The sequence below is a fragment of the Candidatus Nitrospira neomarina genome (genome assembly GCF_032051675.1).
GTDB classification, from domain to species: domain Bacteria; phylum Nitrospirota; class Nitrospiria; order Nitrospirales; family UBA8639; genus Nitrospira_E; species Nitrospira_E neomarina.
On sequence record NZ_CP116968.1, the window covers coordinates 3,580,344 to 4,041,716 of the forward strand.

Sequence of the window (461,373 nt, forward strand, 5' to 3'; positions counted from 1 at the left end):
ATAAGCAGGAAGGCCAGCAGCATTCCTAACCATCCCGGTCGAAATGCGGGCAAGGCCAAAACCAGAAGCAGAAGGACGAGCCAGGGTCCTTCTTCTCGCCACAGGTCGGTTGTTCGCTGTTCAGATGTTGAAGAGGATAGCGCCCTCCTTGGCACAACGGAAGGAAGGACCCGATTGATATCCTGGTCGTCAGCCGACACCGTGGCATAATGACCACCTCCTACTCGAGCAATGGCTTGAAGAGATGGAATGTCCAATTTGGGAATAACCACCGTTCCATCCTGATCTTTGAGGAATCCGCCTGTCTCCGGAATAGGAGCCCCATCGACTGTCCCAATACCAAGCACGGACACACGCATTCCTTGACTCTGTAGCTCACCTACCACCTTCAATGTGGCAGGATCTCCCTCGCCGTCCGTCAGCAAAAGCACATCACCGCGCGCCTGCCCGACGTGCTGAAGGAGTTCATGGGCCTTCTCCAAGGCGAGATCGGTACGGCTGCCTTGGAGCGGCATGAGTTCCGTCTCGAGCGATTGCACAAGGGTCACTAGGGTGTTGGCATCATTGGTTAATGGCGAAACAACGAACGATTCACCGGCATAGACCACAAGAGCCGTTTGTCCCTCTTTCCGCGTTTTAAGCATATCAAGAATTTTGTGTTTGGCTCGCGTCAACCGTGAAGGAGTTACATCCTGCGCATCCATTGAACGGGATAAATCCAAGACCATCACCAACGCCGATTCCGCCCTGAACACCGGCTGGGGTAATTGGGACCAGACCGGTCCGGCCAGTGCAAAAACTGCGACAATCCAACCTGATCCGAGAAGCACGAGAGGCATGCGACGCGTCGCTCCCTCCGTTCCAACCAACAAATGCGGGAGTAGATGGGCATCACACACAGATTCCCATATCTGATCCGTTGTCCCCTTCCTGGCGATTAGGAGAAAGAGTCCGAATAAGGGAAGTAATCCCCAAAACCATTCCGGTCGTAGAAAATGAAACATTGCCATCTTATCGTCCGGCTCCTGCTCGTACTGAGATCGCTTCCGCCTTCCATCTCGATCGGAGAACCCAATTCCTATTCCAGACGAGAGACATGGCCATTACAGAAGAAAGGGCCAACGCGAATCCTAACGGCCATATATATAATTCGGTCGTCGGTCGAAACAGTTCCGTTTCCGTAGTCGCCGGCTCAAGACGATCTAATTCTTTATACACCCTCGTAAGTCCCTCGGTGTCTTTGGCACGCAGGTACAACCCTCCAGTACGTTGCGCGAGGTGTCGAAGGGTATCTTCATCCAAATCGCGGGAAGGATTCACCGTCTGTGTGCCGAAAAACGATTCAATCTCCATTCGATCCGCGCCAACTCCGATAGCATAGATTCGAATACCTTGTTCCTCAGCCAAGGCCGCCGCTTGTGTGGGCGAGACTTCTCCCGCGGTATTGGCCCCATCAGTTAATAGCACTAAAACCCGGCTTCCTGCGGGTTGTTCTCTGAGTCGTTTCACAGCAAGGCCGATCGCATCGCCAATGGCGGTTTCCTGTCCCGCCAAGCCAATTTCTGTTTCCGTCAACATGGCCTTGACCGTATCCCGATCAAATGTCAAAGGGGTCTGCACGTAGGCCTGGGAACCAAATACAATCAACCCTATACGATCGCCAGTTCGGCCGGCGATGAACTCCCCGGCTGCAGCTTTCACAACCTCCAAGCGGGTGACTTCCCGTCCTTTTACCGAAAAATCCGGAATCTTCATGCTGCCGGAGACATCGACTGCCAACATCAGATCACGTCCACTGGTTGGCAATCCAACAGGTTCGCCACTCCACTGTGGACGGGCAGCCGCAAGAAGCAGAGCGGCCCAGATGAACATTCCCGACCAAAAAAGTATTGAATGCCTTGAACGGGTGGGCCCAATCAACTGGTTGGACTGAAGAGCCATAATGTCGTCGAAATGCGGCACCTTCATAGCCCGGCCGGATGAATTGGAGACAGGGGTTGCCCAACGACGCACCATCCAGGGACACAGAAGAAGCACCAACACCCACGGCCAGGCCAACGTCATCATGACGTGCTCTTCCCTGTGGGTGGAGTCACCTGCCGGATCCACTGTTCGACCAAGGGCACCAGTTCGGCAGCCGACACGGCCGTTTGCTGTTGGTAGGGCCCTGAACTAAACAGACGCCCAACCCCGTCCGTGAATTGATTGGTTCGACCTGACCGGTCCAAAAACTGCAGCCAGGAGATTCCTGCTAGCCCTGCGACCTCGGTTCGAGGGAAGGAGGCTATGGCATAGCGACGAATCATGATTGAAAGGCGTTGAATCAGCCATTGATCATCTCGATGGGTATCATAGTGCTGTTTGATCGCACTCAATTCATTCATTGCAAGTCGCCACGACTGTTTCCGACGTCGATTCCTCAGAATCCACAGGAACAGCATGACTGCCATAATGACCAAACCGACGGTGATCCACCAACCCGGAGCCGGAGGCCACAGAGAAATCGGAGGTGGCAGATGCACATCCCGGAGATCTTGTAGAGGAGAACTTGCTGTCGGCATGTTAGCCCATTCCCGTCATGCCATACTGTGATGGGCGCTTCGTCGATGTCCAAGATCCTGTAACCCACCACGCAATTGGAAAAGAATATCATCGTGGGTTCCCAATGGAATGAATCCGATTCCACGGGTCAGGCACAACGTCCGGACATCTTCATAACGTTCCCTAAAGCACGCTGAATAGGATTGGATGATGTTGGTAGATCCTGTATTCAATATTCCCATGCGTGTACCGTCCGTCACAGGATATTGGCCGGCAGGTGGGGGCTCTTGTTCCAATTGGTCATACATGAAGATCGCCACCACATCCTGATGCCCCCCCAATCGGATGAGGGTCTGTTTGGTCTGATGGTCCCAATCGCGAAAATCACTTAAGAGAAAAATGAGGCTTCCGGGCTTGGCGGTTGCCTGAACTCGATTTAAGGCCAAATAAAAAGGTGAGGTAGTGGGACTTTGGCGCTCAACCATCTGTGACGAGTGGGCACTATCTTGAGCCAGGATATTGAGAAGTTGTAGCACTCCGGTTCTTCCTCCCCTGGGTCGGAGTTCCACATGGTCCACATCTGAAAAAACCACCCCCCCAACCCGATCTCCTCTCTCTTGCGAGGCCCATCCCAGTAATGCCGCCGCATGGGCGGCAATGACCGACTTAAAGGCCACCTTGGTCCCGAATCGCATGCCCTTTCTATTATCCACTACGATGAAGACTGGTCGCTCCCGTTCTTCGCGAAAGACCTTCAGGTAGGGTTCATGAGTCCGCGCCATCACCCGCCAATCCATGAGGCGCACATCATCACCCGGTTGATACCGGCGAGATTCCTCAAAATCCATGCCTCTGCCTTTAAACGGAGATCGCTCTCCGCCAGCCAAAAGGGTATGAACCCGCTTCCGGGTCTTGATTCCCAATACCCCTGTCTGGTGACGCATGTTGAGGAGATCGGCAAGCCGAACTTCTACTCCCTGAAATCCTGTAGGGCGATTCAGCCGGAATTCTGATGGGGCTATCTGTTTACGGAACGGCCACATGATTCAAAATTTCTGAGATCACCTGATCAGTCCTGATCCCCTCCGCTTCCGCTTCAAAGGTCAGTAAGACCCGGTGGCGCAACACATCATGGGCCACGGCTTGTATGTCTTCCGGGGAGACATAATCGCGACCTTCCAACCAGGCATGCGCTCTGGCACAACGCTCCATTCCAATGGTTGCCCGAGGGCTGGCTCCAAACCGGATCCATCGCTTCAGCATGGAGCTATACGGTCCAGGGTCACGCGTGGCCATGACTAATTGGACGATATATTCTTCGAGTGCGGGCGCAACATATATATCCCACATCTGTCGTCGAGCCGCCACAATCACCTTTTGAGGAACGGGCGTGGGGACAGTCGTGACCTCCCCAGAAATTGCCCTGGCTTGTCGACGAACAAGTTCGACAATCTTCCGCTCTCCTTCCACATCGGGATATTGCACCCTGACATAGAGGAGGAAACGATCCAACTGCGCTTCAGGCAGAGGATACGTTCCTTCCTGCTCAATGGGATTTTGGGTGGCCATGACTAAAAACAACTCGGGCAAGGGATAACTGGTTCGCCCGATCGTCACTTGATGTTCTCCCATGGCCTCTAATAGGGCGGCCTGCACCTTAGCGGGGGCCCGATTAATTTCATCGGCCAGGACAAGGTTGTGAAAAATCGGCCCCGGTTGAAAGCGAAAAGAGCCGTCGTGTGGACGATAGATATCAGTCCCGGTTATATCAGCGGGAAGTAAATCCGGGGTAAATTGAATCCGGTGAAAATCAGCCTCAATCCCGGAGGCCAACGCTTTAATAGCGGTAGTTTTGGCTAAACCTGGCGCACCTTCAACAAGAAGGTGTCCATCAGCCATCAAGGCAATCAACAGCCTGAGGGTAAGACCCTCTTGTCCAATTACCTGTTGATTCAGAAAGGCTCGAAGCCTTGCTATCTGCTCGTGTTCAGATCCAGACATATGTCTTGATTTGAACCCGGTGGGTTCCTGTAGTCAAAATATTACGGATTCCCCTGTTTTGATGGCATTGGGGAAACCTCAACTTCTCATTCTGCATGGTGTAAGAGCCTCTGTTTTATAATAATTTACCATTTGTGAGAGTCAAGGGGTTTGGCGGAAAAATGGTATCTACCCCGCATGACGGAGTGCAGCGTGCAATGATAGGTCCGGGGTAAGACTCATTATTTCAAATATTTCATATGGAGGAATGGCGCGTGCTCCAACCTCATTGCAGCGGTCATGTCTAATCATATGCGAGGGAGCCGTGGGATTCTCCCAACCAACATGGATTCCTGAGGTCACGAAAGCCTATTGAAGAGGAAATACCGCGCAAATCTTTGAATGGAAGATTGCCTATGGCTTGGAACTTCTCCACATCGACGAAGTGCTCATTCACAAGCATAATCCCAGAAGAACTATCCTCTAAGGCTTGCCCACCACCATCATACTTTTGTTCATTGTACACATTGATGATGTTTTTTATTTTCTTCTGGCAATTTCATTATTCCTATGCAATCGTTTTTTTATGATCCCCATTAATTCGTATTGGTTGTTTAATCCTTAGGGTGTTCATGACAAAAACCATCGCAATATTCAGCCTTTACCAGGATATTTTTTAGCTGCCTCACTCAACAGATCTGCCCCATTTTGCGCCACTTGCTCATAGTCAATTTTCAGTTTTACCATAAAGGCATAAACCCAATCTTCCCGTCAATCAATGGGTGAACCTATGCAATATTGTACACCCTCCAGAAATTCTCCTATCCCTTTCTTAAGTTAAAGAATATTTACTGGAGATTAGGTCACACGCGGGTGGGGAGGGGACAGCATCCCTACTGGCTTCAGTAAAGGTTAAAAAGTGTTGACTGTCATCTTTGGTCTCAGGGGTGTAATTACCTGTTCACAAGGAAGTCGGTAAAACCCACAATTAAAACAGGAGGGACGGTAAGTGGAAGACAACCAAAGAGGTTTCCAACATACATTCCTGGGCTAGGTTCTCGTTCTGTACCCCTTGATTCCCGATCGTATCGAAAAAAAGGAGGGGATGATCATGAACCGTAAACTTTGCGCGATTAGCGTAATAGGAAGTATCTTATTAGGAAGTACATTAGCCCTGGGAAATCCAGGCATGCTTCCAAACCATCCAGGGTATCCCATGGGAGACGCGAAGTCTCCCGTGACAGGGCAATCGGTAGCTAATGATCCGGGACAAACTCAACCCAGTAAGGATGAATCACTCCAACAAGCATCTGGATTTCATGATGCACATGCCATTAACCCTGGGAAGGAAGAACGCCCAAATATTGTGCCGCCTGGGGAATCAAAGTCCATGAACACAAACAGTGATTCCAGCAAGTAGGGGATGAATCCGCAAACCGTCCCCGAACAATCGGGAACACCAAGGGGTCTGAAAAGGAGGGGGCGTAAAGCTCCCTCCTTTTTCCCTATCAAGCCTGCCACTCAATCAATTTCCTCATAGCCTTCACCCTCACCTTCTAATCAGAACAAGGTATAGATGAAGGGGGCAACGGCTGAGCCCTCACTCAGGATTATAAGACCGCCGAGTAGTAAGAGCATGATGATGATGGGGGCGAGCCAGAACTTTTTTCGTTCCCGCATAAAGTCCCACAATTCCCCAAGAAAACCTGTCATCTGTTTCTCCTTTAGAAAGGTTTCAGCACATGGTCCGCGGACCTAGCCTTTTTGACCACGCGATAGCTGTTGGCCTTGGGGTCATAGCCAAGTTGCAATGGTCGTTTACCTAATAATCCCATGACAAACGCCATGGGAGTAAACATCCCAAAAAACATTAGGCTTAAGATAATCCGGGAATTAATCCACCCTAATTTTTCGCCGATCTTCATCCACGCGCGATGCAAGGGCTTAAGCCCTTTTGGAAAAACCATTCCCATTGCCCCAAAAACCGCGGCGATAAGACTTGCCCACAATCGTATACTCTCTCCATGAATGACCAATGGCCATACCGCTACAATTAGAAAGATTCCGCCCATTAACAGGCCGAACGAGCGAAGATCCTTAGCAGTTGGGTGATGAATCGTTGATGTCATGCCGTCACTCTTTCACACTTAATCCAATTCAAATTCTTTCATCCACGTTTCATCCTTCGGCACCGGCTTTTGATGTTCCTTCAAAATAAGACAATTTTCCAGGACGAGGACATCCATCTCTGTCCGCATGAAACACCGGTAGGCATCTTCAGGCGTACAGACAATGGGTTCGCCTCGAACATTAAACGAGGTATTGATCAACACTGCACATCCGGTTTGCTTTTCAAACTCTTGCAATAATTGATAGTAGCGAGGATTGGTATCAGGTGACACCGTCTGAACCCTGGCGGAGTAATCCACATGGGTCACTGCGGGAATATCCGATTTGGGAACATTGAGTAGATCAATCCCCCAAAGATTTTGTTGATCCGGTTGTACCGCTCGTCGTCGCTTCTCGACAACCGGGGCCACCAATAACATGTAAGGACTATCGGTATCCATCTCAAAATACTCGGACACTCGTTCTCTTAAAACCGATGGCGCAAAGGGACGGAAGGATTCCCGATATTTAATTTTTAAATTCATGACCGATTGCATTTTCTCGCTACGAGGGTCGCCCAAGATACTTCGTCCCCCTAAAGCCCGAGGACCGAATTCCATGTGCCCTTGTAACCATCCAATGACCTTTCCCTCAGCCAAATATTCCGCCACTCGACGATACAGGTCCGAATCCTCCACGTACTCATAACTGGCCTCAAGCTGTTGGAGCCGGGATTCAATGTCCTCGTTGGAAAAGCGTGGCCCTAGATAACTGCCTCGCATCGAATCACTAGGGCCCTGGCATACCCGAGGCTGATTCAGATAGCTGTAATGCACATTTAAGGCTGCACCCAACGCGCTGCCCGCATCACCTGCGGCCGGCTGAATCCACAGCCCGCTGAATGGACCTTCCCGCAGCACTCTCCCGTTTCCGACGCAATTCAAGGCCACCCCTCCGGAAAGGCAAAGATTGGAAAGGCCCGTTTCTCGATGAAGGCTGTTGGCCAGACGAAGCATGACCATCTCAGTGACTTCCTGCACAGACCTGGCCAGATCCATTTCCCGCTGGGTGAGAGTACTTTCCGCCTGACGCGGAGGACCACCAAATATGGCGTCGAACTTGTTGTTGGTCATCCGTAATCCGGTACAGTAATCAAAATAGTCCATATTGAGGCGGAAGGTGCCATCCGGCTTCACATCCACCACATTATCCAAAATCGTTTTCACATACTTGGGCTCCCCATAGGGAGCGAGCCCCATCACTTTATATTCCCCGGAATTGACCTTAAACCCGGTATAGTAGGTAAAGGCGGAATACAGCAGCCCGATGGAATGGGGAAAAGGAATTTCCCAAAGAGGTGTTAATTGGTTTCCCCGCCCGACCCAGGCTGAAGTGGTCGCCCATTCGCCCACTCCGTCCATACAGAGGACAACCGCCTCCTTATAAGGAGAAGGGAAAAAGGCCGCAGCCGCATGTGATTCATGGTGCTCCCCAAAGAGCAAAGGCGGCAGGTTCTCTTTTTTATCGAGACCCCCCACCTGACGAAAAGCCTTTTCTAACAAGTTTCGCAGGAACAACTTTTCTTTGATCCAAACAGGAATGGCGGTCAGAAACGATCCTAGTCCCTTCGGCGCATAGGACAAATAGGTTTCCAACAAACGTTCAAATTTGACAAAAGGTTTGTCGTAGAACACCAGATAATCGACGTCGCGCATGCCAACCCCGCCTTGCCGGAGACAATACTCAACCGCATGGCTCGGGAACCCGGCATCATGCTTTTTTCGCGTGAACCGTTCTTCTTGAGCAGCCGCCACAATCTTGCCATTCTGGATGAGACAAGCCGCACTGTCGTGGTAATAGGCGGAAACCCCCAGAATTGAAGTTAATTTCCCGTTTGCCGTTGCCATGTTTTCCCTTAGAACAGCTTGCCTTTGCCACATTGGATGGCCTGGTCAGACAGAAAATCTGTAAATCCTAATTTTTCGGTGAACATGAAGAAGTACTTTACCAACGATTCTTGCCTGTTTCCCTTTCGATCAAATGAAATCAAATGAAAACCTCCTACCGAAGGTATTCTACTTATCGAAACAGTTCATCAAAAAACAATTTCATGTGCTCCCATGACCGTCGATCAGCTTGCTCCTGATATCGCACGCCGTTCATCTCATATTGATTAGCCGAAGGATTGGTGAATCCATGTTTGGCCCCTCCAAAAATCACCATGTGCCAATCGAACCCGGCCTCGTCTAAAGCATGTTTAAATTTCGTAATGTGGTCTTGGCTAAGAAAGGGATCGGCCTCCCCATGGGCAATGAGAATTTTGACTGAACTTTTAATAGCAGAAGATGCGGACGGAAGAGGGAGCGACCCATGGAAACTTACGACTCCTTTGACCGGTGCTCCATCATACACCATTTGCATAACCGTCGCCCCTCCAAAACAATACCCAATAGCTGCTAAACGGGTTTGATCTACCAGGGAGTTAGTCTGAAGAAGCCGTAATCCCTCTTTCGCCCTGGCCTGCCACATCTTTACATTGGCTGTGGTTTGTTGCATCCATTGCCTGGCCGTATCGGCATGAGTGGTCACTTTACCCTTACCATACATATCTACGGCCACCGCCACATATCCCATGGCCGCCAATTGTTCCGCACGAGTTCGGGCATAGTCATTTAACCCCCACCATTCGTGAACAACCAAAATTCCCGGACGTTTACCTTTTATTTCATCATCCCAGGCCACGACTCCTTCCAAAGCAACTTCCCCATGGTTATAGGGGATAGTTGTGATTTGCACCCTGGCTTCCACTTGCGAAGACCATGCACACACAATCATGAGGAGACATAGGCCTAATCGATGGTAAGAGTTCATGATTTCTGCTTCTTTAATGGTTTGGCAAGAATATGGACCGGAATACAGACTGACATGATTTCGATTTAGTCCTATTCTTCCCGTCATTAATCTGAATCCTTCAGAAAAAGGGCCAGATACTAAATTTTACGGTAAATTCAGCATTTGGCAATCTTTTTTGAATTCACTGTTTTTGGGTTTCCCAAGAATCCGCCAGTTGCGCTCTCCAACCGAGAGAAAGAAGCACAATATTCTTTTTTGAACGGTAGAACTCAAACAACACAATGGCAGTTAAATTCGGGACACCGGAAATGATTTCTTGATACTGGTCTTTAGTCATCATCACCAAACGTGTTGATTGTTGAACGTCTCTCTTCAGTTCTTCAAGCGCCAAGGAATCTTCAAGACCCTCCCCCACGATTCGTGAACGACCATGGAGATAGTCCCAATAGAATTCATCTTCATCCTCCCGCCAATCCCATGACTGAAACACCGATATGGGATCCGTTTGTTTATTTAAGCGCCGTTGATTTTCGTCAAAGGCCAGCCTGGGAGAGCCTTCCGCTTGGATACCAGGAATAATAAATCCTGTCACCGTCACCATAAGGGCCACGCCCAACACCCCCACACCCACCAGGCCCATTCGCAAATAATTCTTGACAGCCAGTCCAACCATCATCAGGCCTAACATGCATAATCCCACACGAAGGATCAAAGGAATGACGTCCAATGGGACATGCCATTTTTTTTGCAACAGTATAGGCCCAAGAAATACCGAAACCACAAAAATGCCACCCAAACATGCTAACAAGCCCCTCAACATGCCCTTTCCTTCCGAAACTGGCGCTTCATACAGCAGTCGATGATATACATAGCCGACCAACAAACCAAATGCCGGCAGGAGAGGCATGAGATACCGTTCATGCTTTTCTGGCGCCAAACTCAACGCCACAAAATACACTACGACCCAGAGAAAGACCCACAATTCTTTCGGCGACTCAACCCAGGGACGACGTTTCCATAGGAGAAAAAGGCCAACTGGAAGTAAGGCCGACCAGGGGAAAAAATCGAACCAGATCACTAGGCCATACCAAAAAATTGGACGTTTTCCCCAATACGCCTCCCACGCAGAATGTTGTTGATCGCCAGATACGCTGATCATGCGTTTAAGATTTTCTTCAAAGAAAAAGTGCTGCCTGAATTCGGGCCCAAGTAACAGGTAGTAGCCGGCGAGTAACAAGCCACTCACCACGACTCCGACCCAAAATTTTGGTTCCCGGAACACTTGCCGGTCACGGCGCATCCATAAGAATATCCCCATCACCAGAACCGGCAAGGCCAGGGCATGTAACGTTTTGACCATCGAACCCAACGCCAACGCCACAAAGGCGACTAGATACCACCACTGTGATGATTCCTGAAAATATGCTCGAGCCCAGGCATACATCCCCAACGTCATACAAAAAGTTAACACAGGATCGATAATGGCCAAGGGACCAAACCACAAGCCGGCATAACAGGTCGCGCATACTAGGGCGCCCCAAAATCCTGCCATTTCTGAAAACAATAAGCGGCCCAAGAAATAGGTCGTGATCATCGTTCCCAAACTGGATACAATCGATGGCAACCGTAACGCGGATTCACTCCATCCCAAGCTATGAATAAATCCAGCTTGTAGCCAAAAGAAAAGAGGCGGTTTATTAAAATACGGCTCTCCCCGCAACCAAAGATGCACATAATCCTCAGCCGCCATCATGGTGTGGGTGATAATGGCGTACAAACCCTCGGTTTCCCCGAACAGAGAAATAGAGGCATTGGAGCTAAATGCCAAAAAACCAATGACTAGAAGAAGCGAAATATGGATAGCGGGGCGTTCAAGGAACGCCATCCAGGAGGTATTCATTAGAAAAGAGAGGATATTTCACTGCCCATGATGATCATTACCGACAAAAAACGTTGGCACACCCTACAACAAAAACCCTGGATTTGTTAACTCAAGCGACTTTTGGACCAACTCATTTCTACGAATCCCGGAAATGGGTAGTAACCCGGACTTGGTGAATGGGCAACAATACTTTAATGCTTGCGCTAATTGAAGATATGCCATGCATTAGCAGGAAGGAAAAAATACAACAGAAGAATCGGGATTTCCTGGTGTGTGATTGGCTTCGATATTACGTATACACATGATGCCCTACGAATGGGGAGTGGGGAAACTACCATCATCAAGGAAACTGGGGAAATCTGAATGGTGCGCCCGGAGGGACTTGAACCCCCAACCCTCGGCTCCGAAGGCCGATGCTCTATCCAATTGAGCTACGGACGCATGAGGAATTGACTTTATACATCCCACCAAGGTTCCCGTCAACCAATCTCTCATTTAGCCAGGCTATCCTGGGTGTTCCCTCGTCTTCATATCCCTATTAAAGCATGTGCTCACCTGGGCCCACCCCTCTGGGGAATAGTCACGAAAACTCCTTTTGGGTTGAAATGGGCTTGAGCAAGATACTTTTTCCTATTTCTGAACGTCAGGAATCAAATGATACGTACCGAACAGTTGGCCTCTGATACCATCATGTTTCATGTGCAAGGGCAGTTTAATAAACAAGTTGCCAAAGAATTGAGTTTGATGGTCTTTCATTCTTATCACTTAGGGTGTAAGACCTTCCTTTGCAATCTTAGCCTGGCCAAGGCGCTTGATAAGGATGCGTATTCGCAATTGACTGTGATAGCAGAAGGGTTACGGGATAAAGGAAGGAATTGGCGAGTAATTTCCCCTCCTTCTTCCAGCGGAAACCAGCTTATCCTCCGAACGAGTCTTCAGTTTCTTGTTCCTGCAAACTTAAATTAATTACTCTTCTCTAAGAAAGATCCTATCGACCATCCTTCTGCGATAAAAAATCCTTGCGTGGCTCGACTCTTTCCCAAATCCTTTTAGAATTCACCTCATCACCCAAGAATTAAGCGATCTCGCATTTGGTAATCCCTGTAGACCGACGCCCCAAAATCGCTCATATTTTTGGAAATAGAGCTCCGTCCAAAAATTGGGAGTATGAGGGGAGGATGAAGTTGCCCCAAAGAAGACCGAGGCACCATTCCGATTAATCCCGGAGGAAATTTCTCTGCGACTATTTTCCAGCTAAACTCCCCCTGGGTAAGCTTTGGGTATCCTGCGCAGTTATGATGAAAGGATTAATACGATTCAGGGGTAGGAAGATCGATTTCGGATTGGGTGGCTTCAGGCACAAGTCTTTCTAATCGGCGATGATAGTCACGAAGACGTTGTTGTTGAGGTGGAGTGAATTTAATAGTTTCCTGATTGTGCAATTCCACCAACTGTTCAACGCATTGCAACAGGGGAGGCACGGCATCAAATACTTTTCCCGCCTCAAAAGCTTCTAAGGATTCGACAAATAATGGAGGGAGAGTTTTGTATGTGACTCCCACTCGGTCGCGAAATCGATAGACCGTAGTTTCATACGCATCGACTGCCTCCGGTGTTGGACGAATTCCACCAGATAATGCCAGCATGGACTTGGCCGGGACTTTTGCTGCAAAGGCCGCCAGACCGGCAATCAGTTCTCCTAATGTGTCAACCACCTGCCCGGGTTCCAGTTTTGCCTCTTTATTCATATCTTGAAATCTACTCCAATCGCTTGCCTGCTTGTCAAGACAATCATTCGTCTTCCTTACCCTTCAAGGCATTCAGTACGGTCATCATATCTTCCGGCAACTCCGCTGAAAATGTCACCATTTTGTGAGAAACAGGATGGACGAAACCAAGAACTTTGGCATGCAACATCACACGGGGAATGCCAATTCCCCCAACATCCATAACTTTTTTCCCTCCATAGGTTTGGTCACCCAAGATCGGACATCCGATAGCCTTGAGGTGAACTCGTAACTGATGCGTGCGTCCTGTGCCAGGGAATAATTCCACATGTGCCGCCGCTGCCCCAAATCGTTCTTTCACCCGGTAACTGGTCAGCGACTCCCTGGGATTGGTTGTGCGTGCGGAAAATGTTTTCCGGTCTTTGGTATCTCTTCCAATCGACAACTCAATCCGGCCTTCCCGTGTTTTTGGCCCTTCCCACACAAACGCCTCATAGACCCGAATAATGGAGTGGGCTTTGAATTGTCCCGCTAATATCCGGTGAGCCTGATCATTTTTCGCCACGACTAAGATCCCGGTCGTTTCCTTGTCAAGTCGATGCACCAACCCCGGACGTTCCTTTCCTCCAATAGTGGAAAGATGCCCTTCCCCGCTTTGCATGTGATGCAGGAGCGCATTAACCAAGGTCCCGGTCCAATGACCCGGAGCCGGATGAACCACAAGGCCGGCCGGTTTGTTGAGAACCAATAGGGATTCATCTTCATAGAGGATGATAAGGGGAATTGGTTCAGGATTGATCGCCACGGGCTCTGGACGCGGTACGACCAGCACAACGCAATCACCAGGCCTGACCTTGTGGCTGGGTTTCACAACCTGACCACCCACGGTAATATGGCCGTCTTCAATTAATCGTTGGAGGGCTGTTCGAGAAAAATAGGGTTCGCGATTGGCAAGAAAATGATCAAGGCGTTTGGGTGATTCGCCTGCGGTGACGATGAACTCCGTCCGCGTAGCGACATGCGGCATAGCAGATAAAAAAACGGGTCGATCGATTACTTTATATAAGACGAGAACCGGCCTGTTGGCGGTGCCGACCGGCAATTTTCTGCCGGAGGCGGGCCTTTTCCAAGCTGACGCGAGCTTCCTCAACTTCTGAGGGTAACCCGCCACGCTCCAGACGTTCTTCCGCTTTTCGAACGGCATCCTCGGCCCGTTCTACATTAATGTCTTCAGCCTTTTCGGCAATTTCGGCCAGAATCGTCACCTTGGTCGGCGTCACTTCAGCAAACCCCCAGAGCACAGCCATGTATTCAGTCTGTTCACCAATACGGTATTGAAGTTCGCCAATTCGCAAGGTAGTCAGAAAATGACAATGGCCAGGCAGGACACCGAAATCTCCCTCACTCCCAGGAGCAGACACGTAGTCGACTTCCTTACTGATCAAACGGTGATCGGGGGTGACCACCTCTAAAAGAATTTTCCCTGATGACGTCGCCACACCAGCACCTGCCATTAGCGTTTGTATCCGAGTTTTTCAGCTTTTTCGATGGCTTCTTCGATTGGCCCAACCATATAAAAGGCTTGCTCTGGAAGATCATCGTATTTACCATCCACGATTTCTTTGAAGCTTCGAACAGTATCAACGAGTTTCACATATTTCCCTGGGGAACCGGTAAAGGCTTCTGCCACGTGGAAGGGCTGAGAGAGAAACCGTTGAAGTTTCCTCGCCCTGGCCACCGTTTGCTTGTCGTCTTCGGATAATTCGTCCATGCCTAAGATGGCGATGATATCTTGAAGATCTTTATACCGTTGCAAAGTGCCTTGTACCCGTTGCACTACCTGGTAATGCTCGTCACCCAAAATATGGGGATCTAAAATTCTTGATGTGGAATCCAATGGATCGACCGCAGGATAGATGCCCAACTCGGCCAATTGGCGTGACAACACCGTGGTGGCATCCAAATGGGCAAACGCCGTTGCCGGGGCTGGGTCAGTCAAGTCATCAGCCGGCACATAAATCGCTTGAACCGAAGTGATGGATCCCTTCTTGGTCGATGTGATCCGTTCTTGTAAAGTCCCCATCTCCGTCCCCAACGTCGGTTGATACCCCACGGCTGATGGCATTCGACCGAGCAAGGCAGATACCTCGGATCCGGCTTGAGTAAATCGGAAGATGTTGTCGACAAAAAGCAGAACGTCCTGATGCTCCTCATCGCGGAAATATTCGGCGATAGTCAGTCCGGTGAGGCCTACCCTGAGGCGAGCTCCTGGTGGCTCATTCATTTGCCCATAAACCAAGGCGGCTTTTGATTTTGAAAAATCATGAGGATCAATGACCTTGGACTCCTGCATTTCATGCCAAAGATCATTACCTTCACGAGTCCGTTCACCGACTCCGGCAAAAACTGAAAACCCGCCATGGTGAAGGGCGATATTATTGATAAGTTCCATGATGATGACGGTTTTACCTACGCCGGCACCACCGAACAACCCGACCTTTCCCCCTTTGGCATAGGGCTCCAACAGGTCGATGACTTTAATTCCAGTTTCCAATATTTCGGTTTTGGTTTCCTGGTCCTCTAACGCAGGGGCTGGACGGTGAATGGACCACCGTTTTTCCGTTTTGACCGCACCGAAGCCATCAACAGGATCCCCCAAAACATTGACGACCCGTCCGAGGGTTTCCCGTCCAACGGGAACAGAAATCGCCGCACCGGTATCTTTCACCTCTAAACCACGGACCAATCCATCGGTCGAAGACATTGCCACGGCTCTTACCCGGTTTTCCCCAAGGTGCTGGGCCACTTCCAATGTAACCTGGATGTCCGACTGTCCGCTCTGATCTCCCGAGCGATGAGTGATCGTTATGGCATTAAAAATATGAGGAAGTTTCCCTGGAGGAAACTCCACGTCCACCACCGGTCCAATGACTTGAATGACTCTTCCATTTCCGACATCCGTACCCACCATAGTCTCCTTGGTTGAAAAAGATTGGTGAACGGTACACGGTACCCCGTGCCCGGCCATGATCAACCTTCGATTTATTTCAGGGCCTCTGCGCCTCCCACGATATCCATCAATTCTTTGGTAATCGCGGCCTGACGTGTTTTGTTATAAAATAAGGTGACCTTTTTGATTAATTCTCCGGCATTCCGTGTGGCCCCATCCATGGCCGTCATTCGTGCAGCCTGTTCCGCGGCAGCCGACTCTAATAAGACTCGATACGTCTGTATTTCAAAATGCTTAGGCAATAAGGTGGCTAACAATTCATTTTCATCGGGTTCATAGAGATAACTCCCAGCCGTCGCCGGCATCTCCCTTTCACCAGGTTCTTGGACCGATTCAATGGGTAGCAGCTTTTCAACGATCACCTGCTGCTGCATGACCGATTTAAATTCGTTATAGACCACATACAGTTGATCAAAGGTGCCTTCATAATATTGGGACACAATGTTTTGCCCGATATCCAGGGCATGCTCAAAACTGAGCCGATCAAAGACTCCTCCCCATTGTTGACGAATTTTCCAAGGGCGTCGTCTGAAAAAATCAATAGACTTCCTTCCGGCCAAACTGACCGAGACTTGTTTTCCCTGGCTGGTCTGCTCCTCCAAAAATTCAACGGCCTGCCGGAGAATATTGGTATTAAAGGCCCCGCAAAGCCCGCGGTCGCTTGTAACCACCAGAAGTTCGGTCGTATTCCCGTCACGTCGCTGCAGAAGAGGATGAGAGGCCCGATTAACCCGATCGCTCAGGTTCCCCATGACTTCTCGTAACTGATGGGAATAGGGCCTAGCCGCTAAAATACGATCCTGCGCGCGCTTCAACTTAGCCGCAGAAACCATTTTCATGGCTTTGGTTATCTTCTGCGTGTTTTTGACGGACGCAATTTTTCGTCGGAGACTTTGAAGACTTGGCATAACAAAAAAACTTTACCCGGCTTGATCGTAGCCTTTGGACTGTTTAAATTCGGAAATGATGCTTTTTAACTTACCCCCAAATTCCTCATCAATCTTCTTTTTGGTCACGATCTCTTCTCGCACATTGGGGTGTTTTTCTTTAATATAGGCTAACAGACCTTGCTCAAACTCCCGGATTTTATTTACAGGAACATTATCAAGAAACCCGTTCACCCCGGCATAAATTGACAACACCTGATCGGCCACAGCCAGCGGTTTATACTGTTCCTGTTTCAGCAGTTCGACCATGCGCGCACCTCTAGCCAATTGAGCTTGCGTAGCTTTATCCAATTCACTGCCAAATTGCGCAAAGGCTGCCATTTCCCGATACTGCGCCAAATCGAGCCGGAGAGTTCCAGCCACCTGCTTCATCGTTTTAATTTGCGCAGCCCCTCCAACCCGGGAAACTGATAGCCCAACGTTAATCGCCGGCCGAATACCGGAATAGAACAGGTCAGCTGCCAGATAGATCTGTCCATCAGTAATAGAAATCACATTTGTGGGAATATAGGCGGAGACGTCACCTGCCTGCGTTTCGATAATCGGCAATGCCGTCAAACTGCCGGCGCCTTTTTCATCACTCATCTTCGCGGCCCGCTCTAATAACCGGGAATGCAAAAAGAACACATCGCCCGGATAGGCTTCACGTCCTGGTGGACGTCGAAGAAGCAGAGAAAGCTGGCGGTAGGCGGTGGCATGTTTGGACAAATCGTCATACACGATAAGCGCATGCTTCCCATTGTCACGGAAATATTCGGCCATGGTCACGCCGGCATACGGTGCAAAAAATTGCAACGATGCCGAATCGCTAGCGGTGGCGGACACCACAGTGGTGTATTCCATAGCTCCATGATCCTCAAGGGTTTTCACCACTCGAGCTACCGTCGATCGTTTTTGCCCGATGGCCACGTAAAAACAAAACACACCCAGGCCTTTTTGATTGATGATAGTGTCAACCGCAATAGCGGTTTTCCCGGTCTGACGGTCTCCAATAATTAACTCCCGTTGACCTCGACCGACCGGAATCATGGCATCAATGGCTTTGAGCCCCGTTTGAAGCGGCTCTCCCACCGATTGCCGATCAACCACACCAGGTGCCCGAATTTCGATAAGGCGTGTCTCCGTGGTATTGATTGGACCCTTCCCATCAATGGGCTTCCCGATGGCATCCACAACACGACCCACCAGTGCCTCCCCAACCGGGACCTCGGCAATTCGTCCGGTGCGTTTCACCGGATCTCCTTCACGAATTCCCACATCTTCGCCCAGGAGCACCGCTCCGACACTATCTTCTTCCAAGTTCAAAGCCACTCCGTACACTCCACCAGGAAATTCCAACAACTCTCCTGCCATCGCCCCTTCCAAACCATAAACCTTGGCGATATTGTCACCCACCTGGATGACGTAGCCCATTTCTTTGACATCAACCCGTTGCTCAAATCCTTTGATTTTTTCCTTAATGATGGAGCTGATTTCTTCTGCTTTGATCTGCATGGATTATCCCTTCGTCAACTGATCGTGCATACCGGCTAGTCGACCCGATACCGTATTATCAAATACCCGGCTGCCAATTTTTATTCTCAATCCCGCAATAAGATGGGGATCTACCTCAAAAGCCACTTCGACTCCATGGTGTAGCGTTTGAGACAAGTCTTGCTTGATCTGTTCTTTCTCGGCCGCTTGTAATGGTTTGGCCGAGCCCACCCAGGCTTGCTGAACTCCCTGTTGTTGATCGGCCAATTCCACAAAGGCCTCTGAAATTTCAGGCAACAACATGGCTCGATTCTTTTTCAAAAGTTGAGTGAGGAAATCCCGCATGACCGGAGGGGCCTCCATCCTTTGACTCAATTCATTCAGGACAGCCTGTTTTTCCTCAAAATTAAAGACTGGTGAAGCGAGGACATGCTTCAGGGCAGGGGTTTCTTCCAAGCCTTGTTGCAATGCGCTTAAGGCACTTCGTGCGGGTTCAATACCCGATTTATCGAGCAGTTGGAAAAGCGCCGATGCGTATCGGCGCCCAATGGTGCTTTTATTCACAGTTTACAGAGATTCCAGGCAGCCACGTGTTGAACGGAATTGGGCGTGTGTTAAGCGGGTGAAACTAGCATGAGTGATGCAGCCTGTCAACCGGAAAGACCGGATGTAAAGGGAATTTTTTCTAATTCCCCATTATCGGTGGGGGCGCGCAGCTAAGTTGGTTTCTTCGCACATCTGAATATTTTTCTTGGGGGTTGGCCCTTGAATAATTCCACCTCCTAATACACGATCTCCAAGATAAAAAACCGCTGACTGGCCAGGACTCAAAGCCCGAACAGGCTCATCAAACGTTATTGTGATCGAAGTGGAATCTGACCATCGGTACGTAGCTGGGACTGGTGGGGAACTATAACGAAATTTCACATCAATTTTGTTTGCATGCTGCAATGACTCTGGAGAGAAAATATTCAAGTCTGCAACCAGGCATTCCCTGGAATCCAAATCTTCGGCAGGACCCAGGACCACCATATTCATGTCTGGAAGCACGCGCTGCACATACAAACGGCTTCCTCCGGCAATACCCAATCCTTTTCGTTGGCCGGGCGTATAAAAGGCCACGCCTTGATGCTGGCCAAGCTCTTTGCCATTTTCATCCACAAACGTACCGGGACTCGAAGCCTGTGGTGCATGCTGCTTGAGAAATTGTCGGTAATCACCCTGCGTCACAAAGCAAATTTCCTGGCTTTCTTTGAGTTCGTCTACCGGCAGGCCCATAGCCTCCGCTTCCCTCCAGACGTCAGGTTTTTCCATGTGCCCTAAAGGAAACATCATTTTTGAGAGCCAACTGGGCGGTATTCGATACAGAAAATATGATTGGTCTTTTTTGGTATCCTTCCCACGAACCAGGAGAGGGGTCCCTCCTTCATCGTGTTTGATATTGGCATAGTGGCCGGTCGCAATATAGTCAGCTCCAAGTTCATCGGCCACCTGGAAGAGACCTCCAAATTTCACTCGTTCATTACACCGAACACAGGGATTAGGCGTGGTTCCCTGGAGATACCCCCCAATGAAATCCTCAATGACTCCCTTTTGAAAACGTTCACGGGTATCGATGACCCTGTGAGAGATCCCTAATAATTCTGCCACATGTCTGGCTATTCCCACTTTACAGCATCCCCGTTCCTGCCAACGCTTGGAAACGGAGGTGTCATCTTCTTCCTCCCAGACTTTCAGAGTGACCCCGATAACTTCGTAGCCCTGCTGCTTCAATAATTTGGCAGCCACGGAGCTATCCACACCGCCACTCATGCCCAGGACAACCCTTTTTGAATCAGAGGCAGGCATTAGCGACTCAACGGCTCTGTTTCTAATTTTTTTTCTAATTTTTGCTCAACCTTGGGAATCGTCTTCCCTTGTCCATTGGAGAGGATCTTATGGTCCATGGGCGCTTCTAATTTTGGAGCGGAACCCATATCGCATTCCCCTTGGAAATACACGCCTTCTTCCATGGCAAAAATAGGGGTATGGACATCACCAATGAGCACCGCCGGCTTGAGGAGTTGGATTTTTGATTTTGCGGTAATCACACCCTCAATTCGGCCGCTGTTCACAATGGTTCCACCTGTGATAGTCCCTTTGATCACGGCACTTTCACCAATGATGAGGGTATCATCAATTGTGATTTCCCCTTCAAAGTTACCATCCACACGCACCGTGCCCTCAAATTGAGCCTTGCCCTTAAAATCAACACCCTTCCCCAGAAATGTATAAAATTCCTGCCCAAATCCTAATTCCTTTTTCTTTTCTTTTTCACCCCACATAAATCATTCCTCCTCTCATCCAGTAAAGAGCCCTCAAGTTGCACGCTAGGATCTCCATGTCCAACTGGGAACTAGCCGCCTATTTTTTGCAGAGATTGCATTTATTTCACCTTCACGGCTTCTTCTACCGAAATCACAAGTTTGGCTTCTTTGCCTTTTCGCTCTATTTTTTGGGGCATATTGCAGGTCCCATTAAACACCACTCCCTCATCCATCGAAAGAAGGGGGGAGGTAATTGTCCCTTCAAAGACAGCTGGGGATAACAATTTAACGCGATGCCTGGCTTCGACATCCCCTGTCAATTGTCCCTGACACATAATGGTTCCTGCATGAATCTTGGCAGCGATGACCGCTTTTTGCCCAATAATCAAATTGCCGTCGGTATAAATTTCACCCTCCAGTCGGCCATCCACCCGTACCGTGCCCTGATACCGAATGGTTCCTTTAAAGGTCACCTCTTCACCAACAAAGGCGATAATATCGCCTGATTCCTGCTGACTGGCTGAAGTCACCGGACTGTCCACCACGGCTGATTCCTTCTCCTGATCTTGACTCATTTCTCCCATATCCTGAGTGCTTTCTTCGCTTTTTTTGAAAAACATGAGCCTCTCCCTCCTCGATAACTGTGTGCTCCAATTTCTTCATGACTGACTCGATACCCGGTAATATTAGCTCCACCATTTGTCATCATCATGATCCTATAACATCTTAAAGGAGGGCCCATTCGCTCAGAAGCCATCCGTTGGATTATTCAAATTCTATTCCATAACCAATGAAGCAATCCGATCCAGTTCATCATCGGAAAAATAATGGATGACGACCTGCCCTCCCCTGACTCCCGCCTTCACCTGGACTTTAGTACCCAAGCGTTTTCGAAATTGCTCTTCCAGGTTTCGAAACCTATTGGGTTCCTCTTTTTTCGATTTGGACCCTTTACCTTTTCTCTGCACGGAAATTATCTGCTCAATTTGGCGAACAGAGAGTTGCTCGGAAACAATTTTCCTTGCAACCTGGATTTGTGCTGCTGGAGTAGGCAGGCCCGCTAATACCTTCGCGTGCCCTAGACTGATGACTCCCGCCTCAATGTACTCTTGGACATCCTTTGGCAGCGTGAGCAGCCTCACAATATTCGCGATGGAGGAACGATCCTTACCCACAGAGCGTGAAACCAGATCCTGAGTTAGACCGAATTCCCCCATTAATCGGGAATAGGCCTTAGCCTCCTCCATGGGATTGAGATTTTCACGTTGAATATTTTCTACCAGCGCAATCGCCAAGGCCTTTTCATCGTTGGAATTCCTCACTAGGACAGGAATGGTTTGCAGCCCGGCAATTTTTGCCGCTCGAAACCGGCGCTCCCCGGCAATCAGTTCGTACATGCCATCGCCTTTTCTCCTGACCACAATCGGCTGCAGTACGCCATGCTCTTTGACGGATTGCGCTAATTCATCTAATTCCGCCTCCAAAAATGTCGTTCTGGGCTGGTAGCGGTTCGGGAGAATCTGGTCCAGTGGTATCATGGAGACCGCTTGACCATCCTGCTCCACTTTCCAGACAAGAGTCTTTTTTTCAGGAAGTAGGGCCTGTAGCCCTTTACCTAACGCTTTCTTTTCCATTCCTCAAAATCTCCTTGGCGAGGTCAAGATAGGCCTTGGCTCCACTAGACGCGGCATTATAGGATAAAACCGCCTTCCCATGACTCGGTGCTTCAGCCAATGCCACATTCCTTGGGATAACAGTCTGAAAGACTTTATCTGCAAAAAATCCTCGAATTTCATCTTGCACCTGCCGCGAAAGATTAATTCTTGAATCATACATCGTCAACACAATGCCTTGAATAGCGAGCTCCGGATTAAATGACTCCCGAATTCTTTCGACATTTCCCAATAAACGACCCAATCCTTCCATGGCATAATACTCACATTGCACGGGAATGATCAGGTCAGAGGCCGCAACAAGAGCATTGATGGTCAAAAGACCGAAGGCAGGCGGACAATCAATGATGATAAAATCAAAGTCCACAACTCCATCCAACACATTTTTCAGAATAGTTTGACGGTCCTGTAGATTGGACAGTTCAATTTCCGCACCGACCAAATCGCCCTTTGAGGCCACCACACTAAATCCATTTATATTAGTAGGTAAAATTACGCTATCAACCAAGCGCCTATCCATTAAGCATTCATAAATAGTTGCGCCTTGAGGGTCAATTGACAAACCGCTAGTCGCATTAGCCTGTGGGTCCAAATCAATCAATAAAACAGATTTTCCAGATATAGCCAAAGCCGCGCCCAGATTGATAGACGTCGTGGTTTTTCCAACCCCGCCTTTCTGATTGGCAATAGCAATGGTCTGCTTCAACATAATCAAATAAACATCATTATGAGCAATCGTTCCACGTGGAACATGGTTATTGCTGCTTATGATTTATATTTCAAAACCGACAAGACACGGCTTCCATACCCAAACGGTAAATCATAGGAAAATTCTTCAAACACTAGCATCCCCTTGAGTCGAGAATGATTGTCAATATTTTTCGAACGAAATACAACTAGTTTTCCATCTTTTTTCAAAATACGGTCAAGATGCGGCAGGACGTGGTCTACATTAACTCCTTTACAAATGGCGACATTACACTTTTCTTCATGCACCGCCCTAGAATCAAAGTCTTCCAACCGCCGTGGTAGAACAGAAATTTTTGGCAAATTAAGCTTCCCAATTATGTTATGGAGGAAAGCTATCTTATTAGATCTGGGTTCCATTAATACAACATCAAGAGCAGGCAAAGCCAACTTAAGTGGTATGCCAGGGAAACCACCACCCGTTCCAATATCAACAATCTTGACATCAGGATTATTTCCAAGCACCAAATGTCCCGCCAACGAATCGACAAATAACAAAATGGTCCGCTCGCTGTCTGTGCGAAGACCTGTCAGATTAATTGAACGGTCCCAGCGACGCAATTCATCATAATACAGACCAAATTTCCAAAGTATTTCCTCAGAAAATGAAAGCCCCAGCTTGTGAGCTCCCTGAATGAAATGTTCTAGAAAATTAAAAGGTTGATCGCTTTGTTCCACGTGGAACATCTCATTTTTCATGAAACATAAAATAAAGAAATTTCATGGGATTTTTAAATTAAAAAGCAAAAGAATCAAAACCATAGGGTGGCTGAAGATAAGCCAATAAAAACTAGCTGGCCTTTTTATGTTTTTCCACGGCAACAAGGAGAAGGGACATGGCGGCAGGAGTCATTCCAGAAATTCGTGAAGCCTGACCGATTGATGAAGGGCGCACTTTCTTGAGTTTTTCAATAACTTCATGTGAAAACCCTTTGATATCATCATAGTTAAAGTTTTCTGGAACATGGCGATGCTCAAGCTTTTTAAATTGTCCAATGAGTTGTTCCTGCCGCTTAATATACCCCTCATACTTGATGGTTATTTCAATAGCCTCGATGACGTCAGGATTATCCTCTTTTGTTCCATTTATAAACTGAGCCAAATGATGATATGAGACTTCAGGCCTTCGAAGAAGTTGTGCGAGCGACGAATTGGGGGCAAAGCTTTCCATTGGAATCATGCCCTCAAGGACCAAACCTGATGATCTTGGAGCAGTGGAATGAAGTCTCTGTATTTCCCGCTCGATCTTTCCCTTTTTTTCCTGAAAGGTATTGAAAGTTCTCTCAGGCACAAGCCCGATACGATATCCATGCTCCGTTAAACGGAAGTCAGCATTATCCTCTCTTAAAAGCAAACGATACTCAGCTCTTGAGGTAAACATTCTATAGGGTTCACGTGCATCTTTTGTGATTAAATCATCAATTAATACACCAATATACGCCTGTGACCTATCTAAAATAAGCGGATTCTCACCCTTCACCTGAAGAGCAGCGTTAATTCCCGCCATAATTCCCTGCGCCGCAGCTTCTTCGTAGCCAGATGTCCCATTTATTTGCCCGGCATGAAAGAGTCCTTTAACAAGTTTGGTTTCCAAGGTTTCATGAAGCTGTCGTGGGGGGAAGTAATCATATTCAATGGCATAGCCTGGTCTAAGAAAAACCGCCCGCTCAAGACCCGGTATCGTTCGAACAAAGGCCTGCTGTACGTCCACCGGCAGGCTGGTAGAAATCCCATTGGGGTAGAATGAGCGTGACTCAAGGGTTTCAGGTTCCATGAAAATCTGATGTCTGTTTTTGTCAGAAAACCGGACCACTTTATCTTCAATCGAGGGGCAATAGCGCGGCCCTGTTGACTCAATGATTCCGCAGTACATCGGTGATCTATCAAGATTTTCTCTTATAATTCGATGAGTTTCCTCATTCGTATAGGTAATATGGCATTGAATTTGTGGGTTGGGAATGTGAGTGGTTCGCATAGAAAATGGTCGAGGAACCGAATCCCCAGGCTGCGGAATCATGACGCTGAAATCTATTGAATCTCTATCTATCCTCGGAGGGGTTCCTGTTTTTAATCGCCCGATTTCAAACCCAAAATCTCTCATGCAATCCGATAGATTCTCTGCAGAGGGCTCACCGGCTCGCCCGCCTGGAAGATGATTCAACCCAATATGCATCAGACCCTTCAAAAAGGTCCCCGATGTCAGGACAACCGCTTTTGTGAAAATAGTTTCCCCGCTATTGGTCATGACACCATTGACCGCCCCGCCCTGTGTCAAAATCCGATTAACCGTGCCTTGAATCATTGATAGATTATCTTGTCTGCTTACCGTCTCCTGCATGCGATTGGCATAAAGCTGTTTGTCACACTGGACTCGCGTGGCACGCACGGCCGGTCCTTTCCGCATATTGAGCACACGGAATTGAATGCCGGATTGGTCGGTGTTCCATCCTATTTCTCCACCAAGAGCATCGATTTCCTTGACGAGATGGCCCTTCCCAATCCCTCCGACGGCGGGATTACATGGCATCGTGGCGATTTTTTTGGAATCAATGGTTAGCATCACCACCCTACATCCCATCCTGGCGGCCGCAAGGGCAGCCTCACACCCGGCATGACCTCCTCCGACGACGACAATGTCACATTCCATACTCATTGGTTCTCATCCGTAGTGTTATGAAAAATTTTCCAGGTATGATTTTTACTTCCCAATGCAAAATTCTCGAAAGATTTGATCCAAAATATCCTCATTCGTGATTGCACCGACAATTTCTCCAAGAGCATTCAGAGCCATCCGTAATTCTAATGCAACACATTCGGCTGAAAGCCCATCATCTATGGCCAATAAAGCGTTTTTCAAGGACTCTCCCGCATTCTGAAGTAGGGTTTTATGTCTCAGCCGTGAGACGAGCACTGAATCACCGGCCTCAAATTGGCGACCAACAGCCAGGCTTTTGATGGCTTGTTTCAAATTATCAAGTCCTTCGCCGCTTAAAGCAGAGACTTCGACATACCTCTTCCCTCCCCCAGAACTATTTTCAGAATTTTTTTTTGGTTGGCTGACAATACCCTGCAGTTCTTTCTGAGAAAATTTGGGCGGTAAATCGATTTTATTGAGCACCATAACGCAGGGTTTTTCATAATATCTTTCAATAAAAAATAAGTCTTTTTCATTAAGTGTTGAGCTTCGATCAAATGCCATGATCAACACGTCCGCTTCTTCAATGGCCTGAGTAGCGCGATTCATTCCTTCATTTTCTAATTCATCCGTCGTTTCTCGTAATCCGGCAGTATCAAAGAGCCGTATCATGACTCCTTCGACCATAATAGCCTCTTCGAGTACATCACGCGTGGTCCCAGGAATATGAGATACAATAGCTCGATTGGTTCCCAGTATGCCATTTAACAAACTGGACTTTCCTACATTGGGTCGCCCGATAATGACCGTGCGAATGCCTTCTCGAATCATTCGGCCCTCTTCGGCGGATTCCAATAGTCGGAAGATTTCTCGCAAGACCTCCTGTGTAGTATGCTTGAGCTCGCTCTGGTCAATAAACTGGATATCATCATCCACAAAATCCATTCCGGCTTCCAAGTGGGCAACCAGTTTCACGAGACGGTCCCGTTGATGTTGGATGACCATAGATAGCCTCCCCTGTAGGTGCTCCTGGGCTATTCTTAAACTTTGAAGAGAATTGGCGCGTATGGTATCTAAGACCCCTTCCGCTTGTGTTAAATCCATCCGACCGTTCAAAAAACTCCGCTTCGTAAACTCCCCAGGTTCAGCCAATCTGGCGCCAGCCTGGGTTAAGGCTTCGCAAATGGCGTTCACGATGACCGGCCCTCCATGGGCATGTACTTCAACGACATCTTCTCCCGTATAGGATCGTGGGGCTCGCATCGTGACTACCAGGACCTCATCCAATGCCGAGGGAATCTCTCTTCCCACAATTTCCCCATGTTCACGAGGGTTCCAAACAAATTGCCCAAGGTACAACTGGTAGGGCTTGATCTGTTCAAGAGGTTTACCGGAGCGTAATCGAAGAATACTCGAGGCAACAGGTAGGGCGTGAGTTCCACTGACTCGAACGATCCCCACTCCCCCTTCGCCCATGGGGGTGGCTACGGCACAGATGGTGTCGTCTAAAGAGCCCATAAGTTTAGACCGAGGCAGGATTAGGATTTAGAGGAAGAGCCCGAGGGAGATGACGAACGTTTCTTTTTTCCGGTTTCCAAAGCAGGTTCGCTCCCTTTGGGAGATTGATCCGTAGACCCACCTCTCGGTTTTTTCAATATATACCTGTCGGTGACAAACTGCTGAGTCACGGTCAGCACATTATTGGTGACCCAATATAACACCAAACCTGCGGGAAAGGTTATAAACAAAAAGGTCAACCCTACGGGAAGAATCATCATCATTTTCGCCTGAGTGGGGTCCATCGTGGTGGGCATAATTTTTTGTTGGACGACCATCGAAATCCCCATCAGCACAGGCAGCACATAATACGGATCTTGGGCAGAAAGGTCTGTAACCCACAGCATAAAGGGGGCCTGGCGGAGATCGATCGTCATATACAAAATGTTAAAGAGGGCAACAAACACCGGCATCTGCAACACCATGGGAAGGCATCCACCGACGGGATTCACTTTATGCTCTTTATAGAGCTTCATCAGCTCCTGGTTGAGTTTTTCCTTGTTATCTTTAAATTTCTCCTGTAGTGCCAGAACCTTGGGTTGGATGGTTTGCATCCCTTGCATTGATTTATAACTTTTGTATTGCAAGGGAACAAATAACAATTTAATCCCTACGGTCAGTAAAATAATGGCCACTCCATAATTATGGGTATAGTCATAGATGAACCGTAAAACTGAAAACAGCGGCTTCGCCACGGCTTTCACAATGCTCCAACTGCCATAAATAAACCATCCAAAATCAATGGTATCTTCCAACCCGATTTCGAAAGACTTGAGGACATCGTATTTTTTGGGACCAGCGTACAATTTTGTCTTATGGACTTGTTCCCCAGATCCCCCCGGAAGAGACATGCCAGCAGAGACAACCATTTCGGTTTCAAGCTTAGAATACAGGCCGTTCGCATTTTCCGGGATAAACACACTCATAAAATATTTATCCTGAAGGGCTAACCACCTGACAGGACCATCGCGTCGCAGGATCGGAGCATCTGCATCGGGAGACAATTTTTCCATTTCATTCCCGACCATCCAGGCAGATCCCAGTAATCCAATGAATCCCTGACCCCATTCCACCACACCAAAATTGGTGCCCAAAAGCACATCGATGTCATTTGAAATCCCCCTGGTGCGAATAATGATATCCACCACATAGGAATCGTAATGAAATGTGAGTTCCTTTTGGAGCCACAGATCGGATTCAGAAGACGAATGGGTTAAGAGCACTTTACCGGTGGGATGCGATTCATCTAATTCGTTAAAATCCTTTTGGATCTGAAAGTTCCCCTGACGAAGACCCCGAGTCTCCTCTTCGTTTCCCTTGACCTGCACCGTGAGTGGCTCGGGAAACTGTCCATTTGGATATACCAATTGAACGGGAACATTCGCCTCTGTCTGAGTGAGATATTTTTTTAACTCCCAGGAGGTGATGACTCCTCCTTGACCGGAAATATCAGCTCGAAAAAGCGGGGTTTCAACGACGACGATCTCTTCAGTAAGCAATGGCTCAGCAGAAGGAATAGAGGAGGATATCGAAGAGGGTTCAGATAAAGAAGAAGAGGTGGTGGTCTCAGCATCCGCCCCTTTTTGCGGCAAAGTGGTTGTAACCTCTTGGTCGATGATCGGACTGGTAGAGAATGGAGAATATCCCAACTCCTTCAGGAGCAGGTCATACCCAAAGATAATCCCTAGGGAAAGAACAAGGAAAAGGACGACGCGCTTTTCCATTTTTCTAACTCGTGAGTCCCATAAAGCTGGTGGTAATTAACAATCAAACGGAGGCAAAATATTCAGTGTTCAGGGAACCGGATCCAGCCCCCCAGGATGGAATGGATGACACTTGAGAATTCGACCAGCCATTAGGACCACACCTTTCATCGCGCCATGTTTATGGATAGCCTCAAGGCCATAATGAGAACATGTCGGTTCAAAACGGCAACAGGTTCCCATGAACGGGGAAACCCCATATTGGTAGACTGCAATTATTTTTTTCAGAATCGAGGCCATCATTATTTTTAAAGAAGACCGACTTTGGCTAAGGTGTTCTTCCAGATTTCCCCAATCTTCTGATACTTCGCACCCAAAACCATGATTTTTGGGTACACGATGCAATGAAAACCGCCGGCCATTCCAGATTGCGATTCTCTAACGAGTTCACGAAAGATCCGTTTCAGCCGATTTCTCGTGACGGCTTTGCCCACTCGTCGACCGACGACGATTCCTATCCGAGACGGGTCATGATTGGGTACACGACTAACAAGGAGGGTAAAAAATGGGTTCCGCACAACAGACCCATTGGCCTTCACTCCATCATATTCGTATTTTTTCTTTAAAAAAAACGGGAAGCCCTCCCCTTACTCATCAGAAACCGTCAAGCGGTACCTGCCCTTCTTTCGTCGACGGGCAAGGACCTTTCTCCCATTCTTAGTGCTCATGCGCTTCCTAAAGCCATGATCTCGTTTTCTCTTTAAATTAGAGGGCTGTCGATAGGTCATTGACACGGCATTGTTCTCCTTTTAGCCAATTTCTTATGAACACGCCATTTTATGGGGGGAAAGATCAAGAGTCAAACGTATTTTCTCCCTTCTAAACTGACACACCAACCCAGATTCGTTGACTGGATTCTGGCGGAAAGATATAGTCGGATTCTCTTTTCCCCAATATTTTCTTCAACAGAATAAGGCTGACCGTGTTACGCTCCATTAAGGGTCTTAAGGACATTTTGCCTCAACAAACCCCGCAATGGCGCTATATGGAAACATTGGCCCATACCCTTGCTGCCCAATCAGGTTTTTCTGAAATACGTATTCCTATATTCGAGTCCACTGAACTCTATGCCAGGAGTATTGGAGGAGAAACCGATATTGTAGAGAAAGAGATGTATACCTTTCCTGATCGAGATGGGAGTTCTCTAACGTTACGTCCTGAGGGTACGGCGGGGGTGGTGCGAGCTGTGTTGGAGCACCACCTTCTAGAATCACCCTCTACTCGAAAATTGTATTATCTTGGCCCGATGTTCCGTCATGAACGACCGCAAGCTGGTCGGTACCGGCAATTTCACCAATTTGGGGTTGAAGCGTTCGGGACTGAAGACCCTTTCATGGATGTCGAAGTCATTGCCCTTTTATGGAGGTTTTTTTGTTCGCTGGGACTTCAAGATCTCACTTTGCAAATGAATTCGATTGGCAATACTCAAGATCGTGAAAACTATATTCGGGAACTCAAACAGTTCATTTCTTCTAGATTAGAAATGATTTGCGGTAACTGCCAGCGTCGGTACACGACGAATCCCTTACGGATTCTCGACTGTAAGGTCCCGATTTGTCAGGAAGCGACAAAGGACGCGCCCACTCTTTTCGACCACCTCTCCCCCGAATCGGCCGCTCATTTTCAAAGCGTCCTCGATGGACTCACTTCCATAGACATTCCGTATTCCTTGAACTACCGTTTGGTGAGAGGCCTGGATTATTACTCACGCACGACCTTTGAAATCACTTCTCCACATTTAGGGGCTCAGAGCACCATTGGGGCTGGAGGCCGCTATGATGGATTAGTCGCCCTACTCCAGGGGCCGTCCACTCCTGCTATCGGATTTGCCGTCGGACTGGAAAGAGTGGCTCTCCTTCTTCCTGAACAAATATCCCCCCCCAAAATTCCTTTATTTTTTGTGGCAGGGTTTGGAAAGGAAGCGAAACCCATAGCTTTTAATCTTCTCAACGAACTAAGAGAGCTAGGCATACGGGCAGACACAGACTATAAAAGCGTCAATTTAAAATCGCTCCTTCGATCCGCGGATAAACTTGGAGCCGGTTATGCCATTATTCTTGGGGACGATGAAGCCCGCTCAGAAACGGCCATCATTCGGAACATGACGACCAAAGCCCAGGAATCCGTGAAGCTGAAAGAAATTTCTCAAAAAATTCAATCCTTAGCCTCATAAAAAGTGGGACAAGATTTCTTGGGTTTTTTCTTGACATTTTTTCTACCTGATGTTAGGGTTTTTTTCTTATTTTTCAATAGGAAACGATATTTTTTTATTCAAAAACTATCCTCCATAAATTTCATTAACAAACCCAGCATTTTACGTATTCATCCAAGGTATCAATAAGGGATGCCAAAAAATCTGGTTATCCTTATTCAAGAAGACCCCACCCGCACTCATCGGGCCTCTGAAGCTATGCGAATTGCGTTGGGATTATCTACAGGTCCCAATCCGATAAAGATTATTCTTTTAGAAAATGCCAGACAGTTAATTTCCGATGAGGCCGATGACCTTCCTGATGGCGAAATTCTGGAAAAATATCTCCCGGCTATCAAAAATTTGGAATTGCCGATTGTGGTCCCTATAGGAAGCGGGGAGACCTTTGCCCTTGATCAGAAATTTACCATTCAAGAATCGTCTCCATCTCAAATAGCTTCACTCGTTTCTCATGCTGATCGCGTTTTAACCTTTTAACGGTGCCCCCAATGAGAAACATTTTATATATCTGTACGAAAAACAAGTACGACTGGAATACGTTCATTCCGGAAACAGATTCCGCTGTATCGGAAATGGATCCAACTGTGTTGCTTCTTCAAAATGGACTGGATTTACAGCATGTTCCGACCTCCAATGTTTGTGTTTTATGCAATGAAGGAGAAAGAGAAGAAGATTCCAGATCATATGAGCCAATTTCCTATCAGGGTTTTTTGGAAAAAATATTTTTGGCGGATTTGGCTTTGGTGATATAACTATCCCTCTTCTTCTTTGTTATAAAAGAAGACAAAGAAATAGTAGGAGTAGTGGTAGTAGGGATAGGGAATAGTGGGGATAACGACTTTTGGAATTTCAAACTCCTCTGAATGTGGGTAAAGAAAGTGGTTTGAGGTTTTAATTTATCGTCGTGGAAGTTGTGGATAGAGGGCATGAAGTTTATGGTAGAGGGTGTTGATAGGAATTAGAGAGTGTCTAATAAGATAGGGCAGACTCATACTCAGGGCCGTTACTATTAACATCTGTGAATAATATTGTGAATAAGTTGAATTTACCTAATATTAACAATGATAAAGTTTGGGTTGACGTGTTGAATTTTGTCAGCCCTCGGGTGGGAGATGACACCATTGAAACATGGTTTCAACCTTTGATTTTGGAGAGTCTTACGGAAGATCAAGTGCATATCCGTGTGCCAAATAGATTTTTTGGAGAATGGTTAGGCAGAAACTATAAAGATTTACTCAAAGAGGCCTTTCACCATGTCGAGGGGGTGAATCCGGCAGAGATTATTTTTGTGATGAAAGAGCAGGATGGAGACGGAGAGCCATCGCCTCAGCTCAAAACAGGAGTTCGAGAAAACCGGGTGCCCGCTCAACTTCAACGAGTGAGACGTCAACCTCTTCCCAACCCCAAATATACCTTTAAAAACTTTGTTGTGGGAGCGAGTAATCAATTTGCACATGCCGCTTGTCTCGCTGTCGCAGAATCACCTGCGAAAGCGTATAACCCGTTATTCATTTATGGCGGGGTGGGGTTAGGGAAAACGCATCTTCTCAACTCGATAGGAAATTATATTGCTGATCATGGCGATCTCCGTATTGCGTATGTCACGACCGAGCAATTCACCAATGAGGTTATAAACTCCATCCGCTATGACAAAATGATTGAATTGAGAAGGCGATACAGAAACGTGGACATGCTGCTCATTGATGATATCCAATTTTTAGCAGGGAAAGAACGGACACAAGAGGAATTTTTTCACACATTTAATTCTCTCTATGAAGCTGGAAAACAGATCGTATTGTCGAGTGATCGGTTTCCCAAAGAAATGCCTTCAATGGAAGAGCGGCTTCGGTCGCGCTTTGAGTGGGGACTGATTGCCGACCTTCAACCACCTGATGTCGAGACTCGAATCGCCATTCTCCGAAAAAAATCGGAGGAAGAAGGTATTGCCATCAATGAGGAAGTCATCCAGTTGTTGGCGGCGAACTTAAAAAGCAATATTCGTGAAATTGAAGGGGCACTGATTCGACTTGGTGCCTATGCATCTTTGACGGGTCAAAAAATCACGGCGGACATGGCTAAACACATCCTCCGTGATCTTCTTGGTGGAAAACGGAAGGTGATCACAACTGAGGATATACAAGAAGTGGTCGCGAATCGGTTCCATGTCAAGATATCCGACTTGAAGTCGAAACGACGAACGAAAACCTTAGTGTTTCCTCGCCAAATTGCGATGTTCCTCAGCCGGGATATGACAGACTCCTCCTTTCCGGAAATAGGAAGAGACTTTGGGGGGAAAGACCATACAACCATTATTCATGCTTGTAAGCAAATGCAGAAGGCTCAGGAAACGGATTCCACTCTTCGAGCCACAATCGAAAGCCTGAAAGAAGAAATCGGCAAGGGATAACACCACCGTTTATAGGACACCTATGAAAATTCAAATAACCAGGGAGGATTTGTTAACCGCACTCCAACGCGTGCAGGGAGTGGTGGAGAAGCGGAATACCATGCCTATCCTGGCGAATATTCTGTTGGAGGCCAAGCCGGAAGGGCTGGACATTGTGGCCACTGATTTAGAAATTGGCATGAGAGGTCTCTATAAAGCCACGGTCCATGAGCCCGGGTCTGTCACATTTTCCGCACGAACGCTTTTCGATATTTTGAAAGAAATCCGACATTCCGACATTGAATTGGTCGTAGGGGACAATAATTGGGTGACCGTGAAAGCTGGAAAAAGCCAATTTCGTGTGGTGGGCTTACCCAGTAAGGATTACCCTGCCCTTCCAACTATTGAGCGGGAAGGGTTGATGGCACTCCCCGCGCAGGGACTGTTGCAGCTTCTGAAAAAGACCGTCTTTGCCGTGGGGGAAAAAGATACACGTTATGTGTTAAACGGTCTTCTTCTCACCCTGATTCCTTCGGGAGCCACAGTGACGCTTCGTTTGGTGGGAACCGACGGACATCGATTAGCCTGGGCTGAGCAGGAAGTGACTCCCGAGAAAGCGGCTATTCCCTCAGCAGAAATTAAGGTCATAATTCCCAAAAAAGCCGCCATAGAAATCCGGCGACTTTTGGAAGAAGACGACGAACAACCGTTCCTTGGGTTTACGAAAAATATGTTGATCTTTCGGAAAAGCGGGTTGGTGTTAACCTCACGGATTATGGAGGGGACCTATCCCAACTACCAGCAGGTGGTACCGAAAGAAAGTCCTAAAAAAGTTACTGTCAACAAGTCCGATTTGGAGGGTGCACTTCGAAGAGTGGCAATCCTTTCGAAAGATAAAGCCCATGCCGTGAAACTGTCCATCAATCCCGATCACATTCATCTTTCTTCAAAAAGCCCGGATTTGGGGGAAGCGGATGAAGACATCCCGGCTAAATTTGTGGGAGAAAGTTTTTCCACGGGTTTCAACGCCAGGTATTTCCTGGATGTCTTATCCGTCATTGAAACGGAAACGCTGACCCTTCAAATGGAAACACCCTTAAGCCCGTGTTTGATTCAGGAGCAGGGTAATCCCACGTTCAAAGCCGTGGTGATGCCCGTGAAGGTTTGACGGATTTGACCCAACAGACATTCCTTCTTCCACACGCAGTCAAAGCCTAAAATTGTATGGAATCCGCAAAAAACCCTAGCCAAGAATCTGCCCCCTCTGCAGACCGCCAACATTCGGATACTCGGTACGATGCCGATCAGATCCGCGTCCTGGAAGGACTGGAAGCGGTGCAAAAACGACCGGCCATGTATATTGGCAGCACGGGGGTCGATGGTCTGCACCATATGGTGTATGAGGTTGTTGATAATAGTGTGGATGAACACATGGCCGGCTATGGAAATGAAATACAGGTCGTGCTCCAAGTGGATGGCAGTGTCATGGTTTCGGATAATGGAAGAGGGATTCCCACCGGCATGCATTCCACCCAGAAAAAATCGGCCGCTGAAGTCGCATTGACCGTCCTCCATGCGGGCGGAAAATTTGAAGAGGGTGCCTACAAAGTCTCGGGTGGGTTACATGGCGTAGGCATATCGGTCGTGAATGCCCTCTCGGAATGGTTGGAGTTGGAAATTTGGCAAAACGGGGAAGTCTTCGAACAACAGTATCAACGTGGGAAACCGCAGACTCCATTAACGGTCGCAGGGATCACCAAAAAACGCGGAACGAAAGTTATTTTTAAGCCGGATCCTCTCATTTTTGAAACTGTCGAATTTAGTTTTGATGTCCTGGCTCAACGACTTCGTGAATTGGCCTTTCTCAATAAAGGATTGGAGATCTGTTTAAAGGATGACCGGGCGGGAAAAGAAAAAGAGCAGGTGTTTTGTTACATAGGAGGAATCGTCTCCTTCGTCGAGCATCTGAATGAAGCCAAATCTCCCATCCATCCTCCCATTGTCGTGGAAGTGGAAAAGCCCGAGATGATTCTCCAGTTGGCCCTTCAATATAACGAAGGGTATTCAGAGAATTTATATTCCTTCGCCAATAATATTAATACCCGTGAGGGCGGCACGCATCTCATCGGATTTAAGTCGGCCTTGACGCGTACCATCAATAGTTACGCCACTGCCAATGATTTATTTAAAAAAGATTCGGAATCGCTGAGTGGAGAAGATGTTCGAGAAGGGTTAACCGCCGTAGTGAGCGTGAAAATCCGCAATCCGCAATTTGAGGGCCAGACCAAAGCCAAATTAGGCAATAGTGAGGTTAAGGGCATTGTGGAGTCGGCCGTCAATGAAGCCTTGGGATCGTACTTAGAAGAAAATCCTTCGGTGGCAAAAAAAATCGTCGGGAAGTCGGTGGATGCCGCACGGGCCAGGGAAGCCGCAAGAAAAGCCAAAGAACTGATTCGAAGAAAAGGCGCGTTGGATGGCGGATCACTGCCAGGAAAATTGGCTGACTGCTCCGAAAAGGATCCCCAATTCAGTGAACTCTATCTGGTGGAGGGTGATTCGGCCGGTGGATCGGCAAAGCAGGGTCGCGATCGACGTTCACAAGCGATCCTTCCTCTCAAGGGCAAGATCCTGAATGTCGAAAAGGCTCGATTCGATAAAATGCTCGCCAGTGAGGAAATTCGAACGCTTATCATGGCCATCGGAACCGGAATCGGTCGGCCACGAGAGGACGCAGAAAAAGGCAAGGAAGATAAAGATGCCTTTGATATCAATCGAGCCCGTTACCACAAGATTATTATCATGACTGATGCGGATGTCGATGGCAGCCATATCCGGACTCTTCTCCTGACTTTCTTTTTCAGGCAAATGCCGGAACTGATCGAGCGGGGCTATATCTACATTGCCCAGCCTCCCTTGTTTAAAGTCAAAAAAGGGAAAGGCGAAAAGTATCTCAAAGATGAAGCGGCGATGAATACCTATTTGTCTAATCTCGCCGTGGAGGATACCCAACTCTTTCTTCCGGAACAAAACCAATTCGTGACCAGGGATGAACTCATTCCGATATTAGATAAGCTGGTGGCATTTGAAGGGCTCTTAATCCGTCAGGGGCAAAAGCAAATAGAGCCGTCGCTGCTCCGCGTGTTAGTGGATTTTCCGGAATTAACCAAGGATTTGTTAAAAAACCGTGGCGACTTGGAAGTAGTGATCGAGGAGGCCACACGCCGGCTTCGCCTCGCATTCCCCGAAGGAACCGTGGAACTGACGATTCAGACCGATGAAGAGCATCAGGCCCACCATATCCTGTGTCGGGTGGCAGGGAATGGCAGTCAGAAATTTTTGAATCTGACTCACGACATGGTGGGATCTGCAGATTTCAGGGAATTACAAAAGATCGCTCCTTCGGCCTTGGGATTGGGGCGACCACCCTACCGCTTAAAACGCAAAGAGATGGAAACGGAATTTTCCACCAGTCAGGATCTCGTGACAGAGTTTTTAGAAACCGGGAAAAAGGGTATGTCCATTCAGCGATACAAGGGATTGGGCGAGATGAATCCGACACAATTGTGGGACACCACGATGAATCCAGAGACCCGGAGTCTCCTTCAGGTGACCTTAGAAGATACCACGGGAGTGGATGAAATCTTTACTATTTTGATGGGTGATGAAGTCGAGCCCCGCCGGAATTTCATTCAAAAGCATGCCCTGGAAGTTCGAAATTTGGATGTCTAGCAGGTGCCTGCGTTTGGTTGTGTGACCCCGAATGTTGAGCCAGAGTACATCAAGTCAAAGTGCAGACCATGAAGGGTGATGAGCCCTTTCGAGGAGTGACGTATGCCGGTTGAACCACGTCTGACGCAAGTCGCCATTGAAGATGAAATGCGTTTGTCCTATTTGGACTACGCAATGAGCGTCATTGTCGGGCGGGCGTTGCCGGATGTGCGAGACGGGCTCAAGCCGGTTCATCGGCGCATCCTGTATGGCATGAATGAAATGGGTCTGGCTGCCGGGAAGCCCTACAGGAAATCCGCAAAAATTGTCGGCGAAATCATGGGTAACTATCACCCGCATGGTGATTCAGCCATTTACGACACGTTGGTTCGTATGGCCCAGGATTTCAATATGCGGTATCCCTTGGTGGATGGCCAGGGGAACTATGGGTCGGTTGATGGTGATCCGCCCGCAGCCATGCGCTACACCGAAGCCCGCTTAACCAAGCTGGCGGAAGAAATGTTGGTCGATATCGACCGCGAGACCGTCAACTTTACCCCGACGTACGATGAATCGTCCCAAGAGCCCATCGTGCTGCCAGCTCGTATTCCGAATCTGTTAGTCAATGGAGCAGGAGGCATTGCGGTCGGGTATGCCACCAATATTCCCACGCATAATTTAGGCGAGGTCGTCGCCGCGCTGATTGCCCTTATTGAACGGCCCGAGGTGACCATTCGCGAACTCATGGAATGCATTCCGGGGCCCGATTTCCCCACCGCCGGTTTTATTTATGGCACGCAAGGGATCAAAGACGCCTATGAAACGGGACGAGGTCTTCTGTCTCTTCGGGCGAAAGCTGAAATCGAGGTGGATGAACGTACCGAGCGGTCGCGTATCATCGTGACGGAGCTGCCGTACCAGGTCAACAAGGCCAAGCTGATAGAAAAGATCGCCGAACTTATCCACGAAAAACGGGTTGAAGGGATTTCCGATCTTCGCGACGAATCCGATCGCGATGGACTCCGCGTGGTGATCGAACTCAAGAGAAACGAAAACGCGGCGGTGTTACTGAATCAACTCTATAAACACACCCAGATGCAAACGACCTTCGGGGTCATCATGTTGGCCCTGGTGGGGAACCGGCCTGAGGTGCTGACCCTCAAACAGATTCTGGCCGCGTTCCTTGAGCACCGTAAAGAAGTGGTGATTCGCCGGACGGCGTACGACCTTCGCAAAGCCGAAGAACGCGCCCATATCTTAGAAGGCTTGAGACGAGCCCTGGAGTTCCTGGATGAAGTCATTGCTCTCATCCGTGGAGCGTCTTCTCCGGAAACCGCTCGCCAGGGCTTGATGAGCCAGTTTACCTTGAGCGAGGTGCAGGCCACGGCCATCCTGGAAATGCGGTTGCAACGCTTGACCCAACTGGAACAGGACAAGCTCACACAGGAATATAACGAACTGGTCTCCCGCATTGCCCATTTGCGCACCATATTAGCGTCCGATGCGATGGTGCGACAAATCGTGAAACAGGAATTAGTCGAAATCAAAGAACAATATTCCGATGAGCGACGAACACAGATCCTTCCTGCCGAAGCCGAGCTGCAAATGGAAGATTTGATCGCGGAGGAAGAAGTCGTCGTGACCATTACACATGCGGGCTATATTAAGCGGAATGCCGTTTCCATCTATCGGGCCCAACGCCGGGGTGGAAAAGGGAAAGTCGGCATGGGGGTCAAGGAAGAGGACTTCGTCGAACAAATCTTTACGGCCTCAACCCATGATTACCTGTTGTTCTTCACCGATGCCGGTCGCGTGTACTGGCTCAAGGTCTATCAATTGCCCGATGTCGGGCGGTCCAGCAAAGGGAAAGCCATTGTGAATTTGTTGACCATCAGCCAGGGCGAGCGGGTCACCGCGACTCTGCCGGTCCGGGTGTTTGCCGAAGACCAATATGTTGTGATGGCGACGCAAAAAGGCTATATCAAAAAAACCGATCTGGCCGCGTTCAGCCATCCCCGGCAGGGGGGGATTATTGCGTTGACCCTGGAGGAAGGCGACCGGCTCATCGGCGTGGATATCACAGATGGCACGAGAGAAATTCTCCTGGGCACCCGAATGGGCATTGTTATTCGCTTTCGTGAGGAAGATGTCCGTCCGGTTGGACGAACGGCCCGTGGAGTCAGGGGCATCACGTTGGTGGCGAGCAATGAGGTTATCGGGATGGTCACGATTACCAGTCAAACGCAATCCTCCATTCTGACCGTCACCGAACGCGGGTATGGTAAACGCACACAGGTAGAGGAATATCGGCTCCAATCACGGGCTGGAAAAGGCGTCATCAGCGTCAAAGTCACGGAGAAAAACGGCCCGGCCATTTCGTTCCATCAAGTCTGGGAATCCGATGAGATTATGCTCATGTCCGCAGAGGGCATGATCCTTCGCACCCGCATGGGAGATATCAGAGAAATCGGACGCAATGCCCAAGGGGTACGGCTGATCCACTTGCCCGATGACGATCGGGTGGTGGGCGTCGCCAAACTCGCTGAGACAGATGAAGGCGATCTACCCGATCCGGATGAACTCAATGGCGAGATGCCAGATGAACCGGCCTCCTCAACGGAATAAGTTCACGCGACCCTCTCAGAACAGCAAGCCGAAGACGCCGGTGTGTTCCGAGATGACCAGAGAAATTGAACGGTCATCTCACCCGCGTGTTCTTCTTCAATTACTCCCCCGCTTGCATCTTCCCCGGCTCACAAGAGGAAGCAGAAGGAAGCGATTGCCTGAGGGAAGGGTTTAGGTTGGATTCCCCTCACAAATCCCCCGGCCAACCAGCAAGGCGCAAAAAGTTCGATCCCATCGTCCTAATGGGATTAGGCATTTTGATCGGAGGGATTTTTGTCATCTCCCTCGGCATGTTCCTCTCCCGGCCGGACCGGTCCATCCCGCCCTATAGTATCGGAGCTCAAGAGGGATCGTTGGTGGCCGTCCATGTGCCCCCCTATACCAGTGATCCCGAAATACAAACCCTGGTCAGGCGGTTTGGCGATGTCGGCAGGGCCACCCGTGATTTCGCGGACATGAAAATCCGCCCCACCACTTCCGACGATCCTCGCGGACGATACCAAACGTTACAAATCCTCATTTTTTCAGATCCATTCTGGACCGAGCCGGATAACCTTCACCGGTATGTCGCCAATGAGGTCGATGACGATTCGGAAAAAACCTTTCGGAAAAACTTTGAAGCTGCTGTGCGAGCCGGGTATCGTGCCGATGCGGACGGTCAGGCGGGATGGATCGGCCCCTGGAACCGAAGCGGGTCAAAAGATCGAACGCTTACGATGCAGTGGGTGTTTCAAGAGACGTGGGAGGAGGCAAGTCTTCATAATCAGACGTCTTCCCCGGCTCCCTAGTCGAGGGCGATGCTTCAGCAAGGGCTTTAGTGATAGTCTGAGAGAGGAGGGTTTGGAGGTCAGGATTACTCAGCCGTTTCGCTAAGCCGGTGGCAAAGGGCGACGGTTCACCGACAAAATGGGGAGGGTCCTGGGGTAGTGGATCCGGTTGAGGCGGGGATTGAGGAATGGAGCCGATGCGTAAGACGACCTCCGTTAAGCCCAGTTCCGGCATCATCGAATGAATGGCTTCCAAAATGGCCGGTCTCAAAAACATGAGCTGCTGAAGCCAAATTGAGTTATCCGCCACCAGATGCAATTTTTTAAAGCGGATACTCTCAGGGTAGGAATGTTTGGCCATCGTCGCACCCACAAGATGTTCCCACTCCTGTTGGAGTTGGACCTCGGACAGTTTGAGGCCGAGCGGATTCCCTTTGGAAAAATCTTGAATAAGACTCTGGATCGATTCAAAGGAACTCATTGTGAGGGTATTGTATCGTACTGTCCTGGTTGATTCATCCGTTTGGCACCCATTCTGTCATCTTGACCCCAGGGAGAGATCCTTTTCCCTGGCATCTTGTAGGGGTGATGAATAATTAATAATCCGTTATTTCAGGTGACTTTGATAGGTAGCCAATAGAAGAAAGAGGGGCTGTTCAAAAAGGTCGTCCAGCAAGGCCGCAAGCCGCGAGGAGGGCGAGGCGTACCGGGTAGGTACGTTGAGCCCTTCGAAGCAATGAGAACGGCGCTGGCGACATTTTTCAACAGTCCGCTAAGGAAAATCAGGCATGGCAAAACAAAAAACAGATCCCTCCAGTAAAGTCCTCAGCACCAACCGGAAGGCCTTCTATGACTACATGATAGAAGAGAAGGTCGAAGCCGGTATCGTCCTGGTCGGGACCGAAGTCAAAGCCTTACGGGAGGGACGCCTGAATCTGAAGGAGAGTTACGCCGCTATCATCAATGGCAAAGCCATCCTGCATAACTGCCATATCGGCACCTACAGTCATGGCAATCAAATGAATCACGAGCCGTTACGCCCAAGAACCCTGCTGTTGCATAAGAAAGAGATCGAGCGGTTAGGGGAAAAAGTCCAACAGAAAGGACTTACCCTCGTCCCGCTTCGCCTCTATTTCAATAACAGAGGGCGGGTCAAGCTGGAACTCGCCCTTGGGCGAGGGAAGAAAAACTACGACCGGCGGGACACCATCAAAAAGCGGGAAGCCGGTCGCGAAATCGACCGCGCCATGAAAGAGTCTCGATCCTAGGATTCAGTGGGCCTTGACCAGTGATCATGGACGTTTTTCGCACGCTGGACTGGGAATATTTTAGGAATGATAAATTTTGTTTCCGATTTGGCCGAACAGACTGTCCTCTGTTTCCAAAACCAAAATGGATAAAATACCTTTTGGACCAATTCCCTTTCCCTATTTCCTTGTTGTCGAATAATATAAAATAATTTTAAGGTCATAACAACGTATTTCATATCCATACTATTCCAAGAAAAGAAAACAGATTAAGGCATGATTGACGGATTTTACTCTATATTTTTTACCGGAGTTTCTGGACAAGGATTCGGGGTCATTGTTCTAAAAGATGGAATACTTGTTGGAGCTGATAATACTGGCGGTTCATATGACGGACACTACACAGTTAACAATGAAAAACAGTTTCTAATAGGCGAGGTGGTTTTAAATGCGCCTCCCGGGATTCAGCTTGTAACTGGTGCTGCAACGGGTTCTGAGCCAGCCTCCTGGGTTATGCCATTATCATTACCGCCTGATTTTGGTAATGGCAGGGCATTTCCAATGAAAACGCCAACTGGGCCGATCAATATCATCTTTAGAAAGTTAAGAGATATTTAAATGGATGGGACGACTATAGCAACCATTTTTGCAATTATTATTGGACCGTTAATTGGAGTAGCCTTAGCGCGATATCTCACCAGTCTCGAAGATACTAAGCAAAGAAGAATGGAAATATTTCGCACCCTGATGAGGACACGAGGTCTTGTCATTTCCTATGACCATGTCGGGGCCTTAAATCTTGTCGAGGTGGAATTCACGGATGAGGGAAAGGTTATTGCCGCTTGGAAGGGGTATCTGAAGGAGCTAAGCACGCCTTTCCCTCCTACTAAAGAGGAAAGGGCATTCCAACAGAAACAAGAAACTTTTCGAAAACTATTAACTAAATTACTTCATGAAATTGCGAAGGTGCTGAACATTAAAATGGAGCAACTCGATATTTTTGAAAGTAACTATATTCCTCAAGGTTGGCACGATGACGACCTTCAACAAAGATATTTACGAACGTTGGCAATAAATCTCCTAAGTGGACGAAATCCACTTCCTATTTCTATCCCAAGTGCTCCAAATCAAGCAGAGGAATTCTCCCCGTTCCCACCCCCACCAGAAAGTAAAGGTGGTGATACTTGTAAGGAGAACTCCTAAAAATATCTCTGTCTTTAGCCGAAAATCTCTCAATTAGGGTCCCCCCCGTCGGTTTTTAAAATTCCCCATTTTTACTAGTCAGCTCTCTATCTTGGACGAAATTTTCCCATACACACTTTTTAACATGACCTTTTCGTTGCCAACCTTGGAGTGAGCTTCTACACTCCCTGTTATGTCCAACACTATTGATCAGTTCCCATCAGATCCGGCGAGGCCGGTTTTTCGGCCTGGAGATTTCAAAGGCCGTGAGGGATTAGTCCGCAATATGTTGCGGCGGTTGGAACGGGGAGAATCCTTAAGCCTTGTTGGTGGGCCAAAATTAGGAAAAACTTCGTTGCTGCTTCACCTCGCCTGCCAAATGAATCATGCGGGGCCGTCTCCAAGGTCCACCGGGCCGTCAGCCTTGTATGTGGATGTTGCCGACGAGGCTGATTGGAAACGATTCCACTCCCGCCCGCCAAATCCTGACACCATTCTTCTTCTTGATAACTGTGATCGGCTGGTTGAAGGGAAGGCTTGTTCGCTTTCAGACATTGATCTTTTGCCTGGAGGTTCCACAGTCTTTGCCGGAGGACGAGCCTGGCGGGAGGTGGTAAGAGGAGGCGATTTGCCACACACACTGAAGTTGATCCCCTTGTCGGTGTTTTTGGAAAAGGAGGCACAACAGTTATTCAATCCGGACCTTTCCACCGAACAACATTCCACTATCCTCACCTATGCAGGGACTCATCCCTATAACTTCAAGCTGTTGCAGGCTGCATTCCTGCGTGAAGGTCTCCATGTTCCGACGGAACATATTGTCAGTGAGGTGAAAAAATACCTCTTTTCTTTTTTCCAGGACTGTGTGAATCAACTGCGGGAACCCCTCGAACATCAAGTGCTGGCCTTTGTGATTGAAGCCGACAAACCGGTGAACCCGAGAGAGGTGGCGCGGGCAATTGGACTGCCGACGATTAAGCCTGTTGCGGATACGCTGTGTGCGTTGGGACTGATCAGCCGCTGGATTCGGGATGAAGAAGCCACGCTTTCAGCAGGGAGCCGATTGTTTAATGAGTGGTATAGGGAAACGGTGGCTTCCTAAGATAGAGATAGGATTTGTCCCATCCTGTTGATGGGCCATGCAAGATGGGCGTCAATTACTCAGTAAGTCTGTAAATAAAAAAGAGGAACTCTTCGTGGGAGCGTTTAAAATCTTTTCTGCTGAATTCAAGGCGAGTTGCGGGACGGTTGAGCAATTTCTGAAACCGACACTTCCGGAAGTGGCCATCGTCGGCCGCTCCAATGTCGGGAAATCGTCGGCCATTAATTGTTTGGTGAATCACAAAGGGTTAGCCAAGGTCGGCAAGACCCCAGGAAAAACGCAAACCATTAATTTTTTTGAGATTGTCACGAACGGTCCCCGGTTCATGCTAGTCGATTTGCCCGGATATGGATTTGCCAAAGTGCCTGAACGGATTCGAGAGCTCTGGGGTCCCCTGATTGAAGAATATTTGCGGACACGCAAGAACTTACAGGGTGTGGTGGTGCTGGTGGATTCCCGCCGGGTGCAGGAATCGGATCAGGCGATGGTTGAGTGGCTCATGAGGTTGAAGATACCCGTGATGGTAGTGGCCACCAAGGCGGATAAGGTCACAAGGGGTCACCGCCAGGCCGCGCTTCGTGAATTGCGTGAGGGTTTGGGCATGGAGGAGGACCCGCTTTTCCTGTCTGCCTACACCGGGGAAGGCAAGCAAATACTGCTTGACCAGTTGCGGGAGGTGCTCACTCTGGACTCTCCCCTTCCCTAAGTGAGTGTTGAAAAAGGCCGCCAGCGGCGTTCTCGCCGCGTGGTCGTGCTCAGGTACTCCTTCGTACGCTCCGCTCGCCCAAACGGCTGCGGCCTTGCTGGACGAGCCTTTTTGAACACTCCCTTGTTTTCCACGTGCGAGGTCCTGTTAAAGAATCTAAAGATGAAAAGGCAAGCACGCGGAATATTCAACAGCCTCCGAATCACATTCTTTTTTATCCACCACATATGTCTTCATGGCTGGTTTCATTGGGAAGTTGAAGAACTTCCATGAGATCCCCTATTCTGACGGGTCTCTCAGGTATTTACATATTATCTATTCATGCACGGCCGGCGAATGGAATAGCCGGCTCTCCCTGTATATTTATTCATTTCTCAATATGAAGGTAAGCCATGCCACTGTTTGGTGATACGAATACACCCATGACCTTCAATCCTCCCTCCAGGCTTGATCGGATCGGGCCATCGCAGATTCGCGAAAATATGCGGATTGCCATGGAGCATGAGGCGATTAATCTGGCTCAAGGCCGTCCCGACTTTCCCACCGCACCTGTGGTGAAGCAAGCCGCAATCGATGCCATTACCAATGATCACAATCAATATTCGGTGACCTGGGGATTAGCGGAGTTACGCGAAGCCATTGCCGGACATGTGCACGAACGACATGGTTTGACTTTTGACCCCGAGACAGAGATCACCATTACCTGTGGTGTGACGGAAGCGATTGTGGCGGCCATGCTGGCGTTAGTCGAGAGTGGCGATGAGGTCATCATCATTGAACCCGCACACGAAAACTATGTTCCGGCTGTGTATTTTGCCGGCGGGACGCCCCGGTTTGTCACGCTTCGTCCGCCTGATTACGCGGTACCTCTGGATGAACTGCGATCTGCCATCAACCCTCGCACCAGGGCGATAATCCTGAATACTCCCCATAATCCCTCCGGCCATGTGTTCACGCGGGATGAACTGAACGCCATCCTGGCTCTGGCCGATCAGCATGGGATCTATGTGGTAACGGATGAAATCTATGATCATTTATATTACGAACCCTATCGGCATATTGCCCCGGCCACCCTGGCGCCCGATTGGAAAGGTCTGGTCGTCACCGGAGGCCTGTCAAAAATCTACGCGGCAACAGGGTGGCGCCTTGGGTATGTTCTGGCTTCAAAGGATGTGACGACCGCAATCCGCACGGTACATGATTACCTCACGATCTGTGCTCCCACGCCCTTCCAATATGCGGCGATCACGGCTTTGGCCTTACCCGAGACCTACTACACCGATCTACGAGCCAGATTCCTTCGGCGTCGGGAACTCACTATGCAGATTTTGACCGACAGTGGATTTGAGCCCTATTCTCCCCAGGGGGCCTATTATCTTTTAGCCGGCTATGGGCCTTGGGAACATCAGGGTGATTCCCAATCGTTTGCCACATGGTTGATCACTGAGGCGAAGGTGGCGGTGGTTCCGGGCAGCGCGTTTTACTACCAGGCCACAGATCTGGGACAACACCTCGTCCGTTTTGCCTTTGCCAAAACAAGCCAGGTGCTCAAGCAAGCCGGTGAGAACCTTGCCCAGGCGTTTCGCAAGCATTAAGGGAAAAACCATGTGAATGGTTTCATAACCCTCTCGTGGATACTCGATCTTCCTATGGAGTGTTGAACAAAATAGTTTCCAATGGCATTTTGGCTCCCAGGGACGTGGCCTATCAGAGACCTCGGGGCGGTTCAAAAAAGCAAGCCCTGAGTCTTCCCAAAGGGTTCGTACAGCAAGGCCGCAAATTGCCTGCCGTGTCCCGAAGGGCACACCTTTTGTTTTGCGCGCAGAGCGTACTTCCAGTACGTGAGCACGGAAAAATGGAGAGAACGCCGCTGGCGGGTTTTTACAACCGCCCCCCTGCCAATCATTTAGTCGATAGAAGGGAATAGTATATGACCACAGCAGCATGGGATGAGCTGTCTCAGCAGATCGCCGAACTGGATACTCTGGCCGGCATTGGAGGGCTTCTGGGTTGGGATCAGCAAGTGACCATGCCTTCAGGGTCGGCAGGGGGCCGTGCCCAACAGAGTGAGTTGATCGGACGGTTGTATCACGAACAAGCCACGTCAGCTCGATTGGGTGAACTCATTGAGGCGGTGGCAGCTCTACCTGATTCGACTCCGGAGCAGCAAGCCGCGGTTCGTAATATGCGCCGAACCTACCGCCGGGCTACCTGTGTGCCGTCGAAACTCGCCAGCAGGATCGCGAAGGCCAGCGCGAGTGGCGTCGCCGCATGGGGAGAAGCGAAAAAAGAAAAAAATTATGGCTTATTTGCCGAGAGCCTACAGACAAATGTGGATTTGGCACTCGAGCGGGCACAAGCCATTGACTCCAATCGACATCCCTATGATGTCCTTCTTGAAGACTATGACCCCGGGACGACCGTCGAGGATTTACGCCGGATGTTTGGCGCGCTGCAACAAGGCTTGTCCGATATCCGGCGCCAGGCTCTGGCCAGGAAAGAATCGGTCGCCTTCAACGATTATTTCGATAAGGCCACACAATTGGCGATGCACCAGGATATCGTTAAGGCGGTGGGATACGACACGACACGGGGAGCGTTGCACGAGGCGGAGCATCCATTTTCATGCCGTGTGGGCAGCGGGGATGTGCGTATTGCTACACATGTTCACGAACGGGATCTGCTCAGCGGGTTGGCGGCCACCATGCATGAACTCGGGCATGCGCTGTACGAGCAGGGTATTCCGGAGGGACAGGGTGGATCAGCCGTATATGCGGCGACGTCAACCGGCATGCATGAATCACAATCCCGTCTGTGGGAAAACATGATTGGACGATCCCGGGGATTTTATCGGTGGCTGCGACCGGTGTTCGCCCGACATTTTCCTGACAAGGCCTTTGATCCCGAATTGGTCTTCCTCGTCTCCAACCGGGTGACATCGGGAAGCATTCGGATTTTTGCGGAGGAAGTTTCCTATAACCTGCATATCATTTTCCGGTTTGAAATGGAGGTCGCTCTGTTGGAGCGACGCATCACGGTTGAGGATGTTCCAGCCGAATGGACTCGATTGAGTGAGCAATTCCTGGGAGTGCGACCAAAGGATGATGCAGAAGGTGTGTTGCAGGATGCCCATTGGGCAGGTGGGGCCTTTGGGTATTTTCCGAGTTACACCCTGGGAAATCTCTACGCGGCATCCCTCTTTGCCGTCTTACGTAAAAGCTTTCCGGATCTGGAGCACCGCATCGAAGAGGGAGATTTTGTGACTATCCTGAAATTCTTGCGGGAGCGGATCCATCGCCAGGGTCACCTGCATGAAACCCCGGACCTTTTACAAAAAGCCGTAGGAACCCGGGACCATGTCGAAGATTTGTTGAGCTATCTCCGTGAGCGGTATGTCGATCCTTAAATGTCTTTTCCCCTCATCCATTCCAGAAAATAGGATTACTCTTGTGGTGCTGAATGCTTCTGTCGAAAATATTGTTTGTCGATGTTGTAGGCCTTGAGCTTGCGCAGGAGCGTCCGTCGGCTAATGCCGGCCTGATTGGCCGACTCGGCAATGCGACCACTATTTTCTGACAGCACTGTTTCCAAATACTCCTTTTCAAGAGTAGTGAGGTGTGGCTCGAGGTAGGTGGCCAGCGTGAGGGACGGGTCGATAGACGGAGAGTGATCACCTTGGCTTTGAACAGGCTGATCCACGCTTTCCGTTTCAGGAGCTGGAAGAGCCGGGGAGGACCCTGGGATATCCTGGGAATACAAGACTTCGGCCAGGTCTTCCGCAGTCAATTCCCGGGTGTGCCCTTTTAACACCAGGCGTTGCGTGAGGTTTTCCAGTTGTCGCACATTGCCTGGCCAGGACTGCTCTAAGAGGAGATCCATGAAGGATTGGTGTAATTCCGGACAGTCCATTCCATAGTCCGCACACACGCGTTTCAGAAAATGCCCAAACATATAGAGGATATCCTCCGGTCTCTCTCGTAACGGGGGCACTTCTAACCGGATGACATCCAATCGGTAAAAGAGGTCTTCGCGAAAGGAGCCGGTTTGGACCGCGTTGGCCAATGAGGCATTCGTCGCGGCAATGACACGGGCATCAATGGGCACTTCATGATGAGATCCAACCGGTCTCACCGTTTGTTCCTGCAAGACCCGCAAAAGACTGAGTTGGGTTTGAACCGGCATATCCCCAATCTCATCCAGAAGGATGGTGCCGCCATCGGCATACCGAAATAATCCCTGCTTTTGTTGGTGGGCGCCGGTGAAAGCCCCCCGTTCATGGCCGAACAGTTCCGATTCAATAATTTCCGGACTGATCGTGCTGCAATTGACCGCCACAAATCGCCCGGTTCGCCCGGACTGCCGGTGAATCGCCCGGGCCAGTAAGTCTTTCCCCGTTCCGGTTTCCCCCACAATTAACACGGTGGCGTCAGAGCTCGCGGTGCGGGTAATGGTTTCGAAAATATCCCACATGACTCCGTTACGGCTGAGAATGCCTTCAAAGCTTCCCAGTCTTTTACGCGTATCACGCAAATCCGGTGTATCCGGAGAAACCTTTTGATTGGTCTGAATGGCCTCTATGGCTTGATGCAGTTTTTCATGCGAATCCTCATAAATCACATCCGATGCCCCGTTTTTCAAAACTGAATGGACGTAGGCTGCATCGGCTCCCGGTTTAAACACCAAGACATCAAGATAGGGTCTGTGTTCTTGTATGGTCGTCATCATGTCAAACACCAGGGAGTCTCCAAGGTACTGTCCATCGAGTATGACCAGGCGTGTCTGAGATCCAATCTCCAAGGTTTTCACATTTTCCGGGGTTTCCAGCCGTACGACTCCAAGTCCTTCACGACTTAAGGCCTTTTCCAGATCCGTGGAACCCATGATTACTATGGAAGAAGTTTCTGTCATTGAGACAATTGTGTCTCATAATAATTAAATGAGTCAAGTATGTCCCAAATATAGGGACATAACAGTCCCAAAATTCCCCAAAATCACGTAAATCAACGGGTTAACTGATGGAACAGGTCTTGCGAGGTATATATATAGGTATCTTGAGGTATGGATCAAGGAAGTTTCTCGACTGCCATAAAATTAACAAAAAAAGATTGGTCGAATGTCTGTCATTCAATGCGGGCAATGCGGGACCAATTTGTCTGGTTGCCCCCGAATACCTGTGCTAGAGGAGAAAAGAAAAATGTTAGCAGTATCTTGGCATTTGCCCCGTAAATTACGAAAACCAAAGGAAGTGTCCCCTTAGTTTTCGTCACAAATATACAAGCTTTTACCATTTTATCGATTGGGAAAATGCCGGTGTGAAGGAACGGATGCTCACACCAATTTTTCTCTGAAAACCATTAAACAGAATAGACAAGACCTCCGGCTTGACTCGTTAAGAGCATAAGTCCATGGCAAAAAATTTTTAAAAAAGGATCGATCTTCATGATGCAAAATCAAACGGAAATTGGGGAACGGCTACATCGAAGAAATGGGAAGAGGACTACCCAACGGCGGTTGGATATTCAGCCGGCCAAACGTCATGAAATGGTGATTGCGGCCAACATCCTTCGTTCATCTGCCGACTGGTACCGGCCGTTTCTCCATGAAAAAGATATGGCCCAGCATGAGGTGGATGAATCCTGGGGAGAGAGAGAGTTTGCCCGGCGGCAGTTTTATATCGGGCGGGAAGAGCAGGCACCGGTAGGCATCGTGTCTACGCAGTCAGTCGGAGACATGTTTTATATCGGATATATCTATGTGTATGATCACCAAACCGGCAAAGGGTTTGGGCCTCAATTACTTAATCACGTCCGTGATGTGGCTTGGCGGGAGGGAAAACGCGGCATGGTGTTAATTGCCCATCCCAAAGCCTACTGGGCCACGCGCTCTTATCGTCGTTTCGGCTTTGAATGCATTGCGACCACTCGTGAGCAAGTCTTAGAGTGGCGCGGCGGTTGGTTGAAACCCTACTATGAAGAGGGTTTTGAACTGTACCAATATCTGTTCTAACACTCCTTCCCTCACAAACAAGCGATTCTCTATTGCTGATGGGTTCTTCTTCCATTTGTCTGTAAACGGGGACAGGATGGAGGAGTTTATTCGAGATGTCCCCCACTAAAGGAGGTCTGCATGGAAAAGAACGCACCAGTGGTCAAAAAAGCCCGGGTAGGAAAGAGGGCGCCGGTGGCTCTGCTCGGCTATAGCCTGGAAACGATGGAAGCCGCAAAGGAGCACAATATTCCCTTCGTCGCGGTGGTGCCGGAGGGTTTTGATATCGCATTGAAAGAGGATGGGGTTGATGTGGTGACCTGGGACTATTATGTCCACAACCACAACTCCGACCGACTCTATGAAAAATTGGTTGAGCGAGGGGTGAGTCATGCAGTACCCCTGTATGAAGAAACGGTGGAATGGGCCGGGTCACTCAATACCCGCCTGCTGAAAGACCCACGTGCCTTCCAACGGGCACTGCTGTTCCGTGACAAGGCCATGATGAAGCGCAATGCCCAAATGAATGGCATTCGAGTCGGGGTGTTTGAAGAGATTCGCTCGCGGGAGGAAGCTCTCGCGTTTTTTGATGACATCAATGAGGCCAGACTCCGCTTGCAGGAGGAAGCGCCAGAACCGGTTCATCTAAAACCTCTGTCGGCGGCGGGCAGTGTGGGCCATGTGTTTGTTCGAAGCCGGCAAGACATCACCTCCCTTCCCGACGATGCCTTTCCGTGTCTGGCCGAAAGCCATTTGGCCGGGCAGGAATTTTCAGTCGAAGCCTTTATCCATAAGGGGAAAATCGAATTTATGAACATTACCGAGTACGTGCATTTGGGCTATTCCCAGATCGTGCCGGAAACGCCGAGGCTCAGTAAGCACCGGACAAAGATTCGTAAGGCGATTGAAAAACTTTTGAAGGCATTTGGCATCGTTAATGGTATGATTCATCCGGAATATTTCTTGGACCAGGAGGGGGAGTTGCACTTTGGGGAGGTGGCGGCCCGTGTTCCCGGCGGCCATATTTTCGAACTCATTCAGCGTGCCCATGGGTTTAATCCGTATGCGGCTCTGTTGTTATGCTCCGATCCCAATACCTCCAAAACAGAATTAGATCGGTTTTTCCCAAAAGAAAAAGACCATAAAATATTTGCGGCCAACTTGATGGTGTATCCTCGAAAAGCCAGCGTCCATCAACTTCAGTTTCCTAAAGAATTGGAAGCCCATCCGTATATGGACCGGCATACCATGTTTGAACCCGTCACCCCAAAAGTGGCAGAGCGCGTGGGATTCGGGAATCATTATGGAACCGTTTTCCTGGCGGGAGAAGATCCGGAAACTCTGCGTGAGCTCGTCCAACGTTATGAGGAGTATGATTTCTATGAATGATTCATCCGAGGGCTCCGCTCAGACTGAATTGCAGGCTGCCACTACCCGTCAGGAGCAAGCCTTACTTCAGGCCCTTGAGGCCTTGGAACAGGCGCCGCCATTTGTGAAGGCTAAGTACCAGCCAGAGGTCATTCGTCGTGCCACGGATTTGTTTGAAACCGACGCAGGACTACAATTTGTGAGAGCACAGGCCCATCGCTTTGACTCCGCTGGGGTCTTTCACGCCGGACCCTGGGAACATCCCGACCGGCTTCTCCCCGCGTTGGTGGGCGCGGGGCTCCGTGCCGAAGGGCAGTATTCGTCTTTGGAAATGCTGAGTGAGCTACGGGTTTTAGCCATTGCAGCAGGTGAATCGCCCCACCCGAAATTTTCTGCGGAGCAAGCCCTAACCTTTTTACGGACGGTCATGGGGCTTAATCTCGATTTGTTGTATGGCAGTGAGACCGAGGAGTCTCGCCTTCGTCCGAAGGTCTATGAACGGGCGCACAGAACAATGGCCATGATTAAGCATGAGATTTCCTCGGAAGGGTTGCTGGAACAGGTTCTTGATGACATCGATGCGCGAGTGGCTCAGCGACCAATTGATGTGAGCCTCACCCTAAAAATGATCGAGCAAGCAGAAAACATCAAGGGGGATCCTGATCCCAAGTTGGCCGCCAGGCTTGACCGGTACCTCAAGGCCACAGGTCCTCCTACACCACTGGCCAAGAAAGCGGGCTCTCCCTCCAACTATGGCAAGCTTTTGGCCAAAGCCACCACACATGAGATAGAAAATGAGGCCAAGGTCGTTGGAAAATTGTTGACGCTGACCGGGTTATCCAGCGAATACCATGTCGCGTTCCTTCAGCATGTCCTCAAACATGAGGCAACCGGAATTCTGGCGTTTGCCTTGGATTTGACCGAGGTCGCCCAAGCCCACATGGAACAATATCGGGAAAAGGTCTTTGAGTTGATGCGCCTGACTATTCATCCTGCCACCAGTTGGATCATTTATGGATTCCAACAGATGTTGGAGCGGATGCTGCTGGCACGACCAGAGGTCGCTGATGGTCTGACCAAATTGCTTAATCTTGATTTATGTCCTACTGCCCAACAAGTAATCAAGAAACAGCTACCTCGGGGGAGTGGCATTACGGCTAATGCGGCCATTGTGGGTGGTGCCATCGCCATATTAGGGCAGCCGCTGGGAGTGGGACAGGGAAATAACCCGACCTGTCAGGGTGCTCGAGCCCTGAGCCTTTGGAGTCTCCATGATCCTGGATATTTGCTCCAATTATTGACCAGCGCGGCTCGGGATGACACGGTTGAATTTATGTTTGAGGGAGCGCCGATTTTATCAGGACAAATTGGAGGAGGAGTCGCGGAAGGGAAATTTGATTTGAAGCTCGATCCCGTCTCACGCATTCTGGTGCCCCATCTCGACCGGATTTACGATGAAAAGATGAAGCGTGCGGCTTTACGGGGTGAGGATCCACACAAATGGGTGAATCCGGCTTTGTATGGCCGGTGGGTGGCGACCAGTCTGGCTTCCATTACGATGGTTAATCAGACCGTTTCCGGGTACGAAGATTTTTTACGGTTATTTTATGCCACCCATCACCCGTTGTATGACGGAGGTCATGATTTGGTATACCCCAACCCCGTCGGGCTCCTCATTACCAATGTTCACGGGGTTTTTTTAGGATATCATGCCGTCTCCATCCAGCGTGTGGCCGAGGATGAAGAAGGGAAGGTTCGTGTTTATTTTTTCAATCCCAACAACGAGGGCCGGCAAAATTGGGGAAGAGGGGTTGAGCCGTCTGTGGTCGGTCACTGGGAAATTCCAGGGGAATCGTCATTACCCTTTGAGCACTTTGCCGCACATATCTATGCGTTTCATTATAATCAGATGGAAGTAGGGGACCTCCAAGCTGTTCCGGCCGAAATCATCGCCGATGTGACCGCACATGCGAAGGAAGGGTGGGGACAGGCCTTCACCTGGTTGTAAGCCTTTGGGCTGTTAAGATTGAAAGGAGTGGAACATGTCTTTTTTACTAGTCAGGCAATCGACGCTGACCGGGGAACGACAGACCTTTATCAGTGCATCAGCCATTGCCTATATTCAAGAACTGAAGCCTGACCAGGATCTTGGTTGGCAAATTGGTGTAGACCCCTCCAGGGCGCTCATTTACTTGCATCATAAGCTCGAGCCCATTATTTCTCTCGATAGTTCCGATGACCTTGTGAGGCAGGCAAAGGCCAATACTCGGGGAGTCCGGGTACCCCAACAGAAATTAGCGAAAAAAACCAAATAACTTTCCCTCCCCTTAACTGCAGGTTCGTCCCATTACCAAACAACCCCTTTCTCTAGATCGTGGAAACGGCCATGGTCCTCTTGTGTGGCTCATGGTGACCGGTGCGGTCGCTGGCGGGGTGCTCGGGGCCCTGGCTCCGGAAGGCGCTCGCCATGTGGAAGTCCTGGGTGAACTCTGGCTCCGGATGTTGCGGATGCTGGTGGTGCCCTTGATTGTGGCTTCGATTATCCAGGGGGTTGGATCACTGGGTGATATTCGCCAATTGGGTAAGTTGGGAGGAGTGACAGTGACGTACTATTTGATCACCTCAGGCATGGCAATTGTGCTGGGAGTGATTCTGGTCAGTCTCATTGAACCGGGAGTGGGAGCCGATATTGCCGCAGCGGTGGCCCCGACCGGAGTTGCGGCGGCGGTAAACATCGGATGGCTGGATCTCATAAAGGGATTTCTTTCCCCAAATTTATTCGCGTCCGCTTCACAGGGTGAATTGCTGCCCTTGGTCATCTTTTCTCTGGCATTCGGGGCGGCTCTGACGACGGTCGGTGAAAATGGTACCTTGGTGCTCAAATTTTTTGAAGGGATCTTCGGGGCGATCATGAAGTTGATTCACCTGGTGATGTGGATCGGTCCCATTGGCGTGTTTGGCTTGGTGGCAGGGCGGTTAGCGAGTGCCGGTGGACTTGACGGTATTGTCTCACTGTTAGTTGGGTTAGGATTATTCACCGTTACCGTACTTCTGGGATTGGCGATCCACGCAGGAATTGTTCTTGGGCTTATTTTGCATGTGGCCGGTCGACGTCATCCTTTGCCTTATATGCGCGCGCTTGGCGCGGCTCTCACCAGCGCGTTTGCCACGGCGAGTTCGTCTGCAACTTTGCCTCTGACCATGGAGGGTGTCGAACGTGCCGGGGTGAGCAGTCGATCAAGCCGGTTTGTCCTTCCAGTCGGTGCGACGGTCAATATGGATGGATCGGCGTTATATGAGGCGGTCGCCGCGGTGTTTATCGCGCAAGCCTGGGGAATTGACTTAAGTGGAGAGGCGCTTATTGTCCTGTTTGTGGTGGCGACGGTGTCTGCCATTGGCGCTGCAGGGATCCCTGAAGCTGGGCTTGTGACGATGGTCGTGGTCTTTCAGGCCGTCGGGCTTCCACTCGAGGGTCTGGGGCTCCTCTTGGCCATTGACTGGCTGATCGATCGGTTTCGGACCGCAGTGAATGTCTGGGGGGATGCCGTTGGTGCCGCCGTAGTCGATCGATATATCACCGCATAATATCGAATTCCCTCATCTTCTTGGGTTATTATCCCCTTCAACAGTGAGCTCTTACGTTTGAACAAATGGTGAGGGCTCAATAAATGTACACAACCTCATTTTAGGTGAACACGGCATGGAATCAAAAATCACGTATCAGAAAATTGCATCTCACGAAGCCAAAAAGGGAACGTTTGATAAGTGTGTTTTGCTGTACTCAGGAGGACTGGATACCTCCATTATGCTCAAATGGATTCAGGAAGCGTATGCCTGTTCCATTGTGGCACTTACGGTCGATGTGGGCCAATTACATGAGGATCTTGAGGCGGTAAAAGCGAAAGCGATCAAGCTCGGTGCCGAGGAGGCGGTGGTCATTGATGCCAGGGAAGAATTTGCTGAAAAACTTCTGTCCCGGGCAATTAAAGCCAATGCCGATTATCAGGGGGGCTATCCTCTCTCGACTCCCCTTGCCCGAGTGACGCTCTCGGAGATTGCCGTTCGTGTGGCCAAGGAACGGGGAATCAAGGTCATTGCTCACGGCTCCACGGGAAAAGGAAATGATCAGGTTCGCTTTGAAAATTACATCACGACGTTGGATGCGACGATGAAAGTGATCGCGCCGGTACGTGAATGGAGTATGGGCCGGGATGAACAGATTGATTATGCCAAACAACACGATATTCCCATTAAACAAACTAAAGAGTATTTGTATTCGCATGATGACAATATGTGGGGTTCGACCAATGAGGGAGGGGATATTGAGGATCCCGCCCGCGTTCCCGATTTACGAAAATTTCTGCAGGTGTGCATTCCCCCGGAACAGGCGCCGGATGAACCGGAAATTGTCGAAGTCGGGTTCAACAAAGGAATTCCTTGTTCAATCAATGGTGAGGATCTGCACCTTTGTCAGGTCATTGAACGTGCCAATGCGGTAGGGGCAAGGCATGGGGTAGGCATTGTGCATTTGACGGAGGACCGCTTGGTCGGATTGAAGGTTCGTGGCGTATATGAAGCTCCGGGAGCGGAAATTCTGATCAAAGCGCATTTTAATCTGGAAAAACTCGTTAATACCCGTGATTTAAACGAACTGAAAAAAATCATTGATGAAAAGTGGGCCTACACCTGCTATGGCGCTAAATGGTTTGATCCCTCAATGGATGCCATCCATGCGTTTCAGGATTCCGCCAACCAGCGTGTGAAGGGAACGGTGAAAGTAAAGCTGTTTAAGGGAAAAGCTGATGTGGTCGCCATGACATCCCCCTACTCCTTATTCGACGCCAATTTGGCCACCTTCAATAAGGATGCGAGTTTCAACCAGAATGCGTCTGCAGGTTTTATTGAGATTTACAATCTGGCCCAAAAGACCTATCGGCGCTTAGACCAGGTGTAGGATGGAGTATGACAAGGATTTGTGATGGGAGTTGGTCTTGACCCATCCAGCAATGAAATGAATACCTTTATTTCAGCTTCACATCGATAAAGGCTTTTTGTTTGATATCGGCAAGCCAATTTCGATACGCTTCCTCGGAACGTTGCTTAGTAAGCATCCCCCGGATATCCCGTTCCACGACTTCAAGCGGGAGCGGTTGGGGTGGTTGAATTTCTTTTAACAGAATAAGGTGGAATCCTAGGAGGGTTTCAATAGGGGCCGAGATCTGTCCCGGTTTCAGTTCCTTGACCACCTCCTTCAGAGGGGCCACTAATTCGTTTTCCTGTACCCAGCCTAATTCATGAATTCGCTCGAAATACCTGTTGGCGAAATCCTCGAGCGCCGTATTCGGTGTCCATGCCGCATACATAGTTTGGGCCTTGTTCTTGGCTTTCTCCCGTTCATAGCCTTCCTGCCCGTCTAACAGAATTTGCTGGAGTCGGTACCGTGGCGGTGAGAGAAAAAGGGTGGAATTGGCCTCATAATACCGCCGGATTTCTTCTTCCTCTATGACAATATTCCGGCGAATCTCGAAGTCAAAGAGTTTTTTGAGGAGCATTTGATGCCCGAATTCTTCTTCCGTTTGAGTGGGTGGCAGCGGAGTTCGCCGTAAGGCTGCATCGATTTCGTCCTGAGTGACAGAGAGCCCCTTGGCTTGAGCTTCTTGAATCATGAGGTGATCATCAATCATGTGGTTCAGGACTTCTCGTTGTTTCTGGAAATACCGCCGGTTCAGTTCCTCTCCGTGGTATTTGGCGTTCAGGCGCTTATACTCATCGCGTAGTTCTTTTTCAAGATCAGACCACGTGATCACCTCTTTATTCACCACGGCAATAATCCGGTCGGTGAGGCTCAGGCCAACCCCGGGAAAGAAGAGAAGGCTCGCCGTCACCCAGAGGGTGAGCGTCTGGAAAGGCCAATCTTTCAGGCATACCCGCATGCCCTTCACGTTACGTTCTCACTTCTTCTTTAACCATCGACTGATGGAGTTCTTGTAAAATCGTATTAGCCCTGGGGTACATGGATGTCCAATCCTGCTCCGGGAGAGTCAAACGATAGGCACGAGGAGAAAGACAGTCCAGACGATCTTTCCATCTGTCCATTAAAGCACGGATCCCCTGTTCCGGGAGCTTGGCCCGTTCATGAAAGCGAAGATTCATCAGCCCGCCCCGGACTTCGACATACTCGAGTTGCAGGGCCTTGGCCAACACTTTGATTTGCATGACTTCAAATAGTCTTTCCATGGCGGCAGGAGGCGATCCAAACCGGTCAAGCGTCTCCCCATATAATAAGGCCAAATCCCCTAACCGGTCACTCCCGGATAACCGTTTGTAGAGTCCCAGGCGCTGGGAGGCGTCTTCCACATATTCCTCGGGAATGAAGGCGGAAACATCAAGTTGAAGAGTGGGTTCCCACTCTTCTTCCACTTCCTGGCCTTTAAGCTGCTGAACAGCCTGCTCCACCATTTGTAGGTACAGGTCCAACCCGACGGCGGCGATATTGCCGGACTGTTGTTTCCCGAGTAAATTTCCCGCTCCCCGGATTTCAAGGTCCGCGGCTGCGATACGAAATCCGGAGCCAAGTTCCGCAAATTCTTGAATGGCATTCATGCGTTTTTGTGCGTCGGTACTCAGGGTTTCTTCGTTGGGAATGAAGAGGTAGGCAAAGGCTTGTTGCCCGCTTCGCCCGACCCGTCCGCGAAGTTGATACAGCTGGGAGAGCCCGAATAAATCCGCCCGATCAACCAGGATGGTGTTCGCGCTGGGAATATCCAACCCTGATTGGATGATGGCTGAGGCCAGCAGCACATCGGCTTCCTGGTGAAAAAACCGTAACATCACCCGTTCTAATAATTGTTCATTCATTTGGCCATGCGCCATCAATACCCGTGCTTCCGGAACCAGATCTTGTAACCAGGCTCCTGTCTGCTCCATGGTTTCCACTCGATTGTGTACGTAGTACACCTGCCCTCCACGAGCGAGTTCACGGGCTATGGCCTCCCGTACCACTGTCGCATCAAACCGGAGGACCTGAGTTTCCACTGCCAAACGACCCGGAGGCGCGGTTTCAATGACGGATAAGTCTCTCACTCCTGAAAAGGCCATCTGCAGAGTCCGGGGGATGGGGGTCGCGGACAGTGTGAGCACATCGACCTGGGTGCGGAGTTGCTTCAGGCGTTCCTTATGGCGAACACCAAACCATTGTTCTTCATCGATAATCACCAAGCCCAATTGTTTAAAGACGACATCTTTCTGCACGACCCGGTGCGTCCCGATCACAATGTCAATCAGGCCGCCGGCCAAATCTTTTAATGTCGCTTTGATCTCATTGGCTGATTGAAAGCGTGACAAAATACCGATTTTAACCGGGAACGGGGCAAACCGTAGTGAAAAATTTTCAAAATGTTGTTGAGCCAGCAATGTCGTGGGTACCAGGACGGCCACCTGTCGGTTGGCCTGAATCGCCTTAAAGGCGGCACGCATGGCGACCTCCGTTTTGCCGTATCCCACATCTCCACAGACCAGGCGGTCCATGGGTTTCGGAGATTCCATATCCCGTCCTATTTCTTCAATGGCTCGAAGTTGGTCAGGCGTTTCTTCAAATTCAAATCCCGCTTCAAATTCATGGACCAGGAGCGTGTCCTCCTGGTACGCGCTCCGTCTGGCGACTTCACGGTTGGCATAGAGTTCTACGAGTTCCTCGGTCATATCCTCGATGCCTTTTTTGATTTTCGCCTTGGTTTTGCCCCAAGCCGTGCCTCCCAGGCGGTCCAGTCGCGGGGACCGTTGTTCAGCTCCCCGATAGCGGTGGATATGGTTCAGGCGGTCCAGCGGGACATACAGGGTATCGGTTCCACCGAATTGCAGGAGCAAATAATCACTGGTAAAGCCCTGCACCTCTAACCGTCGCAAACCCAGATATCGTCCAATCCCATGTTGAAGATGAACGACGAGATCGCCTTCTTTCAGATCCTCTAACGACGAGAAAAATTTGGCGGCGGGGGATTTTGTGTGGGGACGATGCCGGATGCCCTTCCCAAATAATTCTTCCTCGGTAACAAACGCGATGTGCCCGTCTGGTGAAAGAAACCCTGCTGAGAGGTCTCCTTCAAGACAGTAAAAGGGTGCGCGGGCATCCTTGGCTGGTTGAGGGAAGGGGTGTTGCCACTTGTTGGCGGGGAAGCCGTGGTCATGCAGGAGGGACAACAGCCGTTCCACCTGTCCCGGACTGCGAGCAACAAAAAAGATCTCGGAGTCTGCTCGCAATTGGTCAAGTTTGGAAAGGGTTTCCTTAAAGGGAAGTCCGCGAATGCCTACCCCGACACTGCTGGGAGACTGAGCCTGCAAGGAAACAGGCACACAGGGCATGGTGCCGGTATCAGGAGCCACGCTATCCCACCATACCGTTGGACACATGCTGGTGTAGGCTTTAATGGAATCCCACATTTCATAGAGTTGATCGGGGTCAGCGTGGGCGGAGGCTCCCACCTGGCCAGGCTGGAGATTTTCCCATGTTTCTAGTAACGCATTCCAAAATTGCGCAGCCGCAGCATCCAGATCAACCGGGCGATAGAAAGAGACGGTGATCGGCGTCTGAATGTACTCAAACAGTGTGACCAGTTTGGGATAATACCGGGGAAGATCCCATTCAATGCTTGCCTGAATGTGTTCGATAGCGCTACCAGGTTGTCCTGAATCGGGAGGAATGAACTCCCGAGTGGGTAAGACCCAGGTTTCCTTGAGATGGGTGATGGATTCTTGAGTGGAGGGATCAAACGTCCGGATGGAATCGACCGTATCCCCTAGAAATTCAACACGGACGGGATGGTCCTGCGCTGTGGAGAAAATATCCACGATCCCGCCACGTACGCTGAATTCACCGGGGACTTCAGCCAACGATCCGCGTTCATACCCTAGCCGGATTAATGAACGAAGAAGCACCTCACGCTCGCACGTCTCGCCTATCTTGAGGGAAAAACATGCTTGAGCGAAAACCTCCGGCGGAAGTAGTTTATGCAAGATGGCTGGAAGTGAGCTGATGATGACGGTGCTTTCACCCCGAGACAACCGGTGGAGGGACCGAACACGCTGACAAATAACGCTGTGGGCCGGCAGTGCCGGGTTATAGGGAATGGTGGCCCATGGAGGAAATAAGGCCAGTGTCTCGTGATCCCGCCTGATGAACGAGAAGAAGAATTCCAAATCCTCATACAATTCTTCGGCTTGTTCTTGTGTGGGCGTGATGATGAGGTGTGTTTGGTTGTCGGTGCCGGGGGTCCTTTTCTCCGGAAGTGTGAACAGGGTCATGGCCAGGGCGAGGCACGCCTGTTGCGTACTCAGCAGACAGGGCGGGGGCGACTGTTCCGGGATCGCTGGAACGACCGTGCGCAGTTGGTTTGCAAAATGATGGAAGACGGAAGGGACGTTCATAATCTGAAATACACCACGAAAAATGTTCTCGACGTGCGGACTAGCAGGATGGGCTTATTCCATGAGTGGTGAGAATTCGTTCGATAATCGTTGTGGTCGAAACACCGGAGACAAGTGGAATCGTTCGCACAAATCCTCCCCGTTCCTCAACAAAATCTTTTCCGATAATTCGTTCGGAGGTCCAATCTCCTCCCTTCACAAGGACGTTAGGTTGGATAGCCTTGATGAGATTCAAGGGATCCGGCTCGTCAAAAAGTATCACGTAATCTACGCAACCTAATGCGGCAATGATTTCTGCCCGTTGGGCATCGGTTTGGATTGGTCGATGCTTCCCTTTATCCAGTTGCCGGACTGATCCATCGCTGTTAACTCCGACCACTAATCGATCCCCCAACTCCTTGGCTTCTGCCAGATACCGCGTATGTCCGATATGCAGCAAATCAAAGCACCCATTCGTAAAGACAATGGATTCTCCCGCCTGCTGATGAACGGAAATTCGTTGTAGGAGACTGTCTAAAGTATGGATTTTTGATTGCATATGGAGAAATCGTTGAATCCTTTCCTGGGGTCTCTATCTCACATATCCCCTTTTCTGTATGATACCTGCTGTATACGCCAAATCCTAGAGAGGTTACCCAACAAGCCACTTCGGCAAAGAGGAAAACAGGACATGCGGTCGTGGTCTGAAGCCTCACCGGATTTCCTAAGCTGAGCGCGTCCATTCCAAGAGCTGCATGAGCCAATCCGGTCCAGGTCCCCATACCGCTATTCCGGCGCATCAATTCGGTCTTTTTGCCGCCCCGCTCATTGCCGGGCTGATGTTTGTGCTGCTTCCCGAATCCCTGCCCGACCCCGCGAGAATTCTGGCAACCATTTTAAGCTGGGTAGTGGTGATGTGGATTACGGAGCCTATTCCTCTGCCCATTACCGCTTTGCTGGGCTGTGGATTATGCGTCGTCGCCGGGTTAGGAAACATGCAATCTGTGTTTTCTGCCTTTGCCCACCCCATCATCTTCCTGTTTATTGGGAGTTTTTTTATTTCGGAGGCCCTTTCCGTTCATGGGTTGGACCGCCGGTTTGGCAACTGGCTGTTGTCACGTAAGTGCGTGGGTTCCAATCCTATTCGAATTATGATGGCGATGAGTCTGGCTGTTGCCGGCCTGTCTATGTGGATTAACAATACCGCGGCAACGGCGGTCATGTTGCCCATTGCGCTTGGTGTATTACGGGCGCTTCGGCAGGACTATCCTAATATGAAAACCTTCGACACCGGGTTTTTGCTGTGTCTGGCTTATGGCGCCGGTATTGGGGGAGTAGCCACTCTCGTCGGCACCGCCCCGAATTTAATCGGAGTGGGGCTGTTAGCCCAGCAAGCTCATTTCACCATTTCATTTGACCAATGGTTGCTGATTGGATTGCCGTTGGCAAGTGCCATGCTGCTCGTGATGTTTACGCTGATATATTGGTTACATCCTCCCCCTTCTCACTCGTCTTTTCATGAAGGATCTTCTGTTCTCAAGATTTCGGCACCCCTTCCCTGGACTCGGGGGGAGCAATATACGTTTGCGGTGTTTCTGTTGGCTGTCCTGTTGTGGCTACTCCCGGCATTACTCTCATTATTTTTTGAAGGAAATCATCCCGTCGTGCAATGGGTTGAGGCCCACTTGCCGAAAGAATTGGTGCCTATTTTTGCCTCTGGGTTATTGTTTCTTCTGCCTTTGAATTTTCGCCAGGGGGAATTTACCTTAACATGGAAAGAAGCCGCCAATATTCATTGGGGAACGATCCTTTTATTCGGAGGAGGCATCGCCTTTGGGGAGCTAATGGTGGAAACCGAATTGGCGAAAGCGATTGGCCAGGGTATGGTGGCGATATTCGGCATCGAGTCCGTCTGGGGTTTAACGGGCGTGGCGATTCTTACGGCTCTGGTTCTCACGGAGCTCGCGTCGAATACTGCCGCCACCAGTATGATTGTGCCGGTGCTCATCGCCATTGCCCACACGGCCAATATTTCTCCTGTCCCTCCCGTACTGGGAGCGTGTATGGCTGCAAGTCTGGCATTTGTGTTGCCGGTTTCTACTCCCCCCAATGCTATTGTGTATGGAACGGGAAAGATTCCAATTCTCCGAATGGTGCAAGCCGGATTGTTGTTGGATGCAATTGGTGGCGTGTTGGTTTGGTGCACATTACGAATAGTGGGTCCACTTTTGGGAATTGCATGAGCTTCTCAACCTAGGAGATAGACCTCAATTGATTTTTAAATAATGTTCCGACATAATCCTCGCTTGCATTTCACCTGACCCAAATAACGTGTCTTTGAACTCTTCTCACATACGGTTTGCACTGTTAACCCAGGATCCCGATCTCAAGTCGCGGGTTCAAGGTCCAGACCTTCAGAACACCATTACGGTATTGGATGACTGCTCTTCCCTGGAAGCGGCCATGCGCTCTCAACAATTTACCGGCGTGATTCTAGATGAGTCCGGGAAGAAATTTTTTCCTGCCTTGTCGGAACTGAATGGCCAATTGAATTTGTCCAAGACCTTTATATATGCCGGACCCTTGCCCGCCTGGAGCACCATGCATCAGATCCGGCAAGTTATGGGAGATCAACCCTCGGAAGAGGGGGCTATCGATCCGAAAGATGTGAGCCTGGCCAGTTATGTGGAAAAAAAATTGGGGGATTTTGTTCGAGCGATGAATGTCGGGTCAGGGAAAAATCTCTATCCCACCTTAATGAGAGCAGTTGAACGACCCTTGATTGAACTGGCCTTACGGGAAACCCATGGCAATCAGATAAAAGCGGCGCGGCTTCTTGGCCTTAATCGCAATACACTCAGGAAAAAGATTACAGAATTTCAAATCTCCGTCAATCAGTTAAAGCAATCTACTGCCGGAAAACGCAAGAAGACCGAATCGGATTCTTTGGAATAGTCTTTCCCTTTCCCCTTGAAAAATAAACCATTTCTTGACAAGACCTGCAATGCAGTCTAGCATATGGCCGGTAAGATATAGGCGCGTAGCTCAGGGGGAGAGCGCTACCTTGACACGGTAGAGGTCGGCGGTTCAATACCGCCCGCGCCTACCATTATCTTTCTCCAAAAAAGCCTGACAGGTATCCAGCTTCCTTAATTGAGGGGAATGGTGCCTTTTCTTGCGTTCATCACCGTATGTAGAACCTTTTTTGTTAGGTGTTTTTAATCTAATGGAATCTATTCAGGTATCACTGCAAGGCGAAAGTAGCCAGGTTCTTCCCAGAGGGATCTCGGCCAAGGCGGCACTAGAGAAGCTGAAGGGAGCCGTGCCCCCTGAGGTGTTGGCCGTGAAGGCCAATGGCGTGGAAATAGACCTCCTGGGTTCCCTGGAGACCGATTCCATCTTGCAGCCCTTGATGTTTGATTCCCCGGAAGGAAAAGAAATTTATCGGCACAGTAGTACGCATATTATGGCCCAAGCGGTGAAGGAATGCTTTCCTTCCGCCCAATTAACCATTGGTCCGGCCATCGAGGAGGGCTTCTTTTATGACTTTGCCTTTGAGCGCCCGTTCACGCCGGAAGATTTAGAAAAAATTGAAGCCAAGGCTTTGGAAATCATCAAACGGAATCTTTCGGTTTCAAGACGTGAGTTCTCCAAGGAAGAGGCCATTGAATTTTTTAAAAATCGTGGTGAATTCTATAAGGTAGAGCTCATTCAAGGGTTTCCTGATGGAGAACCGGTGTCTGCCTATACCCAAGGGGATTTCGTCGATCTCTGTCGTGGCCCCCATCTGCCGGCTACGGGCTATGTCAAAGCCTTTAAACTCCTGAATAGTGCAGGAGCCTATTGGCGAGGGGATGAACGGAATCCCATGTTGCAGCGGCTTTATGGCACGTCCTTTCCCTCAAAAGAAGCTTTGCAGGCTCACCTGGATAATTTAGAGGAGATTAAACGCCGTGACCATAGAAAGCTCGGGAAAGACCTCGATTTATTTAGTATTCAGGACGAAACCGGACCCGGTCTTATTTTATGGCACCCCAAAGGGGCACAAATCCGTCTGCTGATTGAAAATTTTTGGCGGGAACAACATTTAGCCAATCAGTATGAGTTGGTTTATTCGCCGCATGTTGCTCGGTTGGATTTATGGAAAACCAGCGGGCATGTGGACTTTTACAAAGAAAATATGTTCGCCTCCATGCCTGTCGAGTCCAGTGAATATCAGCTAAAGCCCATGAATTGTCCGTTTCATATCATGGTGTATAAATCACATTTGCGGAGTTATCGTGATCTGCCCATCCGCTACGGGGAATTGGGAACTGTCTATCGGTACGAACGTTCCGGAGTCCTGCATGGCCTCATGCGGGTTCGGGGATTTACCCAGGATGATGCTCATTTATTCTGCCGCCCTGACCAGTTGGGTGAAGAGGTCCAAAAGGTCCTGAAATTTATTACGAGTATGCTGGGGACTTTTGGATTTACGGAATTCAAGATGTTTCTCTCCACTCGGCCCGAAAAGGCTGTGGGGACGATCGAGCAATGGGATCAAGCGACGTTGGCGCTGGAAACTGCGCTGAAAAACGGAGGCTATGCCTATCAGGAAGATCCTGGGGAAGGGGTCTTTTATGGGCCTAAAATTGATGTCAAAATTCAGGATGCCTTAGGCCGATCCTGGCAATGCTCAACGGTTCAGATTGATTTCAATAATCCCGAGAGATTTGGCCTGACCTACGTGGGTGATGATGGTAAAACCCATCAACCTATCATGATCCACCGGGCTTTATTAGGATCGATTGAGCGATTTTTCGGGATTCTCCTGGAGCATTTTGGGGGTGCCTTTCCGGCCTGGTTGGCCCCTGTCCAGGTTACGGTCCTCCCAATTTCAGAAAAACATCAAGAGTATGCTCAAGAGGTTGAAAAAAATCTTCGTCAGGAAGGCTGTCGCGTCGGCTTAGACTTGCGAAATGAAAAGATTGGCCTTAAAATCCGTGAGGCTGAAAAGGCAAAGATTCCTTTCATGATTATCGTGGGGGATCGGGAAGCTGAAGCAAAGATGGTTGCGGTACGACAAAGGAACGGGAAAAATTTGGGAACGATGCCTATTATTGATTTGGTGACGCTGATTCGGGAAGATATGCCCGAGGCTGTTAGGAAGGGTTCTTTACTTTTCGAATGACTCGTCCGGTGACACCCAAACAACGTATTAATCATTTCATCAAAAATCCTGAAGTCCGGGTTATTGGTGCTGAAGGTGAACAACTTGGAATCCTGAAGACATCAGAGGCGATTCGGCAGGCGAGGGAAATTGGATATGATTTGGTGGAAGTGGCTCCTACCGCGGACCCTCCGGTCTGCCGTATTATGGATTATGGGAAATTTAAGTATGAACAGAGCAAAAAAGAACATCGCATGCGACTTAACCAGAAATCCACCCAGGTTAAGGAAGTTAAATTTCGGCCTCGGACAGACAAGCACGATATGGAGACGAAAGTCCGGCAAATACGGGACTTCCTGGAAGAAGGGAATAAGACCAAAGTTACGGTTATGTTCCGCGGTCGAGAAATGGCCAATCAAGAGCTTGGGTTCAAAGCGATTCAGAAGGTTATTGAGGAGTTAAAGGGCGCAGGAAATATTGAAAGCCCTCCTAGAATGGAAGGCCGGAATCTTTACATGGTGGTTGCTCCAAAATAATAGGCTAAGTTGAGGAAAAGCCGGCAATTTGCCGGTCGTTGATAAAGGAAAATAAGAAATGGCAAAAATGAAATTAAAAAATCACTCAGGAGCCAGTAAGCGATTTAAACGATCCGGCTCTGGCAAGTGGATGCGGCGGAAGGCCGGAATGCGTCATATCCTCACTTCCAAGGCACCAGGTGTAAAATCCAGACTAAGCGGTGCAGCAGAGGTCAGAAAAGAAGACCGCACTTCATTGTCTCGATTACTCCCCTATAAGTAACATTTCAATAATTAAGGAGAACGTGTCATGCCAAGGGTAAAAGGTGGGCCACAAACTCGGCAGCGCCGGAAAAAGCGGCTCAAACTGGCGAGTGGCCAATATGGAGGAAAAAGTAAACTTTTCCGGACTGCCACCGAATCAGTTGATAAGGGGCAAGCATATGCGTACACCGGACGAAAACAGAGAAAACGTAATTTCCGGCAGCTCTGGGTCACCAGGATCAGTGCGGCTGTTCGCGCACAAGGAGTCACCTATAGTCAGTTCATGAATGCGCTAAAGAAAGCCAATGTGTTATTAAATCGAAAAATGCTTTCAGAAATGGCGATTCACGATCCTCAAGGCTTTTCACATCTTGTGTCCCTCACCAAGGGAGACGGTCAACCCGTCGCTGCCTAAGCTTCCGGCTTTCTGATCTCGAATTCAAATCCTGAGGTTGGCATATCGATTTGCCAGGCTTCGAGTACTTCAGGGTGGAACTCTCCGATATATCCCACCGCATACCCTTCACAACGGATTCGGCCAACTCGTCCCTCTAAAAATGAGGGATGAGTGACTGGCTCCAGTTCGTAGGGCCACGCCATGTAATACATCAATAAATCCAGATAGCTATGAATTTCTGAAAAATTCGCTCCCGAATTGGCGCTAATGGCGGCAATGGACAGGGTCGTACGAGAACCCACATTGGCCTCCAAATCCAGTTGAGCCGTTTCTCCCACCTCAAAAAGTAGATGGGGATAAAACGCACGAGGTGAGAGAGCTTCCACCCTAAGCAGACATGGTAAAATAGAAGGTCTCAGACAGGCATAAGTTTGGGACATGACGTTGTCCACTTCTACCAGTCGCGCATATTCAGTGTCCGTAATCCGCATTCTGTCCACCAACTCCTGATGGGAAGCCATGATATTGGAAAAAATTTCCTGAAATCCAAATCCGACCAGAAGATCACGCATGCGATCGCTGGTTTGTTCTTCCATGGAGAGACTTCCAACGGTGAAGGTCTGTGGCATGATGGGAGAAAACGATTCATAGCCTCGGGTAATGGCCACATCTTCCGCGACATCCATCACATGCATAAAATCGTTTCGAAAAGCGGGTAAGGTGACGGATACGGACTGTCTCGTTGCTTTCACCTGGTATCCATAAGAGGCAAGGGCCTCCTGAATAGCCTCCGAACCGAGTGGCATGCCCAAGGCCTGTTCAATGGCTTCCATGGAAATCCGTTGGGATTGATTCATGCCCAGTGGGGTTTTAATGGTCGTGCCGAATTCAGTTTTGTAGGGATAGTTAATGTTCAGTGATTCAATGGTGGCCCCACGATCGGCTAAATTGCAGGCAAAAATGTTCAAGGCCAAGACAACCATGCTTAAATCGGTTCCGGTGACTTCCACGAGTAAGTCGGTGTCTCCTAACTGCACTTCACCAAGTTCACGACTGTTGATAATGGGAGGAAAGGACAACACCTGTCCATCTGAATCCCAAAGAAGCGGCAACCGTTCACATCCAGCGAGAATTGATCCATATTCCAGACCCTTGGGATGGACGGTGAGGATTTCCTGGGGGGTCATTTTTTCCTCAAATCCCAATGGCGTAAATCGAATTTCATCCGGTTTCACGAGGCCATACGTGACAGGAAAGGCAATGGCGGAGGCACGATAGAGGCCTATGGATACAGTTTCACGTTTTCGTCCAAAAGCGTCGGCTAATTTTTCCTGAGTTTGAATACACTGGTCGAGGCCATCCGGCGTCATGGCATAGCCCAATGAGACGCAACCCGCGACATATGGTCGAACGGCTTCCATGCCCTGGGCCACTTGAATCCGCCGTTTCGCGCCCCTCTTTTCCGAAAAAAATGAGTATGGGGGCATCCCTTTATTCAGCACCGATCGAATTTGTCGGGCGATCCCTTCCACACACCATAAATCAGGCCGGTTGGTATCTTGAAGTTCCACACGCACTTCACCGGTTTCCTGTGAGACGTCTTTTACCTCCCCTTTCACATAGGGCATCCATTGTTCAATTTCGGACATGGAGGCATCACGACCGACAAGTCGGCAGAAATCTTTTTGGAAAATGGAAATGGTTGGCATGGGTCGTAGCTAAAAATGACGGCGCATATTGCGAACCGCTTCTAGGTCGGAAGTGAATAAATCGCGAATATCTTGTATCCCAAGGGCGATCATGGCCATTCGATCCAACCCGAGTCCCCAAGCAATGACCGGAACCGTCACCCCTAACGGTATGGTGACTTCAGAGCGTAAAAGGCCGGCGCCTCCCAATTCCATCCATCCAAGTTTGGGATGACGGACATGCAATTCCACCGAGGGTTCGGTAAACGGGAAATAAGCCGGAAAAAATCGAATCTCTTTGGCTTGAGCCATTTCCGTGGCGAACAATTGCAGGAGTCCCAAAAGTGTTCGAAAATTGATATCAGAGCCAAGCACAATCCCTTCCACCTGAAAAAAGTCGGTGGCATGCGTGGCATCGACATTGTCATAACGAAAACACCGGGCGATAGAAAAGAATTTACCGGGAACGGGGGGATTTTTTGCCAATGTCCGAGCGGAAACGGCGGTGCCTTGGCTGCGGAGGACTAAGCGCTTCGCCCGCTCCGGGTCATACTCGTATTTCCACCCTTTCGATCCGCTCGTTCCCCCATCCCGGTGGACTTGGGCTACCTGGCTGAGAAATGGCTCCTGAATTTTCTTAGCCATCTTGGGATTCTTGACAAAATACACATCATGGATGGCACGAGCAGGATGGAATTGAGGCATGAAAAGCGCGTCCATATCCCAAAATTCCGTCTCAATGAGTTCGCCACGCATTTCCTGAAACCCCATGCTCGTAAGCTTGTACTTCACGGTATCCAGAAATTCCCGATAGGAATGCCGTCTGCCGACCGCCAGGCGAGGAGGGCGAAGGTTAATGGAATATTTGCGAAAGGATACGTGACGCCAGGACCCGTCTTTTAAGAGTTCAGGGGTCAATTGAGAAATTTCTTGGGCAGCCCCTTCCCGTAAATGAGGCAGAAGTTTCCGGCCCTCATCTGTAAGGACATAGGTCCGTTCGGTATGATCATCGATGCGAAAGGGTTCTTGCGTATTGCCGCGTTTGACGGCGTATTGTCGAAGCAATGCCTGTTGATCGGATGCAAACGAATCCAGGGGGCGTGCACCTTCCTGAATCTGATTGAGCAGGCTTCGCAAGTCCCTCACGGTGTCACTATCCTTACTGGTTATTTCCAGCACTCCCCCTGCACCCATCTGAACGACGCCTTCTTTCTTGAGAATCCCGATCGCCCGGCTTAGCTCTGAGGGCTGGAATTTCTCCGTACCTTGAAGGTCCTTCACGGTAGGTGAAGAGCCTTCATGAGCGGCACTCTTCACCGTCTGAAGAATCCACTCAAGTGGAGAAGAGTCGGGCTGGTGGTATTGGGCACCGACCGTGGTGAGGGAGACATAGGTCGTTGTGGTTTCGGACGACAGGCTCACCAGTTGTTTCGTAAGCAGCCAGCCGACGGCCATACTGACTTGTGAAGGGGCTAGCTCCGTTTGGTTGGCAAGTTGAAGGTCTGAAAGTGGCTGAGGGTTTTTCCCCAGTTCACGGAGGACCTGAATTTCGAGAGGATGAAGGCTGTCGGTATTATTGGGAGAAATCATGGGCCCGATTAGACAATCACGGTCTGAGCCGCGGTTCGCATCTGCCGAATGGTTTCAGGAATATTCTTGCTGCCGAAAATGGCGGAACCGGCAACCAGAACATTCGCACCGGCCTGAATCACCGAAGCCACGTTGGTCGGGTTGATTCCCCCATCCACTTCCAAATGGGCCGAACTGCGGGAATTATTCATCATGGTCCGGATCCGCCGGATCTTATCCAGGCTGGAGGAAATAAATTGTTGGCCTCCAAAGCCGGGATTCACAGACATCACCAAAACTAAATCCACCTCACCAAGTATTTCCTCAAGGGTCGTGACGGACGTCGCCGGATTTAAGGACACTCCGGCTTTGACCTGTCGTTCCTTAATAGACTGCACCGTGCGGTGTAAATGTGGGCAGGCTTCGACATGCACGGTTAACAGGTCGGCTCCGGCATCCACGAATTCAGGGATAAAATCATCCGCGTTGGTCATCATCAGATGAACATCTAATGGCAAGGAGGTCACCTTGCGAAGCGCTTCAACCATGGGCGGACCAACTGTCAAATTGGGAACAAAATGGCCATCCATCACATCCACATGGATCCAATCCGCACCGGCTGCTTCCACCATCTGGACGGCTTCCGCGAGCCGGGCAAAGTCAGCAGAAAGGATTGAAGGAGAGATTAAAGGTGTGACTGGCATCGTTATTCAGATTTTTTCAACCGGCACGCAAAAAATCCGTCCATGTTCAAGGTCTGAAAGGCCGTACACAAATGCCCCATGGCAGTAATGAGTGATTGCCCGGCAGCGGGCACCCAAGGTGTGACGGATTCCTGATAAAATTCAGGATGTTCCTGACAAAATCCGGAGATAATCTCTGTGGTCTCCTCCGGTTCGACTGAGCAGGCACTATAGACCAAGATTCCCCCTGGTCTCAAGAGGCCACAGACCCGATCCAGAATCTCACGTTGAAGAGCCTTGGCCTGTTGGATGGTCGATAACGATTTTATTAATTTTCCTTCCGGGTGTCGGCGAAGAATACCCAGAGCAGAACAGGGGGCATCAAGCAGAATGCGGTCAAACGGTTGGGTCAGCAAGCCAGGAACCGTGAGGCGGGTCGTTGAGCCATGGGTTGTCCTGTCGTGTCCGGCTGTTGCAGTCAGATCATGGTGAACAGGCTGAACAATGGAGATTCCCAGCCTGGCACAATTTGACACGAGCCGATCTAACCGTCCCGGATGACGATCAAGTGCCACAAGCGTCCCTTGGTTTTTCATCAATTGAGCCATGTGTGTGGATTTTCCTCCGGGAGCCGCACAGGCATCAAGAACCCGGTCGCCGGGCTGAGGGTCAAGGAGCAATGGAATGAGTTGAGCGGCTTCGTCCTCTACGTAACACCAACCGTCTTGCAAGGCGGACAGTTCGCCGGGACTGCCACATTTGTTCATAATCAAACCGACGGGGCTCACGGTGGTTTCCTGTGCAAGGATTTCTTCCGAGTGGAGGCGGGCAAGCAATTGGGAACGGGAACACTGAAGAGTATTCGTTCGAATTGTTAGCGGCGGAATGCCTATAGACTGTTGGCAAAGGTGTTCCGCTTGTGTGAGTCCGAAGGATTCTCGCCAGCGCTCAACTAACCAGGGCGGACTCGCATATCGAATGGAGAGGGCCAGGGTGGCATCGACTGCCGGATCGGGCATGGGCGGAACAGGTTGACGGAGTAGATTCCGCAATACGGCATTCACGAAACCGGACCAATTGTGGCCAGGCTGCTTCCGGATCAGCTGAACGGCTTCATTCACCGCGGCGGAAGCCGGAATACGATCGAGATAGAGCAGTTGATAGGCAGCCACCCGTAGCGTCGTGGCGACCGTCAGCGGCAGGCGGATCATGGGCTTGCGGGAAACCTGATCTAATCGCCAATCCAGGGTGAGGTAATGCCGTAACACTCCATAGACCAACTCAAACGCCAGGTGCCGATCACGGGTGCTGACCACGAGGTCTTTAGTAATGTGATCGAACACGTCATCGCTGAAAGCCCGGGTGCGTTCAATTGTCTGCAAGGCTGCGGCAGCGATTTTTCTCGCACTCCAGGAGCGACCAGTCGAAGATACCGGTGGTTGGGCGGAGGATGTCGGTTGTCGCGCTCCCATCTTCACGCCTTGCCAATCATGGGGAGTGTGTGGCCAACTTGGCAGCCATTTCAATGGCCTCAACAAGGCTCATGGGATCAGCCTTGCCTTGCCCGGCAATGTCGTAGGCCGTGCCGTGGTCAACAGACGTGCGAATGATCGGCAGACCCACCGTGATGTTCACGCAATGGCCGAAGGCCACCGTTTTGAGCGGAATCAATCCCTGGTCATGATACAAGGCGACAATGCCGTCAAATGATCCTCGGACCGCCTTGCCGAACAAGGTATCGGCAGGATGAGGACCCGAGCAGGCAATGCCCTGTTTTTTGGCTTGCCGAATGGCGGGTTGAATGATACGGCCTTCCTCGTCGCCAAACAGTCCATTTTCGCCCGCATGGGGATTGAGGCCCGCCACGCCGATGTGCGGTTTCTGAATGTGGAACAAGCAGGTGAGTCCCTGATGAGCCAATCGAATGGCCCGGAGAACTGTGGGAGAGGTCAACAGGTTCGGGACATCACGCAGAGCCAGGTGTGTGGTCGCAAATAAAATTTTCAAGGGACCCCCGACTATCATCATCCCCGATTCTTTTGCGTTCGTCAGGTCCGCCAACATCTCGGTATGGCCCGGGTACGTGTGCCCTGCTAAATGCATCGCATGTTTATTAATGGGTGCCGTGACGATGCCCTGTACGCAACCGGCCTGGGCCAACCGGACCGCTGTTTGAATGCATGTGACGGCCATATCTCCGGACCGTGCCGTGACACGCCCAATCCTGACCGGACGGACTGATCCGGAAAAGGGATCCAAGACCGGGAGAGAGCCCCGACGGAACATTCGAGAATCCGGGAGTGTTTCGTGCCCGCTCACCGGCATAAGAACCAGTGAGGCCCCCAAGGATTGCGCGGTGTATTCCAGGATGGTCCGGCTACCGATGACCAGGGGCCGACAAACTCGCCAGATTTTCGGCAACTGGAGAGCCTTCACAATAATTTCCGGTCCGATCCCGGCAGGATCGCCCATGGTAATCGCCAGAAGCGGGTTGGTCGGTTGGGCGGAAGCCATGAATAGATTACTTGCGCTCTGCCAATTTGGCAGGAGAAGTTTTGCGCCGGGATGGGGTTTTTGAGCTGACATACGTCCGGCGTGCGAGGTCGATGATTGTTTGCACTGGCTGCTTGGTGCGCTCAGCCAAGGTGACACAATCCCGATACTCGGGAGTGACCTTAGAACGGCCCTGTCCAAGACCGGCAATCTTCATGCGGACAGGCCCCCCCAACAGTCTAATTGTTTGGAAGGAGCGAGGCAGAATGGCTCGGTCCATTTCCTGGATCCGTATTCCCAGCGTCGAGGTTTCGGAAAATAGTAGCGATTGCAAGACCTGAAGGTCTTGTGAGAGAGCGATCACTGTCACAATCGTGCCGGGCCGACTCCGCTTCATGATGGTTGGCGTCAAGGTGACATCAAGAGCTCCAGCCTCGAACAGGCGCTCCATGATTACCTCATACAATTGCGGATTCATATCATCAATGTTTGTCTCAAGCTGGAAAACGCGTTCGGTGTGATTCAAAGAATCAGAATCTTGACTACCAACAAATACACGTAACACATTAGGCCAGCCATGAGGATCGGCCGTGCCTGCGCCATACCCCACGGTTTGTGGTGTTAAGGGTGGGAGCGGTTTACAATCCTGGGAGAGAGTTTTAACCAAGGCGATACCGGTTGGTGTGGTGAATTCAATGGCCGGTCCATTTGAGAGGATGGGAATGCCCTGGGCCATGTGCGCCACTGCCGGTCCCGGCACCGGAAGCAGCCCATGTGCTGTGGAAATAGTCCCGGCTCCCAGATTGATAGGTGAAAAGGACACCGTTGTGATGTTCAAATGCGCGAATCCCAACAGCGTCCCGACAATATCTACCAGCGAATCGATCACGCCCACCTCATGAAAATGAACCTTAGTCGGTTCTTGGCCATGCACCCTACCTTCGGCTTCAGCCAGCAGTTGGAAGGTGTGAAGGGCTTGCGTGCGAATGGTGTCGGACAGGCGACTGTTCTTTAACGTTTTTTTGATAGTGGCAAGTGATAGGGGTTTGGTAAATCCCTTTCGGATGTCCACATCCACTTTGGTAGCCCGGATGCTGTTGCGAATCACCTGCTGCTCGCGCAGCCGATAGCCTTTAATGCCTAAGCCTTTGAGGCCTTTTTCAAGAGCAGACAAGGGCACTCCGGTATCTACGAGGGCACCTAAAAACATGTCCCCGCTTACACCCGAAAATGCATCAATATGAAGATGTCTGGTCATGAAATTACACCTGAAAAAGTCCAAAGGCGAAACCGTAGCATATCAAAAACCTGAACGCGACGCTGAGTTGGTCATTGAGAAGATGACGAGAATTTTGAAATTATCTGGGTTTCTTCCAGACACATAGGACCTTTTTTTTCGGCAAATTGGCACAAAACCATGTTGGTATTGTCGTAGCCCTTCGGGTTCCCTATGCAGTTCCCCAATTTCGGCTGGAACTCAAAATCGCGGAGGCTGTCCTGAGCCTCCCCGAAGGGCCCAGACAAGGCAGCCACGCAAAAGGCCGAAGAAAAAATTATTCAACAATTCTGGGATTTGATTGGTCTGAAGGGGAAATCTTTGGCACAATATGAAGGATGCTCTCAATAACGAACACCTAAAGGATCTGAGTCCTGGTTGGAGGCTTCACAGTTTTGAGAGATCCTTCGTTATTCTCCGAAGGACATGATTGCCCGGGAGTTGCTTTATTCTGGCATTTCTCGGGATTCATCGACCATTGACTGATCGATGGACTTCACGTTTTTACACATAAGGAAACAGATGCCTCGTTTATTTAAAATTTCTCTGAAAACACTGCAAATTTTTTCCCTCAGTCTCATTGTCAGTTTAGCCTTTTCCCAACAGGTTGATGCCAAACGAAAAAAAGGATCGGCCACTTCCCCCGTGAAAATTTCTGATGTGGTGGTTTCTCCTGATCCCTTTATCCTTGGGAAAAGTCCGTTGAAACTGACCTTGCTCGTGGAGTTGCCGTCATCGTTGCGTGGAGCCAATGTGCTGGAAGTCTCTGCCATGATCACCTCACCGACGCGGCGCTCAATGAGTTTTGTCGCACATCGTCTGTTGGTGGACGAACTGAAGCCGAAAGGGAAGAATCCTACCATTCCAGTGGAGCTGGTCTGGGATGGGAAAGATCAATACCATCAACTCGTTGCTGATGGCTCGTATTTTTATGAACTCCAGGCCAAGTTGATGGAAGATCAGGGGAATGGACCCCGAACGAAGATTGTGTCACGTCGGGTTCACGGGACACTCGAAGCGTTGGCGTATGTGGGTGAAGTATTGCCTCCCCTTCCTCCGGAACCGGATATTCCGGAAGAACTTGAAATTCTTCGTGAGGGAGAAAGTTCCGAAGAGAGTGGCCCCAACACGGACGAAGATGTGAAGTCTTCCGACGATCCGGCAGTTTCAGAGGAAGAGGCTCCCATGGATGCTGCGGGTGTTCTTCTGCCGGAGGAGGCCGGTGGTTCCGAGGCCGATACTCAAATCGGTGAACCGGAGGAAAAAGATGAGAGCATAACCCCTGAAATGGGAGAGCCGCTAACATCGGAACCTTTGAGCGAGCCGATGCCTGCGTTACCTACGTCTGGGGAAGAGCTTCCGCTGGTCCGTTGATATTGATGCGGTGGGCGAGACAGCCTGCTCCAAACCCGTTATCGATATTTACCACGCCGATTCCCGATGAGCAGGCATTCAGCATCGTTAAGAGAGGGGCAAGCCCGCCAAAATTCGCCCCGTAGCCCTGACTGGTGGGTACGGCGATAATCGGGCGATCAACCAACCCTCCCACCACACTGGGCAATACCCCATCCATTCCTGCGACGACGACGACGACTCGTGCCTGGTGAAGGATTTCCTGGCGATCTAAGAGCCGATGTAAGCCGGCGACGCCCACATCATAAAGTGTACGCACCCGGCTTCCCATGACTTCGGCGGTGACTTTGGCTTCTTCGGCCACAGAGATGTCGGAGGTGCCGGCCGTGACAACAAGAATCAACCCCTGCTTGTCTCGCTTGCTATCGGAAAGAGAGACCATTCTGGCCATCTCATGATACACCGCCTTGCGGGCTAATCGCTTGAGGCTGCGCGCATTAGCGGGCGAAACTCGTGTCGCGAGGAACGGTCCGCCGGCCTTTAACAATTTTCGAGCGATGGCCGTAATTTGTGCGGGTGTTTTGCCTTCGCACAGGATCACTTCCGGAAAACCCTGTCGAAGCGACCGGTGATGATCCACTGAGGCAAACCCGAGATCTTCAAACGGGAGAGTGCGGAGCTGTCGAATGGCCTGGGGGACAGAAACGTGTCCGCCTTGAACCCGTTGAAGCAGGGCCGCTAACCGGTCGTGATTCATGAATGGGCCCTGGGGCCAAAAGTGGCGGTGCTGGCGGAAAAAAGGCCATCAGTTTCGCCTTTCGCTAATCGCGACATGAGATCTGTCACAATATGCCGGGGATTGCGCCCTTCAAACAACATTTGAAATACGCCGCGCACAATGGGCATATCCACGTGATAACGTTCAGCCAGCGCCATGGCAGCCCGGCTGGTGGGAACGCCTTCAGCCACGGTTCTAGTGGTTGAGCGTAACGTGGTCATATTCGCGCCCTTGGCCAGTTGCATGCCGACCTGGTAATTCCGGCTCAACGTCCCGGTGCAGGTGAGCACCAGATCTCCCAACCCCGATAGCCCATAAAAGGTGGCGACATCGGCGCCCATGGCCCGGCCCAACCGGATCATTTCGGCCAGCCCTCTGGTGATTAAAGCGGCTCTCGCGTTAGATCCAAGATCCAGCCCATCCACCACGCCGGCGCCAATGGCCATGACATTTTTTAATGCACCGCCCAGTTGGGCACCGATCATATCCCGTCCGGCGTACACGCGAAACTGTGGAGTGATGAAGGCTTGTTGCAGACCATTAACCAGATTGAAATCCCGCCCGGCGAGTAAAATGGTCGTGGGTTTCCAACGGCTCACTTCTGATGCGAAGCTGGGCCCTGAAAGAATGGTGATAAACGGATGCCAGACGGCAGGAAGATGACTTTCGACCACCTGACTCATTAATTGCAGCGTGCCTTCCTCAATACCTTTGGTGGCGATGATGATGGGAAGGGGTTCCTTTAATAACAGGTTGAGTTGCTTCACCATATTGGCCATGGCATGTGATGGTGCCGCCAGCAGGATGACATCTGTGCCCTGTACGCAATCCGGAAGACTGATTGTGGCCTGGATAGAATTGGGTAAGACCACCTCCGGAAGATACCAGGAATTTTCTCTGGTGCGTTGGATGGTCTCCGCGACCTCAGGTTCATGTGCCCATAAGCGGATGCTGAATCCTTTGGTGGCCAGTAGATGAGCCAAAGCCGTTCCCCAGGCTCCGGCGCCAATCACAGAAAGGACGCGAACGGAAGAGGGTGTCACGGTGTCTCCTGACAAAGATGATTCATGAATAATGGTGGAGTTGGTGCATGGGCCAAGGGGGCAAAGCGAGGTATCGGAAGAGAGACGTGCACCAGTCTGAGGGAACGAATGAGGGTCGATATTGGGATTGAATCGTGATCTATTGAGAAATTATAAAAATGACGTGGGAAATGAGTCAAATCATTTTGCGGGACCTGCCTGGACGAATCGAAGGAAATTGGGCAAGATAAAGAAATACAACAATCATGAAACATATATCATCTTAACAGAAATCAGGTGCTGTGTGAGTGAAACCAAGCCGTGTCCTTCTTGTGGCTATGATCTCCCTCGCCAAGGGCGTTTCTGTCCAAAATGCGGGAATCGGGTAGATCGAAAACCAGCGGAGGATTCCAAGCAGGAGCCACTCAACCTTCGTATCCTCTATATCATGGTGGGTCTTCTCATCCTGGCGGTCTTATTCCCTCCCTGGCAAACGCCACCCGGGCAGCCGCCCGAATTTTTAGGATTTCATTTTATTACCTCTCCCCCCACGGAGGGGGCCCAACGCAGTCCTATTCTCCAAAACATTCAACTCTTCACGATTGCCGTGGCTGGTCTGTACTTTTCCTGGGCATTTAGGGGCAAAGGCTAACCAGGACAATTCTCCGATCCGGTGAGGAGGTTCTTCATGAGGGTGAACTCTGAGGACACGGGAAATCGGGTCTATCTGGCTTTCAGATTCCCTCAACATCCCTGCCCTATTCCTGTGAGTATCACGATTGACTCCGGATTACAGCGGGTTACTTGGTGACTTGCAGGATTTGTTGAATGGCCTCAGCCTTTTGCATTCGGAGAATCTGGTAGATTTTGGGACCATCTTCCAGGACGTATTGTCGGTCTTCGGCTTGCACCTGGGCGCACGGGCCTGGTTTGTTTTGCAAAGAAAGAAAACGGGTGACAAGTGGGGGATTCCGTGAGATCCGTAAAATACTCACGGCACAGGCTTCCCCATCATAGGGTGCCGACACGATGTTGGCGTCATCCCATTCCTGTATATCATAAACATGGGTATGCACTTTGAGTTGAGGCACATTCGCATTGACCAGGGATGCGGTCGAGTCGATACACCGTTTAAATTCTTTCATACAGGTGATGCGCGAGGTTTGCAGGACCTCGTCGGTGTTGCCCTCCTTGAGCATCCAGGAACCCTGGACTTCCACCCATTGTCCCCATTCCTGATCGTGAAAGGTCTGTGGGGGAAGAAATGGGACAACACGATTTAAAAGGCGATCATCTTCGGTGAGATGTTTCAGGGTGGGAAAGTCGAGGTCCCCGGTCTGAGAGAGACCTGAATTTTTCTGATAGGCTTTCAAGGCCTGTTTAGTGGTTTCGTCGAGATTTCCTGTATAGGGTCCGACTCCATATCCAAAGCGTCCGAGAAAAATCTGTACTCCGGTCATCAACGTACGAAATTCATCCGGCTTTTTCCGTAACGCCTCCAATTCTTCCTGACCCTTCTTCTCTAACGACATTTTTGCAGCGTCCGTTTGTGCCGATTGAGAGGATGGGGGCGACGAAGATTCAGAAGATTTTTTTGGGGAGTGGGGGGTGTTCAACTCTTCGCCCGAGGCAAAGCCGGAGCCATTTGAAAAGAGTACTGTCCCGATACCCATGAATACATACAGAGCCATTAATCCGACTAAATTACCGGTGTGTTGCGACATATCACATTCCCTTCTAAGAACCTAAAAATCAGAACATCTGTGTGGTGTTCAATCAATACCTGTGGAGATCAGGATCATTCCAGGTGGAGTTCGTGGAGTCAAGAGCTCTCCTCGTCCATTGAGAGGTGAGCGGTAGTCCGCAAAAAGGTGAAATGGAAAAATGATGGAAAAAGTGGAGATGAGGGAGACCGACAAAAGACCCGGTAAGAGGATTCTGTTCTGATTGGCGGCAGAACAGATGGACCCTACCAAAACGCCGGATGGAGCATGCCCCATCCGGCGTAAGGTCCGCACACTGGGAAAATTACCGTTTCTTCGTGGCAGCTTTTTTCTTGGCTGGAGCCTTTTTCTTGGCTGGAGCCTTTTTCTTGGCTGGAGCTTTTTTCTTGGCTGGAGCCTTTTTCTTGGCTGGTGCTTTCTTCTTTGTGGCCAAAACACTCACCCCCTTTCAAATGAGATGCGACGTCGAAGCCGCAGTGATAGCTCACTCCTACGATAGCAGTGAGTCTGTGAATAGGAACCCTTGAGCCCGTTATTAGTGTAGGACGTCACGCGAAAAATTTATCGGCGCTATCGTTCTGTAATGCCAAGCGATGTTCGGAAGCGAAATTGAAGAGGGAATGATCTAAGCAAGAAGTGTTTCGATAGTTGTGCATGATGATATTGAATCTATAGTACAACGTCTAAGCAATTAATTCCAGGAATTTTTTTAATTTTTTTTGTCGTGGTGAATCCGACGCAATACGTCTGTCAGAAATGATGTCGGCGTGACGAAACGCCAACACATAAACATGCTCGAGGAAGGAAGGAAAATATTCACTGTGTGATGGTCGTCAGTTCATGGGACGGCGAATAATTTGCGTCGGCTGAGAACGCCATGCGCCCGATGAGTTGCCCGTCTTCCGTCTCTACATTCACCCGCCATTTACCAGGCTGGAGGCGTTGTTTCATGGTGTACATGCGATAGCCATGTTCTCTCCCCCCGGTGATGGAAATCGGAATGCGATCCGTGGTGATGAATTCAGCCGACTTGGCGAGTGGTCTCCATTCCCAGTGGTGATAGATGGTGGTATGCAAGGTGATCGGAGCAAACACGGATGAAAAGCTATAGACGGGTGTGTCCGTTCCGACACGGTCATCCGACCGTTTCCACACAGCGTACCAGGGACCATCTTCATAGGTGAGCAGGTATTCATTCTGTTGTTTTTCGATGTGATGATAGATGCCTCCGGATTTGAGGGAGAGGGGAATGGGAGGAATCCAATTTAAAAAATATAACGTGGTGCACAGGCCCACCAGGGCAAAAGCCGGGAAACAAATGCTCAAGGAAGCCCTCATAGGAAGATTGGGAATGCCGCGGAGGGTGAGACGGACGGTTTCCCATACGACGGCTATGGTGATGAGGGCACCGGTTAAAAAGACCGCCGCATTCATCCAGCCCGTCAGGACAGGGAGGAAAAAGGTCATAAAGCTTAAGGTGACGATCGCAAAGAGGCCCACCAGCATTTTGAGACTGGAATACCGTTTGGAAAGAAATTCATTGGCGATGAGCAACCCGACAATGATTCCCAAAAAGATGGCGGACGTGGACCATGATGCACTTTGGGAATAGAGGATGGCATAGGCACTGAACAGCCCACCTAATAAAAATTGCATGGCCTTGCCAAAATGCGGACGGGCCTGATGCATCAGGCTCAAGACATTCCAGCCGGGTTTGTCCGGTGTTGAGGGGATCAGTCCTAATTGAAACCGTCCGGTGAGAATGATGAGAGTGCCCAGGAGCGTGATGTAGAGAAGGATAATCAGATTATCCAGCAATCGATCGATGCGTGTTAACGTGAGGGTGTCATAGGTCACACCGGCGAAAAAAAAGACGGCCGGGAGAATGGGTTTGAGGAATGTCGAGTGCCACTGCATCATCGTCTGGGCCACTGACGTGGTGAGAGACGCCGTATACGTCGAAGACAATTTGTGAGTCGTCAGATTCATTGTACCCCTTCCTTGAAAATCCTCGGAAGATTGACGGGATTTCTTAAAGGGGTGGGGCAGAATGCTTTGGAAGCTTGTACAAGCTGTTTATGAATCAAGACAATGGGACTGCATCGCCTTCAGCTCTTTCTCTGACGCTGGTCGGAATCCAATTTGTCCTAATCGGGTTGATCGCCTTAACCGGACCGCTGTGGCCACAAGAGTGGAGCCTTCGAGCCATACTTGCTGGTGGCGGAGTGGTAGGCCTCTGGGGGTTGCCGTTCATGGGACTGTGTCAGAAAAAGGTGTTTCGGGAAGTTCCTGGCCAGGGGAAACTCATTGTCCTCGGCCCTTACCGTTGGATCAGGCATCCCATTTATACCAGCGTCTTTTTGGTGTCGCTGGCTTGGACTCTGGGAAGTCCCCTTCCCTACCGTATACTGTTATGAGTGGGATTAGTGATGACCTTATCGTTCAAACTCCGCTACGAAGAGCGCCTCTTGCTGGAACGATTCCCTGAAAATGAGGCCTACCGACATCAGACAAAACGTCTCATTCCTTATTCTTTGGTAAAGCAAATCACATTGGTGGTCAAAGAGAGTGTTAGAGGGGTTGAGTTGACGTGGTGTGGGGAATCATTCCCATTAAGAGGCCGTATCAAAAGCAACAACTGTGCTAGTATTTGTTGTCTCGAAGAATATGACCCTGTGAAGCCATCTGGCCTTGGGGTGCTGTGCCTGGCAGGTGAGCATCCAGTCCATTAGGCATCCTATTTTGAATGCTTTTCGGCTAAATTCAGATGATATTCATGGAGGCGTGACACTTGTGGAAGAGTCTAGAGAGCGTGCTATCGAGGCATTCTGGATCCTGAACGACATTGGAGGCGACTTAATCGGTGCAACCCGAGCCTTTGAGTATTTTGAGACACCCAATTTTAAGGGAGGCGCTACGGATCGGGTGCTTCGGATATTCAACAGAATGGCAGACTCGTTTCTCTTTGTGACTTTGGCGAAATGGATTGAATTCTACGATCGCTATCACGTTCTCATCCCTCCGGACGCAAGACCGATCTGTGAATCGCTACGAAATGAATTGGACAAAAGAGGGGTTCGGGAATTCCGAAACACGGTTATCGGTCATATTTGGAGCAAGAAACATAGTCGCCCTCTTTTGCCAAATGAGATCGAAATTCTTGCCAGAAAAATCACTAAGGGAGATTCGAAAGAATTTTTAAAATGGATCAATGATCCCAATAATAATCAGCTTGGCGAGACGATTGTTGGCACTACCGAATTTGTTCGAGATGCAATCAAGAGGAAGTGGTCGCTTTCGGAGCAAGAGTTATTTTTAAACTAAAAAAGTTGATCATCCCTGCCATCCCGTTCGATCCCGATGCCTTTAAAAGCACCGTGCGAGGGTCACCCATAGTAAACCTTAAGCCCACTGCAAGCTGACCATCGATCAGACACTGTCTGCTGAATTGTGAACGATCAAGGAAGAGCCTATATCCTAGGAGACCATTTCATTCTGAGCCCTTCGGCAAACTCAAGGCAAGTTCCACGAATGATCTCGCTGAACCCTAGCCGCTCACTAGGGCACGGATCCTTCGCCGTGGTCTCAGGATGACCGTCGGATTAGGGCCTAAGCGAGTCATCATGTGTCCATCTAATAACGTGAATGTTCCTACCCTCATCCTTCCTGGTATCGGCAACTCTGACCAAATCCATTGGCAAACGCTGTGGGAGTCTGCGAACTCCGAGTTTGTTCGTGTGCAGCAACGAGATTGGGAAAATCCTGTTTGCCATGAGTGGGTGAATGTTCTTGAGCAAGCCGTGGCAAAAATCGGTGAAAGTCCCGTGCTTGTTGCGCACAGTTTGGGGTGTCTCTGCGTCGCGCATTGGGCGGCGCGTACGAGTCTCAAGATCAAAGGGGCCTTGCTGGTAGCGCCACCCAATCCAGAAGATAGCGGTTTCCCCTCCGAGGCCATCGGATTTTCTCCCTTGCCTTTAGGTTCGTGTGGATTTCCAAGCATCGTGGTGGCTAGTTCCAACGATCCGTATGGGGGTCTTGAGTTTGCCCGGTCTTGCGCGTCGGGGTGGGGCAGTCGTTTTGTGAATATTGGGCCAGCAGGGCACATCAATTCAGAAAGTGGTCTTGGGGACTGGCCTGAGGGATGGGCTCTTTATCAAGAATTGACCGCTTAACGGATGTTTTTGGACCACTTTACATTGTGAGGTGGCCTCTAGAACATGATATTTGCCGGGTTTCGGCCCGGCAGCCGAGGTCCTTTTGTTTCGGCAAAAGGACCCAAAACCAGTGACTTCCCGTCCGATCGCATTAAAGTGGGACGGACGCGAGCCTATAGGAGGGCGGCCTAACTCGCTGCGCTCAAACAAAGTCCGCCGGTTCATGAGAGCGTCCGACCCAAGGACCGGACGGCAGGCGTCGGTCAAAAGGGAGTGGGTACATAAAGACAAGGAAGAATTTGAAAATTAATTGGAATCACTGAAGATAATCGGCCTGGGATAACCAGATCGCTCGATACACCTAAGACGAATAAAGGGATGAAGAGTGAAGGTCCGAGGTGTCTTTGCCAAGGATCAGGGCGAGGGTTTATCCCTCATTGGCGGGGGATTCTTCGTGGTCAGGATGGTGTGAGCGGCTTGGGAAGCCTCTTTGACCAAAATTCCCATTTTGGGGTGGGAAGGTTCGAGGTCGACGGGGAAGCCGTAGTGACGCAACCGTTCGCTTGCCAGATGGCCAATAGAGGCGACCATCATACGGTGAAGCGCTTTTCTAAAAAGGTTAATCTTCTCGTCTTTTTCCAACACCTTAACGAGATGTTCCACTTGAATGGCGTTCGTGATCAACAAAACAGGAATGACCCCATCCATGACTTCCTGAAGCAGATGTTTCAGGGGTGCCAGATCCTCGGGTAAGGTCCAACGATAGACCGGTACCGGCCGGACTTTTGCTCCCCGTACCCTCAGGCCTTCCAGAAATTTCGGGTTACTGATCCCATATTCCTGCACGGCGATCCGTAAGCCCTGGAGCCCATCCGGGTAGGATGCATCAAGAGCGACGAGCGTATCTTTCCATGTGTTGGGTTCAGGGACCAGAATGTTCGGCTGAAGTCCAAGCTCCTTTAATACCAGGGCTGGCTTGGGACCCCGGACGACGAGCACCGTGTTTCGCAAAGCGGCAATGATCGCCTCACGAGTATGCCGGGTTTGTACAACATCCAGCAGAGTCCGGAATCCTACCCCGGTGAGCAGGACCAGTAGGTCGACCTGACCTGCCATCAAGGCATCGCCACATTCCAGCGCCTGAGGATTGTCCGATAGTGGGAGCTCCCTCATTGACGGCGCGACCATAGGCACGCCTCCGTGCCGGATAATCAGCCGTTCCATTTCCGGGGCCATCCGGCTTTCAAGAGCCCCCACACGGAGTCCCTGGAAGCCGACATTGAGTTGTTCACCGCTCATGGTGGTACCTTACAGAGGGGGTGAAAAATTTATTGGCCCGATGGAGCAGGCACATCCTGGGCGCATCGAAATCCAGTGGAATTATTGCGGTCCGTTGGAAGACTTTTGATCCTCGTAAAAATTCGTACCTGTGGGGTTTCCCCCTGCCAGCCTGAACTCCGCAATACTTTATATTGGCCGGTTGCGGGTCCTGGGGGATTCCGGGCAGGACTTTTGGCATAATAATCTGCTTCGTACCAGTCGGCCACCCATTCCCAGACATTACCCGCCACATCATAGATGCCATAGGGGCTTTTGCCTTTTTCATAAATACCCACCTGGGTTAACGTGGCCTCTCCCCGCCACGATTGATTAAAGTTCAAATGTTCCAGCGTAGGTTCGACGTCACCCCAAGGAAATCGCCAGTCGTTGGGTCCTTTTGCCGCTTTTTCCCACTCGGCTTCGGTAGGAAGGCGTTTCCCGGCCCAATCGCAATAGGCTTCGGCATCCTTCCAGTCCACGTTGATGACGGGAAGGTCGGTGACCGACTCGGGCATCATATTTCCTTTCCAGAGTCCTTTCTTTTGATCCGTGGGATGTTGGGGAGTCCGATGACCGGTTTCAGTCACGAATTGAAGATACCGCCCGTTAGTGAGTTCATACTTATCCATATAAAAACTACTCACAAACACATCATGATTCGGCCGTTCGTCAAGTCCTCCATCCCGGGCCGCCTTGGGCACACCCATGGGAAAGACTCCCTCAGGAATCAAGACCATCGGAGCGCCGTCTTTTCCCACAATTTCCTGCGGAGTCTCAGAAGCGCTAACCGTGCTGGAAACTGCAGCGATGAGTAGTAGGCCTGTCCATATCCCAACATACCCTACCCGTCGATTCCACATCCTTCCTACCATTTTTTCCTCCAATTTTTTCTGGGAATCACACAATTTTTTAATGATTTGATTACTAAAATACCATAATTCCGTTTGATCATGAATGTTAGGTCAAAGGTTTCGGAGGGAAAGTTGAACCATGAAGCCACACTTAGACTCCACAGGCTCGGCTTTGGCGTCGCCAGAAGGAGCCGTAGACTATTCCTCCTGTTTTTATCGTGAACCGTTGGGTCGAAAGGCGGGATCCTAAAGAAATACAGAAATGGTGCGATTTTCAACAGACCTTGGGATTCTTTGACGTTCGTTCGGCAACTTGCTCCATCCCAGGCTCCTGGGTATGATGCCTTTCTCCGAAAATATTCGTGGGCGATATGGTCTCACTCTTCATCCATTGACGGAATTGAGATGCAGGAAAAACGAAAAACCCTCGGGCTTCGACATTTGGCCTTACGGGTCAGGGATGTTCAGGCATCCCAGCGGTTTTATGAACGACTTTTTGATATGAAGGTTGTGTGGCAGCCAGATCCCGGGAATGTCTACCTCAGTACGGGCTATGATAATCTCGCACTGCATCAAGTGACTTCTGAAGAGTTGAGTCAATTTAACCTCTCCCGGGTTCACCCGTTGGATCATTTGGGGTTTTTGATGGATTCTCCGGCAAGTGTAGAGGCGCTATTTTCGGAAGCCACAACACAGGGCCTCACGATTGTGAAACCTCTGAAGCAACATCGCGACGGCAGTTATTCGTTTTATCTCTCGGATCCGGATTTGAATACAATTCAGGTGTTGTTTGAACCCTCAATCCAATTGCGATAGAGCAAAGTCGAACCCTTGTGGTTCCTTCTTTTCGCAGGATACGACTCAGTTCTCTCTCCCTATCATCTTGCCATGAATCCTTGGACGACCATTGATCCCACGCAGCATGTTGGACTGAACCCGTGGGTCTGGGTTCAGTTGGAGAGTACTGAACCACCAGGGCCTTTCCCGTTTTTGGGCGGGGTGGAACCGGAAGTCGTCAGTAGTCTTCATCAGGTGCATGAGATCATGATGAGCGGTATCGAAACCGCCATCAGCGACATCATGGCCCAACGTGCTTCCGTGGATGACCCTCAATTATCCCGTCGTTTGGAGGACGCCTATGCGGAAGTGGTGCAATCTCGTCCTCCCCTACAACGGCATATTCAGTGCGGACGAAAATCCGATGGGACCTTTTACTGGGACTATTCCAGAAATCCCACAGCTTCGGCCAAGATGACGTATGGAGGGTTGCGGATTTTTAACTCCGTCACGCGGCAAGCGATCCCCTTCGGCTTTGAGCGGCCAATCGGGCCGAATGTGGGACATTTCCTTGGTTTTTTCACTGGCCGACATACGATGGGGGAGATTCAAGCGGTGGCCCAGGCCGGCGGGCGAGATCTTGAAAGGCCATTGGCGCAGCTATTCACCTTATTGAAAGACCATGATTGTCTGGCCATCGCTCCCAAACACTCACTTGAGGCACATTGGCGTAAAGTCACGAGGGATCAGGATGTGGTGCATTTAGGCCATGCGGCTTTGATGTATCGACACCAGGATAATTTTTTATGGTTTGATCCCTGGCTCATGCCATGGTTCGCGGAGTCACCGGTCCCGTCCCTGTGGGCAAACCTCCTTCCGCGCCCGGCTGGAATTTTTCTCACCCACGACCATGATGACCATGTCGATCCCCGTACTTTGTACCATTTGCCTAAAGATGTGCCGATCTTTGTGCCGAGTCGACGCAACCGGAAAGCGCTGCATTTTGATTATCTGTCCCTTCTCAGAGAATTAGGTTTTTCGCAGGTCAGAGAGTTGGCTCATGGGGAAAGTTGGCGTATAGGGGACGCCCAGGTAGTATCCGTGCCGTTTTTCGGTGAAGATCCCTGTGATGTGGAACTTCCGCGAAATTGTTATTTGGTGGCGGACCGGGGGCGGAACACGCTGGTGCATGCCGATAGCGGGCCGACCAATGATGGCCGTTCGGCTTTGCAGGACAAGGTCATGGCCAAACTCGTGTCAAAATATGGTCCGATTCCCCTGGTCTTTGCCTCGCAACAACAACTCAAAGAAGTCCGGAGTTATGCGGCATATGCCTGTCTTTCTCCGCCGGGAGCCTGGTTGGAGGTGGGAGAAAACGGCTTTTTGACCAATGCCTATTTAGCCGAGTTGTGTCGAACGGCTCAAGCCAAACTCTTTGTCTCCTATGCGACAGGGGGTGCGGATTGGTATCCCGATCATTTATCATTTATGTTCAGTGGGCGAAACCCGGCCCGTACGGCCTTGCTCACCGCAAATTGGGATCCTCCTGAAAGTCTTAGGCATGAACTGGAACCGTTTGGCTGCCGTTATCATTTCGGCCAGGCCTTTGATGTGTTTGGAGCCGGACCCAACGGGGAAACACTGGTGTCTCATCTGGAGAATCAACTGACACCGATCGGTTTATACCAGTTGGATCATGGTCCTCCTCCCTTTCTGCGAAAACCTCGATAGCCGGTGTGAGTCGGAAAGGGGTGATGGTACTCAAATTAAGCCACCAGATTCCTGCTTGGCCTCTTCCAGTAAGTCCGGTATGATTGACCCTCACGCCTACAGTATTCCTTGGTAGCAAAGGGAGGCAACGATTTATGGTGCAGGAATCTGACGACCAAACAGAATATACAGAAGAAGTTGCGGTGGTCGGTGTCAAAGTACGGGATCTGGGAGAGGTGAAAAAAACCCGGACCGATGATCATACCGTGAAGGTCGGTGATTGGGTCTTGTTGGATTTAGACAACGACCATACCTTTGGCAAAGTCTACCTCCCTCCTCAATTCCTCCCGTTTACCCCGCCGATGCGGGTGATGCGGCAGATTATTCGAAAAGCCACTGAAGAAGATGAACGCCAGATTGCGCGCCAACTGCGTTTGGCCCAGGAAGGTGAAGAGTTTTGTCAGGAACGGATTGCCGAATTGGGGCTCGGCATGACGTTAGTGGAAGTGTTTGGTTCATTTGCCCAGCGATCACTCACCTTCACCTATACGGCCGATGATCGGATTGATTTTCGCCAACTGGTCAAAGATCTGGCCAGGCGATTTGGATGTCGGATTGAGATGCGCCAGATTTCAAGCCGGGAGGAAGCCGCTCGACTGAGTGGCGTTGATACCTGCGGATTGGTGCTCTGTTGCTCCAGCTTTTTAACCGATTTTAAGCCCGTCTATCCTCGCGGTCGGGCTGACGCACCCATGAATGGCATGGATAGTCATCGGATCGGGGTGTGTGGACGGATGAAATGCTGCTTGTTATATGAGGAAGAGGGTTGGACCCTCACTCGACGCAAACCACAGCCTTTAATTCGTCCCACAAGACGGTAATACTATGGTAGTCACAAACGTTGGTAGTGAGTTGGGGGCTGCTGAGCCACATCCGCAAGCTGGAGTGGTTTCCTTCATAAGTGGAGAAATGATGCGCCATGGGGGGTAAGCCACGATTCGTCATTTATGCGCATAATGCGACCTACGATAAGCTCCATCAAGTGGCCACGCTGGGATTAACGGCTTCCGCGATGGGGAAAGACGTGATGGTGGTGCTGTTGTTCTGGACCATCAAAAAGCTGGCGGAAGGCCGGTTAAATGAATTGGATTTTCCTCCGGAATATGCCGCCCAGGCCCCCGAAGTGGCCCGATTGATCCGTGAACGCAAAGTTCCGCTCATTTCTGACATGTTCGAGGAAGCCCGTCAGGTTGGTCAGTTCAAATTAATTGCCTGTAGTGCGGGACTTGAGTATATGGGAGTCGATGCCAAGGCGGTCACTCAAGGGGTCGATGAAGTAATGGGCTTGCCTGCAATTATTTCTGCCTGCTCCGGTGCGGAAACCACCCTATTTATTTAATTCCCTCTCCGGTTTTTCTCCGCAGTGTTGGCAGGTTTTGATTGTTCACTCCAGTATCCTAAAGGGTTAAATTCTTGACAAAACTTGAGATCGGGTGCTAGGTCCTTGAGGTGGTTCCTGTCATGAATAAAATTGAAATTCCAGGCAAGGCGGCCTCCACATGGACAGGTCCGGCTCGGGAGCAGGCGGTCCAGCGAATGTTCACGGCCATTGCCAAATTTTATGACCTGAATAATTCCCTTCTCAGTTTTGGTCTGCACCATTCCTGGAAACGCAAGGCGATTTCCTATATTCCTGGCACCTCTGGGACACGAGCCTTAGATTTAGGTGCGGGGACCTGCGACCTTGCGATTTTAGTGGATCAACATCTCCGCTATACGAGCCAAATTATCGCGGCGGATTTAAATTTAGCCATGTTGCGTGTGGGGCAGGATAAGGTCCGGTCCCAGAAATTGGCCAACCGTATTACCTGTTTGCAAATGAATGCCGAGCATCTCACCTTTCCGTCTGCCACATTTGATACGGTGACTGCCGGATTTTGTATTCGCAACGTCGGCAATCTTTCCCAAGCGCTCTCCGAAATCTGCCGGGTCTTGCAACCCGGAGGTCGCTTCGTGTGCTTGGAGTTTTCCCGTCCTGTTTCAGCCGGCCTGCGCAAGCTTTACGACTGGTACTCCTTTCATTTGCTTCCATGGATCGGCACCAAGGTGGCCCGTGATGGGACGGGGGTGTATGAATATCTCCCGGCGTCGATACGGAATTTTCCAGATCAAAACCGGCTCGCTCAATTACTCAAGGAAGCCGGGTTTCAGACTGTGGACTATCACAATCTGACCGGTGGAATTGTTGCCATTCATGTGGCGGTGAAATAGCACGATGAACTCCGTACTTTACGTCTTTCTCCCCTGTAAAAAGGTCTATCCCACCGGGATTACCTACCTGGCTGACTTCATCCACCGGCGCCGGCCGGATGTGCGTCAGCAGATTCTGGATCTCTCCCTTTTTCCTCCGGATCAACGTCAAGCACAATTACGGGAAGTGACCAAAGCTTTTCAGCCGCAATTAGTGTGTTTCTCATGGCGGGATATCCAAATTTTTTCTCCGCATGAAGGGGATGCCTCGCTCGAGCATGCGTTTAATTTTTATTACGCGAGCAATCCCCTGAAGCGAGTGGTGGCCTCCTTCCAAGGCCTTCAAAACCTGTACCGCTATTACACGGATATCCGGCATAATCTTTCCTATCCCTGGTTAATTCAGAAGGAATTTCCCTCAATCGGAATGATGATCGGCGGCGGAGCGTTCACGGCCTTTGCGGATCAGCTTATTGAAAAATTGCCGGAAGGCATCATTGGTATTCTGGGAGAAGGGGAGGACGCGATTCTTAAAGTTCTGAACGGCGAGCCTCTGGGTGAAGAACGGTTCATCATCAAAGAGCAGGGGAAAGTTACCAAGGGCACCAAAAATACGCCGGCCCTGTTAGATGCGCTCTCCGTGGATATTCCTTATCTCACGTCAATCTTTCCACAATACCGTGAATATATCGGCGAGTGTATCGGCGTGCAGAGCAAACGCGGCTGCCCGTATGATTGTGCTTTTTGTCTCTATCCCTATATTGAAGGCAAACGGGTGCGCTATCGCCCGGCGGAAAACGTGGTGAAGGACATTGCTCAGTATTACCATCAATGGGGAGCCAGACGGTTTTGGTTTACCGACGCGCAGTTCATCACGGGCAAAGATGCATATCCCCAATGTACGGAAATCCTGGAACGAATTATCTCTCAACAATTACATATTGAGTGGTCGGGATACGTCCGGACCTCCCTGATTAATCCAACGTTGGCCAAGCTGATGGTGCAATCCGGCGTGGGAGATTTAGAGGTCGCGATCACGGCGGGCTCGCAAAAAGTTTTGAACAGCATGCATATGGGCTTCAAGCTTGAACATTTGTATGACGGATGCCGGTATCTAAAGGAAGCGGGATTCAACGGGCGGGTCATTCTCAATTATTCCTTGAATTCCCCGGACGAAACAGAAGAGACGCTCCTCCAAAGTATCGAGTCGTACAAAATAGTGGCCTCGATATTGGGAGAAGACCGGGTGTTTCCCTTGATGTTTTTCCTAGGAATCCAGCCCAATACCGATTTGGAGCAACGATTATTGTCGGAAGGGTATTTATCGAAGGGCTACAACCCGCTCAGCTTGACGCCCTGGAATATCAAGAAGATGCTATACAATCCGGCGCCGCTTAATAAGATCATCGCCAAGGCTTGTCTGGCAGCTTGGGGTCGCAAGCATGGGTCGCAAGATCCCCGCCCCTGGTCGGGCAGCTTGAGCCAGAGCGCCACGCAGCAACAGGGTCACACCTATGCGGACACAAGTCTATCGAAAGGTTTTGAAACCAATTCCGGCCGTGATGCCCTTCTCACGCTGGAAGAAATCCTCCGTTCCCGCCGTCCATCCGATTCCCAGCCGCTTTCTCCTGACCCCGCACCCAATCCCTCTCGTTGATTCTTCTGGGTCTGTCGAAAAAAGCCGCCTGCGGCGTTTTCGCCATTTTCCCGTGCTCACGTACTACGCGTACGCTCCGCGCGTAAAACAAAAGTTGTGCCCTTTGGGACACGGCAGGCATTTGCGGCCTTGCTGGACGTACTTTTTTGAACCGACCCGGAGCCTTTGATGAGTAATCTAATCCTGGGCAAATTTACTTTTTTGAACATCCTTGTTATTCAACACTCCCCCTTCTATAAATTTGTGTAGTGCGAAACCGACAGGCCAGCAAGAGGATTAGGCTATATCCCCCATCCTCATGGGCGGGTATGTGTGGAAACGAGTCTGTTACAAACGGAGGGAGGAGGTATTTCCTATCAAATGAATACCCACGGACCACGTGGAAACATTCTGATGATCTAGAGTTTACCCTTTGATCGTAAATTCCATGGTGCCGATAACGTTGACGGCATGCAGCGCCTGGCCTGGAGAACCATAAAATATCTTGATCTGATATTTCCCCGGTTTCCATCCCTCTTCCGGCTTTGAAATTAGAAAGTATCCGGATCGCTGATTCATTTCCAGTTCGATCACGTCTTTTCCGACGGGCGTATTCGACGTCACTTGCCCATCCTTCATTCGAAACCACGCAGCTGCGAATTGGCCAGGGGCGTCTAAGGGTTGTGCTTCGAAGACGATGTAAAACTGCTGCGTGTCTAAGGGAAATTCCGAAACACCCGGGTCCACGGGTTGCACATAGGCATCCGTGGTCATCCACCCCGGCCGGCCAAGGGAATCCCAGGGGGTCTCATAGCCACGGGCCATGGTAATCCAGCTAAAGACACCTTGCGGGCGTTTCCAGTTGACCTGGTCAAACGCCATGTTTTTGAGCATGTCGTTTTTGTTGGGTGCCAGGGTTGAGCTGCCAAACGGATCGTCTGCCAAACTGATGCTGCTGAACAGGCCAACAAAAACAAGGACCGTCGCAGTGCGAAAAAAGCAGGAACCGCCGACAGACTTACGAAACAATTTCATAAAAAAAATTTCTATAACGTGCATGGTCCACCTCCTGGTGGGAAGGCCTTCTCCATCTAATTCATTTATATCTCTATCATTTTACAATACTTGACCCACAAGTGTTGCGCAATCAGGCAAGAAAAATGACCGGAGAAAAAGAATCATGGGAAAGCGCAAAGAACAATTACGGGAGAGGAGCAGGCACCCGGGAACCTTCAATCCCTTGCCGGCGACTATCGACAATTCTATCGGCAACTTCGGCAATGTGCTTTTCCAGAATGAGACGGAGATGGCTGCCAGGCCGATAATCCGCGGGAGCCATGAAATGGACCCGGTCTGCGTGGAAGGTCAGTTGATAGCATTTTTCAAATGACCGACGGGTCTGATCTTCCGGATTATAGACCGCCAAGGCGAACCCGCCATTTTTCTTCATGACGGTAAAGCAGGGGACGTCTGTCGGTCCATCGCCTACATAGATCATTTGTCGAAACGGCACCCGGCGACTTTCTTCTGGCATATGGTCGTTCACATCTTCTTTTAAATCCGTCAATCCTTTGTTGACCCGAAACAGGAATTGGGTTTTCTGTGTGTGGCTGATGGTGCGTTTGGGGAAACTGATGTGTCCGTCCTCCTCGTCGAACTCACAGCCGAAAATGGCGCGGACCTGGCTGGCAACCACGCTTCCTTCCAAAATAGCCTTGAGTCCGGAACTGACGACATAGTGTTCCAAGCGGATGGGAACTTCCTCATATTTGGGTTTTTTTAAAATCCCATTGAGTTCTTCAAAAAATGAGGGAACACCCGGGAAAAAGGACAATTGATTGCCCATGTCACGGAGGTCCTGATTGGAAAGCGTCCGGATGCAGGGTTCTTCCAGCATCCGTTTCATATAGGCCAGCTCCTGATCATAATCCCGGGCTTCGATCAGAGCGGTGCAGCTTTTCCAAAATGTGGACGGGTCAAGTTCGGCGTGCCGCAGAATCGTGTGGTCCTGCATGTAATGCGGGCTCAACGTATGGTCGAAGTCATAGACGATAGCAATAATGTTCTGGGGTTGATTCATGAGGCTGCCCTTCCCGATTCTTGGGAAAAGCAGTGTAAGTTGAGGAGCGAAAGGTGTCAACGAATGAGCCTGCGCGAGGAAAGAGAGCCCTGAAGGCCTTTTTCGTTTGTGGGATGCTGTCAAAGAAGGAATGATGCTGTGTGAAAGGCGGATCAGAATAAGGACGATCTTTTATACGCCATAGCGCATACGCGTGCCCTGCTGGTTCGAAAGAAGAATTTCCTGAGCACTGAGTTCTTTGGGAAAAAGCGTGCCGGATATCTTGGTGCCGTGAATGCTGGCCCCTTCCAAATTGCATTGGGAAAGATCTATTCCTCGAAGATCGGCCTGCCGGAAATAACTTCCCCGGAAATCCATCCCTGCCACTTCAATGCCCCGCAGATCCACATTCCGGAAATCGCAATTACTCAGATCAGGTTTCTCCCCGGTCTTGAACCGGGCATTGAACTCGGTGATTTTCCCGTCTCGAAGCAGGGTATACATGGGGTGGTTGGTCATTTTAGGCTTCATACCGTGATCTTTGATTCTCTTGAGGTCATCTGAGGATGATTGGTGTCGGTAATCCATTGACCGTATCGGTTGATCGTAACCTTGAATAAAGGGCCTTAAGGCCATTTCACCTCATACGCCGGTAGCATCTTAGGGGAACCCGGTCGAATCAAGCCGGGGCAGGTCAGGAAATAAAAGGGATACTCATTCTCAAACCGACAAACAGCGGACTCCTGGTATTGTTTATTTTTGGATGTCTTGGAGGGTGAGAGGAAGTTTCTGGATTCTTGTTAAAAAGAGACCCAATTCCCGGTCTAACGAGAAGAGTCTTTTTTAAACCTCCAGAGCCTGGAACACGCCGTCTATATTTCTTGTTTGAGCGTCACGGCCTGTCCGCAGGCGGGGATTGTCGTCTGTTGGGCAATTCGGATTAGAAAATTGCCTTGACGAGTTCCTGAATGCTGCGTTGCATATCGGTATCGTCGGTGATCGGGCGGGTAATGGCGGCATCGCAGGCCCGGTCGGGGGCCACGCCTTGTTGCATCAAGGTCCCTGCGTAAATCAACAGTCGGGTACTGACACCTTCTTCCAGGCCATGGTTCCGGAGATTTCGTACCTTTTCACCCAATTTGACTAACCGGATGGCCACGTCCCTGGAAATCTTTGCTTCATGCTCCACGATCCTGGTCTCGATATCTTTGGGAGGATAACCAAACTCAATGGCCATGAAGCGCTGCTTGGTGCTTTGCTTTAATTCTTTTAAGACACTTTGATATCCGGGGTTATAAGAGATCACCAGCAAAAAATCATCTACGGCCTGAATCATCTGCCCTTTTTTCTCGATGGGTAAAAATCGTCGGTCATCACTCAAGGGATGGATCAGCACGGTGGTATCTTTTCGGGCTTCGACCACTTCATCCAGATAGACAAGGGCGCCATGCTTGACTCCCAAGGTGAGCGGGCCATCCACCCATACGGTTTCCTCCCCCTTCAACAGGTAGCGTCCGATCAAATCGGAGGCGGTCAGATCTTCATGACACGCAACGGTAATCAGCGGCCGATTGAGTCGATGAGCCATATGCTGGACAAACCGGGTTTTCCCGCATCCAGTAGGGCCTTTCAACATCACTGGTATTTTGTTTTTGGCACCGACGGTGAACAGATCGATTTCTCCGTTCACTTCTTGATAGAACGGCTCCTCGGTAACCCGGAATTGTTCAATGCCGAATTCAAGACCCTTCATAACATTTAATCCATATTTAAGAATGAAACAGCGAAACACATGGACGGCTAGGAGAGTATTATACGGGTGTCATTTCAGGGAGGACAACCTACATGGGCGATCGATGCATCTTCATGGAAGACTGTTGAATAATTCAAAATTTTCACCAGTTCCTCTCATGATTATTTTATGGCGGAGTTAACGAGAGCAAAAAAGGAGAGTTCAAACCATCCCTTCAGTCCCGCCCTGAACCATGCCGAAGGGAAGTCCGCAGTTTTGCTTGTGACGTCCGGTAGACGTTACCGCATGTTGGCAAGCGGAGTGTACAGGTGGAAACGTGAGCACGACCGAGGGACGGCCATGGTACCCGTGGAGGTGTTCAACCCTCTCCCGGGGGAGATATTGATCACTCATGAGGGCTGGGCAATGTAGTTAGGCACTAATTGACAGGGATGATAGGCCAGTTTTGTCCTTGCTAAGCTCGGTAACCCTGAATCATCCATGGTATTCACCAATGGATATGTCTGAACCTCGCGACAGAATTCACGGAAAAGATATTGGGCTAAACCGTAGACTGATCGATCTGCCACCTCCAGCAAGACGCAAAACACCTCCGGGGAGCGTGGGAATCCGAACGTATACGCTTTGACAGCTCCATCCACCCAGACGATTCGCCCGGTGAGACCGAGTTCACGATACTCCTGGAGTGTCACTCGGTGGGCATTGACGGCATCACGAAGCATCAGGCGAGCCACATCCTCGTTGGGTCCTATTCGGGAAATAGGAATTTCTTCCTTTTGATGGATCCAACGGTGAAAAAGGGCGAAGCACTCATCACGATCGATGATCTGATAGGGGGCAATCCGGATGCGGTGCCCCCGAATAAAGCGATTGCACGCGGCGCGTTGGGATTTGTAGGGATTTCCTTTCAGTTGGATGAGATCGGCAGTGCGATAGAGGTAATCGGAGTCCTTTGGTAGGAGGGTGTAACCCCATTGTTGAATTTCTTCTTTTAAATCAGCGGGAATGTTTTCAATTCGCGTAACGTTGGATCCACGATTCCGGGTCACCATGTACGCAGTCACTTGACTCAGCACGTCTTTGAGAGGGCTGCTGGAAGAGGGTCCGATTGCAGAATAAGGCCCAACGGGGGGAAGAGGCATGAATATCCCATCGGAATACTCCGCGAAGAGGCACAGCCAGCCGTCAATGTCCGTCCAGGAAAAGGTGAACAGGTCTTTCCAGATATAATGCGGTGGAAATGACCAGGTGCTCAAGGGGGTTTTCCCCCCGATACCTGTGGAGGCAAGGGCCTGGTTGAGACGGGCCTGATCCTTGATGGTCAATGGACTGAGATGAATGGGCATGAAAAATAGTTATACGGGATGAAGGATCTAGGGGAAAAGAGCGAGTCCGTGACCGTCACCGCGTGTCGTGTGTATTGGAGGATCGGAGAGTTGCGGTCAGGCGGTCGAGTGTGTGCAACACGACGACGTCCGGTTGAAACGGAGTCACCAATCGAGGATGAACGGCGAGAGAATCTAGAACGTGATCAGATTCCAGATAGTTCGCAATTCTTTGGGCCTGTTCCAGGAATGCCTTTGGAAGGGTCAGTGCTGAAGGTTTTTGGCCAGCTCTCCTGAGAGGGCTTTCTTCCCCGGCTTGCTCGAGAAGAAACGGGCATAACGTATCCCAACCAAGCACGACCTTCTCGTGTGGGGCATTCCACATAAGCGCGAAAGGATACAATTGGCAATCTAGAGGACGAACCTCATAAATGCGACAGTGTTGTGTGACGGGATCAAATGCCGGGCAGAGAAATCCTTCATCCTTGGGATGTCGGACGACTTCAATCTGACTACCCCGATGATCAGGAAAGGAAGAGGGAGAGATGCCGTGTGTGACGGCCTGTCGAATTTCATCTTCAGTAAAGTACGGTCTGAGGATACTGTCTTGTTCGGGAAAACGACAGCACACGTCGCATCGAAAACAGACGGCGGAGGGAACGACCTGTGGGCCAGGAATGACGGGGATGGCCTGAGACATAAGCGTATAACTTTCATGGCGACTCGGCACGCCATTCCACTCGGGTGCGTGCCTTGTCTGATTTCAAGAGAGCGTGCTACGATCCTTATTCTAGCAAAAGAGCCGTCATCAAGGTCCAAGCTTTTCTTTTCATGTTAAGCGCGAATTGAAGTATTTCGTGCAGGTCCAACCGCTTGTGATCGACGAGTGAAGGGCGTGAGGGTGCCTTGGTCCGTTTCACCCGTCTTCCACGATTAACCCAGGATCGGTTATTTCTTCCCACGTAGAACAGTCCGGCCCTATTCTGCCATTGAGTCCGTCGACATCTGACAGCCCCTATCCTCTCTTTCGGGACAGGCTGATCAGGGACGGATTATTTGTGACCGGGCAAGATGATCATTGGCGGGTGGCATGCGGACCCTTTTCGCTTTCCACCGAGGAGGCCAAATTTTTTGAAGCCTTAGGGCAGCATCTACTGGGGTTCTACCAGGCCTTGAACCGGTTGTATTTTGAAAGCCTGAAAGGTCTGCAACCTGCGTGGGTTCATGAATATTTGGATATTGGAAAGCCGGAGGATCTTCTGGCCCTTGCACGGATGAATCGATTCAAAAATCACCTTCCAGGTGTCATTCGACCCGATATTATTCCCACCAACGCCGGCATGGCCCTGACGGAACTTGATTCCGTCCCTGGAGGGATTGGCTTAACCGGCAGCCTGAGTCGGATGTATGCACAGCAGGGTTTTCCTGTGTGGCCGCAGTCCGACGGCTTGGTTCAAGGGTTTTCCCATATGTTACGAGGGGCATTGCACGGGCAGCCTCCTCGAGTGGCCATTGTCGTCTCGGATGAAGCTGAGGCCTATCGCGCCGAAATGCAATGGGTGGTGACCCAACTCCGGCAGGAAGGTTGGGAAGCCTATTGCGGGCATCCCCGTGATATTCGATTTACGGAAGAGGGTCTTTTGATTCACCATGAGGGACAGGAGCAGCCTCTCTCTGTGGTTTACCGGTTCTACGAATTATTCGATTTGAAAAATATTCCCAAAGGGGAATTGATTGCCTACAGTGCCAAAAAAGGCCGGGTTGTGGTCACCCCGCCGTATAAGCCCTGGATGGAGGAAAAGCTGGCCTTAGCGTTGTTCCACCATCCGATGTTGGAGAAATTTTGGGAGCACGAATTGAAACCCGACACGTATGACTGTCTTCGTGCCATCATTCCCGGGACCTGGATTTTGGATCCCAGACCCCTTCCGCCTTCTGCCGTGATTCCCGGCTTACGTCATGGAAATCGTGCGGTGTCGGATTGGCAGTGGTTGGGAGAAGCTACCCAAAAAGAACGTCAGTATGTCATCAAAGTGTCAGGATTTTCCGATCAGGCTTGGGGGAGCCGGGGCGTTTCGATCGGGCATGATATGTCGCAAGTCCAATGGAAAGACGTGGTGTCCCAGGCTTTGGATCAATTTGAGACGAGCCCTTCGATTCTTCAAATATTTCACAAAGGGCGACTGGTTGTGGTTGAATATTATGACAGCCATTCCGGTGATGTCGTCAGTATGGAAGGACGGGCGCGCTTATCTCCGTATTATTTCGTGAATGAGGGACAGGCCCAGTTGGGTGGTGTCCTGGCGACGGTGTGTCCCAAAGATAAAAAAATTATTCATGGAATGCGGGATGCGGTCATGGCTCCCTGTTCCATTATGGCTAGCCACCTAAGCTCATAAGGCCCAGAACCCTAGAAAGCCTGGTTCTTTCGGTCCTAATGTATTTTTCCTCTCACGGAGAAGACCCCTGGTTGACATGTCTGATACTCTTAACCGCATGAAACTGTATCACACAGAATGGTGCCCGGAATGCCAAGTCGTCCGCGAGAGGTTGGCTGAGTTGGGCCTGCCCTACGAAGATGAAGTTGTACCTGATGTACGACCTTTCCGGAAAAAATTGTATGAAGTCTCGGGACAGAATTATGTCCCGGTGTTGGTTCATGGAGAAACGGTGTTGACGGAGACATCCGATATCTTGGCATATCTGGACGACTACGAAGACCATGGGAATCCCTCCGGGGAAACCACCAAGCAACCCTCCAGCAACCTTGATGAAAGGAATCATTAAGCTATGGATGATTGGAAAAAGGTCCTCGCCGCAAGTATCACCAAACCCAAGGATTTAGCCAAGTATCTGGGGGTCGATCCCAAGGAGGTGGAAGCCGTCGTGGGGCCCTATCCAATGCGAATTACTCCGACAGTGCTGGCCACGATTAAAAGTAAAGGGGATGCGATCTGGAAGCAGGTAGTCCCGGAGGCCATCGAATTGGATGATATCGATGCCCCTGACGATCCGTTGGAAGAAGATACGGACAGTCCGGTTCCTCATTTGGTTCACCGGTATCCTGATCGCGTATTGTTGATGGTGACCAACCAATGTCCAATCTATTGTCGGTTTTGCACGAGAAAGCGACTGGTGGGGAAACCGGGGTTTCTCAAAAAGGGTGAGCTGGATCGAGCGGTGGCGTACCTTAAAGAGCATACTGAAGTACGGGATGTCATCCTGTCCGGCGGTGACCCGTTGTTGTTGCCTGATCGTCTCATTGAGAGAATTCTGAAAGGTCTTCGGTCCATCCCGCATTTAGAATTGATTCGGTTTGGGACCCGCGTGCCAGGAACTCTCCCTCAACGCATTACTCCCGAATTGTGTGAGATCGTGAAGCGCTTCCATCCAATTTATATGAATTTGCATTTCAACCATCCGGATGAGTTGACGCCGGAGGTCAAGGAGGCTTGTGGTCGATTGGCGGATGCCGGGGTGCCCTTGGGTGCTCAAACCGTTTTGCTGAAAGGTGTCAATGATGACCCTGAAATCATGAAACGGCTGATGCATCAACTGTTGTTGGCCAGAGTGAAACCCTATTACCTGTATCAAGCCGATCTCACCAAGGGGACGAATCATTTCCGGACGCCGGTAGAAACGGGGTTGAAAATGATTCAATCTCTTCAGGGGCATACGAGTGGCATGGCCGTTCCCCACTTTGTCATTGATGCGCCAGGAGGTGGCGGAAAGATCCCGCTATTGCCTAACGATTATTTATTGAATTTGGATGAAAACGGGGCCGTATTAAAAAATTACGAAAATAAAACCTATCATTATCCTCAGCCGGCATCGGGAAACGGGCGTGAGCTCCCCATGGTAGGCGCCCCTGCATCCCAGGATATGTGCGGTGCCGGCGCCATGGATGACTATTAATGGTCGATGCTAAGAAGACAGGCATTCTGTCCTTTCAACACCTGCGTGCCCTGGTTCGTCAAAAGGTGATCCGGGCCGATGTGCCCATCACCTCCCGCCAAATTCAACCGGCCAGTCTCGATTTACGGCTGGGAACGAAGGCCTACCGTCTCTTGAGCAGTTTTCTGCCAGAACCCTCAGATCAGCAATCACAGTTTACAATCGAGGACCTCTACCGGTCCGATATGGTGATGTACGATATGGATCTGACCAATGGCGCAATTCTGGAAAAGGGCCATGTCTACCTCGTGCCCTTGATGGAGCGGGTGAAGCTGCCCAAAGATATCCGCGGTCGAACGAATCCAAAAAGTTCCACGGGGAGATTGGATATTTTTACCCGCGTGGTGACTGATCTCCATATGGGCTTTGATGAAATCCGCTCCGGGTATGAAGGCCCGTTATTTTTGGAAATTGTGCCTCGGTCGTTTACCATACGTGTGCAGGCCGGATTGGCCCTCAACCAATTACGATTAATGTCTGGCAAACCCATGGTCTCGGATTCAGGGTTGCGAGCCGTTCATCGTAAGACCCCGTTGCTGTATCACAATGGAGATTCCGGAAAAACGGATCTGGCCGTATCGGCCAAGGAACTTCGAGTAAATAACGGTCTGTTTTTAAGTGTCGATTTGCAAGGATCGAGTGACCATTCCGAGTCGATTGTGGGGTACCGGGCAAAAAAGAACAGCCATGTTATTGATCTCAGTCTGGTGGGCCATTATGCGGCCTCCGATTTTTGGGAACCGCTAAAACGCAATGCCACCGCTACCATGCTGTTGGAGCCGGAAGAGTTCTATATCCTGGCCTCCAAGGAACGAATCCAGGTTCCTCCTAGCTATTCATCGGAAATGGTGGCGTATGAAGCCGCCTGCGGGGAATTGCGTACCCATTATGCGGGGTTTTTCGATCCCGGGTTTGGCTATGCCAACAGCAGCCGGAAAGGCACCCAGGTGGTCTTGGAGGTCCGTCCTCACGATGTGCCTTTCCGTATTCATGACGGACAGACGTTTTTTAAGGTCGTTTACGAGAAGATGCGGGATATTCCCACGCAGTTATATGGATCGGCGTTGGGGTCTTCCTATTACCAGCAGGGGCTCACACTCAGCAAACATTTTAAGTGGTAACTATGAGTACAGAAACCGAACAACCTCAGTCGACCGACCCTGTTGCCCCCAAGCCAGTGCCTCCCCGTCCGCCAGTTAGGGATGAAGACCCGGAGGATCAAGAAAACCTGCAGATGCAGGTGGCCATGCGTATGGTGGGGTCCGCCATGGTCTTTATCGGGTTTTTGCAGGTTTTTCTGTCCGCCAGTACCGGTGCCGAAATCAGCATCTTCCCCATGATTATTTACTTTTCAGGAATGGCCATGTGGGCCTATTCCTCCGTGGACAACCTTACCGTCCGTTATACGGTTATGGCGGTGTCTCTGCTGTGCGCGATGGCATTTATGCATTTTGGAGAAGTGTTATTTTGGCATAAGTATCTGATTTACTGGGGCACGATCGGGGTCGTCGTGTTTTTTATGTTCAAAAATCCCAAGAAACCCGCCGGCTCGTAGCCCAACGTTCTTAATTCTTAGTCTTTCCTATTGCGCCTCAACCATTAGGTTTTCCATGGGCATCGCCGTGATCATTCCGGTCTTGAATGAACAGAAGGCTTTGCCGGCTTTGTTGCCCATCCTGATACCACTGGGGTTCAAGGAAATTATTGTGGTAGATGGAGGAAGCCGGGATGGCACGGTGGATGTGGCCAGAAAGATACTGGAATTCACATCCGACTCCCGCAATCGGATCATTTCCGGTCCATGTGGGCGGGCTTCCCAAATGAACGCCGGGGCAGCTTTGGCCAACTCCGAAATTTTGGTATTTTTGCATGCCGACACCCAATTGCCAGACAATGCCAAGCAATTGATAGCAGACGCCATGGATGATCCACAGTGTGTCGGTGGGCGGTTTGATGTACGATTTCCACGGGACACTGGGTATGCATGGATGGTGAGCCGGCTCATGAATCTGCGCTCACGCTGGTCGGGGATCTTCACTGGCGATCAAGCCATGTTTGTGCGACGTTCCGTGTTTAAAGAGTTGGGGGGCTTTGCGAATATTCCTCTTATGGAAGATATTGAATTCAGCCGCCGGTTGAAGCGAGCTGGCAGGATCGCGTCTCTGCGAGCGAAGGTCATTACCTCGTTTCGCCGGTGGGAACAGCAGGGCCCTCTCCGCACAATCGTGCGCATGTGGACGCTCCGCACATGGTATTGGCTAGGATGGGATCCGCGTCGTCTTCAGCAGTATTATGACACCGTCCGGTAACGACCCAGCTGTACGTCGATCACGTCCATCACACCAGAGTCAGGGTGGGAGACGTCGATCTCTCCCGCCTGCGACGTCGGCGATTATTGTCTTTGCGAAGGCACCGGTTGCCGGTCAAGTCAAAACACGCCTATGTCCGCCTCTCACGCCTGATGAGGCAGCCAGTCTCCACGGCAGTCTCGTCTTAGATATCCTGGAGCGATGCCAATCGCTCAAGGGCTATGATCGCATCCTGGCCGGAACGCCCTCTCCCCATCATCCCTTCTTTCGGGCCATGGAGGCTCGATTCAAAATTCCGGTCTGGGATCAAATAGGGAACGATCTGGGGACTCGCATGGCATCAGCATTCAAACAAGCGCTCGGTTCCCCATATCGTTCGGTTGTGGTGATTGGAACCGACATTCCCGGCATAAATGGTCCGCTTCTTATAACGGCACTAGACAGTCTTCACGATCATGATGTCGTGTTAGGCCCCACCATGGATGGCGGGTATTATTTAATCGGGCTGCGCACTCACGTGCCGGAACTGTTTGAGAATATACCGTGGTCCACGGAGCAGGTATATGCTCTTACAGAGCAGAAGATAAAGACGCTGGGCCTATCGTTAAAAATCCTACCGAAACTTCGTGATCTTGATACGGTGGAGGATCTTCACATGTGTATCCGGGATTCGAAAGATCGGCAGAATCAGATGTTTTCTTCTCGCACCAAAAATGTGTTGCAGGAGTTGGCCAAGCGATTGACCAACCGCGAATAAGGGAATAATCATTCTTTTTGAATGACGGGAGTGTCGGCACGAGTACCACAGGAGAAATGAGAAATGATTGACCGTGTGGCGTTGATCACCGGCGGGGCCAGAGGAATTGGACGGGGTATCGCGCTGGACCTGGCGGACAAAGGTTGGAGGGTGGCTCTTTGCTATCGTACCAGTCAGCAGGAAGCTGAGGAAGTCAAACGTGGCATCGAGGGACGGGGTGGAAAGGCGTTGGCCATTCAATGTGATGTCTCCGACCCTGTTGCGGCAACACAGCTTGTTCAGCAGGTGGAAGGTGCCTGGGGAAAGATTGATACGCTCATTAACGGGGCCGGGCCTTACCATCGCATCTCACTGTTTGAGGAAACTGTTGAGGGATGGTCGGACATGTTCACAAATAATCTCCACCCGATTTTTTACCTCGCGAAGGCCGTGGCGCCGGGGATGAAAGCCAGAAAATCTGGCCGCATCATTTCGTTCAGCATGGCCAACGCGGACAAAATGGAAGCCCAACCGCATGTGACCGCCCATTATATAGCTAAAGCCGGCGTGCTCATTCTTACCAGGACCCTGGCGAAAATGTTGGCCCCGGATGGCATCACCGTGAATGCGATTTCACCGGGATTTATCGATTCCGGGAGCGCGCCACCGGGAGAGCTGGATGGTATGGCTAAGAAAATTCCGGCAGGATATATTGGGCAGGTTGAGGATACCGTGCAAGCCGTTCGTTATTTCCTATCTGACGAAGCTCGATACGTGACGGGAGCCAATCTGCACGTGAGCGGTGGCTGGGGAATCTAGAGTGTTTAATCAGTTTGAAACAACCGGATAGCGAATTAGAAGGTTTCTTCAATGCGGTCATTCCCGGCATTTTTTATCGGGAATCCATCCGAGGTTTTTTCCCAAAAACAGTTGTTGGTAGGTGAAACACGTGAACGTGGTTACCCAACTTTAGTGGGCACGAGATTTTTGGTGATGCCGGGGTTCGGCCCGGCAGCCGAGCCACTTTTGTTTAGGCAAAAGTAGCCAAAACCATTGACGCCCAGTTCGGCATTATTGGAGGGACGGACGCAGGATGGGGAGCGGACCAACTCGCTACGCTCAAACAAGGCCCGCCAGTTAATAAGAGCGTCCGACCCGAGGGCCGAACTGCAGGCGTCGGCTCTTGGTGCTATAGGATCCACAGGCAAAGATAATGGAAAAAGGCGGCGTAAATACGACCACACCTAATTTTAAAGCCGGTCGGTTCTTACTCTGCCATAAGGTTATTTTCCAAGCAGGCCTATTATCTTTGCGTCGAATCCAGAAAGGCGTTCGAACTGACGAAGGGAATGGAGTTTGGAGAAAACGAATGAAGTCCTGCTTGGGTGTGTTAGTGCTGGTTCTAGGTGTGATGGGGATGGTGAGTAACGCATCTAGTGATATCGTTCGTCGGACTGACCGGCTCTTTTTTGCAGAGCCTATTCCCTGTCATGTCTATCTCAAGAGAAAGCAATCAGTCGAATCGAGTCCCAGCTATGTCCCTGGTTCATTTTTTCAAGTTAAAGTAGAGCTCCTCAGAATGGAGCCAGATGTCATCCGCATTAAACAGGTAAAAATTTATATACAGGGACAGATGGACAGGGTTGGTATGCAGCAGCACCCCGAGTATGCTGAAAGACTCGCCTCCGCTCTTAAAAGTAAAGAAATTGAAGATAGGTACAAGGTCCTCGTCCTCCATGTATTAGAGACGCTGGAAGGGCCAAGCCCTGGGGAAGAGATCGTCATTAGCGTTGACTTTAGAGGGATTAGGGGGTATCAAGCCATGATTGCAGGTAAAGCAAAGCTGTATGTGCTCGGCTACCAAGGGACTGACAGAAAGATTTATGGTATCACGGTCGATACGCAAGATCTCTATGAGAGGAATGATTGGTTTTTGACCACCTTGAAACAATGGGTCAGGTGGTTATTATCTGAATGTGACAATGTATAAGGTTTTGCCCTGGGGTCTTCTCATCGTGTCGCGGTGGAGGTGACGAATGGGAGGGAGAAGATAAAAAATTGAAAAATCATGTCAGCCTTCCCTTAGGAAAAAGGAAAAGAGGAGACTTCTCCTCGATTTAGGTCTGTGATGATTCCAATTTTTTCTCGGTCCATTCTATTCCGAAAAGATCCGAAAAATGAGTTGCCACTTGTTCTCGTACATGTGCACCATCTACCAGTTTGTTAAGTAGTTTCTCCATTGATGTCATCACGCAATGGTCAATGCCACATGGTGTCAGCAACGTAAACGGTTGGAGATCGACGTTCACGTTTAAGGCAAATCCGTGCATGGTCACTCCACGGGAAATCCGTACGCCGATGGAGGCAATTTTTTCCATGCACCGGGCGGATGTGTTCACCCACACTCCCCGAAACGATTCGTGACGACATCCGGCAATCCCCCATTCCGCTAATGTGCGAATTAGGACCTCCTCTAATTGCTGGACATAGATTTTGGGACCGGGACAGAAATTGCGAAGTCGTAAAATAGGATATCCAATTATCTGTCCGGGGCCATGATAGGTCACGGATCCGCCTCGCCCGGTCTGATGAAGGTGGACCCCCATGTGCTGCAGTTCGGTCCAGCGAGGCTCCCAATGTTCAGACTTGGTTGTTCGTCCCAATGTGATGACAGGTTCGTGTTCGGTCAAGACCAATGTGTCGGGCCGACGGTCCTCAAGACGTTGGGTGACCAGAGACTGTTGAAGTTCCAAGGCTTCCGCATAGAGTAGCCGCGGAAACGTCAGCACCATTCCCGGTTGTCGAGAATCGGCAAAAGCCATAGGAATGCGATCTCAGGAGGAAGTGAACCCTAGGGGGAGGCCCAGGACTTTCAGGATAGGAGGCGGGAGGCGTTTGATTCTGCCGTTTGTATCCACGGCCACAAGGGTTGCCGATCCTTCCACGACCAATCTTTTGCTGGTGCGATCTTTGATGACATGGGAAAACGTGAGAGACGTTCGTCGATCGGCCGCGACCGTCGTCTCGACCTCCAGGATGTCTCCATAGGTGGCGGCTGATCGATAGGAAAGTTCAGCGCGTATCACGCGAAATTCAGTTCCTTCTTGTATTAATGCGGCAACCGACAGGCCATGGTTATCCAAGTAATGCGTTCGGGCTCGTTCAAAGTATTTTAGATAGTTGGCGTAATAGACGACTCCTCCACAATCTGTATCTTCATAATAGACCCGTACCTCCATTCCGCCCGGTCGCCTCCCCTACACATTCATGGTTGGAAATTCTGGAAGGTCGGTGGGAGCCACGCCACTTAATTTTATCACCAGGTCATAGAGCTGGTGGTGGCGTTCGGGTTTAATGGGTTCAAATCCGTAACCCAGTAGGGCATGATCGGCGGCATCAAATAAGGATTTCATTTTAGACCAATCCGTGACAAAGCGTTGCCCCATGGGATCTCCAAGGGCAGCCAACGCCTGAAATTGCGCCTGTAAAGGAAGGCGGTATTTCCCGTCAATTTCATTCAGATATTGCCTGCGACAGGTTTCTCGCAGGTCCTCAGGGAGTTGCTCGAGGTTCACATCCCAACTTTTCAAGTGATACTGGGTATACAAACGGGATTGAGCAAAGCCTTCCAAGGCTCGAAGGAGGACGTGAGTGGCAACTTCCAGATCACGCCCGCGATCTCCACGGCGTTTTGCCCATGCCAATAAGTCGAGAGCCACGGCAGGCTTAATATCTTTCGAATCCAGCACAATTCGTTCAAGGAACGAGAGGTTTGCTTTGAGGAGGTGAATGAGGCGATCCATGCCCGGCGGTCCGCCCCACACAGAGGCCAGTTCCAAGGCTTTGATTCCGCCTTTTAATTTTTCCCAGGCCGGACGATACAGGAGTTGATCCCACAGGCCATAGCCCTGCGCCACATCGGCTAGGGCACGATAAAAGGGTTTCAGCCCGCCGCTGATTCGATGTTCCAACGTGTGAAACCCTTTAACGGCCGCATCATAAGAACCATGATTGAAATGGTAACAAGTCTCGTGTCGTAGATGCGGCGCTTCTTCGTCCCAAGGATTGGCAGAGGCTTCAGATTGCGACAACAATTTGGTGATCGCTTCGACGGCCTGGTCAGCAGATGGAAAAGGGTGGCCGGGAAACGACAACACTTTGGTGGAAAAGGGAAATCCTGTCAGCACCATGGCGGAGGCCATGCCAACGGTCGCGCTGGTAATATCAATCACCAGTTCCCCGGGCATCACGTTCCAGGTCGTTAACAAGGGGCCAAGTCCATGGGCCAGGGCTTTCTGGCATGCAGAAAAACTTTCAGGGGAAGGGGTGAAGATCCAGTCCCAACGCTGTGGCATGCGTGACAAGGCCGGAGGGATCTGAGATTCCACCACCTGTTTATGGGACTCATGCAGAAAAAAACATACCATGTCAGGATTCAAGTGCCGCACAATGGCGATGGCGGACGAAGGGTCGGCTTGAATGGCGAGTAGGAGTGCTTTGGTGGGGATATGGGCACTCACAATGGGTCGACTATATCATCGGTGGAGGAGCCCGGCAAGAAAACCGATGCTGGATATTATGCTCTCAACGGCGAATTCCGGTATTTCTCTTCGCACAGTGTGAAATTTGATTCCTATCCTGATAGAATCGGCCACGATGAATATTGATGCGGTTATTCAAGCCTTTGAAACCAGTGCCGATGTCAAAAATGAATTTATCCGGACCCACGCGGAACGTGTCGTTGAAATTGGTCAATTGCTGATCCGTGCATTTCGTGAAGGCCGAAAGGTCTTGCTCTTTGGGAATGGTGGGAGTGCGACGGATGCCTCGCATCTTGCCGCGGAGTTTGTTGGCCGGTATCGACGCGATCGAGATCCCCTTCCTGCCCTGGCATTGGCCTGTGATATGGCTGCCATTACCTGTATTGCGAATGATTATGACTATACAGATATTTTCTCACGGCAAATAAAAGCGCATGGCCGCAAAGGGGATGTGGCTATTGCCATTAGCACCAGCGGAAACTCCCTAAACGTGATCCGTGGTGTGGAAGCGGCCACGGACAGTGGCCTTGTCACTATAGCCTGGACAGGCGCCACCGGGGGTAAAGTAGGAGATCTCGTCGATTATTGTTTTCGAGTCCCTTCTTCGGTGACGGCACGTATTCAAGAATGTCATATTACGCTGGGTCACGTGTTGTGCGAATTTATTGAAGAGCGTCTTTTTGGTGATCAGGGCTAAATCATTGCCGACCGGTACGTCTCCGAAGCTGAATCTCGCCCGGCTTCGCACCTACCCGCTTCAGACTCGTCATTCCAAAGTGAAAATGGCGGATTTTGGTTCACCCTGGCAGCGTGCTGGTTCCTTTCAAGCCTTCCTTAAAACCTTACCGGATATTTTAGCTGGCAAAACGTTCAGGGCCGTGGTGACGGCGATCGTTGAGGCCCGGCGACGGGGAAAACCGGTGATTCTGGGCATGGGGGCCCATCCGACCAAGGTCGGTCTCAATCCCATTGTCGTGGACCTGATGCGCAAGGGTGTGATTACTGCCGTGGCCATGAATGGAGCCGTCATTATTCATGATTTTGAGATAGCCTACCTGGGGCAAACCTCGGAGGAGGTCGAAGCCGAAATTGATTCCGGACGATTTGGCATGGCAGAAGACACGGGACGCATATTAAATGAGGCGATTGTGCAGGGATGGCAACAGGGTTTGGGCATTGGAGAAGCGGTCGGCCGGTATCTTTTGAAGTATCCCAGGCAATTTCCACATCGGCGAAGGAGTTTGCTGGCGGCCGGTGCGCAACTTGGTCTTCCGGTCACGGTGCATGTGGCGATCGGGACCGATATTATTCACATGCATCCCCAGGCAAATGGTGAAGCGATTGGTGGCGGCTCGTTATTGGATTTTCGCAAGCTCGCCGCAGTGGTGTCGAAGATGGAAGGGGGCGTGTATATCAATTTGGGATCAGCGGTCATGATGCCTGAAGTCTTTCTCAAAACCGTAACGTTGGGGCGGAACCTGGGACGAGCCTTAAAGCAGATCACGACGGTCAATATGGATTTTCTCCCCCATTACCGGCCGATGACCAACGTCGTCAAACGGCCAACGCAAAAAGGTGGAAAGGGTTATGCGCTGACCGGCCATCATGAATTGATGGTTCCGCTTTTGGCTGCAGCCGTACTGGAGGCGCTTGAGAGGTGAGGCATCGGGTGGCTGCGACTTTATTGATACGGGATAATCAAATGCGGGCTTAAGGAGGAGAATCCTCATGAAAAAGAAAATTCTTATCGTCGATGATCATCCCGACATTGTCCTCATGCTGACAGACCGTTTAGAGGCCCTGGGTTATGACACGATTTCCGCTGGAAATGGGCAAGAAGCGTTGGAGAAATATGAGCAGGACTTTCCTCACCTCATGTTGTTGGATTTAGAAATGCCACAGATGGCCGGCATGGAAGTGTTGCAACAATTAGCCAAAATGAGTGTGAAAAAAAATGGAGAGACTGATTCACAGACATTTGGCGGAGGAGAGTGCCTCCCGCTGCCTGTGGTGGTCATGACGGCTCATGGCACAATTTCCAAAGCCGTTGAAGCCATGAAAGCCGGAGCGTATGACTTTCTCACGAAGCCTATTGAGCTGGACCATCTGGCCATTGTCCTCAAAAAGGTTCTCACGCGGGAAGCATTAGGACGGCAGATTGCCGCGTTACGCACGGAGGTGGAAAGCCGGTATAGCCAAATCGTGGGGAATAGTTCCCAGGTGCATTCAATGGTGGAGTTGGCGAAGCGGGCTGCCGAAGCTGATGCCACCGTGTTGCTGCTGGGAGAAAGCGGGACGGGGAAGGAGTTGTTTGCCCGGTCAATTCACCAATGGAGCGACCGGCGGGATATGCCGTTCAGTATCATCAATTGCGTGGCTCTCACGGAAACCCTCTTGGAAAACGAACTCTTTGGGCATGAAAAGGGGGCGTTTACCGGTGCAGACTCTCTCCAGAAAGGGAAAATCGAAGCCGCGGATGGGGGAACCGTTTTCCTGGATGAAATTGGGGATATGCCGCTTGGGCTTCAGGCTAAATTACTCCGGGTGCTTCAGGATCATGAGTTTCCCCGGGTGGGTGGGACGCGATTGGTCCGCGTCAACATTCGGGTGATTGCGGCCACCAACAAGGATCTGAAGCGAGCGGTTAAAGAGAGGACCTTTCGGGAAGACCTGTATTTCCGGCTGAATGTCGTGAACTTGTTATTGCCACCATTGCGGGATCGTCCCGAGGATATCATTCCTCTTGCCGAACATTTTTTAGCCCGCCACATGCGGGAAATGAAAAAACGGAAGCGGAGTTTTTCCAAGTCTGCCATTAAGACGATGCGATGCTACGCATGGCCCGGTAATATTCGGGAACTGGACAATGCGATTGCTCGAGCAGTGGTGTTGGGAGTAGAGGAAGAAATTTCTCCAGATCTCTTGGGCTTGGGGGGAGGAAGAGACGAAATCGATGAGATCGACAACCTCCCCTATCATGAATCCCTGGACCGATTCGGTACCCGCATTCTGGAGCAGGCCATGCGTCGAAGCAACTGGAGCCAAACCAAAGCTTCAGAACTCCTTGGACTTCAACGCACTTACCTCTCCCGCCTCCTCAAACAAAAAGGCATTCAGCAGGGGACTGAGAGTTCCTGACCATTCCGGGATTCCGAGGAACCGGGGAAAGACTCCCCAAGGTTCAAACGATCAATTATTGGTAAAGGGGAATGAGGACCTATTGTCCTATTTGGAATTGGTCTGAATGCCGGCATTCGTAGTGGATATCCCCTTGAAAAACCGCCTGATGGTCCGGAAAACCAATTTGCGGCCATAGGGGAATTCAGGCAGGTTAGACATGGGACATACCGTAAGGCCAGGCAACTGAAATACCTTATGCCGGGCCTGTAAAAAAACGTGGTGGTGGGTCTGGGTTGGGTGAGGGGGTTAAGAAGTTCTCCAATATCAAAAGGCTGGAGGCTTTTCTTCTATTGAAAGAATGCCAAGTAGCCGGTTACTTCGGTCATTGAGGAATAAAAGAGGTTACAGATCCGCCGCCGAGCAGGGGAGCGCTAAAAAAACAGACACAGCCAAATCCTGATAATTGTGCAGGCTCTTGAAAAGCCTGCTGAATGCCAGCTTGATCATTGAGGGTTGCATCTTGCCTAACCACAAGAATTTCCTCAGCTCAACTCAATAGTCCCTCATAGTTTTTCGTTCCTTTCTGAATAGTCGTAATCAATACTTCTGACTTGCTATTTTTTTTGCGGACACATTCTCAGGCATATGAGCTTCGTAAACGGGTTTCAGGGTTTCAGACCCCGCCGTGTAAGGAGTGGTTTGAGGACCTGCATGCCAATAAAATTTTAGGCCTGCGGTGATTTCTCCACTGCAGGACGGGTCACCGCGCAGGTAAATTCCTGGCCTTGAAAATTGAGTAGGTACACTGAAATCTCAATAGGGAACTCCTGGCCATTTTTGGTGCGGTGGATCGATGGGTAGGATAAAGGTTGACCCTTCCGCAAGCTTTCCAGGCGTTGTTGGAATTTTTCATTGTCATGGTAGGGGGCGATGTCGGGAATACGAAGGGTTTTGAGTTCTTCCTGTGTATAACCTAAGGCGTCGCAAGCTGCCTGATTGGCAAAACGTAAGCGTTTATCCGAATCCGCTACCATGATTCCATTGGGTACATGATCAAAAGCGAATTGCATCAGTTGAGCATACTCTGCCAGCTGTTCATATGCGGTGAGGTTCAATGGGTGTTGCGTTGCGTCATGAAGGGAAGCCTCGGTGGAGCTTGGTTGAAGAAGGGAAGGAAAGGTAGCCATGGGATGGGTAGGTGCGAAAGAGCTTTGCCACCCTGCGATCGCAATGTTTCGTGCCAAACAGGCTCGTTGAATGGCGGATTTAACTTCCTGCCGTTGGTACGGTTTGGTGAGATAAGCAAAGGCTTTCTCGAGGATGTCCGGATGGGCAGTCCGTCGTAAGGAGGTAAAGGCGGTCAACAGGATGACGGGAAGATGTGGATGCGTCTGAGAGAGTTCGTTGAGCACTTCAATGCCATCCCGATCTGGAAGTCCGACATCGAGCAGCACGATATCATACGATGAGGTTGTACTTTTTTGGAGGGCGGCCCCTCCGGTCTCTACAGAATCCACCTCAAAGCCTTCCTGGCGAAGGTAGTCAGAGAGGGCAAGAAGGATGTCGGTGTCGTCATCCACGAGCAAAATGCGCGGCTTCGTGGACAAGGTTGACATGTTTCCTTTCTTTGGAGGCGAATCAGAGGATTGTAAAATTTTGGAAGAAAAGGTCACCTAGAAAAATCCCTATTTTCCTCCAGCCAATCAAAAAGCTCTGCAATTTATAGGCTTGGGTAAATGCTTGTTTTTCATAGAAAGTGGGACCTGTAAAAATTGGGAACGTATCTCTTTAGATAACTGGTGTATCTAAACAGATACGTTTTTGACAGACCGCATGGGTGAATTTTAGGAGGGTGTGGTCGAGAGTGTTACGGGCAAGATAACACAGAAGCGACTCCCCTCTCCGGGAGAACTTTCCACCCAAATCGATCCGCCGTGAAGCTCGACTAAACTCTTCGTAATAGCCAAGCCGAGCCCAGCTCCCCGATTTTTCATTTCAGAAGATTGCCCCCGGTAAAAACGTTCAAAAATCGTCTGTTGTTCCTCGAGAGGAATGCCACAGCCGCTATCAATGACGCATGTTTGAATCATGCCGTCATCCCGCTGGTTGACTTCCACTTTCACGGTCCCGGGAGGTTCTGTAAATTTCAGGGCATTGTTGATGAGGTTGGTAAAAATCTGAACGAGTTTATCACGATCGCCCTGGATGAATCCGATGGGATCGGAAATATGGGCTTCGAGAATGAGTGAACGTTCCTGCGCGATAGATTGCAACGTTTCCACCACCTCTCTGGCGAGGCTGCCCATGTTGACGGGGCTCCGGTGCAAGTCCATGCGGCCTGCTTCGATGCGGGAAAGGTCCAAGAGATCATTGATCATCCGAGTGAGTCGTTCGATGTTGTATTTCATCCGTTCGAGATAGAATGATTGTCGGTCATTTAGTTCGCCGACCAGGCCATCCAACATGTTTTCCACCAACCCTTTAATAGAGGTCATCGGGGTGCGAAGTTCATGTGAGACAATGGACACGAAGGAGGACTTTAACCGGTCTAATTCCTGAAGACGTTCATTGGCGGACTGCAAATCTTGCGTGCGTTCTTTGACCCGTTCTTCAAGCGTTTGAGCGAGCTTTTCGACTTCCTCATAGGTTTGTGCGTTGTCGATGGCCACCGCCACGTGACTGGCTATGGTCAAAAGCAAATCCAGATCTTCCTGCGTGCAGCGTTGATGGCCCCGATCGGCTCCCAGATACCCCAGCACGCGTTGATGGCTCAGCAGCGGGGCGCACACAAAAGAGATCACTTCCATTTGTCGACAGATGGGCAGAATGAGAGGGCTCATCTGATGGGCTATTTCCTCCAGATCATATGCCAAGACCGGACGTCCGTGGAGCAAAAGGGTTTCATCTATGCTTCCTGGAGAAATGGGAAATTCAAGGTGTCGGATTCGCTTCTCAAATTCCAGAGGCACCCCTGACACATCGGAGACCCTGGCTTTCGTGCCTCCAGGATTCTGGAGAACGAGGATCATACGTTGGAATCCCAGATTTTTTCGAAGAAGCTTCAGGACGGTGGAAAACAGTTTTTGGACATCGAGTGTCGAAGTAATCACAATTCCGGTTTGGTGCAACGTACTGAGTTGCGTGACCTGCTTGGTGATGGTGTGAACATAATGAGAGATGGCTTCTTCACGTTGTTGGAGGGCCCGCGCCATCCGATCGATGCTGGTGGTGAGTTGTCCCACTTCATCCTGGGTGTCTGTCGTGACCGTCACAGACAAATCTCCTTCAGCGATTTTTCTAGAGGCAACTGCCAAATGCTGAAGGGGTGTGACGATGCGATTGGCTAGGAGAATTGTGAGAAGAATACCCACGAGGATGATTCCCACGGTGAGGAGCCCGATGTGCCACACCGTTTGATTGAGCGATTGTTGCATGTGTGTGGTGGTGATACCGATTTGGATAATGCCGATGATGGGGGACGGTTTGGTGGAAACCCTGCGACTGTCTTGAAGGGTTTCTGACGCCAGTAGGTCGATCGTCGACAGACGTCTCTCTTGACGATAGACCGGAAGAGCCAAATCATAAATGGTTTCTGATCCGATTCGGAATTTTTCTGCTCCCTTTCGTTCTGCCGACCTATCAGGGAGAAGTCCTTCATTGTGTGGTGAGGTATGTAAGACCGTCACAAGGGGCTCGTTTTTGGGATTTTGGGGAGCTGGCCTGAGCAGCCCTTCCGTGAGGGAATCATCCGGGAATATGGGCCGCGTTTCGTCACGGGTCAGCTTTGTGGTATCGACCAATTTTCCTTTTGATTTCCCGACTAGCACGTGGCCGTGCTGATCTCGTGCAATGGCATAAATAACTTCCGGTGCCGATAACGCGCCATCCAGCATGGTCTCTAGATAGTGCGTATCTTGAATGATGAGTCGATTGACGCTGACCTTGTTCAGTGTTTTAACCAGAATCGTTCCGGTTTTGAGGAGCGCGCCTTTCATGACTTCGGCTTCTTGTTGGATGAGGTATCCACTGAGACTGGAGCAGGCAAGGACAATGACCAAACTAACAAACAATGAAAATTTTGCTCGTAATGAGAGAAAACCCCTCGGCATTGGAGTGGGGTCGGTTCGGAGAAGGGATGAGGGTTGGGGCAGCTGGGGCCTAAAATCGCTCATCAAAGTGCCTCAGGACGTCCGGGGTCAGAGACAGGCCCAAATACTTGGCGGACTTCTGGTTGATGGATTGATGGACGCGTTCAGGAGGAATAATTGTTCCCAACACAGATGAAGACGTTTGTTTGGCTAACTGTTGAGTAAGCCGAGCAGCTTGGGTGCCGATGTCCGCATAACGGACATACGCACCGACAACAGCGCCGCTATGCACTAACGCGGAAGAAAAACCTACGACGGGAATATTGGCTTCTAAGGTCGTGCTTATCAAAAAGTCCAGCGTGCTTTCGGTGAGAACGGTACTGTCGGGTAAAAGCCATAAGGCGTCGATGTGATCTTTGAGGGCATTGAGTGCGGGAGCGACCTCTTGTTCTTGATGTATTTCTTCGGAGAGGATTTTGATCCCCAATGCGTTAACGTCATGGAGAAGTTGTCTATACATCTCGTCTGTTTTTTGCGGATCGAAAAGTACTCCGATGCGTGAAACCTTGGGTGCCAAAGCGCGCAAAGATTGTAGCGGTTGGCGAAACGGGACCTTCAGAGAGAGACCGACCATATTAGTGCCCGGCAAATCATATTGTTCCGGATCAAGAACCAAACAAAATATGACGGGAATATCCGGAATTTCGAGTTTGGCAGCAAGAGCCGCTTTTAATCCCACGGCCAGCACAACCTTCACATTGGATGCCCCAATGCGCCGAGCTAGCTGGCGGCCTTTTGCCATGTCCCCATGGAGGTCATATTCCCTGATAATCTGAATAGAGGAAGGGAGAGCCGATGTAAATGCGGAAATGGCCTCAGAATAGGCGTTGATATCTGCCGACTTCAGGATAGCGACTTCCTGCGCAGAGGTGATTGTGGATAGGTCGAGGAAAATTCCCACACATACGATCATCCAGACAAGCTTCCTCAAATAGGCTGATCGGTGGAAAATAGCCCTCAAATTGTTCATCGTGTCTCAGGGACGTTTATGAAGTTGTTTGTTCTACCATATGGTCAGGAAATGGTTGAGGGTTGATTCATTCGAAACCAAAAAAAAGTGTTTACATGGTCGGGTGTCCGGGTATTTAGATTCTTCCTTCATAATCTTTCCTGCTTGTGAGGGAAAGACTCGGAGATTTCATTCATCGCCAATCTAGGCTCTGATCTCTCATCAGGAATAATCGTATTTTCTTTCAGCGTTTTCTGGTCGAAGGGCAAACGCAACCTTCACCCTGAAGTCTTACCCAAATATTGAAAAGAAGCAAGGGTAGTACCGGTGGAAAGCTCGCAACAAAATGTCTGGAAATTTCCTGTCGGAAATGAACAGGAATTTAAGTGGATGAGGGCCTAGGAAGCGAGCAAGAGCGGAAATCGTCTAGGAGGGATGCTCAGATGGAATGGGAAATTTTGTTTAAACTAATGGAGAAATACCTCGATGTTCGCAGCTATTTCCAAGACCACTCTGGCACCGACTGCCTGTGGCTGTAATAACTTATGGTACGCGATGCCACTCGTATTCTGAAACAAACTGGTTAGTGAGTGAGCGAATCAATCTGGATTCTGCCGTTTCACGTATTATGGGAGTCTGATAATGCGGTTGCCATCCACAATTAAGACAGCGGACCACGGTTTCATTCGAAGTTTCTCCACCCTCTTGATGCACCAGGCCTTGGCATTTTGGACATTGATCGAGTGCGTCGGCACAGTAGGCCGATGGATCGGGTCTGAGGGAATCCAAATGGATACGAGTATGGCGTCGGCGAATTTTTCTCTGGGTGGTGGCCGGATTATTCGCGGATGAATTGGTTCTTTGTTGGAGAGTGGATTTCATCATGTGGATCCCTTTCTTAAAATAAATGCCGTGGTGAGGTAGCCTTAAGTCTTCAGGATTATTCACACTCCATCGCAATTATGCTTCCCGATGGTACTTAGAGAATCAAGCAAGAGAAGTGCCTGAAGGACTTGAATAAATCCTCGGAAGTAAATGCCAACAATTATTAAGCACTAAGGTGCGAAAAGAAATTGAAGCTTACACAAGGGCAGAGGGGAAGAAAGAATCACTAGGTATCTAAATGGATACAGAATGTATCTCATCAGATACATGTAATGGGTGGTGCAAATTTTTAGGGAACGGCAGGGAGATATGGCGTGTATGGGAAAAGGGAGACTTCCTGGCCTTTCATCCTGCGGCGGGAAGGGAGATCTGATTATATCTTTGAGCAGGTGACGCGAAAGAGTTGTTGGTCATCCAGGCGCAGGGCAACGAGTTCACGTCCCCACACGCATCCACCGTCGATCCCGAACACGCCTGGGCCTTTCACGACTCCTAAGGCGGACCAATGACCAAAAATAATAGTGTCCTCTTGTGTCGCTCGATTGGGAACTTTGAACCATGGCATATATCCCGGAGGGGCGTCGTCGGGATGCCCTTTAAACGAAAACTCAGGAATTCCTTCTTTGGTGCAGACCCGAAGGCGTGTCAGGACATTGGTCGTGAGACTTAACCGTTCGTCATGGCTCAGATGGGGGGAAAACTCAATGGGTTTTCGAAAATAGATTGCCGGTAAGTACTGGTGAAAATTCTCATCCCGTAAGGCTTCCTCCACCTCTCGAGCTAACTCCAGTACTTGGGATATGGACCAGGAAGGTAAGAGGCCTGCATGAATCAGGCAATATCCATTTTCGACGTGGGCAAGGGGTCGAAACCGCAACCAGGTGAGCAATTCATCCACATCGGGTGCCGAGAGTACCGATTGTAAGGTGTCTTTTCGACTAAGAGTGGTGACTCTGGCCCACACCGCCAAAAGATGTACGTCATGATTGCCCAACACGGTGATGGCCGAGTTCCCTAGCTCCTTGATGAGGCGAAGCACTTCCAGGGAAGCCGGTCCTCGATTGACTAAGTCTCCAACGAACCAGAGTCGATCGGATGCGGGATTGAAGCGAATCTTTTCCAACAGATGGTGTAAGCCCTGGACGCATCCCTGTACATCTCCAATTGCATAAGTAGCCATCGTGAAGGATCCTCGGATGGTAAAAGAAATATCTACTGGAAGAATACCCTAATTTAGCATTTTTTATCCGTCTTGGTGCCCCTGTCTTGCTACAATGGGCCGATGTTTGAAGGAGTCTTTGTATTTCAGCCCTCTTCTTGGGAAGATCGGAATTGGGCGAGTCTCAGTGGACTGCCTTTAGAAGAGGTGTGGCTTCCAGTTGATGAGTCAGCCACCATATTCGGCTGGTTTGTTAACGCCGGACCGAACAAGCCGGTGCTTCTTTGGTGTCATGGGAATGCCGGTAACATTAGTCATCGATTAGACAATATCCGTCAGCTGTATCGGCGCGGATTATCTGTTTTCATCTTTGATTATCGTGGGTATGGTCGGAGCACCGGCACTCCAACAGAGCCCGGCATGTATCAGGATGCCCTAGCCTCCTATGACTATGTCTTAAACCGACGTGGAATTGCCTCGAGCCGGATTGTCGTGTTTGGACGGTCTTTGGGCGCTTGTGTGGCCGGTGAAGTGGCCATTCTCCGGCCATCGGCCGGAGTCATTCTTGAGGGGGCATTTCCTTCTATCCAGGCCATGTCGGACCACCATTACTTAGGATTGCCCGCCCGCTGGTTGCTAAATGCGAACTTCAACCTGATTGAAAGGTTGGCCAAGCTCAGGCGTCCGCTCTTGGTGATTCATGGCGAAAAGGATTCCATTGTTCCGATGGCCCTGGGGCGGAAGGTCTATGATGCAGCACATGAGCCTAAACAATGGTTTGTGGTAGTGGGTGCAGGACATAATGATGTGCCGTTTGTTGGGGGAACCTCCTATTTTCAAAAAATCACAAGCTTTGTTCAGACTTTAATCGAGAGGTCTCCGTGATTGATGTAGTCCTGGTTGACCATCCTTTCGATCGATGGCTACCATCCTCTTTGTCTCGGACGGGTATGTCGGTGATGTAAAGATTTTTATGGGTTCTGTTGCGTATCTCTATCAAATTAATCGTTCTCCAGGTGGACTCCCCAAGCTGCCCGTGCCCGAGGCGTGGATTACGTTCAAAGGAATGGATGGAGACCGGCACCGGAATCGGGCTTTGCATGGCGGCCCGGATCGGGCCTTATGCCTGTTCTCGTTTGAGGTCCTGGAGGCCTTGCAACAAGAGGGGCACACAGTACACCCTGGAGCCTCGGGAGAAAATTTCACTCTAGCCGGACTAAACTGGACACAGCTGAAACCAGGGGACCATCTGAAAATTGGAGAAGAGGTGCAGATCAAACTGACAAGTTATTGTGAACCGTGTCGTCATAATGCGCAATGGTTTGTGAATGGCGACTTTTCGCGGATCTCGCACCGGCAATACCCCGGATGGAGCCGATTGTATGCTCGGGTCTTGTTCGAAGGACGGGTACGGCAAGGTGATGGTGTGTGGGTCGTGACGTCGCCGAATAGGAATATGAAATGATGGAACGGGTTCTCGAACCGGAAATTATGGATGATCCGGTGCAAGTTCAGGCCTATGCCGAAGCGGATTTTCAAGAAGAAAATCAGGGGTTTGTGGATACCTTTCTTCGACTCTATGAGGACCGTGATGGCCCTCATGTTGTGGATGTGGGGTGCGGCCCCGGAGATATCGCCATCCGCCTGGCCCGTAATCATCCCACCTGTCTGATTACAGGAATTGATGCCTCCATTCCCATGATCACCTGGGCGGAACAGGCAGTGAAGCAAGCCGGGTTAGCTCATCGAATAGAGTTTCTGTCCCAACGGTTTCAAGATGTCAAATTGGCTACTCCAGCTGACGCCGTGATGTCGAACAGTTTGGCCCACCATGTTCCCAATCCGTTACGATTTTGGTATGAGATAAAAAAAATGATCAAGCCAGGTGGGCTAGTGGTGGTCATGGATCTCCTGCGTCCGGATTCTCCCGAGGAAGCGCAGGCGCTCGTTGACCAGTATGCAGCTCATGAACCGGAGAGATTAAAAAAGGATTTCTTTCACTCCCTGTTGGCGGCCTTTACGGAGGATGAGGTGGCTGCCCACCTCGCAGAGCTTAATTTAAGCCGCTTGATGGTAGATGTCCCGGATGATCGGCATTGGATCGTGTACGGGCGTGTGTACTGACCTTGAAAGATCTTGACGCTTTAGACCCGTAAGTCTTAAAGTGCCTGTTCGGTTGGGGGATCGTCTAGGGGCAAGACATAAGATTTTGGATCTTAGAACCCAGGTTCGATTCCTGGTCCCCCAGCCAGCCAAATCAATAGCTTACAGAGTTTTTAAAAATCAAAAAAGTTGAATGTAGACTCTGTGTAGACTGTCTGAGCAACTTCGATTCCTTCCTTCCCTTTTTTTTTCTACGCCGCCTTTCTTCGTTGGAGTTTCTGTGGTCTTCGAGCTTCCGTGCTCGGCTTAAACGGTTTGGTCCTTTCTTCCACGGTAAAACAGGAAGAGTGACCGATAGCTTCATATTTTTTCAGATCGTCTTGGGCCTTGGCTGGAGATCCATACAAAAACCCTAATATCTCGAAACCTTGTCCAGCTTTCTCCCGGCACGTTTGACAGTCACAAGCTACGGCGTACAACACTTGTTCGCGTCGTGTTCTCATGATTCAGATTCCTTTCTTTTGTGGTCTAGCAAACTCTTTCTCTAGTAATGCCCGGACAAATCCCGAAACCGAGTAGCCTTGGGCTTTCATGACATCCAGTTTGGCTTTCATGGATACCGGCAAATGGATGTGATGTGGTGTTAGAGGATAGCCGAAACCTGAGTCAGGAACTCGTTAAGGCGGGTATGGCCTGGTGAATGGACATAGAAGAATTCATTCAAACAACTCTGACTCCAATCATGGATGGTGTTAAAAAAAGCACAAGACAATGGTGTTAAAAAAGCACGAGACGCTACCAGGTTAAAGAAACCTGAAGTAGATACCGACATGGTTAATCCTCGCGTAATGCACAGTGCGACGACCAAACGGAACACATTACGGCATGGTTAATAGAAGCATTGTGTATATGATGGTGGACTTTGATATTGCGGTTACGCTGATTTCAGGTCAGATGCAGGAGGAAAATTCGCATTAAAAGTCGCCGGGATAGAAGGCATTGAAGGAGGAGGAGGGCAGCGTTAATCGTAGTACCGCAGTCAGTCAGGTCAAATTTCAAATTCCTATTACATAGCCCAACCAAAATTCCTTCAGGTTTTCTTCACTTGCAAACAAAAACCACCGTTTCTAGGGCACTAAATTTGCATCATACTGTGACCGATAGTATTTTTTTCCAGGAAAAGGAGGTGTGGTATGTGGAAAAAGCTATTATTCATAATTACGGTTTTGGTAGCTTTGCCGGTCACTGTCCATGCGTCGGACGGTCAGGACCCTGACACCGTGATCAAACAATTGTGTGAAGCGAAGTGGGGAGACGCTTATGGGGGGCAGGAGTATTGTCTGGAGAAAGAATATCGTGGTCTTGAATCAATACAAGAATTTGGAACTCGATACCCACAAGGAACGCAAGAATATACGATTCTGGCAAATTGCCTGGAAAAGTGGACGGATAGCATAGGAGAAAAAAGCTTTGAAATGGTGGTGTACTGCACGAATAGACAAGTTAAAGTCTACCGGAATTTAAACTAAAAATGGTATTGTCAAATTAAGCCGAATGGGGATCAATCCATGCGTAGAGCCAGGAATCTGATCCCTGACAAATCATTGGGTTATAGCCCGGTGAACTGTCTGCTGAGCGTTTAATTTTTTTTTAAGTTGACAATATCCAACTGGGGTATCCTGGAATTTAATGAAATTTTGTACTAAGCAACTCGGAATGCAAAGAATTCTGGGGTAGGTCTCCCAAGCCGAAAAGTTCTAAAATCGTCCACTAGCCCCAGCCAGCCTTCATTCTCTTTCCTTTCAAACCCTTCACTTCATTTTTGTGTTTCCCTTGTTGGCTTGTCTGCCTCACTGGGCCAGGTTTCTGGGTTCTGTCGAAAATTGTTGGATATTGTTAATCTAAGCCTATGGGCATAATGATAAAAGGAAAAGCTCCTCAAAATAATTGCAACGGAATTTTTGAGGCATTGGCAAAATCCCCTTGCCGGCTTGGCTGTTCATAGATAACGTAAAGAGATATGTTCGCATGGTTAACACGGTTTATTGAGCATCACCCCCACCTTCATCGTTTTGCCCTTTATATTTGGAGGCTGTTTCCTCCACGGGTGGCAGGATTTTTTAAAGGATTGCTCGCCAAAAGCTGGGTTGTAGGGGCAATAGCCGTCATGGTCGACGAAAGTTCATCCCCTCCGGAGGTGCTCCTGGTTGAACACAGTTATCGGCCTAAAGGCGCATGGGGTCTTCCTGGTGGGTCTCTCGAATCGACCCCCGGAGATCCGACCAGGCCAAGCAACACTTCATCGCCTGACGATGTTATACAGGCAGCTCTTTGCAAGGAAATGTCCGAAGAACTCGGTATCGCCATCAGGGTGAATAGTCTCCTTAGAATTGATGCTATTCCCTATCTTCCTGAAGAACCCGGCCCCTATCGATTGCACTTTTACTTCCGCTGTGCTCCACAGGACGGTTTCGCAATTTTCCGTGCGAAACTGAATTCCGGGCACATACGCCCCAGATCCCCCGAGATCAAAAATATACGGTTCGTTCCAATTCCTGAGTTAAACAAGTACGACATATTTTCAACCGATCTAAGATTTTTAAATGATGATTTACCAAGGCTTGAGCCAGCCCTTGCTACATTAAAATCCGACTGAATTTTATTTTTTCGATTATATAAAAAATTTGCGATGGGAATGTGTAGGCTCAAACAGTTTTTCAGTGAACCTGAATGGAAGGAAAATCAACGATCAAAAATACGTGTGTTTCCGAAATGGGATAACATGCGCATGAACAGGTGAACCGACGGAGTCACATTGGGAATGGTGAGGTACGACTAGATTCGAATCTCCATCGGATTTTCCCCACTAAGAACCCGCATCATGTTGGAAGGATTTCACGGCAGAAAGCATTCAATGTTCGCACCGAATCCTACAACCCGTTTGGGATTGCTCTTCTTCAGCTCATGCTTGTGCAACCGATTCTCTTTACCTCACCGCTCAAAACAGAGAGCCATGTCCAGGGGCTCATACGTTCTGAAACTCCAAAGGCCTTTCCTTTTTTGATTCTCGAAACGAGAGGTCCCGAATAAATCCGGAATAGGAAGGATGTGTCCCTGTCATCCAGGAATTCAAAGAGAGTTCGATGGGGAATTCCTGCCCGCTTTTTCTTAATCCATGGAGTGTGATCGTTTTCCCGATGACGTGAGATTCGCCTGTTGTTTGTAACCGGTTCATGCCTTTGGTATGAGCTTCCCGGTAGCGACTGGGCATGATCAGTGTCAGTGGTTTTCCGAACATTTCCTCGGCGGTGTATTCAAACATCGATTCAGCAGCCTTATTCCAGGACATGATGCGGCCGGTGTGATCGGCTAATACAATGGCATCAGTGGCTGCCTGAAAGACGGCTTGGAAGCGGATTTCGCTTTCATATAAGGCGTGACGGGCGCGTTCCATTTTTTTTGCCAGGGCATAAGCCTTGAGAGCTTGACGCACCGTGGTTCTAATTTCAGAACGGTTGATGGGTTTATGGAGATAGGCAAAGGCGCCCTGTTCTTCAAGGGGGCCGGTCACATCATCGAGAGTGGTGTAACTCGACAAAATAATGATGGGAAGACCTGGCACCGCTTTTGTCATCTTCTCTAGAACGAGTAACCCATCCATGTCTGGGAGTTTGACGTCAAGGATTACCACACTAGGTGAGTGAAGTTTTATGCATTCCAATGCGGTCCCGCCTGTTGAAGCCACATTAATGTTATGCCCGTCGGCTTCCAAAAGATCTCGTAAAGTCAGGACAATATCCTGTTCATCGTCGACGACGAGAATGGGGGAAGAGGAAGAGGATGGTATCGGGGATGTGTGTCCCATGGTTTGACCTCATGTCTGGGGTAACTGCCCCTCAATGCGGATGTTCCTGAGAGTGGGCTTATAATGATTGAACACGCAATCTACGTACCAATTACGGCATACGTTGTATCGGTCAGGAGATAAGCCTTTGGAAAAGGTATGATTTTGTGAAAATTATTTAAGGGAAAGCCCCTGTGTTATTGACTTTACTTATATGAAAAAAAGGAAATTTTGATATCTGTTTGGATACATCCAATTATCCAAATGGATACACAACCTTGGCCTTTATACTCGACGAGATGGAACTCACCGACAAGTGTGCAGGCGAATTCGCCCTAATTTTTCACACTGTTTCCTTTAATAGATCAACTAGTTATTTCTAAGCCTCAATAATCTGGCTCTACCAGACGTAAAATTGTGAAGAGCACTGATCTCATTCGCCTTCGAAACCAAAATCGGCACTTTTGCCATGTATGACAGAACCATAAAAAGTGCGATACGTATCCTGTGGGGTAGGGTGTGTATGGAAGTGGATCCAGGAAACCTATGAAGGTCCAGGGATTTTCGGCGAATGGGTTCGGATCCATGAGTCATCAAGGGCAGGTTTGGCCTCAATGTGGTGTGGCTTGAGTTCACCCATTGGTTATGGCACTCTCCACTGTTGATAAACAAGAATTATGGCATGTTCATGCGGAAATTGGGTGTGTGGCTATACTGGTATGAAGGTCTGGGATAATGCCCGCGGCCCACTTTCCTCAAGCTGTCTATAGATTTCTCATCCGCTCATTCCCATGAATGTTGAACCGCTGGTATATATGGTGAATTGAGAATGAACATGGTTATCCCCATACAGGAACGGTTAATTGTCGCACTTGATGTTTCCTCCTTAGAGGAGGCCCGTCAATATGTGAAAGATTTAGAGGGTGTCGCCTGGTTCTATAAAATCGGTCTGGAATTATTTCTGGCAGTTAATGCGGATTTTATCAAGGAATTACGTGCACAAAATTGCCGGGTTTTTTTAGATCTGAAGATGAATGATATCGATGAAACCGTACGCCGAGCCGTGAATCTGGCGGCTGATCTTGATGTTGATTTTCTGACCATATTGGGAAATCATGCCACAGCCAAAGCAGCAGTGCGTGGCAGGGGGGAGCGGCCATTGAAAATTCTGACCGTTCCGCTCCTTTCGAGTTGGGGGGAGAAGGATCTTCAAGATCTGGGGATGTTGAGTGCGCAACCAGGAGAGCCCGCACGTTTTCATTCTGTGGATGACTACGTCTTATGGCGAGCCGATATGGCGATGGCCCAAGGGTGCGATGGTCTGATCGCCTCAGGAAAATATGTAGGAATTCTTAGAGAACGGTTTGGTCGAAAGGCGCTCATTGTCTCTCCAGGTGTGAGACCTGCCGGACAGGACACCCATGAACATCAACGTTCGTTAACTCCATTTGAAGCCATTCGAGCCGGGGCCGATTATTTGGTCGTTGGGCGACCTATTCGCGATGCGGACAATCGACGCAAAATGGCCGAAGGGATTCAAGAGGAAATTGCCTTCGCGGTCAAGGCCGGTCCTTCGAAGGAGCCGATCTTGGCTGGAGAAAGATAGGTGGCATAATCCCATGAGTCTTGAAGGTACCAAAGTAACCCTTCATTAAATTTCCTGCACGTTTTTTCCCATTGCTTATTATTTTAGGAAAATGTCTGCTCACGCTCCCTTTTGTCTCTAGGTGGTTTGCCTCACTCCCTGAATGGCCAACTGTTGATACGTATCCTCTCCTATTAAGTAATTTCGACTGTATGGTGACGTCTTGGTGCATCGGATCGTGATGCACCGTTTTTCCGAAATTACAGGGGGAGCGATTGGGATAGCCAGTGGACCCCTTCCCGATAATCTTTTCCCGGTATCCTCTCTCCCTTTTTGTTGATGCGGAGAAGCGTGACCATTAATGCCGGGATTGTTATGATGGGGCCGGATGATTGGGAGATATTGGGGTTGATTTCCGGATGGCCATGAGCCGCGATCAATCCCCTGAGCGAAAACAACATCCTGTGTCGCCGATGCTGAGGTACGATGCGCTGGAGTAACCGGAGTAGAGATGGAAATCCAAGTAGACCCTGCCGTGGAAAGTCTAGCTTCACACACCTCTAAGGCAGAAAGCTCCAAATACATCTTCGAATAACTTCCGAGGGTCACACACACAGTTCTGGACGGTAGACATCATGGAGGGATATATGGCGATGCGAAGGGAATGGTTGCGAATCCTCATTGTGCAAGACCGTCCTGACCAATTGGAAGCGCTCGTCAATGTTCTAGGGGAAGAAGGTTATGAGGTGGTAGGGGCCAGGACGGCCGCGGAAGCTTCGGTATTTGCGAAATGCGAAAGCTTTGCGGTCGCATTGGTCGATGTGCAGGCGCCGGATGTTTCCGAAGTCTCATTGCTTTCCCTTCTCAAGGCGAAGAATGCTGAGATTCAGATGATCCTGAGTCCGGCCTTTGCTACTCTGGATTCAGCTAAAGATGTCATTGGTGAGCGCGTCGTTGCCTACCTTAAACGGGATGGGTCCCCATCAGAATTGCTGAGTACTCTCCGTCAAACGTTCCGTGACCAACTGACGGAATACACAAAGGAACTGGAGATCGCGCTGGAAGAGAGGGATGAACGATTTCGGCAACTTGTGGACCATATCAAAGAAGTGTTTTGGGTCTTTTCCCCTGACCAGTCTGAGATCTGGTATATCAGCCCTCAATACGAAACGGTCTGGGGACGGAGTTGTGCCAGTCTTTTGGAAAATCCTCGAAGCCTATGGAATGCGATTCATCATGAGGATCAACCACGATTTCACACACACCAATTTGCACCGGATGTGAATGGGGTGCAGGGAGAATGCCGGATTGTGAGACCGGATAACACCATGCGGTGGGTGCGAATACAAACGGTTCCCATCCGAAAGCCTAATGGGGACTTGCTGAGCCTTGCGGGAGTGGCGGAGGATATTACAGAACGGAAGCGTGTGGAAGCGGCTCTGACGAAATCCGAACGCCAGTTTCGACAATCCAGCCGCATGGAAGCCATTGGGACGTTGGCAGGCGGCATCGCCCATGATTTCAATAATATTTTAACGGCAATTTTGGGCTATACCGAGTTGGCGTTGGCCACGGTGCCAAAGGAAAGCCGTACTCAACGAAATCTACAAGAAGTGCTGACCGCGGGTCACCGAGCCAAGCACTTGGTGCTTCAAATTTTGACCTTTAGTCGTCAAGCGGGTCAGGGGAAGAAGCCCACACCTCTCCACATGGTCGTCCGGGAAGCCCTGAAACTCTTACGATCCACGATTCCCACGACCATTGAGATCCGTCAAGCATTGAACACAGAAGCCACCATTCTAGCGGATCCGACCCAAATGCATCAGATCATTATCAATTTATGCACCAACGCTGAATATGCTATGCGAGAACCTGGCGGGATATTAACCATTGCCCTGGAAGATGTGGAAGTGACAGAGGAACTCACGGGAGCGATCTCGGGATTACATCCTGGCTCGCATGTTCGAATGACGGTGGAAGATACCGGTTCGGGCATGACGCCTGAGGTACTCGAACGGCTGTTTGACCCTTTCTTTACTACCAAGCCGATTGGCGAAGGGTCGGGGATGGGGATGGCCGTGGTGCATGGAATCATTACGAGTCACAAAGGAGCCATTGTCGTTGATAGTATCGTGAACAAGGGGACGAAGATCGACGTGTACCTCCCGACCGTTCCGACACAGGTCTTAGAACCTATTTATGATCAAAAAGCCTTTCCGACTGGGAAAGAATCGGTTTTATTTGTGGATGATGAAGAGACGATTGTGCGTCTTGGAAAGGAACTTCTCACCCAACTGGGATATACCGTGGAAGTGCACACGAGTTCCATCGAAGCCCTGAGGACATTTAGGCAAGACCCTCATCGTTTTGATCTCGTGATTACCGATCAGACTATGCCGGGAATGACCGGGGAGGCTCTATCCCGTGAGCTTCTGCGGATTCGTCCGGATCTCCCCATCATTTTGTGTACAGGATTCAGTCATGTGATCTCTGCGGAACGAGCGAAGGCATTGGGTATTCAGGGCTATTTAATGAAGCCTTTGGCGATTCGGGATCTGGTTCCGATTATTCGCCATGTCCTCGACAAAACATCTTCCTCCCTAGCCGAGTCTTAAGATCTCGCAAAAAGAATAAATGGGGAAGGTACGGTTTTATGAGTTTGTGGTGGATTATAAAATAGCCCTCTGAGGGCAGGCTATTGCGGATAATAATCATGAATCCCAGAAGCGGATCAGATATTGTTGATGTCATGTTTAATGGTCGAGATGTTGTCAGTTTGACCCAAACCGTTATTTATAAAAGATCCAACATTGGCCGCACAGTCCATGATGGCCATTTCCTGGGGAAGAGGGAGATGACCTTCAGGAGTGAGGCGTGGAAAGAGACAAAGTTATGGCAAATATTCTTGTTGTGGATGATGATCGGCAGGTTTGTGATCTGTTGAAGCAAGCCTTAGAAAACCAGGGATATACTGTGGACTGTGCCTCAAACGGAGTCGAAGGCATCAAGGAATATCGCAACCACCCTGCCGATCTCATTATTTTAGATATTCTTATGCCCGAAAAAGAGGGGCTTGAGACCATACTGGATTTGCGGCGTGAATTTCCTCAGGTAAAAATTATTGCCATGTCGGGCGGAAGTGAGCGAGCCAAACTCGATTTGTTGGACCTCGCTCGTCGGTTAGGGGCTCAACACACCATTGATAAGCCGTTCCAATTGCACGCCATTACGGACCTCGTTACGCAAGCCCTGCACGATAATTAGACAAGGTTTACCTGTTTGGAACACGAGCAATGCTGTATTTTCGGACTCAACCTGATGCGGTGTTTATGCCGTTTGTGAGGCAGGCGCTTGACTACGAACTTCAAGCCGTACGGCGTGTCGCATCTCACAATGACACCGATGCCTGGTTAGTGGAGTATCCGGCCGTCGGGATGCTGTTTACTCCCTATAGTGCACTCATCACGCTTGAGGAATTGCTGGTTGCCCATGAGGCATCGATGGTCTATCGATTGACCGACTATCATTGGCTTCTACTATACGCAAGCCTCAAAAATTATTGTCTTTGGCACAACGATCAGGTTCATGATGAATCGGTGTCTTTTACTGTGTTGGAGGGGTACCGGTTTGGGCTAGTGGATTTCGACACAATGACGGATCGGTATTTCTGGGATCATGAATTTATGGAACTATTATACGCCGATGTGGATGATTCAGATTGCTGTCTATGCGGAGACCACACAGATGGGTCTGATATTGATCTTTCATATGGATTACGTCCGCATCCGGACAAGCTCAAATTAATCCCTGTGGAGGAGCCCGCCTGGCGCATCCCGGACCCCGAAGAATGTGGTCAGTGGCGTCTACCATAAGGCCGAATCATCAATGAGTGAAGTGGCGTAAAGTTCATCAGGAGAACTCATGGAAAAACCAGCAGACGTTCAATTTCACATTCATGACCTATTACGTCGTCGCTGGAGTCCAAGAGCGTTTGCTGATCAGCCGGTAGAACGAGAGAAAATCCAAAGCTTGTTGGAAGCAGCACGATGGGCTTCCTCCTGTTTTAACGAACAGCCCTGGGTCTTTATTCTTGCGACAAGCGAGCACCCCGAAAGCCACCAGAAGCTTCTGAGTTGTCTGGTGGAGGGAAATCAAATCTGGGCGAAACGCGCTCCGCTCCTTCTGCTCACGGTCGCAAAACTCCATTTTGATCAGAATGGACAGGTCAACCGCCATGCCTATCATGATGTCGGATTGGCCGTAGGAAATCTGGTCATGCAAGCCACAGCCATGGACCTGGTGGTCCATCAAATGGCCGGGATTCTTCCTCACACCATTCGCGAACGCTATGCTTTTCCTGCCGGCCATGAAGCCGTAACCGGAATCGCTATCGGGTACCAGGGAGATGCATCTACCCTCCCGGTCCCGCTTCGTGAACGGGAATTGGCACCACGGTCTCGCAAAGAATTGAGGGAATTTGTGTTCTCCGAGACGTGGGGACAAAATCCGGAATGCGTGTAGCGCATGATAGCCGCCTCGGCCCATGTTTCGGAGCGCTCCATCCCGGGTCCCACTTTTTATGAACATGTCTCCTCGCTCATTGGCAACAGCGAGCGCTCTCTGTCTGCCCAAATGAGTCTGTCTTTAATGGCGGACAGGTGCTCGGTGAAAGGGTAAGAGAAAGCAAAACAGAATGGTGCACTTATCGGAAAAAATCAAGATCTAAACAGTAAGGAAGGAGACACCAATCTATGATAACAGCCATAGGCGATGTGTTACGGCGGTGTTATGAGCGTGGGTGGATCACCAGCCGTGACGGAAATTGCAGTCTGAGGCGAGCGAGGAGCGTCTACCTGTATGTCACTCCCTCAGGTTGGCGAAAGACAATTGTCCATCCTGAGCATATGGTCAAAATTAAGTTCGTAGACGGGAAGTTGCTGGTGGCTCCCGGAACTAATCCTTCCGGTGAGCTGCACATGCATTATCTCTTGACGAGAGGGATGAATCGGACGCGTGCCGTCGTGCATGTGCATCCAACCCATGTGGTGGCAGCGATCTACCGCGGATTCGATCTACAGAAAATTTGCAAAGACTTTCCTGAGATTTATCGCTATACCCGAATCGGGCCTACCGCCCCCGCCCTTCCGGCCATCAGTACCGAACTCGGAGAAGCGACGGCGAAGGCCTTAGGTGTCACAGAAGCCAACCCAGCGGGCGATTACGATATTGTTGGCCAAGCCAACCATGGAGTCTGCTCCATGGCATCAGACCCCTGGTCGGCCTATGAGCATATCGAACGGTTGGATCATATATGCGAAATTGTCCTGAAGAGCGGCGTCTCTCCCTGACAGGATGGTGAAAATGGCCATCAGCTTTGTTCTCGCTTCGCTTAGGGACTCAACGTACATGAGTACGTCTCGTCCCTTCGCTTGCTGCGGCCGCGCTGAATGGCCATTTTGATCATCCTGCCAACTGGTCCCTTCCGTTCCGTTGTCTCGGTACGTCCCAAAGCAGATTTAAAACTCACAGAATTTCCCTCTCCACAGTGGGAAAGGGTTAGGAGAGAAATACGCTTGCCCATAGGCATTATCGATTGTTCTAGTTGATTCCATCCATTTTTAATTATTCTCACCCTTCAACTTTTTCAGTAAACCTTCATAGTTTTTTTTGCACCGTTTTTGTATTGGGATGTTCTGGGCCAAAGGCATGTTCCCGAATGGCCAAGGCACGCATTAGGATTGATTCCGCCTTGGCGTAATCCCCTTGATTGACATAGAGCGCTCCTAAATTGTTGAGGCTCGTGGCGACCTCAGGATGTGTGGACCCCCAGGTCTGTTCCCGAATGGCTAGGGCTCCTTTTGTTTTTATGGGAAAATACCTTCATAGGAATTTTGAGGCCGAAAACCGCTGGATGGTTAAGGTATGCTCCATCGTAGATGAAACGTGTTGGTTTGCCTTTAAGCTTCCCAGGAATTCCCTAAATGTTCAAGAGGTTTTTGCGGTTGGACTGACAGATCCATCCTGTGGAAATTGTTTAAATCGGCCTGTACTTCCCTCACGTATTGCTGGAGTCCGATGGAAAGGCTATGATTTCTTTTTTGATCCAACCTTTGGTTCAATTTTTTCTCTTCTTTATCGATTCATAGAAAGGACTCTGCATGGCTCAAAAGAAATCTGTTCGTCGCGTGGCTTCAACACCCCCTTCCAAGAAACCTTCAACAAAAATAAAAAAAGCTGCGACGAAAAAGGCGAGAAAAACCAGTGCAGCTATAAAAAAGAAAAAGGCTTCCCCAAAGCTCACATCCGGTAAAAAGACGGTTAGTTCTAAAAAAACTGTGGCAACGAAAGCCAAACCGACCTCTTCAAAAGGTGCGTCTGCCAAAAAAGCTGTATTGAAGAAGAGAACCACAAAGAAGAACGTGGTGAATGCTGCTTCAAAGCCAACAGGCAAAAAGTTCGCTGCTCAACAACCGTCAACTCACAAAAAGACGATTTCTGTCGCGAAGAAAACAACCGTTTCAGGGAAGGCTTCTAATCCGAAATCTGTGGTCACAAAGCAAGCGGGGTCGGTGTCCAAAAAGAACGCCGGTTCGACTATTGCCAAAAAAGTGGTCACTAAGGCTCCTAGTCGATCAGTTCCATCCCCTACCCGTTCAGCCGAGACGAAGACTGGAGGAGAAACGCTTTCTCTCACGGAACGCTATAATCTGGGTGGCCTGTTCGTCTGCGCGATTGAACGAGCGAATGATCCCGAGTTCAAGCGGCTTCGCGCCGTGCTTCGTCATTTGGATCTTCCTTCCCAAGAAAAAGATAACCTTTTACGCTTGTCGCAAGGGTTGACGATTCCCAAATTGTTTGCGGATGGCGTGGGTGGGGACAAAGTCAGTCAGATCCTGACGGACTTCATCCGGTTTGCATTGGCTGAAGGGGCCTATGAGAAAAAATGGCGGGATGAAATCAGACAGGTTGGGGTGTGGTTGGGCTACTTTCCCCAGCAGTTCGAACAGATTGAACAGAAAATTTTCGCGAAACGGTAGCGTGGTTCTGGTTACCCAAGATCGCGGCGGCCTTCGATGGATTTGAGCAGGGTGACCTCATCGGCATATTCGATATCCATCCCGACCGGAATGCCATAGGCGATACGGGAGACCTTGACCCCCAGGGGTTTTAATCGCTTGGTCAGGTAAATGGCGGTAGCCTCTCCTTCGATCGTGGGATTGGTGGCCACGATGACCTCCGTGAATGCTCCATTCTGGACCCGATTTTCCAGGTCATGGGTACGGATATCTGCCGGCCCGATGCCGTCCAGTGGAGAGAGCGCCCCATAGAGCACGTGATAGAGGCCTCGAAAGGCCCGGCTTTGTTCGATCGCATACAGGGTGCTGGGCTCTTCCACGACGAGGATGATCGTGGTGTCCCGTTTCGGGTCCAGGCAAATCTCGCAGAGCGGGCCTTCGGCAATGTTCCGACATTGGGTACAGAAGGAGACCCCTTCTTTCACATCACGAATAGCATCGGCCAGCCGTAGCGCCTCTTCTTTTTCCGTCTTCATGAGATGAAAGGCCAATCGTTGAGCCGTTTTTTGCCCAATGCCGGGCAATCGTACGAGTTCACGGCTGAGACGAGCGACCAGCCCTTGCGGTTGGCCATTGGCTCTGGTGTGTTTGGTTGAAGTGGTTTCCAGCATAATAAACCTCGCTTGGTCAATTAGAACATGCCGGGAATGCCCATCCCTCCGGTGAGGGATTTCATTTCTTCGGCCATCAGCTCTTTCGCCTTTCGCAAGGCTTCATTGGATGCGGCGACGATTAAGTCTTGCAACATGTCATGGTCACCGGATTTCAAGACTTCCGGATCGATGGTCAGCTTGGTTAATTGCATGGCTCCGTTGGCTTCCACGGTCACCATTCCGCCTCCAGCTGAAGCCTCGACTGTTTTCGTGGCAGCCTCCTCTTGAATCTTTCCCATTTTTTCCTGCATGGCCTGGGCTTGCTTTAGAAGATTGCCCATATTGGAAAATGGATTTTTAGACATTAGCGTACCTCCTCATTTTGCGGGGTTCGTTCTGCCGATACGACTGTGCCCCCAAATAGTTCCAATGCTTGTTTCACCAAAGGGTGGGCCTTCACGTTTTCAATGAGGTCCTGGTCCTGCTCAAGTTTTTTTTTTGCTCGTAATTCTCCGGTTGACGGCGGGTAAGCCTGCCCCTCTTGAAATTCAATGACTTGGACTTTTACCGGCCGACCGGCGAATTCCTCACATATTTGACCGATCAGCACGCGATTTTCGGGTTTGTCCGTTCTCCAGCGAGCAATCGAATCTTTTTTGGAATATCCGAGGACGACGGAGTCTGCCGTCATGGTTACGACACTCCCCTTTTCCAGGAAACTCCCGATATTAGGATGGTCATTAATCATGCGTTCGACGACGAGTTCCCAGTTTAACGTGACGGGTGGACCGGACGAAGGCTGGGCAGCCGTTTGGGGAGAGGCCACCGAGGGTTCGCTGTTGGCAGATGAGGCCTTTGTCGGTACCGGCTTTTCTGCACCTGGTGGTGTTGAGGAAGGAAACATTGTTGTGGCGCCGCCACCGGGCCTGGGTCGGGGCTGGCTTGGAGGAGTTACCGGTTTATCCGCAGGCGCTTGGACTGTAGCTGGTTGTGCGGGAGGCGGAGCCGAGGCCACCGGTGGCAATACCTTTGCCTGGAGGACAGATACTTGAGGGGGTGCGCTGGCCTTCTGTTCAGTCGTGGCGCAGGTGACTGTCACAGGATCAAGCATCGCTGCGCGTACCACGGCGGCTTCAATGAGAAACCGTGGATGGGAGCTTCCTCGAAGACTGTCCTCTGTTCTGGAGAAAATGGCAAAAATGGCCTGTAAATAGGGCTCGGAGAGTTGTTGGGCTTGCGCAATGGCCTGATCAACCTCCTCGTCTCCTAATTCAAGAAGGGTTTGCACTTGTGAGCGTGATGGTACCACGCAAGCCACCAGTAGATTGCGGCATCGCTCCAACAGTTCCCGGCAATATACCCGGACATCAAAACCCTGGTCGACCAACTGCCCCACGAGAGACATTGTCTGGGCGGCCTGGTGCCCAAGGATGGCGTCAATCATGAGCCGGACGAGTTCGTCGGGCACGGACCCGATCAACATTTCCAAATCGCCATGCTGGATGCGTTCTCCACCGAAGGAGACGGCCTGATCCAGGAGGCTCAACGCGTCTCGCATACTGCCTTCGCTGGCTCGAGCCAGTGCCGATAAGCTTCGATCCTCCACAGTCACACCCGTTTGAGTGGCGATGTGGCGAAGTTGCGTGATGATTTCTAAGCGGGAAATGCGTCGAAAGGTGAAGTGCTGACAGCGTGAAAGTATGGTGGCAGGAATTTTATGAACTTCAGTTGTCGCAAAAATAAAGACGGAATGACTCGGGGGTTCCTCCAGTGTTTTAAGCAGGGCGTTAAAGGCCGAGTTGGACAGCATGTGGACTTCGTCGATGATGTAGACACGGTAGGTGCCATGAAACGGTGCAAATTTAACGTTTTCACGCAGTTCACGGACATCGTCCACGCCGGTATTCGATGCTCCGTCAATCTCGATGACATCCACTGAATTGCCTCGGGTGATTTCGACACAACTTGGACAGGTTCCACAGGGATGGCTGGTGGGACCCTGTTCACAGTTAAGGGATTTGGCCAGGATGCGCGCGACAGTGGTTTTGCCGACTCCTCGCATGCCGGAGAAAACATAGGCATGGGCGACACGTTTGCGGTCGATCGCATTGGTGAGTGTTTGCACGACATGGGACTGCCCCAGGACTTCCTGAAAATTGGTCGGGCGGTATTTCCGGGCGGAAACTTGGAATTCCATAATTCGCGATAATTACGAAAAGAGCGGTTCGTTATCCCTCGAAGACTGACGTCCGGTACCAATGCACGGAGAGCCAGCAATAAAGTTAGTCGGGGCCAGGTGATCCTGCGGCACACAGACTAGCCCACGTACCGTTGCTTCCTTCCGGACCTGGCGGGGTTTGCAGGATTCTGTCGCACAGGGCCCAGCCCCTAAATGCAGCTCAATGGTTCATCGCCTCCCGGACCGGCGAAAGTCATCTTTTGAGGATATCAGTTATCCTCACGGCGGACCAAATATGGCGGAGAGGGTGGGTTTCGAACCCACGGTACCATTGCTGGCACACGTGATTTCCAGTCACGCCGATTCGGCCACTCTCGCACCTCTCCGCGAATGGATATCTACTTTGTGGCGACTGAACCTCTGATGAAGCCGTTTGTCTTTTGGAGGGGATCTGTTCATCCCATCTTCGTTATCTTCTTCACCGGGGATCTGTTTGGTGAAAGATTGCCATCTTACCATGGGGGTCTGGGGGCGACAAGCAAGGAGAGGGAATAGTTACGAGTAGGGCGAGGAAGGGATAAGGAGAGAACGCCCATCCTGTTTCCAGCCATTCAATCCTTAACGTTTCAGGCCTTCCCTATGTTATGTTAGGAGGTTCGTGATTGGAACATTCGTTGGCGTCGTGAAGATCGATGCAGGGCGGCAAACAAATGACCCCGAAAGAAGAGCATGAAAACCGTCACAATGGGAGTGAGTCCGAGGACGATGACAAAACTCATGTCCGAGGACATCCCTAACAAAGAGAGCCACTCCGATAACACGGAAAAAGGCAGCGTGATGAGGTGCCAGAAGTCCAATCCCCCCCGCCTTCCCGCCTGGCTGGACATTTCAAAGAAAAATGACAGGCCGAATGGGCCAAAGACGAGGGCCACAGGCAAAAACCATTCGATCCAATTTTCAACGACAAAATCATAACTTTCCCGAACATCCTCGAGGGCGGATCCGTTCCGGCTCTGGTAAATGACTTCCGGTACTGGGTTCAGTAAGACGAAAATTAAAAAAAATACGGCAGTGCTGATCAGCGGTTGGTAGGGATTGGTCTGAAGCCCCATTTCGAGGAATAACAAGGGAAACCACACCATAAATCCAACAGAAATAACCTCCCAAAAATATTGCCCCATACTTGGCAGGATATCCGGCCAACTCACACGACGTGCGCCCAGGACGGCCTGTTCGGTCAGGCTAAGGGTGGATCCAATGACGAGGGCATTGAGGGCACCCAGGATAAATCCTCCGATCATTCCAAGCGGAGCGATGAGGGAGGTGACAAGCACGAGGCCTAAGGCAAAGGCGAGGAGGACCGGAATCAAGATCCACGCGCGTGTGAAGGATTGGATCGAGGCGAGTAGCGCTTGATGGTACAGCCGAACTGTGGCCTGAAAGAAACTCTGCATGAGGCGAGGGAATGCTCCGCAGTTCTTAATCTTTGCTTGGCGGAGGGGATTGTAGGTTGATGATGGCCTGTTGGCGCTGATCCCGGTCCTGCCTGATTTTTTGTAGCCGACTAGGACGATTCCAGGTCCACCATTTGACGCGATCCGCAAAAGTGGGTGAGGGAGGAGTCGCGGACCCTACCGGTGACTCTTGAAAGTCATATCCTTGATATTCATCTTTTTTATCCAGGTATTTCTGGTAAATATCGTGATAGAGCTGTTTTAAGGTCATAGAGTGGTACATTACCCAACTCACTCAAGTCGATCAAGAGGTAAAATCCGTAGGAAGGTTGGGAAAGCAGGTGGGTGGTGGTTGCTCCCCATGATAACTGCACATGTGGTCATTGGTCTGTTCTAATCTTCTATAATTGTGGGGATAGTTTGGCTGATGGGGGGTTTTTCTGCACGATAAAAACTATACTGGGAGTGTTGAATAATAAAGATGTTCAAGGGCAAATTTGCCCAGGATTAGATTACTCATCAAAGGCTCCGGGTCGGTTCAAAAAAGCCCGTCCAGCAAGGCCGCAGCCGTTTTTACGCGCGGAGCGTACGCTGAGTACGTGAGCACGGGAAAATGGCGAGAACGCCGCTGGCGGCTTTTTTCAACAGACCCATACTCATCGAGTAACATTATTACTTGATGAGGGGGAGATGAAGCCTCCGATCGGGTTAAGGAGGACCGTTGTATGGTTCATCTTCGAATATATCCCCCGATCAAGTCGGAATGTAGTTGCGGCGCTTCAGGGAGGACTATTTTTGCTACCTGAATTTTAGGATGGCCTGAAGGAGATGGACGATTTATAATAGGAAGGCTTGGTAGAGTGCAGAGGTGTTGTCCCCCAGAGGATTCCAGGGAAGAGAACCTCTTTTCAAATTCGATGGAATGAGGCGAAAACGGTTACGGGCGAGAGTGGCGGAACTGGCAGACGCGCGAGACTTAGGATCTCGTGGGTGACCGTGGGGGTTCAAGTCCCCCCTCTCGCACCATTTCTTAACATTTATATTCTTTATTGTGTTCTTTTACAAGGATGAATGCTCTTATGAAGTTAGAAATGACAGAGCTCGGGCCGGTGAAACGGTCGTTAAAAATTGAAGTTCCCGAAGAAGCCGTCAAAAGCGAATTTCAAAAGGTGTATGCCCAGTTGAGGCGTCAAGCCAAAATCCCTGGATTTCGACCCGGGAAAGCGCCAATCGCGTTATTAGAAAAACGGTATGCCGATCTTGTTGAACAAGATGTGGTCCAGCGGTTGGTGCCCGATTATTACCAACGAGCGGTGAAGGAAGCCGGGGTGGTCCCTATCCTAGTTGATATTCCCCCTCTGGAACGAATGAAAGTGAAGTCCAATAGCCCATTTACCTTTACGGCGACAGTGGAAATAAAGCCCACTATTCAATTAGGGGATTATCGACCCCCGAATCCTATTTCCTTGAAACGGGATGCCCGAACGGTTACAGATGATCAGGTGGAAAAGGCTCTCCAAAGCCTACGGGAGCAACATGCCGAGCTTGACGTGGTTCCTGAAGGAACTCCTCTTCGTGAAGGATTGCATGCGGTGTTATCTATTGAGGGATTTGTGGAGGACCAGCCATTGGAAGGGACTCAAAAAAAAGGGGAACTTCTTCACATTGGGTCCAAGTCGCCGATTCTTGGTGTGGAGTTAGATGAGTATCTCGTCGGAAAACAGGCCGGTGACACGATTGATATTCCGCAACCTTTTCCCGCCAATCATCCTGATGCTCACCTCGCCGGAAAGACGATGGTTCTCAAGGTGACGATTGATGCGGTGAAAGAGCAGAAACTCCCGGAACTGGATGATGAATTCGCCAAGGATTGCGGCGATTACGATTCCCTGGAGCATCTTAAAACCACCATCAACACCCAATTGGATAATTTCCTGAAACAGGATCTTGAAGAAGGGTATAAAGATCAGGTGATTGAACGCCTGTTGCAGATGCACCACTTTGAAATTCCCGAGGTTCTGATTGAACGGGAGCTTCAGACGCTTATCCGACAAAAAATGCTGAAGGACCACCGCCATGCCCATCGTGAAGATGACGTTGAAGAGCCCTTGCGATTACAAGAAGAGGCTAAGCGCCTCCAACAGGAATTGCATCCGGAAGCTAAGCGGCGCGTGAAGCTGAGTTTGATTCTGGATGCGATCGTTCAGAAGGAAGGCCTTCATGTCACGGAAGATGAAGTGAACGCCGAAATTCAAAAACTGGCCTCCTCCTTAAAGCTTCCGGTTAGTGAAATTCAACGTATGGTCGAGGCTGGGGGGCAGGGTGCTCAGGAGGAGTTCCGCGAGCGGATGAAGGCGGAAAAAGCCTTGCAGTTCGTCTATCAAAATGCGGTCATTCAGGGGTAACGGGTCGTACAACCCTTCTGAATATACCTGTTCTGATATCTGTATTTGATACCTATTTACAACACGAGGAGGTCTCAGGGAATGCTCATTCCGATGGTTATTGAACAAACGAATCGAGGTGAACGGTCATACGATATTTACTCACGTCTTTTGAAAGACCGGATCATCTTTATCGGAGCCCCGATTGATGATGTGTTCGCAAATGTGGTCATTGCACAGCTATTGTTCTTGGAATCCGAGGACCCGGAAAAGGACATTCATCTGTATGTCAATTCGCCTGGCGGAAGTGTGACGGCCGGAATGGGGATCTATGATACGATGCAATATGTGCGGTCGCCCATCAACACCATCTGCTTAGGTCAGGCGGCAAGCATGGGAGCCTTGTTATTAACCGCAGGGACTAAAGGGAAGCGTTTTGCTCTTCCCAATGCACGCGTGATGATTCATCAACCTATGGGAGGATTTCAGGGCCAAGCCACGGAGATTGATATTCATGCCCGCGAGATTTTAAAAATTCGCGAAAAATTGAATGAAATTATGGCCTATCATACAGGGCAGCCTCTGGATAGAATCTCTCAAGATACCGAACGGGATTATTTTTTGTCGGGGGAAGAAGCCAAAGAGTACGGGTTAATTGATGAGGTCATCATCCGAAGTCAGGAAAAAGGGCACAAGGACGACACAAAGTCAGGTTCAAAAAATAAGGATTAAGGGCAAAGGAGGCATTTCTTATGGCGAGACAAGCGAAGTCCGAAGCCAATCTTCGTTGCTCCTTCTGTGGCAAGAACCGTGATCAGGTTCGAAAACTCATTGCGGGTCCGACCGTCTATATTTGTGATGAATGTGTCGGCTTGTGTAATGAAATTATCTCCGAAGATTGGCAGGAGTCTCGCCAGGAGATTTCGGCAAAACTGTGCAAGCCGGTGGATATCCACCAACATCTTGATCAATACATTATCGGACAGGATCAGGCAAAAAAGGTTCTCTCGGTAGCCGTTTATAATCATTATAAGCGTATATCAGCAAATGAAATCGGGGATGTTGAACTTCAAAAGGGCAATATTCTCATTGTCGGACCGACCGGAACGGGAAAAACTCTATTTGCCCAGACACTAGCCCATTACCTGGATGTCCCATTTACGATTGCAGATGCAACGACGCTGACGGAAGCCGGGTATGTCGGTGAAGACGTTGAAAATATTATCTTAAAACTTCTGCAGGCTGCGGACTATGAAGTTGAGCGTGCAGAACGGGGAATTGTGTATATTGATGAAATTGACAAAATTACCCGCAAGGCCGATAGCCCTTCAATTACGAGGGATGTTTCAGGCGAGGGTGTTCAGCAGGCCTTGTTAAAACTCATTGAAGGGACCGTAGCCAATGTGCCCCCTCAAGGAGGAAGAAAGCATCCTCATCAGGAGTTTATTCAAGTCAATACGACTAATATTTTATTTATTTGTGGCGGGGCGTTCGTGGGATTGGATTCCATCATTGAGCGGAGGTTGAACCAAAAGCGGATGGGCTTTGGGGCCGATGTGCAGATACGTGGTCAACATCAAATCGGTGACTTATTCTCCAAAGTGGAACCGGAAGATTTACTGCAATATGGATTGATTCCTGAAATTATCGGTCGTTTGCCGATTGTCGCCGCTCTTGATCAATTGGATGAACCGGCATTGGTCCGCATTTTAACAGAACCCAAAAATGCCTTGATCAAGCAATATCAGAAGTTATTGTCTCTGGATAAGGTGAAATTAAAGTTTGCCGATGGAGCGTTATTGGCAATTGCCAAAAAAGCCCATTTGCAAAAAACAGGAGCACGTGGACTTCGGGCGGTCTTAGAGTCGGTGATGTTGGACTTGATGTATGAACTGCCGTCCCAGGCGGAGGTGAAAGAGGTGTTGGTGACCGAAGAGTTTATTCACGGCCAAGGTGAGCCCATTAAAGTCTTTGAGCATCAGAAAGGCATCAAGCCCGCCGTCGGATCTTAAGCGGATTCCGGGTTCTTCTCCGTTGGTGCGGCTATCTCCTCATATCCGCATTCTGCATTGTGACAGAGAATTCTGCTTCCCGTTTGTTTCCTGATTTTTTCGATCAAGAATGGAGCCTGGCATTGTGGGCAGGGACGATTGATGGGTCGATCCCAGATCGCAAAGGTGCACGTAGGATAATTGCTGCAGGAATAAAATGTCTTGCCTTTTTTTGTGCGCTTTTGAACCAGGTCTCCCCCGCAATCCTTTACAGCGCATTTGACGCCTAGCTTCAAGGGTTTGGTGGTTTTACATTCAGGGTATTGAGAGCAGGCAAGGAAATTTCCAAATCGGCCCCTCTTGACCACCATCCCGCTGCCACATTTCGTACAGACTTCGTCAGTCGTTTCAACTTTTGTCTCCACGACTTGAACGCTTCCGTCCTCATCCTTGGTGAATTCTTTTGTATTTTTGCACTCAGGGTAGCCCGGACAAGCAAGGAAATGGCCATTGCGACCCCATTTGATCACCATCTGCTTCCCACATTTGTCGCAAGGGACTTCCGTGGGCTCTTCCTTGCCTTTGAGATCCTCCATGTTCACTTCAGCGGATTCCAGATCTTTGATGAATGGGGTATAAAAATCTTTCACCGCGGTGACCCAATCTTTTTCACCTTCTTCGATGCTATCCAGTTCATTTTCCATTCTCGCGGTGAATTCCACGTCGAACACATCAGGAAAGTGGCTCACAAGACGGTCATTGACCAATCTCCCTAATTCCGTCGGTCGTAGGCGCGCTTCCTCCTTTTCCACGTAATGTCGGTCTTGAATGGTGGAAATAATGGTGGCATAGGTCGAAGGTCGGCCGATCCCTTTTTCTTCCATCTCTCGAATGAGCAAGGCTTCGTTATATCGAGGTGGAGGTTGAGTGAAGTGTTGTTTGGAGATGATCCCCTCTTCCGATCCTTCCTGAAGAGTCAGGGATTCCCCGTCTGAAAGATCTGGCAGGGTGAGGCTGGCGGTCGACATACTCTCTTCGCTGGAAGAAATCCCTTCTGTGGGTTGTTCGATTTCTTCTCGATAGACCCGACGGTAGCCGTCGAATTTTTCAACGGTTCCACTTGCCCGAAAGGTATACCGTTTTGCTTTGACGTCAACTTGCGTGACGAGATCGAGTCCCTGTGTCATTTGAGAGGCGACGAACCGGTTCCAAATCAATTTATAAAGTTTGTACAGGTCAGGCTCTAATAATTCTCGAAGGCTTTCCGGGTCACGTTTGGTGGATGTGGGCCGGATGGCTTCATGCGCTTCCTGGGCGGCCTTTTGTGTTTTGTACACATTCGGTTGGGCAGAAAGATAGGGCTGTCCAAATGTATCTTGTATGTAGCCACGGACGTCGTCCAAGGCCTCAGGGGCAATGCGGGTGGAGTCTGTCCGCATATAGGTGATGAGTCCGACTTGCCCCTCTTTTCCAATCTCGATGCCTTCATAAAGGCGTTGTGCCAGCATCATGGTTTTTTTTGCGGGGAAACGCAGTTTTCTGGCACTGTCCTGTTGGAGTCGACTGGTGATAAAGGGGGCCGATGGACTTCGACGTTTTTCTTTTTGATCAATGTGTGAAACCGCAAACGAGGCACCTGTTAAATCCTGAAGAATTTGCTCCGTCTCCGCTGCCGTTCGGACGGTGACTCGTTCCCCATCAATTTCATGGAGTCTGGCTTGAAACGGCGGTGGATGCTGACCGACTAGTGTTGCGGTAATGGACCAGTACTCTTCAGGTTGAAAAGCCTCTCTTTCCGCCTCCCGCTCACAAATAACCCGAACCGCAACGGATTGTACTCGCCCCGCACTCAGGCCGCGCCGCACTTTTTTCCATAACAGCGGACTGAGGAGATAACCGACCAGGCGGTCCAATACCCGGCGGGCTTGTTGAGCATTCACCTTTTTCATGTCGATGGTGCTGGGTGTTTTAAGTGCCCGTTTTACCGCTGTTTCGGTGATTTCATTCAGAAGAACCCGATGAATTTGCTGCCCGTTACCGTTGAGTTCCTCGGCAATATGCCAGGCAATGGCTTCGCCTTCACGGTCGGGGTCAGCCGCCAGGAAAATTTCTTTGGCTTTTTTCGCGCTGGCTTTGATTTCTTTCAGAATTTTACTTTTTCCACGAATGACGATGTACTGCGGATCGAAATTATGCTCAAGGTCAATCCCGAGTTTGCTCTTCGGCAGATCCTTGAGATGACCGACTGAGGCAATGACCTGGTAATTACGTCCAAGATACTTGGATAGGGTTTTTGCCTTGGTGGGCGATTCGACGATGACGAGTGATTTAGCCATAGACAGTGTTGAAAGTCATGAATTATACACGAGCACATTTCCCACAGGGGAAGGATGTATTGCGTACTATCGTTTGCTCATCCGGAGATATTGCAGCCCCGGTATCTGCTTTATAAGCCCTTTGATCTCCAAAGACAAGAGAATGCTCATGACTTCAGATGGTGCATAGGTGCATTGAGTGATTAAATCATCTAGGGAAACAGGTTCAAGTGAAAGACAATCAAGTAGACGTTGTTCCTCTGCCCCTAGTGAAGGCGCGGAAGAATAAGGCTGAAGCGCGCCTTGTTGCTTCTCGAGTTGCTCCCGGAAGGAGGGTTCTAACATAGGAAGAATTTCTTCCACAACATCAAAGGAACTTTCGACTAATTTGGCTCCCTCTTTAATAAGGCGGTGAGGGCCGCGAGTCAACGTATTAGTGACATTTCCCGGTACGGCAAAGACTTCACGGTTTTGCTCTAGGGCCATCCGAGCGGTAATGAGGGACCCACTGCGCGAGGTGGCTTCCGCGACGATCACACCAAGGGAGAGTCCACTAATGATCCGATTACGTTGAGGAAAATGGTAAGAATGTGGAGGGGTTCCCATGGGAAATTCCGAGAGAACGGCTCCCTGCTGTTCAATGCGTTGTCGTAGCGGACCGTGCTCAGGCGGATAGGTGACGTCTATGCCGCATCCCAGAACCGCCAGGGTTCTCCCGGATGTGGCGAGTGCCCCTTCGTGGGCCGCGGCATCAATTCCTCTGGCCAGGCCACTCACAATCGTAAAGCCCAGTGCAGCTAAATCGCCGCTCAGTTGTCGGGTGAATGTCCGCCCGATGTGCGAGCCTTTTCTTGAACCGACTATGGCAAGGGCCTGTTGATCACGCTCTTGGAGCTGGCCTGTATACCAGAGGACCGGAGGAGGATCCGTAATGGTTTTTAATCTGGGCGGATAGTGAGCGTCTACGAATGTCACGATAGAGTATCGCCCATCTTGCACGGCCTGCAATTCTTTGGCAATGTGATCTTGTGCTTCAACAGGTATGGGTTGATGGAGGGCACTGGCCAATGATGGAGAAATTTCACCTATTGATACGAGTGTGTGGGCGTTTAAGGAACGAATGGCTTCTGGTGAGCCGAACCTGTTGATGAGTCTGGTGTAAGTAACAGGGCCAAGTCCTTTGACTGTCAGAAGTTCCAACCAGCCTTGCAGGGGTGAATTCATCCAGATCCTTTGTGAGGAAGGCGAATACGAGTCCGGAGATCATCGTGAAATGGTCTGCCTGTATGGCTCTCCATCCAGAAAACGTTCCAGAATGGACTCCGAAGTGTAAAGACCTCCTGATCTATCGAGCGTTGAAGGAAAGAGCTGGGTCCCCATTCCTTTCTGTTCCTGGAGACAAGTGTTACGGATAAGGAGGCAGGATCGTGGAGGACATCGTTCATGATTCAATTGTTCTCTCGTGGTTAGGATGCGGTCCGGGATTCGGCGCGTGACGTCAATTTTCCCACCACGACGATGTCATATTGCTCAAGGTGGAGTAACGGATCCGCCTCAAATGATATTGGTTGTTGAAATTCCTGCTCGAGTTGTTCAATGCTACTGTGTTCGGTTTCGAAAATGAGCTCAATGACTTTGGGGTTGGCACCGACCACAATTTGTTGTGGTTGTCCACGAGTCATTCCGATGCGCCGGATATCCCGAAAGATTTCATACGCCACCGTCATGGTGGATTTGGTGTATCCTCTCCCCTCACAATCACCACAAATTTCCGACAACGTCCGTAACAGATCTTCGCGGACACGTTCACGGGAAATTTCGATGAGCCCAAGATCAGAAATGCGGGAGATACGTGTTTGAGCCTTATCCCCCGCTAGGGCATCCAGGGTGGCCTGATACACCTTTTCACGGTTCCGTTCCCGTTCCATGTCAATGAAATCAATGATGATAATGCCCCCAATGCCTCGTAATTTAATCTGATAGCCGATTTCCTTTGCGGCTTCCAGATTGTTTTTTAAAATGGTTTCTTCCTGGTCGCGTTTTCCTACAAATCGGCCCGTATTAACGTCCACCACCGTCATGGCCTCTGTGTGGTCAATGACAATGTGTCCTCCGGACTTTAGCCAGACTTTCCGACTCAGGGCTCTGGTAATTTCCAATTCGATCCCCAAGTGATCGAATAACCCTTCCTGCTTCTTGTCATAGAAATGAACGCGCGCTGCTTGTTCCGGAAGATAGCGACGGACAAAATCTTTCACTTCCTCAAAATCCGCTTTGGCGTCAATTAATAGTCGATCGACTTTTTTGGTAAATAGGTCTCGTACCACACGGAGCGGGAGGGACAGATCCGTATGCAAAAGGGATGGAGCAGGTTGGCTGTTGGCGGCTTTGAGCGTGTCTTCCCATAACGCGCTCAGGAATCTGACGTCTGTTTGCAAATCCTCTTCTGGTACATCTTCGCACACGGTCCTGACAATGTATCCATATTCGGGTTTCCGGATGCGCCGCATGAGGTCTTTCAGCCGATGACGTTCTTCGTCGTTCGTAATTCTTCGGGACACGCCAATATGGTCGACATTGGGCATGAGTACTAAAAATCGCCCGGGAAGGGAGACATATGTGGTAATCCGAGGTCCCTTAGTGCCGATGGGGCCTTTGGAAATTTGAACCAAAAGTTCTTGTCCTTCTGTCAACAGGTTTTCGATGGGACGTGCTGTTTGGCGTCGAGGGCGCGGCACCTCCTGACTGCGTTCATCCTCTTCACTGTCCACAAGAGTGTCCCCCGGTTCGGTTCCGACCGATAGATCAGATACGTGGATGAACGCGGCCCGATCCAGCCCGATATCGACAAAGGCCGCTTGCATACCTGGCAGAACTTTAATGACCTTCCCTTTATAAATGTCCCCCACAAAATCTTTTTTTCTTGGACGGTCGACATACAATTCTGTGACGACACGATTGTCGAGCACGGCAACCCGTGTTTCTTCACGAGTGACACTAATCGCAATTTCTACTCCCATAGTGATCTCCCTACATTCTCAGAAGGGACCTGAAGCTATTCTGCGTCAACATTCTTGGTGAAGAGATGTCGCTGATGTGGCTGAGCCAATTGGTTGGATCTGCCTGTCAAAATCTGCAATAGCTTTGTGCCCATTCTGTCAATAATTGTAAATGAATATTATTATGGAACCATTTGAGGATGGTTCTGTGTGCCTACTTCCTTGTTCCGCAAGTATGTGCAAAAATCCACGGCTCTGGGACTTTTCTGATTCAAATTCTCCGTTGTTTTTCTCTTTGTGCGAATACCTGGCCCACGCTATCAAAATCCATCCATAGGGTACATGATACCTAAAGGAGTGACAGACGTCTCCGTTTCACGTTGAGCAAGAGTCCCAGAGCGGTGAGATTCACAACCATGGCGCTGCCTCCATAGCTCATTAGAGGAAGAGGAATGCCCACAACGGGGGCCAGCCCGGATGTCATGCCAATATTGACGACAACTCCAAAGGCTATCATGGTGACTACTCCGACAGCCAAGAGAGTCCCGACAATATCTTTGGCTTTTAACGCGATTTCTAATCCCATCAAAAATAAAAGAATATATAGGGAAAGTAAAACTATTGACCCAATAAAGCCCCATTCCTCTGCGAATACCGCAAACACAAAATCGGTGTGGCCCTCAGGAAGAAATTTAAATTGGGTTTGCGTTCCCCCATATAATCCCTTTCCCAGTAATTGGCCTGAACCGATGGCGATGCGCGATTGAAGCCCGTGATACCCTTTGCCCCCCGGATCAGAATTGGGATCAACAAAGCTGAGAATCCGATCCTGTTGGTACTCGTGAAGGGAGCCCCAGACCCCGCCCCAGGCAAAGGGGAACAACATTAGGGCTGCCAAAATCACAAACCCAAAGGCCTTGGATTTCATGCCCACCGTGAGAATCACCACAAGAAAAATAGCCAGAAAGCCCAAGCTACTTCCCAGATCAGGTTGTTTGAGGATGAGTAAAAATCCTGGAAGTACGATCAGTCCGGGTATGATCAATCGATGAACCCAGCCTTTACGGGTGGTTGCCCCATAGTAGGCTGCCAGCATGAGTAACAATGGAATCTTAATGAATTCTGAGGGCTGGACCGCAAAGGGGCCGAGAGGAATCCATCGTTGAGAGCCCCGACTGGTTTTCCCGGCGATTAACACGATGATAAGTAAGATCAGTCCGATCCCATAGAGCAGATATGACAGACGGGCAAGCTTGTGATAGTCAATACCCACCGCGACCAGAAAGGCTAAGGAGCCGACCACCATCCATGTGGCCTGCTTGAGATAAATAGGGAATCCGGTCGTCGACTGAGGATTGGTCACGCTATAAATGGATAGGATGCCCATAGAGATAATTGCCATAATGACACCCAGGAAACACCAATCGAAGGTATCCAGTCCGCGGCGATTCACATTGTCGTTCATTAATGACATGAGATGCGTTGTTCTCCATCCTTAAGAGTGCGGATTCCTTATCAAAGAGAGGGCTCCTGGGTGGTCTCAAAACCCATATAGGCTTCGATGAGTGTCTTGGCCAAGGGGGCGGACGCTGAGCCTCCATGCCCCATGTGTTCAACTAATACCGCCACGGCAATCTTCGGGTGTTCTACCGGAGCAAAGGCCACAAACCACGCATGGTCTCGGAATTCTTTTTGAGGCTCCTTGTTTTTGTCCTTGTCTCCATCCGGTTTCAGGGCGACAACTTGCGCCGTTCCAGTCTTGCCTGCAATGCTCACGAATTCTGATTGTGCCAGTCTGGCTGTACCCTTCGTGACGACTGCCGCCAATCCTTCCTTGATATGGGCAAACGTTTGGAGAGGAATGGCCAATTGTCGAATGGGTGGCTCCGGCTTTTCTTTGAGTGTGCCGGTTCGCCGAATTCGAGAGGCTTTGAGCAGGCGGGGTTGGACCACCCGTCCATTGGTTGCGACGATGGCGGCAACTTTGGCCATCTGAATGGGAGTCACGGTTAAAAATCCTTGTCCAATAGAAATGGAAATGGTTTCGCCAGGATACCATGGTTCCCGTTTGACCCTTTTTTTCCATTCCGAGGACGGAACAAGGCCCGACCGTTCGGAAGGCAGCGCAATGCCGGTTTTTTCACCTAATCCGAATTGGCGGGCATAGGTGGCGATGGGATCAATGCCCAATTGATGGCCGGCTTTGTAAAAGTAGACATCGCACGATTCCGCGATGGCTTTGGTTAAGTCGACCTGACCGTGGCCTCCCGCCTTCCAATCACGAAAGGCCCGTCTTCCAAAGGGAAAGGTTCCATGGCAGGGGATCATTTCCTGTGCGCTGAGGGTTTGAGTCTCCAAGAGGGCCGCGGCCATAATGATTTTAAATACCGACCCTGGAGGATATTGGCCTTGAATGGCGCGATTGGTGAGAGGGTGGCGTGTATCTTTGAGAAATCGTTGCCAGTCCTTGGCACTAATCCCTCCCGAAACATCATTGGGGTTGAACCCGGGTTTACTCGCAAGAGCCAGAACGTCTCCATTCCAGGGGTCCAGGGCAACAATGGCCCCCGCTTCCTCCCCCAGAAGGTCCTCTGCGAGGCGCTGAAGTCGAATATCCAGCGTCAGGTACAAGTCATCCCCGGCCAGGGGACGTCGAACAGAGAGAGACCGTTTTGGATACCCCAGCGCATCGACTTCAATCACTTCCTCTCCGGTTTCTCCAAGAAGATATTCATCAAATGTCCGCTCCACTCCATTTTGTCCGATGATGCGTCCTCCCTGAAGATGAGAAAATTCCGGGTCCTTAAGCTGTGATTCGGAAATTTCACCCACGTAGCCCAGGACGTGCGAGGCGTAGGTGTTAAGTGGATAGTGACGCTGATATTCAGGCTGAATCACCACACCGGGAATTTCAAGCCGGTGCGATTCTATGAGTGCGGCCTCTTTCAGCGTAATGTCGGCTTTGATCTTGACTCGGCCTCTTCGGCTTCTTATTGAAAGTTTATTGGAAATCTCTTGTTGGTCAATATCTACGTAATGAGGTAACTGAGCTAAAAGGGCCTCACGGTCCTGTATGTCTTCCAACGAAACATAGAGTTGGAAGCTGGGGATATTATTGGCGAGGAGTTCTCCGTTCCGATCATACAGAAGTCCTCGAGCCGGTTCTAAGACAATGGATCGAGTGCGATTGTCGCGGGCAAGTTCTTGATAGTGCAATCCGTCTCGAACCTGTAATTGCCAAAGGCGTAATCCCAGCAACACCAATAGCATCAGAAAGCCAATCTTGACGAATATTAACCGATTTTGAATATCGGCAAGTTCATTAGCCTGGCGGGAAGAATCCAACATTGTGCGGGTCTTATCGTGGTCCCCGTCCTAAGTGTACCATACTCAGCGATGGGCCAATGCACTTAATAACCCAGAACATCCCTAAGGTCAGGAGGCTATTATAGAGTCCTTGCGGAAGAAGTCCGGAGGAGAGGGCGTGAAAAAGGATCGGGGCATTTACAACCGGATATGCCACAACGAGAGAGGCCAGTCCGCATCCTAACGACAGGGCAAAGCTGACAAGCAAAATTGCGGGACTGGTGACGGTCGAAAACGTGTGAGTTGTAACGCCGGCCAGGGCTCCCGCGAGTCCCTTTAAGATCATATTGAGCCCAATACCGCCAGGACTGAATAAATCTTGGAAAAGTCCCACCGTGAGTCCGATCCTGAGTCCTTTGTATTCTCCTGAATAAAATCCCATTACACAGGCTAGAATGAAACATAGGTCGGGGTAAATCCCTTTGGCGGATAGAATTGTGCTAAAGGTGGCTTGAGCCAGCACCACTCCGAAGCATAAAAGGATGTCAAGAAAAATAGTCACGAGATTCCATTAGGGAGCAGGAGAGGCAATCGGTTTTGGTAATGATGAAGGGAGGGCAGGCTGAAACGAGGTAATCACGAGGACTGCTTCCAGTTTGGAAAAATCGACAATTGGATCAATTTCACCCAATTGAAATAAGTCGGTATCAGCTTTAGTGACTTGTTGAATCCGGCCAATTTGGAGCCCACGGGGAAAATCATCCGTTAATCCAGATGTAACCACTTGATCTCCTGGTTGGACAGGCGATAGTGGAGGCAGATATTTCATATGAATGGTTCCTTGAGGGGTTCCCTGTACCAGACCCTCATCCCGGCTTTTTTGAATCATCCCGGTAATTGCAACGTTGGGGTCGGAAAGCAGAAGCACGACGGCCGTTGTGGGGTTTACTCGTACGACACGTCCTACTACTCCGGCATCGGTGATGACTCCCATTTCCGGATGAATACCGTCTAGGTTGCCTTTATTGATGATCATCGCCCGATACCAATTGGACACGTTCCGGCCGATGATTCGAGCCAAAAGGGTCGTCATGGGTGTGGTTTGCTGATATGCCAGCAGTTGATGGGATTGCATGGCAATGATGGCTTGTTCTCGAAGAAAATTCTGCTCACCTTGTAAGCGCTGAACTTCCTGTTTTAGCTGTTGATTTTCTTCCCACACATTCTGTAAGGCGATGTAGTGGTCCCACGCGTGACTGATAGAATCCTGTATCGAGGCGACAACATGAAGGGGGACTTCCAGAATTCGTGCGAAAGGCCCGCCCACATGACTCAACCATTCCTGAGATTGTCGCGGCAGAAATAGGAGGAGGGCGAGGAATAGAATGAAGATAACTCCTAGAACTCGCCGGATACTTGTGGATATGGGAAAATTTGGCTCTGATCGAGGCATGCAAATTGAGGGAAGCTCAGGGATTCAGCCTGGAATGCGAGGAAATTTTCCGAAGGAGGCTGAATTCCTCAAGAGTTTTCCCTACTCCCAAGACAACCGAGGTGAGGGGGTCATCGACCGTGACAATGGGCAAAGAGGTTTCTTCACGTAGTCGATTATCCAGCCCTTGAAGCATCGATCCGCCTCCGGTCAGCACGATCCCCCGGTCAATAATATCCCCTGCCAATTCAGGCGGAGTGTTTTCCAAGGCCAGACGGATGGCTCGGATGATGGTGGTGAGGCAATCTTGTAACGCTTCTCGTATTTCATTGTCGTCAACGAGGATCGTTCTGGGGATGCCGGACACCACATCTCGCCCTTTGACGGCCATTTGCTTTTTTTCCGGCAGAGGATAGGCTGAGCCGATTTCCATCTTGATGCGTTCTGCCATATGTTCGCCGATTAACAAGCTGTATTCCCGCTTGAGATAGCTTGTGATTGCTCCATCTAGTTGATCGCCTGCGATACGGACCGATTCACTGTAGACAATGCCTCCCAGGGAAATCACGGCGATGTCGGTGGTGCCTCCTCCGATATCGACGACCATGTTGCCGGAAGGCTCGGTAATCGGCAATCCTGCTCCAATGGCAGCGGCCACCGGTTCCTCAATAAGATACACTTCACGGGCACCAGCGAGCTCAGCTGATTCCTTGACGGCACGTTGTTCGACTTGCGTGATCCTGGATGGGACACCAATAATGATGCGTGGCCTGAGGAGAGTTCCCCCGCGATGAACTTTTTGGATAAAGTGGCGTAACATGTGTTCCGTCATGTCAAAATCAGCAATAACGCCTTCTCGCATGGGACGAATGGCGGTGAGATTGCCCGGGGTTCGACCGATCATTCGCTTGGCTTCTTCCCCAACCGCGAGAAGTTTTTTGGAATTTGTCTCAACTGTCACGACGGAAGGTTCGTTCAGGACAATCCCTTTCCCCTTGATATAAATTAAGGTAGAAGAGGTTCCCAGATCGATGGCCATGTCTTGGGAAAAATGGCTAATACAATAATTGAATATACCCATATGAAGTGTTGAGACCTATTAATTTCAGAGGGTGGGCGACAATAGCGGAATCGGAATCAGGATTGTTAGAGTCTTTCTGCGCCCCAGGGGAAATAGATAACCTTTGCCACTTTATGGGTGTATCGACGTTTGGTCGTTGTTCGCGATTGGCCGGAAACCACTTAAATCTGGTTCTTGGCTGGATGAATCGTTGTCAGCACTCACTTATTTCCACCTAAGTAGTTAACAGGTGGAGCCATAAGTTTGGATTGTCCCCTGTCGCAGGCGAAAGTATATCAGAAGTCTTAAAAGACCACAAAGAAAAGGCGAGATGAATACAACCCTGGAAAAAACTCTTTCTGGCTCTTGCCAGAAGGGGATGAATGTAGATAATTAGAGTCCGAAAATTTTCAAAAAGAAGGATACATTCCATGGCAAGCAAAACATTGTTTGAAAAGATTTGGGAGCAACATGTGGTTCGTGAAGAACCAGATGGAACTACCTTATTATATATTGACCGACATTTGGTGCATGAAGTGACCTCTCCTCAAGCCTTTGAAGGGCTTCGGTTGGCCGGAAGAAGGCCACGACGTCCAACCGCGGCGCTTGCTGTTCCCGATCACAATGTTCCAACCACCGACCGGTCGCAGGGCATTGCCGATCCCATGAGTGCCTTGCAAATTTCAACCTTGGAAGGCAATTGTGCAGAATTCGGAATCACCTATTATGGGATGGAAGATATTCGGCAAGGCATTGTTCATGTGATCGGACCTGAGCAAGGGTTGACGCTACCAGGGATGACCATTGTGTGTGGAGATTCTCATACCTCCACTCATGGGGCATTTGGCGCCTTGGCGTTTGGCATTGGGACCTCAGAGGTCGAGCATGTGCTGGCGACCCAATGTTTGGTACAGAAACGACCAAAAACTATGGAAATTCGTGTGGAGGGTGCCCTTCCTGACTATTGTTCTTCCAAAGATGTGATTCTGGCGATTATCGGGCAAATTGGTATTGGTGGTGGAAATGGCTATGTCGTGGAATATACGGGTTCGGTGATCCGATCGTTTTCAATGGAGGGCCGGATGACCCTTTGCAACATGTCTATTGAAGCGGGAGCCCGCGCTGGTCTAGTCAGTCCAGACGAATCGACGGTCGCTTACGTGAAGAGCCGACCCCTCAGTCCGAAAGGAGCACTGTTCCAACAGGCGAAGTCGGATTGGCTGAATTTGAAAACCGACCCTGGAGCCAGTTTTGATAAGGTTGTTGAGCTGCGAGGGGAAGATGTTTCTCCTCAAGTGACTTGGGGGACCAATCCGGGAATGGTGACTGATGTGAATGGCCATGTGCCCGATCCGGGATCCATTGCGGATGAAAAATTGCGGTTGGCCACAGAACGGGCATTAGCGTATATGGGGTTGCCAGCGGGCATCCCTATTTGTGACATCCGGGTCGATCGAGTCTTCATCGGGTCCTGCACAAACTCACGAATTGAGGATTTACGGGTGGCGGCTCGATATGTCAAAGGAAAGCGCGTCGCTCAAAGCGTCAAGGCTATGGTGGTCCCAGGGTCAGGGTTAGTCAAACATCAAGCGGAAGAGGAAGGGTTGGATCGGATTTTTCGCGAGGCGGGTTTTGAATGGCGCGAACCGGGGTGCAGTATGTGCCTCGCCATGAATGCGGACGTGCTCACACCGGGAGAACGATGTGCCTCAACCAGTAATCGAAACTTTGAGGGTCGTCAGGGTAAGGGCGGACGGACGCACTTAGTCTCACCTGCCATGGCTGCTGCTGCTGCGGTTGAAGGACATTTTGTGGATATTCGTGATTGGAAGATGTGAGATGAATGAGGGAATTCTTTTGTCTTCAGGATGGCCATTACTTCCTTTAGCAGAATACGGGAGATAGATATGCAAGCGTTTACTATATTGACCGGAACAGTCGCTCCGTTAAATCGGGGTAATGTTGATACGGATCAAATCATCCCGAAGCAATATTTGAAAACGATCCATCGCACCGGCCTCAAAGAGGGATTGTTTGCCGATTGGCGGCGACGTGCAGATGGGACTCCGGATCCTGAATTTTTTGTCAACCAACCGCGCTATCAATCGGCCACAATTCTGTTGACCCGTGAAAATTTCGGGTGTGGATCTTCAAGAGAACATGCTCCATGGGCCTTGTTGGACTATGGCATTCGTTGTATTCTGGCTCCGAGTTTTGCCGATATTTTTTACAATAATTGTTTCCAGAATGGGATTCTCCCTGTCGAACTTCCAGGAGAATCCATCCAAACATTATTTGACCGGGTAGCCCATACTGATCAATATCACGTCACAGTCGACTTGGCTCAGCAGGTGGTCACCCTTCCTCAAGGGGAGACGTATTCGTTCACCTTGGATCCATTTCGCAAAGATTGCTTGTTAAAGGGATTAGACGGAATTGGGCTCACGCTTCAACACGAATCTGCCATTGCCGCTTATGAAAAACGCAGGGCTCAGGAGGCTCCCTGGCTCTTTCAGGATTGTTCGTCTTCAGACACTTTGTGATAGTTTCTTGATCTTCTCGACTGATCGGGATGGGCCTGGAAGGACCCATCTCGATTCTCCTTCCGATCCGATCCGGACTAGCTTTGGCTCATGCCCATTGAATGGGGCTCAGGGAATGGTAGACATTATCCTCAATCGGAGGGATGATGGGTCCTCGAGGCCATCCCCGGCTCCCTTTTCCTGTTCTCGTATATTGCTGGAAATACCCTGAATGGTTGTCATTGCCCAAAGCCGCACCTCCGAAAGATGAGTGAAGTCCACATCCTACGGGATGTCCTCATTATTTTTTCTATTTCCGTTCTGGTTGTTTTTGTTTTTCAAAAACTCCGGCTACCGGCGGTTGCGGGATTTTTAGTTTCTGGCACCCTAGTGGGGCCTTACGGCCTGAACCTCATTTCCGATCTCCACCAAGTCGAAACGCTCGCCGAAATCGGCGTCGTGTTGTTGTTGTTTACCATAGGCTTGGAAACTTCTCTTTCACGCATACGGGCTTCCAGAAGGCTCTTATGGGTTGGTGGTCCCCTGCAAATTTTGAGCATGCTGAGTGCTGTAGCACTGGGGGGTTGGTTTCTGGATCGATCATGGGAAGAATCGGTGTTCTGGGGACTGTTGTTGTCATTGAGCAGCACCGCCATTGTCCTCAAGATTTTAGGGGATCGAGGCGAAATTGATGCGCTGCATGGGCAGGCGACCATGGCAATTCTTATTTTCCAGGATTTAGCCGTCGTGGCGATGATTTTGCTGACGCCGGTATTGGGACCCGGTTCCCATGATGATCCACGTATCATTGTCGAAACACTCCTGAAATCCGTCATGGTCGTGGGGTTGATCGTGTTGGCTGCTCGGGTTCTTGTCCCTCATGTTCTTCACCTTATTGTGGGGACTCGAAGTCGAGAGTTATTTCTCCTGTCGATTATTGTATTGGGGCTGGGAACGGCTTGGTTGACTTCCCTTGCGGGGTTGTCATTGGCTCTTGGCGCATTTATCGCGGGGCTGGTGATTTCTGAATCGGAATATAGTCATCAGGCACTGGCCGAAGTCATTCCTTTTCGGGATAGTTTTAACAGTTTATTTTTTGTCTCAGTGGGGATGTTAATGAATCCCTCGGTCATCGCGGAATTTCCCATGCTGGTGATGGGATTGTTGGTGCTTGTCGTGTTAGGCAAGTTCCTTACAGGAACCGGAGCGGTATTCCTTGCTGGAGTTCCTGTTTCTTCTGCATTATTAACGGGGGTGGCATTAGCGCAGGTGGGAGAATTTGCTTTTATTCTTGCACGGGTGGGTCAGGGAGAAGGATTATTGGATACGCATGCCTATAATATATTTCTTGCAGTATCGGTGTTGTCCATGACAATTACGCCATTTTTGATTCAATGGGCTCCCCGTCTGGCTAGACGGACCGAGGCCCTTGACCGCCTGAAACATTGGTTCCCTCGACGTCAGGTCAATGCGTTGCAAAGTACCAGGATTAAAACCAGAGACCATGTCATTATCGTGGGTTATGGCTTAAATGGCAGGAATCTTGCCAGGGTTTTAGGTGATATGGAGATTCCATTTGTGGTGCTGGACGTCAATCCTGATGTCGTGCAGGCTGATAAAAAAGGACCAGGCACCATGCTCTATGGGGATGGGACAAATCCCAGAGTGTTGACTCAAGCCGGAATCATAATGGCGCGAGTTCTCGTGGTAGCTACCTCGGACCCTTTTGGCGCGCGCCGAATTGTTCAACAAGCACGACAACTGAACCCCTCTCTTCATATTGTCGTACGAACACGATACTTAAAGGAATTGCAGGACCTCCAAGAACTAGGAGCCAATGATGTCGTTCCGGAAGAATTCGAAACATCAATTGAGATTTTTGCCTTAGTTCTTCGTACCTATCAGACGCCGAAGGACAGGATTCAAGATAAAGTTGAACAAATTCGTCGTGAGGGGTATCTCCTGCTCCGGAGAGGGGAGCTACCTGAGTTAGCTCACCATCTGCGTGGCGGAACATTGGCTGATGTGCAAGTCGATACCTGCCGGGTGGAATACGACTCTCCCGCTTTGGGGAAGCCATTGACCCAGCTGAATATCCATGGACGGACAGGCGCATCGGTGATTGCGATTACACGGGGTGGCGTGACGCAATCCAATCCTTCTCGCGAAACCATTCTGGAGCCAGGTGATGTCCTCGTCCTTCTTGGTGCGCGTGAGCAAATCCGTAAGGCCATTGCCCTGCTCGTGGATGTCAAAATGTGAAAGGCTTGGTCTCCCCCAGGCCTGATTGGACGGCGGGTGAGCCCTTATGGTCACTTCCTCCACACAATCATTCCGTCCACTGACCATGGTTTTTGTTCTTCAGGCGTAGAACGTGGCTGGCGTGAACGTCTTCGTATGTTCCGTCTGGGTTTTCGTTGAAGGAATGCTTCGCCAACGGATCTTTGCGTGTTCCAAACCAGAGGGCCTCGTCCAACAAAGTTCGAGCCTTCACGCCTTGCGCACGTCTCGAGGATGTGGACGAAGACCCGTCAAACGGGCCGTGCAAGAACGATCATGATTGGACGGCAAGTGCCAGAAGAATTCTCCAACCTCCCCTGCCTGGGTCATGCTTAAAGGCTTTTGGGGATCCACCGATAAAGCCCGTGAAGTCAAGAAAGTCCGTGTCTTCTCACATTCAAGAGCGAGTTTGGATCATTCGAACGAAGATGGCATAACACAGCGTAAACGAGTGGCCTCTTTCCGATAAAGGCAAACCCATTGTGAAGTGGGGACGCAAAGCCACGGGTCAGAATTTCTGATAGCCGGGTTACCGAAGAAAGGGAACGTGCGGGACTGGGGCCTCTGTTTGTGTGCGAAGGAGGTATCCCATGTCCGATGTTCGTGCGGGGAGTCGTCTCAAAAGGTGTCTAGCGTGGTGTCTACTTGGCAGTTGCCTCCTTTTTCTCCCGCCGGGGGCACAAGCCGCCACCAGTAATTCGGCCACTCTCCAATGGACTGCCAATCAAGAGGCCAATTTAGCGGGGTATCGGATCTATCGAGGAACCAACCCCGGGGTCTATGGGGTTCCCACGACGGTCGGGAAGATCACGACCTATCAATATACCCAATTACTCACGGACAAAACGCACTATTTTACGGTTACCGCGTTCGATGCCTCGGGCAATGAAAGTCTTCCCTCTCCCGAGGTGAAAAAATATATCGCCCCGTCCTCCCCCTCTTCCGGTACTTCTAGTCCGCCGCCGTCCTCCTCACTCAGCATATCGAACCTGACCGTTGCCAGTGGCGCAACGTATATGGTGTCCGCGGCCGGCCTCCAAGCCGGGGGAAGGGTATATCGCGATCGCGCCTATACATTTACCACGGTCCCTACGAGTGTGCAGGGCGCGGCCTATATCCAAACGGCCAATAATGATAAAGCGGCCACGACGACGGCCTTCCTGCGCTTTACGGTGAATCAACCGGTGTCTGTCACGGTGGCCTATGACGTGCGCCTGACACCGAAACCGTCGTGGTTGAGCAGCTTTACCGATACGGGCAAGAATCTGGTGACCTCGGATACGACTCTCCGCCTCTATGCTCGGGCCTTTCCGGCCGGGACGATTACGCTCGGGGGCAACGCCAGCGGGGGGGACGGCAGCATGTATTCCGTCATCGTTCAACCAGCGGAGGGCCCCATTCCCGATATCACGCCTCCCACGGTCGCCCTGGTTGGCATCCAAAATGGGAAGTCCCTGAGTGGCACCGTTACTGTATCCGCCATCGCCACAGATAATATTGGAGTGGTGGGTGTACAATTTCGACTTAATGGGAAAAATCTGGGGGTGGAAGATACGACACTCCCCTTTTCGCAAATATGGAACACGACTGGAGTGGCTCCCGGTCAATATACCTTGACCGCGATTGCCCGCGATGCGGCGGGCAATACCACAAGCTCAGCTCCGGTTACCGGAACCGTCGCCAATCCAATTACGCCACCAACACCTATTTCCACAAACAATCCAACTACAAGCCCATTAGCTATAACCAACCTGACCGTCGCTAGTGGGGCAGCGTATGGGGTGTCCGCCTCCGGCCTTCGCGCCGGAGGGACGGTGTATCGCGATCGCGCCTATACATTTACCACGGTTCCTACGAGTGTGCAGGGCGCGGCCTATATCCAAACGGCCAATAATGATAAAGCGGCCACAACGGCGGCCTTCCTGCGCTTTACGGTAAATCAACCGGTGTCCGTCACGGTGGCCTATGACGTGCGGCTGACTCCGAAACCGTCGTGGTTGAGCAGCTTTACCGATACGGGCAAGAATCTGGTGACCTCAGATACGACCCTCCACCTCCATGCTCGAGCCTTTCCAGCCGGGACGATCACGCTCGGCGGCAATGCCGGCGGGGGGAGTGGCAGTATGTATTCCGTCATCGTTCAACCCTCAGCACCTGGTACCACCACTGTTGCCAATCCAACTACGTCTTCATTGACCATATCGAACCTGACCGTTGCCAGTGGCGCAGCGTATGGCGTGTCCGCCGCCGGCCTTCGCGCCGGGGGGACGGTGTACCGCGATCGCGCCTATACATTTACCACGGTTCCCACGAGTGTGCAGGGTGCGGCCTATATCCAAACGGCCAATAATGATAAAGCGGCCACAACGGCGGCCTTCCTGCGCTTTACGGTGAATCAACCGGTGTCCGTCACGGTCGCCTACGACGTGCGGCTGACTCCGAAACCGTCGTGGTTGAGCAGCTTTACCGATACGGGCAAGAATCTGGTGACCTCGGATACGACCCTTCACCTCTTTGCTCGGCCCTTTCCGGCTGGGACGATCACGCTCGGGGGCAATGCCAGTGGGAAGGGCGGCAGCATGTATTCCGTCATTGTTCAACCCTCGTTCCCGTTAACTATTTCCAACCTGATCGTTGCCAATGGGGCAGCGTATGGCGTGTCCGCCGCCGGCCTTCGCGCCGGGGGGACGGTGTACCGCGATCGCGCCTATACATTTACCACGGTCCCTACGAGTGTGCAGGGTGCGGCCTATATCCAAACGGCCAATAATGATAAAGCGGCCACAACGGCGGCCTTCCTGCGCTTTACGGTGAATCAACCGGTGTCCGTCACGGTGGCCTATGACGTGCGGCTGACTCCGAAACCGTCGTGGTTGAGCGCCTTTACCGATACGGGCAAGAATCTGGTGACCTCGGATACGACTCTCCGCCTCTATGCTCGAGCCTTTCCCGCCGGGACGATCACGCTCGGCGGCAATGCCGGCGTGGGGAGCGGCAGTATGTATTCCGTCATCGTCCAACCTCTGGTCCAATGATGTTGTGTTGGAAGAATTCGATTCATCAATTGAGCTTTGTGCCCCGATTGTCCGCACTTATCCGAGGCCGAAGGCCATGATCCAAAATTTGAATCCGAGGTGGGTCCTGTGAAGGGGATGAGATGCCGTCTGGGTTTTCGTTGAAGGAATGCTTCGCCAACGGATCTTTGCGTGTTCCAAACCAGAGGGCCTCGTCCAACAAAGTTCGAGCCTTCACGCCTTGCGCACGTCTCGAGGATGTGGACGAAGACCCGTCAAACGGGCCGTGCAAGAACAATCATGATTGGACGGCAAGTGCCAGAAGAATTCTCCAACCTCCCCTGCCTGGGTCATGCCTAAAGGCTTTTGGGGATCCACCGATAAAGCCCGTGATGTCAAGAAAGTCCGTGTCTTCTCACATTCAAGAGCGAGTTTGGATCATTCGAACGAAGATGGCATAACACAGCGTAAACGAGTGGCCTCTTTCCGATAAAGGCAAACCCATTGTGAAGTGGGGACGCAAAGCCACGGGTCAGAATTTCTGATAGCCGGGTTACCGAAGAAAGGGAACGTGCGGGACTGGGGCCTCTGTTTGTGTGCGAAGGAGGTATCCCATGTCCGATGTTCGTGCGGGAAGTCGTCTCAAAAGGTGTCTAGCGTGGTGTCTACTTGGCAGTTGCCTTCTTTTTCTCCCGCCGGGGGCACAAGCCGCCACCAGTGATTCGGCCACTCTCCAATGGACCGCCAATCAAGAGGCCAATTTAGCGGGGTATCGGATCTATCGAGGAACCAACCCCGGGGTCTATGGGGTTCCCACGACGGTCGGGAAGATCACGACCTATCAATATACCCAATTACTCACGGACAAAACGCACTATTTTACGGTTACCGCGTTCGATGCCTCGGGCAATGAAAGTCTTCCCTCTCCCGAGGTGAAAAAATATATCGCCCCGTCCTCCCCCTCTTCCGGTACTTCTAGTCCGCCGCCGTCCTCCTCACTCAGCATATCGAACCTGACCGTTGCCAGTGGCGCAACGTATATGGTGTCCGCGGCCGGCCTCCAAGCCGGGGGGACGGTGTATCGCGACCGCGCCTACACATTTACCACGGTCCCTACGAGTGTGCAGGGCGCGGCCTATATCCAAACGGCCAATAATGATAAAGCGGCCACAACGGCGGCCTTCCTCCGCTTTACGGTGAATCAACCGGTGTCTGTCACGGTGGCCTATGACGTGCGGCTGACTCCGAAACCGTCGTGGTTGAGCAGCTTTACCGATACGGGCAAGAATCTGGTGACCTCGGATACGACTCTCCGCCTCTATGCTCGGGCCTTTCCGGCCGGGACGATCACGCTCGGGGGCAACGCCAGCGGGGGGGGCGGCAGCATGTATTCCGTCATCGTTCAACCAGCGGAGGGCCCCGCTCCCGATATCACGCCTCCCACTACTAATGTGCTTTGGCGCAATGCGAGTAGCGGTGAAGTCGCTGTTTGGCGGATGAATGGGCTGACTATTACATCGGTCGGTTTCCCTGGAAGTACTTCTACGGAATGGAAGATTAAGCAGGTGGGAGATATGAATGGTGATGGTGAGGGCGACATCCTTTGGCAGAACACCATAAGTGGAATGGTGGGTATTTGGCTTATGAAGGAGGGGACCATACAATCGTTCGGCTTTCTTGGGGGTGTTTCAGCCGAATGGGTGGTTAAGGGGATCGGTGATATCAATGGGGATGGCAAAGGGGATGTGATCTGGCGCAATTCGGATAGTGGAATGGTGACCGTCTGGTTTATGGATGGGCTGTCGATTCGCTCTGTGGGATTTCTTGGGGGCACTCCAACAGTGTGGAAAATAGAGCAAGTGGGTGATATCAATGGCGATGGGAGGGCCGACCTTGTTTGGCAGAATCGGACGAATGGCACAGTGGCGGTCTGGTTAATGAATGGGTTGGCCATTACGTCGGTGGGATTTCCCGCAAGCACTTCGCTGGAATGGGAAATTCAACTTCTCGGAGATGTCAATGGGGACAGTAAACGGGATGTGATCTGGCGCAATAAAAAAACTGGAATGGTGTCGGTGTGGCTGATGAACGGGGCGATGACACCCTTGACAGGTTTTATAGGAGGCATTCCCCTCGAATGGGAAATTAGGCAGGTGAGTGATGCGGATGGAGATGGTAAGGGAGATGTAATCTTACAAAATCGGACAAATGGCAAGGTGGCGGTGTGGCTGATGGATGGTTTGAAAATCGGTTCGGTGGGGTTTCCGGGCAGTACCCCGGTAAACTGGGAAATCCAAAAATAAGATGAGTGGTTACAACATCTCAAATCGGGTCGGATTTCAAAAAGTGATTGGCCTGGGTTACGCGCAGGGATGAGCGATGACATATCGGATTCAACGAAAGCTAAGGAGCGGACGCCACTTCATCATGGTGTGTGGCGGAGCACTCCTGGGCATCAGTCTATGCGGACTGCCGGATTGGGCGTTGGCCTTTGATCGGCAGATTCCGCTCCATGTCGATTCCGGACGATTGACCGGTCAGTTGCACCAGGTATCACTGCGCACAGTCCTTGCTCACTTGCATAAAGAATTGGGCCTGGATTATGTGGCACCGGATGCAGAATTGGAGAAAGTCATTTCTGTGAGGTTACAGAATGAACCTTTGCCCAGGGCACTCTCCAAGATCCTGGTTCAGTGGGACTATGCTTTTACATTGAATGCGGCTGGAAAAATCACCACACTCCATGTGATGGCTAAGGTGTCACCAGAAGTATCCCTATCAGATAAAAAAGTTAGAGGCCGGGGACGGGAACCTTCCGGGCAAAAGATTAGTGCAGTCCCAAAAAACGGGTTAGCAGGCCATGGTTTAGATAGGGAGCGTGAAAATCAGATGAATAAGAATGTGTCCAGATCTGAACGGCCATCTCATGGGAAGCGAAGGTCCGGTGGACAGTTGTTCGCCATAAGGAATGCTCCTATGGAGATTCGTCCACCTGCACATGGGGCATCCATGCCAATTTCCCCAGCCAATAGTAGAGACATGCCGATAACTCCGGCGGGAAGTAGTGAGCGCGCGATGAAGATCATTCCTCCGACGGCGTATCCTCCAATGAATATTCAACCCGTGTCGAAGCATAGGCAACAAGAAATGCTTCTTCCCCTGAGCCCATAAAGTCGAACCAATATCTCTCCCCTCCGTCTTGCCACTTATTGGCAGGACAGGCTCCTCTAAATTTTCAAGGAGGAAGAACAGAACTATTACGCAAGCGTATTTAGCAGTGAGCTTGGTATATTCAGGGAATGATTCTTACTAATTAGTGCGGACCTTTTCTGTTGAAAGATTCGTATGGCTAACGGCAGAGCCTGATTTCTGCTTATGCCATGCCGACATTCTGACCTTGAGTAGGGGTCGTGTTGTTCTGGGTATACCCCATTTCCCTTTGCCTATTCTCCCCTTTTGAATGAAGTCTTTTTTCAGAGAAGTCTTAAAAATTCGGAAAATGGTCCGTTTACCTCCTTCTCAGTATTCTCAGGTTGTTCAATCAGGAGTAGTCCTGCTGGATGGGCCATTCTGAACACGCCATCTTTTGATTCTGCGTTGGATTTAAAATACGTTGTGCCTCTGCCACTGGAAAGTCATGGAAAAAGTTGTTTTGGAGGAAAGAGGGAGATTCTGAGCACTCACGGAATGATGCTCACGAGTAACATGGCAGATGTCTGGTTGGATTGTGTTTGAGAATAAGAGGTGTTCATTTGCTGGTTGTGTGCGATTTTGAGACTGAGGGTTTGTTGCCGATGGTTCAGATGCAAGTAGTCCCTAACGTCTTTTTTGAATAACAGCGAAATGTCATAGATTTGAGGGTTTGATGGGGTATTAGTGCGTTGCTTGAGAACATATTGTCCGAGAATGGAAACATGCAAGGAGTCATCTACAGCAAGATAGGCGTACCCGAGTTTAGCCGCAAGGGTGTCAGTACGAAGCGCATCAAATCGATTCAGGTCCCTGGCGAATTCAACTCCGGGATTAAACGTCGAAGTTGGGGAAACCCGGAAATTTGAGCCAAGCCTGGCAAAGAAGCGATCGTTTACCATAGTCCCACGGGATTTGACTCGCCGAGTATATCCCCACTGGGGGGTGAGATCTACCGGTTCTAATAAATTCAAAGTGCCCCTCATCTTGGTTCCGATTTCTTCCTCTGATTCATTCTCCACAAAATCATTTTGAGACGTTTTATAGTATGAGGACCAATTGCCTTTACCCGCTCCGTATAGGAACGACAGATTTGCCGAAATGGATTCTGTGGAAATGGCATCGGAGAGAGGCCCCTCGGGTCGAGTGAAGATGTCTGTCTGTTGCCGGGCATATCCAAGGGATAGGCTGGGCCAATTGGGAGCGGCCAAGAGCAATGAAAATTTTTGCTGGGTAGCGATGGTCTGGGCACGGGCAAGATCCCCTTCCACATTACTGGTGAACCGGCTGAGTTCAATCTTGGGAGTAACGAGGGGAAGATTCCATTCCCACATTAGTCCTCCTCCTACCCGATCATTGGGTGTCGTAAATGAAGTGTTTCCGGCTTCCAGCCCAGAGAAGCCATACTGGGCCTGGTACTTCATACTGGCTGTGGTCCCTTTAAGGACGATTTGAGCACCCATGCGGTTGGTCAAGGGCGTTGCGGAATTTTCCGTGACAAAGGGATCCCGATACACCATCTGGACTCCAGCGGACAGGGCTTCATGAAAAAGAGGAATGTCATTTGAAGCTTCATACAAACTGCTACCACCTTGGCTCGCCAGAGAGGGCATATCTCGAGCGTTCTGAAGGTTGAAAGGTTCACGTTTTTGGTTAAAGTTGAAACGAGTGAGAGCATATTCATCCTTGGATACAGTACAGGGCGTGCTTGGGGAGAAGAAGGGTGAGGAATGTCCCAAAGAGGAATAGATTGGAGAACTGCATCCTTTGGAAGATGAATCTGTTCGCACACCTAGCCGATCAATGTGCGGGATCGTATCCGCAGAAAAGGCCGAGCCGCTTGGAAACGGGAGAAGTAGACTTCCCATTACTAACCAGAGAACAGTCCGCACCATCACCTGCCCCCATCATTATGTTTTTTTCTCCTATCCTTATCGGTAAGCAACCCAGATGCCGTAGGGCAAAATGGGCAGAAATTTCCTCCAAAATTGTTGTTATTCGTCAGAAGATAAATAAAAGAGTTGATCTCATTACTAATATTTCAGATTGCAACAATTCTGGAGTTGGAAAATTTTTCCCAGGTGCGGGAAACCTGAGTGAATCTGCGGGATTCCAGACACAGGTTCCCTGTGCTTTTATAACCACAAAGGAATTGTGGTGATACAGAAACGATATAAAGTAGAGGCAGATAGCGGACACCCCAAAAAATCGGTGAATCAGGTGTCTATCCCGCCTTTGCAAATCCTGAAATAATCGAAAATCTGTATCCAAAAGTCACAAAGGATGCCCAAAACGATATAATGTCGACCCCTGGTCATTCATTTTTTAACATTGGACAATCTGCGCAGCCGGATCTTTAAAAACCAATGGATTTGTATAATCCTAACGGGCAGACCATTCGATAGGGACAATTTCTTGGGGTCGTTGGGAGGAAAATTCGATAGATTAGAGATACAGGATTGGATTTGGCATCAGAGATGTGTTTGGCCTAAAGGTATTCCAATGCGTAAACACCGCTGCATGTTCAAAACGTTATGCCCCCAAAAAGGGATGTGGGAAGTAGTGAATACAGATGTTTGCTTTTTTCATCTCATCAAGTATTGGAGGAGTTTGGACATTCTGAAAAGTCTCGGAATTCAGAAAGAATCAGGTCCCGTAATGATATTCAGTTTCTTGAGACTAAGGAGTATGCTCACTTTGATGGGAAGATATCTATTTTTAACTCCTCAAAACCCGTGAGTTCTTAAACGAATGGGTGATAAAATGGAGGTATTGATGAAAGGAATGAAGTATTTTTTATTCAACATAGGATTGGCGGTACTGTTAATAGGGGGAATGGCGGCCTTGTCTCAAGAGAGTCTTGCAACAGAAAAGACTCAATATGCTAAAGCCACATTTGCCGGAGGCTGCTTCTGGTGCATGGAAGAGGTGTACGAAAAAGTTGATGGAGTGGTATCTGTAGTCTCCGGGTATACGGGAGGACACCTGTCCAATCCAACCTATGAGCAAGTTTCGGCCGGAGGAACTGGGCATGCTGAAGCCGTTGAAGTGACCTACGATCCCACCAAGGTCACGTATCAACGTCTGTTGGAGATGTTTTGGCATAATGTTGACCCTACGACGCCGAATGCACAGTTCTGTGATCATGGCAATCAATATCGAACCGCAATCTTCTACCATGATGAAAAACAAAAAATGTTAATCGACGAATCCAAGCTGGCAGTGGAGAGTTCCAAATCATTTCCGCAACCAATCGTGACCGAGATTGTTCCGTTTTCGGTTTTCTTTTCTGCCGAAGACTATCATCAGGATTTTTATGAAAAAAATCCCGTCCGGTACAAATTTTATAAATGGAATTGTGGACGTTCGCAACGTTTGGAGGAGTTGTGGGGAAAGCCATAATTCTCCCTTAGGTCATCAACCCGCCCCTTTCTGGCATTTACTTTATAGTCTTGGATTTGGAAGGGTGGTAGACTTTTTCTTGTTCTCCTTGACCTTTAACAGCCTGCACAAACCCTGTGAGCTTGTCTGACATGATTCACGTTGCTGTCGTCGGACGACTTCTTTTTTCTTCAGCCTGCTCTCGGTCAATGGGGGAGTAGAGTGGGGCCAGTGTTCCTCCTTTTTGATAATTCTACAATGGAATTTAATGGGGAGGCACTGGATTGAAATTTAAGAGTTCAGGTTATTGTTGAAATCCATGCAAGTGAAGTGTGGAAAAAGTTTTAGGAAATCTTGGACAAATCTATCCTGTCCGGAAAAAAAGACAATCAACGTGTTTATTAATTCACCCTCCCTTCAGTCATGGTATTGCCAATAAGAATGAGCAATGCCCCAAAACCGCATTAGCCCTTCCCCCCCTTTTTGGCTGTTGGATCGCGATTCTTCAAGCCTCGGCACGGACACATGCCCAATTCATAACCGACATCCTCAGTTGTAGTCTGATATATTCCTTTCCACTGAATGAAGGCCAGATTGAATGACTCCTGCCTTAACACCCGAAGTATGAAAAAGTCTCGCAGCCTAGGATCGAAAAAGGTAATTCTCTCTTCGCGGATGGGCCGGGTGATGTGTGTGTGGAGATGGATGGGAGTGGTGCTCTCTCTTTCTATTTTGGGTTGTCAGATGCGAGAGGTACAACCAACATTTAAGAATGAATGTGGGATTCTTCGTTCCAACGTTGATTGGTCCAATCGGATGAAGGTGTTGAATCTCTTAAGCCTGGCCTTTTCCCAAAAATGCGATGCCGCAGTCATTGAGTACACGGAACAAGTCCAATCTGGATTTCGCGATAAGACTTTTTCTTTTTCACGTGAAATGGCTGGAGTCTTTTTATCTGATGGGGTGCTTACGGAGTATGTGTTGGAATCGTATGAACGGGCATATTTAAGCCTTTTGCTTGCCGCGAGTTATCTGAGGACCGGACATATCGAGGACGCAAAAGTGGAATTACGGCGGTTGGACCATGAACTGTTCGCCCCGCTGTACAATTTTGGTGAAGACCCTGTCAATCTTGTGCTTTCCGCCGTGCTATGGGAAGTTCTTAATGAACCAGGAGATGCCAGAACCGATTGGTTCAGGCTGGCGGAGCCCACCAGTTCTTTTCTTCTGCATGTGCCTCCTGCTCTTCAATCGTTTGCCCAAAAGCAGGTGATCAGGCTGGATCAGGGTGCCCGTCCCACCCCCCGGTGGGAGGTCTATGGGGTTGGTCGCTTTCCTGAGGTCGATTGGGATTTCAAATTGTTTGGCGCTCCCAATGGATACTTTGTGATTCATCCCAATCCGCCTTTTCAGGAGTTGTGTATTTCTGAAACGGGCCTACGTCTTTCAACGGAAAGTTGGTTTGCAAAAATCGCGCACAGGCATGATCATGCTTACCACCCTCTTTTGAACATTCAGAGTTGGATTCGTTTACCTGTCGGCGTGGTTTATGGATTAGTGCCTTTTTCTCTTGGGGTCGGGGTGGCTGTTGGTGGATGTGCGGGGGCAGCGTCACTTGGAGGAAGAGGTAGTGGTGATGTGTGTGCCTTATCTATTCTGGGTGGCACGCAGTTAATGCAAGTTGCTCCCACAGTGTTTCAGAATACCGTACGTCCGGATTTACGTCATTGGGAGCTACTCCCTGCAGCGATTATTGTCACTCAGAAATCCGATTTGGGCTCTGAGCCCTGTGATAGTCATCAGGCTCGGTTGCACCATTTGGTGACTCATGCTCCTGCCCCTCCTTTTCGTTCTTAGAAATAGGCCATTTCTTCAGAACCATTTCATTTCGACGGGATTGCCTCCTTCCGGGTTAGTGGTCCATGCCAGTTTACATAAAATGGATTAGGGCGATGTGTATTTAATTGGTCATGAGGCGTACGGAAATTTTGAGAGCCAATTGTCCAAAAGGATATCGCCCCAGAATGAAATGGTTTCTAGTGATTTTATCCGTTTAGATACAATGTGTATCGAAAAAGAGAAGGTATGAATAGCAAAGGATAAGATGACAGATCGACAAAGAAGAATACGAGCTGGATATTCCCTAGGTTTTTTCTTAACCCCCCCATGTATGTCATACTGCATTATCATGGGAATAGGTCTTGCTTATATGAAAGGAATACCTTATGACATACACACCATTGGAAGATGCTCGACTGTTTCCTTTTAGGCCAACCGGGTTAATTGGGTCTCTTCGACTTGGCCTGACCTTGTTAGCAATGGGGGTCATGATGATGGGGGCCAGCAAGGGGTGTGCAGAGGCCAAGCCTCCGGAAACCCTAGCTCCTGCTCCTCAAAGTATTGCGGTTTATGCTCTTTCGCGTGGAAAGGGCGTACCTGATCAAGCCATAGAGGTGCTGGCCGACTCTCGCACCCTTCTCAAGTCCGCCCAGGAACGCGGGGAGGTCCGGCGATTGGTTGAGCAACGTATTGGAATAGAAGGGGAGACAAAGCTCTGCGCGGAATTTTCGGATGTGGATTCGGCTCATTCAATAATTGAGCAAATTCAACAACTCGGCGAGGGAGTGGATTTGATCAACATAAAAGTTGAGCCCTGTCCTCCATGATCAACCTCTTTCTCCATGAATCTTGTTTGGGGTAGACGCCATCAATTGGTTTCCCGGGTTCTCTTGTTGATCAGCAGGGAGGTCCATCATTACTTTCAAAGGAGTGGAACTATGAAAAATTGTCGATTTTTTCTCAATCAGACATTAACGGTGATAGGAATAGTCATCGGATTGACTGCCTGTTCCCAACTCCATACAACTCCACTACCAGCTGGTGACAGTGGGCCCAAAAATTCCCCGGACCAGGGCAAGCAAATTTTGTCGGATAACGCAGCACAGAAACGAGACGAGTGGAAAAATAAAACCTTTGAGGAGTTTAAAGCCCAAACCTATAAGGAACCCTTTGAAGGTGGGAAATATATTGTGAACGGTGATACCCCCATTCTCAATGAAAAACTTCTACAGGAATTTTTTGAAACTCGAATAAAGGAGTCAAACAGCTCTCGCGAGAGGGTTCGAACGAAATTAACCGTTCATCAAGTCAATGGTCAGGACGCCGTGTGGAATTCTATAGAAAAACGGCAACTGACCTACTGCGTTAGTAAAACATTTGGTGCGAATTATGAAAAAATGAAGTCCGACATGGAGGCGGCCGGAAATGCATGGGAGGCGGTGGCTGCTGTGGATTTCATTTATGTGGGGGGAGAGGATGATTCTTGCACGGCGTCTAATCCGAATGTGGTTTTTGATGTACGCCCGGTCAACGTGAATGGGCAATATCTGGCTCGAGCCTTTTTCCCGAATGAACAGCGGTCCTCACGAAATGTTTTGGTGGATAACAGTTCTTTTCAACTGGATCCAAATGGCAAGCTATCGCTACAAGGGATATTGCGGCATGAATTAGGTCATACGATAGGATTTCGGCATGAGCATACCCGCCCGGATTCGGGTACCTGTTTCGAAGATAGTAATTGGCGGCCGTTAACCAGTTACGATGCCTTCTCGGTTATGCATTATCCGCAATGTAACGGTAAAGGAGATTGGACCCTGACCCTGACCAATATCGATAAAAATGGGGCAGCGTGTTTGTATGGCCCTGCGCAGGGATTCACCATTGATACCGCAATATGTCAGGGACCCGTGGAACCGGTGGGACCCATAGCCTGCGGACCCAAAACGGAAAATTTTGTCGGACAAAGTGTGGCCAAGAATGCAGAGAAAACCTATGGCCCCTTTATGGTGGTTCCGGGAACATTAGTGGAAGTGGTTATGCATGGAGAAGCCAATCCCGGTGATCCCGATCTCTATGTTCGGTTCAATCAGGATCCCACAACGACTGCCTATGATTGCCGTCCTTATCTCTCGGGTGCGGAAGAAAAGTGCGTCCTTGATGTGCCAACCAATGGGACTGCGGTCCATGTAAAAGTTCGGGGATATTCAGACGCGCATTTCAATCTTACCGTGACTCATACTCCTACACATTAATAGCTCAGCACATCTGATATCAGGGTAGAGAGGCTTTTGCCTCTCTACCCTGATTCTGTTGAACCACTGGGGTAAAGACAAGTTCCGGATAAGTTAATGAGAGATTAGCGGTATTAGGGGGAGGATTGAGCACAGCGGAAGCCGATGTTCGCGGAACGTTCTTCTGGAATGGCACCCCCACGAGTCGCTGACCGCAACATGACTGGCCGACTTTTCCATGATCCGCCCCGTACAACCTTATAACGACCTGATTTGGGCCCAGGCGGATTCCTGGCTGGCATGATGGGGTAATAATCTGGTCCCAGCCAATCATTAACCCATTCCGCGATATTACCAGCCAAATGCAATATTTTATAAATACTTTGGCCATCCTCGAAGCTATCCACCGTTGCAACCAGAGGAATTTCATGGACGTGGTATTGTCCGAATACGGCTAAGTCCGCTGTCGGGTCCATTTCCCCCCACGGAAAGATGCGGGCAGATTCCCCTCTTGCCGCTTTCTCCCATTCAGCTTCCGACGGTAGTCGTTTGTCATGATGTTCGCAAAATGCTTTGGCTTCCTCCCATGTGATGTAGAGGGCCGGCCAGGAAGCGAGTGCCTCATCAGGAATGAAATGCACACTAATGAGATGCCAGATGAGGCCCCGTAATTCATGAGAGACTGGCCTGTTGGTTGTGAGCAGAAATGCCAGATATTCGCTTAAGGTGCCTTCATAGCGATCCATGAGAAATTTATCCACCCAGATGTGACGTTGAGGAAATTCCGTGTCGTCATAGTGCATTTCAAGGCTATGTCGAAGATCGTCTCGCCGATTGGTTCCCATTAAAAATACTCCTTCGGGAATGGGAACTTGTGGGGAGGGTTTGGCCAAGCTGGCGATATGGGCGATATGCTCATCAACTTCGTCGGGAGGTAGGAGGGTCTCTCCGATTGCCAAACAGGAAGATCCCAAGAGAAGCCCTATGGAAAGGAAGGCCGTCAATAAAAGATAATGTAGGATTCGAACTGCTGTGAACGGAAGGTAAAATGTGTGAAGCATGTTTCTAGTCGTGTATGTGAAGTCAAATGAGGGCAGTCTACGTGAAGGGCACTTTGGGAGCAAGCCGGAATAGCTGGAGATGCAACATGATAATAAAGTCGAGTCAATGATTAGGTTCGAAAATCACCGAGTAAGGGAATTGGAGTCATCTGAAATTTGGTCTACAGCCACAGCATGTACCCGTGCGAAGTGAATCAGCGTGGCGCAGGGAATGTATTATACGGGGATGCCAGAAATTGTAAGGCGAGCGGCGAAGACATCCACAGATGCCGGATTCAATACCCATACGTTTTCATGGCTTGGTATTCTTGCGGGGAGCGGTTGTCTCAAGGCTCATAACAAAAATGTATATCAGAGCTGAAACAAAAAAGAGGTTCCTGTAAGTGGAGGTGCTATGGCTACGTTAAAATGTGCCTGGTTGGTCTGTATTAGTTGTTTCTGGTTTTTCTTCAAGGGCGGGAGCGGGAGTTGCATCCGTCATGAGGTTGTCCAAAAACCATTGATCGATCGGTTCAGGGCCTAGCCGTCAATAATCTTGTCAATCCATGAGGGAAAATTTGTACTCTGCAAAACCTGGAAAGTGTTGTGGGCTTAGCCCCAAGGAGAATTTACTGATTTTCACGGACGAGTTCTTGGCGAGGATGTCTGCGGAGCGATTAAGCATAGGTTGACCATTATGGTATTTGCGAGGGGAACATGAATGTCGATATTTTCTATTCTGCTTTTCACTTGAAGGGGCGCGTCTGCTTGAAAATGTTCTGTGGTCTACTCATAGTAGGCACTCTATCCGGATGCACAGGAGACAGATATCAGCAGCAGGCGGATATCATAAAAGGCCATGTGGAAATGTTCTATGGGAATTTACAATCACATCAGGTTGTGCAAGCTATGTTTGAAAATGAACAGATTGAGCTGCTTGCGCTAAGAAGTGAAGAACGCTTGCTTCGTCGTGTAGGCCAGATGAGACAGAATGAGAAAACCCAGGAATGGAAAATCATTAAAACGGCCAAAGAAACAGCTGCGGAAAATTGGTTAGCATTGGCCCGTTATTTTTCTGAAAACCAACAGTACAACAAAGCCCTGGGCACCTATCGACGGATTATTGAAACCTACCAAGGGGTGGCCAACCAATTGTATGTCGATCGTGCGAAAAGGGGAATGCGTGATGTGGAAGCCATCCTAAATCCCGGAGCTCTTCCTGTAGCCCCTGAAAGATAGTTTTGCTTGGCACTGGGTTTTCTTTTTAATTTTCTTTTCAATGAATGGAGGTATCTATTATCCCAGCTCCAGGGGAGGAATGAAAAATTTCCTCTATTCTATATTCATTCAAAGTTTTATGAAGTCTAAGAATTAGGTTGGTGGTTCTGAGAATGCACAGGAGAATGGGGATTTATTGTGCATAAAAACTTTCTCCTTCTAGCGGTGGGCACCATGCCTTTACAATTTGAACATTCTGAATTGTGCAGGGAGAAAAACTGGTGCAATATACTTGAGGAGCGACCGCAGTCATGTGGGACCCCACTTTGGATTCAGACGCAAACCCCTCAGGCCACGGAGCGATACCAAAGGCCCACTCTCCATCCAGGCTTCTCGTGTCTTCATAATACACGTTAAAGCCAATGAAACCCCTCCCAGATGTTGTGCAATAATTATTGTAGGGCGGTAATTGAATATCAACATGGAAAATGTAGCCGTCTTCCACCCAGGAATCCCCGAACTCGATAAGTAGTTCGTCAGCCGAGGCTGGGGTTATCAGACTCAAAGAATAGAAAAAGGCTAAAAAAACACCGCAACTCAGGGTTAAATACTTCATTGATGCTGAGGTTTTCCTGTAAAAAGAATGAAAGGATGATAAGAGGCGTACATTCATTCTGATATCCTCTCACTGTTGTATTAATGGATTAAACAAACAAATTCTATTCAACCGGCACATGACAGATTTGTCTGTTTCTCCTACTATACCGATTATTTTTCAGATACCGTCAATACAGCAAATGAGGGGAAGGGGTCGGAAGCATTTTTAAATAAAAGTGAGAGAGGAAAAAGCGAATGGAGGCTAGATATAATGTAGGAGGGAAGATCGGGTCAGATCCCAATCGAAAAGAGATTCGGATTTTCTCCGAAATGTTGCAAACCTTTTGAGGTGATTTGTCGCCCTCGGGCCGTTCGATCCAGATACCCAGATTGAAGCAGAAAAGGTTCGTATACATCTTCTAATGTGGACTTTTCTTCTTGGACCGCTGCGGCCAATGCGTCGATGCCAACCGGTCCTCCCTTAAATTTTCTAATTATGGTCAAGAGTATTTTGCGGTCCATTTCATCAAAACCTGCCTGATCGACTCCTAACCATTGTAAGGCTTCCTGTGCGACAGATCTCGTGATCCGTCCTTGGGCCTTAACTTCTGCAAAGTCACGCACACGTTTGATTAATCGATTGGCAATACGGGGAGTCCCACGAGCCCGGCTGGCAATTTCTCCCGCCCCTTCATCCTCAATATGGATTCCGAGTAGTCTAGCGGAGCGGGCAATGATGATCTGCAAATCTTCAGGCAGATAATAATCCAAACGATAAACAAGCCCAAAGCGTTCTCGCAGAGGAGAGGTGAGGGAGCCCGCACGTGTCGTGGCTCCAATGAGCGTAAAAGGGGGGAGATCTAATTTCATGGTGCGCAGGGAGGGGCCCTGTCCAATCACCAAATCAATCTGGTAATCCTCCATCGCGGGATACAATACCTCTTCGGCCGCTGGAGGCAATCGGTGAATTTCATCGATAAATAGAACATCCCGTGGTTGAAGATTTGCTAAAATGGCGGCTAGGTCGCCCGCGTGGGTAAGTACCAGCCCTGAAGTAGAGCGAATCGTGCCCCCCATTTCTTTGGCGATAATATGTGCGATGGTGGTTTTGCCTAACCCAGGAGGTCCATAAAAAATGGCATGGTCCAAGGCTTCTCCTCTACCCGTTGCGGCGTCAATACAAACCCGAAGCGATTCTTTCATCCGCTCCTGGCCGATATACTCCGTTAAGCGTTGAGGTCTCAAAGTCCCCTCAAGGCTTTGTTCTTCTTCTATGAGATGGGTGGTAAGAATCCGGTCGTCCATATATGGAATCAGTCTAAACCGAACTATTGGAAGAAATGCATTCTTGACGATGTTGGGAAAATAGAAGAGGGAGGAGAAATCCCTCTTTCGGGAAATGACTCAATAACTGAAAGCAGACTGCGAAGTGAGATAAAACTAAGGCTCCAAACAGGCCTCCTAGAAACCTGAAAATAGATCCTGGCAGCCAAGACAGAATTCCACATTTACTTGCCGTTCAAGGAAATTCACGAGAAACCCTTGCTTTTCATACAAGAGTTTGGCGCCCATCAGTGTTTCATTCGGAAAATCTTCTGGTCCCAGCAGGTCTCGAATTTCTTTTGTGGATTTGGCCCCGAGGACATGTCGGAAGATACCACGGACTTTATGGGCAAATCGATTATTGATAAATATGAGATCTACTTTCCCGTCCGTGATACGGACTCCTGCCATTGCACCAGTTGGATTTTCTTTATCCCATAACAAAATAAAGGTACCTTCTTGCTCTGCCCGAACACCGGAAATCCTTGCTTCCACAAGGGCTTCCACGGCGGTGGCTTCAGGGTCCCCTAATTTCACTCGATAGAGAGAAATTTCTGCAGCATTAATTTCCTTCGCCTCTTCAATACTGTTTCGAGTAAGTTCGTATTTAGCAGCCCATGCTGGTGGAGAATGTGACAAAAGGCTCATCAGAATAATGGTGGCAGTCCAGATACATGCTGCTTTCAGGTTCTTCATGAAATTCCTCATCTAATAAGGGAAATGAAAAATAAGGTTGGAGTAAAAGAATACGATTCCGTCTATTCAAAACCGGTACATGAAGCCTGCAGGATTGTATCCGACCTTTTGTGTAAGGGTCAATTCCATTAGTCAAAGAGAAGCCACAGTCAAGGGGATTCGTATGATATACTCGGCTTCCATGAATAACTCTATCGTGATTAGGGGCGCTCGCCAACATAATCTCAAGAATCTCGACCTGGAAATACCTCGCGATCAGTTGGTGGTCATTACAGGCTTAAGCGGATCAGGTAAGTCATCTTTGGCTTTTGACACGATTTATGCCGAAGGCCAGCGTCGATATGTCGAATCACTCTCCGCCTATGCCAGGCAATTCCTTGACCAAATGACGAAACCGGATGTGGATTCCATTGAAGGGCTTTCGCCTGCCATTTCTATCGAACAAAAGACGACGAGTCACAACCCTCGATCCACGGTGGGGACGGTCACGGAGATCTATGATTATTTTCGTTTACTATTTGCCAGAATCGGGCAACCCTTTTGCTATCTTTGTGGGAATGCCATTGCGGCGCAAACGGTACAACAAATGGTGGATACCATACTCGGGCTTCCTCTTGGCACAAAAATCCACATTTTGGCTCCCATTGTGCGAGGGCGTAAAGGCGAATATCGCAAAGAATTATTGGCCGCTCGCAAAGCTGGATTTGTCCGGGCTCGTATTGATGGCGACATTCGGGATCTCGGGGAGTCAATTACATTACATAAACAACGCAAGCATACCATTGAGATTGTGGTTGATCGACTCATCGTCAAGCCAGAGACCGGGGTGACTCGGCGTTTGGCAGATTCGGTAGAAACGGCCCTCAAGATGTCGCATGGGCTGGTTGGAGTGCTGACAGAAGATAGTCAAGTCCGGGTCTATAGTGAAGACCTGGCGTGTATCCAGTGTGGTGTCAGCTATTCAGAAATTTCCCCAAGAATTTTTTCATTTAACAGCCCTCATGGTGCGTGTGATGGATGTGATGGTATTGGGTATGAAGCTTCCAGTCATTCTGAATGGGAGGAATGGACCTTCGATACCCCTTGTGCAATGTGTGGCGGAGGTCGACTGAGGAAGGAAAGCCTTGCCATAAAAATTGGGGGGCAGTCTATTGCTGAGGTGACCCATCTGTCTGTGGGGAATATCTTGGCATTTATGGATGCGTTAATTCTCTCCGATCGCGAACAAATGATTGGGCAGCGGGTGCTGAAAGAGATTCGGGAGAGGCTGGAGTTTTTGCACAACGTCGGATTGGGCTACCTCACCCTGGATCGCCCTTCTGCCACTTTGTCTGGAGGGGAAGGACAACGGATTCGATTAGCCACGCAAATCGGATCAGGATTGGTGGGCGTGCTGTATATCCTGGATGAACCCAGTATCGGGTTGCATCAGCGGGATCACCGACGGTTACTCCAAACATTGTTACGATTGCGTGATATGGGGAATTCGGTGGTGGTGGTTGAGCACGATGCCGAGACCATGCGCGCTGCCGACTATATATTGGATTTAGGGCCGGGGGCCGGTGTGGAAGGTGGACAATTAGTGGCTCATGGTCCTCCCTCGGTGGTGATGGCTCATCCAAAATCGCTGACCGGTCAATATCTCAAAGGGAGCCGACGAGTTTCTTTGACCCAACGTGCACGGCAGGCCAAAGGATTTTTGACCGTCGTGGGTGCGGTAAAGCACAATCTTCAGCACGTAACTGTGAATTTTCCATTGGGTCTGTTGACCTGTGTTACCGGTGTTTCAGGGTCAGGGAAAAGTACTCTGGTCGTAGATGTGTTGTTCCGATCCCTGGGGGAGGGTTTTTCACAGAAGAAGCCGGTGTTTGAAGGGTGCCGGGACATACGTGGACTCGAGCAGCTGGATAAGCTGATTGATATTGATCAGTCCCCAATTGGACGAACTCCTCGTTCCAATCCCGCCACTTATACCGGCCTCTTTAGTTTCATTCGTGATCTTTTCGCGCAATTACCGGAGTCTCGAGTGCGAGGCTACAAGCCAGGCCGCTACAGTTTCAATGTCAAAGGTGGACGATGTGAAGCTTGTCAGGGTGATGGCCTCATAAAAATTGAAATGCATTTTCTCCCGGATATTTATGTGACCTGTGAGGCCTGCAATGGGCAACGGTATAATCGCGAAACCTTAGATGTGACCTACAGGGGCCGAACGATTGCAGAAGTCTTAAATATGACAGTGGCTGAGGCATTGGAATTTTTCGTGAACATTCCGCCACTTCGCACCCGACTGCAAACCTTATCAGATGTGGGTCTCCATTACATTAAACTCGGGCAATCGGCGACGACCTTGTCTGGTGGAGAAGCCCAGCGTGTCAAGCTTTCCAAGGAGCTTTCGAAACGATCCACGGGTCGCACGCTCTATATTTTGGACGAACCGACGACGGGACTGCATTTTGTGGATATTCAACGGTTGCTGGATGTACTCGACCGGTTAGTGGAAGCAGGAAATACGGTCCTTGTGATTGAGCATAATGTGGATGTGATTCAGAACGCGGATTGGGTCATTGACTTGGGGCCGGAAGGTGGAGATCAAGGAGGATGTGTGGTGGCGGAGGGCACACCGCAATCCGTGATGAAGGTCAAGTCATCGTGGACGGGGCAGGTGCTGCTAGAAGATTTTAAAAACCGGTCTTCCTGAGGAAGGCTAGGGTTTTTTCTTGTAAATATTCAGCCCGATTTTTTCTTCTCGATCGGGTATTGAGACATTGCCTTCGGTTGAGGCAATGATCGTTGTTTTGCCCGATGAAGAGGGCCCAAAATCCTTCGACAGGTCTACCGTAATTGTTAGCATCGTTCCGTTGACAGTCAATTCCACATTTTTCATGGTTGTATCCTCTCTAGAAGTGCAGATCAATACAGGTTGAAGGGTATTTTGGCAGAATTGCTGCCCTACTCTGACAGGCCCGCGAGGACCAAGAGTGCTCCTGCGCCGATGATATAGGGAATGACGCAGGTATAGAATACCGATTCAAAAGAAGAATATTTCCATGTGGAAGTAGGGCGTGACAAATGGTTTTTATAAATGAATTCATATGAGAAAATAAGCATACCAATGGTCAGGACAAGCACCCGACTGGTTCGAGGCCACGTGTAGAGACCAACGAACAAATAGCTGGCTGTATGAAAACCACTAAATGCACAAAGGATGGGAGCCAGAAAAAAATGGAGAAATGATGCTGAAAGTCGAGGAGAACCCATAGCTGGTGGGGTTGAAATCCCTGGATGTTCCATTATTTGACTTCGGCAGGCACCGAAGGGGTGGACATGGCAGGTTGGGGGAGAGACTGCTGGTCTGCGCACGTTTTGCACACACGCGGGCGTCTTTTCAGATAGGAGACCTTTCCACTAGCCAGACAACTATAATGAACGAAATGTTCACAGATGCTGCAACGAGACCATCCTCCACGGAGCATGGTAAGGTTTCGGTACAGGCCTTCATGACATACCCCGCACAATTCGGGTTCGATACCCAATAACAGGGGCTCCCAATCTCCGGCTCGATTTCGAATGCTCATGAAAGAAAAGTATACTGAGTAATTCAGATGAAAACAATGAAGAAAATTTGTGGGACCCGTTTACTGTCTATATCCCTGAGTTTTAGGATCACAATTTGACACTCCAAAAATCCATTTGATAGGGTCACCAACGATTCCATCCATCCTTCCACGTCGTCTATTCGCTCCTTTGTGAACATACAAGCCTATTTAGATCAACAGCGCCAACGGATTGACCAGTTTTTGGAGAAGAGTCTTCCTCTGCTCTCGGCCAATCCTCAACGACTGTATGAGTCCATGCGGTATAGCCTATTGGGTGGAGGAAAACGCATTCGTCCGATTTTGACGATTGCCGCTGCCCAAGCGCTGGGGTATGACCGTGACGCCATGTTACCGTTCGCCGCATCTTTGGAATTCGTTCATACGTATTCTCTTATTCATGATGACCTTCCCGCGATGGATGACGATGACTATCGGCGCGGCCGCTTAACCAATCACAAAGTATTTGGCGATGGCATGGCGATTTTGGCAGGTGATGCGTTGTTGACCATGGCGTTTGAGTTATGCAGTCAGGTTGATGGAACAGAGAGTTTCTCGTCCGCTCAGCAGTTAGCTATTGTGCGGGAACTGGCAAATGGTTCAGGGCACCAGGGAATGGTGGGCGGACAGGTCATGGATATTCAGGCTGAAAATCAGGAGATTGATTTAGCGCACCTCCAGCAAATCCACACCTTTAAAACAGGGCGTCTGATTCGGGCCGCAGTCCGGATCGGCAGCATTATCGGAGCGGCCACGACCCAGCAAATGCAATGTTTAACCGACTATTCCGAGGATATTGGGCTGGCGTTTCAGATTGCCGATGATGTGTTGGATATGGTGGGGACGCGGGAGGAATTGGGAAAGGATGCAGGAACGGATGAAAAAAGAGGGAAGCGGACCTATCCTTCATTTTTTGGGATTGAAGGCGCGAGGCAACTGGGAGAGGAATGTGTCCAGCGGGCAATAGCCCGATTGAATACTTTTGATAAACAGGCTGACCCCTTACGACACATTGCCACTTATATAATGGCGCGACGGTCTTGATTTTCTCTAGTATCGCGCTGCGGTCTTGAAGCGACATTACACAGTTTCCCATCCCTTCTCATTGACAACAGTCTTGTTGGTGCAAGTCATGCGGTATTGTGATTGAGTGCATTGGCAACCTCAGATTTTTATGAAAGTACTTATCACAGGATCTTCGGGTTTCATTGGGGCTGCGGTAACACGAGCAGTCGTTGCGAAAGGAGATGAGGTCCGTGTATTAATTCGGCCCACCAGTAATTTAAAAAATCTTGAAGGGTTACACGTCGAAACCGTTGTGGGAGATTTGCAGGATCCCTTGTCCCTCAAGAAGGCTATGGCCGGCTGCGAAGGGCTATATCATGTGGCGGCGCATTATGCGTTGTGGGCTAGAGACCCTTCAATCTTTTATGCCATCAATGTCGAGGGGACAAAAAATTTATTCCGTGCAGCAAGGGAGGCAGGCGTTCAACGAATCGTCTACACTAGCACAATTGGTGCGATCGGGTTGCCTGATGAAGGAGGCCTTGGAAATGAAACCCTCTTTCCTTCCTTGGCTCAGCTGGCAGGGGATTATAAGCGATCAAAATTTTTGGCTGAGCAGGAAGTCCTTCGCATGGCTCAAGAGGGGTTGCCGGTGGTTATTGTCAATCCAACGGCTCCAGTGGGAGAGCGCGACGTTAAGCCCACTCCAACTGGACAAATTATTGTTGATTTTATGCGTGGCCGAATGTTGGCGTATATTGAGACCGGGATGAATTTGGTGGATGTTGAGGATGTGGCCATAGGGCATATCCGGGCCATGGAGCGTGGTCGGGTGGGTGAGCGGTATATTCTGGGAAATCAAAATCTTACACTGAAAGAAGTATGTCAGATTCTCAGCCGACTAACGGGAGTGCCTGCCCCGCGGCTTCAATTGCCTTGGAGGCTTGTCCTTCCCATGGCGCATGTGAATCAATGGATTGCCAATCTGGTCACCCATCGTCCACCCAGAATTCCTTTGGAAGGAGTGCGGATGGCCAAGTATCACATGCATTATGATTGCACGAAGGCGCGCCAGGAACTGTCGCTTCCCCAAACCCCGGTGGAAACAGCACTCAAAAAAGCCGTACAGTGGTTTCGCCAGCACGGATACGGCTGATCTCTCCTCCGCAAGCTTTGCCCATCACCATAGCCAAATTGTGGAATTTATTGTTCTGCCCGCCCACATTGGTATCTCATGCCGGATGCTTTTGTCTTTTTTAGGGCCATGCTCCGTGTGGGAAAATATCTTTGGATACCGGCTGACAGGCAGGTTTTTCGGCCTCACGCGGGCAACTGTTTTTATGGGTGAATAGGCCTGGACCCGGGCGGAATGCGGGGATGAGCGTTCGTCGGATTCCTCTCTTATTATCTAAGGTATCGTTGGATGGAGGGGGGCGGAAACGTAACAGACCCCATTGGTCGTGAGGTGGTGAAATGGAAGTTGCTACTAAGTATTTGCCTCTAGCGTGATATCCTGGCCTGTAAATTAAATTTTCGGGACTTCTAAATTGGGGAAATGCTGATGGGCATTGAACGTTACATTATTTACCTTCTGCTCACCACAGTGCATCTCTCTTCATTGTGACGAAGGTAGTTCAATTCCATATTGCCGAGTCTTGAGATGGGATGAAGTGGTATCCTCAAAAATTTTTGACCCCATTGCGGGTCGTGTCGCTTGAGGCCACTACCGCAGGGCCGTTATGATGCAACCATGAAGGGATTTCTCATTCGATGCGGGATCACGGGGTTTGCGGTATTGTTGGCGAGCCAGATAATCCCTGGCATTGAAATTACAGGGGTTGCGTCGGGGATTGCCGCAGTGGTTATTCTTGCATTCCTCAATTCCATCATCCGCCCAGTGCTTTATCTACTTTCAGCACCATTTATTTTCGTAACACTAGGGCTATTCATGGTTCTCATTAATGGATTCCTGCTCTATCTGGTATCCATTCTGGTGAAAGGATTTATTGTCTCTGGATTTTGGCCAGCGGTGGGTGGTGCGATCATTATTAGTCTGGTGAGTGGATTATTAAATCTCTGGATTTCCGAGCAAGGCCGAATAGAAATTGTCACGCATCCTTCTTCGGGTCGAAAAATTCGCCATATAAATTAACGAGACAACTCCTTGGATATATTATCCTAATCTTAAGGAGGGGTTCAGGGATTTTTTAGAGACTGGGAAAAGCCCTTCGCCCCCTTAACCATCGGCATATCCGACAATTCATTGTGCGCAAATATTCTGAGAGGAAACGCATGCATGTCCAATCGTCTTGAATCCACACTAGCTACCAAGCAACAAAGTACCCTTCAAAAGATTCTGACCTCCGTGGTCAATGAGGTCGGGATGGAAGCGGTCTTGGTCGCGATTATGACTCATGATGGTGGGCCCTTGGTCGAGCAGGTTTCCCGGGGGTTTTCTCCAAGAGAAGTCCGCGCGATTCTTCGTGCACTTTCAATGGAGGATTTGAAAAATCTGGCCGTTCGTAACGGGGTGGGCGGGGAGTTGGAGAGCGTACTCAGAATTCGCATGGTGACTCCTGGGAGCAAGGTTGCCTTGGTCCTTCCCTTAAAGTTTGGCGGCCGAGTGTATGGCACGCTGGTATTGGCCAGGAGAGAAAATTCCGCGCTGACCAAAAGAGAAAAGACGACTCTCTCCACCAATGTCTCGCATATTTCCACAGAATTAAAGAAAGCAGGACTATTTGGTTCCTCACTGATCTTGAGCAAGCCAGTAGTGGGTAATGAACCATTGGCATCGGGTGTGGCTGGAGAAGAGGGGCCTGCGCCCGTGGCCCGAACGTATTCGAATGCGGAAGTTCAAGAGCGGATAGGGAGCATTTTGACGGAAGAAGTCAATGGGGGACTGTCTTTTGATCGTGGCTGGGTCAGCATTTATGACCCTCTTGCCGCGACGCTGGAAGTGTTGGGTGTATTCGGAACCCAGAAAAAGGATGTGAGCCCGGGGCAGCTTCTCTCGCTAGATGATTCGGCTTCCGGATGGTCTGTTCGTCATCGAAAGCCCCGCTGTGACAATAATTTGGCTTCAACCCAAGGGCGTTTTCACGACTATAAACAGCTCTATCGTGATCGGTTCGCGTCGACCATTGTCGTTCCTTTTTACGTCAGGGGACGAGTGGCGGGGACCGTTACGTTAGCGTCAAAAAATCCTAATAATTTCGATCAAATTGGGAGCGAATCGAAAAGCCTAGAGGCCATTACGACCAAATTGGTGGAATTGTTTGAAGACCCATCGTGTCATCTCTCTGTCATGGAGGTTGCCCCGATTCAACCCGAGCAACCTGCTCTCAAAGGGCAGGTGATGACTGCTCAATCGGAGGGAGGGGATGTTCGTAAGGAAGAGCGACGTGCCGCACTGCATGAAGTAAGCTCGTTTCTGGCTACAGAAATCCGTGAACCTATTGGGTTTATCAGGGCTCAGTTAGAAGAAATTACGACGGATGCCGACCTTGATTTCGATTCGCAAACCCGGGTGGAAAATGCCATGCGGGATATGATTCGTATTGAAACGGTCTTAAATGAAATTCTGGACTTTGCCAAACCGTTGGAACTTGATCGAAAAATGTGCCGGGTTCAGGATTTATTGGATAAGGCTTTTTCGTTGGTGTCGACGGACATTCGCGTAAATCGGATTGAGGTCCTCAAAAAAGTACCGGCTCGGTTGGCCCAAGTCCGGTGGGATGAATTGAAAATGCAGCATGTATTCCTGTGTATTTTCAAAAATGCCATTGAAGCCATGTCTCCAGGAGGGCATTTACGGGTGGAAGTCATGCTCACTAGAGCCCGAAAACCGGAACTTCAGATAATTATTGCCAATGATGGAGTGCCCATACCGGCCGAATTTGTGGATAAGGTATTTGAACCCTATTTCACCACAAAACGATCAGGGACGGGATTGGGTTTGGCGACCGTGAAAAAAGTCGTTGAGGAGCATCAGGGTCAGATCAGTATCGCTAGCGAGCCAGATAAGGGAACGACCGTCACTATTCTCATGCCAGCCCCACGACCAAGAACGCCATATCGGCCACGCCGTCCAGCTTGATGGAACCAAAGCAAGTACCTGAGGCGGTGCCATTTCAAAATTTTCCCTATTTTGGTTGGGTAAGCTTGACACTACCGGTCAATCTGAATAAGATCGCCTTTTCTATTTGAATAAATTGGGCTATGTACATATCCAGACCATTTTCTATTGTTAACCAGTCATAACCAACAAAGGAGCGGTCTTATGAAAGGGATTGGAATTTTTCTTGGAACGGTGGGTGCCAGCACCTTCGCGCTATCAATGGCCTTTGCCAATCCAGGGTTGTTACCAGCTCACCCGGGGTATCCGGCTGCTGGGAAGTCTCCAGTGACCGGTCAAGCTACAGCTAATGATCCTGGCCAAACAAATGCAGGAGGAGAAAAGAGCCTGTTGTCTTCTCAAGAATTTGGCAGCAAAGCTGCTAAGAATGATGTTAGTGATCCTAATCGTGGCCGGATCATAAATTCTGGTGGTGCTGGTCGGTTGCCTGAAGTCGAAGGCCCGCTCAACAAAACCAACCCGAATCCGGCAGGGGCCAAATCGACTGTTATTAAGTAATTTACTTTTTGCAGGTTGAATACTCAGGAGAAGGGTGCCAGCAATGGCACCCTTTTTTTGTGTGAGATATTTTCTCCACATCATGTTTCATGATCTGCTCCTACCTCGTTCTATGCCTTTTTTCACTTACGCAACCAACAAATTTTGCCTGGACTTGTCTTGAACCGGATTGATACGGAGCTTGGGAAGGCTTTAAAAGCCAGAATTCGAACACAAGGGCCAATGACCTTCAGGGATTTTATGGCGGCGGCCTTATATGACGAAACTATGGGGTTTTATGCAAAGGCACCCAAAATTGGAAGTCATGATGGGCCGTTTGACACCAATGCAAGATTCCCGGCTTTTGGATATGCCATTGCCAAAGCCATCACGTATGCCGAGAAGGCGTTGGGATTTCACCTGCGGGTCTTGGAATTAGGTGGAGGAACAGGCCAGTTGGGTAACAATATTATTTCTTGTCTTGAAAACGCTCATGAATATCTAGTTCTAGACCCAAGCCCCGGGTTGCGAGAGAAGCAAAAACAAAGAGGATTGCATGCGATCAACAATATCGACTGTTTAGCCCCAGGACCGACATTTGTGTTCGGGAACGAAGTGCTTGATGCCTTACCCGTTCATCGAGTAATGGGAATGGGCCATGAGGAAGTATTGGAGTTGTATGTGGATCTGGACGAGGAGGGAGAGTTTTGTGAGCAACCGGGTGCTCTATCAACGAGGGAACTAGCCGACCGGTTGAGTGATGATGGGGTGAAGCTTGGGCGAGGGCAAGTCGCAGAAATTTGTTTGGAATTGAAACCATTCCTCAAAAGCATATGGAGAGTTGTGGATCCAGGGTATGTAATTTTTATCGATTATGGGGATCGCGCCTCAAATTTATATTCACATCGGCATAGAAATGGGACTCTTCGTTCCTACTATCACCAGCAACAAGTGTATGACCCGTTTTTCGCTGTGGGCCAACAAGACTTGACGGCAGATGTGGATTATACGGCTGTTTGTTTCATCGCAGAGGAAATTGGTTTTGAGGTAGCAGGGCCTATCCCGCAAGGAACATGGCTGAGAAATGTTGGAATTCTGGATTATAAAGGGCTAACGGGTGTTAGGGAGTCTGATCTAGAAGAGATTGATGTGCTCACTAGGCCGACCGGCTTGGGAAGTACTTTTGACATTCTCATACTCAAAACAAAGGGTCTCACTGATGGGCCAGGTCTACAGCCAGCTTCATAAAGAACCTGTCAAAATATCCACTAGCCTGCCAAATCTCACCATATTTTTCTTTGAACCGATAAAGGCGAAGGGGGCTCCGGTGAGAGGTAAGTCAAAAAAAATAATTTTTTTTAAAGACGAGCATGATGCCTAATTTTTAGTCAATGTTTCCAATGCACACAAAATGTGTGTTTGCTCTTTTTTTTTATCACAAAATATTGTAGACTCCAAAAATTCATTCGATTGTCTAGTGATCTCCTTTCATTTTCCGCAATCATACACACCTAATTAAGTGGTGCTTTTCGAGATCTCACGTGGTGCGTGGCACGCGTGATGCACTGACTCACCTGTTGAGAAGAGTGGGAAGCAGGAGGCTTTCAAAGGAGGGAGAGTTATGAAGTGTGTACGATGTGATGGGCTTATGGTGGTTGATGACTGTCTGGACATCAAGGGCGCGATGGGAGAACTTTGGATCAAAGCGTATCGATGTATTATGTGCGGGAACCTGATGGACCCCGTCATTAATCATCATCGCACTGATGGTCCGGTTCAGGCGCAGGTTATTCCATTTCGGAAGCGGCTACGAAGAGCTCCACGGACTCCTGTTGCTCGATTGACGGCCTAAAAAGGCGGACAGAAAATTTTGAGAGATCCGGTGGGACTTGGGAGGAAAAACTCTCTCAGGTACCGATTGACTCCTGGTGCAGGATAAAGTTCTCTCTGCTCCGCTGTGGCCAGGACCTGGAACCAATAGATTAAATTCCCGGTTCTTCCGGCGTTTCTGAATCGGGTGTGTTTAGATTTAACTTTCTTATTCACATGGCCCTGGTATAGTTCTTTCCTCGAAACTCTTCCAATTTTTCATCTTTGGTTATTCCGGCCTGACTGCTTGAGTTTGCCTGACAATTCTTGTTTTAGTTATTTATTGGGCATGCCCCCCATGGGGATGATCTCCAAGCCGGCATTCAGCTCTGCATACGTGGGCCCACCTTTTCCGGGAGAATCCCCAGTCCGTGAATGCTATTTTTCCCCTCCTGGATAAGAATTGTAAAACATTTCATTCCCAACGTTGATACGCTATATTGTTTAAGAAGTCTAAAAATGACCTGAGTATGCCATGTTATGGCGTATAGTTATAGATTTTAGGAGTGTTTTGGCAGCTTCCCTCCCCTTCCCACCCCCATCATCGATGCCCTGATAGAGGATTCATCTCATTTGTGAATAGTGACCACCTCTTTTTCCTGGGCCTAATGGGAATCCTGTTGGTGCTCTTTATCTGGGAACGATGGCGCTATGATTTGGTCGCCCTCAGTGCCTTGCTTCTTTCAACCGTGTTGGGGTTCGTTCCCTCCGAAGAAGCATTTTTAGGATTTGGTCATCCTGCCGTGGTCACCGTCGCGGCTGTGTTAATTATCAGTCGTGGATTGAGTAACGCGGGGGTCGTGGAAATGCTTACGCGCTATGTCAAGGGCGCAACGTCTCTTTCCCCGTCCCTCCATGTGGCTGTCTTATCTTCTCTCGGTGGATTGATTTCAACCGTCATGAATAATGTGGGAGCCCTGGCGTTACTGATGCCGGTGGCTATTCAATCCTCCGTTGAGGCCAAGCGGTCCCCGGCCGTGGTGTTGATGCCCTTGGCTTTTGGAACGATTTTGGGGGGTATGGTTACTCTTATTGGGACACCTCCTAATATCATTGTGGCCCATTACCGCGCAGAAGTCGCCGGCGAGCCATTCGGGATGTTCGACTTCACTCCCGTAGGAGGAATCATGGCGCTAGTGGGAATTCTCTTTGTGGCGCTAGTGGGTTGGCGTCTCATTCCCATTGCCCGACGGTCTCAAAATGCGCCGCAAGACCTGTTTTCAATACAGGAATATTTAACAGAGGTTGAAGTGCCTGAAAATTCTAAGGCAATAGGCAAATCTCTGTCAGAACTGGAATTGGCCACTGAAGATTCTGACGCCTTAATTATTGGGTTGGTGCGGGGTGACCAATCTATTCGGGGGGCGGCTTGGAGGGAACACATTCAAGTCGGCGATGTCCTCGTCCTTGAGGCAGGACCGCAAGGTATTAATAAATTTGTGTCCACATTGGGTTTGAAGTTAACAGGAACGCAGCCCAAGGAAGAGGGTCAGGAATCTGAAAAAAAGCCATCCGCAGGTAAGGATGGGGATATGCTGTTGGAGGCTGTCGTGCCGCCTGATCGTTCATGGTTGGTCGGGCGGATGGCGGGTTCTTTAAAGCTGCGAAGCCGGTTTGGAATTAACCTGTTGGGAGCATCTCGTCAGGGCACTCCTTACCGTGGCAGGCTGAGGGAATTTCGGTTTAAAGCCGGCGATGTACTGCTGCTGCAGGGAGAAAAAGACCGGGTCCTGGAAGTGATCGGACTCCTCGGATGTCTTCCCTTGGCCGAGCGAGGAATTCAGTTGGTGAAGCCTGGTCAGGCGTGGCTGGCTGGGGGGGTATTCGCCCTGGCCTTGGGCAGCGCCATGTCCGGATTGGCGTCACTTCCGATTGCATTGATTTGTGCCGCCTTGGGGATGGTCCTGTTCAATATTGTATCTCCGAGAGATGTGTATCAAGCCGTGGATTGGCCGGTCCTGGTATTGTTGGGGGCTATGATACCTATTGGGCAAGCACTGGAACGAAGTGGAGCAACGACCGTGTTGGCTCAGTTTCTGGTTGGCATGATGGAGGAGTTTCCCCCCGTACTGCTCTTAGGCCTGATTATGGTCATGACGATGACTTTGTCGGATGTCATGAATAATGCGGCAACGGCCGTCGTCATGGCACCATTAAGTGTCGCGGTGGCCCTGAATCTTGGGGTGAGTACAGATCCCTTTCTCATGGCGGTGGCTATCGGGGCATCGTGCGCCTTTTTGACTCCAATAGGGCATCAAAATAATTTGTTGGTCATGGGGCCCGGGGGATATCGATTTGGGGACTATTGGCGGATGGGATTGCCTTTAGAGTTGTTAATTCTTGTGGTCTCCCTTCCTCTCTTAGTCTTCATGTGGCCCTTAACGGGTCAAGGGTAACGGGTTTCTGAATAAGAAATAAGAGGAAAAAGTGGCTTTCTCATTCCGAACCCATTCTTCCCGAAAGGCCTCCCGCCTCTTTTTTAGGCGGGTGGTCTACATGCCTACCGACCTTGATCCGTTTCGCACCCTCTTGAGCAGAATTATATTGGTGGTCATGCTGTTTTGTTTTTTGACGGGGATTTTGTGGTTGGATCGAAACGGGCTTAAGGATCAGATAGACGGGGAGATCTCATTTTCAGATGTGATTTATTTCACGATGGTCACGGTGACCACCGTCGGCTATGGGGATATTGTGCCGGTTACTACGCGGGCGCGCCTGATTGATGCATTAGTCGTGACGCCGGTCCGCATATTTCTATGGGTCATTTTTTTAGGGACCGCCTATCAATTAGCGTTCAGGCAATTTACCGAGGTATTTCGCATGGCAAAACTCCAGAGGTCACTCGATCAACATGTCGTCATCTGCGGATTCGGGCATACCGGATACTCGACTGTCAAAGAATTGCTCGCCAAGGGCACAAACCCTGACCATATTCTGGTCATCGATCCCGGTGAGGAACGAGTACGCATTGCGGGAGAATTAGGAGTCGTGGCACTCCGAGGCGATGCCACGCAGGAAGGGCTGCTGAAATTTGGTGCGTTCCTCAATGAAGCCAAAGCGGTCATTATTGCGGCTGGGCGGGATGATACCAATGCCCTCATTTTGTTAACTGTCCGTAATTTGAATTCCCGTTGTCGGGTCATTGTCAGTGCGAAGGAAGAAGAAAACGTCAAACTGTTTCGGCAAGGGGGGGCGCAAACGATTATTTCCCCGGCAACATATGGCGGATATATGTTGGCGGCCGCAGTGGACCAACAATATTTGGCAGATTATTTGGAGGATTTTTTGACAGCGGGGGGAAAAGTCAATATCCAGGAACGAACAGTGGAGAAGCAGGATGTCGGGAAGACGGCTTTGGATTTACAGCCGGATGTGCTACTCCGGGTGTATCGGCAAGGAACGATTATTTCACCCTGGGAATTTCAAAAAAACCATAGGCTGGAACAGGGCGACGTCATGTTATTGTTTAAACCGGTTTCAGAAGATACGCCTTCCGCTTGAAAAAACTCTCCCAATCCTAAAAGATGAGTGGCCTCGCGTTGGCCATGATTAATAAAATTCCGATGAATCCGATTAAAATGGCCACGCCCCGTCTTAAATGGTGAGCAGGAATCGATTGAGTGACTTGTGAGCCAAACAGTAACCCGAGAACACTGCCGAGTAACACTAATCCTGTTAGCACCACATCCAGGTGCGCCCCCTCGAAATGGCCAATTACCCCGCCGATGGAAATAAGGGCAATGATCAACAGTGACGTGCCAATAGCTAAGCGAATGGGAAACCCCATGAGAAACATCAAGGCGGGAACAATGAGAAACCCTCCTCCGACTCCAAAAAATCCGGTCAATAGGCCAACTCCCCATCCGAACGTGAGGGCTTTCAACGCACAGCGCCAGGAGAATTCCTTTGCGCATCCGCTCGGAACGTCGTTGTGTTCTCCTTCATAATTTTTCCAAAACGTCCACATGCTAATAAACAGGAGCAGATTGCCAAATGCAAAAAGAACCAAGGAGTCCGGAACGAGTTGGTGGCCATGAGCCCCAACCCAAGCACCGACCATACCGGTCAGGCTGAACAACATAGCAGAGACAAAGTGAACACGTTGCTGGCGACTCTCATGCCATGCCCCAAAGAGGGCCGAATAGCCAACGACGATGAGTGACATGGTCGTGGCATTTTGAACCGGTACGCCAACGACATACACTAATAAGGGAATGGCCACTAATGATCCGCCCCCTCCTGTGGCCCCTAACAGCACGCCGACGATCCCACCAGACAGAAGCGCCAACAGGTAGTGGAAGTCCATGAGAAATTAGGTTGAAAAAGGAGCGGGTGAAAGAATAGAGCCTGAGGCGTCAGAGGCGTGCGACATGCTTTAACTAGCAACGTGGATAATATCAACCATAATTGGCGATGAAATATTACCGGAAGAACGAAAGGAAAAAATGGGAGGTAAATGTGTCCTTGTCTTCCTTGGATAGCATGAAAAGATAACGAATCCATGACCCTGCCCAAGGCCATGCGGATAAGTTCTCAGACATCAGAAACGTCATGAAATCTCCCGAGTTTGAATGAAACTATCTTTTGAAGCGGAATTTGAGTTCATTGTATGGGGAGAAATCGAATGAGACAAGAGTCTCCGGTTCGGACGAAGGCGTCCTCATTGTCCTTGTTTTCGATGATTGGTCGTACCGACAAAAAATTAACGTTTTCCAGCGTGTGACGCATGAGGTTGATTGAACGTCATCTGAATACTCCCCGCCTTTCCTGAAGTCATGCCTTCCCAGACCTGGCTGGAGATGAAGTGATTTGAGTGATGGGAAGGATAAGTCGAAAGGTTGTTCCGTGGCCCTCTTCACTTTCGACCGTAATGTGACCGTGATGGAGGTCGATGGCATCTTTCACAATTTTTGTGCCGAGTCCGGTTCCCTCCTTTTTGGTGCTAATAGCCTGAGCGGTAAAGAGGCGGTCTCGAACTTCAGGCGCCATGCCTCTCCCCGTATCGGCTACCGTCAACTCGACAGTATCCGGACGCGGTCCTGGAGATCCGCCGACCGTGACTGACCCTCCACGTGGGACTTCCGGGATGGCATTGTTGATGAGATTGTAGAAGGCGTTGAACAAGCGACGTTCATCGGCATCAATGACAGGTAGGGCATCAAGACCATTGGTCAGGAGAGTAATCCCTTTTTCTGCGGCGTAGGTGCGAAGAGTGTCGAGCACTCCATTCACAATTTCTCCTATGCGACAGGGTGTGAAATGTGGAGGACTAGTCACACCTTTGACGGCATCCGCAATTTCACGCACACGGTCCTGAATGCGTCGGGCATTGGTAACGATCATACGTATCAGATCCAGGCTGTTGGCATAACTGTTCTCCGCTCCTTTTGCCTTTTCCTGGATTAAGGTGGGGAACTGTTCGTCCAATTCATCCTTCAATAAATCGGCACCGGAAAGCACAGGCATCAACATGTTTTTGATATCGTGTCCGATATCCCCTAGAACTCTTGTCACCTCCGCAAGTTTGGCTTCTTCTACTAACTGAGCCGCCATACGTTTTTTCTCAGTGATATCCTGAAACGTGACCACTGCCCCCGCAAGTTTTCCCTGGTCATCCCAGATTGGGGTGCTTGTATACCGGGCGGGAAAGCTCGTCCCATCTTTTTTCCAGAACACCTCGTCCTCACCCTGGTGAACCAGCCCATCCTTATAGGCCCTATAAATGGGGCATTCTTCCGCCGGGTAAGGAGAGCCATCAGATTTCGTATGGTGCCAGGTGATGTGACTGGGTGTGCCAAATAGCTCCCCTGGTTTATAACCTAATAACGCATTGGCCGCGGGATTGACAAAGGTGTGGTGTCCTTCGAGGTCTAACCCGAAAATTCCCTCACCGGCGGCTTGTAAAATCATATCGTTGTGTCGACGAAATTCTTCAATGGCTTTTTCGCATTGCCGCCGATACGTAATATCTTGAAAAATCACCACGGCACCGACCAAGACTCCTTCATGCCGAATAGGTGTGCTGGTGTATTCGACGGGAAAACTGGTCCCATCTTTTCGCCAAAACACTTCGTTGTCGCCTCGATGAACTTGGCCATCCTTATAGGTCGCATAGTTCGGACATTGTTCCTGAGGATAGGGGGTGCCATTGGCTTTGGTATGATGCCAGAGAGAGTGGCTGGGTTGGCCGATCAACTCCTGGGGCTCATAGCCCAACATGTTCGCGGCTGCCGGGTTCACAAAAGTGTGCCGACCTTCCAGATCCAACCCGAAGATCCCTTCACCGGCGGCCTGTAAAATGAGGGCGTGGTGTTGTTCAAGATGTTTCAGAATTTGTGAAAGGTCGGTATTGTCCTGCTGTGAATTTTCTGGTGTTGGGGCCATGATCCTCTTCCTACTCGTTAGGTTTAGGGACTGGAGAAGATGTCTCCAGTCCCTGAAATAAAATTTCTTGTCACCCCCGCCGAAGGGTCTGAACCAAATTCCAGTTTATTTGGCCAACGTCCGGAGGTACTGAATCAATTGCCAAACTTGGTCATCGGGCATACCGGAAAAGGCCATCATGCCGGTTCCTGCAGATCCGTTTTTGATAATCCAATACAATTGTCCGTCGGAAATATCTTTCATCGTTTCTCCACAGGTAAAGTTTCGAGGATGTGGAATCAACGCTGCCCCCATTGGCCCTTGTCCGTCCCCTTTATCGCCATGACATTGCTTACAGGCCAAGGGTTGAGCGGTTTCGTGATACAATTTTTCTCCCGCCTTGATGTGCTCTTGAGAAGGGGGTAACGGACTGGTCATATTACGAAATTTTCCAGGCGCCTGCTTGGTATTGCGTGGTTGTGGGCAGACTCCTGATGGTCCTCCGGATTGTGAGGCCGCACTCGCCATTTCCGGGGCACCCTTAAACGTGGTCTTCAAATAGGAAATGACATCGGATACGCCTTCTGTCCGGCCTATGGTCAGTCCCCAATACGGCATCATGGAAGACTTCCCAACCGCTTTCCCACCGTAATAGATCACGTTATACAGATAATCCAATGGAATTTTTTCAAAGGGAATATTGGCATGCACGGCTGGTTTGGGTTCCAAGCCTGAAGCCGCCGGGCCATCCCCTTTGCCCTCCGCCCCATGACATTGTGCACAATATTCTTGATAAATTTTGGCCCCGTTTTCGACATTCGGGTGGTTGAAATCAGCGCTCTTCCATGGTTCATAATAAGAAAAATCCTCATTCCCTCTGGTCGCAATAAACCCCGTGACATATCGCAGCCCCAATGCACTGACATCTCCGACAAACTCTCCACTGTGTGGAACAAAGTCGGGGGGATCGGAGTTGAAGCGATAAATCCAATCAGCCTTCAGCCGTTTCCCTGAATTAAAGAATGAGGCGCTCTGCGGGCCTCCGGTCTTTTTCCCATCCACCATAATTTGATGACAGCCAATGCAGGAATGTTGAATGAAGATTTCCTCTCCAAACTTTGCCTCCTGTTTACTAAAGGTCGACATATCAATGGACCCCGGTTTCACTCGAGGGTCCTGTAGGTGTGTCTCAAAATAGTCAGCAAGGCCTTCAGCTTCCTGTTGAGAAACGGTCATGTGCTGGTCAGGTTGTTGGCCCTGATCCCAACGGTAACTCTTGGCATACAGCATCGGTTCTTTCCCCGTCAGCCATCGAATCAACCAATCCCGCTGAAACTTGCTGCCCCCCCACATGAGATCCGGAGCCTTTAAATTAAAGCGGCTCTCTCCCTCGCCCTGAAACTTATGACAGGTCGAACAGGTGGTGCTGATCAGGGACTCTGCATCTTTTCCGTCAGCGGCAAAAAGAGAACCGGGAAAAAGGAAACAGAAAAGGACGCCCACCGTGAAAATGAAAACATGGCTTTGCGGATGTAAGTGGACACTCCTCGTGTGATTCATTGGGGAAACCTCCAAAAAAAGAGTTAAGAAAGACAGGAAATTATCATCATGTTTGGGGTTTTGTGATTTAAAAGACCTCGTTTGAATTTCAATGGGGAAAAACTCCCCATCCCAAGCGCCCATAATTTGGGGTATTTTGACTCGTAAAACCCATGCCCAGCGCTTTCCTAATGCCAGAGCAAAATCAACACCAAAATGAAAGGCTAGAAGGTTTCCTCACAGGTTTTCTAATTTCGAAAGGACTTTTTCGCCAAAAAAGAGGGAGGGTTGACCCCTCTTCTTATTCTTATAAATGGTTGATCTCCCGTTGATCCATGGCCTTCGCAACCGCAGTCAGAAGTTTCTCCTTTTCAACCGGTTTGACCAAATAGTCAATAATCCCATTCTTCATCAAGGATGTGGCCATGATTAAATCCGGGAATCCGGTCAGCACAATCAACGATACATGCGGGAATGCATTTTGAAAAAACTGAATAGCCTCCAGTCCATTCAGTTTTGGCATTCGGATGTCGGTGAGGATCACGTCCAGTAACAGAGGGTTTTCTTCACTTTTGATTTCTTGTACGGCCTGTTGCCCGTCTTCGGCCTCAATCACGTCGTAACCGGCTTTTTCCAATGACAACCTCACAACTTTGCGAACATCAGGTTCGTCATCGACTACCAAGATCCGGCCCAAGGATGTTTGACCGCTGAACATGGCCGCTGTTCGAAATTGACTGGCTGTTTGCTCCATGAGCACCCTCCTTCGGTAAAATTTGTTAAGACACCTTTCGATTTCTCTTCTTCATGCCAATAACAAAGGCAAACCAAATGCCACATGCAGTAAGGGAAAAAATTATAAATGAAATCAGTTGTTTGCAGTGAAATGTGCAATGGGTGGCAACGAAAATATGATGGATCGTTAAGCCTGATTTAACGGATGGAGTTAACACGTTAACTGCTCAGGCTTTCAAAGATTTACTGGTTTGGTTGGATTGAGGGGAATCGAGTTTTATTGAGGGAAGCTTAAATAGCCACCCGTGAGGTTGAAGACATGGGTGAAGCCATGCTGGAGGAGAATGCGTGCCGCGAGATACCCGCGTAATCCGACACGACAATAGACGACGGTTTCCTGAGAGGGATCCAGGTGCTGAAGATGGTCTCTCAGTTCATCAAGTGGAATGAGTCGGGCAGGAGGAATGTGAGCTTCATGATTGCCCCGGCACCGGGTGCCAGAATGAGTGTGTCATAGGGGTGAGAAGTGATTTCTTGAGTCATCAGGTTTTTCACCTGGACACATTTCGCCGTTCTGTCTATATGAAGGACTTCGTGTAACACGTGGACCCGGACCCTGAATCGTTTCCAGAACCGCTCCGGGGTTTGGAGCAGAAGGTCATCACGATCCGGAATGGTATTTCCCACATAGTACGGGAGACCACAATTGGCAAAGGATACATAGGGGTCTGTTGAAAAAATCCGCCAGCGGCGTTCTCGCCATTTTTCCGTGCTCACGTACTACGCGTACGCTCCGCGCGAAAAAACGGCTGCGGCCTTGCTGGACGGACTTTTTTGAACCGACCCGGAGCCTTTGATGAGTAATCTAATCCTGGGCAAATTTGTCCTTGAAAATCTTAATTATTCAACACTCCCATAGGGCCATTTTTCAAACATCTCAATGTTTGCCGCTTCGTTGGTTCGACGTGCCTTAGCGGCCGCGCTCGCCCCCCCGGCCACTCCACCGACAATGATGATGGTGAGGGACATGCTCCTAACATTCTCCCTGCAGAAATTTACACGACTAAATGGGCTTTGATGATATTGGTTCCGAAGGAATGTCCCAGGCGTTCCCCGGTGACGATGACAATGAGCCGGCCTTCCTGAAGCAGACCGAGGGTTTTGAGATGATCCTGGGCGGCATTGATTCGTTCATCGGTGGCATCAATTTGCGGAAAGACACATGAGACAATGCCCCATACTAAAATCAATTGACGGGTAACGGCTGGGGAGGGAGTCAGTGCGATAATCTGGACCGTCGGTCGATGGCGGGCCAATAACATGGCTGTATGGCCGGAATCGGTGAAGACCACGATGGCTTGGGCACCAACAGATGTTGCAAGAGAGACGGCCGCTTCACAAACCGCTTCCGGAGTCGAACGCACGGTTTCCTTAGATGAATCGGATTTCTGGATTCGGCGGAACATTTCCTTTTCTGTTTGTCGGATAATCCGATCCATAACCTGGACCGATTCGAGAGGAAAATTTCCCGTGGACGTTTCGGCCGACAACATGACGGCATCCGTCCCGTCCAGCACGGCGTTCGCCACATCCGATGCTTCGGCGCGAGTGGGGGAAGAATTTCGAGTCATCGATTCGAGCATTTGTGTGGCTGTGATCACAGGTTTTCCCATGCGATTGGCCTGGGCGATGATCTGCTTTTGGAGGAGGGGGACTTCTTCCGGGCTGATCTCCAACGCCAGGTCACCTCTGGCGACCATCACTCCATCTGCCGCATCAAGGATTTCATCAAGACATGTCAGGGCTTCAGGTCTTTCGATTTTGGCAATGACAGGAATCAGCGATGATCGATCAGTCAAAGCCGTTTGGAGTGTATGAATATCCTGCGGACTTCGAACAAAAGAGAGGGCGACATAGTCGGCTTGAACGTCGATGGCCACTTGAAGATCACCGGCGTCTTTCTCCGTAAATCCCGGAATGTCGAGTGGAAGTCCGGGGAAATTGACACCTTTATGTGAGGTGACCTGGCCTCCGACCAGGACTCTGCAGATCAGCCGGTCGGTTTCTTGTTTTTCCACGGTGAGGGACATATTTCCGTCATCAATTAAGACGATTTGACCTGGTTCCATGCCGTCCGGGAAATGGGAAAGATTAACCGGCAGAGTATCCCCCGATTGGTTGTGCCTTGAGTTTTGGTCTGACTTCGGAATCAGAATGATACCCCGCCCTTTCTTCAAGACGGTCCCATCATTTGGGAGTTCTCCCAGACGGATCTTCGGACCTGCCAAGTCTACAAGGATCGCAAGGGGTATTTTCTCCTCAAGAGCAAGGCTTCGAAGGCGTTGAATTGTTGTCTTGTGCCAGTCAGCGGTTCCATGAGACATGTTAAACCTGGCGACATTGACTCCGGCATGGAGGAGTTGTTTCAAACAATCTTGGGATGAAGTCGCAGGGCCAATCGTGGCTACAATTTTGACATGGCGCATGGGAGTGGTCTCAAAATTTGGTTAAAGATGTTCTAACAGAAATTGGTGGGGAAGCGGGACCTTTTGTGACCGCAACTACCAAAATTTTTACGAGAATTTTTCTCAGGTTTCATGGTGGAAATATTGGGGAAACTCAAGAAAGAGATTAGGCCGCTGATGGAATGGCCTAATAGCCAGGCTCTCAGGATTCATCGGGGTTATGGAGTTAACGTTCGAAGAAATGAAAGAAGATGATTCAATTCTAATGTATTCAGATCGTTCTTCCATGCAGGCATGGCTGTTCCCGGTCGGCCGTTGCGAAGCGTGTCAAGAATGGTGGTATCTGATTGCTTGCCGAGTAACGTGAGGTTGGCGGCTGGGGGAATCAGGGCCTGTCCAATAGGGCCATCCCCTTTGCCCCCAGGTCCATGACATGTCTCACAGTGTCGCTCATAGAGAGCTTTCCCTTTTTGGGGATTGCCAGCGTGAGTGGGTGATTGACCGGGTGTTTCCTTCTGTTCGTCATGCTGAGCGGGAGGAACAGAAGGTGAAGGCTGGAGTGAATTTTGCGTCACCAAGTAGTCGATCAATGGAGCCATGTCCTCATTCGAGATTGGACAGCCAAAGGTTATTTTCATTTTGTTGACGATTTCCATCCAATGCTCACGGGCATGAGGTGGTTGCGTATACACATATTCTGCCGAGTGACACATGAGGCAGTACCGGCTTGCAATGGCACTACCAGTGCCGGGTTGAAACGATATTGGATCAGGAGGAAGATTGAGAATGGACACCTGTTCTCTTTCATGGTCAGGGGCCGGAAGTCCCCACGCAAGTCCTGTAACCCACAGAAACACTATAAAGACCATGCAAACACGCATCAAAAGTTGTCCTCAGCCGGCTTGAATATTCACCGTTTCGATCACATTACGAAGATACCCATTTGGATTCCATCGGGCACCGAATCGCTGTGATTCTCCAATCCGATTGATGGCCAGTGATTGCAGTGCATACGAACGCCCGGGCTTCGGAATAAATTTGGCTTCCCAGGGGCGGAAGCTGAAATCACCATAATCCTTTCCTAATCGGGCGGATTGCCATTGTTGTCCACCATCCACGGAGACCAGGACGCGATCAATGCCATGGCCCTGATCAAAGGCGATGCCTGAAATGGTGCAAGGTTCCCCTCCCGGTATGGTTCCACCCTCCTCAAGATTGGTGATAAAGGAACGAACGGGCATTTTGCCCATGGGCACGGTATCCGTTAAGGACTCTCCGGGTTTTACGCAGTGACAGGAATTGGCCGGCAGGCGATAGGCCTGTGTCGTCCAAAAATTTTGATCGGCCTGATTGAGCACTTCAATATCATTCAGCATCTTCACCCAATAGGTGGCATACCAGCCAGGCGCCACAAGGCGAAGGGGATAGCCGTTTAGCATGGGGAGGGCCTCCCCGTTCATGGAGTGAGCGACCAACACCTCTTCCTGGAGCGCATCATCAAGGGCCAGGGATTTTCGAAAATCCGCTGTGGCTTGTGCGACGGGTTGATCCAGGCCATCGAACCTGACCTGCACCGCATCCCCTGATATGCCTGCCCGATGAAGGAGATCACGGAGTCTGATTCCCTTCCAGTTGGCATTTCCCATTGCCCCATTTCCCCATTGTCCGCCTGGCACCCGGGGATTAAAAAACCCGCGACTGTTTCCCGAGCATTGGCAGACGGCGGCAATTTCGACTTGCTCAAATTGAGTGTGTAATTCATGAAGACTCAGGGATAGGGATTGATTGACTCGACCGCGAATAGTCAGCCGAAAGGTGTTCACGTCAATTTCGCGAGGGATATTGGCAAGATGCCAGCGAACAAAAAATGCATCATTGGGCGTGAAGATGTCTTCATTAAAAATATGAAAGGGGGTTTCCAATTGAGGAGGCCTTGTGGTCATCACCATGAGGGGCCGCTTCTGTGGAAAAGCCACCAATGGACGGCGACCCCGTTCGAAAGGAAGAGTGACCGTTGGGGAATCGTTGGCCAAGAGGCCTCTAGGGGTGAGTAGGCTTGCCAACCCGAGAGCCAGGCTCCCCTTCAATAAATGTCGACGGTCTATACCCTGTTTTCTTTCCTTCATAAGGCAATTTACCGTGTTTCTCCCAATGAACCCATCTAGCCTCCCATCGTACAGATCAGGCCTTCACACTTATCCTTCCTGGTGCAAAGGCAAATTGACTACCCACTTATCGTATCCGGTCATCGGCCATTCCGGAGAGTGTTGAATAATTAAGATTTTCAAGGACAAATTAGCCCAGGATTAGATTACTCATCAAAGGCTTCCGGGTCGGTTCAAAAAAGTCCGTCCAACAAGGCCGCAGCCGTTTTTTCGCGCGGAGCGTACGCGTAGTACGTGAGCACGGAAAAATGGCGAGAACGCCGCTGGCGGCTTTTTTCAACAGACCCATTCCGGAAAACAGCATCATGTGCGTCCCCGGGCTCCCATTTTCATAAGCCAGTACAGTTGGCTATCGTACAGATCATTCACCTGATATGAGGGATTTTGGGGAGCGGAGTCCTTCCTTAATCTGCCAGCGACCAGATGGATAATTGTGGGAAGAGACCCTGCTGGTGAAGCTGCTTTTCTAGCAGGGTTGTCCGTTAAAGACACAAGGTTTGTATCGGCTCACATCAAAATCGGTTTCTTCCTGATAGACCTGTTCGTTGCCGTTGACACCATCGACAAACGGGTCATTCCACATCGTATGGTTCCACCAATAAAAAATGGGAAACTCTAACGTGTAGTATACCGGATTTCCGTAGGTGCTTCGCACATGTTGTTCGACGGTCCGTCCCGTGACGTAATCAGCTTTCCCATTTCCTTTCAAGGAATACAGGGACAGGAGCAGGCGAGATTCCTGGTCGTAGATTTCATCGATACGAGTACTTTCGTCGGGTTCTGAAGGCAAAGCTAAGGTCGCGGAGGGGGTGGGAGTTTCCACTGAGGTGAACGCTAACCAGGTTGCAAGAACAACAAGTGGCATAACCGTCATACGCCAAGTCCTCCTTCCTAGATGTGGTCCGGAGCATGGCCTCTGGAGGAGGCCGTGCTCGCGAACGGAACAAATTAGGGATGAACTACTGCAAGTCCATGCGGGTCCGCAGTCTCTTTTCCTTCCACCATATTAGTGAGACGGGTAATACCTATCACTTCACCGCCCTTTCCGGCGTGTAAGACCTTGATTACGGCCACCCCAGGCGTGGACCCTTTCGCATTATTGACATCCTTGTGATTTCCGGTCAAGGGATTCGGTCCTCGCAAGTTTACAAAAGCATAATTCCCGTCTGGAGAAAAATCAATGAGGTCCGGGGCCGGATCATCGCTTTGTGTCCCGACAAGCTGAATGAACCCCACACTGAAATTGGAGACCGAATCAAATATCTCAATCATGTTGCCTGCACGATCCACATTCCAGAGATAGCGCCCAATGCCCCAAAGCCCGTGTGAGTCCGAAAATGATGTGTCGCGGGAAGACATCAATTTAGCGGAGACCGAGTCAGGAAGTCCCGAGAGGCCTACAGCATAGACGTCATAGGAAAGCGGCGCGATGGGCCATCCGCCACCTGAGTTCAGATACATCGTGTTCCCGATTTGATAGCCGCCGCAACCTGCCGGATGAATTTCATTATTCGTTAAGGTGGTGGTGACGGTCATGGGTGATTTCTTGACGTTGACTACCAGTAATCCGCCTCCCCGTAATGTCACGAAAGCATAGGTGCTCGTGTCATCCGTAATCGGGCAAATGGGGGCATTATCCGGCCGTTCTCCACTTTCTAGTGCTTGTAAATCCAAGACATCTTTTTGGGGGTCAGAGGAAAAGGTTCCCTCTTGATAGTTGGTCCAAATCCGAATCAGTTTCTTCTCGGCAATGTTGGCGGCGATCGCCATGGATTGATCCGGAGTGGGCCAGGCTGCATGGACGTTTTTCCCTGTCGAGAGGCATGCGACGGGTTTGTGGGAAGCGGTGTCCATCACGAGAACATGACCGGATAAAAATGATATAAGTGCGTGCTTCTGATCTTTGGTGACAAAAATCATATGAGGTCGTCGGACATTTTTCTGTGTGGATTTCTGGCAGAAATCATTAATCTCTTTGGCGACGTCTAGGGTGAGGGTCGGTTTGGTCTTGGCAGGATCAGCGGCTAGTTGCGCGCCATCATATACATATAGAAAGCCTCCACTCTCCTTAGCCGTGTCGGATTGATCGGTCACCCACACTTCATAGGCTTCCACGGAGGGAATGCCCCAGCCTACAACAAAGCCCAAAATGATTCCAAACTTCAAATAGTTCTTCTTTATCATGGTGGCCTCCTCTGTACGTGAGTGACAGGAACGTATGCTATTTCCCACTCGATTCGGTGCCGGTTCCAAATGATCTCACATACGATATCACAAGCCAAGCTTCGTCTTCTGTCAAGACCAGGGGGATGAATGAGGCCATATCGGTACCCGGGCTGCCGTTTTGCAGAATCCAAAAGAGTTCCCCATCCGTGCGGGCTGCCTGCCAGGTCTTGTCCGTAAAGTTTCGTGGGAGCCTGCCTCGAAGGCCAGGAATGTCACCCAGGCCTTTGCCTTCGGGTCCATGACAGGTGACGCAAAATGCTTTTCCGTGAAAAATGCGTTTCCCCTTCTCAACATTTTCCGTGGTTGAAGGGAAAGGATTCATTTTCATTCGGGCTTCCTGGATCTGTTCAGAAGGAACCCTGGGTTTCAATACTTCTAAGTCCGCGGCATGCACGAGACCCAATCCGATTATCCCGGCAACAAAAAAACCCGACCCAATCTGGAAATTTTCCTTAAGCAGGTTCAAAATCAATGCCTCCCCAAGTAAACTAACGATCCCGGAGATTCCAGAAGGGAACCTCCGGGATCATCTCGGATTATTCCGGTTGATTAAAGATATGCCCGAGAGATTGTGGGTAGGTTACTGTTCCGTCGGGGAAATCCTTCCCCTTTTGCCATAGATGATAAATGACTCCGTCGGTCTTTGACGCGGCTTCGGCAATGGCTTTGACCTTTTCTGGATCATCAATATCTAAAATTTGTACGCGGCCGGTAGCGATTTCTTGTTTATGGTCATGGAAAAACCGGTGCCATTGGATCAACGGCAAAGTTCGGGAAAGATCCTTGGACACGAAATATTCAATGGCCACGAGAGGGGCATTGGCGTCCGTGGTTTCAAAGAGGAGGCATTGCAGGATCTTGTCATTAATCCCTTTGCAGTAGTGGTGATATGGTCCACCTGGCGTGCCATCCGGCATCAAGTGAGGAGCTTGCACATGGATGTCATATCCTTGGGCAGGTCCTGGGGCAGGCGCACCCCCCTCGCTCATGGCTGGAGTGGTCATACACCCCATGGCAAATAGACTAAAAGTCCCTAACAGTAAAAATGAACGGATTGAGCGCTGCATAGCAACCTCCTTTATATTGATTAGTAATAACCTTTCAACTATGTGAAAGGTCTTGGGAGCCGGGTGAAATTCGCCGCATACTACCATGGAGTTCTATGAACGACCATTATTTGACGCCAAGGCTCATAATGACGAACGCCTTGTCCAGTTGGCTTCCCTGGTGTGGCTCAAGGTGGCTGCCGACAAAGTCATACCATTGGAAGGATCTTATTTCGCCAAGTTTTTCCTGAGGTCCGGGCCGTTGAGGGTGAGCGAATTATGATAGCTATTAGCCATAGCTTTCTCGCATTCCCATTCAACTCACTTTTCACCTGACCCCCCTGACATCTCCATGGATATGATGTGCTAAAACTTTCTACCATGGAAATGATGACAAAAATACCACGTGGAACACTTTACTTCCGGATCCGGTTATAGGGCAGCTTGCTCAAGAGCATTCCCATTAAACAGGAGTCCGTGAGTCCTGCATGGAGAAGTCCAACCCCTACCAGTGTTGGGAGGAGAAGGAACCCTGAATGAACTGTCAGGCCCAATCCAACCCCTACGAGAATCAAAACCCCTGCGATGGCCCGCACTTGTCCTTCAAGAGAAATTCGTTGTTGTCCCCGCACGACAGGTTTGCCCTGATTAACCCAGGCCGTGATGCCTCCTTCCAGAATTCCGCAATTCGTTAGGCCTTGGTTAATTAAATATTCGTAGGCAATCTTCACCCGGTTCTGTGTCCGGCAGATCAACAGGATGCGGTGCTCACGAGAGAGAGTTTTCAGTTCGCTCACATATCGATGCAAATCCGGTAGGGGAATATTTCGAGCACCGGAAATATGCACACCTTCAAACTCTTGCGGTGTCCTGACATCGATATACAGAGGATCCTTCAATGAAGGAGGCGACAGCTGATTGTTCTGCCTCGTTCCCGATTTTGCTTCTTGGTCTATTGCCAATGTCTTCATTGTGTCTCCTCCTTGTCTGTTTATTTCGCGCATGCGGATATGGCTTGGGATTGAGCCTTTTGGCGTGGATGACTCCAGGTGGTGAGCCAGGCGTCATAACCACCGACAAGATCCATGGTTTGGGTTCGTCCGGCTTGTTCCAAGATCCCTAAGGCGGTAGACGACCGATATCCACTGGCGCAATGGACCACCACCGGGGTATCTGCAGGGATGTCCTGAACCTGTTCGGCCAGGTGAGGCAAAGGGATGTTGAGGCTTCCGTCAATATGCCCGGACTCCCACTCTCTTGCCGATCTCACGTCGACGACCAGTGGGGGGTGAGAGGCCGTCAGTCGTTCCGCAAGTCCCTGAGCGGTGATGCGTTGAACTTTTTGGACCACATCCGGGTTCACCTCAAGGGATTGCATGCCACCCTTCAGGTAGCCCAGGACACGGTCAAATCCGATGCGGCCTAATCGTTGAATCGCCTCCTTCTCATATCCAGGCTCTGCAATGATGACGATGGAGGATTTGGGGGTCAGAAGTGTTCCGGCCCAGGTCGCAAACTTTCCTCCTAATCCAATGTTGAGACTCCCCTTCAGGTGCCCTCCCGCATACTCAACGGCATTTCTGACATCAAGGACTTGAGCTCCATTCTTCTGATGATCTAAGACCGCTTGGAGAGAAAGAGGAGTCAGGCTGTTCCGCACCACATCATTCAGAACAGGATGCTGTTCCCTATTCATCCTTGCGTCATATCCAAAGTACGAAGGCGCTTCAGGTTGATCAGCCGTAACCAAATCAATAAATTTTTCTTTTGTCATGGGTTGAAGTGCATAGTTTTCCCAACGCTGCCTGCCCAATGTGGATACCGTGTCGCTGCTTAAATTTTTCCCGCACATGGATCCTGCTCCGTGTGCAGGATAAACCAGTGTTTCATCGGGAAGACGCATGAGTTTATTGCGGAGTGAATCGAATAATTGTCCCCCTAACTCTTCGGCGGTGACACCAATGGAAGCCATAAGATCCGGTCTGCCCACATCGCCAATAAACAGAGTATCTCCCGTCAGCACGCAGTGCGGATGATCGACGCTCTTGTCCAGATCGTAGACGGCAAGCGAAATACTTTCCGGGGTATGCCCCGGTGTTTCTAGCACTTGGATGCGCACCGACCCAAACTCAAGAACCTCTTGGTCCCGAAAGTTTCGAATGGGGAAATCGGTCTTGGCTTTGGCGCCAAGGCAGATCTCAGCGCCAGTTTGTCGTTGGAGTTCAAGGTGCCCGGCTAAAAAGTCTGCATGGAAGTGGGTGAGAAAAACATAACGGATCTTCCAATAGTGGCGACGGGCCTCCTGAAGATATTGCTCGATGTCCCGTTGAGGGTCCACGACCACAGCGGTTGAGGTTTTGTTATCGCCAATCATGTAAGACGCATGAGCCAAACAACTCAAATAAAATTGTTTCACAATCATGATGAATACCCTCCCCTCCTTATTAAAAAGGAGCATTGGTTGAAATCGACTGAGTTCGTTTCAAAATTTTCTTGTAAGATTCTTGCCATGTACCATCATTACGCATGGATTGTGCCAGGTGATGCTTCGCAGACGTATGAAATAAATTTGAACAAAATCAAGGAATTAGAGTAATGAAAAATAGGGGGAAGCCTGAAGGTGGCCGTAAGAATCAGATAAACTGAACAGAACGCGCTAACTGTTAAGTTAACGCGTTAACGATTTGATTAGGCGTTGGGAGGGGTCTGAAGCTGTTTGATTTTCTTCCAAAGGGTGACTCGACTCACTCCAAGAAGCTTGGCAGCTTCTGTTTTGTTGCCTTTGGTCTGTTGGAGGGCTTCCGCAATACGAGCTTCCTCCTCCGGTGGAAGGGAGGGCTCTGTGTTGGCTGAGAGAGGCTTGAGGTTCCGGGACCTTGGAGGACACTGAATTTCTGAAGGGAGATCCCATAGAGTGAGGCAATCACCATTAACGGTGACGAAGGCGTGTTCGATCGCATTTTTTAATTCGCGGACATTGCCGGGCCAGTTATGGTCCGTCAATCGTTGCAGGGCATCCTGGGCAATGTCTCCTATTTCGCGCCCAAACGTTTTGGAGTTGGCCGCCATGAAATGGTGAACCAGGAGAGGAATGTCTTCTCGTCGGGTTCTTAAAGGTGGAAGGGTAATCTCGAACACATGAATCCGATAATAAAAATCTTCCCGAACCGTGCCTTCCGCCATAAGGACTTTCAAATCACGATTGGTGGCCGTGATGAGACGAACATTGACCCGCATGCCCCGATCATCTCCAACACGCCGTATTTCGCTTTCCTGCAGGACCCTGAGCAATTTCAATTGCAGAAGAGGGCTGGTATCTCCGATTTCATCCAAAAATAACGTGCCACCGTCGGCGGCTTGAAAGACCCCGATTTTATCGCGTATGGCCCCGGTGAACGCACCCTTCACATGCCCGAAGAGTTCACTCTCAAGTAAAGTTTCTGGAATCGCGGAGCAATTGATGGCGAAAAACGGTTTATCGTTTCGATCACTCAGGGTGTGAATGGCTCGGGCCGCCAGTTCTTTTCCGGTGCCGGATTCCCCGGTGAGCAATACCGTAACATCGCTTTGTGCAGCCAGTCGGAGCCGGCGAAACACCTCTTGCATCGCTGGACTTTTGCCGATGAGCTGTTGAAAGGACTCACGGGATTTTGCCTGTTCCTCCAGCACGGCAATTTTTTGGTTATTCAAAATAAAGGAGGTGAGGTCGGTAAAGGTTCCGACAGCGCCCCCGACCTGGCCTTGTTCATCTCGGATAATCGAGACATTGCCGAAGAGGTAGAGTTCGCGGCCGTCTTTCCCCAGCACTTTGCATTCCTGGTTGCAGATGCCCCAAGGATATGGGGTGGGGTTGTCCAAAAATTCCGTCAGGATGCGAAAGCCCTTACAATTTTGACCTTCTAAGATATGACAGGATTTTCCCAGGATATCCTGACTGGAATATCCTGTAATGCGAGCTGCCCCGCTGCTCCAGGCTATGATGTGACCTTTAGCATCGACCGTGAACACGCCATCCGCCATGACGTCTACCATGTTGCTGAGGATGGCGGGATTTTTCCGGAAATCTAGCTCCATGGTCTGTGGTTCAAAGAAAGTTCACCGGGTGAGATAGCGCGGGTTGAAAAAGAGGGTAGGCGAACCAGAAGGCTGGAGAACGTTTATGGAGACAATACCATTCTCCAGCCTTGCGTGATCGTTAGTTTGTCCGTAATTTCATAAGGTCTCACACATCTATTTTCTAGGTTCTAACTGTGCCGCCAGCAATGACTTGAAGGCGGGGTCATTCTCGACTAACCCCTTCAGCGTATCGTTGTGCAACATATACGCCCAGCTTTGCGGGCTTGACCCTGGAGTTTTCTCAAACCAGTCACGGGCCTGCTGGAGGAGATCCAGCATCGCCTGATTGTCACGGGGAACGTGAAACGCCAGGCTATAGGCCATCGCATAGGCTGCCGTAAATTTGTTGAGCGGATCATTCGTGAGCTCGAAGGCTTTCTGAGCCGCCTCAAAACCTCTCTGAATATCGGGATCGTCAAAGTGCCGATTCCAGGCCACTTTTCCGATTCGGGCCCAAGCCAACTCCAAAAGCACTTGTGCGCGAAGCTCTTCCTGTTCGGCTGGCACCTCAGTCAATAATTCCTGTGGAGCGGACAGGGCCGCCATTTGATCGTTCGTCCACCGGTAGGTCGAGGACAATCGAATCCGGTTGTTGAAATCACCGGGCTCCAGAGATGCCAATGCCTCCATCACAGGGATCATTCGATAGAGATAATCGGCTGGCATCGGCTCAGACTTCCCGCCTATTTCCATTCCCAGGGATAAATCAAATCGATCGGTTTGGGATTGCACCGTCCAATACAGTTCGTTGAACCGTTGGGCCAGACGCTCATCACCCAATTGGAGGCCGTTCAAACGACCTCCATAATCAAGAAATCCTTGGTACAGTTGATCTGAAAAAACTTCCAGTGCGGGTTTGTGGGACGGGCCAATCAGCAAAACCCGGTTCAGCCTCATGACGGATTCCAGTCTGGTCGGTGCGGCTTGTGCCTGTTGGATGCCTGTTTCGATGGCCGCCAGGCTCTCCGGAAGACCAAACCATTCTGTTGAGTGCGGAACATAACCACCCGGGTCTACGACGAATGGAATGGTGGTGCCACGGGGGCCATCGAGAACCAGATCCAGCACGGCACGATCCGTAGGAAAACCGAATTGTTTCAGATCTGAGAGTACGACCCACTTCACGTTGACGGATTTTACGACTCGTTGGGCTTTTTTGTAGGGCACGGCCCAATCCTCGGCACCGGGAGCATTGGCGATGGGTGCCGTCAAGGCATTTGGATAGGATACCTTGGTGGTGAGAAAGGCTGTAGGTGCGGCGACCACCCTGGATTCATCTGAAGAAGGAAATGAGGCATGGGGCAGGGTTCCCGATTCGACGGCCTCAATGATAAATGGGGTTGTGGGTTCTTGAACGGCAATGGCCTGCATGACGAAAAACGATGGAGCCAATTGCTGATTAAGCGTCTCCGCAATAAAAAATCGTTCGAAATCCGAAAAATCGACCAGTTTTCCCGGACCCGGCCAGACATTATCTAATGCCCGGTCATTTTGTTGAATGGCTCGTTGGTGGGCCTCCTGCCGACGCTGGTCACACCATTCATAGATGGGGTTTGAGGGGTCGGGAAATTTCCCGTTTGAAAACAACTGCTGTTGAGCCATCTGATATATGCACACAAAATCCCGTTGGCCCGCCGCGACTTGATCCCCCTTTCCGACCGCATGGGCATATTCCCAAACGGTGGAGAGCAGGGCTTCCTCATTGATGGACGCCGGTTCGGTGGCCCACACATGAGTGGAGGCCAAAAGCACAGAGCCGCACAGGAGACCCACCCGTATAAGTGTAGGCCACATCCGGTGAGCAGGGGACCCGGGACGATGATCTGCCTCAGGTTTCAGGGTATTTGTCTTAATTGGCTGACGACGAACATTACTCATGGAACCAAACTCCTCCTCAAACATGCTTGGTTAATGATTTTGTGTAGCAGAGAGGGAAATGTCCCTCATCATTCAGGTGGCTAATCTACCACACCCTCATTCTTATGCACCACGATGGTACCCTGCATCACATGGCCCGGTAAATCACAAAAATAGGGAAACGTACCGGGATGCGATGGGATAAACACAATGTCGGTTTGGCCTCGGGTGGGAAGCAAAACGCGGCTGAGACCTTCTTTGGAAAACTGTGGAGCACCACTTCCGCTGACGTTCAGGTGGATATCTGTCAGTAGGCCGATTGGCAGAAATGCATGCAGTTCCGAATCCAAGTTTTTGAGGACCAGCCGGGTTTTTTGCCCAACAGTGATTGATAGAGTGTTGGGGCTGAATTCCCGGGATTTAATATTGATGGTCACAACTGTTTCCTGGGGATCAGCAGCAGGAGCGAGACTGACCGGCGTCGCTCCCAGTACTGTTGCCAAGTCTGGAGGTGCAAACACCGTAAAGCCCAGTATCAGAATACAGGCCTGAAAAAATCTGAACAAACGCAGAGGAACCATCATAATTGAATCTATTATACCGGTTAGCGATTCTGGGGCGAAACGAGTAGGAGGAATTGTTCGGCAGTTCCATGCAAAAAGATGGCGCAACCGTAAGTGAAAATATGTATAAATGGGAAAAGAACCTGGGGAGGAAAGAGAAAATCTTAAGATCGGGCCGAAACGACCGAAAAATATGAGAATACATCAGGAGAATGGTTCACGGTGCATCTCTTAGAATTATTTTTCGGTCATGATCCTCTTTCGATGGTCATAGCCCTTGTGTTGGTCCTGGGCGTGCTGGCGTATGGATGGTTTGAGGTTCGTCGAACCGCACGTCTCCCTCATATCGGGATGGTCCTGATCAAAAACCGATTAAAGACGACCAGCAAAAGTCCGACTCCACGCCGATAGTCAGTCTTCCCCCGTCCTCTCGTTTTCCGGCCCAAAGACGCAACCCCGACCATCCGTAGCTGTTGCGATTCCCCGGTATGCAGCCGTGATGAGAGTGTTGAATAATAAAGATTTTCAAGGGAAAATTTGCCCAGGATTAGATTTCTCATCAAAGGCTCCGGGTCGGTTCAAAAAAGTCCGTCCAGCAAGACCGCATCCGTTTTTACGCGCGGAGCGTACGCTTAGTACGTGAGCACGGGAAAATGGCAAGAACGCCGCTGGCGGCTTTTTTCAACAGACCCGTGATGTATATCGGCCATCCGGTCGAGGCACACACTTCTGCCATCTACCATCCTGCAAGGAATTTCAGCATCAGACAAGGAGGAACGCTGTCTAATAGGAGGCTGAAGAGGGAGAGAGTGTGGCGGTTGAAAGAGGGCGAGGGCCAAGGTTTCGCGTGAACGCCTGGCGAAGGCGGATTCCATGATCATGGCAGATCCCGTGGGATACCGGTTCATTGATTTCCCCAGACTCCCCAGGGTTCCTTCCAAGAATTCCGGCCTTGCCTTCCTGTCGACACCATGCACAAATCCGAATCATGCGATCTCCTTTTCTTTTTTGAGGGCACACGGATACATACGCGTCCCCAATAACCATACGCTTCCCAGCATTAAGACTTCTGCCTTATAACAAAAGCAATTATTGAACCTAGAAAAATAATATTCGTAATATATTGTATGTATTCATGTTTTTCAATTTTCAAGGCAATCAAAAAAATGGTTGTTGAGAAAATACCACACACAGTTGAATCGAAAGAGATACGGTTCTGAGGGCGGCGTTTTAAAGCAAACCCTGATGTGGCATTTCTTGCCGAGGCTAGTAAAGGCTTTTGCGGGCACCGTTGAAATTTCAAAGGTCTCTGAAGTGATGCAATGATGTTTGTGGTTGCCCGACCCCGTCTAGGTCACGGATAATGAAGTCATGGCCAAATTAGAACATCTCAATTTTCAGAACACCTATGCGGACCTGCCTGATGTGTTTTATCAGCGGGTAAAACCCACGCCTTTTCCTAATCCCTCCCTTGTGAGTGTAAACCCGGCAGCCGTCGAATTACTCGATATTGATCCCACTGAATGGACCCGTCCGGAGTTTGCAGAATACTTCTGCGGGGCCAAACTGTTGCCGGGAGGCGATCCCATTGCCATGTTGTATTCGGGGCATCAATTCGGCCATTACGTGCCCCAGCTCGGCGATGGGCGGGCTATCATGCTGGGGGAGGTGCAGAATCAAAACGGGGAGCGGTGGGAGTTGCAATTGAAGGGCGCTGGGCTCACGCGATTCTCACGTGACGGCGATGGCCGTGCAGTGATGCGTTCGACTATTCGTGAATATCTCTGTGGCGAAGCCATGCATGGATTGGGCATTCCCACAACCCGCAGTTTATGTATTGTGGCCGGAGAAGAAATTGTCTGGCGCGAAACGCCGGAACCGGGAGCCATGTTGCTACGGATGGCACCGACCCATGTGCGGTTTGGAAGTTTTGAGGTGTTTTACTATCGTCGCCAACATGAATATCTGAAAACGCTGGCAGATTATGTCATCGAATATCATTTTCCGCATTTGGTCGGAGCAGAGAATCCTTACGCCAGGCTGCTGCATGAGGTGGCGGTTCGCACCGGCCAACTCGTGGCTCAATGGCAAGCCGTGGGGTGGGCACATGGTGTCCTGAATACCGATAACATGTCGATCCTGGGGTTGACGCTGGATTACGGTCCGTTCGGATTTATGGAACGCTACGATCCAACGTTCATCTGCAATCATTCAGACCATCACGGCCGGTATTCCTTCCAGAACCAGCCCGACATCGGTTTTTGGAATATTCGTGCGCTGGCCAGAGCTTTGTCACCGTTAGTGGCCCAAGACGCCGTCAATGGCATTCCGGAAATCTATGAAAAAGCGATGGTGGCGAAGTATGCCGAATTGATGCGGGCGAAGCTTGGGCTGATCGAAGCACACGCGGGAGACGACAAGCTCGTGACCGATCTGTTGAACCTCCTGGACTCCAGCCGGGTGGATTACACCAACTTGTTCCGGGGATTGGGAGCCGTTCGTCAGGAGAGGTCGTCAGCGCCGGACGAATTACGGGACCAATTCCTTCATCGGGAAGCGTTTGACGATTGGACCGCACGATATCGGGAACGGCTACGGGCCGAAAAAAGCGATGATGGAGAGCGCCAAGTCAGAATGGATCAGGTGAACCCCAAGTACATCCTCCGGAATCATCTCGCGCAACAGGCCATTGTCCAAGCGGTTCAGCAGAAGGACTATTCCGAAGTTGATCGATTATTAAATCTGCTGGGTGACCCGTTTACTGACCGGCCCGGTATGGAATCCTATGCTGCACCTCCGCCTCCCGGCGAGCCACCAATTATCGTTTCGTGCTCTTCGTGAACAATTCAACAACAATGTAGGTAAAACCTGGTCGGGGATTTCCAATCATCCGTCATGGGAGGAGAGTGTCATCATGAATCTGGAACTGAACGGTAAAACCGCCTTGGTGACGGCGTCCTCAGGAGGCATAGGACAAGAAATCGCGCGTGCTCTCGCCGCCGAGGGCGCTAAAGTCGTGATGAACGGTCGTACGCAGGCCAGCGTGGAACAAGCGATGGCGGAGGTCCGAGCCGATATTCCCCAAGCAGAGATGATCCCTCTTGTGGCAGACAACGGAACTGCCGCCGGGTGCAATCTCACCATCTCTCAAGTGCCCGAGGTGGATATTCTGGTCAACAATCTCGGCATCTACGAGGCTATCGGATTTTTCGAGGAAACGGATCAGGCATGGCAGGAGATGTTCGAAATCAATATCATGAGCAGCGTGCGTCTCGCCCGCCACTACCTCCATGGCATGCTTGAACGTGGTCACGGGCGTGTCGTCTTCATCTCAAGCGAATCGGGCGTCTCTCCGGCTCCCGAAATGGCGCATTACAGCGCAACCAAAACCATGCAATTAAGCATCGCGCGCTCATTGGCCGAACTCACCAAAGGGACGGAGGTCACAGTCAATTCAGTGCTCCCCGGACCTACCCGCACGGAAAGCGTGGAGAAGTTTATCCGGAACATATTTCCTGATCTTCCGCCGGCGGAAGCCGGACGCCGGTTTATGTCAGAGAATCGACCGACCTCCCTTATCGGTCGGCTGATTGATCCAAAAGAAATAGGAGAGATCGTGGCGTTCGTCTGTAGCGCCCGCGCCTCGGTGATCAATGGGTCTTGTATCCGGGCCGAGGGCGGTCTTGTGCGTACGGTCTTTTGATGGGATAGGCCAAGCAGAAAGACTTCTTCGAAAAGAAACCTTCGGTGTAATCAGGAAAACAACAGAAGGAGCGATCCCTCTCTTGGTAATGAACGAGCTGAGAAGATAGAGTAATTCATGCGCATGATTCTTCTTTTTCTCCTGCTCATGATGATCGTGTTGGGACCCCAACTGTGGGTGTGGTGGGTCTTCCGCCAATATCGTCAACACCGTGAGGATCTTGGAGGAACGGGTGGGGAATTGGCTCGTCATTTGCTCAATCGGTTTGGTCTGCAACAGGTGCGCGTGGAACCCACGCCGATGGGAGACCATTACAATCCCGAAACCAAAGTCGTTGGTCTGAATCCGCAGCATTACAACGGTAGATCCCTCACCGCGGCAGTGATCGCAGCGCATGAAGTCGGCCATGCTTTGCAAGATCATGAGGGCTATACCCTCTTGAAAGATCGAACCCACCTGATTAAATTTGCGCAGAAAGCCGAAAAGGCCGGGTCCTATCTGATGTTGGGCATTCCTGTCCTGGCTGGAGTAACCAGGATCCCTGCCGTGGGTCTTGCCGTCTTAGTCGTGGCGATCGGAACCATGAGCGTGTCCGCCATGGTGCATCTCATCACCTTACCAGTGGAATGGAATGCCAGCTTTCGGCGAGCCCTGCCGATCCTCAGAGAAGGCGGCTATCTGGCCCCTCCGGATTTGCATGGCGCCAAACGGATCCTCACCGCCGCCGCCCTCACCTATGTCGCCTCCTCACTCTTCAGCCTGGTGAACATGTGGCGATGGATTCGATTGGTCAGACGGTAAATCTCCTTGGAGACGTTCTGCGGATACCCTTCGGAATGCAACAAGATAAATCCCTACCCCTCCTCTTAGATCCCCCATCCGGAATCAACAAACTCATCGACAGTCAGGAAGTGGGGCGAATCTATTAATTTTTGATTTGGAAACCAGATTACTGGGGAAATGGATAATACAATATCGTATGCTTCTTATGGCTGGTTTTAAGTTGACGGAATTCAATTTTGACCTATGTGGCACCGATGAAATAGTAGATCCGATGCAATCCATAATCGCAGCCAAAATGGAAAAGACGGGAATTAGTCTGGTTATTCGATGGCATTGATCGAGTGAGAGAAAAGAATAGCCTTCTACAAATAGTCCAACCTGTGTAACTTTCCGGGAAGTTCAACAACAGTATTGCTTGTAAGTGACGATCCTATGGAGGGCACCGCCATATTGAATACAGATAGGCCTGAAGATACCTCATTTGTTGGAGAAATCGATCAGACCAGGATTTCTCTGCCTCCAGAAGGAATGGAATCCATGGATCGCGACCTCTATTTCTCAGACAAGGATGACTATGTTCCTTCAATAGCCAGATTATTGAGAAAACTCGAGATTGATGAAAAAAGAATTGAAGCATTTGAGAAAATTTTCACTCCAATCTATGCCTCCCAGTTATCGAAGCTGTTTCCCACTCTAGATTGTGTAAACCTGTATTTGCGTGGTCTCAATCAAAGCCTCCCTTCTTTGAAGGAAGAGGTTTATCTTCCAGATTTCCTGATTCTGGAAACCTTCAGGACCTTTTATCCTAACGTATACAAAGATGTCTTTGTATATCCGTGGATGTACCTCCCAGCATGGGGTGAGGCGGCATTCTTTTCTTTTCCCTATGAATTTACCACCAGAGATGACAGAACTTACCTCCTCATCAAAGAGCACATCGAAATGCTATGTGACAACGAGGAGAACCCGGAGGTCCTGTGCCAACTTCTTCAAGTTGTATTCTTTGAAGTGAGAAAGGGATTTTTCAAAACGAATATTGGAGATGATGCCTCGGAGCGAGAGTATCTCCGTCAGAAACGACTGAGTCATCCGGACATTTTCTGGAAATACTTCACTCTCAGTGTTCCGGCCAGGGAAGCGCCAGAACAGGTTGTCGAATCCTTCATTAATTCTTGCCGTCGGCTTGGCCAAGACGAGTGTGGAGAGGATGGTGATTCCCATCTTTCAGGTGGGAGGAATAGGAAACAGCTAAGTGAGTTATGGCAAAAGAGTCCTATGTTTATGCCAAGAATGACCCGTGAAACTACGGTCGTACTTATAGAATGCCTTTACCAGAATATGCATCTCTTCAGAAGAGAAGGAGCTGATATTTTTCATGACCCAGAATCCTTGGCCGCCATCCGCCTTCTGTTTGATCTTATAGACAACAAGTTGCACTCAGATGAGATGGAAGTTGTGCTGAGTGACCTCGTCCAAAAAACTCCGTCCTTTGAGCTTGCCGTTCGAGTCGTGGATAATGTTCGAAGCAGAATGAGAGATTTATTCAATATCCCTAGGCAAGGCAATTTTTATGCACTGAGCTCACAATTGGATGAGAGGCTCACCGCACATTTCATTGAAGGAAGACGAAATATTTTCAATGAAGAAAAGAATTACGGGTACATGTTGGCTCAATGGGTCACTTACAAGCCGCAAAATAATTTGAAGGTCAATGCTTATGTCTTTGAGCTCGTCAAAGAAGATCCCACTGCCATAGAGAAAGTGCTCGGTGTGTACACGAACCACCATGAGGACAAAACCGGGATTCGGATTAGATGGGAGGACCTTGCCAAAATTTATGATGTACATAAGCTGTACGAACTTGCAAGCCAATGCCTCGATTCTTCGTATTTTAACCGCGATGAAAGAACAGCCGTAGAACTATTTATGAGTCAGTTTGAAGCGCGTACCGAAGCTGCGGCACTTGAAATGACCCAGCAAGCAAATAAACAGAAGTTCATGCACGCCAGCAGCCAAGGGATTCAGTTGTTCAGGGGAGGCCAATACGAATTGGCATTGGAAGAATTCAATCGGACTCTTGATATCACTGATTGGAACGATGAGGTTCATTTGGTCCGATTTGTACAGTTGCAAAAATGGCATACCTTGCTCGAACTTGGACTGAAAAGTGAAGGGGAGGTTCGAACACAATTTCATTCGGGTGCTCAGAGGATTGCTTCAGATGATGGCGAGATTCGAGATTTATTCAATGCGGCGTTCCCAAAAGGTGCCGCGCACGCAGTTCAAGAACTGTACTGCTGTATTTTTTATTATCTCCAATGGGAGGCTGCGTCAGCCGTTGAAAAAAGATCAGTAAAAAAAGACTTTGATGCTCATTTCAGCCTCGCGACTGCCAAAAGAACTTTCGGACGGACCGAGGAAATAACGAAACGTTGCAGTGAGCTATTGGTGCTGTTAAGACAATGAAGAGAGAAAAGTTGCCGAACAAATTCACTACTGAGTGTCGCCTGAATCCCTCCCAATATGGCTATCCCGTTTGATTGTAAATCGTTACGCTTGCCGTTCCCTCACGGCTATCCCAATCGAATAATATCCTCGATCCAAAGGGTTCTAGAGCTGTAAGGCCTATTGGAAAGTGCCTGGAAGAATTTGTGATCGGCCGTGATCACAGCACCATCAATCGTCTCGGCCAAAGCGAGGTAGAGACAATCGTACAAGCTTTGATGAGTCGCAAGGGTCAGAGCATAGCCTGCGTGAAAGAGTCGTTCATCGGGATGGTATTGAAGCGGGAAATCAGCTGCGGCATCTAGCGAGTAGCGTCAGAGCACATTATCCCAGACGAGGCATTGAATCTCGTGCACCTTCCGAAGGCCTCGATCATTTCCGTAAAAGGGAAAGGTAAAGCACTCAAGAAGATGTTATTTATGGGGAACATCCAGTTCCTGAATCATTTACTTTTTGGTAATTTTTATTTAATGGGATTTTTCAACTTATTTAACTTCTGCCATACTAAAGGCCTGAGACATTAAAGTTTCATGGCTATTCGAATGAAATGGCAAAACATAGAGGATTTTAGCGACCCTATTACGAAGTGCTGGTGAATATGGTGGATGATGAGGAACAATATAAACAGTCGACCCAATGCTCTTGGCGACATTCATTCGCCGGAGAAATCCGTGTCTCTCGAGTTGTGGACCATCGGTCATTCGACGCGGCCTATCGAGGAACTCGTCGGGCTTCTTCAATCGCATGGCATTCAATTGCTGGTCGACGTCAGAACGATACCGTTTTCACGGCGCAATCCGCAGTTCCATCAGGAGACTCTTGCCCAGAGTCTTCGTGAAGCCGGGCTTCAGTATCACCACCTGCCTGCATTGGGTGGTCGTAGAAAAACACGGCCGGATTCGGTGAATGTGGGATGGCGGAATTCGGGTTTCCGGGGTTACGCGGATTATATGCAAACTCAAGCGTTTTGGAATGGGTTGGAGGAACTGGTGGATATCGGACAACAGTCACCATCAGCCGTGATGTGCGCGGAAGCGGTTCCCTGGCGCTGCCACCGCACGCTTATAGCAGATGCCATGGTCATCCGTGGGTGGAAGGTTCACCACATCATCTCGGCCAGTTCTCTCAAAACGCACACCCTCACGCCCTTTGCCAAACCTGACGCTGGTCGCCTCACCTACCCCTCCGAAGGCTCCTCGGATTTAACTCTCCGACTCTTCTAAGGGGAAGGCTGAAGATTCTCACGTACATTTTGTCAGCCTCAGGTATGTCGCGTATTTACACCCTTCGTATCCTGGCATCTTCAAAATGTATAGGCATCATGTTCTGGTGAGACGGCTCCTTAGTACTTATGAGTTTTTAATTCTTGCAGGCGGGGGACTTCACGGATTGAGGGATGATCCTGCCCTGCGGATAAGCGTTTTCTTGAAGGCCCAAGCAGGTTGACCCTCGGGCACCTGTGTCCCTGATGATTGTTCAGGGGCACAGGTTGAGAGGGAGGAAACTCCAAATAGGATTTAAAAATGATAGTTGAGACCAATTGTGACCATATGACCCTCGTCATGAAAAGAAACCGAATTTCCACTTTGATCTTTTGAATGAATTCGCTCCAACCACACCCACCGATAAGACCCGTCGATTGACCAGTTCTGGTTCACCATAAGTTGCAGACCGGCACCACCATGAAGACCAAATCGTTGTTGTGCATCACTATAGTTATTGGGTCCATCTACATCGGTGTAATACCAGCCCCCGCCGCCGATCAGATACGGACTCAACCGCTTTCCCGGAAGGAGATAGACGAGACCGGACAACTGTAGTGGAAAAGTCTTGGCCGTGGTAGAACCATAATCATTTTTTCGATAATCCATCGATCCTTCAAGAGCAAAGACGTCATTTAAGTACCATCGGGCCTGGGCTCCCCCATACCAACTGTCATCTCCGCCAATGGGATCGTAATACATGGCCCGACCACCAATGGAAAAATCGCCTTTGCTGATTTTCTGGGAAAAAATGCTATCGGCTGCCGCTACGGGACTATGAACCATGCTGAACCCAAAGACGAGGGCGGAAACTGTTCCGAGCCACGAAACTTTTTTTAAACCTTTTCCCGACACTTTCATGAGGACTCCTTTCCTATGACCTTCACCATCTATTTTAATAGAAGAGATTTGATCCGATGGTGGTAAAGATTCAAATCTCAGACGGACCTTTTTGGGCTAACACAAATGATTATTTTCGCAAGATTCCTCCTGTCACCAAGGCGTGAAACATCTTTCCCTTAATCCTCTTTTGGTTATCTGTCAGATGCGTGGGCATCATATGTCTTCTTTTTGAAAATGAAGGTCAATGAACCCATTTGGGTCATGACGTATAACTTGGCGATTATGATTCACCTATTAGCCTGACGTAATTGTTAAAAACCCTGGACGCCTGACTGAAAATATTTTTGTTTTTGGGTTTAGTTTCGGGATGGCGGAGAAGAGATTTCTTAGGGATTTGAGAGAGAGGGGATCACTTGCTTCACGGTAGAAGTTTAAAAAACTATTAAGTGCAGATATTGAAGGCTGGTCTGCTGCCTTCTTGAGGCTTCCTCAGGCTGTCATCTTGAGCGAAGGGTAAAAGATCTGTCCGCGTGGGGCCATCACTGTTGAGCGAGATCCTTTGTTTCACTCTGGATGCACTATTCCTCCAGAGCGGAGGTCTATCACCGGCAAACTGTATGTATTGCCAACCTGGATTGTTGTCGACAAAGATGAATTGGTGGTTGAATAAATGGGTTCCCTACCTTCTGCTTTTGTCTATTGGCGACGAAGGAACTGGCAGGTAGAGAAAGGAATTGATGGAAATCTTTCATTCAAATCCATCATGCCTTTTCTGTCCTTATTCACACTGAGAATGGGGTGAATAGAATTATCTCAAATTTCATTCTCCGTTTGAGGTTTTTTCTGTTTTACAGAGCCTTCATATGCAAAGGAAAACTTGTCCTGATGTTTATCGGAATAATTGCGCGGCGTAAGTGAGATGGCATGCCGGAAATAATGTATCCCGTTCTTAACTTCCTGGCTTTACTGATTATGACGGCAACCCTTTTGCCGCTTCTTCGGGTTGATGAGTGGTGGGTACGTATCTTCGATTTCCCACGCCTTCAGATATTGACAATTGGGTTGGCGCTCGCCGTGGCCCTGGTTTACTCGATGTTCTATTCAGAGCATGCGTTTGGGAAATGGGTGCTCATCGGACTTATCCCATGCCTCGTCTATCAGGGATACCGGATGTTTCCTTACACGCGGTTGGCTCCCAAGCAGGCGTTAGATTCTCTCAATTCATCTAGTGAAGATCTTTTGAGTATTTTGACAGCCAACATCTACAAGAATAATCGAAACGCATCAGGATTTTTAAACGTCGTCTCGACCGCCTCTCCCGACGTCGTACTCGTTATTGAACCCGATCAGTGGTGGGAACGACAGCTCAGCGGACTTGAAGCCTCCTATCCCCATACCATCAAACAACCCTTGGGGAATACGTACGGGATGCTGCTTTATTCACGATTGAAATTGCGAAACTCTGATATTCGTTTCATGGTTGAAGACCACCTTCCATCCTTTTTTACAGAAATTGAGTTGCGGTCGGGAAGGATTATTGAATTCTATGGACTCCATCCTCGTCCTCCGAGTTTTGGCCAGGATACGGATGAGCGGGATGCGGAAATTTTAATTGTTGGCCGGGAGGTGGCACGCGCCAAAAAACCCGTTGTGGTTACCGGAGATTTAAATGATGTGGCCTGGTCGTATACGACAACGTTATTTCAGAAGATTAGCGGAATGGTCGATCCTCGAATCGGCCGGGGGTTTTTCAATACGTACCATGCCAAATATCCGATCTTTCGCTTTCCCGTTGATCATATTTTTCACTCTCCCGCCTTTCGTTTGGTTGAGATGAAGAGATTGCTGCCCATCGGGTCTGATCATTTTCCAATATTGGCGGTTTTATCGTATGAACCGGAAGATCGAAACGGTCCCCGAGCTCCTGAGGCAGATTCAGATGATCGTCAAGAAGTCGATGAAACCCTAAGCAAGGTACACAAACATAATGACCTCCACACACCTGTGCCCCTGACGGAACGCCAGGGGCACAAAGTGGTTGGATGGCACTGAAACTCCGATTACGTGTTAATTTTTCTGGGACATCGCATTGGGCTTAATCGCTAATTTATTGACGACCTTCTGGACTCCATCCGTCTTTTTTGCGATTTCCACGGCCCTATCGATCTGATTTTGTGTTTCAACAAATCCACTTAACATAACCGTGCTTCGGTGCGTATCAACCTCAACTTCAAACGCATCTATCAGGTCATCGGCAATCAATGCTGACTTGACCGATGACGTGATCATAGCATCGTCAACCGTGGTTCCCACAGTCCGCCCATGTGGATCGCTGGCACATGCTGAAAAAGCAAATGCACATGCCACACTAAACACGACCAACATGGCATTAGATCTCAGTTTGTTTGTGAAGGTAGTGGTCATAACAATTCTCCCTTTTTGAAATGAAAGTTTTTGGGCACGGCCTTGAGGCCATTCAACAATAGACTAAGCCAGTATGCTTTAAAGTGGAGCTATGCAGAATTGATAAAAACCCTTGATTTTTGACTTGAAGTGCCTGGATTTTTGGGCGAGGTCGTCAGGGCAGAAAAAATTACGGTGAGGAGGCCTGAGAAAAGGTTTGGAAAGCAAATAGGAGGTGGGCCTTAACAGGTCGAACGGATGTTAAAGAACGTAATTAAAGATCGGGTTGTTTAATCTTCTTCGGCTTTTATCTGATCGAGGAGGGTTTCAACGGGAGTGGTGAGACTTTTGCTGCGGTTGCAGGCCTGACAGGCCGGGACGACGTTGCCTCTCGTACTTTTTCCTTTCCTGGCCAATGGCACCACATGGTCCATGGTCAGGTTTTCCGGTCCCACCTGCTGATGACAAAAGTGACACTCCCCTTTTTGGATCTGGGCCTTCCACCATGGGGTTTTCCGTAATTTTTTCCCGTTTTCGCGCTCAATCCGTATATGCCGTCGGATCGTGTCATCGTCACCGAGTGAGTAGAACTGTTCTGGTTGGGTCATAGGGAAAGGTGGCCTCCATTTACAATACTTTATGCGGACGAGTGACCCTTGAAGTCATGCGGCGGGGGTAACCTGCTTTGAAAGATTGTAACGCTTGGGGCGGCGCTTTTTAAAGACAAGAAGGTTTTATATGCCTGGGCACAGATCCTTCGCGGGGCCTCAGGATGACAATGATTTGAAGCGGGCTCTTACCGTCAAACGGTGTTCGTGCAGCTTTTGTTAGGGGAATCGATTTTTTACAACTTAATCCAGCGCCAGAGTCAGGCATTTGGCGGAGCCACCGGCCTTGAGGAATTCATCCAGTTCCACGGGGTGGGTGGTGTAGCCCTGTTTGTGTAGCCACGCCATCGTTTCCGGGCATCCGGTCGGCAGCACGACATGGCGGTCGATACACACCGCATTGCAGGCAAACCTGTCGCCTTCCCGGGGTGGAACGGCAAATCGTTTTTTCTGTTCTATGCGAGAGGCCAGGACGGTTTGGGCGTACGAATCGAAACAGGAGGGAAAGTAGAGAAGCTCTCCTCCACTGAGGGGACAAAAGCAGGTATCCAGATGATAAAACCGTTGATCCACCAGTTCCACAGGCATGATTTCTTTTTGGAAAATTTCCGACAATTGGACATAAGCGCGGATATCACTTCGTTGGCGGTAGCCGCCGATCCAGAAATCTGGAAATCCCAATAAGTCCCCGGCCCCTTCAAAGTTTATTTCGGGGTCGAGGTTGATGACTTCATAGCCCTTTTTAATGAACCAATCAATGAAATGCCGTTCCTCTCCCTGCCGTTCCGGGTGGCGGAACAGACTGGGTACAGCCTTGCCCTCGTGGATGACACCCGCATTGGCGGTAAAAACCAGATCAGGTAATCCTGGTACGGGTTCCATAAATTCGAGTTTGGCTCCAACTTCGTTCTCCAGAACCTGGGTCAGCGTTTTCCATTGGGTTCTGGCATGTTCTCCATTGGATTGATTCGACACTCTCATCCAGGGGTTAATCTCATATTCGATACCAAAATAATCCGGCGGGCACATCAATAAACGACTCATAATATTAATATCCTGTTATCCTTTCCAGCCAAGTTCACGGGCCAGTTCCCATAAAAAAGAAGAAGAATCCATCACCAGTCCGACGGCTTGGAAGCTTCCACGGTCACTCAGCTTTGTGGGAACGGCGGGATTGATGTCAACACAGACCGTAGGTGCCGATGCCGGTAGTAAATTTCCCGTCGCCACGGCATGCAGGGTGGAGGCTACTAACAAGGCCAACCCCACGCCGGGAATGGCCGCGCGCATGGCTTCCTGGGCCTTAGTGGAATCGGTGATGACGTCCGGCAAAGGGCCGTCGTCGCGAATCGTCCCGGCCAATACCATCTGGACTCCCTGTCGCACGCAGGCCGCCATGATCCCTTCTTTGATGAGACCGCTTTTGACGGCTTGTTGAATGCTTCCCAGGGCCCGGACTCGATTGATGGTCCGAAGATGATGCTCATGTCCATGGGGCACCGAGCGGCCAATCCCCAAGTTATATCCCAGTGACGTTCCGTAGAGGCTGGCTTCCATGTCATGAGCGGCCAGGGCATTTCCGCAAAAGAGCACATGGATGTATCCCGCTTCGATGATCCAGGCCAGGGCTTCCCGTCCTCCCGCGTGGATGATGGCCGGACCACCGGCAAACAAAACCTTCCCTGACCCTTTGCCCTCTTTTCGTTGTTGGTGGATCGCCTTCATTCGCTTGGCCACATCGGCGATAATATGACGGTGCGGACGTTCGGAAGAAACCTGGGCTTCCATGAACCCGAACACATCGCGTTCCTTTGGACGTTCCAGTGGGAATACCCGAACCCCTTTCCGACCGGTGACAACCAGGTCGTCTTTTTTTACCGAGCCCATGGAAACCATTTGCGCGGAAGGGGGGGAGGTCTTCAGCCTGATGGCTAAATCCATTTCGGGTTGCGGAACATCGATCCAATTTCCCTGCCACCGGATTTGAGTGGCCAGATGAGAGGTCGCGTAAAAATCCTCCGGTAAAATTCCATCAGCCGGGGCTGGCTCAACCGTGCAGTCTTCCTCGGTCTCAACTACTGCCCCATGGGGTTGGATGGTTTTCAAGATTTCCTGTAGTAACTCCATCGTGGAAGCTTCAATCAGGATGGTGGCATGAGAAGTGTCTTCCCGTCGGGTTCCCACCGTGACTTCCGAGAGGGTAAAGGTCCCTCCCAACATGACAATGTCATCCAGGACCTTCGCGAGGATCAGTGAATCAATGATATGCCCTTGGATGGTGACGGTTTGAACGATCATGGTTTTATTTTACCATGAAATTCTGTAAAGACTTGATGAAAAAATCGCTTGGGGGTTTTCCCTTCGCGCGATGGCGAAGAGGGGCTTGGAATAGTTCCCGCTCATGATGCCCATGGTCCATTCTGTCAGACCTTGTAAAGGAAATGGGAGAAGAATCATTCTCATGTGTTTCCTGACGGTGCTATACTAGGAACATCTATCATTTTCCTGGGGGAACCAAATTTGAACCAGTATCTTTTTCCTGTTCTATTCAGTATTGGACTCGTCTGGGGTTGGGGGGGGCAGTCTCTGCAGGCGACGGCATGGGCTTCCCCCGGCACGGATGTCTTTCAAGCCTTCACTCAACACATCGGTGCTCAAATCGGAAAAGATAAACAGGAATTTGCGATTGCCGATTCCTGTACGGCCTATTTTTATCAACTTTGGAACAAAAAAGCCCGGCCAGAGGTTGAGCGCATTCATTTCTCCCCTCTCCTAAGGACAGAGCTTGATCTCGATTGTGTGAGGCTCTTTCCCGAGGGGTTGGAACAGGCCCGGGAAGCCTTTGGGAATTCGCAACAACTTCTTTCCCTCAGCCTGACGTTTTATCAAATGGCCTTAGTGGGGGACGGAGACGATAATCAGGAATATAGTGCACATGAAATCCACGATCTGCTGGAAGCCTTCAGGCTCCCGTTTCAAGAGGGACGACCCTTGGGAGGGTATATGAACGCCCTGACCGGCCTATTCGATAGTATTCGCAGGGATGTTCAATTCAAATATCTGATGGAGGGCATGCAGGTGTTGATGAACAAGGGGTACCGCTTTTCCGAAGCTGATCAACAGGCATTGAATCAGGAGCTTAATTGATAGGTGTGCCGGGTGAATGAAGTCCCTATCGTATTCGTTCCAACGCTTCTCGGGACCGGCTGCGCACCGTCTGGTCCCAGTCTTCTTTCATCTTTTCTTCCAGTTTCGCCTTCGCATCCTGAGCCCGCATGCGGCCCAGCGCCAATGCAGCACAGGCCCGCACATGGGCATGGTCATCTTCCAACGCACGAATCAACAACGGGACCGAGGCTTGATGTTTCAAGACCCCCAGGTAACTGGCTGACATTCCTCGTATGCGATGTTGTTTGTCACCAAGTGCCGTCTTTAATGTCCAAATAAAGAGTTCCGCCATCGGTTCGGTGACGGTCTCCAATCCTTCGGCTTCAAATTGGTTCACTTCAATCAGAGTAAAGGCCAAATCCCGCCGTTTTTGGGCTGAAGGTTCTTTTTGAAAGCGTTGGAGGAGCCGATCACGAAGCTGAAGACGTTCTTTGCGAGCGCGCCATTTTTTTGTGCCAATCCATACGCCAATCCCCAGGACAAGAACGGCTCCGAGTATGGGGAGGATCTCATCGGTAATGTAATCCTGAGTGTCAAAGGTCAGATGATTCCATATCCATATGCCTGCTACGATCAGGCCCAGACCTAACAGGCCGATGAACGGGTTGATGGAACGGGTTGTTTCGGGTTGTGTTGCCATAGGAGGTGTGGTTACCAGAGAGTATTTATTTGCCGGCAGGGTATAACAATGAAGCTCACCATACTAGGTTCAGGAACCAATATTCATCCGACACGCGCTGCGGCCGGGTATGTATTCGAGACGGACCGGCCTATTCTACTGGATTTTGGTCCAAGAACGCTCTCAAATTTATTACAAACCGGCATAGATCGCCATACGATTCAACACTTACTCTTTACCCATTACCATGCGGATCATTTTTCTGATTTTATTCCATTTTTCTTTGATGCCGTATGCCATTCAAAGTTCTCGCAGGTTCGACCGGACCTCACGATTTATGGTCCGCGCGGGACCCAACGACTCTTTCGGACCATGTTCCGGACATTCCCTAGTTTTTCGGATTCACCCTTTCGGGTGACTCTCAAAGAGGTCCATGATCGGCCGTTTGTGATCGGCCACACACACATCACGCCCTTGCCCATGACCCATTCTGAGCAACAGATCTGTCTTGGCTATCGTCTTGAGTATCAGGGCCGGTCAGCGGCTGTTTCGGGAGATGCGATGGCCTCATCGAACCTGGTTCGCTTATGTCGGGATGCTGATCTGGCGGTCTTGGACTGCTCTTTTTCGTCTCATCAACCAGGTGGATCGCATATGCATGCAGAAGAATGCGGAAAAGTCGCAGAAAAAGCCAATATCAAAAAACTTGTTCTTTCGCATTTCTATGAAACGGCCGATCGGTCGAATGTCGTGGCCCAAGCCCGCCGATTTTTTTCAGGACCAGTCATCAAAGGCAAAGATCTTCTAACCTTGCAAGTCGGGAAAGCTTCCCAGGTTATCTAGATTTGATGACGATCCTATGACCCACTGCCTGCAGGTCGGCCAATCGGCATCACGCTCAAGCCCAGGGCGGACCTTGTCTGAGCCATAGCCAACCCAAATGATGTTACTTATCACACGTTTCCTCCATGCTTCTGCCCCAAGACTTGATGAAGAGCAATGGCAAGATCTCGAATCAAGAGAGGTTTCCTTAAACAGGTTTTAATTCCTGTCGCTTGGCCTTTCATAGATTCACTGCTTTGATCGAAACTGGTGCAAAGAATAATTGGGATGTTAGGTCTAATCTGCAAAACCTCGCGTGCCAACACTTCACCGGTCATGTGAGGCATGGTCATATCAGTAATCACCGCATGAAAAGCGTCCGGAGCGTTACGGAAAACCTCCAGTGCTTCCACGCTGCTCGTTCGAACCTCGACCGTATATCCGAGATCCTCTAAAGCTTGCTTCCAGAGAAAAGCCAGGACCTCCTCATCATCCACAAATAAAATATGTCCACTCCCTCCGGGGATGGAATCCTCAGAAGGTGTCTCAACTGCAGCAGGCACGTCGAGATGAGGGAGATCGATTTCAAAGACAGTACCCTGCTCTGGTGCACTTTCAACTCTGATAACCCCTCCGTATTTGGTGATAATGCTGTGTCCTATTGCTAGACCCAAGCCGGTTCCACCCGACTCCTCTTTTGTGGTGAAATAGGGTTTGAATATCTGCTCACGTACCTCGGAGGCCATACCAAGGCCTGTATCGGCTACGGTGATCCGAACATAAGCTCCTGGGTTCTGATGTAGTTGGGAAGCAGCGACTTCTGAGGTTACTTCGATAGACTCCAACCGTATTTTCAGGATGCCCCCCTTCTTCCGCATTGCATGGTAAGCGTTCGTGCAGAGGTTCATCATCACCTGATGAATCTGTGTGGGATCTGCCAAAATGACATCTGATTCCGTGTTGTAGTGTTGCTGGACCTCAATGGTGGCAGGCAGGGATGCCCGAAGCAGCGACAGGGCTTCCTGAATGATTGGGCGAAGCTGTATTGGTCTCTGCCCCTGTTCACTTTGACGGCTGAATGCGAGGACCTGCCTAACAAGATCTTTAGCTCGTTTCCCAGCCGCGAGCACTTCTTGTAGGTTGCTATAGATTCGGCTCTCCTTTTGAACGAGATGCATACTGAGATCAGCGTATACCAGGATCGCCGACAAGATATTATTGAAATCATGAGCAATTCCACCAGCGAGAACGCCCATGACTTCCATCTTTTGCGCTTGGCGAAGTTGTGTCTCCGCTTGATTAAGAGCCTCCTCGGCTTTCTGGCGTTCAGTAATATCAAGAACGATCCCCACGAACACTGGTGAAGATTCAAAAGTTGAGCACTCGAGATGCATCTCGACCGGATACGTCGTCCCATCCTTTCGTCGGTGAGCAGAGATAAACTGAACACGGTGTTGATTCCCAATCCGGAGTGCTTCGAGCTGTTCTCTAAGCGGCCCAGGAGAAACCTCTTCCAAAAGATTGGGAAGCGAGAGGCATCGAAGCTCCTCCATCGAATACCCAAGGTTTTCCCGTGCACCCTTATTCACCAGTATCAATCGTAGGGTTTCACCATCAAACACATAGAGCTCGTTCAAGGAGGTCTCTAAGATCCGTCCAAATTCTGCTTGTCTCTCTTCCGCATGTTTGCGCTCTGTGATTTCTTTTTCAAGGTCCAGCATCTTTTTCTCTAGCTTCATCACCAGCCGTTCGCTATATAACTGGAAGACTTCCTTCTCATCCTGTGAATCAGGCGGTTTAGAAATGACCTTGCCTTGTTTTCTATCGCTGACTATTCCTTTTATAATCTTCATGAATTCATCCGGCTCTTTGGGCTTCCGAATAAATCTGTCAGCTCCTAATCCTAGAGCGAACTCTTCATCTTTTTCGTCCGTATACGTAGCTGTATAGAAAACCAATGGGATCGCTTTCAATTGTTCTTCTTTCTTGACATTCCGACAAAGCTGAAAACCATCCATGACAGGCATAAGAATGTCAGAAACTATGAGATCAAAGTTTTTCACATGAAGTTTTTCCAGAGCCTGGGCTCCGTTATTCGCTGTCTCAACCTCATACCCATTTCCCTTCAACAGAAAGTCTAAGAGATAGAGATTCTCTTTTTTATCATCCACGATTAGGATTCTCATGTTCTTCTCACTTCATAGCGATTATCTACATGTGTTTTCCTAACTCTTCCATAAAGGTGTCGGGATTAAGGGGCTTTTCGATATAACCGGTACAGCCAGCAGCGAGGGATCTCTCCCTGTCACCAGGCATGGCATAAGAAGTAAAAGCGATAATAGGAACCTTTGACCCTATCTCAGAGGCTCGTATCCTTTTTGTGGCTTCAAGGCCATTGAGGTCAGGAAGCTGTATATCCATGATAATCATATCGAGCTTTTCTTTGAGTGCCAATTCAATTGCCTGCGCTCCATTTCTTGCCTCGATGACCTCATGCCCATGTTGCTGGAGGATGAACCTTGCCAAATACATATTGGTTTCGTTGTCATCAACTAACAAGATTTTCTTCAATCCTTTGATTCCTCCTTATACCTCAGGGGTAGAACAACGGTAAATTCACTCCCCTCGCCATAACGACTCTTGGCCCAGACCTCGCCCCGAAGTAGATTGACCAGCTTCTTGGTGAGATACAATCCAAGTCCGGTTCCCTCTTGCCGTTTGGTAATGGACACCCCAACCTGTTGAAAGGGTTCAAAGAGCTCATGCATGTCCTCTCCTTTGATCCCTATCCCGGTATCCCTGACCGTGATCTCTACTTTTTCATCGTTTAACGCCTTGGCTGCCACCTCTATGGTTCCATGGTCAGTGAATTTTACAGCATTGCTGCACAGATTCAACAAAACCTGTTTTGTGCGTCTTTTATCACTGAAGATCGTGATGTCTTCGGGTACGTTCGTGAGAAGTTCCAAGCCCTTGGTCTGAGCAGCAGGAGAGACACTCTCCTTCGTCTCGGTCACCACCTCATCAATGCCAAATTCCTCAAGGCAAAAGTCTATTTTCCCAGCCTCAATCTTAGACACATCCAAAACGTCGTTGATGAGGGTTAGAAGATGATTGGCGCTGTTCTTCACCATGCCAAGCTGTTTGCTTTGCTCATCGGTAATCTCGCCAGCCATTCCCTTCAACATGATCCCCGTAAAGCCAATAATGGAGTTCAACGGTGTCCTAAGCTCGTGGCTCATGCTGGCAAGGAAGACAGATTTGTGACGATTGGCACGGTGAAGATAAATGTTTGCCTGTTCAAGCTCTCCAGTTTTGGCCTCAAGATCACGGGTTCGCTCCTTGACTAGCTCTTCTAGCTGCTCCTGATACTTTTGCAGTTCTTCTTGTGTCCTTTTCCGTTCATCGATTTCCTCGATGAGCTGTTGTCGAAGAGTATCGTGCCGATGCGAAACGATGAAAGCCACTATACCAGCGCAAAGACTGCCGAAAATGATGGTAGTCACCTGCGATTGCCATCGTTCGAAATCGGGATAAAAGAATTCTTCGACCAACTCAAATGTAGTCAACCCCAGGAGAACAAGCAGATAAGTGAGAATTACCGAGTTCATTGTTTTCTTGGCCGGGATCGACCCCCAGATTTGTTGAAGGTATTTCATCACTAGGGCTCCACGGCTTGGTTGTGAAAGCCTCACGGCAGGAATTGCCAGCCTGTTTTCTGCCGGATCAACTTGATTTTAACGTCCCTCTATTGCACTCAACACGATTTCGTTGTTGAGCCATACCGCGTATCAAGACTTCGGATTAGGTGGCTTAGACTAGCCCTTGAGGTGAAAAAGTGCAAAAAACGACTGATCGAGAGATCAGAAAGCACAAAACTTTAAAAGATCGGCTGAACTGGGAAAGGAAAAATAATGGCCCTATTGGGGCAATCTTGGACGCATCATGCGCTATCTCGAATGATGGTCACTTATTTGGGAAAGTCTTTAGGAAGAGGGATCCTGATCGGCGGAAGAGTCCTCCAGGATTTGAAGCAGGGACTGTATTCGCTCCGTCATGGGATTCTGTTCTTCCCGCTCATAAATACTCAACAGGTTTCGGAGCATGCGGGCAAGAATCAAACGTGTCGGACTCTTTTCCAAAAACTCAGGAGAATAGTCCAAACCGGATGCCGTAATAAATTGTTCACAGTCTTGTTCCCGTAAGAGTGCCCCACCGTTAAAGCAATCCACAAATTGCGGAATCGGCTCTCCTTCAATCTTCACCAGGAAATGTCCCGGCATTCCGACCCCGGAGAGGGGCAAATTTAAACGGTTTCCCACAAACACGTAGATGGCCGAGAGAGAGATGGGAATCCCTTGCCGGGATTCGATAACCCGATGCAGATAGCTATTGTCTGGGTCGTGGTAATGGATGCGGTTTCCGGAAAATCCCTTGTCTTTAAAGAGGAACGCGCTGAGGAGTCTGGCGACTTTCCCCGGCGCTGAATCTTCGGAATGCCATTTTTTTCGAAATTCTTCCGTGAGCTGATCGAGGCACTGCTGATAATGGGGAATATCGACATCCGGATAGGCGATCTTGGCGATGAGGAAGGCCCCCTGCTCCCAATCCATCTGCCGGGAGCAATGGGTAACAAACGTGCTGAATTCCTCTTTGAGTTGCTCAAAAAGAATTTCATTTTTGACAAAAGCAACCCGGGATTCCAATGCCGTATCATCTGCGCCGGCTTTTTCCAGAAATGGTAAGGCTGAGGGCCCAATACGGACGAATTCGTCCTGGATCGTTTTGGCGACCTGTTCGTTGGGGTCGGATAACAAACGAAGCAGAGCCTGAATTTTTGTCTCCGAAGGCGAGTGCAAGAAAGTTCGTCCCGGGTAAATACGACAACGCCTCCCCAAAGAAAAAGAGGCGTCCCGTCGAGGAGTTTATAATGTGGTAAAAGAGCGTTAGCCGACCGAGCGCCTGAACGCGCGGGCACCCCCATAGAGACACAGGGCGTCGAAGACGGCGAGGACTCCAAGGGCGATAGCTACCTGAGGGAGCGCCTCGCTCCAACCGGTAAGAATCAACGGCCGGATGGCATCAATGACCCAGGTCATCGGATTGAAAAATGCCAGTGATTTCATCCAACCCGGCATTGCCGCTAATGGTACGAGCGCGGAACTGAGAAAGATCATCGGGAGCGAGAGGAAGCCCAACACCGAGAAGAAATCTCCATGACTTTTCACGGAAAACGCCATGGCCATGGAAATGGCGGTGAGCCCGACACCAAACAGCATGCCGATCACCAGAATGAGTGCGATCCCTAATATCCCGGTTTCCGCACTCACTCCAAATAGAAAGGCCACGCCCAGAATAACCAGAATTTGCATGGCGGTGATGGCCATCACAAATAAAAACCGGCTAAGGATTACGGACGATCGTCTGATAGGGGTTGCCATTAGTCGTTCCAGGAACCCGTTTTCTTTATCAAACAGTAAGTCGACGCCACCGGCCAGCCCGTTATTGAGAACGGTCATCACGACAACACCGGCTGCAAGAAAACTCATGTAATTCGGGGCTTGGACGACCTGTATATCGGCTGCTCGCTGAAACAGGTTGCCGAAAAAGATGAGCCAAAACAGCATGGGCTGTATCAGCGTAAACAACATACTGAACTTTTCCCGGCTCAATCGCTTGACCCATCGATTGGTCAGGGCAAGTACCTCTTGAATTTGCTCATTCATGGAGAAAACCTTTCCAGAACAGTGAAAAACTACAGGATAAGATCTTAGGTCGTGGGTTCAGGGGGTTGGTCTTTGAGGGACCGGCCTGTGTGAGCCACAAACACGTCGTCCAGCCTCGGCCGATGATATTCGATTCCATCGAGGAGACATCCTACTCGATTTGTGGCCTCGAGAATAGCAGGCAATGCCTTCTCGGGAGCATCGACGCGGATATCAAGCCCTTGTGGAGTGGGACGAATGGCACGTATGAAGGGCAAGGCTTTCAAAGCGGTTGAGAGGGTTTCGAGAACCTGAGGCTGCGGGTCTCCAAGAGTGAGCCAGACGCCATCGCCACCCAAACTGGCCTTTAAGTCCTTTGGAGAGCCAATGGCGCGGATTTCGCCGCGGTCAATGATAGCAATTCGATCACAAAGCTGGTCGGCTTCATCCAGGTAATTGGTGGTCATGACGATGGTCATGCCCTGCTCGCGCAATTTCCGCAGGTATTGCCAGATATTGAGGCGGCTTTGAACGTCAAGTCCGAGTGTGGGTTCGTCCAAAAAGAGTACTTTGGGATTGGGCAATAAACCGCAGGCAATATCCAATTTGCGTTTCATCCCACCGGAATATCCTTTGGCCACGCGATCGGCATGTTCTTCCAGATCGACCAGCTTCAGGAGCGATGCAATCCTGGTGAGGGCTTCATTTTTTGGGAGATGATAGAGATCCGCAAGCAACAGCAGATGTTCCCGACCGGTAAGAAAGCGGTCGATAGCCCGTTCTTGCGGAACGTAGCCGATCATCCGTCGAATAGTATCGGCTTCTTTGGCGACATCATGTCCGAAAATGGTTGCGGTCCCGGATGTGGGACTGAGGGTCGTAATTAAAATTCGAAGCGTGGTACTCTTCCCTGCCCCATTGGGTCCCAGTAGGCCAAAAATTTCTCCTTGCATGACGGAGAGGGAAAGATTCTTCACCGCGGTCACGGTGTCGTAGGTTTTCCCCAGCCCTTTAACCTCAATGGCAACGGCATCAGACATGGTGTGTTATCCTTGTGCCGTTCGAAGATCGGCAAGTTTAAAGCGGATGAGATCAATCAGGCGGCGAGCTTGCTGGATGAGATGGCCGGATTCAAGTAAAAATTGTTTTTCCACGGGTGACAAATCAAGACCGGCTGAAAGGTTATGAACCAGAATGGAATCCGTGAGTTTGCCAGAAGCGATCACCTGACACAACTCATGAGCCTTTTTCCAGGTCAAATATTCTTGGGTAATTTGCTCCAGATTAATGCGGGTTTCGATGTCCAGGGAGGGTGCGCCCTTTTGTGCATTCGGAATAATTCGTGCTTGGCGGTAGGGCGTTGAGACCTCTTGCTCTTCAAAGGTACATCGCTGAAGGCCTTGCAACACAATATTAAGCCGACCGTCAGCCAGTTTGTGTGAGCTGATAATTCGCCCCACACATCCGATGGGATAAATCGGCGGATCCGCCTCATACTCGTCTTCCCAACCGTCCTTGAGCAAGACCATGCCAATGCAATCTCCCTGACCGGATGCGTCATGCACCATTTCCCGGTAACGGGGTTCAAAGATGTGTAGTGGCAAATAGGTTTCAGGGAAAAACACGACGTTGGGCAGTGGAAAAATTGGCACGCTGTCCGGTATCGGAAATTTGCCGAATTCGGCTGATGGAAAATCTGAAGGCATAGGGTACGATAGCGGAGAATTTTCGGGAAAGTCAACGTAAAATCGTGACCCAAAGGAGTTCGGCAAACTGAGAAAATCCTTGTGTGCCAAGGGATTTGTACGCTATGTAAGGTCGTGGTATAAACGGAAGGATGAAGTGGACGACGGCCTTCACCCACGCGACGATTCTGCAGGTCTTGAGGTGAGCACGAGATCTTTGTGGCGAGAGATCTCGCTCCTGTTCATGTTTTCACTCCCTGGGGTTTCGGAAGTCTTTGGAGAGACCCCAGGCGTTGGATATCACGAATTTACTCCTGCCCGCCCCGGATACGTCTATGCGTTCCCCCGGGACCATGGCAGTCATGAGCAATTTCAGACAGAGTGGTGGTATTTTACCGGACATCTGTCCACCACGACTGGTCGACGGTTTGGGTACGAATTGACCTTTTTTCGTCGTGGAATTGACTCACCCGATGCCTGGAGCAATCCTTCTGCATGGGCCATGCGACACCTGTATTTTGCCCATTTCGCGTTAACCGACGAAGCGAATGAGCAATTCCAGTTTGCAGAGAAGCTGAGTCGTGCCGGAATCAACAAGGCCGGAGCTGAAGCGGATCGGCTCCATGTGTGGATCGATCGGTGGGTGCTGAAGACGGTGGCACCCGATCATGGACAATTTCATCTTCAGGCGCAGGCTGAAGATTTTTCCATTGATTTGATACTCGAATCGAGTAAACCCCCCGTTATTCACGGCACAGACGGGGTGAGCCGGAAAGGCCGGGAAGCAGAGGCCACTTCCCATTATTATTCAATGACTCGACTTCAGACAACTGGATCGGTGGTGGTACAGGGGGTGCCTTTGGCGGTCAACGGCGTAAGTTGGATGGATCATGAGTTTGGATCTGCAGACCTCTCGGACGGTCTCGTTGGATGGGATTGGTTCAGCCTGCAACTTGAGAATGATTATGACATCATGGCCTATGGTCTTCGCCGTGAGGATGGAACCTTTGATGCGGCATCCAGTGGAACATTGGTGAGGCCGGATGGATCCTCGACATCCATTTCTCTTGAAGCCCTTAATGTAAGCGTGCAAGAACATTGGATCAGTCCGGCCAGTGGTGCGCGCTACCCTAGTCAATGGACGTTATCTATTCCGTCTGAAAAGGTGGAGTTGAATATCTCTCCCAGAATGGCCAATCAAGAACTTATCACCAGACGAAGTACCGCCGTGACATACTGGGAAGGAGCCGTGGATGTCACCGGGCTTTGGAAGGGAGAGAATATTCATGGTCAGGGTTATGTCGAACTGACCGGATATGCCGAACCGTACCGCCCATCACGATGACGTGTGACTTCTGGACTTTTATCAATGACAATTCATTTTAAGATGTCCCGAATTCTTGTGACCTTCCTTGTGTCCCTGGTGCTCGGATTGACGGCCTGCGGTCAACGAAGCGATACCATTGTGTCCATTGCCTTACATCCCACCAAACCCAACATTATATATGTGGCCACGGATGAAGCTGTATACAAGTCTTCCGATACGGGGGCCACATGGACCAGATTTGCGGGCGAATTAGCCCGGACCCGAGTGATTAGTCTTGCCCTTGACCCCCAACTGTCTGCCACCGTGTTTGCGGGAACGATGGGCGATGGGACCTATAAAAGCCCGGATGGGGGCCGGACGTGGCATCCCTACAATTCCGGGATTCAGAAAGGCACGATCTCGGCCATTGTCAATCAGATTGTGTTTAATCCTTTGGGGACGGAGATGGTGTATGCGGCGACAACCGTCGGGGTTTTTCGAAGTTTGGATGGCGGTCGACATTGGACTGAACGGATGCAAGGCATGACGGAGGTGAGTTTTGTGGTCACCCTGGCAATCGATCCCCAGCGTCCAAATGTCTTATATGCGGGGACGACGGGAGGTGTCTATCGCACGCTCAATGCCACGGAAAGTTGGGAAAAAGCCTCGACGGGCATGGTGGCCTCAGATGCCAAAATGGCTTCAATGGTGTTGGGAGTCAATGGAATCGTGGTAGATCCAACGAATAGTGACGTGGTGTATGCAGGGACCACGGATGGATTATATAAGTCGATCGACCAGGCCGAACATTGGACAAAGGTCGAAGGTAGCATTCAACACGCCTATATTAGTGCCATTCAACTGGATCCCACTAACCCGTCAGTTTTGTATATGGCGACCAGTGATCGGGTTCAAAAAAGTGAGGACGGAGGAGAAACCTGGCAACCGAAAATACAGGGATTGGAGGCAGCTAGTATTCGCAGTCTTCAGATGAGCCCCCTGGATTCCCGCACTCTGTATGTCGGTACCAATGGAGGAGGGTTGTACCGAAGCACGGATGCCGGAGAGACCTGGAGCCGGTTACCTCTTACTCCGGCATCTGGTGATTAGGTGAATAGGAGCCACGGGGCTTCCCGGACAAAATCCGTTTTAGAGGTGTATACCGGAGCGAGAGTCAATGCCCTTTCCAGGAATCAGGAAGCAGGAACGAGAGATCCATCATGAGTTTGCCTCCATACGTTGGGCCGAAGTCTTGGCCGCTTAATTGATCGTTCCATGTTTCGAAAGTAAATGGGTGGGCACGGATCGCAAAAGTCCAAAAGCTTTCCTCCAATGAATTTCCCTGGTTTCCATTAAACATTCCGGAATCAATGGTGGCCCCGATTTCGACCTCAAACAAGGGCCGAAATGTTTTCTCATCATACCAGCCATAGCTAAGGGAGCCTTGGGCGGCAATAGAATGATTGGCTAAATCATGGAACGCGGCGCCGTTGAAAAGTCGCCCGGCCCTCACCATTCCGGACAATCGGAGAGGTCTGAACACATCTGCAATCCAGCCATTATGTGTTCCGCTCAGATTGTCGATGGTTTTTAACGGTGACCAGCGGCGAAAACCCCCACGGGCAAAGAGTTCCTGATAGAGGCTTCCGGTCTGTCCCCCGCCCCCAAGAAATAGTACCCGGCGTTGTCCAGGGAGTTCTCCCCATCGGGTGATTGAACCGGATATGGTAAAATCGGTCTCTTTTCGTTTCGTTTCAACCGGAACCTGAGGGATATCAAACAGGCGGTCATGGACGAAATCGTTCTGGAGGGATTCTGAAGGCTGATTTCTTGTAGGGCCAATTCCGAAGGTCAGATTGGTGCTCCATCCTTCGAGGGAATTTGACCAGTGGCGTGTCCAACTGGTGGTAATAAGATTTAATCCGATGGTTTCCCGAATGCCATTAAACCGCTTCCCTTCCCCATTAAATTCAGTAAAGCGAAATATGGAGAGTCCGGTGGTCAGCACCGGTTCTTGATCGGGAAAGTCGAGCGCACCCCAATGAATACCTGGCGCGGAACTTTCCGCCTTTCCCGGTTGTGGGAAAATCCACCAACTCAAAAAGGCGATCAGGATCAGGGAAACACTTAAAGATGAATAGAATCGGCAAGCCATAGACTACGATGGGAAGTTCATTATTACCGAGCGGTAGTTGACTGATTCCTAGCACAAGGGCAATGCCGTAGAACATTTCCTGAATGGTGGGGGATGACCCGACAGCGGCTTACTCTTGAAATGTCTAGGTCGAAACGACCCTTAGTGCGATCAACCGGGAGGGGGGAAATTAGAAATCGAGAGCCTCGTTTACTTTTTCGACAAGTTCACGGAAATTACAGGGTTTGTCAATGATCGCATAGGCGCCAAGTCCCTTGGCTTTGTGCTTGTGTATTTCGTCAATTACTCCACTGAGCAGGATGACCCGAGGGGTTCTGCCATTCAAGGAACCGTTGACTCGTTCCAACAAGGTCAGTCCACTCATAATAGGCATGTGATAGTCAGCCAGGACGAGATCGACTTCGTTTTCTTCCAACCATGCCAGTGCTTCGGCGCCGTTTTCCGACTCGGCGCATTCAATGCCAGAGGATTCTAATGCACCCCGTACAGTTCGGCGGACGGCAGGCTCATCATCCACAATCAGCACAAGTTTTCTGAGAGAGGGAGAACGGTTGCTCACCACGATGTGTTCCTCGGAAACACCATAAGAACATTCAACTTTTCCCGGATCAGTTGTTCGTTCTTTTAGGGAAAGTGTACCCTATTGTTGCATACGTAATGTGACGGGGGGAATACCCTCACCGTATATCTTGTGTTATTTTTTTATTAACAACACAATAATTGAATTCTTTGAAAAATTGATGATGGTTTTGTCGGCGATGTGTTTGACGCTTTATGCATACCTTACCAACAGGATTGCGCACAGCTTTGGTAGGGGGAAAAGGGTGGATTGCCGGGGTGATAAGCTGATGGATGATTTATGACGAGAAAACCGGTGACACTTCGTGGCTTTGGGAAGAGTCAGAAGGTGGATTGTGCCGGATAGCAGGATTTTCAGAGACTTGCCATATGGTCCATTAAAAAATATTTTCCAACCAGTAGCCCTGGATAACGGCCTGGGATGGAGAGAGGACTAGTCAGTGCGATAGAAAGCGAAAGACTCACACCGGCGATTTTTGGAGACAGGACCCTGATAATTGGGATTTGACTGACTCGTATATAGGACTTCCTGGAAGAAGTTCTATCCCTGGCATTCCGGACGCAATCGCATGATGCACAGCCAAACGGGCGACTCTCATGCGTGGGATAGTCTGGGAGGGAAGTGCTTCTTGAAGAGCGATGAACGTACCAGGAGGAATCTTGACAGAAAAGAGGTCGTCGTCAGGTGAAGAAAAAATAAAACATTCAATATTGGAAGACCCGACACGATAGGTCAATTTGAATGTGATGTTGTGGGGTTGGAGGGAGTCATCATCAGAGGGAAATTGTTGAAAGGTGCTTTCGACAATATCCTTGGATACGCCGGAGGGAATTCCCGGAACCCACTCTGGCATGGTCGAAAGGCCACGGTGGCAATAGCCCGCAGGGGTTTTCGCCACTCGCCAGGTGACGCCTTCGATGAAAAATGACAGAATTCGCAAAGCCATACAAAGTTTTGGAAAATTTTTGGGCGTTTATCGTTTATCCAGGTCTATCGGCTTAATTACTCACTTCACTAGCATACTCGGGAAGCCGGGGCTCACGCAATTCCAGTCCCTACAGGAAGAGTGATGGAAAGGTAAAGTGTTCGGTCAAAAGGCTAAAAACCAATCTTTTTTTCTGTTATGGACGTCCAGGATGATCTTCAAACAAGAGTCTACTCCATTTATCAGAAAAGAGAAAAATTAACGGGTCTCTCTCCGTAAAGGCTCGACTTGTGGTATTTTAATTTTTCAAGACGGTTGTCATATGCTAATTTTTCAGTTGAAACCGGACCGTATACGCAAAATCCTCCAATTCTCAAGTGAATGTTGGGCAGGAAACCCGGATCACGTCATTATTGAGCTGGATTTCTGAAAAGCTTCTTATCGGGCCTACAAACGCGGCTCTTTACAATAGAAATGGTAATGAAGGGAACATCACTATGTCGGATCTAGGTTGTCGGCACATGAGAAACCTGATCGTTCTGCTTGCTTTTGGTATTTCGTTGGGATGCGCTGGCGGTCCCAACGGGAATGAAGCCTATAAAAAAGAAGGGTTTCAGGTGACGCAACCAAGCCCGGGAACGAAGGTGGTAGTGCGCGGGAATCATGTGGCGGCCGTCAATCAGGCTTTGGATTGGTTAAATGACCATCAATTACTGGTGGTCAATCGACAGGTTGTACAAGAGGAGGGAGGTCCTGAATTTGCTTCTCGAAAAGGGACGGAAGGACAAGCTCAGGCTCTAGGTGGAGCTCGTAAGGTTGGGGCGACATTGGTGGTATTTGTGCATGTAAACGAAACTTCATTGAATTCCACAATAGAGCCGGTAAGTGGGGGATCTCCACCCATGAACAAGGTCGTCGTTGATATTCTTGGAATGAATGCCGGTGCAGGCGAGGTGGCCTTTGAAGGAAAGGCTTGGAGTTCTGACCCAGTGGTGGTGTCCGAGCGGGTGATACAAGATCTGACCATTCTGGCCCTTGAGCAGGCTTGGCAGAAACCAGTATCCTCCCCTTCCCCGTCACAGGAGGTGAACGCAGAGAGTCCGAGCGAGTCTCCTGCTCCTCAGATGGCTCCGGTAGCTCCTCAGATGGCGCCGGTAGCGGTTGATCCCTCCAGCTCACCTGCTACAACTCAGTCGGCGACGGTCCCATTGGATTCACCTAACGCAGGTGCTGCTACCCAGTCAGAGCCGGGTCCGCCAACTGAGATGGCACAGGAGCAAGTGACCCTCTTAACTGAACCGGTTGCTGAGGAAGTCACGCCCGCGTCTGATGTGGCGGCGCCGGTGGTTGCCGAAAATTCAGAGAACTCGGACGATTCGTCTTTGGGACTTCAAGTCGCGAGTGGAGCGTTATCGATTTTGTATACGCCCTTCAAAGTGGTCTATGCCGGCGTGGGCGGGTTATTTGGAGGTTTTGTGTATCTGTTGACCGGAGGGAATGAACCGGCGGCTCAATCAATTTGGGATGCCAGTCTCAAAGGCACATACTATCTTACCCCGGACCATTTACAAGGCAACGAACCTGTTCGATTTAAGGGAGAGGCCGCGCATTAATAGGACTGTGGATTTATTCAATTTCCAATAGTTTCACCCCTGACTCTTTCATAGTAGAGGGACCACGTGCAATGAGAGGGGGTGCAAAAAGTTCTGTCCAGCAAGGCCGTAGTATGGCCTGCTCCGTCCGATAGCCTCACTCCCCTTTGACGCGGAACCTGCAGGTGAGTAGGTGAGCATGGCCAAGAGACGAGAACTTCGCTGATGGCTTGTTCAACTCCCCCTTAATCCTTCCAATCCCAAAACAACACTTCAACCGAAGGACAGTCTACGGATAGGGCTCCGATGTGAGCCTGGCCTGCATTGATGCGAAAGAGTAAACAGTCGTTCCCCCGATCGGGTTCATATGTTGACCGCACAGTAGCCTTCAATCCATCCCGGTCGAATGCGATCTCACATTGAGCTATTCCACCTGATAGCCCAATCCCCTGCATTTTGAGATACGCTTCCTTGCAGGTCCAGTAGGCTAAAAACTCTTGGGTCCGCTTGTCAGGTGAAAGGGTAGCAAGGTACGCGGCCTCTTGGGGAGAAAAATACCTTGTGGCGATATCCTGATCGCTGACATTCCGGTTGACCTGTTCTACATCAATCCCCACAGCGTGTTCAACCGTGAAGGCCAGCAATGCCATTCCATTTGTATGAGAGACATTGAATTGTAATGATGGATGGGGCGGTTCGGTCAGAGAGGGTTTCCCTTGTATGTTGTTCTCAAGTCCGAGAGTACCAGGGGGAACTCCCACATACCGACCAATCAAATTTCGAAGAATGCCTCTGGTTGAAATAAATTGGTATTGGTGGTGAGGAAGCCGATACCGTTTTGCCCGTGCTCGTTCATCTTCAGATAGGTCGGCACGATAGAGAGCAGCCTGCCGGGGTGACATATCCAGATGAACACGCCACACATGGACCACGCCTGGCGACAGGCTCCTAAAAATGTCAGGAGAAGAGGGGCAAGCCCAGGGGGTGGAAGGCAACATAGATTTTAGAGGGATTGTATCGGAAGGAAGGCTTGGCTGAAACCCTTTAGGAAGTCTGTGACCCTGAAACATCTTCGAATCTCGACCGAAAAAAAGGAAAATTATCGGATACTTTGTATTTCCCTCGGCCTACGCAAAAGCATTCGGCGCTCAGATTGATTGCCAAAGGATACGCAAAGAAAATGGTTCGCCGTCTCTCGTCAAATAACCGGACAAAGAATCGGAGCCACTCAAAATCAGCGAGGCCCTAAAGCTGCGCTCATGTGAAAGAACGAAACACATAAGTGTGTGTGATAAATCGGCAGCGGCATCGCCTTTTTCAGTTTTCTTAATCCTCTACAACTACACAAATTACCAGTTTTAGTTGGTATTCCCGGATAGCGGATCGATATATGTTGCTTGTTGTAAAAAATGGGAAACACTGGAAAATTATCATTCTCGACCAGAAAAATATTTGATTAAGTTGACATGGGCCTCAATGAAATGAAGGTGGTTGGAAATTTTCATTTTCCATATGGTAGTTCAGAAGTGGGAAAAGCGGAGTTGGCAGTAACAATAAAATCAGGGAAATATCAATTGACTTCATCAAAGTTGCATGGGTGTTCGCAGGAAAAATTCTTGATCAAAATTTGTAGACATTTTGAATATATGATGTGTACCATTGGCTCGGCCGCCGACGGAAAATCTTGTAAGGAGGTATGGACATGCGTAATAAACCCGTACAATGGAGCGTCAGGGGCTTTGTCCTGATAGCTGTGGTCGCCGGTTTCCTGGCAGGATCGAATGCCATCGCGACCAATCCTTCGGGCACTGATGGCACGCCTTCCGGCATGGTGGCGTTTTTTACCACGGCATCATGTCCCACGGGCTGGAGTGTTGCCACCAACGTCCAGGGACGCGCCGTCGTCGCGGTTCAAAAATCATCGGATTCTGGCGTCATGGTTGGTACTCCGCTTCAGGATATGACCGCGCCGGGGCATGTCCATAGTTACAAGACCGATCTCACGCTTCCCAACAAGCATGCTGCGCTAGCCACCGGTGAGAAAGACTACGCTTATGCCAAATCGGGCACGTACACTATCTCTGGAGACGTGCAAGAGGCGACATCAAACCTGCCGTTTATTCAACTTGTTGTGTGTCAAAAAGAATAGCAAGGGGGTACGTATGCGCATATCGAGCTTGACACAATTCCTCGAAAAACTCTCGCCAGCCCCACTCGTCATCATGATTCTTGTGGCGACGGCATTCAGTGTTCCTCTCGTGGGGTATGCTCAGGACCCGTATCCAAGTCAGTTCATCGCCTTCTTTAACGCCAAGGAATGTCCCGGAGGATGGACGCCCACCGGAAACACCCTAGACAGGGTGACAGGGCGTTTTCTCGTTCCGGTGATGCCGAACGGGACCACACAAGATCAAGTCGAAACAGCGCTCGCCAGCGGCGAGAATCGGACCCATACCCACAGTTTCAGCTCGAGTATTACACTTCCATCCACATATATTTATGGTGCTGATGGTTGCTGCGACGATAGCCAGACTTCGGAGGGAAACTATACGTTCGGCGGCACGACAGCGGCTTCTACCTCTGAAGTCCCATACGTGCAGCTTCTTGTATGCATGAAGTCTAATGAGCCGCCCGGCTCGGGCGACATTCCAACCGGGGTCCTCATGTTTACCGCGGGTCTTGACTGCCCTTCGGGATGGACTCAGCCGGCGGCAACCCAGGGACGGTTCATGGTCGGCCTCCCTGCGGGCGGCAGCCCGTTTGCCACTTTTGGGGGAGATCCTTTAGCTCCACATGAAAATCGCACACATGCGCACTCGTTTTCGGGTAGTTTTACGCCGGGCAGTAAGTCATTAATTCAATTTATGATTTGGAAGGCTTGGGGCTACGGCCATTCGGGAACCCAAAACTATTCCGGAGTTTCCGGCACGGCATCGACCGGACTTCCTTATATGCAGATACTCCAATGTGAAAAGAGCTAACGGTTGAAGTGCTACGGTCTGAGGAGACCGAATCGAAAAGGCCGTCTTTCCGGTTTTGCTCTTCGATCGTGCTGCCGCGCAATTCTTATCGCGTTTCCATCATTCAATCCAGGGAGGGAGACATGACGCGCATCGCTTCTGGTATGACCGTAAGTTCGAGCCTGATCGAAGACTATTTGTCCGTGATGACTCCGCCTGTCGCCAACGAACTCACCGAAAAGTTTATCGTCGTCACAAATCAGGTGAACGGCACTTTGGTAAACGAGTTGCTCACTGTGGGGCATGACAACACCAGTGTGCTGCATTTTGTGCGGGATCAATCCTCCCATTCCGGCTGGAACCAAAACCTTATTCCCATTCCAATTATGGTCCCGAACCCCATCTCGACACTCCTCGGGTTTTACGAGCAGGGAGTGCTAAACGTTCTTGTCTTTTATCCGGCAACATCTGGAAGTAGTACACAGGCCGTTATATGGATGCAGCGCTCATCGGAGGGTTACTGGAATTCCATGCCTTCTCCGCCGGCTGTTCTGGGTATGACGACGCAGGCGGATGTGTATTGCGATCCCAAAGGCAACCACTTCCTCTATGGCATATCCGTCACAGAAGCGCAGCCCACGTTCTTTCTGATCTCTCGTAACGACAGTACTGATTTGTGGACGAAAAACTTTGAGATGGATTCCGCGTCGACAACTCCCGCATATCTTGTCGTCATTGGACTGCAGTCGGCCCAATTGACCATATTGCAGCCGGTAGCCTCTGCGGAGGGGACGACGGTCAATTACCGGTGCGGTTCAATAGTGAGTGGGGAGTTTCAGTGGGCGGCCAACTCACAATGGAAAAATTTCCCTCTCGCGACGGGTCCGTTAACAATTACCCGGTTCCATGGTCTGCCGGCGACAGCGGGGCAAAGCGCCTTTCTGGTGCGTACCAACAACAATCAATTATTCTACGTTGGAGATTTTTCCGCCGGGGCACCCACGACCTTGGATTTGCTTGCCACGGGAACGGCACCGACAGGCGTACAGTCTGTGGCCCTTGGGGTTGATAGTGAAAACCGCTACATGGTGTTCGCGCTTGATCTTCAGGGTCAGCTCTGGTTGCTGCGGCAAACGGCGACGGAGTCATCCGGCAATCCCGTCTTCAACCAGAACTGGGTCCCGCTGGGTAACGCGTTAAAAGTTATTGCATGTCCCTCCGTCATGCCGCTTGGTCCGGAGGTGTTCGATGTTAGCCTCACTGAAGAGGTCCAACACTTAAGCCAAAAGTTAGTGCCCGATGGGACGAGTGTGACCTATGGATCGTGGTTCGTACAGCAGTTGGACGGTCCCACCCCGCCCGCCCAGGCACCCCAGAGGGTGAGCACGTACAGGACAGAGATTGTTGCTGTCGATCAGTATGGAAGCCCGGTGCATTCTGTGGTGATGAACATCAAGGCGGACCGTCCCGCAGTCATTATCGCCAACGAGTTGGCCTATCATATCAGTCCGCAGGAATCTGCACAGATCGTCACCAACACACTGGGCAAGCTAACCGTCGCCATACGGGCTGTGACGCTGACCGCGCCGGTGTTAAGTATCAACGTGCCCGACTTCATGTCCTCAGGCGAGTGGAAAGCGTGTCCGGCCGACGAGGGTACCCTCAGCCGTCTGGCAGGGCAGGATCCCAGTCTTCCCGTCACCGCGGCCTCTCTTGAAAATGCCGGGGTCCTGCCGTCTGGCTATCCGGATGCTGATGCCGTCGCTTCGACTGTCCGAACGGCAGGACAGTTGATGCTTCAGAAAAGAACTGCACCGTCGGCGCATTTCGATGTGAGCCAACTTGACATGCCGCACTGGGAACTCGACTTTACCGCGGAGGGTGGGCCGAGAATCCGACCGCTTTCCCTGGAGGAGGCACAGGATCGTATACGGTCTCACGCAGATCTTGAGGCTGACTTTTCTTTTTCCGGTATTTGGGGAGATGTGGCAAATTTCTTTAAACATGTGTTTAGGGATATCGTGCATATTCTTCACACGGTCGAAAACGATGTGGTGAATGTGATCATTACTGTTGGCAACGCCGTTAAAAAATTTGTTCTTCAGACCGTTGACGACATCGGCGACTTTTTAGAAGTCCTGGTCAATTACATCAAGAAAGCCATTAATGTCATCAAGGAAGTGATAACCTTTCTACGGGAACTGTTTGAGTGGTCCGATATCCTGAATACGCATACCGTGATCAAGTATTACATCAATTCCGTCATGACGAACCTGCAGACAAGCGATCAGGATGCGGTGAGCCTCATAAAGGAAAAGTTCGCTGCGCTCCAAGGTGAGGTTCAGAGTGCCTTTACGAATGCGGAACAGGTCTTTGAATCAGGCCTGTCTTTCAACCAGTACGCCAGCAAGCAAAAGGGCGGCTCGTCAACCGTACTGCAGGGGAAGGCGTACCATGACACCTTTCATGCCCACGCCGCACGTTGTCATTACGTCTCTTCCAAAGCGCAACATCACTTTGCGACTACCTCAAGCCTGGCCGCGGCGTTGCCTTCTCTGGCAGACACGAGTCCGTTCGATAGTCTCTACAACTTGGTTCAGGCCCAGGCCTCGGAATTCCAAGGCAAAACCCAATCGCTTCAGAACTTTTTGCAAATTCAGACGAGCAATCCGAAAGCGTTCTTTGACGTCGCGATGCTGGCCTTCCTTCAAGCCGCTGAGGATGTGGTAATGTTCGTGTTGGATATTGTCGAAGATATCCTTGTTGCGTTGCTGGATCTGCTTGGCACGGCAATCTCCACTCTTCAGACAGCTCTGAACAAGACTATCAACATTCCCATACTCTCGTGGTTGTACAAGTATGTGATTACCGGCACACCTGAGAATCCGGGGGACGACCTGACCATCTTGGATGTGCTCAGCCTGATCCTTGCGGTGCCGGCAACCATCCTCTATAAACTGTTATTTGGAACCAAGAGTGACCCTGCCAAGCCCAGTCCTCCTTTTACCAGCACACAGGTCAGCACCATTACATCTTCTCCTATACCTTGGCCGTCCTTCGGAACGGGGGACACAGAGGCACCGCCCAAGTGTGGGCTTACCACAACAGAACTCACGTCGCTCCAGGAGGTCATGTCGCTACTCGCCGGCATCTCATATTTTCTGTACACAGCCGATGATCTCGCCAACGATGGTCTCGCTGCTCTATCCGAAGGTGAGGAAGATCCCATCGCCACCTTTCTTTCGTGGTCAGGTATTGTCCTGACACTGATGTTTCAAGGGTTCACTGTGCCTTATCAGGTGCTGGAGAAGTCACCATCCGATTGGTCGAACGCAGACACGGCGACCGTGACGTACTGGGGTGCCGGGTTCGTCCCAGTCGCTCTCGATCTGGCGTTTACAATATATTCATCGGTGAAGGTGAACTGTAAATACGCGCCTGTCGTAGGGCCCATTACACTGAGCGTGGCAGGGACGGGGCTCCTGGCAACCGGTATTTGGGCCACGGTCGAACAAGCGAAGGACCCAAGCTATCAAAACGGATGGACCGAGGTTGGTAATATCATGGCGCCGATCCCCACGAGCTGTGCGTGGCTTCTACCCCTGAAGGACGCAACCGAGGGCATTTCGGTAGGCTTTCTATTGGCTCTTGCAGCGATTTGTGATTTTGGCACGTTGGTGACGACCATTGCGAGTGTGGATTCGGATTCGTCCATGACATAACCTCGACCAATGCATCCCTCTGAAGTGAGTCCCGCTTGCTTCGCCCAGATCAGGATATCACGAAAAAGGCACCAAAGAGGTTTTTTTCAATGAATGCTTACCAGGGAGCAGTGGTGCCGGCCCCAACTTATGGCTCACACTACATATATGGGCAATCGGGCCATGGTAGGCGGCAATACCGCTCACAGAGTGACGGAAAGGCACGAGGCAATTTTATTGATGAGAGGATCCCGCGGAGTCATCTTGTTCAGCTTTGCGGAGAAATGTTGACTCCAAAAGTTTGGAAACCAACCTCCAATTTCCTGACGGGTTTGCCCTTTTCTCCCTATTTTGACACCATCTTGCATTGGTGTTTCGGTTTGATCGTGTTTACCACTCTTGTCTCATGTTCGGAGAAAGGCCTGTCCGATATGACCCCCGAGCAACTGTTAGCCTCAATTGAAAAACAGACGGCGCCAGTGATCGTGGATGTCCGCTCACAAAGTGAATACGATGCCGGGCATGTGCCGGGCGCTGTGCATCTGCCTTTTTACGGCCTTTGGAGCCGTCATAAGGAAACCAACGCCACACCGAAGGACACGATTGTCGTCTATTGCGAGCATGGCCCGAGAGCGTGGATCGGCAAATTCGCTCTCTGGACGGTGGGGTATAAAAATATTGTGTATCTGGACGGTCACATGTCAGGCTGGAAACAGCGAGGCCTTCCCATGAAAAACCGGGCCGAATAGCTCCATCGCACGTACCCTCCCCTACAGCTTATGCAATTTGCAACTTGGACAGACGGTTGGTCACGCCGATTTTGACCGCCCGGTGAATGACCTCGGGGAAATCCGCCGGTAGGACGCGTTCGATGGCTTCCAATGCCTGCCCGGCGGTATCAGCCATTTTCTCAATAGTCTCAAGGGCGGATTTTTTCGGTAGTCCCGCCCCTTCCACGGTCTGAATAAAATGCCGCCCGAGAATGTCGCCGATTCGATAGTGCCGTTTGGTTCCGACCGACATGGCCAGCTTCATTTGCTTGCTTTCAATTTGACGCACTTCGAAGCTCGGCTGAGCGGTGAGGATGTCATACAGGGGCGTCAGGTGGTAACTGCCACCTGGACTGAGAAAAATGCTGAAATTTTTGGCGTGCCCGTCCGTCGCGCCAATAAGCCAGAAGAAGATTTGGGCCTTTAACACGGTTTCCTGGTCTTCAATGGGGTGATCGCTGCCCTTGAGCAGATCAAGCACTTCGATCATTCCCGGTCCGCCTTCACGTTGATATTTCCGGGTGGGCGGCACCGAGAGTGCCTGGCAACAATCCTCCTGTGGTAGTCGCAACAGCCGCTTGTCTTTTGTCCAGCGCCGGTCGAAGCGTTCGATTACAAGCGATTTCGTCTCTCCGAACGTGTAGATGTCCGCCCAGTTGACCGGCAGGCCAAATGCGGCCGCCAGTTTCAGGCAATAAAATTCATTCTCAACGCTATTCGAGAGGTCCAGTCCGTTCGGCGATCGGCCGATCTGTTTTTTAAAAATATGGGAAGTGGGTGTGGTGCCACGGGGTTTGAGCCATTTGCCCTTATGCCGGAGCAGGGCGGTTTTTCCCTGCGCTCCAGCCAGTGATATTCGAAACGCGTCATCACCGCTCAAACCCAAAGGGGTTTGCGCCAACCCGTTGAGGAGCATTTCAATCGAATTCTCATTGACGGGCTCCCCGATGATCGTGGCGGAATCGTCGATCCCCTCCACATCATCGTCCGCCCCGACAAATTGCAATGCCCCCACACAATCACGGCCAATGGCAGCAAGCAGACTATAAGCATCGGTTCCGCCCGCTCCCACTTTTTCCGCAACCCGGCGGCGCAACGCATCCGAATCCGGCAATAGATTCTCGAACACGGCAGCGACTGGTTCCCCTCTGTAGGCGTCTTCACGCAAAGGGAGCGAGAGTGAGACCGGTAGGGCATGTGGCCAGGCTAACCATTCCGTGGTGTATTGAAAGGCAATGGCTCCGCTTGTGGCCTTGTGGAGTTGACCGACCGGGCGATTGTTCAGCAGCACGAGTAGCGGCGCATGCCGGCGGCTGCGGGCCATCAGAAAATATCCTCGATATCAGCGGCGGTCGCCTTTGATCGCGGCGCGATCCGGAACTCCAGATCGAGGACGCTGAGCACCGTCAGGATCGTCTCCAGCGTCGCGGCCGGATTACCCGTCTCGATGAGGGATATCGTCGCCTGGCGCAAGCCGGTCTTTTCCCCGAGCTGCGTCTGGCTCAAGCCGCGCTGTTTACGGGCCCGCCGGATCAGATTACCGATCTGTTTCGGATTGCGTGCAAGGTCGGACATGTTTACCCTCCGCCCTTATTATGCGCCAAAACGGATAATATGGCAATATTCTAATTAACGTATAAAATTATTTTATACGTCAAAACGAATAAACATTTTTATCTATATTTGGATTTGTGGAGAACGTATGTGTGCAATCGCGTCTTGTTCTATTGGCGCTAGGGCAGGAGAAGGATCGGAAAATACGCCATCTGGACGGTCACATATCAGGCTTGAAGCATAGAGGGTCTTCATTGGAATAGCACAAAAAATTGGGGATTTCTGAAGGAATTCAAATTTTCGAATGTACCATTTAAAATAAAAATTGAAACCCGACAGCAGAAACCGTTTTGAGTTTCGGAGATCTATTTTTATAAATAAAAAAACTTAAGTGCAACAGAACCCAAACCTTCTTATATCTTTTCTGGTTTACTAATCTCCGCTCCAACACTTATCACTAGCTCATGCGTTGCCTTTACAAGTGTGGGAATAATTGTCTTTAACTCAGTATCAGAAAATAGCTGGCCTCGATGCTTTGCTCCCTTACGCAAGTCTTTGAGTCTAACCAAATCATTTTTATAGTTTTTTGATAAAGCTCCTGCCTCAATTGCTGCATCGACTTTATTTTCCCAAGAACCGTCTTTACGAAATTGCATACAAAGGACTTCAATGGCCGTATGGCATTCCTCTGCATGTTGTCTGTGGGTAACCTCGCCTCTCAAATAGCCAATAAAAGAAATGGATAATCCGTGCAAGTATTCTCCAAGATTGGAACTTAATCCGTAATTAAAATTGATTGAATTGGGTGTACCCCTAATCAGATCTGCCGTATCAATAACAAAGGCATGAAAATGACTGAGACTTTCATTGTATTTCCGAATTAATTTCCCAATAACTCTTGACCGCTCCAAATTTGTCAATGGATCTCCACTAGCACATCCCATTACCGGGAAACATGTGGCTATGAGTGCTTCAAGAAATTGAATATTTATTAAAGATCCATCCACTAGGCAAATAAACGAACTTTCACTTATCTTTCGATAGCGGAATTTAACCTGATGCCCACGTCCCCATTCCTGCACTGATCTAAGAAGATTCCGCACAAAGACTAATTGTCGTTCGGTCACTGTGAGCGAAAAATCAAATCCTGCCAAATTCGTAGCCTCCAGTAGCTTTTATTTATCCCACACAAATTCCAAAAAATACTGCCGGGGGAGGAATGTGTGCTCCTTTGACAAAGTGAGTCCCACTTTCTCCATGTTCGCGATGACGCGTTCTCTGGGAACCAGATGATGTTTGGAGAAGCTGAGTTTGCCGGACCGCTCATCGTGGTAGAAATCAATGATGACAATCCGTCCATTGGGTTTTAACGCGGATTTAATTTTGGCCCAGTAATCCACATGATGTTCGACGTGATGATACGCATTGCACAGAAAGACCAGGTCCACGCTGTTTTCGGAAAGTGACGGATCGTGCGGTTAGCCAGAATGAATGTGGATCGGTTGGCCATCCCGAGTTTCTCCAATTCCTGTTTGTTGTAGTCCAGCATTTTCTGCTCGATATCCACGGCCAGCACGTGCCCCGTTTCGCCAACCGCTTTCGCGAACCGGCGGGTAAAGTACCCTGAGCCTGCTCCCACATCAGCCACCACCATGCCGGGGGTGATATTCAACGCTTCGACAACTTTTTCCGGCTGTTGGTATTCATCCCGTTCAGGTCGTTCAAGATTCTGGATGTAAGTGTCGATGTCCCACGGTTGATGTGAACAGCCGGCAGTCAGACCGGTAAGAAGAAATGCCAACAGGAGGCACCAAAACCCCAGGCGAGAATGTCGTGTGAATGAAATTATGGACTCTATGTTCATGATGGAATCTCCCATTTGTGAACGAAAAGGCCTATGAGAAGAACTGTTATTTTATGGTATATGCGTGGTCACGCTACAAGAGGATAAGAGATAGGTAGTCCAGCTCTCCTATCCTCATTTCCCTTTCGTCTCCTCCGGCGGGCCCAACGTTTCGATCCCATAACCGTGAGGATGTGAAGGATGAACCATCTCCGTTCGTAGCCGGGGATGTTGCCGTGGTGGGAGGTATCGCAATATACCGGCTCGAAGTTTCAGGAGTGAGGGCACCGCCCGGCGCATCAATCGCGACGGTTCAGGAAAGCCGAATGCCGTAATGAGCGGAGGCTCCAAGAGGGCATAAATAGCCGAGCGGACCATCGGGGCCAGCATTCTTGGAAACCAGCCAACAAACAGCTCAACCGTGGCGGTTCCGACACGGTGGTTGGATGGGGTGAAACGGAATCGTTCATGTTCATAATCGACATTGAAACGCTCAAAGGTCTGGTAATCCTCTGGAATTTCTTGGATCTGCATGTCCTGTCCGACGGCTCGCCAAAAGTAGAAGAGACCGAGGCGTTCCTGCTCACACATTTGTCGCCAGCCATAACGCCGATTCCACCGGATGGGTTCGAAGAGAAAAGTGGAAAGAACATACAGAAAGTCTTCGTTCGCAATCGAGAATCGTCCATGCAGCCGGTTGATTCGTTGGATGGCCCGCCGGCCCCGCTCGCTGCTGTAACCCCATTCCATCAGTTCACTGACCAGAATATCCGTATCGTCGTAGCGTTTTTGAGTTCTTTTCCCGAATTCTCCGGTCCGATCCAGCAACCCGGAAATACTCGGGACACAGAAGGTGCGAAACAAGGCCAACTCCAGAGCGCGGGTCGTGTCGAAGGAGAAATCGTAACAGGTGGACAAAAAGACAATACGTTCATGATCCTTTTGGGGATCGAGCGTTTGGATTTCCTTGAGTATGCGGTCTCGTGCCATCGTCACAATCTCTCAATTTTCTTACTTCCGGTCATATCCCACCATAAAATCCTAAACGGATCAATGAAAGGGAGGTGAATCGGAAGGGGCATCAAAACTCATATTTGGATAATGCCATGTTAGGGAGGATTCTCCCTAGGCCAAAGCTTGTGGTAATTCCCTGCCATATACCGCAAAGTCATACTACTCCATGACGTTGCCATTGAGTCCGGCTGGAATGATGTGTTGTCGAGATGAAATAGGGGATGGACTTTCCAATGTGACGAAAGCCTAGCGAGAAATCCCTCAATCTCTTTTTTAAAAATCCATTCTGCAAAATCAATCATGGCGGATTTATGTCTTTGGTATGTTAATGCCGGAGCCAATACCCTCTATGACGGGGCTTATCACCCTTGAGGTTGCTGCGGGTGTTTCAACGCGTAATGGTAACTGGTGTGATGAGCATGATTTCCTGGGATGCTCCCGTATTGCGCGGTGAAGGTCACAGGGTAGCCCACATGCTCGTACAAAACCTTTTCGGTAAATCCAAGGTACACGGACGGGGGCACCTCCGGCACCAGATCGCAACTGTTCACAATCCGATAAATATGAGCGAGGCCGTTGTTAAGAAAGGTGGCCAACCTTGGATCGCAGGCACGGGGACCCGCCAAATTGTATTGAAAGACTAATGGTGTTTGTAGCGTAAATGCGTTGGCCATCAAGTCCGGTGTAGACACCATGGCCAAGGCTGCACCCAGACTATGGCCGGTGATGTACAACGTGCGAATGCCTTCCAGTGAATTGAGTTGCGATAAGAGCGACTGACGAAGGGATTTATACAGGTCAAAGAATCCCTCATGCACGAGGCCAACATTGGAAACGTGTGGCACCTCGTAAGGAACTTGTTTGATTTCGGCGTCGTTGTACCAATCCTCCAGGGTTTCGGTCCCGCGAAAAATGACATAGGCCTTGTCGTCCTGCCGGGTAACCAACGCAAAAGGTTCCAAATCCCTAAATAAGAGCACCTCGGAATTTCCCCAGATCGGTTCGCCGAAGCGGTAAGGCGAGTCACGAGGAGGTTGCCAACGCAAATTGAGGGGCGTGTGTGGTCTGCCCTGCTGTACCCATTGGTAGTACATCCCATAAGCCAAATCCACGAGATCGGAACATTCCAGGGCCTCGGCCAAGTTGAACGGAGTCGATGGGAAATACATGGGTTTGCTCGACACGACAAGTACTTCTACCCTATTTCCGGCATATGAAGGGTGGTGGAGATATTCAATGCGGATCGCCTTTACGCCTTAATGCCGTCGATCATGATCCCTGGGGGACATCGGAGAATGTCCTCCCAGTAGTCTCCTTCTTCAGACGTTTGTGGAATGGGGGCGAGGGTCAGTTTATGGAATGTGACTTCTCGAAACCCAGCGTCGTGAAGCGCCGACTCGTAGACCTCGATCGGCATGTAATAATTCTCGATTTCAATTGATGAGTCGTCCAGGAGAATCGTCCAGACAAGAGGAGCGCCTTCGTACACGGAATCGTGCAACCGGACCTGGAATCCGTATTTTCCGTAGTCCGGCGGGTGAGCCTGCATCGAGTACAAATCAGGATTGACGATTAAGGTTACGAACCGTCCGCCAGATCTGATGCGCCGGGCCAGCCCGCGACACATGACTCCGAGTTCCTCACGATCGTGTGCATACACGAGCAGCCAGTTGGAGACAGAGATATCAAACTGTTGTGCTGATTCTGTTGCTCTTGCATCCTCTACGCGATATTCGATGCCGAGCGGTTCACGGGCCTCCTGCCAGCGAGCCAGTCCGATCATCTCTTCGGAAATGTCGACGCCGACCACTTCAGCCGCACCTGCCTTGCGGAGTTCTCGCGTCAACCATCCTTCCCCACAGGCAACATCGATCACGGACTTACCGGTAAGATCGCCGATTAAATTCATCATTGAAAACAGCTCGAGCCTGGAGCGCCACGGCTGCTCCTTACCTTCCTTGTATTGTTTGGCAATTTGATTGTAGTCCGTTGTCATGTTCACCTTTGTCCGTTGATATCCGCAAAAACTGTCGTTGTCGCGGCAGTGATCGATTTCCCACATTTACAGCAGCGCTTAACTTCATGGCAATTTTACCGTCTCGTTTTCGATATGTCATGGCATCACTTGAGGTCTTTACCAATGAACGGTGACAGCGACTTCATACGAAAATATCCACAAAAATTGTTATTCTGATTGAAACGAGCAACACTCATTTCGGATACTGGTTGAGTGCGTTCACAACCTGTGAGAGTGGGAGGAGGTTTAATCTGGGAGCAGTCATCAAGGTCTCCGGATTTTTACAGACCGGTCCGGCTTGAGGGCCAATAATCATAATTTCACATTCTTTTTTGGCTTTTCAAATATTGTTGGTTATTCCCATCTTTCCGAATTGAGCAATGAGTGTGGCGGGTCTGTTGTCGAAGAGTGACTGCGTCGTCCGTCCTGAAAAAGTTTGGTGATATCGCTTCCTTTTTTTACTAAGAAAAATGCATCTGTCATTCATGAGGACAAAATTTCAACCAATTGCATCATGCCTCGATCCTCATGGACCAGATTGTGGCAATGAAAGACATACTTGCCGGTAAACACCTCGTATCGCGTACGCATAGTTTCTGTCGCAGGCGGATTGGTTCTAACAAGGATAGTGTCCCGCCAGAGCGGATCTACGGGTTTTCCCATTTATTGTGATCACTTGGAATGGATTGACATGTATGTGAAACGGATGGTTACCGTTCTTCGATGATAATGTCCACTCCTGGACCCCATGCAGTTTCATCGTCCAATCCACACGGGTGTGATCGAACTCTTTTCCATCAATCATGAGGTCGAGTTAATGGGGATTCTTTCGGGGGCTTTTTTTGTCAGGCAATCTTCCATGGTCTGAAGCCATGGTGTTGCTCCTTTCCAATAAATGATCAAAACTTTCGACATTCATGCCATCTGGAATAAAAAACGGAATAATTTATTGGAGACTTCAAGATACATCTGATGGATCTGCGGGATATGGCTTTGTATACTATCGTTTTATTGATTTCCAATAAAGGTACATTTGCAGATATCTGAGTATAAGTGGAGAGAAATTATGTCAGCCCAATATGATGCCGTTGTGATTGGGAGTGGTCACAACGGACTGACATGTGCCTGTTATCTTGCGAAAGCCGGCCTCAAGGTCCTCGTACTAGAGCAGTATCATTCGATCGGTGGTATGACCAATACGGAAGAGCTGACCCTACCCGGCTTTATGTCTGACACGCATGCGATTTGTCTTCAGGTCGCGAACTTTTCGCCGGCCCTCCATGAGCTGCAGTTAGCCCGATACGGTTTCGAGCTGATCTATTCCGATCCTTGCCTTACTCACGTCTTTCCAGATGGCCGCTCGATCTCCGTGCGTCGGAACCTGGATGAAACGTGTCACAGTATCGCTCAATTCTCAGAAAGGGATTCTATAACGTGGCGCAGGCTATACGAACGATTTCTTGACGTGAAGGAGCAGATTGTCCGTTCAATCAATAGTCCACCACCGACTTTTTCTGACCAAGCGGCGGTCTTGCAGCGTTTGCCTGGTGGTCTCGACGAATACCGCTTTCAACTGCAAACATTCCGATCATGGTGCGACGGGATGTTTGAAGCGGAAGAAACCAAAGTTCTCTTCGGTTCCTGGGATTTGCATGTGGGTGCTTCTCCGGATGACGTGGGGGGGGGCGAGCTTAGCCTGGCTTTTTTCTATGGTCATCCAGCACTTTGGGAATAATGTGGTAAAGGGGGGTATGCGCCATCTTCCTCTCGCACTGGCCGGATATCTCGAAGCTCATAACGGGGAGATCAGGACAGGTGCTCGAGTTAATAACATCGTGGTTGAGAATAGAAAGGCGATTGCGGTACGGCTTGTCGATGGTGAAGAGATTCGGGTAGACCAATTGATTGCTTCAAACGTCGACCCCCAGCACCTCGTGCTGGACCTGCTTGGGGAAGATCAGGTAGGGATAAACCTTGCCAATAAGATGCGTCAGTATGAATTAGGAGAATCCGTGATGGTTATGTATCTGGCGCTTGACAGCCCCGTCGAGTACAAGGCGGGACCGCTTGCCGGGAAGTCGGTTTATGTGCATCCCACCCCAGCATCCCTGAACTATTTTTCCCGTCTTTTTTATGAAGTCCGTCGTGGTTGGTTGCCATCAGAACCATTTTTTCTCATGTGCAACGACTCCGTCGGAGATCCGACTCGTGTGCCTTCCGGAAAAGGATTAATGAAACTCGTTGTGCAACCGGTTCCGTATATCATCAAGGGTGATGCCACAGGGAAGATTGCAAGTAGGATTTGGAATGAAGCCAAAGAACCCTTTGCCGATTTTATCATCGATTGCATTACTCAGGATTATATTCCTAATCTCCGAGGAAGGATTTTGAAAAGAGTTGTCCATAGTCCCCAGGATCTCGAAGAATTAATGCCGAGTGCCCCTCGGGGGACGATTACCCATGGTGCCTTTGTCCCCTATCAGACGGGGTCCATGCGTCCGATACCGGAGTTGGGGAACTATCGATCTCCTATCTCGAACGTGTATCTTTGCGGATCGGGCAGCCATCCGGGCGCCGGAGTCACGATGGCGCCTGGACGTAATGCAGCCCAAAGCATTTATCAAGATCTCAACCTGGATTTCGCCAACACTTTTTCCAGGTCATGAACCTATTATTTTATTCCTCAGAAACTCGAGTTAGGTATTTTTAAAAATCCTGGCTCTCCCCAAGATTTATGGGATGGTTGTAATTAGCCAATCTCTGGTGACAGACGGATCGTGACACGCAAGGATATATCGAGATCAGTTTCTCCGCATGACGTTCGTCATGGTTGGTTGGCCAAATCCCTGATGACATGTTGCAGCCCTGTGACCACACGTGCGAGGTGGTCGAAGTGAATGTGATCTGGTGTATCGTTCGAGGTGTGGTAATTCGGATCCCTAAACAGAGCGGTATCCGTGACCATGAGGGCGGGGAATCCTTCCTGCCAGAAGGCCCAATGATCCGACCAGCCCACTCCGGGCAACCACTCAAATAATGCGGCCCCTTCTGAGGGAAACTGAGTGTGCTGCCGAAAGGATCCTACCGCCTGCTGCACCCAATTCCTGTTCGCAAGGTTACTCACAAAACCGATAAAATTTCCCTTTGACGGGTAAATGAGACTGAGGGGCGGTGGGTATCGTTGGGTGTTCGGTGCCTCAGTATAGTAGCCAATGGTTTCAAGGCTGAGCATGAGAATTATGCGTTCATTCTGCTGGCGACTGCGCTGGGCATATACGCGGCTTCCCATGTTTGGGGTTTGAAAAAAAGGGGGTTCTTCGTTGGCGAAGGCCACAAATCTGAGGGTGCGAGAAACAGGTGATTGGGCGAACTGCCGGGCCAGGGCCAACATTGCCGCGATCCCGGTCCCGTTATCATTCGCGCCGGGACTTCCTTTAACGGAATCATAGTGTGCGCCAATGACCAGGATGTCTTCCCGGCGATCCGTCCCGCGTACCTCCGCTTCGATGTTTTCACAGACTTTTCCGGAAACGTCGAATGTTTGGCGAAGGACCTCATATCCCGCCGATTTAAATTCAGCGCGAATGTATTCGGCCGCGAGCAGGAGTTCATCGTAGTGAAAGAGATTGCGTTCGCCGATTTGTCTGCTCAGCGTGTGGACATGGGTATGGAGTTTTTGCTCCAGGTCATGTATTTCGTCGGTCGCTAATGGCAAGGCTCCTTGATAACTGCTCCCCGGCATCCAAATCATTCCGTACCATCCTCCTGCACACACAACGACCAACGTTCCTGCCAAGAGGACCCACCGTGAAGTGTTCACCTTTCTCCTCCGACCTTGAGAATCAGGGTCGATTCATTCCTGTACGTGTATCCGCCCACAGAGGTGCGGTGTAATTCGGCATTCTGCAGGATTGTGGGATAGGCTTATGACATGAAACAGGGATCGGATCGTCATCGATTTCTAATACCCTTTGTATTTTTGGGTTTGTTTGTGCCACGGGGATGGCCGTATACGCTTGGGGTGAGCTCAAAGAAGATATGAGGTGATGCAGAAACATCAGATTCAGCAATGTTTTAAGATTCCGTCGCGGCATCCATCGGATTGCATCAGGCACCAAAACATATGATTCATATAAACGGGGACAATCGACTTCCTCACGTTTGCCATCTGGTGGGCCGTGAAGGTAATCCCTACATTCAATCGGGAGAGAATCAGCCCCAAAACCGGTCTCATTTGATGCCTACCACCATGGAATCCGCTCCGATTAAATGCTCCACGCGGGTTTCGCGAAATCCGGCTTCCCGCAGCCACCCGGTGCAATCCGCGCCGGTATAGTCAAACCCCCCTGGTAACTCGATCAACATATTCAAACTCATCATGAGACCGAAGGCGTTTGAGCGTCGCTCATCATCGATCAACGACTCGAAGATAATCAGGGCGCCGCTTGGGGGCAAGGCGTCATAAGCTTTAGCGATCAACATTTTCTTTTCTTCCAAATTCCAGTCGTGGAGAATATGGCCCATTGAGAGCACTTCGGCTTTTGGAAGGGGGTCCGAGAAGAAATTTCCCGGATAAAAATTCAATCGGGAGGACAGTCCGAAGGAGTGGACGTATTCCTTAAAAATCGGACCCGTGACGGGTAAATCAAACCCACCGCCGGTGATATGTTCATGCGCCAATCCCACCTGCACCGCTAATCCCCCTTGAGCGGATCCGACATCAATAAAGGTGTGGTATTGTTTCCAGGGAAATTGAGAGGCGATTTTTCTGCTGGCTCCCATGCTCAACCCTGTCATGGAACTTAAAAACTCTTTCAGGCGCCGAGGATCGCTGTACAATTCTTCAAAGAAATTTTTGCCTTCTTTAACTTCATTCTGCGGTAGCCCGGTCCGTAATCCCTCGGTCAGGTTTCCCCAAAATCGGTAAAGACGGAAATTGACCATTTCCAGCCACCCTCCCAAGTAGGTGGGTTTGGCTTTATCTAAAAACAGATCGGTCTCGGATGTATTGGCATAGTGTCCATTCCGCCGATCCAACATGCCCAGTGCGACAAGCGCATCAAAAAAATCCCGCGCGCTGCGAGGATGAAGCCCCAGACGTGCCTGCAGGGCCTGAGCGTCAAGCGGCTGTTTGGCCAACTCAGAGAAGACGCCGAGTTCTACGGCGCTCAATAGTGTCTTAGAGCCCCAGAAGGCCATTCCCAATTGCATGATTCGATCCGGCGTTACTTCCTCTGCCATTTCCCAGTTTCCTTTTCTTCTATAAGAGCCGTGTTAAAAATTAATCGTGCTAGTTGAATTCGGTTTGGGCCCCCGGATGCTTATGGTTTTGGCAACCAACCAGCCATGACACAGCGTTGTGCGAAAAGCGGCACGAAGCTTTGGGTGTCGAGGGAAATCGTATTCATGAATTGGTCTGCCAGTGTTTGATCGGCGAAGCATTCATAGACATCGTCTAAGAATCCCCCGCGGAGCAACGGATGAAACAGAAACTCTTGGCCTGGACCGGTGTGCACTTCCAGGGGATATTCTGTCACGTCAATGTTGGTCAATCCGCATGCTCCCAGCCATGTTCGGGCATCCACCGCCGAAGGCCGTTCGGCGAGATAGTCCGCAAATGCTTCTCGTTCTTTCGTGAGCCCTCGTTGGGCCATTTCCCGATCCACGCGTTTCCATAAGGAATCAAACGTTCCCAGGGAGGGGAATGTGAGAACCAATTGTCCTCCAGGCTTGAGAAGCCGAGTCAATTGCTGGAGGGCTTCAAGTCGGTGAGGCCGAAAAAACATAAAGGACAGATTTCCCGTGATGCGATCAAATTGGCCGAGATCGGGTGGCAACATTCGGACATCCCCAAGCCGAAATTCCAGCCAGGGAAAATATGGTCCCTGAACGGCGCGGGCACGAATGAGTTGGGCGTGATTGACATCCATTCCAATGACATGGCCACCTGGTCCAACATGATGAGCGAGATAAAAGGCAGGAATCCCATCTCCACAGGCCACATCCAGTATCGTTGCGCCTTCAGAGAGATCCAAGTGGGTCAACAGGCTTTCGGCAAATGGTCTCGACCAGGGATCTTTTTTCGGCAGTTCACACAACCATGCCGGCGGGTTCTTCAACGAAGATGAATGGGAAGGAGTGGGCATCATGAATCCCTGCGGCTGAGCATCAGCGAAACCCTAGCATGTCGGGGGCGTCTTACACGAGTGCCCTTGCATCCCCCCACTTTCTCAAAAGGACTGTTGCCCGGAAACTCATGCATGGAGAGCCATTACAACACTTTTCAATCTGCCCGACAGGCCTATCAATCGGTCAGAAGAAAGTTTCCGATCATGCGCCCAGATTCGCTTTTGATATGGGCCGTTCTCAAATGAGCGGCGTTGACGGGAGAGAGTGATTCCGTCGATGTGGATTGAATTTTGCCCGCATCTACCCTAGCGGGCAATCCGGGTGAGTAATCTGTGTTGTGCACTCATATCCTCGGTCTGAGACAGAGAAGGGGGTGAGCATGAATTTCCAAGAAAACCTGGTACTTTTTCGTGTGAGGGCGTTGAGATCTACTGGTTCCGTGGCGTAAAGCATCCCCCACATATTTGGAATCTACTGGATTGACGGAATGGCTTCTGCCTGCACACGCAGATCTCGTTCTTTGGGCTCTGAGCTGGGACGATCCACATCTTCCAGGGATTCAGGGGCTGAGAGGAGAAGTGATCGAGTTATTACAACGACTTCCAATTCATGCTCCCCTATTGAGAGAACGGGAGACCGGTTTAATTTTCTTCAAGGATGACTTGATGAAGCAAGGTCTTGTTGGCATCAAACCACTCTATGTGGACCGACGGCTTCAAGCCATTAGGATCAACGGTGATTTTCCCAAAATTTCGTGAGGCATCGTTAAAGTACTCAAATCGTGGCTCTCGATTGGAAATCTTGTAATTCATTTGGGCGGCCAGCGGACCGAAAATAAATTCTTTGCGATCCGTCAACCCAGGCATCCGGCTGACCGCTCCAAGATGCACATCTCCGGCAAGAAACAGCACGCCTGTGATGCCCATTTTGTCTATAAAACCCAAGATCTCATCTCGCTCATCAGGATACTCTCCCCATTTGTCGACCCGAGGATCGGAAAAGGGGACGGAGGAGATAATAAATTTGAATCTTGCGGAAGAGGACTCGAGCTGGGTCAACAGCCATTGTTTTTGATCAGCTCCCAACATTGTGTTGGTTCTTGGGTTTCGATATTGGCGGGTATCCAAGAGAAAGAGTTCCACAGCTTTTCCCCAGCGAAAGGTCCGGTAGAGACGGGTGGGATCCGGCGTGTATTGGCGAATGGGCCAGTAGGTAAAAAAGGCCTGGCGACCAATAGGCATCAGTGGATTCGTTGAGGTGAAGTCACTGTCCACCTCGTGATCGTCCCACATGGCATAAACACTTGTTTCGGCGATAAGCCGTCGGACAAATCCGTCACGGTTTTCTCGATACTTGTGCCAATAGCCTGATAATTCTCGGGCAGGCGTGTCTTTGTCAGCGTAAATGGTGTCTCCCAAAAAGACAAAAAAGTCTGGACTCATCATGCGCATGGTTTCCATAATTGAAAAGGGTTGAAAACTATGGCGCGTATCACCTCCAACCACAAAGGTCACGGTCGTCACGTCATCTTCAAGTGGAGCTGTGATGAATTGACACGGTCGTCCGGGATCATTACCCGGCACCAGGCTCCGATACCAATACCGTGTTTTCGGGGTCAAACCTGCCAGGGGAATGTGGGCGGTGAAATCGGTTTTCGGAGATGTTGAGACCATTATGGTTTCGTAAAAGGTGGACCACTGTGGGTCGGTGGAGTATTGAATTTTCAGTGTTTGGGCGCCAGTGGTTTGCAACCACACGATGGCTTCATGCGGCGTCACATCTCCCACGGCGCAATTAAACTCGCTGCCCCTCTGTTCTGCACTATCCGGCGATTCTATGGAGGCGCACCCTCCCAACACTCCACAAAAGCAGATGAGCAATACCCATTCTTTCATGTCGGCCGGAGCAAGCCTCCAATCCGTAACCGAGCGTGATGCCGTTTTCATCGTATGGTCCATCCTTTTTAATACTTACAGCCGGGAGAAATCCTCTGGTGCTTAAAATAGATAAGGTTGGAAGAGGATGAAGCCCACTTGGCATAATTTCCTCGAACCCGGTAGCGCGCGGGTACTTCGAATAAGATTTAACCGGGTTCGATCCTTCACCAAAATTTGCACCTTTGCTCTTGCAAAGAATACAATTTTTCTAGTGTCCCTGAATGACGAGGATAAGAGCAACATTTATGACGCCATTTCCCTTTCTCTGTATTGCATTGCTTGGGGTTTTTCATCTCACTTCCCGCGAGGAGGCTGTCTTCCCTTATCAAGCTGATCACCAACCTTCCTTCCGGATTCAGTCTGTGGCCATGAATACCAATCCGTTTTCGTCGATTCAACCTCGCCCAAAGCTTCCGGTCGAACCCGACGAATTCGATCCTCGGGAGATCAACGCCTACTATGATTGGCGCAACGATATGTTCTTCAGGGAATTTGACCTGACCGGCTCCGGGTCCGTTAATTTTATGACGGCACGTCGAACTTATAAGGTTTGGCTCGACGAGTTCGGCACTCCGGTCGTCTTGACCGTTGGCGATCCGGTGTTTTTTTGGATTGATTTAAATGGAAACGGGAAGTTTGAGCAGGAGCTGGGTGAGATGTTCAAGGATTCCTATGAAGATGGGGTCACCGGCAATGAAGAGCCTTATGATAATAGCGATCTTCAAGAGCCGGCGGGCCCTGGCCCGGAATGGAACCCTCCCCCACAAGGAGGTTTTAAGCTCCCGCCCTGCGATTCACGGTTCGGGTGTTGATAATATCCCAGGAAAATTCATTCTTCAGTTGCCTTTCATTCATCCACGAACGCAAATTCCACCTGCAAATATCCTTGTGCATCAATGGTGACCTCCTGGCGCTGTTCACCCAACACCGGATGCCGGACTAACAACGTATACGTTCCCGGCGGAATTTGGTCAATGGTGAACCGGCCCTTCTCATCAGAAATGGCATAATACGGGTTATCTACCACGTACAACCAGTTCTGCATGAAGTCATGCCGATTACAAATGATCCGCACCACGACCCCGTCTTCCATTTTGTCTGAGGGAAATTCCCGGGCGATTTCATCATGAGGTTGAAGATCCTGATTATGAACCGTGCGCAGAATTCTTCCTTTGCTATCCTTGGAAACAAAGGAGTGCAGGACATGCTTGATCGAATCCTGGTTCTGAAACCGCACGGCTTCATTAGCTGCGATCACACCCGTGAAAGGACCAAAATTGCAATCGTGGGTCTTGACCTGAAGTCCGAGGGAGTCCCCTCCCAGGTATCGAAATTCACCCGTTCCAGGTAAATTCCCCGTGAAGGTTTTTGAAGAAAATGGTTTTCCCGTATTGATGCCTTCAAGCACGACCACCGCACCAGCCAAGAATCCATCCCGAGCTTCAACTTTCATGAGGCTTCGTTCCTGACCACAAATCTCTGGATTTTTTTCTACTTTAAAGTGTAAGGGCTCTGGGGGGGAGCCTAGGAAAGAAACCCTTCCATGGATGGATCCACCAGTTTGAACATTCCCCACTTCATACGCATGGGACGCACCGGGGTCCATGACCAGGAATAGACTAGCCAGTAATATCCACAAGGCATTGCTATTATTCATGATCCATCTCCTTTTTTGCTTTTTCTAGACTCTCCGGAATTTGAGCCATCTCTACCCAATCTTTTTTCTACATGACCATTTGCCATCCAACCCAAAAAGACCAGGCTTGCTTCAATTGCGGACCGTCGAGATACTGATAAATAGGCGCGCCGGCTTCAACATTCAGACGATTCTCGAGGCCCATAAAATCCGGAAACAAAATATTCACACCTCCCATGAGGTCCAACCGCTGTCCCCCTTGTCGATCAGGGTCGGCAGTTGGGACAAGAGGGATTTGCGCGGGTCCCACTGTCGTTTGGAGTTGGCCGTCTTCTCTCTTGATGTTGTACCATTGTTGCCAGTTCAATCGCGCAGATGTGCTGATCCAATCAGCCCAACGGTAGGCCCCCCAGGAGTTCACCTTATATTGATTGCCTTCCTTATAACCCTGCTGATTGTGTCCGATACGAACCGTTCCAAGTGCCTGAAACCCCCACGACACATTGTTCCGGACCCCGGTATAGGTCAGTCCGGGTAACAGATCGACGGTGCCTGAACCCAACCGCATTGGGTAGGGCAGCAATGAGTTGTTCCCTAACGGTGTGTTATCCGTAGGATTGATATCTCCGGTCGGCAGCGATACACCCGTATTCAAATGAAACCGATGGGAACCGATACTGGGAGTTTCAAACGCATACAGTCGCCAAAGGGCTGCCAACTTGGTATCCCCGAATCCGCTGGAGTTGGTCGTAAAATTAACCCCGGCTCTGTTCTGATGTTCCATCTCTTTCATGACGTAGGGGAGCATGGCCATCAGGGTAACCGTATCATTCAAGCCATACATCGCACTGAACATGTGCATCTGCGTCGTCATGTTTTTAGGAGTCACCGCAAAATCTTTTAACACGTCATTGATGGATAGGTTGTCGGTACCATTCCGCATCTTGTCCATATACATGTACATATATCGGTAGGTAAACATGAACTCACCCTTGTTATGGGTATGATCCTGCATGACCCCGATGGGAGCGTGGGAATCGGGGCGCTCCGCCTGATAAAAATTGCCGATGACGAGCCGTTCCCCTTTTTCTTCGGCCTTCTTTCCTAAGGATTCTTCCACTCCCCCCATGAGGCCATCCAATAATGCCCCTTCAGCAGGCGGGAGGGCAGAGACGATTCCAAAAATTCCGACGATGAGCCCAAAACAGAGATATCGAATACTCTTAGTCATATCTTGGCGATCCTTTTTTGAATAAACTTTCAGTCAATCCAGCTCCAATAAAATGAATGATGGCAAATTCTTTCCGAATAAAACCTGTTTGAAGAAAGGGTGTTTCCAAGGAGCAAAATTCCGCTCGGAAGCTTGTCTAGACAAGGCTTACGAATGAAACACTCTCAACATCGAATGTTTTGTATAACGAATGAATTGCGTAATGATGAATGCTAAAGGCAGGAAGGCGGGGCACGGGAGGCTGGAGGGATAACGACAATAACTTGATGAGTGATTGGACGCCAATCTTCAAATTGAAGAAAAGACTCAACCGGTCCATCCACCAGCACCCGGTGAGTTTCTAGTGTTTGGCCTGCAGCACAAAACCAGGTGCAGAGAAGTGTGGAATGAGTCCCTTGATGGTGTTGGGAATGGTGTTGGCTGTGTTCAACAGCCTGGGCGGTGAGTATGCCACTCAGGATCAGTAAACAAAAAACCAGGCAAATAACAAATAGGTGAGAAATACGGTTCATTGTGTGAAAGCATAAAATTCTTAAGGCCTGTAATTTTACTAACAGATAAGGAGACCCCACTTCAACCCTATGATGGTGGGGCATTTTTCTACAAAACCCGCTTAAAAAAGGGCTTAAGGATAATCAAGGGAGGGTTTTGGGGGAGTTCCGAACCTGCTTAAAAGAACAGACCCCCAGGATTTGCGAGTCCTGCCCCATACGGGCACTTATTCCTTTCGACTCTAGTGTACTTTCTTAATGTTTGAAAGATTCCCTCCAAAAATACAAAAAGGTATTTTTGCCAGCTTACTCGGTGGATTAATCTACCCCGATTCTGGGTTCCGAAACACTTCCAAAATATACCAGAAGATCCCGTGCAGAAATTAAACCGACAATTTTCGGTCCATCACATACAATGAGATGGCGAACGCCTAAGTCACCCATCAAATCCAACGCATCATGGGAAGTTTGGGCCAACTGAATCGTAGGGAGAGGGGAGGTCATGAGACTTTCTACCTTGGTCTCATCCAGGTTTTTCTTGAGGCCAACGGCCTTATGGACAATAGCTGTATCAGTAATGATTCCGACTGGAATTCCTTTCCGTTCAACCAACAAGCTTCCAATTCCTTCTTTCTGCATCTTTTCGGCCGCTTGAGTGATTGAAAAACCTTCAGAAATGGTTTTCAGTTCTTTCTGCATAATTTGGACGATCATGTATGGTTCCCTTCTGATGATGTTGTTGTTTGTAATCTATTTATATTATACCAATTTTTCGAATACCGTCACCGTTCTTTTTTCTTCTAATCAAACGCCAATCGATTAGGCAGGACCGGTCATCCCCGAGCGATTTATCTTATATAGGCCAGACCAGCTCCGGGAAATCATAATGAAAGACGAAATTCCTTCGCGGATTATTGCCACTTCGAAAAACGGGTGTTGGAAATTTTTTCGAAAAACCAATATCGGCCTTGAGCTACTTCGCGAGTCGTAACCCAATTTTTTAACAAGAGTTAATAAATGGATTTTTCCACAAGTGTTTTTAACTCACTCATTTAATCCTCCAAGCAATGACCACATTCCGTATTTTCTCCCAAAAGGCCCCTCCAATTCCCCAAGGAGCCGGGGTCTGATAAATACAGCTTTTTAGAGTCTAGAGGTGTTACCCTATTGTTATGTATTCCGAACGTTCACAAAAACCCCAAAGTGATCCAGAAGGAGAACCCTCGCCTTCACCCCAAAAAAGGATCCAAACTCAAATTCACCGTCGTCAGAAAGCAAAAGCGGTTTCTCCCCTGGAAGACGAGTGGAATGACCAATCAGATACCCCCCCTAATCTTCGGACTCCTTCCTCGGAGATGAAAAAATCCTAAGTTGTTCATTTGTTGGGGGGGTGATCCCCAAGCAGGGCAGGCTTCTAAGACCATGTGCGCGTTTGAATTCAAGACAGGAGTTTGAGGAAAACCCCCCTCAATCTTCTCCCTCGTACGTCATTACTTTATCGTTTCAAATTGGGTGGTGTATTTTGGCTTCTTCAGGGACCTTTCTCCCCTTAAAAAGGGCATCGGTCACACACAAAAATTTCAGATTTTGCTTAGGCTCTAATTTCTCTTTCCTCCATTTAGGGTGAAAATTGGAGGCGGATGTTGATTCAAAAGAAGTTTTATAGCAAAAAATATGACATATTTCTAGAATATATTTAAGTTATTTTACCTATTTGTAAATATTCCCCACAACCATGAGATCCTAAAATATCAAATGAGTAAAAGGATAACCTTTGCCTTTCTGCCTTGAACAGAGGAACACCATACATGTGCCGAACCTTGACTGAAATGGAAGAAGTCCCAAGCCATCCGGTCTGATGGGTGGTGGAATGTATTCTTTTCCACTCTCGGATATTCATAAACGCAGGATGGTGGGAAAATTTTTTACAGGACTATTACCTGTCTATGTTTCATGGCACAGTATGCTATGAGATCTTATGAAAACTATACATTAATCTTCATTTTTAGCCGTGTTGGTCTGAATGGTCCTTACACTGTTAGGTCTTTCGTTCCATTGATTCACAAAAAAATAGAGTGCTACGATGCCGGCCTCGGTAGAAGGCTTTGAATTGTAAACTATTTTAGGGGAGTCTCCGGATGTCTGGCTCAGACCTTCTCCTTGAGTATCTGACCAAATTCCTTCCTATCCTGATCTTCATCGGTCTTGCCATGGGGTTTGGGCTAGTCACTCTTGCTCTGTCCTATTTGGTTCAACCTAAATATCCCGAACCCGAAAAGCTTTCGACCTACGAATGTGGATCTGAACCCTTTTCGGATTCACGTATGCCGTTCCCCATTCGATATTATGTCATTGCGATGCTGTTTGTGATTTTTGATATCGAGGTGATCTTCCTTTATCCTTGGGCAATTACCTTTAATCAATTGGGCATGATCGGGTTTATTGAAATGATGATATTTATTGGATTATTTGTCGTGGCGTATGTGTACGCTTGGCGTAAAGGGGCCTTGGAATGGGATTAATTCAAATCGGGAAGCCACAAAAAGACGGCGATCTGGGGATTATGACCCTTTCCCTGGAGAAAGCCGTAAACTGGGCCCGAAAAGGCTCTCTGTGGCCCATGACGTTCGGTTTAGCCTGTTGCGCTATTGAAATGATCGCCGCCGTGTCGTCCCGTTATGATATTGACCGGTATGGCGCAGGAGTGTTCCGTGCCTCGCCCCGTCAATCTGATTTGATGATTGTAGCCGGAACCGTCTGTCGCCGAATGGCTCCGGTTATTCGCAAAATTTATGACCAGATGCCTGAACCAAAATATGTGATTTCCATGGGGTCATGTGCCACATCCGGCAATATTTATGATAGTTATAGCGTTGTTCAGGGGGTCGATCGATTCGTTCCCGTTGATATTTATGTGCCGGGTTGTCCTCCGACCCCGGAAGCATTGTTTGATGGGATTTTGAAATTACAGGATCGGATCATGCAAAAACGGGTGTTCACCAAACAACCGGAACAGGTGAAAGTCTAAGGAAAGTCACGAATCATTCATGCATCCGATCGCAGAAAAGATCCAAAACCGATTTCCTGAAGGGTTTGTGGGAGCCAATGAATGGCGGGGAGACTTGGCGATTACTGTCAAGCGGGAAGCCCTGCATGATGTCTGTTCATATATCCGGAAGGATCCTGACCTGGACTGCGATTACATGGTACATGTTAGTTCAGTGGATTGGCCTGATGATGAAGAACGATTTGAAGTGGTCTATGAAGTCTACTCGATTCGGAAACGCCATCGCATCCGAATCAAAACCCGGGTTCCCGAACACGATTGTCTGGTTGATTCCATGACGGATCTTTGGATGGGAGCGGATTTCATGGAACGTGAAGTGTTTGACATGATGGGGATCCGGTTTAACCGCCATCCGGACCTTCGGCGCATTTTGATGCCAGATGATTACACCGAAGGATATCCGCTTCGCAAAGATTTCCCCGTTCAGGGGAAAGGCTGGCGTGATACTTTTGATTTTTTAAACGACCCGACGTGATTGCGGAGTCCCTTTGGGAGCAAGGTGAGCCGGCAGGCTCTAGGCTAATATCATGAAACTGGAAGATCAACGTACGACCGTTTATAAAGTCGATCCGAACCACCCGGAAACGGAGTCATTGCCCACGCTCCGGACGGAAGAGCTGCTTTTAAACATGGGGCCACAACACCCGAGTACGCATGGGGTGTTGAAGGTGATTTTAGAGCTTGAGGGTGAGCGAATTGTGAAATCCACGCCGGTACTTGGCTTTCTTCATCGAGGAGTCGAAAAACTGGCTGAGGGTGGAACGTATCACCAGTTTATACCCCATACCGATAGGCTGGATTATGTTTGCGCGATGTATAACAACTTCGCATACTGTCGGGCTGTGGAAAAACTCATGGACATCACTCTTCCCGACCGGGCGGAATATCTCCGGACTCTTGTGGCTGAAGTGCAGCGTATTATCGGCCATTTGTTCTGGTTGGGCACCCAGGCCTTGGATATCGGGGCAATGACCGTGTTCTTTTATACGTTTCGTGACCGGGAGATATTGTTGGATTGGTTCGATGAACTGTGTGGGGCCAGACTGACAACCAGCTGGTATCGCATTGGCGGGGTCGAACGCGATTTCACCCCTTCGTTGACGGAAAAAGTCCAAAAGTTCCTGGACTACTTTCCTCCAAAAATTGAGGAATATGTGGTATTTTTGGAAAAAAACCGCATCTGGTTGGCTCGGACACGGGGTGTGGCAGTGATCTCTGCCGAAGATGCGCTGAGTTTTGGATTGAGCGGTCCGACCTTGAGAGGATCCGGAGTTGATTACGATCTGCGGAAATATGAACCCTATAGCGCGTATCCTAAATGTGAATTTAGCGTGCCTGTGGGAAAAAATGGAGACACCTACGATCGGTACTGGATTCGGATTGAGGAAATGCGTGAAAGCCTCAAAATTATTCAACAATGCTTGCAGCAAATGGAGCCAGGGCCGATTTTGGCTGATGTGCCGAGTGTGACTTTACCTCCTAAGGATCGGGTGTTCACGAATCTGGAGTCGATGATTCAACAATTCAAACTTTTTTCGCAGGGATTTGATGCACCAGCCGGGGAGATCTACTGCGGAACGGAAGCGCATAAAGGCGAATTGGGATTCTATATTGTCAGTACGGGCGGAGGTCGGCCCTATCGTCTGAAAATTCGTGCGCCTTCTTTTATTCATATGGGCGCCTTCGATTATATGGCCAAAGGCTATATGATTGCCGATGCGGTCACGATTTTTGGAACATATGATATTGTTATGGGAGAGTGTGATCGGTAGTGTTGCTCTGCCGCACTACGTTTTCAAAGATATGTGGTTGGTTATTTTTAGAAGAGGACTTCAATGGGATTAAAGCCTGTCACTACGCCTGACGTCGAGGCGGCGACGATTGAACTCACCTTGGATGGCGAAGTTGTCCAGGCCAAGGAAGGAGTCTCCCTCTATGACGTCATATCCAGCACGGGAAAAATTGTGCCTGCGATGTGTTACCACTATACATTCGACCCATTCGGATCCTGTGGAATGTGTCTGGTTTTTCAAGAGGGGAAAAAAGCCCCTGTCCGTTCCTGTACGGCAAAGGCCGCAGCTGGGATGGTCATCCAGACCGAAGGCGAAGAACTATTTCTGGCCAGGAAAAAAGCTGTAGAGAAGCATCTTTCCGTCCATCCACTGGATTGTCCGGTGTGCGATGCCGATGGTCACTGTGAACTGCAGGACATGGCCTTTGAACACGGCGTGACCAATTTAGCCAACGCAAAACAAAAAAATATTCCGGAAGATACCCGCAGCCTGGTTCTTGATTTCAATATGAACCGCTGCATCGCTTGCGGAGAATGCATCAATATTTGCAAAGACGTGCTTCGCATCGATGCCCTGCAATTTATGAAAAAGGGCGGGTTTACCCAGGTCGTGGCGAAAGGCGATCAAGCCCTGGATTGTGAATTCTGCGGGGATTGCCTGGCGGTGTGTCCGGTTGGAGCCATCACCAATAAATTTTCAAAATATGCCTATAAACCCTGGCAGCTCAAAAAAACGACCACGACGTGCAATTATTGCGGCGACGGTTGCCAAATATATGTGGAAACCAAAGATACCGAAGTGGTTCGGGTGACCTCCCCCCTTTCCTGGAAAAACAAATGGGGAGATCGCACAGATACGGTAAATGGCCATGATGGTATCTGTGTGCGTGGCCGCTTTGGATTTCAGTTCATTGATAGTGACACCCGTCTGAAAACGCCATTGGTTCGTACCGAATCCGGATTGCAACCTTCCCCCTGGCTTGATGCGTTAGATTTGGCTGCAGGTCGTTTAGCCAATGTCAAAGCGCAATATGGGGCGCAAGCCATCGCCGGGCTTATTACAGCCCGGTGTACCAACGAAGATCTGTATGTGTTTCAAAAATTTATGCGTTCTGTTATTGGTACGAATCATCTGGACAGCAGTGCCAGATATGGGCATCTGAATTTTGTCAGGGCCATGAAGCATGCCTTGGGCCTTCATCGCATGATGAATACCTCGGAAGAGATTAATAAAGCGAAGGCATTCCTTATCATTGGAGCCAACATTACAGAGACCAATCCGGTTGCAAGTTTGCGAGTAAAGTCGGCTATGGGGTTGTATAAGGCTCAAACCATTGTAGTGGATTCCATGCAAACCAATATCGCGAAGTTGGCCTCTCACCCCATGATGGTGAAGCCAGGGACCGAGGGCCTCTTTGTTCAAGGTTTGGTGAAGTCGGTCCTGGATCAGGAGTTGATTGACGAAGAAGCCACGTCGGCATTTCCCGAAGCCTTGCATGCGTTAAGGCAGGCAGTCGGGTTACTTTCCCTTGAGGACATGGCCAGTCAGATTGGAGTGGGTCAGGAGCAAATTCATGAGGCAGCTCGAATATTTGCTGAAGCGTCCCGGTCAATCATCATTTGCGGGGAGGGCATTCTCCGCCATGCCGGGGGCTATCAGCATATGTTGAATCTTATCGATCTAGCCTGGGTAACAGGAAAGCTTGGTCGAAAGGGATGCGGCATTAACACCTATACCGAGGAAGCGAACGAACAAGGGGCGGTCGATATGGGTGTCGCACCGGAATATCTGCCGGGTCCGGTTTCCTTCCCTGATTCCCAAGCCCGGGAAACATTTGCTCGTGTCTGGGGCAACAACCTTCCGGACGTTGACCGCGGAGCCAATCTCACGGAAATCCTGGATCGTTGTCAAAATGGGGAAATTAAGGCTCTTTATCTGGTTGGGGAAAATCCCTTAGAAACGCTACCCGTTTCCTATGATGTCACCAGTGCCTTGGCAAAGTTAGAAGTCCTCATTTGCCAGGACCCCTTCTTAACGGAAATCGCCAAAATGGCTCATGTGGTGTTTCCATCTTCCACCTTTGCGGAAAAAGACGGCACAGTGACCAATCAGGAAGGAAAGGTCCAATTTCTCCGTCCGGCTCTGGATTCTCTTGGCGAAAGCACCTTGGATTGGCACATCATGGTCGGAATGGCAAACGGGTTAGGCTCGCCCATGGAATACGAAACCACCCAGGATATTCAAAAAGAAATCCGAAAAATCCTTCCGGGTTATTACAATCTGGGGAAGGTCTCTCACCTGGCTCCTGACCTTTCGGAGTACTTTTCGAAAGCTTTTCCCGAGGAAGTGGCGTCGCGGTATCCCGTTGGGATGGACAGTCCTACTCCACGGCCTTTTGCCCTACGCATGATTCAATTGCTTTATCATTCAGGGAAGCTTTCCACCCGGGCTTCCGGCCTGATGGAAATTTCACCCAATACATCTCGTCTTCGCATGAGCATCAAGGACTTCAACAGTCTTGGACTCGGTGCTCATGACCGCGTGCGGATCACATCAGATCAGGGCACAGTGGAGATGGGAGTGGAAGAGGATACGTCGTTATTGCCAGGGACCTGTACGGTTCCTGAACATTTCAATGATCCACCTGTAAAAGACCTGATGTCGGTTCAGGTCGATCCGGTCACAGGGGTTCCTTATTTCAAGTTGACCTATGTGTCTATTGAAAAGGCCTGATCAGAAAGGCCAGTCATCAGACCATGAGTAATTCTCCAACGACAAAAAAGTTTTTCGACGCCGTGCTCTTCCGAGAAATCTGGGATGCGATGAAGGTAACGCTCAAGCATTTGCTGCATCGCCCCATTACGTTTCAATATCCCCGGGAGAAACGAACGATTCCTGATGCCCATCGTGGCGCACTTTGCCTGTTACGGTATGAAGATGGGACAGAACGCTGTGTGGGCTGTGATTTATGTGAAGCAGCCTGCCCTTCACGCTGCATTAAGGTTATCAGCGAAGAAGACAAAACTCTCCCGCTCCAACGGTATGCTTCCGAATTTTACATCGACATTACGAAGTGCGTGTTTTGTGGGTACTGCGTCGAAGCCTGTCCGGTTAATGCCCTGGCGATGACGAAGGTTTATGAATTTTCGACCCATGATAAGCGGACCCTCCTCTTTGACAAGGCGCGGCTCTACCAGATTGGAGAGCGTCATATAGATGATGCCAAAAAGTATCTCTATGCTCATAACCAAGAGAAGGAAGGGGAGGAAGGCCGCGCCTACCGCTACCATTTCCCTGTTTCAATAAAAAGTACCCAGGAACCGTAGTTTCATCATGATGTGGCTTCTTTTCGGATATTTTGCCACGGTGAGTGTCGTGGCAGGGGTTTTGACTGTGGCATTGCGAAATGCCGTGCACTGCGCGTTGGCCTTGCTGACGCTCCTCCTCCATGTCGCGGGTCTGTTTGTCCTGTTGAATGCGGAATTTCTTTTTGCGGTGCAAATCATTGTGTATGCGGGAGCGATTCTTATTCTGTATCTTTTCGTGTTGATGTTGATGAATTTAAAAACGGAGGAACAGCATCTTCATAAAAGATTTGCCTTTTTAGTTTTTGCCGGAATCGCAATTTTTGGAGAACTTCTGATTCTTCTCTTTCAATCGCCTTATGGCGGTGTGATTGGAGCGGCCACGCCTGACCTCATCCTGCAAACGGGCCCCAGCCATGCCATTGGGATCACGATGTTTAGCGATTATTTATTGCTCTTTGAAGTGATTGGAATTTTCCTGTTAGGGGCTGTGATCGGTGCCATCGTTCTTGCTAAAACACCGGCGAAGACTGACCCACAAGAAGAACCAGGCCTTTCTTCCATGCCCTAAAGCCCCATAATTCATGATCCCTCTTTCAGCCTATGTGGCCCTCAGCGCTATTTTGTTTATGACCGGACTCGTCGGCGTCCTGATCCGGCGGAATTTTATTGTCGTCCTGATGTCCGTAGAGATTATGTTGAATGCCGCCAATATCAATCTGGTGGCTTTTTCTCATTACCTGCATTCCATGTCCGGGCAAATGGCGGCCCTTTTTATCATTGCGGTGGCCGCAGCGGAAGCCGCTGTCGGATTAGCGATTATCATTGTGGTGTTTCGCGGGAAAATGGCCACGAACGTCGATCAAATTAATATTTTAAAGTGGTAACGTGTTCGATCTGCTCGTTCTCCTGATTCCTCTTTTCCCTCTGCTGGCCGTGTTGGTCAACGGGCTGGTGGGCTCTCGCTATTCCCATGACATGGCAGGACGCCTGGCTTTTGGCTCCGTCGGATTGTCATTTCTCTGTGTGCTCGGTGTTTTCGTTTCGATTCTCGGAGATCCTACACCGCGAGAAGTCATTGCCTACTCCTGGATTTTCGGAGGCGATCTCTCCATAAATCTTGCCTTCCTCATCGACCCGCTGAGTGTCATCATGCTGTTAGTAGTGACCGGTGTGGGGTTCCTCATCCATGTCTATTCCGTAGGCTATATGCATGGTGAAGAAGGGTTTACCCGCTTCTTCACCTATATGAACCTTTTTATGGTTTCCATGCTGCTGCTCGTCATGGGAAACAATTATGTCGTGCTGTTCATTGGGTGGGAGGGCGTGGGGCTCTGTTCCTACCTATTGATCGGGTACTACTATGAGAAAATCTCGGCGGGGAAGGCCGCGACCAAAGCCTTTGTCGTGAACCGGATTGGCGACGCCGGATTTTTGTTGGCGATATTCCTGATCTTTTCGCATTTCGGCACACTCGATTACACGGCCGTGATGGCCCAAGCCTCGACCCTTTCAACTGAAATGGCCACCGCCATCTCGCTCTGTTTGTTAGTTGGAGCGATTGGCAAGTCGGCGCAATTACCTTTATACACCTGGTTGCCCGATGCGATGGAAGGCCCAACTCCGGTGAGTGCGCTTATCCATGCAGCCACCATGGTCACCGCCGGGGTCTATATGGTGGTGAGAAACCATGTGATATTTGATATGGCGCCGATGGCTTTGGCTACGGTGGGCATTGTTGGAGGCGTCACGGCACTGTTTGCCGCCACGATTGGACTTGTTCAAAACGATATTAAACGTGTGTTGGCCTATTCAACCGTCAGCCAGTTGGGCTATATGTTCCTGGCCTGTGGGGTTGGCGCCTATACTGCCGCCATCTTTCACCTGATGACCCATGCATTTTTCAAAGCACTTCTATTCTTGTCGGCCGGTTCGGTAATTCATGCTTTGGGTGGGGAGCAGGACATCCGGAAGATGGGCGGACTGCATGACAAGATTCCAACGACCTATCGTGTATTTCTGATCGGTACTCTCGCCATTGCGGGTATTCCTCCCTTGGCAGGCTTTTGGAGTAAAGATGAAATTATGGCTCATGCCTTCGTCCATGGCTATTATCTCTTGTATCTTCTGGCCGCTGTTGGAGCGTTTTTGACCAGTTTTTATATGTTCAGGCTCACGTATCTGACGTTCTATGGGTCATCTCGAGTTGATCCCCATGTGGCCCACCATATTCATGAATCACCTTCGGTGATGACCACTCCGCTCGTGATTTTGGCCGGGTTGGCCCTTTTCGGAGGATTTCTTGGTGTACCCCCGGAGCATGGCTGGTTCCATGGATTTTTACATGATGTGGCGACTCCATTGGGTGCTGAGGTCCATGAAGTGGGGTGGGGTATGTTGTTGAGCCTCATGGGTGTGGCCATAGCGATCGCCTTGGGTGGATGGGGTTTAGCGCATTATATGTATGCTATGCGTCCTCAGATGGCCGGCGAATGGGCTGCAAAATCTCCGCGAGCCTACACCACAATTCTGAATAAATATTATGTCGATGAGATGTATGACGTCTTAATTGTGGAACCCTGTAAGAAATTGGGATTGCTATGGGATTGGTTTGATCGACAGATTCTTGACCGCTTCGTCGTGGGGATCGGGCGAGGCACGGATGTCAGCGCTGGTGCGATTACCTGGGTTGAAAAATATGTGATCTACGCAGGATTGAATGTGGTGGGTTATTCCAATCATCTTCTCTCGTGGTCGTGGCGAAAAATACAAAGTGGCATGGTCCATCATTATGCCGCCATTATTGTCATCGGGCTGGCGCTGCTCATTCATCTGGCCCTGGTGTGGTTTATTGGATCTTCCGCCGCCGGTATGTCCATTCGGTAACCGACTATCATGCAAGAAGAATTACAATTCGGGTTCCCTATTCTGACCTTTCTGACTTTCTTTCCGTTTCTCGGGGCGATGGTTATTTGGGCTTTGAAGGATCAAGACCTGATCCGGAAGAGTGTGCTGGGGATTGCGAGCCTGGAAATGGTCGTGGCGTCGCTGATGTTATGGCGATTCGTCCCGGAGACAGCGGCCATGCAGTTCGCCGAACGTCATGAATGGATTCCTTTCCTGGGGATTAGTTATCACCTGGCGGTCGACGGAATCAGCGTTCTGTTCGTGGGCCTGAACGCTTTCCTCATCCTGCTTCTGGTTCTCTACGCCTGGGATACGGTTCATGCTCGTCCCAAAGCGTTTTATATGTGCCTGCTGGGCATGGAAGCGACGATGATGGGGATTTTCGTCTCCATTGATTTGATCCTCTTTTTTGTATTTTGGGAACTCATGCTCATCCCCAGTTATTTCCTGATTAAACTCTGGGGCCCTGGAGAACAACGTCAATATGCGGCCTTAAAGTACGTCCTCTATACTCTCCTGGGGAGCGTGTTCATGCTTGTGGGCTTTTGCCTTCTGAGCTTGAACTATTTTGAAGCGAAACAGGTGTATAGCTTCGACTTACTCGACTTGCTTGCTGTTCAGATTCCTCTTAGTCAGCAACTGCTGATTTTTTGGTTGATATTTTTGGGGCTAGCCTTTAAGGCGCCCATATTTCCATTTCATTCCTGGCTGCCCGATGCTTTGGTTCAAGGGCCGATCCCCATGTCTGTCATGCTGGCCGGGATTAAGTTAGGTACATATGGTTTCCTGCGTTTTTCGTTCCCTTTGCTCCCCGATGCCTCTCAGCACGCCACGGTGGTCGCTATTCTCATGACCCTGGGTCTGGCCGCAATTGTGTATGGGGCGATTGTCGCCATCATCCAGCCTGACTTCCGGCGTCTGCTCGTGTTTAGCAGTATTAGCCATTTGGGTTTTGTGGTCGTGGGTATGTTTGCGCTGAATTTCCAAGGAATACAAGGCAGCCTGATAACCATGATTAATTTGGGATTCAGCACTGCGGGATTATTTTTCCTGGCCGGCTTCATTTATGAACGTCTAGGCCATAATGACGTACGACGATACAGTGGGTTGGCGAAAAAAATGCCGCTTCTTGCCACGTTTATGCTCATCATTGGAATGGCCTCCATTGGTTTACCGGGAACCAACGGTTTTATAGGGGAATTCCTCATTTTATTGGGCGTGTTCCAAGCCTGGTGGCTCTATGGAGCCATTGCGGTTACCGGGATCATTTTTGCCGCAGCATACTTTTTGTGGTTTTATGAGCGGTCCATCTTTGGACCATTGAAAGAGAGTGTGCCGGCAGCCATTAGGGATTTAAATAGCCGTGAATGGGCAATCGGTGTGGCATTGTCGGTCATGATTTTTTGGATCGGCATTTATCCTTCCCCGTTCTTGCGGATGGTCAATGGATCCGTGCAGGAGGTCGTCGATCGGTTGCATCCAGGAATGGCAACAGCTCACCAGCATGACTCCTTGCTTGCCACTGAGGTCACCAGGAATTAACCACTATGGGTGAATATTCCCTACTCATTATTCTCTTTGCGCCATTTTTTGGCGCGATTGCTTTGATGTTCGTCCCCAGGGAGGAAGCGCTCCTGGTGCGAATGACGGCGGCTATTTCTGCGGGTATTTCCCTCCTGGCCTCTTTCTATATTTTTCTTGCTTACGATACGGCGAAAGGCGGATTTCAATTTGTCCAGCGGTATGTCTGGTCTGAAGAATTAGGCATTGCCTTTTACCTCGGGGTGGATGGCATCGGCGGCCCATTGGTCTTTGCCTCCGCAATCCTGTTATTTGCGGGCATTTTTGTTTCGTGGCACATCAAGGATCGGACCAAAGAGTTCTATATGTTCCTCCTGATCCTGGCTGCCGCGACCATTGGAGTCTTCATGTCGCTGGATCTCTTTTTCCTCTATTTCTTTTATGAAATGTCTGTGTTGCCCATGTACTTATTACTGGGCGTGTGGGGAAGTCATACCAAAGGGTATCTCTCTATGACCGATCCCGAAGAGCGAAAGCTTCGGGATTCCATTGGGTTCATATTTAACTTCGGATCTAACAGTAAAGAATACGCAGCCATGAAGCTGACCCTGTTCCTGTCTGCGGGGGCGGTGGTGGCTTTGATGGGGATCCTCCTCATTTACCATCTTTCCGGTCTCCACACCTTTGACATTGTGGTGTTGCGTGAACAGGCTCATTTTTCGGATACGGTGGCTACGTTAATTTGGTTTCTGATCTTTTTTGGCTTCGCCTCTATCGCCCCGATATGGCCCTTGCATTCCTGGTCACCCGTCGGCCATGCCGCTGCCCCGGCAGCTACCAGCATGCTGCATGCCGGTGTGTTAATGAAGCTCGGGCATTTTTCCATTATACGCGTGGCCTTTGAAATTCTGCCTGATGCGACGCGGGAGTGGATGTGGGTGGCGGCTGTTCTCTGCGTTTTCTCTATCATCTATGGGGGCCTGGTGTCTTATTTCGCCAAAGACACCAAATACGTCATTGGTTATTCCAGCTCCAGCCATATGGGCTATATCTTCCTGGGCATGGCCGCCTTGAGCTATATCAGTCTCTCGGGCGCCGTTATTTATATGTTTGCCCATGCTCTGGCAACCAGCATGTTGTTTGCCATGGCTGGCTGGGTGTATGACCAAACCCATTCACGAGACATTCCCTCCTTGGGAGGACTCGTTCAAAAGATGCCATTTATTGCAGGGGCCTTTATCGTCGCCTGTATGGCCTCAATCGGCATGCCGGGGACGATCAATTTCATTGCTGAAGTGATGATTATTGTGGGGAGTTGGGATGCATATCCCTTTCAAGTCGTTGTGGCGGTGCTCGGCATCGTCCTGACCCTTGCGTATATGTTCAAAATGATGCGGGGGCTGTTTTACGGGAGATTGGATCCGGAATACGCCCATGCCACCGATGCCAGACATTGGGTGGATCGCATGCCATTGCTCCTTTTAATAGTTTGTAGCATTACTCTTGGGATTTTCCCCGGGCATTTTTACGAAGTGGTACGGTCGACGGTGGAGCCTATGGTAGACCGGATAAACCAGGTGGCCCCACTCATTACCCAAAACACTCAGGGCCTTTTACCGTGAACGATTCAACATTGAACCTTCTGAGGACTGTCTGATTACGTTGTAATGATCTTCCAACTTGACCTTTCCATCGCTGATCTGCTTCTGCTTCTGCCTGAGATTTTTCTCACACTCTGGCTGTGTCTCCTTCTGTCACTGGACTTTTCGCTGAAACGAATGACGCACCAGCAATTGGCCTACCTGAGTATTGCGGGGTTAGCGGTCACCGGTCTGATCCTATTGGGATTTGACCAAACCGGGATCACAGGGGCCCTGTTTAAAAACATGTTCGTGCTCGACCGGATGGGCATCTTCTTTAAGCTCGTTATTGTGGGCGCCACCGCTCTTATCCTGTTTATGTCGATTGATTATGTGCAGGACTTCAGGTTCTTTCGTGGCGAGTATTATGTCATGGTCGTGATGTCGGCTCTCGGTATGATGTTCATGGCTTCGTCCAATGACCTTCTCTCGGTCTTTGTCACTCTGGAATTTTCTACATTTGGGTTTTATGTGCTGGTTGCCTATCTCAGAGATGACCAACGGTCATCGGAAGCCGGCCTCAAGTTTTTTATTTTAGGGGTATTTGCAGCCGGATTATTAGCCTATGGCATCAGTTTGGTCTATGGCGAAACCGGGACTCTGATTTTCTCTGAAATGACCGGCACCCCTGGAAGTTATGGATTGGCGATTGGCTACATTTTGATTTTTGCCGCCCTGGGATTCAAGATCGGGGCCGTCCCTTTTCATGCCTGGATTCCTGACACTTACCAAGGCGCGCCGACACCTGTGACGGCCTTCCTCTCCATTGCCCCGAAGGCCGCAGCATTGGCTATCCTTATCCGGATGTTTTACGTGTCCTTGGCTTCATTCAAGCCGATGTGGGTGTTGTTATTTGTCGTCGCATCCATATTCTCGATGACTTACGGCAATATCGTGGCCATTGCCCAAAAGAATATTAAACGACTTTTGGCCTATTCCGGCATTGCCCAAATTGGAAATATCATGATTGGATTAGCCGCAGGGACGAAACAAGGCAGCGATGCGATCATGTTTTTTCTCCTGACGTATCTTTTTGCGAATTTGGGAGCTTTCGCAGTCATCATTGCCGTGAGTCGGGTCATGAAAAGCGACGAAATTGAAGATTATAATGGTCTGAATCGACGTTCCCCGTTTTTGGCGGCGTCCATGCTGCTCTTTCTGTTGTCGCTGGCTGGAGTACCTCCGCTTGCGGGCTTTATCGGGAAAATCTATTTATTTATTGCTGCCATGAAAGAGGAGCTATACACCCTACTAATTGTCGGACTCATCAATATCGTCATCTCCATGTATTACTATCTCATTGTCGTTAAAAAGATGTACATCAACGAACCCACTGATTCTTCACCAATTCTTGCATCCATGCCGATCAAAGTTGCGGTGTATGTCGGGATTGCCGGAACCGTGTTGTTGGGAGTGTACCCAGGACCGTTTATCGACTGGGCCGTTAGTGCCTCCCTTATGTTCTCCAATATCGCAGGACCCACCGCCGCCGCGTCCCTTCTTCCTGGCGGATAATCGCCGGGCTTGATATTTGCGCGTTCCACACTCCTTCTCCGATTGACAGGCTCAATCGCTTTTTTCCGTGTTTCAGATCACCTTTTTTGAAGCTTGATGGGTAGTAGAAAACAATGGAAATTTCGTGGCCTTACATCCGCCAGGAGAGGATGGTTTCTAGAGGATTGAGCCCATTAAGTTGCCAAATTGCGCCGAATACCACGGATATGGTCACAATCACTAGGAGAATCAGACCGATGAGAATCGAATTTTTTTTGCTACGTGGATAACGGGGAGGAGGAAATTTTTGGGACCCTGACGGGTCTTGCCACAATGCAGAGGGTCGTCGTGGTCCCAGGAGTGCAGTGGTTTTCCGGAGAGGTTCCACTTGGCTGGCTCGTGAGCCTTTTGGGGCTACCCTTTTCACTGGGGCGATTGAGGGTATCTTCCCTGGTGGCATGGTCTCTGGCTTCACAGGTTGAGGAACTTTCCTGGTATGGATATAGGATGCTCGACAATGCGGACACACCAGCGTTTCCTGGATTGATTCGCCATTATCCTCCTGCTGTGGGTGTCCACCGGCTAACGATACCCGGCAATATGGGCATGTGCGGGCATCCGGCGAGACCAGACCGTGACATTGTGGACAGGTGTGTATTCCGGATGCACGTTCCTCTTCTAATGCGTGCTTCCCAGGAGAAGGGAAGGCGCATTGAGGACAGGCTCGAGCTTCGGTCGAGACCTCTTTGTGACATTCAGGGCAGGGAACAAGGGCCATGGAATGGAATTCCGTTTTTGCTATTTCACAGATTTTTCGAGCATATTTCTTCCTGATCTTTCAGGAAGGCAACGTCGATATCTGGAAAATTTGCGTGAATTATGTGTAAATGCAGGAGTGTCTTCCTCCTTCTTGAACCGAAACAGAGATGAAGGGGAGAGTCTAACCTTCCGCTATTCTCTCTCATCTGATTTGCTCTTCTCAAGGGAGGGCGGTTTTTTCCATAATTGGGTTTTTTGATTTCAGCTCTCTGTTCTCTTTTATGAGTAAAATGTGTAACATTTCCGGGCATGTCCAGACAGTGTTATCTTGGGGTGATACCTTGTCTTATGCCTGATATTGACAGGACGCAAGTCACTAACAGGCTTTATCAAATTTCCATGAGGGTACTATGGCCAATGAAACAAAAGAGGAAAATCATTCTATCACCCAGGCGGTCAGCCAGCGATACGCTAAAGCGGTGACCAACGGTGAACAGTTGTGTTGCCCGACCGGGTACAACCATGAAGATTTGGGACAATTTATCCCAGAGCCGGTCCTAAAGGTGTCCTATGGCTGCGGAACTCCGGTTGGCCTTTCAACTGTCCAACCTGGGGAAGTCGTCCTGGACATTGGTTCTGGAGGCGGGATCGATTGTTTTGAAGCGTCCCGGAAAGTCGGGCCCCGAGGGCGTGTCATTGGAATTGATATGACCGATGAAATGTTGGCCTTGGCGCGTACGCATGCACCAACAGTTGCCGGCAATCTGGGTTATCCGGAGCCGAATGTGGACTTTCGAAAGGGATTTGCCGACGCCATGCCTGTTGAAGACGATCAGGTGGATCTCATTATTTCGAATTGTGTCATAAATCTCGCTCCGGATAAGAAGAAGGTCTTCCAGGAAATGTTTCGCGTGCTCCGACCTGGTGGACGGTTCACCATTTCCGATATTGTTGCCGACCAACCAATTCCTAATTACTTAATCTATGACAAGGCCAAATGGGGCGATTGTTTGTCTGGTGCCCTTACGATCAAAGACTATTGGGGCGGGCTTCGGGAAGCCGGGTTCAAAGGGCTTCATCAGGTTAATAGTATTCCATGGAGAGTGATTGACGGTATCCAGTTCTTTTCTGTGACTCTCACCGGGTATAAACTGGTCTCCACATCGACCACTCCGTCGTCGGTCTTTGCAACCCTCACCGGGCCATTCTCTCAAGTGCTGGATGAGCTGGGTACCACTTTTACTCGAGGCAATCCTCAGCAAATCGATGAACGAACGGCCGAATTATTGGCCTTAGCTCCTTATCATGAACGGTTCATTGTTGACGAGAAACCGGTGGCTCTGGCGGTTCAAGATTCCCGAATGCTGGCCGTCTTTCCCGAAGAAGCGCCTTGTATTTGGGAAGGACAATTTGCCGTGTTGACAGGACCGTTTTTAGAGGTCTGTGACGATGACCACCACACCTTTCAATGCGGTGAGCCGGTAGAAATTTGTTCTAAAACGCACAAGGTCCTCCAGACCACTTCTTATCAACCCTATTTTGCGATTATCAATCGATCCAGAGAGGGCGTGGACTCCGAACCCGTCATTTGCGGTCCATCAACGGGGTGTTGTTAGGAACCCCGAAAAATCACCCTGTCGGTGTGTGAGGAATTAAGGCCATCAAAACAATGAAAACTTCAGCTCTCCCCATGGTTGCCCCGGATCAATCTTCCGGGATAGTTCCGTCGTTCGAGAAAGCGTTGGCCCTCCATCATTCGCTTCCCCTCATGGCTCAATCGATTTCCACACTTCAGGTCAATGTCGGGAAGGTTTGTAACCAAACCTGTCACCATTGCCATGTCGATGCCGGACCTCAACGGACGGAAAGCATGAGCAAAGCCACCATGGATCAGATCCTGGACGTTCTCGATCGCACTCCTCAGATTATGACGGTAGATATCACCGGTGGGGCGCCTGAGATGAACCCGCATTTTGAATATCTGGTTGAGCAATGTCGGGTACGAAATCGAAAGGTGATCGACCGCTGTAATTTGACGGTGTTCTATGTCAAGGGGAAATCGCATCTTCCTCAATTTCTTGCAGACCATCAGGTTGACATCGTCGCCTCCCTCCCCTGTTATGAAGCAAACAATGTCGATCAGCAAAGGGGAAAAGGCGTGTTTAATCGGAGCATTACCGCGCTGCAGACTCTCAATGACTTGGGGTATGGTTTAGACGGAACCGGTCTCATGCTGGATCTGGTCTATAACCCGCTGGGCCCTGTCCTTCCACCGCCTCAAGTCGAACTAGAACAGGACTTTAAAGAAGAATTGGGGCAGCGATACGGCATTCAGTTTAACCGCCTATATACGATTACCAATATGCCGATCAGTCGTTTCTGGGATGAATTACGCGAGGTAGGACAACTTGAGCATTACTACACGCTCTTATTAAATAATTTCAATCCAATGGCTGTCGATGGGCTGATGTGTCGGTCTCTGCTGAGTGTGGGATGGGATGGGCGCCTCTATGACTGTGATTTCAATCAAATGTTGGATCTGCCGGTACAGCCGGAATCTCAAGCCTGGATAGACCGGTTCAATTCGACGGAACTGAAACACCGACGAATTGCGGTCGGACCCCATTGCCTGGGATGTACGGCAGGTTCCGGTTCATCGTGTGGTGGCGCCCTGACCTAACCCGCCTGCCTTCCATCATCAATCATCAGTTTCGAATCCGGTCTTTCTTCAGGTGACGTCCTCAGGCTTGAAATGCCTGGCGCAATCCTGGCTGCAGAAATAATAATTCTTTCCCTTTCGCTCCTGTACAATCGCGGTGCCCGCGGCTACATATACTTTACAGACGGGATCTTGAATCATCACATCTTTCCCTGGGGTGGCGGGGTCAAGTTTGGGCTGACTCCATTCACGGAAAGCTCGACGAACCATAAAGAACAAGATCACTAAAAGAATGAGAATGGTAATTATTTTATACATGGTGTGTGATGAGCCTTTTGAGACTGATAGCAATTTGTACCATGTTTTCAGGTTTGATTCCACATATGCCGTAAGCGGCCCTTTCCCAAAATGATTGGCGATGCACATGGCTTTCTTCCATTGCTGTGCCCTTTCTCAACTTGTTAGGATTTTCTCTATGCTGCCGTTGATCGTTTTTCTGAACCTTGTGGGTCTCAGTCCATGTTGATCCGGGTCATGCTCATGGTTCTCGCATTCGGGGGATGCACCATGAGCCAACCCTTTAGGGGAACAATCGTCGATCTGACCTATCCCTTTGATGAGCATACGGTGTATTGGCCAACGAATGAGTCCTTTCACTGGAAGAAAACGAATTGGGGTCCCAGCAAGCAGGGGTATTGGTATGCCTCGGCGATCTTCTCAGCCTCAGAGCATGGTGGCACCCATCTGGATGCCCCTATTCATTTTGCAGAATCCGGATGGAGTGTGGATGAAATTCCCGTCGACCAGTTAACAGGTGAGGCGATCTTGCTGGATATTCGAGCACAGGTGGAGTCCAATCCGGATTATACTTTGCAGGTTGAGGATATTACCCAATGGGAAATCTCGTACGGTCCAATCCCTCCCAAAGCCATTGTGTTACTCTTTACCGGGTTTGGACAGTATTGGCCGGACAAGGTCCGATATCTTGGTAGCTCCACTCCGGAGGATCCCACTACGCTCCATTTCCCCGGGTTTTCTGCCAAGGCCATAACATTTCTGCTTACGAAAAGAGATATTTTGGGAATTGGGATAGATACAGCCAGCATTGATGCCGGTCAGTCACAAGATTTTCCCGTTCATCAAATACTTGGCCGAGCGAATCGCTATGCATTGGAGAATGTGGCGCATCTCGAACTCTTACCACCCAGAGGAGCTCGAATGACGGCCCTCCCTATGAAGATTCAAGGAGGCACAGGAGGACCGGCTCGAATTATTGCAACCGTGCCATAGGGGCTCATCAGATCCACCACTGAATGAAAGGCTCATGAAGATACTTGGAGAATTAGTGATGATGAACAAAAGGAAATTATGGTTACGATTACGTTAATGGGTGATTTGCAAACTGTTGATGGGGAGCGATCCCTTGGATGCGAGATTGCTGACTCCGTCACCGTTAAGCAACTGATCAGGAAACAAGGCAAACCGCTTCGGGAAATTTTTCAGTTGTTAAAAGAAAAAAAAGTCATGGTGACCGTGAATAAACGAATTGCCAGTGAAGAAACTAAAGTCTACGATGGAGATGCCGTCTATATTGTCGCCCACGATGGAATGGGACAAAGCGGACTGACGCTCTCACATTATTAATTCTAGATGACTATGCTGATGGGCCTGGGCCAACGAGGTTCTCGGTGGAGCATCCATGGGTTTCAGTCTTCCGGCAGAGACTTCCGTCCTGAAGCAGACTTCCTGTCAGCGTATTAAAAGGCTCAAAATCACCCATATCCGGGGAGCGATTATTCACGCAAAAAAAGGGAGCCGCCTTACTCGAACGGCTCCCCCTCGAATGTTGAGATTTGATTACCCTTCAGTGATTTGAATCTTGCGAGGTTTGGCAGGCCCCACCTTTGGCAACGTTACTCGCAATACTCCATTATTCAGTTTGGCTTCGATATGTTCCTGATCAATCACTTCCGAAAGAGTAAATTGTCGGAAATATTTCCCGGTCTCGTACTCGCGTAAAACATGCTCCTCCTTCTCAGGAACAGAAACTGACGGCACACCGCTCAAAGAAAGCACATCGTTACGAAGATCAATTGAGACATTTTCGGATGGCACCCCGGGCATATCCGCCACAATGGTCAGGGCCTGATCGTCTTCAAAGATGTCAACATTGGGTGAAAACACCCGACCAGGGATTGTTTGTTCCGCATCCGATTTGACTTCCCGCTTATCCCGTACTTGTATGTCCTGCGTCTGTGTTGTCATGTGTTCATCCTCCTTTGTACTGAATGAGGTTTTCCTCATCACTCGCCTCTGTTTCAATTCTTACCCTGAAATGGCGATTTTTTTCGGTTTAGCCTTTTCGGCTTTCGGCAAGACCACCATTAAAATACCGTGTTGATATTTTGCTTGCACTCGCTCACTGTCCACATCCGTGGGTAATGTTAACTGTCGTCGGATTTTTCCGGCCTCCCGTTCTCGACGATGATATCGCACATGAGATTGCTCATCCGGAATCGCCCGCTCCCCTGTGACAGTAAGATTCCGGCCTGTGACCGACACCTCCAGTTGATCGAGCGTCATGCCTGGAACTTCTGAGCGAACATACACATTTTCGCTGTCCTGTGACACATTCATCAGCGGATAGACACCTGCTGGAGAATCCCACCCATTCACCCTGGATAGTCCATTGAACAAGTGACCAAGATCTCGTCGAAGCCGGTCCAGCTCTGAGACTCCGCCCGAAAAACCATCAAACGGCCAATTTTCCAATCTTCGAATGACCATAGCTTACCCTCCTCTTTGAACTTCTCGTACTCCATTCTTCCAAATGCTTGCTAATTCCTCGTGATACCTTCGAAGGTCAAACATGCATCGATGTTACTTATAAAATAATTTCAAATTTCCGGGAGTCAAGTAGGACGATCATATTCGGGGGAAATGCGTAAAAGGAGTGAGAGATTGTTCGGTACCAACGATCGAGAAAGGGACGAGAATAAAAGCGGAGATAATGAGAAACACAGGGAACTCATTCAGCGAAATTGACCTAAAGAAAGCCATGACCACATCCCTCTCGCTTCAGTCCGTCAGGCTTTTTTGATTATCCGGGAAGGACTTACACGACCTTGTATGGGCGTGCCTGTTCGTTTGAAAAAGAAAAGACTTGTCCTGACCGGAGGGGGGAATTGTTCGCCGACATTGGGAGAATGTTTGGAAAACATCTTTGCGTAAACCGTCTTTGTGTTGGTGCATGGGTATTCGGGCTATGACGACCATGATGGTGAACAATATGGCCGCTATTGACATTGCTCAATCCAAATCGTGAATGTATTACATTCTCAGCAGTGTTTCGCGGTCTGCGGTAGGGCTGCTCACCATTTCAAATAAGGAGGATACGATGAATCAGCGATCTTTCGGTCTCGGATTACTGTTCCTCATGATGTTGGTATGGAGTGGATGCGATTCCGGGGAATACGGAAAAGAAACGAAAACGGAACCCAAAGCGGAAAGTACGCCAATGTCGCCGGCCGAAGCTCCGGGCATGGCGGAAACTCCACAGGTGGAAGGTGCCCTGATGGCAACTGCCGGAGTTGCCGGTGCAGCAGAAAATGAGGAAGGGGTCAATCATTTTCAACAGGGTCATTGGGATGTGGCCCAAGAACATTTTACGAAAGCCATAGCCGCGAATGCTGACCTTCCGGAAGCGCATTATAATCTTGCGCTCGCGTTGGATAAGTTGGGAAACCACGCCGACGCGACGAACCATTTCAAAAAAGCCTTGGAGCTGGCTCCTGCTGATCCGATGATTGCCGGATCTAAAATTCTTCAGGCCCATGTGGGCGGGTGAAATGCCCACGTTGCTATTGGTCTGACAAGTCAGCAGGATTGTCATAGGTCTTTCACGGGCGTTCTTGGTGTTCCCGTAGTGAGGTCCAACGCTGCGCGGATTCCGGTAAGACCTTTTTCACCGGTGGAAGAAAGGTATGTCTTGAGTGCTGGCAGGATATTGAAAAAGTCCGCCAGCGACGTTCCCCTGCCTCGCCGGAGCGGCTTCGCGCAGGCAGGTCGTCCCTTGGCCATGCTCACGTATTTCTCTGCCAGCTCCGCCCGTCCACGTGGCTGTGGCCTTCCTTTCGAGAGGCCTCAGGGCGGGACTGGACGGGCCTTTTTGAGCATTGTGGTTTGTTCATGGAAGATCTAAGATTTTTCAGTACGATAAGCCTCAGAAGAATTTTGAGTTTTTAAAAGGCCTGCTAGGAGCCTTTCTCAAAAATGAGGTTTCCCCGGGATTGATTTTCCCACGACCACACGAGTGACGATAACCGGTTTTTTACTCCACACTCCCTGAAGCAAATTTGCCAGACACTCTCACCATGGATGCGCTGTATTATCCCTTTCATTTGTGCCACGAACAGACGCTTCATCAGATTTTGAAGGATTATTCCCCTGTCCACTTTCTGGATTTTATGGCCTTGCAATTCACCCCATTCATGGGGGCAACAGGGTTTCCAGACCGGATGGGAGATTATTATCCGGAACTATTAGAGAGCGGGAGAATCATCCAAGGGCATGATGTCAGCGGGCCGCTGAGCCCGAGGATGGTTATGGCGGTCAATCAGGATCTCGCCGATCCTCTTTGGCGATCGATCGTTCATGCGGCCTTGAAGGATGATCGACGATTTCAGCGAGGATTAGTAGCGTTCTCTCAGGATAGCCAAGGTCGAAGTTCTGTCCCGACAGACGCAGCGCTATTGGCGGCTTTCCAACAGCCGGAAAGAGAGTTCGCGTTTTATACCGTCGAAACCCTTCAATCCATGAGCCGAAGGCGGTTGCCTGAACGGGAGAACCTGATATTTGAGTATGGATTTGGATTGATTAAAACATCTGCGGCTCTGGTCTATAGTATTCAGCTCTGCCAACACCTGGGCCTTGTTGCCGTCACCGATTCGCCTGCGCATCATCAGCTTCTGAGAAGGACATGTCTGCGGGACAATGTGGATTTAAGTTATGCCTGTGTGAAGCGGGAAGGGTACTAAGGAAGAAAATAGAACAATTCCGGCTACCGGGGTTCCTCATCGCGGATTCGCAGAAAAACCGGAAAGCGAGGGATGCCGTTTTCAGTCAGTCCCTGGTGGCGAAACGAGACCCGGCTATGTAACGGTGGCGGGCGCCGCCGCTGCTCATGACTGAGCCCGCTTCCGATAAAGAAGATGATCCCGTTATCGGTGCGCACCTTGAGTGAACCAATCAGACCGGCAAACTGACCTTTGCCAGGTCTATACCCGATGACTGTGGCCTCGGCATCAGTGAATAATTTCAACTTCAGCAAATCCTGGCTACGGCCACTAGCGTACAACGCGGTGTCCCTGTGCAGCATCAACCCCTCACCGCCTTCATCGATCACCCTGTTCAACCATTTCAACAAGTCTTCTTCGCTCTCGACCCGCTGTTGTTCAATGATCCCCAAATAGGGAGAGGCGCTTTCCGTCTTCAAGCCATTCATCGCGATCACCCGTTGGGCGAAAGTTCCGCCATGTGCCGGGAGATCAAAGGTCATGAAGCGCACATGCCTCCACCCATCATGGGGGTGTTGTGTCCGGACAATGGATGATACTTCTTCATATCGCCCTCGCCCCATCCATAACTCTCCATCCAAGGGCATTGCTGGAAACCCTGTGGTAAACCATTCTGGTGCCGCAAACACATGGCCTCCTCGCGAAATCAAATGCGTCCCATCCCAACGAGCGCGGACGCCGTCGAGTTTTTCGCTGACCCGGTAATGGGTGAGGTCAAGACCCTGCCGATAGATGTCCGCCAACATCAGTTCGGGGATCGTGCCGGCTTGTGGGACAGAGAAAGGAACAAGAATGATGAGGAGAATGACCGCAACCAAGCAGTTTTGAAGCCTGCGGCCAGACCCCGACAGGCCCAACCAATCGGGCGTCAAATTTGGTGGGGATAATCCAGGAAGGGATTGGTCTACATGATCTCCCCCTCGGGAAAGAGTGGTCTGGTCATTCGGCAATGGTGGCAAGAAGTTCGATTTCTTCAGGTAATAACGCCAATTGTCCGGACTGGAGATCGTCTTTCATATGTTGTTCGCTGGTCGTTCCGGTCAACGGGAGCATCCCGATCTGCATGGCAAAGCGAAAGACCACTTGCGCCGGACTCGTCCCTAACCGTTTGGCGATGGCCCGTATGTCGGGATCGCCCACCACGTCCCTGTTGGCCGTAAGCAGTGAAAAACCCTGGTAAATGATGCCATGAGCCTGGCAAATCCCCCTCACTTCTCTATCCCATCCATGGGAGGCATAACACCGGTTCTGCACGACCATGGGTTTAACCCTCGCTTCCGCACAGAGTTGGGTGAGTTGTCCGGCCGTGACATTGCTGATGCCAATCATTTTAGTCTTCCCGGATTGATAGAGCTCCTCCATGGCCGCCCACACTTCCCGGTCCGATTCTCCCAATCCGAATCGTGAATACGGTCCGTGCAAGACATACGAGTCCACATAGTCGGTGTGGAGGTGAGTCAACGAGCTGGCAAAGGATTGCTGCACCTGAGTGGTGAGACTGGCTGAGGCATCATAGGGCGTCCGATGGTCCTGCCCGTTCACCGGCGTAAATTTCGTCTGCAAAAACAGGGCTTCCCGCTTTACTCCTTGCTTGTCGAGGGCCAGCAGAGCTTCACCTACCAGGTCCTCCCGGTAATGAATGAGCTGGTTGGCCGTGTCGATGGCCGTGAATCCCGAAGCCACCGCCAATTGCACCAGATGGGTCGTGGCACCTTCTTTCCATGCCGTGCCATACATCAACGAGGGAAGTGGGACATTATTGTGTGCTGTCAATGTCATAATGATTCCTCCAGATTCAACGACCTACCCGGTTTGTCATCTTCCTGTCCAGTTTTCATTGCCGAACGATGGAAATATGGGACCCTATTCTAGCTACTTCACTTGTATTTTTCAGGTCTTCAGAAGGTATTTTGGGAGAAATGGAAAGGACTGTTGAATTTGCCCCCATTAGGAATGAGGTCATGGACTGCCTGGGCAGCAGATATCCCGGGAGAGACGCTATCAATGACCATAGTTCCGGCCGTCACTCTACAGATGTTCCCGTCCATGGGGAGAGCGAAGATCCTGGTCGGGGCCGAGGGGAACGATACCCGTGGGGTTAATGTCATCGTGGGTGATGTAATAATGGCGTTTAATGTGATCCATATTGACGGTGTCCGCCACGTCATCGTATTGAAAGAGATCTTTGAGGTAGCCAAACAAATTGGGATAATCAATGATTCGCCGGATATTACATTTGAAATGTCCGTGATACACCGCGTCGAATCTGATAAGCGTCACGAACAGACGCCAATCTGTCTCTATCGGGTTCATGCCAAAGAGAAATCGTTGTATGTTTAATCGCGATTCTAATCCATCCAACGCCTCAAATAGACGCCGGACAGCATGTTCATAGGCTGATTGAGACGTCGCAAACCCTGCGCGGTAGACACCATCATTTACCTGTTCATAAATATCGTGATTCAGGTGGTCAATCTCCTGCCGAAGATCAACCGGATCAAGGTCTAACGTACTCACTGTGAATTGATTAAAGGCCGAATTGAACATCCGCATAATGTCGTCATCAGAATTACTCACAATACGCCTGGTTTCACGATCCCACAACACGGGAACGGTCACGCGCCTGCGATAGGCCGGATCGGTCGCACGATAAGCCTCACTCAGAAACTGAAACCCGTTGACGGGGTCGGTTGAATGTCCAGGGCCGTCTCGAAAGGCCCAACCCCGCTCATCCCGGATAGGATCAACCACCGTCATGCCAATCACGTCTTCCAATCGCTTAAGCTTTCGCACAATAATCGTGCGATGCGCCCACGGACATGCCCAGGAGACGTACAGATGATACCGCCCCCGCGCCGCTGGAAATTCTGAACTACCATCATCAGTCACCCATTCCCGGAATGCATCACCTTGCCGGGCAAAAGCGCCTTCACTTGATTGTTCTTCAGGAAATTGCGGTTTTTTGTTCATGGGATCCTCAATGACTTCACCATGATTCTTAATATGCCTCAGCGGGCGTGGTTTTCTCTACTTGATGGCTTCCCGGGAGCAATAACTTCGATGCACAAAGTTTTTCCCCACTCTATCATGGGTGGCAATGGCGTTCATCTCATCGAGAGTGGATCTCGGAACTGGCCGAATCGATTCAACAGAAATTTGCCCAATTTAAAATTTGAAAAACCATGCAATTTGATGAGAAAAAGGCTGAAGTTTATGGAATCCAAAAATTGGTCAGGCGATTCCTTGCTAGAAAAACGGCATGAGAAGTGATTTGATTTTGCTATGGATTACTTCTGCTTATAGGTGGCGTGGCTCCTGTTGCGCCCGGGCATTTAAGTTTGGGGCCGCCTCTTTCCGGCACCAGATACCATCATCAATTTACTGGAGAATCGGTGTTTTCTGAGAATATGGGGCGTTGGCGGGAATGTCAGAGTAATTGAAAGGTGAATTTTGGGAACGGTTCCTTATTCGATCACCTCGGTTTCCATGCGGGACTGAAACGGGCTGGTGCCGGAAATCTCGGTGCATCTGCCGGTTCCCCACCTCCAGGTGAACTCTCCATTGCATGTCTCCGCCAGGCTTGCAGGATCACCGAGAATGGATGATTTCGTGTGTGCCCTGGAGGGAAATCGTGCATGTTCCAAACGAATCACGGGCTTCAGTCTTTTGAGCAATACTCATCGACATGTGACTGCGAATTTGTGAGACCTAGGGATTCCTGCAAAGAAGTGCGCCGTTTAATTCTTCATGGAAAAATTTGCGGTAGGTTTCCATTTCGAACATATTACCATTGCCCGAGCAATCACATGCCCTCCGACAATTGTCCACTCCAACCCTCAATGTATCCGGGGAACAGGAGCAGGCTGAAGATACACAATTTTACATTATCATGCTTATTCCTAATCCAATTTTCAGTCTTAAACCGGCAGACAGTTTTGGCAGCCCGGAGACCCTTTAACTGGAACCGAAGCAGATGATGGTGAATGTCCCAGGTTAAGAGACTTAAAATGTAAAACGGGTGTTTTTCTAAAGCACGCCAGGAGATTTTGGCCCCTCAAATTGACTAGATCTACAGCGCTGGCCTTAGGGTCTTACAAAAGTCGAGATAGCCTTGAGCAATTATATTGAAAAACCCAGGGTTTTATAGAGTACCCATTTCTGAGTTTTACCCTTATAAGTGTCAATAAGTGCCGAGTTTTTTTTCGAAAACGTTCGGAAAGGCAGATTACTCATGGAACAATTTTCCTCTTGTCCTTCACTGGCCTCCCATCTGAATAAATCGGAGATTACATCTTCCAGGAAGTCTAAAGCTCAATGGAATCCCCACGAAAATTGTCAATGTTTAATGATTGTGGGTAATGATTCTGCGACGGGAATGTTGAAGTATCCACTAGAACAATGGGGATACGATGTTGTTTCGGCAAGAAATGGATGGGAAGCCCTCGTTCTGGCGGGTCGCAGACCGGTGGATGGAATGCTTGTTGATATGGATATGCCCATTATGGACGGGCCGACCATGCTTCGTGAATTGCGATGGTTGGGATATCAGATTCCTGTGCTGATGATGTCAAACGAGTTGGACGAAGACGTTCATCGTCAACTGTTGATGGAAGGAGCCCAAGCCTTCGTTTTGAAACCGCCTCATCTCCAATCTCTCCAGCAAACTTGCAGACAAGTATTTGCAAAGGATGCAGTTGAGGAATATGCCGCTTCTTATTTCCCTGCTAGTTCGAACAAGAAATAAAAAATCTGGTTGGGAGGGATTTTTAAAATCTACCTTGCCCGGTGTCCACCATACCTGAGGTTGTCCCTCCCCGTTCGTGCCTGCCAAGTAGCTCCGGTTTATTTCTTTAATTCGATTTTTCGCATAGCAGGCAGCCTGTCTGCAGTCACCAATTGGCCTCCGTCTTGCTCTATTTTAGAATTGTCTGGTAGGTTCAAGACTGGTGTTTTGCCATCAGGCTTAAACCCTTGCAGGGAGGAATACGACTATGGGAGAGGTTGATACATCGCCAGCAGTTGCCTCCAAGGTCATGGAGGATCTCACGGCGTTAGATGTGGATCCGGACAAATGTCAGCGTCTCTATAAGGCTGCGCTGATTCAGTCGAGTACAGGCGTGACCTATCGGATGTTGTCCAGGATCCTTGAGACCGGAAAGGTGGATATCGTCCACTATGCCTGTGACTTGGATGCAGAAGGTAAGCCGACGACGAAGTGGAAGATCAGGCGTATCCTTGAGCAAGCCCCCGAACGGTTCGACAAGGAGGTTGAGGCCATCAAGAAGTCCATTGCCGACGAGAGTGAGACCGTGAAGGGCGCATGGGTGCATGATATGACTGAGCTCCCTGACGTGCCGGCACAGGGGAAGAGCCTGGATGAGTGGTCGCGCAGCATGACCACAGAGGTGAAGAAGAAACCAGGCTAGCAGGGTGTTGAAAAAGTTCGCCAGAGAATGCCAGGTTGCGGATCCTGGTGGTTACATTCAAAATCTCATGGCTTTTAAGTGAGGTGAGGATGGCGATATGTCGGCTGTCGGTGGTGAAGCGCTTATGACGACCGTCAATCGTTGGTGAGCCTCACGAAGCGAGCGCTCCACATCATCCGGTGTCTTGCCTCGTGCTAAGAGAAAGCCTAAGTAGCGTGTCCCTTCCGGAAGCGGAATGAGTGCTTCTCCAGGCTCTGCTGTTATCGTCAGCTCGACAATTCCTGGTACCGCCTTGGCTTCAGTTTGCCCCCTTACTTCATGTAACCTCCCGCTATACGGAATCGGAAGCATCATGACTCCCGCCGCCTGCTCTTGCCGGATGAGAGGAGGAATCGGCATCCGGAGTGCGTGGCGAAGGATCAGTTCTTCGAGCGATATGCCTGCCGAAAAGTCCAGCGTTCTGGAGCAGCGTCCGCCGATGGCTCGTGCCGCCATCTCAATGACCCACACGCCGCTCTCATTCAAGCGGAACTCCCCATGCACCGGCCCTTCCCGGAGTCCGAGTGCCGTTGCCGTTCGATCTGCGCAGTCCACAACTTGCTGTTGTCGGGTGGAGGAGAGACGGGAAGGCGTGATATAGAGGGTCTCCTCAAAGTAAGGGCCGTCGAGCGGATCAGGTTTATCAAACATCGCCAGCGGCTGGAAGACTCCCTTTGTGAGCAGACCCTCCAACGCCACTTCGATTCCCGGGACAAAATCTTCGGCGAGGATCCAGTTGGCCTGCTCGTCCACTGCTGCCAGATCTAAGTTGATGAGGAGGGTGCCCACCCGACGGAACGCATTTTCAAACTCCTGTTCGTCATTGGCACGAATCACCCCACAACTGGCGGAAAGAATGAGAGGTTTTACGACGCAGGGATAGACCACCTGCTTTGCGAAGGCTTTCGAATCGCCGTCGAGGGGGAATACCTTATGGGAAGGAACAGGAATGCCCTGTCGGGACAATAATTCTCGCATCTGCCGCTTGTTTCTGGCGGCGGTGACGGACGCGACAGAGTTATGGGGTAATCCGACTGCTTCCGCGATGGCAGCAGCTGTGACAGCGGTCACGTCGTCGACTCCGATCACCGCATCGATCGGGTGATGTCGGATGAATGCGATTACAGTCCGGGCGGCGGCCTGTGGGTGTCGAACATCGAGTAGCAACACGTTGTCCGACGCGACGAGAAGGTCTTCCGGAGCCTGCTCTGTCCCAATGGTTACGGATACCTGCACCCGTTGGGCTGCTTCGAGAAACGCCTCTGCTCGATAGGTTGTGGTCGGCAAAAGCAGGAGGAGCCTTGGCATCGTGATTTCTTAAAAGGAGGCTGGAAAATTCCGTGAGCTTCGTGCCTGCATGGTTCGGATTTTTAATATACAGGAGAGAGGGTACGATTAAGCGGTTCTATGGTTTTCCAACTTCCTGCCAGGAGGCAGTTGGAGCGAATATTTACAAGCGGGATCGATGAAACACCTCCAATTGGCGATTGGCCTCGGTGATGACTGCCAACTTACCCACGACGTCGGCCACTCTGGCACCGGGAATGGCGTAGTAGCCCTCATCGTTCCCGAGTCCGGTGTAGACGCGGTTTCCGATACAGCCAAAACTGGTCGCCGCATGTCCCGATTGCAGTGATTCCGGCAACACAGCGCAGGTCGGCCGTCCCATGGTCGCACTGCCGCCGGGTACGCCCGCTGCCTGTGTCGCTTCTGCCAGAAGCATCAGCTGTTTGACGGTCCCTCGAACCAGCACCACGTCCGGAGTGAAAGTGGCCTGGATGAGTGGCGCATAGACGGCCACGTGAAAGGTCTCTTCTCGATGCGGGATCATCGGAATTTCTTTCATCGTAAGGTACTGCATGTCCACCATCGTCTGTACCAGACCGTTCAGCTCCGTCGCGACCTGGGGTGGGAGCTCCACACCGTGGGTATGGGCTCCGACCGGACAACCAAAGTGATCCGATCCTTCCGTATAGAAGGCCTGGCCCTCAGCCGCGAGCTTCCAATAGCCGCATCCTGCCGGTGCAGGAGTGGTGACCCGTGGAATACCCGGAGGTGCAGTATTCCGAAATGCGATGGCCACTGCGGGGATTTTTAATCCTAAAAGTTCCTGTATCTTCGTGCCTTGAATTTTGAGTTCAGATTCCACGTCTCATCCCCTTCTCAACTCTATATGTGCCTCATCTATCCATTTTTGTAGGATGCTAAAAAATCCGCCAGCGTCGTTCCCTGCCTTCGCCGCGCTTCCTTCGCCGAAGTAGCTACCAAGGCTGAAAGCGGCTTCGCGTCTACGCGCTGGAGCACGCTTCGACGCGCAAGCGCGCAGGCAGGTCGCTTCGTTCAGACCCTCAACGTAGAGGGTCTGCCTCGGGCCTTCACTTGCTGCGGCCTTCCCTTCGAGGGCCTCAGGACAGGACTTGACGGCTCTTTTGAGTATCCTGCGTGAGCATTTTTCTATTTTGCCACATTTGGGGTCTATCGAGGCCTCAGCGAGCCAACATCGTTCTCTGACAGCCTACTAGATTTCCCCATGCCCCTTTGTCAGCAACGGCCTGAACTGCTGGGTTGTCGGCTCAGCGCAGCAGAACCATGATTCCGTTAACCGGGGGGGCTTCGGACGATCATGCCTGCTCACCCTTGTCCGAGTCGAGGTCTCAGCGGGCCGCCCGGCTATTTTATCGGCACTCGCTCGAATACGATCAAAGGTTACCATCGCATCTTCCTCTTCCTTGGCACTCGCTTCCACGATCGCACTCACCGCCTGATGTAGTTGATCCATCCGCTCATCCGGATGTGTCCATGGATACTGAAAGCTGGCTTGATCCAGTGGACCGAGAAACTTCTGAATGTCGGACTTGGCGAGAAGTGCCGAGCCGGGCGGCACCAAGAGACGAATGCTCAACTGTACGGGGTCGGTCGCGTCGATCAGATCGTGGTCTTCCACCATGTCCAACATATGAAGGTAATCGTCTAGGCTGGTCCAGGGCGTGAAGGCCACGAGCGACGGGCGAAGCGTGATGCCGGCTTCGCGCAGAATGGCGAGCGCCGTGATGATATCAGTTCCTGTATGCCCCTTGTCTAACAGTTTCAGAACATTGTTGCTGAACGACTCCACTGCGGAGATGATGAACAGACAACCCTGTGCTTCAAGGTCCGGCATCAGAGTACGGTGCTTCAAAAGGTGTTCGATCTTTGCGGTGAAATCAAAGGTCAGATGCGGAAACTCCTCATGCATCCTGCGAACAATGTTGAGGGAATGCCCAGGCCCGTTCAAAAAATCAGGATCGCCGAAAGTGATATGCGTTGCGCCTGAATGTACTTGATGCCGAATGTCCTCGAGGACAACGGCCTCCGGGACAAGGAAGAATCGCCCTTCATAGACCGGCACGATGGGGCAATGAAGGCAAAGATGAAGGCATCCACGACTGGTCTCGACGTACCCGACCAGTCGTTCTGTCCCGTTCTCTTCGAGCCGGGCATATTGTTCCAGCATCGGGAGTCCTGTCCGACTTGGGATTGGTTGGGACGTTGTTGAAGTGGTTGAGTAGGGCCGCTTCAAATAGGGGGCAACGACCAGGTTTGGAAAGCTCACTCCCTCGAGATGTTTGATCGTCTGACCTCCATCGAGTGTCTCAATGAGTGATCGTAGCGGAAGCTCATATTCTCCGCCCACCACAGTATCGGCCAACTCCTGAAGCAAATATTCCGCATTGATCGAGGCGTACAGGCCATAGAAACAGATGTGGCAGGCTGGATTTATTTCGCGAATCAGCTCGGCTACGCGCACCCCAAGCCTGAGGGCGGTGTGCATGGGTACCGAGATCCCGACAAATCTGGCGAGCCTGAGAGCCGGTTCATCAATGGTTTCAACGGCGATGTCGAGGCCAACTGGCGAATACCCGGCTTGCTCGAGAAATCCCATCGGCTGGGCGATGCCAAGAGGTTGGTGGCCCAATTCATAACAGGAGACCAACATGATCGCGCCCGGTTCCCTGAGCAACAATCGTTCTATTGTAGGTTCGGTAACGTGTTCCATGGTCCATTGCTGCCTTCCATATGGGGAGATGTCACTGGTAGCACACCCCTGAGAGTCGGCGCAAATGAGGTCTATGTGGGCCCTGGGGACAATATTTAATGGCCAAAGCCGTGCTTTGGCTCGGTCATGTCCTGAGGCCAAACTCTTGAGTATTGTGATCGAACAAAAAGGTATGGAGACTTTCTCTGCCAGTCCAGAAGAACCAAGGGGCTGCTCCCTCTATTGGGAGCCGCGTTTTTCGTTTTTGGAATAGAGGTGGACTCTGCCTTAAGGATTCTCTAACTGCCATGCTGAAGGGTTCACTGTCGTTCCCTCAGTTCCCAACACCGCAAGCAGGGGTTACATGCTTGTTCTTGAGGTTCCCCCTAAGGGAGTTGCCCGTTAAAACCAGGGACAAGTTATGAATTGGCTTTAAAACTTTCTGCTTGCTTCTTAATGCCTATAATCGATCATTCTGCATATATTTTTTTATGGTTGGATGTCTACCGGAAAATTTTTTCAGTCCGTCGGATAGTTCCAACCTTCACATTGTAGGATTTCCCCTAATGTCTTTGTGTTTTTTAAGGCATAAACCTTCGCTGAAATTGAGGAATAGAGATGCCAATTCCCATCTATTTTATGAAAACAATATGAAATATAAGACATTTTTAATTTAAGCCTCGCCCTATATTTTTTGGTCTATATTTTGCTTTGAATTATGAATTAGTTCTTTTGCTCATCCAATCATTTTTGTACTTGTTCATCCCCCTCCCCCTTCACCCAATGGTTTTCAGTTTGAAACCGGTTTGAAAGAGAGGCTCTCTCATGAACCATCTGCCTTCATCTCCTCCATTGGCAAAAGATTTAATGGACCCAAAAGCCTTACCACTAAGAAGTGGAAAATTCGAGAACGATCTGGCCTTGCAATTCCTCTCCGGTCAATATTGTGGATGGCCGGTGGTTGATTCCACCCGCAAAATTCTTGGAGTCGTGTCGGACCTCCGGCTGTTCGAGGCCGTTTCACGATTACATTCGCTGGATGAACTCAGGGTCGAAGATACCATTACCCCGCCCGTTTATGTGCATGAGAGTGAATCGCTTGATTCCGTGTTGCATCTGATGACCCAAAAACACATCCAGAGAATGCCTGTGGTGGGTGATCAGAATCTTGTCGGAGTCATCTCCAAGGCCAATGTGTTACGGCATTGTCTCCCAACCTCGACTCCCTCCCAAGTCGTTTCTTCGTGCGCATGGTGTGAACGCGTGCCGGATCCCCTTGTACCGCCGGCTGGTGCGAAAGGAAGTCAGACATTAGCGTCCTTTTTGTCGATGGACCATCTCAAATTCTCTGGGGTCGATCTTGTGCATACCTATTGCCCTTCTTGTCTGCAAACCCTTCAGGCACTCACCACAGCATCCGGGAGTTTGTCCTCCGACGAGACCGAGGACCAGGAGGTCCGTCCATGTCTGTTGGTGGTTGATGATGACCCTTCTGTGGGCAGGCTGTTAAGTCAGACGCTCAAGGAATGGGGATATGAGGTCCTTGTTGCGAGAAATGGATGGGAAGGCTTGGCTGTGGCAAGCCGCCAAACGGTAGATGGTATTCTATTGGATATGGAGATGCCCATTATGGATGGGCGGACCATGCTGGATGAATTACGATGGTTGGGACATCAAATGCCGGTGATGATGATGTCTGGCGCGTCGGACGAACGAGCCCTCCGGCAACTGCTACAGGAGGGGGCTCAGGGGTTTTTTGTCAAACCGTTTCATCTGAAATCTCTCAAGGAAGCCTGTCGCAGGATCATGCAAAAAAAAGAGGCACCGTACTTTTTTGCCCACCATGTGGTCTGAGCAAGGTACCGAAACCGAGGGCACAAAGGTGGCATTCGGCTGCTGCCTGGAAAACCCTTTTCAGCTGGCAATGCCTTCCCGACCCAACAAGCTTCTTAAACTCTGAATCACCGGAAAAACTTCCTGGTTCCAATCGGCGCCCTGGCGATCATAGGCTTTCTGTTCTTCCTCGACAATCCACCGGTCTTGTGCAAAAATTCCATTGGTAAACCACACAATAAACGGCCACAAGAGGTGGATGAGCCCGGGAATTGAAGGTTTCCTGACCATCATCAACCCAAAGGTGTGATTGATTCGTTGGGCAGGATCAACGGGAACATACACATTCCAGAGATTTAATGCGGGGTGAATACTTCCGGCTGTCCAAAACTGGAGCGTTTGATAGGGATAGTTGGTACAGATGGTCATCAGATCATGCTTTGGCCCACCTGCTGATTCTTTGGTTCTTCCTAGAATGAGTTTCTCTCCGAGTGGTTGGGCGCCTTTGATTCGAGAGAAGGTGTAATCGACTTCCACGGCATGCGGCCGCTCTCGAAGTTCCAGAAAGACCGTTCGGATCCCGCCCATGAGTCGACGATGCAAAAACTGATGGTTCATATCCATTAGGTTCTCATGCATGAATGAGTAATGGCAGCCCACCTGACGGTCAAGGTATCGAGTTTTATATTGTGGATCATCTGCGAAGGATATATCAGGGAACTCGATCTCATTCACCCGGCCCGCTGCCCCCGGAAACACAAATACCAGCCCATAGGCTTCACGACAGGGAAAACTCCTGACTCCTGCTGGTCGTGGTTGGTTTTTTTCTAAATAGGGTACACCCATGCATCGCCCTGTCCGGTCAAATGTCCAGGAATGATACCCACACTGGACATGCTCTCCATGCACCACCCCGCAATGGAGCGGTACCTGCCGATGGGCGCATCGGTCTTCGAGCGCATAGACGATGCCGTTTTCGGTTCGGACTAACACGATGGGATTGCCGGCAAAGGACACTCCAAGCATTTTTCCCTTTTTCAGATCTCTGGAGCGTGCGAGCGGATACCAATTGTCCGGGTGAAGACCTGTTTTTCGTAAATCAGATGTGAGAGGCGATTTCCCGGGTCGGGAGGCAGAGCCTTCAAGAACAATGAGAGCGTCGCTTACTTTCTGTCTGTCTAAGTGCATTTGAGATTGTTTATTCATGAATATCTCCAAGAAAGAAAACACTCGTGAAGGGAAAGGCCTGTGAAATTTCAGCGATATAGAGCAATAACCGGAATCGTATGAGGTTTTGGACTGGCATTACGCGAGATGAAGAGTGAAGAGGGTAGGGACTCGAATGATTCGTTAATGGAGCACAGTATAGATCCTGTGATCAAAAATATCGAGTCGGAAGGATACTTTTTCGAAAGCCTCCTTAGGTCATTGGCCACTCACATACCCGCAACCCATGGGTTGGAAAAATATCGAAGAGTTTGGGGTATGATGAGAAAGTCAGGAAATTCCTTTATTGTATGGATTGAGCGACCAGGGTCGACCTTAAAGGATGGAAAGTCGTGAAGCCACCAAAACGTGCATGGCTGGGAACAGGATCAATCGGGCGAGCGTTATTGATTCTCTCCACCATGTTTATTTTAGCCTTGTTCGGCATCCTCCTCTATACGATCACCACCATTCAGAATCAAAAGCTCGACAGTGTGATGGTAGATCTGGCGGGACAACAGCGAATGTTGTCTCAACGACTCATGAATGAAATTTTATTGATTTCGCAAGGGATTCCTGCTGATTACCGGTTCACCCAAAAGATCCTGAACCAAAATCTGGATGCCTTACTCGTGGGTGGACAGGCCATGATAAACCAGGAAAGTGGCGATACGGCGGTCCTTCCTCCCCCCCCATCCCAGGAAATACGACAGGCATTAGGTGAGCAACAATCACTCCTGGGCGAATTTATCCAGCGGGGCGATACCTTTTTGAAAACGCGTTCCGATCTTCCCGGATATTCTTTGGAGTTAGACGGACTCCTGGCTTTAAATGCCCGGTTGATTGACGTTGCCAACATGGCGGTCAAGTTATACAGCAGAAATTCCCAGGAAAAGATCTCGAACATGATCGTTTGGGAATCTTTGATCGGTACCTTAGTGATCATTTTCGGAATTCTTATCACGAGAAAGGTCAAACTGGCCAATCAGGAACTTGAGCATGAAATCCAGGAACGTTCCAGGATAGAAACGGCTCTACGCTATCGAATCGAAATTGAAAATCTCATGACGAATCTTTCAACCCAATTCATCAGTCTTGAAGCAAAAGATTTGGATGCGGAGATCAATCGGGCGCTGGAAGCTATCGGAACGTTTGGAGGGGTGGATCGAAGTTATGTGTTTATATTTGAGGATGATGGTACGACCATGAATAATACCCATGAATGGTGTCAGGCGGGTATTGAGCCCCAACTATCAAGACTTCAGGGCCTTCGAATGCAGGAGATACCCTGGTTTGCAAAACGTCTGATCTCCGGTCCGTTTTTTCAAATCTCAAGCGTGGCAAATCTACCACTCGAGGCGAGTGCCGAAAAGCAGGAATTTCAGAAGCAGCAAATCCAATCGCTGGTGATTGTGCCCATGGTCTTGCGGGGAAAGTTGTTCGGGTTTCTTGGCTTTGATTCAGTCCAGCATGAAAAGACCTGGTCCGAAGAAGACATCAGGCTCCTCCAAATGGCCGGAGAAATATTCGTGAATGGGTTTGAACGACAACAGGTAGAGGAAAATTTACGAAAAAGTGAGGCCGCAAAAGTTGAGGCCTTTCGTCAAAGCGATGCCCTGAAAACCGCTCTTCTGTCTTTGGTTTCTCACGAATTACGGACTCCACTGACGGCCATCAAGGCCTCCATAGCCGGGTTGATTGAACTTTCGAAACAGGATGCATCCAAGGTGCAGCAGGAATTTCTCCAGAGTATCAATCAGGAAATCGATTTTTTAAATGGATTGGTTGATAATCTTCTGGACATGTCAAAGGTTGAAGCGGGAACGCTGGTCCCTCATCGTGAATGGCATTTATTGGAAGATTTGGTCGAAGGCGCAATTAGACGATTGGAAATGTCTTTGAAAAGCCGATCTTTGCAAGTGAACCTTGGGGAGAAAATTTCACCTATTTTTGTGGATGGGATGGAAATTCAGCAAGTCCTGATCAACCTGTTAGATAATGCCATTAAATATTCTTCCCCAGGGTCCTTGGTCAGCATTGTTGGCCGCATGACGCCTAACCAGGTGGAGGTAAGGGTCTCCAGCGAGGGAGAAGGAATCCCTCAGGAAGAATTGGTCAGTATTTTCAACCGATTCTATCGGTTAAAGGGTCCGCGGACCCGACTCATTCGTGGGACCGGTCTCGGATTGGCGATCTGTAAAGGTATGGTCGAAGCCCATGGTGGTCGAATTTGGGCCGAATCACGGAATCGAATCGTGACGATTAGCTTTACGTTGCCGATTCCTGATGCACCCCCCATGATAAATTTTGACCGGGAAGAGGAGTAAACGGTTTAGCCATGGCGCATGGATCTCGAATATTAGCTGTGGATGATGAGCGGCAAATTCGTCGTTCCTTACAGATCAATCTTGAGGCAAAAGGATATGAAGTCCTGATGGCCGACACCGGAGAAGAGGCCCTCCAAATTATGAGCCACCGCCTTCCGGACCTGGCCCTCGTGGATTTACTGCTTCCCGGAATGGATGGCATCGACCTGACCCGCCAGATCCGTGAAACCTACCAGATTCCAATCATTATCCTTTCCGCAATTGGGGAAGAAGCAAAAAAAATTGAAGCTCTCGAAGTTGGGGCAGATGACTATGTCACCAAACCGTTTAGCATGGAAGAACTGACGGCGAGAATCCGTTCAGTCCTGCGGAGGACATCCTCAATTTACGGCACCGATCCCGTGTTCACATTTGGAAATTTACAGATTGACTTCGAGAGTCGAAATGTCTGCATTCGAAACCAGGCGGTGAAATTAACCCCGACGGAATATGATCTGTTGAAGTACCTCATTCAGAATTCGGGAAAAGTTTTGACGCATGGAACCATTCTCCGGGCCATTTGGGGTGCGGGATATAGCGAGCAGGCTCAATATTTACGTGTATTTATTGGAAATCTAAGGAAAAAATTGGAAAAAAACACGGCACGACCTCAGTATATTCTCACCGATCCCGGAGTCGGCTATCGATTTGCCACCGATTTTAAGGACGATGAGAACACCCACTGATTGTCCGGCATGTGAGGTGTTCTTTATCAATGATAGTCCCCTACCTTCCCAGTTGCTGTAACCATTCCCTCTCTTTGTGGTTTCTTTCCTAATTTCTTAGGCCGCCTTGGCTTGACCTTCTTCCAGCGCAACGTCCTTCCAAATACCTTTTGGCAGGTCCTGCCATGCTCATCCGGATTGAATGTATGGCCTCTTTACTCGCTCCTGGGCTGGTGAGTGACTCAATCCGTTCTTCTGTATTTCATGAAATTTGTCACTGCCAACACCGTAAGGATCTATACAGGAATCAGGAATTGGGGCCATCAGGAATCTTTATAAAATCTTTATTTGAATGGGGCACAAATCAAATAGATCCTTTATGGGTTTGAAAATTACCATATGGTTAAACACAACAACAGATTGGAAGAAGTAAGGAATCGGGAGGTGAACTGATGAAAAATTTGAACTGGGCAAGAACCTCTCCCACCCTGACTGTGTTAGGAATTTTCCTTTTATTCCTATCGATTTGTGGCCCTGCACGGGCCTCCACCCAGCATTCGGATGTGAGGGTCTCAATGGATTATTGGGCACCCTATTATAGACCGGCTTTGGCTATTGTCCCCGATGGAGTCTCGATTCATATTGTGAATCCGACTTCATCACCGCACAGCGTCACACACGATGGTTGTCGAACAGGTGGGCCTTGCGCATTTGATACGGGTGGCGTTCAACCCGGGCAGGAATTCACGATCCCTTCCCTACCTCCCGGTCGGTATTCCTATTATTGCGTGCTTCATCCCATCATGAAGGGTGAAATTATTGTTCTTCCCCATCACACGGTCATTAGCCAAGGTACGGTACACGATCACCTCACGATCACTGATGTCAAGGATTTTCAGGAGTGAGATGGTGGTAGGTATGCATTACAACGTCATGGATGGGACGACCTCTCCATAAGATGACGGCTAATTACGATGAAAAGTCAAAAGCGCATTCTTATTGTCGACGATGATGCAGACGTCCTCCTGTTTCTAAAAGATCGTCTGAATGCCCTGGGCTTTGAGGTTCTTACTGCTGCCAATGGGAAGGAAGGAGTTGAGACTCTTCAACATCATACGGTCAATGGGGTCCTACTCGATTTATGCATGCCGGTCATGGGAGGCCTTCTTATGCTGGAACAATTAGCGCAGGCTTCAACGCTTCCGCCAGTGATCGTGATGTCACCCTCTGAACATCGACCGGAAATGCAGCTTGCCCTTATTAAGGGAGCGATGGACTATCTCATCAAGCCGATCGCTCCAGACGTATTGACCGATAAATGTCTGCGACTCTTTTATTAGAAACCTGTGAACGCAGGAAGGATTTTTATCCTCAGAAAGGCAGCCATGAAGAATGGTAAATTGAATATTACTCCGGGAATTCCCACTCCTGATATATCACGAATCCAGGAAAGTTTTGAGATCGTGGCCTCTCACGGAGAGCAGATCGTTTTTCGATTTTATCAGGTGTTGTTTGATAAATTTCCGGAGTTTCAGACCTTTTTCCCTCAGGCCCAGTTAGCCCAACAATATGCGGCGTTTCTAAGGGGATTCCGCACACTGGTCTTGCACATGGAAAACCCTGAGGAATTACGTTCTTTCCTCGTTCAATTAGGGGAACGGCACAAAAAATATGGCATTAAAAGCAAGCACTATCCTCCTGTCGTATATGCGCTCTTGCATGTGCTGACGGAATTGGGTGGGGAAGGCATGGATGGAAAAACATATGATGCTTGGGAAAATTTTATTCACCTGATGAGAGCCATTATGCTTGAATGCTACTCTCTGGAGATGTTGGCTGGTGGAGATCGCCAGGAGAATTTTCTCAGCACTGGGGCAGGAGGCAACACAAAAAGAATTCTGCTTATTGATGATGACCGTCAACTTTTGGACCTGTATCAATCATACTTGGAACTCGAAGGGTATCTATGTAGCCAGGTTTCTGATGTGGCCTGGGCATTTACCCACATCCAGATGAGTCACTATGACCTCGTCCTGACGGATTTTCAAATGCCTGCGATGAATGGCATTCAGTTACGGAGAAATCTTGAATATGTGGTTAATGGTTGTTGCCCCCCATTTGTCTTGGTGACAGGGAGTCCAAATCAGGAGATTCGAAGGCAGGCGTTAGAGTCCGGATTCGAGGCAGTGCTGAAAAAGCCGCATGATCTTCCTGAGCTGAGTTCTCTCGTAGGAAAAGTTTTAAAGAAATCCACCGGTTTTCAGGGAAATCTTCAGAAGATGTGAAGCGGGATGGAGGAGATGGGGAAGTAATTTTCCCTCAAACTACCTGAATGTATTTGTTAGGGGGTTAAACTGCTGGGTTTGCCAGGAATTTTATCAGTCAAGTCTTTTTGGGCACCTGCCATCTCCGGGTTTGTTGTGGTGTTTTTTTTGTTCGTTCCCCATGAAACGTCCATTTCCACTCATAAGTCTACTGTGGGTCTTGACCGGCTAGACATGCAGATGTAATGAACAGTTTGGCAGGCATCCTGAAAAAGTTAACCCACGTCCATCACCATCTCTTCGCTGTCCATACCCTCACAAAATCGAAAACTACCTCCCCTACCTTGAGAAAAGAGTCAATCTTTCTCATCTTTTCGGCTGAATGGGAATATACAGGTCAAAAGGCACCGAATTATGAGATGGGATTTGATGGATCAAGGTGACAGGAATGGGTAGTAATTGTTTTTTCCATTCGTGAATTTGTCTTAGTGAGCATGGGTTACCATTGGAGTGGCCGATCTTTACCTCTCGTCTTCTCACAAAGAGGTGAGGGTGTGCATGGCATGTGGCCTTCTGGCTGATCCCTTGAAGGGGATGGTATGATGGGAGGCTACATCAATATTTTTGGGGAGGATGGTTATAGCATGGATATTGATATATTTCGCCAAATGGTGGCGAAAAAACCCGATGGGTTTTTAGGACGATATGGGCTTGGAGACAAGCTACTGAAGGAAGGGGAGCATCTTGAAGAAGCCGTGGAGCACCTGCGTGTTGCGGTCACATTAGATCCCATACATGTCGCCTCCCATTTGGCTTTAGGACGGGCATTGGCTGGACTGAAGCGTCATGAGGAGGCCAAGACTGTGCTGGCGGCTGGTATCGATGCGGCTTTGTCAGGCCGTTCCAGCGGGGGTGGGGATCTCGTGCCCGAGATGCGTGCTCTGATTCAGGAATTGGGATAAGGGGCTCTTTCTATTAACGTGCCTGAAGATTGGTTGTCATATTTTGCCAAAAATGTTTTGTGCAATGCCTCCGGTGAATTTTCCCGACGATGGTGAGATGGACCTGCTGATTTCCACGACCACGTTTTTGTCGGGACATAGCTTCTAATGGCCTCAATTATCTCGTCACAGTTATGAGGGCTTCCCCAGCGATTTTGGAGAGACTCGAAACGTTCGAATGTAACTTGGTCCTTCGATTCCAGGGGATTCTCGGAGAGGCCTGAATTCCAATCGCCACGGATCCATTGGAGAGTCCAAATTCACTTACATAGTCATCCTTACTAGACATACAACTTTCTATCGGCCTGGAAGCACTTATTTCAATCAGATTGGCCCCGTTATCCATGGTGGTCTGGATGCATGGAGCGACGAGCGTAATGCATTCGCTTGTGCCGAAGAAAAATTCGGCTGGGTAGGTATTTGAATCTGAGATAGTTCAACGGGGTGGAAAGCAAAAAAAAATTGTTGCGATAGAATTTTTTGAGTCTTCGGAGTTCTCTGAGCCTGCGAAATTGTTTCCAATGTGAGGTGTGATTGACGATGGGGTGGTCAAAGGAATCTAATAAGAAAAAAACCATCGATGAATTGGTCCATTGTTGCCCTGTCTGATGAGGGCAAAGGGACACTTTTCTAACACTCTAACTTGTGAGGTTTCTCATGTTGGTGAGGATTTCCTATCTATTTGGACCCCTTGTTTTTTTAGGTTTTGGCCTGATCGGGGTGACTGGTTCCTGGGGACAAGGAGTACCTGGTCAATCTGTGGAAGAGTCAGGTGGTTTTGTGATTCCGGAATCGATTAAGGGGTTTGATGAACAAAAGGTCAAAAATGATCCCATCTGTGATTCCAGCGTCCGTCCTCAAATTGATCATGTAAAACCGGACGAAATGAAAACCGGTGATAGTGTTGTGGTAGAAGGAAAGTATTTCGGAAAGAAAAAAGAGTGTTTGCACGGTGTGACTTTTGGTTCAGTCCCGGCCAAAGCATTTTCGTTTGTGGATGATGAACGCGTGGAAGTCGTCGTGCCAGAAGGGTTACGATCCGGCGTCACATTTTTAAATGTTGAGACGGGTGGTGGAACCGCACGAAAGGGTATTTTGATTCAATCAAAAGACTGAGTGCATTTCGCAAGTAAGGGAAACCATTTTTGAAGATCTCACTCCTTTCCTGGGTTTTCGTTTTTGAATCATTCATGGATTGTTCCCCTTTTTTTTCTGCCAATTATAAAGGTTGTGTCAATCAGCATCTCCTCTCATCAGCAATTGGCTTAATTGGATCGGAAAGGTTTCAAATTGCTGAGAACGTTTTCGCCCCTCTTCCTATCTCGGGTCTGTGTTCTTGTTCCTCCCACTTAGCGAATCCTTAAACGGCTTTGGCAGGGGTGAGTGTCGAAGGGTTCCTCGGACCGCCGCGCAGGACATTTCTTTGTCCTGTCCTGTTCCCATCTTCTTTCCCAACAAGATTTGAAACATTATTGAACGAATTGTTCGCGTTTAAACTTCGCCATGGCTTGTTTCTCACATTCCGGGCAAATGCCATGGGTAAAGGTCATATTGGAGTGAGCGGTAAAATAGGTTTCCAGTTGGTGCCAGGTCTCCCTCTCATCACGAATTTTTTTGCAATCCGCGCAGATAGGTAAAAGGCCTTCGAGCAATTGGATTCGTGCGAGGGATTCTTCTCTTCGGGCAATGAGCGCATTGCGATGATACAACAGTATGGCAATGATCCACATTGAAAAAAGCGCTAATCCACGATTCGTGAAAACTTTCCAAATTGGGACAACCAAGGGTTCGGGTGAATAAAAAATCCCGACAATGGTCAAGATAGAACAGATAAGGACTATTGCGGGCATAGCCCATGCGGGATGCAGAAAAGACCCGATCAAGACGGCTAAGATATACGGGATGGCACAGGCAACTCCCAAGGGTATGTGAAGGTCTACATAGAATGTCGCGACAATTAGGAGAAGGGACAAGGCCCAAATCCTCGATTGTGGATGTTGGAGGCTGCGGTTTCTTTTCTTTCCGTTCTGCAAGGATATTCTCCAAGTGGTCGAACGTGAGAATCGAAGTGCCCTTCCGAGATCCGGCCTTAAGCGCCAAACAAATTTGCGGCATTATAAATGAGTGGAGGACAGTATGATAGTTTCTGTTGGGAGTCTTAGCGGAGACTTGGCAATTTTGTCTTGAAGGGCAACAAGAGATTGAAAATCGCGAGATCGAGTCGGAAGTCGTTCCCTGTGACAAACAATCGCCAACCCGTCATTCCCATTATCCATGCTGCCAGATGGTTAACACCGGGTCTGCTGTTCCTGGACGGAGGGGAGCTTGGTGAAGATAGTATCCGGCGCAGACGAGGCCGACGTCTTCCGCGATGCCTCGCGCCACCTCTGCCTCGGCGGCACTATGATTAATCATGACGAAGGTTCCACCAATGACGAGATTATTGGCGACTTGGGCGAATACCGCGCTCGGATTGAATAAGCTAAGCGGTAATCGCCAGGCCAGTAAGGGTTTGGGAGTGACGAATGGATACCAGGCCGTAATAATATCGGCCTGCCTGGTGAACCGGCGAAAGTCGGCAATTACATACTCGGTTTGCGACAAATCTTGAATGTGCCCGCGGGCATAATCGATGCGGCTTCGCCCGTTACAATACAGACGATGCCCATCTACCTCGACGCCTGTCAGGCGCTTTGGCTGGAAGAATGTGTGTAGGGCCGCAGCATAAGCGAAATTGGCACTCCCGAGATCACAAACCCGTTGATTGAGAAGAACAGGCCAACCAAGAGCATGTCTGGCACGATCCAGTATGTCCAGATAGGAATAATTCAGAAGAGCAGTTTCGGGAGTAAGCGATGTTTCGAAACGCGAGCGATATGACTTCGCCAGTTCTTCAATTCTGTGTTGTTGGATCGGTGTAAGATTGGTCAGTGGCCCCTTGGAGGGTTCGCGGAACGGTCCCCGAGACCATCGGAAAGCTTGCGAGGCTTCGTACCAAAATCGGTGATAGCCTGATCGGAGCCGGTCGGTCAGGGATATCCCTTTTGGTCGTTGGCTATTAAGCCAACCGGAGTTGTGTTCCGCATTTCTCATCTCTGGAAGGACTTGTTGAAGAGGGGCTGATGTCTCGATTGCTCTTTATGTATTTCGGTAGGGATGGGAGTGGTCTTAAATGATCATGGGTGAATGGTCTTCAAAAATGGCCTGAGGGCCTTGTCAATGGTTATTCTCCTTTTACCAGACAAAGGGATTATGATATGTGACAAGGAGGGAAGCGCATGTTTATGAAGTGGAAGGTGACATTTTTTTTCAAGTGAGGCCGTGGCTGTCGCCCATGGGGTGTAGCTCCCAATGACAATTTCGCGAATGGATTGGCGCTCGCCTTACCGGAGCGGTGGCCCGCGATGTACAAAGACTTACGTCATTATTGCCAGGTTTCCACCCCGAAGTCCGGCGAGTAATGGAGTTGGGCGGGGCCGGGAACGTGCGGATTACCATTCTCTTAACACAGGAAGCTCCACCGAGTCATGGGGCCAATCCCGAAAAGCACCGGTTGAAAATATCAATCATTGTTTGAAAGCACTTCGGAAAACAATTGAATCTGAAAAGTTCAGTAGTGTGGTGTACCCACGGCTTGCGACCGGAGTGGGGGGATTGGATTGGAAGGGTGTGAAATCATTAATTGAAAAGCATCTTGGAGATGTACCCATTCCCGTGTATGTCTATTCCACCTATCATCCAGGAGTAAAAGCCAAAGAACGCTAATGTCGAACGCAGCCCGTCCTGTTTACCGAATCACGAGAATGGATCGCGTGGCCTGGTGGAGCACGGTATGGGACACGGTGCCCAACACAAATCGAGTGATCGTTGAAGGATGGTGCATTCCCATCACCAGGAGATCTGGTTCCGTGATTGAAGCCTGTTCCAATATCGTATTCGCCGGGGCTCCTAATCCCACATATCCCTTGACTGAATCGTAGCAGCCCTTGAGTTGACTGACGGCCTGCTCAAGGAAGGCTTCGGTGCTCTCTAAAGCCTGTTCGATTTTGTCCTCCGGTGCAGAGACGCCGCCTCGAAAGAGGGAACGTGGAAGCGGTACCACCGACAAGAGCGTGATCGCTGTCTGTGGTTGAAAGGGGTGTTTTGTTAAAAACTGGTGCACCTTTTCAACATCAGCGGGGCTTTGGATGGCAATCAGAATTTTCTTGATGTCCGTTAATGGCCCGTTGATGATCAGGACTGGACATACTGCGTGGGTCAGAACCCGTTGCGAAACACTCCCCAAAAAAAGTTCCTCGACCTGTCCTCTTCCACGAGCGCCCATCAGAATAAGATCAGAATGTTCTTCCTGGGCCACCGCTAAAATGAGCTCGGCCGGTGAGCCTTCTTCCAATCGGGTTTCCAGCGATTTCACCCCGTCTGAGAGGAGAGCCTTGCTGCGTGTTAAAGCCTGCTCACCGTCTTTGCGGAGTGCTTCTTCTGCGACTTTGGACAGATCATAGGCAATTTCAGGTCCGAGCATAGAAAAGGTTAAACGAGGGAGATCAATAACGTGCAGAACGGTCAAGGTGCTGACTGAGGTTAAACTCATGACAGCCTTGGTGGCGTGGGAGGATTGTTCCGATCCATCAGTGGCCAGGAGTACTCGCATTGTTCATTTCTCCTTTTTCATTTTTTTTAGTGATCCTGCATGGCCTTGCCTTCTTAGACGGTCTGTGTCTGGGGCTGGGGTCATTGGTCAGCGCTGCATGGTGTTTATTTTGAATCAGGTATTCAAGTCGAGATCTCACGAAAAGGCTCAAAGAGTTGTTGAGCTTCCATGTTTTGGGGAAGCCTGTTTCGGGCGGAGCATGGTCTTGAGGGCCCCCGTAATTCGTGATTGGGGATCCTGGCGAAAGATCTGTTTCAACATTGCATAGAGTGCGGGATGTTTCTGTTCCATCTTCACCGGCGCTTCAAAAAAATATTCCGAGACCACTGCGAAAAATTCCGCCTCGTTCGTAAGCCCATAGGGATTGATGTCCGAATGCCCCTTTCGGATTTTGTTCATTTCATTCTGAACCAGGTTGAGCCAGGGTCTAATGGCCGGGCCGGGCAAGGCAATCTCAGGAACCCCGTCTACGGTGCCATCCGATTTATCCAATAAATGGGTAAACTCATGGATACCCACATTATGTCCGTGTGAGGGTTGGAGAAATCCTTGTAATAAATCCGGTTTGGACAAAATCATCATGCGGTTCATTGCCCCGGTTCCAACCATGCCTGAAATAGGGTGCTCTTGCGCTGATCCCATTTGATACCCCTCATCGAAGGAGGTCGGATAAATCAGGATTTCCCTGATATGTTCCCATTCCCAGCCTGGAAATCCAAATATGGGAATGATGGCACTTGCTGCAACCAATACCCGGACGGTGTCATCAACCGACGTATTAATGCCGGTGATTCGCTTTTCACGAAGAAAAATATGGATTTCTTCTCGAAAACGGTTTTGGTCGCGGAGAGAAAGCGCCTGATAGAATGGGACATGCTGTGCGAGAATTTTTTCCCATTGAGTAGGAAACGGGGCTTGACGAATCATCGCCCGGTGCCGAATATGACGAGTCAGGAAGCGGTACAACCAGGCCCCGCCCAGCGCGATGCCAAAAACCCGTATGACGATGTCGGATGAAGACGGTTGATTCGGCCAAAGGATGGCGAAAATGAGGAAACACACAATTCCGGTAAAGATGATGGCGAGAACACGGGTGAGATGTTCCTGGGGGTGAGGTTTTTTCCTCTGATGGATTCCAGGCTTGTTTGTCAATCGTGCCATGTCGAGTAAGCCCTAAATTTTTCTTGACGTTACCAATTTTCGTGGCACTCTCGATGCCAACAAAAGGATCTGTGAGGGGCAATGAAATGACCTTGCAAGCCTGGCCCAGCATTTCATTTTTTCCCTGGGCCCTACCCATTTTAGTACATTGATATGGCCAAGGATTCTTTCAGGAATCCGGAATGTGCCAGATAAGGGGGACTCTACCATGAAGTCAAAAGGCAAAGGGCGTGGGGTTGTCTGGTGGGGGGCAGGGACCTGCCTAGCGATTGCCGTGTGGGTGGTCGGTGGCGGGATAGCGAGGTCTCAAGAGCCATCTTTTTCCACACCTCGCCAGGTGGTGGAGCAGTGGGTTGAAGTCTACCCGGGTAATATGGAACGGGCCGCTGAGCTGACGACAACGGCCTTTAGAGAAGGTGTATCCAAAGAAGAATGGATTGCCATCCGAGGTCCGTATCTTCGGGACCTCCAGTTGAAATATGTGCGTGCCAAGATAGCCCATGAGAAGATTATGGGAAAAGAAGCCCACGTGATTGTCCATGCTCACATTATCACGCTGATGGGTGATCAGCCGCAGGATGAATTGTATGTCCTGCTGAAGAATCCTGAGGGCAGGTGGGTGATCGATCAAGTGGAGGTATATACGGAATCGTTTAATACGGGTCCCTGAACCGGAAGGAGTCAGGAGTTGAACAAAAGATGATGCAGCCATGTCCTGCCTTGTCTTCTACCCCGCGATTTCCTTAATGATGTCCCAGGCAGAAATAATTCCCACCAGTTGACGATCTCCTTCCACCACGGGCAGTAAATAAATCGTTTTCGGATTTTTCATGATCAAGGCTGCGCAGGCCAGTACGGAATCATTCGGTCGGGCACATGGAGGATGGGGGTTCATCACCTGCGTGACCGGGTTGGGTTTAAGTTCTCCAAGCCGTTCGTGGAACTGGGCAAGGTCCGGAGCAAAACGAACATCGGGAAGATCCCCTTGAGAAATGTAGGAAGGCATGGCCCGTTCAAGAATCTGCCAGAAATTCAGTGTTCCCAGTAACATCTTTTTCTCATCCACGACCGGTAAGTCTTGGTGGCGCAGATCCGCCATTTGGCGAAGGGCTTCCCCGATCGTACATTGTGGAAGGATGGTATGTGGCTGGCGGATCATGATGTCCTGAGCCTTCATAAATACCTCATCCAAATGTAAAGGGTGCTGATCAGTATTTGTAAGATCATGAGTGGAAATGCCATTTTCAAAAATGGCAGAAATCGAAATGGCACGCCATTGCGTTCCGCGATCCCCGCCACAATCAAATTGGCGGAGGCTCCCACCAGTGTCCCATTTCCTCCTAAGCACGCACCCAACGATAATGCCCACCAGAGGGTTTCGGCCTGTTCAAGTGGAATCCCGGTCTGCTGAAAGACCGGGAGCATGCTTTTGATCATGGGAATCATGGTGGCCACAAAGGGTATATTATCCACAATAGCGGAAAGAATAGCCGAAACCCAAAGAATGGTCAGGGTCGTAATCATGAAATTTCCTGCGGTGAGACTTAAGGTCCAATCGGCAATGGACTGTAAAAGGCCGGTATGTTCCACACCGGTGACGATAATGAACAAGCCGCAGAAAAAGAAAATGGTAATCCACTCCACCTGCCCGAATAATGCATGAACTTTATGCCCTGCCTGTTCGTTGTCTAAGGAAAATGTGACCAGTAACAGGAGCAGGGCGGCGCCACCCAGTGCAATGGTGGCGGGTTCCATGCCAATTGTATGGGCTAAGATAAATCCGAGAATAACCAGGCTAAAGACCAGGAGACAGTGTTTCAATAGACCAACATCCCGAATGGCCTCATATTCGTTAAAAGCCATAATGCGGGCTCGAGCTTCCGGTGATGCGAACATGGCTTTTCCAAACATAAACCAAAGAGGGATGAGTGTGGCACAAAAGGCCACAATGGCGACGGGAGCCAGGTGAATCACAAAATCATTAAATGTCAAACTGGTGGCAGAGCCAATCATAATGTTGGGGGGATCACCAATTAGCGTAGCGGTGCCCCCTGTATTCGAGGCATTAATCTCTGCGAAGAGCAGAGGATACGGATTGATTTTCAGCTCGTCAGCAATGAGCAGGGTAACCGGTGCGACCAACAGCACCGTAGTGACATTATCTAAAAATGCCGAGAGCACTGCGGTCACAATTGAAAGCATAACCAGGATGCCCCACGGACTGCCCTTGGCTGCCTTCGCGGCTTTGATCGCGAGAAATTGAAAGATGCCGCATTCTTTGGTAATTCCGACCAGGATCATCATGCCGGTGAGTAGGCCGATGGTATTGAAGTCAATGCCTTGAATCGCTTGGTCTTGTGTGAGGACTCCTGTTCCAATAACGGTAGCGGCTCCAAGAAGCGCTACAATTGCGCGATTAAACCGTTCAGAGATAATGACCGCATAGGTCAATATTAAAATTGAGGTAGCCACCCAAAGTGGCGAGAGACCAAAGATGGTTTGAATAGGTGTTTCGTGCATCTTTCTAGTAACCTAATTTTTAAGGTCCAAAAATCAGGCCTGTTCAGAGGGAGTCGCAGGAAGATTTTTGTTTGGTGCCGAAGGTCGTGATGGGTCCTGAGAGGAGGCTCCTTCTACCAAGGAGGCTTTCTGCAGGGCCTCCAAACGGCTGGCAAAGCGATGGCCGGGCCGAATCTGCACCAGCACTCCCAAGCCATCCAATGCCTTGGTCACGTGAGGCTGCATGCCAACGAAGAAGAGATGTTGGTGGTGGGCCTTGACGATATTCAACATATCTTCCACCGCCAACGCCGCTGTCCCGTCAATGGCCGGGACTTTGGATAAATCCAAAACAACGCTAGAAAACGTATTAAAGCCCGGGACCGTTTCCAAGCGGCGGACCATGGTTTTGGCCGATCCAAAGCTCATGGGGCCATCCACATGAATCAAGAGAATTTTCCCGTTGGCTTGTTCCAGAATGATGGCTTCTTCCGGTAAAAGAGGGGTGCTGGGAGTTGGATTCGTCACGATGTGGAGATTAGCCAGCTCTAAATCCGCCATGCGTTTGACAAAGAACAGACTGGCAAAGACCATTCCCACCGCCACGGCGGTAATGAGATCCACGAGAACGGTGGTCAGTAACACCACTGTCATGATGACGACATCGATACGGGGGGCTTGCAGGATGTGTCGTAAGAACCGCCAGTCAATAATATCAATGCCAACTTTGAACAAAATCCCCCCGAGAACGGCTAAGGGAATTTTTTCGGCCAAAGGACCAAGTCCCAAAAGAACTGCCAATAAAATTATGGAGTGAAATACGCCGGAGATCGGTGTCCGTCCTCCGGTTCGGATATTGGCTACCGACCGCATGGTGGCTCCGGCACCTGGGAGACCTCCAAATAGCCCGGCGACCATGTTCCCTATGCCCTGGCCGATAAGCTCACGGTCCGGGTCATGTTGGGTCCGGGTCATGTTATCGCAGACCAGGCTGGTTAACAGGCTATCGATCGCTCCCAATACAGCCAGGATGGCAGCTGATTCCAGTACGATTTGCAAGGTGTCCCAGGTGAAGGTTGGCATGAGAGGGGCGGGGAATCCCCGTGGAACCTCTCCGATGGTAGGAGCATCAGGAAGAAAAGCATAGGCGAGTGGGGTAACCACGAGTAGGGCCAATAAAGAAGGAGGAGCCACCTTCGCAATCCTGCCGGGAGTCAAATACATAATGACCAAAACCAGGACTCCGGCAAGGGCGGCATCCCACACCGGATTTCCATAAAATCCCGGAATTGACTTGAGTGTCGTGACTACACCCTCGGGGCTGGAAGCATGGCCAACCAGGGGGCCTAATTGCAAAATGAGAATGATGCAGCCGATGCCGCTCATGAACCCGGAGACCACTGGATACGGGACCAACGCGATGTACTGTCCCACCCTGGAAATTCCCAACAGAATTTGAAAGGCACCGCCAAGAATCACGGCCATCAGGGCCAAACCAGGATTGCCTGCGAAAATTGTGACGATTCCAGCCATCACCACAGTCATGGGGCCGGTGGGGCCGGAAACCTGAGCGGGGGTACCTCCAAAAAGCGCAGCAAAAAATCCGACGAAGATGGCCCCGTATAAACCGGCAATGGCTCCTAGGCCAGAAGCGACGCCAAAAGCGAGCGCCAACGGTAGGGCCACGACAGCGGCAACCATCCCTCCGTAGATATCACCGCGAAGGTTGTTGAAATGTAACCCGTGAACAAGCCCCATAGGGCATATCCTAGGATAAAAATGAAGACAAACTGGGCGAGGATTTCACTCTATCACACCGTTCTTCGTCAAGTGGGAAGCGAAAAAGGTTTTTAAAAGGGTAACGAGAAAAAATAAATAAGATTGGGGAAAAGGAGGTGACCGAAAAAGGGTTATAAATTTTGATGCAGTGAAGGTTAGTTAAGGGGAATTAAAATTTCCAGTCCTCCCATGACATCATTTAATTTAAAGTCCCGTTTGGGGCTTTTTTTGTGGGCATTATGGCAGTTGACACAGGCTCGGCTCACCGCTCGATCAGGAAAGATAGCTTGATAATAAGACTGGTTGTCTATCTGGATTTCTTGTTCAGTCACTTCTCCATATTTCACAACTTGTTCCAGGGCTTTACGTTCACGGTCATTGTGAGGCGCATTTTCTGGATTCAAAGGCCAAAGACCCATCAACCGGTATCGAAACGGTTTGCCGGCAACCTGTAATCCACGGGAGGCTTCTTTGAAAAATTGTGCGGGCAAAGGCAACGTCCGTTCTTCCCGCCAATTTTCCGTTGCGGTCACAATGAGCATGTCTTCCATCCGTTCCACGACATGTTGGGTGTAAAAGGTCCGGTCTGCTTGGAGAACGGCATGTAAATAGTTTGCAACCACACGAATAGGCATGCCTTCCTGTGGTACAAGTCGTCCTCCGATACCCACACCAATACCCAAGGAAATGAGAATGGAGAAAAGGAGTATGAAAAAGAACTGACGGGTCATAAATTTACCTAACTTGTGAGCCTACATGCCATTTTTCTTGCACAAGTTCATTCTTTGCTTGAGTGGGAGTTATACAAAACTATAGCAGGAGATCAACAAGACCTCATACTTTTTAAAACTTTAAATTGTGTCTAGAGCAATCAGATGAGGGGCGAAGAGCAGACCTTGAGCAGCAACTAACAGAATTAGGAAAAACCAAAGGGATACGGAAATTAATCCAAACCCAATCGATTCATCAATGCAATGACTATGATTGTCAAAATTGCGATGAGAGGGACATGTTCCATGTTAGAACCTCGAAAGTACGGCCCATGTAATAAGTAAAATAAGAGTAAAGCCTTCCATTTTTATCATTCTCCAAATACTTTTTTTATCTCGTATGACTACTAAAGAAGCAAGGCAAATGCCAAAGGGGTTTATTGGGATGATTAATAAATTCATTAAATATTTCATTATCTTATATATCAAAAAGAAAAGTGCATTCATTTCTATCCATGAAAACGAGCGGATTTATTAAGTAAGGACTGTGCGATATCGCTCTAATTTGGAGGTAATGGAATAGATGGGAGAACTCCAAACACGGATGGGTAGAATGGAAAGCCGCTGCGGTTAAGAACATGTAACCTTTTGAGAAATCACCGAGGACTTTCAAAATTTCACCATACTTGAGGTAGCCAGGAATAGGATATGCCAGGTGTGAAGATATGAAGGCTTGGATGTCCAAGGGCTAGTTCCCTGAACCTATAAATTTCACCATTGCCTATAGAGTCCAGGATTTCATTTACATTAGGAATCTGGCCGGTTAAGTCTTGATGAAATCGCCAGAAGGATTGGCCCAATCAGGGTAAATCCCTGAAATCGGCAAGATCTTTTTTTTTGTTCATTGAAGTGTTGTGAAAGGTTTCCGGCTTCACTCAATTATCCAATGAGTAATAGCGTTGCCCAACAATAATTTGATTTAGTAGAAAGAATTTGAATTTTTAAAGTAATGAGTTTCTTTTCCCATCAACGAAAACATAAGAAGTTTCAATCCAAATCCAGTCTTTATGGGTTGGACCGTGAATTTGCACACCGGTAAATACCGCATAATCGGTTTTGTTGGGATCGACGGTTAGTTGGATCATCCGTTCAATATCTTCTCTGATGATATGTTGGGTTGCTTTGGTCAAAGTGACCAAATCGGGAATTTCTCCGAATCCAAATTTTCTAAACAGGCGATGTGTTAGGAGGCTCTGCTCCACGTCGTCTGGGTTTAGGTGGAGGCTGGCTCCTCCTCGAGAAGGGTTTTGGAGAATCTTAATCAATGCGCCACAAGCTTGGGCCAAGGTCTGGCGCCCTGTGCGGCGACAATTTCCGAAAGTGCCATGTTCATCGATGGCGATATGGGGAAAGGCAAAATATACATACCTTTCTCTGCCATCAATATTGGGTGCATGATGATGGACGGCTTGAAATCCCGTAACTCCCAGAAACAACATTCCTGCCAGACCTGAAAAGTTAAATGCTCCATTCCAGGCATTATGGGGTCTGTTCATGAATGGGGTGGCTATCTCGTCCCGACACACGCTCACGCAGGCGATTGAGTTCTTCTGATTCATGCCGAAAGGGTGTAACCGGAATTGGGAATATTCCACGAAGGCATCGGAGGGGTAGGCACCTGGAAAATTCTGTTCCAAGGTTTTCTTGAAATCGAGGGATCCTGGAGGATTTTTTGTTGAAGGAGAAACGGGTGCTGACAGAGTCGTCATGGGTGCATTTTCCTTATTCGATGGGTTTTCGGATGGATAGATTCCCAATAAGGAATAGGTCATCGCAAAAGAAGTGCCAGCCATGGGATCTGCTTTTCTCTGCAAAACACAAGGATTTACTGGGGTTATTGATATTTGTTTTTCCTTCGACAACCCAGGGGTAGGGAATGGGTGCGGGACCGCACCATGTGAACTGTGCTGAAAATTTCTTGAACAATAATTATTCGGGTTCAGCAAAGGACAATAGTTGGAGCGATGCATAGCCCTATTGAACTGGTAAAGAATCTTTCCCAGGCAGAAGATTCGGCGGCGTCTGGAAAGGAAGCTTCACTGTTTAGAAACTTTTACGCCGCTATTCAGCGGAGAGCTTTTAGGATGTTGATTAGGAAGGAAAGTTATGGCGAATGTGTTTAAATAATCGGTGGGGCCATGACAACTGCCTGTTAAAGGCTTGGAGGCCTGCCTTTGAACTCAGTGAGTATGGAGGAATCTTACCTCGTATCAAATAAAAGAAGAATGTGCCAAAAGAGAAAGGCGAATGAATGGAGGAACTACCGCCTGCTTCCTCACGATCTCTCTGTCTCGTGTGAGAAGTTTTTCCGTAATTGAATATGTTCATCCAGTGTCCGTGTAGAAATGTGAAGATAGCCAGCCGCCTGTTCTTTGTCCTGCTTGGTGAATCTCAAGACTTCATCAATCACCATGACCTGGATATCCTGTAGACTGTGTTGGCCGATTTCAAAGAGCACCCGTCCAGTATTTGGAGGGAGACCTTCTCCGCTGCCAGGATGTTGAGAATAAAAGTCTAGAGAAGTCAAAACAGGTCCTTGCGAGCACAACACCGCCCTGCGAATCATAGCCTCTAATTCTCGAATATTTCCCGGGAATTGGTACGTGTCCAATAGCGGAGGTACCGAAGAATCAATGTCGAGTTTTGGACGGCCGATCTCTTCACCATAGGCGTGAATGGTTTTGATCACCAAAGGGATGATATCTTCTTTCCGTTCCCGGAGGGGAGGAATGAAGAGTTGCTGTTTTTCGAGTAGCGAACGTAACTCTGGATGAAATATTTCCTGGTGGCCCGTTTGATCCAGTGGAATCGAACTGGTCACCACAAGTCGGTTGTTGATGGGGAGTCGGTCAAATCCTCCCATGCGACAAAATGCACGTGTGCGAATGGCCTCGGCCAATGCTCCCTGAATAGGAATTGGTAGATGTTCAATCTCATCAACAAATAGGGTTCCCCCATCGGAATGTTCAAAGGCTCCCGGCATGCTTTGGCTGGCACCACTAAATGCCCCACGTTCATATCCAAATATTTGAGGTTCAAGGAGTGATCCCCTCTGTTCGTTGCAACTGACGGTGACAAACGGGCCGAGCTGTTTGTGACTATTATAATGAAGAATGCGTGCCAAGAATTCTTTCCCCGTCCCAACCTCCCCTTGAAGAAACACGAAGGGGACGTCCTGGGCGTCGAAAAATTTGAGTTGTTCAATGACCGTGGTCATGGCTGGACTCCTGGCGATCACATGTTCCCAGGAATATTGCCGTTGTTTCTCAGAAGCAGAGAACTCAATTCGACGCCTTAGCTCCAGGAAGGTGATGGCTCGATGTAAGGCTGGTTCAACCGTTGAGAAATCAATGGATTTTATCAAAAAATCATAAGCTCCGACCCGCATCGCCTCCACCGCATCTTCCACGCTTCCATAAGCAGTCAACATGACAATCAGGGTTTTCGGGATCTTTTGTCGAATTTGGCGTAAAGTTTCGAGTCCATCCATCTCCGGCATTTTAAGATCCAGGAACAGCAAATCCGGGAGTTCATGTTCCAAAGCCTCAATGAGTGCGGGTCCTGAATGGAAACTTCTTACGAGATGCCCTTTTTTCACCAACCGGCGACTTAACGCAGAACACACGTTTTGATCATCGTCGGTCACATAAATTGTTGCACGCATACCAGTCCTTGTTCAGGAGATCAATAAAGAAGTTGTACCGCCATTTCATTGTACTTTCCCATCTTTGGTCATCGATTTCAACCGCAGAGCAGTTCTGGATACGGTGATTTTTTTTGTATGAGTCTTTTGGATTCATTGAAAAGAGAGCCCCAGCCATCGTCCTGAATCCAAGGGATATTGGAAAACTGTCAGGACTGACTTTCGGAAGATTTCGCCCTCAAGAACCATGAATGGAGAGGCCATGCTTTTGGATGTCGTATGTCCTCTGTCATTGCCGCACTCACCATGGCTCCCACGCAGAGCGTAGAGGTTCAACCATTTCCATGTAGTTGTACGTTTTGGCTAGGTAGATGCCGATCGCCCACACGGGAATAACAATACACAGCCATGCTTTCGTGAATGTGTTCATTGTCCCGTCCTCTTTACAATCTATAACGCAAAGACTATACCCATAGGGCGCCTCTGGCATTTTGGTGTTCAACAGTTGAACCTCACCAAAAATATTCGTTGGTTTCACACAATTATCAGTCATGTCCGTATCATAAAGTTTGCGCCTTATTGCCGAAAACAATCAGCCCGCGTGCGAGGATGCACAGGGGGTTATATGTGAAATGGCGCCATTTTTTAAGGTTTTGGTTACTGTGCATGAAGGCAGAAGCCGGGGGAAATTTGAAAGGAAGGTAAGACAAATTTTGAAAATCAATCATCGAAATCAACTGCATCACTGACGGTTAAGGCGGCAGGGACGCATCCTATGATGGTGTGCAATTAACCCTTGGAGGAGATAAACGCTCTGATTGGGGTCTCCGGGCCTTTGTCACGCAACCGGTCCAACGTCATACAGTTAGCCCGGATTGGACTAGCCCCATTAGCTACTTTTCCGGTGCGGCGATTTTCAGCCGCCATGTCCCCTGGGCTAATGGGGAGTTATATATTTTTCAGTTGAATGAGGGGAGTAATCTTCAAAGCGTAATCTTTCCACTATGGGATTTCGAGTCTTTTCCAAGCCTGCAAAAGAACAATTCGATTACGAAATAGAATCGATGTACCAGGTTGGAGAGGTCGATCAAACGAATCACTTTGCACATCGACATCACGGTGAGGTGGGCTATAGTTTTGCGACTCAATGGCCCTTACGATTTGTCTATCTGTTCGACTACTCCTCCGGAGACAGGATTCCGAAAAAGAATTTTGATTTCTTGTTCGCCAAACGCCGAGCAGAATATGGACCAACCGGAATTTTGGGAATCATCTTTCCATCCAATATTTTTTCACCTCTTGGGTTTCGCTCGACTCTCCAACCGATCTCCACGGTCAGGTTGATGGTATCTTATCGTACCTTCTGGCTGGCAGATGGTCGCGGCCCTTTTGTGGGTAGCGATCTGCAGGACCCGACCGGTCGAGCGGGCACTTTCCTTGGCAATATGTTGGATAACTCCATAACGTGGGCCCCTCAGGCCGGTTATTTCCGACATACAACGTTCGAGGTGGGATATACGCGTTTTTTCAAAGGCTCCTATTTCGATCGAGTGCCACAAAGTCCTGGCACCGCCGATGTCAATTATGTCTATACCATGGCGACATTGACTTTCTGATTTCTCAATTAGGTCTGATAGGTTTTCACCTGCCACTCCCTTCATCCTTCCTATAAGGGAAATGTCCTCTTCTCTTGTTCATGTCGTATCGGGAGTTATTTCGCACAGTTCACACCGTACGAATTCGCACAGGAGGCCTTCGCGAGAAAAACGTGTCTTGAACTGGGAGGGGATCAGGGCACAGATATTGTTAGAATTATAAAGAAAAAATCAAAGAAATTTCTATGATTGCTAACTATTCGATTATTGGCATGTAAGTTGCGCATGAAGCTTGTCGTAAATTTCAATGGCATATTTTTGCCTTTTTGTTTAGGCGATGACGAGATAGACGATGAGTCGGAGAAAGTTAACCATGGAGCACCTGACTGCGGGTATTCGTGTATATCTTAAGGATTTCAATTTTAAAGATAATTTTAAAGGGCTTGCCAGCAATGTGAGAGGGGATGTGTTGGCAGGGATCACTGTGGCGATGGTGGTGCTTCCCATGGCCTTGGCCTTCGGTGTGGCTTCCGGGCTCGGGGCGATTGCGGGCATGTGGTCGGCAGTGGCGGCCGGTCTTATTGCGGGCCCCTTAAGCGGATCAGCGTGGTCGGTTGGTGGGCCGACCGGACCCATAACCATTCAAATCCTTTCAATGACTCAGACCAATAAATTAGCCGATGGGAGCCCCGATCTGATTTTCGTATTTACGACCATCGCCTTAGCCGGTTTTATATTGATTGTGTTGGGACTGTTGAAGCTCGGACAATTTATCAAGTTCACACCCTATTCAGTCATCTCCGGATTTATGACGGGTTTGGGTGTGTTGTACATGCTGTTGCAACTCAACCCATTTTTAGGGCTTCCCGGCGTCAAAAGTATTACCTCCGCCATTACCGAATTGCCCTCCAGTTTGGTCCATGCCTCGCCTGTGGCCTTGGGAATCGGCTTGTTGACCTTACTCATTGTCATCGTTTGGCCAAAAATTTCTCCTGTGACCTGGCTGCCCGGTCCATTGATCGGATTATTAGCCGGTACGGTAACTACGGTTGCCCTCGGGCTAGACATCCCTAAAATTGGAGATATTCCCACTGGCTTACCCGAGCTGTATCTTCCCGATCTTAACATTCTAGAAAAAGCCTTCGTCCCGGCTGCGGCTCTGGCGGGGTTATGTATATTCGATAGTCTTCTGACCTGTCTCATCGTCGATAATATGACCGGCACACATCACAATAGTGACCGTGAATTGGTTGCCCAAGGATCAGCCAATCTCTTTTCAGGATTGGTCGGAGGGCTGGGGGGAGCCACGAATACCATGCCATGTGTTGTGAATATCCAGAGTGGGGCTCGTACCCGCTTGTCGTCCATAACCATGGGCCTTGTCCTGCTTTCGTTCATTTTCGGACTGGGTTCATTGGCCGCATCCATTCCTCTTTCCGCCTTGGCCGGTATTCTCCTCAAGGCCGGCTATGACATTCTGGATATGCGAGTTCTGCCGGTGGTTCGGAGATTGCCCACCTCTGATTTAATGGTATTTGGTCTGGTGGTTTTCATGACGGTGTTTTGGAATCTTCTGTCGGCCATGGCGATGGGACTTGCAGTGGCGTTTTTCCGTTTTGTAAAAGACCAGTCTGATCGCTATAAAGCCGATCTCACTCAGCGGGATGAAGATGTAAAACAGGAAGAAGAAGATCTCATTTTTTCCTTCGCCAGGGATTATGCCAGAAAAATAAGCCAGGATGGGGCCAATATAGGAGAGCTGAGCGGTCGTTTTGAGCATATCGTTCGAGACCGGATTCTCATCGTTCGTCCTCACGGTCCATTATTTTTCGGTGCGATCGATTGGCTGAACGAGACGGTGGAACATCTTGACAGCAAAGATGTGCTTATCATTCGTTGCAAATGGTTGGATGAATTGGATTTGTCAGGTGCTTATGCGTTAGGTGATTTAATTGAAGCTGCCAACAGTCGCGGGGTAGCGGTGTTAACCGCTGGCATGTCCCCTAGAACCCGACAAATTCTTGCCGATTTAAATGAGCTTTCCAGACTGAAGGAAGACTATATCTGCACACATTTTAATGAGGCTTTGGATACCGCTATGCAGATCGTGGAAAAGAAGGCCGTGGAGATTAGGCTACACGCCCACAATGAACCGGTTTTGACGGGAGGATAGCATGGTCGTTTTGCCCGCTTGCGAGTCATGGGAGTGACGGCCTTGAATGGCATTATTGAGGAGCATCAGTTGAGGAGGCGTTTTAAAAGGCTCTCCCCTTTACGGCCCTCCTTGTAGTGTTTTTTCGGTTGTGGTGGTGCCCAGGAGCAACAACTTTTTTAAGACATTATCCAATAGGTTCTGTCCAGGGATGGTGGATACCAAATCGGCATGTTTTTTATGGCCGATGCCTTCTTTCGGCGATCAGCGACAACGTCTTTGTCACCACGATCTATAGGCCTTTTCGTATGGTCGGATGGTGTGTATGGCTCTTCCCTATATGGTTACCATGATTCTCGGGGGACACCTGGCTGGGTATGTGTTGTTGCAACCAGAAACGGAAACGTACTATGCACAAGGGGTCTTGACGCATTATGTGGCGGCTGTTGCAGCCCTCCATTCAGCTTAAGGGATTCCCGCATCCATGGTTGGTTCACCCTTTTACATGTAAGTCTCGGGTGCGTCTACCTCTTACCTCTTCCTCATGCTTGCCGGCTCCCGGATTTCACAATGCGATTTTGCCGGCCATGTATTTCCGCCCGTGGTCACAGGCTCCCCTCATCTGACCATGGAATCTTTCCCCCTGAGTTGGGAGCGGACCACCGGGTCAACCTGTTCAAGAAATAGACTCTAAGTAGAGGAATGATCCTAAGTTGGGGGACCTTCCATAATGAGATTAGGCCAGCTATTGGGGTATAGTGGCGTCAAGATCGGGCTGTGTCAGGCCTGTCAGCGAAGGGTTTGATGGGATTGTAAGAGAATTTCGGAGAATTCGCTATGTCTCTCAATAAATTATTTTTAAATCTTCCGATTGCCAGAAAGCTACTTTTAGTCTCCGGAGTCCCGGTTTTGGCCGTCTTGATTTTGAGCCTGGTGACCTATAGAAGCGTTCAGACTTTTTCTCTGGATGAAGATCGCCTGAATGATGTGTATCTGGTGCAAAGCGCGTCGGCTGAATATATGCGCTTAGTTGTGGATCTCGAAACCGGATTTCGCGGATTTATTCTGACTCAAAAGGCTCCCTTTTTGCAGCCCTATTTGGCAGCCAGGCAACGAGTGTTGTTACTCGGGAATTCATTGAGACAGATGGTCAAGTCTGTTGAGGAACAGCGACAGGTAATCGAAACTGTTCAGGGAATGGTCGAACAATTGATGAATGACAAAGATCGGCTGATTGAACGGGTCAAGGCGGGTTTTCCGCAGGAGGCCACGGACTATGTCGAGAGTGAAACAGGGCGTATCCTCATGCTTGCCATCCGTGAAGAAATGGCTCGATTTGACCGGCGAGAAGTCACGCAATTGCAACACGCCCTTGGGAGTAGTGCCGCAGACCGGGCGGCCCTGATGGGGGTGGTCGTGTGGGGAGGGTCGTTGGCGTTGATTTTGTTGCTGGTGCCTCTTCATCTCATTGCGCGGTCCATTACAGGACCATTAACGACCTTGGTCAAGGCGGTGGAAAATGTTTCCGGAGGGAATATTCCGAATATTCCAGTTTTCCAACGGGGCGATGAAATTGGCGAATTGACGAAAGTCATGCAGACAATGGGCACCCAAATCCGGAATCATATCCGGCGTATTGAACAATCCGAACAGGAACTCCGAACGCTGAACCAGGATTTAACTTCTTCTGAGGCCAAATATCGAGGGATTGTGGATTATGCGCCCATCGGAATATTCACGGCAAAAAAAGATCATCTGATTTTTAGCAACCGGCAGAATTGGGTCCTGGCCGGGAGGAATCCCGATGAGGTGTTGGATCCTGAACATATGTGGGAAGCGATTCATCCGGACGATCGGGAGGGAGTGCGCGAAACTTTTCAAGATGCCGTCCACCAAAGTGAGCCCTTTGAGCGGGTCCTTCGCTTCCTGCATCCAGACGGAGCTGTGCGCAAGGTCTTATGTCGCGCGGTTCCAATTCAAGATCACGGTGGGCAGACCATGGTATACCAGGGATTCAATGTGGATATCACGGCTTTAGAGTATATGCGTGCACAATTGAACCGGTCTGACCGCTTGGCCACATTGGGACAAATGGCTGCAGGTATTGCCCATGAGATTCGAAACCCGCTGGTGGGTATTGGGTCAACCACGACATTGCTGATGGAAGATTTTCCTGATGGTGATTCGCGGCATGAAGACCTTGTAACCATTCTCAAGGAAACCCGACGACTGGATCGCATTGTGAACCAAATTGTTGACTTTGCGCGACCAAGAGACTTGCTCCCGGTAACCTTTCAATTGCAAGATCTGATACAGGAGTCTTTGCAGGTGCTCAATGAACCCATCAAACAAATGGACATTCAGATCGATTTTCATCCGCCTGCCAAACTGCATTCCATCCAAGCTGATCGAGATCAACTGAAGCAAGTGTTGCTAAATGTGATCCAAAATGCCGTTGAGGCGATGTCGGAGGGCGGATGCCTTCGTCTGTCCGTTGAAGAGGAAACCATTGAACGAATACCGGGGTTGCGTATTACAGTCCAAGATAATGGAAAAGGAATCAGTCCAAGTGCTCTCCCGAGGATTTTTGAGCCGTTTTTTACCACCGGCAAGCATCGTGGAACTGGACTGGGGCTGCCTATTTGTCGAAATATTATTGAAGCCCATGGAGGCGAGATCCATGCGGAAAGTCAGTCAGGTATTGGGACCACCATGACATGGTGGCTGCCTTGCGTTTGCCAACCCCAACTTCCCACGGTGTAACCCATGCGCGCGAACATTTTTGTGACGGATGATGATGATGTGGTTCGGCAAGCCATCAGCCGACGGATCGCAAAACGACACCATCATGTGCGAAGCTTTGCTTCGGGAGAGGCCTTATTGGAAGCCCTTGATCATGATGCGCCAGATCTCATTCTTTTAGATTTGAAAATGGCCGGGTTAAGCGGACTGGAGACTCTCAAGCATATTCGTGCGAAATCTCAACAGTCCCTTGTCATTCTCCTCACAGCCTATGGCACGGTGGAAGATGCAGTGGAAGCCATCAAACTCGGGGCTTATGATTTTCTGATTAAAAGTGTCGATTTCTCCAGTGTGGAACCTGTGATCGATCGTGCGCTTGACTATCTATCCCTACGGCGCCGTATCGATTTTGAAACGCAGGATAGGCCTGGTCGATATGCCTTCAACAGTTTGATTGCCAATAGTCCCAGTATGAAGGAATTGATTGGGCAAATTCAGGAAATGGCAAAGAATTTAAAAACGACGGTTCTCCTGTTTGGAGAAACGGGAACAGGGAAAGAATTTGTCGCTCGAGTCCTTCATCATAACGGGCCCCGGGACAAAGGTCCCTTTGTGGGGGTGAATTGCACAGCCATTCCTCAGGAATTATTTGAAAGTGAATTATTTGGCTATGAGCGTGGGGCCTTCACGGGTGCGAATCAGCGCAAACCCGGTCTCTGTGAGCAGGCAGAAGGCGGGACGCTTTTTTTAGATGAGATTGGAGACCTCAATCCTTCCATGCAGGCGAAATTGCTTCGAGTGTTACAGGAGCGTTCGTTTAAACGGTTGGGTGGACAAGAGGATATTGAGGTGGATTTTCGCCTGATTGCGGCCACCAATCGGGATCTGCGCAAAGATGTGGCGCAAGGCAGGTTCCGGGAGGACTTGTTTTTTCGGCTGAATGTGGTGTCATTGAATCTCCCACCATTACGAAATCGGATAGAAGATATTATCCCTCTGGCTCTTGCGACGTTGATTCGACAAAGCAGTGATCTTGGTAAAGAGGTTTCGGCTATAGAGCCGGAGGCCCAACGGCTGTTGGAGCGCTATCCCTATCCGGGAAATATTCGTGAACTGGAAAATATTATGGAGCGTGCGGCTATTTTTTGTCGTGGAAAAAGTTTGACGGAAGGGGATCTGCCTCGTGAAGTCCATGAAGAGGCCCGTTCCTCAGTCAATGCGGTCACTCGAGGGGATCAAAAGGTGGTGCGCATGGAAATGATTCTCGGAGAGCAATCCCTTGCTGGCATTGAAAGCGATTTGATTGAAGAAGTCATGCGGTTATCTGATTATAATAAAAGTCTCGCTGCCAAATATCTTGGTATTACTCGCTTCGCTTTGGACCGCCGTCTCAAAAAAATCCCCGAGTCTTGATCCTATCTGTTGGTGCCTGAAATTACCGCCAAATGACGGTGTTTTTATGTTCGTCTCTTCAGAACAAAGGAACAGATTGATGCCTTGAGGTGACCAGGGGGAATTGTCCGGTCATTTTTGAGATTTTTTTCGACTTTTTACAAGAACAACGATGCCAATGATTCCAATCAACAGAGCCAAGATTCCCAGTGTTTCCAAGCCTCCCATCTTGCTATCCTCCTCCTCCTCCTCCTCCGATAGCATGGCTTCGGTGGTTATTTCTCTTTCGGTGTGTTGTAGGGGCGAAAGCCTGTGAACCGACCGATTCTTTCCTAACCGGCTGGAAAGGATTTCAGCCGGTCGTTTCAATCTTTCCTGTTTTCATCGAAATCGTCAAGATGCCGTATCAAATGGGAATGCTGGAAGCTTCAGGGATGGAGCATGATAACCTGGTTTTCTTCTATTTCGCATGGTAGGCCGTGATTTTGAGGATGAGCATGCAGGTCGGTTGGAAATTTCTAGACTCAAGACTGACCTGCTTGTGGCTCCAAATATATTTGTTGATCTGAGGTTGAGGTGGAATAGCGTTGTAGGCAGAACAACTCGCTGATAGAATTGTATGCTCATGGAATCCGTAATCACTCATGCTTGCTGACGTTGTCCTGCCGGCCAGACGGTTCCAGGTTTTTACCTATCAAGTTCCTCCCCATCTGCTTTCCCTGTTGTATGTGGGAAGTCCCGTGGTGGTCCCTTTAGGTTCTACTGTCGTCTCTGGAGTGGTCGTTACCCTCTTTGAAGCTCAAAACTCTTATTCCCAGCAGACGAAGCTCCGTAAAAAATCGTTACGTGCCATTCTTTCGTTGGAGGCAGATGCCGGGAACCGTCCTTTAGAACACAACCTTCTTCGGCTGGTCGAAAAAATTTCGGGTTATTATCTGGCTCCTCTCGCCGCCTGCTTGCGGTTAATTGTCCCCCCCCATTCGATACCAGTAGTAAAGCGAATATCCCTAACGGACGACGGCCGCCAGGCCTTATTGGACCGCTCGCTGGCATCTGACGTCCAGTTGATGCTTCGCAAGTTAGAACAGGCTCCCAGGGGATTACTCCGTTCGTCTCTTATGCGAACGATAAAAAATGGTTCAAATATATTAACTCGTGCGAAAAAGAAGGGATGGATTACTGAACAGACGACCCTGCCTTCAGGGTCCAAGGTTCAAAGTCCGGTTCGTGGAATCAGAGTTGGACGAAACCCCATGCATTCAGTTTCCCGAGGGCTATTTGATCCTCCTGAAGAATCAGGTGAACTCCCGGAATCTCTTCAAAGTTCGGCATCCAGCTTTAAAGACAACCGGATATGGAAACACTTGTTCTCTGCCGTCCAAACCGGCGGTTTTCAGGAGGTGCCTGTTGTAGGATCGGAATTAGTTCGACAGGATCTGTTGTTCACGATGATTGAGACCATTTTGAATAAAGACCGTCGCGTCCTCATCCTTGCCCCAGAAGTTCAACAAGCCGAAATCCTTGGCGAACAGGTACGACGTGTTGGCAATTTTCAGGTTGAGGTCTACCATGGCCACCTCTCGACAATGGTTCGTGCTGCTCGATGGGAACGAATTCGACAGGGCGACGTGCAGGTCGTGGTGGGGACTCGATCAGCACTATTTCTGCCAGTTCCAAATTTGGGGCTCGTTTGGATCAATCAGGAGGAGGATCCGTCCTACAAAGATGAGCACCTTCCGTATTTTCACGCCCGGGAAGTCGCGCGAATGCGGGGAGAATGTGACCAGGCTCTCGTCGTGTATGGTTCGAGGTCGCCTTCCTTGGAACTCTTCGGACGATACACAGAGCAGGTCTGTGAGTCATTGGAACGCTCCTCACAGCAGATTCCCCATGTGAATATGGTTGATTTACGAACCTTACCGTATGAGACCATCATGTCCCCGGCTTTAATCACCAGGATCACGCGGTCCTTGGACGAGGGGGAGCAAGTCATTTTACTTCTCAATCGTAAAGGGTTTTCCGGTGCGCTGGTGTGCCGGGATTGTGGAAAGGCTCCGAGCTGTCCCACCTGCGGAGTGGCCTTGAAACTCTATCAGCGACCTTCCCGTTTGGTGTGCACCTACTGTGAGGGAGTTCAACCAACACCTGAAACCTGCCCCACGTGTCAGGGCAGGGTGTTTCGATTTTCCGGCATGGGAACGCAGCGACTGGAAGAAGAGGTGAGGCGACTTTTTCCGGCGGTTCCGGTTGCTCGGTTCGATCGGGAGAATGTAAAAACCCCCGACGCGGCTGATACGATGTTACGCCAATTCCGGCAGAGGGTTATTGGGGTAATGATCGGGACGGAATTTTTAGTTCATCAATCAGAGCCACCTACGGCGCCGGTCATTGGGTTTCCTCAAGCTGATTTTGGGCTCCATATTCCTGAATTCCGGTCAGCCGAACGAACCTTTCAGATGTTGTCGAAGGCTCTCAGTTTGGCCCGGAAGGGACAGGAGCCCGGAGAGGTAATTCTCCAAACCCGAATTCCTGATCATCATGTACTCACAGCCATTACGCACCAATGTCCTCGAATGTTTTATGACCAGGAACTGGAGTTGCGTGATCTCTTAGGGTATCCCCCGGCTACCCACCTAATATTATTGGTTGTGACGGGGGAGCAGGCGTCACGCGTGCAAAAAGTCGTGGACTTTCTCCATCAACGATTGAAGGAGTTTGAACGAAAAAGGCCTCCAGGAGCGGCGGGAAAAGGGGGCATGGGAACTCCAATGGTTCTGGGTCCGATGGCATCCAAGAAACCAGGACGGATCAAGAAAAATCGTGTAATCTTTTTGATGAAAACGGCTGATTTATCGGAAGCACAGCGAGGCCTTCAAAGCCTTCAGCGGGAGTATGAAGCAGAATTTCCCAAAGATCCTGTCGTCGTTGAATTTAATGTGGATCCTATGGACATTCAATAGCAGGGGTTTGGCCTTATCATGGGATTAGCCTGATCGCCTCCTTGACTGTTTCTTCTGGTTTTTTGTTTTGGGAAGGGTGGTTGAAGGGGAGGTCGAGGTGTTCTTCTCTCGAGTGCGTTTGAAAATGCCATAGGCAAAGGTCATCCAGAACACGCCGGAAAACAGGCCAAACAACACGGCGGTGAAAATCCGTTCCAATTCTTCTAGCGGAGGTTCTGGTCCCAGCTTTTGAAGATCGGCCATTTGCATGATGGGCCACGCCAAACTTTCCACTCCTAAGAGGAGTGTGGAAATCGCCCAGATAATTCCAATAGACGGACTTTTCCAGGCCAACAAGAGGGCCAATCCGATGGCTAGAGCCATCCCCATAGGTACCGATAAGGCCCCCACTAATAACCAGAGTCCCACCGTCACGGTGAGGCTACCCAACACAGCGTTCAGTTGATGCCACACATGATCATTCATCTCGAATCGTCCTGGAAAGTCCTGTTAATGTTGCCCACCTTATCATAGACGCTCGTTCCCCAGCATCCTGTATGGTTTTGGTGACTGACCAACCGTGCCGGAATTCGATCTAGCGACCAATATCAGCCAAAGGTTCGGTGGTGAGGGTATAGGCTCCGCGAGGGTTATGTGCCAAATGATTTGACTGAGGGAGGTCATCAGATTTTGGAGTGCTTTCACAATCCGGAGTGAGCACGATTCCCCAATGCGCATTTTCTTCACAAGTATTCTCGAGAATAAGCGCCTTGGCGAGGTGAAAGAGCAGAATGCCGCTTAGCATATTTTCCCGACAGATGTTTTTAATCATATCGGGTCGAGTGCCCTCGTCCCGTGCGGCCATTCCAAAATGATGATTTCCAAAACATGTATTTTCGCGGAGATACGGTTGAGCTCCGGCAAACGAAAAAATACCGGACTCCCGATTATGAGTGATCTCGTTGTCGAGCAAGGTCGGGCGGCAATCCGGTCCATAAATAACGACTCCGGATAAAAGCCCTTCTGTGGCCCTGCAGTGAGATATGGTGCATACCGAATCTAAAATATTCAGGGCGGAGTGTTGGTCGCTGCCCACATACCGAAACGTGATGCCACTGATCTGTCCGCCGGAAACTCGTTGAAGATAGCAAGGACCGCTCCGCCGATTGAATATTGTGACCTGGTCCCGACCGGCGCCGACCAGATGGATGGTTCGCTCAGTCATTACCAACCGATCTTCATAAACCCCCGGTCGAATAAATATTTGATCATCTTGTTGCGCGTGAGCGAGAGCTTCGCTGGGTAGGGTGAAGCAACCTGGGCGCTCCGCATCTACAATTAACGTTTTTCCCCCGAAAGGATTGGGTGGCGGTTCGTGAAGAGGTGATTGTTCAGTGGACAAGGCCATCTCCTATTTCAAAATTGTTCCGTCAAACTGGGGCCATGAAATCTACGGTGAAAAGGTATTGAACGTCCTCAAGCAGACGAATACAAACCGAAGGGTGAACCATACAGAATATTCTTAGATTGGCATTTCATTATCTAAAATCCAAAGGAAAAAGTGCCTGTATTTTTGCCCTTCCCTCTTCTGGTATTGAAATTGCTCGGGTTTTCCACTTGTACAAAAAATAAATTCTAAAGTCTTTTTTGTCCAAAGTTATGTTTAATGATCGAAGAATTATTCTGCATGAGGAGTGAAGTTTGATTCCCCCTCAGTAATTTCAACTGCTTTTGTCAGAAAAATCTGACTCCCCCTCAGTAATTTCAACTGTTTTCCCCCAGGAAAGCGAGATTTTTTATGCGACGGTATGAGAGGAGTAGTATGTCCACGTTCTTTTTGTGCCTAGTGCTGGCCACGATGTCGTTTATAACAGATTTACCTGGAGCCCAGGCACAGGAAACCGATATCTTTCAACATCCTAATACTGAGCTGGCAGGGATTAAGAAATCTTTAGAGCAGCAAATTGGGGCCGGCCGGGGAAATATCAATACTCCCGATTTCTCGCTATACATCATTAACCGGGATCCGTTCCGCTCCATTCGTCGTGGTCGAAATCTCTTTCAACGAAAGTTCACCATATCTCAAGGGATGGGCCCACGCAATGGTGACGGGTTTGGAGATATTAGCGCTGATAACTCGCTGGGTGCAGGTTTAGCCGATAGTTGTGCGGCCTGTCACGGACGTCCACGTAGCTCGGCGGGGTTTGGTGGAGACGTGTTTACCCGTCCGGATAGCCGGGATGCCCCGCATTTATCCGGGTTAGGGATTATCGAAATGCTTGCCGATGAAATTACCCAAGATCTTCGACAAACCAGAGATCAGGCCATTGCCAAAGCCAAGGGTGGACGAGTTTCGGTGGAGGTCTCATTGAAGAGTAAAGGTATTTCCTATGGAAAAATCCGAGTCAATCCTGACGGTTCGGTGGATCCATCACGATTAGAAGGCGTCGATGCGGATCTTCGGGTCCGGCCATTTTTTCATCACGGGGGCACGATTTCCATCAGAGAATTTGTGGTGGGGGCATTAAATGGGGAAATGGGTATGGAAGCTTTTGATCCTGATCTAGCAAAGGCTGCTGGCGGTGAGAAAGTGGTGACGCCATCGGGAATGGTGTTAAATGGAAAGACCGATACTATCGAAGCTCCTCCGGCTTCCAGTGAAAGTGATGATCCGGATCGAGATGGGGTCGCCAATGAAATTCCTGTAAGTGTGGTGGACCATCTTGAGTTTTATTTGTTGAATTATTTTAAACCCGCCATTGGGCGTGAGACGAGAGATAGTCAAAGAGGACAGAAACTTTTTCAAGACATTGAATGCACCCGTTGTCATATCCAAAATTTGGTCATTGAGAGAGATCGACGGGTGGCTGATGTGGAAACTTCGTATGACGAAAAGAAAGGGATATTTAATGACCTGTTTGCTGTGGCCACTCCTCTGTTCCAAGAAGTCCGCGGTTCAGGGGCGCCGTCGGTAAAAAAACCCAACGGGAAGCGGTTTGTCGTCAAGAATATGTATGCGGATTTCAAACGGCATGACTTGGGCTCAACCTATTGGGAACGCAATTTTGATGGTTCCTTGACCAAGGAATTTATGACCGAACCACTCTGGGGAGTGGGTTCGACTGCTCCTTACGGGCATGACGGGCGGAGTATCGATCTATGGTCGGCAATAATGCGACATGGAGGAGAGGCGAAAAATTCCCGAAATCGCTTTGCAAGGTTATCAGAGGAGCAGCAAGGGCAAGTTATTGATTTTTTACAGACCTTGGTCTTGTTTCCGCCGGACGATACGGCTTCCAACTTGAATCCTGGAGATTCTCAGGCCCCGAATTTCCCCCAGTACGGCCATGGCAATATTAATTTGCCTGTATTATTTAATAATCCCAGAGATTTGGAATAAAGGGACTTTTTGGGTCTCATCTGCTTCATGGAATCACGCCCATGAGCTCAGAGCTCACGGGCGTGAACCCTTTCTTGCGATGGGAGATGTTCCCCATTGCCTTTTTATAATTTTTGTGCGGTGAAACAAGCAGGAAAAACAAACTACAGGGTTTTCATATTCCTTGGTTCTCATTCCCCTTGCTTTTCGACTCAGCTCTGATTGTTAGGCCATCCAAAACAATGTTGAAAGTCTATTTTTGAGCCATATCGGCCTGCAGCAATCACGATCGGAATGAGAGTGGAAACTGGAGAAGATTATGCTTCCCGACAAGAATGTCCTGAGGTATAGCAGGTGAGCGAGTTAATTGTTCTCAAATGCTTGACGGGTTGCGAAGACCTCGCCTGGATGAATCAGAAGAAGGCAATCGCCATCAACCGGATCCTTGTGAAATAGCGCAAAGGTGAGGCAGAGCTGAGGGGTGGGTTCAGGAGGAAATTGTAACAAGATAGGAACATCCACCAGCGGAGTGGGCGTTTTTAAGATGGCCAACCTGAGACGGACAGCCACGAGGGTATCACGTAGACGGGTTTGAATAAGTTCTTCGTTATAATCCGGGGAAGGAGTGATGTATTGATCCCAGAGCGGGTTGGTCATGCCCACGCAGAAATCCAGCCCCACGCTTTGTGCGATTGGTGTGACATCTTTAAGTATTCCGGATTCAATGGCTTCTTTTCGGGATCGGATCGGGAGTGATTCAAATTCAGCAGGAATATCCCCAGAACTAAGTGAAAGAGCCGATTGGGACGGTTCAGAGATATCGGAAGTCAAAAGATCCGATCTTTCCGGAGACTGGGTGTGTTCTTTTTCTAAAGGATTAAGATTGTTCAAAGGTGTCTTTCCTAATGCTTGGAGAAGACCTTCATAGACAGCTTTGGCAGAATCCGTCCACGAATCATTCATCGGCAATCCCCGAAAGGCCGCCTCAGAAGCTTTTTTCTCATCGTGAGATAAAACACGTTGTGTTTTCATACTTCTAAGATAAGGCAAATCCACCGGAAGTCAAGACTCAAATTTTCTGTCCATCCAAAAAGCCGGGAAATGGAGAACAAAGGCAATAAAAAGCCGGTACATGAGAATTCGCGGACGGTCTCACCGCTCGGGTATTTACGGGTATCTGTGAGGTGGTAGATGTCCCAAATAGAGCACTTTTACCGGAATGTCGCTTCCAAATCACGATCTAAAGTCAGGACGATGATGCGTTCTTCTATCCGGGTATCGATATCCGTAAATAGGGCAGTTGTCTCCACACCGGTGATCTCCAGGATTTCACGGCACAGTTGCTCTCTTCCTTGTGAGATGAGATTTTGGCGCATTTGTTTGACCATTCCAATGCCTTCTTCACTCTTAGCCAGTTGGCGTTCGGCTGGCGTAAGAACGCCTTTGAGCCGAATGAGGATGGTGTCGCGTAGAATGCTGGCTCGAACATCGGTGGGTCCACGTCCCATGAATTCCTGTTCAAATTTAATGATGGCATTTCGGATCGCCGATTCCATTTCACCTCGTGTGAAGAGGGGTTTCATAGAGTAATGCTTTCCGGCAAGACGATTCTTGCCCATTCACTATCGATCTATCACAATCCCGTAGGAAAGAATCTCAGGAACTTGAGGAGCAACCTATCCCCCTGATATAAGCGTATTGTTCATGTGAGGTCAAGAAGAGATTGGGCTTCTCCTCGAATGCCTGAGGAGGGGGTAAATGTGTTGGTTTTGACCTTGATCGTAGAACGGATTTGTCGGATCGCTTGCCTCATTCAGCGTGGGCTTGAGGTACGCGATAGAATAAGCCAACCGAGTGATCTCCTGAAGCTCAGAAGAGGAGACGCCCATCGGTTGGCTTTTTTATTGTAAATAGAATGAGTTGGGTGCATGGTCTTGTCAGGCTTTCCCCTCTGCCATTTCACCCTGATTCCCGGTATTTTAACCAGTTAAGAGCACAAAGGATTTCTTTTAACCTTATTTGACGCTATGAGATGTCCGTGCACTTAAATGGTGTAAAGGGGGCAATGAACAGCCTTGACCAAGATCGTTCAACGGTGACGAATTGGAAATGGCTGCGAGAAATCGTTAATGAGGCGTGTCAGCCCATCGGGCCATATTGGCCGATGAAAACCTTTGCCTATTACAATCCCATTCGGGACCTCGAGCATCTACCATTTGCCCATGCGATTGAGGAAGCGAATCAGTTGCTGGGCGCCAAGGGATTTCTGCCTGTTGAAGAGTATCGCCAATTCTTTTATCAAGGTCGGATTACTCTGCCGGCGCTTGAACGGGCACTTCGGCGGGTAGGTCCCCCATTACCTTCACGGGATACCATTCGAGTTGGAGCACGCACCATACATGTCCACGATGTCTGGCGCATTCATGCCGCATATGGGATTGAAATCTTACCTGCTGTGCTCATGACGTGGACCCTGGAATTAGAGGGTCTGACCACACGATTTCGATCCGATCTTCCGGAGGAGTCTCGTTCCTCCATTATTGACCGAACGATTCGGGAATGCGAGAAGTGCCGCCATGATCCGGAATCCGCCTATCTGCATAACCTCTGGAAAAGTTCGTTGGCGGCGTGCCAGTTATCTGACCCTGTGTCGGGTCTGTCTTCATTCCATGCACCTGATTCCAGCCGGAGCGCTAATGCATCAGAGCGTGAGACTGCACTCGTCCCGGTTGATGTACCTATAGACAAGACGCTGGGTGATTGGCTGGATCGTGAGACGGGTAGCGTGCTGGTTGAGACCATCAATACCCACATGATCAAATGGATTGGGGCATTTGTCGACGAAGGTGTCGCGGGCTGGAGTATGCCTTCAAGAGACAAGGGGTTTTACGCTGCATGGAGAGAATTAGCCGAAGGGGATCTCTCAGGCAGATTCCTCGGTATTCCAGATCTTCAACAAAAATTCGATGAACTGTCCGAAGCACCGGAGGAAATGTTGTGCAAACATCTGGAAGATCTCAAAATTCCAAAGGAACGCTGGCAACGCTATCTCTCACGGCATCTGGCTCAATTGCCGGGTTGGGCAGGATTTATCCGATGGCGTAGTGATCATACCGGGTATCCTGCTCAACAACACTATCCCATTGATCCACTGCAATATCTGGCCGTCCGCCTTTTTTATGAATCTGGAATGGTAGAGGGACTTTGCCAACGGGAATGGGGCATCATGGGGACATTACCCGCACTCCTCGCTTATTGGAACGAACACCGTGAGCGTGAACAGGCGTTGAACCTTCCTCCTTCTCATGACACCGACCCTAATAATCATGCGGTGTGTCATCAAGCATGGCGACTTTTTCATGTGGCTCAGTTTTTGGAATTGACCCCAATGGAGGTCCATGACTTGTCGTACAGCGATATGTCAACCTTACTGGAGTGGCTGGACCTCTTCCCCCAATCTGCACATGGACCGGTATGGCTTGAAGCCTATGAGGACGTCTACCGGGAGTATTTGCTGAGAAACATCAGCGGACATCAAGGGAAAACACCCGTTAACCATGAGCGGCCGCGGGCACAAGGGATCTTTTGTATCGATGCTCGCTCGGAGTCGTTTCGGCGTCATCTTGAAGCTCAGGGGGCGTATGAAACATTTGGGTATGCGGGATTTTTTGGCGTGCCCATGAGTCATGTGGCATTTGATAGCCACGACCACTTGGCTTTGTGTCCGATTTTGTTGACACCAAATGCGGAAGTGACCGAAGTGCCTCGAGTCGGGCAGAATGATCGGGTGAAGGACTACCTCTCGGGAACGAGGTGGCATCAACTCAGTCATCATCTCTTCCATGATTTGAAACACAATCCATTTGCTTCTTTTATGTTGATTGATGTGCTAGGAATGTTTTTCAGCGTCGGATTGGTAGGAAAAACGCTGTTTCGAACATCCTTCGATGCCGTCAAGCAGTGGTTGCAGCAGTGGTTGGGGGGCACCGTTGCCACGCACATTCCCCTTGAGCCTTCACGTGAAAACGAGCAGGGACATCCACGGTCGGGAGCGCTGGCACTAGGTTTCACCCCATTGGAGCAAGCGGCCTTTGTGGAGGGGGGATTGCGAGTGATCGGGCTCACGAAAAACTTTGGCCGGTTTGTGATGATCTGCGGTCATGGGAGCCTGTCCGAAAACAACCCTTATTATGCGGCGCTGGATTGTGGCGCATGTGGAGGCAGTCATGGTGACCCGAATGCCCGTGTTTTTGCAGCCATGGCCAATAATCCGGAGATCCGGAAAATTTTGAGCGATCATGGTCTGGTCATCCCAGAAGACACCTGGTTTCTCCCCGCCAAACACAACACGACCACAGATCGAGTGACGATGTATGACCTGGTCGATGTTCCTGCTACTCATGTAAAAGATTTAGCACTGTTGGTGAGGGACTTGGAGCAGGCTGGCACACACCAGGCATTGGAACGATGCCAGCGCATTCCAGGGGCTCCCACCGGGGTTTCTCCCAGTGACGCATTCAAGCATGTCAGGCAGCGGAGCATGGATTGGGCTAATTCGCGTCCTGAATGGGGATTGTCAGGGAATGCCGCATTTTTGATTGGAAGGCGGGCACTTACCAAAGGTCTGGATTTGGACGGGAGAGTCTTTTTGCATTCTTACGACCCTGTCCCGGATCCGGATGGGAGTCTTCTTGAAAAAATCATGACCGCACCGCTCATCGTGGGCGAATTGATTAACTTAACATATTACTTTTCGTCGGTGGATCCTTGGGCCTACGGGGGTGGGAGCAAGGTCATTCACAATATGGTTGCCGGAGTCGGTGTGATGCTAGGAAGTCAAAGTGACCTGCAAAAAGGTCTTCCTCTCCAATCGGTAAACGATGGGGAGCGGCACTATCATGAGCCCATGCGCTTATTGGCCATCATTGAGGCGCCGCCGGATCGAATACGGTCTATCATTCAGAAGCACGCGGTGCTTCAGCATGTTTTCCATAACCAATGGATGCATGTCATCGCGTTTGATCCGGACTCCAACAGCTTTTCACGGTATCTCTCAGACTTAACCTGGGAACCGGTCCCGATGAACATATGATTTCACGAGAAGAATGAACGACTTTTTGACGTCTGCGGGGCTTTGAATTCCTGATCGAATCTCCTATCATCTCCAACGTGGGATGAGTATTCCTTTTGATTCGAAGTTGTGGATGGAAGAGGGTGCCTGGTATAAGGTCGGAGGCTTGCAGATTGTTCAAAAGGATGAAGCCCCTTTTTTTATTTGGCGCAGGCTGAGTCGGGAGGGTGGGAGCATCCGGTTTGCCGAAATATCATTCATCATGGCAGTAGGGTTTCCGGCATTTGGTTATTTCCAATTGGCTGGAGACAGTACAAGCCAACCAGGTTTTTTGAACACCTCATTCGAAAAACATTTGGTTGGCTTTTTTTATACTTTATCGGGTTCGTTAATTCGAGCCGTTCAGGTTTTGATCCGAAGATGATATAAGATGAAATCTTCCTTCACCAAACAGTTTATCGCGAACACCTTGGCCTTATTTTGTGGCTGGCTTGTGTTATCAGGGAGGTACGATAATTTTCACCTCGTTCTCGGATTCACGGCCTCTTGTGGAGTCGCCTGGTTAAATACGGGGTTCCCTCATTCTCCCTTTCAGCAATTCCCATGGGGCCGGATGGTGCTGTACGGCCCGTGGCTTTTTTTACGGATTGTGGAGAGTAGTCTGCATTTGACGAAACTCATTCTCAATCCCTCGTTACCCATTAAGCCCAGACTAATCACCTATCGATCTCAATTAAAACATCCGGGCGCGATCGTTGTGCTTGGGAATTCTGTAACCCTCACGCCCGGGACCATTACCGTTGAAATTAACGACAATACTTTTCTCGTGCATGCCATAGATGAGGCAGCAGGGAAAGATCTTACCACCGGCCGGATGGAGCGCAGAATTGCCCGGGTCTTTCAGGAAGACACAAATTTGTGATGATTGATTTTTTTCTGTTTTTATTAATGACGTTGTCATTTCTGATCCTCGTGTATTTGTACCGGGTGATCCAGGGTCCGACGGTGTTTGATCGGGTATTAGGATTGGCGGGAATATCGACCAAAGCCATCATTCTGGGCGTCGTCATCGGAACAGTCTATGGCCGTGTGGAGATGTTTGTGGACATCTCCACGGGGTACGCGCTTCTGAACCTGGTGGGAGCGTTTGCCATTGCCAAATTTCTCGAGCAACGAGGAGCACCCTAAATGGTCGTTATTGCCATCGGGTTAATTCTGGCGGGGGTATTTTTCCTGGTGGTGGCCGCCATTGGCACCATACGCCTCCCTGATGTGTTTTCGCGATCCCATGCGGTCTCCCTGACTGATTCCCTAGGCGCGATTTGTGTTCTCGCGGGCCTTGCTTTGTACCAGGGTTTCGGGATCCATATGTTGAAGATACTGGTCGTCCTGGTCTTGCTCATCCTGTTGAATCCGGTCATTGCTCATGCCACGATTCGAGCGGCCTATCGGTCTGGCCTCAAACCTCAGACGGAGGAAGACCAATGATGTATTCCGTGAATATTGCCTTGCTGTTACTTCTGGTCCTGACCGCGGCCAGCGCCACATTTTTGGTTAAGGAATTGATGAGTTCAGTGTTTATCCTCGGGTCGTATAGTTTTTTTCTGTCCCTGGTTTGGGCTTGGTTAGGGGCGGTGGATGTGGCATTTGTCGAAGCCGTTATTGGCGCCGGGTTGGGTACCGTGTTGTTCCTTATCACGTTGTTTGATACCGCTCCCAAGGATAGCCGCCTTCGTCGTCCCCCTCCTCCTCTAGCGGGAGTCCTCGGACTGCCCTTGCTGGGCCTGCTGTTGCTATTAGCGGCGAATGATCTTCCTCAGTTTGGCGACCCTACCTCTCCGCCCAACGTGCACATTTCTCCTGTGTACTTACAGAATAGCTATGCAGACACGCTCACGCCGAATGTGGTCACCTCGGTGCTGATGGACTATCGGGCATTTGATACGTTGATAGAAACCGTGGTGATATTTACGGCCGGCATTGCCTGTGCCTTGTTATTACGGGAGCCAGGCTCATGAAACAGATCCATGACAGCATCATTGTTCAGACCATGAGTCGCTTGCTTATCCCTCTGGCCCAGTTGTTTGCGTTGTACGTCTTGTTCTTCGGCCAGTACGGTCCTGGAGGAGGATTTGTAGCCGGCGTCATTTGGACCACCAGTATGATCCTGACTTTTTTGGTGTTCGGGCTGAAGTCACCCCAGGGACGTTTGGTGGAAAGGGTCTTGCATGGCGATGGGATCGGATTGATTATTTTTGTGGGAGTAGGTGGCTTATGTCTTATCGGAGGTGGGGAGTTTCTGAACTATGCCAATTTGGAAATTCCGGGTTTAGATGCTCCCGCCCGTCGGTATACAGGGATTTTGCTGGCACAAATCGGCGTGGCCGTGGATGTTGCGGTGACAGGGATTTCTATCGTTCTCAGCTTGGCCTACCACGATACCGAGCAGGAATATGATGTTTGAGATGATCGGGGGGTGGCTGCAGCGCCCCAACTACATTGCCTTTGTCCTGCTGTTTCTGTGGGGCATCTATATTATGGTGACCCGTTACAATCTGGTGAAAAAACTCATCGGGATGTATCTCATGCAAACGAGTGTGATTTTTTTCCTGGTCACCACAAGTGCCAAGAAAGGCGCCACGGTGCCCATTTTGCTCTCCACGACCGAGATCGTGCAACCGGAAGTCTATGCGAATCCCCTCCCTCATGTGCTGACATTGACGGCGATTGTGGTGGGTGTTGCCACCCTGGGAGTCTCGTTGGCGCTGGCCGATGCCATTTATAAAAAATACGGCAGCCTGGACGAAGAAGAAATTCTCAAAAGGCTGGAATGACGCGTCATCTTCCCGCAATCCTTTTCCTCTTACCTCTCGGTTTGGCCATTTGTTTACCATTGATCGGGATCAAGCATCGGGAGTGGTGTCGGCCATTATCGATTGGTGTGCTGGCTGCGATGGTCCCGGTTTCCTTCGCTAATCTGGTAGGAGTTCTTCAAAACGGGACCATTCATTATGACTTTGGGGGATGGGCCGCTCCGGTCGGGATTGAGTGGGTGGGGGACGGTTTGGCCAGCGTCATGACCGTGGCTTTGAGTCTGGTTGGATTGGTGTGTATCACCTTCCTCAGTTCAGTCTTGTTTCCTTACCTTGGAAGTCGGATTGTCCCGTTTTATACCCTGGTCTTATTATTGATGGCCAGCCTGATCGGCATGGTGTTTGCCGCGGATCTCTTCAATCTTTTCGTGTTCTTAGAAGTATCCGCCCTGTGTGCGTATGCCTTGGTCGGGTTGGCCGGCGGGAAGGCGCTTATGGCCGGATTCCGGTATTTAATTTTAGGGACCTTCGGAGCCTCTTTGTATCTTCTGGGAGTGGGGTATTTATACGCAGAGACGGGTACGCTCAATATGGCAGATCTGGCTCAGCGGGTGCCCCCTTTGGTGACATCCAAGGCCCTTGCCGTTGGTGTGTTATTCATGTTCATTGGGTTGGGCATCAAGATGGCATTGGTACCGCTCCACGGGTGGTTGCCGGATGCGTATACGTATGCGCCAGATAGAGTGTCACCGATGCTGGCATCTTTGGTGACGAAGGTCGCGCTGTATGGATGGATTCGCATTATGTTTTGGGTCCTTGGCGCCCAGGCGGTGGTCTACCAGATCCCTATCCTGTTTTTGGTGGGAGTGTTGGGTGCTCTTGCAGCTCTGGTTGGCGCATTCCTGGCTCTCTCCCAAGTAGAAATCAAACGCATGTTTGCGTATGGAGGGCTTTCGCATATCGGATTGATTCTGGTGGGGATTAGTCTCGGAAATCAAACCGGTTTTGTCGGAGGAGTATTTTATCTCTTGAATGATGCCGTGATGCAAGCGGGATTGTTTTTTTGGGCGGGGGCAATCATTCATTTGTACGGGGTTCGCACTATTGAGGATCTTGGACGACTGCAGGGAGGAGCGGGATGGATGTCGGTGGCTCTGGTCGTCATAGCCCTGTCGATGATCGGGATTCCTCCAACCGGGGGGTTTTTTGGAAAGTGGTATATCATTCTTGGGGCGGTGGAAGCGAAAAATTACCTTGCCATTGTCGCGGTGCTGATTGCGACTCTGTTAACTCTGGCCTACTTCGTGAAATTATTTGAACGGGTATTTCGGGACCGCTCCGCCCAGCAGCCTCCTCTCATACGTGAGATTCCGTTGGCGGTGAAAATTGGTCTCGGCGCCACGTCAGTGGCGGTCATTGTTCTGGGGCTGGTCAGCGATCATATTGTCAGCTTTCTGCTCAAGAATGCGGTTCCACCAGGGCTTTAGCAGGATCGGGCGTTGGTGACCTCCTAATATGACATTCCTCATTCTCATTCCCCTCCTTCCTCTGATGGCTGTTCTGGTTCTCGTGCTGGGGAAACCCTGGCTTGGAGAGCAAGGTCATAGGATCGGCATTCCTGCGATGGCGCTCTCCTTTGCTTTCTCCGCCGTCGCGTTTGCTCGAGTGGCATCAGACGGGGCTTTCTCCATTCCACTCTACCGGCTGTTCAAATCGGGAGACCTGGTTGTAGATTTGGGTCTCTACGTCGACCAGCTCACGGTCTTGCTTCTGCTCTTGGTGACTGGTGTGAGCAGCGTGGTGCATGTGTATGCGTCACGTTATATGATCGGTGATCCCCGGTATAACCGTTTCTTTGCGGTCATCGCGCTATTTACGTTTTCGATGATCTTGCTGGTTATGAGCAATAATCTGCTCATGCTATTTGTGTCCTGGGAGATAATGGGAATTTGTTCTTACTTGTTAATTTCTCATTGGGGGGAGCGGCAATCATCGGCTCAGGCGGCGACCAAGGCCTTTCTTGTAAATTCGGTCGCCGATGTGGGCTTAGGATTTGGAGTTATTCTGACCTATTCCACTTTTGGAACACTGGATATTCCGACGATTTTAGGGGAAGCTTCATCCATACAGGGAAATACCGTCAACCTGTTCGGCTGGCTAGGGCTGGACGTGCCCGTTCATATTCTCACGCTCATTACACTTTTTCTTTTCTTGGGAGCCATGGGAAAGTCCGCACAGGTGCCGTTCCATGTCTGGCTCCCCTTTGCCATGGAGGCGCCCACCCCTGTTTCCGCATTGATTCACGCCGCGACCATGGTGAATGCCGGCCCATTTTTGTTGGTGCGCATGAGTCCCCTCGTGATGCTTTCGCCAGAAGCCATGACCGTCATTGCATTGATCGGAGGGGTGACCGCACTGTTTGCAACCCTTGTTTCCCTGACTCAGGTGGATATTAAGCGCATGCTGGCGTTTTCCACCATTGGTCAAATCGGTTTCATGATCATGACCTGCGGAGTCGGAGCCTTTGTTATCTCTATTTTTCATATGCTGGCCCATGGATGTTTGAAAGGATTTTTATTTCTATCGACGGGAAATGCACTTCGTTCCGTTGGTTCCCATGGAAATGCGTCTTCGTTGCATGTTCCTCATGGGTCATCAATGCGTTCTATGGGGCCCTTAGTGTTAGGCGCTTTGCTGTTGGCCTGTCTTCCGCCGTTCCTCATCTTTTTCGGGCCCTATGAGCAATTATGGATGATTCAACCGGGATCCTCCGCCCAATGGACATTCTGGATTTTGGGATTTCTAACGGTATTTTTTTCTGCCATGTATGTCATGCGTGGTGTCCTGGTCTTGTTTGGTCAACCCCATTCGATAGGTTATGGAAGTGAAATGGGGAGACAGGCCATCCAGGCTCGCTTCTTTTCCCCCATCCATGTACTGGGAATTTTGGCTGTCATGGGAATTTTTGGAAGCCTGTTGCTGGTCTTGTGGAGTTGGTTTTCGGGATTTCTGTCCCCTGTCGTGGGACATCGGATGGCTCAGATTCCAAAGGAAACTTCGAGTGAGACGGGCTTACAACTTCTTATGGCATTTGCTGTGGCTGCACTCGGTATCGCGGTTGGGTACTTTTCCGTGACAAAATTTTCGGGTTCCTGGTTCCAACAATCGGAAATGAGCAAGCGATGGTACGTCCACTTTCTGAATAAATTGTATTTCGATGAAATATATGAGGCGTATGTTGTGGTCCCCACTCTCCGGTTGGCCCGATGGCTCTGGCGGGTTGTCGACCGGAATGTGTTTGACGCCCTGATCATGGGAATCGCAAATGTGTCGGTGTTGGCGGCGAAGTGGATGTGGCGTGTGGTGGACCTTCGGGGCATTGACGGGCTGGTCGTAGGTTTGGGGCGGAATAGCGTCGGGATAGCCGGTTGGCTCTGGCGGGTGGTGGACCTTCGCGGTGTCGATCGGGTCGTCGTGGGTATCGGCCAACGGAGCCTAGGTATCGCCAACTGGCTATGGAAAAGAATCGAGATCAAGGTTCTCGACAAGAATGTGGTCCGTGCCGGGAATCAAGCCGCGAGCACAGGGAATATGGTGCAGGAACTAGAACCTCGCACGTTACAGCACCATTTACTGGTCATGATTTTCTGGCTGATTGTGGGGATTGGGTTGTTGTTTTGGTTTGTCGTGTGATTCCGCAGATAGCTTGTCAGTGATTCATGGGTAACGAACACGAACGGCAATTCACACTCGGAGTGTGTGAAACACGAGAGGGCGTCTTTCATGTCCTGGATGTACCATGACCGGCATGTCATGAAGGGGAGACTATGAATACCATCTTCACTGAACATCTTTTGAGTATCATGATTGCGATGCCGTTTTTGGGCATTGGGATCATTGCGTGTATTCAGGATCAGGAATGGATTCGGCGCGTGGCTCTGGGGTGTACGCTGGGTGACGCTGTTCTGGCACTTGTGCTGCTGAGAGAATTTGATTTTTCCACTCAAGGCATGCAGTTCGTGGAGCGGATGGCATGGATGCCGACCTTTAACATTCAATATGCTGTCGGAGTGGATGGTATTAGTCTTCTTCTGGTTTTACTTACGACTCTGCTCTGTCCCTTTTGCGTCCTGTGCTCATGGAAGTCAATTACCACTCGTGTACGCTCCTTCATGGCCATGATTCTGTTGGTCGAAGGGGCCATGATTGTGGTGTTTACCGCTTTGGACCTGTTTTTGTTTTTCATGTTGTGGGAAGTCACGATGATTCCTATGTATTTTATGATCATTCTGTGGGGTGGCCCCCAACGTATAGCAGCCGGCATCAAATTCGTTCTGTACAGTTTGTCAGGCAGCCTGATCTTACTCTTGGCGATACTCGGATTGTACGTGGAAGGGGGGCGGACATTTGATATTTTAGCATTGGCGGAGAACACCTATTCCCCCGACGCCCAGTTTTGGATATTTTTGGCGTTTTTCCTGGCCTTTGCCATTAAATTACCCATGCTGCCGTTTCATACATGGCTACCGGATGCCCATTCCGAAGCTCCCACCGCTGGAAGCGTCCTGCTGGCTGGGGTGCTTTTGAAAATGGGTGGATATGGATTTTTACGATTTTGTCTCCCCATGTTTCCTGAAGCCTCAGTGACCTTTGCCCCGTTTATCTTGTGGTTATCCGTGGCGGCTATTGTGTATGGGGGGTATATGGCCTTGGCCCAGTCGGACCTGAAAAAGCTAGTGGCGTATTCGTCCATTTCGCATATGGGATTCGTGACATTGGGAATTTTCGTGTTCAATAACCATGGTATTCAAGGAGCCATCTTGCAGATGGTGAACCATGGAATTACCACAGGAGCCCTCTTTTTGGCTGTCGGTCAATTGTATGACCGGACCCATAGCCGGTCGATTCAGGATTACGGAGGATTGCAAAAATCGATGCCCCGGTTTGTAGCACTTTTTTGTTTGTTTTCAGTGGCATCCTTCGGACTTCCTGGTACATGCAATTTTATTGGAGAATTTTTGGTCTTGGTCGGAACGTCTTTTGAAAGCTATGTCATGGTGTTGTTGTCCATGGGGGGCATTGTTCTTGCGGCGGCGTATATGCTCTGGATGCTCCAACGGGTGGTATTGGGTCAACCAAAAAATTCGACCATTGCACAACTACCGGATCTGAATATGCGGGAGTTGGTCACGGTGATTCCTCTTGCGGTTTTAATTTTGGGGATCGGCTTGTACCCGTCACCACTTATGGAAATGATGGATTCGAGCGTCACGCACCTGACTCAGCATATGGCGCAGTACCAGCTGGGGATGATCCACGAGGTGTCCCTTCGGTGAAGGACGAAGCCGGCAATCGCGACAAAGACGATAGTTTCTCATGAGCTATGGCTTGGACAGCTCTCGGTGAGTGTGCACGAGAGATAACGATCAAACTTCTCTCATTCCCAATACCCCTCCGCGCCAACATTTTCTCTCTTCATCTTTCCGCATTGATTCCCTGCGAATTGAAACAGTGTCGGTGGTGCTCTTTGGGAATATTGACAGGTCATTCTGACCTCTTTGAGCAGCTTCTTCCTTGTTCCTGCAGGTTTTCTCAAGTGTCCTATCCAGAATGCCGAGAATAATTTTCACTACTCTCTCTGGTGGCGAACGCCTTCCGGTTACTAAGGTTGGCCATGGCACCCAGATGAGAAGATTGAAGTCATATAGGCCCAAATTTACCAATCAGTCTTGAATGCTCAGGTGTCATTGATAGGAGAGAACCTGGGGTGAGGAGAGGCGGTAAACGTGAAGGAGCAGGCACTATGAAACTGGGAAACACTTTACTTTTGGTAGTGGCATGTACGGTGGTGGTAGGGTGTGTGAGTCAACAATCACATGAACGTGCCCTCCAAGAATACGAAAAAAATCATGAGTCCACGATAGCGGAACTTGAACGCTTGCAGCAGGCTGTTGAAGAAAAGCAAACTGAAGTCCTGCAACTCCAAGATACGAAGACGGCCCTTGAGCATACCGTTGAAGTGCAAGATCAAATGAAGGAAGAACAATTAGCCGCGGTCCAACAAGAAGTGGAAGCGTTGTATACGCAAATCCGAAAACTCGTAAACTCGGAAGGAGGCGGTTCTTTGACCGATCCTCTTTTTGGAGGAGAGCCGCTGGATTTTCATGATTTGGCAGCCGCGCTCACAAAGGTCAGGTCGGGTTTAGACGGGCAAATCAGCCAGATGTCCCACCTTCGTGAACAGAATGGTCAGTTGGAAAAAGAACTTTCCGCGCTGGAGGCCCGGCTTAAAGAAGTGGAACGTTTAAAACATGAATTGGAATTGGTCCGAAAAGCTCGGGAGGCTCAGGAAGCGCAACTGGAGAAAGTCAAATATGAAGTACTCACAGTCGGAGAGGAGATTGATCGTATTACCAAGGCGCTTGAGGACAAATTTGGCAACAGTCTGGTGGTGACACAACACCATGATCGATTAGTCCTGACCATGCTGGGACAAGTTTTGTTTGAATCCGGTGAAGCAGACTTGACCCCTCTGGGCCTCAGGATTATGAAGCAGGTGGGCCAGGTGTTAGCGACCGTGCCGGGGAAAAATATTCAAGTTGAAGGCCACACGGACAATCACCGCATCTATGGACAACTACAAAAACAGTATCCCACTAATTGGGAACTTTCAACCGCACGCGCCACGACAGTGTTACGGTATCTGATTGAACAAACCGGAATGGATCCAAAACAATTTTCAGCGACGGGCTATGCCGATATGCGACCGGTGATGACGAATGAGACCGAAGAGGGAAGAGCTCAAAATCGTCGTGTGGAAATTGTCCTCTATCCGGAACGAGTGATTCAGGGCAATGAAACTGTGGCGACACTCGCCCAGTAATAAAAGGCGACGGCTACAACAACCAATCTGGCTTCAGAAATGATTTATCATTTCCTCCTCTCTTGTATCGAGCCATGGGTCAACCTTGCTGCAGAGACGCTGTTTCTTTTCCCTATCCTATTATCTAACCTCTCGAATCATTAATGTGCCGGCGGTTCTGTGGGATTGCCCGAGCTGCCCAAGCTATGGTGTTGGATGAGTCCGGTCTCGTATAAATAGGCTGTCGCGGGATCCAAGAAAAAATACACGGAAAACAGGCCGACACTTGCCATGGTCAACGTATAGGGAAGTGCCATCCATACCATTTTCCCATAGGATAAGCGGATAACCGGAGCCAGTGAGGAGGTTAATAAAAATAAAAATGCGGCTTGTCCGTTGGGAGTTGCCACACTGGGGATATTCGTGCCCGTATTGATGGCAACGGCCAAAAGATCAAATTGGTCGCGGGTAATGGTACCCGCCTGGAAGGCACGGAGCACTTCCTGAATGTAAACCGTCGCAACAAAAACATTGTCGCTGATGGCCGAAAGAACACCATTGGCCAGATAAAACATGCCGATTTGATGAGATCCTTGCAAACTTAATCCATACCCGATGATGCCGGAAAACAGATTCTGATCCTGGATGACCGCCACAATAGCGAAAAAGACGACGAGTAGAGCCGTGAAAGGAAGCGCTTCCTTAAACGCCTCTCCAAGTTGATGCTCTTCGATAATCCCGTTAAAGGCGGTAATAAATACGATCACCGTGAGTCCAATGATTCCCACCTCCGCCAAGTGAAAGGCTAAAGCGACAATCAGCCAAATGCCGGCAATCGCTTGAATAATAAGCTTGGCCGTGTCCCCGGCATCCCGTCGGTTCTGTTGTTCAGTTTCGAATTCCACCAAAATGAGGCGAACGGGATCCGGGAGTTGAAAGCCATAATCAAACCATCGTATTTTTTCAACAAACATACAGGTGCACAATCCCGTGACTAAGACTGGAAGTGTCACAGGGGCCATGCGCAAAAAGAATTCCACAAATTCCCAGCCCGCCTTGTCCGCGATCAATAAATTCTGGGGTTCCCCCACGAGAGTACAGACTCCCCCCAATGCTGTTCCCACCGCTCCATGCATTAATAAATTTCGGAGAAATCCTCGGAAGTTATCTAAATTTTCCCGGTGAAGCGAGCCGATTTCATGATCGCTTGTCGAATCATGAATGATTTGAGACGATTTGCCAGAGGCCACCCGGTGGTAAATGTTATAAAAACCCAAGGCGACGGCAATGATCACCGCCGTGACCGTCAAGGCATCGAGAAATGCCGAAAGGAAGGCACCCATGATGCAAAACAAGAGTCCCAACAAAATTTTTGAACGGACGCCTAATAAAATTTTCGTAAACAGAAATAAGAGCAGATCTTTCATGAAGTAGATCCCGGCCACCATGAAAATCAATAACAGGATCACCTGAAAATTATTGAGCGCTTCATGATAGACCGTAGCGGGTGTCGTCATCCCCAATAGGACGGCTTCAAGTGCGAGCAAGCCACCGGGTTGTAGCGGATAACTTTTGAGAGCCAGGGCCAGCGTAAAAATAAACTCCAGGATGAGGATCCATCCGGTGTAAAAGGACCCAATGCTCATCAACAAAATGGGATTGAGGATTAAGAATCCCAGAATGGTCAGCTTGTACCAGGTTGGGGTATGGTTCAGAAAATTCTGTATGAGCGCTTGAGGGACTGTTGTCTTCATTTCAGTTGGGTAACCTTTCGGACCGGTGGTCCCAGATAGAGTCTGACTGATTAAACCAATACGATTAGGGTCACTACACTGATTGGTGATCTTTCTCGCATCCAGGCCTTTAAAGGGGTGGGTGCAGGGCAGAGTGTCTCAGCTACACTATGAATGCGTTTTCCGAAACAGAGAAGGCGACGTTATCAAAAAACATACCTCATGAAGGTGTTGAATGTTTAGATTGAATTTCTGTGGGAGGGACATCGTACGGATGGGTGGATCCACCTATATGAGCGGCGTGGCGTAATGCATCCAACCGAAGAGGGTATCGATGCTCAGGTGGGACCTTATCGAGCACCCCGAGTCCGTTGAGAACTCGAGCGACTCCCGGACGCATACCCACAAAAAAGACATCCTGCTGATGAGTTTTCACCATCACCAGCATGTCTTCGATGGCTAACGCAGCGGTTCCGTCTATGGAAGGTACCGATGTGAGATCGAGAATCACGCTGGAAAAGGTATTGAAACTTTTTACCGATTCTAAGCGACGAACCATGTCTTTAGCTGATCCGAAGCTCATCGGCCCGTTCACATGAATCATGATAATGCGCTCGCGGTTTCGGTCCAGGATGCGTTGCTCCTCCTTCGACAGCGGTGTTTCTTTCGAGGCGCCCGTGATTACACTGAGGTTTTCAAGTTCCAGATCGGCCATTCGCTTCACGAACATCACGCTGGCTAAAACCACGCCAATGCCCACCGCCGTGATGAGGTCGACCAACACCGTGACGGACAAAACCACAATCATCACCAGAACCTCGGTTCGTGGAGCTTGCGCCATATGTTTCAGGAATCGCCAATCGATAATATCGATTCCGACCTTGATAAGCAGACCGGCGAGAACCGCAAGTGGAATTTTTTCAGCCAGAGGGCCTAAGCCAAGCAGAGTGCCGAGAAGGACGACCGCCATAAACATGCCAGAAAGAGGTGTGCGGCCTCCGGTTCGGATGTTTGCCACGGATCGCATGGTGGCGCCGGCTCCAGGAAGGCCTCCGAAAAACCCCGAAGCCATATTGCCAATGCCCTGCCCGATCAATTCACGGTTGGAGTCATGTTGGGTCCGTGTCATATTGTCACACACGAGAGAAGTCAGTAGGCTATCAATTGTTCCCAATAATGCCAGGACGAGGGCTTCTTCAACCATTACGACAAGAGCATTGGTATGCATGGTCGGCCAAATCGGCGCGGGAAATCCTGTAGGAATATCCCCGATAACCGGAAGGGTTGGAAAGAACATCTCAGCGACCATCGTTCCAACGATGAGAGCCAACAACACCGGGGGAAGGCGTTTGCCGATGGAGGGTGGAGTGAGATAGACAATGGCTAATGTGAGAGACCCCACCAACATGGCGGGGAGAGAAAACGATGCGAGGAACTCGGGCATGGCCATGAGGTTGGCCACGACTTTGGACTTTGCTTCCAAACCGAGAAAGGGGGCAACCTGAAGAATGAGAATAATTCCTCCGATGCCGCTCATGAATCCTGAAATGACCGGATAGGGGACCAAGGTGATATACCGACCAAACCCCATCAGTCCAAATAAGACTTGGAAGGCCCCGCCGAGGATGACAGCGGTAAATGCCAATGCCGGTTCATCGGCAAAGTTCAAGATGATGCCGGCCATCACCACGGTCATCGGACCGGTCGGTCCTGAGGCCTGTGCAGGAGTCCCGCCGAAGAGGGCTGCGAAAAACCCCACGAAAATAGCTCCATACAGACCGGCAATTGCCCCGAGTCCGGATGTCACTCCGAAGGCCAAGGCTAACGGTAAGGCCACGACCGCGGCCACTAAACCACCATACAGGTCTCCCCGTATGTTATTGAAATGAAGGCCATGAACCCATGAAAGCACTGGAGAAGTAGCAGCCATTTTTCAGGAGGGAGGGGGTAGATTCGAATGATAGGTCACAAAAGCTGCCAGGAAAAGATACCCCACGTGCATGTCGTTGGTTACCAATCAATCAGGCCGAAATTAATTGACGAGACCATCGATTATCCATTAAGACTTTGCTTGGTGGTCCGCTGGATGAATTGGCCAATTTGAAGACCAATGGAGGCAAACATGGCCAACAATTCTTCGTCGGGCTTTTGAATATCTCTGTGGAAAAATTCGATGACGCCAACGATTTCAGTTCCCGATTTCATGGGGAAGGCAAATCCGGAATGGAGCCCTTCTCGTGCGGCAGCAGCCGCGCGCGGGAAATTCGGGTCGGATACCACATCGGTAATCCATGACGGTTTGCCGCTTTTCCAAACCCGACCGGGTAATCCCACTCCCCGTGCAAACGTGATTGATTGGGAGGCCTGCCGAAAGGCATCGAGGTTTAAGTGAGGGGAATGCCAGACATTGAGACAACGCATGACCTGTTGTGAGGAGTCCAGTGTCCAAATAGCTCCGAGATCCCATCCTAAATTGTCACCAATGGCTTCCAGGATAAGGGAAGCCGCCTGAGTCATTCCAGCAGATTCCGCGAGAACATTGGTTAAACTGTGATGCGTGGCCAGTCGACGTTCCTTATGCTCCCGTTCAATATACTGACCGATTTGAAAACCGATATTCGAAAGCCGTTGAAGCAACATATCGTCCGCTTCTTCCGGGAATGAGGAGAAAAATTCGAGTACCGCTCTCGTATTCTCAGCCAGGCAAATGGGAATAGCGAATCCGGCGTGAAGTCCCATTTCCAGAGCCGTCTGGCTTCTAGGATCTTTGGGGTAATCGGCAAGGTCCTTGATCCAGAGAGGGCTTCGAGTGGCCCACACCTGCCCCGCCAGTCCTTCAGCAGGCGTGAGCGCCCAACCGGAGTGTGCTGATGACATGGCTTGAGCTTGAGGAGAGTCCGAGGGCCAAATGAGGGCCGCTCCCAGGGCCTGTCGCTGATAGTCCATTCGCCAGAGGATGCCCACCTTCCAATCCAGCGTGTGGCAAATGGCTTGGAGAATTTGAGGATATGTCTCTGTAATGCTAGACGCGGTGGTCAGGATGTCTGCGATAACATCATGCAAGGCCAGGCGTCGTTCCGCACGCTTACGATCAGTAATGTCAATGCCAAACCCAATGAGGCCCGGTTGGTCGCCTTCCAATTTGCACAGACAATTTAAAAACCACCAGGGCTTCCCCTGCAGGATTCCATTGCTTTCGTAAAACACTGAATTGGCCAGAGTGCCTTCCTTGACCTGATTTTTTATCTGATCGGGTGGCTCCAAGGGAATACGGCCGATGGCGGCCAATTCCTTTAAGCCGAAACGAGCCAGGCCGCGACCGAAGGAATCATGCATGACCCCTTCCTGATCGATCCGAAATGCCACGGCCGGCATATTCGACAATATGCCGGTCAGCATGGAACTCTGGTCACGAGTCGCTTCGTCAGCCTCTCTCACCTGCATGGCTAACAGGGCGGTCGACCAAATCGCAAATAAGGCAATCGACCGATTTGTTATACCTATCCATGGTTCAGCCCCGGACGGTGAAAAATAAAACCCGATGACTGTTAAAAAAGTACAGAGTCCTGCCAGACGCAATGGATCATTTTTATCTGGAGACCGGAGGGCAATCAGGACGCAAGCGACATAAGGGACCGCTTCGGCCACTCCCATAGGAAGAAAGAGGTCCACGACGAAGACTACTGTAGCCACAAGCAAGGCTAAAGCTAAAACCTGCCCCCTATTTTTTTGAGGGCGTTCAACCGAGTTTTGAAGGGACAACGGACTTGGCATGGGGTCTTATGGGAATACATGAAAAGGGGAATACGACACAAATATCCCCCCCGCATTCAGTGACATTACTTCGGGAACACGATACGAAAAGCACACCGGTGAGTGCAAGAGGAGTCAGCGGAAAATGATGGCCTAATACATCAGTCGAGAGCGCATACCTGGACGAAGGCATGCTGTGAACGAAAGAAAATCTATATGTGAACGGGGAAGGGGGGAAATGGCTCCAAAGGCTCGACGGCATTTTTCCTCTTATGGCAAGATGACAAGTGGAGGTATGATAGGCCCTACGCGTATGAGTTCCACATCTCCTCACGTCCATATCTTTCATGTTGCCGGGTTGGATGACCGTGACCGTGGGTTTAATCGGCAAATCCATGTCATTCCTTGTGAAGGAGGATTCCAGGCCAGGCTCCGCTATGAATCGCTTCAGATAGATATCGATCCCGTTCCTACGGAAGACCAGGTCCTACAAGCTCTCATTGCCATATTGCAGGAGAGGGGCTTTCGGCAATTACGAACCCAACGCATCTTTATTGGTGAGCAGTATCTTGGGAATCAGGAGCTGTGGGTGGAGTATCCTGATCCTGAGGCTCCTCTTGAAGCGAAGAAAACATGGGTGGACTGGATCCGACAGATCGTTGGGCAGTCTTTTCGCTCATAGGACTCCACCTAGCACAAGACAAACGGTGTGTTCGTGAGGATAGTCTATCGAGGTGTTCGTATGCAGGGATTATGTGGATCCGGCCAGAGTGCGCAGACCTCCGACTCCGGATTCTGTGGAAGAGGCAGAGGGAAAGTAGCTGATGATTCGACGAGGATTGAGGCATTCCCTGATTTTGGCAGAAAGGTCAGCGGGTCGAATGGCACTGACAATAGAGAGCGACTCATCCTCTTCGGACAGGTTCAAAATAATCGGTACATCCGAAGAGGTGTGCTCATCATAGACCAGAATGACCGGCCTGAGCCTGTTCGCGAGATTCACGCTGGTGACGATTCCAATCTTCTGATTACTCAAGTTAACCAGTGAGCCTGGAGGGTAGACACCCAACTGACTGATTAACGAGACGACCACGTCGTGCCATAGTCTATGCCGGCATTTGACGTATAAATAGGATAGGGCCTCTGAGGGAATGAGGGATTTGGCTGGGTCCGGGTGATGGCACAATTCATCGTACTCATCCACCACCATGACAATTTTGGCGAATTTACTGATTTGATCGTCTTTTTTTCCTGTTGGGAACCCTGACCCGTTGAGGCGTTCATGATGTTGGCGAATCACGTCAATCGCTTCATAAGGGAAATTAGGCAATTTTTCGGCCAACTCCACGCCGTATTTCGGATGCGTACTCAAAAAGTTCTTCCGTTCGGCAGCAGACATCGACCCTTTTCGTAATAATTGCTCTGCCGGAAACTTGAGTTCGCCAATGTCATGGAAAAGAGCTCCGAGAGCCAGTTTTTCAGCGTCTTCACGCGATAATCCTAAATCCTGCCCGACCATGAGAGATAATGAACAGACATTGAGCGCATGTAGAAAAAATTCCTCATTCGGTTCGTTGGAACCGATGAGGTTCAACAGTGCTCTCGAGTTGTCAGCGATATCGAGAATCTCATAAAGCTCTCCGACAATTTTCTGGGCCGTTCGGAGTCCTCGAGGTCGACCGGTGATCACATCCTGCATGACCTGTTTGGCTTCTTGCACCACCTCCTGAAATTGACCACCAACTGCTTGCAAATGTTCCTGGTAGACCTGGAAGGCTTGGTGTTGGGCGAATTTTCGTTGTATAGGATCTTCCGGAGTTGCTTCCTCCTCTGAGGAATCGTGGGGGGTGATGGCCTCAGATTCGTTTGAAGGTTCTTCATCCTGTTCTACGGGGCTTTGAACCTTCTTCCGGTCAAGCGCCATGGTGTGGTCGGGAGGAATCCCTTCCGGGTCTGAACGATCTGGATCGAAATACAACTTGACCTTCGTGAGTCCACGAAGTGTTTCGAGATTCTGTGCCGATTCGATTTTGAATGAATTGGTTGGAAACGGATGACTGAACCAGGATCCCTCAATCTTGATGTACAATCCCAGTCGCAGAGCGGTTGGATGAAGTGGTACGAAAGACATGTTAACTCTCGATTTTAGTCATACGTCATGATCGGGTTTGTCTGACAATTGAGACCTTTGGTTGTGTGTGGTCATGGGGCAAAGAATATGCAGAATATCTGCCCCGTTGTGGGCTGTTTTTCTACAACAGTGTTGCTACTGACTTTGTCGGAAGGAAGGAATGTTAAATTAAGGGGAGGTCCGGGAAAAACGTAACAAAGAAATGCGGATGGAGTGCAATGGGCTATGAGGGAAGTTGATGCAGGTCATTTATCCCGCGTTACCAAGGGGTCATTACATCCACGCATCAATCAGACTCGTGGGGAATTCGCCTGGAGCCAAAGGATTTTGGAAAGAGGGCCTAATCCTCTTGACCACACAGGTCTATTAAAATACGCAATGAAGGGAACACTCTTCGAAGGTCAAATGTGGGTGAAAAAATTAAGCATACTAACAAAAAAGGAGCAAGTGGGTGAATGAGGGAAAGAGGGACGAAACAGATGTTTTGAGCCCAAAGCGTGGGAGCGAGTTCCTTAGGCGTGGTTGTGGGTTTTCAGCAGGTCGAATTTGGGAATCTCCATATCCGTGTGGGTTCGCTGAATGTCGGTGATCACAGGCATAAGTTCATAAAACAGGTCTACTAGATGGGGATCGAACTGTTTACCTATTAGGGAGTGAATCTCCTTGAGCGTTTTCTCCAGGGGCCAGGGATCTTTGTAGCATCGTTTGGATGAGAGCGCATCAAAAACATCAGCGATGGCGCAAATTCTGCCGACTATCGGAATATCTTCCCCGGCAATGCGATTCGGATAGCCGGAGCCATCCCATTTTTCGTGGTGGGTGAGTGCAATCACCTCACCCATTTGTAGGATGGGTGATTGGCTGCCGGAGAGGAGTTTGGCCCCGATGACGGTATGCTGTTTCATGGTTTCAAATTCTTCGTGATCCAATTTTCCGGGTTTCAGGAGGATCCGGTCCGGGATCCCCAATTTCCCGACGTCGTGCATGGGGGTCGCGTGAAAGAGGACATCACACTCGTCTTCGGACATGCCGGCGGCACGTCCCAAAGCTACGGCAAAGTGAGCCATGCGGATGATATGCGCGCCGGTTTCATTGTCTCGATGTTCGGCTGCACGGGCAAGGCGGTGGACTACTTCCAGTTGAGTGTCTTTGAGCTCTTGGGTACGGATCCGGACGGTTTCTTCCAATATGTCATTTTGTTGGGACACCGTTTTATTGAGTAGGCTGGCTTCCAGTAAATTACGAATTCGCATTAACACTTCCACCCTATCGAATGGTTTAGGCAGGAAGTCTTTGGCCCCTGATTCTAATGCTCGGAGGCGGGTTTCCCGGTCCTCTTCTGACGTAAGGACCAGAATGGGGAGAAACCCGTGCTTGTAAATGATCTGGAGTTGTCCCATTACCTGAAACCCATTAAGTTCAGGCATACGGATATCAAGGCAAATTAGATCTGGATCGAGTTCTTTAAACAGAGGTATCACTTGAGTGGGATCTTGGGTGGAATGGACTTGAGTGTACCCGCCATTTTTTAGAATGCTCTCCAAGAACATGATGTTGGTCATTTGATCATCCACGATGAGAATCGTGGCATTTTGGCATTGCTGTAGGGAAATCATTGTAGTCCGTATGACATCAAAAGGATCAACGTCATCATCCAGAATGAATCCTGGTTAACCGGCCACCAACATGGAGATCGGTTAGACGTTTCATCGATTTCTATGTGATTCTTCTCTCCTGGGAATGGTATCGGACATTTATTTTTGTCGGTCAATCCCAATGAAACTTGATGTAAGGGTCTACTTGATATCGAAAGAAGTGAGGAGCAGAAATGAATGGTTCTGGTGGAAGAGTCTTTCGGGAAAAGTGGCGGGGACATACAGGTGAGATTTTCCTATATCAATGTGTCCCTTCTTTCGATCTATCAAAAATACCCTCAAGTTCCTTCCGGGTTTGTTGAAAGACGTCTTGAATTTGGGGTTCCCAGCCTGACAGGGCGGCTGGCTCTCCGGCCTTACAGGTGGCTTCAATTTCACCCGCTAATTGTGCTAATGAGTCGGCACCCATGTTTCGGGAAATCCCCTTAAGGCCGTGGGCAGCCTCATTCAATTGGGTGGGGTTGTGTGTGTCCAACGCGTGCTCGATGAGGGTGACGCACTGGAGGGCGTCCTCGACGAATTTCTGAATCATGGACTCCAGAAACGCCCGGCCTCCAATTTCTTCGAGTTCCTTTAAGGTTTTGGTGTTGACTGCAGGCTGTCCGGAGGGAGGTGAATGGGGCAGGAGGTATGGGCCTTCTTCCTGAGTGGGAATATTGAAAATCTGCCGAGGCAGCCATTTTGTCAATACGCGGATCAGCTCTTCGGGACGAATAGGCTTGCTCAGGTAATCGTCCATTCCCGCTTCCAAGCATCTGAGCCGGTCCCCCTGCATGGCATTGGCGGTGAGGGCAATGATGGGCATGTGTTTGGAAATGGGCAGAGAGGTATCAGAGGATAGAAGAAAGGGTTGAGAGTGTATGGGCTCTTTCCCATCTAACTCTTTATGGGTTCCTTCTTTCGTTTCCTGCCCACGAATCGCGCGTGTGGCCTCATATCCATCCATTTCGGGCATATGACAATCCATCAGAATGGCATCATAGGTAATCCGGGACAGGGCTTCGAGGGCCTCTCGGCCATTCGCCACCACATCGGCACGGTGCCCGAGGCGTTCCACCATCATAACCGCTAATTGCTGATTGACGTGGTGATCGTCGGCCACCAGAATACGCGCCCGCTTTGGCCGACGCCATTCCTGCAGCTGGTGGGATGTGATCAACGGGGGCGAGAGGGCGTTGGTGCCCACGGGCTCATAGCCCATGACTGTTTCCAGGCAGACTTGTAACTGGTTTTTTCGAATGGGCTTGGTCAGATAGCCGACAAACCCGGCCTCTTGCGCGGCCTTGTGATCGCCCCGCGTCCCCAAGGAGGTGAGGAGCACGAGGCGCACGGCCGCGATGTTCGGGTCAGCTTTAATGGTGCGAGCTAACTGCAGTCCATCCATACCAGGCATTTCCATATCAATGATGGCGAGGTCCACGGGCTTGCCGTGGTGAGCCGCCTGTCGGAGAAGAGCCAGAGCATCCGTGGGAGTGGCGGCCAGAAAGCCGGTCATACACAAGTCTCGAAAGTATTGCGCCAATAATTGACGATTCGTGGGGTGATCGTCGACTCCGCAGACGGTGGCGCCCACCAGGCAAGTGTTGTCGGGTGTAGGGGACCGTGCGGGGGCAGGTTGTTTAGTCAAACACGCGGTAAACCAAAAGGTGCTGCCCTGCCCCAGTCTGCTCTCCACCCCCAGGTTTCCGCCCATCTGCTCTACGAGTTGTTTGGAGATGGCCAGGCCCAGGCCGGTGCCACCAAACTGGCGGGTAGTCGAACTATCGGCCTGCGAAAAGGGTTGAAATAGTTTGGCGTGGGCCTCAGGGGCAATGCCGATACCGGTATCGAGAACCTCCACCCGAATGGTGACGGTGTCGGAAGTATCATCGAGGACCTGAATTTGGACGACGACCTCACCGCGGGCCGTAAATTTGATGGCATTGCCCACGAGATTCATGAGAATTTGCCGCAGGCGTCCGGGGTCGCCTTGCAGAGCGGTCGGCACCGTGCTGGAAATCAGCCCCACGAGTTCTAATTGTTTCGTGCCGGCTGGCCCGGCCAGCAAGTCGAGCGTGTCCTCCAGGGTGGTGCGCAGATCGAAATCAATGATCTCGAACTCTAGCTTGCCGGCTTCGATTTTGGAGAAATCGAGGATGTCGTTAATAAGGGTTAGCAGGGTTTCGCCGGAGGACCGCACGGTGTTGGCCAGCTGGCGTTGCTGCGAGGTCAGATCGGTTTCGAGTAAGAGGCCCGTCATCCCGATCACCCCGTTCATGGGGGTGCGAATTTCATGGCTCATGGTGGCTAAAAATTGGGATTTGGCTTGTACTGCGGCCTCAGCCTGGGTTTTCGAGGTCTCTAGCAGCGTCAATTGTTTGTGAATCCACCTGGAAATAATCCATGCCGTGGATAAAAATCCGGCTACACATATTAGACTGAGGGTCAACATAAACCTCCAGCTTTGCGCAAAGGAGTTTTCGAATTTGTTTGTCACTTCTTGGGTTTGTTGGGACGCCAGTTTGGCGAATGACACTTGAGCTTCACCAATCTGTTCTTTTATGTCCTCCAAGCGTACATAGAATTCCGCACGTTCCGACTCCAGACGAAGAGAATTTTGTTTAAAACGATACAGACCTCCAGAGCCTAGCCCTATGGTTTGATGAGTCCTGTCTATCGTATATCCTTGACCAAAGAAGATTGACCCTAGATCCTGAAGAATCTTTTGAACGGTGTCGTTTGGAATGGGCGAGTCCCCCACTAGCATATTCATTCCCAGCGAGAGTCGAATCAAATTCTGTTGCAATTGGGAATCTTTTAAATCGACGAGCCGATCGGGATTGCGTTCGCCATAAAGAGTTTCCAATAAAACGGACAGGTTCCCCAATTCTGTCTGAATAATCGAAACACCTAGGGCGGCATTGCGAATCTGATGTGCGAGCAAGTCCTCGGAGAATACCAAGGCTTCCGAAGGAGGGGCCTGTTTCCCTTTGCGATAGGCCATGGTTTGAGCCAGGCGTGTCTTTTCTTCCCAGGATTGAATTTGGTTCTTCAAGTTTTTTAACCGTTCCCTGGCCGTTTTTATGGTTTGCTGTGATTGCAGGTCTTTCAAGATTGGCCGGGAATGTTGGACCCACTTTCGCACATCTACGCCCAGGGCTTGCAGACGCTGACCAGTCTTTAGCATTTGACTCAAAATGTCGTGGGTGTCTCCGGTGGGGTACTCGTCGATTCGCTCATTCAACGTTTTTTCGTAGGATTGAAATGGATCGGGGTTGAGTGTGCTCGCAAGAGGATTTTCCAGGGTGTTTTCTATTTGTTTCACTGCCTGCACGCCGAGATGATTCAGCGCATTACCCATTTCCCTCTGTAACGCTCCTGCTTCCATCGCAATTATTTTGTTGGTTTGTACCTCAAAGAGCGTATATCTCGTCAGGCCCAGGGTGACAACACCAAGGAGAACACCAAGGAATACGAGAAACCACACGAACCAAATGACGCGATGTCCAGTCGGAGCGAATGTCATGGGATTAATGGGCCTTCACTAGTTGGGGTAAGTTTTTCAAATAAAAGGAGACTACCGTCCCCTTTTTCAATTAGATCGCTCAGACCTGCAGGCTGCCCTGGTAATGGGAGGAGTTCAACTGAAGAGGATGTTTCATCCTCAATCGAAGGTTCCTAATTTTTCCAGGGCGGATACAGCCAAGACTCGTGTGGGAATCGGTCTGCATTCTTCCGGACCGAATCCCGAAGTTAAGGAAATTTTTCCCATTAAAAAAACCTTCAAAGGGACGGCGCCTAGTCCTGCGTCCTGAGCGAGCCGAATGAAATTTTGGCATGGTGCATAGCCGCCAACCATAATGACTCCTTAGGCAGTGAACCGGCCGGGAATATGGTGGCGAGGGCGTCTTCAGACGCCAGTGATTCCGTTGGTTATTGCTCTTTCCTCAGGCCTGGGGAGTTGTCCAATATTGAGCCCCGCGTCTTGGTTAGTGAGGACAAGCGGGCAAACAATTTTTTTCTGGTAGAAAAGAACTCCGGCTGGCCTTCTGTTAATTGTAAGAACCTACCAAAATATTGATTCGCTAACCGATTATTCCCCATTCGTTCATAGGCATAGCCCATATTCAAATGGATATGGGGCAATTCCGGTTGGAGTGCCTCGGCCTGCCGAAGTTCATGCACCGCAAGTTGGAAACTCCCTTGTTGTTCCGCTACCAGAGCTCGTTGGATCCATAATTGTGGGACTTTGTCGTTGCGTGCGAGGCCGCTTAAGAAATACTGATCCGCCTGTTCAAGCTGTCCTGCTCCCAAATACGCCGTGCCCATCCAGAACCATGGTTCCCAGGTGACGGGAGGATCATGGAAGAGGGGGGAAAGCATGGCATGCGCCTCTTTGTATTCACCGTTTTGGATAAGTTCTCGGGCGCGATGGAGCAAATTGGCAGAAGATCGCTGAGGTGGACCTGTGTTTTGAGCGTTCACCTGAACCCCCTCGTTTTTCAGAGTAAGGGCTGCCGTGTTAACAGGGGCAGAAGGCGCGTCACTCACAAGAGAGGTGATGGTTGTGAGTTCATCCAGATTGATTGGTTCTTCCTCTAAATCGGCTTCTAACGGGATGGGTTTGCCTGCCTCATTGACGGATGCGACTTCGACAAAGGTCGAATCACGTTGTTCTGATTGGGCAAGGACTGTGATTGGAGGACTGGTTGCAAATTTCTTCGGATCAGTGTTGGGCTGGTTCTGTGCTACGTCTGTTGTTGTGCGTGGCGTTGAGAGGGATGTGCCCGCGGTTTTCTGGTGAGGGTCTTCGGATGTGGGGGTTATTAATCGTGTTGCAGGTGCGGGGGAGGCCGGAGTTTCTTCCACGGGTTGTATGGGGAGGGCATGTTCGACCTTCAATGGAGAGGATGGCTCCATTGACGCGCCATCTTGGGATGTGGGCGATGCCTCATCCGGTTCCCGGGCAGCTGATACTGGAAGACTCTCTTCAGGTTCAGCAGTTGGTAGCTGCGTGGCTTCAAATGAACCCGAATCATCAGGTGGAGTCCCTAAAAGCGGAGAAGAGTTCGACAGAGCCACACGCTGTCCGGGCAAAGAAGAGGCTTCCGTTGGCATGCCGAAGTCCAGATGTAAGCCGATCCAGTAGGCACCCATGCCTAGACTGCTCAAGCCGATTGTCATGCCGATCCCGATCAACCAAAACTTTAATGGAGAGGGCCGGTGGTGCCAACCAGGTTCTCTTCTCACTTTAGGTGGAAGGACAAGGGGTGCCTGCTGGGCCGTCTCGGTCCCGTCATTTTTGGTCTGGGTCTGAAGTCGCTGGAGGGTGTCTGCGATGATACTCATGGTCTGTTCGTTTTCCGTGATCCTCTTGTTACGGAAGAAATTCTTTGGTTGCGCGCCAGATCATCATGGGAGTCACCGTATGTCGGCCCTGAGCATAAGCGGCTAACAGGGCCCGGTCGCACAGTTGATTGATGCGGCGCGGGACTCCACGACTCCAAGCATAAATGAGCCAGAGGACTCCCTCACCAAGATGAAATCGGTGTCGGGCATCGGCGATATGCAGTCGATGTCGGATGTACGCACGAGTCTCCCGCCAGGTAAATGATTCAAGGCGATAGCGAACGCTAATGCGCTGCCGCAATGGTCGAAAGGCCCGAGTCGCCAACTTTTGTTCCAACTCCGGTTGTCCAACCAGCAGGAGGCACATCAATTTATCTTTTTCGGTATCCAGATTGGAGAGAAGCCGAAGTCCTTCCAGGACTTTTCCACTGAGCCGGTGGGCTTCGTCCACCAACACGACGACCCGTTCCCCTTCCACGGCCAGACGGAGCAACAGCTTAGGCAGTTCCCGTTGCAAGGCCCCAAGCGACTGATCTTCAGGCAGTGTTCCGGTCAAATCTTCATAAATGGATACAAGTAAATCAGAATAGGACTGATCCGGATTCATGAGATACGCAAACCGAACCCCGGTCGGCGGATGGCGAAGCAGGTGCCGGCACAACAGGGTTTTACCGAGACCCACTTCCCCCGTCAGCATGGTAAGTCCACCACTGGCAATGCCAAATCGGAGATGATTCAGCGCTTCCAGATGGTGACTGCCGGGAAAAAAGAAATCGGTATCGGGTGTGAGGCGAAATGGGGGTTCAGAAAAACCCAATTCCTGATAGCACATGCTGAGATCTAACGTCGTCATCATGAGGCTCGTATAATCTTAGGGGAGAGAAAGATGACCAGCTCACTTTTCTTTTTAGCTGTGTACGTTCCCTTAAATAAGCGACCAAGATAGGGAATGTCACCCAAGAGAGGAACCTTGCGTTCGGTTTCTGAGGATTCTTCTTGGATGAGTCCACCGATAATGACCATTTCTCCATCTTTCAACCTGACCAATCCGGAGGATTGCTTGACATCTAAGACCGGGGCGGTGGCTCCGCCCTCTCCTCTTTTAGCACCTGGTGATTCCCTAATTTCACGGAGCCGGGAAAGAATCGGGGTCACATCCAGCATAATCCATCCATCTTCGGAGATCTGGGGTGTAACGGAAAGGACCAAGCCTACCGTGACGGATCGCACCTGCTCAGTCACAATATTGCCACTCCCGGCAGTTCCTTGAGCAACGGTTGAGGAAAAAAATGGTTCATCGGTGGCGACTTTAATTAAGGCCGGTTGGTTATTCATCGTGACCACCCGAGGTTGAGAGATCACTCGAATTTCGCCCTGTTCTTCCAGTGCTGTGAGCACTCCATCAAAACTCCCATCCTCGAAGGAGATAGTGGTCGTGGCAGCTTTTGCCATGAAACCTCCGAAGGGCGCGGTAATTATGTTTGCGAGGGCAATGGCGCCATTTGTGCCATCAAAATTAATCCTGCTCCAATCAATACCCAGACTGTACTGATCATCCAGAGCAACTTCATAAATCCGCACCTCGATCTCTACCTGTCGGTATAGGGCCTCGTGAACGCTTTTGAGAAAATCGTCAATTTCATCGACCCGTTTATACCGATCAGATATCTGAATAGTTCCTGAGAGACGATTGACCACGAGTCGTCCCTCTTCGGACATCAGAGTCTTAATTTGCATTTCCAATTCTTCCCAGAATTTTATTTCGTCCTCCTGGTTCACCGTGATTTGTCCGGTGTCCTGGGATGCGCCGCCTCCGCTCCCCCCGCTGGAACCGGAGCTGAGCTGCGCGCGGTTTTGTCCTGTTCCACTCCGAACGAGACGGATGTAATCGACGTTCAATGTTTTCGTTTTGAATTGCCTGACCTGAATCAGGTTCTGGTGGTGTTCCCAGTAATAACCATGGGCCTCCAAAATGGCTGACATCGCCTGTTCCAGGGGCAGATGATGAAAATCAACGGTAATGGTGCCGGTGATTTCTGGTCCGGCCACAATATTTAAATGGTTGCTCCGAGCAAACAATGCCAACGCGTCAATGACAGGCAGATCTTGTGCGCGAAACGAATACAAGGGCCCCATGGAAGGGGCAGGTGGCGGTGTCGGAGGCTTGGGGAGATCGCTGGTGAGCAACATGCGATCCTCCAGGGAAAATGTCGCCTGAGGGTTGTTCACGGATGATGCCGCCACATCTGAGCTCAGGGAAAGTCTTTGTGAAGTCTGTGTGGTGGTGGCATCTGAGATTGACCGGTCTGCATCTGGATTGGCGATGGTGCATCCCCACAGACTGAGCATGCCCAAAAGAGCCAGACTTTGAAAAACTCGTACGCCATATGTGAAGGATGCTCCGTTGGACGGGCGAGTGGATATAATGAACGTCTGAGGATTCACTATGGTGTTGTGGCGCATGTCGTCTTTCATGGAGTGATGAGGAAAGTTATGACGTCGTTTTTTTGGAAAATGTTATCCATTGGTTTTTGCCCTGATGTTTGAGCCATACCCCTTTGGGCTGAATGGACAGGACCTGATATCCGTTAATCATTTCTCCTTCATACACGACGGTCCGGTTGATCACGGCACTCCGATGTTCGCCTTCGACGGCAATGGCTTTAAGGGTAAAGGTATTCGTCACCTGCTTCTCCCCTGTTTGGGTTGCTCCCAACGAAGCTGGGTCCGGTTGCTCCCGAGAGGCCGCTACGATGGGGGCAAAAGGATCACGGCTTGAGTATTCGATCCATTGACCAGCCTCATCCTCATGGGGTCGCCCCGTAGAGGTAAGGGGAGGGAGAGTCGGGGCAGACAGCAGTCGATTCAGTCCCACGGAGATGATTCCCGGTGCATCGGATGCCGTATCCACGATATTGGTATAGACTGCGAATCCTGCGAGAAAACACAGACCAATCGTGACAAACGGATTTTTTAAAGCTCGACGGAATCGTTGATTTTCATCCATACCGACAATCCAATGGTTAAATGAGTGGCTTGTTGACCATCTCCCATGACCGTCACATTCTGAATGTCGACTCTTGGTCCGGATCTGGTGAGAGCTTTTAGGAACTGAAGATAGGAACGATATGCATTGTGATTTCCCTCCGAATTAACTTGAATTTCCAACGGAACCAATGTCACTCCCTGTATGGGAGCCGTGGTGCGTTCTGTGCTCAAAATCCGATATTGGATGAGGAGGTTCCACTGGTTGCCGTCGGTCTGAAGCGTTTGCGCCCATTGCGCCAAATGGGTGAAGTTTTGGAGTAAGCGTTGTTCAGCCAGTTGGAGGTGAGTGGCAAGCGCTTCCGGACGAGCCTGAAGGTATTGAGAGCGAAGCTCCGACACCTGTTGTTCCAAGCCGATCGCATCTTGAGTCAACGATTGGCGCTTCTGAATGGCGAAAAGTTTATCCAGACTCACCCAGCCCACAATGGATAACGTGCCAATCAGGAGCATCACGAGGGCCGTGCTTCTGAGCTGTTGGGGATTGGGCCACTCAAAACGTCGAAGCCACTTCATGACATGGTTCCCTTCAAGGTGAACCGATAGAGCGGGCGTTCGTTGCTTGAGGTGGCGGTTTGGGTCAAGAGTTGATCTCGCCAATCCTCATGCAGGGACACATGATAGGGTCCATCCGCCAGCTGTTGCACGAATTGATCCACCACAAGCAATGTGGCGGCAAGATTGGTAGAAGTGCTGCCGTCCAGCTCCACGTTCCATCCGTCCTGGGTTCGCTCCACAAAGGCTTTGCGCAAGATGACCTGGGTGGGGATAATGGATCCCAGATAGTTGAGAAATGGGCCTTCTAATTCCGGCGTGGTGGTTTCGCTGACGGATTGAGCCCATTGTCGTTTCGTGTCTAACGACATGAGGCGACCTTCCCATTGCGCGTAATCCTGCTGGAGGGCGCTGACCTGGTCGGTCATGGTCTGCATCGCTGTGCGATGTCTGGCTAAATAACCTTCGATGACGCTGGTTGTTCCGACTCCGAAAAGAATAAAAACCGCAAGCATGGCGACGAAAGCCTTGGTGAGGGTCTTTCGTAGCGGAGCTTGGAGAACCTGCGTGGGTGTGAAGTTGCTGTGCAAATTGACCGGAAGCATCGCACCGACCCACAGCCAGTAATTCCAGTCCGGCTTGATGGGGTATGGTATGAGAGGAGTATTGACGTGTGGCTGTATTTCACCTGCCGTTAATCGTGCTTCATCGTTCCAAAACCAGATGCAGGGAAACTGTAAATTGGTTTGTTGTGTGATAAACATGATCGTTCGGTTGGCCTCGGTTCCGACCCGCTCTCCTAGTGGAACCCAGTCTTGAGCCGGGAACAGATGTCGGGTCCAGATCGGGGTTCCATTATCATTTCCTGCGACAATCATGATTTTGCCTTCGAGCATGGTGATCAGGATCGAACCTTTTCCAGGTTCGACAGGCAACGTGCTGAGTTGACTCTCAGCCAGAGTAGAAAGAGGAGCCAACTGACGAAGAGATAAGCCTGACTCTTGGCAGATGTGCACGATCTTCTCGATATAGTCTTGGGGCCATATATCAAGGTGGACATGTAATTTCCCTCGCGCTTCCAAGCCTAGCTGATATCGCCAAGCCGCTGGGCCCTCCCACGGTTTTTCCTGTTGGACCTTTCGTTCAAGAAAAGGAAGGAGGTCAGTGGGGAGCATCGGAGGGATTTGAATGGTCCGGGAGGCAAGCCGCGGATGGTCAACGAGCATGGCGAGGTGCGTGCCGGGAAATTGGGTGTGGTGAATCGCTTCTTCCAACGCTTCGCGAAGTGTGTCTAGGGAGACGTGCCGGCCTGGACGTTCCCAACTCCGTCCAATGGTATTTTTCACAATTGATAAGGCTTTCAATCGACCATTGGAAAGGCTGACGCTTAAAATCGTCTGTTTTTTCTTCACCAGGGTCTTCTGGAGGTTCAGGGGGACCTCCGGCGTAGGTGTCTGAGCGTCGGCAAAAGATGTGGGTGATTGCAAGGTGTTGAACATCGTATTAGGGGCTATAGCAACCGCTACTGTTGATTCGCCATTGGGATCCTGCCGCGCAGTCGGGGTCGAATTGAAATCCGGCTTCGGTGGTCAGGGTGAATTGTGTTTCTGGAACGCTAAATGTATTCGCTTCGTCTAAACTCACCGTGGTTCCCGAGAAGTGATAGCGACTATGCGGCAGAAGTGTGCCGCCACCGGAATTAGTCGGGCTCCCATCGACCGCGTAACTACCTCCTGCCCCATTGGCCGAGAGGCTGAGGAGATGAAATAAATGGCCCACGTGCCTGCGATGAATTTTCAGATCCGGTGTTCCTGTTTCATCGGTGTTCCACCAGGTTTCAAAGTCGGCATCCGTGGTAATGGAGGGATTCACATTTTGGGACAGATGGGTTATGACCATAAATCGTGCGTCCGCCAAGGCCGTCGTGGAGAGACCTGCGGCGTTGGTGAATCCACTGATGTTGGGTTGCACGAAGTAATAGCGGAGAAATCCATTAGGGTTCGTGGTGAGTTGTCCTAGCGCGGTCGCGACATAATCCGGACTCAGCGCGGTGAGTGTTGCCGGAAATGAACGTGTCTGCCGAAGGTAGAGTTCAATACCTCGGGCGATTGTGGCCAATTGTTCATCCTCCGCATCCCGCTTCGCGGCGGCCAGTTGATTGATCACATTTGGCGCAATGAGGCTCGCGAGAATGGCGATGATTGCCAGGACGCCAATCATTTCCACAAGCGTAAATCCATGTGTAGATAGACAGCGGGCCTCAAATAATCCGAAAAATTTCCGGCCTATTCTTTGAACGGTGTTCCGGTTACCGCACTGAATCAACTGGAAGCCGGTGCCGGGACGCCAGCCTGTCTCGAATGCGATCGAGGCCGTCTGGAGCCCTATGGCCTGAGTGGGAAAGTCATTGCGTCTTGTCATGAGTCCGATCCCGTCTTGCTCCTTCTCAGCGAGGCTTTTGTCTCGGGGGTGCGTGTACGTACTCTTCTCTCAGTCGGGCATATCCCGCCTGTTAGTCCACCAACCTTTCTTTCGGTGTTTAAAAAGCCAATCTTAATTTTCTTAAATTTTTCAATTGATCATGGCGGGTTTGTGAGGACCACAAGGGGGCGGGACGATCCGCCGGAGGTCAGGTTAGGGAGGTGGGGAAGCAGTCATTTTTTGCCGGGTCAGGGAGCGAGAATAACTCGAGAATGTTTCCGCCTAACAGGGAGGAGACAGAGGATTCCATCGTTTGGTGGCCCCGCATAAGGGGTCGAACCAATAACCGGTATTGGTGGTGAGAGAGAATTCAACATCAGGGATGTTGTAGCTATCGTCCTCGTCCAAACCGATTTCGGTGCCTAAAAGGTGAAGGCGGCTATGGGTTGGAAGAAGAGCGCCGTTGGAATGAGTGGGTTGATGGTCAATGGAAAAACTTCCCCCATTTCCCTTGGGGATAAGGTCTACCATATAAAAAAGATGGCTGATCGTTCCACGATGAATAATGAGCGGAGGAGTCGTGCTGTCATCCATGTTCCACCAGGTTTCAAAGGAGGCGGGTGTGGTAATGGCGGGGGCCGCATCTTGTGCGAGATTGGATATGAGAAGAAACCGGGCATTGACGAGTTCACCGCCAGTCAGTCCGGTCGAGTTTTGGAATCCGGTTATGGAGGGATGCACCGCATAATAGCGGGGAAATCCTCGTGCGTTTTGCGTCATGCGGGCTTGAGGCAATGGCACAAAGTCAGGTGCAAGGATGAGTAACGAAGGGGGGAACGCGTGGTTCTGTCGAAGATACGAGATGATTCCGTTGGCGATGAGCTGAAGATCACGGATTTCACGGTCTTCACTCGTTGAATCCCAGACTCTGACCATGGAGGGCGACACAACAGCAAGCCCTATAGATAGAATCGCCAACAGGCCGATAAACACAATGAGGGTGGTTCCGGCTTCCGGGTCAGAGGCATTCTGGTGGCGGGGCGGGGAAGGTAAGGCAACGCCGGGGTGGCGAAGGTTGCCTGTCAATGGATTCCACCCATTAAACTCATCATGGGCATAAAGAGGGATAGGGCGACGATACCCACAATCGCGATTAATCCTAAAGTAATCAGAGGTTCGAGAATGCCAAAAACTTTTTTGATTCTGCGCGGAATTTCCCGATTATAATAATGAGCCACATTCATGAGTGTGTGGGGTAATGTCCCGGTGGCTTCCCCGACCGAGATCATTTGAATCACCATTGGCGGAAAGACCGGATGACGGCTTAATGATTCATTGATGGTGGAGCCCTCGGACACGGCGCGCTGTGTGTCCTGAAGCGCCCGTTCCATGACAGAATTGCCCACCAGTCCCTGGCACAGTTGCAGGCTTTGCAGAACAGGGATGCCGGCTCGATACAAGACGGCAAAGTTTTGAACAAATTTGGATATCGTGAGCATCCGGATGAGTTCCCCCAGAACTGGGAGTTGTAAGACCATGCGGTCCCGCCAGTGCGCGAATCCCGGCAGGTATTTTCGTCCCAGGGTCCACACCATTGGGCCGAGCAGGAGGAACGAACTCCAGAGCCACCAGCTCCCCACGATCAGTTCACTGAGGGTGATAATGAGGATGGTGATAGTCGGGAGAGGCACATGCAGACCTTCCAGGATAGGGACAAACCGGGGAATGACGAACGTAAAGAGCAACACCAGTAATCCGATCACCGCTATCATGACAATGCTCGGATATATGGTGGCCTGGCGCATGTCTCCACGGATCTGATCCAGCCAATCCAGATATCGTTCTAATTCTTTGAAGGTATCGGTCAATGTGCCGCTGTCTTCCCCGGCATGCACCAAATTAGTGATTTGAGGAGGAAAAATTCTGGGGTGTTGCTTCATGGCATCATGCAAGGTGTTTCCAGCCTCGACTTGTTGAAAGATGGCATGTAAGGTCGAACGCAAATGAAGGTTGGGTGTCTCAATCGACAAACTCTGTAAAGCCTGGGTAAGGGGAATGCCGGCCTCGAGGAGGGTGAACATGTGTGTGGAGAATTCCATAAGATCGCGGGGTTTGACTCTTCCTTTTTTTTGAGTGGGTCGTGCAAGGGACTTCGGTTTGGATTCCAACGTGCGCACAAGCCAGAGTCCCATGTCCTGGAGCTGGCGTTCCAGGTGGTAAAGATCCGGCGCCGCCATTTTTCCCTCAATCGGTTTCCCATGGGCGTCGATGGCGCGGTACTGAAAATTAGCCACCGGTCACCCTCAACACTTCTTCGAGCGTGGTAATTCCCTGAAGGGCTTTCATGAGTCCGTCATCAAACATTGTTGGCATTCGATCCCGCCGGATAATGGCCCGAATACCCGCCATATCCGGGCCGTGCACGATAGGCCCATGTAGTTCCTCTGAAATCTGGATTATTTCGTAAATGCCTGCTCGACCTTTATAGCCTGTCTGGCCGCATGCGTGGCATCCTTTTCCTATCCAGAGAATCGGGGGGATGTTGTCCGGCAATTCCACTCGAAGATCTGCAAGGACCGTGGCGGCATCCGTTCGTTCAACCTTGCATTCGGGACAAATGCACCGAACGAGTCGTTGGCCGATGATGGCGGTCAGGGCGGAGGCGAGAAGGAACGCTTCCACGCCCATGTCGATTAAACGTGGAATGGCTCCTAGCGCATCGTTGGTGTGAAGTGTCGAAAAAACCAAATGTCCGGTTAGGGCCGCGCGCATGGCCAGATCGGCCGTTTCTTGGTCACGGATTTCACCAACAAGAATGACGTCAGGATCCTGCCGAAGTAGGGCACGAAGTCCGGCCGCAAAGGTCATGCCGATGTCCGGATTGACTTGCGTTTGGCGAATGAGAGGCATTTGATATTCGATCGGGTCCTCCAGTGTAAACACACTTTTTTCTTTGGCATCGACATGACGGAGGGCCGTATATAACGTCGTGGTCTTTCCACTTCCTGTGGGACCTGTCACAAGGATAATGCCATGGGGACGTTGGATCAGGGATTGGATGCGCGATTGGTCGTTGGGTGTAAACCCCAAAGCCAGGAATTCTAATTTCAATGCCCCTTTATCCAGAATTCGGAGGACAATGCTTTCTCCGAAATTCGTTGGAAGGGTCGACACACGAAGATCAATTCGACGAGTGCCTAACGTAAAGGGGATCCGGCCGTCCTGGGGAGTTCGTTTTTCTGTGAGGTCAAGATTGGCCATGAGTTTAAACCGAGCGGTAATGGGCGCTTGAAGCGGTTTTGGAATGAGAATTTCTTGTGTGAGAATGCCGTCAATGCGCATTCGGACCCGTAAATAGTACTCATCCGGCTCGACATGGATATCTGTCACCCGTGATTGAATGGCGGCGGTAATGAGTTGATTGCACAAGCGAATCATCGGCGCCACCCGGCTCCCGTCTTCCCCGAGATCCGAGATCCCTTTGACCATTAATTCATCAAGCAGTTGCTTAATGGATTCCCGATGCGCATAGTGCCGCTCGATCGCTTCAATTAACTCTTGGGCAGGGGCTGTGTGGGTGTGGACGTTGAGCCCGATGCGACTTTCAATGGTATCCACCGCCACAATATTCAACGGATCTGCCATGGCCAGGTTCAACACATTCCCCTGTTTGCTAAGAGGGAGGACTTGAAACTGGGTGGCGATGTCGTAGGGAATGAGATTGATAATTTCCGATGGGATGAAGATCGTTGAGAGGTCGACTATGCCGGTTTGGGTGCCCTCAGCCAGATAATGGGCCAGGACTTTTTCGGTAATGAATCCCAGGCCAATGAGGGTTTGGCCGAGCATCACACCTTTTCTCTTCGTCTCCCGGACCGCCAAGTCCAATTGTTCTTGAGTGATCCAGCCGTCTTGGAGGAGAGACGTTCCGAGGAGAGGCCGTGCGGCTTTGGGTGGTGTGGGTGTGATTGGCATGGGCGGGACTGCTAGGAGAAGTTTATGGGCGACAGCAAATGGGTGCTCGCCTGTGAGGAACGCATAGGAGGAGGGAGCACAGCCATTGTTGGCTTTTTCTCAATCATCCCTCAATGAACGAGGATGGGAATTATTGATGTGTAAGATAAATATACATGCGATCATTGCCCGGATTGTATTTTACGCGTCCGCGTAATTGGCGTTCGGTTATGCTTGCACCGATACCGGCATCGATGACTCCATCAATTTCATTGAATTCCGTATCGGAAACTCCGTCGACTCTGAGATAGGCCACTCGGGCTCCAGTGGGGAGATCGCTGTTGCCATCATCACCTTTCAGATCCCATCCGACATTCGTCCCTGTTGTCGCTGTCCCGAGTGCCACTGCCGTTTGCGCCGGCATGTACATGGTTGTGCCCAGTCCCGGAGGCGTATTGGTATTAAATTTTTCCAGATAGGGTCCTCGGAACCGGCTCCATTGATTGGTTCCGGTATTCAACGGATCGGAGGCGTCGAGCGTTAAGCGAGCTCCAAGAGAGGTAACGGTGGCGCTGTTCCCTCCGGTCTCTTGTGCCGGAGTTCCAGCGGCATTGAGAGGCCAGATGGTTCCGATATCTCCATAATACTTTGCGACGGCGGTCTCATACGTTCTCACAGCGGCAGCCATGGAGCTGGCTTTAGACGACGCAATCAGAGTGAAAATTTTTGGCAGTAACAAGGCAATCAGTATGGCGATGATGGCCAATACCCCGATCATTTCCACCAGGGTAAACCCCTGGGAATGATGAAGCGGCCGGAATAGTGTTTTTGGCATCTGTCAGTTCTCCTTTACGAAGGGCGTGTCGTTTGGCCGAGTTTCAGGCTGAATATGGAAAATGGTATGGATGACACGCCCATACAAAATCCATCGGCATCTGGGTTGGCATTCTTAAGCCCACTCGTATTCTGGAAATTAGGATTGCGGCCGTGAGCGGGATTGCAGGTCTAGAAGTGCGATGCTGGCAAATGGATCCCCGAGTTGAGATGCTTGACTGAAAAGTCGGTGAGCGGCTTTGGAATTTGATGGGCCGATGTGGCCATCTGCATAAAGATATCCCAGATGAACGAGTGCTGAAGAAAGATCAGGATTGAGTTCAAGTGCCTGTTGAATGGCATCTTTGGCATGGTCAATAAAGCCCAGGCTTTTCAGCGCGATGCCCATGCCGAGATAGGCCTCGGCTGATTTGGGGTCGATCCTGAGGGAATCTTGATAAGCCGCTATCGCGTCTTCCGGCCGACCATTTAACAATGACCGCCATCCCGTATTCGTCTGGTCTTGGGTGACATTGTTGTTAAGCAGGACTGCGATGTGTGTGGGTTTCTTTTTTGGAGGAGAATGGGATGGCTGAGATCCTGTAGGTTTGGGTTCGTTGGGCGAGGGGTGAAGGGGATTGGTAAGAAGAGTGGATTGCTCAACCTTTAATGAGGCGGTGTTTTTGCGATCAGGCTGAGCGTGAGGAGGGATATAGTTGTTGATCTTTTCTAGTTGCCGGATGAAAGGCTGAGGGTCGGATTCATCTCCATGACTGAAGTCTTGGGAGCCGGGAAGCGTCAAATGACTTCCCTGGGCGGAAGACCAGGTCATTATTCCTAGACCAATGATCATACTGAGGATGAACGTGGCCGAAGATGACCCTAGGGCTTTAGATGTTCCTTTGGTTTTTGCCCTTGGTACTAAGGTGGGATGTCTCATGTTGGCTCATTGCCTCAGTGGTTCCAGGTTGAACCTATCGGACAATAGGCAACATGCTTAAGGGATTACGCGTGAAGTGTTGACCAAATTTCCAAAAACCCAACTCAAAAAGCCGGGAACGGCCAACAAAAGAATACATGTGGTTGAGAGGTAATCGGAGGGCTGAGAGATGTCTGATAGTCCTGCCACGATTCAACCCCTGAGTCAAATTAGCGCCACAGGATCCTTAGAAGTATCAATGAAAGACGTGTCTGAGATGTGTGGAGAATTTCGGGATGAATATGGGAAAGGTCGGAACTCGCTGGATGAGTGTCCCGATTGGAGTAAGGTCTGAGACACATAACAAAGCCCACCTGTTATTGAGGTGGGCTTTGTTGAGCCAGGAAACGCTTGGTTTGATGATCAGGTGGCTTGATCGGGAAACGCGGCTTTTAAAAGAGGCTGCAATTCCCCTTTTTCTTCCATTGGACCTAAGACATCCGTATCCCCATAAAACTGGCCATTAATGAAAACTTTTGGCAAAGTCGGCCAATTGGTCATTTTAGAAAGAGCCTCCCGTTTTTCAGGATTTGGCAAGGCGTTGATTAATTCATAGGGATAGCCGAATTTGTTAAAAAACTCCATGGTCTCCACGGTAAATCCGCACTGTGGGGCAGACTTGGTGCCCTTTCCGTAAATGAGAATTTTGTGTTGGGCGATTTCTCTCTTAATTTCGTCTTCAATGGGCGTACTCATAAGATTATCCTCCTTGGGCTTCATTGCGGGTTTTGGCCTGAATTTCTAGGGCATGAATGCGTCCGTCTTTCATGGGCGCGTCGAGGGCTTGGTAAATCATTCGATGACGGTCCAACAAATTCTTTCCTTCAAAAGCATTGGAAATGACTTTGACCGTAAAATGGTCCATGGTACCGGTTCGATCAAGGACCGAAACTTCGGCATCGCCTAACGCTTCCTGAAGTTGAGTGCTCAGCTCTTCAAATGTCATCATAGAAAAAATGTAATCCTAGTAAAAATTGATGGAATACTCAGGTCCCACTATACCGGAGAGAGAATTTTCTGCGCAATGCGGGTCTGGTATCTTTTCATCATGAATGGTTCCTGGGGGGCATGAGGTGTAGTTAGGCCCGTCCGTGCGGTGCGGAAAAAGCCATATCCGAGGTGAGGTCAAATGCGAGGTGTGAAGAAAAAATGTCGGTTAGGGAAGAAAGAAAGGTGAGGAGGGGCCTCATATTGTCTCCTGACTTCTCAATTTTTTCCCACATTCTTTTTTTAGAGCGGAGAAGGATAGAGATGTGTTTGCAGAAAGGCTCCGAGACCCTGCAACACTTGAATGGGAATTTCATGGCCACCACGAAATTCTACCCAACTGACGGGTAAACCAGCCATTTGGATATGCTCACGAAGTTGCTGCGCCATGGAAAACGATAAAATAGGATCGTCGGTGCCATGGCTTTGAAATACCGGGAGACCCTGGCGATTGGGTAGGCGGGTGATCCATTCTTGCTTAGCAATGAGGGTGCCCGATAATAGTACTAATCCTGCGAAGGGAATATCGGTATGAAGGGCCAAATCAGTCGCCAGCATGGCTCCCTGTGAAAACCCTCCTACGATCACCGATGATGATGGTACGGACAAGGTTTCTGTGGCAAGAGAAAGGACATCCTGCATTTGGGTACGGGCCGGAGGCAAGCCACGGGGGATTTCTTGTGACAATGCCTCCCATTGCCCTTGGGCCCTGGCTTGGTTGAGGCGTTCCATGTCCAGCATCCACCAAGCTCGGGCGTCCCCATAGCCCATGCTCAATTGGAGTGGAGCGGCAGGAAAGAGGAAACGGACTTCCTCTGGGACATTGAGATAGCGCCATAAGGCGACTAAATCATCCCCTGGTGCTCCGAATCCATGCAAGAGAACCACAAGGGGTCCCTCACCGCTCCCTTGGCGATCCACACCCCCTGTAATGCAGACATCTAAACCGGCCCAATGTTCGTGTCGCATACAGTCAAAAGTCTAATGATGAAGAAGAGAGAAGGGGAATATGTTCAATTGGCGATGATTTGGTAAACACGAGACTCTGATGCTGGAAGGGAAACGTTCAAAAATCCTAATGTCCCATTTTTGGAGCGCCGGCATTGGCGCCTTCTGTGATGAGCGGAATTCGCAAAGTCTGGTGACAGTGATTGCAGACGACTTTCAGGGTATTCTCGTCGGCATATTGGATCTCTTCTTCTTTTTTCCAAAATAACTTACTGCATTTTGGACATTTTCTGACTAACATCGACATCGACACGACTCCAGTTTTTTGTCACGTATTTCTAGTAGACTTAGTGTAATACATCTTGCCACAATCTGCCAACGCATGATCAATTTTTTGGATTCCCATGACGTCAAGGCGCAACAGCTTTTGGCATTGTTCTGCCAAACGGATTGGGCTTGTCATCGTTCACTGGAGGACACTGAACATATGCTCGCTCATACGGATGTGGCCATTTCTGCCTGGGAGGGCTCAAGACTCGTCGGGTTTGGAAGGGTGTTGACGGATTTTATCTATCGCGCTTCGATTTGGGATGTGATTGTGGATCAGGCCTATCAGGATCGGGATATTGGTAAAGGGATTATCCAGCGAATTTTAACGCATCCCAAATTGGAACGGGTGGAGTTGTTTTGGCTTTGCACCAGGCGTTATCAGGGATTTTACGCCTCTTTGGGATTTTCTGATAAGGAACAGACTGGTATGGTCTGGGATCGGAGCAAGCATGTTGCTCCTCCCACGAAACCATTGAATGGGTAGAGATGGGCCATGGCAGGGCTTGCAACATATCGAGTGTCATGCGATTGAGGCACGCAGGCCAATGAATCGAGGTAAACAATGATTGTTGTGGGGATGATGTCAGGGACATCGGCAGATGGGGTGGATGCCGCAGTTGTGGATATTCGAGGAACCGGACATCGTCTCAAGAGTGTCCTGCTCAAACATGTTGGTCGTCCGTATGCTCCCAAGCTTCGGCAACGAATTTTACAGGTTTGTGAGCAGGGAACCGTCGGGCAGATCTGTCACCTCAATGTGGTCCTGGGCGAAGTATTTGCTAAAACCGCGTTGTTAGCTATCAAGCATTCCGGGATTTCTCCTCAACGAGTGGCGTTGATCGGCTCGCATGGTCAAACAATTCATCATCGGCCTGCCGCGATCTATGAGCCCGGTATTGGTCAGATCCGTTCGACATTGCAAATTGGAGATCCCCATGTGATTGCGGAGCGTACCGGAATCACGACTGTATCGGATTTTCGAGGCAGAGATCTGGCTGCCGGTGGAGAGGGAGCTCCATTAGCTCCTTATGTCCATGCCCTTCTTTTTGCTCAGAAACGTGCCACACGAATGGTGGTCAATCTAGGAGGGATTGCGAATGTGACCCTATTACCCGGCGGGGGAAATCTGTCAGCGGTTCGGGCGTTTGATACAGGCCCTTGCAATATGTTGTTGGATGGATTGGTGGCGATGGGGACAAAGGGCATAGCTGGATTTGACCGGGGTGGTCGTCTTGCCATGAAGGGGCAAATAGATAAGGGCTTGCTTCGTTGGCTGCTGACGCATCCCTATGTGTCTCGTAGGCCTCCCAAATCCACTGGGCGTGAAATGTTTGGAGAGCACTATATCCAACGTGTGTGGGCCCAAGCGAAGCGTCGCCATTTGGGTATTTCTGACCTGTTAGCGACGAGCTGCCGGTTTATCGCCCAGGTGATCCACCAAGCGCAAAAGTGGACGAGGAAAGTCCCCGATGAGTTGGTATTTGGCGGTGGAGGGGTACGAAATGCTCGTCTCTGGTCAGAACTGTCCGGAGTGTTCGATCCCATTCCCGTGATGCGCATGGATGAATGTGGGGCCTCCAGTCAGGCCTTTGAGGCGCAAGCCTTTGCGGTGCTGGCGTATCAAACAGTGAAGGGGGTCTGTGCCAATTTGCCTAAGGTCACGGGTGCTCGCCATTCGGTTATTTTGGGGACGGTCACTCCCGGTATTCACGGACTTCCCTAGAATGTTCCTTGTTATTTCGGGCTTTTTCCCACTGGTGAAATGACGGACCGATTGATGTCTCAGAACGGACTTTCACTGATTCTCCTGGCAGTGTTTATGCTCGGAGTCGTGTTTTTGTTGCGATGGATCTGGCGCCGTCCTCTTCCAGCAGGGGTTCTACCAGCTTTGAATCCTGAATCCGGTGAGAGTGTGGTAACCGCTCGACCTATCATGTCGCCGGAAGAAGCGACTCTCTACAATCTGATTACCTTAGCGGCTCGTGATCATATGCTGGTTTTGGCCAAAATCCCGCTCCTGAGTGTCCTGTCCGTTGTCGATAAAGATGAAGAAGCTCGAAAGGCAGCTATGCGAACGATTCAGCCTGTTCGCTGTGATGTTGTTCTTGCCCATCCTGGGACGCTTAAAGTCATGACAGTCATTACCTTGAACAAGGAGATTCCTACTACATCAGGACGCGAGGACCGAGATCGATTTGTGGAGACCCTGTTGAAGGCGGCGGGAATTCAATCGATCATTCTTCAGACCACACAGACGTATTCGGTAGATCAGCTCACCGGATTGCTTGGCTTGGCTGAGGAAGAATAGGACCGGGAACCGACGGGCTTCTAAGCCGTAATGACCGGTAGGATCGCCTGAAAGGTTTTCAGACCTTCATCCACGATGGTACCTGTTTGTACTGCCGGATCATGCATGGGAAGAAACCTGGCAATTTTAAAGAATGTACGATGGTCGAGTGTTGCCGCGATTTCTGATCGTCGACCGTGTGTAATCGGAAGTGTCAACCCAGGTCCCGTTTTCCACTCCCAGAGAGATGGGCTGAGACACAGGCAGAGATGATGGTCTGCCACCTCCGAGTATCGATTAAATACATTGCGTCGATATTGCTTCACAAGCGGGCCCTCAACTATCAGAGCGAAGACTATGTGGTGTCCCCACCAGATGAGGGAACGGAACGCGAACTTGTTCTCACGCGTATAAAATCTTGGGATATCGACATATTGATATGGAAAATTTTCCAGATGTTCGCCTTTGACAAATTGACTGGCTTGAGGGTCGAACCCTTCAGGAGCCAAAAGGTGATGTAAGCCGATTTCTGCCTCGATCCGCTCATGGAGGTGTTCAAGGACCTGCTTGATTTTGACCGAAATTTCCGCTTTCTTCCGAAAAAAATCCTGATCGGCCAAGAGGGCCAATTCGTCAGGAGTGAAGAGAGGACTGGTAGTCATAAGTTCATGTACCTCACATACCCTTGGATCGGTTGTGGAGGAGGATCTGCCCTTGTTCTATTGGAGGAGTGTCTGCAGCGTGATTGGTGAATAGGAGTTTCAAGAAAAATGAAAATTGCGACTTACAATGTCAATTCAATTCGAAAGCGAATCGGTATTCTTCACAAGTGGTTGCGGCAGCACAACCCCGATATTATGTGCCTTCAAGAGACTAAAGTACAGGATCATGAGTTTCCCCTTCAAGCATTTTCCGACTTACCCTATGTCATCAACTTTTGTGGTGAAAAATCCTACAACGGCGTCGCCATATTCAGCCGGGCAGCGCCGGAAACGGTGGCCTTTGGTTTTGAGGACGGGGAACTACCGGAGGATTCCACTCGCCTGGTGCGAGTGGTGGTCAATGACATCATGATTATTAATTCCTACGTTCCACAGGGATTTGCAATTGATTCGCCGAAGTATGCCTATAAATTACGGTGGTTCCAGCGATTGAAGCGGTATTTCTCGCGTGTGGTCTCACCAGGACAATCCGTGATTTGGTGTGGAGATATGAATGTGGCCCCTGACCCGGTTGACGTCCATAGCCCCGAAAAACACCTCAAGCATGTGTGTTTCCATGAAGAAGTGCGCCGTGCCTATCAGGAGACGGTGTCCTGGGGATTCGAGGATGTGTTCCGGCATCATTTTCCGCATCGTCAGCAATTTACGTTTTGGGATTATCGACGTCCGGGCGCTTTGGAAGCTAACCGTGGGTGGCGAATTGACCACATTCTGGTTACCCCGCCGCTTCTTCCCCATTCTCATGCGGTGGAGGTGGATGTTCAGCCGCGTCGTGCGGAATGCCCCTCGGACCATACCGTCCTGTGCGCTGAATTCTCACTGTAAGAGGGTTGAATCATACTAATTTCCAAGGGCATATTGACCCACAGGCACGGTGCATATCAGAGGCCTCGGGGCGGTTCAAAAAAGTTCGTCCAGTCCTGCCCTGAGATTCTATGGTTCATGTCAAGCATTGTGTGATCCGCTCTGGATTAAAGGTTGTACGGTAGTGATGAATAGACCAAGCGGCCCGGGCGATTTTGCGAGCGATGATCACCAATGAGGCCGTCGTGCTCCAGCCTTGAGTGCGGTAATGCTCGTAGATCGGTTTCCAGACTTTAGTTTTGATGGCCGACATCGCGGCGTTAAACAGCAAGCGGCGCAACTCGGCGGGGCCACGTTTAGACAAACGCCTTCGACCGGCTTTGCGCCCCGAGTCATTCGCCCGCGGATCCAACCCGGTGAAGGCGACAAAGGCATCCGCCTTGCGAAACGGCACGCGCTCCAACGTATTGGTCAAACTGATGCCCACCAAGGGACCAACGCCCACAATAGTTTCCAACCGGTGTTGCGCCTCCTGATGGTGAGGTGAGCTGGCGGCTAGCGCGGACATGGTCGCATCAATTTTGGCAATCAAGGCCTCCAATTTTCCCATCACGGCCTTGAGTTCGGCGGCAAAGCCGCCCAATTCGCGCATGGTCAGCTTGAGCGTGCCTTGGAGGCGGACGATCGTGGCGCGCCGCCGAATCAGTCGATCCAGTTTGCGTTGAGTGGCTGTCGGGGGCGTATAGGGCCGCAAGCGCGTGTGCTCTTGCGCGATGAGTCGGGCGATCAATTCCGCATCGACCCGGTCGGTTTTGGCCCGCGTGCCCATGGCCTTGGCGTAATGCCGAGTGTCCAAGGGATTGAGGAGGAAGACGGTATGGCCTTGGGCCTGCGCCAGGTCCGCCAATAATTCGTGATAGCCGCCGGTGGATTCTAAGCCAATGCGGCTGCCTGCCGGCAGCGATTGGAGCCAAGCCCGCAACGAGCCACGCTGATTGGGAACACTCTGGACCGGGAAGCATGCCTCGGCGCAGGCAACCACGACGGCATCTTTGGCCACATCCACGCCGACATTCAGACAGGTGTGCATGATGGTACCCTCCAAAAAGTAATTGAACGAGGCTGGGGTGGCACACACCAACGTGAGCTTGCGGGTAAATCGGCGGTCAGCAGCCCTGCCGCGAGATTCTTCATCGACGTTTGAGGTGTGGGTGGGAGAGTTCTCAGGGAGTCTGTCCGCCGGGCGGCAGATGTCAGTCGATGTCCCTCCACCCCAGTTCCTTTTATTTTCTCAAAAAATGAGCTATAGACACCATACAAGTCATGCCGAAGGGAAGGCCGCAAATTACCTGGCGTGTCCCGGAGGGCACAACTTTTGTTTTGCGCGCAGAGCGTACTTCCAGTACGTGAGCACGGAAAAATGGTGAGAACGCCGCTGGCGGCTTTTTTCAACAGTCCCACTGTGAGGGAAAAGGGCGGCTCCTGCAAAACCGATTGTGGTAAAGGAGGGGTAATCCTACTGCATAAAAGGATGTTCGAATGTGGTTTTGTCAGGTTGCTAAAGACTCGAGAAAGAAAAACAATTATTCACTAGAAAAGGTTGCCCAATCCACGACCCTACTTTGATTTTTTCTGAGAAGGCTTTGGATCCTCAGTGATGTTTTCAAGGGGAATAAAGACTGCGCACGCCACCACGGTCGTCCAGAGGTTGGGTTTTCCGATCGCAGACTGGGTAATGTTCTGGGTTCGAACAATATCCCTTCCCATTTTGAATACCTGCTCACGTTCCTTCCATGCAACATTTGGATCGAATTTGATACCAAGGGTGGTTGCGAGCATTTGGGCCGCGAGGTCTTCGGTATATTCTCCCGCTTCCTCGTCCGTTTCGCCATAAGCATGATGTTCCGACAAGTAGCCATAATTCACCTTCCTACCGGAGGGAATGGCCACGCCGATTGAAGCCGAAATCAAGCGATTCCGCTCGTTGGTTTCAGATCTGGCCATGACGCAAAAGGTAATTTCGCCTGGATTGAGTAACTGTTCGCCACGTTTTCTCGAGATGATTTTACAATCTGGAGGAAGAATGGAGGAGACGGTCACCAGGTTGCAATAAGCAATTCCCGCGCTCCGGAGGGCTTCTTCGAAAGATGCCAGTTTTTCCTTGTGGATGCCCACACCTCTGGTGAGAAACATTTGCGTTGGGACCATCGCGACTCCTTCGTCGATCAGTTAGTGGTGGATTGGGATAGGCAGGAGATGACTAGGTGATCGTCGAATCTGATTCACAACCTCGCTCTCCAATCTGTCGGCGCAAACTCTATATGGGAAAGCCTGAACGATTCGAACACCACGGGAAAGAACAACCTTGCCACGTACGCGGGTATTTTTACCAAGACTGGTTGGCAAGGTGCAAGATTATAAGGATGAACGTTAAAGAAAAAATAAGGAGGCCTTAAGAAGGTCTTTTGACCAGCAATAATTTAGGCTCGGTCAGTTCCTGAATAGCATACCGCACCCCTTCCCGCCCCAATCCTGACTGTTTGATGCCTCCATAAGGCATGTGATCGGCCCGAAAAGTCGGAATTTCATTCACCAGAAGTGCGCCGACTTCTAACCGTGAGTATGCCTGATACATAGTGTCGATGTTGCTGGTGAAAATTCCTGTTTGGAGCCCGAAATCAGAATCATTGTGGAGGGCAAACGCTTCTTCAAGGTCTGCATAGTGTGTGACGGTCACCACCGGCCCGAAAATTTCTTCACAACAGACTTTCATATTGTTGTTGACGTGGGTCAGGACTGCAGGCTCGATGAATGAATCCTTTCGTGTCCCGCCAGTCATGACTCTTGCTCCATGCGAAACGGCTTCTTGGATCCATGTCTCGACCCGGCGGGCGGCTTGCTCGTTAATGAGGGGACCGACGACGGTGCTTTCGAGGGAAGGATCGCCCATGGGCAATGATCGGACTCGCTCGACAAAGGTCCTGAGGAAGTGGTCGTACCGTGATTCATGGACGAAGATTCGTTGCACAGAGATGCAGGTTTGTCCGGCATATCCGTACCCTCCGGCTACGCAACGGTCTATGGCCACATCAAGATTGGCATCCGGTTCTATGATGACCCCGGCATTCCCTCCGAGTTCGAGGAGAACCCGTTTGTATCCGGCCTTTCCTTTCAGCATCCACCCAATCGTCATAGAGCCGGTAAAGCTCAAGGCTTGGAAATTGGGATGAATCACCATCTGTTCTGCCAGGCTATTGGAACAGGGGATGATCGTCAGCATTTCCGGAGGCAGTTCTGTCGTCAAAAAGACTTCCCCCAACATCAGCGAAGTCAACGGGGTTTGGGGGGCTGGTTTCAATACCATCGGGTTTCCCGCTGCCAGGCAAGGGGCCACTTTGTGGGCCACCAAGTTGAGGGGAAAATTAAAGGGGGTAATGCCAAGAACCGTTCCGATCGGAAAGCGTTGGACAGATCCCGAGTACGCCTCTCCTCCTGGGGTGAGATCCATCGGAATGATTTCCCCAGGGATGCGGGTGCTTTCCTCTGCGGCCAAGCGGAAGGTCTGAATGGCCCGATCAACTTCACGGCGTGCATCGGTAATCGGTTTCCCGGCCTCCTGACAAATTGTGGCTGCAAACATTTCCCGTCTGGTGGAAAGCCCGGTGGCGATGTGCAGGAGCGCCTTTGCTCTGGCATGTGCCGGTATCCCGGCACATGCGGCCGAGACTCGTTTGGCAGAGTTGGTGACCTGGTGGATATGCTCAGGCTCGGCCTGGCAGACCATGGCCACCACGTCATTGGAATAGGGGTTGCGTACCGGCTCCGCAGTGGAGGTCTGGACCCATTGGCCGCCTATAAGGATTGGCTTTGCCGTGGCCACAGTCATGGAAAGGTGAAAACCTCGTGAAATAGAGGTGGTTAGATTGATGAAGCTGGCTGGTCAGAACCGGTATGGGATGAAGAAGGCAACCCTTCAGCTTTCTGAATAAGATTCTCCGTTCCCCATTCCCTGATCGCATCCAAACTAAACGGTTCGAATGCGGCGATGGCTCCACAGCCAGGACACCCGTCGACCGGCATCTTGGCTTTGAATACTTCATCAAAACAGGTTAAGCACACAAACAAATCAGGTTCACCTTGCGCGCATTCAACAGGCCAGAAGGATTGGGATTCAGTCATGACTCAAAACCATTCTGTGGATAAAAACATGAATTTCAAGATTGCCTGAGCAAATGTACACCTAATCACGCTGTCAGATCAATGAGGAATTGCGTAGAGCACGAATGCATGGGGGGACCTATGCTCCTTCGATGTGAGTAGAGGACAGTACTGGCAAAGACAGTGAAGAAGTCGTCGAGCTTCCATGAAGCTTGAGCAATTTATCAATTTCTTCCTTGAACGTCTCATAGGGAAAGGCGCCGGGAATTAAAATAAGATGAGGATCTTCTGGCAGGATTGTAGGAAAGAGCACGAAAGCCGGCGTGCCCCGAATTCCCAGGGAACCCGCATCCTGTAAATCTTTCTCAATATCTTTCATGTAGCGATGGGAAGCCAGGCATTCTGAAAATTGTTCTCCGTGGAGGTTGAGTTCCTTGGCATATTGTTTGAGATTATCCGGAGCCAACTGGCCTCCACTGTTAAAGAGCCGATCATGCATGGGCCAGTAGGCGTTTTGCTCTCCTGCGCATCGAGCGGCATCGGCTGCTCGAAGTGGACTGCCCATGCCTCTCGGGAAATCCCGATAGACAAAACGTACTTTTCCGGTCTCAATGTACTCTGAAAGCAATTTAGGAAAGGTCTCATGAAAAAACTTTTCGCAAAAGCCACAGGTGAAATCCGAGTATTCCAACAGGGTGATGGGAGCCTTGGGATCGCCTCGCACCACATCATCATCCTGGATTAAAAAGTCAGGAGTTTTCCCGTGAATCGTGGGACTCATCAGCAGGGTGCCAAGAAGGATGGCGAGCAATACGGTCGATTTGAGGGTTTGGGCAATGTTCATCATCACTCCATGGCTATGGGCTGTTATTGTTGCATTCCTGGCGGACCGTGTCGAGAGAAGAGGTTGATCGTGCCAAGGAGTTGAATTTATCGGCGACGGGCTTTTTCCAGGAGCCCCATCATGAGAAGTGGCCACACTACTGTGGCATCACTCAACACTTCAGCAAACATTCCCCCCTCTTTTCGAGGCACAAATTTTCCCCATGATACACCCTCCTCATACGTGCATCCGCTAAGACCACCCCAGTAGTCAGGCTCCGGGCAGATGCGGACACCGTACTGATACCGCGGAGGGGTTAATTGGGTACCCATCCGGAGGTTGAGAATATCGATATATGGTGGCGTTTGTTGTGCCCAATTTCGTGGCACTCCGCCTCCGATAGTGAAAATCCCCAACCGTTTGGCAGACAGTAGTTTTTCCGTATAACTATTGAGATCTAAGAATGGATTAAATGACGGTCGAGATTGCTGCAAAATCTTCCATGTTTCCTGGTCGGAAAGATCGGGGGATTGAGGTGTGCCTTGAGATTGTCGTCTCTCCTTCATGGCCCAGATGGAGACATCCAGCCCCATTTCAGAATCGGTAAATGCAGGAATATAGACCGGGACACCCTTCTCATAGGCACTTTTCAATATCCCTGGTCCTTCGTAATGGTCATGAAGAGTTTTCCCGATTTCGCGAGTCAGAATTTCCGAGGAGATGGGTGTGTCGGGAGTCATGCGCTTTAAGGTTTGGCTGACGACCCGTTCGACGTGGTTGAGATTGGATTCCATCTCCAGCGTATCGTAGACGCGGTTATAGCCCTTTTCATACAGTTCGGTATCCGTCATGGATGGATGGTATTTATAGTGTGTTTTGCCTACGGCTTCACTTAAGCCATGGGCAATTAAAGCCCCTGTGGATACTACGGCCTGCACCATATTTCGGTCGATCATGCTGCAGATAATCTTTCCCATTTTCGCGATGGTCATGGCCCCAGACAAGGTTAAGATCACGGTACAATCGGGATCCTCGACCATTTTGTCCAAAATCTCAAAGGCATCGCCCAGACGTCGCCCGCCAAAGGCGGTCTTTTTCATGGCGGAGAGCAGGTCGGAAAAAGATTCAATCGTTTCCGGATCCAGAGCCTCCAGGGCTTCAAGGCCGTCGCTTTCGCCATCGTGAAAAGTTCTCGTAGTCATCACAGATCCTTACAGCATAGATGAAAGAAATAACCAGACGGAGTAAGAGAAGTCTGATTCTAACGGGAGCGGGTGCGAACAATCAGGAAGGGGCGGACATCAGCTCCTAATAGCGATTGGTGATCCCAACGGGATTTGAACCCGTGTCTGCACCTTGAGAGGGTGCCGTCCTAGACCAGCCTAGACGATGGGACCAGTCTGTGTCTGTGTATTAATTGAAATTCGTACTCTCTGCCCATACCAGGCATGTCAGAAATGTACCATTAGGGACTTATGGCATGCAACGAAAAAAGGGCAAATGACAGGGACCACAGACGTACAATCACCTGTGTTGACAAGGGAGGGAAAGTCGCGACAACAAAATTATGGCTTTTGAATCAGATATCAGAGGACGGAGAGTGCGGAGTATGGATCGTTAACAGGCCCCGCATGAAGGGGTGGAGTCCACAATGGTAAGGGTACTGCCCGGGGGCTAATCGGGTTAAGACAAACTGATGATCGGGACGAATGACGCCTGAGTCAAATGAGCACTGGGAGCGGGACAGACAGTCGTCTGCCACGATGGAATGGGCTTCGCGAGTGTGATTTTTCCACGTGAGGGCGGTATCCAGGCGGATGTTCAGGTGGTTCGGAGAAAAAAATGGCGGTTCAGCTTGGATGGCAATCTGCGGAGAAGAGGCCCACAGAATTGGTTGCGTGGAAACAGGGGATAGGAGAAAAACCATACAGCAGAGGAATTGGCTTAGTTGAAGGAATGTCCCGGATGAACGAAGTGGTGTCATGGATGTTCGGCTCCCAGTGTGTCAGGTCTGGCCAGGGAGAGGCTCTGGTCCAGTCGCTAGGGTTTAATGGTCAGGAAAATGGCGCCCTTTCCGCGCTGCAAGAGCACTAAGACGGAGTCTCCAGCTTCCAGTCGCTTCACAAGCTGTTCGAAGTCCTTCACGGATCCAATGGGAGTGCGATTCAATTCCAGTATGACATCACCCGGTTGAACGCCTGCCCGTTCAGCCGGAGAGTTTGGTGAGATTTGGGTCACGACCACCCCTTGGCCATCTCGTGTTTGTCCAGGTTGGACGGGTTCCACTGAAAGCCCGGAGAGAGCGTGGTTACCTGAGACTGAACTGGGAGCTATTTCTGTCAAGGCAGCAGTATCTTTAGGCATTTCAGTGATGGAAACCGAAAGATTGATAATTTTGCCGTTGCGCCACACCGCAAGAGGAATGGCACTCTTCGGTGTCGTTTCGGCCACCAGCGTGCGCAAATGGTTTGGATCCTTCACGGTGACGCCATTGTAGGTGCGGATAATATCACCACGTTTCAAGCCGGCCTGCCCCGCCGGGCTTTCGCTAAAGACATCTCCCACTAACGCGCCCTGGGTATCAGGTACCTCGAATTGAGTCGCGAGATCCGGCGACAATTCCTGAATGGACACGCCCAGCCACCCACGAATGACTTTTCCGTGCCCGATCAGGCTTTGCATCACGCTTTTGACCATTTGGCTGGGGATGGCAAAGCCAATGCCCATGTAGCCACCCGTTCGGGAGAAGATGGCGGTATTTATGCCGATGAGATGGCCTTGGAGATTGACGAGAGCACCTCCGGAATTGCCTGGATTAATGGCGGCATCGGTTTGAATGAAATTTTCATAATCGACAATGCCGACATTGGCGCGGCCTACGGCGCTGATGATCCCCATAGTGACCGTTTGATTCAATCCAAAGGGATTGCCGACCGCCAACACCAGTTCTCCGACATCCAGTGCCGCAGAATTTCCCCAGGGTAAGGTGGATAATCCGGTGGCTTCAATCTTGATCACCGCCAAATCGGTTTTGGGATCTGTGCCAATAAGTGTCGCCGGAAGTTTCCGTTTATCTCCCAAGAGGACCATCAAATCATCGGCCTGTTCTACCACGTGATTGTTGGTGACGATGTATCCGTCATCACTGACAATCACTCCGGAACCTAAGCCTTGCTCCTGCCGTTCGCGGGGCTGTTTAAACCGCCGTTCAAATTCCTCTCCAAAAAATCTTCGGAAAAATGGATCGTCAAACAGGGGATTCGTGCCCGGAGATTGCACTGTGCGTTTGGTCGCTGAAATATTCACGACTGAGGCCATGGCCTCTTTGGCGATTTTCACAAAGGTTTCGTTAGAAGCCAGAAGCGGGGTCGAGATGTTCACGGCCGGCGAATCAGCTGCATGGACGGCTGGTAGGGGCAGCTCGGTCTCCATGGGGGCTTCGGTGATCGCAGGTGCAGTTTCTGGAGGGGAGGAGGATGGTGCCTGAGAGCATTGAATATGGGTGAGTCCCAGGAGGGCCACCGCGATCGTGACTCTCCAAAAATGGTGTCTGTTTCTCACAGAGGATGTTTGCCCCTGATATCGTCCTCTCATGCAGAATACCTTCTTCCTCTGTCGGTTAAGGGAGTCCTCACAGCAGACCCCTGATTTCTTGATCCTTATCCATTTTTCTCATTTTATCAACTTTGATTGCAAGGGCGGTAGCATGCAACGGTAAACGAATGTTCGATTAATTCTACCAGAGAAGACTCACGACTCAAGATGCGTGGGTGAGGACGGGACCATCATTCGTGCCGATAATCAATAGTGATGTCATCATCAGGAAGAGCCCGCATTCAACCACGCCCGGAATTTGGCTCAGGGACGATTCGACCGCGGCGGGGTCGGTAATTTCAGGAATATGGAGATCCGCCACATAATTTCCATTGTCGGTGAGAAAAGGCTGGCCGGCTCTGTGGCGCAACGGGGAAGGCCATCCCAGATTTTCAAGATGCCGTTGTGTCGTTCGCCAACCGAATGGCACGATCTCAACAGGTAGGGGGAAGGGAAGTCCAAGACGGTCCACCTGTTTGGCCTGATCCACAATAACAATGAATTGCTGAGCGGCGTTTGCCACAATTTTTTCCCGCATTAACGCTCCCCCTCCTCCTTTAATCAGATTCAGTTGTGGGTCGACCTGATCGGCGCCATCCACGGCCACATCAATGTCCCAGGGATCATCATTGTTCAGTAACGGAATGCCTAATTGTCTGGCATAAACGGCTGTGGCTTGTGAGGTTGGCACCCCACGGACCCGTAATCCCTGTTGTACGAGCTGGCCTAAGGCCGTCAAAAAATAATGGACCGTGGAACCGGTGCCGAGTCCCAGGATCTGGCCATCTTGTATAAATTCAAGGGCCTTGCGGGCGGCCTGGGCTTTTTGCTGATCCGGTGTCAATGGCGTCGATGGAGAGGGCATAGAAGGGATTCACGCTCGGGAATTATTCGTTGGCAAACGGCCGGAGGCGTTGTGTTCATCGAAACCAGCAAGCATTCTTTCTCAAAGCCTGGTGCTCTCTGCGAGTGTTTTCGGGCAACACGGGAGGGACGAGGGTAAAAAAACCTTGCGAAAGGTCTGTCTGTATGCCATCGAAGGGAGGATGTGGGGTCTGAGCCCTGAGGAATACCCCAGATGATGCCTTAAATTTCATGGTGTTAGCCAGCCATGCCTGCAGCAACGGAGGCCGCCCCGAGCAATGCGGTATGGGGATTTAAAATCACCCGAACGGGAATTTTGGCCAATAACCGTTTGTACCGGCCCTTCGCCAGAAACGCTTTCATAAATGTGTCTCCCCGTAGGGCGGATATGATTTTTGGGGCGATGCCCCCACCAAGATAGACGCCACCCATGGCCAGGGCCTTGAGGGCCATATTGCCGGCTTCGGCTCCGTAAATAGAGACGAAGATCTGCAGGGCTTCTTTGCAAATTTCTGGTTTGCCTGTCAGTCCGGCTTCCGCAATCAAGGCTGTCGGATCCCCGGTTGGGAGCTTTTCGGCAAACCAGGTTGGCTCGTTTTTTTTGGTGTCCCGGAGAAACTGATAAATGCTGTGGAGACCGGGGCCGGAAAGAACCCGCTCGTAACTCACATGCAAATAGCTGGTTCGCAAGTATCGCAGCAGATCGATTTCCAAATCGTTGTTGGGTGCGAAATCGGCGTGTCCCCCCTCGGACGGACAGACGTGGTAGTCCTCGCCTGTCCAGAGGAGCAGCGATTCTCCCAGGCCTGTTCCCGCAGCCAATAAGACCCGAGTACCATCAGATTGGAGAGAAGCGGCGGTAGGGTTGAGATCCTCGATTTCATCCGGTTGAAGGAGCCGTAGCCCATAGGCAGTGGCCTCCAAATCGTTTAACAAACGAACATGGGGAATGTGCAGAAACTCTGCGAGTTTGTCTCCTTCAATGATCCACGGAATATTTGTGGTTTTGCAGGTATTATTTAAGACTGGTCCCGGCACCCCAAAACAGGCGGCGGTGAGGGGTCCCAGTGGAGAAGGAGTGGTGGGTTCAGAGGAAGAAGCATCGCTGTCGTCCGGGGATTCTTCCGATTCGGTGTCGGGAGAGGCCGGTTCTTCCAAAAATTCGGTCAACACTTCTTCGAAGGACTCATAATCAGCTGTATAGACCGTGTCTTCCCGGATAGGCTCTACCCGTTCCTTGTTCCAGTCAAACAGGGCCAGATTGATTTTTGTCCCACCAACATCAGCTGCTAGAATCATGACATGTTTCCCGTAAAAATTCCTTGACGCGTCAATTATCAGACTTGCGGCACCATAGCCCAGGTAAAATACTCAGGGCAAGCAAGGGCACGAAGAACCTCTCCTTAGCCCATCCGTATAAAAGGGAAAAGGTCGGAGAGGCGGTGAGGAAGAGGTGTTCGACGACTCATATGAACGTCCAGGTTGAAAATGTGGCCGCCTGTCCGAGCGGAGTTCCGTCCGGTTTGCGAATGTTCCACACCGTGGCGCGTTCCACCAAAAATCGTTTTCCTGATCGGGAGATCCGGACTCCACGATAATCGGCAATGAACCCCTTGGTTTTAGCCTGATGCAGCATGCGGGCCCGTTCTTCACGATTCACAGGTTCGGCCGTTTGCCGGGAGGGCGTGAGAGTCAGTTGGTCCCAATCCATTTCCCACAAAGTTAATGCGGTCCGGTTTCCATAATTGAGGATAGGGTCATTCTCCAATCCGTGAGAGACGACCACAAATGGGGAGTTAAACAATCGTTCCGCCTGTTCCAGTGAAGGACCCTGACGGGGAATTAGTTCTTTGTTCAGCCAATAGGCATAACTGTCCAATAAATATTGGGACCATTCGATAACCCAGGATCTTTGCCAATGATCGGCTAACGGGTTCATCTGATTATTTTGGGAGGGATTCATTAGGGTGATGATGCGGAGCGTCGAATCAGAAGCAGTGTAATCTTCTTATGGAATGGTTGAAAAGAACTAATCATCATTGTTGCCCAAAGCATCAAAAGTGAACACATTGAATTCGGTATCCATACCAACCTGCCATTCCCGACATTTCACACGTCCTGTTCGATGATTTTCGTCGAACCAGCTGCTCTTTTTCTATTCTAGAAAACAGTAAAACACGCCAGCAAGGAATTTCCCTTCCTAATTAACTAACGCTCTTTCCCAAAGCCTAAGGATTGACTCCTTAAATCTGAATGCTAAAGTTCGCCCTGTTTACCGATCTGGCAATGCCAATCAACCGAAATGTTGAACAGCTATTCGGGCGCCATGTTGGTGATCGCTCAAACGAGGGGATGGAGTATGTGGACATGACGGAAAAGACAAAGAACCTACAAAAAATTTCACCGGCTGAGCTGGATGAGTTGCTCTCAAAAATGAAAAGCGAGAAGTATTCCGAGTTAGCTCTACTCGGCCCTCGTGCGAAATTAAGTTCATCTCCTGAAAAATGGGCTGCCCACCTCAAAGATTACCGATCTGTTTTTCAGTTGACAGAATTTGTGGAAAACCTGGCCGAAAAACTTCTCTCTCTCCCCAACCTCACGATGCTTTCCCTGTCCGGCAACAACCTTGGAGACGCAGGGGTGCAGGGGTTGAGCGGGTTGACAAACCTTACGTCGCTTGCCCTGGCCGGAAATAACCTTGGGATCGCAGGGGTGCAGGCGTTGAGGGGGCTGACGAACCTCACGACCCTTGACCTGTCTGGCAACTACCCTCTTGGGGAGGAAGTGGCGCAGGCGTTGAGCGGATTGACGAACCTCACGACGCTTAACCTGTCCGCCACCTACCTTGGGGACGCAGGGGCGCAAGCGTTGAGCGGGCTGCGGAACCTCACGACCCTTGCCCTGTCCGGCAACTACCTTAGTGACGGAGCGGCGCAGGGGTTAAGTGGGCTGATAAACCTCACGACGCTTGACCTGTCCTTCAACGAAATTGGGAACGCGGGGGCGCAGGCGTTGAGCGGACTGACGAACCTCACGACCCTTGACCTGACACGCAACGAATTTATTGGGGAGTTAGGGGCGCAGGCGTTAAGCGAATTGAGGAACCTCACGACGCTTGTCCTGCGGCAAAACCAGCTCGGGGACGCGGGAGCGAAGGCCCTGGGATCGCTGATGAACCTCACGACGCTCAACCTGGGGCACAACCAGCTCGGGGACGCGGGAGTGAAGGCCCTGGAATCGCTGACGAACCTCACGACGCTTGACCTGGCCGGCAATAACCTTGGAGACGCGGGGGCGCAGGCTTTGAATGGGCTGATAAACCTCACGACGCTTGACCTGGCCAACAACAACCTCGGGGACATGGGAGCGAAAGCCCTGGGGTCGCTGGCGAATCTCACGACGCTCAACCTGGAGCACAACCAGCTCGGGGACGCGGGGGCACAGGCCTTGGGGCAGCTGACAAACCTCACGACGCTTGGTCTATCCAAAACCGAGGTGACTGACTTATCTCCTTTTAAGCTTTTATTTGAGAAGGGAATATCTGCCAAATGTGAGACGGGGACCATTTGGGAAGATGGAATATTTGTGAAGGATTGTCCGCTCATTCATCCTCCGCCAGAAGTCGTTCAGCAAGGACATGAGGCGGTTCTGAACTATTTCCGGGAGATAGAGGGACAGGGAGTAGACCGGCTTTATGAGGCCAAGATGCTTATCGTGGGCGAGGGACGGGCCGGGAAAACGAGTCTGTTGCGCCGGCTGTATCAGGCGGATCAACCTTTGCCGGATGAAGACGAGACCACCAAAGGCATCGATATCCATCGGCATGACTTTCCACTGGCCAATGGCCGGACGTTCCGGCTGAATGTATGGGATTTTGGCGGACAACAAATCTACCATGCCACGCACCAGTTTTTTCTGACGAAAAATTCACTCTACATTCTTTTGGACGATACGACCAAAGATTACAAGTCCGTCACCGATGTGGGGTTCAGCTATTGGCTGGAGGTCATCGAGCTCCTCAGTGACCGGAGTCCTGTGCTGATTTTTCAGAATGAAAAGGGTGGCCGGAGCAAGGCGATTGACGAGGCAGGGATCAAAGGCCAGTTTCCAAACGTGAAGGAAGTCTATCGAGGCAATTTGGATAAACCCGATTCTGTCAAGCCACTCTCTGCAGCGATTGAATTTTCTGTGCAGCGTCTCCCCCATGTGGGAGAAGAGGTGCCAGCGAAATGGGTTTCTATTCGGGGCGATCTTGAGGAGGAAGCTAGGCACCAGCCCTATATTCCTCAGGAGGACTATTTCGCCGTCTACAGTCGGCATCTTGAGTTTGACCGCACAAAGGCCCTTCATTTGAGCCGCTACCTGCATGACCTGGGTGTCTTTCTGCATTTCCAGGAGGACCGGTTGTTGAGCCGGACGGTGATTTTACAAAATCCATGGGCGACCGAAGCGGTGTTCCGCATTTTGGACGATCCCACGGTTGTTGTCAGTCTCGGCCGTTTCACATCGGTGGATTGCGAACGGGTCTGGGCAACCACCGAATACGCCGACATGCATCCTGAGCTGCTGGCGCTGATGGAAAAGTTCGAATTGTGCTATGCCCTGAGGGATCAGGAGGACACCTGGCTGGCCCCTCAACTACTCTCACCTTCCGTTCCTCCGGCGCTGGAGGGATGGGCGAAAGTGGGGGATCTGGTGTTGAGCTTTAGGTATGGCTTTTTGCCCAAAGGCCTCATCAGCCGGCTGATGGTTCGCATGCATCGGTTTGTCCCCCGTCCCGAGATGGCGTGGGCTACTGGCGTGTTGTTCGAACGGGAGGAGACCCAAGTGCTCGTTCGAATCATGTCCAGAGGCAATGAAATTGTCCTCCGGGCCCGCGGGCTTGAACGTCAAGCTCTTTTGAGCGTCATTGCCAGTGACCTTGACGCGCTCAATGCGGGCTTCCCTGGCCTGGAGGAAAAACTGAGTAAATGGGTTCCTTGTATTTGTTCTAAATGTGTGGTCTTGGCTTCGCCGGAGATGTTCGAACAGAAACGTCTGCTCAAACGAAAACAAGACCGTAAACTGGCCATTGAGTGTCCGGGAAGTTACGAAGATGTCAGTGTGCTTGAGTTGCTCGATGGCTTGAAATTGGAGAACCTTCCGCGCTGGGCCGACAAGCCGTCAGATAATTATGCTGCCGCATCGGACGCTTCTTCCGCCGGACAGGCTCCGATAAAAACCATTAAAGTTTTTCTCGCCTCTTCTGAGGAGCTACGGGAAGATCGAGATGCGTTCGATCTGTATTTCAGACAGCAGAATGACCGATTGCGTCAACAGGGCGCGTACTTGGAGATTGTCCGGTGGGAAAACTTTCTGGATGCCATGTCCGACAGTCGGCTTCAAGATGAATACAATCGTGAGGTCAGGTCCTGTGACATTTTTGTGAGCTTATTTAAGACAAAAACGGGCAGGTATACCGAGGAGGAGTTTGATGTGGCTCATCGCGGATTTAAGGAGCAAGGGACACCTCGGATCTATGCCTTTTTCCAAGATGCTCAGGTTTCCACGGTTTCGGGGAACCGGAATGATTTGCTATCACTATGGAAGTTTCAGGATAAGCTCAGTGAGCTTGGACACTTTTGGACCAAGTATAAAAGCACCGAGGATCTCCATCTGCGGTTTCGAGACCAACTCGACAAACTGTTGGACCAAGGCCTGGTTTGACCTGAAGAAACCGCTTTGGATGCGCGCTTCTTTTCTCCCTGGTAAAACCTCAAAGCCCACGAAAAAGCCCTAGAACGCATTCGGGGTTAAGACTGGCAATCCTGCATCTTTCAAATCGAGACCATCTGAGCTGGTCCTGCGGTGGCTGCTCCTATGCCTGGTTCCTGGGCAAGGGTGGCTTGTATCCAAAAAATGGAACCGGCGCCTTCTTGATATCTTTTTGTGCCGGCTTTCGTCCGGCGGACGAGGTCCTTTTGTTTCGGCAAAAGGACCCAAAACCATGGTGGCCGTGGCGTGGCCCTTCGGGTGCCCTGCGCCGTGTTGCCGACTCCGGCGGCGCGCAAACTCGCTATGCTCAAACAATGCGCGCCTTCCTTCGAAGTCGGCAACACGACTTGGCCTCGCCACAAGGCCACGGGATTCCAATGATGCTCTGACCTTTCGGTACGAATTGCGGCATCACAAAAACCGCTCGTTCTGCTTTGGAACCTAGTATGTTAAAACCCACCTTCCCTTTCCCTCTTTGTTTTATCCGACGCCTGCTGACAGGCTCAAGGGACAGACGCTCTGGGCATTCAGCAGACCTTGTCTGAGCGCAGCGAGTTGGTCTGCTATTATGCTCGCGTCTGTCCCATCCAATGAAGCCTGTCTGGGCGTCACTGGTTTTGGCCACTTTTGCCGGAACAAAAGTGGCTCGGCTGCCGGGACGAAACCCCGGCATCACCAAACACGACATGGATACCATAGAAGGTTAGACTGCCTTAATCCCCACTCCTATACTGTTTTGGCGTCTACTCTTCCCCCAATGGGGCGAGGATTGAAGGAGAACCTGGTCTGTGGCCGTGGGAAACCGTATAGCCGACATGGAAGAAAAGGAGGACAGGATGTGAGCCCAGGGGGGGCTTACACTCTCTTTTTTCTTTGGTAATGACCGATGTCTCCTGTTTGGTCCTCTGATTGAACGCTCTAGATCGAAATGCGGGAGAGAATGGCATCAGCAATTTGTTCCGGGGAGTTTTGATCGGTTGGAATGACATGATCGGCGGCGGCTTGGTAGTGAGGTTTGCGAATCTCGAGAATTTCTTCGATTTCTTCTACGAACGTTTTGGTGCCTGACAGAGAGGGCCGCTGCGTATCGCCGGAAATCCGGCTGGCAATCGTTGGAACTTCGGCAGTCAGCCAGAAAATCTTTCCATTCTCTTTCAGCATTCTGACGTTTTCTTCCTTCAGGATGAGTCCCCCGCCCGTGTCGATAACCAGATTGTCCTGGCCGGTGAGCTTCTGACACATTTGCGTTTCCAGCCCGCGGAAATGATCCCACCCGAATTGCTCGATAAGCTGAGGAATGGTTTGCTTGGCCTCTTTGACGATTTCCTCATCAGTGGAGATGACTCTTCGTCCGAGACGTTGACCCAGGATTGCTGCCACAGTGCTTTTCCCTGTTCCCCGGTATCCTATGAAGACAATATTCATAAATCTCCTGTTTTGAAGTAATGGTAAGAAGGCCGTTTCGGACAGGTTGGAGCAGTACCGGAGAGAACATTCTTGTGAGAATCGTTGAGAAAACCGGAGGGGAGGCAGGGCGAATTTCGTTCCGGCCAGCGTGTAGGTGACACATGTGGAGGAATGTCACCACGGCCACTTCTTTCTCCTATGGAATTTTCCATCGCAAGGATTCTCATTGAAACTGGGAATAAAATCCGAACCCGATATCCTTCATTCATGAGAAGTGTGAGGTGAGCACCTTACGCATCACCTCGAGTGGTGCGGATTTGCCGGTCCAAAGTTCAAATTGCCCCACAGCCTGATAGAGAAACATGTTGATTCCTTGGATGGTGCGGCATCCTGCCGCCTGTGCATCCTGCAATAAACGCGTATTGAGTGGGTTGTAGACAATATCCATCACCGTCAGATCGCGGTGCAACAGATGCTTGGGGACGCAGCTTTCCTCGACCTTTGGGTGCATGCCAATGGGGGTGCAATGAATAAGCAATTGGGCCTGTGCCAATGCAGATTGCAATGTTTCAGGTGTTAAGGAGTCGTCGTGCAAGAAGATGGGTGTTTTAGCTTTGAGGTCGTTTGCCAAGGTTGTTCGTTCCTGATCGTCGACGCCGAGGAGGGTCAGATGTTCAATTTTGCCTTCCACGCCGAGTGCGAAGGCAATGGCGCGAGCAGCCCCCCCGGAACCGAGAATGACGACCCGTTGTCCGGTGGTTTCCACTCCACCTTGTCGCAAGGCTTGGAGCGCGCCGGATGCATCGGTGTTGGAGCCCACTAACAAGCCCCGGTCTTTGACGATGGTATTCACCGAGCCAATGTGTTTGGCGGTCGTTTCGACGGAATCTAACAAGGGTAGAATGGTGACCTTATGTGGGATGGTCACGCTGAGTCCCCGAATGTGGCCCAAAGCCCGTAGGCCCCGAATTGCGCCTTCGAGATCCTGGACGGGAAATGCCAGATAGACAAAGTTTAATCCCAATTGACGAAAGGCCGCATTGTGAATAGCGGGAGAAAGCGAATGATCGACCGGGTTGCCTAACAGGCCGCAGAGTTGGGTTTGTGCATTAATGTCCATAACGGGTGCTCTCGCAATACATGGGGAATAGTGATCAGGAGTTATCACATAACCTGACTGCAAACTCAACTTGTGCGAATGCGAACATGGGTTGTGAGGTCGAAATGAATGAGGAAGGGAGTGTGGGATCGGGGGAAGAAAAAGTGTAATCCGGGGAGTAGATTCGACTCCCCGGACCTACACAGTGTGATGTCCGGGGGCGTTATCGTGACGCCTTTTTCTTCCCCGGAGACTTTTTCATTCGCACCGCGGCTTTTTTTGCCGGTTTCTTTTTTGCGACTTTTTTCATGGTTCCACCTCCCTTCCAATAATGTCGTAGGCAATACTATCCACGTTTATCGGTAGGTCGATAAAAATCCTGAGGGATTACACGGAATTTTCTGCCGACCTGTGACAAGTCGATGAGAGAAATGGATTCTGAGGGAAGGGAATTGCAGTAAGCCGTCTATGGAGCATTCTTAGATTAGAGGTTCATGGAAGGCTTGAGCGGAGGGTGAGAGCGTTGAAGGGCAGACTGCCGGAAGACGAAGGTGAAACGTGGCACCTTCTCCAGGCTGGCTTTCTACAGAGATCGTCCCGCCGTGCAGTTCCACCAATTGTTTCACAATTGAGAGTCCCAACCCCAGCCCTTGCGTGCCGATTTCGGGGATCCGGTGAGCCTGGAAGAAGGGCTGAAAGAGGCTGGCTTGAGCTTCCAGAGGAATCCCTGGACCGGTATCGGAGATCGTGAGGAGGATGTGACCCGGAGGAGCGGGAGAAGCTCTCACCAGGATGCGTCCCTCTTGGGGAGAAAATTTATGGGCGTTGTGGACGAGATTGGTGACGATTTGATGGAGACGGTCCTGGTCTCCCCAGAGGGTCAAATTGTCCTCGGTGAGTTCGACCGTCAGGTGTTGGGCCTTGGTCTGGGTGAGTGGCAGTAATTCCTGCGTGACATTCTCAAGGAGTTCGAATAATGACACAGATCCATGGGCTAACCGGACGGTCCCTGCCTCAATGCGCGATAAGTCGAGAAGGTCGGCAATCATACGGGTGAGGCGATTGGCGTTCGCACTGATTCGGGTGAGGTAGAGGTGTTGGCGTTCGGCGAGCGGTCCCACCATCCCATGAAGTAGATTTTCCGTGAATCCCTTAATCGAAGTTAAGGGTGTGCGCAATTCATGAGAGCAATGTGAGAGAAATTGAGATTTCATCCGGTCAAGTTCCTTGAGACGGTGATTGGCGGCTTCCAGGTCTGTGTTGGCCTGTTGTAATGCCAGCGTTCGCTCCTGCACTTTGTTTTCCAAACCGATGTTCAAGGCTTCGATCTCGTCATAGGCCATCGCCGTATCAAGGGCAATCGCCATTTCGTGGGCGACCGTGGATAATAAGTTTTGTTCAGCGATGGGGATGGATTTCTGGTGCGTACTCCCAACGATCAACACCCCAAGTGGTTGATTCTGACTAATCAGGGGAAGCGAGAATCCGCTTTGCGTCCCGGCTTCCACCAAGATCTGTTGAGTGGCGGGATGGCACTGACTCAGAATATCCGTGATGTCCTCTATGACGATGGATTCTTGCATGTGGAGGGTTCTGTGAAGGAGGTCCTGTGGGGCTGAGGGAATGTGGATGTTTTGAACCAATGCCGCCCACTGTTCCGACATGCCTTCTGATTGAATCTTGTGAAAGTGTTGATGCGGTGCATCCCATACGGCTGCCCAGGCATGGTCAAAGGAAAGTGAGCTCACAATGGCTTTGAGGCCTGAGCCGATAATGGTTTCGCGGTCGAGGGTTGAGCCGATGTGGAGGGTGAGTTGATGCAGCATGGTTAATTCATCGACTCGTCGCCGGATCTCGATCAATGTATGCTCTTGTGCTAAATAGGCCTCCCGCAGTTCTTCGTGCCGTTGCTCGGCCGCTTCCAATTGTTCTTGAATGATTTTCCCCCGCTCTTGAATCTCCAGCCGATCATCCCAAAGCCTTTTTGCCAAGGGGAGAATGAGCAAGGGGAGCAGGGAGAGTCCTGCACTGACCCACCAGGGTTGATCCGGAGCAAAAACTCTTAATGTGGCGACCGTGGCCAGCCCCAATGCGAGTCCGCCAAAAATCCATCCCCGCATGGTCTGTTGCTCGGGTTCCCAGGTAAAGGCCCATTCACAATGGGGGGCACCCTCGGCGATACAGCTCCGATCCTGGATCGAGGCAGCCCGTTTTCCAAACATGCGGGCCGGGACTTCTGCAACCGTCGCCTTTGTGGTGTGGCATATCCGTTCGGCACAGCCCCGGAGATACGGGCCGAATTGTCTGTTTGTGGATTCGGACAATTGGAGCCGCATCACGGCATGGCCATTGGTGACCGATACAACCTCCGGCTTGAGCGAACCCTTGGTGAATTTTTCGACAAAGTGCGGGAAGAGCCGGTATATCTGAGCTATGGAAAAGGGCCGCCCGAGGATTTGAATAATGGGCGAAAGAAATTTTTCCCGCCCCAGATTGAAATGAAAATTCTCCTCGTGCGAGAGCTGAACAGAAAATTCGGCTAAAAACATGGCAAACTCATAGGAATAGCTATTCCAGTGGTTCTTGAGGAAATCGACGGTCACATGATAGGTCCGGTCGGGAATCCGCTCGTTCAGCAGGGCGACCAGTGTGCGCAACGCCTCTTCTGCGGCCTCTGGTCCCTTGTGTTGTTGAATGGCCTCTTCCAGATATTCAAGATTGGCGCGGATGGTGATTCCGCTCACATCCTGAATCGTGACACCCTGAGTATCCTTCCCGAATGGACGAAACTCCATGAGTGGACGCTCCACAATGCGATGGGATTTTGGTAAGAGCGACATGAATCTCCCTATTGAAGAGGTCAATCGGTAGAGGGACTGTAATGGAATCGGCGAAAAGGGTGAAGGGGGGGGACAAAAAATCAGGGAAGACGCATTAGAAATTCATCCGCACGGACAAGGCTCCAACGTGAAGGGTGGTATCCCATTTGCCGTTTAATAGCGGTTGTTGGTTATTCTGAACATTCCGTTCATCATACAGCAACGCTTGATAGGCTAAATCCATCCCGATGGCTTTTGCACCAAAAATGTCACAGGGGAGGATCCCCAAAAATTTTCCTGGAGCATGGCAGAGAAAGCCCATCCCGGCTGAAAAAGCATTAAAATCGGAATCGGGAACCGCCGGCTCGAATGTCCGGTTGGGAATTGGGCTTTCCGATCGGACGTATCCCGTTCGAAAGGCCACATCCCAATGAGGGAGCGCAGAGGGGGAAAGGGCTTTGAATTCCGTTCCCACCATGAGTACCCAGGCATCGCCATAGTCGCGGGGATTTTGGATGACTGCTCCATTAGAGAGTTGCAGGTTGAGGTCTTTGAATCCGGACCAATCCGCATAATCGAGATCCACTTCCACCTTCCACTCATGTTTCGCGTTTCGAATAGGCCATCCGGCGATGGCCCACGTGTAAACATCGGGGAGTTCAATGGTCGTGGACGCACCGGCAAGGCGGGTTCCACCGGCTAAAAAATCCCCTTTAAGGTCCAAATTGGGTCCGTTCCGATAGACAAACGCAAGATTGACGAGTGGATGGCCGTCTTGATTGCGGAAGGGTGTCCAGAGGACACTGGCGTTAAATCCCAGGGCGGTGTCAGTCCCGTTTGCTTCCAGGCTTGTCCCAGCGGGTATACCAAACGGATTGCCTGGTGCCGCATTCTGTTGGAGTTCTGCCTGACCTTCTCCCAGAAAGCTGGCAAAGGTATAAATATCCAGCCCGCCTCCTACAGAGATATAATCATTTACCTTATAGGCGAGAGTGGGCTTGATATCAATAAGAGGAAGGGACGCTCTCGTGAGTATGGGAGAAATCAGGCTATCATCGGGGTATTCGATATTCAGCGCATACGGGGTGGTGACACCAATTCCTACGGTCCAATTCGGGAGATTGTCCAGGCCTAAGGCAGGAAGGTTTGCAGTGAGAAATAATGAACTGGGTGGGGGAGTAGAGATCGTCCCACCAACACCACCCTTCACGGTTGGTCCGAGGTCGCTTTTGAATCGAACCGTGCCTCCGATCAAGAGAGTCCCTGCATAAAATTGGATGCCTTGTAACTGGGTCATACCCGCTGGATTGTAATGCAGGGCTGAGGCATCATCGGCTTGGGCGGTAAAGGCAGCGCCTTGGCCGGTAGCGGAAGCGCCATGATCGAGAATACGAAATGCTTCAGCACGAACTGTTTGAGGAGTGATGATGGTATTGAAGAGCCCAAGGATGAGGCAAGAAACGATCAGGCGGCAGATGATCAATGTCGTCACGTCTCCTCCTTGAGAACGGGGAACCGATCGAATTTCCGGGGAAGTCTATGAAAAACAAGAGAAGATAGCAATCTTGATCAGGGAGGAGCAACGAGTGACAATAGCGAAAGTGATACCTCCCGACCGGGGATCGCGGACTTCCTCTCTGTTTTTCGAAGAAGTTTGATTCATGCAGAGGGATTCCTTCAGAGAAATTCTGTTCCCGAAGTCGGACAGGTGAACGCTGAAAAGGAGAATGGCATGCGGGTGAAAAAACTGTTGCATACGAGAATGCGGGTGAGTGACATGGAGCAGACGCTAGGCTTTTATCGAGAGGTCCTTGGGCTGGAAGTCGTGGAGCAAAAGGTGTCGCCACGAGGTTCGCATCTGGCATTTTTGGCTGTCCCCAATAGTGAGGAATTGATTGAGTTGTGCAGTTTTCCGAGTAGCGGGACGGTCAAGGTTCAAGAGGATCTCGTGCATTTGGCCTTTGAAGTGGAGGATTTGGAACAGACGATTCAGGAACTCCAAGCCAAAGGTGTGCCGATCACGGATGGCCCCACCCAATCTTCATCCGGCAGCCGGCTTATTTTTATCGATGCGCCGGATGGCTATGAAATTGAGTTGATACAACGGCCCGAGGGCGTCGCCATCGTCTGATGATTAAGGTGGCAAAATAAGAGGTGATGGATACACCCATGCGGACTTCTCAGGTCCTCTCCGACCAACCCGGTCGCTTGAGTGGAATATTGAATAATCTTCCCAAGCAACCAGGGGTCTATCTTTTTAAGGATCGACGAGGCGACATTATCTATATTGGAAAAGCCGCCGTGTTATCGGACCGGGTGCGATCATATTTTCAACATGCATCCGATCTCACGCCTAAAAACCGGGTGCTGTATTCGCAGATCGCGGAATTGGAAACGATCGTCACCCACTCGGAATTCGAAGCCCTCATTTTAGAAAGTAATCTGATCAAGCGGCATCGCCCACGGTTTAATGTGGTCCTCAGGGACGATAAACAATACCCCTATCTCCGGTTGCCGATTCACGATGATTTCCCGAGGCTGTCGATAGTCCGCCGGGTTAAACAGGACAAGGCGTTATATTTTGGTCCGTATGTCCCCACGGGAGCTATGCGCGACACCCTGAAAGTTATTCGCAAGGTGTTCCCCCTGGCCACCTGCACGATCGATATTAATGGAAGCGCCGAGCGGGCATGCCTGGAATTTGAAATCAAGCGTTGCATGGCTCCTTGCACGGGAAATCAGACGAAGGAAGCCTATCATCAGATTGTGAAGCAGGTTCGTTGGTTTTTAGAAGGACGGGACACGGAATTGCTCGAGTCCTTACGATCAGCCATGCAGGACGCGTCGGAGCGGGAAGCGTTTGAAGAAGCCGCTCGGCTGCGTGATCAAATAGGGAACATTGAGCGGATGTTGGCTAAACAACGGGTGGCACAAATAAACGCCCGGGAGCAGGATATCGTGGGATTGGCCAGAATGGGAGGGGCCGTGGATGTCCAGATGCTGTTTGTGCGAGGCGGCCTGTTGATCGGCCGTCGGGATTTTTTCTGGTCAGACGCTCACGGCGTCACGGATGAAGAACTGGTGAGGTCGACCCTCGAACAGTTTTATGCCAAAACAGTCGTGCCTCCCAAAGAGGTGTTGCTTCCTGTGGGTTTTGACGATCAATCGCTCGTCCAGCGGTGGCTGTCCGAGAAAAAAGAGAAAGCCGTTCGTGTGCTGGTTCCTGAGCGAGGGGTTAAATATGAATTACTCCAGCTCGCACAGGAAAATGCGGCGGTATCTCTGAACGAACATCTTCGGGTGCAAACCGAATCCAGTGAGTCGGTGGAAGAACTTCAATCGCTCTTAACGCTGCCACAGATTCCGACCCGCATTGAATGCTTTGATATCTCCAATACCATGGGGACTTATTCAGTGGCGTCCATGGTGGTTTGGGAACAGGGCAGAATGAAGAAGTCAGATTATCGGCGATTTCGGATTAAAACGGTGGAAGGAGCCAACGACTTTGCGAGTATGCATGAAGTGGTGAAACGCCGATATGGCGGATCGTTGGCCAACAAACCAGGGAAGATCTTGCCGGAGCCGGACCTGGTGGTGATTGATGGTGGAGCCGGACAATTAGGCGCGGCCATGGAAGCGATGGCGGCCGTTGGTCTCTCACGGGTCGCGATTTGTGGGTTAGCCAAAGCGAAGGGTGACAAAGACGAACGGATTTTTCTGCCGGGTCGGAAGACGCCCATCATACTGCCCCTGAAATCACCGGCAACACGGCTGGTCCAAACCATTCGAGATGAAGCCCATCGCTTTGCAATCACCTTTCATCGCAAGCTGCGGGGTGACGCGATGATTCCTCTTCCTTCCCTGCGTTCCGCCAAATCTTCGAAGGGGAGTTCCTAGCTGGTCCTTCCCCAGAGTACAGTGGTGGTGTCGGCTATGGTTGTCGATGCGCACCAATTCCCGCAAAATGTGATCGGGGACTTCTTTGGGAGTGTTGAATAATAAGGATGTTCAAGGGCAAATTGGCCCAGGATTAGCTTACGCATCAAAGGCTCCGGGTCAATTCAAAAAAGTCCCTCCAGCAAGGCCGCAGCCGTTTTGACGCGCGGAGCGTACGCTGAGTACGTGAGCACGGGAAAATGGCGAGAACGCCGCTGGTGGATTTTTTCAACAGACCCTCTTTGAAAACAGGTGCGGGCAGATTTCCGAACTGCTGCCTAGGAATCTTGATTGGAGCAAGTGGGTTTTTCGTTTCCTTGAAAAAAATGAGATGGCTGTGATGAGAGTAGGAGGAAAATATGTGTTTTCTTAAGGTTGTATTGTCCTGTTGTCCATTGTTCGACGAACATGAGGCGTCCCCTTCTCCGCTTTGAAATATTTAAGGTCTGTGAGGGCCTCACCGATGGATACATACATCACGTTTAACGAGGAGGTATGACGGATGCAATGCCCTCGATGTCAGGGAACCATGATCGTCGATCACTTTGTGGATTTGGCCACGAGTGGCGAGATTTGGATGCCTGGCTGGCGGTGCTTGATGTGTGGCGAAATCGTTGATCCCCTCATTGAGCATCATCGTCAACTCCAGCGTGAACATCAGGAAGTGGTTGGTGCCATTTCCGGATCAACCGCTCGTCCTCCCTCACCCCTTTCCGTAAAGTCGCGCAAGGCGAATAAGCGGTCCTTCTAACCGTTCTGTTTTTCCCTTTTCCCTGTGCATTTATGTGCGATCCTATGATCTGAACGGCCTCCTTGCGATTTGCTTGTGGGGTGGGTTTCTCTATGCTAGATTCCTCAGGATGCTGTTGAAAATGCAGCGTTTCTGATCGTCAAATCTGGAGGCAAGCACCCGCACGAGTTTCCGAATTTCTTTATCTCATTTGACACGGAAGAAGTGTTTTCCCATACCGACATTTCATCGGACCTGTGACGAGGAAGCCGGGATGTATTTGTGGCGTAATCATCGAGGCGATCACCGTATTTTCTTTTATAAGGCATAAGCATGGCGCATACGTACGATCATCGGGCTGTTGAAGCAAAGTGGCAGGCATATTGGGCTCAATCCGGAACTTTCCGGGTTCAGGAGGATTCGGACAAGCCCAAATATTATTGTTTGGAGATGTTTCCCTATCCCTCGGGCCGGATACACATGGGCCATGTGCGCGTCTATGCCATCGGGGATGTCGTGGCCCGCTATAAGACGATGCGCGGGTATAACGTGTTGCATCCAATGGGATGGGATGCTTTCGGATTGCCCGCAGAGAATGCCGCAATTGAGAAAGGGGTGCACCCCAACGTCTGGACTCAAGAAAATGTGGCCTATATGAAAGGGCAACTCCAGCGGATGGGTCTGTCTTATGATTGGGATCGGGAGGTGAATACGTCTCAGCCTGAATATTATCGCTGGAATCAGTGGATCTTTGTGAAAATGGTTGAGCGTGGATTGGCGTATCGAAAACGCTCGGCAGTAAATTGGTGTCTTTCTTGTGAGACTGTCTTGGCCAATGAACAGGTCTTGGAGAAAGAAGGAAAAGACGGAGGGGTGTGCTGGCGATGCGAGTCGGTCGTTATTCAAAAAGAATTGGAGCAGTGGTTCTTTCGTATTACATCCTATGCACAGGAATTGTTGGACGGCTGTGAAAGGTTGGGGACCTGGCCGGCTCGTGTGCTGGCCATGCAGCGGCATTGGATCGGGCGGAGCGAGGGAGTGGAGCTGGATTTTCCCTTAGCGGAGACCGTAGCCGGGCTACAGGCGATCCGGGTGTTTACCACCAGACCGGATACCATTCATGGCGCGACCTTCATGAGCCTTGCTCCGGAATCGCCCCTGGTCGAACAATTGATAGCCGGAATACCTGAGGCCGCCGGTGTTCGAGAGTTTGTGACTCGCGTGTCTAGGGTGGACAAAGCGACGCGTACGGCCGCGGACAGGGCAAAAGAAGGCGTGTTTACCGGCGCCTACGCCATCAATCCGTTTACCAAGGAACGTATTCCGATTTGGGTGGCCAATTTTGTGTTGTATGAATATGGGACGGGGGCGATTATGGCCGTTCCCGCGCATGACCAGCGAGATTTTGAATTCGCGAAAACCTATGACATCCCCGTTCGGCTGGTGATTCAAGACCCGGAAGGCCGACTGGGCACTGAAGCCCTGGAATCGGCGTATGAAGAACAGGATGCCGCCGGACTCCTGGTGAACTCGGGGAATTTTTCCGGCATGTCCGTGTCGCAGGCCAAACAGGCCATCGGCGAATATGTGGAAACACAGGGATGGGGAAAGCGAACCATCAATTTCCGGTTACGAGATTGGGGCATCTCCAGGCAACGCTATTGGGGGACGCCCATTCCGATGTTGTATTGTGATCGCTGTGGCATTGTCCCGGTTCCCGAAGGCGACCTGCCGGTGCTGCTGCCTGACGATGTGCCGTTCACCGGAAAAGGTGGGTCTCCGCTTAAGGAATCTCCGTCGTTTTCACAAACCACGTGTCCTACATGTGGCGGTCCGGCACGCCGGGAAACCGATACCATGGATACCTTTGTGGATTCGTCCTGGTATTTCCTTCGTTATTGCTCGCCAAAAGACACTACACAAGCGGTGAATCCCCAAGCCGCACACCATTGGATGGCGGTAGACCAATATGTCGGCGGAATCGAGCATGCGGTGTTGCATCTCTTGTATGCGCGCTTTTTTACCAAAGTCTTACGGGACCTGGGTCTCACAACGGCTGATGAACCCTTCATCCATTTGCTCACCCAGGGCATGGTGACCAAAGAAACCTACTGGTGCGAAGAGCATCGATGGATGCTTCCCACCGAAATCAAAAAAGAGGGCGAGCGGCGGGTCTGTATTCACTGTGGGCGGAGTATTGTGACAGGCCGTACTGAGAAGATGTCCAAGTCTAAAAAGAATATCGCTTCCCCTGAGGACTTGTGCGATCGCTATGGGGCGGACACGGCCAGAATGTTTTCGTTGTTTGCCGCACCACCGGAAAAGGATTTGGAATGGAGCGATACCGGGGTGGAAGGGTGCTATCGGTTTCTCAACCGGGTCTGGCGGTTGGTGCAGGATCTTCTTCCGGTCGTGAATGGGGTGGCTTCCAATCAGGGGTCCGGCGAGTCGGTGCTTCTCCCTCAATTGCAGCGGGCGACGCATCAGACGATTAAAAAGGTCACAGAAGATTTTGAGCGGGGGTTTCAATTTAACACGGCCATTGCGGCTCTTATGGAATTTGTGAATGAGTTGTATAAGTTCTGGAAAGAATTTCCTGGGGAGACCTTAACTGCCGGCGAGCGAGCCGGGTGGCAAACCACGCTGGAAACGTTAGTGGTGTTGCTGGCACCCTTTGCTCCGCACGTGACTGAGGAGTTGTGGGAACTCTTAGGAAAGCGCCCGGGGATGAGCCGGCAGGCGTGGCCGGACTTTGATCCCGTTCTGGTGGCCAGCGCCGAATGGACGATTCCTCTACAAGTGAATGGCAAACTTCGGAGTAAGATCGTAGTTCCAGCCGGTTCGACAAAGGAGCAGATCATTGCCGGCGCTCAGGCGGATCCTAAATTGGTGGAATGGTTACAAGGCAAGGTCGCTCGCAAAATTATCTATGTGGAACAAAAGCTGGTGAATTTTGTCATCTAACTCAGGCCCACCGGGTTGGCTCCTTCAGCGGGTGAGATTCCTGATGAGCGGATGGGGCATCTTGCTGTGTCTGACTGCTGGATGTGGGTATCAATTCACGGTTGAGGGGCCGGGGCCGGTCATCGGGGGGAGTGCCGACCACGTGGCGCAAGGCCCGCCGGTTCGTCTGGTCCTTCCTGTGCTTAAAAATAACAGCTTTGAACCAAACCTGGAATTCAAATACACCAGGTACCTTCGCCAGGCCTTCCAATCGGTCGGAACCGCCGAATTTGTCGATGATGCCTCGGCCGAATTTGTGATGGAAGGCGCGATTCTATCGGTCGGGCTTTCCTCATTAGCCTTTACTCGCACGCAGACACAAGAAAGCCGGGTTATGGTGAAAGTGTTGTTGAAGGTGAAGGATCGGAAAACTAAGAAAGTCCGATGGTCTCAAATCGGAACCGGTACAGCCGAATTTTTTGTGAATGCTACATCCACGTCGGATGCCGAGAGGGGATTGCAATTTAACCGGGTTTTGCAGGACCGGGCGATTGAACAAGCGGGGCAACAAGTGGCTGCCGATTTAGCCGATCAATTTTTGGGGGCCAGGGAGCAGGGGGTTTTTGACAGTAATAGAAAGGCGACCATCCCGGATCCGGAATCGGGTGGTGGTGAATCCCCCGAGATCTCAGCGCCTTACGGAGATCTCATCACTCCAGGGGCTCAATTGCCTTGATTACCTGAATGGTTTGGCAGGATTGTCTGCTTCTTGAGGCGTATTCACCGTGAAAGTTCATGAACTTCAAAGTCAGATCAACCGGCATGGGTTATCCCCTCTGTATTTGGTGATTGGGGAAGAACCCTATTTTCGCGATCAGGCCTTGAGCATGCTTCGTGCGGCAGGTCAGGAAAAGGATGCTTCAACGTCATCGGACCATTCAACGGCCCATGATTCCTCTCAGATGTTTCATGTCGATGTCGTCTATGGCGATGAAACCGATGCGTCCGAGATATTAGCCATTTCGGAAGAGGCCTCGTTTTTTTCATCGAGACGACTCCTCATCATAAAATGGGCAGATAAACTCTCTGCTCGAGATGGGGAAGCTCTCATGCCCTATTTTCAGGCTCCCAATGAAACGACGACGATGGTCATCACTGCAGGAAAATTAGACGGGCGGACGAAATGGGTGCAAGAGCTTAAAAAGCGGGGGACGGTGGTGGAATGCGCCCCCCTATTTGAAGGGCAAAGAGCAGGGTGGGTCACGCAGCGAGCGCGGGAGTTAGACTTGCAGTTGGAAGACAGTGCCCTCGAGATATTGAAGGATCAGGTTGCCGAAGGGTTGTATGGGACCGCCGGTGAATTAGAAAAATTGGTGGCATTTATGCCGGAAGGCCATCGAGTTCGGGCACAAGACGTGGAAACGGTCAGAGGAAAACCGCCGGGTATTTCGGTATTTGATTGGTCGGAAGCCGTTGCGCGAGGGGATCAGGGGCGGGCATTGGATATCGTGGCCAAAAATTTAGAAACCGGCGAAGCACCCTTACGTATGTTGGGTGCCTTTCTGTGGCAGATGCGGAAGATCTGGAAAACGCACGAGTTGATGCAGGAAGGATATGATGCGGGACAGGCCGCACGCCAAGCAGGTATTCCTCCGTTTCGTGCGCGGGAATTTATCCAGCAGGTGCAGCGGTGGAAGCAATCCCACCTCCGTGGAGCATGGGAATTATTCGCTCAAGCTGATTCGGCTCTTAAAGGAGGGCGGGCATCACGTCCGAAGCTCATCCTGGATGACCTGGTCATCCAACTCTGCCGGGCCACCAAAGCCGGTCAAGGCAACAAGGTCTTAGGTGGCCGCATGAAATCTCACAAGGCGTGAGAACCCGTAACCCTTTTTACCGTATTATTTGGGTGAGACTGCGTTGACCCGGGATGCGAGACGGGAAACCCAACGAGAGGCGGTGTTCCGATGAAGCGTGCCTTTGGTTACGGCTTTATGCAGCTCAGAGGTCGCTTCACGCAAAGAAGCCTTAGCCTCGTCGCCCTTGTTCTCTTTGACCGCTCCATGAACTTTCTTGATAAAGGTTCTGACGCGTCGCATGATAGACCGATTGCGTTCTTGTCGCTTCAGAGTTTGACGAGCTGCCTTGATTGCCGATTGATGCCGATTTGCCATATTTTCCTCCAGAAAAAATCGAAGTGTGTTTTCTAACACAACTTTATGAAAGTGGTCAATTGAACGCGGGGTAAATTGTTGGATGCTTAAAAGGCTTTATGCCCTTGAAATATGAGGTTCTCTCGAACAATTAGGTCAACGATCCTCGATGGTCGCGATCGGTATGTGGCTTGCGACACCTATGGCCCTCTGATAAGATTGCCCTCTTCTTCCGCTCGAAACTCCCATGTGATGGTGGGTGTAGCTCAGTTGGTTAGAGCGCCGGATTGTGGATCCGGAGGTCGCGGGTTCAATTCCCGTCACTCACCCCATTTTTCTTCTTTCCTTTCAATGCCTTGACCGTTTTTCCCCGTTGGGGTTCACCAGGGGTGCAACTGTCGCCCTCTGGTGGCCCTACCAAGCGGTCCACTTCCAGCACCGCATTTCGTTCCAATTTCTTAATCCAGTGGCCATAGGTATCCACCGTCAATTGGATGCTGGAATGTCACATTTGCTTTTGGATGTAGACGATATTGGCCCTGTCTTCAATCAAGCGGGTCGCAAGCGTGTGCCGCGGGGATAGAATTCAGAGGTAGGACAACTTTGCCGCCTTCAACAACGGCTTCCACACGCGATCTCGAAAATTGTTCGAGTGAATCATGGATCCGCTTGGCGTGGTGAAGAGCTATCCATCATGGGTCCGGCCATTCAACATCGCTTCCGCTTTTTTGAATCACCAAATAATCCTTTAAGACGGTTATCAGATCTTGCGACAAGTCCACCTTGCGTTTTTGCCGACTTTTCGGCGTGTTCGACAACTGTCCGGCTGTAAAATTTCGGTTTTGTGGTTGAGGTGAAGAGCTATGATTGGATCAGAGGAGAAGGCACTAGGAAGAGCATGGGGTTACCTTCAAAGACCGGGAATGAAGCACGTTTGCAAGTTTGTAAACGCTTTTTGTTTTATTTTAATTGATAAAAAGACCACCAGGCTTATTAGACCTTTCCCTCACTCCAAAATTGCAGACCCCCTATCCCTCTTAGCTGAATTAAGATGGAAATTGCCTTTAAAAATTATTTTGGTTAATTGAACTTTTCCTTTTTTTGTGACATCCAAAAGATAGAGCGCCTACCAGATTTGGAAGAATACTTATTGACCCTCCCCATAGAAAAAACCAAGAGCAAAAAATCTAATGTCATAAGTGTCCGAAAGAGACCTGAAGAGGGTCGATTACAGACCAAGAGCGGCAAAGATAGGCAAAGCAGCTAGAATGGGAAAACACAATACAGGATATGGGATCGCCAGTCTTCCAACAACTTAGACAATCCCCTTTGCCCGATTCCAAACAAGTAAGTTTTCAGTTGTTCTTTTTCATTGATCTGGCTAGGATAGTCTTACCTCCCGTTTGGTCTGACAGGGTATGATTCGAGTATCCCTCATTGTGCTTTTGGTTTTAGCTGGCCTCTCCCATGAGGTTAGGTCTGAGAATCCGTCTCCGGCTACGCTTCTGAATGGAATCGTCAAAATTCAGGCACAGAATTATCTGACGGGTTCCTCGAAACAGGGGAGTGGCATCATTGTGCAGGTCGATCAAGATGGAGTGGTAATTCTCACGGCGTCGCATGTGGTCACCGGGGATCCTCATCCCCGCATTGAATTTTACCAGCATGCGGGAAGGATTCATGAGTCGACCGTAGTGCCAGGATCCGAATTGGACAATGAGCAGGATGGGTTGGCCTTGCTGCGGGTGTCCCCTTCCGACCGGGTACCGTTTGATATTCAGGTCTTGCCTCTCTCACCCTCCAGTGGTGACCTTGTCACAGGAGAAGCGGTCTCGGTCTTGAGTCTCCCGCGAGGGGTGAATGATTGGACGGTATTACACGGGAGTCTTGTAGCACGGCGTGGGCGGGAAATAATAGTTGATGTACGGGGATCAGAAGGGTCATCCGGCGGGGCTATTGTGCGGGGCGGAAAAATGATCGGCGTGGTTCAGCGACTTGATGAATTTTTGCGGGGGAATTCTGCACAAAGTGTGCAGGATTTTCTGGTGGGGTTGGGAATCCGTGTGGTGATTCAAATGCTTCCCCCAACCATGACCGGTGCAGATGGTGCACCGATGATCCTGGTGCCGGGTGGGGAATTTGTGATGGGATCGGACGATCGTTCCTTCTCAGGTGTTTCGCCCGCCCATCGAGTGTATCTGGATGCCTTTTATATGGACCAGTTTGAAGTGACGACGGCACGCTATCACCAATTTATGGAAAAAACTGGCCATGCTCCCCCCCATGATAGATATTGGAAAGTTGGGGGGATTTTGGGGGTTGGAAAGGTTGCTGCCTCAGAAAAATATCCCCAGCTCCCAGTTGTAAATGTCACATGGGAAGAGGCGGATCAATATTGTCGGTGGGCGGGAAAACGCTTGCCCACCGAAGCGGAATGGGAAAAAGCCGCTCGTGGCAATGATGGACGAGCCTATCCTTGGGGCAATGAACCACTGTCTGCGGAACGAACAAGTAAATTTTTATCGTATGGAGATAGCCCTAATCATTATGAATGGATGAAACCAATTGGCAGTTATCCTGGAGGCAAAAGTCCCTATGGAATCGATGATCTGGCTGGAAGTGTGAGGGAATGGGTCGCAGATTGGTTTGATGAGCTATATTATGCGGAGAGTCCGAGAAGTAATCCCCAAGGTCCGCTTGTCGGGCGTGCTGGGACATTTTCTAGCGGCCATGACAAAGTAGTACGTGGTGGAGATCGTGCTTATGACTTTACGTTCCTTTCTGTGTATCGCCAATATGCCCATGTTAGTCATGGTTTTAGATGGGACATCGGGTTTCGCTGTGCCCAGAATCCCTCCTAACCCTTTGGTATTTGGTTTTTTACCCTTTTCCTGTAGACAAAATTGGCGCAGTTTTTAAATCCCTTCCTACGCTGATGACCCGACTTCAATTTTTTGGGGTTGAATTGGTGTATTTGTTTTGGGGGAAAAAATTAATTTGGTTTAAGAAAGGACAAAATTAGGTTGCGGCTGGGCTGCGGAGGTTTCGGACAGATGTCCCTCTTTGCCCCTTACTAAAATTCGAAACCCGTCACTCACCCCATTTTCTCATCTGCACGTGAACTGGCCACCTTTAACAACCATTCACAAAGCCATGATCCCACCTTATTTTCTCAAGCCTGTATCCACTTTGGGCTGTCGACATACATCTAGTGATCCCTCTCCTGGCAAAAAAACGAGATTCCCTCTCGAAATTTCAGCCTTTCTTGCGTCAAGATTACTGCCCAGAAGGGTAGCTATCGATCGGCATCATCAAGTGGGCATAGGGGGTATCCGCCCACATGACCCAAGGACCGCCGGATTTTGAATTAGTGGGGAATGCCTTTAAAAGTGCTTGATCGGGGAGGAGCATCATCATATGGGCTTCTAACCCCTCGACCCAGTCATCGCCTGGCTTGGGCTGGGTTGCAAAGGGATCCGTATTGCTCACAGCAGTATCCCCTTGAAGCATATATGCGATTCCTACCCCCGTATACGTGGGATTCTTCTTATTAGTTAAAGCCTCCAGAAGGTTAAGCCATGGATCATTCACACACCAAGGGTCATTTCCGGGTGTGTCTGGATTATCCGGGAGACACGTCCATCCATTCGTTCCTTCTCGCAAAACGTTCATCTTCCAATCCTTAATGGTGGCATTTTTGGAAATGGAGGCGGGAGCAGCGCTTTCAGCGCTAGCGATGCCGGTGGATTCTTCCGCAAGTGATAGGCCAGGTATAAAGAAAATGAAACAGAGTGGGAGAGAGCATAAATACTTCATGAGAACCTCCTGGGTGGATTCGGACCATGAGTTGTTAATGAAATGACCTCCTCTACCAAGCATTTGGAAGCTACTGTTGACCAATAGTTTATTATTGAGCCAACCCTACTGTAGCTCGCCCAGCATAAGATAAAAGCCCCGTACCTGTCTCCACCATTCTTTGGGTTGCGAACGTTGCGAGCGGGTGTCCCTATTTTGCCCTTCCTGTCCGCCATGACCTGGCTAATATCCGCTACACACCCCATTTTTCTCTTTTCTACTCAGTATCTTCTGAAATTGGACCGATAGGAGTGCCGGTAAAAGTGCCGACCTAAAAATCTCTGGCAACCCATGCATAAAAATTTTTAGATTTCTAAATTAATTATTTATCGGTACTTTGACTATATCCCCGATTAAAATGTTATTTAATCAGTTGAAGCAACTATTGTTACACGTTTTCATAGCTTGACATTATCAAAAGAACGAGAGACCATTTCGGCCTAAAGGTAATTAAGAAATTAACCGCACAGTGATGATAAAAATGATTACTCGAAAAGATCCGATTTTCTTAAGTTGCCTTTAGTCCTTGGAATGGGTACCGGAATGGCGCGGATCCCCCTGACAACTATCTGCACATATTAGAAAGCGAACCCTTTCCTATTTGCCTCTTTAACGGCGGCAACTTCTCACCACTTATCCGTGTTTATCATTTCGCTATTCACCAAAGAAGTTTTAATTCTGGATACGTTTTTTTAACTAATCTACTAGATTCCAGGAAGTGATCTCTGAAAAATCCGCTGAATTTCACGAGTTCGATGTGCGGTTCTATCTAGATCAGAACCCAGGCCTACAAACGGCTTATGGGACCAATTATGTGGCTAGGATTAGGGATTGTTGAATTGTGGAAGTTAAATTTTTCTTCGCCCTGAATGAATTAAAATTATAAGGAGAACAATATGAAACCTTTTTGGGTTTTTTGTACTATCATTGTTTTCTGCTTCACGGGGTGTGGAGGGTCACAAACACATTCTGAATCCTCGGGAGAGGAAATAGGAAATTTTCAGGTTCCGGAAATTATCGAGGCGAACCTGCAAGTCCAAGTTTTCAAAGGAAATCCTAATGAAGTAAAAAGTATTTTTGTTTTTTTGGATGGAACGCGAAATAATTCCCAAACCGGAACAAATGTTTGGCGACTGTTTGATTTAATCAAAAGGATCAATAATCCTCAAACCACGAGTATTTATATAGAAGGAGTTGGGCTGGATAGTCCGATTTTCGGGGCAGCCATTGGTGGAGGGTTAGAGAGTCGCATTAGACGAGGTTATGAGTTTATTACAAATCATTATAAGCAGGAAGATGACATATACATTTTTGGATTCAGTAGAGGTGCCCACGCTGCGCGTTCCCTCGCCGGTCTTCTTTCCTACGCTGGTATTCCAATAATTGATACGGAAAGCAATCAAGGCTCCTCAAAAGTAGGAAATAAGATTATAGAGCTTGTAAAGCGGAGGGCCGAGAAAGATTTTTTAGAAAAATGGGAAAACTGGAAACCAGGTCAACCGCCTTTACTGACTGAAGAAATCAAACATCAACTTAATTTAAATGTGCAATCCACGGAGGTAAAATTTTTAGGAGTTTGGGATACAGTCCCAGGTTCTTCTTTTAAAAAATACTTGGATTGCAATGAAAAACGCGGAATTTTTAAAAGATTTTTTTATTGGTTACCGGGCATCAGTAAAGAAGAGCGATACAAAACTGATTCGTATCCAGCCATTAGACATATTGCCCATGCAGTCTCTTTTGATGAAAAAAGAAGCAAATTTTTCCCTCTTCTGCTTTGTCCTGCCATAAATCAAGAATTTACCACTATACAAGAAGTGTGGTTTCCTGGCGCTCATTCTGACGTCGGTGGAGGATATGAAGATTCCAGTGAACTCCCAGCCGTTTCACTCAACTGGATGGTGAATAAGCTCTCAGAACATTATCAGTTTAAAACTGATCCTCCGAATTTTGAAGAAAATCCACAAGGCTTAGCACATTGGTCTTTTGGCGAAGAGCCAGGAAATTTTATGAGCGATTGCGAGGATCGGCAGCCTCCAGAAGAAGCCCTAATCCATGAAAGTGTAAACGAGCGACAAAATTCTGTGGGTGGAGTGCCAATTTTAGATAGGGGAAAGCTATTGAAATTGCCTTATCCTATAAAATGTTCCGACATGAATTCTTAATTGTCGGAAATACCATCCTATTCATGGAAAGGACGGATAGGCAGGAAAATAAATTTGGCTTTTTCTCTTAATTATCTTCCCCCAAAAAGAGCTCAGGACCTATGAATACTTGAACGAGAAAAAGTCTCATGCTGCCTAACCCAATGTCTGGCCCCGATAGGCAAAATAAAAAAGGCCGCGACTTTACTCTAGGTCTTTATTAAAGTCTCGATTAATATGGAATGCGTTAAGGGTTCTCATCGAAAGTAACGTCAAAATGCGGTCGCCGACTGATTTGGTGTCTTGGTGAATGACCACTTTGGGGCCTGCTTTCGCTTGGCCAAACCCCTCCATGATGTCTTTGAAGTGCAAAGGTATCAGCCCCTACCAGCTCCTCCCCCAGGGTATTCGAATGCTAGGGAAGTTAACCGACTTGTCATTGCGAAACCATTTCGAGGACGCCGATTTTTTTATTTTTTATGCAATTTCTTGCAGGTCTTTCCCAAGCGAACTAGTGGACAATCTTTGCAAGCATTGGGACCAATAATATGGCCACTACTGTCACAAAACTTAAGGTGTCCAAAGCACTGGGTATGCCGTTTCCTTACCCCCGAGGACCCGAAAACGGTGGCTTACGGTCTAACCCTTTTCATGATGGGGTGCCCATGCCCTTACCTGGGCTGATAGGCCCCTGATCTACATTGGCCTGGTGCAATAAGGCCCCCGAGGGATAATCTTCGTCTTTTCCGATGTATGCAAGACGACCACTACCAAGCGGCCCAATCTCTATACCTGATATATTTGTTTTTTGATCTGATGTGTTGACCGGCGTGTCAGCGGGCATGATTTTCTCTCCCCAATGGCACCAAGGTATGAGAACCCGAAAGGCCCATGAGTTGGGTCTAACACATTATTGCTTATTGCAACATCAATCGTTAAGTAATGGCATTAGGCTTGATCGGAACCGGACACGATATTAATTACAGGAATTTCCGTCTCGGCGATTGTGCTATCGGGATATTCCCGATGCCGCCTCGCTTCTGAGATTGTGGTTGGTTTCCTATGACTACAGCCGTTTTCATTCCTCTCCTTCCCCTGCTGGCCGCCATGCTCATCGGGTGGCAGGGCAAACGCCTGAAGTCTCGCGTAGCGTGGCTCGGGATTGTGGCCACCGCCGGGTCCACCCTTTTTTCCTTTTTGACCCTGTATCAGGTCAGTACAGAAGGCCCGTTTCAACTCACCTTCTGGTCGTGGGGGCACGGACCCTCGCCTTCACTGACATTCGGGATGTTGGTCGATCGGCTGACGGCGGTGATGATGGTGCTTATCTCCAGTGTCAGTACCATCATTCATCTGTATTCCCGCCGATATTTACAGGGTGATCCGGGATACGAGCGGTTTTTCGGGTTACTCGGGTTGATGACCTTCACCATCCTTTCATTGGTGGCCAGTTCAAATTTCCTAGTGTTGTTTCTGTTCTGGCAATTATTGAGTTGGGTGTTGTATCTCCTCTTGGCCTTCAATTTTTCTCATACCCTGGCGTGCGAATATGCGCGAAAAACGTTATTGGTTCATCGAATCGGGGATATCAGTTTTCTCTGTGGCCTCCTGCTTATTTTTCAGTATTTTGGCACGTTCGAATTTGCGGCCGTGTTTCAGCGGGCGGCTGCGGATCCGCCGATGATCCGGTTGTGGTCCGGGTCTTCTTTTGAAATCAGCATCGTGCCGGTCATCGCGCTGCTGATTTTCGTCGGCGCGATGGCCAAATCCGCACAATTTCCATTGCACGTCTGGCTTCCGGACACGATGGACTCTCCGACCCCGGTCTCCGCCCTCATGCATGCCGGAATTATCAATGCCGGAGGGTTCCTGCTGAACCGGTTGGCCCCATTGTACGCTCTGTCCCCCACCACCCTTCATCTCGTGTTCATCGTGGGAGTCCTCACCGTCCTGCTCGGAGCCTCGATGATGTTGGTTCAGAATGACATCAAGAAAACTTTGGGTTTTTCTACCATGGGACAAATGGGGTACATGATCATGGAATGCGGGCTTGGCGCTTTTGCCTTAGCCATCTTTCACCTCATCGCCCATGGATTTTTCAAAGCCTCCCTCTTTCTGGCCTCAGGCAGTATTATTCAGGACGCGCGGCATGAACCGAAATTTCCTCCGGCCTCCGGCCATCAGCCGACCCGGCTGCCGAACAAACTGACGTGGACGACAGGATTGCTCGTCACGCTGTTCATGCCGCTGATTATTCTATTGGTAGCCCATGGGGTCCTGGACGTGCCTCTTCAAGATGATCATGGAGCGGTGATCTTTCTCTTTTTCGGATGGGTCACGGCCTCACAAGCCATTTTCAGCATCTACCGCCTGCATGCCGTGGCTTCCTGGAAGGTCGCCGGTGCCATGATCGTGACGTTGTTTTTCATCGGATTCGTCTATTTATGGGCCGGTGAAACTTTCACGCATTTTCTTTATCCGGCTCCCGGCGTGGCGGATGGATTCTTTAAAGCCGCCGCCTTCCCCCCGCAGGTGTTCGATGCGGTGATCATTTTTTCTACGCTGGTGGTGCTGTTCGGCTGGCTGGTTCTGTACACCACGGCCCGCGGCCAAAAAATACTCAATCCGAATTGGGTGCTCGCAATACGGCAAGCCGGCTGGGTCCTATTAATCAACCGATGTTATGTGGACGGCATCTATAAAAAAACCGGCAGCGCCCTGCTCCGCTTGGCGCAGAAAGTCGCGTACCGGTATTAACCGTCATCAGGTGAGTTGTCGATTGATCATGATCTGTTGCTGCTATTCTCTCTTGTCCCGGTCTTTTTCATGGCGGGAAACACCATGAAACGGACCTCGCCCTCAGCATGGTGGGGTGTGGGATTAGCCTCTATACTGATAGCCGGGGTGGCCTTCGTCGCGTTCAGTTGGGAAGCGGAGATCTCTTCCTTTGTCAGTCTTCCGGCCGCCGCTATTCTTCTTTCCTGTTTTTGTGCCATCCTGTGGCAAAAAGACACCTCCCGTATATCTGATGAGGCGGTACCTATCATCCTGCTTGCCGGCCTGGGAATGGGTGGAGTGATCGCGGTGGAGCCGATCAACCGGATATTCATGATCGGCCTGCTCGGCTATGGGGGTTTCTTTCTGTCCCGGCAGATGGCTGCCTCTCTGCAAAAAACCCTGGCTCTGGTGCATCTCGGATTAGCCGTGGTGTTTGGCATCGTGACGCTCTTCCTGGATGAAACCGGTCTCATGGTCGCCGGGCTTTTTCTGTTAGTCACCTTTTTGCCACTGGTTCCGTTTCATCTTCCATTTTTGGGAGTCGTGCGGTCTTCCCGGGAGTCCCTCGCCGGGGTGTGGGTCGTGGTCTGGCTGGCAACAGGTCTGTCCCAACTCAAGAACGTCGAAGAATTTTTTCATCTGGAAGGACTGTGGATCATTCCGGTGTTTGCGTTGGTGAGTGCCCTGTACGCTTCCTTGAAAGCCACGGGATATCTTCTCCCTCGTGAAGGCATTGCCTATGCCGCCATCACCCTCCTCGCCTTACTGTGGGGTTTGCTCGCCACGTTTTCTCATGTGGGGGTATGGGGAGTTCCCTATGGAATCGCGATCGCATTGCTGATGAGTGCGATGTTGCAGTCCTTTGCCTTTTTACACGAACGGTATGGGACGCATAATCTGGTATCGTTGCAAGGGTTGGGTTCCGGGTTGCCGCGCTTTCGGGGGGCCTTCACGTTCATGATTTCACTGGTCATGCTGCTACCGCTTCTGCCGGTGGTAGCCGGATTTTTGACCATACCGCTCAATGGCCCCGAGGCCCCGCTGTTCCCCGTGTTGCTGTTGTTATTTATCGTGTGGTTCTCAGTCAGCTGGGTCTTCACCACCATGCTACATCAGACCGCATTTGGAAAGGCCCGATCCGACGTCCCATATCGCGATTTGTCGCTGTATGAAATGTGGACACTCATCCTGTTAATGGGCACAGCAGGCTTTTTCGGAATACCTGCTTAATCTGACAACTCCTATGCAGAACACCAGAGGATGCAGAAGATGACGGTTTCCACGGCACGTGAAGTCGAATCTCATAAAGAATTAGAACGCATCGAGGTCAGATCGCTGATTCATTTGGCGGGGGAAACCATTTCCCAATTTTGGCCCATGCAGACCTTCATTCACCACAACCCGCTGCATGGCCTGGAACACTTGAATATCCACCAGGCGATTGCCCAAGCCGAAAAATTTCTGGGAGGCCGCGGGTATCTTCCCAATGAGGAATATCGAAACCTATACCGGCAGGGCCGGATCCTGGATGAGGCGATTACCGATGCCGTCATGCCCTTCTCAGAGAACCGGTATGTCACCATCGGCACGCGAAACATTTCTCACATCGAAGTTTTGCGGACGATCCTGATTCATGGAAGCGGGACGATCCCTCATGAAATCAGTGATGCCGTATTCGACAGTCTGCGTCGAGACTCTCAGGTAGAGGATTTTTTCACCCGCCTGCAATCCGGCGGCATCCTGAAGGATGCCGACCTGTCGTTGCGCCAACAGACAGACCAGGCACGCCATGATGTCGTCAATCAATATACACTTGCTGCATGGTGCGACCGGACATTTGAAACTTCTCTTCAGCAGCAGATCAATGATGAACTCATTAAATGGTGCGCCGGGTTTCTGGACCAAGGCCACGCTCCCTGGTCCATGCCTATGCGGGAAAAGACCTTCTATGGAAGTTGGAAAGCCCTGGCCCAGAAAGAAGGCACGGGATTTCTGCTGAGCATCCCGGACTGGAAGCTGAAGCTTCAGCAACTTCCTGACCGGCCGGAAGATGCCGTGCTGGCCTGCCTTCAGGATCTGGATCTGCCTCAGAGCCTTTGGAGCAACGTGTTTACCCTCCATTTGGCCCAACTGCCGGGATGGACGGGATTTCTCAAGTGGCGAGCCGATCAGGTTGACCATGAATGGCAGAAGGCGTTTCCCGTCGATCTGGTTCAGTATATGGCAGTACGGCTCTTCTATGAGCGTGAGTTGGTGAGCATGGTATGTCACCAGCAACTCGAGATCCCCGGCACCTATTCGGCCATTACGTCCTCCCTGGAGCGATTCCCGTTTGGGTTCGGTCTGTATAAGGCATTTCGTACCGGAAACCTGGCCCAGAAGATGCTGCCCGCTTTGGACGAGGGGATGTTCACCGTGACCCCGCTTCCTTTGCAAACGCTTGATGGATGGGGACGGGAAGCGGACGGCACATGGGGCACGATTCAACGTGAACGAACGGCCAAGGGCCACGCCTTGATGCTTCATCATCTGGCCCGTTCTCTCGGAATTGCGCTAACGGACCTGACGGCTTGTCCCCCCGAAATCCTGGAAACATTGTTGGGATGGACCACGAATTTTCCCGAATCCAAGCACGGGCCCTTGTGGCTTCAGGCATTCGAGATGAGCTACATGAAACGTTTCGTCAACAATCTGGCCCCCAATCTGGCTCTCGTTCGTGAATGGGATTCCAAACAGGAAAAGCCCGAATTTTCCAGACCGCCGGCCCAGGCCATGTTCTGCATCGATGTGCGATCTGAGGGATTCCGGCGGCATCTGGAGGAAGTAGGCGGCAATGAAACGTTCGGATTCGCCGGATTTTTCGGAGTCCCCATCTGCTTTCAGGGGTTCGGCAGCGAACAGGAAACGGATCAATGTCCGGTGTTGCTCAAACCCAAACACCGGGTCAGGGAAATCCCTCGGGCCTATCAGGGAAAAGCGGCTGAACAATACCTCCAACGTCAGAATCTGGCGAAAACCGGACATGCGCTACTTCATGATCTGAAAGAAAATGTGATCACACCCTATGTCATGGTCGAAGCGATCGGCTGGTTTTTCGGGTTCCGGCTCTTCGGTCAGACTATTGCGCCTGCCTGGTACCGGACATTCACGTCGTGGGTGAAGGAATGGTTTGCGATTCCGATTGGGACCACGTTAACCGTCGACAAGCTGTCCCATGAAGAAGCGGAAGAAATGGTGGCGGCCGAACATCGGGCGACCATTCATCGTCTTTTAATTGAACGGTACGGCCGCATGGGCCTAGCCGTTTCACATGATCAGGTGGATCGTCTTCGCAAACAGGCTCTTTATCAAGCTGGGTCGGACAGTGAGGACGAAGAAACCTTAAGCCGGTTGTTAGGCTGGAATGCCGCAGTCCATGAACAATTTCTCGCGGAATTACGTCAGAACCACGGGATTCATCAACGGGCGGTGAGCCGGCGCATGCACCGAATCACGCAGGTGGGGTTTACTCCTAAAGAACAGGCCTATTTCGTAGAAACCGCCCTGCGGATCCTTGGCTTTACACAGGGTTTTTCAAGGTTGATATTGATTTGCGCCCATGGAAGTGTCTCGGAAAACAATCCGTACGAGTCGGCGCTGGACTGCGGCGCCTGCGGCGGCAACGAGGGGTACTCCAATGCCCGGGCCTTTGTGGAAATGGCGAATAAACCCTACGTCCGGGAGCTTCTGGCCCAGAAAGGCATTCACATTCCCGCCGACACATATTTTTTACCGGGGCAGCACAATACCACCACGGACGAGGTAGAGTTATTCGATTTGGAGGATGTCCCGGCCACTCACCGGAAAGACCTCCTGCGCCTTGAACGCGATCTGGAAGAGGCGGGACGCCGAAACAGTCGGGAACGATTGTCCCGCCTTCCGGACGAACAGGGCATGCCGTCGCTGAACAGAAGTCTGCGACTTGCCAAACGGCGAAGTATGGATTGGTCTCAAGTGAGGCCCGAATGGGGCTTGTCGAGACACACGGCATTCATTGTCGGGCGGCGGCTTTTGACGAGAGGCATCAATCTGGAAGGACGGACATTCTTACATTCCTATGATTACCTGCAGGACCCCACAGGGAAATATCTGGAAATTATCATGACCGCGCCGTTGATTGTGGGCAATTGGATCAATATGGAACATTATTTTTCGACGGTGGACCCGGAGGTATACGGAGCCGGGAGCAAAGTGTACCATAACGTCGTCGGCCGGATCGGGGTGATGTTTGGCTCGCAAAGTGACATGCGCATCGGACTGCCCGTGCAGACCGTCTATGACGGCCCCACGCCCTACCATGAACCGATGCGGCTGATGGCCATCATCGAGGCGCCCTTGGAGCGCATATCCGCCATCATTGCGAGGCATGATCTTTTGCAGAAGTTGATGGGCAATCAGTGGGTCAATCTGGTGGCCCTCGATCCGATCACCATGGAGTTTTTTATGTACCATTCATCCGACGATTGGCGGATCATTCTTTAATATCATTGCGAGGAGGCAGGACAGGCCATGAGCATCAGGCTATTTCCCATGAAAGAGATCAAGATCATTATTGAAGGAGAACATATCCGTTTTGTCACGGATGTCCTGGATAGAATCAAAGCGAGCGGGTATACCGTCTTCAGTAATATTTCGGGAAAAGGCCACAGCGGATACCATGAGGGTCACCTCATGTTTAATGATACGAGCAGTTTGCAAATGGTCCTGACCGTCGTTCCTGAGGAAAAGGTTGAGCCCATTCTTTTTGCGCTGAAACCTTTCCTCGAGCGGCATTCGGGAAGCGTGTTTGTCCTGGATGCCAGTGTTTTGAGGCCCGATCATTTTCTCACTACCGATTCCTAATCCCCTAGTGGATAAGTATGTGGAACGCAGATCGAGTGCGACACTCTCCCGGGGTTGCAACATTAAAGACGACAATGGGTGTTGTTGGCATGAAAGGATTGTGTGTAGAAAGATTGTCCGCTTTGGTCCTGCCATTCCTCATCTGCAGGGCGCAAAGTAAGTCATAGGAGAATTTAATAATTACAAGGAGATAAAATTCATGCGAGGCATGCCAGAATTTTTTCTCAAAAAATTCTCATAATCGTTCCTTCATCCTTCCCCTAATCGGTATTCTGTCATACCGTTTTTGCCCTATAAACATTTTAGTCGGAGTGTTCGGGGATTCCTTTCCTCTCGTCTGAAAACCCGGACAAATATTTAATTCTCTCCATGCTTTTTTAAATTTCCCTTTTGAACTAAATACTGTTTTTCCATTAAACCTGGTCTTACGGCTGATCTGAGAGTTGGAACAATTTCCTACCCCCGATCATCCGGTAATCCGGTCAGGTAGAACGCTGGTGGTGTGAAGCGGTTCTGAGGGGACAATGAGCTTGTCTAAGGATTGGACAGAATGTGTTGGTTCCTTGCCTGGAGCGGAAGTAGAGTAAGAAAGTGAGGAAGCAAAATAGAAAGAGCAATTCACGTGTTTATTTTTAAGCCATTTTTGTGCGTATAAGAAAACCAGAAAGATGCCAAAAATGACAAACATACTTTCCCTTTCTGTGAGTTGGATGTTTCTATTTATCTGCGGGTGTAATTTTGAGGATCCCTACACCCTGAACCTTTCAGAACAACCAGCCTCCTCTTCGGCGACGGTGTCACCGACCATTGATCGACAAAAAATGGCACACAACGTCTATGACTTCACCCTTTTTGATATATCGGCCCAGCCGGTGTCCCTTGAACGGTTTCAGGGCAAGGTGCTTCTCATTGTGAATACGGCCAGTCGTTGCGGGTATACAGCACAGTTGAGGGAATTACAGACACTCTACCGTCAGTATCAATATCAGGGTTTGGAAATCTTGGCTTTCCCTTCCAACGATTTTGGCGGACAGGAACTTGAAACCAATGAGGAGATTGCTCTCTTTGCCACCAGACAATTCGGGGTCGACTTTCCTCTGTTTGCCAAAACCCGTGTGCGAGGAAGTGATCAGCACCCTCTCTTTGCCTATTTAACGACCCAGGGCCCTGCTGATAAACAAGTCCGGTACAATTTCGAAAAGTTCCTCGTAGACCGGACCGGTAAGGTTATTGCCCGGTATTCTTCCGATGTTGTTCCCCTCGCAGAAGAAATCCGTGTGGACATTGAACGGGCGTTGGCCTTTTCGGCTTAAAATGGCTCGAGTGAGGTCAGCAGCCGTAGCACCCTTTCGCCTTTTGATATTTTCGACAGTATTTGAATATAACTGGAGAGCCACCTCATGGCTGATTAGAGGTGACCCGTCAGGGTAAAATGGAAAGTGAGGTGGTCATCGACCGGATCTTTTTTTTCAGGACACCTATGAAAGATTTGGGTTTCCTCCATAGGTCATACTGGCTGGGGTTGTGCAGAATTCTGCTTTTGTGCCCCTTTCTGTTTTCCTGTAACACTCTCCACATCACATACTCGACCGCTGATTGGATCCTCCTATGGAAACTGGATCGGTATTTTGCTCTGTCTGCCTCTCAAGAAAACTATTTGGATCTCCAGGTCAAGGCATTTCATGTCTGGCACCGTCACCACCAACTTCCCCGGTACGCGCAATTTCTGGGTCAAATAGATGAATTTTCGAAAGATGAACTGAGTCAGGCAGAGCTGGAGAACATCTTTGCTTCGGTCGAAGACTTTCGTGTTCATCTTGCCAGACGAGCCTCTCCACCGGGTGCGGAATTTTTAGCCAGTGTCACGCCTGCCCAAATCCGTCATCTCGAAGAAATGTTGGATCAAGACTATCGACGGCTTGTGTCCGAAATCGGAGACGACCCGGAGGTCCGTTTGGATAAACGCGTGGAAACCACATCGGAAACTCTGACCACATGGGTGGGAGAGTTGTCGGTGGACCAAGAGACATATATTCGTGAGAGAATGAGCAAAATCCCCGATACCACGGATATGTGGCTGGCCCATCGCAAAAGCCGGCAGGAAAAATTGCTTGAACTTCTTCGTTCCGCTCATGATCCTTTTAGCTTGGAACAGGGTCTCTTTCAGTGGCTGGCCGACTCCAAGACCGGTGCCACGGAGGAATATCTCGTGGTCTTCAGGAAATGGCGTGAAGGAGTCCAACGAGCCGTCTTGGACATTGACCGGATTCTGACTCGGGATCAGCGGGCACATTTCTCCAGGAAGCTGCAAGGGTTGATCCACGATATCCATGGATTGATCGGGTAGGCAAACACGACACACCTGGGATTTTGATCGATCCGCCCGCAAGGAATGAATGATCTTTTGGAAATTGAGGTCGCCTAGGGGCGTTGAGACATTCCAATTACAGAGGATTTTTCCAACAAATTATCGCTCCCATGTGGTACAAAATTCTTCTCACAGTTTTGGGCTGCCTTCTCCTTGGTGAATTGTTGATTATCCTTTGGGCATCTTGGGCCATCCTGACCTTTGAATAATCGAATGAGGATGATGATGCCCCCATCACTTTTCCGGAAAACCTTGGGAATCTCATGACCCAACATGTGCCTGAATGGCTAGGGGCGGCTCGTTCCAAATGGCAATATCGGGGACAGGAAAGACCGTCATTTGCGGAAAAGCCGTCTCCTGGCCAAGAATCTGTTTGGGATTATCCGAGGCCTCCTCGCCTGATGCCTGATCATCGCCGAGTAATGGTCCGTATTCGGGATAAGGTTCTGGCCGATTCCTGCTCCACGTTTCGATTTATGGAGACGGCGAGTCCTCCGACTTTTTATCTTCCTTCCGCAGATGTGGATGTGTCCGCTCTGGTTCTCACGTGCGCGTCATCTCTCTGTGAATGGAAAGGAACTGCTCAGTATTGGATACTGGCTGAAGGGCAGAAAGAGGCGGAACCCGTTGCCTGGACGTATCCGCATCCTTATCCGGGATTTGAATCCATCGCCGGATATTTTTCCTTCTACCCCGGCCAGGTGGAATGCTACGTCAATGATGAGCGTGTGCTGCCACAACCGGGCGGGTTTTATGGCGGGTGGGTGACCAGGGAAATTGTTGGTCCGTTTAAAGGCCGAATGGGTACGGGGGGATGGTAGAAGCGGCACGTTTCGATAACAGAGTTTTCTGGCTAGGTTGACCGAACAGGCAAATAAATTTGAAAATTTAGAGAAGAGTCGGTCATTGGTTCCGAATAAGTGTAAAAGGAAGCCTGAGCATGAGTCTGCCGACACGGGTATTGGGAAAAACCGGAATATCCTTACCCATTCTTGGATTTGGGACTGCGCAAGCAGGAAAACGACTGAGTCGCCGCGAGGCAGTGCCTTTATTTGAGGCTGCCCTCAATGCGGGCGTGAAATATTTTGATACCGCACCTGAATTTGCAGGATATGGGAAAGCCCAAGAGCAATTGGGCCACCTGTTGAAGATGCGGCGACAAGATATTTTTTTAGTCACCAAATGTTATGACCCCACCTATGATGGCGCACTAAAGCTTTTAGAGCGCAATCTTAAAGAACTCCAAACGGATTATGCAGATTTGGTCTTTGTGCATAGTCTTGGGGCTGACAAAATGGATCCCGCTGTGGTGTTTGGTCGCAAGGGAGCTTACAGCGGGATCGTCAAAGCCAAATCTTTGGGACTGACCAAATACATCGGCTTGTCCGGCCACAATCGCCCTGGAAGGTTTGTCGATGCCATTCAACGCGTTGAGGTCGATGTTCTGCTCAATCTCGTCAATTTTGTTGACCGGCATACCTACAATTTTGAAGAGCGAGTGTGGACGGTTGCCAACCGCTTGAACCTGGGACTCATTGCCATGAAAGTGTTTGGAGGGGAGCCGGAATCAGGGGGAAACAGCCTAAGCCAATGCTTGATGCCCCTCTCCCATTTAGATAACGCTTTTCGCTATGCCTTGGGCGTGCCCCTGGTGACGTGTGCAGTCATCGGAATGGCCACACCAGGAGAATTGAAGGATAACCTTCGACGAGCGCGCAATTTTACACCTCTGAATGACCGGGAAGTGAAGAATCTTCTCAAGTCCGGCCGCGTTCTCGCTTCTCAGTGGGGAACCCATTTTGGAGCGTTGGTGTAACTCTCCACCTCTTTAGCTAGAGGTCGAGAGGAAGGCAGGGAATTCTGGTTCCCATCGTTTCATCCGGAAATTTCTAACGTCCTTCGGATACCCTAGCCTTAATCCACATCAAATCCTTCCAGGGAAAAACCCGACGACAAAGATTTTTTAAGATTCCAGGGAGGTGTCGGGATAGTGGACAGGTGATCCCATGTCCCTTTCCTGTCTATCCACACCTTGCGAATCAGTTGAGATGCTTGATTCCCACTGTAAATTTGAAACCCGTCACGCGCCACATTAATTTTACAAGGAAGGCAAACCCGTTTGTGTAGATACGTTTTTGATGCCACGTACTCCCATCGCGTGGCGAAGGCTCCTAGTCATAGTCAAAGGGCAGGTATTGGTAGAGCCAGGTTTCGGTCAGAGTTCGATCCCCAAGTTTGAGGAAAAGGCGGAGATTGACGGGCTCCTTGCCTTCGACATAGAGATCGAAAAACGCTCGCCACTTCTTGGTGCCGACTATCTGCAGCGCGTATTCGTTGTCGATCCGGCCCTTGGACGTGCTGAGTACCGGTTGAACCTTGTCCAGCTTTTCAATTTCGTTGAGCGGCCCACCCTCGAAGTCGATCACGAACTTCCGGCCGCCTTTGGGGCGCGGCTGACCGGGAATGCCGGCATTGCCGAGCCGGGTATGGATGACCCGGGCGACGGCTTCGGACAAATAGGGCTCGGTCTCCACCCAATGGAGTCGATAGGCGTAGTGCCACTCAGAGCCGGCCTTAACTGGTTCCTTCGGCAGCCAATAGATGACGATATTGTCATGGATTTCGTCGTCGGTCGGAATTTCGATCAATTGGATTGCGCCTTCGTTCCACTCACCTACCGGCTCGATCCAGACGCTCGGTCTCCGGTCATAGAATACACCGTCATCCTCATAGTGGTAGAAGGCGCGATCCCTCTGCAGCAGCCCAAAACCCTTGGGGTTCGTGTCGATGAAGCTGTTGGTCATGACGGATGACGGGTTGTTGAGTGGGCGCCAAATACGTTCGTCTGCGCCCGTCCACATTGCCAGACCGTCGTTGTCATGAATTTCTGGCCGCCAGTCCCTGATCTGATGGCGATTGTTCTCGGCATACCAGAACATGCTGGTCAGCGGCGCGACCCCCAGACGTTTGATGTCCTGGCGCGCATAGAGATTGGCGTCGATATCCATGACAATCTGCTGGTTCTTAATGCAGACCATGCGGAATGCGCCAGTGATGCTTGGGCCGTCGAGCAGGGCATAGATCACATATTCGTTGCTGTCCGGGGCTCCTGGGTCCAACCAAAATTCGGTGAAGCGGGGAAACTCCTCAGGGGTGGGAAGGGCCGGGTCGATCGCCACGCCTCTTGCTGAGAGGCCGTATTGATTGAGTTCCCCGGAGCTACGGAAATAGGAGGCGCCCAGAAACGCCATCCAATCGGTGGTGGCTCCTGGTCCATCTTGGAGGCGAAATCCGGAGAAGCCAAGATCATCCGGAAAGATTTTACCGAGACTGGTTCCGCCGAAGGTGAAGTACTCGGAACGGTAGAGAATTTCTCTGGACCGGCCATCCTCAATCGCATGAACCTTTACCGGCACTTTGAAATAACGGCCGAGATGGAAGAATTGAGCCGGAAAATTCACGCTACCGTCTTCGCCCAGCCCCCGCTCGCGTTTAAATACGATCTGCTGAAAGGCGTCGTAGTCGATCGATTCCAAGACCTCGTCATGACGGACCACCGGTTCCTGATAGGGCGTCGTGGCCATCGCTTTGGCGCGCCGCTTCAGCTCATCAAATGAGAAAGGTTTGGCCGTACCGAACTGGATTCCAGAGGTTGTCTCGCCTCTACTTCGCGCCTGCGGAAGGCTGGACAAGGCACCGAGAGCGCCCATCACCACGAGGAACTGTCGGCGATTCAGCATATCCTAGCCTCAGAATATTTGAGGAGATTCGAGGGGCAAGTGTTCTCCAGGAGCTGGTTCCTGTGCGAGAGAGGAAATACCGTTATCGACAGCTTAGGCATTTTCCCGACAGTTTGTGAAGAACTGACAGGCAATCCTGAAGCAGGGGGACTTTTGAGAAAACGACCACCCACAGTCATATTTTGGACTCCGTTGAGGGCTTCCGATTCTGACCCTCGGTTCGACGTTTGGTGATAAGAATATTAAACGGGATGTTGGGAGGATCAGATAAATACCAAAGAACTCATCGGAGGGTCAATTGGCGCGCGGGCCCGGGATCGGAGGGAAATACGCAAAAAAAATCATGTGTGCGCGAATTTGAGGATAATTTTGATGGAAATTGGAAAGAGCTACCCTGGATTGTCACACGAAGAACTAATAATAAGCACTCGAATAGTCATGGGTGCCATTCTCCTTGCCATCCCGTTCCCTTTTTCTCTTGTTGATTGGTTTTTCCGCCTGACTCGCATAGGTTCGTGGTTTTCCCGTGAAGAAAGAAGAACGCATTTTCTCAGAAAATTATCGGCATATGGTCTTTGTTAATGGCATGAATGTTTTAATCATTTGGCGGTTCTCTCAGTGCATACTTTTTTTGTTCCATTAATATGTAGAATGATGTAGACTACGACATCTTTCTTCATAATTAAGCTGAGTCATCGTGGACCAGGATAGTGTCATGCCCCCAACGTCCTTTCCTGACATGCCTACCTGCCTGATCCAGGCAATTCCCAAACTATTTCTATACATTCCTCCGGATCATGGCTTCCCTGATCAGAATCACGACGCCTTGAAAACTAATTAAAATGCCATATACGGTGGACAGAAATGCTTTTTCGTAAAACGACAGCCTGAAGATATGTAAAAGCCATAAGCGCTCTAGAGAATATTGATGAAACGAATTGAGAAAGGACGCACCATGCGGAAAGCTCACGTGAAGGTATTGCCTTTGGGGGCTATCGTTTTTGTCCTGGTATTGTTAGGTGGAGTGTTTCCGTCCATGGCTCAGGCCGTTGGCCTCACCATCACCTTTGCCGGATCAGGCACCGGTAGGGTTGAAGCAAATTCGCCTGGGACAGATACCTTGAACATTTTTTCGAGTAACACGCTAGACTATGATCAAAATTCCTCTGTCACGCTTACCGCCGCTCCGACCGGGATTGGGGCATCACAGTCGGTCTTCAGCAGTTGGTCTGGTTGTGCAAGCACATCCGGAAATCAGTGTACCGTAGTTATGAATGCTGCCAGGTCGGTAACCGTGACCTTTAATCTGGCCGCTGCGCCTCCCCCGCCTGTCAACCTTACTGTCAATTTTGCTGGAACTGGAACGGGACAGGTTGCTGGAAGTGGGGCGGGGACCGCGGCGTTCACTATATTTAATAGCCAAACCATACCCTATGACCTTGTTCAACCACCATCTTCTGTCACTCTCACAGCCACTCCGACTGGTTTAGGGGCATCTCTGTCAATCTTTGCTGGTTGGAGCGGTGCCGGGTGCACAGGCACAGGCACGTGTACGGTAAGCATGTCGGCCGCGCGGACGGTGACCGCTACGTTTACGCTCGTGCAACGGACATTGACGGTCACGAAAGCCGGAACGGGCAGTGGGACGGTGGCCAGTACGCCGGGTGGCATCTCTTGCGGGAACGACTGTACCCAAGGCTATGCCAATGGGACGGCAGTGACGCTGACAGCGGTGGCGAGTGCCGGCTCGACATTTGCGGGTTGGAGCGGGGGCGGCTGTTCGGGCACGGGCACGTGTGCGGTGAGTATGACGGCGGCGCGGGCGGTGACGGCCACGTTTACTTTGGTGCAACGGACGTTGACGATCACGAAAGTCGGGACGGGCAGTGGGACGGTCACCAGTGCGCCCGACGGCATCTCCTGCGGGAACGATTGTACCCAGGGCTATGCCAATGGGACGTCGGTGACGCTGACGGCGGTGGCGAGTGGAGGCTCGACGTTTGCGGGCTGGAGTGGGGGCGGCTGTTCGGGCACGGGTACGTGTATCGTGACCATGACGGCGACGCAGGGGGTGACCGCCACGTTTACGGCCGTACAACAGACCCTGACAGTCACAAAAGGCGGGACGGGCAGTGGGACGGTCACCAGTAATCCCGCGGGCATCTCCTGCGGGAACGACTGTACCCAGGGCTATGGCAATGGGACGTCGGTGACGCTGACGGCGGTGGCCGCTTCGGGCTCGACCTTTGGGGGTTGGAGCGGGGGCGGCTGTACGGGCACGGGCACCTGTACGGTGAGTATGACGGCGGCGCGGGCGGTGACCGCCACGTTTACGCCCGTGCAACAGACCCTGACAGTCACGAAAGGCGGGACGGGCAGTGGGACGGTGACCAGTAATCCCGCGGGTATCTCCTGCGGGAACGATTGTACCCAGGACTATGCCAATGGGACGTCGGTGACGCTGACGGCACTGGCGAGTGGAGGCTCGACGTTCATAGGCTGGAGTGGCAGCGGGTGTGAGGGCACGGGCACGGGCACCTGCACGGTGAGTATGACGGGCGCGCGTGCGGTGACGGCTACATTTACTCAGAATCCAGGCAATCAACCGCCGTCGGTAAGTGCGGGGCCCTCAATCACCGTTGCCCTGCCGAATACGGCTTCGCTGAACGGCACGGTGACGGATGATGGCCTCCCGGCTACCCCAGGGACGGTATCCAGCACGTGGAGTAAAGTGAGCGGGCCTGGAACGGTGACCTTTGGCAATGCGTCGGCCCTGAGTACGACGGCCAGTTTCAGCCAAGCGGGGGCGTATGTGTTGCGGTTGTCTGCGACGGATGGTGAGTTCTTACGTAGTTCAGATCTGACTATTACTGCGAACAATCAGGGCGCAAGGAAGTTATCTAACGATTTGAACGCTGACGGAACGGCAGACCTCCTTTGGCGAAATAGCCTCAATGGGCTTGTGGTGGGCTGGCTCATGAACGATGCTGCGGTGACCACCACCGGTGTATTGGGTGGTGTTTCATCGAATTGGCAGATCATGGGAACGGGGGATGTGAATGGTGACGGCCAGGCCGACGTGATTTGGCGAAATACGACGACCGGGGTTGTGGCGGTGTGGTTTATGAAGGGGTTGACCCACACCTCGACGGGATTTCCAGGGAGCGCATCCCTCAAATATGTCATCAAAGGAATCGGTGATGTGGATGGCAACGGTACCGCGGATCTTATCTGGCACAATAGCGTCAGCGGGGGCTTGGCTGTCTGGCTCATGAACGGGTCGACCATTATCAAATTTGGGTTCCCTGGCAGTGCGCCGGTGCAATGGGAGATCGCCGGTGTCGGTGATGTGAATGCCGATGAAAAAGCCGATGTGATTTGGCGGAACACGACGACCGGGGCGGTGGCGGTGTGGTTCATGAACGGCTTGACCCACACGTCGACGGGATTTCCAGGGAGTGCCCCTCTCAGTTATGTCATTAAGGAAATCGGGGATGTGGATGGTAACGGAACGGCGGATATCGTTTGGCACCATAACCTCAATGGTTCGGTGGCCATCTGGATTATGAACGGGCCCACTGTGGCTTTTGTCGGATTTCCTGGTGGAGTGCCCCTGGACTGGCAGATCACGGGGTTGGGTGATGTGAATGCGGATGGTCAGGATGACGTCATTTGGCAAAACCGCACGAGTGGCGCGGTGGCGCTGTGGTTAATGAACGGGAAAGACGTCATGGACACCAAATTTCCGCGGGGCACCTCTACTGACTGGGAGGTTCAATAAGGATGATCTCGTGATTTTGTACGGTTTTAATGTTGGAGGCCAACCGCAAACCCAAACATGGGAATGATGGTTTTATTGGAGCTCTACGGGAGGCACTCGTTTGACTAAACGCAGAGTGAGCCGGGCTGTCAGTCCGGGTGTTTCGACAGAAGGCGAAACTTAAGATACAAGCGGTAGGACAATATCTTGTTTCTTTATGAAGGCCTCACATCTTTGGGTGTGAGGCCTTTTTTCATTTTGCTCTCTTGAGAATACTGCAAAAGACTTTCCCTGCTAATTAATGGGGAGGGTCTTTCATTGATCTTCTGTGGCATGTCGACGCATCTCCCCGATTTTGTTTTTCGGGACAAATCCCTTATTCCCATTGCTTTTTTGGCTTTCTCTTCCACGAGGGTTTGCTCTCTCCTGCTAATTTATAAAGATGTGTCCGTCCGGTTCATGTGCCCTGCTTTCTGATCAAACCATCCGAGTAGGATGATGTCCTACCCCTTTTAGACCAGATCTGCCTGCTCTTCTTCCGATCGAAGAAACGAACAGCCATTCGGGTCCCTTCTGTGTTCAACCCGGAATCTCTGTAGGGGCTGTTGAAAAAAGCCGCCAGCGGCGTTCTCGCCATTTTTCCGTGCTCACGTACTGGAAGTACGCTCTGCGCGCAAAAATGACTGCGGTCTTGCCGGACGAACTTTTTTGAACCGCCCCGAGGCCTCTAATAGGCAACGTGCCTGTGAAGCAATATGCCCTTGGAAATTGGTTTTATTCAACACTCCCCTGTAATTTCCGGGTTTTAATAGAAAGGCTGACGTTTTTGAGGAGTCTGGAAAGAAAATAAAGAAATGGCGAGGGAGAAAAGATCTGGAATGTGGTGCCTGATTTTTAAGAATGGAATGGTCTATCCGATAAGGTTAGTCAACCTTGCTCATGTAATCTCTTATGTCAAATCAATTGATGTCGAAACACATAATCCCCTACGTGACCGGTCTGAGCCTGACTATCATATCCCTCATTCTGGTGGGGATGGTTTGTGTGTCTGTCCCGTCACAGAGCCATGCGTATAAAATTGAAATTGGTGTTTCAGGGCCGATTGGGGGGAATTCCGTTGTCGAGGAAAATGGACGCACTGAAATCCAATTGGACACGGGTCCGGTAATCGGACCAGACGGTGAAACCGGCTCTGCCTATGCCACAGCTAATTTAGCCACTGGAACCCTCGCGCTTAAAGTGACCTCGACGACACCGGATCGAAGTTCGCAAGAGGGCATGGGATTGGCCTCCATTCAAATCAATGATCGATTGAGGTTTAGGCTGGATCCGGGCGTGGCCATGGCAAACATCAGATTTTCTATGAGGGTCGATGGGTTTCCCTCTTGTCGGGATTTGTCTTCCAATTGCTTTACCAATGCCATCATTCGTTTGGGAGAGATGAGTGACCAGGCTCTTGGGCTTCCTTTACCGGAGCCAAAGGAGTTGGAGGTCAGAGTTACAGTTGTTGATGGGCAGGAGCTTCCCATTGAAGCGTTTTTATCGGCCAGGGTCGAGATGAATAACCTCATTGATGTCAGCGATCCAAGTGCGACTATCCGATTAATTCTGCCAAAGGAGGTAAGCTTTACCTCAGAATCTGGGGTATTCCTTGGCCTTCAGCCTCCTTTAGAGGAACCCTCTCCTCGTGCCCCTGTCAGTTCCGATCTCAATGGAGATGGCAAGGCGGATATTGTCTGGCGCAATGTGAGAACCGGAGAGGTGGCGGTGTGGTTAATGAATGGAGGTTTGATTGGTTCCTCTGGTTTCCTGGGTGGGGTTTCATCCGATTGGCAGATCGTTGGAGTGGGTGATGTGAGTAATGACGGAATGGCTGATATTGTCTGGCGCAACACCCTAAGTGGCGCGGTGGCTGTCTGGTTTTTGAATGGGTTGACGATCACCTCGGCCAGTTTCCCCGGGAGCGCTTCCTTGGATTGGGTGATTAAGGGAGTGGGCGATATGGATGGCAATGGAAGTGCCGATCTCATCTGGCACAATATGCAAAACGGAGCTGTTGCGGTTTGGCTCATGGATGGGCCCTCAATTAGCAGATTCCGTTCACTGCCCGGTGTGCCCTTAGCGTGGCAGATCGTTGGGATCGGTGATGTGAATGCGGACGGCCTGGCGGACATCATTTGGCGCCATAGCGGAGGGGTATCTGCCGTGTGGGTGCTGGATGAGGCGAGGATCACCTCGGTGGGATTCCTCGGAGGGACCACACCAGAGTGGGAAAAAGCAGGCTTTGGTGATCTGAACGGGGATGGGACGACTGATATGGTTTGGCGCCATACCGGTACCGGGAAGGTGGGCATCTGGTTGATGAACGGAGGGGCGATTGAGGAATCCGGCTTTTTGCCGGGTATGCACTCGGGGTGGCGTATTGCGCAGGTCGGTGACGCAGATGGAGATGGGAAGGCCGATGTGATTTGGCATAATCGCAGTACAGGACAGGTGGCGGTCTGGCTCATGGATGGCCTGACCTTGTCCTCGACAGAATTTCCCGGCAGCACGTAGATATCAGTTTTATGACTACAGAACCTAGGTTCGATAAGCTTCCCTATCAAAGATCGTTTCTTTGTTCCAACTCTCAATGCTCCCAATGAAAATGGGCGGATCTATTCGTTGAAGCCTGCTCTGAATGCCGTGTTTATTCAAATCCTCTTTGGGGGGAGAGAATCATCATGTGGCGTGTTTCCCGTCTAAGACGTTGATTCCCCTATCCCCGGGTTGCCCTCCCTTTCGTGTGTTCAAAAATATTCTGGATAGCTCTAGAGACGACAATCACGGGCAGGGTGAAGACCGATTGTTTCAGAGCGTGGGCACGCGCAGGCGAGTACCAAGAGTTGCGGATTCTCGAATCACAATATCTCACGGGGAAAAAAAGGATATGCCGACATTGAAGAGACAGCCGTTCAACCCAATATTCCGTTCGCCAATTCCTGCGTTGGAAATATGATGGAAGCGAATACCGAGGGTCACCGCCGTGTTCTCTGTCACAAAATAGGAGACACCCGGCCCCGTTTGAAGGACGAAATTAAATTGCGTGCTTTGTTCGGGAATCCGGGGTCCCAGGTCTGTCCACAACATGCCTGCTCCACCATCCCAAAATGGCATCCACCGTCCAAAGTTAAGGAAGTTATATTTCACCATTAACGAGCCTCCGAACGCTGAGGCGCTAAACGGTTGGTAATAGTGCGCAGCCAACGGTTCAATTAACACTTCGATGTTCCCGGAGGTCCAACCTGAGCTAATTTCATCCGTCAACACCAGGCCCAATTGAGGTAGGAAATAAACGGCGCTACGATTAGCTGACGGTTCATTTCCAAAGGCATTATTTCCTTGCCAATACCCGGTGAGAAATCCGAATTCGAGAGTGCCCTTGGTCACACGATTTCTGGCGTCAAAATCCACCCCCCACGCCGTTCCAACCAAAAAGAGCATGAACAGCACGCCAGTCATTTCGATGATGAATTGTTCCCTTTTGAATCCCTTTAACATTAAAATTCCTTTTTTTGTCTTCAGAACATCCCGATGAGTTAGTCAGAGAATTTGCAAGTTAAGCCTCATTCAGCTTCCGTTTTCGCCAACTCTCTCATGAGCATTTCATGAAATTCCAATATTGAGCAGGAATTTCCCATAATTGGAACCAACAATTCAATGAACTTTTTATTCTAAAGGGTTACAATCATTAGATTATTGAGGTCAAAAAAATGGAATCTTCACCTTTATCTTTGAACATGCCATCCAAGAAACCTGTGAAAGATCCTCTTGCGCGACTGTCTTTGGCCGTCCGCGAGTTAGATAAACTCATCAACCGGGCCAATCAACTGGCTCATCTTTCAGAACAAGCCCTCCCCATGGATCACTCAACCCAGTCTGACCAGTGTCCTTCACCTCAAAAGACCTGACTCTAATCCTTTTAGTCAGAGCTATTTTCCTCAATCTGCATAAAATCCTTTCCGTTCCCCCACCAAAGAGAATTCCCGTTTTTTTAGTGATCAAGCTGTGAAAGTTTCTAACAAAAAATCTATGCAACTCACTAACAAGTGATTGTGCGGACAAAGAGTAAGCCATGCTTTAGATGGATTCCAAAGGCTTGTGAATCTTGGGGTGCTTAGAGTTAGGTAAACTCAGAGGGGAGTTTTCCCGGGTTGCCGAATAGATGTTTGGGCCACGGCTGCAGACAGGGATTCGACCAGGCTTCACTCCGGGTGGATGGTTCGTTTTCTGATACTAAATCGCGTTTTTCATTTAATGGGATGAATGACAGAGTTGAACGATGCTTGCTAAAGATTCACCTAAATTAACAGACAAGAAGTATGGAGGGATTAATGGGTGATCGATGCTGTCCCTTGGCTTAAAATTCCGGTGGCCATAGCCACCGTTCAGATTGAGACTACTTGTGGTTGGCGTGCAGGGCTTTGGCTTCCAATGAAAGCGATACTGTGTCTTGGGTGGAAGACGGTGACGGGTTTCCTTGGGATTGGGGAACGACGGCTGCTTGGATGAGCGGAAGCGAAGCTTGGGTAAGAAAGTTGGCGGCCGCTAATGCAGAAAATTCACTCATGAGGCATCTCCTTTCCTGAAGGTCTTATCGGTTTAGTTTCCGGGATTCTTGATCCATATTCGCCGGAAAAATCAGGACGTCTGTCTCATGCGTGCGGGAAAGATTTAGGGAAAGTTGCCGTCCTGCAGGCTATAGAATGCCGATCGCGTTGAGGAGGACAATAAACACAGCAACCGGGGCGATGTAACGTACGAGAGCCTGCCAGGCAAGGTAGAGGGTAGGGTTATGTATGTTGAGTTCGGATTTAGTGCTTTCGGCCTTCATGAGCCACCCGGCAAAGAGAGCAATGAGAATCCCACCCAGGGGGAGCATGAGATTGGATGTCACAAAATCTAACAGATCAAAAAAGGATAGACCGAAAAACTTGATTTCTGCCCACCAGTTGAATGACCAGACTGTTCCGAGGCCAATCAGCCAGGTGGTTACCCCTGAATACAGAGAAGCCTTGATTCGTGAGAATCCAAAAGTTTCAATGAGCCAGGTGACCAGGGGTTCGATCAAAGAAATCGACGAGGTCCAAGCGGCTACAAGCAAGAGAATGAAAAAGAGCGAGCCGAAGGCGAGGCCGCCGGGCATGTTGCCGAACGCGACGGGCAGTGTTTGAAAAATGAGACCTGGTCCGGAGCCTGGTTCCATATTGTTTGCAAAGACGATTGGAAAAATGGCCATGCCGGCTAATAAGGCAACAAGGGTGTCAGCTAGGCCAATGATAATTGAGGTGGAGGCGATTGACGTGTCTTTGGGAACATACGAGCCGTAGATCATGATGGTGCCCATGCCAAGACTGAGGCTAAAGAAGGCTTGCCCCATGGCTGTGAGCATGCTCGCGCCTGTCAATTTACTGAAGTCCGGCGTAAAGAGAAATTCCAGACCTTTTCCAAAAAAACCCGTGGTCATGCTGTAGGCGACCATAAGCAGCAAAAGCAGGAAAAGAGTCGGCATAAGAAATTGTATTGCTCTTTCCAATCCTCCTTTGACTCCCCCTGCCACGACGGTCATGGTCAGGGTCATAAATACCGTGTGCCAAAAGAAGAGCGTGGTTCCGCTCCCTATAAAATTGTTAAAGGTGTCTGCAGCAAATTGGCCCGAGGTTCCGCTGAAAGTCCCCGCACCTGATTTGAAAATATAGGCCAGTGTCCAGCCGCCAATGACACTGTAGTAGGAAAGGATCAACATGCCCGCCAAAGTGCCTGACCAGCCAACAATTTGCCACCATTGGGTGGTGTTGGTTTCTTCCGCCAGCACTTGCATGGAACGAATTGGGGTGGAACGTCCTCTTCGGCCCAACAAAATTTCGGCCATCATTAAGGGGATCCCCAGGGCTGCCACGCAGAGGATATACACCAGAACAAACGCACTACCTCCATTTTCTCCCGTGAGGTAGGGGAATTTCCAAATATTGCCCAACCCCACGGCCGCACCGGTGGCCGCAAGGATGAAGGTCCATCGGGAGGACCATTGGCCATGCATGGATTGTCGATCGGAAATATTCATCGAGGATTGGATTTCTACCTGGAGATCCGGTGGAGTGTAGTGGAGGTGCCAGGCACTTTCAAGGTCTTTTGAGCATACCTGGCGGAGAGATAATGCCTGACTTGAGATGTCACTCCTGTCTGACTATAGTGTTGTCTTCTCTGTTTCGATGGTGTTTTCTTCGGGATAAGTTGAAAGGATTGAATCGATGAGCGACGAGCAACGAAATCGGAAAGTGATTGCTCTGGCCCCCATGCCGCCGGAAAAATCTGCCTATGCCCTGGCTCGATATAGTCGTTCACCGGATTCTATTGAGGAGAGTCTGCGATGGGTCCATTCCCATTCTTCCGAAAAGTTTTGGGAACAGTTTTATTTTGCCTATGGGCACGGGTCAATTGCCGATCTTGGGCATGCAACGGTGTGTTTCGAACATATATCTGAACTGGCGGCTATTCGTCTTGAGGATGAACCTCTGTGGGATGGGCAAGCCAAATCCAGCCGCTATCAAAACTTTGCGGCAGCCGGCTGTTACGTGCCTGGCGAGATCGCTAATACGGAAATCGAAGGGGAATATCGCGGTATCCTTGGCAGCCTCTATAATATTTATCGGTTGCTGAAAGATCCGATCCAAACCTATTTGGGGAAGCGGTATCCCAGGCCGGAGAGTATGAAACCCGCAGATTACGATCGAACCATCGGTGCTCGAACCTATGATGTCATTCGCTATCTGCTTCCACTGGCGGCCATGACGAATGTGGGGCAGGTGGTCAGTATTCGCACATTGGAAAAGCAAATTACGCGGTTGCTGTCTGCTCAATTGCCGGAATTGAAGGGGATTGGAGAAGATCTGAAGAATGCGTGTGCCAAGTCACCCTCAACGGTGTGGGCCGAGTTGCAGCAAGAAGAGACCAAAGGGTTAGAGCCCTTGGCGCCGACCTTAGCCCGGTATGCGGGGGCAAACGAATATCAAGGTTCGGTATATAAGGACGTGCTTCGCCAGGTGAAGGGGCGACTCAAACAGGCCAGCTATGATGATCCGCAATCCTGGAAAGGGAGGGATCAGCCGGTTGATTTGCTGGAACCGCATGCGCCGTTGGATGAATTAGTGACGACGCTGGTATATCGAGTGAGCCATGCCCCGTACCGGTTCCTCCTTGAGTGGGTACAACAGTGGTCGGAAAAAGAGAAACAGGAAGTCGTCGATGCCGCGCTACGCGGTCGTGGTCCTCATGACGATTTGATAAAGGAATTCCGCTCCGGGTATGCCTTTATCTTTGACATTCTGATGGATATCGGTGGGTGGCGGGATATGCACCGGCACCGGCGTTGTCAGCAGATTCAGCAAAATTTTACCACGATTCATGGGTACGAGGTGCCGTCTGTTTTGTCGGAGGCAGGGGTGGAGAGAGAATATCGGCAAGCCATGGATGCCGTGCGACTGGATATAGAGCGGTTGCGTGTCAGCAATCAGGAGGCGGCTCTCTATGCCATTCCATTTGGGTTTCGTGTTCGGTGTTTGTTTAAAATGGATTTTGCTGAGGTTGAGTACATTGCCAAATTGCGGTCTGGAGTAAAGGGCCATTGGTCGTATCGAACAGTGGCCTGGGTTATGAAGCAAAAGATGCTTGAGCGACATCCGTATCTAGGAAGTCTCATGGAGGCCACGTCGCCGGATATTGAAGATTCGCTGACGCGTTAGCGAATGAATAAGCATGATTGAACTCGATTAAAAGGATGTGGGCATGAGTGTAGATTATGAGCATGTAATTAATGACGCCATTTGCCAGGGAGAATGGGATGTGGTCTACGCAAAGGCGCGACAGTGGTCTGAACAGGCTGACTGCGGGCCTTTGCCCTATTTCGCGCTGAATGTCGTGTGCATGTTGCGTGGGGATTTTGCTGAAGCGTGGAAGATCTATCCTCGGGCTTTTGGTGAAGAGGCCGATGTGCAACTGCTTCAGGAGTGGATGGCGCGCTTGCGGGTTCAGGGATCGGATGCGCCGGATTTTTTGTTATTTGAAGGAGTGTTTTATACACAATCCGGACGGATGGAGGAGGCGGTGGCCAGTTATGAACAAGTAGGAGCGTTGGCTCCTCACTCTCCCTATCCATACTTTTTCCTGGCGCAAATTTATCAGGCCAAGGATCGTATCGATCAGGCCGTTAAAGCCTACCGCGAAGCCATTAAGCGGGACCCCTCTTATGTGGCAGCTCGCCTTAAACTCGGGGTGGCCTATCAGGATCAAGGACAGTTGGAAATGGCCATTCCACAATATCGGGAAGTCCTGAAGCTCCGTCCTGATGATGCCTTTGGGCATACCAATCTAGCCTGTGCCTTAGCGGAACAAGGTAAAATTGAGCCGGCGATTGAAGAATATAAAAAGGCGTTGCAGATTGATCCTCATGATGCTGAAGTGTATTTCGCCCTGGGAGGTCTTTATGAAAACAAGGGGAGACTGGATTTAGCGAAACGACAGTACGAAGAAGCCCTTCGGCTGGAACCAAACTTTGCTCCGGCCGCGACCGCGATTGGCTGGTTTTTATATGATAAGGGGCAAGACGATTTTGCCATGGATTATTTTAGCCGAGCGCTCAAAGCCAACCCTGATGATGCCCAAGCGACATTCGGGGTTGGCCGGATCTATGAAGAAAAGCGTAAGCCGGAGTTGGCGGTGCAGCATTATCAGCGGGCACTGTCTTTAGAAAAAGACCCGGACAAGAAGATGCGCATTCTCAATTTTATGGATAAATTGCTTGGATAGATTAGATAGCAGTAGGGAGCGGACGGGCATCAGGCATTCTTCGAAAGCGGTGTGAAGTTATTCCTTCCGAAAGAATTCTTGAATGGCTGATATTTGAGGATTAAGGTCTCCGGTGTTTCGTACTTCCCGGCGTATCTGCTCTTGCAAGTAGGATGAGTATCCCACCTTGTTGAGGAAAAGCGCGAAAAATTGATCAGGTGGAAGCGCAGTCTGGTTTCGCAATTCCTCAACAATGTCATCACTGATGGGGATCAAAGTACTCCCGATGTGGAGAATGACTTTATAGTAATTCCCGTCCCCCCGTTGTTCCAATCTCAGACCTGTTTGTGTTCCCAAGTTGTGCTCCAACCTTCTTGAAAATCTATGAAAGCCTTCTCCAATCGCGGGTCATTGTAGGGTATCCAAAATTGGAATAACAAGGTTCCGTCCTCTTCTTGACTGGTCTAGGACCCTGTGCTAGCGTAACCTCTTTTTCACACTGGTGAGATTTGTAATTCAATAGGTATGACGCCAGTTTAGGGATGGAGGACAAGTCAGATAATGCCGCGGTTATATAACTTTAGTGCGGGTCCGGCGATCTTGCCGGAAGAAGTGTTAAAACAGGCTCAGACCGAATTGCCGGATTGGCGTGGCTCTGGTGCATCAATCATGGAGATGAGCCATCGTGGGAAAGAGTTTGTCTCGGTGGCTGCAGAAGCCGAGCAAGATGTTCGCGATTTATTGGGAGTCCCTGCTAATTATAAAGTGCTTTTTTTGCAAGGCGGGGCGTCCACGCAATTTGCCACGATTCCCATGAATATTTTGCGTGGGAAAAGTAAAGCTGATTACATTTTAACCGGTGCGTGGGGCAAAAAAGCCGTAAGCGATGCAAAAAAATATTGTGGTGTCAATGTTGCGGCATCTTCCGAAAGCGATAAATTTACGAGTATTCCACCATTTGAAGGTTGGGCATTAAGTCAGGATGCCGCCTATGTGCATTACACGCCCAATGAGACGATCGGTGGGGTGGAATTTCACTGGGTCCCAGATACCGGCGAGGTGCCGTTAGTTGCCGATTTTTCATCCACTATACTATCGCGTCCCATTGATGTCAGTCGGTTCGGAATCATTTATGCTGGCGCACAAAAAAATATCGGCCCAGCCGGCTTGACATTAGTGATTGTGCGGGACGACCTCATTGGAAATGCGTTGCCAATTACCCCAAGCGTGTACGATTATGCCAAACAAGCAGAAGCGGATTCTATGTTGAATACACCGCCAACTTATGCCGTGTATATTGCCGGTTTGGTGTTTAAATGGTTAAAAAAACAAGGTGGGCTTTCGGCGATGAGTGCCATTAATCAACGGAAGGCCGATAAACTCTACGCAGCAATTGATGGGTCAAGATTTTACCGAAATCCCGTGGAAAAGGCCTCTCGGTCCTGGATGAACGTCCCCTTCGTATTGGCCAAACCGGATTTGGATAAGGATTTCCTTGCAGGAGCGACAGAGGCAGGATTAACAACACTTGAAGGCCATCGTTCTGTTGGCGGAATGCGCGCCAGTATTTATAACGCGATGCCTGAAGCTGGCGTTGATGCGTTAATTGACTTTATGGCGGACTTTGAGAAACGCAAAGCCTAACGTCGCCTTGGGAATCTGATTACGAATGACCTGCCAAGTTACAAGATAAAGATAATAATACGAATATATTTGCGACAACCTTGCGTGTGGATGAGGCAAGACTGCTCAAGATTTCCCTGTAAGAACTAAAGTGGGGCCTCCCCTATATTGGAGATACTATGAATATATTAGTGAGTGACAGCCTTTCCCCTAAAGGAGTTGAAGTCCTAGAGCGGGCCGGATTTTCTGTGGATGTGAAAACCAAGCTCACGAAAGAGGAATTGCTTCAAGAAATTCCCAAATATGAAGGGTTGGTTGTTCGGTCTGCAACCAAAGTCACGAAAGACGTGATTGAGGCAGGTAGTCGTCTTCGTATTGTGGGGCGTGCCGGAACCGGTTTGGATAATGTTGACAGCGAGGCGGCAACCCGGCGCGGTATTGTGGTCATGAATACTCCAGGTGGAAATACGATTACCACTGCAGAGCACACCATGTCGATGATTGCGTCGATGAGTCGAAAGATCCCACAGGCGACCATGTCCATGAAGGCAGGTAAGTGGGAAAAAACCCGGTTCATGGGAACAGAACTTTATAATAAAACTTTGGGGTTGGTAGGGTTAGGACAGATTGGGTCGTACGTTGCAAAATTGGCCCAGGGATGGTCCATGAATGTCATTGGCTATGATCCCTATCTGGCCGTGGAGCGGGCCAAACAAATGGGGATTGAAGTGGTGGACTTAAATGAATTGTTCCATCGTTCTGATGTGATTTCGGTTCATACGCCCTTGACCAATGAAACGAGAGGCCTCATTAACACCGAGACCCTAGCAAAGATGAAAGATGGAGTCATGATCGTAAATTGTGCCAGAGGCGGTATCATCAATGAACTGGATTTATGCGAAGCATTGAAATCCCAGAAAGTTGCCGCCGCGGCCTTTGATGTGTTTGAAAATGAGCCAGTGGATCCCAAGCATCCTCTCATGGATCTTGATAACTTTATCTGCACGCCTCATATAGGTGCTTCTACCGAAGAAGCTCAAGAGAATGTGGCAGTTGGCATTGCTGAACAATTCGTTGATTATTTCAAGCGAGGCATTGCCAGAGGGGCTGTGAATGTTCCCTCTGTGGCACCTGAAGTGCTTCCCCAACTGCAGCCCTATTTGGTCCTGGCCGAACGTATGGGTCGATTTCAGGCTCAATTATTAGATGGAGGGATTAAATCCGTTACCGTTGAATATTTTGGTGAGGTGGCTCAACTCACCGTGGCACCCGTGACCGTTGCTGTGTTAAAGGGCCTTCTCTCTCCTATTTTGGAAGATGTCATCAACTACGTGAATGCCCCTATCGTGGCAAAAGAACGTGGTATTGAAGTTAAGGAAGTGAAAAGTAGTGATGCCGGAGACTTCTCCAGTTTAATCCGGATCAAAGTCGAAGCCGGTTCGCATACCTATTCTCTGGGTGGAACTCTTTTTCATCGTCAGGAACCGCGTTTTGTCGAAATAAACCAATTTCAGGTTGAGGTGGTCTCGGAAGGGCAAATGATTTTGATCGATAACGTGGATCGCCCTGGGGTGATTGGTATGGTTGGTCAGATTTTAGGCCAGCATGATGTCAACATTGCCAGGATGCAATGCGCCAGAGTCGAGCGTGGTGCATCAGCACTGCTGATTATTGGTCTGGATGCCCCGCTTGCTTCCGTCGTGTTGGATCTTCTCAAAAAAGAGAAAGATATTCTGTCCGTTCGCATGGTTGATCTCAGCTAGCTTGACGGCTTCTTTCTGCAGACTATCTTGGCCAAACATTTCGAGTTGGCAGGTTCGCTTCCATTCGCCTCATGAAACCACTCCGCTCGCTTATCCCCATTGGTACAGCTACATTACTTCCTCATACGGCGCAAAGCGTCCGGTGGTTGGAAGATCAATTGTTGGCGCATTGTTCGACCTGGGGCTATCAGGAAATCATTCTTCCTACCTTTGAGTATCTTGATGTATTAGCCGTGGGCTTGGCTCCTGAGATCCTGGAGAAATGCTATAAATTTGCGGATTGGGGGTCAGGCCGAATTCTGGTCTTGCGACCAGATGCGACCGCTCAGATTGCCCGGATGGTGGCCATGGGCCTCGGAGGAGATGCTCTTCCCTTGCGGTTTTCCTATCGGACCACGGTTTTTCGGTATGAACCGGAACATCGTGGACGGGACCGGGAAGTATTTCAGGTCGGATTTGAACTGCTTGGCAAGGATACGTCTCAAAGTGATGCCGAAGTCGTGACTTTATTGGCGGGGCTTTTGGAACGGATTGGATTGCCAGAATGGAAAATTTCTCTTGGTCATGTCGGATTTTTTAAAGCGTTGTTGGCCCAATCCGGTTTATCTCTTAGTGGGCGAAAGCAGGCAGAAATCGCGGCAGCCCATAAAGATATTCCTCAGCTGGAAAAAATTTTAGAGACTGAACGGTTATCTCGTTCTAAGGTAAAGGACATATTGCAGGTGCCCGAACGGTACGGCCGGGACGAAGTGCTGGAATGGGGAATGCGAATCGCCGGGAAGGATAAGCAATTGCTTAAGCCCTTACAACGTCTGACGCAGGTGTATCGTCAATTGATCGCAAACGGCGTGCAAGATCATATTCTTTTAGACCTTGGTGAATTTCGCGGGTTTGACTATTACGATGGTGTCGTATTTGATGTCTTTACCTCTACGTTCGGCAGTGAAATCGGTGGAGGAGGACGTTACAATCATTTGGTTGGGCGGTTTGGCCGGGACCTGTCTGCCATTGGATTAGGGCTGGATTTGGACCGCGTGTTTTCCGCCTTGGAGCGGGGAGGAAAGGTGGGCGGCAATGGATTGAAGCCTGTCAGAATTTTTACTTCTCCTCATCAGTCTGAGGCATCCTTCGCTCTTGCTCAGCGTTTACGGGGGGCTGGAATTTGTGTGATTGAAGAAATGATAGAAGGTTCTCCAAAATCGGCCTTGAGTTGGGTTACCACAGTTGCTCGGCGTCGAGGGGTGCCGTGTGCAATGATTTTTGAAGAAAAGACTTCCACTCCGCAATCGGTGCTCTTGTTAGAATTCACTTCTTATTCTCAAAAACCCCGGCAAACCAGGATGCTAGTTCAAGAACTTCCTCAACGATTACAAGCATTCAACCATGGCAATATCTGAAGCACCAGAGATCCGGGTTCCTCCCCAAAATCTCGAAGCGGAACAATCCGTTCTTGGCGCCATTCTTCTTGATAATGCGGCGCTTAATCGAGCGATGGAAATTTTGTCGGAGGATGACTTTTATCGAACGGGAAACCGGATCGTGTATCGTGGCATGGTGGCATTATCCGAGCGGAATCAACCTGTTGATCAAATTACGCTGACAGACTATTTGCGAGGGACCGGCGAACTCGACCAGATCGGAGGCGCTTCGTATATTGCAGAAATTGTACAGGTGGTTCCCAGTGCCGCCAATATCCGGTATCACAGTAATATTGTTCGAGATAAATCCCTGCTTCGTGGCCTTGTTCAAACCGCCACCGAGGTGGCCATGCGAGGCTATGAGGGGACGACGGGGACGAATGAACTCCTTGAATTTGCCGAACGGGAAATTTTTCGATTAGCCCAGGGGCATTTGGGAGGAACTTTTGCGCCTGTCAGTAGTATCATTAAGGATAGTGTTGAGATTGTTGACCGGTTGTATAGCCGAAAAGAACGGATCACCGGAGTGCCCACCGGGTTTTCGGACTTGGATAATATGCTGGCTGGGCTTCAACCATCGGATTTAATTATTGTGGCGGGCAGGCCGAGTATGGGGAAGACCAGCTTGGCCTTGGGGATGGTCGAATATGCTTCACTTCGATCCAATGCCGTAGTCGGAATCTTTAGCTTAGAAATGTCTCGTGCGCAGCTGGTTTTGCGTATGCTGAGTTCCCAGGCGCTGTTAGACTCTCATGCTCTCCGGACCGGGCAATTAACGAAACATGATTGGGTAGCCTTAACTGAGGCGGCGAGTCGGCTGGAGCAGGCCAGGATTTTCATAGACGATTCTGGAAATTTGACTCTTCAGCAAATGCGCGGGAAAGCTCGACGGTTGAAAGCCGAACATGGGTTGGACCTTCTGGTAGTCGATTATTTGCAATTGATGGAAGGGCGTGGAGATTCAGAATCTCGCCAACAAGAAATTTCGGATATTTCCCGGGCCTTAAAAGGATTGGCAAAAGAATTGAATATTCCTGTGATTGCCCTTTCTCAGTTAAGCCGGGCGGTGGAAAATCGAAAACCGCCCATCCCCGTGCTGGCTGATTTGCGCGAGTCGGGTGCGATTGAGCAAGATGCCGATGTGGTAATGTTTATCTATCGCGAGGAGGTCTATGAGCCTGATACTGAGCAGAAAGGCATTGCGCAAATCCTAGTGAGAAAACATCGGAATGGACCCATTGGAGAAGTGGATCTGCAATTTCATGACCGGTATGCCAAATTTAATAACTTAACGAGAGAGAGACAGGCTGGTATAGTATAAAGAATTATTGTTGAGGGACGGTATATGAATTCTACAAGGGTGCAAGCTATGGCGAAGAAGGTTAGGGCAGGAGAGACATTCCCAATGTGGTTGGGGCGTCTGAGAACTCTTTTGTGGGGAATTCCACTTCTGGTGGTCTCCTGTGGGACAGCTCCCCCTCCCACTTTGAATGGACAGGAAGCGTCCATGGTAACGCGGGAAACTGTCCATCCTCAGGCCTACTATCACTTCCTTCGAGGTTCCCTTGCCGAGTTGAATAACAATGCCACAACAGCTTTAGAGGAATATCAGGCAGGTTTGGCATTTGACGCGGATTCGAAGTTTTTAAAATTTCGGCTTGCCAAACTGCATTTCTCTATGTCGCATTTGACTAAAGCCGTGGACCTAGCAAGACAAATCCCTGTGTCGGAAATTTCTCAGGCGGCAATGTTTTTCGATTTGGCGAAAATTTTTGCCGGGGGAGGGGATACCGGGCGAGCTGTGGAAATTTTGGCTGAAGGGGAACGACATTTTCCTCAGGATGAACGAATATACATTTCTCATGGGACTCTTCTGTTGAATATCAAAGAGCTTCAAATGGCTGAAGATGTATTCCATGATTTATTAGTTCATGTCCCTGGCTCCGCTGAAGCCCATTATTATTTGGGGGTGATTGCTTTGGAGGCGAAAACGAAACAGGAAGCCAAGGACCATTTTCAGGATGCCATTGCTCTTCATCCTACCTTTGAAAGGGCGTACCTGAAGTTAGTGGCCATTTCCGAAGAAGCAGAGGAGCCTCAGGAGGCTATCGATCTTTTGGAACGCTACTTGATTGAGGTCAATCCGCATCATCGGGAATTCCGGTTGCGTGTTATCCGGCTGTATATTGGCCAACATAACACGGACAAGGCTTTGAACCATTTGGATTATTTTCTCCAGCAAAATCCAGATGATTTGCATGCGCAGATTCTCAAGGCTCAAATTTATGGTGAAATGGGGAATTTTCCGGCTGCAATCGAGCAGTTAAACGCCATCTTGCGCGTGAGACCTAACGAATTGCGCGTTCGTGACTTTCTGGGATTGTTATATGAGGAAATGAAAGATTATGACCGCGCGATTCAGGCCTATCGAACGAATGTCCAAATGGACGACACTTTTTTTGATAGTATTCTGCATTTAGGCTTCGTGTCCTATCGGTTAAAACGCAACCAGGAAGCTCTCTCATATTTGGATCAGGCCGTTAGCCTCAATCCTAAGCGGCCAGAGCCATATTTATTGTTGGGGCTGACCCATTTTCAAATGGAAGAATATCACAAGGCCAAAGCCAGATTAGAGGAGGGTATTCACCATGACCCCTCAAATGCCGAACTCCATTTTAATTTAGGCACGGTCTATGACAAATTAGACCATTTCGATAAAGTGGTCCGGGAAATGGAACAGGCTTTGGAGTTGGATCCGGAACATGCGGATGCCTTGAATTATTTGGGGTATAGCTATGCCGATCGCGGCATCAAGGGGGAGCAGGCCTTGTCCCTTACGCAACGTGCCGTTGCCTTAAAACCGAATAATGGGTATTACGTGGACAGTTTAGCTTGGGCACTCTATAAGCTGGGACGTATTGAAGAAGCACTGGAAACGATTCAACGAGCGGTCTCTTTAGTGTCCGATGATCCTGTTATTTATGAACATTTGGGGGATATTTTCTTAAAGCAAGATGAGCGAAATAAGGCACGAGAGGCTTGGCTTCATTCACTGCAACTCGATTCAACAAATAAGTTGCTGGGCAAGCGGTTTCGTGAGGCCGGTTTTGGGGAACCGATTCCCACCCTTTCCCATCAGTCTACCCTGACCCCCTAGGTTCCCACCATTTTAGATATTTCGCTGTGATTTACTCAATAAATTTTTCAAGTGATACCTCCAGTTTATTTTAAAAGGTGATATGAGCCTTCTTGATAGGTTCCGTGACTGAGTCATTTTCAGCCGCTGATTCTTAAGACTTGCTTTCTTTCTGGCGAATAAATAGTCACACCTGTTTGTATTTGCCTTGCATGAAGATGTGGCCCTCCATTTTTTGTGTCCCTGACATGGTCCGTTATATGAATTTTTGTGACGTTTAATGCCGTTTCATTGCCGTCTTTTAGGCCGTGTTAATTTTCATTGGAGCCCTGGCTACTTGAGAAAACCAGGTGTACCATCATCCGAGGGTGAGATATATAACAATCTGTTGGAGATAGTTCTCCATGGAGGATTCGTAGGATGCTGACTCAAATCAATGAACAAAAGGGTTTCAGTTTAACGGAGCTGATGATTGTGGTGGCAATTATTGGAATATTGGCGACTATAGCCATTCCAAATTTTTTGCGTTACCAAGCCAAGGCCAAGCAAACGGAGGCCAAAAGCAATTTGGTGGCAATCCATACCGCAGAAATTGCCTATTTTGCTGAAAATAATGGGTATATAGACGATTTTAATGCAATTGGATTTGGCATGAGTGGGTCTTCGCAGCGATATTTTTATAAAATCGGCAATGCCAATCTTGGAACTTTACCTCCCGGGTGTACCGACCCGAATTTGGATTCTGTGAGTGCATTAGGCTTTACGGCGGTTGCCATTGGAAACATTGATGGAGATGCAACCTGCGACGTGTGGACCATTAATGAGGGAAAGGTCATCACGAATGTGACGAATGATGTGTCTTCCTAGATTTGTTGTGTCAGAGCGCAATGCATTCAACGGGAACCAACTCAAGAAAAGTTGATTTTCCCCGAACATAAACTGAATCGGTTAACGTGACCTCAAGAGGGGGCAACAGTGGACATACTTGAAAAAATAAAAAATCGGTCAGCCAATGTTGGAGTGATTGGATTGGGTTATGTGGGGCTTCCCTTAGCCGTTCTTCAAGCCAAAGCGGGTTTCCATGTATTTGGAGTGGATGAAGTGGTAGCCAAGGTTGAAATGGTAAACCAAGGGCGTAATTATATTTTAGATGTGGTGGATTCTGAGTTACGAGAAGTCGTAGAGCAAAAAAAATTACAGGCGACAACTGATTTTTCCGTGTTGCGGCAGTGCGATGTCATACTTATTTGTGTGCCGACTCCACTGACCAAAAATAAAGAACCGGATATCTCGGCAATTGTGAAAGTTCTTGGGCATCTTGCCGATTATTCACATCCGAATATGCTCGTTGTATTAGAAAGTACAACCTATCCAGGCACAACCGAGGAAGTCATTTTACCTGCCCTGACAGCAAAGGGCTTAACGGCTGGAAAAGATCTCTTTGTCGCATTTTCCCCAGAACGGGTTGACCCAGGAAATGCTGAGTTTAAAACTCATAACACCTTTAAGTTGGTGGGTGGTGTTACAAAAGTGTGCGGGGAAGTTGCCAAAGCCTTTTATGAACAATCCATCGTGAAAATCTTCCCTCTCAGCTCTCCACGTGTTGCGGAAATGGCGAAGGTCTTTGAAAATGTTTTTCGCTCAGTGAATATTGCATTAGTGAATGAGCTGACTTTGTTGTGTGACCGGATGAATATTAATGTTTATGAAGTGATTGATGCGGCAGCCACAAAGAACTTTGGCTTCATGGCTTTTTATCCTGGCCCTGGTGTGGGTGGACATTGCATTCCGCTGGATCCATATTATTTAGCGTGGAAGTCAAAAGAATATGATGTCCATACCAGGTTCATTGAACTGGCTGGGGAGATCAACGAAAATATGCCCTATTTCGTCATGAATAAAGTTCAGCGGATTTTAAATCAACGAGGTAAATGTTTAAAAGATTCAATCATTTTAGTATTGGGAGTAACTTATAAAGCCGACATTGAAGACCCACGTGAATCGCCTGCCACCAAAGTCATGGAACTATTGCAACATGAAGGAGCAACGCTGCAATATTCAGACCCCTTTACTCCTTCCCTTATTATTCAAGGAAAGGAATATAAATCTCAACAGATTAATCCTGAATTGTTAAAGCGCAGTGCGTGCGCCCTGATTTTGACTGCGCATTCTGCTTTTGATTACCAGTTGATCGTTGAGCACGCTCCCGTGGTATTTGATACCCGGAACGGAACTCGTCAGGTGAAGCATCACCGTGATCGTATTGTGTTGCTTTCAACCTAAGGAGCGTTTCAGTAGAAAAACACATTCGGCTTGACAGTCTAACGGTATTTAGTTATAAAGCCCTGTTTAAACAGGGCTTTTTTGTGTCTTGTGAATCTCTCATTTGTTGGCAGCACTCCCCCAAAATTGCATTATTAAAAAGTTGAATCGCTGAAAGAACTACCGCATGAAGTTGCTCAAGCAATTCTTAGTACGGTTATCGGGGAATATCTTTGAGACCCTGACTCCAAAGTTAGGACCTTATCGTGTAAAGCAAAAGCCACCGCCCCTCAAGCTGGTTTCCCATAACCCTCATCCTGAGGTTTCTCAGGATCGTACCCTCCAACGAACAGCCAATCTTGGCCATATGAGTGCTCTGGAATCAGCTCTTCAAAAAGGGGAAGACTGGTTACTGAACATGCAGGATCCTGAACAGGGATTTTGGGTTGAAGAGTTGGAAGCGGATACGACCTTGACCTCTGAATATGTGATGCTTCGACGGTTTCTGGATGTGATTGATCTGGATAGAGAGCGGAAAGTCACTCGGTATTTGCTTCATACTCAGCTCGAGGATGGGGGTTGGCCGATTTTTTTCGGAGGGCCTGCAGATATCAGTGCATCAGTAAAGGCCTATTTTGCGCTCAAACTGGCCGGGTTTTCTCCTGATGAGCCTGTGATGCAGCGTGCGAGAAGTTTCATTCTCGGCAAGGGTGGTGTCGTTCAGGCCAATGTCTTCACCAAAATTACCTTAGCATTATTCGGGCAATATGATTGGCGCGGGATACCATGTATGCCTCCAGAAATATTCTTAGCCCCTCGATGGTTTTATTTTAATTTATATGCCGTTTCATATTGGTCCCGTGCAGTCATTATCCCGCTTTTAATTATTTTTGCCCATCGACCCATGTGCACCATCTCCAAGGAACAAGGGATTGATGAACTGTTTCTTCAGCCTCGTCAAGAGGTGGACTATGCTCAAGTGCCACCGTTGCACAGGGATTCCACCCTCATAAGCTGGCGGAATTTTTTTGTTTGGGTCGATGGGCTGCTCCGTTTATATGAGGCTTATCCCATAAAGGCCCTCCGGAAAAAAGCTTTGAGTAGCGCACAGTCTTGGGTGCTTGAACATATGGATGGGGAAGGAGGATTGGGAGCCATTTATCCGGCAATGGCCTATTCGGTTTTTGCCCTTCGAGCTTTGGGATACTCTACCGATCATCCGTTGGTTCAAAAAGCATTGAGGGAAATAGAAGCACTTGAAATTTACTCGAATCCTGGAAATACCTCAACGCCCACTATGCTGCATTTACAGCCTTGTCATTCTCCAGTTTGGGATACAGCCTTAACGATGAATGCGCTGATCGAACGGGGCCTTGCGCTGGACCATTCGTCATTGCAACGTGCGGATGCCTGGTTGCGATCCCGTCAGTGTCAAAAAGTGGGAGATTGGGCGGTGTCGGCTCCAAAAGCTCGGTCTGG

General features: G+C 50.0%; 400 protein-coding genes, 7 tRNA genes, 1 other RNA gene and 2 riboswitches (2 of these 410 running past the window's edge). Of the genes, 195 read left to right on the forward strand and 213 right to left on the reverse strand.

All coding sequences use genetic code 11. From position 1 onward, the window contains the following. The 5 genes in view from PQG83_RS15360 to PQG83_RS15380 are tightly spaced (at most 15 nt apart) and all read right to left on the reverse strand, a layout consistent with a single transcriptional unit that may run on beyond the window. Positions 1-1,010, reverse strand: partial view of a VWA domain-containing protein gene (locus PQG83_RS15360; protein WP_312742852.1) — the 5' portion only. It extends 892 nt beyond the left edge of the window; only the first 1,010 of its 1,902 coding nucleotides appear in the window; it begins with the start codon at positions 1,008-1,010; its stop codon lies beyond the left edge, outside the window. Between the two features lies 1 nt (position 1,011). Further along, positions 1,012-2,067 (reverse strand): vWA domain-containing protein, encoded by a 1,056-nt coding sequence (locus PQG83_RS15365; protein ID WP_312742855.1) that lies wholly within the window; start codon positions 2,065-2,067, stop codon positions 1,012-1,014. Then, positions 2,064-2,561, reverse strand: coding sequence for a DUF4381 domain-containing protein (locus PQG83_RS15370; RefSeq protein WP_312742858.1), 498 nt, complete (start codon positions 2,559-2,561; stop codon positions 2,064-2,066). Before PQG83_RS15370 ends, PQG83_RS15365 begins: the two co-directional genes overlap by 4 nt. A gap of 15 nt (positions 2,562-2,576) precedes the next feature. Beyond that, entirely contained in the window at positions 2,577-3,584 is a 1,008-nt protein-coding gene (locus tag PQG83_RS15375) for a DUF58 domain-containing protein (RefSeq protein WP_312742859.1), read from the reverse strand. Beyond that, positions 3,568-4,542 (reverse strand): AAA family ATPase, encoded by a 975-nt coding sequence (locus PQG83_RS15380; protein ID WP_312742860.1) that lies wholly within the window; start codon positions 4,540-4,542, stop codon positions 3,568-3,570. Before PQG83_RS15380 ends, PQG83_RS15375 begins: the two co-directional genes overlap by 17 nt. A 1,090-nt stretch (positions 4,543-5,632) precedes the next feature. Here PQG83_RS15380 and PQG83_RS15385 point away from each other — a divergent pair. Continuing rightward, positions 5,633-5,941, forward strand: a complete 309-nt coding sequence (locus PQG83_RS15385; RefSeq protein ID WP_312742861.1) for a hypothetical protein — start codon at positions 5,633-5,635, stop codon at positions 5,939-5,941. 140 nt (positions 5,942-6,081) lie between these two features. On the opposite strand, the gene PQG83_RS15390 is transcribed toward PQG83_RS15385, so the two are convergent. From PQG83_RS15390 to PQG83_RS15415, 6 genes are all read right to left on the reverse strand, one after another. Beyond that, the gene (locus tag PQG83_RS15390; RefSeq protein WP_312645580.1) at positions 6,082-6,234 is read right to left on the reverse strand and encodes a DUF5989 family protein; all 153 of its coding nucleotides are present in this window, start codon (positions 6,232-6,234) and stop codon (positions 6,082-6,084) included. A gap of 11 nt (positions 6,235-6,245) precedes the next feature. Beyond that, on the reverse strand, positions 6,246-6,650 hold the full coding sequence (locus PQG83_RS15395; protein ID WP_312742863.1) for an SxtJ family membrane protein: 405 nt from the start codon (positions 6,648-6,650) through the stop codon (positions 6,246-6,248). Positions 6,651-6,668: 18 nt separating this feature from the next. After that, positions 6,669-8,537: a carbamoyltransferase family protein gene (locus tag PQG83_RS15400; RefSeq protein WP_312742865.1), complete on the reverse strand. Its 1,869-nt coding sequence runs from the start codon at positions 8,535-8,537 to the stop codon at positions 6,669-6,671. 172 nt (positions 8,538-8,709) lie between these two features. Next, positions 8,710-9,501 (reverse strand): dienelactone hydrolase family protein, encoded by a 792-nt coding sequence (locus tag PQG83_RS15405; RefSeq protein ID WP_312742867.1) that lies wholly within the window; start codon positions 9,499-9,501, stop codon positions 8,710-8,712. A gap of 163 nt (positions 9,502-9,664) precedes the next feature. Further along, a complete protein-coding gene (locus PQG83_RS15410) occupies positions 9,665-11,368 on the reverse strand; it encodes an ArnT family glycosyltransferase (RefSeq protein ID WP_312742869.1) in 1,704 nt (567 codons plus the stop codon). A gap of 361 nt (positions 11,369-11,729) precedes the next feature. Further along, positions 11,730-11,806: transfer RNA gene (locus PQG83_RS15415), tRNA-Arg, on the reverse strand. Between the two features lie 213 nt (positions 11,807-12,019). Between PQG83_RS15415 and PQG83_RS15420 the strand changes: the two genes are divergently transcribed. Next, positions 12,020-12,331 (forward strand): hypothetical protein, encoded by a 312-nt coding sequence (locus PQG83_RS15420; protein WP_312742871.1) that lies wholly within the window; start codon positions 12,020-12,022, stop codon positions 12,329-12,331. 341 nt (positions 12,332-12,672) lie between these two features. Here PQG83_RS15420 and PQG83_RS15425 read toward each other — a convergent pair whose 3' ends face one another. The 19 genes from PQG83_RS15425 to rpmH form a co-directional block, all read right to left on the reverse strand. After that, the gene (locus PQG83_RS15425; protein WP_312742872.1) at positions 12,673-13,113 is read right to left on the reverse strand and encodes a hypothetical protein; all 441 of its coding nucleotides are present in this window, start codon (positions 13,111-13,113) and stop codon (positions 12,673-12,675) included. 43 nt (positions 13,114-13,156) lie between these two features. Beyond that, the gene (locus tag PQG83_RS15430; RefSeq protein ID WP_312742873.1) at positions 13,157-14,194 is read right to left on the reverse strand and encodes an RluA family pseudouridine synthase; all 1,038 of its coding nucleotides are present in this window, start codon (positions 14,192-14,194) and stop codon (positions 13,157-13,159) included. Then, the gene (locus PQG83_RS15435) at positions 14,151-14,591 is read right to left on the reverse strand and encodes a F0F1 ATP synthase subunit epsilon (RefSeq protein ID WP_312742875.1); all 441 of its coding nucleotides are present in this window, start codon (positions 14,589-14,591) and stop codon (positions 14,151-14,153) included. The genes PQG83_RS15430 and PQG83_RS15435 overlap by 44 nt, the downstream gene beginning before the upstream one ends. Before the next feature lie 14 nt (positions 14,592-14,605). Next, entirely contained in the window at positions 14,606-16,063 is a 1,458-nt protein-coding gene (gene atpD / locus PQG83_RS15440; RefSeq protein ID WP_312742877.1) for a F0F1 ATP synthase subunit beta, read from the reverse strand. A gap of 71 nt (positions 16,064-16,134) precedes the next feature. Next, a complete protein-coding gene (gene atpG / locus PQG83_RS15445; RefSeq protein WP_312742879.1) occupies positions 16,135-17,010 on the reverse strand; it encodes an ATP synthase F1 subunit gamma in 876 nt (291 codons plus the stop codon). Positions 17,011-17,022: 12 nt separating this feature from the next. Continuing rightward, entirely contained in the window at positions 17,023-18,543 is a 1,521-nt protein-coding gene (gene atpA, locus PQG83_RS15450; RefSeq protein ID WP_312742881.1) for a F0F1 ATP synthase subunit alpha, read from the reverse strand. A gap of 3 nt (positions 18,544-18,546) precedes the next feature. Then, on the reverse strand, positions 18,547-19,086 hold the full coding sequence (gene atpH, locus PQG83_RS15455; protein WP_312742882.1) for an ATP synthase F1 subunit delta: 540 nt from the start codon (positions 19,084-19,086) through the stop codon (positions 18,547-18,549). Positions 19,087-19,218: 132 nt separating this feature from the next. Further along, positions 19,219-20,370, reverse strand: coding sequence for a tRNA 2-thiouridine(34) synthase MnmA (gene mnmA / locus PQG83_RS15460; RefSeq protein ID WP_312742884.1), 1,152 nt, complete (start codon positions 20,368-20,370; stop codon positions 19,219-19,221). Next, on the reverse strand, positions 20,370-20,846 hold the full coding sequence (locus PQG83_RS15465; RefSeq protein ID WP_312742886.1) for a bactofilin family protein: 477 nt from the start codon (positions 20,844-20,846) through the stop codon (positions 20,370-20,372). The genes mnmA and PQG83_RS15465 overlap by 1 nt, the downstream gene beginning before the upstream one ends. 101 nt (positions 20,847-20,947) lie before the next feature. Further along, positions 20,948-21,448: a bactofilin family protein gene (locus PQG83_RS15470; protein ID WP_312742888.1), complete on the reverse strand. Its 501-nt coding sequence runs from the start codon at positions 21,446-21,448 to the stop codon at positions 20,948-20,950. A gap of 156 nt (positions 21,449-21,604) precedes the next feature. Continuing rightward, positions 21,605-22,462, reverse strand: a complete 858-nt coding sequence (locus PQG83_RS15475) for a ParB/RepB/Spo0J family partition protein (RefSeq protein WP_312742891.1) — start codon at positions 22,460-22,462, stop codon at positions 21,605-21,607. After that, positions 22,440-23,210 (reverse strand): ParA family protein, encoded by a 771-nt coding sequence (locus tag PQG83_RS15480; RefSeq protein ID WP_312742894.1) that lies wholly within the window; start codon positions 23,208-23,210, stop codon positions 22,440-22,442. Before PQG83_RS15480 ends, PQG83_RS15475 begins: the two co-directional genes overlap by 23 nt. 56 nt (positions 23,211-23,266) lie before the next feature. Next, positions 23,267-23,926 carry a 16S rRNA (guanine(527)-N(7))-methyltransferase RsmG gene (gene rsmG / locus PQG83_RS15485; protein WP_312742897.1) on the reverse strand — a complete coding sequence of 220 codons (660 nt, stop codon included), beginning with the start codon at positions 23,924-23,926 and terminating at the stop codon, positions 23,267-23,269. 112 nt (positions 23,927-24,038) lie between these two features. Next, positions 24,039-25,901, reverse strand: coding sequence for a tRNA uridine-5-carboxymethylaminomethyl(34) synthesis enzyme MnmG (gene mnmG, locus PQG83_RS15490; protein ID WP_312742899.1), 1,863 nt, complete (start codon positions 25,899-25,901; stop codon positions 24,039-24,041). Between the two features lie 45 nt (positions 25,902-25,946). After that, entirely contained in the window at positions 25,947-27,401 is a 1,455-nt protein-coding gene (mnmE, locus tag PQG83_RS15495) for a tRNA uridine-5-carboxymethylaminomethyl(34) synthesis GTPase MnmE (protein WP_312742901.1), read from the reverse strand. Positions 27,402-27,421: 20 nt separating this feature from the next. Continuing rightward, the gene (gene yidC / locus PQG83_RS15500) at positions 27,422-29,164 is read right to left on the reverse strand and encodes a membrane protein insertase YidC (RefSeq protein WP_312742904.1); all 1,743 of its coding nucleotides are present in this window, start codon (positions 29,162-29,164) and stop codon (positions 27,422-27,424) included. Positions 29,165-29,233: 69 nt separating this feature from the next. Then, a complete protein-coding gene (gene yidD, locus PQG83_RS15505; protein ID WP_376753600.1) occupies positions 29,234-29,443 on the reverse strand; it encodes a membrane protein insertion efficiency factor YidD in 210 nt (69 codons plus the stop codon). Positions 29,444-29,451: 8 nt separating this feature from the next. Continuing rightward, entirely contained in the window at positions 29,452-29,721 is a 270-nt protein-coding gene (rnpA, locus tag PQG83_RS15510; protein WP_376753534.1) for a ribonuclease P protein component, read from the reverse strand. Positions 29,722-29,790: 69 nt separating this feature from the next. Beyond that, positions 29,791-29,931, reverse strand: coding sequence for a 50S ribosomal protein L34 (gene rpmH, locus PQG83_RS15515; RefSeq protein ID WP_376753392.1), 141 nt, complete (start codon positions 29,929-29,931; stop codon positions 29,791-29,793). 194 nt (positions 29,932-30,125) lie between these two features. Here rpmH and hisS point away from each other — a divergent pair, with 194 nt between their 5' ends. The 8 genes from hisS to PQG83_RS15555 all read left to right on the forward strand — a co-directional run bounded on the left by hisS (position 30,126) and on the right by PQG83_RS15555 (position 40,922). Further along, positions 30,126-31,376 (forward strand): histidine--tRNA ligase, encoded by a 1,251-nt coding sequence (gene hisS / locus PQG83_RS15520; RefSeq protein WP_312742908.1) that lies wholly within the window; start codon positions 30,126-30,128, stop codon positions 31,374-31,376. Between the two features lie 171 nt (positions 31,377-31,547). Next, positions 31,548-31,892: a DsrE family protein gene (locus PQG83_RS15525; RefSeq protein ID WP_312742910.1), complete on the forward strand. Its 345-nt coding sequence runs from the start codon at positions 31,548-31,550 to the stop codon at positions 31,890-31,892. A gap of 11 nt (positions 31,893-31,903) precedes the next feature. Continuing rightward, on the forward strand, positions 31,904-32,167 hold the full coding sequence (locus PQG83_RS15530) for a hypothetical protein (protein ID WP_312742912.1): 264 nt from the start codon (positions 31,904-31,906) through the stop codon (positions 32,165-32,167). Between the two features lie 287 nt (positions 32,168-32,454). Then, the gene (dnaA, locus tag PQG83_RS15535) at positions 32,455-33,822 is read left to right on the forward strand and encodes a chromosomal replication initiator protein DnaA (RefSeq protein WP_376753601.1); all 1,368 of its coding nucleotides are present in this window, start codon (positions 32,455-32,457) and stop codon (positions 33,820-33,822) included. Positions 33,823-33,844: 22 nt separating this feature from the next. Beyond that, entirely contained in the window at positions 33,845-34,969 is a 1,125-nt protein-coding gene (gene dnaN / locus PQG83_RS15540) for a DNA polymerase III subunit beta (RefSeq protein WP_312742915.1), read from the forward strand. A gap of 56 nt (positions 34,970-35,025) precedes the next feature. Beyond that, a complete protein-coding gene (gyrB, locus tag PQG83_RS15545) occupies positions 35,026-37,530 on the forward strand; it encodes a DNA topoisomerase (ATP-hydrolyzing) subunit B (protein ID WP_312742917.1) in 2,505 nt (834 codons plus the stop codon). Between the two features lie 102 nt (positions 37,531-37,632). Then, positions 37,633-40,134 carry a DNA gyrase subunit A gene (gyrA, locus tag PQG83_RS15550; protein ID WP_312742918.1) on the forward strand — a complete coding sequence of 834 codons (2,502 nt, stop codon included), beginning with the start codon at positions 37,633-37,635 and terminating at the stop codon, positions 40,132-40,134. A gap of 176 nt (positions 40,135-40,310) precedes the next feature. Then, positions 40,311-40,922 carry a hypothetical protein gene (locus PQG83_RS15555; protein ID WP_312742919.1) on the forward strand — a complete coding sequence of 204 codons (612 nt, stop codon included), beginning with the start codon at positions 40,311-40,313 and terminating at the stop codon, positions 40,920-40,922. Here PQG83_RS15555 and PQG83_RS15560 read toward each other — a convergent pair. Continuing rightward, the gene (locus PQG83_RS15560; RefSeq protein ID WP_312742922.1) at positions 40,846-41,382 is read right to left on the reverse strand and encodes a DciA family protein; all 537 of its coding nucleotides are present in this window, start codon (positions 41,380-41,382) and stop codon (positions 40,846-40,848) included. The two genes, PQG83_RS15555 and PQG83_RS15560, sit on opposite strands and share 77 nt — an antisense overlap. A 307-nt stretch (positions 41,383-41,689) precedes the next feature. Between PQG83_RS15560 and smpB the strand changes: the two genes are divergently transcribed. From smpB to PQG83_RS15595, 7 genes are all read left to right on the forward strand, one after another. After that, a complete protein-coding gene (gene smpB, locus PQG83_RS15565; RefSeq protein ID WP_312742925.1) occupies positions 41,690-42,169 on the forward strand; it encodes an SsrA-binding protein SmpB in 480 nt (159 codons plus the stop codon). A 255-nt stretch (positions 42,170-42,424) separates the two neighbouring features. Further along, on the forward strand, positions 42,425-42,766 hold the full coding sequence (locus tag PQG83_RS15570) for a hypothetical protein (protein ID WP_312742927.1): 342 nt from the start codon (positions 42,425-42,427) through the stop codon (positions 42,764-42,766). Beyond that, positions 42,767-43,351 carry a DUF6680 family protein gene (locus PQG83_RS15575; RefSeq protein ID WP_312742929.1) on the forward strand — a complete coding sequence of 195 codons (585 nt, stop codon included), beginning with the start codon at positions 42,767-42,769 and terminating at the stop codon, positions 43,349-43,351. Positions 43,352-43,523: 172 nt separating this feature from the next. Further along, entirely contained in the window at positions 43,524-44,432 is a 909-nt protein-coding gene (locus tag PQG83_RS15580) for a hypothetical protein (RefSeq protein ID WP_312742931.1), read from the forward strand. 94 nt (positions 44,433-44,526) lie between these two features. Continuing rightward, entirely contained in the window at positions 44,527-45,138 is a 612-nt protein-coding gene (gene yihA, locus PQG83_RS15585; protein ID WP_312742934.1) for a ribosome biogenesis GTP-binding protein YihA/YsxC, read from the forward strand. Positions 45,139-45,530: 392 nt separating this feature from the next. Next, complete coding sequence (locus tag PQG83_RS15590) at positions 45,531-46,733, forward strand: pyridoxal phosphate-dependent aminotransferase (protein WP_312742937.1); 1,203 nt, start codon at positions 45,531-45,533, stop codon at positions 46,731-46,733. Positions 46,734-47,068: 335 nt separating this feature from the next. Continuing rightward, positions 47,069-48,544 carry a carboxypeptidase M32 gene (locus tag PQG83_RS15595; RefSeq protein ID WP_312742940.1) on the forward strand — a complete coding sequence of 492 codons (1,476 nt, stop codon included), beginning with the start codon at positions 47,069-47,071 and terminating at the stop codon, positions 48,542-48,544. Between the two features lie 35 nt (positions 48,545-48,579). Here the strand turns inward: PQG83_RS15595 and PQG83_RS15600 are convergent, their stop codons facing one another. Further along, positions 48,580-50,046: a sigma-54 interaction domain-containing protein gene (locus tag PQG83_RS15600; RefSeq protein WP_312742944.1), complete on the reverse strand. Its 1,467-nt coding sequence runs from the start codon at positions 50,044-50,046 to the stop codon at positions 48,580-48,582. Between the two features lie 531 nt (positions 50,047-50,577). Here PQG83_RS15600 and PQG83_RS15605 point away from each other — a divergent pair. The 6 genes from PQG83_RS15605 to PQG83_RS15630 all read left to right on the forward strand — a co-directional run bounded on the left by PQG83_RS15605 (position 50,578) and on the right by PQG83_RS15630 (position 57,445). Next, entirely contained in the window at positions 50,578-51,144 is a 567-nt protein-coding gene (locus PQG83_RS15605; protein WP_312742947.1) for a GNAT family N-acetyltransferase, read from the forward strand. Positions 51,145-51,264: 120 nt separating this feature from the next. Then, entirely contained in the window at positions 51,265-52,512 is a 1,248-nt protein-coding gene (locus PQG83_RS15610; protein ID WP_312742950.1) for an ATP-grasp domain-containing protein, read from the forward strand. After that, positions 52,505-54,499, forward strand: a complete 1,995-nt coding sequence (locus PQG83_RS15615; RefSeq protein ID WP_312742953.1) for a hypothetical protein — start codon at positions 52,505-52,507, stop codon at positions 54,497-54,499. The genes PQG83_RS15610 and PQG83_RS15615 overlap by 8 nt, the downstream gene beginning before the upstream one ends. Before the next feature lie 34 nt (positions 54,500-54,533). Then, entirely contained in the window at positions 54,534-54,806 is a 273-nt protein-coding gene (locus PQG83_RS15620) for a hypothetical protein (RefSeq protein WP_312742956.1), read from the forward strand. A 91-nt stretch (positions 54,807-54,897) separates the two neighbouring features. Beyond that, on the forward strand, positions 54,898-56,076 hold the full coding sequence (locus PQG83_RS15625; RefSeq protein ID WP_312742959.1) for a dicarboxylate/amino acid:cation symporter: 1,179 nt from the start codon (positions 54,898-54,900) through the stop codon (positions 56,074-56,076). A gap of 115 nt (positions 56,077-56,191) precedes the next feature. Next, the gene (locus tag PQG83_RS15630) at positions 56,192-57,445 is read left to right on the forward strand and encodes an argininosuccinate synthase (RefSeq protein ID WP_312742961.1); all 1,254 of its coding nucleotides are present in this window, start codon (positions 56,192-56,194) and stop codon (positions 57,443-57,445) included. 67 nt (positions 57,446-57,512) lie between these two features. Here PQG83_RS15630 and PQG83_RS15635 read toward each other — a convergent pair whose 3' ends face one another. The 3 genes from PQG83_RS15635 to rfaE2 are packed head-to-tail and all read right to left on the reverse strand — an operon-like array spanning position 57,513 to position 62,452. Beyond that, the gene (locus PQG83_RS15635) at positions 57,513-58,424 is read right to left on the reverse strand and encodes a peptidylprolyl isomerase (protein WP_312749141.1); all 912 of its coding nucleotides are present in this window, start codon (positions 58,422-58,424) and stop codon (positions 57,513-57,515) included. Between the two features lie 10 nt (positions 58,425-58,434). Next, positions 58,435-61,914 (reverse strand): transcription-repair coupling factor, encoded by a 3,480-nt coding sequence (mfd, locus tag PQG83_RS15640; RefSeq protein WP_312742963.1) that lies wholly within the window; start codon positions 61,912-61,914, stop codon positions 58,435-58,437. A gap of 40 nt (positions 61,915-61,954) precedes the next feature. Continuing rightward, complete coding sequence (rfaE2, locus tag PQG83_RS15645) at positions 61,955-62,452, reverse strand: D-glycero-beta-D-manno-heptose 1-phosphate adenylyltransferase (protein ID WP_312742965.1); 498 nt, start codon at positions 62,450-62,452, stop codon at positions 61,955-61,957. A 196-nt stretch (positions 62,453-62,648) separates the two neighbouring features. Here rfaE2 and PQG83_RS15650 point away from each other — a divergent pair, with 196 nt between their 5' ends. From PQG83_RS15650 to rplT, 7 genes are all read left to right on the forward strand, one after another. Further along, complete coding sequence (locus PQG83_RS15650) at positions 62,649-64,136, forward strand: SLC13 family permease (protein ID WP_312742968.1); 1,488 nt, start codon at positions 62,649-62,651, stop codon at positions 64,134-64,136. A gap of 94 nt (positions 64,137-64,230) precedes the next feature. Then, a complete protein-coding gene (locus PQG83_RS15655; protein ID WP_312742971.1) occupies positions 64,231-64,848 on the forward strand; it encodes a helix-turn-helix domain-containing protein in 618 nt (205 codons plus the stop codon). A 79-nt stretch (positions 64,849-64,927) separates the two neighbouring features. Then, positions 64,928-65,002: transfer RNA gene (locus PQG83_RS15660), tRNA-Val, on the forward strand. A 117-nt stretch (positions 65,003-65,119) separates the two neighbouring features. Further along, positions 65,120-67,063, forward strand: coding sequence for a threonine--tRNA ligase (gene thrS, locus PQG83_RS15665; RefSeq protein ID WP_312742974.1), 1,944 nt, complete (start codon positions 65,120-65,122; stop codon positions 67,061-67,063). After that, a complete protein-coding gene (gene infC / locus PQG83_RS15670; protein WP_376753393.1) occupies positions 67,060-67,578 on the forward strand; it encodes a translation initiation factor IF-3 in 519 nt (172 codons plus the stop codon). The genes thrS and infC overlap by 4 nt, the downstream gene beginning before the upstream one ends. Positions 67,579-67,645: 67 nt before the next feature. Beyond that, complete coding sequence (gene rpmI / locus PQG83_RS15675; RefSeq protein ID WP_376753602.1) at positions 67,646-67,840, forward strand: 50S ribosomal protein L35; 195 nt, start codon at positions 67,646-67,648, stop codon at positions 67,838-67,840. Between the two features lie 27 nt (positions 67,841-67,867). Next, entirely contained in the window at positions 67,868-68,236 is a 369-nt protein-coding gene (gene rplT, locus PQG83_RS15680) for a 50S ribosomal protein L20 (protein ID WP_312742979.1), read from the forward strand. Here the strand turns inward: rplT and pheT are convergent. From pheT to larC, 6 genes are read right to left on the reverse strand one after another with little or no spacing between them, the layout of a single operon-like run. Beyond that, positions 68,233-69,927 (reverse strand): phenylalanine--tRNA ligase subunit beta, encoded by a 1,695-nt coding sequence (pheT, locus tag PQG83_RS15685; RefSeq protein WP_312742981.1) that lies wholly within the window; start codon positions 69,925-69,927, stop codon positions 68,233-68,235. The genes rplT and pheT overlap by 4 nt on opposite strands. Before the next feature lie 9 nt (positions 69,928-69,936). Further along, positions 69,937-71,496 carry a phenylalanine--tRNA ligase subunit alpha gene (gene pheS, locus PQG83_RS15690; RefSeq protein ID WP_312742983.1) on the reverse strand — a complete coding sequence of 520 codons (1,560 nt, stop codon included), beginning with the start codon at positions 71,494-71,496 and terminating at the stop codon, positions 69,937-69,939. An 8-nt stretch (positions 71,497-71,504) separates the two neighbouring features. Next, positions 71,505-72,179: a ribulose-phosphate 3-epimerase gene (rpe, locus tag PQG83_RS15695; RefSeq protein WP_312742985.1), complete on the reverse strand. Its 675-nt coding sequence runs from the start codon at positions 72,177-72,179 to the stop codon at positions 71,505-71,507. Positions 72,180-72,181: 2 nt separating this feature from the next. Next, positions 72,182-73,630 carry a 16S rRNA (cytosine(967)-C(5))-methyltransferase RsmB gene (rsmB, locus tag PQG83_RS15700; protein WP_312742987.1) on the reverse strand — a complete coding sequence of 483 codons (1,449 nt, stop codon included), beginning with the start codon at positions 73,628-73,630 and terminating at the stop codon, positions 72,182-72,184. 16 nt (positions 73,631-73,646) lie between these two features. Continuing rightward, the gene (gene pdxA / locus PQG83_RS15705) at positions 73,647-74,672 is read right to left on the reverse strand and encodes a 4-hydroxythreonine-4-phosphate dehydrogenase PdxA (RefSeq protein ID WP_312742989.1); all 1,026 of its coding nucleotides are present in this window, start codon (positions 74,670-74,672) and stop codon (positions 73,647-73,649) included. A gap of 7 nt (positions 74,673-74,679) precedes the next feature. Further along, positions 74,680-75,909: a nickel pincer cofactor biosynthesis protein LarC gene (gene larC / locus PQG83_RS15710; RefSeq protein ID WP_312742991.1), complete on the reverse strand. Its 1,230-nt coding sequence runs from the start codon at positions 75,907-75,909 to the stop codon at positions 74,680-74,682. Between the two features lie 540 nt (positions 75,910-76,449). On the opposite strand from larC, the gene PQG83_RS15715 reads away from it, so the two are divergent. Beyond that, positions 76,450-77,301 (forward strand): hypothetical protein, encoded by an 852-nt coding sequence (locus tag PQG83_RS15715; RefSeq protein WP_312742993.1) that lies wholly within the window; start codon positions 76,450-76,452, stop codon positions 77,299-77,301. On the opposite strand, the gene larB is transcribed toward PQG83_RS15715, so the two are convergent. Beyond that, positions 77,267-78,037, reverse strand: a complete 771-nt coding sequence (gene larB / locus PQG83_RS15720; RefSeq protein ID WP_312742995.1) for a nickel pincer cofactor biosynthesis protein LarB — start codon at positions 78,035-78,037, stop codon at positions 77,267-77,269. The genes PQG83_RS15715 and larB overlap by 35 nt on opposite strands. Next, a complete protein-coding gene (locus PQG83_RS15725; RefSeq protein ID WP_312742997.1) occupies positions 78,034-79,101 on the reverse strand; it encodes an NAD(P)H-dependent glycerol-3-phosphate dehydrogenase in 1,068 nt (355 codons plus the stop codon). Before PQG83_RS15725 ends, larB begins: the two co-directional genes overlap by 4 nt. Positions 79,102-79,384: 283 nt before the next feature. Here PQG83_RS15725 and PQG83_RS15730 point away from each other — a divergent pair, with 283 nt between their 5' ends. Further along, positions 79,385-79,732, forward strand: coding sequence for a hypothetical protein (locus PQG83_RS15730; protein ID WP_312742998.1), 348 nt, complete (start codon positions 79,385-79,387; stop codon positions 79,730-79,732). Positions 79,733-79,880: 148 nt separating this feature from the next. On the opposite strand, the gene PQG83_RS15735 is transcribed toward PQG83_RS15730, so the two are convergent. The 3 genes from PQG83_RS15735 to PQG83_RS15745 form a co-directional block, all read right to left on the reverse strand. Next, complete coding sequence (locus PQG83_RS15735) at positions 79,881-80,804, reverse strand: peptidoglycan-binding domain-containing protein (protein ID WP_312743000.1); 924 nt, start codon at positions 80,802-80,804, stop codon at positions 79,881-79,883. A 245-nt stretch (positions 80,805-81,049) separates the two neighbouring features. Beyond that, positions 81,050-81,292, reverse strand: a complete 243-nt coding sequence (locus PQG83_RS15740) for a hypothetical protein (protein WP_312743002.1) — start codon at positions 81,290-81,292, stop codon at positions 81,050-81,052. A 328-nt stretch (positions 81,293-81,620) separates the two neighbouring features. After that, on the reverse strand, positions 81,621-82,793 hold the full coding sequence (locus PQG83_RS15745; protein WP_312743005.1) for a DUF2914 domain-containing protein: 1,173 nt from the start codon (positions 82,791-82,793) through the stop codon (positions 81,621-81,623). Between the two features lie 89 nt (positions 82,794-82,882). Between PQG83_RS15745 and PQG83_RS15750 the strand changes: the two genes are divergently transcribed. The 3 genes from PQG83_RS15750 to PQG83_RS15760 all read left to right on the forward strand — a co-directional run bounded on the left by PQG83_RS15750 (position 82,883) and on the right by PQG83_RS15760 (position 84,976). Beyond that, positions 82,883-83,221, forward strand: a complete 339-nt coding sequence (locus tag PQG83_RS15750; RefSeq protein WP_312743006.1) for a hypothetical protein — start codon at positions 82,883-82,885, stop codon at positions 83,219-83,221. Positions 83,222-83,588: 367 nt separating this feature from the next. Continuing rightward, a complete protein-coding gene (locus PQG83_RS15755; protein ID WP_312743009.1) occupies positions 83,589-84,128 on the forward strand; it encodes a hypothetical protein in 540 nt (179 codons plus the stop codon). Between the two features lie 299 nt (positions 84,129-84,427). Continuing rightward, complete coding sequence (locus tag PQG83_RS15760) at positions 84,428-84,976, forward strand: RBBP9/YdeN family alpha/beta hydrolase (RefSeq protein ID WP_312743012.1); 549 nt, start codon at positions 84,428-84,430, stop codon at positions 84,974-84,976. Between the two features lie 396 nt (positions 84,977-85,372). On the opposite strand, the gene PQG83_RS15765 is transcribed toward PQG83_RS15760, so the two are convergent. Then, positions 85,373-86,257, reverse strand: coding sequence for a uroporphyrinogen-III synthase (locus PQG83_RS15765; RefSeq protein ID WP_312743015.1), 885 nt, complete (start codon positions 86,255-86,257; stop codon positions 85,373-85,375). A 29-nt stretch (positions 86,258-86,286) separates the two neighbouring features. Then, positions 86,287-87,138 carry a formylglycine-generating enzyme family protein gene (locus PQG83_RS15770; RefSeq protein WP_312743018.1) on the reverse strand — a complete coding sequence of 284 codons (852 nt, stop codon included), beginning with the start codon at positions 87,136-87,138 and terminating at the stop codon, positions 86,287-86,289. Positions 87,139-87,534: 396 nt separating this feature from the next. Here PQG83_RS15770 and PQG83_RS15775 point away from each other — a divergent pair, with 396 nt between their 5' ends. From PQG83_RS15775 to PQG83_RS15800, 6 genes are all read left to right on the forward strand, one after another. Beyond that, positions 87,535-87,945, forward strand: a complete 411-nt coding sequence (locus PQG83_RS15775; protein WP_312743021.1) for a VOC family protein — start codon at positions 87,535-87,537, stop codon at positions 87,943-87,945. A gap of 72 nt (positions 87,946-88,017) precedes the next feature. Beyond that, entirely contained in the window at positions 88,018-89,637 is a 1,620-nt protein-coding gene (locus PQG83_RS15780) for an MBL fold metallo-hydrolase (RefSeq protein ID WP_312743024.1), read from the forward strand. Positions 89,638-89,771: 134 nt separating this feature from the next. After that, the gene (ricT, locus tag PQG83_RS15785) at positions 89,772-90,497 is read left to right on the forward strand and encodes a regulatory iron-sulfur-containing complex subunit RicT (RefSeq protein ID WP_312743027.1); all 726 of its coding nucleotides are present in this window, start codon (positions 89,772-89,774) and stop codon (positions 90,495-90,497) included. A gap of 98 nt (positions 90,498-90,595) precedes the next feature. Continuing rightward, complete coding sequence (locus PQG83_RS15790) at positions 90,596-91,015, forward strand: hypothetical protein (RefSeq protein WP_312743029.1); 420 nt, start codon at positions 90,596-90,598, stop codon at positions 91,013-91,015. Between the two features lie 122 nt (positions 91,016-91,137). Beyond that, positions 91,138-91,887 (forward strand): methyl-plastoquinone biosynthesis methyltransferase MpqE, encoded by a 750-nt coding sequence (gene mpqE, locus PQG83_RS15795; protein WP_312743031.1) that lies wholly within the window; start codon positions 91,138-91,140, stop codon positions 91,885-91,887. 4 nt (positions 91,888-91,891) lie between these two features. Further along, positions 91,892-93,523 (forward strand): B12-binding domain-containing radical SAM protein, encoded by a 1,632-nt coding sequence (locus tag PQG83_RS15800; RefSeq protein ID WP_312743034.1) that lies wholly within the window; start codon positions 91,892-91,894, stop codon positions 93,521-93,523. A gap of 405 nt (positions 93,524-93,928) precedes the next feature. On the opposite strand, the gene PQG83_RS15805 is transcribed toward PQG83_RS15800, so the two are convergent. From PQG83_RS15805 to PQG83_RS15830, 6 genes are all read right to left on the reverse strand, one after another. Continuing rightward, the gene (locus PQG83_RS15805) at positions 93,929-94,537 is read right to left on the reverse strand and encodes a hypothetical protein (protein ID WP_312743037.1); all 609 of its coding nucleotides are present in this window, start codon (positions 94,535-94,537) and stop codon (positions 93,929-93,931) included. A 166-nt stretch (positions 94,538-94,703) separates the two neighbouring features. Then, positions 94,704-95,582, reverse strand: coding sequence for an HAD family hydrolase (locus tag PQG83_RS15810; RefSeq protein WP_312743040.1), 879 nt, complete (start codon positions 95,580-95,582; stop codon positions 94,704-94,706). Between the two features lie 171 nt (positions 95,583-95,753). Continuing rightward, positions 95,754-96,092: a pentapeptide repeat-containing protein gene (locus PQG83_RS15815; protein WP_312743041.1), complete on the reverse strand. Its 339-nt coding sequence runs from the start codon at positions 96,090-96,092 to the stop codon at positions 95,754-95,756. A gap of 409 nt (positions 96,093-96,501) precedes the next feature. Next, positions 96,502-97,314 (reverse strand): CbbQ/NirQ/NorQ/GpvN family protein, encoded by an 813-nt coding sequence (locus PQG83_RS15820; RefSeq protein ID WP_312645722.1) that lies wholly within the window; start codon positions 97,312-97,314, stop codon positions 96,502-96,504. A gap of 389 nt (positions 97,315-97,703) precedes the next feature. Beyond that, complete coding sequence (locus tag PQG83_RS15825; protein ID WP_312743043.1) at positions 97,704-98,660, reverse strand: DUF2156 domain-containing protein; 957 nt, start codon at positions 98,658-98,660, stop codon at positions 97,704-97,706. A 55-nt stretch (positions 98,661-98,715) separates the two neighbouring features. Next, positions 98,716-99,339: a YkgJ family cysteine cluster protein gene (locus PQG83_RS15830; protein ID WP_312743045.1), complete on the reverse strand. Its 624-nt coding sequence runs from the start codon at positions 99,337-99,339 to the stop codon at positions 98,716-98,718. Between the two features lie 358 nt (positions 99,340-99,697). On the opposite strand from PQG83_RS15830, the gene PQG83_RS15835 reads away from it, so the two are divergent. From PQG83_RS15835 to PQG83_RS15875, 9 genes are all read left to right on the forward strand, one after another. Next, positions 99,698-101,038, forward strand: a complete 1,341-nt coding sequence (locus PQG83_RS15835; RefSeq protein WP_312743048.1) for a hypothetical protein — start codon at positions 99,698-99,700, stop codon at positions 101,036-101,038. Between the two features lie 76 nt (positions 101,039-101,114). Further along, the gene (locus PQG83_RS15840; RefSeq protein ID WP_312743051.1) at positions 101,115-101,426 is read left to right on the forward strand and encodes a glutathione S-transferase N-terminal domain-containing protein; all 312 of its coding nucleotides are present in this window, start codon (positions 101,115-101,117) and stop codon (positions 101,424-101,426) included. A 3-nt stretch (positions 101,427-101,429) separates the two neighbouring features. Further along, the gene (locus PQG83_RS15845; protein WP_312743053.1) at positions 101,430-102,554 is read left to right on the forward strand and encodes a KamA family radical SAM protein; all 1,125 of its coding nucleotides are present in this window, start codon (positions 101,430-101,432) and stop codon (positions 102,552-102,554) included. Then, entirely contained in the window at positions 102,554-103,714 is a 1,161-nt protein-coding gene (locus PQG83_RS15850) for a 2'-deoxycytidine 5'-triphosphate deaminase (RefSeq protein ID WP_312743056.1), read from the forward strand. The genes PQG83_RS15845 and PQG83_RS15850 overlap by 1 nt, the downstream gene beginning before the upstream one ends. A gap of 2 nt (positions 103,715-103,716) precedes the next feature. Continuing rightward, positions 103,717-104,148, forward strand: coding sequence for a hypothetical protein (locus tag PQG83_RS15855; protein WP_312645735.1), 432 nt, complete (start codon positions 103,717-103,719; stop codon positions 104,146-104,148). A gap of 55 nt (positions 104,149-104,203) precedes the next feature. Next, positions 104,204-104,902, forward strand: a complete 699-nt coding sequence (locus PQG83_RS15860) for a TIGR04283 family arsenosugar biosynthesis glycosyltransferase (RefSeq protein WP_312743059.1) — start codon at positions 104,204-104,206, stop codon at positions 104,900-104,902. Next, the gene (locus PQG83_RS15865) at positions 104,886-105,659 is read left to right on the forward strand and encodes a TIGR04282 family arsenosugar biosynthesis glycosyltransferase (RefSeq protein ID WP_312743061.1); all 774 of its coding nucleotides are present in this window, start codon (positions 104,886-104,888) and stop codon (positions 105,657-105,659) included. The genes PQG83_RS15860 and PQG83_RS15865 overlap by 17 nt, the downstream gene beginning before the upstream one ends. A 63-nt stretch (positions 105,660-105,722) precedes the next feature. Further along, complete coding sequence (locus tag PQG83_RS15870) at positions 105,723-106,457, forward strand: SDR family NAD(P)-dependent oxidoreductase (RefSeq protein ID WP_312743063.1); 735 nt, start codon at positions 105,723-105,725, stop codon at positions 106,455-106,457. Positions 106,458-106,851: 394 nt separating this feature from the next. Further along, the gene (locus PQG83_RS15875; RefSeq protein ID WP_312743066.1) at positions 106,852-107,628 is read left to right on the forward strand and encodes a hypothetical protein; all 777 of its coding nucleotides are present in this window, start codon (positions 106,852-106,854) and stop codon (positions 107,626-107,628) included. Between the two features lie 127 nt (positions 107,629-107,755). Here PQG83_RS15875 and lipB read toward each other — a convergent pair whose 3' ends face one another. From lipB to PQG83_RS15890, 3 genes are read right to left on the reverse strand one after another with little or no spacing between them, the layout of a single operon-like run. Continuing rightward, positions 107,756-108,460, reverse strand: coding sequence for a lipoyl(octanoyl) transferase LipB (gene lipB, locus PQG83_RS15880; RefSeq protein ID WP_312743069.1), 705 nt, complete (start codon positions 108,458-108,460; stop codon positions 107,756-107,758). Between the two features lie 12 nt (positions 108,461-108,472). After that, positions 108,473-108,877 carry an acyl-CoA thioesterase gene (locus PQG83_RS15885; RefSeq protein WP_312743072.1) on the reverse strand — a complete coding sequence of 135 codons (405 nt, stop codon included), beginning with the start codon at positions 108,875-108,877 and terminating at the stop codon, positions 108,473-108,475. A gap of 18 nt (positions 108,878-108,895) precedes the next feature. Beyond that, on the reverse strand, positions 108,896-110,158 hold the full coding sequence (locus PQG83_RS15890) for a TIGR02710 family CRISPR-associated CARF protein (RefSeq protein ID WP_312743075.1): 1,263 nt from the start codon (positions 110,156-110,158) through the stop codon (positions 108,896-108,898). A gap of 136 nt (positions 110,159-110,294) precedes the next feature. Between PQG83_RS15890 and PQG83_RS15895 the strand changes: the two genes are divergently transcribed. The 3 genes from PQG83_RS15895 (at position 110,295) to PQG83_RS15905 (ending at position 113,317) form a co-directional block, all read left to right on the forward strand. Further along, positions 110,295-110,876 (forward strand): D-sedoheptulose-7-phosphate isomerase, encoded by a 582-nt coding sequence (locus PQG83_RS15895; protein WP_312743077.1) that lies wholly within the window; start codon positions 110,295-110,297, stop codon positions 110,874-110,876. Continuing rightward, complete coding sequence (locus PQG83_RS15900) at positions 110,863-111,840, forward strand: GSU2086 family protein (RefSeq protein WP_312743079.1); 978 nt, start codon at positions 110,863-110,865, stop codon at positions 111,838-111,840. The genes PQG83_RS15895 and PQG83_RS15900 overlap by 14 nt, the downstream gene beginning before the upstream one ends. Before the next feature lie 67 nt (positions 111,841-111,907). Then, positions 111,908-113,317, forward strand: a complete 1,410-nt coding sequence (locus PQG83_RS15905) for a sigma-54-dependent transcriptional regulator (protein ID WP_312743082.1) — start codon at positions 111,908-111,910, stop codon at positions 113,315-113,317. Between the two features lie 707 nt (positions 113,318-114,024). Here the strand turns inward: PQG83_RS15905 and PQG83_RS15910 are convergent. The 5 genes from PQG83_RS15910 to PQG83_RS15930 all read right to left on the reverse strand — a co-directional run bounded on the left by PQG83_RS15910 (position 114,025) and on the right by PQG83_RS15930 (position 120,461). Then, entirely contained in the window at positions 114,025-114,915 is an 891-nt protein-coding gene (locus PQG83_RS15910; RefSeq protein ID WP_312743083.1) for a response regulator, read from the reverse strand. 228 nt (positions 114,916-115,143) lie between these two features. Then, a complete protein-coding gene (locus tag PQG83_RS15915; protein WP_312743085.1) occupies positions 115,144-117,471 on the reverse strand; it encodes a sensor histidine kinase in 2,328 nt (775 codons plus the stop codon). Next, positions 117,458-118,360, reverse strand: coding sequence for an ABC transporter substrate-binding protein (locus tag PQG83_RS15920; protein ID WP_312743088.1), 903 nt, complete (start codon positions 118,358-118,360; stop codon positions 117,458-117,460). The genes PQG83_RS15915 and PQG83_RS15920 overlap by 14 nt, the downstream gene beginning before the upstream one ends. A 579-nt stretch (positions 118,361-118,939) precedes the next feature. Continuing rightward, positions 118,940-119,281, reverse strand: coding sequence for a hypothetical protein (locus tag PQG83_RS15925; RefSeq protein ID WP_312743091.1), 342 nt, complete (start codon positions 119,279-119,281; stop codon positions 118,940-118,942). A 373-nt stretch (positions 119,282-119,654) separates the two neighbouring features. Next, complete coding sequence (locus tag PQG83_RS15930; RefSeq protein ID WP_312743092.1) at positions 119,655-120,461, reverse strand: symmetrical bis(5'-nucleosyl)-tetraphosphatase; 807 nt, start codon at positions 120,459-120,461, stop codon at positions 119,655-119,657. Between the two features lie 102 nt (positions 120,462-120,563). Between PQG83_RS15930 and PQG83_RS15935 the strand changes: the two genes are divergently transcribed. The 4 genes from PQG83_RS15935 (at position 120,564) to PQG83_RS15950 (ending at position 122,691) form a co-directional block, all read left to right on the forward strand. Next, complete coding sequence (locus PQG83_RS15935) at positions 120,564-121,325, forward strand: alpha/beta hydrolase (protein WP_312743095.1); 762 nt, start codon at positions 120,564-120,566, stop codon at positions 121,323-121,325. 34 nt (positions 121,326-121,359) lie between these two features. Beyond that, positions 121,360-121,905: an MOSC domain-containing protein gene (locus PQG83_RS15940; protein WP_312743098.1), complete on the forward strand. Its 546-nt coding sequence runs from the start codon at positions 121,360-121,362 to the stop codon at positions 121,903-121,905. Further along, on the forward strand, positions 121,902-122,564 hold the full coding sequence (locus PQG83_RS15945) for a class I SAM-dependent methyltransferase (protein WP_312743099.1): 663 nt from the start codon (positions 121,902-121,904) through the stop codon (positions 122,562-122,564). The genes PQG83_RS15940 and PQG83_RS15945 overlap by 4 nt, the downstream gene beginning before the upstream one ends. A gap of 53 nt (positions 122,565-122,617) precedes the next feature. After that, positions 122,618-122,691, forward strand: a tRNA-Gln gene (locus tag PQG83_RS15950). 103 nt (positions 122,692-122,794) lie between these two features. Here PQG83_RS15950 and PQG83_RS15955 read toward each other — a convergent pair. Then, the gene (locus tag PQG83_RS15955; RefSeq protein WP_312743101.1) at positions 122,795-123,046 is read right to left on the reverse strand and encodes a hypothetical protein; all 252 of its coding nucleotides are present in this window, start codon (positions 123,044-123,046) and stop codon (positions 122,795-122,797) included. A gap of 690 nt (positions 123,047-123,736) precedes the next feature. Here PQG83_RS15955 and PQG83_RS15960 point away from each other — a divergent pair. Together PQG83_RS15960 and PQG83_RS15965 are read left to right on the forward strand one after the other, a co-directional pair. Then, positions 123,737-124,072: a hypothetical protein gene (locus PQG83_RS15960; protein ID WP_312743104.1), complete on the forward strand. Its 336-nt coding sequence runs from the start codon at positions 123,737-123,739 to the stop codon at positions 124,070-124,072. Between the two features lie 491 nt (positions 124,073-124,563). Further along, positions 124,564-125,199: an NUDIX domain-containing protein gene (locus PQG83_RS15965; protein WP_312743107.1), complete on the forward strand. Its 636-nt coding sequence runs from the start codon at positions 124,564-124,566 to the stop codon at positions 125,197-125,199. A gap of 369 nt (positions 125,200-125,568) precedes the next feature. On the opposite strand, the gene PQG83_RS15970 is transcribed toward PQG83_RS15965, so the two are convergent. Then, complete coding sequence (locus tag PQG83_RS15970) at positions 125,569-126,408, reverse strand: response regulator (RefSeq protein ID WP_312743110.1); 840 nt, start codon at positions 126,406-126,408, stop codon at positions 125,569-125,571. Between the two features lie 808 nt (positions 126,409-127,216). Here PQG83_RS15970 and pyrF point away from each other — a divergent pair. Then, the gene (pyrF, locus tag PQG83_RS15975) at positions 127,217-127,993 is read left to right on the forward strand and encodes an orotidine-5'-phosphate decarboxylase (RefSeq protein ID WP_312743113.1); all 777 of its coding nucleotides are present in this window, start codon (positions 127,217-127,219) and stop codon (positions 127,991-127,993) included. 239 nt (positions 127,994-128,232) lie between these two features. Here the strand turns inward: pyrF and PQG83_RS15980 are convergent, their stop codons facing one another. Beyond that, positions 128,233-128,526 carry a hypothetical protein gene (locus PQG83_RS15980; RefSeq protein WP_312743115.1) on the reverse strand — a complete coding sequence of 98 codons (294 nt, stop codon included), beginning with the start codon at positions 128,524-128,526 and terminating at the stop codon, positions 128,233-128,235. 93 nt (positions 128,527-128,619) lie between these two features. Here PQG83_RS15980 and PQG83_RS15985 point away from each other — a divergent pair, with 93 nt between their 5' ends. The 5 genes from PQG83_RS15985 to PQG83_RS16005 all read left to right on the forward strand — a co-directional run bounded on the left by PQG83_RS15985 (position 128,620) and on the right by PQG83_RS16005 (position 133,320). Further along, on the forward strand, positions 128,620-130,587 hold the full coding sequence (locus PQG83_RS15985) for a hybrid sensor histidine kinase/response regulator (RefSeq protein ID WP_312743117.1): 1,968 nt from the start codon (positions 128,620-128,622) through the stop codon (positions 130,585-130,587). A 277-nt stretch (positions 130,588-130,864) separates the two neighbouring features. Continuing rightward, positions 130,865-131,236: a response regulator gene (locus PQG83_RS15990; protein WP_312743119.1), complete on the forward strand. Its 372-nt coding sequence runs from the start codon at positions 130,865-130,867 to the stop codon at positions 131,234-131,236. Between the two features lie 29 nt (positions 131,237-131,265). After that, positions 131,266-131,844, forward strand: a complete 579-nt coding sequence (locus tag PQG83_RS15995) for a hypothetical protein (RefSeq protein ID WP_312743122.1) — start codon at positions 131,266-131,268, stop codon at positions 131,842-131,844. Positions 131,845-131,893: 49 nt separating this feature from the next. Beyond that, complete coding sequence (locus PQG83_RS16000) at positions 131,894-132,493, forward strand: nitroreductase family protein (protein ID WP_312743125.1); 600 nt, start codon at positions 131,894-131,896, stop codon at positions 132,491-132,493. A gap of 230 nt (positions 132,494-132,723) precedes the next feature. After that, entirely contained in the window at positions 132,724-133,320 is a 597-nt protein-coding gene (locus PQG83_RS16005) for a class II aldolase/adducin family protein (protein ID WP_312743127.1), read from the forward strand. A 307-nt stretch (positions 133,321-133,627) separates the two neighbouring features. Here PQG83_RS16005 and PQG83_RS21050 read toward each other — a convergent pair whose 3' ends face one another. Next, positions 133,628-133,840 carry a tetratricopeptide repeat protein gene (locus PQG83_RS21050; protein ID WP_376753603.1) on the reverse strand — a complete coding sequence of 71 codons (213 nt, stop codon included), beginning with the start codon at positions 133,838-133,840 and terminating at the stop codon, positions 133,628-133,630. A gap of 295 nt (positions 133,841-134,135) precedes the next feature. After that, the gene (locus PQG83_RS16010; protein ID WP_312743129.1) at positions 134,136-134,423 is read right to left on the reverse strand and encodes a hypothetical protein; all 288 of its coding nucleotides are present in this window, start codon (positions 134,421-134,423) and stop codon (positions 134,136-134,138) included. A 118-nt stretch (positions 134,424-134,541) separates the two neighbouring features. Between PQG83_RS16010 and PQG83_RS16015 the strand changes: the two genes are divergently transcribed. Next, on the forward strand, positions 134,542-135,009 hold the full coding sequence (locus PQG83_RS16015) for a hypothetical protein (RefSeq protein ID WP_312743132.1): 468 nt from the start codon (positions 134,542-134,544) through the stop codon (positions 135,007-135,009). A gap of 11 nt (positions 135,010-135,020) precedes the next feature. On the opposite strand, the gene recR is transcribed toward PQG83_RS16015, so the two are convergent. From recR to PQG83_RS16050, 7 genes are all read right to left on the reverse strand, one after another. Next, entirely contained in the window at positions 135,021-135,659 is a 639-nt protein-coding gene (gene recR, locus PQG83_RS16020; RefSeq protein WP_312743135.1) for a recombination mediator RecR, read from the reverse strand. 20 nt (positions 135,660-135,679) lie between these two features. After that, positions 135,680-136,006 (reverse strand): YbaB/EbfC family nucleoid-associated protein, encoded by a 327-nt coding sequence (locus PQG83_RS16025; RefSeq protein WP_312743138.1) that lies wholly within the window; start codon positions 136,004-136,006, stop codon positions 135,680-135,682. After that, a complete protein-coding gene (gene dnaX, locus PQG83_RS16030) occupies positions 136,006-137,838 on the reverse strand; it encodes a DNA polymerase III subunit gamma/tau (protein WP_312743141.1) in 1,833 nt (610 codons plus the stop codon). Before dnaX ends, PQG83_RS16025 begins: the two co-directional genes overlap by 1 nt. A gap of 90 nt (positions 137,839-137,928) precedes the next feature. Further along, positions 137,929-138,028: signal recognition particle sRNA small type (ffs, locus tag PQG83_RS16035), an RNA gene on the reverse strand. 88 nt (positions 138,029-138,116) lie between these two features. After that, a tRNA-Ser gene (locus PQG83_RS16040) sits at positions 138,117-138,206 on the reverse strand. A 261-nt stretch (positions 138,207-138,467) separates the two neighbouring features. After that, the gene (locus PQG83_RS16045) at positions 138,468-139,274 is read right to left on the reverse strand and encodes a hypothetical protein (protein ID WP_312743144.1); all 807 of its coding nucleotides are present in this window, start codon (positions 139,272-139,274) and stop codon (positions 138,468-138,470) included. Positions 139,275-139,299: 25 nt separating this feature from the next. Continuing rightward, positions 139,300-139,545, reverse strand: a complete 246-nt coding sequence (locus PQG83_RS16050; RefSeq protein ID WP_312743147.1) for a hypothetical protein — start codon at positions 139,543-139,545, stop codon at positions 139,300-139,302. 672 nt (positions 139,546-140,217) lie between these two features. On the opposite strand from PQG83_RS16050, the gene PQG83_RS16055 reads away from it, so the two are divergent. From PQG83_RS16055 to clpX, 4 genes are all read left to right on the forward strand, one after another. Next, a tRNA-Leu gene (locus tag PQG83_RS16055) sits at positions 140,218-140,300 on the forward strand. A 53-nt stretch (positions 140,301-140,353) separates the two neighbouring features. Further along, positions 140,354-141,679 (forward strand): trigger factor, encoded by a 1,326-nt coding sequence (tig, locus tag PQG83_RS16060; protein WP_312743150.1) that lies wholly within the window; start codon positions 140,354-140,356, stop codon positions 141,677-141,679. An 81-nt stretch (positions 141,680-141,760) separates the two neighbouring features. Next, positions 141,761-142,390 carry an ATP-dependent Clp endopeptidase proteolytic subunit ClpP gene (clpP, locus tag PQG83_RS16065; RefSeq protein WP_312743153.1) on the forward strand — a complete coding sequence of 210 codons (630 nt, stop codon included), beginning with the start codon at positions 141,761-141,763 and terminating at the stop codon, positions 142,388-142,390. Positions 142,391-142,410: 20 nt separating this feature from the next. Continuing rightward, positions 142,411-143,670, forward strand: a complete 1,260-nt coding sequence (gene clpX, locus PQG83_RS16070; RefSeq protein ID WP_312743156.1) for an ATP-dependent Clp protease ATP-binding subunit ClpX — start codon at positions 142,411-142,413, stop codon at positions 143,668-143,670. On the opposite strand, the gene topA is transcribed toward clpX, so the two are convergent. The 8 genes from topA to PQG83_RS16110 all read right to left on the reverse strand — a co-directional run bounded on the left by topA (position 143,667) and on the right by PQG83_RS16110 (position 154,782). After that, the gene (gene topA / locus PQG83_RS16075) at positions 143,667-145,985 is read right to left on the reverse strand and encodes a type I DNA topoisomerase (protein WP_312743159.1); all 2,319 of its coding nucleotides are present in this window, start codon (positions 145,983-145,985) and stop codon (positions 143,667-143,669) included. The two genes, clpX and topA, sit on opposite strands and share 4 nt — an antisense overlap. A 66-nt stretch (positions 145,986-146,051) precedes the next feature. After that, positions 146,052-147,188, reverse strand: a complete 1,137-nt coding sequence (gene dprA, locus PQG83_RS16080; protein WP_312743162.1) for a DNA-processing protein DprA — start codon at positions 147,186-147,188, stop codon at positions 146,052-146,054. Between the two features lie 242 nt (positions 147,189-147,430). After that, positions 147,431-148,984 (reverse strand): Rne/Rng family ribonuclease, encoded by a 1,554-nt coding sequence (locus PQG83_RS16085; protein WP_312743165.1) that lies wholly within the window; start codon positions 148,982-148,984, stop codon positions 147,431-147,433. A 328-nt stretch (positions 148,985-149,312) separates the two neighbouring features. Then, on the reverse strand, positions 149,313-150,437 hold the full coding sequence (rodA, locus tag PQG83_RS16090) for a rod shape-determining protein RodA (protein WP_312743169.1): 1,125 nt from the start codon (positions 150,435-150,437) through the stop codon (positions 149,313-149,315). A gap of 41 nt (positions 150,438-150,478) precedes the next feature. Beyond that, a complete protein-coding gene (gene mrdA / locus PQG83_RS16095; RefSeq protein ID WP_312743171.1) occupies positions 150,479-152,311 on the reverse strand; it encodes a penicillin-binding protein 2 in 1,833 nt (610 codons plus the stop codon). Between the two features lie 10 nt (positions 152,312-152,321). After that, positions 152,322-152,831, reverse strand: coding sequence for a rod shape-determining protein MreD (mreD, locus tag PQG83_RS16100; protein WP_312743173.1), 510 nt, complete (start codon positions 152,829-152,831; stop codon positions 152,322-152,324). Between the two features lie 9 nt (positions 152,832-152,840). Beyond that, positions 152,841-153,596 carry a rod shape-determining protein MreC gene (mreC, locus tag PQG83_RS16105; RefSeq protein WP_312743176.1) on the reverse strand — a complete coding sequence of 252 codons (756 nt, stop codon included), beginning with the start codon at positions 153,594-153,596 and terminating at the stop codon, positions 152,841-152,843. A gap of 142 nt (positions 153,597-153,738) precedes the next feature. Then, on the reverse strand, positions 153,739-154,782 hold the full coding sequence (locus PQG83_RS16110; RefSeq protein WP_376753394.1) for a rod shape-determining protein: 1,044 nt from the start codon (positions 154,780-154,782) through the stop codon (positions 153,739-153,741). Positions 154,783-155,192: 410 nt separating this feature from the next. Between PQG83_RS16110 and leuC the strand changes: the two genes are divergently transcribed. The 6 genes from leuC (at position 155,193) to PQG83_RS16140 (ending at position 165,748) form a co-directional block, all read left to right on the forward strand. Further along, positions 155,193-156,599 carry a 3-isopropylmalate dehydratase large subunit gene (gene leuC / locus PQG83_RS16115; protein WP_312743179.1) on the forward strand — a complete coding sequence of 469 codons (1,407 nt, stop codon included), beginning with the start codon at positions 155,193-155,195 and terminating at the stop codon, positions 156,597-156,599. 69 nt (positions 156,600-156,668) lie between these two features. After that, a complete protein-coding gene (gene leuD, locus PQG83_RS16120) occupies positions 156,669-157,304 on the forward strand; it encodes a 3-isopropylmalate dehydratase small subunit (RefSeq protein ID WP_312743182.1) in 636 nt (211 codons plus the stop codon). Between the two features lie 246 nt (positions 157,305-157,550). Further along, complete coding sequence (locus tag PQG83_RS16125; protein WP_312743185.1) at positions 157,551-159,545, forward strand: monovalent cation:proton antiporter family protein; 1,995 nt, start codon at positions 157,551-157,553, stop codon at positions 159,543-159,545. A gap of 478 nt (positions 159,546-160,023) precedes the next feature. Further along, a riboswitch (cyclic di-GMP riboswitch) is annotated at positions 160,024-160,100 on the forward strand. Positions 160,101-160,153: 53 nt separating this feature from the next. Continuing rightward, a complete protein-coding gene (locus PQG83_RS16130; protein ID WP_312743187.1) occupies positions 160,154-162,598 on the forward strand; it encodes an Ig-like domain-containing protein in 2,445 nt (814 codons plus the stop codon). Between the two features lie 463 nt (positions 162,599-163,061). Continuing rightward, a riboswitch (cyclic di-GMP riboswitch) is annotated at positions 163,062-163,138 on the forward strand. A gap of 53 nt (positions 163,139-163,191) precedes the next feature. Then, positions 163,192-164,880 (forward strand): FG-GAP-like repeat-containing protein, encoded by a 1,689-nt coding sequence (locus PQG83_RS16135; RefSeq protein ID WP_312743190.1) that lies wholly within the window; start codon positions 163,192-163,194, stop codon positions 164,878-164,880. A 76-nt stretch (positions 164,881-164,956) separates the two neighbouring features. Further along, positions 164,957-165,748 carry a hypothetical protein gene (locus PQG83_RS16140; protein ID WP_312743193.1) on the forward strand — a complete coding sequence of 264 codons (792 nt, stop codon included), beginning with the start codon at positions 164,957-164,959 and terminating at the stop codon, positions 165,746-165,748. A gap of 509 nt (positions 165,749-166,257) precedes the next feature. On the opposite strand, the gene PQG83_RS16145 is transcribed toward PQG83_RS16140, so the two are convergent. Next, positions 166,258-167,346 carry a hypothetical protein gene (locus PQG83_RS16145; protein ID WP_312743196.1) on the reverse strand — a complete coding sequence of 363 codons (1,089 nt, stop codon included), beginning with the start codon at positions 167,344-167,346 and terminating at the stop codon, positions 166,258-166,260. 1,195 nt (positions 167,347-168,541) lie between these two features. Between PQG83_RS16145 and msrA the strand changes: the two genes are divergently transcribed. From msrA to PQG83_RS16165, 4 genes are all read left to right on the forward strand, one after another. After that, on the forward strand, positions 168,542-169,168 hold the full coding sequence (gene msrA / locus PQG83_RS16150; protein ID WP_312743199.1) for a peptide-methionine (S)-S-oxide reductase MsrA: 627 nt from the start codon (positions 168,542-168,544) through the stop codon (positions 169,166-169,168). Between the two features lie 666 nt (positions 169,169-169,834). Beyond that, positions 169,835-171,004 (forward strand): COG3014 family protein, encoded by a 1,170-nt coding sequence (locus PQG83_RS16155; protein ID WP_312743202.1) that lies wholly within the window; start codon positions 169,835-169,837, stop codon positions 171,002-171,004. Between the two features lie 368 nt (positions 171,005-171,372). Continuing rightward, a complete protein-coding gene (locus PQG83_RS16160) occupies positions 171,373-171,813 on the forward strand; it encodes a hypothetical protein (protein WP_312743204.1) in 441 nt (146 codons plus the stop codon). Positions 171,814-171,924: 111 nt separating this feature from the next. Further along, a complete protein-coding gene (locus PQG83_RS16165; protein WP_312743206.1) occupies positions 171,925-173,238 on the forward strand; it encodes a matrixin family metalloprotease in 1,314 nt (437 codons plus the stop codon). A 113-nt stretch (positions 173,239-173,351) separates the two neighbouring features. On the opposite strand, the gene PQG83_RS16170 is transcribed toward PQG83_RS16165, so the two are convergent. After that, on the reverse strand, positions 173,352-174,278 hold the full coding sequence (locus PQG83_RS16170) for a formylglycine-generating enzyme family protein (RefSeq protein WP_312743208.1): 927 nt from the start codon (positions 174,276-174,278) through the stop codon (positions 173,352-173,354). A 696-nt stretch (positions 174,279-174,974) separates the two neighbouring features. Here PQG83_RS16170 and PQG83_RS16175 point away from each other — a divergent pair. Continuing rightward, positions 174,975-175,496: a hypothetical protein gene (locus tag PQG83_RS16175; protein ID WP_312743210.1), complete on the forward strand. Its 522-nt coding sequence runs from the start codon at positions 174,975-174,977 to the stop codon at positions 175,494-175,496. Positions 175,497-176,363: 867 nt separating this feature from the next. Here the strand turns inward: PQG83_RS16175 and ruvB are convergent. Both ruvB and PQG83_RS16185 read right to left on the reverse strand, forming a co-directional pair. Next, positions 176,364-177,377: a Holliday junction branch migration DNA helicase RuvB gene (ruvB, locus tag PQG83_RS16180; protein WP_312743213.1), complete on the reverse strand. Its 1,014-nt coding sequence runs from the start codon at positions 177,375-177,377 to the stop codon at positions 176,364-176,366. Between the two features lie 156 nt (positions 177,378-177,533). Next, positions 177,534-178,091, reverse strand: coding sequence for a hypothetical protein (locus tag PQG83_RS16185; protein WP_312743215.1), 558 nt, complete (start codon positions 178,089-178,091; stop codon positions 177,534-177,536). Between the two features lie 163 nt (positions 178,092-178,254). On the opposite strand from PQG83_RS16185, the gene uvrA reads away from it, so the two are divergent. Then, positions 178,255-180,789 carry an excinuclease ABC subunit UvrA gene (uvrA, locus tag PQG83_RS16190; protein ID WP_312743218.1) on the forward strand — a complete coding sequence of 845 codons (2,535 nt, stop codon included), beginning with the start codon at positions 178,255-178,257 and terminating at the stop codon, positions 180,787-180,789. Between the two features lie 6 nt (positions 180,790-180,795). Here uvrA and PQG83_RS16195 read toward each other — a convergent pair whose 3' ends face one another. Beyond that, entirely contained in the window at positions 180,796-180,975 is a 180-nt protein-coding gene (locus PQG83_RS16195) for a hypothetical protein (protein ID WP_312743221.1), read from the reverse strand. Positions 180,976-181,837: 862 nt separating this feature from the next. Between PQG83_RS16195 and PQG83_RS16200 the strand changes: the two genes are divergently transcribed. The 9 genes from PQG83_RS16200 to PQG83_RS16240 all read left to right on the forward strand — a co-directional run bounded on the left by PQG83_RS16200 (position 181,838) and on the right by PQG83_RS16240 (position 192,674). After that, positions 181,838-182,728: a polyprenyl synthetase family protein gene (locus PQG83_RS16200; RefSeq protein WP_312743224.1), complete on the forward strand. Its 891-nt coding sequence runs from the start codon at positions 181,838-181,840 to the stop codon at positions 182,726-182,728. Between the two features lie 130 nt (positions 182,729-182,858). Next, a complete protein-coding gene (gene hpnA, locus PQG83_RS16205; RefSeq protein ID WP_312743226.1) occupies positions 182,859-183,845 on the forward strand; it encodes a hopanoid-associated sugar epimerase in 987 nt (328 codons plus the stop codon). Positions 183,846-184,439: 594 nt separating this feature from the next. Then, positions 184,440-184,841 (forward strand): phage holin family protein, encoded by a 402-nt coding sequence (locus PQG83_RS16210; RefSeq protein ID WP_312743228.1) that lies wholly within the window; start codon positions 184,440-184,442, stop codon positions 184,839-184,841. A 144-nt stretch (positions 184,842-184,985) separates the two neighbouring features. Continuing rightward, on the forward strand, positions 184,986-186,788 hold the full coding sequence (locus PQG83_RS16215) for an ATP-binding protein (protein WP_312743229.1): 1,803 nt from the start codon (positions 184,986-184,988) through the stop codon (positions 186,786-186,788). 183 nt (positions 186,789-186,971) lie between these two features. Continuing rightward, positions 186,972-187,325 (forward strand): hypothetical protein, encoded by a 354-nt coding sequence (locus tag PQG83_RS16220; RefSeq protein WP_312743231.1) that lies wholly within the window; start codon positions 186,972-186,974, stop codon positions 187,323-187,325. A gap of 159 nt (positions 187,326-187,484) precedes the next feature. After that, on the forward strand, positions 187,485-188,552 hold the full coding sequence (locus PQG83_RS16225) for an SAM-dependent methyltransferase (RefSeq protein WP_312743234.1): 1,068 nt from the start codon (positions 187,485-187,487) through the stop codon (positions 188,550-188,552). A gap of 373 nt (positions 188,553-188,925) precedes the next feature. Beyond that, positions 188,926-189,156: a hypothetical protein gene (locus tag PQG83_RS16230; RefSeq protein ID WP_312645826.1), complete on the forward strand. Its 231-nt coding sequence runs from the start codon at positions 188,926-188,928 to the stop codon at positions 189,154-189,156. Positions 189,157-189,748: 592 nt separating this feature from the next. Then, entirely contained in the window at positions 189,749-191,569 is a 1,821-nt protein-coding gene (locus PQG83_RS16235; protein WP_312743238.1) for an SLC13 family permease, read from the forward strand. Between the two features lie 100 nt (positions 191,570-191,669). Continuing rightward, positions 191,670-192,674, forward strand: coding sequence for a potassium channel family protein (locus tag PQG83_RS16240; RefSeq protein ID WP_312743241.1), 1,005 nt, complete (start codon positions 191,670-191,672; stop codon positions 192,672-192,674). Positions 192,675-192,690: 16 nt separating this feature from the next. Here PQG83_RS16240 and PQG83_RS16245 read toward each other — a convergent pair whose 3' ends face one another. From PQG83_RS16245 to PQG83_RS16330, 19 genes are all read right to left on the reverse strand, one after another. After that, positions 192,691-193,479, reverse strand: coding sequence for a sulfite exporter TauE/SafE family protein (locus PQG83_RS16245; RefSeq protein WP_312743243.1), 789 nt, complete (start codon positions 193,477-193,479; stop codon positions 192,691-192,693). Positions 193,480-193,946: 467 nt separating this feature from the next. Then, positions 193,947-195,557 carry a PAS domain S-box protein gene (locus PQG83_RS16250; protein WP_312743245.1) on the reverse strand — a complete coding sequence of 537 codons (1,611 nt, stop codon included), beginning with the start codon at positions 195,555-195,557 and terminating at the stop codon, positions 193,947-193,949. Positions 195,558-195,662: 105 nt separating this feature from the next. Continuing rightward, on the reverse strand, positions 195,663-197,096 hold the full coding sequence (locus PQG83_RS16255) for a c-type cytochrome (protein WP_312743247.1): 1,434 nt from the start codon (positions 197,094-197,096) through the stop codon (positions 195,663-195,665). A 286-nt stretch (positions 197,097-197,382) separates the two neighbouring features. After that, on the reverse strand, positions 197,383-197,829 hold the full coding sequence (locus PQG83_RS16260) for a response regulator (protein WP_312743249.1): 447 nt from the start codon (positions 197,827-197,829) through the stop codon (positions 197,383-197,385). A 258-nt stretch (positions 197,830-198,087) separates the two neighbouring features. Then, on the reverse strand, positions 198,088-198,276 hold the full coding sequence (locus tag PQG83_RS21055) for a rhodanese-like domain-containing protein (protein WP_376753604.1): 189 nt from the start codon (positions 198,274-198,276) through the stop codon (positions 198,088-198,090). Next, positions 198,240-198,587 carry an NAD(P)/FAD-dependent oxidoreductase gene (locus PQG83_RS16265; RefSeq protein WP_312743251.1) on the reverse strand — a complete coding sequence of 116 codons (348 nt, stop codon included), beginning with the start codon at positions 198,585-198,587 and terminating at the stop codon, positions 198,240-198,242. Before PQG83_RS16265 ends, PQG83_RS21055 begins: the two co-directional genes overlap by 37 nt. Positions 198,588-198,710: 123 nt before the next feature. Beyond that, complete coding sequence (locus PQG83_RS16270) at positions 198,711-198,839, reverse strand: hypothetical protein (RefSeq protein WP_312743254.1); 129 nt, start codon at positions 198,837-198,839, stop codon at positions 198,711-198,713. Between the two features lie 26 nt (positions 198,840-198,865). Next, a complete protein-coding gene (gene pyk / locus PQG83_RS16275) occupies positions 198,866-200,296 on the reverse strand; it encodes a pyruvate kinase (RefSeq protein WP_312743256.1) in 1,431 nt (476 codons plus the stop codon). A gap of 197 nt (positions 200,297-200,493) precedes the next feature. Next, a complete protein-coding gene (locus tag PQG83_RS16280; RefSeq protein WP_312743258.1) occupies positions 200,494-201,156 on the reverse strand; it encodes a cytochrome c in 663 nt (220 codons plus the stop codon). A 12-nt stretch (positions 201,157-201,168) separates the two neighbouring features. After that, positions 201,169-202,401 (reverse strand): molybdopterin-dependent oxidoreductase, encoded by a 1,233-nt coding sequence (locus tag PQG83_RS16285; RefSeq protein WP_312743260.1) that lies wholly within the window; start codon positions 202,399-202,401, stop codon positions 201,169-201,171. Between the two features lie 505 nt (positions 202,402-202,906). After that, complete coding sequence (locus tag PQG83_RS16290) at positions 202,907-203,314, reverse strand: C2 domain-containing protein (protein ID WP_312743263.1); 408 nt, start codon at positions 203,312-203,314, stop codon at positions 202,907-202,909. Between the two features lie 74 nt (positions 203,315-203,388). Further along, positions 203,389-204,624 (reverse strand): hypothetical protein, encoded by a 1,236-nt coding sequence (locus tag PQG83_RS16295; protein WP_312743266.1) that lies wholly within the window; start codon positions 204,622-204,624, stop codon positions 203,389-203,391. 37 nt (positions 204,625-204,661) lie between these two features. Beyond that, positions 204,662-205,132 carry a c-type cytochrome gene (locus tag PQG83_RS16300; RefSeq protein WP_312743269.1) on the reverse strand — a complete coding sequence of 157 codons (471 nt, stop codon included), beginning with the start codon at positions 205,130-205,132 and terminating at the stop codon, positions 204,662-204,664. 70 nt (positions 205,133-205,202) lie between these two features. After that, positions 205,203-205,733 (reverse strand): DUF1264 domain-containing protein, encoded by a 531-nt coding sequence (locus tag PQG83_RS16305; RefSeq protein WP_312743271.1) that lies wholly within the window; start codon positions 205,731-205,733, stop codon positions 205,203-205,205. 395 nt (positions 205,734-206,128) lie between these two features. Continuing rightward, complete coding sequence (locus tag PQG83_RS16310) at positions 206,129-206,683, reverse strand: rhodanese-like domain-containing protein (RefSeq protein WP_312743274.1); 555 nt, start codon at positions 206,681-206,683, stop codon at positions 206,129-206,131. Positions 206,684-206,703: 20 nt separating this feature from the next. Next, positions 206,704-208,134 (reverse strand): rhodanese-like domain-containing protein, encoded by a 1,431-nt coding sequence (locus PQG83_RS16315; protein ID WP_312743277.1) that lies wholly within the window; start codon positions 208,132-208,134, stop codon positions 206,704-206,706. Positions 208,135-208,400: 266 nt separating this feature from the next. Continuing rightward, positions 208,401-209,786 (reverse strand): sigma-54 interaction domain-containing protein, encoded by a 1,386-nt coding sequence (locus tag PQG83_RS16320; protein WP_312743279.1) that lies wholly within the window; start codon positions 209,784-209,786, stop codon positions 208,401-208,403. Positions 209,787-209,942: 156 nt separating this feature from the next. Next, complete coding sequence (locus tag PQG83_RS16325; protein ID WP_312743282.1) at positions 209,943-211,706, reverse strand: hypothetical protein; 1,764 nt, start codon at positions 211,704-211,706, stop codon at positions 209,943-209,945. 80 nt (positions 211,707-211,786) lie between these two features. Further along, positions 211,787-212,269, reverse strand: coding sequence for a cupredoxin domain-containing protein (locus tag PQG83_RS16330; protein WP_312743284.1), 483 nt, complete (start codon positions 212,267-212,269; stop codon positions 211,787-211,789). A gap of 201 nt (positions 212,270-212,470) precedes the next feature. Here PQG83_RS16330 and PQG83_RS16335 point away from each other — a divergent pair, with 201 nt between their 5' ends. Then, on the forward strand, positions 212,471-212,659 hold the full coding sequence (locus PQG83_RS16335; protein WP_312743287.1) for a hypothetical protein: 189 nt from the start codon (positions 212,471-212,473) through the stop codon (positions 212,657-212,659). A gap of 372 nt (positions 212,660-213,031) precedes the next feature. On the opposite strand, the gene PQG83_RS16340 is transcribed toward PQG83_RS16335, so the two are convergent. After that, positions 213,032-213,238 (reverse strand): hypothetical protein, encoded by a 207-nt coding sequence (locus tag PQG83_RS16340; protein WP_312743290.1) that lies wholly within the window; start codon positions 213,236-213,238, stop codon positions 213,032-213,034. A 381-nt stretch (positions 213,239-213,619) separates the two neighbouring features. Between PQG83_RS16340 and PQG83_RS16345 the strand changes: the two genes are divergently transcribed. The 5 genes from PQG83_RS16345 to PQG83_RS16365 all read left to right on the forward strand — a co-directional run bounded on the left by PQG83_RS16345 (position 213,620) and on the right by PQG83_RS16365 (position 220,462). Continuing rightward, positions 213,620-215,089, forward strand: a complete 1,470-nt coding sequence (locus PQG83_RS16345) for a protein adenylyltransferase SelO (protein ID WP_312743292.1) — start codon at positions 213,620-213,622, stop codon at positions 215,087-215,089. Between the two features lie 73 nt (positions 215,090-215,162). Next, positions 215,163-215,951 carry an SDR family NAD(P)-dependent oxidoreductase gene (locus PQG83_RS16350; RefSeq protein ID WP_312743295.1) on the forward strand — a complete coding sequence of 263 codons (789 nt, stop codon included), beginning with the start codon at positions 215,163-215,165 and terminating at the stop codon, positions 215,949-215,951. Between the two features lie 117 nt (positions 215,952-216,068). Further along, positions 216,069-216,752, forward strand: a complete 684-nt coding sequence (locus tag PQG83_RS16355) for a zinc metallopeptidase (protein WP_312743297.1) — start codon at positions 216,069-216,071, stop codon at positions 216,750-216,752. A gap of 414 nt (positions 216,753-217,166) precedes the next feature. Next, on the forward strand, positions 217,167-219,200 hold the full coding sequence (locus PQG83_RS16360) for a hypothetical protein (RefSeq protein ID WP_312743299.1): 2,034 nt from the start codon (positions 217,167-217,169) through the stop codon (positions 219,198-219,200). A 710-nt stretch (positions 219,201-219,910) separates the two neighbouring features. Continuing rightward, the gene (locus tag PQG83_RS16365) at positions 219,911-220,462 is read left to right on the forward strand and encodes a DUF488 domain-containing protein (protein WP_312743302.1); all 552 of its coding nucleotides are present in this window, start codon (positions 219,911-219,913) and stop codon (positions 220,460-220,462) included. A 294-nt stretch (positions 220,463-220,756) separates the two neighbouring features. On the opposite strand, the gene PQG83_RS16370 is transcribed toward PQG83_RS16365, so the two are convergent. Further along, positions 220,757-221,362 (reverse strand): outer membrane protein, encoded by a 606-nt coding sequence (locus PQG83_RS16370; RefSeq protein ID WP_312743304.1) that lies wholly within the window; start codon positions 221,360-221,362, stop codon positions 220,757-220,759. A 906-nt stretch (positions 221,363-222,268) separates the two neighbouring features. Between PQG83_RS16370 and PQG83_RS16375 the strand changes: the two genes are divergently transcribed. Next, positions 222,269-223,396, forward strand: a complete 1,128-nt coding sequence (locus PQG83_RS16375) for an endonuclease/exonuclease/phosphatase family protein (RefSeq protein WP_312743307.1) — start codon at positions 222,269-222,271, stop codon at positions 223,394-223,396. 15 nt (positions 223,397-223,411) lie between these two features. On the opposite strand, the gene PQG83_RS16380 is transcribed toward PQG83_RS16375, so the two are convergent. The 4 genes from PQG83_RS16380 to PQG83_RS16395 form a co-directional block, all read right to left on the reverse strand. Continuing rightward, positions 223,412-223,768: a BON domain-containing protein gene (locus PQG83_RS16380; RefSeq protein ID WP_312743310.1), complete on the reverse strand. Its 357-nt coding sequence runs from the start codon at positions 223,766-223,768 to the stop codon at positions 223,412-223,414. Between the two features lie 269 nt (positions 223,769-224,037). Next, positions 224,038-224,355: an HNH endonuclease gene (locus tag PQG83_RS16385; protein WP_312743313.1), complete on the reverse strand. Its 318-nt coding sequence runs from the start codon at positions 224,353-224,355 to the stop codon at positions 224,038-224,040. 243 nt (positions 224,356-224,598) lie between these two features. Beyond that, positions 224,599-225,399, reverse strand: coding sequence for a dimethylarginine dimethylaminohydrolase family protein (locus tag PQG83_RS16390; RefSeq protein WP_312743316.1), 801 nt, complete (start codon positions 225,397-225,399; stop codon positions 224,599-224,601). 15 nt (positions 225,400-225,414) lie between these two features. Further along, entirely contained in the window at positions 225,415-226,653 is a 1,239-nt protein-coding gene (locus PQG83_RS16395; RefSeq protein WP_312743319.1) for an ornithine cyclodeaminase, nickel-pincer nucleotide-dependent, read from the reverse strand. A gap of 222 nt (positions 226,654-226,875) precedes the next feature. Between PQG83_RS16395 and PQG83_RS16400 the strand changes: the two genes are divergently transcribed. After that, on the forward strand, positions 226,876-227,502 hold the full coding sequence (locus tag PQG83_RS16400) for a hypothetical protein (protein ID WP_312743322.1): 627 nt from the start codon (positions 226,876-226,878) through the stop codon (positions 227,500-227,502). 25 nt (positions 227,503-227,527) lie between these two features. Here the strand turns inward: PQG83_RS16400 and PQG83_RS16405 are convergent, their stop codons facing one another. Further along, positions 227,528-228,163: a HEAT repeat domain-containing protein gene (locus PQG83_RS16405; protein WP_312743324.1), complete on the reverse strand. Its 636-nt coding sequence runs from the start codon at positions 228,161-228,163 to the stop codon at positions 227,528-227,530. Between the two features lie 48 nt (positions 228,164-228,211). Here PQG83_RS16405 and PQG83_RS16410 point away from each other — a divergent pair, with 48 nt between their 5' ends. Further along, entirely contained in the window at positions 228,212-228,985 is a 774-nt protein-coding gene (locus tag PQG83_RS16410; protein ID WP_312743327.1) for an MBL fold metallo-hydrolase, read from the forward strand. A gap of 110 nt (positions 228,986-229,095) precedes the next feature. Here the strand turns inward: PQG83_RS16410 and PQG83_RS16415 are convergent, their stop codons facing one another. From PQG83_RS16415 to PQG83_RS16445, 7 genes are all read right to left on the reverse strand, one after another. Next, a complete protein-coding gene (locus PQG83_RS16415; protein WP_312743330.1) occupies positions 229,096-231,150 on the reverse strand; it encodes a response regulator in 2,055 nt (684 codons plus the stop codon). A 25-nt stretch (positions 231,151-231,175) separates the two neighbouring features. Then, positions 231,176-231,535, reverse strand: a complete 360-nt coding sequence (locus PQG83_RS16420; protein WP_312743333.1) for a response regulator — start codon at positions 231,533-231,535, stop codon at positions 231,176-231,178. After that, positions 231,532-232,623 (reverse strand): sensor histidine kinase, encoded by a 1,092-nt coding sequence (locus PQG83_RS16425; RefSeq protein WP_312743335.1) that lies wholly within the window; start codon positions 232,621-232,623, stop codon positions 231,532-231,534. The genes PQG83_RS16420 and PQG83_RS16425 overlap by 4 nt, the downstream gene beginning before the upstream one ends. A 327-nt stretch (positions 232,624-232,950) precedes the next feature. Further along, a complete protein-coding gene (locus PQG83_RS16430) occupies positions 232,951-233,823 on the reverse strand; it encodes a SirB1 family protein (protein WP_312743337.1) in 873 nt (290 codons plus the stop codon). 87 nt (positions 233,824-233,910) lie between these two features. Continuing rightward, complete coding sequence (locus PQG83_RS16435) at positions 233,911-234,690, reverse strand: ABC transporter permease (protein ID WP_312743339.1); 780 nt, start codon at positions 234,688-234,690, stop codon at positions 233,911-233,913. 44 nt (positions 234,691-234,734) lie between these two features. Beyond that, positions 234,735-235,709: an ATP-binding cassette domain-containing protein gene (locus PQG83_RS16440; protein ID WP_312743341.1), complete on the reverse strand. Its 975-nt coding sequence runs from the start codon at positions 235,707-235,709 to the stop codon at positions 234,735-234,737. 6 nt (positions 235,710-235,715) lie between these two features. Continuing rightward, positions 235,716-236,321: an LON peptidase substrate-binding domain-containing protein gene (locus PQG83_RS16445; RefSeq protein ID WP_312743343.1), complete on the reverse strand. Its 606-nt coding sequence runs from the start codon at positions 236,319-236,321 to the stop codon at positions 235,716-235,718. 235 nt (positions 236,322-236,556) lie between these two features. Between PQG83_RS16445 and PQG83_RS16450 the strand changes: the two genes are divergently transcribed. Both PQG83_RS16450 and PQG83_RS16455 read left to right on the forward strand, forming a co-directional pair. Beyond that, complete coding sequence (locus PQG83_RS16450) at positions 236,557-237,699, forward strand: lipocalin-like domain-containing protein (RefSeq protein ID WP_312743345.1); 1,143 nt, start codon at positions 236,557-236,559, stop codon at positions 237,697-237,699. Positions 237,700-237,741: 42 nt separating this feature from the next. Next, positions 237,742-238,770 (forward strand): WD40/YVTN/BNR-like repeat-containing protein, encoded by a 1,029-nt coding sequence (locus PQG83_RS16455; protein WP_312743347.1) that lies wholly within the window; start codon positions 237,742-237,744, stop codon positions 238,768-238,770. Positions 238,771-238,834: 64 nt separating this feature from the next. On the opposite strand, the gene PQG83_RS16460 is transcribed toward PQG83_RS16455, so the two are convergent. The 3 genes from PQG83_RS16460 to PQG83_RS16470 form a co-directional block, all read right to left on the reverse strand. Beyond that, positions 238,835-239,761, reverse strand: coding sequence for a hypothetical protein (locus tag PQG83_RS16460; protein WP_312743349.1), 927 nt, complete (start codon positions 239,759-239,761; stop codon positions 238,835-238,837). A gap of 223 nt (positions 239,762-239,984) precedes the next feature. Further along, positions 239,985-240,374: a response regulator gene (locus tag PQG83_RS16465; protein ID WP_312743351.1), complete on the reverse strand. Its 390-nt coding sequence runs from the start codon at positions 240,372-240,374 to the stop codon at positions 239,985-239,987. A gap of 481 nt (positions 240,375-240,855) precedes the next feature. Next, on the reverse strand, positions 240,856-241,341 hold the full coding sequence (locus PQG83_RS16470) for a hypothetical protein (RefSeq protein ID WP_312743353.1): 486 nt from the start codon (positions 241,339-241,341) through the stop codon (positions 240,856-240,858). Between the two features lie 476 nt (positions 241,342-241,817). Here PQG83_RS16470 and PQG83_RS16475 point away from each other — a divergent pair, with 476 nt between their 5' ends. Further along, positions 241,818-242,933 carry a hypothetical protein gene (locus PQG83_RS16475; protein ID WP_312743355.1) on the forward strand — a complete coding sequence of 372 codons (1,116 nt, stop codon included), beginning with the start codon at positions 241,818-241,820 and terminating at the stop codon, positions 242,931-242,933. 224 nt (positions 242,934-243,157) lie between these two features. Here PQG83_RS16475 and PQG83_RS16480 read toward each other — a convergent pair whose 3' ends face one another. Beyond that, entirely contained in the window at positions 243,158-243,844 is a 687-nt protein-coding gene (locus PQG83_RS16480; protein ID WP_312743357.1) for a 4'-phosphopantetheinyl transferase family protein, read from the reverse strand. A gap of 770 nt (positions 243,845-244,614) precedes the next feature. Between PQG83_RS16480 and PQG83_RS16485 the strand changes: the two genes are divergently transcribed. From PQG83_RS16485 to PQG83_RS16500, 4 genes are all read left to right on the forward strand, one after another. After that, positions 244,615-245,061: a hypothetical protein gene (locus PQG83_RS16485; RefSeq protein WP_312743359.1), complete on the forward strand. Its 447-nt coding sequence runs from the start codon at positions 244,615-244,617 to the stop codon at positions 245,059-245,061. Between the two features lie 13 nt (positions 245,062-245,074). Continuing rightward, a complete protein-coding gene (locus PQG83_RS16490) occupies positions 245,075-245,893 on the forward strand; it encodes a hypothetical protein (protein ID WP_312743362.1) in 819 nt (272 codons plus the stop codon). Between the two features lie 122 nt (positions 245,894-246,015). Beyond that, complete coding sequence (locus PQG83_RS16495) at positions 246,016-249,594, forward strand: hypothetical protein (RefSeq protein WP_312743366.1); 3,579 nt, start codon at positions 246,016-246,018, stop codon at positions 249,592-249,594. Between the two features lie 89 nt (positions 249,595-249,683). Then, complete coding sequence (locus tag PQG83_RS16500; protein WP_312743368.1) at positions 249,684-250,322, forward strand: rhodanese-like domain-containing protein; 639 nt, start codon at positions 249,684-249,686, stop codon at positions 250,320-250,322. A gap of 28 nt (positions 250,323-250,350) precedes the next feature. On the opposite strand, the gene PQG83_RS16505 is transcribed toward PQG83_RS16500, so the two are convergent. From PQG83_RS16505 to PQG83_RS21065, 10 genes are all read right to left on the reverse strand, one after another. Next, the gene (locus PQG83_RS16505) at positions 250,351-251,667 is read right to left on the reverse strand and encodes a type II toxin-antitoxin system HipA family toxin (RefSeq protein WP_312743370.1); all 1,317 of its coding nucleotides are present in this window, start codon (positions 251,665-251,667) and stop codon (positions 250,351-250,353) included. Beyond that, a complete protein-coding gene (locus tag PQG83_RS16510; RefSeq protein WP_312743372.1) occupies positions 251,667-251,918 on the reverse strand; it encodes a helix-turn-helix transcriptional regulator in 252 nt (83 codons plus the stop codon). Before PQG83_RS16510 ends, PQG83_RS16505 begins: the two co-directional genes overlap by 1 nt. Positions 251,919-252,310: 392 nt before the next feature. Continuing rightward, entirely contained in the window at positions 252,311-253,051 is a 741-nt protein-coding gene (locus PQG83_RS16515; protein WP_312743375.1) for a hypothetical protein, read from the reverse strand. Between the two features lie 21 nt (positions 253,052-253,072). Next, positions 253,073-253,345 carry a class I SAM-dependent methyltransferase gene (locus tag PQG83_RS21060; protein ID WP_376753535.1) on the reverse strand — a complete coding sequence of 91 codons (273 nt, stop codon included), beginning with the start codon at positions 253,343-253,345 and terminating at the stop codon, positions 253,073-253,075. Then, positions 253,264-253,776, reverse strand: a complete 513-nt coding sequence (locus tag PQG83_RS16520) for a class I SAM-dependent methyltransferase (RefSeq protein ID WP_502572809.1) — start codon at positions 253,774-253,776, stop codon at positions 253,264-253,266. The genes PQG83_RS21060 and PQG83_RS16520 overlap by 82 nt, the downstream gene beginning before the upstream one ends. 99 nt (positions 253,777-253,875) lie before the next feature. Beyond that, positions 253,876-254,730 carry an oxygenase MpaB family protein gene (locus tag PQG83_RS16525; protein WP_312743380.1) on the reverse strand — a complete coding sequence of 285 codons (855 nt, stop codon included), beginning with the start codon at positions 254,728-254,730 and terminating at the stop codon, positions 253,876-253,878. Between the two features lie 386 nt (positions 254,731-255,116). After that, positions 255,117-255,938, reverse strand: a complete 822-nt coding sequence (locus PQG83_RS16530; protein WP_312743382.1) for a lipase family protein — start codon at positions 255,936-255,938, stop codon at positions 255,117-255,119. A 65-nt stretch (positions 255,939-256,003) separates the two neighbouring features. Beyond that, on the reverse strand, positions 256,004-256,750 hold the full coding sequence (locus PQG83_RS16535) for a class I SAM-dependent methyltransferase (protein ID WP_312743384.1): 747 nt from the start codon (positions 256,748-256,750) through the stop codon (positions 256,004-256,006). 504 nt (positions 256,751-257,254) lie between these two features. Further along, on the reverse strand, positions 257,255-257,434 hold the full coding sequence (locus PQG83_RS16540) for a multicopper oxidase domain-containing protein (RefSeq protein ID WP_312743387.1): 180 nt from the start codon (positions 257,432-257,434) through the stop codon (positions 257,255-257,257). Continuing rightward, positions 257,388-257,576, reverse strand: a complete 189-nt coding sequence (locus tag PQG83_RS21065; RefSeq protein WP_376753536.1) for a multicopper oxidase domain-containing protein — start codon at positions 257,574-257,576, stop codon at positions 257,388-257,390. Before PQG83_RS21065 ends, PQG83_RS16540 begins: the two co-directional genes overlap by 47 nt. 261 nt (positions 257,577-257,837) lie before the next feature. Between PQG83_RS21065 and PQG83_RS16545 the strand changes: the two genes are divergently transcribed. Further along, a complete protein-coding gene (locus tag PQG83_RS16545) occupies positions 257,838-258,506 on the forward strand; it encodes a phytoene desaturase family protein (protein ID WP_312743390.1) in 669 nt (222 codons plus the stop codon). A 16-nt stretch (positions 258,507-258,522) separates the two neighbouring features. Further along, complete coding sequence (locus tag PQG83_RS16550; protein WP_312743392.1) at positions 258,523-259,437, forward strand: phytoene desaturase family protein; 915 nt, start codon at positions 258,523-258,525, stop codon at positions 259,435-259,437. A gap of 158 nt (positions 259,438-259,595) precedes the next feature. Here the strand turns inward: PQG83_RS16550 and PQG83_RS16555 are convergent, their stop codons facing one another. From PQG83_RS16555 to PQG83_RS16570, 4 genes are all read right to left on the reverse strand, one after another. Further along, positions 259,596-260,591: a M28 family peptidase gene (locus tag PQG83_RS16555; RefSeq protein ID WP_312743395.1), complete on the reverse strand. Its 996-nt coding sequence runs from the start codon at positions 260,589-260,591 to the stop codon at positions 259,596-259,598. Between the two features lie 410 nt (positions 260,592-261,001). Further along, positions 261,002-262,012 carry a methyltransferase gene (locus tag PQG83_RS16560; RefSeq protein WP_312743398.1) on the reverse strand — a complete coding sequence of 337 codons (1,011 nt, stop codon included), beginning with the start codon at positions 262,010-262,012 and terminating at the stop codon, positions 261,002-261,004. Positions 262,013-262,092: 80 nt separating this feature from the next. Next, on the reverse strand, positions 262,093-262,920 hold the full coding sequence (locus tag PQG83_RS16565) for a class I SAM-dependent methyltransferase (RefSeq protein ID WP_312743401.1): 828 nt from the start codon (positions 262,918-262,920) through the stop codon (positions 262,093-262,095). A 621-nt stretch (positions 262,921-263,541) separates the two neighbouring features. After that, positions 263,542-264,846, reverse strand: coding sequence for an alkaline phosphatase D family protein (locus PQG83_RS16570; protein WP_312743404.1), 1,305 nt, complete (start codon positions 264,844-264,846; stop codon positions 263,542-263,544). Positions 264,847-265,082: 236 nt separating this feature from the next. On the opposite strand from PQG83_RS16570, the gene PQG83_RS16575 reads away from it, so the two are divergent. After that, positions 265,083-265,649 (forward strand): hypothetical protein, encoded by a 567-nt coding sequence (locus tag PQG83_RS16575; protein WP_312743406.1) that lies wholly within the window; start codon positions 265,083-265,085, stop codon positions 265,647-265,649. Between the two features lie 35 nt (positions 265,650-265,684). Here PQG83_RS16575 and PQG83_RS16580 read toward each other — a convergent pair whose 3' ends face one another. The 3 genes from PQG83_RS16580 to PQG83_RS16590 all read right to left on the reverse strand — a co-directional run bounded on the left by PQG83_RS16580 (position 265,685) and on the right by PQG83_RS16590 (position 268,909). Further along, positions 265,685-266,494, reverse strand: coding sequence for a carboxypeptidase regulatory-like domain-containing protein (locus PQG83_RS16580; RefSeq protein WP_312743409.1), 810 nt, complete (start codon positions 266,492-266,494; stop codon positions 265,685-265,687). Between the two features lie 67 nt (positions 266,495-266,561). Beyond that, complete coding sequence (locus PQG83_RS16585; protein ID WP_312743412.1) at positions 266,562-267,704, reverse strand: transporter family protein; 1,143 nt, start codon at positions 267,702-267,704, stop codon at positions 266,562-266,564. Positions 267,705-268,513: 809 nt separating this feature from the next. Continuing rightward, positions 268,514-268,909, reverse strand: coding sequence for a CBS domain-containing protein (locus tag PQG83_RS16590; protein WP_312743414.1), 396 nt, complete (start codon positions 268,907-268,909; stop codon positions 268,514-268,516). Positions 268,910-270,333: 1,424 nt separating this feature from the next. Between PQG83_RS16590 and PQG83_RS16595 the strand changes: the two genes are divergently transcribed. The 12 genes from PQG83_RS16595 to PQG83_RS16650 all read left to right on the forward strand — a co-directional run bounded on the left by PQG83_RS16595 (position 270,334) and on the right by PQG83_RS16650 (position 283,943). Next, positions 270,334-270,717, forward strand: coding sequence for an NADH-quinone oxidoreductase subunit A (locus PQG83_RS16595; RefSeq protein ID WP_312645907.1), 384 nt, complete (start codon positions 270,334-270,336; stop codon positions 270,715-270,717). After that, on the forward strand, positions 270,708-271,223 hold the full coding sequence (locus PQG83_RS16600; RefSeq protein ID WP_312645908.1) for an NADH-quinone oxidoreductase subunit B: 516 nt from the start codon (positions 270,708-270,710) through the stop codon (positions 271,221-271,223). Before PQG83_RS16595 ends, PQG83_RS16600 begins: the two co-directional genes overlap by 10 nt. Positions 271,224-271,242: 19 nt before the next feature. After that, the gene (locus PQG83_RS16605; RefSeq protein ID WP_312743417.1) at positions 271,243-271,737 is read left to right on the forward strand and encodes an NADH-quinone oxidoreductase subunit C; all 495 of its coding nucleotides are present in this window, start codon (positions 271,243-271,245) and stop codon (positions 271,735-271,737) included. A gap of 154 nt (positions 271,738-271,891) precedes the next feature. Further along, on the forward strand, positions 271,892-273,034 hold the full coding sequence (gene nuoD / locus PQG83_RS16610; protein ID WP_376753423.1) for an NADH dehydrogenase (quinone) subunit D: 1,143 nt from the start codon (positions 271,892-271,894) through the stop codon (positions 273,032-273,034). Positions 273,035-273,097: 63 nt separating this feature from the next. Then, positions 273,098-275,788 (forward strand): molybdopterin-dependent oxidoreductase, encoded by a 2,691-nt coding sequence (locus tag PQG83_RS16615; protein ID WP_312743419.1) that lies wholly within the window; start codon positions 273,098-273,100, stop codon positions 275,786-275,788. A 23-nt stretch (positions 275,789-275,811) separates the two neighbouring features. Next, on the forward strand, positions 275,812-276,381 hold the full coding sequence (nuoI, locus tag PQG83_RS16620; RefSeq protein WP_312743421.1) for an NADH-quinone oxidoreductase subunit NuoI: 570 nt from the start codon (positions 275,812-275,814) through the stop codon (positions 276,379-276,381). Positions 276,382-276,388: 7 nt separating this feature from the next. After that, the gene (locus tag PQG83_RS16625; RefSeq protein WP_312743424.1) at positions 276,389-276,931 is read left to right on the forward strand and encodes an NADH-quinone oxidoreductase subunit J family protein; all 543 of its coding nucleotides are present in this window, start codon (positions 276,389-276,391) and stop codon (positions 276,929-276,931) included. Positions 276,932-276,944: 13 nt separating this feature from the next. Then, complete coding sequence (gene nuoK / locus PQG83_RS16630; RefSeq protein ID WP_312645914.1) at positions 276,945-277,247, forward strand: NADH-quinone oxidoreductase subunit NuoK; 303 nt, start codon at positions 276,945-276,947, stop codon at positions 277,245-277,247. Between the two features lies 1 nt (position 277,248). Further along, entirely contained in the window at positions 277,249-279,246 is a 1,998-nt protein-coding gene (gene nuoL, locus PQG83_RS16635; protein ID WP_312743427.1) for an NADH-quinone oxidoreductase subunit L, read from the forward strand. 9 nt (positions 279,247-279,255) lie between these two features. Further along, positions 279,256-280,809, forward strand: coding sequence for a complex I subunit 4 family protein (locus PQG83_RS16640; protein ID WP_312743430.1), 1,554 nt, complete (start codon positions 279,256-279,258; stop codon positions 280,807-280,809). Positions 280,810-280,814: 5 nt separating this feature from the next. Next, positions 280,815-282,410, forward strand: coding sequence for a complex I subunit 4 family protein (locus PQG83_RS16645; RefSeq protein WP_312743432.1), 1,596 nt, complete (start codon positions 280,815-280,817; stop codon positions 282,408-282,410). Between the two features lie 45 nt (positions 282,411-282,455). Continuing rightward, positions 282,456-283,943, forward strand: coding sequence for an NADH-quinone oxidoreductase subunit N (locus tag PQG83_RS16650; RefSeq protein WP_312743434.1), 1,488 nt, complete (start codon positions 282,456-282,458; stop codon positions 283,941-283,943). Between the two features lie 130 nt (positions 283,944-284,073). On the opposite strand, the gene PQG83_RS16655 is transcribed toward PQG83_RS16650, so the two are convergent. Continuing rightward, complete coding sequence (locus PQG83_RS16655) at positions 284,074-284,700, reverse strand: zinc ribbon domain-containing protein (protein ID WP_312743436.1); 627 nt, start codon at positions 284,698-284,700, stop codon at positions 284,074-284,076. Positions 284,701-285,091: 391 nt separating this feature from the next. On the opposite strand from PQG83_RS16655, the gene PQG83_RS16660 reads away from it, so the two are divergent. Both PQG83_RS16660 and arsS read left to right on the forward strand, forming a co-directional pair. Next, on the forward strand, positions 285,092-286,297 hold the full coding sequence (locus PQG83_RS16660; RefSeq protein ID WP_312743438.1) for a methyltransferase domain-containing protein: 1,206 nt from the start codon (positions 285,092-285,094) through the stop codon (positions 286,295-286,297). Positions 286,298-286,350: 53 nt separating this feature from the next. Beyond that, positions 286,351-287,361 carry an arsenosugar biosynthesis radical SAM (seleno)protein ArsS gene (gene arsS / locus PQG83_RS16665; RefSeq protein ID WP_312743439.1) on the forward strand — a complete coding sequence of 337 codons (1,011 nt, stop codon included), beginning with the start codon at positions 286,351-286,353 and terminating at the stop codon, positions 287,359-287,361. A 48-nt stretch (positions 287,362-287,409) separates the two neighbouring features. Here arsS and PQG83_RS16670 read toward each other — a convergent pair whose 3' ends face one another. Beyond that, on the reverse strand, positions 287,410-287,658 hold the full coding sequence (locus PQG83_RS16670) for a YHS domain-containing protein (protein WP_312743441.1): 249 nt from the start codon (positions 287,656-287,658) through the stop codon (positions 287,410-287,412). A gap of 201 nt (positions 287,659-287,859) precedes the next feature. Here PQG83_RS16670 and PQG83_RS16675 point away from each other — a divergent pair, with 201 nt between their 5' ends. Together PQG83_RS16675 and PQG83_RS16680 are read left to right on the forward strand one after the other, a co-directional pair. After that, the gene (locus PQG83_RS16675; protein WP_312743444.1) at positions 287,860-288,630 is read left to right on the forward strand and encodes a cyclase family protein; all 771 of its coding nucleotides are present in this window, start codon (positions 287,860-287,862) and stop codon (positions 288,628-288,630) included. Between the two features lie 78 nt (positions 288,631-288,708). Then, positions 288,709-288,984, forward strand: coding sequence for a MoaD/ThiS family protein (locus tag PQG83_RS16680; protein ID WP_312743447.1), 276 nt, complete (start codon positions 288,709-288,711; stop codon positions 288,982-288,984). A gap of 213 nt (positions 288,985-289,197) precedes the next feature. On the opposite strand, the gene PQG83_RS16685 is transcribed toward PQG83_RS16680, so the two are convergent. Further along, on the reverse strand, positions 289,198-289,605 hold the full coding sequence (locus PQG83_RS16685) for an Hsp20/alpha crystallin family protein (RefSeq protein WP_312645926.1): 408 nt from the start codon (positions 289,603-289,605) through the stop codon (positions 289,198-289,200). Between the two features lie 60 nt (positions 289,606-289,665). Beyond that, entirely contained in the window at positions 289,666-290,127 is a 462-nt protein-coding gene (locus PQG83_RS16690) for an Hsp20/alpha crystallin family protein (RefSeq protein ID WP_312743450.1), read from the reverse strand. A 610-nt stretch (positions 290,128-290,737) separates the two neighbouring features. Between PQG83_RS16690 and PQG83_RS16695 the strand changes: the two genes are divergently transcribed. Continuing rightward, the gene (locus PQG83_RS16695; RefSeq protein ID WP_312743452.1) at positions 290,738-291,187 is read left to right on the forward strand and encodes a tetratricopeptide repeat protein; all 450 of its coding nucleotides are present in this window, start codon (positions 290,738-290,740) and stop codon (positions 291,185-291,187) included. Between the two features lie 508 nt (positions 291,188-291,695). Then, complete coding sequence (locus PQG83_RS16700) at positions 291,696-292,376, forward strand: hypothetical protein (protein WP_312743455.1); 681 nt, start codon at positions 291,696-291,698, stop codon at positions 292,374-292,376. 23 nt (positions 292,377-292,399) lie between these two features. Here PQG83_RS16700 and PQG83_RS16705 read toward each other — a convergent pair whose 3' ends face one another. The 3 genes from PQG83_RS16705 to PQG83_RS16715 form a co-directional block, all read right to left on the reverse strand. Next, on the reverse strand, positions 292,400-293,374 hold the full coding sequence (locus PQG83_RS16705; RefSeq protein ID WP_312743458.1) for a DNA ligase: 975 nt from the start codon (positions 293,372-293,374) through the stop codon (positions 292,400-292,402). Next, positions 293,355-294,194 (reverse strand): aldo/keto reductase family protein, encoded by an 840-nt coding sequence (locus tag PQG83_RS16710; protein ID WP_312743461.1) that lies wholly within the window; start codon positions 294,192-294,194, stop codon positions 293,355-293,357. The genes PQG83_RS16705 and PQG83_RS16710 overlap by 20 nt, the downstream gene beginning before the upstream one ends. A gap of 249 nt (positions 294,195-294,443) precedes the next feature. Beyond that, a complete protein-coding gene (locus tag PQG83_RS16715) occupies positions 294,444-295,385 on the reverse strand; it encodes a glutathione S-transferase family protein (protein ID WP_312743463.1) in 942 nt (313 codons plus the stop codon). A 1,381-nt stretch (positions 295,386-296,766) separates the two neighbouring features. Here PQG83_RS16715 and PQG83_RS16720 point away from each other — a divergent pair. Further along, positions 296,767-297,159: a response regulator gene (locus PQG83_RS16720; RefSeq protein WP_312743466.1), complete on the forward strand. Its 393-nt coding sequence runs from the start codon at positions 296,767-296,769 to the stop codon at positions 297,157-297,159. 247 nt (positions 297,160-297,406) lie between these two features. Next, positions 297,407-297,841 carry a hypothetical protein gene (locus tag PQG83_RS16725; RefSeq protein ID WP_312743469.1) on the forward strand — a complete coding sequence of 145 codons (435 nt, stop codon included), beginning with the start codon at positions 297,407-297,409 and terminating at the stop codon, positions 297,839-297,841. 57 nt (positions 297,842-297,898) lie between these two features. Here the strand turns inward: PQG83_RS16725 and PQG83_RS16730 are convergent, their stop codons facing one another. The 3 genes from PQG83_RS16730 to PQG83_RS16740 form a co-directional block, all read right to left on the reverse strand. After that, positions 297,899-299,188, reverse strand: coding sequence for an ATP-grasp domain-containing protein (locus tag PQG83_RS16730; protein WP_312743472.1), 1,290 nt, complete (start codon positions 299,186-299,188; stop codon positions 297,899-297,901). A gap of 142 nt (positions 299,189-299,330) precedes the next feature. Beyond that, complete coding sequence (locus PQG83_RS16735) at positions 299,331-300,029, reverse strand: DUF169 domain-containing protein (protein WP_312743475.1); 699 nt, start codon at positions 300,027-300,029, stop codon at positions 299,331-299,333. Between the two features lie 369 nt (positions 300,030-300,398). Then, the gene (locus tag PQG83_RS16740) at positions 300,399-301,916 is read right to left on the reverse strand and encodes a CUAEP/CCAEP-tail radical SAM (seleno)protein (protein ID WP_312743478.1); all 1,518 of its coding nucleotides are present in this window, start codon (positions 301,914-301,916) and stop codon (positions 300,399-300,401) included. Between the two features lie 804 nt (positions 301,917-302,720). On the opposite strand from PQG83_RS16740, the gene PQG83_RS16745 reads away from it, so the two are divergent. Continuing rightward, complete coding sequence (locus tag PQG83_RS16745; protein ID WP_312743480.1) at positions 302,721-303,749, forward strand: response regulator; 1,029 nt, start codon at positions 302,721-302,723, stop codon at positions 303,747-303,749. Between the two features lie 60 nt (positions 303,750-303,809). Here PQG83_RS16745 and PQG83_RS16750 read toward each other — a convergent pair whose 3' ends face one another. After that, positions 303,810-304,916 carry a Rieske 2Fe-2S domain-containing protein gene (locus tag PQG83_RS16750; protein WP_376753605.1) on the reverse strand — a complete coding sequence of 369 codons (1,107 nt, stop codon included), beginning with the start codon at positions 304,914-304,916 and terminating at the stop codon, positions 303,810-303,812. 371 nt (positions 304,917-305,287) lie between these two features. On the opposite strand from PQG83_RS16750, the gene PQG83_RS16755 reads away from it, so the two are divergent. The 7 genes from PQG83_RS16755 (at position 305,288) to PQG83_RS16785 (ending at position 312,346) form a co-directional block, all read left to right on the forward strand. After that, positions 305,288-307,261, forward strand: coding sequence for an ATP-binding protein (locus tag PQG83_RS16755; RefSeq protein WP_312743485.1), 1,974 nt, complete (start codon positions 305,288-305,290; stop codon positions 307,259-307,261). 11 nt (positions 307,262-307,272) lie between these two features. After that, positions 307,273-307,986 (forward strand): response regulator transcription factor, encoded by a 714-nt coding sequence (locus tag PQG83_RS16760; RefSeq protein ID WP_312743487.1) that lies wholly within the window; start codon positions 307,273-307,275, stop codon positions 307,984-307,986. Between the two features lie 431 nt (positions 307,987-308,417). Next, complete coding sequence (locus tag PQG83_RS16765) at positions 308,418-308,870, forward strand: cupredoxin domain-containing protein (protein WP_312743489.1); 453 nt, start codon at positions 308,418-308,420, stop codon at positions 308,868-308,870. Positions 308,871-308,939: 69 nt separating this feature from the next. Beyond that, positions 308,940-309,305 (forward strand): response regulator, encoded by a 366-nt coding sequence (locus PQG83_RS16770; RefSeq protein WP_312743491.1) that lies wholly within the window; start codon positions 308,940-308,942, stop codon positions 309,303-309,305. Between the two features lie 45 nt (positions 309,306-309,350). Beyond that, positions 309,351-310,250, forward strand: coding sequence for a response regulator (locus PQG83_RS16775; protein WP_312743494.1), 900 nt, complete (start codon positions 309,351-309,353; stop codon positions 310,248-310,250). Positions 310,251-310,828: 578 nt separating this feature from the next. Then, positions 310,829-311,191: a tetratricopeptide repeat protein gene (locus PQG83_RS16780; RefSeq protein WP_312743497.1), complete on the forward strand. Its 363-nt coding sequence runs from the start codon at positions 310,829-310,831 to the stop codon at positions 311,189-311,191. Positions 311,192-311,887: 696 nt separating this feature from the next. Next, on the forward strand, positions 311,888-312,346 hold the full coding sequence (locus PQG83_RS16785; RefSeq protein WP_312743499.1) for a hypothetical protein: 459 nt from the start codon (positions 311,888-311,890) through the stop codon (positions 312,344-312,346). Between the two features lie 353 nt (positions 312,347-312,699). Here the strand turns inward: PQG83_RS16785 and PQG83_RS16790 are convergent, their stop codons facing one another. Further along, positions 312,700-313,203 (reverse strand): hypothetical protein, encoded by a 504-nt coding sequence (locus tag PQG83_RS16790; protein WP_312743501.1) that lies wholly within the window; start codon positions 313,201-313,203, stop codon positions 312,700-312,702. Between the two features lie 295 nt (positions 313,204-313,498). Next, entirely contained in the window at positions 313,499-314,323 is an 825-nt protein-coding gene (locus tag PQG83_RS16795) for a class I SAM-dependent methyltransferase (protein ID WP_312743503.1), read from the reverse strand. A gap of 258 nt (positions 314,324-314,581) precedes the next feature. On the opposite strand from PQG83_RS16795, the gene PQG83_RS16800 reads away from it, so the two are divergent. Further along, a complete protein-coding gene (locus tag PQG83_RS16800; RefSeq protein ID WP_312743506.1) occupies positions 314,582-314,995 on the forward strand; it encodes a macro domain-containing protein in 414 nt (137 codons plus the stop codon). Between the two features lie 22 nt (positions 314,996-315,017). Here the strand turns inward: PQG83_RS16800 and PQG83_RS16805 are convergent, their stop codons facing one another. Next, entirely contained in the window at positions 315,018-315,881 is an 864-nt protein-coding gene (locus PQG83_RS16805; protein ID WP_312743509.1) for a universal stress protein, read from the reverse strand. Positions 315,882-316,028: 147 nt separating this feature from the next. After that, a complete protein-coding gene (locus PQG83_RS16810) occupies positions 316,029-317,042 on the reverse strand; it encodes a M90 family metallopeptidase (protein ID WP_312743512.1) in 1,014 nt (337 codons plus the stop codon). Positions 317,043-317,250: 208 nt separating this feature from the next. Here PQG83_RS16810 and PQG83_RS16815 point away from each other — a divergent pair, with 208 nt between their 5' ends. Beyond that, on the forward strand, positions 317,251-317,712 hold the full coding sequence (locus tag PQG83_RS16815; RefSeq protein ID WP_312743515.1) for a hypothetical protein: 462 nt from the start codon (positions 317,251-317,253) through the stop codon (positions 317,710-317,712). A 57-nt stretch (positions 317,713-317,769) separates the two neighbouring features. Here PQG83_RS16815 and PQG83_RS16820 read toward each other — a convergent pair whose 3' ends face one another. The 6 genes from PQG83_RS16820 to PQG83_RS16845 all read right to left on the reverse strand — a co-directional run bounded on the left by PQG83_RS16820 (position 317,770) and on the right by PQG83_RS16845 (position 325,754). Further along, complete coding sequence (locus PQG83_RS16820) at positions 317,770-318,219, reverse strand: CBS domain-containing protein (RefSeq protein ID WP_312743517.1); 450 nt, start codon at positions 318,217-318,219, stop codon at positions 317,770-317,772. Further along, complete coding sequence (locus PQG83_RS16825; protein ID WP_312743520.1) at positions 318,216-319,562, reverse strand: ArsB/NhaD family transporter; 1,347 nt, start codon at positions 319,560-319,562, stop codon at positions 318,216-318,218. Before PQG83_RS16825 ends, PQG83_RS16820 begins: the two co-directional genes overlap by 4 nt. Positions 319,563-319,595: 33 nt before the next feature. Further along, entirely contained in the window at positions 319,596-321,299 is a 1,704-nt protein-coding gene (locus tag PQG83_RS16830; protein WP_312743523.1) for a SulP family inorganic anion transporter, read from the reverse strand. A 176-nt stretch (positions 321,300-321,475) separates the two neighbouring features. After that, positions 321,476-322,051: a Tll0287-like domain-containing protein gene (locus PQG83_RS16835; RefSeq protein ID WP_312743526.1), complete on the reverse strand. Its 576-nt coding sequence runs from the start codon at positions 322,049-322,051 to the stop codon at positions 321,476-321,478. A gap of 980 nt (positions 322,052-323,031) precedes the next feature. After that, positions 323,032-323,883 carry an LCIB family protein gene (locus tag PQG83_RS16840; protein ID WP_312743529.1) on the reverse strand — a complete coding sequence of 284 codons (852 nt, stop codon included), beginning with the start codon at positions 323,881-323,883 and terminating at the stop codon, positions 323,032-323,034. 482 nt (positions 323,884-324,365) lie between these two features. Continuing rightward, positions 324,366-325,754: a sigma-54-dependent transcriptional regulator gene (locus PQG83_RS16845; RefSeq protein ID WP_312743532.1), complete on the reverse strand. Its 1,389-nt coding sequence runs from the start codon at positions 325,752-325,754 to the stop codon at positions 324,366-324,368. A 983-nt stretch (positions 325,755-326,737) separates the two neighbouring features. Here PQG83_RS16845 and PQG83_RS16850 point away from each other — a divergent pair. From PQG83_RS16850 to priA, 6 genes are all read left to right on the forward strand, one after another. After that, positions 326,738-327,349, forward strand: a complete 612-nt coding sequence (locus PQG83_RS16850; RefSeq protein WP_376753537.1) for an alginate export family protein — start codon at positions 326,738-326,740, stop codon at positions 327,347-327,349. A 331-nt stretch (positions 327,350-327,680) separates the two neighbouring features. Beyond that, positions 327,681-329,501 carry a SulP family inorganic anion transporter gene (locus PQG83_RS16855; RefSeq protein ID WP_312743535.1) on the forward strand — a complete coding sequence of 607 codons (1,821 nt, stop codon included), beginning with the start codon at positions 327,681-327,683 and terminating at the stop codon, positions 329,499-329,501. 304 nt (positions 329,502-329,805) lie between these two features. After that, positions 329,806-329,949 (forward strand): hypothetical protein, encoded by a 144-nt coding sequence (locus tag PQG83_RS16860; protein WP_312743538.1) that lies wholly within the window; start codon positions 329,806-329,808, stop codon positions 329,947-329,949. A gap of 368 nt (positions 329,950-330,317) precedes the next feature. Then, entirely contained in the window at positions 330,318-332,243 is a 1,926-nt protein-coding gene (locus PQG83_RS16865; RefSeq protein WP_312743540.1) for an ATP-binding protein, read from the forward strand. A 3-nt stretch (positions 332,244-332,246) separates the two neighbouring features. Then, positions 332,247-333,635: a sigma-54-dependent transcriptional regulator gene (locus PQG83_RS16870; protein ID WP_312743543.1), complete on the forward strand. Its 1,389-nt coding sequence runs from the start codon at positions 332,247-332,249 to the stop codon at positions 333,633-333,635. Between the two features lie 623 nt (positions 333,636-334,258). Then, positions 334,259-336,574: a replication restart helicase PriA gene (priA, locus tag PQG83_RS16875; RefSeq protein ID WP_312743546.1), complete on the forward strand. Its 2,316-nt coding sequence runs from the start codon at positions 334,259-334,261 to the stop codon at positions 336,572-336,574. A 24-nt stretch (positions 336,575-336,598) separates the two neighbouring features. Here the strand turns inward: priA and PQG83_RS16880 are convergent, their stop codons facing one another. Both PQG83_RS16880 and PQG83_RS16885 read right to left on the reverse strand, forming a co-directional pair. Beyond that, on the reverse strand, positions 336,599-337,039 hold the full coding sequence (locus PQG83_RS16880) for a hypothetical protein (RefSeq protein ID WP_312743549.1): 441 nt from the start codon (positions 337,037-337,039) through the stop codon (positions 336,599-336,601). Positions 337,040-337,148: 109 nt separating this feature from the next. After that, positions 337,149-337,955, reverse strand: a complete 807-nt coding sequence (locus PQG83_RS16885; RefSeq protein WP_312743551.1) for a right-handed parallel beta-helix repeat-containing protein — start codon at positions 337,953-337,955, stop codon at positions 337,149-337,151. A gap of 420 nt (positions 337,956-338,375) precedes the next feature. Here PQG83_RS16885 and PQG83_RS16890 point away from each other — a divergent pair, with 420 nt between their 5' ends. Further along, positions 338,376-339,953 carry a di-heme oxidoredictase family protein gene (locus tag PQG83_RS16890; RefSeq protein ID WP_312743553.1) on the forward strand — a complete coding sequence of 526 codons (1,578 nt, stop codon included), beginning with the start codon at positions 338,376-338,378 and terminating at the stop codon, positions 339,951-339,953. Between the two features lie 342 nt (positions 339,954-340,295). Here the strand turns inward: PQG83_RS16890 and PQG83_RS16895 are convergent, their stop codons facing one another. Further along, positions 340,296-340,964, reverse strand: coding sequence for a hypothetical protein (locus PQG83_RS16895; protein ID WP_312743554.1), 669 nt, complete (start codon positions 340,962-340,964; stop codon positions 340,296-340,298). A 179-nt stretch (positions 340,965-341,143) separates the two neighbouring features. Beyond that, the gene (locus PQG83_RS16900) at positions 341,144-341,515 is read right to left on the reverse strand and encodes a Na-translocating system protein MpsC family protein (RefSeq protein WP_312743557.1); all 372 of its coding nucleotides are present in this window, start codon (positions 341,513-341,515) and stop codon (positions 341,144-341,146) included. Between the two features lie 482 nt (positions 341,516-341,997). On the opposite strand from PQG83_RS16900, the gene PQG83_RS16905 reads away from it, so the two are divergent. The 11 genes from PQG83_RS16905 (at position 341,998) to PQG83_RS16955 (ending at position 354,699) form a co-directional block, all read left to right on the forward strand. Beyond that, positions 341,998-345,024 carry a DUF2309 domain-containing protein gene (locus PQG83_RS16905; protein WP_312743559.1) on the forward strand — a complete coding sequence of 1,009 codons (3,027 nt, stop codon included), beginning with the start codon at positions 341,998-342,000 and terminating at the stop codon, positions 345,022-345,024. A gap of 409 nt (positions 345,025-345,433) precedes the next feature. Then, positions 345,434-345,925 (forward strand): Na+/H+ antiporter subunit E, encoded by a 492-nt coding sequence (locus PQG83_RS16910; protein ID WP_312743562.1) that lies wholly within the window; start codon positions 345,434-345,436, stop codon positions 345,923-345,925. After that, positions 345,925-346,191: an MrpF/PhaF family protein gene (locus PQG83_RS16915; protein WP_312743565.1), complete on the forward strand. Its 267-nt coding sequence runs from the start codon at positions 345,925-345,927 to the stop codon at positions 346,189-346,191. Before PQG83_RS16910 ends, PQG83_RS16915 begins: the two co-directional genes overlap by 1 nt. Then, positions 346,192-346,491 carry a monovalent cation/H(+) antiporter subunit G gene (mnhG, locus tag PQG83_RS16920; protein ID WP_312743568.1) on the forward strand — a complete coding sequence of 100 codons (300 nt, stop codon included), beginning with the start codon at positions 346,192-346,194 and terminating at the stop codon, positions 346,489-346,491. Further along, a complete protein-coding gene (locus PQG83_RS16925; protein ID WP_312645978.1) occupies positions 346,488-347,021 on the forward strand; it encodes a DUF4040 domain-containing protein in 534 nt (177 codons plus the stop codon). The genes mnhG and PQG83_RS16925 overlap by 4 nt, the downstream gene beginning before the upstream one ends. Further along, complete coding sequence (locus tag PQG83_RS16930) at positions 347,018-347,467, forward strand: MnhB domain-containing protein (protein WP_312743571.1); 450 nt, start codon at positions 347,018-347,020, stop codon at positions 347,465-347,467. Before PQG83_RS16925 ends, PQG83_RS16930 begins: the two co-directional genes overlap by 4 nt. Next, positions 347,457-347,837: a cation:proton antiporter subunit C gene (locus PQG83_RS16935; RefSeq protein WP_312743574.1), complete on the forward strand. Its 381-nt coding sequence runs from the start codon at positions 347,457-347,459 to the stop codon at positions 347,835-347,837. Before PQG83_RS16930 ends, PQG83_RS16935 begins: the two co-directional genes overlap by 11 nt. Continuing rightward, complete coding sequence (locus tag PQG83_RS16940) at positions 347,834-349,303, forward strand: complex I subunit 5 family protein (protein ID WP_312743577.1); 1,470 nt, start codon at positions 347,834-347,836, stop codon at positions 349,301-349,303. The genes PQG83_RS16935 and PQG83_RS16940 overlap by 4 nt, the downstream gene beginning before the upstream one ends. 28 nt (positions 349,304-349,331) lie before the next feature. Continuing rightward, on the forward strand, positions 349,332-351,509 hold the full coding sequence (locus PQG83_RS16945) for an NADH-quinone oxidoreductase subunit 5 family protein (RefSeq protein WP_312743580.1): 2,178 nt from the start codon (positions 349,332-349,334) through the stop codon (positions 351,507-351,509). A 134-nt stretch (positions 351,510-351,643) separates the two neighbouring features. Next, the gene (locus tag PQG83_RS16950; protein WP_312743582.1) at positions 351,644-353,152 is read left to right on the forward strand and encodes a complex I subunit 4 family protein; all 1,509 of its coding nucleotides are present in this window, start codon (positions 351,644-351,646) and stop codon (positions 353,150-353,152) included. Between the two features lie 467 nt (positions 353,153-353,619). Beyond that, complete coding sequence (locus tag PQG83_RS16955) at positions 353,620-354,699, forward strand: OmpA family protein (RefSeq protein WP_312743584.1); 1,080 nt, start codon at positions 353,620-353,622, stop codon at positions 354,697-354,699. Positions 354,700-354,839: 140 nt separating this feature from the next. On the opposite strand, the gene nhaB is transcribed toward PQG83_RS16955, so the two are convergent. The 3 genes from nhaB to PQG83_RS16970 form a co-directional block, all read right to left on the reverse strand. After that, on the reverse strand, positions 354,840-356,432 hold the full coding sequence (nhaB, locus tag PQG83_RS16960; protein ID WP_312743586.1) for a sodium/proton antiporter NhaB: 1,593 nt from the start codon (positions 356,430-356,432) through the stop codon (positions 354,840-354,842). 199 nt (positions 356,433-356,631) lie between these two features. Beyond that, complete coding sequence (locus tag PQG83_RS16965; RefSeq protein ID WP_312743588.1) at positions 356,632-358,341, reverse strand: SulP family inorganic anion transporter; 1,710 nt, start codon at positions 358,339-358,341, stop codon at positions 356,632-356,634. Between the two features lie 122 nt (positions 358,342-358,463). Then, a complete protein-coding gene (locus tag PQG83_RS16970; protein ID WP_312743590.1) occupies positions 358,464-360,185 on the reverse strand; it encodes a GAF domain-containing protein in 1,722 nt (573 codons plus the stop codon). Positions 360,186-360,477: 292 nt separating this feature from the next. Here PQG83_RS16970 and PQG83_RS16975 point away from each other — a divergent pair, with 292 nt between their 5' ends. Next, entirely contained in the window at positions 360,478-360,846 is a 369-nt protein-coding gene (locus PQG83_RS16975; RefSeq protein WP_312743593.1) for a hypothetical protein, read from the forward strand. A gap of 69 nt (positions 360,847-360,915) precedes the next feature. Here the strand turns inward: PQG83_RS16975 and PQG83_RS16980 are convergent, their stop codons facing one another. The 15 genes from PQG83_RS16980 to PQG83_RS17050 form a co-directional block, all read right to left on the reverse strand. Then, the gene (locus PQG83_RS16980; protein ID WP_312743596.1) at positions 360,916-362,295 is read right to left on the reverse strand and encodes a cyclic di-GMP phosphodiesterase; all 1,380 of its coding nucleotides are present in this window, start codon (positions 362,293-362,295) and stop codon (positions 360,916-360,918) included. Between the two features lie 512 nt (positions 362,296-362,807). Next, positions 362,808-363,911: an HD domain-containing phosphohydrolase gene (locus tag PQG83_RS16985; RefSeq protein WP_312743599.1), complete on the reverse strand. Its 1,104-nt coding sequence runs from the start codon at positions 363,909-363,911 to the stop codon at positions 362,808-362,810. A 280-nt stretch (positions 363,912-364,191) separates the two neighbouring features. Continuing rightward, positions 364,192-367,455, reverse strand: coding sequence for a response regulator (locus PQG83_RS16990; RefSeq protein ID WP_312743602.1), 3,264 nt, complete (start codon positions 367,453-367,455; stop codon positions 364,192-364,194). 407 nt (positions 367,456-367,862) lie between these two features. After that, the gene (locus PQG83_RS16995) at positions 367,863-369,278 is read right to left on the reverse strand and encodes a tetratricopeptide repeat protein (protein WP_312743605.1); all 1,416 of its coding nucleotides are present in this window, start codon (positions 369,276-369,278) and stop codon (positions 367,863-367,865) included. A gap of 28 nt (positions 369,279-369,306) precedes the next feature. After that, on the reverse strand, positions 369,307-370,134 hold the full coding sequence (locus tag PQG83_RS17000) for an ExeA family protein (RefSeq protein ID WP_312743608.1): 828 nt from the start codon (positions 370,132-370,134) through the stop codon (positions 369,307-369,309). Next, positions 370,131-371,741, reverse strand: a complete 1,611-nt coding sequence (locus tag PQG83_RS17005; protein ID WP_312743611.1) for a type II secretion system protein GspD — start codon at positions 371,739-371,741, stop codon at positions 370,131-370,133. Before PQG83_RS17005 ends, PQG83_RS17000 begins: the two co-directional genes overlap by 4 nt. Before the next feature lie 28 nt (positions 371,742-371,769). Next, the gene (locus PQG83_RS17010) at positions 371,770-372,285 is read right to left on the reverse strand and encodes a hypothetical protein (RefSeq protein ID WP_312743613.1); all 516 of its coding nucleotides are present in this window, start codon (positions 372,283-372,285) and stop codon (positions 371,770-371,772) included. After that, a complete protein-coding gene (locus PQG83_RS17015) occupies positions 372,252-372,839 on the reverse strand; it encodes a hypothetical protein (protein ID WP_312743615.1) in 588 nt (195 codons plus the stop codon). Before PQG83_RS17015 ends, PQG83_RS17010 begins: the two co-directional genes overlap by 34 nt. Further along, the gene (locus PQG83_RS17020) at positions 372,836-374,230 is read right to left on the reverse strand and encodes a hypothetical protein (protein WP_312743617.1); all 1,395 of its coding nucleotides are present in this window, start codon (positions 374,228-374,230) and stop codon (positions 372,836-372,838) included. Before PQG83_RS17020 ends, PQG83_RS17015 begins: the two co-directional genes overlap by 4 nt. Before the next feature lie 91 nt (positions 374,231-374,321). Further along, complete coding sequence (locus PQG83_RS17025) at positions 374,322-375,239, reverse strand: type II secretion system protein (RefSeq protein WP_312743620.1); 918 nt, start codon at positions 375,237-375,239, stop codon at positions 374,322-374,324. Positions 375,240-375,521: 282 nt separating this feature from the next. Continuing rightward, positions 375,522-376,325, reverse strand: a complete 804-nt coding sequence (locus PQG83_RS17030) for a hypothetical protein (RefSeq protein WP_312743623.1) — start codon at positions 376,323-376,325, stop codon at positions 375,522-375,524. Beyond that, positions 376,322-377,533: a type II secretion system F family protein gene (locus tag PQG83_RS17035; RefSeq protein WP_312743626.1), complete on the reverse strand. Its 1,212-nt coding sequence runs from the start codon at positions 377,531-377,533 to the stop codon at positions 376,322-376,324. The genes PQG83_RS17030 and PQG83_RS17035 overlap by 4 nt, the downstream gene beginning before the upstream one ends. Further along, positions 377,526-379,214, reverse strand: coding sequence for a GspE/PulE family protein (locus tag PQG83_RS17040; protein WP_312743629.1), 1,689 nt, complete (start codon positions 379,212-379,214; stop codon positions 377,526-377,528). Before PQG83_RS17040 ends, PQG83_RS17035 begins: the two co-directional genes overlap by 8 nt. 130 nt (positions 379,215-379,344) lie before the next feature. Continuing rightward, positions 379,345-380,028: a prepilin-type N-terminal cleavage/methylation domain-containing protein gene (locus tag PQG83_RS17045; RefSeq protein WP_312743632.1), complete on the reverse strand. Its 684-nt coding sequence runs from the start codon at positions 380,026-380,028 to the stop codon at positions 379,345-379,347. 138 nt (positions 380,029-380,166) lie between these two features. Next, positions 380,167-380,838: a tetratricopeptide repeat protein gene (locus tag PQG83_RS17050; RefSeq protein WP_312743635.1), complete on the reverse strand. Its 672-nt coding sequence runs from the start codon at positions 380,836-380,838 to the stop codon at positions 380,167-380,169. A gap of 277 nt (positions 380,839-381,115) precedes the next feature. Here PQG83_RS17050 and PQG83_RS17055 point away from each other — a divergent pair, with 277 nt between their 5' ends. After that, positions 381,116-381,280 (forward strand): hypothetical protein, encoded by a 165-nt coding sequence (locus PQG83_RS17055; RefSeq protein WP_312743636.1) that lies wholly within the window; start codon positions 381,116-381,118, stop codon positions 381,278-381,280. Between the two features lie 68 nt (positions 381,281-381,348). Here PQG83_RS17055 and PQG83_RS17060 read toward each other — a convergent pair whose 3' ends face one another. From PQG83_RS17060 to PQG83_RS17075, 4 genes are all read right to left on the reverse strand, one after another. Continuing rightward, on the reverse strand, positions 381,349-381,681 hold the full coding sequence (locus PQG83_RS17060) for a glutaredoxin family protein (protein WP_312646007.1): 333 nt from the start codon (positions 381,679-381,681) through the stop codon (positions 381,349-381,351). Positions 381,682-381,685: 4 nt separating this feature from the next. Then, a complete protein-coding gene (locus tag PQG83_RS17065; RefSeq protein WP_312743639.1) occupies positions 381,686-381,934 on the reverse strand; it encodes a BolA/IbaG family iron-sulfur metabolism protein in 249 nt (82 codons plus the stop codon). Between the two features lie 281 nt (positions 381,935-382,215). Beyond that, the gene (locus PQG83_RS17070) at positions 382,216-382,941 is read right to left on the reverse strand and encodes an alpha/beta hydrolase (protein WP_312743642.1); all 726 of its coding nucleotides are present in this window, start codon (positions 382,939-382,941) and stop codon (positions 382,216-382,218) included. A gap of 106 nt (positions 382,942-383,047) precedes the next feature. Next, on the reverse strand, positions 383,048-383,227 hold the full coding sequence (locus PQG83_RS17075; protein ID WP_312743645.1) for a hypothetical protein: 180 nt from the start codon (positions 383,225-383,227) through the stop codon (positions 383,048-383,050). Positions 383,228-383,302: 75 nt separating this feature from the next. Here PQG83_RS17075 and PQG83_RS17080 point away from each other — a divergent pair, with 75 nt between their 5' ends. From PQG83_RS17080 to PQG83_RS17090, 3 genes are all read left to right on the forward strand, one after another. Beyond that, positions 383,303-383,734, forward strand: coding sequence for a GNAT family N-acetyltransferase (locus tag PQG83_RS17080; protein ID WP_312743647.1), 432 nt, complete (start codon positions 383,303-383,305; stop codon positions 383,732-383,734). 78 nt (positions 383,735-383,812) lie between these two features. After that, a complete protein-coding gene (locus PQG83_RS17085) occupies positions 383,813-384,973 on the forward strand; it encodes an anhydro-N-acetylmuramic acid kinase (protein WP_312743649.1) in 1,161 nt (386 codons plus the stop codon). Positions 384,974-385,027: 54 nt separating this feature from the next. Continuing rightward, entirely contained in the window at positions 385,028-385,558 is a 531-nt protein-coding gene (locus tag PQG83_RS17090; protein ID WP_312743650.1) for a DUF2726 domain-containing protein, read from the forward strand. 20 nt (positions 385,559-385,578) lie between these two features. On the opposite strand, the gene PQG83_RS17095 is transcribed toward PQG83_RS17090, so the two are convergent. Beyond that, positions 385,579-386,199 carry a hypothetical protein gene (locus tag PQG83_RS17095; RefSeq protein ID WP_312743651.1) on the reverse strand — a complete coding sequence of 207 codons (621 nt, stop codon included), beginning with the start codon at positions 386,197-386,199 and terminating at the stop codon, positions 385,579-385,581. Positions 386,200-386,307: 108 nt separating this feature from the next. Between PQG83_RS17095 and xth the strand changes: the two genes are divergently transcribed. Continuing rightward, the gene (gene xth, locus PQG83_RS17100; RefSeq protein ID WP_312743654.1) at positions 386,308-387,084 is read left to right on the forward strand and encodes an exodeoxyribonuclease III; all 777 of its coding nucleotides are present in this window, start codon (positions 386,308-386,310) and stop codon (positions 387,082-387,084) included. Between the two features lie 115 nt (positions 387,085-387,199). Here xth and PQG83_RS17105 read toward each other — a convergent pair whose 3' ends face one another. The 12 genes from PQG83_RS17105 to PQG83_RS17160 form a co-directional block, all read right to left on the reverse strand. Further along, the gene (locus tag PQG83_RS17105; protein ID WP_312743657.1) at positions 387,200-388,153 is read right to left on the reverse strand and encodes an IS110 family RNA-guided transposase; all 954 of its coding nucleotides are present in this window, start codon (positions 388,151-388,153) and stop codon (positions 387,200-387,202) included. Between the two features lie 527 nt (positions 388,154-388,680). Next, positions 388,681-389,271 carry a pyruvoyl-dependent arginine decarboxylase gene (locus tag PQG83_RS17110; protein ID WP_312743660.1) on the reverse strand — a complete coding sequence of 197 codons (591 nt, stop codon included), beginning with the start codon at positions 389,269-389,271 and terminating at the stop codon, positions 388,681-388,683. Between the two features lie 244 nt (positions 389,272-389,515). Next, complete coding sequence (locus PQG83_RS17115; RefSeq protein ID WP_312743662.1) at positions 389,516-390,949, reverse strand: aldehyde dehydrogenase family protein; 1,434 nt, start codon at positions 390,947-390,949, stop codon at positions 389,516-389,518. Between the two features lie 32 nt (positions 390,950-390,981). Next, positions 390,982-391,242, reverse strand: coding sequence for a hypothetical protein (locus PQG83_RS17120; protein ID WP_312743665.1), 261 nt, complete (start codon positions 391,240-391,242; stop codon positions 390,982-390,984). 118 nt (positions 391,243-391,360) lie between these two features. Continuing rightward, positions 391,361-392,068: a DsbA family protein gene (locus PQG83_RS17125; protein WP_312743668.1), complete on the reverse strand. Its 708-nt coding sequence runs from the start codon at positions 392,066-392,068 to the stop codon at positions 391,361-391,363. Positions 392,069-392,151: 83 nt separating this feature from the next. Next, positions 392,152-393,246 carry a deoxyhypusine synthase family protein gene (locus tag PQG83_RS17130; RefSeq protein WP_312743670.1) on the reverse strand — a complete coding sequence of 365 codons (1,095 nt, stop codon included), beginning with the start codon at positions 393,244-393,246 and terminating at the stop codon, positions 392,152-392,154. A gap of 117 nt (positions 393,247-393,363) precedes the next feature. Next, a tRNA-Glu gene (locus PQG83_RS17135) sits at positions 393,364-393,441 on the reverse strand. A 182-nt stretch (positions 393,442-393,623) separates the two neighbouring features. Beyond that, positions 393,624-394,028 carry a cupredoxin domain-containing protein gene (locus tag PQG83_RS17140; RefSeq protein WP_312743673.1) on the reverse strand — a complete coding sequence of 135 codons (405 nt, stop codon included), beginning with the start codon at positions 394,026-394,028 and terminating at the stop codon, positions 393,624-393,626. A gap of 56 nt (positions 394,029-394,084) precedes the next feature. After that, positions 394,085-395,638 (reverse strand): DegQ family serine endoprotease, encoded by a 1,554-nt coding sequence (locus PQG83_RS17145; RefSeq protein WP_312743676.1) that lies wholly within the window; start codon positions 395,636-395,638, stop codon positions 394,085-394,087. Between the two features lie 163 nt (positions 395,639-395,801). Continuing rightward, positions 395,802-396,503, reverse strand: coding sequence for a ribose-5-phosphate isomerase RpiA (gene rpiA, locus PQG83_RS17150; RefSeq protein WP_312743679.1), 702 nt, complete (start codon positions 396,501-396,503; stop codon positions 395,802-395,804). A gap of 236 nt (positions 396,504-396,739) precedes the next feature. Beyond that, positions 396,740-397,801: a glucokinase gene (gene glk / locus PQG83_RS17155; protein ID WP_312743682.1), complete on the reverse strand. Its 1,062-nt coding sequence runs from the start codon at positions 397,799-397,801 to the stop codon at positions 396,740-396,742. Between the two features lie 166 nt (positions 397,802-397,967). Next, on the reverse strand, positions 397,968-398,465 hold the full coding sequence (locus tag PQG83_RS17160) for an MEKHLA domain-containing protein (protein ID WP_312743685.1): 498 nt from the start codon (positions 398,463-398,465) through the stop codon (positions 397,968-397,970). Positions 398,466-398,869: 404 nt separating this feature from the next. Between PQG83_RS17160 and PQG83_RS17165 the strand changes: the two genes are divergently transcribed. Beyond that, positions 398,870-402,208, forward strand: a complete 3,339-nt coding sequence (locus PQG83_RS17165) for a leucine-rich repeat domain-containing protein (protein WP_312743686.1) — start codon at positions 398,870-398,872, stop codon at positions 402,206-402,208. Positions 402,209-402,318: 110 nt separating this feature from the next. Here the strand turns inward: PQG83_RS17165 and PQG83_RS17170 are convergent, their stop codons facing one another. The 5 genes from PQG83_RS17170 to PQG83_RS17190 all read right to left on the reverse strand — a co-directional run bounded on the left by PQG83_RS17170 (position 402,319) and on the right by PQG83_RS17190 (position 409,073). Further along, positions 402,319-402,624, reverse strand: coding sequence for a hypothetical protein (locus PQG83_RS17170; RefSeq protein WP_312743691.1), 306 nt, complete (start codon positions 402,622-402,624; stop codon positions 402,319-402,321). A gap of 550 nt (positions 402,625-403,174) precedes the next feature. Continuing rightward, complete coding sequence (locus tag PQG83_RS17175) at positions 403,175-403,681, reverse strand: shikimate kinase (protein ID WP_312743693.1); 507 nt, start codon at positions 403,679-403,681, stop codon at positions 403,175-403,177. 247 nt (positions 403,682-403,928) lie between these two features. Then, positions 403,929-404,783: a shikimate dehydrogenase gene (locus PQG83_RS17180; RefSeq protein ID WP_312743695.1), complete on the reverse strand. Its 855-nt coding sequence runs from the start codon at positions 404,781-404,783 to the stop codon at positions 403,929-403,931. 458 nt (positions 404,784-405,241) lie between these two features. After that, positions 405,242-407,602 carry a sensor histidine kinase gene (locus PQG83_RS17185; RefSeq protein WP_312743698.1) on the reverse strand — a complete coding sequence of 787 codons (2,361 nt, stop codon included), beginning with the start codon at positions 407,600-407,602 and terminating at the stop codon, positions 405,242-405,244. A 94-nt stretch (positions 407,603-407,696) separates the two neighbouring features. After that, positions 407,697-409,073 (reverse strand): OmpP1/FadL family transporter, encoded by a 1,377-nt coding sequence (locus PQG83_RS17190; RefSeq protein WP_312743700.1) that lies wholly within the window; start codon positions 409,071-409,073, stop codon positions 407,697-407,699. 240 nt (positions 409,074-409,313) lie between these two features. Between PQG83_RS17190 and PQG83_RS17195 the strand changes: the two genes are divergently transcribed. From PQG83_RS17195 to holA, 6 genes are all read left to right on the forward strand, one after another. Then, positions 409,314-409,712, forward strand: a complete 399-nt coding sequence (locus PQG83_RS17195) for a VOC family protein (protein ID WP_312743701.1) — start codon at positions 409,314-409,316, stop codon at positions 409,710-409,712. A gap of 38 nt (positions 409,713-409,750) precedes the next feature. Continuing rightward, complete coding sequence (uvrC, locus tag PQG83_RS17200) at positions 409,751-411,478, forward strand: excinuclease ABC subunit UvrC (RefSeq protein ID WP_312743704.1); 1,728 nt, start codon at positions 409,751-409,753, stop codon at positions 411,476-411,478. Between the two features lie 541 nt (positions 411,479-412,019). Next, the gene (locus tag PQG83_RS17205; RefSeq protein WP_312743706.1) at positions 412,020-412,268 is read left to right on the forward strand and encodes a hypothetical protein; all 249 of its coding nucleotides are present in this window, start codon (positions 412,020-412,022) and stop codon (positions 412,266-412,268) included. A 312-nt stretch (positions 412,269-412,580) separates the two neighbouring features. Beyond that, entirely contained in the window at positions 412,581-415,211 is a 2,631-nt protein-coding gene (gene leuS / locus PQG83_RS17210) for a leucine--tRNA ligase (protein ID WP_312743708.1), read from the forward strand. Positions 415,212-415,254: 43 nt separating this feature from the next. Further along, positions 415,255-415,926 (forward strand): LPS assembly lipoprotein LptE, encoded by a 672-nt coding sequence (gene lptE / locus PQG83_RS17215; RefSeq protein ID WP_312743710.1) that lies wholly within the window; start codon positions 415,255-415,257, stop codon positions 415,924-415,926. 49 nt (positions 415,927-415,975) lie between these two features. Further along, the gene (gene holA / locus PQG83_RS17220) at positions 415,976-417,067 is read left to right on the forward strand and encodes a DNA polymerase III subunit delta (RefSeq protein WP_312743712.1); all 1,092 of its coding nucleotides are present in this window, start codon (positions 415,976-415,978) and stop codon (positions 417,065-417,067) included. A 24-nt stretch (positions 417,068-417,091) separates the two neighbouring features. On the opposite strand, the gene rpsT is transcribed toward holA, so the two are convergent. Continuing rightward, the gene (rpsT, locus tag PQG83_RS17225) at positions 417,092-417,364 is read right to left on the reverse strand and encodes a 30S ribosomal protein S20 (protein ID WP_312743714.1); all 273 of its coding nucleotides are present in this window, start codon (positions 417,362-417,364) and stop codon (positions 417,092-417,094) included. Between the two features lie 234 nt (positions 417,365-417,598). Between rpsT and PQG83_RS17230 the strand changes: the two genes are divergently transcribed. From PQG83_RS17230 to PQG83_RS17240, 3 genes are all read left to right on the forward strand, one after another. After that, positions 417,599-417,675: transfer RNA gene (locus PQG83_RS17230), tRNA-His, on the forward strand. A 531-nt stretch (positions 417,676-418,206) separates the two neighbouring features. Continuing rightward, positions 418,207-418,431, forward strand: a complete 225-nt coding sequence (locus PQG83_RS17235; protein ID WP_312743717.1) for a hypothetical protein — start codon at positions 418,207-418,209, stop codon at positions 418,429-418,431. A 330-nt stretch (positions 418,432-418,761) separates the two neighbouring features. After that, the gene (locus PQG83_RS17240; protein WP_312743721.1) at positions 418,762-420,204 is read left to right on the forward strand and encodes an SUMF1/EgtB/PvdO family nonheme iron enzyme; all 1,443 of its coding nucleotides are present in this window, start codon (positions 418,762-418,764) and stop codon (positions 420,202-420,204) included. A gap of 415 nt (positions 420,205-420,619) precedes the next feature. On the opposite strand, the gene PQG83_RS17245 is transcribed toward PQG83_RS17240, so the two are convergent. Continuing rightward, positions 420,620-421,159, reverse strand: a complete 540-nt coding sequence (locus PQG83_RS17245; protein ID WP_312743723.1) for a hypothetical protein — start codon at positions 421,157-421,159, stop codon at positions 420,620-420,622. A 935-nt stretch (positions 421,160-422,094) separates the two neighbouring features. Between PQG83_RS17245 and PQG83_RS17250 the strand changes: the two genes are divergently transcribed. From PQG83_RS17250 to PQG83_RS17290, 9 genes are all read left to right on the forward strand, one after another. Then, positions 422,095-423,363, forward strand: a complete 1,269-nt coding sequence (locus PQG83_RS17250) for a phospholipase effector Tle1 domain-containing protein (protein ID WP_312743725.1) — start codon at positions 422,095-422,097, stop codon at positions 423,361-423,363. 1,041 nt (positions 423,364-424,404) lie between these two features. Next, positions 424,405-426,099, forward strand: a complete 1,695-nt coding sequence (locus tag PQG83_RS17255; RefSeq protein ID WP_312743727.1) for an NADH-quinone oxidoreductase subunit 5 family protein — start codon at positions 424,405-424,407, stop codon at positions 426,097-426,099. Positions 426,100-426,183: 84 nt separating this feature from the next. Then, entirely contained in the window at positions 426,184-427,350 is a 1,167-nt protein-coding gene (locus tag PQG83_RS17260; protein WP_312743730.1) for a hypothetical protein, read from the forward strand. 39 nt (positions 427,351-427,389) lie between these two features. Then, the gene (locus PQG83_RS17265) at positions 427,390-430,641 is read left to right on the forward strand and encodes a DUF2309 domain-containing protein (protein WP_312743733.1); all 3,252 of its coding nucleotides are present in this window, start codon (positions 427,390-427,392) and stop codon (positions 430,639-430,641) included. 27 nt (positions 430,642-430,668) lie between these two features. Continuing rightward, positions 430,669-431,001, forward strand: a complete 333-nt coding sequence (locus tag PQG83_RS17270) for a P-II family nitrogen regulator (RefSeq protein ID WP_312646053.1) — start codon at positions 430,669-430,671, stop codon at positions 430,999-431,001. 677 nt (positions 431,002-431,678) lie between these two features. Continuing rightward, positions 431,679-432,314 carry a glutathione peroxidase gene (locus PQG83_RS17275; protein WP_312743736.1) on the forward strand — a complete coding sequence of 212 codons (636 nt, stop codon included), beginning with the start codon at positions 431,679-431,681 and terminating at the stop codon, positions 432,312-432,314. A 167-nt stretch (positions 432,315-432,481) separates the two neighbouring features. Continuing rightward, positions 432,482-433,348 (forward strand): DUF6279 family lipoprotein, encoded by an 867-nt coding sequence (locus tag PQG83_RS17280; protein WP_312743739.1) that lies wholly within the window; start codon positions 432,482-432,484, stop codon positions 433,346-433,348. A 284-nt stretch (positions 433,349-433,632) separates the two neighbouring features. After that, positions 433,633-434,190: a DUF427 domain-containing protein gene (locus PQG83_RS17285; RefSeq protein ID WP_312743741.1), complete on the forward strand. Its 558-nt coding sequence runs from the start codon at positions 433,633-433,635 to the stop codon at positions 434,188-434,190. A 119-nt stretch (positions 434,191-434,309) separates the two neighbouring features. Beyond that, entirely contained in the window at positions 434,310-435,185 is an 876-nt protein-coding gene (locus PQG83_RS17290; protein ID WP_312743744.1) for an aldo/keto reductase, read from the forward strand. A gap of 355 nt (positions 435,186-435,540) precedes the next feature. On the opposite strand, the gene PQG83_RS17295 is transcribed toward PQG83_RS17290, so the two are convergent. Further along, positions 435,541-437,109: an OpgD/OpgG family glucan biosynthesis protein gene (locus tag PQG83_RS17295; RefSeq protein ID WP_312743747.1), complete on the reverse strand. Its 1,569-nt coding sequence runs from the start codon at positions 437,107-437,109 to the stop codon at positions 435,541-435,543. Between the two features lie 955 nt (positions 437,110-438,064). Here PQG83_RS17295 and PQG83_RS17300 point away from each other — a divergent pair. Both PQG83_RS17300 and PQG83_RS17305 read left to right on the forward strand, forming a co-directional pair. Continuing rightward, complete coding sequence (locus PQG83_RS17300; protein ID WP_312743750.1) at positions 438,065-440,890, forward strand: InlB B-repeat-containing protein; 2,826 nt, start codon at positions 438,065-438,067, stop codon at positions 440,888-440,890. A gap of 945 nt (positions 440,891-441,835) precedes the next feature. Then, a complete protein-coding gene (locus PQG83_RS17305) occupies positions 441,836-443,425 on the forward strand; it encodes an FG-GAP repeat domain-containing protein (RefSeq protein ID WP_312743753.1) in 1,590 nt (529 codons plus the stop codon). Positions 443,426-443,779: 354 nt separating this feature from the next. Here the strand turns inward: PQG83_RS17305 and PQG83_RS17310 are convergent, their stop codons facing one another. The 3 genes from PQG83_RS17310 to PQG83_RS17320 all read right to left on the reverse strand — a co-directional run bounded on the left by PQG83_RS17310 (position 443,780) and on the right by PQG83_RS17320 (position 446,972). Continuing rightward, positions 443,780-444,409 (reverse strand): acyloxyacyl hydrolase, encoded by a 630-nt coding sequence (locus PQG83_RS17310; RefSeq protein WP_312743756.1) that lies wholly within the window; start codon positions 444,407-444,409, stop codon positions 443,780-443,782. An 898-nt stretch (positions 444,410-445,307) separates the two neighbouring features. Beyond that, positions 445,308-445,478, reverse strand: a complete 171-nt coding sequence (locus tag PQG83_RS17315; protein ID WP_312743758.1) for a hypothetical protein — start codon at positions 445,476-445,478, stop codon at positions 445,308-445,310. A gap of 129 nt (positions 445,479-445,607) precedes the next feature. Further along, positions 445,608-446,972, reverse strand: coding sequence for a sodium-dependent transporter (locus PQG83_RS17320; RefSeq protein WP_312743760.1), 1,365 nt, complete (start codon positions 446,970-446,972; stop codon positions 445,608-445,610). Between the two features lie 187 nt (positions 446,973-447,159). On the opposite strand from PQG83_RS17320, the gene PQG83_RS17325 reads away from it, so the two are divergent. Both PQG83_RS17325 and PQG83_RS17330 read left to right on the forward strand, forming a co-directional pair. Further along, the gene (locus PQG83_RS17325; protein ID WP_312743762.1) at positions 447,160-448,650 is read left to right on the forward strand and encodes an FAD-dependent thymidylate synthase; all 1,491 of its coding nucleotides are present in this window, start codon (positions 447,160-447,162) and stop codon (positions 448,648-448,650) included. 43 nt (positions 448,651-448,693) lie between these two features. Next, complete coding sequence (locus PQG83_RS17330) at positions 448,694-449,713, forward strand: tetratricopeptide repeat protein (protein WP_312743765.1); 1,020 nt, start codon at positions 448,694-448,696, stop codon at positions 449,711-449,713. A gap of 57 nt (positions 449,714-449,770) precedes the next feature. Here PQG83_RS17330 and PQG83_RS17335 read toward each other — a convergent pair whose 3' ends face one another. Beyond that, positions 449,771-450,049: a hypothetical protein gene (locus PQG83_RS17335; RefSeq protein WP_312743768.1), complete on the reverse strand. Its 279-nt coding sequence runs from the start codon at positions 450,047-450,049 to the stop codon at positions 449,771-449,773. 204 nt (positions 450,050-450,253) lie between these two features. Here PQG83_RS17335 and serC point away from each other — a divergent pair, with 204 nt between their 5' ends. From serC to shc, 8 genes are all read left to right on the forward strand, one after another. Beyond that, entirely contained in the window at positions 450,254-451,336 is a 1,083-nt protein-coding gene (gene serC / locus PQG83_RS17340; RefSeq protein ID WP_312743771.1) for a 3-phosphoserine/phosphohydroxythreonine transaminase, read from the forward strand. A gap of 158 nt (positions 451,337-451,494) precedes the next feature. Then, a complete protein-coding gene (gene serA / locus PQG83_RS17345) occupies positions 451,495-453,078 on the forward strand; it encodes a phosphoglycerate dehydrogenase (protein ID WP_312743773.1) in 1,584 nt (527 codons plus the stop codon). Positions 453,079-453,149: 71 nt separating this feature from the next. Further along, positions 453,150-454,475 (forward strand): ATP phosphoribosyltransferase regulatory subunit, encoded by a 1,326-nt coding sequence (hisZ, locus tag PQG83_RS17350; protein WP_312743776.1) that lies wholly within the window; start codon positions 453,150-453,152, stop codon positions 454,473-454,475. Beyond that, complete coding sequence (gene dnaB, locus PQG83_RS17355; protein WP_312646074.1) at positions 454,462-455,817, forward strand: replicative DNA helicase; 1,356 nt, start codon at positions 454,462-454,464, stop codon at positions 455,815-455,817. Before hisZ ends, dnaB begins: the two co-directional genes overlap by 14 nt. Positions 455,818-456,003: 186 nt before the next feature. Next, positions 456,004-457,653: a tetratricopeptide repeat protein gene (locus PQG83_RS17360; RefSeq protein WP_312743778.1), complete on the forward strand. Its 1,650-nt coding sequence runs from the start codon at positions 456,004-456,006 to the stop codon at positions 457,651-457,653. Between the two features lie 399 nt (positions 457,654-458,052). Continuing rightward, positions 458,053-458,499 (forward strand): type IV pilin protein, encoded by a 447-nt coding sequence (locus PQG83_RS17365; protein ID WP_312743780.1) that lies wholly within the window; start codon positions 458,053-458,055, stop codon positions 458,497-458,499. 108 nt (positions 458,500-458,607) lie between these two features. After that, positions 458,608-459,915, forward strand: coding sequence for a nucleotide sugar dehydrogenase (locus PQG83_RS17370; RefSeq protein ID WP_312743782.1), 1,308 nt, complete (start codon positions 458,608-458,610; stop codon positions 459,913-459,915). A 166-nt stretch (positions 459,916-460,081) separates the two neighbouring features. Then, positions 460,082-461,373, forward strand: partial view of a squalene--hopene cyclase gene (shc, locus tag PQG83_RS17375; protein WP_312743784.1) — the 5' portion only. The gene runs 877 nt beyond the window's last position; the window shows 1,292 of its 2,169 coding nt (coding positions 1-1,292); it begins with the start codon at positions 460,082-460,084; its stop codon lies beyond the right edge, outside the window.

What these genes read in the sequence shown, in the direction of transcription:
- PQG83_RS15365 (WP_312742855.1), bottom strand. Translation starts at nt 2,067, where the DNA reads ATGATGACGTTGGCCTGGCCGTGGGTGTTGGTGCTTCTTCTGTGTCCC.
- PQG83_RS15370 (WP_312742858.1), bottom strand. Translation starts at nt 2,561, where the DNA reads ATGCCGACAGCAAGTTCTCCTCTACAAGATCTCCGGGATGTGCATCTG.
- PQG83_RS15375 (WP_312742859.1), bottom strand. Translation starts at nt 3,584, where the DNA reads ATGTGGCCGTTCCGTAAACAGATAGCCCCATCAGAATTCCGGCTGAAT.
- PQG83_RS15380 (WP_312742860.1), bottom strand. Translation starts at nt 4,542, where the DNA reads ATGTCTGGATCTGAACACGAGCAGATAGCAAGGCTTCGAGCCTTTCTG.
- PQG83_RS15385 (WP_312742861.1), top strand. Translation starts at nt 5,633, where the DNA reads ATGAACCGTAAACTTTGCGCGATTAGCGTAATAGGAAGTATCTTATTA.
- PQG83_RS15390 (WP_312645580.1), bottom strand. Translation starts at nt 6,234, where the DNA reads ATGACAGGTTTTCTTGGGGAATTGTGGGACTTTATGCGGGAACGAAAA.
- PQG83_RS15395 (WP_312742863.1), bottom strand. Translation starts at nt 6,650, where the DNA reads ATGACATCAACGATTCATCACCCAACTGCTAAGGATCTTCGCTCGTTC.
- PQG83_RS15400 (WP_312742865.1), bottom strand. Translation starts at nt 8,537, where the DNA reads ATGGCAACGGCAAACGGGAAATTAACTTCAATTCTGGGGGTTTCCGCC.
- PQG83_RS15405 (WP_312742867.1), bottom strand. Translation starts at nt 9,501, where the DNA reads ATGAACTCTTACCATCGATTAGGCCTATGTCTCCTCATGATTGTGTGT.
- PQG83_RS15410 (WP_312742869.1), bottom strand. Translation starts at nt 11,368, where the DNA reads ATGGCGTTCCTTGAACGCCCCGCTATCCATATTTCGCTTCTTCTAGTC.
- PQG83_RS15420 (WP_312742871.1), top strand. Translation starts at nt 12,020, where the DNA reads ATGATACGTACCGAACAGTTGGCCTCTGATACCATCATGTTTCATGTG.
- PQG83_RS15425 (WP_312742872.1), bottom strand. Translation starts at nt 13,113, where the DNA reads ATGAATAAAGAGGCAAAACTGGAACCCGGGCAGGTGGTTGACACATTA.
- atpD (WP_312742877.1), bottom strand. Translation starts at nt 16,063, where the DNA reads ATGGTGGGTACGGATGTCGGAAATGGAAGAGTCATTCAAGTCATTGGA.
- atpG (WP_312742879.1), bottom strand. Translation starts at nt 17,010, where the DNA reads ATGCCAAGTCTTCAAAGTCTCCGACGAAAAATTGCGTCCGTCAAAAAC.
- atpA (WP_312742881.1), bottom strand. Translation starts at nt 18,543, where the DNA reads ATGCAGATCAAAGCAGAAGAAATCAGCTCCATCATTAAGGAAAAAATC.
- mnmA (WP_312742884.1), bottom strand. Translation starts at nt 20,370, where the DNA reads ATGCCTGCCTCTGATTCAAAAAGGGTTGTCCTGGGCATGAGTGGCGGT.
- PQG83_RS15465 (WP_312742886.1), bottom strand. Translation starts at nt 20,846, where the DNA reads ATGTGGGGTGAAAAAGAAAAGAAAAAGGAATTAGGATTTGGGCAGGAA.
- PQG83_RS15470 (WP_312742888.1), bottom strand. Translation starts at nt 21,448, where the DNA reads ATGTTTTTCAAAAAAAGCGAAGAAAGCACTCAGGATATGGGAGAAATG.
- PQG83_RS15475 (WP_312742891.1), bottom strand. Translation starts at nt 22,462, where the DNA reads ATGGAAAAGAAAGCGTTAGGTAAAGGGCTACAGGCCCTACTTCCTGAA.
- PQG83_RS15480 (WP_312742894.1), bottom strand. Translation starts at nt 23,210, where the DNA reads ATGTTGAAGCAGACCATTGCTATTGCCAATCAGAAAGGCGGGGTTGGA.
- mnmG (WP_312742899.1), bottom strand. Translation starts at nt 25,901, where the DNA reads ATGAGTATGGAATGTGACATTGTCGTCGTCGGAGGAGGTCATGCCGGG.
- mnmE (WP_312742901.1), bottom strand. Translation starts at nt 27,401, where the DNA reads ATGGGCTCTTTAGACGACACCATCTGTGCCGTAGCCACCCCCATGGGC.
- yidC (WP_312742904.1), bottom strand. Translation starts at nt 29,164, where the DNA reads ATGGAAAAGCGCGTCGTCCTTTTCCTTGTTCTTTCCCTAGGGATTATC.
- yidD (WP_376753600.1), bottom strand. Translation starts at nt 29,443, where the DNA reads ATGGCCTCGATTCTGAAAAAAATAATTGCAGTCTACCAATATGGGGTT.
- rpmH (WP_376753392.1), bottom strand. Translation starts at nt 29,931, where the DNA reads ATGACCTATCGACAGCCCTCTAATTTAAAGAGAAAACGAGATCATGGC.
- PQG83_RS15525 (WP_312742910.1), top strand. Translation starts at nt 31,548, where the DNA reads ATGCCAAAAAATCTGGTTATCCTTATTCAAGAAGACCCCACCCGCACT.
- PQG83_RS15530 (WP_312742912.1), top strand. Translation starts at nt 31,904, where the DNA reads ATGAGAAACATTTTATATATCTGTACGAAAAACAAGTACGACTGGAAT.
- dnaN (WP_312742915.1), top strand. Translation starts at nt 33,845, where the DNA reads ATGAAAATTCAAATAACCAGGGAGGATTTGTTAACCGCACTCCAACGC.
- gyrB (WP_312742917.1), top strand. Translation starts at nt 35,026, where the DNA reads ATGGAATCCGCAAAAAACCCTAGCCAAGAATCTGCCCCCTCTGCAGAC.
- gyrA (WP_312742918.1), top strand. Translation starts at nt 37,633, where the DNA reads ATGCCGGTTGAACCACGTCTGACGCAAGTCGCCATTGAAGATGAAATG.
- PQG83_RS15560 (WP_312742922.1), bottom strand. Translation starts at nt 41,382, where the DNA reads ATGAGTTCCTTTGAATCGATCCAGAGTCTTATTCAAGATTTTTCCAAA.
- smpB (WP_312742925.1), top strand. Translation starts at nt 41,690, where the DNA reads ATGGCAAAACAAAAAACAGATCCCTCCAGTAAAGTCCTCAGCACCAAC.
- PQG83_RS15570 (WP_312742927.1), top strand. Translation starts at nt 42,425, where the DNA reads ATGATTGACGGATTTTACTCTATATTTTTTACCGGAGTTTCTGGACAA.
- PQG83_RS15575 (WP_312742929.1), top strand. Translation starts at nt 42,767, where the DNA reads ATGGATGGGACGACTATAGCAACCATTTTTGCAATTATTATTGGACCG.
- PQG83_RS15580 (WP_312742931.1), top strand. Translation starts at nt 43,524, where the DNA reads ATGTCCAACACTATTGATCAGTTCCCATCAGATCCGGCGAGGCCGGTT.
- PQG83_RS15590 (WP_312742937.1), top strand. Translation starts at nt 45,531, where the DNA reads ATGCCACTGTTTGGTGATACGAATACACCCATGACCTTCAATCCTCCC.
- PQG83_RS15595 (WP_312742940.1), top strand. Translation starts at nt 47,069, where the DNA reads ATGACCACAGCAGCATGGGATGAGCTGTCTCAGCAGATCGCCGAACTG.
- PQG83_RS15600 (WP_312742944.1), bottom strand. Translation starts at nt 50,046, where the DNA reads ATGACAGAAACTTCTTCCATAGTAATCATGGGTTCCACGGATCTGGAA.
- PQG83_RS15605 (WP_312742947.1), top strand. Translation starts at nt 50,578, where the DNA reads ATGATGCAAAATCAAACGGAAATTGGGGAACGGCTACATCGAAGAAAT.
- PQG83_RS15610 (WP_312742950.1), top strand. Translation starts at nt 51,265, where the DNA reads ATGGAAAAGAACGCACCAGTGGTCAAAAAAGCCCGGGTAGGAAAGAGG.
- PQG83_RS15615 (WP_312742953.1), top strand. Translation starts at nt 52,505, where the DNA reads ATGAATGATTCATCCGAGGGCTCCGCTCAGACTGAATTGCAGGCTGCC.
- PQG83_RS15620 (WP_312742956.1), top strand. Translation starts at nt 54,534, where the DNA reads ATGTCTTTTTTACTAGTCAGGCAATCGACGCTGACCGGGGAACGACAG.
- PQG83_RS15625 (WP_312742959.1), top strand. Translation starts at nt 54,898, where the DNA reads ATGGTGACCGGTGCGGTCGCTGGCGGGGTGCTCGGGGCCCTGGCTCCG.
- PQG83_RS15630 (WP_312742961.1), top strand. Translation starts at nt 56,192, where the DNA reads ATGGAATCAAAAATCACGTATCAGAAAATTGCATCTCACGAAGCCAAA.
- PQG83_RS15635 (WP_312749141.1), bottom strand. Translation starts at nt 58,424, where the DNA reads ATGCGGGTATGCCTGAAAGATTGGCCTTTCCAGACGCTCACCCTCTGG.
- mfd (WP_312742963.1), bottom strand. Translation starts at nt 61,914, where the DNA reads ATGAACGTCCCTTCCGTCTTCCATCATTTTGCAAACCAACTGCGCACG.
- rfaE2 (WP_312742965.1), bottom strand. Translation starts at nt 62,452, where the DNA reads ATGCAATCAAAAATCCATACTTTAGACAGTCTCCTACAACGAATTTCC.
- PQG83_RS15650 (WP_312742968.1), top strand. Translation starts at nt 62,649, where the DNA reads ATGAGCCAATCCGGTCCAGGTCCCCATACCGCTATTCCGGCGCATCAA.
- thrS (WP_312742974.1), top strand. Translation starts at nt 65,120, where the DNA reads ATGGAATCTATTCAGGTATCACTGCAAGGCGAAAGTAGCCAGGTTCTT.
- infC (WP_376753393.1), top strand. Translation starts at nt 67,060, where the DNA reads ATGACTCGTCCGGTGACACCCAAACAACGTATTAATCATTTCATCAAA.
- rpmI (WP_376753602.1), top strand. Translation starts at nt 67,646, where the DNA reads ATGAAATTAAAAAATCACTCAGGAGCCAGTAAGCGATTTAAACGATCC.
- rplT (WP_312742979.1), top strand. Translation starts at nt 67,868, where the DNA reads ATGCCAAGGGTAAAAGGTGGGCCACAAACTCGGCAGCGCCGGAAAAAG.
- pheT (WP_312742981.1), bottom strand. Translation starts at nt 69,927, where the DNA reads ATGCCAACCATTTCCATTTTCCAAAAAGATTTCTGCCGACTTGTCGGT.
- pheS (WP_312742983.1), bottom strand. Translation starts at nt 71,496, where the DNA reads ATGATTTCTCCCAATAATACCGACAGCCTTCATCCTCTCGAAATTCAG.
- rpe (WP_312742985.1), bottom strand. Translation starts at nt 72,179, where the DNA reads ATGCCAGTCACACCTTTAATCTCTCCTTCAATCCTTTCTGCTGACTTT.
- rsmB (WP_312742987.1), bottom strand. Translation starts at nt 73,630, where the DNA reads ATGGGAGCGCGACAACCGACATCCTCCGCCCAACCACCGGTATCTTCG.
- pdxA (WP_312742989.1), bottom strand. Translation starts at nt 74,672, where the DNA reads ATGGCTTCCGCCCAACCGACCAACCCGCTTCTGGCGATTACCATGGGC.
- larC (WP_312742991.1), bottom strand. Translation starts at nt 75,909, where the DNA reads ATGACCAGACATCTTCATATTGATGCATTTTCGGGTGTAAGCGGGGAC.
- PQG83_RS15715 (WP_312742993.1), top strand. Translation starts at nt 76,450, where the DNA reads ATGCCTCGTTTATTTAAAATTTCTCTGAAAACACTGCAAATTTTTTCC.
- larB (WP_312742995.1), bottom strand. Translation starts at nt 78,037, where the DNA reads ATGAATCACGACCGGTTAGCGGCCCTGCTTCAACGGGTTCAAGGCGGA.
- PQG83_RS15735 (WP_312743000.1), bottom strand. Translation starts at nt 80,804, where the DNA reads ATGTCGCAACACACCGGTAATTTAGTCGGATTAATGGCTCTGTATGTA.
- PQG83_RS15745 (WP_312743005.1), bottom strand. Translation starts at nt 82,793, where the DNA reads ATGAATCTGACGACTCACAAATTGTCTTCGACGTATACGGCGTCTCTC.
- PQG83_RS15750 (WP_312743006.1), top strand. Translation starts at nt 82,883, where the DNA reads ATGAATCAAGACAATGGGACTGCATCGCCTTCAGCTCTTTCTCTGACG.
- PQG83_RS15760 (WP_312743012.1), top strand. Translation starts at nt 84,428, where the DNA reads ATGTGTCCATCTAATAACGTGAATGTTCCTACCCTCATCCTTCCTGGT.
- PQG83_RS15765 (WP_312743015.1), bottom strand. Translation starts at nt 86,257, where the DNA reads ATGAGCGGTGAACAACTCAATGTCGGCTTCCAGGGACTCCGTGTGGGG.
- PQG83_RS15770 (WP_312743018.1), bottom strand. Translation starts at nt 87,138, where the DNA reads ATGTGGAATCGACGGGTAGGGTATGTTGGGATATGGACAGGCCTACTA.
- PQG83_RS15775 (WP_312743021.1), top strand. Translation starts at nt 87,535, where the DNA reads ATGCAGGAAAAACGAAAAACCCTCGGGCTTCGACATTTGGCCTTACGG.
- PQG83_RS15780 (WP_312743024.1), top strand. Translation starts at nt 88,018, where the DNA reads ATGAATCCTTGGACGACCATTGATCCCACGCAGCATGTTGGACTGAAC.
- ricT (WP_312743027.1), top strand. Translation starts at nt 89,772, where the DNA reads ATGGTGCAGGAATCTGACGACCAAACAGAATATACAGAAGAAGTTGCG.
- PQG83_RS15790 (WP_312743029.1), top strand. Translation starts at nt 90,596, where the DNA reads ATGGGGGGTAAGCCACGATTCGTCATTTATGCGCATAATGCGACCTAC.
- mpqE (WP_312743031.1), top strand. Translation starts at nt 91,138, where the DNA reads ATGAATAAAATTGAAATTCCAGGCAAGGCGGCCTCCACATGGACAGGT.
- PQG83_RS15800 (WP_312743034.1), top strand. Translation starts at nt 91,892, where the DNA reads ATGAACTCCGTACTTTACGTCTTTCTCCCCTGTAAAAAGGTCTATCCC.
- PQG83_RS15805 (WP_312743037.1), bottom strand. Translation starts at nt 94,537, where the DNA reads ATGAAATTGTTTCGTAAGTCTGTCGGCGGTTCCTGCTTTTTTCGCACT.
- PQG83_RS15810 (WP_312743040.1), bottom strand. Translation starts at nt 95,582, where the DNA reads ATGAATCAACCCCAGAACATTATTGCTATCGTCTATGACTTCGACCAT.
- PQG83_RS15815 (WP_312743041.1), bottom strand. Translation starts at nt 96,092, where the DNA reads ATGAAGCCTAAAATGACCAACCACCCCATGTATACCCTGCTTCGAGAC.
- PQG83_RS15820 (WP_312645722.1), bottom strand. Translation starts at nt 97,314, where the DNA reads ATGAAGGGTCTTGAATTCGGCATTGAACAATTCCGGGTTACCGAGGAG.
- PQG83_RS15825 (WP_312743043.1), bottom strand. Translation starts at nt 98,660, where the DNA reads ATGCCCATTCATCTCAGTCCATTGACCATCAAGGATCAGGCCCGTCTC.
- PQG83_RS15830 (WP_312743045.1), bottom strand. Translation starts at nt 99,339, where the DNA reads ATGTCTCAGGCCATCCCCGTCATTCCTGGCCCACAGGTCGTTCCCTCC.
- PQG83_RS15840 (WP_312743051.1), top strand. Translation starts at nt 101,115, where the DNA reads ATGTCTGATACTCTTAACCGCATGAAACTGTATCACACAGAATGGTGC.
- PQG83_RS15845 (WP_312743053.1), top strand. Translation starts at nt 101,430, where the DNA reads ATGGATGATTGGAAAAAGGTCCTCGCCGCAAGTATCACCAAACCCAAG.
- PQG83_RS15850 (WP_312743056.1), top strand. Translation starts at nt 102,554, where the DNA reads ATGGTCGATGCTAAGAAGACAGGCATTCTGTCCTTTCAACACCTGCGT.
- PQG83_RS15855 (WP_312645735.1), top strand. Translation starts at nt 103,717, where the DNA reads ATGAGTACAGAAACCGAACAACCTCAGTCGACCGACCCTGTTGCCCCC.
- PQG83_RS15860 (WP_312743059.1), top strand. Translation starts at nt 104,204, where the DNA reads ATGGGCATCGCCGTGATCATTCCGGTCTTGAATGAACAGAAGGCTTTG.
- PQG83_RS15865 (WP_312743061.1), top strand. Translation starts at nt 104,886, where the DNA reads ATGACACCGTCCGGTAACGACCCAGCTGTACGTCGATCACGTCCATCA.
- PQG83_RS15870 (WP_312743063.1), top strand. Translation starts at nt 105,723, where the DNA reads ATGATTGACCGTGTGGCGTTGATCACCGGCGGGGCCAGAGGAATTGGA.
- PQG83_RS15875 (WP_312743066.1), top strand. Translation starts at nt 106,852, where the DNA reads ATGGAAAAAGGCGGCGTAAATACGACCACACCTAATTTTAAAGCCGGT.
- lipB (WP_312743069.1), bottom strand. Translation starts at nt 108,460, where the DNA reads ATGGCTTTTGCCGATTCTCGACAACCGGGAATGGTGCTGACGTTTCCG.
- PQG83_RS15885 (WP_312743072.1), bottom strand. Translation starts at nt 108,877, where the DNA reads ATGGAGGTACGGGTCTATTATGAAGATACAGATTGTGGAGGAGTCGTC.
- PQG83_RS15895 (WP_312743077.1), top strand. Translation starts at nt 110,295, where the DNA reads ATGAATATTGATGCGGTTATTCAAGCCTTTGAAACCAGTGCCGATGTC.
- PQG83_RS15905 (WP_312743082.1), top strand. Translation starts at nt 111,908, where the DNA reads ATGAAAAAGAAAATTCTTATCGTCGATGATCATCCCGACATTGTCCTC.
- PQG83_RS15910 (WP_312743083.1), bottom strand. Translation starts at nt 114,915, where the DNA reads ATGTCAACCTTGTCCACGAAGCCGCGCATTTTGCTCGTGGATGACGAC.
- PQG83_RS15915 (WP_312743085.1), bottom strand. Translation starts at nt 117,471, where the DNA reads ATGAGCGATTTTAGGCCCCAGCTGCCCCAACCCTCATCCCTTCTCCGA.
- PQG83_RS15920 (WP_312743088.1), bottom strand. Translation starts at nt 118,360, where the DNA reads ATGATCGTATGTGTGGGAATTTTCCTCGACCTATCCACAATCACCTCT.
- PQG83_RS15925 (WP_312743091.1), bottom strand. Translation starts at nt 119,281, where the DNA reads ATGATGAAATCCACTCTCCAACAAAGAACCAATTCATCCGCGAATAAT.
- PQG83_RS15930 (WP_312743092.1), bottom strand. Translation starts at nt 120,461, where the DNA reads ATGGCTACTTATGCAATTGGAGATGTACAGGGATGCGTCCAGGGCTTA.
- PQG83_RS15935 (WP_312743095.1), top strand. Translation starts at nt 120,564, where the DNA reads ATGTTTGAAGGAGTCTTTGTATTTCAGCCCTCTTCTTGGGAAGATCGG.
- PQG83_RS15940 (WP_312743098.1), top strand. Translation starts at nt 121,360, where the DNA reads ATGGCTACCATCCTCTTTGTCTCGGACGGGTATGTCGGTGATGTAAAG.
- PQG83_RS15945 (WP_312743099.1), top strand. Translation starts at nt 121,902, where the DNA reads ATGATGGAACGGGTTCTCGAACCGGAAATTATGGATGATCCGGTGCAA.
- PQG83_RS15955 (WP_312743101.1), bottom strand. Translation starts at nt 123,046, where the DNA reads ATGAGAACACGACGCGAACAAGTGTTGTACGCCGTAGCTTGTGACTGT.
- PQG83_RS15960 (WP_312743104.1), top strand. Translation starts at nt 123,737, where the DNA reads ATGTGGAAAAAGCTATTATTCATAATTACGGTTTTGGTAGCTTTGCCG.
- PQG83_RS15965 (WP_312743107.1), top strand. Translation starts at nt 124,564, where the DNA reads ATGTTCGCATGGTTAACACGGTTTATTGAGCATCACCCCCACCTTCAT.
- PQG83_RS15970 (WP_312743110.1), bottom strand. Translation starts at nt 126,408, where the DNA reads ATGGGACACACATCCCCGATACCATCCTCTTCCTCTTCCCCCATTCTC.
- pyrF (WP_312743113.1), top strand. Translation starts at nt 127,217, where the DNA reads ATGAACATGGTTATCCCCATACAGGAACGGTTAATTGTCGCACTTGAT.
- PQG83_RS15985 (WP_312743117.1), top strand. Translation starts at nt 128,620, where the DNA reads ATGGCGATGCGAAGGGAATGGTTGCGAATCCTCATTGTGCAAGACCGT.
- PQG83_RS15990 (WP_312743119.1), top strand. Translation starts at nt 130,865, where the DNA reads ATGGCAAATATTCTTGTTGTGGATGATGATCGGCAGGTTTGTGATCTG.
- PQG83_RS15995 (WP_312743122.1), top strand. Translation starts at nt 131,266, where the DNA reads ATGCTGTATTTTCGGACTCAACCTGATGCGGTGTTTATGCCGTTTGTG.
- PQG83_RS16000 (WP_312743125.1), top strand. Translation starts at nt 131,894, where the DNA reads ATGGAAAAACCAGCAGACGTTCAATTTCACATTCATGACCTATTACGT.
- PQG83_RS16005 (WP_312743127.1), top strand. Translation starts at nt 132,724, where the DNA reads ATGATAACAGCCATAGGCGATGTGTTACGGCGGTGTTATGAGCGTGGG.
- recR (WP_312743135.1), bottom strand. Translation starts at nt 135,659, where the DNA reads ATGCTGGAAACCACTTCAACCAAACACACCAGAGCCAATGGCCAACCG.
- PQG83_RS16025 (WP_312743138.1), bottom strand. Translation starts at nt 136,006, where the DNA reads ATGTCTAAAAATCCATTTTCCAATATGGGCAATCTTCTAAAGCAAGCC.
- dnaX (WP_312743141.1), bottom strand. Translation starts at nt 137,838, where the DNA reads ATGGAATTCCAAGTTTCCGCCCGGAAATACCGCCCGACCAATTTTCAG.
- PQG83_RS16045 (WP_312743144.1), bottom strand. Translation starts at nt 139,274, where the DNA reads ATGCAGAGTTTCTTTCAGGCCACAGTTCGGCTGTACCATCAAGCGCTA.
- PQG83_RS16050 (WP_312743147.1), bottom strand. Translation starts at nt 139,545, where the DNA reads ATGACCTTAAAACAGCTCTATCACGATATTTACCAGAAATACCTGGAT.
- tig (WP_312743150.1), top strand. Translation starts at nt 140,354, where the DNA reads ATGAAGTTAGAAATGACAGAGCTCGGGCCGGTGAAACGGTCGTTAAAA.
- clpP (WP_312743153.1), top strand. Translation starts at nt 141,761, where the DNA reads ATGCTCATTCCGATGGTTATTGAACAAACGAATCGAGGTGAACGGTCA.
- clpX (WP_312743156.1), top strand. Translation starts at nt 142,411, where the DNA reads ATGGCGAGACAAGCGAAGTCCGAAGCCAATCTTCGTTGCTCCTTCTGT.
- topA (WP_312743159.1), bottom strand. Translation starts at nt 145,985, where the DNA reads ATGGCTAAATCACTCGTCATCGTCGAATCGCCCACCAAGGCAAAAACC.
- dprA (WP_312743162.1), bottom strand. Translation starts at nt 147,188, where the DNA reads ATGAATTCACCCCTGCAAGGCTGGTTGGAACTTCTGACAGTCAAAGGA.
- PQG83_RS16085 (WP_312743165.1), bottom strand. Translation starts at nt 148,984, where the DNA reads ATGGGAGTAGAAATTGCGATTAGTGTCACTCGTGAAGAAACACGGGTT.
- rodA (WP_312743169.1), bottom strand. Translation starts at nt 150,437, where the DNA reads ATGTCATTAATGAACGACAATGTGAATCGCCGCGGACTGGATACCTTC.
- mrdA (WP_312743171.1), bottom strand. Translation starts at nt 152,311, where the DNA reads ATGTTGGATTCTTCCCGCCAGGCTAATGAACTTGCCGATATTCAAAAT.
- PQG83_RS16110 (WP_376753394.1), bottom strand. Translation starts at nt 154,782, where the DNA reads ATGGGTATATTCAATTATTGTATTAGCCATTTTTCCCAAGACATGGCC.
- leuC (WP_312743179.1), top strand. Translation starts at nt 155,193, where the DNA reads ATGGCAAGCAAAACATTGTTTGAAAAGATTTGGGAGCAACATGTGGTT.
- leuD (WP_312743182.1), top strand. Translation starts at nt 156,669, where the DNA reads ATGCAAGCGTTTACTATATTGACCGGAACAGTCGCTCCGTTAAATCGG.
- PQG83_RS16125 (WP_312743185.1), top strand. Translation starts at nt 157,551, where the DNA reads ATGAGTGAAGTCCACATCCTACGGGATGTCCTCATTATTTTTTCTATT.
- PQG83_RS16130 (WP_312743187.1), top strand. Translation starts at nt 160,154, where the DNA reads ATGTCCGATGTTCGTGCGGGGAGTCGTCTCAAAAGGTGTCTAGCGTGG.
- PQG83_RS16135 (WP_312743190.1), top strand. Translation starts at nt 163,192, where the DNA reads ATGTCCGATGTTCGTGCGGGAAGTCGTCTCAAAAGGTGTCTAGCGTGG.
- PQG83_RS16140 (WP_312743193.1), top strand. Translation starts at nt 164,957, where the DNA reads ATGACATATCGGATTCAACGAAAGCTAAGGAGCGGACGCCACTTCATC.
- msrA (WP_312743199.1), top strand. Translation starts at nt 168,542, where the DNA reads ATGAAAGGAATGAAGTATTTTTTATTCAACATAGGATTGGCGGTACTG.
- PQG83_RS16155 (WP_312743202.1), top strand. Translation starts at nt 169,835, where the DNA reads ATGTGTGTGTGGAGATGGATGGGAGTGGTGCTCTCTCTTTCTATTTTG.
- PQG83_RS16160 (WP_312743204.1), top strand. Translation starts at nt 171,373, where the DNA reads ATGACATACACACCATTGGAAGATGCTCGACTGTTTCCTTTTAGGCCA.
- PQG83_RS16165 (WP_312743206.1), top strand. Translation starts at nt 171,925, where the DNA reads ATGAAAAATTGTCGATTTTTTCTCAATCAGACATTAACGGTGATAGGA.
- PQG83_RS16170 (WP_312743208.1), bottom strand. Translation starts at nt 174,278, where the DNA reads ATGCTTCACACATTTTACCTTCCGTTCACAGCAGTTCGAATCCTACAT.
- PQG83_RS16175 (WP_312743210.1), top strand. Translation starts at nt 174,975, where the DNA reads ATGAATGTCGATATTTTCTATTCTGCTTTTCACTTGAAGGGGCGCGTC.
- ruvB (WP_312743213.1), bottom strand. Translation starts at nt 177,377, where the DNA reads ATGGACGACCGGATTCTTACCACCCATCTCATAGAAGAAGAACAAAGC.
- PQG83_RS16185 (WP_312743215.1), bottom strand. Translation starts at nt 178,091, where the DNA reads ATGAAGAACCTGAAAGCAGCATGTATCTGGACTGCCACCATTATTCTG.
- uvrA (WP_312743218.1), top strand. Translation starts at nt 178,255, where the DNA reads ATGATATACTCGGCTTCCATGAATAACTCTATCGTGATTAGGGGCGCT.
- PQG83_RS16195 (WP_312743221.1), bottom strand. Translation starts at nt 180,975, where the DNA reads ATGAAAAATGTGGAATTGACTGTCAACGGAACGATGCTAACAATTACG.
- hpnA (WP_312743226.1), top strand. Translation starts at nt 182,859, where the DNA reads ATGAAAGTACTTATCACAGGATCTTCGGGTTTCATTGGGGCTGCGGTA.
- PQG83_RS16210 (WP_312743228.1), top strand. Translation starts at nt 184,440, where the DNA reads ATGAAGGGATTTCTCATTCGATGCGGGATCACGGGGTTTGCGGTATTG.
- PQG83_RS16215 (WP_312743229.1), top strand. Translation starts at nt 184,986, where the DNA reads ATGTCCAATCGTCTTGAATCCACACTAGCTACCAAGCAACAAAGTACC.
- PQG83_RS16220 (WP_312743231.1), top strand. Translation starts at nt 186,972, where the DNA reads ATGAAAGGGATTGGAATTTTTCTTGGAACGGTGGGTGCCAGCACCTTC.
- PQG83_RS16230 (WP_312645826.1), top strand. Translation starts at nt 188,926, where the DNA reads ATGAAGTGTGTACGATGTGATGGGCTTATGGTGGTTGATGACTGTCTG.
- PQG83_RS16240 (WP_312743241.1), top strand. Translation starts at nt 191,670, where the DNA reads ATGCCTACCGACCTTGATCCGTTTCGCACCCTCTTGAGCAGAATTATA.
- PQG83_RS16245 (WP_312743243.1), bottom strand. Translation starts at nt 193,479, where the DNA reads ATGGACTTCCACTACCTGTTGGCGCTTCTGTCTGGTGGGATCGTCGGC.
- PQG83_RS16250 (WP_312743245.1), bottom strand. Translation starts at nt 195,557, where the DNA reads ATGGCCCCAACACCAGAAAATTCACAGCAGGACAATACCGACCTTTCA.
- PQG83_RS16255 (WP_312743247.1), bottom strand. Translation starts at nt 197,096, where the DNA reads ATGAATCACACGAGGAGTGTCCACTTACATCCGCAAAGCCATGTTTTC.
- PQG83_RS16260 (WP_312743249.1), bottom strand. Translation starts at nt 197,829, where the DNA reads ATGGAGCAAACAGCCAGTCAATTTCGAACAGCGGCCATGTTCAGCGGT.
- PQG83_RS16270 (WP_312743254.1), bottom strand. Translation starts at nt 198,839, where the DNA reads ATGTCCCTCACCATCATCATTGTCGGTGGAGTGGCCGGGGGGGCGAGC.
- pyk (WP_312743256.1), bottom strand. Translation starts at nt 200,296, where the DNA reads ATGCGCCATGTCAAAATTGTAGCCACGATTGGCCCTGCGACTTCATCC.
- PQG83_RS16280 (WP_312743258.1), bottom strand. Translation starts at nt 201,156, where the DNA reads ATGCGTGTTTGCATGGTCTTTATAGTGTTTCTGTGGGTTACAGGACTT.
- PQG83_RS16285 (WP_312743260.1), bottom strand. Translation starts at nt 202,401, where the DNA reads ATGAAGGAAAGAAAACAGGGTATAGACCGTCGACATTTATTGAAGGGG.
- PQG83_RS16290 (WP_312743263.1), bottom strand. Translation starts at nt 203,314, where the DNA reads ATGACGGTTATGCCACTTGTTGTTCTTGCAACCTGGTTAGCGTTCACC.
- PQG83_RS16295 (WP_312743266.1), bottom strand. Translation starts at nt 204,624, where the DNA reads ATGATAAAGAAGAACTATTTGAAGTTTGGAATCATTTTGGGCTTTGTT.
- PQG83_RS16305 (WP_312743271.1), bottom strand. Translation starts at nt 205,733, where the DNA reads ATGCAGCGCTCAATCCGTTCATTTTTACTGTTAGGGACTTTTAGTCTA.
- PQG83_RS16310 (WP_312743274.1), bottom strand. Translation starts at nt 206,683, where the DNA reads ATGAAGACATTGGCAATAGACCAAGAAGCAAAATCGGGAACGAGGCAG.
- PQG83_RS16315 (WP_312743277.1), bottom strand. Translation starts at nt 208,134, where the DNA reads ATGATTGTGAAACAATTTTATTTGAGTTGTTTGGCTCATGCGTCTTAC.
- PQG83_RS16320 (WP_312743279.1), bottom strand. Translation starts at nt 209,786, where the DNA reads ATGGAGCTAGATTTCCGGAAAAATCCCGCCATCCTCAGCAACATGGTA.
- PQG83_RS16325 (WP_312743282.1), bottom strand. Translation starts at nt 211,706, where the DNA reads ATGAGTAATGTTCGTCGTCAGCCAATTAAGACAAATACCCTGAAACCT.
- PQG83_RS16330 (WP_312743284.1), bottom strand. Translation starts at nt 212,269, where the DNA reads ATGATGGTTCCTCTGCGTTTGTTCAGATTTTTTCAGGCCTGTATTCTG.
- PQG83_RS16340 (WP_312743290.1), bottom strand. Translation starts at nt 213,238, where the DNA reads ATGATTCGGATTTGTGCATGGTGTCGACAGGAAGGCAAGGCCGGAATT.
- PQG83_RS16345 (WP_312743292.1), top strand. Translation starts at nt 213,620, where the DNA reads ATGGCCAAATTAGAACATCTCAATTTTCAGAACACCTATGCGGACCTG.
- PQG83_RS16350 (WP_312743295.1), top strand. Translation starts at nt 215,163, where the DNA reads ATGAATCTGGAACTGAACGGTAAAACCGCCTTGGTGACGGCGTCCTCA.
- PQG83_RS16355 (WP_312743297.1), top strand. Translation starts at nt 216,069, where the DNA reads ATGCGCATGATTCTTCTTTTTCTCCTGCTCATGATGATCGTGTTGGGA.
- PQG83_RS16360 (WP_312743299.1), top strand. Translation starts at nt 217,167, where the DNA reads ATGGAGGGCACCGCCATATTGAATACAGATAGGCCTGAAGATACCTCA.
- PQG83_RS16370 (WP_312743304.1), bottom strand. Translation starts at nt 221,362, where the DNA reads ATGAAAGTGTCGGGAAAAGGTTTAAAAAAAGTTTCGTGGCTCGGAACA.
- PQG83_RS16375 (WP_312743307.1), top strand. Translation starts at nt 222,269, where the DNA reads ATGCCGGAAATAATGTATCCCGTTCTTAACTTCCTGGCTTTACTGATT.
- PQG83_RS16380 (WP_312743310.1), bottom strand. Translation starts at nt 223,768, where the DNA reads ATGACCACTACCTTCACAAACAAACTGAGATCTAATGCCATGTTGGTC.
- PQG83_RS16385 (WP_312743313.1), bottom strand. Translation starts at nt 224,355, where the DNA reads ATGACCCAACCAGAACAGTTCTACTCACTCGGTGACGATGACACGATC.
- PQG83_RS16390 (WP_312743316.1), bottom strand. Translation starts at nt 225,399, where the DNA reads ATGAGTCGTTTATTGATGTGCCCGCCGGATTATTTTGGTATCGAATAT.
- PQG83_RS16395 (WP_312743319.1), bottom strand. Translation starts at nt 226,653, where the DNA reads ATGATCGTTCAAACCGTCACCATCCAAGGGCATATCATTGATTCACTG.
- PQG83_RS16405 (WP_312743324.1), bottom strand. Translation starts at nt 228,163, where the DNA reads ATGGCAACACAACCCGAAACAACCCGTTCCATCAACCCGTTCATCGGC.
- PQG83_RS16410 (WP_312743327.1), top strand. Translation starts at nt 228,212, where the DNA reads ATGAAGCTCACCATACTAGGTTCAGGAACCAATATTCATCCGACACGC.
- PQG83_RS16415 (WP_312743330.1), bottom strand. Translation starts at nt 231,150, where the DNA reads ATGAGAATCCTAATCGTGGATGATAAAAAAGAGAATCTCTATCTCTTA.
- PQG83_RS16425 (WP_312743335.1), bottom strand. Translation starts at nt 232,623, where the DNA reads ATGAAATACCTTCAACAAATCTGGGGGTCGATCCCGGCCAAGAAAACA.
- PQG83_RS16435 (WP_312743339.1), bottom strand. Translation starts at nt 234,690, where the DNA reads ATGAATGAGCAAATTCAAGAGGTACTTGCCCTGACCAATCGATGGGTC.
- PQG83_RS16440 (WP_312743341.1), bottom strand. Translation starts at nt 235,709, where the DNA reads ATGTCTGATGCCGTTGCCATTGAGGTTAAAGGGCTGGGGAAAACCTAC.
- PQG83_RS16455 (WP_312743347.1), top strand. Translation starts at nt 237,742, where the DNA reads ATGTCCCGAATTCTTGTGACCTTCCTTGTGTCCCTGGTGCTCGGATTG.
- PQG83_RS16470 (WP_312743353.1), bottom strand. Translation starts at nt 241,341, where the DNA reads ATGGCTTTGCGAATTCTGTCATTTTTCATCGAAGGCGTCACCTGGCGA.
- PQG83_RS16475 (WP_312743355.1), top strand. Translation starts at nt 241,818, where the DNA reads ATGTCGGATCTAGGTTGTCGGCACATGAGAAACCTGATCGTTCTGCTT.
- PQG83_RS16485 (WP_312743359.1), top strand. Translation starts at nt 244,615, where the DNA reads ATGCGTAATAAACCCGTACAATGGAGCGTCAGGGGCTTTGTCCTGATA.
- PQG83_RS16490 (WP_312743362.1), top strand. Translation starts at nt 245,075, where the DNA reads ATGCGCATATCGAGCTTGACACAATTCCTCGAAAAACTCTCGCCAGCC.
- PQG83_RS16495 (WP_312743366.1), top strand. Translation starts at nt 246,016, where the DNA reads ATGACGCGCATCGCTTCTGGTATGACCGTAAGTTCGAGCCTGATCGAA.
- PQG83_RS16500 (WP_312743368.1), top strand. Translation starts at nt 249,684, where the DNA reads ATGAATGCTTACCAGGGAGCAGTGGTGCCGGCCCCAACTTATGGCTCA.
- PQG83_RS16505 (WP_312743370.1), bottom strand. Translation starts at nt 251,667, where the DNA reads ATGGCCCGCAGCCGCCGGCATGCGCCGCTACTCGTGCTGCTGAACAAT.
- PQG83_RS16510 (WP_312743372.1), bottom strand. Translation starts at nt 251,918, where the DNA reads ATGTCCGACCTTGCACGCAATCCGAAACAGATCGGTAATCTGATCCGG.
- PQG83_RS16520 (WP_502572809.1), bottom strand. Translation starts at nt 253,776, where the DNA reads ATGGGAGATTCCATCATGAACATAGAGTCCATAATTTCATTCACACGA.
- PQG83_RS16525 (WP_312743380.1), bottom strand. Translation starts at nt 254,730, where the DNA reads ATGGCACGAGACCGCATACTCAAGGAAATCCAAACGCTCGATCCCCAA.
- PQG83_RS16535 (WP_312743384.1), bottom strand. Translation starts at nt 256,750, where the DNA reads ATGACAACGGACTACAATCAAATTGCCAAACAATACAAGGAAGGTAAG.
- PQG83_RS16540 (WP_312743387.1), bottom strand. Translation starts at nt 257,434, where the DNA reads ATGGGAAAACCCGTAGATCCGCTCTGGCGGGACACTATCCTTGTTAGA.
- PQG83_RS21065 (WP_376753536.1), bottom strand. Translation starts at nt 257,576, where the DNA reads ATGATTGATGGAAAAGAGTTCGATCACACCCGTGTGGATTGGACGATG.
- PQG83_RS16545 (WP_312743390.1), top strand. Translation starts at nt 257,838, where the DNA reads ATGTCAGCCCAATATGATGCCGTTGTGATTGGGAGTGGTCACAACGGA.
- PQG83_RS16550 (WP_312743392.1), top strand. Translation starts at nt 258,523, where the DNA reads ATGCGCCATCTTCCTCTCGCACTGGCCGGATATCTCGAAGCTCATAAC.
- PQG83_RS16560 (WP_312743398.1), bottom strand. Translation starts at nt 262,012, where the DNA reads ATGGCAGAGGAAGTAACGCCGGATCGAATCATGCAATTGGGAATGGCC.
- PQG83_RS16565 (WP_312743401.1), bottom strand. Translation starts at nt 262,920, where the DNA reads ATGATGCCCACTCCTTCCCATTCATCTTCGTTGAAGAACCCGCCGGCA.
- PQG83_RS16570 (WP_312743404.1), bottom strand. Translation starts at nt 264,846, where the DNA reads ATGAAAACGGCATCACGCTCGGTTACGGATTGGAGGCTTGCTCCGGCC.
- PQG83_RS16575 (WP_312743406.1), top strand. Translation starts at nt 265,083, where the DNA reads ATGACGCCATTTCCCTTTCTCTGTATTGCATTGCTTGGGGTTTTTCAT.
- PQG83_RS16580 (WP_312743409.1), bottom strand. Translation starts at nt 266,494, where the DNA reads ATGAATAATAGCAATGCCTTGTGGATATTACTGGCTAGTCTATTCCTG.
- PQG83_RS16585 (WP_312743412.1), bottom strand. Translation starts at nt 267,704, where the DNA reads ATGACTAAGAGTATTCGATATCTCTGTTTTGGGCTCATCGTCGGAATT.
- PQG83_RS16590 (WP_312743414.1), bottom strand. Translation starts at nt 268,909, where the DNA reads ATGATCGTCCAAATTATGCAGAAAGAACTGAAAACCATTTCTGAAGGT.
- PQG83_RS16595 (WP_312645907.1), top strand. Translation starts at nt 270,334, where the DNA reads ATGTCTGGCTCAGACCTTCTCCTTGAGTATCTGACCAAATTCCTTCCT.
- PQG83_RS16600 (WP_312645908.1), top strand. Translation starts at nt 270,708, where the DNA reads ATGGGATTAATTCAAATCGGGAAGCCACAAAAAGACGGCGATCTGGGG.
- PQG83_RS16605 (WP_312743417.1), top strand. Translation starts at nt 271,243, where the DNA reads ATGCATCCGATCGCAGAAAAGATCCAAAACCGATTTCCTGAAGGGTTT.
- nuoD (WP_376753423.1), top strand. Translation starts at nt 271,892, where the DNA reads ATGGGGCCACAACACCCGAGTACGCATGGGGTGTTGAAGGTGATTTTA.
- PQG83_RS16615 (WP_312743419.1), top strand. Translation starts at nt 273,098, where the DNA reads ATGGGATTAAAGCCTGTCACTACGCCTGACGTCGAGGCGGCGACGATT.
- nuoI (WP_312743421.1), top strand. Translation starts at nt 275,812, where the DNA reads ATGAGTAATTCTCCAACGACAAAAAAGTTTTTCGACGCCGTGCTCTTC.
- PQG83_RS16625 (WP_312743424.1), top strand. Translation starts at nt 276,389, where the DNA reads ATGATGTGGCTTCTTTTCGGATATTTTGCCACGGTGAGTGTCGTGGCA.
- nuoK (WP_312645914.1), top strand. Translation starts at nt 276,945, where the DNA reads ATGATCCCTCTTTCAGCCTATGTGGCCCTCAGCGCTATTTTGTTTATG.
- PQG83_RS16640 (WP_312743430.1), top strand. Translation starts at nt 279,256, where the DNA reads ATGCAAGAAGAATTACAATTCGGGTTCCCTATTCTGACCTTTCTGACT.
- PQG83_RS16645 (WP_312743432.1), top strand. Translation starts at nt 280,815, where the DNA reads ATGGGTGAATATTCCCTACTCATTATTCTCTTTGCGCCATTTTTTGGC.
- PQG83_RS16650 (WP_312743434.1), top strand. Translation starts at nt 282,456, where the DNA reads ATGATCTTCCAACTTGACCTTTCCATCGCTGATCTGCTTCTGCTTCTG.
- PQG83_RS16655 (WP_312743436.1), bottom strand. Translation starts at nt 284,700, where the DNA reads ATGGCCCTTGTTCCCTGCCCTGAATGTCACAAAGAGGTCTCGACCGAA.
- PQG83_RS16660 (WP_312743438.1), top strand. Translation starts at nt 285,092, where the DNA reads ATGGCCAATGAAACAAAAGAGGAAAATCATTCTATCACCCAGGCGGTC.
- arsS (WP_312743439.1), top strand. Translation starts at nt 286,351, where the DNA reads ATGAAAACTTCAGCTCTCCCCATGGTTGCCCCGGATCAATCTTCCGGG.
- PQG83_RS16670 (WP_312743441.1), bottom strand. Translation starts at nt 287,658, where the DNA reads ATGTATAAAATAATTACCATTCTCATTCTTTTAGTGATCTTGTTCTTT.
- PQG83_RS16675 (WP_312743444.1), top strand. Translation starts at nt 287,860, where the DNA reads ATGTTGATCCGGGTCATGCTCATGGTTCTCGCATTCGGGGGATGCACC.
- PQG83_RS16680 (WP_312743447.1), top strand. Translation starts at nt 288,709, where the DNA reads ATGGTTACGATTACGTTAATGGGTGATTTGCAAACTGTTGATGGGGAG.
- PQG83_RS16685 (WP_312645926.1), bottom strand. Translation starts at nt 289,605, where the DNA reads ATGACAACACAGACGCAGGACATACAAGTACGGGATAAGCGGGAAGTC.
- PQG83_RS16690 (WP_312743450.1), bottom strand. Translation starts at nt 290,127, where the DNA reads ATGGTCATTCGAAGATTGGAAAATTGGCCGTTTGATGGTTTTTCGGGC.
- PQG83_RS16695 (WP_312743452.1), top strand. Translation starts at nt 290,738, where the DNA reads ATGAATCAGCGATCTTTCGGTCTCGGATTACTGTTCCTCATGATGTTG.
- PQG83_RS16710 (WP_312743461.1), bottom strand. Translation starts at nt 294,194, where the DNA reads ATGACATTGACAGCACACAATAATGTCCCACTTCCCTCGTTGATGTAT.
- PQG83_RS16715 (WP_312743463.1), bottom strand. Translation starts at nt 295,385, where the DNA reads ATGAACAAAAAACCGCAATTTCCTGAAGAACAATCAAGTGAAGGCGCT.
- PQG83_RS16725 (WP_312743469.1), top strand. Translation starts at nt 297,407, where the DNA reads ATGGGAGAGGTTGATACATCGCCAGCAGTTGCCTCCAAGGTCATGGAG.
- PQG83_RS16730 (WP_312743472.1), bottom strand. Translation starts at nt 299,188, where the DNA reads ATGCCAAGGCTCCTCCTGCTTTTGCCGACCACAACCTATCGAGCAGAG.
- PQG83_RS16740 (WP_312743478.1), bottom strand. Translation starts at nt 301,916, where the DNA reads ATGGAACACGTTACCGAACCTACAATAGAACGATTGTTGCTCAGGGAA.
- PQG83_RS16745 (WP_312743480.1), top strand. Translation starts at nt 302,721, where the DNA reads ATGAACCATCTGCCTTCATCTCCTCCATTGGCAAAAGATTTAATGGAC.
- PQG83_RS16750 (WP_376753605.1), bottom strand. Translation starts at nt 304,916, where the DNA reads ATGCACTTAGACAGACAGAAAGTAAGCGACGCTCTCATTGTTCTTGAA.
- PQG83_RS16760 (WP_312743487.1), top strand. Translation starts at nt 307,273, where the DNA reads ATGGCGCATGGATCTCGAATATTAGCTGTGGATGATGAGCGGCAAATT.
- PQG83_RS16765 (WP_312743489.1), top strand. Translation starts at nt 308,418, where the DNA reads ATGAAAAATTTGAACTGGGCAAGAACCTCTCCCACCCTGACTGTGTTA.
- PQG83_RS16770 (WP_312743491.1), top strand. Translation starts at nt 308,940, where the DNA reads ATGAAAAGTCAAAAGCGCATTCTTATTGTCGACGATGATGCAGACGTC.
- PQG83_RS16775 (WP_312743494.1), top strand. Translation starts at nt 309,351, where the DNA reads ATGAAGAATGGTAAATTGAATATTACTCCGGGAATTCCCACTCCTGAT.
- PQG83_RS16780 (WP_312743497.1), top strand. Translation starts at nt 310,829, where the DNA reads ATGATGGGAGGCTACATCAATATTTTTGGGGAGGATGGTTATAGCATG.
- PQG83_RS16785 (WP_312743499.1), top strand. Translation starts at nt 311,888, where the DNA reads ATGTTGGTGAGGATTTCCTATCTATTTGGACCCCTTGTTTTTTTAGGT.
- PQG83_RS16795 (WP_312743503.1), bottom strand. Translation starts at nt 314,323, where the DNA reads ATGAGAAATGCGGAACACAACTCCGGTTGGCTTAATAGCCAACGACCA.
- PQG83_RS16800 (WP_312743506.1), top strand. Translation starts at nt 314,582, where the DNA reads ATGACAATTTCGCGAATGGATTGGCGCTCGCCTTACCGGAGCGGTGGC.
- PQG83_RS16805 (WP_312743509.1), bottom strand. Translation starts at nt 315,881, where the DNA reads ATGCGAGTACTCCTGGCCACTGATGGATCGGAACAATCCTCCCACGCC.
- PQG83_RS16810 (WP_312743512.1), bottom strand. Translation starts at nt 317,042, where the DNA reads ATGGCACGATTGACAAACAAGCCTGGAATCCATCAGAGGAAAAAACCT.
- PQG83_RS16815 (WP_312743515.1), top strand. Translation starts at nt 317,251, where the DNA reads ATGAAGTCAAAAGGCAAAGGGCGTGGGGTTGTCTGGTGGGGGGCAGGG.
- PQG83_RS16820 (WP_312743517.1), bottom strand. Translation starts at nt 318,219, where the DNA reads ATGAAGGCTCAGGACATCATGATCCGCCAGCCACATACCATCCTTCCA.
- PQG83_RS16825 (WP_312743520.1), bottom strand. Translation starts at nt 319,562, where the DNA reads ATGCACGAAACACCTATTCAAACCATCTTTGGTCTCTCGCCACTTTGG.
- PQG83_RS16830 (WP_312743523.1), bottom strand. Translation starts at nt 321,299, where the DNA reads ATGGGGCTTGTTCACGGGTTACATTTCAACAACCTTCGCGGTGATATC.
- PQG83_RS16835 (WP_312743526.1), bottom strand. Translation starts at nt 322,051, where the DNA reads ATGACCCGTCAGTTCTTTTTCATACTCCTTTTCTCCATTCTCATTTCC.
- PQG83_RS16840 (WP_312743529.1), bottom strand. Translation starts at nt 323,883, where the DNA reads ATGGCTGGCACTTCTTTTGCGATGACCTATTCCTTATTGGGAATCTAT.
- PQG83_RS16845 (WP_312743532.1), bottom strand. Translation starts at nt 325,754, where the DNA reads ATGCGTGCAACAATTTATGTGACCGACGATGATCAAAACGTGTGTTCT.
- PQG83_RS16850 (WP_376753537.1), top strand. Translation starts at nt 326,738, where the DNA reads ATGGGATTTCGAGTCTTTTCCAAGCCTGCAAAAGAACAATTCGATTAC.
- PQG83_RS16855 (WP_312743535.1), top strand. Translation starts at nt 327,681, where the DNA reads ATGAGTCGGAGAAAGTTAACCATGGAGCACCTGACTGCGGGTATTCGT.
- PQG83_RS16860 (WP_312743538.1), top strand. Translation starts at nt 329,806, where the DNA reads ATGGCTCTTCCCTATATGGTTACCATGATTCTCGGGGGACACCTGGCT.
- PQG83_RS16865 (WP_312743540.1), top strand. Translation starts at nt 330,318, where the DNA reads ATGTCTCTCAATAAATTATTTTTAAATCTTCCGATTGCCAGAAAGCTA.
- PQG83_RS16870 (WP_312743543.1), top strand. Translation starts at nt 332,247, where the DNA reads ATGCGCGCGAACATTTTTGTGACGGATGATGATGATGTGGTTCGGCAA.
- priA (WP_312743546.1), top strand. Translation starts at nt 334,259, where the DNA reads ATGCTTGCTGACGTTGTCCTGCCGGCCAGACGGTTCCAGGTTTTTACC.
- PQG83_RS16880 (WP_312743549.1), bottom strand. Translation starts at nt 337,039, where the DNA reads ATGAATGATCATGTGTGGCATCAACTGAACGCTGTGTTGGGTAGCCTC.
- PQG83_RS16890 (WP_312743553.1), top strand. Translation starts at nt 338,376, where the DNA reads ATGTCCACGTTCTTTTTGTGCCTAGTGCTGGCCACGATGTCGTTTATA.
- PQG83_RS16895 (WP_312743554.1), bottom strand. Translation starts at nt 340,964, where the DNA reads ATGAAAACACAACGTGTTTTATCTCACGATGAGAAAAAAGCTTCTGAG.
- PQG83_RS16900 (WP_312743557.1), bottom strand. Translation starts at nt 341,515, where the DNA reads ATGAAACCCCTCTTCACACGAGGTGAAATGGAATCGGCGATCCGAAAT.
- PQG83_RS16905 (WP_312743559.1), top strand. Translation starts at nt 341,998, where the DNA reads ATGAACAGCCTTGACCAAGATCGTTCAACGGTGACGAATTGGAAATGG.
- PQG83_RS16910 (WP_312743562.1), top strand. Translation starts at nt 345,434, where the DNA reads ATGAAATCTTCCTTCACCAAACAGTTTATCGCGAACACCTTGGCCTTA.
- PQG83_RS16915 (WP_312743565.1), top strand. Translation starts at nt 345,925, where the DNA reads ATGATTGATTTTTTTCTGTTTTTATTAATGACGTTGTCATTTCTGATC.
- mnhG (WP_312743568.1), top strand. Translation starts at nt 346,192, where the DNA reads ATGGTCGTTATTGCCATCGGGTTAATTCTGGCGGGGGTATTTTTCCTG.
- PQG83_RS16925 (WP_312645978.1), top strand. Translation starts at nt 346,488, where the DNA reads ATGATGTATTCCGTGAATATTGCCTTGCTGTTACTTCTGGTCCTGACC.
- PQG83_RS16930 (WP_312743571.1), top strand. Translation starts at nt 347,018, where the DNA reads ATGAAACAGATCCATGACAGCATCATTGTTCAGACCATGAGTCGCTTG.
- PQG83_RS16935 (WP_312743574.1), top strand. Translation starts at nt 347,457, where the DNA reads ATGATGTTTGAGATGATCGGGGGGTGGCTGCAGCGCCCCAACTACATT.
- PQG83_RS16940 (WP_312743577.1), top strand. Translation starts at nt 347,834, where the DNA reads ATGACGCGTCATCTTCCCGCAATCCTTTTCCTCTTACCTCTCGGTTTG.
- PQG83_RS16945 (WP_312743580.1), top strand. Translation starts at nt 349,332, where the DNA reads ATGACATTCCTCATTCTCATTCCCCTCCTTCCTCTGATGGCTGTTCTG.
- PQG83_RS16950 (WP_312743582.1), top strand. Translation starts at nt 351,644, where the DNA reads ATGAATACCATCTTCACTGAACATCTTTTGAGTATCATGATTGCGATG.
- PQG83_RS16955 (WP_312743584.1), top strand. Translation starts at nt 353,620, where the DNA reads ATGAAACTGGGAAACACTTTACTTTTGGTAGTGGCATGTACGGTGGTG.
- nhaB (WP_312743586.1), bottom strand. Translation starts at nt 356,432, where the DNA reads ATGAAGACAACAGTCCCTCAAGCGCTCATACAGAATTTTCTGAACCAT.
- PQG83_RS16965 (WP_312743588.1), bottom strand. Translation starts at nt 358,341, where the DNA reads ATGGCTGCTACTTCTCCAGTGCTTTCATGGGTTCATGGCCTTCATTTC.
- PQG83_RS16970 (WP_312743590.1), bottom strand. Translation starts at nt 360,185, where the DNA reads ATGCCAAGTCCGTTGTCCCTTCAAAACTCGGTTGAACGCCCTCAAAAA.
- PQG83_RS16975 (WP_312743593.1), top strand. Translation starts at nt 360,478, where the DNA reads ATGAGTTCCACATCTCCTCACGTCCATATCTTTCATGTTGCCGGGTTG.
- PQG83_RS16980 (WP_312743596.1), bottom strand. Translation starts at nt 362,295, where the DNA reads ATGTCTTTCGTACCACTTCATCCAACCGCTCTGCGACTGGGATTGTAC.
- PQG83_RS16985 (WP_312743599.1), bottom strand. Translation starts at nt 363,911, where the DNA reads ATGATTTCCCTACAGCAATGCCAAAATGCCACGATTCTCATCGTGGAT.
- PQG83_RS16990 (WP_312743602.1), bottom strand. Translation starts at nt 367,455, where the DNA reads ATGACATTCGCTCCGACTGGACATCGCGTCATTTGGTTCGTGTGGTTT.
- PQG83_RS16995 (WP_312743605.1), bottom strand. Translation starts at nt 369,278, where the DNA reads ATGAGTATCATCGCAGACACCCTCCAGCGACTTCAGACCCAGACCAAA.
- PQG83_RS17000 (WP_312743608.1), bottom strand. Translation starts at nt 370,134, where the DNA reads ATGATGACGACGTTAGATCTCAGCATGTGCTATCAGGAATTGGGTTTT.
- PQG83_RS17005 (WP_312743611.1), bottom strand. Translation starts at nt 371,741, where the DNA reads ATGCGCCACAACACCATAGTGAATCCTCAGACGTTCATTATATCCACT.
- PQG83_RS17010 (WP_312743613.1), bottom strand. Translation starts at nt 372,285, where the DNA reads ATGGATGAAAATCAACGATTCCGTCGAGCTTTAAAAAATCCGTTTGTC.
- PQG83_RS17015 (WP_312743615.1), bottom strand. Translation starts at nt 372,839, where the DNA reads ATGAAGTGGCTTCGACGTTTTGAGTGGCCCAATCCCCAACAGCTCAGA.
- PQG83_RS17025 (WP_312743620.1), bottom strand. Translation starts at nt 375,239, where the DNA reads ATGACAAGACGCAATGACTTTCCCACTCAGGCCATAGGGCTCCAGACG.
- PQG83_RS17040 (WP_312743629.1), bottom strand. Translation starts at nt 379,214, where the DNA reads ATGCCAATCACACCCACACCACCCAAAGCCGCACGGCCTCTCCTCGGA.
- PQG83_RS17045 (WP_312743632.1), bottom strand. Translation starts at nt 380,028, where the DNA reads ATGCCAAAAACACTATTCCGGCCGCTTCATCATTCCCAGGGGTTTACC.
- PQG83_RS17050 (WP_312743635.1), bottom strand. Translation starts at nt 380,838, where the DNA reads ATGACCTGGTCTTCCGCCCAGGGAAGTCATTTGACGCTTCCCGGCTCC.
- PQG83_RS17055 (WP_312743636.1), top strand. Translation starts at nt 381,116, where the DNA reads ATGTCTGATAGTCCTGCCACGATTCAACCCCTGAGTCAAATTAGCGCC.
- PQG83_RS17060 (WP_312646007.1), bottom strand. Translation starts at nt 381,681, where the DNA reads ATGAGTACGCCCATTGAAGACGAAATTAAGAGAGAAATCGCCCAACAC.
- PQG83_RS17065 (WP_312743639.1), bottom strand. Translation starts at nt 381,934, where the DNA reads ATGATGACATTTGAAGAGCTGAGCACTCAACTTCAGGAAGCGTTAGGC.
- PQG83_RS17070 (WP_312743642.1), bottom strand. Translation starts at nt 382,941, where the DNA reads ATGCGACACGAACATTGGGCCGGTTTAGATGTCTGCATTACAGGGGGT.
- PQG83_RS17075 (WP_312743645.1), bottom strand. Translation starts at nt 383,227, where the DNA reads ATGTCGATGTTAGTCAGAAAATGTCCAAAATGCAGTAAGTTATTTTGG.
- PQG83_RS17080 (WP_312743647.1), top strand. Translation starts at nt 383,303, where the DNA reads ATGATCAATTTTTTGGATTCCCATGACGTCAAGGCGCAACAGCTTTTG.
- PQG83_RS17085 (WP_312743649.1), top strand. Translation starts at nt 383,813, where the DNA reads ATGATTGTTGTGGGGATGATGTCAGGGACATCGGCAGATGGGGTGGAT.
- PQG83_RS17090 (WP_312743650.1), top strand. Translation starts at nt 385,028, where the DNA reads ATGTCTCAGAACGGACTTTCACTGATTCTCCTGGCAGTGTTTATGCTC.
- PQG83_RS17095 (WP_312743651.1), bottom strand. Translation starts at nt 386,199, where the DNA reads ATGACTACCAGTCCTCTCTTCACTCCTGACGAATTGGCCCTCTTGGCC.
- xth (WP_312743654.1), top strand. Translation starts at nt 386,308, where the DNA reads ATGAAAATTGCGACTTACAATGTCAATTCAATTCGAAAGCGAATCGGT.
- PQG83_RS17105 (WP_312743657.1), bottom strand. Translation starts at nt 388,153, where the DNA reads ATGCACACCTGTCTGAATGTCGGCGTGGATGTGGCCAAAGATGCCGTC.
- PQG83_RS17110 (WP_312743660.1), bottom strand. Translation starts at nt 389,271, where the DNA reads ATGGTCCCAACGCAAATGTTTCTCACCAGAGGTGTGGGCATCCACAAG.
- PQG83_RS17115 (WP_312743662.1), bottom strand. Translation starts at nt 390,949, where the DNA reads ATGACTGTGGCCACGGCAAAGCCAATCCTTATAGGCGGCCAATGGGTC.
- PQG83_RS17120 (WP_312743665.1), bottom strand. Translation starts at nt 391,242, where the DNA reads ATGACTGAATCCCAATCCTTCTGGCCTGTTGAATGCGCGCAAGGTGAA.
- PQG83_RS17125 (WP_312743668.1), bottom strand. Translation starts at nt 392,068, where the DNA reads ATGATGAACATTGCCCAAACCCTCAAATCGACCGTATTGCTCGCCATC.
- PQG83_RS17130 (WP_312743670.1), bottom strand. Translation starts at nt 393,246, where the DNA reads ATGACTACGAGAACTTTTCACGATGGCGAAAGCGACGGCCTTGAAGCC.
- PQG83_RS17140 (WP_312743673.1), bottom strand. Translation starts at nt 394,028, where the DNA reads ATGACACCACTTCGTTCATCCGGGACATTCCTTCAACTAAGCCAATTC.
- PQG83_RS17145 (WP_312743676.1), bottom strand. Translation starts at nt 395,638, where the DNA reads ATGAGAGGACGATATCAGGGGCAAACATCCTCTGTGAGAAACAGACAC.
- rpiA (WP_312743679.1), bottom strand. Translation starts at nt 396,503, where the DNA reads ATGCCCTCTCCATCGACGCCATTGACACCGGATCAGCAAAAAGCCCAG.
- glk (WP_312743682.1), bottom strand. Translation starts at nt 397,801, where the DNA reads ATGATTCTAGCAGCTGATGTTGGTGGGACAAAAATCAATCTGGCCCTG.
- PQG83_RS17160 (WP_312743685.1), bottom strand. Translation starts at nt 398,465, where the DNA reads ATGAATCCCTCCCAAAATAATCAGATGAACCCGTTAGCCGATCATTGG.
- PQG83_RS17165 (WP_312743686.1), top strand. Translation starts at nt 398,870, where the DNA reads ATGACGGAAAAGACAAAGAACCTACAAAAAATTTCACCGGCTGAGCTG.
- PQG83_RS17175 (WP_312743693.1), bottom strand. Translation starts at nt 403,681, where the DNA reads ATGAATATTGTCTTCATAGGATACCGGGGAACAGGGAAAAGCACTGTG.
- PQG83_RS17180 (WP_312743695.1), bottom strand. Translation starts at nt 404,783, where the DNA reads ATGGACATTAATGCACAAACCCAACTCTGCGGCCTGTTAGGCAACCCG.
- PQG83_RS17185 (WP_312743698.1), bottom strand. Translation starts at nt 407,602, where the DNA reads ATGTCGCTCTTACCAAAATCCCATCGCATTGTGGAGCGTCCACTCATG.
- PQG83_RS17195 (WP_312743701.1), top strand. Translation starts at nt 409,314, where the DNA reads ATGCGGGTGAAAAAACTGTTGCATACGAGAATGCGGGTGAGTGACATG.
- uvrC (WP_312743704.1), top strand. Translation starts at nt 409,751, where the DNA reads ATGCGGACTTCTCAGGTCCTCTCCGACCAACCCGGTCGCTTGAGTGGA.
- PQG83_RS17205 (WP_312743706.1), top strand. Translation starts at nt 412,020, where the DNA reads ATGCAATGCCCTCGATGTCAGGGAACCATGATCGTCGATCACTTTGTG.
- leuS (WP_312743708.1), top strand. Translation starts at nt 412,581, where the DNA reads ATGGCGCATACGTACGATCATCGGGCTGTTGAAGCAAAGTGGCAGGCA.
- lptE (WP_312743710.1), top strand. Translation starts at nt 415,255, where the DNA reads ATGAGCGGATGGGGCATCTTGCTGTGTCTGACTGCTGGATGTGGGTAT.
- rpsT (WP_312743714.1), bottom strand. Translation starts at nt 417,364, where the DNA reads ATGGCAAATCGGCATCAATCGGCAATCAAGGCAGCTCGTCAAACTCTG.
- PQG83_RS17235 (WP_312743717.1), top strand. Translation starts at nt 418,207, where the DNA reads ATGATTGGATCAGAGGAGAAGGCACTAGGAAGAGCATGGGGTTACCTT.
- PQG83_RS17240 (WP_312743721.1), top strand. Translation starts at nt 418,762, where the DNA reads ATGATTCGAGTATCCCTCATTGTGCTTTTGGTTTTAGCTGGCCTCTCC.
- PQG83_RS17245 (WP_312743723.1), bottom strand. Translation starts at nt 421,159, where the DNA reads ATGAAGTATTTATGCTCTCTCCCACTCTGTTTCATTTTCTTTATACCT.
- PQG83_RS17250 (WP_312743725.1), top strand. Translation starts at nt 422,095, where the DNA reads ATGAAACCTTTTTGGGTTTTTTGTACTATCATTGTTTTCTGCTTCACG.
- PQG83_RS17255 (WP_312743727.1), top strand. Translation starts at nt 424,405, where the DNA reads ATGACTACAGCCGTTTTCATTCCTCTCCTTCCCCTGCTGGCCGCCATG.
- PQG83_RS17260 (WP_312743730.1), top strand. Translation starts at nt 426,184, where the DNA reads ATGAAACGGACCTCGCCCTCAGCATGGTGGGGTGTGGGATTAGCCTCT.
- PQG83_RS17265 (WP_312743733.1), top strand. Translation starts at nt 427,390, where the DNA reads ATGACGGTTTCCACGGCACGTGAAGTCGAATCTCATAAAGAATTAGAA.
- PQG83_RS17270 (WP_312646053.1), top strand. Translation starts at nt 430,669, where the DNA reads ATGAGCATCAGGCTATTTCCCATGAAAGAGATCAAGATCATTATTGAA.
- PQG83_RS17275 (WP_312743736.1), top strand. Translation starts at nt 431,679, where the DNA reads ATGACAAACATACTTTCCCTTTCTGTGAGTTGGATGTTTCTATTTATC.
- PQG83_RS17280 (WP_312743739.1), top strand. Translation starts at nt 432,482, where the DNA reads ATGAAAGATTTGGGTTTCCTCCATAGGTCATACTGGCTGGGGTTGTGC.
- PQG83_RS17285 (WP_312743741.1), top strand. Translation starts at nt 433,633, where the DNA reads ATGACCCAACATGTGCCTGAATGGCTAGGGGCGGCTCGTTCCAAATGG.
- PQG83_RS17290 (WP_312743744.1), top strand. Translation starts at nt 434,310, where the DNA reads ATGAGTCTGCCGACACGGGTATTGGGAAAAACCGGAATATCCTTACCC.
- PQG83_RS17295 (WP_312743747.1), bottom strand. Translation starts at nt 437,109, where the DNA reads ATGCTGAATCGCCGACAGTTCCTCGTGGTGATGGGCGCTCTCGGTGCC.
- PQG83_RS17300 (WP_312743750.1), top strand. Translation starts at nt 438,065, where the DNA reads ATGCGGAAAGCTCACGTGAAGGTATTGCCTTTGGGGGCTATCGTTTTT.
- PQG83_RS17305 (WP_312743753.1), top strand. Translation starts at nt 441,836, where the DNA reads ATGTCGAAACACATAATCCCCTACGTGACCGGTCTGAGCCTGACTATC.
- PQG83_RS17310 (WP_312743756.1), bottom strand. Translation starts at nt 444,409, where the DNA reads ATGTTAAAGGGATTCAAAAGGGAACAATTCATCATCGAAATGACTGGC.
- PQG83_RS17315 (WP_312743758.1), bottom strand. Translation starts at nt 445,478, where the DNA reads ATGAGTGAATTTTCTGCATTAGCGGCCGCCAACTTTCTTACCCAAGCT.
- PQG83_RS17320 (WP_312743760.1), bottom strand. Translation starts at nt 446,972, where the DNA reads ATGAATATTTCCGATCGACAATCCATGCATGGCCAATGGTCCTCCCGA.
- PQG83_RS17325 (WP_312743762.1), top strand. Translation starts at nt 447,160, where the DNA reads ATGAGCGACGAGCAACGAAATCGGAAAGTGATTGCTCTGGCCCCCATG.
- PQG83_RS17330 (WP_312743765.1), top strand. Translation starts at nt 448,694, where the DNA reads ATGAGTGTAGATTATGAGCATGTAATTAATGACGCCATTTGCCAGGGA.
- serC (WP_312743771.1), top strand. Translation starts at nt 450,254, where the DNA reads ATGCCGCGGTTATATAACTTTAGTGCGGGTCCGGCGATCTTGCCGGAA.
- serA (WP_312743773.1), top strand. Translation starts at nt 451,495, where the DNA reads ATGAATATATTAGTGAGTGACAGCCTTTCCCCTAAAGGAGTTGAAGTC.
- hisZ (WP_312743776.1), top strand. Translation starts at nt 453,150, where the DNA reads ATGAAACCACTCCGCTCGCTTATCCCCATTGGTACAGCTACATTACTT.
- dnaB (WP_312646074.1), top strand. Translation starts at nt 454,462, where the DNA reads ATGGCAATATCTGAAGCACCAGAGATCCGGGTTCCTCCCCAAAATCTC.
- PQG83_RS17360 (WP_312743778.1), top strand. Translation starts at nt 456,004, where the DNA reads ATGGTAACGCGGGAAACTGTCCATCCTCAGGCCTACTATCACTTCCTT.
- PQG83_RS17365 (WP_312743780.1), top strand. Translation starts at nt 458,053, where the DNA reads ATGCTGACTCAAATCAATGAACAAAAGGGTTTCAGTTTAACGGAGCTG.